Origin of the sequence: Aquimarina sp. EL_43 (assembly GCF_943422735.1) — a bacterium.
GTDB lineage: Bacteria > Bacteroidota > Bacteroidia > Flavobacteriales > Flavobacteriaceae > Aquimarina > Aquimarina megaterium.
Window position 1 is genome coordinate 2249184 of record NZ_CALSBR010000001.1, and the last position, 461373, is coordinate 2710556.

307 protein-coding genes and 6 tRNA genes (2 of these 313 running past the window's edge) are annotated in these 461373 nt (G+C 33.8%); 180 read left to right on the plus strand and 133 right to left on the minus strand.

Translation table 11 applies throughout. The features are described 5' to 3' along the window. The 29 genes from NNL09_RS09955 to NNL09_RS10095 all read left to right on the plus strand — a co-directional run. Positions 1 to 15504, plus strand: the 3' portion of a protein-coding gene (locus NNL09_RS09955) for an SDR family NAD(P)-dependent oxidoreductase (protein WP_256524085.1). The gene continues 2934 nt to the left of window position 1, outside the view; the window shows 15504 of its 18438 coding nt (coding positions 2935-18438); its start codon lies off the left edge, out of view; the stop codon is at positions 15502 to 15504. A gap of 155 nt (positions 15505 to 15659) precedes the next feature. Next, positions 15660 to 26258 (plus strand): SDR family NAD(P)-dependent oxidoreductase, encoded by a 10599-nt coding sequence (locus tag NNL09_RS09960; protein WP_254514231.1) that lies wholly within the window; start codon positions 15660 to 15662, stop codon positions 26256 to 26258. A 33-nt stretch (positions 26259 to 26291) separates the two neighbouring features. Next, entirely contained in the window at positions 26292 to 40484 is a 14193-nt protein-coding gene (locus NNL09_RS09965) for an SDR family NAD(P)-dependent oxidoreductase (RefSeq protein ID WP_196911694.1), read from the plus strand. Positions 40485 to 40507: 23 nt separating this feature from the next. Then, positions 40508 to 41743 (plus strand): hypothetical protein, encoded by a 1236-nt coding sequence (locus NNL09_RS09970; RefSeq protein WP_196911695.1) that lies wholly within the window; start codon positions 40508 to 40510, stop codon positions 41741 to 41743. 236 nt (positions 41744 to 41979) lie between these two features. After that, on the plus strand, positions 41980 to 44574 hold the full coding sequence (locus tag NNL09_RS09975; protein ID WP_254514232.1) for an SDR family NAD(P)-dependent oxidoreductase: 2595 nt from the start codon (positions 41980 to 41982) through the stop codon (positions 44572 to 44574). 217 nt (positions 44575 to 44791) lie between these two features. Then, on the plus strand, positions 44792 to 55840 hold the full coding sequence (locus tag NNL09_RS09980) for an SDR family NAD(P)-dependent oxidoreductase (protein ID WP_256525669.1): 11049 nt from the start codon (positions 44792 to 44794) through the stop codon (positions 55838 to 55840). Positions 55841 to 56032: 192 nt separating this feature from the next. Then, positions 56033 to 56854: a C-GCAxxG-C-C family protein gene (locus tag NNL09_RS09985; RefSeq protein WP_025666763.1), complete on the plus strand. Its 822-nt coding sequence runs from the start codon at positions 56033 to 56035 to the stop codon at positions 56852 to 56854. 17 nt (positions 56855 to 56871) lie between these two features. Next, positions 56872 to 58083, plus strand: a complete 1212-nt coding sequence (locus tag NNL09_RS09990) for a cysteine desulfurase family protein (protein WP_035096486.1) — start codon at positions 56872 to 56874, stop codon at positions 58081 to 58083. A gap of 167 nt (positions 58084 to 58250) precedes the next feature. Then, positions 58251 to 58871 (plus strand): bifunctional 2-polyprenyl-6-hydroxyphenol methylase/3-demethylubiquinol 3-O-methyltransferase UbiG, encoded by a 621-nt coding sequence (locus NNL09_RS09995; RefSeq protein ID WP_196911697.1) that lies wholly within the window; start codon positions 58251 to 58253, stop codon positions 58869 to 58871. Positions 58872 to 58939: 68 nt separating this feature from the next. Then, positions 58940 to 60934, plus strand: a complete 1995-nt coding sequence (locus NNL09_RS10000) for an aminotransferase class V-fold PLP-dependent enzyme (protein ID WP_196911698.1) — start codon at positions 58940 to 58942, stop codon at positions 60932 to 60934. A 425-nt stretch (positions 60935 to 61359) separates the two neighbouring features. Next, the gene (locus NNL09_RS10005; RefSeq protein ID WP_025666767.1) at positions 61360 to 62619 is read left to right on the plus strand and encodes a hydroxymethylglutaryl-CoA synthase family protein; all 1260 of its coding nucleotides are present in this window, start codon (positions 61360 to 61362) and stop codon (positions 62617 to 62619) included. Then, entirely contained in the window at positions 62607 to 63398 is a 792-nt protein-coding gene (locus tag NNL09_RS10010) for an enoyl-CoA hydratase/isomerase (RefSeq protein ID WP_025666768.1), read from the plus strand. The genes NNL09_RS10005 and NNL09_RS10010 overlap by 13 nt, the downstream gene beginning before the upstream one ends. Positions 63399 to 63583: 185 nt before the next feature. Next, the gene (locus NNL09_RS10015) at positions 63584 to 64936 is read left to right on the plus strand and encodes a DUF1302 family protein (protein ID WP_196911699.1); all 1353 of its coding nucleotides are present in this window, start codon (positions 63584 to 63586) and stop codon (positions 64934 to 64936) included. A 180-nt stretch (positions 64937 to 65116) separates the two neighbouring features. Further along, positions 65117 to 66067, plus strand: coding sequence for an acyltransferase domain-containing protein (locus NNL09_RS10020; protein WP_196911700.1), 951 nt, complete (start codon positions 65117 to 65119; stop codon positions 66065 to 66067). 68 nt (positions 66068 to 66135) lie between these two features. Continuing rightward, positions 66136 to 66210, plus strand: a tRNA-Cys gene (locus tag NNL09_RS10025). A 56-nt stretch (positions 66211 to 66266) separates the two neighbouring features. Next, a tRNA-Cys gene (locus NNL09_RS10030) sits at positions 66267 to 66341 on the plus strand. A gap of 33 nt (positions 66342 to 66374) precedes the next feature. Beyond that, positions 66375 to 67100, plus strand: coding sequence for an MBL fold metallo-hydrolase (locus NNL09_RS10035; RefSeq protein ID WP_231389276.1), 726 nt, complete (start codon positions 66375 to 66377; stop codon positions 67098 to 67100). Positions 67101 to 67155: 55 nt separating this feature from the next. Further along, positions 67156 to 67416, plus strand: coding sequence for an acyl carrier protein (locus NNL09_RS10040; RefSeq protein ID WP_025666772.1), 261 nt, complete (start codon positions 67156 to 67158; stop codon positions 67414 to 67416). A 78-nt stretch (positions 67417 to 67494) separates the two neighbouring features. Then, on the plus strand, positions 67495 to 68775 hold the full coding sequence (locus tag NNL09_RS10045) for a beta-ketoacyl synthase N-terminal-like domain-containing protein (protein WP_196911701.1): 1281 nt from the start codon (positions 67495 to 67497) through the stop codon (positions 68773 to 68775). A gap of 34 nt (positions 68776 to 68809) precedes the next feature. Further along, complete coding sequence (gene fabD, locus NNL09_RS10050; RefSeq protein WP_196911702.1) at positions 68810 to 70000, plus strand: ACP S-malonyltransferase; 1191 nt, start codon at positions 68810 to 68812, stop codon at positions 69998 to 70000. Next, positions 70001 to 70648, plus strand: coding sequence for a hypothetical protein (locus NNL09_RS10055; protein WP_254514233.1), 648 nt, complete (start codon positions 70001 to 70003; stop codon positions 70646 to 70648). 7 nt (positions 70649 to 70655) lie between these two features. Further along, positions 70656 to 70931, plus strand: a complete 276-nt coding sequence (locus NNL09_RS10060; RefSeq protein ID WP_254514234.1) for a hypothetical protein — start codon at positions 70656 to 70658, stop codon at positions 70929 to 70931. A 2-nt stretch (positions 70932 to 70933) separates the two neighbouring features. Further along, positions 70934 to 71593, plus strand: coding sequence for a 4'-phosphopantetheinyl transferase superfamily protein (locus NNL09_RS10065; RefSeq protein ID WP_025666776.1), 660 nt, complete (start codon positions 70934 to 70936; stop codon positions 71591 to 71593). A 214-nt stretch (positions 71594 to 71807) separates the two neighbouring features. Further along, positions 71808 to 72062 (plus strand): phosphopantetheine-binding protein, encoded by a 255-nt coding sequence (locus tag NNL09_RS10070; RefSeq protein ID WP_025666777.1) that lies wholly within the window; start codon positions 71808 to 71810, stop codon positions 72060 to 72062. A 223-nt stretch (positions 72063 to 72285) separates the two neighbouring features. Further along, positions 72286 to 72972, plus strand: a complete 687-nt coding sequence (locus tag NNL09_RS10075) for a DUF4386 domain-containing protein (protein ID WP_196911704.1) — start codon at positions 72286 to 72288, stop codon at positions 72970 to 72972. 508 nt (positions 72973 to 73480) lie between these two features. Beyond that, on the plus strand, positions 73481 to 75907 hold the full coding sequence (locus NNL09_RS10080) for a TonB-dependent receptor (RefSeq protein WP_025666779.1): 2427 nt from the start codon (positions 73481 to 73483) through the stop codon (positions 75905 to 75907). Positions 75908 to 75970: 63 nt separating this feature from the next. Then, positions 75971 to 76300: a hypothetical protein gene (locus NNL09_RS10085; protein ID WP_196911705.1), complete on the plus strand. Its 330-nt coding sequence runs from the start codon at positions 75971 to 75973 to the stop codon at positions 76298 to 76300. Positions 76301 to 76303: 3 nt separating this feature from the next. Continuing rightward, positions 76304 to 76606 (plus strand): hypothetical protein, encoded by a 303-nt coding sequence (locus NNL09_RS10090; protein WP_025666781.1) that lies wholly within the window; start codon positions 76304 to 76306, stop codon positions 76604 to 76606. Next, complete coding sequence (locus NNL09_RS10095; RefSeq protein ID WP_196911706.1) at positions 76606 to 78699, plus strand: PepSY domain-containing protein; 2094 nt, start codon at positions 76606 to 76608, stop codon at positions 78697 to 78699. Before NNL09_RS10090 ends, NNL09_RS10095 begins: the two co-directional genes overlap by 1 nt. A 76-nt stretch (positions 78700 to 78775) precedes the next feature. Here NNL09_RS10095 and NNL09_RS10100 read toward each other — a convergent pair whose 3' ends face one another. Both NNL09_RS10100 and NNL09_RS10105 read right to left on the minus strand, forming a co-directional pair. Next, positions 78776 to 79708, minus strand: coding sequence for a DPP IV N-terminal domain-containing protein (locus NNL09_RS10100; RefSeq protein ID WP_196911707.1), 933 nt, complete (start codon positions 79706 to 79708; stop codon positions 78776 to 78778). Between the two features lie 5 nt (positions 79709 to 79713). Next, the gene (locus tag NNL09_RS10105; RefSeq protein ID WP_196911708.1) at positions 79714 to 80400 is read right to left on the minus strand and encodes a hypothetical protein; all 687 of its coding nucleotides are present in this window, start codon (positions 80398 to 80400) and stop codon (positions 79714 to 79716) included. Between the two features lie 263 nt (positions 80401 to 80663). Here NNL09_RS10105 and NNL09_RS10110 point away from each other — a divergent pair, with 263 nt between their 5' ends. Next, on the plus strand, positions 80664 to 81764 hold the full coding sequence (locus tag NNL09_RS10110) for a DUF2911 domain-containing protein (RefSeq protein WP_196911709.1): 1101 nt from the start codon (positions 80664 to 80666) through the stop codon (positions 81762 to 81764). Positions 81765 to 81811: 47 nt separating this feature from the next. Here the strand turns inward: NNL09_RS10110 and NNL09_RS10115 are convergent, their stop codons facing one another. Then, the gene (locus NNL09_RS10115; protein WP_025666786.1) at positions 81812 to 82261 is read right to left on the minus strand and encodes a hypothetical protein; all 450 of its coding nucleotides are present in this window, start codon (positions 82259 to 82261) and stop codon (positions 81812 to 81814) included. 447 nt (positions 82262 to 82708) lie between these two features. Between NNL09_RS10115 and NNL09_RS10120 the strand changes: the two genes are divergently transcribed. The 5 genes from NNL09_RS10120 to NNL09_RS10140 all read left to right on the plus strand — a co-directional run bounded on the left by NNL09_RS10120 (position 82709) and on the right by NNL09_RS10140 (position 88598). Then, complete coding sequence (locus NNL09_RS10120) at positions 82709 to 83455, plus strand: sensor histidine kinase (RefSeq protein ID WP_196911710.1); 747 nt, start codon at positions 82709 to 82711, stop codon at positions 83453 to 83455. Between the two features lie 2 nt (positions 83456 to 83457). Then, complete coding sequence (locus NNL09_RS10125; protein ID WP_025666788.1) at positions 83458 to 84225, plus strand: LytTR family DNA-binding domain-containing protein; 768 nt, start codon at positions 83458 to 83460, stop codon at positions 84223 to 84225. Between the two features lie 110 nt (positions 84226 to 84335). Beyond that, entirely contained in the window at positions 84336 to 84785 is a 450-nt protein-coding gene (nrdG, locus tag NNL09_RS10130; RefSeq protein ID WP_035096480.1) for an anaerobic ribonucleoside-triphosphate reductase activating protein, read from the plus strand. A 7-nt stretch (positions 84786 to 84792) separates the two neighbouring features. Further along, entirely contained in the window at positions 84793 to 86673 is a 1881-nt protein-coding gene (gene nrdD, locus NNL09_RS10135; RefSeq protein ID WP_196911711.1) for an anaerobic ribonucleoside-triphosphate reductase, read from the plus strand. 137 nt (positions 86674 to 86810) lie between these two features. Beyond that, complete coding sequence (locus NNL09_RS10140) at positions 86811 to 88598, plus strand: hypothetical protein (RefSeq protein ID WP_196911712.1); 1788 nt, start codon at positions 86811 to 86813, stop codon at positions 88596 to 88598. 20 nt (positions 88599 to 88618) lie between these two features. Here NNL09_RS10140 and NNL09_RS10145 read toward each other — a convergent pair whose 3' ends face one another. After that, positions 88619 to 89068 (minus strand): Rrf2 family transcriptional regulator, encoded by a 450-nt coding sequence (locus NNL09_RS10145; protein WP_025666792.1) that lies wholly within the window; start codon positions 89066 to 89068, stop codon positions 88619 to 88621. Between the two features lie 102 nt (positions 89069 to 89170). On the opposite strand from NNL09_RS10145, the gene NNL09_RS10150 reads away from it, so the two are divergent. The 6 genes from NNL09_RS10150 (at position 89171) to NNL09_RS10175 (ending at position 96255) form a co-directional block, all read left to right on the plus strand. Next, the gene (locus NNL09_RS10150) at positions 89171 to 89545 is read left to right on the plus strand and encodes a hypothetical protein (RefSeq protein WP_051476105.1); all 375 of its coding nucleotides are present in this window, start codon (positions 89171 to 89173) and stop codon (positions 89543 to 89545) included. Positions 89546 to 89876: 331 nt separating this feature from the next. Then, positions 89877 to 91943, plus strand: coding sequence for a TonB-dependent receptor (locus NNL09_RS10155; RefSeq protein WP_196911713.1), 2067 nt, complete (start codon positions 89877 to 89879; stop codon positions 91941 to 91943). A gap of 26 nt (positions 91944 to 91969) precedes the next feature. Further along, the gene (locus NNL09_RS10160) at positions 91970 to 92818 is read left to right on the plus strand and encodes a hypothetical protein (protein ID WP_196911714.1); all 849 of its coding nucleotides are present in this window, start codon (positions 91970 to 91972) and stop codon (positions 92816 to 92818) included. 262 nt (positions 92819 to 93080) lie between these two features. Then, positions 93081 to 94025 carry a quinolinate synthase NadA gene (gene nadA / locus NNL09_RS10165; RefSeq protein WP_196911715.1) on the plus strand — a complete coding sequence of 315 codons (945 nt, stop codon included), beginning with the start codon at positions 93081 to 93083 and terminating at the stop codon, positions 94023 to 94025. 7 nt (positions 94026 to 94032) lie between these two features. Continuing rightward, the gene (nadB, locus tag NNL09_RS10170) at positions 94033 to 95625 is read left to right on the plus strand and encodes an L-aspartate oxidase (protein WP_196911716.1); all 1593 of its coding nucleotides are present in this window, start codon (positions 94033 to 94035) and stop codon (positions 95623 to 95625) included. A gap of 6 nt (positions 95626 to 95631) precedes the next feature. Then, positions 95632 to 96255 (plus strand): thioredoxin family protein, encoded by a 624-nt coding sequence (locus tag NNL09_RS10175; protein WP_231389275.1) that lies wholly within the window; start codon positions 95632 to 95634, stop codon positions 96253 to 96255. A 65-nt stretch (positions 96256 to 96320) separates the two neighbouring features. On the opposite strand, the gene ric is transcribed toward NNL09_RS10175, so the two are convergent. Genes ric through NNL09_RS10190 form a run of 3 tightly spaced genes read right to left on the minus strand, consistent with a single transcriptional unit; the run spans position 96321 to position 99813 of the window. Next, a complete protein-coding gene (ric, locus tag NNL09_RS10180) occupies positions 96321 to 97070 on the minus strand; it encodes an iron-sulfur cluster repair di-iron protein (protein WP_196911717.1) in 750 nt (249 codons plus the stop codon). A gap of 3 nt (positions 97071 to 97073) precedes the next feature. Then, positions 97074 to 99320: a nitric-oxide reductase large subunit gene (locus tag NNL09_RS10185; RefSeq protein ID WP_196911718.1), complete on the minus strand. Its 2247-nt coding sequence runs from the start codon at positions 99318 to 99320 to the stop codon at positions 97074 to 97076. 58 nt (positions 99321 to 99378) lie between these two features. Beyond that, positions 99379 to 99813 carry an Rrf2 family transcriptional regulator gene (locus NNL09_RS10190; RefSeq protein WP_025666801.1) on the minus strand — a complete coding sequence of 145 codons (435 nt, stop codon included), beginning with the start codon at positions 99811 to 99813 and terminating at the stop codon, positions 99379 to 99381. Between the two features lie 218 nt (positions 99814 to 100031). Between NNL09_RS10190 and nirK the strand changes: the two genes are divergently transcribed. The 12 genes from nirK to NNL09_RS10250 all read left to right on the plus strand — a co-directional run bounded on the left by nirK (position 100032) and on the right by NNL09_RS10250 (position 111762). Next, positions 100032 to 101507: a copper-containing nitrite reductase gene (gene nirK / locus NNL09_RS10195; protein WP_025666802.1), complete on the plus strand. Its 1476-nt coding sequence runs from the start codon at positions 100032 to 100034 to the stop codon at positions 101505 to 101507. Positions 101508 to 101519: 12 nt separating this feature from the next. Then, on the plus strand, positions 101520 to 102311 hold the full coding sequence (locus NNL09_RS10200; RefSeq protein WP_370540767.1) for a formylglycine-generating enzyme family protein: 792 nt from the start codon (positions 101520 to 101522) through the stop codon (positions 102309 to 102311). A gap of 57 nt (positions 102312 to 102368) precedes the next feature. After that, a complete protein-coding gene (locus NNL09_RS10205) occupies positions 102369 to 102989 on the plus strand; it encodes an SCO family protein (protein WP_196911719.1) in 621 nt (206 codons plus the stop codon). Positions 102990 to 103183: 194 nt separating this feature from the next. Further along, entirely contained in the window at positions 103184 to 103690 is a 507-nt protein-coding gene (locus tag NNL09_RS10210; RefSeq protein ID WP_025666805.1) for a c-type cytochrome, read from the plus strand. 191 nt (positions 103691 to 103881) lie between these two features. Continuing rightward, positions 103882 to 104457: a fasciclin domain-containing protein gene (locus tag NNL09_RS10215; RefSeq protein WP_196911720.1), complete on the plus strand. Its 576-nt coding sequence runs from the start codon at positions 103882 to 103884 to the stop codon at positions 104455 to 104457. A 65-nt stretch (positions 104458 to 104522) separates the two neighbouring features. After that, positions 104523 to 106490, plus strand: a complete 1968-nt coding sequence (nosZ, locus tag NNL09_RS10220; protein ID WP_196911721.1) for a Sec-dependent nitrous-oxide reductase — start codon at positions 104523 to 104525, stop codon at positions 106488 to 106490. Positions 106491 to 106592: 102 nt separating this feature from the next. Further along, a complete protein-coding gene (locus tag NNL09_RS10225; protein ID WP_025666808.1) occupies positions 106593 to 107192 on the plus strand; it encodes a hypothetical protein in 600 nt (199 codons plus the stop codon). Position 107193: 1 nt separating this feature from the next. Continuing rightward, positions 107194 to 107640, plus strand: a complete 447-nt coding sequence (locus NNL09_RS10230) for a nitrous oxide reductase accessory protein NosL (protein ID WP_025666809.1) — start codon at positions 107194 to 107196, stop codon at positions 107638 to 107640. A gap of 134 nt (positions 107641 to 107774) precedes the next feature. After that, the gene (locus NNL09_RS10235; protein ID WP_196911722.1) at positions 107775 to 109016 is read left to right on the plus strand and encodes a nitrous oxide reductase family maturation protein NosD; all 1242 of its coding nucleotides are present in this window, start codon (positions 107775 to 107777) and stop codon (positions 109014 to 109016) included. After that, positions 109009 to 109716: an ABC transporter ATP-binding protein gene (locus NNL09_RS10240; protein ID WP_196911723.1), complete on the plus strand. Its 708-nt coding sequence runs from the start codon at positions 109009 to 109011 to the stop codon at positions 109714 to 109716. Before NNL09_RS10235 ends, NNL09_RS10240 begins: the two co-directional genes overlap by 8 nt. Further along, a complete protein-coding gene (locus tag NNL09_RS10245; RefSeq protein ID WP_025666812.1) occupies positions 109709 to 110491 on the plus strand; it encodes an ABC transporter permease in 783 nt (260 codons plus the stop codon). The genes NNL09_RS10240 and NNL09_RS10245 overlap by 8 nt, the downstream gene beginning before the upstream one ends. Before the next feature lie 56 nt (positions 110492 to 110547). After that, positions 110548 to 111762, plus strand: a complete 1215-nt coding sequence (locus tag NNL09_RS10250) for a hypothetical protein (RefSeq protein WP_231389274.1) — start codon at positions 110548 to 110550, stop codon at positions 111760 to 111762. 34 nt (positions 111763 to 111796) lie between these two features. Here the strand turns inward: NNL09_RS10250 and NNL09_RS10255 are convergent, their stop codons facing one another. After that, a complete protein-coding gene (locus tag NNL09_RS10255; protein ID WP_196911725.1) occupies positions 111797 to 113425 on the minus strand; it encodes a hypothetical protein in 1629 nt (542 codons plus the stop codon). A 385-nt stretch (positions 113426 to 113810) separates the two neighbouring features. Between NNL09_RS10255 and NNL09_RS10260 the strand changes: the two genes are divergently transcribed. From NNL09_RS10260 to NNL09_RS10280, 5 genes are all read left to right on the plus strand, one after another. Continuing rightward, positions 113811 to 115064 carry an outer membrane beta-barrel protein gene (locus NNL09_RS10260; protein ID WP_196911726.1) on the plus strand — a complete coding sequence of 418 codons (1254 nt, stop codon included), beginning with the start codon at positions 113811 to 113813 and terminating at the stop codon, positions 115062 to 115064. A 186-nt stretch (positions 115065 to 115250) separates the two neighbouring features. Continuing rightward, complete coding sequence (locus tag NNL09_RS10265) at positions 115251 to 115835, plus strand: HupE/UreJ family protein (protein ID WP_025666816.1); 585 nt, start codon at positions 115251 to 115253, stop codon at positions 115833 to 115835. Positions 115836 to 115921: 86 nt separating this feature from the next. Further along, the gene (locus NNL09_RS10270; RefSeq protein WP_025666817.1) at positions 115922 to 116353 is read left to right on the plus strand and encodes a dCMP deaminase family protein; all 432 of its coding nucleotides are present in this window, start codon (positions 115922 to 115924) and stop codon (positions 116351 to 116353) included. Beyond that, complete coding sequence (locus NNL09_RS10275) at positions 116353 to 117936, plus strand: S41 family peptidase (RefSeq protein ID WP_025666818.1); 1584 nt, start codon at positions 116353 to 116355, stop codon at positions 117934 to 117936. Before NNL09_RS10270 ends, NNL09_RS10275 begins: the two co-directional genes overlap by 1 nt. A 16-nt stretch (positions 117937 to 117952) precedes the next feature. Then, on the plus strand, positions 117953 to 118258 hold the full coding sequence (locus NNL09_RS10280; RefSeq protein ID WP_025666819.1) for a hypothetical protein: 306 nt from the start codon (positions 117953 to 117955) through the stop codon (positions 118256 to 118258). A 24-nt stretch (positions 118259 to 118282) separates the two neighbouring features. On the opposite strand, the gene NNL09_RS10285 is transcribed toward NNL09_RS10280, so the two are convergent. Then, positions 118283 to 118483 (minus strand): hypothetical protein, encoded by a 201-nt coding sequence (locus NNL09_RS10285; protein ID WP_025666820.1) that lies wholly within the window; start codon positions 118481 to 118483, stop codon positions 118283 to 118285. 11 nt (positions 118484 to 118494) lie between these two features. Next, on the minus strand, positions 118495 to 119076 hold the full coding sequence (locus NNL09_RS10290; protein ID WP_025666821.1) for a MarC family protein: 582 nt from the start codon (positions 119074 to 119076) through the stop codon (positions 118495 to 118497). 114 nt (positions 119077 to 119190) lie between these two features. Between NNL09_RS10290 and NNL09_RS10295 the strand changes: the two genes are divergently transcribed. The 4 genes from NNL09_RS10295 (at position 119191) to dgt (ending at position 125380) form a co-directional block, all read left to right on the plus strand. Beyond that, positions 119191 to 119760, plus strand: a complete 570-nt coding sequence (locus tag NNL09_RS10295; RefSeq protein WP_196911743.1) for a DUF3109 family protein — start codon at positions 119191 to 119193, stop codon at positions 119758 to 119760. 396 nt (positions 119761 to 120156) lie between these two features. Continuing rightward, positions 120157 to 121134 (plus strand): ribonucleotide-diphosphate reductase subunit beta, encoded by a 978-nt coding sequence (locus tag NNL09_RS10300; protein ID WP_025666823.1) that lies wholly within the window; start codon positions 120157 to 120159, stop codon positions 121132 to 121134. A gap of 358 nt (positions 121135 to 121492) precedes the next feature. Then, on the plus strand, positions 121493 to 123955 hold the full coding sequence (locus tag NNL09_RS10305; RefSeq protein WP_025666824.1) for a ribonucleoside-diphosphate reductase subunit alpha: 2463 nt from the start codon (positions 121493 to 121495) through the stop codon (positions 123953 to 123955). An 81-nt stretch (positions 123956 to 124036) separates the two neighbouring features. Then, positions 124037 to 125380, plus strand: coding sequence for a dGTP triphosphohydrolase (gene dgt / locus NNL09_RS10310; RefSeq protein WP_196911744.1), 1344 nt, complete (start codon positions 124037 to 124039; stop codon positions 125378 to 125380). A 53-nt stretch (positions 125381 to 125433) separates the two neighbouring features. Here the strand turns inward: dgt and NNL09_RS10315 are convergent, their stop codons facing one another. Both NNL09_RS10315 and NNL09_RS10320 read right to left on the minus strand, forming a co-directional pair. Further along, positions 125434 to 126207: a lipocalin family protein gene (locus NNL09_RS10315; protein ID WP_196911727.1), complete on the minus strand. Its 774-nt coding sequence runs from the start codon at positions 126205 to 126207 to the stop codon at positions 125434 to 125436. 97 nt (positions 126208 to 126304) lie between these two features. Then, a complete protein-coding gene (locus NNL09_RS10320) occupies positions 126305 to 128071 on the minus strand; it encodes a 1-deoxy-D-xylulose-5-phosphate synthase (RefSeq protein ID WP_196911728.1) in 1767 nt (588 codons plus the stop codon). Between the two features lie 98 nt (positions 128072 to 128169). Here NNL09_RS10320 and NNL09_RS10325 point away from each other — a divergent pair, with 98 nt between their 5' ends. After that, complete coding sequence (locus NNL09_RS10325) at positions 128170 to 128619, plus strand: nucleoside deaminase (protein WP_025666828.1); 450 nt, start codon at positions 128170 to 128172, stop codon at positions 128617 to 128619. Positions 128620 to 128704: 85 nt separating this feature from the next. Here the strand turns inward: NNL09_RS10325 and NNL09_RS10330 are convergent, their stop codons facing one another. From NNL09_RS10330 to aspS, 4 genes are all read right to left on the minus strand, one after another. Then, positions 128705 to 128902 carry a cold-shock protein gene (locus tag NNL09_RS10330; RefSeq protein ID WP_025666829.1) on the minus strand — a complete coding sequence of 66 codons (198 nt, stop codon included), beginning with the start codon at positions 128900 to 128902 and terminating at the stop codon, positions 128705 to 128707. Positions 128903 to 128987: 85 nt separating this feature from the next. Continuing rightward, positions 128988 to 129245 carry a hypothetical protein gene (locus tag NNL09_RS10335; RefSeq protein ID WP_025666830.1) on the minus strand — a complete coding sequence of 86 codons (258 nt, stop codon included), beginning with the start codon at positions 129243 to 129245 and terminating at the stop codon, positions 128988 to 128990. Positions 129246 to 129365: 120 nt separating this feature from the next. Beyond that, positions 129366 to 131153 (minus strand): chloride channel protein, encoded by a 1788-nt coding sequence (locus tag NNL09_RS10340; protein ID WP_196911729.1) that lies wholly within the window; start codon positions 131151 to 131153, stop codon positions 129366 to 129368. A gap of 59 nt (positions 131154 to 131212) precedes the next feature. Continuing rightward, a complete protein-coding gene (gene aspS / locus NNL09_RS10345) occupies positions 131213 to 132961 on the minus strand; it encodes an aspartate--tRNA ligase (RefSeq protein WP_025666832.1) in 1749 nt (582 codons plus the stop codon). A 273-nt stretch (positions 132962 to 133234) separates the two neighbouring features. Between aspS and NNL09_RS10350 the strand changes: the two genes are divergently transcribed. Next, positions 133235 to 136171 (plus strand): SusC/RagA family TonB-linked outer membrane protein, encoded by a 2937-nt coding sequence (locus tag NNL09_RS10350; protein ID WP_196911730.1) that lies wholly within the window; start codon positions 133235 to 133237, stop codon positions 136169 to 136171. A gap of 12 nt (positions 136172 to 136183) precedes the next feature. After that, complete coding sequence (locus tag NNL09_RS10355) at positions 136184 to 137524, plus strand: RagB/SusD family nutrient uptake outer membrane protein (RefSeq protein WP_025666834.1); 1341 nt, start codon at positions 136184 to 136186, stop codon at positions 137522 to 137524. Between the two features lie 85 nt (positions 137525 to 137609). Here the strand turns inward: NNL09_RS10355 and NNL09_RS10360 are convergent, their stop codons facing one another. The 14 genes from NNL09_RS10360 to NNL09_RS10425 form a co-directional block, all read right to left on the minus strand. Next, the gene (locus NNL09_RS10360) at positions 137610 to 140426 is read right to left on the minus strand and encodes a T9SS type A sorting domain-containing protein (RefSeq protein ID WP_196911731.1); all 2817 of its coding nucleotides are present in this window, start codon (positions 140424 to 140426) and stop codon (positions 137610 to 137612) included. Positions 140427 to 140522: 96 nt separating this feature from the next. Beyond that, complete coding sequence (locus NNL09_RS10365) at positions 140523 to 144545, minus strand: PKD domain-containing protein (protein ID WP_254514235.1); 4023 nt, start codon at positions 144543 to 144545, stop codon at positions 140523 to 140525. 18 nt (positions 144546 to 144563) lie between these two features. Further along, on the minus strand, positions 144564 to 147818 hold the full coding sequence (locus NNL09_RS10370) for a PKD domain-containing protein (protein ID WP_254514236.1): 3255 nt from the start codon (positions 147816 to 147818) through the stop codon (positions 144564 to 144566). 470 nt (positions 147819 to 148288) lie between these two features. Further along, positions 148289 to 148645: a hypothetical protein gene (locus NNL09_RS10375; protein ID WP_254514237.1), complete on the minus strand. Its 357-nt coding sequence runs from the start codon at positions 148643 to 148645 to the stop codon at positions 148289 to 148291. An 89-nt stretch (positions 148646 to 148734) separates the two neighbouring features. Continuing rightward, complete coding sequence (locus NNL09_RS10380; RefSeq protein ID WP_254514238.1) at positions 148735 to 149076, minus strand: T9SS type A sorting domain-containing protein; 342 nt, start codon at positions 149074 to 149076, stop codon at positions 148735 to 148737. Continuing rightward, positions 149040 to 152756, minus strand: coding sequence for a PKD domain-containing protein (locus tag NNL09_RS10385; RefSeq protein ID WP_254514239.1), 3717 nt, complete (start codon positions 152754 to 152756; stop codon positions 149040 to 149042). Before NNL09_RS10385 ends, NNL09_RS10380 begins: the two co-directional genes overlap by 37 nt. Positions 152757 to 152774: 18 nt before the next feature. Further along, a complete protein-coding gene (locus NNL09_RS10390) occupies positions 152775 to 156857 on the minus strand; it encodes a PKD domain-containing protein (protein WP_254514240.1) in 4083 nt (1360 codons plus the stop codon). Positions 156858 to 156946: 89 nt separating this feature from the next. Next, positions 156947 to 161092, minus strand: a complete 4146-nt coding sequence (locus NNL09_RS10395) for a PKD domain-containing protein (protein ID WP_254514241.1) — start codon at positions 161090 to 161092, stop codon at positions 156947 to 156949. Positions 161093 to 161106: 14 nt separating this feature from the next. Beyond that, positions 161107 to 163197, minus strand: coding sequence for a fibronectin type III domain-containing protein (locus tag NNL09_RS10400; protein ID WP_196911168.1), 2091 nt, complete (start codon positions 163195 to 163197; stop codon positions 161107 to 161109). An 83-nt stretch (positions 163198 to 163280) separates the two neighbouring features. Further along, on the minus strand, positions 163281 to 168137 hold the full coding sequence (locus NNL09_RS10405; protein WP_196911167.1) for a hypothetical protein: 4857 nt from the start codon (positions 168135 to 168137) through the stop codon (positions 163281 to 163283). A 109-nt stretch (positions 168138 to 168246) separates the two neighbouring features. Continuing rightward, positions 168247 to 169275, minus strand: a complete 1029-nt coding sequence (locus NNL09_RS10410) for a PQQ-binding-like beta-propeller repeat protein (RefSeq protein ID WP_196911166.1) — start codon at positions 169273 to 169275, stop codon at positions 168247 to 168249. Further along, positions 169272 to 170279: a hypothetical protein gene (locus tag NNL09_RS10415; protein ID WP_196911165.1), complete on the minus strand. Its 1008-nt coding sequence runs from the start codon at positions 170277 to 170279 to the stop codon at positions 169272 to 169274. Before NNL09_RS10415 ends, NNL09_RS10410 begins: the two co-directional genes overlap by 4 nt. Positions 170280 to 170304: 25 nt before the next feature. Beyond that, entirely contained in the window at positions 170305 to 175755 is a 5451-nt protein-coding gene (locus NNL09_RS10420) for a fibronectin type III domain-containing protein (RefSeq protein WP_196911164.1), read from the minus strand. Positions 175756 to 175769: 14 nt separating this feature from the next. Continuing rightward, the gene (locus NNL09_RS10425; RefSeq protein ID WP_025667561.1) at positions 175770 to 178196 is read right to left on the minus strand and encodes a hypothetical protein; all 2427 of its coding nucleotides are present in this window, start codon (positions 178194 to 178196) and stop codon (positions 175770 to 175772) included. Positions 178197 to 179089: 893 nt separating this feature from the next. On the opposite strand from NNL09_RS10425, the gene NNL09_RS10430 reads away from it, so the two are divergent. The 3 genes from NNL09_RS10430 to NNL09_RS10440 all read left to right on the plus strand — a co-directional run bounded on the left by NNL09_RS10430 (position 179090) and on the right by NNL09_RS10440 (position 183046). Beyond that, positions 179090 to 179818 (plus strand): LytTR family DNA-binding domain-containing protein, encoded by a 729-nt coding sequence (locus NNL09_RS10430; RefSeq protein WP_196911163.1) that lies wholly within the window; start codon positions 179090 to 179092, stop codon positions 179816 to 179818. Between the two features lie 2 nt (positions 179819 to 179820). Further along, complete coding sequence (locus tag NNL09_RS10435) at positions 179821 to 181758, plus strand: tetratricopeptide repeat protein (protein ID WP_196926517.1); 1938 nt, start codon at positions 179821 to 179823, stop codon at positions 181756 to 181758. A 130-nt stretch (positions 181759 to 181888) separates the two neighbouring features. Further along, entirely contained in the window at positions 181889 to 183046 is a 1158-nt protein-coding gene (locus NNL09_RS10440) for a hypothetical protein (RefSeq protein WP_196911161.1), read from the plus strand. A gap of 85 nt (positions 183047 to 183131) precedes the next feature. Here the strand turns inward: NNL09_RS10440 and NNL09_RS10445 are convergent, their stop codons facing one another. The 4 genes from NNL09_RS10445 to NNL09_RS10460 are packed head-to-tail and all read right to left on the minus strand — an operon-like array spanning position 183132 to position 189776. After that, positions 183132 to 186629, minus strand: a complete 3498-nt coding sequence (locus NNL09_RS10445) for an efflux RND transporter permease subunit (protein ID WP_025667565.1) — start codon at positions 186627 to 186629, stop codon at positions 183132 to 183134. A 6-nt stretch (positions 186630 to 186635) separates the two neighbouring features. Further along, positions 186636 to 187802, minus strand: a complete 1167-nt coding sequence (locus tag NNL09_RS10450; protein ID WP_025667566.1) for an efflux RND transporter periplasmic adaptor subunit — start codon at positions 187800 to 187802, stop codon at positions 186636 to 186638. 7 nt (positions 187803 to 187809) lie between these two features. Continuing rightward, entirely contained in the window at positions 187810 to 189171 is a 1362-nt protein-coding gene (locus NNL09_RS10455) for a TolC family protein (protein WP_196911160.1), read from the minus strand. Positions 189172 to 189176: 5 nt separating this feature from the next. Continuing rightward, positions 189177 to 189776, minus strand: a complete 600-nt coding sequence (locus tag NNL09_RS10460; protein WP_025667568.1) for a TetR/AcrR family transcriptional regulator — start codon at positions 189774 to 189776, stop codon at positions 189177 to 189179. A gap of 183 nt (positions 189777 to 189959) precedes the next feature. Here NNL09_RS10460 and NNL09_RS10465 point away from each other — a divergent pair, with 183 nt between their 5' ends. The 3 genes from NNL09_RS10465 (at position 189960) to NNL09_RS10475 (ending at position 191975) form a co-directional block, all read left to right on the plus strand. After that, positions 189960 to 190934 carry a polyprenyl synthetase family protein gene (locus NNL09_RS10465; RefSeq protein WP_196911159.1) on the plus strand — a complete coding sequence of 325 codons (975 nt, stop codon included), beginning with the start codon at positions 189960 to 189962 and terminating at the stop codon, positions 190932 to 190934. After that, a complete protein-coding gene (locus tag NNL09_RS10470; RefSeq protein ID WP_254514242.1) occupies positions 190927 to 191280 on the plus strand; it encodes a hypothetical protein in 354 nt (117 codons plus the stop codon). Before NNL09_RS10465 ends, NNL09_RS10470 begins: the two co-directional genes overlap by 8 nt. 68 nt (positions 191281 to 191348) lie before the next feature. Beyond that, positions 191349 to 191975: a hypothetical protein gene (locus tag NNL09_RS10475; RefSeq protein WP_025667571.1), complete on the plus strand. Its 627-nt coding sequence runs from the start codon at positions 191349 to 191351 to the stop codon at positions 191973 to 191975. Positions 191976 to 191984: 9 nt separating this feature from the next. Here NNL09_RS10475 and NNL09_RS10480 read toward each other — a convergent pair whose 3' ends face one another. Continuing rightward, complete coding sequence (locus NNL09_RS10480; protein ID WP_025667572.1) at positions 191985 to 192509, minus strand: hypothetical protein; 525 nt, start codon at positions 192507 to 192509, stop codon at positions 191985 to 191987. A 114-nt stretch (positions 192510 to 192623) separates the two neighbouring features. Between NNL09_RS10480 and NNL09_RS10485 the strand changes: the two genes are divergently transcribed. Next, a complete protein-coding gene (locus tag NNL09_RS10485) occupies positions 192624 to 195398 on the plus strand; it encodes a 2-oxoglutarate dehydrogenase E1 component (RefSeq protein ID WP_025667573.1) in 2775 nt (924 codons plus the stop codon). A gap of 66 nt (positions 195399 to 195464) precedes the next feature. Then, complete coding sequence (gene odhB / locus NNL09_RS10490) at positions 195465 to 196685, plus strand: 2-oxoglutarate dehydrogenase complex dihydrolipoyllysine-residue succinyltransferase (protein ID WP_025667574.1); 1221 nt, start codon at positions 195465 to 195467, stop codon at positions 196683 to 196685. Positions 196686 to 196822: 137 nt separating this feature from the next. Here the strand turns inward: odhB and NNL09_RS10495 are convergent, their stop codons facing one another. The 6 genes from NNL09_RS10495 to NNL09_RS10520 all read right to left on the minus strand — a co-directional run bounded on the left by NNL09_RS10495 (position 196823) and on the right by NNL09_RS10520 (position 203485). Continuing rightward, on the minus strand, positions 196823 to 197968 hold the full coding sequence (locus NNL09_RS10495) for a cysteine desulfurase family protein (RefSeq protein WP_196911158.1): 1146 nt from the start codon (positions 197966 to 197968) through the stop codon (positions 196823 to 196825). A gap of 1 nt (position 197969) precedes the next feature. Then, on the minus strand, positions 197970 to 199172 hold the full coding sequence (locus NNL09_RS10500) for an MFS transporter (protein ID WP_196911157.1): 1203 nt from the start codon (positions 199170 to 199172) through the stop codon (positions 197970 to 197972). Positions 199173 to 199203: 31 nt separating this feature from the next. Continuing rightward, a complete protein-coding gene (locus NNL09_RS10505; protein WP_196911156.1) occupies positions 199204 to 200319 on the minus strand; it encodes an MBL fold metallo-hydrolase in 1116 nt (371 codons plus the stop codon). Positions 200320 to 200332: 13 nt separating this feature from the next. Continuing rightward, the gene (locus tag NNL09_RS10510) at positions 200333 to 200992 is read right to left on the minus strand and encodes an ArsR family transcriptional regulator (protein ID WP_196911155.1); all 660 of its coding nucleotides are present in this window, start codon (positions 200990 to 200992) and stop codon (positions 200333 to 200335) included. Between the two features lie 251 nt (positions 200993 to 201243). After that, positions 201244 to 202167 carry a GYDIA family GHMP kinase gene (locus tag NNL09_RS10515; protein ID WP_196911154.1) on the minus strand — a complete coding sequence of 308 codons (924 nt, stop codon included), beginning with the start codon at positions 202165 to 202167 and terminating at the stop codon, positions 201244 to 201246. A 1-nt stretch (position 202168) separates the two neighbouring features. Then, complete coding sequence (locus NNL09_RS10520; protein ID WP_196911176.1) at positions 202169 to 203485, minus strand: hydroxymethylglutaryl-CoA reductase, degradative; 1317 nt, start codon at positions 203483 to 203485, stop codon at positions 202169 to 202171. 383 nt (positions 203486 to 203868) lie between these two features. Between NNL09_RS10520 and NNL09_RS10525 the strand changes: the two genes are divergently transcribed. The 5 genes from NNL09_RS10525 to NNL09_RS10545 all read left to right on the plus strand — a co-directional run bounded on the left by NNL09_RS10525 (position 203869) and on the right by NNL09_RS10545 (position 211410). After that, complete coding sequence (locus tag NNL09_RS10525) at positions 203869 to 206040, plus strand: S9 family peptidase (RefSeq protein ID WP_196911153.1); 2172 nt, start codon at positions 203869 to 203871, stop codon at positions 206038 to 206040. Positions 206041 to 206057: 17 nt separating this feature from the next. Continuing rightward, positions 206058 to 207449, plus strand: a complete 1392-nt coding sequence (locus NNL09_RS10530) for a peptide MFS transporter (RefSeq protein WP_025667581.1) — start codon at positions 206058 to 206060, stop codon at positions 207447 to 207449. Between the two features lie 8 nt (positions 207450 to 207457). Beyond that, positions 207458 to 209008 (plus strand): peptide MFS transporter, encoded by a 1551-nt coding sequence (locus tag NNL09_RS10535; RefSeq protein ID WP_025667582.1) that lies wholly within the window; start codon positions 207458 to 207460, stop codon positions 209006 to 209008. A 101-nt stretch (positions 209009 to 209109) separates the two neighbouring features. After that, entirely contained in the window at positions 209110 to 209649 is a 540-nt protein-coding gene (locus NNL09_RS10540) for a thioredoxin fold domain-containing protein (protein WP_025667583.1), read from the plus strand. A gap of 489 nt (positions 209650 to 210138) precedes the next feature. Then, the gene (locus NNL09_RS10545; protein WP_196911152.1) at positions 210139 to 211410 is read left to right on the plus strand and encodes a serine hydrolase; all 1272 of its coding nucleotides are present in this window, start codon (positions 210139 to 210141) and stop codon (positions 211408 to 211410) included. A 13-nt stretch (positions 211411 to 211423) separates the two neighbouring features. Here NNL09_RS10545 and NNL09_RS10550 read toward each other — a convergent pair whose 3' ends face one another. Further along, complete coding sequence (locus tag NNL09_RS10550; protein ID WP_196911151.1) at positions 211424 to 213469, minus strand: ComEC/Rec2 family competence protein; 2046 nt, start codon at positions 213467 to 213469, stop codon at positions 211424 to 211426. A 192-nt stretch (positions 213470 to 213661) separates the two neighbouring features. Further along, a complete protein-coding gene (locus NNL09_RS10555) occupies positions 213662 to 214177 on the minus strand; it encodes a C40 family peptidase (RefSeq protein ID WP_025667586.1) in 516 nt (171 codons plus the stop codon). Between the two features lie 232 nt (positions 214178 to 214409). Between NNL09_RS10555 and NNL09_RS10560 the strand changes: the two genes are divergently transcribed. Next, positions 214410 to 216620 (plus strand): response regulator, encoded by a 2211-nt coding sequence (locus tag NNL09_RS10560; protein ID WP_196911150.1) that lies wholly within the window; start codon positions 214410 to 214412, stop codon positions 216618 to 216620. 4 nt (positions 216621 to 216624) lie between these two features. On the opposite strand, the gene lpxB is transcribed toward NNL09_RS10560, so the two are convergent. From lpxB to surE, 3 genes are all read right to left on the minus strand, one after another. Continuing rightward, on the minus strand, positions 216625 to 217740 hold the full coding sequence (lpxB, locus tag NNL09_RS10565; protein ID WP_025667588.1) for a lipid-A-disaccharide synthase: 1116 nt from the start codon (positions 217738 to 217740) through the stop codon (positions 216625 to 216627). Between the two features lie 126 nt (positions 217741 to 217866). Next, entirely contained in the window at positions 217867 to 218163 is a 297-nt protein-coding gene (locus NNL09_RS10570; RefSeq protein ID WP_025667589.1) for a hypothetical protein, read from the minus strand. Next, a complete protein-coding gene (gene surE / locus NNL09_RS10575) occupies positions 218156 to 218938 on the minus strand; it encodes a 5'/3'-nucleotidase SurE (RefSeq protein ID WP_025667590.1) in 783 nt (260 codons plus the stop codon). The genes NNL09_RS10570 and surE overlap by 8 nt, the downstream gene beginning before the upstream one ends. Positions 218939 to 219197: 259 nt before the next feature. On the opposite strand from surE, the gene NNL09_RS10580 reads away from it, so the two are divergent. Together NNL09_RS10580 and NNL09_RS10585 are read left to right on the plus strand one after the other, a co-directional pair. Next, positions 219198 to 221333: a carboxy terminal-processing peptidase gene (locus NNL09_RS10580; RefSeq protein WP_025667591.1), complete on the plus strand. Its 2136-nt coding sequence runs from the start codon at positions 219198 to 219200 to the stop codon at positions 221331 to 221333. A gap of 7 nt (positions 221334 to 221340) precedes the next feature. Then, the gene (locus NNL09_RS10585) at positions 221341 to 222453 is read left to right on the plus strand and encodes an ABC transporter permease (RefSeq protein ID WP_196911149.1); all 1113 of its coding nucleotides are present in this window, start codon (positions 221341 to 221343) and stop codon (positions 222451 to 222453) included. A gap of 60 nt (positions 222454 to 222513) precedes the next feature. On the opposite strand, the gene NNL09_RS10590 is transcribed toward NNL09_RS10585, so the two are convergent. The 9 genes from NNL09_RS10590 to NNL09_RS10630 form a co-directional block, all read right to left on the minus strand. Next, entirely contained in the window at positions 222514 to 222669 is a 156-nt protein-coding gene (locus NNL09_RS10590; RefSeq protein ID WP_159099227.1) for a hypothetical protein, read from the minus strand. Between the two features lie 798 nt (positions 222670 to 223467). After that, entirely contained in the window at positions 223468 to 223626 is a 159-nt protein-coding gene (locus NNL09_RS10595; protein WP_196911148.1) for a hypothetical protein, read from the minus strand. 268 nt (positions 223627 to 223894) lie between these two features. Then, complete coding sequence (locus NNL09_RS10600; protein ID WP_196911146.1) at positions 223895 to 224053, minus strand: hypothetical protein; 159 nt, start codon at positions 224051 to 224053, stop codon at positions 223895 to 223897. Between the two features lie 55 nt (positions 224054 to 224108). Then, the gene (locus NNL09_RS10605) at positions 224109 to 224267 is read right to left on the minus strand and encodes a hypothetical protein (protein WP_196911145.1); all 159 of its coding nucleotides are present in this window, start codon (positions 224265 to 224267) and stop codon (positions 224109 to 224111) included. A gap of 282 nt (positions 224268 to 224549) precedes the next feature. Then, positions 224550 to 224720, minus strand: coding sequence for a hypothetical protein (locus NNL09_RS10610; protein ID WP_160170155.1), 171 nt, complete (start codon positions 224718 to 224720; stop codon positions 224550 to 224552). 30 nt (positions 224721 to 224750) lie between these two features. Further along, positions 224751 to 226337, minus strand: coding sequence for a vitamin K epoxide reductase family protein (locus NNL09_RS10615; protein WP_196911144.1), 1587 nt, complete (start codon positions 226335 to 226337; stop codon positions 224751 to 224753). Positions 226338 to 226810: 473 nt separating this feature from the next. Beyond that, entirely contained in the window at positions 226811 to 226990 is a 180-nt protein-coding gene (locus NNL09_RS10620; RefSeq protein WP_132066209.1) for a hypothetical protein, read from the minus strand. 407 nt (positions 226991 to 227397) lie between these two features. Continuing rightward, positions 227398 to 227577 (minus strand): hypothetical protein, encoded by a 180-nt coding sequence (locus tag NNL09_RS10625; RefSeq protein WP_196911143.1) that lies wholly within the window; start codon positions 227575 to 227577, stop codon positions 227398 to 227400. Positions 227578 to 227788: 211 nt separating this feature from the next. Further along, the gene (locus tag NNL09_RS10630; protein ID WP_025668036.1) at positions 227789 to 227968 is read right to left on the minus strand and encodes a hypothetical protein; all 180 of its coding nucleotides are present in this window, start codon (positions 227966 to 227968) and stop codon (positions 227789 to 227791) included. Between the two features lie 758 nt (positions 227969 to 228726). Between NNL09_RS10630 and NNL09_RS10635 the strand changes: the two genes are divergently transcribed. Beyond that, the gene (locus tag NNL09_RS10635) at positions 228727 to 229524 is read left to right on the plus strand and encodes a DNA/RNA non-specific endonuclease (protein ID WP_196911142.1); all 798 of its coding nucleotides are present in this window, start codon (positions 228727 to 228729) and stop codon (positions 229522 to 229524) included. Between the two features lie 17 nt (positions 229525 to 229541). Here NNL09_RS10635 and rodA read toward each other — a convergent pair whose 3' ends face one another. From rodA to purH, 6 genes are all read right to left on the minus strand, one after another. Then, on the minus strand, positions 229542 to 230795 hold the full coding sequence (gene rodA, locus NNL09_RS10640; protein WP_025668038.1) for a rod shape-determining protein RodA: 1254 nt from the start codon (positions 230793 to 230795) through the stop codon (positions 229542 to 229544). Continuing rightward, positions 230795 to 232666, minus strand: a complete 1872-nt coding sequence (mrdA, locus tag NNL09_RS10645) for a penicillin-binding protein 2 (protein WP_025668039.1) — start codon at positions 232664 to 232666, stop codon at positions 230795 to 230797. The genes rodA and mrdA overlap by 1 nt, the downstream gene beginning before the upstream one ends. Next, positions 232663 to 233169 (minus strand): rod shape-determining protein MreD, encoded by a 507-nt coding sequence (gene mreD, locus NNL09_RS10650; RefSeq protein WP_025668040.1) that lies wholly within the window; start codon positions 233167 to 233169, stop codon positions 232663 to 232665. The genes mrdA and mreD overlap by 4 nt, the downstream gene beginning before the upstream one ends. A 3-nt stretch (positions 233170 to 233172) precedes the next feature. Continuing rightward, the gene (gene mreC, locus NNL09_RS10655) at positions 233173 to 233985 is read right to left on the minus strand and encodes a rod shape-determining protein MreC (RefSeq protein WP_196911141.1); all 813 of its coding nucleotides are present in this window, start codon (positions 233983 to 233985) and stop codon (positions 233173 to 233175) included. A gap of 132 nt (positions 233986 to 234117) precedes the next feature. Continuing rightward, positions 234118 to 235146 carry a rod shape-determining protein gene (locus NNL09_RS10660; RefSeq protein WP_024772404.1) on the minus strand — a complete coding sequence of 343 codons (1029 nt, stop codon included), beginning with the start codon at positions 235144 to 235146 and terminating at the stop codon, positions 234118 to 234120. A gap of 43 nt (positions 235147 to 235189) precedes the next feature. After that, positions 235190 to 236722, minus strand: a complete 1533-nt coding sequence (purH, locus tag NNL09_RS10665) for a bifunctional phosphoribosylaminoimidazolecarboxamide formyltransferase/IMP cyclohydrolase (protein ID WP_025668042.1) — start codon at positions 236720 to 236722, stop codon at positions 235190 to 235192. 151 nt (positions 236723 to 236873) lie between these two features. Here purH and NNL09_RS10670 point away from each other — a divergent pair, with 151 nt between their 5' ends. Then, positions 236874 to 238127 carry an ABC transporter permease gene (locus tag NNL09_RS10670; protein ID WP_025668044.1) on the plus strand — a complete coding sequence of 418 codons (1254 nt, stop codon included), beginning with the start codon at positions 236874 to 236876 and terminating at the stop codon, positions 238125 to 238127. 89 nt (positions 238128 to 238216) lie between these two features. Here NNL09_RS10670 and NNL09_RS10675 read toward each other — a convergent pair whose 3' ends face one another. From NNL09_RS10675 to NNL09_RS10710, 8 genes are all read right to left on the minus strand, one after another. After that, positions 238217 to 239092: a type IX secretion system membrane protein PorP/SprF gene (locus NNL09_RS10675; protein ID WP_025668045.1), complete on the minus strand. Its 876-nt coding sequence runs from the start codon at positions 239090 to 239092 to the stop codon at positions 238217 to 238219. Positions 239093 to 239163: 71 nt separating this feature from the next. Next, positions 239164 to 244122, minus strand: a complete 4959-nt coding sequence (locus NNL09_RS10680; RefSeq protein ID WP_196911140.1) for an Ig-like domain-containing protein — start codon at positions 244120 to 244122, stop codon at positions 239164 to 239166. Positions 244123 to 244226: 104 nt separating this feature from the next. Then, a complete protein-coding gene (locus NNL09_RS10685) occupies positions 244227 to 245390 on the minus strand; it encodes an ABC transporter substrate-binding protein (RefSeq protein ID WP_196911139.1) in 1164 nt (387 codons plus the stop codon). Positions 245391 to 245478: 88 nt separating this feature from the next. Then, positions 245479 to 246072, minus strand: a complete 594-nt coding sequence (locus NNL09_RS10690) for a phage tail protein (protein WP_025668059.1) — start codon at positions 246070 to 246072, stop codon at positions 245479 to 245481. A gap of 484 nt (positions 246073 to 246556) precedes the next feature. Further along, a complete protein-coding gene (locus NNL09_RS10695) occupies positions 246557 to 246994 on the minus strand; it encodes a retropepsin-like aspartic protease (RefSeq protein ID WP_196911138.1) in 438 nt (145 codons plus the stop codon). Further along, entirely contained in the window at positions 246991 to 249597 is a 2607-nt protein-coding gene (locus NNL09_RS10700; RefSeq protein ID WP_196911137.1) for a CHAT domain-containing protein, read from the minus strand. Before NNL09_RS10700 ends, NNL09_RS10695 begins: the two co-directional genes overlap by 4 nt. Beyond that, positions 249578 to 251569: a PKD domain-containing protein gene (locus NNL09_RS10705; protein WP_196911136.1), complete on the minus strand. Its 1992-nt coding sequence runs from the start codon at positions 251567 to 251569 to the stop codon at positions 249578 to 249580. The genes NNL09_RS10700 and NNL09_RS10705 overlap by 20 nt, the downstream gene beginning before the upstream one ends. 149 nt (positions 251570 to 251718) lie before the next feature. Continuing rightward, positions 251719 to 252756 (minus strand): hypothetical protein, encoded by a 1038-nt coding sequence (locus NNL09_RS10710; protein ID WP_196911135.1) that lies wholly within the window; start codon positions 252754 to 252756, stop codon positions 251719 to 251721. Positions 252757 to 252861: 105 nt separating this feature from the next. Between NNL09_RS10710 and NNL09_RS10715 the strand changes: the two genes are divergently transcribed. The 12 genes from NNL09_RS10715 (at position 252862) to NNL09_RS10770 (ending at position 261352) form a co-directional block, all read left to right on the plus strand. After that, the gene (locus NNL09_RS10715; protein WP_025668054.1) at positions 252862 to 253449 is read left to right on the plus strand and encodes an RNA polymerase sigma factor; all 588 of its coding nucleotides are present in this window, start codon (positions 252862 to 252864) and stop codon (positions 253447 to 253449) included. Beyond that, on the plus strand, positions 253446 to 254183 hold the full coding sequence (locus NNL09_RS10720; protein WP_196911134.1) for a M48 family metallopeptidase: 738 nt from the start codon (positions 253446 to 253448) through the stop codon (positions 254181 to 254183). Before NNL09_RS10715 ends, NNL09_RS10720 begins: the two co-directional genes overlap by 4 nt. Positions 254184 to 254364: 181 nt before the next feature. Next, positions 254365 to 255153, plus strand: coding sequence for a TatD family hydrolase (locus NNL09_RS10725; protein ID WP_025668052.1), 789 nt, complete (start codon positions 254365 to 254367; stop codon positions 255151 to 255153). Positions 255154 to 255191: 38 nt separating this feature from the next. Then, the gene (locus tag NNL09_RS10730) at positions 255192 to 256226 is read left to right on the plus strand and encodes an asparaginase (protein WP_025668051.1); all 1035 of its coding nucleotides are present in this window, start codon (positions 255192 to 255194) and stop codon (positions 256224 to 256226) included. Between the two features lie 69 nt (positions 256227 to 256295). Further along, positions 256296 to 256383: transfer RNA gene (locus tag NNL09_RS10735), tRNA-Ser, on the plus strand. An 82-nt stretch (positions 256384 to 256465) separates the two neighbouring features. Further along, positions 256466 to 257275 (plus strand): MotA/TolQ/ExbB proton channel family protein, encoded by an 810-nt coding sequence (locus NNL09_RS10740; RefSeq protein ID WP_025668049.1) that lies wholly within the window; start codon positions 256466 to 256468, stop codon positions 257273 to 257275. A 100-nt stretch (positions 257276 to 257375) separates the two neighbouring features. Beyond that, the gene (locus NNL09_RS10745) at positions 257376 to 257870 is read left to right on the plus strand and encodes a hypothetical protein (RefSeq protein ID WP_025668048.1); all 495 of its coding nucleotides are present in this window, start codon (positions 257376 to 257378) and stop codon (positions 257868 to 257870) included. Positions 257871 to 257876: 6 nt separating this feature from the next. After that, positions 257877 to 258485 (plus strand): biopolymer transporter ExbD, encoded by a 609-nt coding sequence (locus tag NNL09_RS10750; RefSeq protein WP_196911133.1) that lies wholly within the window; start codon positions 257877 to 257879, stop codon positions 258483 to 258485. A gap of 23 nt (positions 258486 to 258508) precedes the next feature. Beyond that, positions 258509 to 258991: a biopolymer transporter ExbD gene (locus NNL09_RS10755; protein WP_196911132.1), complete on the plus strand. Its 483-nt coding sequence runs from the start codon at positions 258509 to 258511 to the stop codon at positions 258989 to 258991. A gap of 396 nt (positions 258992 to 259387) precedes the next feature. Then, positions 259388 to 259996, plus strand: coding sequence for a biopolymer transporter ExbD (locus tag NNL09_RS10760; RefSeq protein WP_196911131.1), 609 nt, complete (start codon positions 259388 to 259390; stop codon positions 259994 to 259996). 23 nt (positions 259997 to 260019) lie between these two features. Beyond that, positions 260020 to 260502: a biopolymer transporter ExbD gene (locus tag NNL09_RS10765; RefSeq protein WP_196911130.1), complete on the plus strand. Its 483-nt coding sequence runs from the start codon at positions 260020 to 260022 to the stop codon at positions 260500 to 260502. Positions 260503 to 260644: 142 nt separating this feature from the next. Next, positions 260645 to 261352 (plus strand): porin family protein, encoded by a 708-nt coding sequence (locus tag NNL09_RS10770; protein ID WP_196911129.1) that lies wholly within the window; start codon positions 260645 to 260647, stop codon positions 261350 to 261352. On the opposite strand, the gene NNL09_RS10775 is transcribed toward NNL09_RS10770, so the two are convergent. The 13 genes from NNL09_RS10775 to NNL09_RS10835 form a co-directional block, all read right to left on the minus strand. Continuing rightward, complete coding sequence (locus tag NNL09_RS10775; protein WP_024772278.1) at positions 261347 to 261952, minus strand: hypothetical protein; 606 nt, start codon at positions 261950 to 261952, stop codon at positions 261347 to 261349. The two genes, NNL09_RS10770 and NNL09_RS10775, sit on opposite strands and share 6 nt — an antisense overlap. Next, positions 261952 to 263412, minus strand: a complete 1461-nt coding sequence (gene rpoN / locus NNL09_RS10780; protein ID WP_025666917.1) for an RNA polymerase factor sigma-54 — start codon at positions 263410 to 263412, stop codon at positions 261952 to 261954. Before rpoN ends, NNL09_RS10775 begins: the two co-directional genes overlap by 1 nt. A gap of 348 nt (positions 263413 to 263760) precedes the next feature. Beyond that, positions 263761 to 264402 (minus strand): response regulator transcription factor, encoded by a 642-nt coding sequence (locus NNL09_RS10785; protein ID WP_025666916.1) that lies wholly within the window; start codon positions 264400 to 264402, stop codon positions 263761 to 263763. Between the two features lie 42 nt (positions 264403 to 264444). Then, the gene (locus NNL09_RS10790; RefSeq protein ID WP_196911128.1) at positions 264445 to 265239 is read right to left on the minus strand and encodes a sensor histidine kinase; all 795 of its coding nucleotides are present in this window, start codon (positions 265237 to 265239) and stop codon (positions 264445 to 264447) included. Next, positions 265212 to 265874, minus strand: coding sequence for a hypothetical protein (locus tag NNL09_RS10795; protein WP_196911127.1), 663 nt, complete (start codon positions 265872 to 265874; stop codon positions 265212 to 265214). The genes NNL09_RS10790 and NNL09_RS10795 overlap by 28 nt, the downstream gene beginning before the upstream one ends. Then, positions 265875 to 266594: a hypothetical protein gene (locus NNL09_RS10800; RefSeq protein ID WP_196911126.1), complete on the minus strand. Its 720-nt coding sequence runs from the start codon at positions 266592 to 266594 to the stop codon at positions 265875 to 265877. It abuts the gene before it with no gap. A gap of 415 nt (positions 266595 to 267009) precedes the next feature. Next, a complete protein-coding gene (locus NNL09_RS10805; RefSeq protein WP_196911125.1) occupies positions 267010 to 267381 on the minus strand; it encodes a hypothetical protein in 372 nt (123 codons plus the stop codon). Between the two features lie 298 nt (positions 267382 to 267679). Further along, entirely contained in the window at positions 267680 to 268408 is a 729-nt protein-coding gene (locus NNL09_RS10810; protein ID WP_196911124.1) for a hypothetical protein, read from the minus strand. A 230-nt stretch (positions 268409 to 268638) separates the two neighbouring features. Next, complete coding sequence (locus NNL09_RS10815) at positions 268639 to 269106, minus strand: GNAT family N-acetyltransferase (protein ID WP_196911123.1); 468 nt, start codon at positions 269104 to 269106, stop codon at positions 268639 to 268641. A gap of 48 nt (positions 269107 to 269154) precedes the next feature. Continuing rightward, complete coding sequence (locus tag NNL09_RS10820) at positions 269155 to 269691, minus strand: GNAT family N-acetyltransferase (protein ID WP_196911122.1); 537 nt, start codon at positions 269689 to 269691, stop codon at positions 269155 to 269157. Then, the gene (locus NNL09_RS10825; RefSeq protein WP_196911121.1) at positions 269691 to 270173 is read right to left on the minus strand and encodes a MarR family winged helix-turn-helix transcriptional regulator; all 483 of its coding nucleotides are present in this window, start codon (positions 270171 to 270173) and stop codon (positions 269691 to 269693) included. Before NNL09_RS10825 ends, NNL09_RS10820 begins: the two co-directional genes overlap by 1 nt. 116 nt (positions 270174 to 270289) lie before the next feature. After that, positions 270290 to 270880 (minus strand): hypothetical protein, encoded by a 591-nt coding sequence (locus NNL09_RS10830; protein ID WP_196911120.1) that lies wholly within the window; start codon positions 270878 to 270880, stop codon positions 270290 to 270292. A 117-nt stretch (positions 270881 to 270997) separates the two neighbouring features. Continuing rightward, positions 270998 to 271393 (minus strand): hypothetical protein, encoded by a 396-nt coding sequence (locus NNL09_RS10835; RefSeq protein ID WP_025666906.1) that lies wholly within the window; start codon positions 271391 to 271393, stop codon positions 270998 to 271000. A 322-nt stretch (positions 271394 to 271715) separates the two neighbouring features. On the opposite strand from NNL09_RS10835, the gene NNL09_RS10840 reads away from it, so the two are divergent. The 9 genes from NNL09_RS10840 to NNL09_RS10880 all read left to right on the plus strand — a co-directional run bounded on the left by NNL09_RS10840 (position 271716) and on the right by NNL09_RS10880 (position 282697). Then, positions 271716 to 272474 carry a helix-turn-helix domain-containing protein gene (locus NNL09_RS10840; RefSeq protein WP_196911119.1) on the plus strand — a complete coding sequence of 253 codons (759 nt, stop codon included), beginning with the start codon at positions 271716 to 271718 and terminating at the stop codon, positions 272472 to 272474. A 667-nt stretch (positions 272475 to 273141) separates the two neighbouring features. Further along, a complete protein-coding gene (gene katG, locus NNL09_RS10845) occupies positions 273142 to 275385 on the plus strand; it encodes a catalase/peroxidase HPI (protein ID WP_196911118.1) in 2244 nt (747 codons plus the stop codon). 188 nt (positions 275386 to 275573) lie between these two features. Next, a complete protein-coding gene (locus NNL09_RS10850; protein WP_196911117.1) occupies positions 275574 to 276041 on the plus strand; it encodes an ankyrin repeat domain-containing protein in 468 nt (155 codons plus the stop codon). Next, on the plus strand, positions 276038 to 276619 hold the full coding sequence (locus tag NNL09_RS10855; protein ID WP_196911116.1) for a hypothetical protein: 582 nt from the start codon (positions 276038 to 276040) through the stop codon (positions 276617 to 276619). Before NNL09_RS10850 ends, NNL09_RS10855 begins: the two co-directional genes overlap by 4 nt. 584 nt (positions 276620 to 277203) lie before the next feature. After that, the gene (locus NNL09_RS10860) at positions 277204 to 277950 is read left to right on the plus strand and encodes a matrixin family metalloprotease (protein ID WP_196911115.1); all 747 of its coding nucleotides are present in this window, start codon (positions 277204 to 277206) and stop codon (positions 277948 to 277950) included. 354 nt (positions 277951 to 278304) lie between these two features. Further along, positions 278305 to 279756: a hypothetical protein gene (locus tag NNL09_RS10865; protein ID WP_196911114.1), complete on the plus strand. Its 1452-nt coding sequence runs from the start codon at positions 278305 to 278307 to the stop codon at positions 279754 to 279756. 108 nt (positions 279757 to 279864) lie between these two features. Continuing rightward, complete coding sequence (locus tag NNL09_RS10870) at positions 279865 to 280866, plus strand: sensor histidine kinase (RefSeq protein ID WP_051476108.1); 1002 nt, start codon at positions 279865 to 279867, stop codon at positions 280864 to 280866. Between the two features lie 57 nt (positions 280867 to 280923). Beyond that, the gene (locus tag NNL09_RS10875) at positions 280924 to 281958 is read left to right on the plus strand and encodes a histidine kinase (RefSeq protein WP_196911113.1); all 1035 of its coding nucleotides are present in this window, start codon (positions 280924 to 280926) and stop codon (positions 281956 to 281958) included. Next, the gene (locus tag NNL09_RS10880; protein WP_025666897.1) at positions 281939 to 282697 is read left to right on the plus strand and encodes a LytTR family DNA-binding domain-containing protein; all 759 of its coding nucleotides are present in this window, start codon (positions 281939 to 281941) and stop codon (positions 282695 to 282697) included. The genes NNL09_RS10875 and NNL09_RS10880 overlap by 20 nt, the downstream gene beginning before the upstream one ends. Before the next feature lie 93 nt (positions 282698 to 282790). Here the strand turns inward: NNL09_RS10880 and asnS are convergent, their stop codons facing one another. From asnS to rplM, 9 genes are all read right to left on the minus strand, one after another. Next, positions 282791 to 284233 carry an asparagine--tRNA ligase gene (gene asnS / locus NNL09_RS10885; protein WP_196911112.1) on the minus strand — a complete coding sequence of 481 codons (1443 nt, stop codon included), beginning with the start codon at positions 284231 to 284233 and terminating at the stop codon, positions 282791 to 282793. Positions 284234 to 284857: 624 nt separating this feature from the next. Beyond that, complete coding sequence (locus NNL09_RS10890; RefSeq protein WP_025666895.1) at positions 284858 to 287266, minus strand: RND family transporter; 2409 nt, start codon at positions 287264 to 287266, stop codon at positions 284858 to 284860. A gap of 84 nt (positions 287267 to 287350) precedes the next feature. Next, a complete protein-coding gene (locus NNL09_RS10895) occupies positions 287351 to 289792 on the minus strand; it encodes a DUF5686 family protein (protein WP_196911111.1) in 2442 nt (813 codons plus the stop codon). A 91-nt stretch (positions 289793 to 289883) separates the two neighbouring features. Then, complete coding sequence (frr, locus tag NNL09_RS10900; protein WP_025666893.1) at positions 289884 to 290447, minus strand: ribosome recycling factor; 564 nt, start codon at positions 290445 to 290447, stop codon at positions 289884 to 289886. A 46-nt stretch (positions 290448 to 290493) separates the two neighbouring features. Next, a complete protein-coding gene (gene pyrH, locus NNL09_RS10905; RefSeq protein WP_025666892.1) occupies positions 290494 to 291201 on the minus strand; it encodes a UMP kinase in 708 nt (235 codons plus the stop codon). A gap of 453 nt (positions 291202 to 291654) precedes the next feature. Then, on the minus strand, positions 291655 to 292620 hold the full coding sequence (gene tsf / locus NNL09_RS10910; protein ID WP_196911110.1) for a translation elongation factor Ts: 966 nt from the start codon (positions 292618 to 292620) through the stop codon (positions 291655 to 291657). Between the two features lie 171 nt (positions 292621 to 292791). Next, a complete protein-coding gene (gene rpsB, locus NNL09_RS10915) occupies positions 292792 to 293637 on the minus strand; it encodes a 30S ribosomal protein S2 (protein WP_196911109.1) in 846 nt (281 codons plus the stop codon). Positions 293638 to 293765: 128 nt separating this feature from the next. Next, complete coding sequence (gene rpsI, locus NNL09_RS10920; RefSeq protein ID WP_025666889.1) at positions 293766 to 294152, minus strand: 30S ribosomal protein S9; 387 nt, start codon at positions 294150 to 294152, stop codon at positions 293766 to 293768. Then, positions 294152 to 294607 (minus strand): 50S ribosomal protein L13, encoded by a 456-nt coding sequence (rplM, locus tag NNL09_RS10925; protein ID WP_025666888.1) that lies wholly within the window; start codon positions 294605 to 294607, stop codon positions 294152 to 294154. Before rplM ends, rpsI begins: the two co-directional genes overlap by 1 nt. Before the next feature lie 281 nt (positions 294608 to 294888). Here rplM and NNL09_RS10930 point away from each other — a divergent pair, with 281 nt between their 5' ends. Together NNL09_RS10930 and NNL09_RS10935 are read left to right on the plus strand one after the other, a co-directional pair. Continuing rightward, the gene (locus NNL09_RS10930) at positions 294889 to 297582 is read left to right on the plus strand and encodes a DUF5916 domain-containing protein (protein WP_196911108.1); all 2694 of its coding nucleotides are present in this window, start codon (positions 294889 to 294891) and stop codon (positions 297580 to 297582) included. A gap of 70 nt (positions 297583 to 297652) precedes the next feature. Next, positions 297653 to 298858: a serine hydrolase gene (locus NNL09_RS10935; protein ID WP_025666886.1), complete on the plus strand. Its 1206-nt coding sequence runs from the start codon at positions 297653 to 297655 to the stop codon at positions 298856 to 298858. Positions 298859 to 298898: 40 nt separating this feature from the next. On the opposite strand, the gene polA is transcribed toward NNL09_RS10935, so the two are convergent. Continuing rightward, positions 298899 to 301730 carry a DNA polymerase I gene (polA, locus tag NNL09_RS10940; protein WP_196911175.1) on the minus strand — a complete coding sequence of 944 codons (2832 nt, stop codon included), beginning with the start codon at positions 301728 to 301730 and terminating at the stop codon, positions 298899 to 298901. Positions 301731 to 302132: 402 nt separating this feature from the next. Between polA and NNL09_RS10945 the strand changes: the two genes are divergently transcribed. Both NNL09_RS10945 and NNL09_RS10950 read left to right on the plus strand, forming a co-directional pair. Next, positions 302133 to 303377 (plus strand): metallophosphoesterase, encoded by a 1245-nt coding sequence (locus tag NNL09_RS10945; protein ID WP_196911107.1) that lies wholly within the window; start codon positions 302133 to 302135, stop codon positions 303375 to 303377. A 71-nt stretch (positions 303378 to 303448) separates the two neighbouring features. Then, the gene (locus NNL09_RS10950; protein ID WP_024772315.1) at positions 303449 to 303745 is read left to right on the plus strand and encodes a co-chaperone YbbN; all 297 of its coding nucleotides are present in this window, start codon (positions 303449 to 303451) and stop codon (positions 303743 to 303745) included. On the opposite strand, the gene NNL09_RS10955 is transcribed toward NNL09_RS10950, so the two are convergent. Together NNL09_RS10955 and NNL09_RS10960 are read right to left on the minus strand one after the other, a co-directional pair. After that, positions 303742 to 304392 carry a polysaccharide deacetylase family protein gene (locus tag NNL09_RS10955; RefSeq protein ID WP_196911106.1) on the minus strand — a complete coding sequence of 217 codons (651 nt, stop codon included), beginning with the start codon at positions 304390 to 304392 and terminating at the stop codon, positions 303742 to 303744. The two genes, NNL09_RS10950 and NNL09_RS10955, sit on opposite strands and share 4 nt — an antisense overlap. A 48-nt stretch (positions 304393 to 304440) precedes the next feature. Beyond that, complete coding sequence (locus NNL09_RS10960; protein ID WP_196911105.1) at positions 304441 to 307746, minus strand: DUF2723 domain-containing protein; 3306 nt, start codon at positions 307744 to 307746, stop codon at positions 304441 to 304443. A 206-nt stretch (positions 307747 to 307952) separates the two neighbouring features. Here NNL09_RS10960 and NNL09_RS10965 point away from each other — a divergent pair. Next, positions 307953 to 308025 (plus strand) — tRNA-Gln (locus NNL09_RS10965). Between the two features lie 54 nt (positions 308026 to 308079). On the opposite strand, the gene NNL09_RS10970 is transcribed toward NNL09_RS10965, so the two are convergent. After that, the gene (locus NNL09_RS10970) at positions 308080 to 308913 is read right to left on the minus strand and encodes a universal stress protein (RefSeq protein ID WP_231389262.1); all 834 of its coding nucleotides are present in this window, start codon (positions 308911 to 308913) and stop codon (positions 308080 to 308082) included. Between the two features lie 188 nt (positions 308914 to 309101). Here NNL09_RS10970 and rimP point away from each other — a divergent pair, with 188 nt between their 5' ends. From rimP to infB, 3 genes are read left to right on the plus strand one after another with little or no spacing between them, the layout of a single operon-like run. Next, positions 309102 to 309602 (plus strand): ribosome assembly cofactor RimP, encoded by a 501-nt coding sequence (rimP, locus tag NNL09_RS10975; RefSeq protein ID WP_231389261.1) that lies wholly within the window; start codon positions 309102 to 309104, stop codon positions 309600 to 309602. A 15-nt stretch (positions 309603 to 309617) separates the two neighbouring features. Continuing rightward, on the plus strand, positions 309618 to 310850 hold the full coding sequence (gene nusA / locus NNL09_RS10980; RefSeq protein WP_074409706.1) for a transcription termination factor NusA: 1233 nt from the start codon (positions 309618 to 309620) through the stop codon (positions 310848 to 310850). A 43-nt stretch (positions 310851 to 310893) separates the two neighbouring features. Continuing rightward, positions 310894 to 313716, plus strand: a complete 2823-nt coding sequence (gene infB / locus NNL09_RS10985) for a translation initiation factor IF-2 (protein WP_196911104.1) — start codon at positions 310894 to 310896, stop codon at positions 313714 to 313716. A gap of 77 nt (positions 313717 to 313793) precedes the next feature. Here infB and NNL09_RS10990 read toward each other — a convergent pair whose 3' ends face one another. Next, a complete protein-coding gene (locus tag NNL09_RS10990; protein WP_196911103.1) occupies positions 313794 to 314258 on the minus strand; it encodes an SPOR domain-containing protein in 465 nt (154 codons plus the stop codon). A gap of 222 nt (positions 314259 to 314480) precedes the next feature. Here NNL09_RS10990 and NNL09_RS10995 point away from each other — a divergent pair, with 222 nt between their 5' ends. From NNL09_RS10995 to NNL09_RS11045, 11 genes are all read left to right on the plus strand, one after another. Then, positions 314481 to 315803: a c-type cytochrome gene (locus NNL09_RS10995; RefSeq protein ID WP_025666877.1), complete on the plus strand. Its 1323-nt coding sequence runs from the start codon at positions 314481 to 314483 to the stop codon at positions 315801 to 315803. A gap of 59 nt (positions 315804 to 315862) precedes the next feature. Beyond that, positions 315863 to 318997: a TAT-variant-translocated molybdopterin oxidoreductase gene (locus NNL09_RS11000; RefSeq protein ID WP_196911102.1), complete on the plus strand. Its 3135-nt coding sequence runs from the start codon at positions 315863 to 315865 to the stop codon at positions 318995 to 318997. Positions 318998 to 319031: 34 nt separating this feature from the next. After that, positions 319032 to 320768 carry an NrfD/PsrC family molybdoenzyme membrane anchor subunit gene (nrfD, locus tag NNL09_RS11005; protein ID WP_025666875.1) on the plus strand — a complete coding sequence of 579 codons (1737 nt, stop codon included), beginning with the start codon at positions 319032 to 319034 and terminating at the stop codon, positions 320766 to 320768. Positions 320769 to 320772: 4 nt separating this feature from the next. Further along, a complete protein-coding gene (locus NNL09_RS11010) occupies positions 320773 to 321312 on the plus strand; it encodes a DUF3341 domain-containing protein (RefSeq protein WP_025666874.1) in 540 nt (179 codons plus the stop codon). A gap of 5 nt (positions 321313 to 321317) precedes the next feature. Continuing rightward, positions 321318 to 321971 (plus strand): cytochrome c, encoded by a 654-nt coding sequence (locus NNL09_RS11015; protein WP_025666873.1) that lies wholly within the window; start codon positions 321318 to 321320, stop codon positions 321969 to 321971. Between the two features lie 41 nt (positions 321972 to 322012). Beyond that, on the plus strand, positions 322013 to 323344 hold the full coding sequence (locus tag NNL09_RS11020) for a hypothetical protein (RefSeq protein ID WP_025666872.1): 1332 nt from the start codon (positions 322013 to 322015) through the stop codon (positions 323342 to 323344). A 33-nt stretch (positions 323345 to 323377) separates the two neighbouring features. After that, a complete protein-coding gene (locus NNL09_RS11025) occupies positions 323378 to 324451 on the plus strand; it encodes a cytochrome c oxidase subunit II (RefSeq protein WP_025666871.1) in 1074 nt (357 codons plus the stop codon). A gap of 43 nt (positions 324452 to 324494) precedes the next feature. Then, on the plus strand, positions 324495 to 326312 hold the full coding sequence (locus NNL09_RS11030; protein WP_025666870.1) for a cbb3-type cytochrome c oxidase subunit I: 1818 nt from the start codon (positions 324495 to 324497) through the stop codon (positions 326310 to 326312). A 218-nt stretch (positions 326313 to 326530) separates the two neighbouring features. Beyond that, a complete protein-coding gene (ruvB, locus tag NNL09_RS11035; protein ID WP_025666869.1) occupies positions 326531 to 327553 on the plus strand; it encodes a Holliday junction branch migration DNA helicase RuvB in 1023 nt (340 codons plus the stop codon). Positions 327554 to 327592: 39 nt separating this feature from the next. Further along, positions 327593 to 328924 (plus strand): cytochrome P450, encoded by a 1332-nt coding sequence (locus tag NNL09_RS11040; RefSeq protein ID WP_196911101.1) that lies wholly within the window; start codon positions 327593 to 327595, stop codon positions 328922 to 328924. Positions 328925 to 328978: 54 nt separating this feature from the next. Then, on the plus strand, positions 328979 to 332044 hold the full coding sequence (locus NNL09_RS11045; RefSeq protein ID WP_196911100.1) for a CHAT domain-containing protein: 3066 nt from the start codon (positions 328979 to 328981) through the stop codon (positions 332042 to 332044). Here the strand turns inward: NNL09_RS11045 and NNL09_RS11050 are convergent. Then, positions 332024 to 332740: a tol-pal system YbgF family protein gene (locus tag NNL09_RS11050; RefSeq protein ID WP_196911099.1), complete on the minus strand. Its 717-nt coding sequence runs from the start codon at positions 332738 to 332740 to the stop codon at positions 332024 to 332026. The two genes, NNL09_RS11045 and NNL09_RS11050, sit on opposite strands and share 21 nt — an antisense overlap. Then, a complete protein-coding gene (locus NNL09_RS11055) occupies positions 332737 to 333288 on the minus strand; it encodes an RNA polymerase sigma factor (RefSeq protein WP_196911098.1) in 552 nt (183 codons plus the stop codon). The genes NNL09_RS11050 and NNL09_RS11055 overlap by 4 nt, the downstream gene beginning before the upstream one ends. Before the next feature lie 114 nt (positions 333289 to 333402). On the opposite strand from NNL09_RS11055, the gene NNL09_RS11060 reads away from it, so the two are divergent. The 10 genes from NNL09_RS11060 to queG all read left to right on the plus strand — a co-directional run bounded on the left by NNL09_RS11060 (position 333403) and on the right by queG (position 339277). Continuing rightward, positions 333403 to 333612 carry a hypothetical protein gene (locus tag NNL09_RS11060; protein WP_196911097.1) on the plus strand — a complete coding sequence of 70 codons (210 nt, stop codon included), beginning with the start codon at positions 333403 to 333405 and terminating at the stop codon, positions 333610 to 333612. A gap of 4 nt (positions 333613 to 333616) precedes the next feature. Then, positions 333617 to 333895 (plus strand): hypothetical protein, encoded by a 279-nt coding sequence (locus NNL09_RS11065; protein WP_025666863.1) that lies wholly within the window; start codon positions 333617 to 333619, stop codon positions 333893 to 333895. Positions 333896 to 333905: 10 nt separating this feature from the next. After that, on the plus strand, positions 333906 to 335366 hold the full coding sequence (locus NNL09_RS11070) for a hypothetical protein (RefSeq protein ID WP_196911096.1): 1461 nt from the start codon (positions 333906 to 333908) through the stop codon (positions 335364 to 335366). Between the two features lie 220 nt (positions 335367 to 335586). Then, positions 335587 to 335898, plus strand: a complete 312-nt coding sequence (locus NNL09_RS11075; protein ID WP_196911095.1) for a hypothetical protein — start codon at positions 335587 to 335589, stop codon at positions 335896 to 335898. A gap of 114 nt (positions 335899 to 336012) precedes the next feature. Continuing rightward, on the plus strand, positions 336013 to 336744 hold the full coding sequence (locus NNL09_RS11080) for a hypothetical protein (protein ID WP_196911094.1): 732 nt from the start codon (positions 336013 to 336015) through the stop codon (positions 336742 to 336744). Positions 336745 to 336753: 9 nt separating this feature from the next. Then, positions 336754 to 336948, plus strand: coding sequence for a hypothetical protein (locus NNL09_RS11085; protein ID WP_025666859.1), 195 nt, complete (start codon positions 336754 to 336756; stop codon positions 336946 to 336948). Positions 336949 to 337006: 58 nt separating this feature from the next. Continuing rightward, positions 337007 to 337156 (plus strand): hypothetical protein, encoded by a 150-nt coding sequence (locus tag NNL09_RS11090; RefSeq protein ID WP_196911093.1) that lies wholly within the window; start codon positions 337007 to 337009, stop codon positions 337154 to 337156. 168 nt (positions 337157 to 337324) lie between these two features. Then, positions 337325 to 337747 carry a hypothetical protein gene (locus tag NNL09_RS11095; RefSeq protein ID WP_196911092.1) on the plus strand — a complete coding sequence of 141 codons (423 nt, stop codon included), beginning with the start codon at positions 337325 to 337327 and terminating at the stop codon, positions 337745 to 337747. A gap of 129 nt (positions 337748 to 337876) precedes the next feature. Continuing rightward, positions 337877 to 338347, plus strand: a complete 471-nt coding sequence (locus tag NNL09_RS11100; protein WP_241459847.1) for a mechanosensitive ion channel domain-containing protein — start codon at positions 337877 to 337879, stop codon at positions 338345 to 338347. Next, positions 338348 to 339277 carry a tRNA epoxyqueuosine(34) reductase QueG gene (gene queG / locus NNL09_RS11105; protein WP_196911091.1) on the plus strand — a complete coding sequence of 310 codons (930 nt, stop codon included), beginning with the start codon at positions 338348 to 338350 and terminating at the stop codon, positions 339275 to 339277. A gap of 7 nt (positions 339278 to 339284) precedes the next feature. Here queG and NNL09_RS11110 read toward each other — a convergent pair whose 3' ends face one another. Beyond that, the gene (locus tag NNL09_RS11110; RefSeq protein ID WP_025666848.1) at positions 339285 to 340304 is read right to left on the minus strand and encodes a LacI family DNA-binding transcriptional regulator; all 1020 of its coding nucleotides are present in this window, start codon (positions 340302 to 340304) and stop codon (positions 339285 to 339287) included. A gap of 275 nt (positions 340305 to 340579) precedes the next feature. On the opposite strand from NNL09_RS11110, the gene NNL09_RS11115 reads away from it, so the two are divergent. From NNL09_RS11115 to NNL09_RS11160, 10 genes are all read left to right on the plus strand, one after another. Next, positions 340580 to 343207 carry a TonB-dependent receptor gene (locus tag NNL09_RS11115; RefSeq protein WP_025666847.1) on the plus strand — a complete coding sequence of 876 codons (2628 nt, stop codon included), beginning with the start codon at positions 340580 to 340582 and terminating at the stop codon, positions 343205 to 343207. Positions 343208 to 343278: 71 nt separating this feature from the next. Continuing rightward, positions 343279 to 344499, plus strand: a complete 1221-nt coding sequence (locus NNL09_RS11120) for a sugar MFS transporter (protein WP_196911090.1) — start codon at positions 343279 to 343281, stop codon at positions 344497 to 344499. Further along, entirely contained in the window at positions 344489 to 346372 is a 1884-nt protein-coding gene (locus NNL09_RS11125) for a trehalase family glycosidase (protein ID WP_196911089.1), read from the plus strand. Before NNL09_RS11120 ends, NNL09_RS11125 begins: the two co-directional genes overlap by 11 nt. A 204-nt stretch (positions 346373 to 346576) precedes the next feature. Next, the gene (locus NNL09_RS11130; RefSeq protein ID WP_025666843.1) at positions 346577 to 348886 is read left to right on the plus strand and encodes an NADP-dependent malic enzyme; all 2310 of its coding nucleotides are present in this window, start codon (positions 346577 to 346579) and stop codon (positions 348884 to 348886) included. Between the two features lie 520 nt (positions 348887 to 349406). Next, positions 349407 to 349988, plus strand: a complete 582-nt coding sequence (gene ruvA / locus NNL09_RS11135) for a Holliday junction branch migration protein RuvA (protein ID WP_025666842.1) — start codon at positions 349407 to 349409, stop codon at positions 349986 to 349988. A 55-nt stretch (positions 349989 to 350043) separates the two neighbouring features. Continuing rightward, a complete protein-coding gene (gene sprA / locus NNL09_RS11140) occupies positions 350044 to 357153 on the plus strand; it encodes a cell surface protein SprA (RefSeq protein WP_231389259.1) in 7110 nt (2369 codons plus the stop codon). Positions 357154 to 357288: 135 nt separating this feature from the next. Continuing rightward, complete coding sequence (gene gcvH, locus NNL09_RS11145; protein WP_025666840.1) at positions 357289 to 357672, plus strand: glycine cleavage system protein GcvH; 384 nt, start codon at positions 357289 to 357291, stop codon at positions 357670 to 357672. Next, positions 357644 to 358066, plus strand: a complete 423-nt coding sequence (locus NNL09_RS11150; RefSeq protein WP_025666839.1) for a VanZ family protein — start codon at positions 357644 to 357646, stop codon at positions 358064 to 358066. Before gcvH (NNL09_RS11145) ends, NNL09_RS11150 begins: the two co-directional genes overlap by 29 nt. A 134-nt stretch (positions 358067 to 358200) precedes the next feature. Continuing rightward, a complete protein-coding gene (locus tag NNL09_RS11155) occupies positions 358201 to 358926 on the plus strand; it encodes an energy transducer TonB (protein ID WP_025666838.1) in 726 nt (241 codons plus the stop codon). A 113-nt stretch (positions 358927 to 359039) separates the two neighbouring features. After that, a complete protein-coding gene (locus tag NNL09_RS11160; protein ID WP_196911088.1) occupies positions 359040 to 359783 on the plus strand; it encodes an energy transducer TonB in 744 nt (247 codons plus the stop codon). 48 nt (positions 359784 to 359831) lie between these two features. On the opposite strand, the gene NNL09_RS11165 is transcribed toward NNL09_RS11160, so the two are convergent. Next, positions 359832 to 360701 (minus strand): MBL fold metallo-hydrolase, encoded by an 870-nt coding sequence (locus NNL09_RS11165; protein ID WP_196911087.1) that lies wholly within the window; start codon positions 360699 to 360701, stop codon positions 359832 to 359834. 232 nt (positions 360702 to 360933) lie between these two features. Here NNL09_RS11165 and NNL09_RS11170 point away from each other — a divergent pair, with 232 nt between their 5' ends. The 17 genes from NNL09_RS11170 to tsaB all read left to right on the plus strand — a co-directional run bounded on the left by NNL09_RS11170 (position 360934) and on the right by tsaB (position 378422). After that, on the plus strand, positions 360934 to 363603 hold the full coding sequence (locus NNL09_RS11170; RefSeq protein WP_196911086.1) for a gliding motility-associated C-terminal domain-containing protein: 2670 nt from the start codon (positions 360934 to 360936) through the stop codon (positions 363601 to 363603). A 3-nt stretch (positions 363604 to 363606) separates the two neighbouring features. Beyond that, complete coding sequence (locus tag NNL09_RS11175) at positions 363607 to 364521, plus strand: PorP/SprF family type IX secretion system membrane protein (RefSeq protein ID WP_196911085.1); 915 nt, start codon at positions 363607 to 363609, stop codon at positions 364519 to 364521. Between the two features lie 178 nt (positions 364522 to 364699). Beyond that, on the plus strand, positions 364700 to 365602 hold the full coding sequence (cyoE, locus tag NNL09_RS11180) for a heme o synthase (RefSeq protein WP_025667171.1): 903 nt from the start codon (positions 364700 to 364702) through the stop codon (positions 365600 to 365602). Further along, entirely contained in the window at positions 365593 to 366174 is a 582-nt protein-coding gene (locus tag NNL09_RS11185) for a cytochrome c oxidase subunit 3 (protein WP_025667172.1), read from the plus strand. The genes cyoE and NNL09_RS11185 overlap by 10 nt, the downstream gene beginning before the upstream one ends. A 139-nt stretch (positions 366175 to 366313) precedes the next feature. After that, positions 366314 to 367297, plus strand: coding sequence for a cytochrome c oxidase subunit 3 (locus NNL09_RS11190; RefSeq protein WP_025667173.1), 984 nt, complete (start codon positions 366314 to 366316; stop codon positions 367295 to 367297). Positions 367298 to 367320: 23 nt separating this feature from the next. Further along, positions 367321 to 367680 (plus strand): cytochrome C oxidase subunit IV family protein, encoded by a 360-nt coding sequence (locus NNL09_RS11195; protein ID WP_025667174.1) that lies wholly within the window; start codon positions 367321 to 367323, stop codon positions 367678 to 367680. A 221-nt stretch (positions 367681 to 367901) separates the two neighbouring features. Beyond that, positions 367902 to 368555, plus strand: coding sequence for a hypothetical protein (locus NNL09_RS11200; protein WP_025667175.1), 654 nt, complete (start codon positions 367902 to 367904; stop codon positions 368553 to 368555). Between the two features lie 11 nt (positions 368556 to 368566). Then, a complete protein-coding gene (locus tag NNL09_RS11205; protein ID WP_025667176.1) occupies positions 368567 to 369301 on the plus strand; it encodes an SCO family protein in 735 nt (244 codons plus the stop codon). Next, on the plus strand, positions 369294 to 369842 hold the full coding sequence (locus NNL09_RS11210) for a DUF420 domain-containing protein (protein ID WP_025667177.1): 549 nt from the start codon (positions 369294 to 369296) through the stop codon (positions 369840 to 369842). Before NNL09_RS11205 ends, NNL09_RS11210 begins: the two co-directional genes overlap by 8 nt. Before the next feature lie 9 nt (positions 369843 to 369851). Next, complete coding sequence (locus tag NNL09_RS11215; protein ID WP_196911084.1) at positions 369852 to 370088, plus strand: hypothetical protein; 237 nt, start codon at positions 369852 to 369854, stop codon at positions 370086 to 370088. Between the two features lie 209 nt (positions 370089 to 370297). Further along, complete coding sequence (locus NNL09_RS11220) at positions 370298 to 370999, plus strand: ABC transporter ATP-binding protein (RefSeq protein WP_025667179.1); 702 nt, start codon at positions 370298 to 370300, stop codon at positions 370997 to 370999. Next, entirely contained in the window at positions 370992 to 372221 is a 1230-nt protein-coding gene (locus NNL09_RS11225) for an ABC transporter permease (RefSeq protein ID WP_025667180.1), read from the plus strand. Before NNL09_RS11220 ends, NNL09_RS11225 begins: the two co-directional genes overlap by 8 nt. A gap of 16 nt (positions 372222 to 372237) precedes the next feature. Beyond that, positions 372238 to 373500: an ABC transporter permease gene (locus NNL09_RS11230; protein WP_025667181.1), complete on the plus strand. Its 1263-nt coding sequence runs from the start codon at positions 372238 to 372240 to the stop codon at positions 373498 to 373500. A 30-nt stretch (positions 373501 to 373530) separates the two neighbouring features. Beyond that, a complete protein-coding gene (locus NNL09_RS11235) occupies positions 373531 to 374649 on the plus strand; it encodes an efflux RND transporter periplasmic adaptor subunit (protein WP_025667182.1) in 1119 nt (372 codons plus the stop codon). A gap of 105 nt (positions 374650 to 374754) precedes the next feature. Further along, a complete protein-coding gene (locus NNL09_RS11240; protein WP_231389258.1) occupies positions 374755 to 376269 on the plus strand; it encodes a TolC family protein in 1515 nt (504 codons plus the stop codon). Positions 376270 to 376349: 80 nt separating this feature from the next. Next, positions 376350 to 377627, plus strand: coding sequence for an efflux RND transporter periplasmic adaptor subunit (locus NNL09_RS11245; protein ID WP_025667184.1), 1278 nt, complete (start codon positions 376350 to 376352; stop codon positions 377625 to 377627). A gap of 132 nt (positions 377628 to 377759) precedes the next feature. After that, positions 377760 to 378422 (plus strand): tRNA (adenosine(37)-N6)-threonylcarbamoyltransferase complex dimerization subunit type 1 TsaB, encoded by a 663-nt coding sequence (gene tsaB, locus NNL09_RS11250; protein WP_196911083.1) that lies wholly within the window; start codon positions 377760 to 377762, stop codon positions 378420 to 378422. Here tsaB and NNL09_RS11255 read toward each other — a convergent pair. From NNL09_RS11255 to NNL09_RS11300, 10 genes are all read right to left on the minus strand, one after another. Next, complete coding sequence (locus NNL09_RS11255; RefSeq protein ID WP_025667186.1) at positions 378376 to 379083, minus strand: hypothetical protein; 708 nt, start codon at positions 379081 to 379083, stop codon at positions 378376 to 378378. The genes tsaB and NNL09_RS11255 overlap by 47 nt on opposite strands. Positions 379084 to 379411: 328 nt before the next feature. Next, on the minus strand, positions 379412 to 380122 hold the full coding sequence (locus NNL09_RS11260; RefSeq protein WP_196911082.1) for a hypothetical protein: 711 nt from the start codon (positions 380120 to 380122) through the stop codon (positions 379412 to 379414). A 129-nt stretch (positions 380123 to 380251) separates the two neighbouring features. Next, the gene (locus NNL09_RS11265) at positions 380252 to 382288 is read right to left on the minus strand and encodes a thioredoxin domain-containing protein (RefSeq protein WP_196911081.1); all 2037 of its coding nucleotides are present in this window, start codon (positions 382286 to 382288) and stop codon (positions 380252 to 380254) included. Between the two features lie 154 nt (positions 382289 to 382442). Beyond that, entirely contained in the window at positions 382443 to 382643 is a 201-nt protein-coding gene (locus tag NNL09_RS11270) for a dodecin family protein (protein ID WP_025667189.1), read from the minus strand. Between the two features lie 170 nt (positions 382644 to 382813). Beyond that, positions 382814 to 383197 (minus strand): glycine cleavage system protein GcvH, encoded by a 384-nt coding sequence (gcvH, locus tag NNL09_RS11275; RefSeq protein WP_025667190.1) that lies wholly within the window; start codon positions 383195 to 383197, stop codon positions 382814 to 382816. A 4-nt stretch (positions 383198 to 383201) separates the two neighbouring features. Further along, positions 383202 to 384296 (minus strand): glycine cleavage system aminomethyltransferase GcvT, encoded by a 1095-nt coding sequence (gcvT, locus tag NNL09_RS11280; protein WP_196911080.1) that lies wholly within the window; start codon positions 384294 to 384296, stop codon positions 383202 to 383204. Between the two features lies 1 nt (position 384297). After that, a complete protein-coding gene (gene gcvP, locus NNL09_RS11285) occupies positions 384298 to 387201 on the minus strand; it encodes an aminomethyl-transferring glycine dehydrogenase (protein ID WP_196911079.1) in 2904 nt (967 codons plus the stop codon). A gap of 117 nt (positions 387202 to 387318) precedes the next feature. After that, the gene (glyA, locus tag NNL09_RS11290; RefSeq protein WP_035096584.1) at positions 387319 to 388599 is read right to left on the minus strand and encodes a serine hydroxymethyltransferase; all 1281 of its coding nucleotides are present in this window, start codon (positions 388597 to 388599) and stop codon (positions 387319 to 387321) included. A 241-nt stretch (positions 388600 to 388840) separates the two neighbouring features. Continuing rightward, on the minus strand, positions 388841 to 389674 hold the full coding sequence (locus tag NNL09_RS11295; RefSeq protein ID WP_196911078.1) for an AraC family transcriptional regulator: 834 nt from the start codon (positions 389672 to 389674) through the stop codon (positions 388841 to 388843). Between the two features lie 268 nt (positions 389675 to 389942). Next, the gene (locus NNL09_RS11300; RefSeq protein ID WP_196911077.1) at positions 389943 to 390854 is read right to left on the minus strand and encodes a NifU family protein; all 912 of its coding nucleotides are present in this window, start codon (positions 390852 to 390854) and stop codon (positions 389943 to 389945) included. A gap of 519 nt (positions 390855 to 391373) precedes the next feature. On the opposite strand from NNL09_RS11300, the gene NNL09_RS11305 reads away from it, so the two are divergent. After that, positions 391374 to 392396, plus strand: coding sequence for a type IX secretion system membrane protein PorP/SprF (locus NNL09_RS11305; RefSeq protein ID WP_196911076.1), 1023 nt, complete (start codon positions 391374 to 391376; stop codon positions 392394 to 392396). A gap of 63 nt (positions 392397 to 392459) precedes the next feature. Here the strand turns inward: NNL09_RS11305 and NNL09_RS11310 are convergent, their stop codons facing one another. After that, on the minus strand, positions 392460 to 392972 hold the full coding sequence (locus tag NNL09_RS11310; protein ID WP_025667197.1) for a rhodanese-like domain-containing protein: 513 nt from the start codon (positions 392970 to 392972) through the stop codon (positions 392460 to 392462). A 42-nt stretch (positions 392973 to 393014) separates the two neighbouring features. After that, positions 393015 to 394187: a VWA domain-containing protein gene (locus NNL09_RS11315; protein ID WP_025667198.1), complete on the minus strand. Its 1173-nt coding sequence runs from the start codon at positions 394185 to 394187 to the stop codon at positions 393015 to 393017. Positions 394188 to 394404: 217 nt separating this feature from the next. Here NNL09_RS11315 and NNL09_RS11320 point away from each other — a divergent pair, with 217 nt between their 5' ends. From NNL09_RS11320 to NNL09_RS11330, 3 genes are all read left to right on the plus strand, one after another. Continuing rightward, complete coding sequence (locus tag NNL09_RS11320) at positions 394405 to 396618, plus strand: histidine kinase (RefSeq protein ID WP_196911075.1); 2214 nt, start codon at positions 394405 to 394407, stop codon at positions 396616 to 396618. Continuing rightward, on the plus strand, positions 396619 to 397350 hold the full coding sequence (locus NNL09_RS11325) for a LytTR family DNA-binding domain-containing protein (protein ID WP_025667200.1): 732 nt from the start codon (positions 396619 to 396621) through the stop codon (positions 397348 to 397350). It abuts the gene before it with no gap. Between the two features lie 115 nt (positions 397351 to 397465). Beyond that, positions 397466 to 397684 carry a hypothetical protein gene (locus tag NNL09_RS11330; protein WP_196911074.1) on the plus strand — a complete coding sequence of 73 codons (219 nt, stop codon included), beginning with the start codon at positions 397466 to 397468 and terminating at the stop codon, positions 397682 to 397684. 141 nt (positions 397685 to 397825) lie between these two features. Here NNL09_RS11330 and murI read toward each other — a convergent pair whose 3' ends face one another. The 8 genes from murI to NNL09_RS11370 form a co-directional block, all read right to left on the minus strand. After that, positions 397826 to 398614: a glutamate racemase gene (gene murI / locus NNL09_RS11335; RefSeq protein WP_025667202.1), complete on the minus strand. Its 789-nt coding sequence runs from the start codon at positions 398612 to 398614 to the stop codon at positions 397826 to 397828. 91 nt (positions 398615 to 398705) lie between these two features. After that, entirely contained in the window at positions 398706 to 399215 is a 510-nt protein-coding gene (locus NNL09_RS11340; protein WP_025667203.1) for an OmpH family outer membrane protein, read from the minus strand. 46 nt (positions 399216 to 399261) lie between these two features. Continuing rightward, a complete protein-coding gene (locus NNL09_RS11345; protein WP_025667204.1) occupies positions 399262 to 400119 on the minus strand; it encodes an OmpH family outer membrane protein in 858 nt (285 codons plus the stop codon). Between the two features lie 35 nt (positions 400120 to 400154). After that, positions 400155 to 402785 carry an outer membrane protein assembly factor gene (locus NNL09_RS11350; protein ID WP_025667205.1) on the minus strand — a complete coding sequence of 877 codons (2631 nt, stop codon included), beginning with the start codon at positions 402783 to 402785 and terminating at the stop codon, positions 400155 to 400157. Between the two features lie 4 nt (positions 402786 to 402789). Next, positions 402790 to 403527 (minus strand): isoprenyl transferase, encoded by a 738-nt coding sequence (locus tag NNL09_RS11355; RefSeq protein ID WP_025667206.1) that lies wholly within the window; start codon positions 403525 to 403527, stop codon positions 402790 to 402792. 2 nt (positions 403528 to 403529) lie between these two features. Then, positions 403530 to 404207 (minus strand): DUF6089 family protein, encoded by a 678-nt coding sequence (locus NNL09_RS11360; RefSeq protein WP_025667207.1) that lies wholly within the window; start codon positions 404205 to 404207, stop codon positions 403530 to 403532. 99 nt (positions 404208 to 404306) lie between these two features. Further along, positions 404307 to 405191 (minus strand): NAD kinase, encoded by an 885-nt coding sequence (locus NNL09_RS11365; RefSeq protein WP_025667208.1) that lies wholly within the window; start codon positions 405189 to 405191, stop codon positions 404307 to 404309. A 46-nt stretch (positions 405192 to 405237) separates the two neighbouring features. Beyond that, positions 405238 to 405894: a CBS domain-containing protein gene (locus NNL09_RS11370; RefSeq protein ID WP_025667209.1), complete on the minus strand. Its 657-nt coding sequence runs from the start codon at positions 405892 to 405894 to the stop codon at positions 405238 to 405240. 100 nt (positions 405895 to 405994) lie between these two features. Between NNL09_RS11370 and NNL09_RS11375 the strand changes: the two genes are divergently transcribed. The 8 genes from NNL09_RS11375 to clpX all read left to right on the plus strand — a co-directional run bounded on the left by NNL09_RS11375 (position 405995) and on the right by clpX (position 414575). After that, positions 405995 to 406708: a pyridoxine 5'-phosphate synthase gene (locus tag NNL09_RS11375; protein WP_025667210.1), complete on the plus strand. Its 714-nt coding sequence runs from the start codon at positions 405995 to 405997 to the stop codon at positions 406706 to 406708. A 10-nt stretch (positions 406709 to 406718) separates the two neighbouring features. Next, the gene (locus tag NNL09_RS11380; protein ID WP_196911073.1) at positions 406719 to 407486 is read left to right on the plus strand and encodes an alpha/beta fold hydrolase; all 768 of its coding nucleotides are present in this window, start codon (positions 406719 to 406721) and stop codon (positions 407484 to 407486) included. Between the two features lie 282 nt (positions 407487 to 407768). Further along, positions 407769 to 409016 (plus strand): OmpP1/FadL family transporter, encoded by a 1248-nt coding sequence (locus NNL09_RS11385; protein WP_025667212.1) that lies wholly within the window; start codon positions 407769 to 407771, stop codon positions 409014 to 409016. 5 nt (positions 409017 to 409021) lie between these two features. Next, on the plus strand, positions 409022 to 410614 hold the full coding sequence (locus NNL09_RS11390; RefSeq protein ID WP_317193938.1) for a G-D-S-L family lipolytic protein: 1593 nt from the start codon (positions 409022 to 409024) through the stop codon (positions 410612 to 410614). Positions 410615 to 410705: 91 nt separating this feature from the next. Next, positions 410706 to 411053 (plus strand): phage holin family protein, encoded by a 348-nt coding sequence (locus NNL09_RS11395; protein ID WP_025667215.1) that lies wholly within the window; start codon positions 410706 to 410708, stop codon positions 411051 to 411053. Positions 411054 to 411148: 95 nt separating this feature from the next. Next, a complete protein-coding gene (tig, locus tag NNL09_RS11400; protein WP_025667216.1) occupies positions 411149 to 412471 on the plus strand; it encodes a trigger factor in 1323 nt (440 codons plus the stop codon). Positions 412472 to 412572: 101 nt separating this feature from the next. Next, positions 412573 to 413247 carry an ATP-dependent Clp endopeptidase proteolytic subunit ClpP gene (gene clpP, locus NNL09_RS11405; protein ID WP_025667217.1) on the plus strand — a complete coding sequence of 225 codons (675 nt, stop codon included), beginning with the start codon at positions 412573 to 412575 and terminating at the stop codon, positions 413245 to 413247. Between the two features lie 95 nt (positions 413248 to 413342). Further along, positions 413343 to 414575: an ATP-dependent Clp protease ATP-binding subunit ClpX gene (gene clpX / locus NNL09_RS11410; RefSeq protein ID WP_025667218.1), complete on the plus strand. Its 1233-nt coding sequence runs from the start codon at positions 413343 to 413345 to the stop codon at positions 414573 to 414575. A gap of 86 nt (positions 414576 to 414661) precedes the next feature. Here the strand turns inward: clpX and NNL09_RS11415 are convergent, their stop codons facing one another. Then, complete coding sequence (locus NNL09_RS11415; protein ID WP_025667219.1) at positions 414662 to 415000, minus strand: hypothetical protein; 339 nt, start codon at positions 414998 to 415000, stop codon at positions 414662 to 414664. A 244-nt stretch (positions 415001 to 415244) separates the two neighbouring features. Next, entirely contained in the window at positions 415245 to 416777 is a 1533-nt protein-coding gene (locus NNL09_RS11420) for a GH3 auxin-responsive promoter family protein (RefSeq protein ID WP_196911072.1), read from the minus strand. A gap of 145 nt (positions 416778 to 416922) precedes the next feature. Here NNL09_RS11420 and NNL09_RS11425 point away from each other — a divergent pair, with 145 nt between their 5' ends. Beyond that, a complete protein-coding gene (locus tag NNL09_RS11425) occupies positions 416923 to 417717 on the plus strand; it encodes a DUF2797 domain-containing protein (RefSeq protein WP_196911071.1) in 795 nt (264 codons plus the stop codon). Here NNL09_RS11425 and NNL09_RS11430 read toward each other — a convergent pair. From NNL09_RS11430 to NNL09_RS11455, 6 genes are all read right to left on the minus strand, one after another. Beyond that, positions 417714 to 419126 carry an aspartate aminotransferase family protein gene (locus NNL09_RS11430; protein ID WP_196911172.1) on the minus strand — a complete coding sequence of 471 codons (1413 nt, stop codon included), beginning with the start codon at positions 419124 to 419126 and terminating at the stop codon, positions 417714 to 417716. The genes NNL09_RS11425 and NNL09_RS11430 overlap by 4 nt on opposite strands. A 149-nt stretch (positions 419127 to 419275) precedes the next feature. After that, a complete protein-coding gene (locus tag NNL09_RS11435; RefSeq protein WP_196911070.1) occupies positions 419276 to 419914 on the minus strand; it encodes a LysE family transporter in 639 nt (212 codons plus the stop codon). A 118-nt stretch (positions 419915 to 420032) separates the two neighbouring features. Beyond that, entirely contained in the window at positions 420033 to 420473 is a 441-nt protein-coding gene (locus tag NNL09_RS11440) for a hypothetical protein (RefSeq protein WP_196911069.1), read from the minus strand. A 65-nt stretch (positions 420474 to 420538) separates the two neighbouring features. After that, entirely contained in the window at positions 420539 to 421798 is a 1260-nt protein-coding gene (locus tag NNL09_RS11445; RefSeq protein ID WP_025667226.1) for a hypothetical protein, read from the minus strand. A gap of 492 nt (positions 421799 to 422290) precedes the next feature. After that, complete coding sequence (locus tag NNL09_RS11450; protein WP_025667227.1) at positions 422291 to 422728, minus strand: hypothetical protein; 438 nt, start codon at positions 422726 to 422728, stop codon at positions 422291 to 422293. 33 nt (positions 422729 to 422761) lie between these two features. Beyond that, complete coding sequence (locus NNL09_RS11455) at positions 422762 to 424030, minus strand: hypothetical protein (protein ID WP_196911068.1); 1269 nt, start codon at positions 424028 to 424030, stop codon at positions 422762 to 422764. A 769-nt stretch (positions 424031 to 424799) separates the two neighbouring features. Here NNL09_RS11455 and NNL09_RS11460 point away from each other — a divergent pair. Further along, a complete protein-coding gene (locus NNL09_RS11460) occupies positions 424800 to 425642 on the plus strand; it encodes a M12 family metallopeptidase (RefSeq protein WP_196911067.1) in 843 nt (280 codons plus the stop codon). Positions 425643 to 425782: 140 nt separating this feature from the next. Here NNL09_RS11460 and NNL09_RS11465 read toward each other — a convergent pair whose 3' ends face one another. Then, positions 425783 to 428410 carry an AsmA family protein gene (locus tag NNL09_RS11465; protein ID WP_196911066.1) on the minus strand — a complete coding sequence of 876 codons (2628 nt, stop codon included), beginning with the start codon at positions 428408 to 428410 and terminating at the stop codon, positions 425783 to 425785. Positions 428411 to 428488: 78 nt separating this feature from the next. After that, positions 428489 to 429196: a queuosine precursor transporter gene (locus NNL09_RS11470; RefSeq protein ID WP_370540761.1), complete on the minus strand. Its 708-nt coding sequence runs from the start codon at positions 429194 to 429196 to the stop codon at positions 428489 to 428491. Between the two features lie 101 nt (positions 429197 to 429297). On the opposite strand from NNL09_RS11470, the gene folK reads away from it, so the two are divergent. Next, positions 429298 to 430425: a 2-amino-4-hydroxy-6-hydroxymethyldihydropteridine diphosphokinase gene (gene folK, locus NNL09_RS11475; protein ID WP_025667232.1), complete on the plus strand. Its 1128-nt coding sequence runs from the start codon at positions 429298 to 429300 to the stop codon at positions 430423 to 430425. Positions 430426 to 430427: 2 nt separating this feature from the next. Here the strand turns inward: folK and NNL09_RS11480 are convergent, their stop codons facing one another. From NNL09_RS11480 to NNL09_RS11490, 3 genes are all read right to left on the minus strand, one after another. Then, the gene (locus tag NNL09_RS11480) at positions 430428 to 431756 is read right to left on the minus strand and encodes a dipeptidase (RefSeq protein WP_196911065.1); all 1329 of its coding nucleotides are present in this window, start codon (positions 431754 to 431756) and stop codon (positions 430428 to 430430) included. 132 nt (positions 431757 to 431888) lie between these two features. Beyond that, positions 431889 to 434084: a T9SS-dependent choice-of-anchor J family protein gene (locus tag NNL09_RS11485; protein ID WP_196911064.1), complete on the minus strand. Its 2196-nt coding sequence runs from the start codon at positions 434082 to 434084 to the stop codon at positions 431889 to 431891. Positions 434085 to 434240: 156 nt separating this feature from the next. Further along, positions 434241 to 434774, minus strand: coding sequence for an RNA methyltransferase (locus NNL09_RS11490; protein WP_196911171.1), 534 nt, complete (start codon positions 434772 to 434774; stop codon positions 434241 to 434243). Between the two features lie 296 nt (positions 434775 to 435070). Here NNL09_RS11490 and mutS point away from each other — a divergent pair, with 296 nt between their 5' ends. The 5 genes from mutS to NNL09_RS11515 all read left to right on the plus strand — a co-directional run. Beyond that, complete coding sequence (gene mutS / locus NNL09_RS11495) at positions 435071 to 437662, plus strand: DNA mismatch repair protein MutS (RefSeq protein ID WP_196911170.1); 2592 nt, start codon at positions 435071 to 435073, stop codon at positions 437660 to 437662. 96 nt (positions 437663 to 437758) lie between these two features. Then, a tRNA-Gly gene (locus tag NNL09_RS11500) sits at positions 437759 to 437830 on the plus strand. 21 nt (positions 437831 to 437851) lie between these two features. Then, positions 437852 to 437936: transfer RNA gene (locus NNL09_RS11505), tRNA-Leu, on the plus strand. A 1112-nt stretch (positions 437937 to 439048) separates the two neighbouring features. Then, positions 439049 to 440422: an aspartate aminotransferase family protein gene (locus tag NNL09_RS11510; RefSeq protein WP_196911063.1), complete on the plus strand. Its 1374-nt coding sequence runs from the start codon at positions 439049 to 439051 to the stop codon at positions 440420 to 440422. A 41-nt stretch (positions 440423 to 440463) separates the two neighbouring features. Further along, positions 440464 to 461373, plus strand: partial view of a non-ribosomal peptide synthase/polyketide synthase gene (locus tag NNL09_RS11515; protein WP_254514244.1) — the 5' portion only. 540 nt of this gene lie beyond the right edge of the window; the window shows 20910 of its 21450 coding nt (coding positions 1-20910); its start codon is at positions 440464 to 440466; its stop codon lies off the right edge, out of view.

Below are 461373 nucleotides of genomic sequence, written 5' to 3' on the forward strand. Positions count from 1 at the left end.
AAACTAAACCAGCTAGATAAGAATGAAGTTATCGTAGATAGCTTGGATTTGGAGCACGTAGCCGAACAATGGTGCCTGGGTAAGAATATAAATTGGAGAAAATTATATCCGATTGATACTAAGACTCTGGAAGTTCCGACATATCCTTTTGATCACAAAAGAGGGTTTTGGGCTGCTTATAAAAAGCAACAGGATATTGTTGAAAAACATCCTGAATTAACTCCGCTAAAACTACAAGAAAAGGATAATGCTTTTGGGACTTTAGTAGAACTCCCGATTCCCATACGAGTTTTGCATACTACAGATGATACTATTATTTCTTCGGGTGAAGGTTTTGATAAAGTATCAGTTTCTAAACCTGCTAATATCTCACTCAAGTCACTTAATGATATAGATTCTGAAAATATACACCCGAGAGTAACACCCAAAGCAAAGTTTACCCTTGACCATACTGCTGGACATGCATTAGAAGCATCTAATGCTTCAAAGGTGATCTCTTCTATAAAATTATATGATAGGAGTCAGGGAGTTTACAGTCTTGATATTGATACAAAAACAGGCAATACACTTTCTAAAGAATTAATAGAAGAATTGATGCATAGTCTAAACTATGTAAAAACCCTTCCGTTGTTAAAAGTATTGATATTAACAGGCACGGGTGAAACGTTCCTTCAAGGTGATCGGGAGGCTTATAATGAATCTATAACTCAAGGGCTTTACCAATCTATAGTGTCTTTTCCTTATCCAATAATAGCAGAGATGCAGGGAGATGCTATGGGATCAGGTTTCTTACTGGGAGCTTTATGTGATTTTATGGTTTGTAGTGAGGACTCGCGATATGGTTATACAGATATAACAGTTGGATTGTTTCCTTTTAGGGAAGAGGAATCTTTGTTTGGTGAGCGTTTTGGAGATGTGTTTTCCAGGGATTTTTTATATCGTTTTGGATTATGTACAGGTACTTCTTTAAAGAAAAGAGGTTGGAGTGTTCCGATTGTAGCTTCTAATGAAGTGCACCAATATGTAGAAGATCTAGCCTTATCATTGAGTGAAAAGCCTGTAACTTCTCTTGGCTTATTAAAGCGACATCTTGGTCGTGATCTAGAGAAGCAAGTAGCAGGATTAAAGCAGGTAAATACTTTTAAGGCAGAAGATGAATTCACAGGATCTGATAATGTGGTAACCACCCGATCCAAATACATAGAACTGGAGTCCCCTATAGAGGGAGTGCTCACAATCAGGATAGCTACAGGAGATAAAAACTATAAACTAAAAACCCTTATTTCCGGTTTAGAAGATATTTTAAATCAGTTAGAAAATACATCGGCTTATAAGGTTCTTGTACTTAGCAGCACAGCCAAAGACTTTTTAAGGGTATCTAAATTATCAAATTCAGTATCGTTGATTAAACAACTTCAAAATCTACTGATTAATGCTCCTGTTCCCGTGATTGCAGCTTTTGAAGGAAATGCTACAGATATAGGTTGGTTACTAGGTCAGTGTTGTGATGTGTGTATCTATCATACCGAAGGTATATATTCGGCTTCGGGGCTAGTTGGAGTAGCAGAATTAGGTAGTTTATCACTTCCGTTTTTTGTTCGTGGGTTAGGAGATTACCTGGCTCAGGAGGTATTGCTTACCGGTAGGGAGTATAGTGGTTTGGATTTACAGCAGCATACAGGTTCTGTAGTGATTTCAGCAAATCCGATTACAGAGGCCTTAGATCAGGCTGGATATTGGTCATTGCTACCTATTGAAGTTATACGAGATTGGAAAAAGGCTCAACAGACGATATTAAGATCAGTATTAGATAAGTTACCAATCTGGATAGAAAGCGAAGAAGTAAGCTCAATCTCATTACCAGAGGTAGCAACAGAAATAGAATTAAGATCACAAGTTATAAAGGCTACTTTACATCCAGAAGGAATAGTAGAGATAAAGATGGAAGATCGAGAGGCCAAGAATATGTTTTCAGATGCCTTTATGGAAGGAATGATAGAGATCTTCGATCATATAGCTGCGTCTTCATTATACAAGGTGGTGATCTTAACGGGATATGACAGTTATTTCATCTCAGGAGGAACTAAAGAAATGTTACTCGATATACAGGAAGGCAAAATTAAATTTACTGATACTACAATATATCACTTAGCCATGGATTGTAATATTCCTGTAATAGCATCCATGCAAGGACATGGTATTGGAGCAGGATGGTCTATGGGTATGTTTAGTGATTTCCCAATATTGAGTACAGAAAGTCATTATGTAAGCCCTTATATGAATTACGGATTTACTCCCGGGGCAGGCTCGACGTTGATTTTTCCTGAGCGTATAGGTTATGATCTTGCTCGTGGTACGTTGCTAACGGGAATAGAATATTCTGGAAAGGAATTAAATAAAAAAGGAGTATCCTTACCGGTTGTTTCCCGTAAGGAGATTGGAGAGTTTACATTTACATTGGCCAGAGAATTAACGCGTAATACCCGTGATAGTTTAATTGCCTTCAAACATCAGATAACTCGTGATATCAAGGATCGTTTAGAAGATACATATACCCGGGAGTTGTCTATGCACGAAAAGACTTTTGTAGGACGTTCGGATACCCTGGAGCGTATAGAAGGTAATTTCAATACTACTTCAGAAGATACTCGGGAACAAGTAGCTTTTACAGAGAAAGCTATTTTATCCAAGTCTGAAAAAACACCACAGTATGCAGATGTATTACCAATGATTAAAAATAATCTCAAAAACTTACTGGCTCAGGAACTACACATGGAAGAAGACGAAATTGATGAGGATAGTCAGTTTGTAGATCTAGGTTTGGATTCAATCATAGGAGTAACCTGGATAAGAAAGATCAATGAAAAATATAAGATTTCCATTAACGCAACCAAAATTTACAGTTATCCAAACCTTATAGAATTTAGTCGTTATGTTAAAGAGGAAATGCAGAAACTGGGAGTGCCGCCTATTCAGAAAGAAGCAATACCTGTAGAGGTTAATGCATCAATAATATCTCAGAATACAGATGCTTTGTCATCTAATCAAAGAGAATCTATCTCAAAACCTAAAGTATCAATAACAACATCGGATCTAAGATTAAAAGATAAACCTCAATCCATAGCCATCATTGGTATGGCAGGTCAGTTTCCTATGGCAAATAATGTGGAAACTTTCTGGAACAATATTGTAGAAGGGAAGAACTGTATAAGTGAAATTTCTCAAAAACGATGGGATATTGATAAATACTATCAAGATGGAGAAGCTACTCCGGGAAAAACGTATAGCAAATGGATGGGGGCACTTGAAGAATATGATCTTTTTGATCCTTTATTTTTTAATATATCACCATCTGAAGCAGAATGTATGGACCCGCAGCAAAGGCTGTTTCTGCAAACCTGTTGGCATGCCATAGAAAATGCAGGCTATAATGCTAAACTATTGGAGAAAAGTAAATGCGGTGTATTTGTAGGTTGTGGCCAGGGAGACTATCATTTGTTATCTGATAATATGCGAACAAGTGCTTACGGTTTTACAGGAGGAGATAACTCAATACTGGCTGCACGGATATCTTATTTTCTGAACTTGCAAGGTCCTTGTTTGACTATCGATACAGCTTGTTCTTCCTCATTGGTAGCGATTGCTAATGCTTGTGATTCATTGATCCTGGGTCAGAGTGATCTTATGCTGGCTGGAGGAGTATATATTGGAGCAGGGGCAGATATGCATATCAAGACTTCACAAATGGGAATGTTATCATCAGATGGCAAATGCCATACCTTCGACCAAAATGCTAATGGTTTTGTGCCAGGTGAAGGAGTTGGAGTAGTGATGCTAAAAAGGCTTGAAGATGCAGAAAATGATGGAGATAATATCTTGGGAGTCATCAAGGGTTGGGGCATTAATCAGGATGGCAAGACCAATGGGATTACAGCCCCGAATACCGAAGCTCAATCTAAGCTACAACAAGAAGTTTATGATAATTACAGAATAGATCCATCTTCTATTCAGTTGGTTGAAGCACACGGAACAGGAACTAAGCTTGGAGATCCGATTGAGGTTGAGGCTTTGGTAGAATCCTTTACAAGATATACTTCAGAAAAAGCATATTGCGCACTGGGTTCTGTTAAAAGTAATATTGGTCATTGTTTAATGGCTGCAGGAGTCGCAGGAGTGATTAAACTCTTGATGTCGTTGAAATATAAAAAACTGCCCCCAACCATTAATTTCGAAAACCTGAATGAACATATCAGTATAGAAAACAGTCCATTTTATGTTAATACTCAACTCAAAGATTGGCAAGTAGAACAAGATCAACAGCGACAGGCAGCAATCAGTTCTTTTGGGTTTAGTGGGACTAATGCTCATATGGTTATATCTGAATATAATTCTGCAGAAACTAACACACTAAATTCAAAAAGTAATCAAGATACAGGTTATGTTTTTCCCTTATCAGCAAAAACAGAAGAACAGTTAAAGCAAAAAGCTGTTGATATACTAGCGTATTTAAATAAACAAGAGCAATCTTGTGATTTGGATCAGGTAGCATATACCATGCAGATTGGAAGAATGGAGATGGAATATCGTTTGGGGGTGGTAGCAAGTACTCAAGATCAATTAGTAGAAAAACTAAATGGATATATTGAAGGAAAGAAACGGACTCAAGATACGTTTGTAGGAAAAGCAAAAAATAATGAAACTACAATTTCATTATTTTCAAATGATACAGATTTACAAGAAACGATAGATAAATGGATACAGCAGAAAAAGCTTTCCAATCTAATCAAATTATGGGTTGAGGGGTATGATCTGGATTGGAATAAACTGTATGGAAAAGTTAAACCCCAACGTATTCAATTACCACTTTATCCTTTTGCCAAAGAACGATATTGGATTGAAGAGAATAAAAGTAGAAAGAATGTTGAATCAGTTTTTGAACAGGAAATAACTGAACCACTTTTTTTTAGAGAATATTGGAAAAAAGAACAGCGTACCATTGTTCCGGTAAAGAAAGAAAATCGCTCAACTATTGTTTTTGCAAACAAGGAGTTTAGCGAAATGTTGAAACAAGAGATGCCAGATAGCCTGTCTCAGACTATAGTTGTAGAGCAATCAGACAATTATCAAAGAGTTACATCTCAGTTGTATAAGTGTAGTCCGGATAATACACATGATATAGAAAAAATACTTGCTATTGTAAATGATCAGGAACGTAAACCAATTCATATTCTTTACCTGTGGGCAAAAGGTAAGGGAGAAGAAGGGATTTATAGGTTGTTTGATGTGTTTAAAACAATCAGATCATCAGCTTTACCAGTAGAACACATAACACTTGTAGGACATTATAATACAGCTGAGGTGAATACTTGTTGGGACTATTCCTGGATAGGCTTTGAACGATCTTTAAAACTACTGCTACCCAACACAGAATTATCTTTGTTTTATATTGATTCTCCGATATATTCATTGCAATTAATAGCAGAAGCGTTGCAATGTAATGGAGTATTGTGGTATAAAAATGATCAACGATATAGGTTGTCTTTACAGTCATCGATACCCAATAAAGTAACTAACGAATCTGTTCTTAAACAAAAAGGAAATTATTTAATTACCGGAGGGTGCGGAAAATTAGGCTTACAGTTTGCTCGTTTTTTGGCAGAAAATTATCAGGCAAATTTATTGTTGATAGGTCGAACACCAATATCTTCGGTGATTGAAGAACAATTAGCAATAGTAAAAAATGCTGGAGCAGGACAAGTACATTATCGATCTGTCGATGTCAGTGATAAAGAAGCGATGTTGGCATTACGATCACAACTACCTTTTGAGATTTCAGGGATTATTCATGCGGCAGGAATAGCATCTTCACAGCCATTTTACCAACGTTCAACAGATGATATCAAAACTATACTTTATCCCAAAACCTATGGGACTATTGTACTCGATGAGGTGTTAAATCAACCGTCTTTAGATTTTATCTGCTATTTTTCATCGGTATCAGCTTTTTTAGGAGATTTTGGATCCTGTGATTATGCTTTAGCAAGCCGTTTTCAGATGGCGTACAGTTTTTATAGAGAACAAAAACCTGAGTTAAAAAGCAAAACGATGGTCATCAACTGGCCATTATGGGAAGAAGGAGGTATGGGAACCAGTGATGCCGAGCAAGCTTCTTTTTATTTAAAAAGTAGTGGACAGGAACCATTAAAAACATCTCAAGGAATAGGATTATGGCATGACCTTATAAAAACAGATAAATTGCAAACCTTGGTTATGTTAGGGAAACCATCAAGGATAGAACAAGTTTTAAATCGTTTATATGTTACAGAGCAGTCAAAAAGTATAGAAAATGTATTAGTCAATACAAACAATATTAAAAAAATAGAAAGAGAACTTCGGGATCAAGGGATTTCGGTAAAAGATTGTGTAACTAATGATCTAAAACAACAGATAGCAAGCCTGACAAAAATCAATCAGAATCGATTAAAGGTAGATCAAAATCTTACCGAGTATGGTTTTGATTCTATTAGTTTAGGTAAACTTGCCTCTAAGCTAGCAGCTTATTTTGAAGTAGAAATAACCCCAGCAGTATTCTTTAGCGCAACTACAATTCAAAAATTGGTAGATTATATTCTGGAGGAGTATCCAGATCAGATAGACGAATTTTATATCACTGAAGCAACCAATGAAAAAGGAAATAATGAAAAAATAACAATAGCTAAGCTAAAAAGTATTAAGCCAATACATAATAACTCATTTTCCTCACACCTTTATCCAAAACAGATAGATGTATCAAATACTGAACCTATTGCAGTAGTGGGGATGTCGGGACGTTTCCCACAGGCGCAGACAGTAGATCAACTATGGTCGTTACTTTCAGAAGGCAAAGATGCTATTACCGAAATACCAACAAATAGATGGGATTGGAGTGATTATTACATAGCTCCAGACAATACTAATAATAAGATAACAACAAATAAAGGAGGTTTTATTCACGGAGTGGATAAGTTTGATCCTTTGTTTTTTGGAATTTCACCGCGTGAAGCTGAGTATATGGATCCGGCAGAACGCTTATTACTGATAGAAACTTATAAAGCTATTGAAGACGCCAGAATATCTCCAAAGGAGATCAAAGGTAAAAAGGTAGGTGTTTTTGTAGGAATGGAAGAAGGGCAATACGATCAGATTACCGGAAAACCAGGAATTACCACTACCGGAAATGCAATGATAAGCTCCAGACTTTCTTACTTTTTGGATCTTCAAGGGCCGGCTATTTCAACAAACACTGCCTGCTCTTCAGGATTGGTAGCACTTCATCAGGCAGTTTCGAGTTTACGTCAGGGAGAATGTAAATCAGCTATTGTAGCAGGAGTTTCATTGTTGCTTTCACCAGAAAGTTATATAATGATGAGTGAGGCAGGCATGCTTTCCGAAGATGGGCGTTGTCATACATTTTCAAAAAATGCCAAAGGTATTGGAGTAGGAGAGTCTGTCGTAGTTCTAATGTTAAAACCACTATCGACAGCTATAGCAGATGATGATACTATCTATGGTACAATTAAAGCTAGCGGAATTAACTTTGATGGAAAGACTAATGGAGTTACTGCTCCTAATGGAGATAGACAGGCTGCATTAATTGAAAAAATCTATACTGATCACCAAATCAATACAAATGATCTATCCTATATCGTTACACATGGAACAGGTACCAAATTAGGAGACCCTGTTGAAATAAATGCATTAGCCAAGGCCTTTAAAAAATTGAAAGGAGATCAAAATTCTTTAGCAAAACAGGAATATTGTGCCCTAACCAGCTGCAAGAGTAATATAGGACATACCCTGGCAGCATCAGGCCTGGTGAGTGTTGTTAATTTACTGAAAGCGATGCAACATCGCCAAATACCGGCAAGTCTCAACTGTGTTGAAGAAAACGATTATATAACTTGGAGAGATAGTCCCTTCTATATCAACAAAAAGAAGAGAGAATGGACCAAGGATCAAAGTAAACCTTATCTGGGAGCTGTGAGTTCTTTTGGAAGAAGCGGTACCAATGCACATGTTGTAATAGAAGAATTTGAAGTTCCTGTAGAACATAAACAGCCTATACCAGTAAAGACTCGGGAAGAAAAAGTGATGATTTTACTCTCAGCAAGAACTGAAGAGCAGTTGTATCAAAAAGCGCGTGATGTGTTGGATTTGATCTCAGAACCTAAAGAAACTTTTAATGTACAGGATTTGGCATATAGCCTTCAGGTATGTAAAGAAGAGTTTGAGGTACGCCTTGGTTTCCTGATAAATACCATGAATCAATTGATTGAAAAACTGGAAGCGTATCTGGAAGGTTCAGAAACAGTAGAGGGAATCTTTTTGGGTAAAGTAAAACACGGTCAGGAAGATATGAATATCATCAATGGAGATGATGATATGAAAGAAGCAATTGAAAAGTGGATTACCAGAAGAAAACTGCCCAAACTAATGGAATTATGGGTTAAAGGATTGGCTATAGATTGGAAAAAATTCTATGGAGAAAATCACCCCAAACGTATTGCATTACCTGCTTATCCTTTTGCACAAGATCGTTATTGGATAGACTCTACTCAAAAATATTCGAAAACTATAGGAAGTGCCTTACATCCATTAGTACATTATAATACCTCAAATCTCATTGAGCAAAGCTATAGCTCAACATTTAGTGTAGAACAGCCTCTTATAGCTGGATATAGATATCAGGATAATATAATAATAACTACAGGAATATACCTAGAAATGGCAAGAGCTGCAGTCCAAATGGCTGCACCTTCCATAGAAAACTCAACAGTTATTCAATTAAATCATTTGAAGTGGGGAATGCCCTGTATCGTCGATAAAGATAAAAATATCAAGGTTTCATTATCGGTAACGAACGATAACAAAGTTCTATATGAAATAAAGAATCAAGAGAAAGAAAATCAAGAGACTTATTTTTTCGGAAATGCAATACTCAGAACAAAACCCGAAATCACAAAATTGGACATTTCAGAACTTAAAAAACAAATTAAAGCCGAAAAGATAGAAATATCTGGCTTATATGATGCTTTAAAAAATGAAGGAGTAAGTTATGAGAAACCTTTTCAGGTTCTTGATGAAATACTCGTTGGAAACGAGCAGGTATTGGCAAAACTTGTAATGCCGGTAACAGAGCATAAAAAATATGTATTACATCCAGCGATAATAGAAGGCGTTATACAAGCGAGTACGATGTTATCCCCAGAGACAAAGGCATTGATACCAGTAGCGATGGGAACTTTAACGGTAATTTCTGCTTATACTGAAGAAATGTTTGCCTGGATAAGAATAACACCAGAAGAGCAATCCCAAAGCAGTTCTATAAAACTTGATATTGATCTATGTGATAAGAACGGTAATAGTATAATCATCATTCGAGACTTAGAACTGGTAAAAGCTTGTGAATTTTTACCCCTTTATAAGAAGACATCTATTATAGAAAGTGATCTGAATTGGGATAAGGTTAGTTACCAGACTCAATGGGAAGAACAACCCATTAAACCATCAAAAATTGAGGTAACTCATAAAAATGTATTGATTGTATGCAGCGGAAATACTTCCGGGTTTGAAGAAGAGATACAAAAATATCACAATCAGAAAGAGGGAGGTAAAACTTTTGTTATAAAGGTTTCTGATAAAACAATACAGGTATCAGATAAAGAATGGCAATGCGGAATAAACGACCCTAAAGGTTTTCAGGTTTGCTTACAGAGTATTGATACTATAGATATTGTGTATTTTCTTTCTCTCGAAAATAAATTTTCTCAACCAGTTGATCAAACAGAATTAAGACAGAATTACGAAACGCAAGAGATTCAGTTTTTACGTCTTGTTAAATCCCTTAAACAAGAAAATAGCATTAAAGAAAAAATTGAAACCTATGTATTGACATTAGATACGCATACGATTCATGCAGAATCTAATCAATTTATCGGGGCAGGAATTACAGGTTTAGCCTATTCTCTTGCACAAGGGAGTTATCAATTCCGTATTAGAAATCTGGATGTATCTTCAGAAGATATAGAGACGTCAAAAGAGCATGCTCAACTACTGGAAATGATCTTACAAGAACCTCCTTCAGATAGAGGAGAAGTATTTAAGATCAGATCAGGAAAACGATATCGCCAGAAGCTCTACAAACTAAACTGGAGTAAGCAGAACATGACTGCAATTCGTCAGAATGGTGTATACATAATTGTTGGTGGAAGCGGTACTGTAGGAAAGATTATTACTCATCAATTGATGGAAAAATATGAAGCAACAGTAGTGTGGATTGGAAGAAGTGAAGTAACCTCAGAAAAGGTGAAAACAGCTATGAAATCGTTTGATGGATGTAAGGGCAATTTAGAATATATGCAAGCAGATGTAACCGATCTGGAAGCCATGCAGGAAACTATAACGTTCATAAAACAGAATTACATTACTATAAATGGAGCTGTTTTTTCTGGAATGATCTTCAACTTTGAAAATTCACTAGATCAAACTACAGAAGAAGAGTTTAGATCTATTTTTGATTTGAAAGCCCAAGGGAGTTGGGTTTTCTATACAGCTCTGAAAAATGAATCCCTTGACTTTATGTGTTATTTTTCATCGGGACAAGCCTATTCTTTTTCAGGAGCATCTAAGCTTTCTGCTTATGCCAGCGGTATTACATATGCTGATAGTTTGGTACACTCGATAAGGAGAGAATCAAAATTTCCAATAGGGATTATCAACTGGGGGTTCTGGAAATCCTCATTAGATACCATTGAAGATGGTAATGAAGAAATTTTGACAGATAATTTTGAAGCTCTTGAAAATAATGAAGGTTACCAATGCTTCGAACAATTTATTGGAGAACTTTGTAATGAAAGAATTCATCAAGCCCTATGTATGAAAGCATCATCACCTATTAAGGCATTGATGAATTGTGATCAGGATGAATTTATCTCCTATATGGAAAAATCAGTATTGTCTTCAATACAACTGTCTGCTAAAAACATTGAAATTCCACAAGAAAAAATTGATAGATTAAAAGACGAAGAAGAAAAAAGCGAACTTGAAGATTGGCTTCTTCAATTGTTATATTGCCAAATAGAACAATTAATAAAGGTAAATTATCAGGAAAAAACACTGAAAATTTCTGACTTACGAAAACGATGTGGAGTCCTGGATAAATATACTTCTTGGTGGGATAATTGCCTTCAAAGGTTTAATCAAAATGGGTATATTCAGTTTAAAAATGGAACTATTAGTTCTCTGAAAAAGACAAATACCAAAGAAGTATGGAACAAATGGGAAGTTGAAAAAGAAAAGCATTTACAAAATCCTGATCGAAAAGCCTGGGTAACCCTTGTGGATAATTGCCTGGAAAAATTACCAGAAATTTTAACTGGCAAAGTTTTGGCAACAGATATTATATTCCCTAATGCTTCGATGGAAAAAGTCGAAGGAGTATATAAAAATAACTTACGATCAGATACCTTCAATGAAATAATAGCCAATGCTGTTGCTACTTACATACAACAAAAACTGCAATCTAACCCAGAAGCAAAACTAAGAATCCTGGAGATTGGCGCAGGGACAGGAGGAACATCGGCTATTATTTTTTCAAAATTACAACCCTTTAAAGCTTCTATAGATCAATATTGCTATACAGATCTTTCAAAAGTGTTCTTTTTTCATGCAGAAGAAAAATATTTACAGGACAATCCATACATACATTGTCAACGATTGGATATAGAACAACCAATAGAAGATCAGGATATTGAAGCAGGTTCATATGATTTGGTAATTGCAACCAATGTGCTACATGCAACACGTGATATACGGCAAACCTTACGTAATGCTAAAGCTATACTGAATTCAAATGGATATTTGTTTATTAATGAATTAAGTACTCCGGCACTTTTTAACCATCTTACTTTTGGATTACTAGATGGATGGTGGCTTTTTAAAGATGCTGATCTTAGGATGCCCGGAAGCCCTGGAGTAACATCTGCGGGATGGCAGAAGGTTTTAAAAGAAGAAGGTTTCCCTATGGTATTGTTCCCCGCCGAGGAAACACATAATCTAGGGCAACAGATAGTTTTGGCTCAAACTGATGGTGTAATAAGACGTAAAATATCAGTAAAAAAGAAACAGAAAGGATCTTCTACTCCTCCTATTCTTGAAAAAAGCAAACCAGAACAACCTAAAAAGAAGATATCAGATTCATTACAAAAATCAGGTTTTGCCTCAAAACCATTACAAGATGTTTCAGAATATACTCGAACAGTAATTTTGGATAGTTTATCAAAAACTTTGAAAATTTCTCTTGCGAGTATTGATTCGAATATAGCTTTTTCAGATTATGGAATAGATTCAATTCTAGGGGTAAGTTTTATAAATCAAATTAATGAAGCTCTTTCTATTTCATTAAATACAGCAATTATATTTGAGCACTCTTCGGTAAATCGTTTAGAGAAACATATTGTAAATACGTATCAGGAACAAATAAAACCTCGTATACCCAAGCAACAAGATATTACACCTCTAGAAAATAAAGAGGAAGTGTCAGAGATTCATGAGAATAAAGTTATTGCACCTGTTAACTTAACAGGAAATAGGTTCAATATCAATGAAAAAGCTTTTTTGGGACCGTCTTCAGAACAAAGAGAATCAATCCTATCTGAGATTGCAGTGGTAGGAATATCCGGAATGTTCCCTAAAGCAGATAATATTGAAGAATTTTGGCACAATTTGGAGAATGGAATTGATGGTGTGAGCGAGCTTCCTGATTCTTACCTGGATCAAAGAAATTACTATAGTACCACAAAACAACCCGGTAAAACCCGATGTAAATGGGGAGGAATATTAGAAGAAAGAGATTGTTTTGATCCTTTGTTCTTTAATATTTCTCCAAAAGAAGCAGAATCTATGAATCCACATCAGAGATTGATTCTTCAGGAAAGCTGGAAAGCAATTGAAAATGCTGGATACAACCCCAAAGATTTTTCCGAAACTCAAACAGGGATTTACATTGGTGCCGAACCTACAGGATATACAGGAGAAACTTTCACAGGATACTCTGATGCTATTATCGCTTCTCGATTATCCTATATTTTAAATTTGAATGGTCCTTCCTTTGTGGTTAATACTGGTTGTTCTTCTTCTGCAGTAGCTTTGCACTTAGCTTGCGAAAGTTTAAGAAATAAGGAAACAGATTTAGCACTTGCGGGAGGAGTAAACGCTTGTTTGGATCAAAATGTGTTAATCCGACTCGATAAAATTGAGATGTTATCACCAAAAGGTCGTTGTTTTACTTTTGATCAGACTGCCGATGGCACTATAATGTCAGAAGGAATAGGTATGGTAGTATTGAAACGTCTGGAAGATGCAGTAAAATCAGGAGATAAGATTTATGGTGTTATTTCAGGGTCTGGAATTAATCAAGACGGTGCGAGCAATGGTATAACAGCACCCAATGGGGCTGCGCAGGAAAAACTTATAGTAGATATTTATAATAAGTTTAATATCGATCCGGAAAAGATCAATTATGTCGAAGCACATGGTACCGGAACAAAACTCGGTGATCCTGTAGAAACAAATGCTTTGGTAAGAGCTTTCCAAAACTTTACAGAGAAAAAAGAATTTTGCGTAGTTGGTAGCGCTAAGTCTTATGTTGGGCATGCCGCAGCTGCTGCAGGTGTTATTGGACTAATAAAGGTATTATTGTCTTTGCAAGAGAATAAAATACCTAAGTTGTTAAACTTTAAAACTATCAATCCTCTTATTGAATTTACCGATTCTCCTTTTTATATCAATACAGAAATTATAGATTGGAGTCCATTAGAAGGAATACCCCGAATGGCGGCAATAAACTCTTTTGGACATAGTGGAACCAATGCGCATATAGTTGTAAAAGAATATTTGTACCCTGAAAAACAAAATACAACCAGAAAAAATAATCCGGTTATTATTCCACTTTCTGCGAGGACACCTGAACAGTTATCACAAAAAGCTATTGACTTATTGAGGTTTATTAGTTATCAAAAAGAAAAAGGGCAAATAACCAACAGGGTAAACTTAACAGAGTTAGCATATACCCTTCAGGTGGGTAGAGAAGCTATGGAAGAACGTTTAGGGTTTGTGGTAAGTTCTATAGAAGAACTAGTCAAAAAACTTAAGGCTTACATTAATAGAGAACGTTCTGTTAAAAATACCTGGATAGGACAGGTTAAGCAAAATAATGAAATTCAAGACTTGTTTAGCGTTGATACAGATCTACAGCAAATTATTGATAAATGGATTACCGAAAATAAGTTGTCCAGCTTAACAGATCTATGGGTAAAAGGGCTTAAGTTAAATTGGTATAAATTGTACGAAGGAGAAATAGTCAATCGAATTCCTTTACCTTCATACCCTTTTGCTAAAGAAAGGTATTGGCTAAATACGTCAAAAAATGAAGAAAGTATAAAGAAATCAGAAACTTCGGTTTCAATTATACATCCTTTATTACATCAAAATACTTCTGATCTAAGCCAACAATGCTATACAACTGCTTTCAACGGTAAGGAATTCTTCTTAAGAGATCATAAAGTAAATGGACATAAAGTACTACCTGCAGTAGCCTATCTCGAAATGGCTCTGGCAGCAGTTAATCATGCATCAACCATTTATCAAGAAGGATATATAGTAGAACTACAAAATGTAGTTTGGCTAAAACCGCTATATGTTGATGCAAACAAACAGGCTTCTATAAGTTTATTTGACAGTGAGAATAAAAGTAGTACTGAAGAAAAAATTGATTTTGAAATTTATAGCAACGATACAAAAGCACAGCATCAGCAAGAGGAGATACATTGTCAGGGGCAAGCAATTTTCATAAAGGGTGAAATCTCTATCAAAAAGGATATTGATCAGCTTAAAGCACAAATGTGTGAAGGTATTATCGAATCTCATACGGTTTATAGTTCCTTTAAACAGATAGGAATGGATTATGGCCTTTCTCATCAAGGAGTATCGGTTATTTATATGGGAGCAGAACAACTTTTGGCACAACTTAGCTTACCTGTAGAGGCAGAAACCGATCATAATCAATTCACCTTGCATCCCAGTGTAATGGATAGCGCTCTTCAGGCATGTATAGGTTTAATGGTGGATGTAGATAACCTGCCATCCAGACCATTACTACCTTTTGCACTGGAATCTGTACATATAATTTCTAAATGCACTTCCCTAATGTACGTATGGGTACGTTATTCTCAGGGTTGTAAACCCGGAGATAGAGTGATTAAACTAGATCTGGATCTGTGTGATCAAGAAGGAAATGTTTGTGTACAGATACTTGGATTTTCATCTCGGATTTTGGAAGAAAAAATAGATAACACTTCTCAGGTTACATTACATAATCAAAATTTCGATGATAGTTTTTATAGCGATGTAATTGAGAAAGTTTTGAATAATGAAATCTCAGTAGAGGAGGCAGCAAAGCTAAATTGATCTTAGAGATAATAAACAAACATTGAGGGATTTTTTAAGATTACTTCACCTCCCTAAAAGAATAGTTAACAACATGTATTGCGAGAACGAAGCGGTAGTAATGGTTTCTGTTTTGTAATGTTCTTATTTCTAATTAATTAATAAAATTTAAACGAGTGAAATTTGAATTATTAAAAATATATCAGGATGTTTCCAGTGGGAAGCTTACACAAAAAGAAGCGTTAGAAAAAATCAAAGTTGTAAAACAGCAAAATGCAGAAGAAACCAGAAGTGTGCTGTTGGCAAAATCTGATTGGACACCAGTTGTATTGGATGTCTCTTCTAACGATGAAATAGAATATGAACAATATCATTTGATTTTATGTGAAATATCACATTTAAAAGAGAAGCATATTAGTAGTTCACTTTCGCCAAGTAAGATTTGGAGTTTCCAGGTAGACCAAAAACAACACATTTCCGAGAGGTATAGTGAGTATGCTCTTTCCTGTTTTGAATTGATTCAAAATATACTAATCAACAAACCAGAAGGAAAAGTACTGATTCAGTTGGTTGTACCTAGTGAAGGAGAGAAAATAATTTTAGCAGGGCTTTCCGGATTGTTGAAAACTGCTGCTTTGGAAAATCCATTAATAGTTCCTCAACTTCTTCTTATTGATCCGAAAGTTCAAGCGAATGATCTTGTATTACAACTGAAGGATAACCAATCCAATCCAGATGATCAATTGATAAAATATAAACAAGGTATCCGATATGTTTTAAAGAGAGAAGAAATACATGCTATAGAAGTACACCCCAAAATAGCCTTTAAAGATCAGGGAGTTTATCTAATCACTGGCGGTATGGGAGGTCTAGGTCTTTTATTTACCAAAGAGATTCTTAAACAAACCACACGATCCAGGATTATACTAACAGGGCGTTCTGTATTGACTCCCGAAAAGAAAATACTTTTAGAAGAACTTCCTTCTCGCAACAATGAAGTAGAATACTATCAACTAGAACTAGATAATGCAAAAGAAGTTAATAAACTTATCTCCGATATTGTTAAAGAAAAAGGAATATTAAATGGTATTCTGCATTGTGCAGGGATGACTTCTGACAATTTTATAATAAAAAAGACTAGTGAAGAATTTATCAGAGTATTATCTCCCAAAGTAAGGGGGACGTACAATTTGGATCAGTCCAGCAAGGATATAGATCTGGATTTCATGGTATTGTTTTCTTCGGTAGCTTCTCAATTGGGAAATGTTGGCCAGTCTGACTATGCAGCTGCGAATGGTTTTATGGATGAGTTTGCGATATATCGTAATCAAGAAGTTGCAAGGGGACATCGTATAGGGCATACCCTATCTGTCAATTGGCCATTGTGGAAAGAAGGAGGAATGCAAATAAATAGAGAGAATCAAGAAGCATTACGTAAAAAATTTGGAATGTATCCCATGCCTGCAACTACAGGAATAGATGCATTTTATAAAACCTTAGAGTTAGGTTATGGGCAGGCTTTGGTAGTAGAAGGTAACTCAACCCAAATACGAAGAACATTTCTTGAAAATCGAGAAGAGAAAGCAAAACCTGTGTTAGCATCATCACATAATGGACAACAAGTAGTTTCTACAATAAATACTGAAAATCTTCAAGGAAAAACTGAAAAATACTTATGTGATCAATTTGCTATTTCATTAAAACTAGTCTCCCATAAAATAGATCCTAACGCACCTCTTGAAAAGTATGGTATTGACTCTATATTGGCAATGAGTTTGACAGATCAACTGGAAAAGACTTTTGGCTCTTTACCTAAGACGCTATTTTTTGAATATCAAACCATTCATGAGTTAGCAGAATATTTTAGTAAATCACATGCTTCACAGTTATCTAAGCTTTTTATGCTTGGAAAGAAATTTCAGGAAAAAGAAATAGAAGAAGCTCCTGAGAAAGAGACAGGAAGTAGTAGTAAAATACGATTAAACCGTAGACGTAGAATCGTAACTCCAAAGGGAACAGATAAATTGATTGAATCTGACCCTATAGCGATTGTAGGTTTAAGTGGCCGTTATCCCGAGTCAGAAAATATAGATGCCTACTGGAAGAATCTTCGGGAAGGTAAGGATTGTATTACAGAAGTTCCGAAAGATCGATGGGACTGGAGTGATTATTATAGTGATGATCGTACAGAAGCAGGCCGTCATTATAGTAAATGGGGTGGTTTTATAGCAGGAGTAGATGAATTTGATCCAAGGTTTTTTAATATATCACCACGTGAAGCAACTTCGATAGATCCCCAGGAGCGTTTGTTTTTAGAACATGTTTGGATGGCAATAGAGGATGCTGGATATACTCGGTCGAGTTTACAGATTCCGCATAAAGATGGATTGCCTGGTCAGGTTGGGGTATATGTTGGGATGATGTATAGTGAGTATCAGTTGTTTGGAGCTGAAGCAAGTATGCAAGGTAATCCGATGTCCTTATCGGGTAGTTATGCCAGTATTGCCAATCGAGTATCGTATTTTCTAAACTTGCATGGTCCCAGTATGACCTTGGACACGATGTGTTCTTCCTCATTGACAGCGATCCATTTGGCTTGTCAGGATCTAAAGGAAGGACGTACAGACTTGGGTATTGCAGGAGGGGTTAATGTTAGCGTTCATCCTAATAAATACCTGATGTTAAGTACAGGTCAGTTTATTTCCAGTGATGGTCATTGCCAGAGTTTTGGAGAAGGTGGAGATGGCTATATTCCCGGAGAAGGAGTAGGTACTGTTATCTTAAAGCGACTTTCGGAAGCCAAAAGAGATGGCAACCATATTTATGGAGTAATAAAAGGTAGTTCCCTTAACCACGGAGGGAAGACCAATGGTTATAGTGTTCCCAACCCTAAGGCCCAGGCAAGTGCTATTCGTCAGGCATTGGCAGCATCGGGTACAGACCCTCGACATATCAGTTATATCGAGGCTCATGGTACGGGTACTAAACTAGGGGATCCTATTGAGATATCTGCCCTTACCAAAGCATTTGAGGAAGGTAATGATGTTATTAAGACGGGATATTGCCAGATTGGTTCTGCCAAGTCCAATATAGGACACTGCGAATCTGCCGCAGGTATTGCCGGTCTAACCAAGGTATTGCTACAGATGCGTTACCGCCAGATTGTTCCGTCGTTACATTCAAATCGTTTAAACCCTCATATAGATTTTGATAAAACTCCATTTATAGTAAACCAAGAACTCCGCGACTGGGATGCTCCTATACTAGATGGTAAGGAATTACCTCGAATAGCAGGTATTTCGTCCTTTGGAGCAGGAGGATCAAATGCTCATTTGATTATAGAAGAATATATAGATTCAGATATACTTTCTTTCAATGGATCAGGATCAGATTTTATGATCCCTTTATCGGCCAAAAAGCCATTGCAATTAGAACAGAAGGTAAGAGATCTGCTGGATTTTATCCGTTTTTCGATTGCATCAGGAGATTTTCTTGATCTGGGAGCTATGGCGTATACCTTTCAAGTAGGTCGGGAATCGATGGATGAACGTGTTGGTTTTGTAGCTAGTTCTATCGATGAGTTGACTCAAAAACTAGAATCTTACCTGAAAAGTACAGATAATATAACAGGTATTTATCGCGGTCAGGTAAAACGTGACCAGGACTCACTTACGAGTTATGCGACAGGAGGTTTGGACATAGACCAAATGGTTCAACAATGGATAAAAGATAGAAATTATTCATCTTTGATAGAGGTATGGAGCAAAGGTCAGGATATTGACTGGCAAGAGTTGTATGTAAATACCCATCCCAAACTGATCAGCCTTCCTACCTATCCTTTTGCCAGGGAGCGATACTGGATAGATATAGTGGATACAAAAGCATCTGTAAAGGGCAAGGTTACCTCAGTGCTTCACCCATTGCTGCATCGTAATATTTCTGATCTATCATATCAGGTTTATAGTTCAACCTTTAGAGGGGACGAGTTTTATATCTCTGGTTCTCAGGACCGGGAACTTCCAGTATCGGTGTATTTAGAAATGGCTCGGGCTGCGATAGCGGATTCCTTACCGAATAAGGAAAAATCTATTACCATTGAGTTTAAAGATATTGTTTGGACAGGCCCGTTATCTATCCAAAAGGATTTACGAGTAGATATCGCTTTGTTACCTCAAACCAAAGATATTATAGATTTTGAGATCTATGGCCAGGAAGGAGAAGAAGAATTGATCTATTGCCAGGGAAGTAGTATTGTATCTACTGAGTCATCTAAGGCTATTTTGGATATAGCTATGCTTAAGAAGCAAATAGGTAATGAAGGAATAAGAAGTGCTTATGATCTTCCTTTATCAGAGGTTGTGAGTGTATATCACAATAGTACACAATTATTGATACAGTTAACTCTTCCAGAATCATTGTCATCAAGTGAAGAGGCATATAGATTACACCCAACGATGCTAGAGAATGCACTTCAGTTGGGAAGTCAATTATTTGCTGGAGATCACCAGAAGGTATTACCTATGGGAATAGCTTCCTTAGAGGTAATTGATAGTTGTACCCGTGAGATGTTTGTTTGGCTTCGTCCTTCAAATCAAGCAGGTACCTTAGATATCGACTTGTATAACAAACAAGGCGAAGTATGTGTTCAAGTTCGTGGAGTGGGCTATGAGGGAGAAGTTGAAATCCTGGAGGAAACACCTGTTAGGGAGTACGAAGTATCCGGGGTATCATTACCTCCTAAAGAAGTAGATATGCTACCAAAAGAACTTCCGATTCCCACACGAGTTTTGCATACTACAGATGATACTATTATTTCTTCGGGTGAAGGTTTTGATAAAGTATCAGTTTCTAAACCTGCTAATATTTTACTCAAGTCACTTAATGATATAGATTCTGAAAATATACACCCGAGAGTAACACCCAAAGCAAAGTTTACCCTTGACCATACTGCTGGACATGCATTAGAAGCATCTAATGCTTCAAAGGTGATCTCTTCTATAAAATTATATGATAGGAGTCAGGGAGTTTACAGTCTTGATATTGATACAAAAACAGGCAATACACTTTCTAAAGAATTAATAGAAGAATTGATGCATAGTCTAAACTATGTAAAAACCCTTCCGTTGTTAAAAGTATTGATATTAACAGGCACGGGTGAAACGTTCCTTCAAGGTGATCGGGAGGCTTATAATGAATCTATAACTCAAGGGCTTTACCAATCTATAGTGTCTTTTCCTTATCCAATAATAGCAGAGATGCAGGGAGATGCTATGGGATCAGGTTTCTTACTGGGAGCTTTATGTGATTTTATGGTTTGTAGTGAGGACTCGCGATATGGTTATACAGATATAACAGTTGGATTGTTTCCTTTTAGGGAAGAGGAATCTTTGTTTGGTGAGCGTTTTGGAGATGTGTTTTCCAGGGATTTTTTATATCGTTTTGGATTATGTACAGGTACTTCTTTAAAGAAAAGAGGTTGGAGTGTTCCGATTGTAGCTTCTAATGAAGTGCACCAATATGTAGAAGATCTAGCCTTATCATTGAGTGAAAAGCCTGTAACTTCTCTTGGCTTATTAAAGCGACATCTTGGTCGTGATCTAGAGAAGCAAGTAGCAGGATTAAAGCAGGTAAATACTTTTAAGGCAGAAGATGAATTCACAGGATCTGATAATGTGGTAACCACCCGATCCAAATACATAGAACTGGAGTCCCCTATAGAGGGAGTGCTCACAATCAGGATAGCTACAGGAGATAAAAACTATAAACTAAAAACTCTTATTTCCGGTTTAGAAGATATTTTAAATCAGTTAGAAAATACATCGGCTTATAAGGTTCTTGTACTTAGCAGCACAGCCAAAGACTTTTTAAGGGTATCTAAATTATCAAGCTCAGTAGAGGAGATCAAACAACTTCAAAATCTACTGATTAATGCTCCTGTTCCAGTGATTGCAGCTTTTGAAGGAAATGCTACAGATATAGGTTGGTTACTAGGTCAGTGTTGTGATGTGTGTATCTATCATACCGAAGGTATATATTCGGCTTCGGGGCTAGTTGGAGTAGCAGAATTAGGTAGTTTATCGCTTCCGTTTTTTGTTCGTGGGTTAGGAGATTACCTGGCTCAGGAGGTATTGCTTACCGGTAGGGAGTATAGTGGTTTGGATTTACAGCAGCATACAGGTTCTGTAGTGCTTTCAGCAGATCCGATTACAGAGGCCTTAGATCAGGCTGGATATTGGTCATCGCTACCTATTGCAGTTATACGAGATTGGAAAAAGGCTCAGCAGACGATATTAAGATCGAAATTAGATAAGTTACCAATCTGGATAGAAAGCGAAGAAGTAGGTTCAACCTCATTACCAGAGGTAGCAACAGAAATAGAATTAAGATCAGAAGTTATAAAGGCTACTTTACATCCAGAAGGAATAGTGGAGATAAAGATGGAAGACCGAGAGGCCAAGAATATGTTTTCAGATGCCTTTATGGAAGGAATGATAGAGATCTTCGATCATATAGCCGCATCTTCCATATACAAGGTGGTGATCTTAACGGGATATGATAGTTACTTTGCATCTGGTGGTACCAAAGAGAGTCTATTGGCAATCCAGGAAGGTAAGGCTAAATTTACAGATACGAAGATCTTTCAACTAGCTCTGGATTGTAATATTCCTGTGATTGCATCCATGCAAGGACATGGTATTGGAGCAGGATGGTCTATGGGTATGTTTAGTGATTTCCCAATATTGAGTACAGAGAGTCATTATGTGAGTCCTTATATGAATTACGGATTTACTCCCGGGGCAGGCTCGACGTTGATTTTTCTTGAGCGTATAGGTTATGATCTTGCTCGTGGTACGTTGCTAACGGGAATAGAATATTCTGGAGCGGAATTAAATAAAAAAGGAGTATCCTTACCGGTTGTTTCCCGTAAGGAGATTGGAGAGTTTGCATTTGCATTGGCCAGAGAATTAACGCGTAATACCCGTGATAATTTAATTGCCTTTAAGCATCAGATGACTCATGATGTCAAGGGGCATATAGAGGATATATGCGCACGAGAACTGACAATGCATGATGAGACTTTTGTAGGCCGTTTAGATACTCTAGCTCTAATAGAAGATAACTTTAAAACGACATCAAGTACAAAAAATCAACAATTCATTAAAGAGAAACCAGTTTTATCTTCAGCTAAAAATACACCGCAAGGTAAGTTCACACTACCTATGGTTATTAATAAGCTCAAATTATTATTGGTTGGAGAGCTACACCTGGAAGAAGAAGAAATTGATGAGGATAGTCAGTTTGTAGATCTGGGGTTAGATTCTATTGTTGGGGTTACCTTTATCCGTAAGATCAATGAACTATATCATATTTCATTACAAGCTACTATCGTTTATAGTTATTCTACACTTTCAGCTTTGAGTGCTTATGTGTTGAAAGAAACTAGGGAACAAGAAAAAGAAGTTGTTGTATCAATTGAGTCATCAGTTTCTACTATTACTTCAACTAACACGGTACTTAGCAATGAAAGGCGATCAAATATACTATCGGATTTAAGACAATTATTAGCCAGGGAGTTACACCTGGAAGAAGAAGAGATTGATGAGGGCAGCCAGTTTGTAGACCTGGGACTGGACTCTATTGTAGGAGTTACTTTTATCCGTAAGATTAATGAAATGTTTGGTGTTTCATTACAGGCAACTATTGTATATAGCTATGCTACATTATCTGCATTAAGTGGGCATATACAACAAGAATTAGGAGTTCAAGTAGAGGAAGTGAGCAGTCCGACTGTTGATTTTCTACAGAAAGAAAAAAGAAGACAGCTAAAACAGATCGTAAGAAAAGAACTTAGCTCGTGGCGAAAAGATACTTCATTGCGGAATACTTCATTAAGAACAGATAAAGGTATTTCAGGAGGCATAGCTATTATTGGTATGTCTGGTCAGTTTCCCAAAGCAGAAAATGTTGATGTATTCTGGCAGAATATAGCTGGAGGTAAGGATTGCATCAGTGAGATACCTGAGGGACGTTGGGATATTGATAAATACTATGAAGATGGAGACGCTGTCCCGGGAAAGACCTATAGCAAATGGATGGGAGCACTGGAGGGGTATGACTTATTTGATCCTATGTTTTTTAATATCTCACCAGTAGAGGCCGAAAGTATGGATCCGCAACAGCGGTTGTTTTTACAATCCTGTTGGCATACTATAGAGTATTCAGGTTACAATCCACATGCATTTTCAGGTAGTAAATGCGGGGTATATGTCGGATGTGCTTATGGGGATTATCAAATGTTATCAAGAGAAGATCAATTAAGTGCTCAAGGTTTTACAGGAGGTTCTACTTCAATTCTGGCGGCTCGTATTTCTTACTTTTTAAATTTACAAGGTCCTTGTATATCAATGGATACAGCCTGTTCTTCTTCATTAGTAGCTATTGCCAATGCATGCGATGCCCTGGTATCGGGTAGTATTGATGCTGCTTTGGCTGGGGGAGTTTACGTAATGGCTGGCCCGGATATGCATATTAAAGCAGCGCAATCCGGTATGCTTTCTCCAGATGGTAAATGCCATACTTTTGATCAGCAGGCCAATGGTTTTGTACCTGGCGAAGGAGTTGGAACGGTTATGCTCAAAAGAATAGAGGATGCCGAAAAAGATGGAGATAATATCCTCGGAGTGATCAGAGGTTGGGGCGTTAACCAGGATGGAAAGACCAATGGTATTACAGCTCCTAACACAGAATCACAAACCTTGTTAGAACAACAGGTATATGATCAGTTCCAAATAGACCCAAATAATATCCAGTTGATAGAGACTCATGGTACTGGTACGAAGTTGGGAGACCCTATCGAAATAGAAGGATTACGTAAGACCTTTAAAAAATATACCCAGGAAAAAGAATATTGTGCCTTGGGTTCAATAAAGAGTAACATAGGACACTGTTTAACCGCAGCCGGAGTAGCAGGGGTTATTAAGGTACTACAATCCTTAAAACATCAGCAGTTACCACCCACTATAAATTTTGAACAGCTAAACGAACATATCAATCTGGATGATAGTCCGTTTTATGTAAACACTAAACTCAGAGACTGGAAGGTTGAAGAAGGTCAGCAACGGCAAGCGGCGATCAGTTCTTTTGGATTTAGTGGTACTAATGCACATTTGGTATTAGAAGAATATGTTCCTGAGCCTAGGATAGCAGATCAAAAATCGGTTCAGGTTGTTAGACAAGATGAAGCACTTATGATCCCGTTATCAGCCCGATCAGAAGAACAGCTACAACAAAAGGCATCTGATCTGTTAAGTTTTGTAAAAGAAAAGAAAGGGTCTCTAAATTTGTTAGAGATGTCATATACCCTTCAGGTAGGTAGGGAAGCTATGGAAGAGCGCCTTGGATTTATGATAAGTGAGGTAAATCAACTGATAGAAAAACTTCAGGATTACATCCAGGGTAAAGAGAATATCAATGGTGTATATCGAGGGCAGGTAAAACGAAATAAAGAAGGTCTACGTATCATCAGCAATGATGATGATATGAAAGAAACCATTATAGATAACTACATAAATCAAAGGAAATTATCGAAATTACTGGATTTATGGGTTAAAGGCCTGGAGTTGGATTGGAACAAACTTTACGGAGACCATAAACCTAATCGTATCAACTTACCATTGTATCCATTTGCCAGAGAACGGTACTGGGTTGATAGTGTTGAAGAAAAGAATAGTTATGCAAATGGGATCACAACATCATCCATTTTACATCCATTATTACATGCAAACACTTCAGACTTTAGTAAGCAGAGTTATAGTGCAACATTTAGCGGAAAAGAATTTTTTCTAAAAGACCATCAGGTTTTTAACCAGAAAGTCCTTCCAGGAGTGGCATATCTCGAAATGGCCCGCACTGCTATCGAAAAATCTATGCCTTCACCTATAAAATCTGCCATTTTAGAGTTGAACAACATCATTTGGATTCAACCTTTTGCTATAATAGATGAGAAGAAACAAATAAATATCATCCTGTTTTTAGATGATTCGAATTCTGAACAGTACCCGCAAATAGATTACGAAATCTATAGTCATAATAAAGAAGAAGACATCATACATTTTCAAGGGAAAGCGATTTTTAGTAATCAAACGATTCTAGAAAAAATAGATATTGATCAACTTAGAGATCAAATGACAGTTGGAAAGTTAGCACAAAACAATATTTATAACGCTTTTGCCCAAATGGGACTTCAATACGGACTCGCACATCAGGGGATACAAGTAATCTACCAAGGGGAAAGACAAGTACTGGCCAACTTAACCTTGCCAGAAACAGCTAAAAATGAACAAAATAATTATCTGTTACATCCTAGTTTAATGGATAGTGCTCTGCAGGCCACTATTGGCTTATTTCAGAATCTGGATCAAATTCCAGAGCAACCATTACTCCCTTTTGCACTAGGGTCTTTACGTATAATCTCTGCTTGTGTGCCAGAAATGGTGGTCTGGGCACGGTATGCTAAGGGTAGTAAACCTGGAGATAAGCTTATTAAAGTAGACCTTGATCTATGCGATCAGGAAGGAAATATAGGTGTGCAAATTAGAGAAATGGCTTTTCGTGTTATGAAAAACGAGAAAGAGCCAATGAATACAACAACTGGTGATTTATTGAGCAGAACTATTAATGGGACATCAACTTTTAATGATGCCTATTATCAAAGCCTTATCCAAAGCGTATTAAATAAAGAGCTTTCTGATGAAGAAGCTGTGGAATTAGTTTAACACTGAATTTTCGAGAAAAATTTGAAAGAAAAGATGAAGGAAAACCTAAAAAAAATATTCCAAGATATTTCCAAAGGAAAACTTACGCAAACTGAAGCATTAGAAAAAATTAAAACTATAAAGTTACAAGAACAAGGTAAAGTTATAGGAACAATGCTCTCTACTTCGGTTTGGAGAAAAGATATGTTAGTATCTGAAGGCGAAATAAAATATACTGAGCATCATATCATTTTTTGCGAAATACCTCAGTTAAAGGAAAATGAAATAAAAGAGCTACTTCCAGATTGTCATTTTGTACGTTTATCCTCAGGAGAAGATCAAAGTATTGCCGACCGATATGAACGTCATGCTATGTCGTGTTTTGACTACCTCCAACAGATACTTTCTAATAAACCTCAGGGCAACATATTGATTCAGATAGTCATAGGTAATGACGTAGAACAGGTTGTTTTTATGGGGCTTTCGGGCTTGTTACAAACGGCTACTCTTGAGAATCCAGTACTGAAAGGGCAAATCATACGTACTCAGCTTGATATAGAGGCAAAAGAACTTTCTTTACAGCTTCAAGAAAATGTATCGAGTTTTGAGGATCATCAGGTTAAATATGATCAGAATATCCGTTATGTTTTGAAAAGGGAAGAAATACAGGCGAGTGATGTAAGTCCTAAAATAGCATTCAAAGACCGTGGCGTATATCTTATTACCGGAGGTATGGGAGGTTTAGGTATTTTATTTATCAAAGAAATCCTAAAACAAACCACTCATTCCAGAGTTATTGTAACAGGTCGTTCTGCATTGACTACAGAGAGAAAAGCAATTCTTGAAGCATTGCCGATACGTAACAATACAGTTGAATATCGACAATTGGACTTAAGTAATTTAGAACAGGTAAACCAACTTATAATTACTATCTCCAAAGAGTATAAACAATTAAATGGTATTCTTCATTGTGCTGGTATGACCTCTGATAATTTCATTGTTAAAAAGACAAGAGATGAATTTGGTAGTGTACTCATTCCAAAAGTAACAGGTACTTTCAACCTGGATCAGGCTAGTAAGGATATTGACTTAGACTTTTTGGTGTTGTTTTCTTCTGTGGCATCGCAAATAGGCAATGTAGGTCAGGCAGATTATGCAGCGGCTAATGGATTTATGGATCAATTTGCTGTGTACCGAAATCAGTTGGTTCAAAGAGATCAACGGCAGGGACACACCTTATCTATCAACTGGCCACTATGGCAAGACGGTGGTATGCAAATAGATCAGGCAAGTCAGGAGGTATTAAAACAAACTATGCAAATACAACCGATGGAAACCATTGTTGGAATGCATGCATTTTATTGTAGTCTGGAATTAAACCAAGATCAGGTCCTAGTAATAAAGGGTGATTTATCTCAATTACATAACCATAAAAAAATAGATCAAGAGATTATAAATTCTCCAATGATTACCAACAACGGTCATAGTGATCTTTTTGAAAAAACTGAAGATTACTTGTGTAAAGAATTCTCTTTACTATTAAAGTTGACTTCTCGTAAGATTGACCCTCAGGAACCATTAGAAAAATATGGTATCGACTCCATACTAGCAATGAAATTTACAAGCCAGTTAGAGGAAACCTTTGGTGCTTTGCCAAAAACACTATTTTTTGAATACCAAACTATTAGAGAGCTTACAGAATACTTTGTGAAATCATATCAGCATCAACTAACCGCGCTTTTTGATTCAACACCAGGTAATAGCATTAGTATTGAAAAATTGGCCGATATTAAATCTGAAACCGATGAACGAATAGCGCATAAACTGATTTCTGGTAAACGCTTTAGTCGTTCTCGTTTAACCAATTCTATACACTCAGTTCCTGCAGATTCTATTGCTATAGTAGGTTTAAGTGGTCGTTACCCGAACTCGGTTGATATAGCTGCATATTGGGATAATCTTAAAGAGGGCAGGGATTGTATTACAGAGATTCCTAAAGATCGTTGGGACTGGCGAGCGTATTACAGCGAAGACCGTAGTAAAAGTGGTTATCATTATAGTAAATGGGGTGGTTTTATAGAAGGAGTAGATGAATTCGATCCAAGATTTTTTAATATTTCTCCCAGAGAAGCTGCATCAATCGATCCCCAGGAGCGTTTATTTTTACAACATAGTTGGATGGCGATTGAGGATGCAGGATATACTCGCTCTAGCCTACAGATACCTCGTAAAGAAGGACTGGCAGGTCAGGTAGGAGTTTATGCAGGTGTGATGTACGGAGAATATAATCTATCCGGAAGCTTGGCTAGTATTGCAAATCGTGTTTCTTATTTTTTAAACCTTCATGGTCCTAGTATGACGTTGGATACGATGTGTTCTTCTTCACTAACTTCAATTCATTTAGCGTGTCAGGATTTAAAGGAAGGCCGTACAGATTTAGGGATTGCAGGTGGAGTTAATGTAAGCATTCACCCAAATAAATACCAGATGCTTAGTTCTGGTCAGTTTATCTCGAGTGCAGGTCATTGCCAGAGTTTTGGAGAAGGAGGGGATGGTTATATTCCTGGCGAAGGAGTCGGAGTTGTGGTTTTAAAAAGATTATCAGAGGCTAAGCGGGATGGGAATCATATCTATGGAGTGATCAAAGGAAGTTCACTTAATCATGGGGGTAAGACCAATGGTTATAGTGTTCCTAATCCTAAGGCTCAGGCGAGTGCTATTACAGAGGCACTTAAAATATCAGATACTGATCCTCGTCATATTAGTTATATAGAAGCTCATGGTACAGGTACAAAGCTTGGGGACCCTATTGAGATAGCCGCATTATCTAAGGCGTTTGAAGGAGATCAAACTGAAAAAGATAAGGGTTATTGTTTACTAGGATCAGCCAAGTCCAATATTGGGCATTGCGAATCAGCAGCAGGTATTGCAGGTTTGACCAAAATAGTATTACAGATGGCACATGGTCAAATAGTTCCATCGTTACATTCTAAGCGTTTAAATCCTCATATTGATTTTGATAATACTCCCTTTATTGTAAATCAGGAGTTAAGGGATTGGGATCCTCCATTGATTTCGGGTAAGGTTTATCCTCGTATCGCAGGTATTTCCTCATTTGGAGCAGGAGGTTCTAATGCTCATATTATTCTAGAGGAATACATTAATGTAGATCGTCCTGTTCTAAATACTGATCAAGTTATTGATGTAGGAATTGTTTTATCGGCACGTACCTCTGATCAATTGAAACAAAAGGCAATTGACCTGTTGAGTTACCTTGAGGTGTCTGATCAGGAGAGTACTGATATTGACTTGACTTCGATGTCTTATACCTTACAAGTAGGTCGGGAGGCAATGGATAAGCGTTTTGGCCTTGTGGTGAGTTCGATAGTTGAGTTGAAAGAAAAACTAGAATCCTATCTTGATGATACGAAAGAAGTAGAAGGAATATATCAGGGTGAGGTCAAACGAGATGAAGATTTTTCTAAGTTAGCTACTGATACAGTGATTCAAGAATGGATATCAGATAAAAAGATAGCTAAGCTATTAGACGTTTGGGTAAAAGGTTATGTTATGGATTGGCGCCAATTGTATGGTGATGTACTTCCTGAACTGATGAGTCTTCCGACATATCCTTTTGCCAGAGAACGTTATTGGACAGCTGTTAGTGATACCGCATCACAGGTAGAAAATAATACAGCAATCTCGGTATTGCATCCTTTAGTGCATAGCAATACTTCAGATCTTAAGAATCATAAATATAGTTCGATTTTTAGAGGTGATGCATTTTTTATCTCGAGTTTATCTACTGGTCATAAGGAAATTTCGGCAGCTGTTTATTTAGAAATGGCTCGTGCAGCAATTGCAGAAGCATTACCCAAAGAAAAGACTCCACATTTTTTGGAGTTTAGTAATACAGTTTGGTCAGGTCCTTTAATTTTTAGAGATGATATAGAAGTGCATATCGTCTTATTTGAGCAAACAGAAGAAAGTGTTTGTTTTGAGGTGTATAGTGATATTGAAGGGAAAGAAGTAATTTATTGTCAGGGAGAGGTTATATTACATAATGAGCTTCCTTTAAAAACATTAGACATCAAGGCTCTTAGAGCTAAAATGAAAAGAAGTGTATTGTCTTCTTCCCGCAAGAACATAGCTTCCATTTTTCAGGGAGATAAGCAATTATTGGCAGAGTTAAGTTTACCAGAAGATTTACTTTCAGAAGAAGAAGTTTATGTTTTACACCCAGGTATCCTTAAGGAAGTATTACAATCTGGCTTATTGTTATTTTCTCGTACAGCTTTAGAACCTACTGGTATAGATTCTTTACAAATCAAGAGTAGTTGTGTCGCTAATATGTGGGTATGGGCTCGTTATAGTTCTGGTAGAGCAGATGCTTTAGATATCGATTTATGTGATCAAGAAGGTAATGTATGTGTACAGATGTACGGGGTTAGTTACCAGGAAGTGATTCACGACTTTATAGAGGAAACTTTTAGTCAAGAAGAAGTAATAAAACCATCGTTAGATTTAGAAGAAATTCAGCGATCGCCACGAGAACTATCTATACCGATTCCTTCAAAGATAGTATTAGAAAATTCAGAAGTAGAAAAGTTCACAGATAGTATATTAGAAAAACCAACTCAAATTTTATTAGTTACTCCAGATACTTTTGGTATAGAAGAAATGAAAGATTCTGTGTTGGATAAAACAACTACCACTCTTTCTGATATAATACCTTATAATAATCAGAGAGGAGAACTTTCCAACGCTTCATTAATTAAGTTATTTGATCACGATAAAGGGTTGTATTCACTAGTTATATCTGCACCTGATAAAAATACGCTTTCTTCAGATTTGATTTCAGAATTGGTAGAAGCATTAGCATATGTAAAGGAGATTTCTTCATTAAAAGTATTGTTATTGCGTGGAGGTAATGTGTTCTTACAAGGAGACAGAACATCTTATAATGAATCAGTAAGATCAGGATTATATCAAGCTATAGCATCTTTTCCTTTTCCGATAATTGCCGAGATGAAAGGATCTGCTATTGGAACTGGATTTCTGATAGGAGGGTTGTGTGATTTTATGATGTGTAGTGAAGAGAGTAAATATTCTTATACAAATTATAAGGAAGGATTTTTTCCTCGCTTAGAAGAAGAGTTATGGTTTAAAGAACGGTTTGGAAATGCTCTTGCTCATAGCTTTCTATATCAATCTGAAGGATTAACAGGCAAGGCTTTACAAAAACAAGGATGTAGTTGTCCCATTCTTGCATCGGATCAGGTAAGTTCTTTTACAGAGAGTTTTGCATTAGATCTTTGTGAGAAATCAAAGGATGCTCTGCAGCTATTAAAGCAACATTTGGGGCGTAAGCTATTTACATTGACAGAACAACTGGTTGTAGTACCTACAATACAGGTAGAAAGTACAGTAACTACAAAACCACAACTTACTTTTGATTCAAAGTATTTGAAGTTAGAAACAGATACAGATCATGTATTAACAATTACATTACATACCGGAGGGAAGAACTACTCGCTAGAAAATATTATTTCAGGGTTAAAAACTATTTTTACTCAACTAGATAAAGACAATTATTATAAAGTGATTGTTCTAAGTAGTGATATTGCTGATTTTGTTTCAGTATCTGATTTGGAGGGTTCGAAGGAAGTCGTTTTAGAATTTCAGGACTTGATTCTAGAATCTCCGATTCCCATAGTTGCTGTAATAAATTCTAATGCTAAAGATATCGGCTGGTTGATCAGTTTATCTTGTGATGTTTGTATTTACCATGCACAAGGCGAGTATTCTGTATCAGGTCTTATAGAAGTTCCTGAGCTGGCAATACGATCAGCTATGTTATTTAGTCATCGATTAGGATGTACTACGAGTAAAGAATTACTGCTGGCAGGTAAAACCTATACCGGTACAGGATTACAAGATCAGATTGGTTCATTGATTGTAACAGATGATGTTTTTTCAGAAGCATTAAATCAGGTATCAAGGTGGGTGAAGTTACCTTTAGAAACTATACGGAATTGGAAAAATGCACAAATTTCAATACTGAAGAAAACGATAGAAGAGTTACCGGTTTGGTTTGAGGAGCAAACAAAAACTTCAGAGTTATTACCGAAAACTATAACAGACATTACTCTTAGCACAAAAGTTATAAAAGCGAAGAGTTATCCAGAAGGTATTGTTGAGGTTACGATGGAAGATCGGGAGGCAAAGAATATGTTTTCAGATGCTTTTATAGCAGGAATGATAGAGGTGTTTATGCATATTGCAGAACACCCTTCTTATAAGGTGGTGGTATTAACAGGTTATGACAATTATTTTGCATCCGGAGGTACTAAGGATAGTTTATTGGCGATCCAGGAAGGGAAAGCTAAATTTACAGATACCAAGATTTTTGAATTAGCTCTAGACTGTAAGATTCCGGTGATCTCGGCGATGCAGGGTCATGGCATTGGAGCAGGTTGGTCTATGGGTATGTTTTCAGATTTTGTTTTGTTTAGTGAAGAGAGTCGTTATGTAAGCCCATATATGAGATATGGATTTACTCCTGGAGCAGGAGCTACTTTGATCTTTCCAGATAAAATAGGATATGATCTTTCTCGGGAGACCTTATTGAGAGGAGTTGAATATTCCGGAAAAGCATTACAAGATAAAGGAATGTTTTTCCCCGTTTTTCCTAGAAAAGAGACTCATTCAGCAGCACTTGTACTGGCTCGACAAATAGTAAGATATTCTCGCAAAAACTTAGTTGCGATCAAAGATCAATTGACAGTGCATCTTAAAAAACGATTGGAAACAACGTATAGTCATGAACTGGCGATGCATGAAAAAACATTTGTAGGAAGACAGGATACTTTACAACAGATTGAGAGTCATTTCTATCAAGATCGTACAATTTCGAAAGAAGCTATTAATGCTCCAGAAAAATTACCTGCTGTAAATATTGAAGATACCGTTTCACGTACAGATGTATTACCAGATATTATCTCAGATCTCAAAAAACTACTGGCCAAGGAGTTACATTTATCAGAGGATGAGATTGATGAGAATAGCCAGTTTGTAGATTTGGGGCTGGATTCTATTGTAGGGGTAACCTTTATACGTACCATTAACGAAAAATATGCCCTTTCTTTACAGGCTACTATTGTGTATAGTTATGCTACACTGGCAGCATTAGGGAGGCATATTAAGGAAGTATCAGAAAAACAGGGAATATCTGTAAGTAGATCAGTGACATCAAAAATCACAGATATACCCAAAAAAGAACCAGAGGCAAATACTCAAAGTATATTTCCTAATATTCTTTTAGATTTAAAGAAACTACTGGCCAAAGAGCTACATTTATCAGAAGATGAGATTGATGATAACAGTCAGTTTGTAGACTTAGGATTAGATTCGATTGTAGGAGTAACTTTTATACGTACCATTAACGAAAAATATGGGCTTTCACTACAAGCTACCATTGTCTATAGTTATTCAACTCTGAGTGCTCTTAGTGCTCATATTCAGGATGAAATAAAACAACAGGGAGTACTTATAACAAACTCTACTGTTTCTACTGATATCCCAGAAAAGGTTTTTCAAAGTGATATTCCAAAAGCAGTTAAAGGTAGACGTCTTACATCTTTACGTAAAAGTTTACAAGGAAATGCTAATCAATTCGCAAAATCATCCTCTCGATCACAATCTATTGCAGTTATAGGCATGTCGGGTCAGTTTCCAAACGCAGGTGATGTAGAATCATTTTGGCAGAATATTGCTCAGGGAAAAAATTGTATTCGTGAGATTCCTAAGAAGCGTTGGGATATTGAAAAGTATTATCAGGCAGGAGAGGCTGTTGCAGGCAAGACGTATAGCAAGTGGATGGGAGCTTTAGAAGGCTATGACCTTTTTGATCCAATGTTTTTTAATATATCTCCTATTGAGGCAGAAAGTATGGATCCACAACAGCGATTATTTTTAGAGGCCTGTTGGCATACGATAGAACATGCAGGATATAATCCGCATGTATTTTCGGGTAGTAAATGTGGGGTATATGTAGGATGTGCAGCCGGAGATTATCTTCAGCAATCAAAAAAACATCAATTGAGTGCTCAGGGATTTACTGGTGCTGCCGGTTCTATTTTGGCATCACGAATTTCCTACTTTTTAAATTTACAAGGGCCTTGTGTCTCTATAGATACTGCCTGTTCCTCTTCATTAGTAGCTATTGCTAATGCATGTGATGCTTTGGTATCGGGTAGTATTGATTCCGCTATTGCAGGAGGCGTCTATATAATGGCGACACCTTCTATGCATATTATGAGTTCACAATCTGGTATGCTTTCTCCAGATGGTAGATGCCATACTTTTGATCAGCGAGCCAATGGTTTTGTACCAGGCGAAGGAGTTGGAGTGGTGATGCTAAAAAGGTTAGAAGATGCAGAAAAAGACAACGACACTATTTTGGGAGTGGTACAAGGATGGGGTATTAACCAGGATGGAAAGACTAATGGGATTACGGCTCCTAATACAGAATCCCAAATACAATTAGAACAACAAGTGTATGATCAATTTGATGTAGATCCGAATAATATTCAGTTGATCGAGACGCATGGTACAGCTACCAAACTGGGAGACCCTATTGAGGTAGAAGGGTTACGTAGGTCTTTTCAAAAATATACCGAAGAAACAGCATATTGTGCCTTGGGATCAGTAAAAAGCAATATTGGTCACTGTTTAACAGCAGCCGGAGTGGCTGGTTTTATTAAAGTGCTACAGGCTATGAAGTACAAACAGTTGCCACCTACTATAAATTTTGAACAACTAAACGAACATATTAATCTGGATGATAGTCCTTTTTATGTAAATACAGAATTAAGAGATTGGGAGGTTAGGGAATCACAACAACGTCAGGCCGCGATCAGTTCTTTTGGATTTAGCGGTACCAATGCACATTTGGTAATGGGAGAGTACGTTTCTCAGAACCAGGAAGCGGTTAAACGACCTGTTCAGGTCATTACACAAAACTCGGATTTTATAGTTCCTTTATCAGCCAAATCTGAAGAACAGTTAAAACAAAAGGCTTCAGATTTATTGGAGTTTATTAAAAAGGAGAAGGGTGAGTTAGATTTGGTTAATATCGCATATACTTTACAGGTAGGTAGAGAAGCGATGGAAGAACGCCTTGGTTTTATGGTGAAGGATATCGATCAACTTGCAGAAAAACTTCGAGCTTATAGTGAAGGAGAGGATTCTATTCGTGGTGTCTATTTGGGGCAGGTGAAGCGCAATAAAGAAGGTTTGCAAATCATTAGTAATGATGATGAGATGAAAGAAACCATTGTAGATAACTATTTAAGTCAAAAGAAACTATCGAAATTACTGGATTTATGGGTTAAAGGTCTGGAGTTAGATTGGAACAAACTCTACGGAGACCATAAACCTAAGCGTATCAACTTGCCATTGTATCCATTTGCAAGAGAGCGCTATTGGATTGAAAAAACGGTTGATAATTATAAAAAAGCTCTAGAAGTACTTCATCCATTAGTACATAAAAATACTTCAGACCTTCGTCAGCAAAGCTATAACACCATATTTGATGGTGAAGAATTTTTTATCAGAGAAAATAAGATTCAGGGCGATAACGTCTTACCAGGATTAGCTTGTTTAGAAATGGCTCGAGCAGCTATGATATTGGCAAATGCTCCCCAGGATGAATCTGCAGTAATTGAATTACATCATGTTTTGTTTACAAAACCAATTGTGGTTGAAGAAACAAAGGAAGTTAGAATAGCATTGTTTGCAGGTGAGCAAATAGGTGTTGAAATTTATAGTACTGAAGAAGAACAAGAAATATATTTTCAGGGACAAGTTACGTATAGTCATCTAAATGAACCTGCTACACTTGATATTTTGCAACTCAAAGATGAAATGAAACAGATTGCTCTGAAACCTAATGACATATACACGGATCTATCAAAAAAAGGATATGTGTATGGTTCTACTCTTCAGGGAATCTCAAGTATTTATCGAGGAGATAATCAATTATTAGCAGAAGTAAGCATACCACTTCTAGAAGAAAATGATCAAAAAGGATTTGTACTCCATCCTTCGATCATAGAAGGAGTGATGCAGGCATGTATCGGTTTAGTTACTGATATCGAATCTCTAAGTCAACCATTATTCCCGACCTCGTTAGACGCTGTACGTATAATATCTTCCTGTACGAAGGAAATGAATATCTGGGTACGCATTAAAGATATAAAGACGACTAATCACGTACTAGATATTGACTTTATCGACCAGCAAGGGAATATTTGTATAGAAATGAGAGGGCTATCCTTACAGAGTCTTGACGAAAAAAACAATACTTCCGAAAATGTAGAAAAAGCGATTGAAGTATACCAAGACAAGTATGATACTGCTGTTCTACAACCAGAAGAAGTATCTCAAAGTTTATTTTTTAAGGAATATTGGAAAGAGCAACCTCTTACTTTAGGTAATTCATTAACTAATAACAAGCAGATTATCATTTTTGCAGATAAAGAGTTTAAAGAGAGTATTGTAAATACCGATAATACTAGTCAGTTTGCAAAAGCAATTTTTGTATTTCAAGAACAGAAATACGAAAAAATTTCTGAAAACTTTTATCACTGCCGCCTCAATAATGTATCAGATATTCAAAAAGTGCTTAAAGATGTAAACGATAAAAGCAATAAGTCTATTGGACTAATATATACTTGGGCAAAAAATAATAAAGAAAAAGGGATTCATGCATTGTTTAATGTATTTAAAGCCATTAAAAGATTTGATAATCCCGTTGATATTACATTAGTAGGTAACTATGCCCCTTTATCTGTAGAAACATGCTGGGATTATTCCTGGATAGGCTTTGAGCGTTCCCTAAAATTGGTATTGCCTAATTCAAAGATATCATTACTTTATACAGATTCATCCGGATGTACGCCTCTGCAATTATTAGATGCCATACAACATCCTAGAGTAATTTGGTATAAAGATCAGCAAAGGTTTGAATTATCGTATAGGCCATTTAATCTTAGTAATACTACAAAAACACCAGTACTCCATAAAAATGGCAGTTATTTAATTACCGGAGGTGTTGGAAAACTAGGGTTTGAGTTGGCGCGTTATTTGGCTAAAGAGTATCAGGCAAAACTGTTACTACTTGGTAGAAGGCCATTAGTCTCTGAAATTCAGGAAAAGATTGATCAATTAAAACAAGAAGGAGCCAAAGAAGTTTACTATTATTCTGTTGATATTAGTAATAGAAAAGCAATAACGTCCTGGGCAAAAAATCTTCCTTTTAATTTATCAGGTATTATTCATGCAGCGGGAGTTGAAGGTTCTGAAGTTTTTTATGAAAAAACAACAAAAAGCATCAATGAGGTACTTCAACCTAAATCTAAGGGAATAATCGTATTAGATGAAATACTAAATGAACAACCTCTGGATTTTGTATGTTATTTTTCATCATCAGCCGCTATGTTAGGTGATTTTGGATCTTGTGATTATGCAATAGCAAATCGTTTTCTAATGGCTTATGCTTATTATCGTGAGCAGAAAAACCAAAATAATGGAAAATCTGTCGTTATAAACTGGCCTTTTTGGAAAGATGGTGGCATGGGTAAAGGCGATTTTGAGCAAGCTGCATTTTATCTTAAAAGCAGTGGCCAGGAGGTACTCGAAACATCAGAAGGAATAACAATATGGAATGACATTATCCAATCTAATCAAACGCAAACACTGGTACTTAAAGGTAAACCTAAACGTGTTGAACAATTCTTAGATCGTACCTACGCAGCAGAACCACTTGATCAATTACCATCGAATATTCAAAACCAACATGCTCACATGGGTAAAGGGTGGAAGGCGCAATATCAGGACCTTTCACTACAAGAATGTATTTATGCTGATCTTATCAAGCTTGTATCTACAAGCCTGAAAATACCTTCAGAAAAACTGGACGGGGTGACTAATCTGGCAGATTATGGCTTTGATTCTATTAGTTTAACAACATTTGCCAAAGAACTAAGAACACATTTTTTTATTACAATAACTCCTGCTGTATTCTATAATTATTCGACTATTAAGAAGTTAAGTGATTACTTCGTTCAGGATTATCATAGTCACTTAGAAGAATTTTATAACAAACCACAGAATAAAGTAATTGAGAGACAACAGGTAGATACGAAAAAACCAGTATTAAAGAAAACCGCAATCCCAAAACGCTTCTTACAAACTAAGTCCAAAGGTACGTCATACTTTTCGAGCTCAGCTCAGGAACCTATTGCTATTATAGGGATGTCGGGACGTTTTCCAGGAGCCGATACACCAGATCAATTATGGAAAATGCTAGAAAAAGGAGAGAGTGGTATTAGCGAGATTCCTTTATCCCGCTGGGATTGGCGTGATTATTTCTCAAAATCCGGAGATTCAGATAATAAAATCAGTACTAATAAAGGAGGTTTTATTAACAATGTGGATGAATTTGACCCTTTGTTTTTTGAAATTACACCTAGAGAAGCAGAAGCTATGGATCCCGGTCAAAGGATGCTTTTAATTGAAGCGTATAAAGCAATTGAAGATGCTCAAATTGATCCTTCATCACTACGAGGAACCCCGGTTGGTGTTTTTGCAGGAATGGAAGAAAGTCAATATAGTTCACTTATTTCTGATGAACAAGGAGTTGGTAATAGTGGCAATGCCATGATATCTTCCAGGTTGTCATACTACCTCGATTTACAAGGGCCTACAATTGCGACCAATACAGCCTGTTCTTCAGGATTAGTAGCCATGCATCAGGCAATCATGAGTTTACGAAACAGAGAATGTGAATCAGCATTAGTTGCTGGTATCTCTTCTTTGATTTTATCGCCAGAATTCTATGTTAAGATGAGTCAGGCAGGAATGCTCTCACAAGATGGTCAATGCTATAGCTTTGCTAAAAAAGCTAACGGTATTGGTGCTAGTGAAGCAGTTGTAGTGCTTATGCTAAAACCCTTATCAGCAGCCATTGAAGCAGGTAACCCTATTTACGGAACCATTAAAGCCAGTGGTATCAACTTTGACGGGAAAACTAATGGAGTTACTGCACCTAGCGGTAAAAGCCAAGAAGCACTAATCAAAAATGTTTATACCAATTATGATATCAACCCTCGAGACATTTCGCATATTATTGCGCATGGTACCGGAACAAAATTAGGTGACCCTATTGAACTAAATGCCTTAAATGATGCCTTTAAAAAACTCATTGAGGAGCGACCAGATTCAAAACAAACGACTAATTGTGCCATAACAAGTTGTAAAAGTAACCTGGGGCATACAATGGCGGCCTCAGGATTGGTAAGTGTGGTTAGTTTGTTAAAAGGGCTACAGCATAATAAAATACCCGCTACTATTAACTGTGAGGATGAAAATGATTATATAAGCTGGGAGAACAGCCCGTTTTATATTAATAAGATCACCAGAGAATGGAAAAAAGAAGAAGATAAACCTCGTATGGGAGGTATAAGTTCCTTTGGACGTAGTGGTACTAATGCTCATGTAGTCATTGAAGAATATACAACACCAATGACTCTTCAATTTTCTTCTGCTGTACACCCCAGAGAAGATGCACAAGTTATGATTGTTCTATCAGCTAAAACAGAGGAACAACTACTACAAAAAGTTAGTGATCTGTTAACTTTAATAAAAAATCCGGATCAAACTATTGATCTGCTTTCCATAGCTTATTCCTTACAGGTAACCCGGGAAGTTATGGAGATACGTTTAGGGTGTATTGTAAACTCTGTTGAGGAGTTAGTAGATAAACTACAGGCATATCTTAATTCAGAAAAAAATATTGAAAGCTTTTACAGAGGAGAAGCAAAACACTATGATACCTCGATATCCATATTTAATTCAGATACCGATTTACAGGAAACTATTAACAAATGGATAGCGAATAAGAAACTTTCGAAAGTACTCGAATTATGGGTTAAAGGTCTGGAGTTGGATTGGAACAAACTCTATGGAGAAGTTAAACCTAAATGCATTAACCTACCCAAATACCCATTTGCCAAAGAGCGATATTGGATCAAAGAAACGACATCAAAGCATATTATAGAAAATACACCTGTAGCAATTAATAAGAATTATGAAATCATTGAAAATCTTGTCGATCAGATTGAAAGTGAATCCATTGCAACAGATCAAGCTATTGGCTTACTAAAGAAATATAGCACATATTAATAAATACTTAAGATAAATTGATTATGCAAAGTATAAATGAAACCATCATACCCTTGTTAAAAGAAGAATCATCTACGATAATAAAAGGTGAAAATGGAATAACCACAATAACTTTTTATAAAGGTGACCAAACGCACGCATCTATTGCTTTACGCGCTCGATTAAAAGAAATTATCAATGGTAATCCTTGGTTGGCAGGACGATTGGTAAAAAATAAGAAACATAAAAATTTACAACTTGCTTATCCTTCAGGGCCTATACCAGATGATATAATAGAACGAACTTTCTTTGATAATCCTTCTGATATTAAAATCGGATCTGAAATAAAATATGAAGAATTATTTAACATATCTAAACCGGCCATAGTAAACAAAGGAGTAAAATTGATTAACAAATCTGACCCTGTAACCAAATTAACTATTGTTCCTGATCAGCATTCTCAGGGAAAAGGATTTGCCCTTATTTTTTCGATTTCTCATGTGGTAGCAGATGGATATACGTATTACAAAATCTTTAACCAACTGTTTACCAATAAACCCGTAGAACAATTGGAAGCAAAACGAAATCAAGAAGCTGCTGATAGGGTAACCGAAGTTGTCGGTAAAAAATCATTTAAATTTTTTCATTCTGCACCGTTTATTTTAAATTTAGTAAAAGGAGCCATATTTGGTAAAAAAACAAAATGTTATGGGTTTTATGTAGAGCCCGAAAAAATCAATATAGCCAAAAATCAAGCTAAGGAAAATTCATCATCAGTAGATTATGTTTCAACCAATGATATTCTTACTTCAAGCTTTGCAAAAGTGATTAATTCACGAATTTGTATTATGGCAGTTAATTTGAGAAGCTGGATTAAAGATATTGGTAGTGATGATACCGGAAACTATGCAGGAGGACTTCTGTTCGATGATGATACAAGTTACCATCCAGCTAATATTCGTAAGGCTTTTCAAGCAGGGTTACCTGTTACCGCTAATGTAAAACCCCTTCCCAAATTTTGGGAAGCGTTACGATGTAAACTTGGTTTGATCAGTAGTTGGGCCGATTTTCAAGAAAGCCATGATTTAGAAAAATGTGAACAATTATTTCATATTCCTTTATATGAAGCTAAGAAAGCTTTTCCATTAGACTCTGCAGTAGTGTTCAAAGCCAAACCAGAACAATTAGCAGTTATATACTTTTCGAAAACAGTAGAACGAAATAAATTTTTGTCGAATTGTGAAATTGATGATACCATCTCATCAAAAATTTTCGATTAAAAAACGCTTACGAGCCTTTTTTAAATAGCACCTTAAAACCTTTTAACTCTCTTTATGAATTAGAACTTTGTGATGAAGCTTTGAATTACCATAAATACTGATAGTCTCTTAATTTTTGCATAGCATCGCTATGGTGAAATTGAAAAGTATAGTGAAATGGCAGTATTTGCAATAGTTCAAAGATGTAATAAATTTTCTAATTCATAAAGCGGGTTTAATCAATAGCCAGTACTATAATGATTGATTTCATAGAATATATAGTTTTAGAATTGAAGAGCAAGAGACTTTCAAAAGCCAATGCTCTGGATCTTATTAAACAATTTAGTCACCATACAGTAAGTCATACCAACAGGGATGTCATACATCCTTTGTTACATAAGAATACATCTGATTTAAGCCAGCAAAGCTTTAGTACAATATTTAACGGAAAAGAACCCTTTCTGAGAGATCATGTGGTTAAAGATCAAAAAGTTTTACCTGGAGTTGCCTATTTAGAAATGGCTCGAATGGCCCTTAGAAAAGCTTTACCTTTTCAAGAAGAATCAATTGTTGAATTGCGTAATATTATATGGGCTCAACCAATTATAGTTCAAGACCCTAAAGAAGTCACTATTGCTTTATTTGCTGATGAAACCGAAATAGGTAATGGACAGATAAATTATGAAGTTTATAGTACAGAATCTCAAACAGAAGAAGGTGTCAAAGAAACGATTCATTGTCAGGGGCAGGCTGTCTATATCAATACTTCAAAACCTGTACGACTAGATATTGATAAGCTCAAGATGAGAATGCAACAAGGAGAGCTAAAATCAGCACCTATTTATGCTGTATATTCAAAATTAGGATTGAATTACGGGCCGACTTATCGAGGTATAAAAACAATATTTCAAGACAATGAACAATTACTGGCACAATTAGAGTTAAATGAGATTACCGAATCAAATTTTAATGACTATATCTTGCATCCAGGTTTGATGGATAGCGCGTTGCAGTCTGCTATTGGCTTATTTGGAGGTTTAGATCAAATCCCTGATAAACCATCGTTACCATTTGCTCTGGAGTCACTAAAGGTTTTTTCTGGTTGTACTAAAGAAATGTTTGCATGGGTTCGATATGCAAAAGGAAATAAATCTACAGATAAAATTACCAAGCTCGATATAGACCTATGTAATCAAGAAGGAGAGGTCGCCATACAAATGAGAGGATTTTCTTCACGTATACTTAATGAAGATTCGGTGACCAAAGAAGTCACTGTAACAGAAAAAGGGGCCTTATATGGAGCTCCTGTTTGGCAAGTGACAAAAGATATGAAGCCTTTCAGTCAAAATGGAACAGATGTAGTGAAGCATCGATATGTCTTTCTATGTGAAGTTCCTCGGGTAGATACAAAACAACTAGAATCTCTTCTTACTTCCAGTAAAGTGATAGCTCTGCAAAATACTCAACAAAAAAATATAGCAGAACGATTTAACGAATATGCACGAATTTGTTTTGAACAGCTTCGTATTCTACTAAGTGATAAACTTCAGGAAAAAGTGTTCATTCAAATTGTAACTGCTAATAAAAGTGAGCAACCTATATTTACTGGTCTTTCTGCCTTAATTAAGACTGCGACCCTTGAAAATCCTAAGTTAACTGGTCAGGTTATCGTTACTCATCCAAAAATAACAGCAGAAGAACTGATACTACAATTAGAGGAAAATCAAAACAAGACGCAGGATACAATTATAAAATATGAACAAGAAACCCGACAGGTTCTGCGTTGGAAAGAAATACCAGTAGTACATAATAAACCTAAGATCGTTTTTAAAGATAATGGTGTATATCTCATTACAGGAGGGTTAGGAAATCTGGGGAAAATACTTGTTAGAGAAATTTTAAAACAAACTCAGAATGCCAAAATCATCGTAACAGGTAGGTCTGAACTTACCGAAGAAAAACAAACCTTAATAGATAAAATGGGAGGTAAGGCTGGTCAACTGTCCTATAAACAATTAGATGTTGTAGATCTTAATAAGGTAAAACAAATCATTACTTCAATAAAAAAAGAATATAAAGGAATTCATGGTATCATTCATAGTGCAGGAATGATTTCAGATAACTTTATTCTAAAAAAGACATCAGAAGAGTTTAGCAAAGTTCTTGCACCTAAAGTTTTAGGAACCTATAATTTAGACGAAGCCAGTAAAAATATTGATCTTGATTTCTTAGTTTTATTTTCATCAATATCCTCTATAACCGGCAATGGTGGTCAGGCAGATTATGCCACAGCCAATGATTTCATGAATCAGTTTGGGATTTACCGTAACAAACTGGTTGGAACCAAACAACGATCAGGGAAAACTATGACTATCAATTGGCCCTTATGGGAAGAAGGGGGAATGAAAATTGATCAGTCGAAACAAGAAATGTTAGAACAGAGTACAGGGATGTTGCCTATGTGTACTGAGACTGGTGTTCATGCATTTTATAGAAGTTTTGAACTAACACAAGATCAATTACTAGTTGTAGAAGGCAATGTAGAAAAATTACATCAGACATTATTTAATGATAATGCTTCTGAAACCTCTTTGTCTAGTAGTATTACTTCTGAGAAAAAAGAATCAGTTGTCGAAACGGATGAAGAAAATCTGGAAGAGAAAACCCAGAATTATATTAAAAAACAACTTTCTGAATTGTTCAAGCTTCCATCTCATAAGATTGACCCACTTGCTCCTTTAGAAAAATATGGTATTGATTCTATCTTGGCAATGAATCTAACCAATCAGTTAGAAAAAAACTTTTGGTTCTTTACCAAAAACACTCTTTTTCGAATATCAAACAATTCATGAGCTTACGGACTACTTTATAAATTCACATTTAGCAAAACTAACATCGCTGTTTACTTCTGCTTCTGAAAAAAATAGTCAGGAAAAAAATAAGGATATACCTATTGCTTCACCTATCGGCACGCGATCAGAACAGGGAAATTCAAGAGGTATTAAACGTTCACGGAAGATTGAAATTTCTGTTGATAAAAAAAATAATGTTGATACAGATCCCATCGCAATTATAGGTTTAAGTGGTCGCTATCCAAAAGCTACTAATATTGAAGCATACTGGAATAACTTACGTGATGGTAAAGATTGTATTACTGAGGTACCAAAGAATAGATGGGACTGGCAAGAGTATTACAGTCCGGATCGTAGTAAAAGTGGATATCATTATAGTAAATGGGGAGGGTTTATTGATGGTGTTGACGAATTTGACCCTTTATTTTTTAATATTTCGCCGCTCGAAGCAGAGATACTGGACCCTCAGGAACGATTATTTTTGCAACATACCTGGATGGCCATAGAAGATGCGGGTTATACCAAAGCCGGTTTGCAAATACCACACAAGTTTGGGCAGCCAGGACAAGTTGGTGTGTATGCAGGAGTTATGTATAGTGAATATCAACTCTATGGGATCGAAGCCAGTAAAAGAGGGCATCGAATAGGAGTGCCCGGAAGCTATGCCAGTATTGCCAATAGAGTATCGTATGTGTTAAATCTTCATGGACCTAGTATGACGGTCGATTCTATGTGTTCCTCGTCATTAACAGCAATTCATTTGGCATGTCAGGATCTAAAACAGGGACGAACCAGTTTGGGAATTGCAGGAGGAGTGAATGTTAGTATCCATCCCAATAAATATACGGTGATTAGTGCGGGGCAATATATTTCAAGTGAAGGGCATTGTCAAAGTTTTGGAGAAGGAGGTGAAGGCTACATCCCAGGTGAAGGTGTGGGTGTGGTAGTATTGAAAAAATTATCTGAAGCCGAAAAGGATGGAGATCATATCTACGGTATTATTAATGGCAGTACCCTTAATCATGGAGGTAAGACCAATGGGTATAGTGTACCTAATCCAAAGGCGCAATCTAATCTCATAAGTAATGTATTAAAAGAAACAGACACAGACCCTAGACGTATAAGCTATATAGAAGCACACGGAACGGGAACCAAACTAGGCGATCCTATTGAAATATCAGCCCTAAGTAAGGCATTTAAACAAAGTACATCTGATGTAGGATTTTGTTTACTGGGCTCTGCCAAATCCAATATAGGTCATTGTGAGTCAGCAGCTGGTATTGCCGGACTAACCAAAGTATTACTGCAATTAAAACACCAACAAATAGTTCCATCACTACATTCAAAAAAATTAAATCCTAATATAGATTTTGAAAAGACACCATTTATTGTCAACCAAACATTAAGAACATGGGAAGAGCCTATAATTGATGGCATCCCACAACCTCGAATAGCTGGTGTTTCATCCTTTGGCGCCGGAGGAGCAAATGCACATATTATTGTTCAGGAATATGTAGCTCCAGCAAAAGTAAGCCAGCCTAAGATTTCTATTGATTTAGATTCAAAAGTAATTGTTCCTTTATCAGCTAGAACGCCAGATCAACTTAAACAAAAAGCTATTGATCTTTACGATTTTCTTCAGAAATCTAAAATAGAAAAACAAAAACAGGCTATTACATCGATTGACCTTACCGAAATGGCATATACGCTACAGGTAGGAAGAGAAACGATGGATATGCGACTTGGTTTTATGGTAAACTCAGTTGAAGAGTTGATCCAAAAGCTTAAAGCATATATTAATGGTGAAAAGAATATTGAAGACACATATCAGGGACATACAGACCAAGATAAAGACACTCTATTAGTATTTAATGCAGATGTAGATTTTGAGCAAACTGTAGATAAATGGATAGCTCGAAGAAAACTGCCTAAACTTCTGGATTTATGGGTTAAAGGCTTAAATCTTGATTGGAATAAATTCTATGAAGATAATACACCCAAACGTATAAGCTTGCCTGCCTATCCTTTTTCTAAGGATAAGTACTGGATTGATATAAAAATGAATAATCAAAGTACAGTTGATAGAAAAATCACATCGGTACTACACCCTTTACTACATAGTAATACCTCAGATCTTAGCAAACAGAGTTATAGCTCTATCTTTAGCGGCGAAGAGTTTTTTCTTGCCGATCATCAGGTAAAAATTAAAGAAGGTAAGGTAAGCAAGGTATTACCAGCAGTAGCTTACCTCGAAATGGCACGAGTGGCAGTAGAGAAAGTTATTCCTGTTAAAACCAAATCTAGTATTCTAGAACTTCATAATACCGCATGGACACAACCACTCGTCGTAGAGAAAGATAAGCAGGTAGAAATAGCTTTATTTATCAAAGATGAAAACCAGATAGATTATGAAGTTTATAGTGTGGATAATGAGCAGAACATTATTCATAGCCAAGGAGTAGCTAAGTATAGCACTTATCTTTCACCCGAAAAACTGAGTATAGAACAACTCAAAGGAGAAATGAATAGAGGTAGTATGGAAGCAGCTAGCTTATATTCAATATTTAAGTCTATGGGACTTATTTATGGTCCTGCATATCAGGGAATCACTAAGGTTTATCAAGGAGAAAAACAACTATTGGTACAATTAAGTTTACCGTCGGTTGTTAAAACAAATCAGAATGACTACTTGTTGCATCCGAGTGTAATGGATAGTAGTTTACAAGCAGCTTTTGGTTTGATAGATGATTTGACCACGATTCCTTCACAACCTTCTGTACCTTTTGCTTTAGAGACTATTCGAATACTATCTGCTGTTACCGAACACATGTTTGCCTGGGTTCGTTACTCAGAAGGGAGTGTGGCTACCGATACCATTACCAAACTAGATATTGATATATGTGATCAAGAAGGAAATATATGTGTTCAAATGGAAGGACTTTCTTCCAGGCAATTAAGCGAAGATACTATTGATTTAAAAAATAAAGATATCGGAATTTTAATGGCTAAACCTCTATGGAAGAGCTATAAAATACCTCAGATATCAGAAACTATCGAAGCTGAATTTGCAGAGAAACATATTATTCTGTGTGAAATGTCTGATATAGAAACAAGTCAGTTTGAAACATCAATTCAGAATAGTCATTGTATACAACTTGAAGCATCACAAAAAAATATAGCAGCGCGTTATACAGATTATGCTTTAACTTGTTTTGAATATGTTCAAACAATACTAAAGAATAAACCCAAAGAAAAGATCCTTGTTCAAATCGTAATTACCAATAACAAGGAACAAGCACTTTTTTCAGGATTATCGGGATTACTAAAAACCGCAGCTCAGGAAAACCCTATGCTAACAGGTCAAATGATCCTCACAAAATCAACTATACAGATAAAAGAGCTGGTAGAACAACTTCATAAAGCAGCAACAATGCCAGAAGAATCCATTATAAAATATGAGAACAACACCTCATATATTTTACAATGGGATGAAGTAAAAGCAAATCAGGAGAACAGTAAACCTGTATTCAAAAATCAAGGTGTTTACTTGATTACCGGAGGCCTCGGTGCTTTAGGGATATTGTTTGCCAAGGAAATTTTACAACAAGCCAGAGAGACAAAAATCATAGTAACCGGGCGCTTTGAGCTGACAGAGGAAAAGCAGATAATTTTAAATGAATTGCACTCGGGCACTGGTCAGGTTGAATATCAACAGTTAGATCTTAATAGCTTGAAGCAAGTGGAAAAGCTCATAGCTACTATTAAAAAGGAAAACGGGAAGCTTAATGGTATCATTCACAGTGCAGGTATGATATCAGATAACTTTATTCTAAAGAAGACCAATGATGAATTTTGCAAGGTGTTAGCTCCCAAAGTTACAGGGACTTATAATCTGGATCAAGCCAGTAAAGATATAGATCTTGACTTCTTAGTATTGTTTTCATCATTATCAGGTGCGATGGGTAATCTGGGGCAATCGGATTATGCAACAGCGAATGCTTTTATGGACCAGTTTGCCAGATACCGTAACCAATTGGTGGATCAAAAATTAAGACAAGGACATACTCTTTCTATTAATTGGCCATTATGGGAAAGTGGAAATTTGAGTATTGCTCAGAAAAATATTGAAATGCTCTGGCAAGAAACAGGAATATCTCCTATGCAAACTTCATCAGGTATCCAGACTTTATATCGTAGTATGACCTTACAAGGTAATCAGGTTTTGGTGATGGAAGGAAATGTTAAGAAAATGCGCTCAATCTTGCTTTCTAATCAAACCCATAAGGTAGAACAGCTGTCAGACGTTGCTAGTAATCAAAATGTTGAATCTTCAAAAACCGCTACGGTAGATTCAAATACACTTTTAGATAATACCATAAACTATCTTCGAAAACTGTTTGCAGAGGTTTTAAAAATTAAGACTCAGGAACTCGATCCAAAAGCTCCATTAGAGAATTATGGTATTGATTCTATACTCGCTATGAGGTTAACCAACATACTTGAAAAAACTTTTGGCTCTCTTTCTAAAACGTTGTTTTTTGAGTATCAGACCATAAAAAGCTTAGCAGAATTCTTTGCCAAGACCTATCCTCGAATTATTCAGGAACGTACAGGGATTCAACAAACCGTATCTTCATCAATACAGGATGCAATCAAGAAAGAATCACCGGTTTCTCCAATATATTCAAGTAACCGTTTCTTTAATACCACAACCAACATTAAGAAAGAAGTTGCTATTGTAGGATTAGGAGGTAAATATCCACTGGCAGAGAATGTGGAAGAATTTTGGGAAAACCTTAAAAATGCTAGAGATTGTATTACAGAAATTCCAGAGGGACGTTGGGATACAGATCGTTTTTTTGATCCTAAACGCAATCAAGTAGGAAAAAGCTATAGTAAATGGGGAGGGTTTATTTCTGATGTTGATAAATTCGATCCGTTGTTTTTTAATATATCACCAAAAGAGGCTGAATTAATTGATCCTCAGGAACGACTTTTTATCCAAACCGCATGGCAAACTATTGAGGATGCCGGGTATAGTAAAGAAAGTATCTCTACACTTGGAAGAGTCGGTGTATATGTCGGGGTTATGTATGGGCAATACCAACTCTACGGTGCAGAAGCTATGTTGGCAGGTAATGCTGTGGTTCCGGGCTCATCTTATGCATCAATTGCAAATAGAGTTTCTTACTTTTTAGATCTACATGGACCCAGTATTGCTTTAGATACTATGTGTTCGTCATCTTTAACGGCCATTCATCAGGCTTGTGAAGAAATACGGAAAGGTGAAATAGAAGCAGCCATTGCAGGAGGAGTTAATGTTTCTATACATCCCCATAAATACCTTATGCTAAGCCAAGGTAATTTTGCTGCTAGTGATGGCAGGTGCAGAAGCTTTGGAGAAGGCGGAGATGGATACGTTGCAGGTGAAGGCGTTGGAGCTGTTTTACTCAAATCTTTGGATAAAGCTATCGAAGATGGTGACCATATATATGGTGTAGTGAAATCCAGTGTAATTAACCATGGAGGAAAAACCAACGGTTATTCTGTTCCAAACCCTAATGCACAGGGTGATTTAATTCGGGAATCGCTTAAAAAAGCTAAAATTGATCCTTCGACATTGGGTTATATTGAAACTCATGGTACAGGTACGGCATTAGGAGATCCTATCGAAATTACCGGATTAAATAAAGCCTTTGGAGAATCAATGCTACAAAAACAAGTTTGTCCGATAGGCTCTGTTAAATCAAACATCGGGCATCTGGAATCAGCAGCAGGAATAGCTGCAGTTACTAAAGTATTACTTCAGTTGAAACATAAAAAACTAGTTCCTTCTTTACATGCAACTACATTAAATCCAAATATCAATTTTAAAGAATCACCTTTTTATGTACAACAGGAATTAACACCCTGGAAAGATTATGAAGGACATCCCAGACGTGCCAGCATAAGCTCTTTTGGTGCGGGAGGTTCGAATGCACACCTTATTATAGAAGAATATAATAATAGTAATAACAAGAAAACCGAATCTTACTACAATAGACCACAATCGTTTGTTCTTTCTTCTAGAGATAAAAATACGCTTTTGAGGTACGGTAAGAAGATGGCAGACTTCCTTAGAGGAAACAAAAATATTGAACTAGAGGAGTTGGTATACACTTCACAGATAGGAAGAACACCAATGAATGAACGCCTTGTGATCGTAATTACCAGTATAAATGAGCTTATCGAAAAACTGGACCAATGGTTATCCATACAAGAGACAGAAGATGATACACTATTAAAAAGAAGTGCAGATGAGTTGGAAGGTGTATTTTATGGAAACATTAAGAATGCTTCATCCGACACCGTTACCTTATTGGAAGGAGAGGAAGGCAAAGCTTATCTGAAAGTGATTATGGAAGCCCGTAATCAGGAAAAATTAGCTAAACTATGGATATCAGGAGCAGATATTGATTGGTCTTTGCTCTATCAGAATGTTCGGCCAAAGCGTATTTCTCTTCCAACGTATCCTTTTGCTAAAGAACGATATTGGATTACTAAACCTGTATTTCCTATAGCTACCAATTCATTAGGAATACAAGAAAGTAATGCAGAGAACACATCTGAAGAAGAGAAAAAGAAATTACATTATAGCACCGAATGGATTGAACAGAATCTTGATGTGTCTGAAGAAAAATCTCCCGAAAATGGTTTCATACTAATTCTGGATACCTCAGATGAACTGTTCCTTGCTCTAAAAAAACAATCACATCAATATTTCGAAGGAAACACCTATATTTTGTTAAAACCCGGATCCGTTTTTGAGGAAATAGAACCATCTGTTTTTACTATTGATCTTCAGAAGGAAGAACATTTTAAACAATTTGTAGAGCACCTTAGTATAAAAGGACAGCTTCCTTATCGAATTATTCACAATGGTTTAGAAGCAGCTAGTTTAGATAAAAAAGAAAATATAACTCATCAACTCAACTATAGTATTTACACTCTATTTAACCTATGCAAGGTTTTAATAGAACAAAAACATCAGATTCCGCTTCAGATTTTATCAATTTTCTTAGGAGGTACAAACTTAACTGTTCCATGCAATGCTGCACTAGGGAGCTTTTTCAAAACCTTAACTCTAGAGAACCCTTACTATAAAGGAAAGATTGTTGAGGTTAAGGATAGTAAGCAAATCTCTATAGTAGAGAAGATTCGTATGATTAGGAATGAATTCAGTGATGAAAACTGGAGGAGGAATGAAATTCGTTATGATCTCCGAAAAAATGAACAAACCTATGTTCGTTATGTAAAGGAACTAGCTCAATTTACTAATATTGAGAATAATATAAATCGTATGCCATTAAAGCAGAATGGTGTTTATATTGTATCGGGAGGCTTAGGTGGATTAGGTCTTATTGTTAGCGAGTATTTAGTTAAAAATTATCAGAGTAATTTGGTTCTTTTTGGCAGATCTCCTCTCAAAGCAGCACAAAAGGAAAAACTCGATAGACTTAAAGCTTATGGTTCTAAAATCCTATATCTGCAAGCCGATGCGTCAAAATTAGAAGATGTAGAGACCATTGTAAAAACAGCAAAGACCAATTTTTCACAAATCAACGGAGTGATTCATAGTGCAGGAACTAACCAGGATTCGTTTATTCTCAAAAAATCTAAAGAAGAGATAGATAGAGTATTAGCTCCCAAAATTTATGGGACAATTAATTTGGACTTTGCTACAAGAGACGAAAACTTGGATGTCTTTATCATGTTTTCTTCAATCGCAGGTGTATTGGGTAATATAGGACAATCTGATTATGCTTATGGAAACCATTATCTCAATTCATTTGCAGAAAACAGAGAAGTCTTGGTAAGAGAGCAAAAACGCTATGGAAAAACATTAGCTATTAACTGGCCATATTGGGAAGAAGGAGGGATGCATATTTCTAATGAAGAAGTTACTTTGATCCAAAATGAAACTGGTCTTTGCCCAATACCTGTAACAGAAGGAATTCAGTTTCTAGAAGAGTTTCTGTTATCCGATATCTCTCAGTGTATTCCATTATATGGTTTTCCTTCCAAAATCAGGAAATATATTGATCAGACCACTAAAAAAACTGAGAAAAATAAGCTTACGCAAGTTAATATAATAGATACTGATACTCTTTTCGAAAATACTGTAGAATATCTTAAAACGTTGATCGGAAAAGAGATTAAACTTGATCCAAACCGAATTGATCCCGAAGAACATTTTGAATCTTTTGGTATCGACTCTATAAGTATTAACCAGATAAATTTGAGCCTTGAAAGAGATTTGGGTGATTTGCCAAAAACGTTGTTTTATGAATATTCTACAATAGAAGAATTGGCTACATATTTAATCCGGGAGGATCACGAGACGTTAATCCAATTTCTGAATATAGAAGATTCGACAAACGTATCAAGTAATCACGTTAAACCACTATATGAAACGAAAATACAGAGAGAACCTATAAGAGAAAGCAAACAGGAAATGAAAAATGTAATTGATACACCAATTGCATATGAGGATTCAGAACCGATAGCCATTATCGGAGTGCATGGAAGCTACCCTCAATCTGAAAATTTAGATTCATATTGGGAAAGCCTGAAACAAGGGAAAGATTTAACAGATCTAGTCCCTAAAAGCAGATGGGATTTTGAAGAATTTTATCATGAAGATCCAGAGAAAGCATCTGAAGGGAAAATTTATGGTAAGTGGGGAGGTTTTATAAGTGATGTTGATAAATTTGATCCTCATTTTTTCAATATCACTCCAGAAGAAGCCAGGATAATGGATCCGCAAGAGCGACTTTTTTTACAATCTGTTTGGGCTACTATAGAAGATGCAGGGTACACAAAAGAAAGCCTGAAAAAACGATACCCTAAAGCCAAAAGTGCAAATGTAGGAGTTTTTGTGGGCGTTACAACAAACACTTATAACTTGCTGGCATCTGAGGAATGGAGTAAAGGAAACACCATTCCTAGTGCACACCCTTGGTCGATTGCTAATCGCATATCTTACTTATTCGATTTTAACGGACCTAGTATGCCTGTTGATACTGCTTGTTCATCTTCTTCAGTGGCGATACATCTTGCATGTGAAAGCTTGAAGAAACAGGAGTGCCAGGTTGCTGTTGCTGGTGGTGTAAACTTATATTTGCACCCTTCCAAATACCATTCATTATGCAAGAATCGAATGGTATCTCTAGGAGGAAAATGCCATAGTTATGGTAAAGGTGATGATGGTTTTGTTCCTGGTGAAGGAGTAGGATCGGTTTTATTAAAACCACTTAGCAAAGCCATCGAGGATGAAGATCACATATATGGCGTACTTACAGGAAGTGCATTTGATCACAGTGGTAAGTCGAATGGATATTCTGCTCCAAATCCTAATGCCCAGGCAAACTTAATAGAACATACTCTTCAAAAGGCTCAAATCCATCCAGAAACTATCGGTTATGTAGAAGGACATGGTACAGGTACACAGCTGGGAGATAGTCTTGAGATTGTGGCTTTAACCAATGCTTTTCAAAAACAGACCGTTCAAAAACAAGTTATTGCTATTGGATCAGTTAAATCTAATATTGGGCATCCCGAGTCTGCCGCAGGAATTGCAGGTGTAGCAAAAGTATTGCTGCAAATGAAACATCAACAGCTGGTACCCACAATTAATTCTGATGAAGTAAATCCAAATATTAATTTCAAAGAATCACCATTCTATCTTCAACATAAGCTAACGCCATGGGAATCTCCCTTGGGTTATCCTCGTAGAGCACTTATAAATTCGTTCGGAGCAGGAGGAGTGAATGCATGTTTAATACTAGAAGAATATAGAAAAGTAAAAGAGGTATATTCCAAACAAGGACCACACCTTGTCATATTTTCTGCAAAAAATGAAGAACGTCTTCAGGAATATGCAAATCGAGTACTTAATTATATAGAAAAAGAAGAGCAAGTGAATCTTGCAGATTTATCTTTTACCCTACAGGTTGGTCGGGAAGCAATGTCAGAGAGGTTGGCAATTGTTGCTTCAAATAGAGAAGAGCTTATAATTCGATTGAAAGATTGGAAACAACAAAATGAGTCGAACCATATTTTTTGGGGTAAACTGAATCCTAACCAAAGAAGAAAGAAAACTCTTAATAGAGAAGAGGAGTTTCGTTCTCTATTTGATAGGAGTGATCTGGATAAACTTGCACAATTATGGGTTGACGGCGTTGAAATAGATTGGGAAAGGTTATATACTCATGATAAACCTAATCGGATATCACTACCCACTTATCCTTTTGCCAAAGAAAGGTATTGGGTATCAGATCGAGTAATTGAAGAAAAGAGAACGGTAACCGAACCTGTAAATGCTCAACTACACCCTTTAATTTCATATAATTCATCTACATTAAAAGAAGTTCGTTTTAGTTCGTGGTTATCCGATAGCGAGTTTTATGCATCAGATCATCAAGTTAATAAAGAGAAAATCTTTCCAGGTTCAGGGTTTATAGAAATCGCCAATATTTCAGGAAACCTGGCAGGAGAACAAAAGGTTAGCAAGATTAAAGATATTGTGTGGGCTCACCCATTAAGTTTTAAGAAAGGTTCGCAGTTTATTAATACATTATTAAAACCTAATGGTATTGGTACCGAATTTAAAATTACGTCACTTGATGATGAAAATGAACAAATAGTGCATTCTGAAGGGAAGTTATTTTTCCAAAGCGGTAATAAACATTCAGCCGATATTGAAAATATTTCAATACAAAAACTTAAAGAACAATGTCCAGAACCTCAAGATGGTTCATACTACTATACTATTTTTAACCAAGTAGGTTTTAATTATGGCTTAGCATTTAAAACCATTCAGGAATTTTATATCAATGGATCCTTTGCTTTATCTAAGTTAAAATTAACAGACCATTTATTAGTTGATTCTGATCGATTCATTCTCCACCCTTGTATTGTAGATGGTGCTTTACAAACTGTTGCAGGATTGATTGGGCAGATGAAATCGGTAACTCCACATGTACCTTTTGCAATTGATGAAATAGAAATATTTCGCTCATTACCTCATACTTGTTATGCCTATGTAGAACACGTAGAAGAAGAAGCTCGTTCACAAGCAAACATCAAAAAATTCAATATAAAAATTATCAATGAAGCAGGAGATGTTTTAGTTAAGATTAAAAATTTTTATGTGAGAGCATTTGGTAATGCTGATGTTGATCAGGTTAAGGAGTCTAATAGTATGGCTTTTGCCGTAAGCTCATAATATAGGCAGGTGTGAATTCAATAAAATCACATTTCAAAACTACAAAACTGTTACACTAATAAACACACAAAAGTACCCGAGTTATACAAAGGGTTTCTTTTCAATAAACATAATCCAATCCGATCTAATCTTTTTAGAAGAAGAAATGGATTATGAACTATATATAATTAAAAACTCACTAAAATTTCCATTATGAAGGCTATTAAAGAAGGTTTAAAAGTATTATCCAGAGGAACTTGTGGTACAGCATTTTGTTCTCTGTTAAATAGCGAGTATGGTGTTCCTAACGAAATAGCAGAGATTGCAGCATCTCCTTTTGCAGGAGGACTATTGAATAGAGGATTTCAATGCGGAATGATCGGAGGAGCTGTTTTGGCTGCCGGAGCAGAATCATACCGAAGGAATGAAGACACAGGAGAAGCAATAGCAATGGCTATAACAGCTACACAACATCTGATGGAATCTTTTAAAAAAAGAACGGATACGATCAGTTGTCGGGAAATTACAGATATGGATCTTACGGGTAAATTAGCCCCTCTAAAAGTATTGTTTACGGGAAAAGCATTTGGTTGTATGAAGCTGGCAGGAAGATGGGCTCCCGAAGCAATTAAATCGGCCGATGAAGGCTTATCGGATGAATCTGTAAGTTTCTGTCCGGGGTCGGTAAGTTGTGCATCTGAGGTGGTTAGAAAAATGGGTGCCACAGAAGAAGAAATGCTTATGGTAGCCGGATATGCCGGAGGACTTGGTTTAAGTGGAAAAGAATGTGGAGCGCTTAGTGCTGCGATTTGGTATAAAATGGTGGCTTGGATAAAAAAGAATCCTGGTAAATCACCATCGTCATTTGATGACCTGGAGACCAAAAAGATGCTGAGAGCGTTTTATGTTCAAACAGACTCCGAAGTATTATGCAGTAAAATTACAAACAAAGAGTTTAAGGATATAGATGATCACTCCGAATATATTAAGAATGGAGGTTGTAAGAAGATCATCGACGCACTTGCCGCACTATAATTTAAAATATGATTACCATGCTAAAACAAATATTGAACAAGCGAAATATTTATTTCGATCATAATGCAACGACTCATATAGCACCATCTGTAAGAAGTATAATGAACCGGGTATTGAAATCTTATTGGGGAAATCCCTCATCGGGATATTCAAAAGGGAAAATGTCTGCACAAATTATTGAAAAAGCCCGCGAACAGGTTGCTACTGCGATCGGAGCTCATTCACATGAAGTGTATTTTTCTAGTTGTGCAACCGAATCCAATAATGCGTTATTGAAAACAATAAGTAATCATTTCTATCCCGATAAAAATAAAATAATATCTACACCTATTGAGCATCCATCGGTGATTCAAACACTAGAATATTTGAAGACCAAAAATATAGATGTTCAATATTGTCCTGTAGATAGTTCTGGCCGTGTATTGCTTAAAGAACTAGAAACTATGATAGATCATAAGACTTCTATGGTTTGTTGTATGTTGGCTAATAATGAAATAGGAACGATTCAGGATATTAAAAAAATATCTGAAATGGCCAAGGCTAAAGGTGCTTTGGTTTTTTCTGATTGTGTGCAGGCATTAGGCAAAATCCCTATAAACGTGAAGGAACTAGGAGTCGATTATGCTACATTTTCTGCTCATAAACTCTATGGACCTAAGGGGATAGGTGCCTGGTATGCCAAAATTAGTTGCCCTTTAGAACCTTATATTCATGGAGGACATCAAGAAGAAGGAATGCGAGCAGGTACAGAATCCATTCATAATATCGCAGGTTTTGGAGAAGCATGCAGACATGTAAATAAACTTGTATCCCTTTCAATAAAAAATGAGCCTCTTAAAAAAACATTTATTAATGAATTGAAAGCAATAAAAAGTGATGTAATTATTAATTCTCCAATAGATAACTGTTTGACAAATACTATTAATTTAACCTTTCCAGGTATTGGCAGTGGCGACTTAATGAAATCACTGGATTATAAAGGAATTGCAGTTTCTTCTGGCTCTGCGTGTAGTACATCATCTAATAAACCTTCTCATGTTTTAAAAGCAATAGGCTTAACAGATGAGGCTGCACAGGAATCGATCAGGATAAGCTTTGGATCGAAGACAAAATACCAACATATCAGATACGCATTAAAGGTGATAAAAGAATATATTGAAGAAATAGAAAGCGAAAAATTAAACTCATCTGTAAAGATCAATAGATCAGGCCTTAATTATAATAGGTAAAGATATTCACTCGGATAAAAAATAAAATAGCGCATTAAAAATTTTGAACGATTATTTAATGTAAAGAAATGATTAAATTTTTAATGTAATAAAGAAGTGTTTACACTTAGTCTCAATTTTATAACTAATTTGTAACTAAGTGATTATTAAAATTTAAATGTGTAAAAATGTATAAGTCTGAAAAATTTTGGGATAAAAGTGCTACTGGGTATGATAAGGAAGAAATGAAAGATAAGGAGGTGCGAATTAAAATTCTTCAAAAAATCAAAGGGTATCTCAAAAAAGAGGATAATGTTTTGGATTATGGATGTGCCACCGGAATATTAGCCAATGAAATTGCTAGTAATGTTGATAAGGTTTATGGCATTGATATATCGTCTGAAATGATCCGAATTGCCCAAAACAAAGCCAATGAACTACATATTCAAAATGTGGATTATTTGCATACTACAATATTCGATAAAAACTATAAATCAGGAGACTTTGATATGATATTAGCAGTCTATATGCTTCATTTATTAGAAGACCTGCCTAAGGTTTTGGAAAGGATCTATGAATTGTTAAAACCGGGAGGGATGTTTATTTCTGTAACACCTTGTTTGGGAAAAAAATCTCTTACTGGTATTGGACTATCACTTGTTAGTAAAATCGGATTAATCCCAAAACTGAAAACATATACTGTTTCAGAATTAGAAAATTCAATAAAGGATACAGGATTTGAAATTTTTGAAACCGAATGTTTACACCGTAGAGGGCAGCAACATTTTATTGCAGTAAGAAAGAATTAAAAAGCTTAGTGTTAAGAAAATTATTTAAAAATAAGAACAGATTAAAAATCAAATAAAACGAGGTTCAAATGGAAACAACTATGTACAACGAGTATGGATCATCAAACGTTAGCCAGCTCAAACAAGAAGAAAATGGTATCCAAAAGGGTAATGAATCAGAAACAGCATTTGCTGAGCTGGAACGCGGAGTGCATGCAGCACTAGAAACTTATTCCAACGTACATCGTGGGAGTGGACACAATTCAATGGTATCTTCTCATCTATATGAGCATGCCAGAGACATTGTTTTAGAATATATGGGGCTTAATAAAGAGAGATATATTGTCATTTTTTGCTCTTCCAAAAGAACAAATGACTTAACATCTCAACTTAAGTCAGGAAGTTATCAGTTTTTGACAAGCCAAGAAGTAGGTTTGCCGTTGGGCATAACTGCAGTGATAGTTGGGAAAAAAGCGTTACCTAAAGGCAGACCATCAGAATGTGGTGGTGGAACAGCCAGACTTGTTGCTGCAGACTGGATAATCTGGAATAATGGGCCAGACAAATTTGAAGCAGGTACTCCAGCCATTGTTAATGTCATTGCATTTAGCAAGGCACTTCTCTTAATGAAGCAATATGGAAAAGATATCTTTAAGAGGTTATCTCAAAAGGATCTTAGTGTAAATGAATTGATATATAAGGATGAGTTGGAGAAATACTCTGGACTAGAACTTATGAAGGAACTTAAAAAAACTTTAATAGGACGAGGTATGATTGTACCGACTATGGAAGGTGAGAGACGATTCGTAAATCTGGATAATAGTGCCAGTACACCTACGTTTACCCCAATTTGGAACACATTTCGTGAGGCGTTACGTCTACCAGAGAAAAAAAGACAAGAAGTAGTGCAAGAAGTAAAAACTATTTGTAGCGAAATCCTGGGAGCACCTCTCGAAAACTATGATATTATTTTTACCAAAAACACTACCGAATCTATCAACCTGGTATCTGAAAATCTGATCAATAATCCCGAAAATAATATTGATCCAGTAGTACTGATTTCTCTGCTGGAGCATTCTTCTAATGATTTACCATGGCGTATGATTTCCCAAAACTCTCTGATCAGGTTAGGAGTGAATGAAGAAGGTTTTATAGATTTAGTAGAGTTGGAAAAAAATCTACGAGAATATAATCTGGAGTATAAGTATGCAAAGAAGCGTATTAAAATTGTTGCTCTAAGTGGTGCTTCTAATGTTTTAGGGTCATGTCATAATATCAAGGAAGTAAGCTCGATTGTTCATAAATATGGTGCAAAACTTCTGGTAGACGGTGCCCAGGTAGTTGCTCATCTTAAGGTTGATATAGAAAAAGAAGGGATCGATTATATGGCTTTTTCTGCTCATAAAGTATATGCGCCATTTGGTACCGGGGTATTAGTAGTTAAAAAAGGATTACTCAATTATAACCTGAATGATAAGAAACGTATCCAATTGTCTGGAGAAGAAAATATAGGAGGGATTGCTTCATTGGGTAAAGCACTTGTGCTTTTACAACGTATTGGTATGGATGTGGTTCATAAAGAAGAACAAGTATTGACTAAACGAATATTAGATGGGATGTCAAAAATACCTGGGCTTACCGTTTTTGGGGTAAATGATCCTAAATCCCCTAAGTTTGATGATAGGATAGGAGTTATTGTTTTTGAAACAAAAGGAATTTTGCATAACAAGTTAGCAGAAGAAATGTTCAGGAAAGGAGGTATCGGTGTACGATACGGTTGCCATTGTGCCCATTTACTGGTTAAGAAAATAACAGGTATTAGTCCTGTACTCGAACAGGTACAACGTGTCGTTTTAACGGTAGCCCCAAAGACTCAATTACCTGGAGTTGTTAGGGTTAGTCTTGGAATAGAAAATACAGAAGAAGATGTAGACATCTTAATTGAGGTGTTACATAAACTAATTCAACAAATCAAAGAGAAACCTAGTGGGGCGCAAAAAAAGGCAAACTCAAAAGCAGAAGCCGATTTCCAGAAACAGTTGGATAATTTCTCTCAGGCAGCAGCTCAAAAAGTTTATGCTTAGTTGTTAAGATGAACATTAATATTCATGAATAGGAAATAATCACCTTACCCCAAAACATAATCTGGTTTTGGAAAATTCCTAGGATTCAAATTTTATTTACAAAAATTTCATTAGATATGCTGAGGCAGGATTTTGTTTACATATCCCGATAACCTTATTCATGTCAGATCATCATATCAGTAATTCAATATTCAGGATAAATATCAAGAAAAATAAATGATCTTGATTGAATACTTGATAATCGAGACTCAATGTTCTATTGATTAAATGATGGTCAATGACCTATCGTAAATCAAATATCATCAACATACATTATAATTAAAAACTAAGATACAGGTAATGTAGCTTAATCTGGTATACTCAAAAGATTCGTATACCTATCACACAAAAACTTAATTTTTAACCACTTAATAATAGAAAAATATATGCGTATAGCAGGAATTGAAGCAATGAATGTCTTCGGAGGCACAACATTTTTGGACGTAGAAAAACTTGCAGAATATCGTAAATTAGATACATCTCGTTTTAAAAATCTTCTTATGAAAGAGAAAACGGTGGCATTACCCTATGAGGACCCAGTTACTTTTGGGGTAAATGCAGCCAAGCCTCTTATAGATGCTCTTAGTCCGGAAGAAAAAGATCGAATCGAACTGGTAATCTCATGTACAGAATCGTCATTCGATTTTGGGAAATCAATGAGTACTTATTTTCATGAAATTTTGGGCTTGAATCGTAATTGTCGTTTGTTTGAATTAAAAAATGCGTGCTATTCTGGAGTGGCTGGTTTTCAAATGGCAATCAATTTTATCTTATCTCAAACCTCACCTGGGGCAAAAGCTCTGGTAATTGCTACAGATGTATCTCGTTTTATGATAGAAGAAGGTGGAGATGCACTCACTATGGAATGGTCATTTGCAGAACCTAGCGGAGGTGCCGGAGCGGTTGCTATGCTGGTTAGCGAGAAACCTTATGTGTTTCAAGTAGATATTGGTGCTAACGGCTATTATGGTTATCAGGTTATGGATACCTGCAGACCTACTACAGATGGTGAAGCCGGAGATTCTGACCTGTCATTACTCTCTTATTTAGACTGTTGTGAGAATTCTTTTTATGAATATCAAAAACGTGTTCCCGAAGCAAACTATGCCAAGACTTTTAGCTACCTAGCCTTTCATACTCCTTTTGGAGGAATGGTCAAAGGAGCACATCGTAATTTAATGCGAAAAGCAGTGAAAGCAAAACCTAAGGATATAGAAATGGATTTTGAAAATCGAGTAGTTCCCGGGTTGATCTACTGTCAGCGTATTGGTAATATTATGGGAGCGACAGCCATGATGTCACTTGCTAGTACGATTGAGAATGGCAGTTTTGACGCACCACAAAGAGTAGGGTGCTTTTCTTATGGGTCAGGCTGTTGTTCTGAGTTTTTTAGCGGTATTGTAGGCGAAAAAAGTAAGGAAAGTATACAGAAATTTAAGATCAAAGAGCAATTTGATAAAAGGTATGAATTAAAAATGGATGAATACGAAAATTTACTGGTAGGAAGCAATGCAGTAAAATTTGGTACACGTAATGTAAAATTAGATACTGATTTTATTTCTCAAGCCAGAAAAACACTTGATAGAGAGACACTTTTTTTAAAAGAGATTAAAGAATTTAAAAGAGAATACGAATGGATATCATAAGTAATGCAACATCATACGAAACTATAAAAACCAGATTTGAAGGAGATATTTGTTTTATTCAAATCGATCGTCCAGAAGCTAAAAATGCAATTAATAATAGACTGATCGAAGAGTTTACAAATGCACTTGATCATTGTGAAGAGTTGGCAAAAATTGTGGTTGTCGAAGGTTCTCCTGAAGTATTTTGTTTTGGAGCAGATTTTAAAGGGATTCAACAAAGTCTTGAAAACGGAACTCTGCACCAGGAACAAAATCCAGAACTAATGTATAATCTATGGCTAAAACTATCCTCAGGCCCATATATTACTATTGCACATGTTAGAGGGAAAGCTAATGCCGGTGGAATGGGTTTTGTTTCTGCTTGTGATATAGTTCTCTGTGAACAGAAAGCAGTATTCAGTTTGTCAGAACTTCTTTTTGGATTGATGCCTGCGTGTGTTTTGCCTTTTCTGATCCGACGAATAGGGTTTTCAAAAGCACATTATATGACATTAATGACTCAACCTATATCGGCAAAGGAAGCATATGACTGGGGATTGGTAGATGCATATGGCGAGAATAGTAAAAATCTGTTGAGAAAACATTTATTACGACTACGCCTGCTTTCTAAGCAGGGAATAGCCAGTTATAAGAGTTACCTGAATAAATTGAATGATTTTCCAGATACTTCTAAATCACATGCTCTTGCAGCAAATATTGAAGTGTTTTCTGATGAAAGCAATCTGAATAAAATAGCAAGATTTGTAAAAACGGGGCAATTTCCCTGGGAAGAAGAGTAAATGATAAATAGAGATATAATATCTTCTGGTAAGGTTGGCTATAGAATCGGATTACTCGCACTATTTAAACCTTTTAAAAACCAAACTCAATTAGCTTTCTGGGTGTGATTTTAACTGATTTTAATACATCGTTAACACTATGAAGAAACCAAATTATTATTAATTTATTTTTTAGAGAGAGAAGCATGAAGAATTGCTCCAACTTCACCAATAATATTGTAATTAGTATTATCATCTCATTTATAAGTATTACATATGTTTATGGCCAGATTCCTATAGAAAATGATAGCATAGTAGACAGTGAGGATTTTGATATCATTGATATGGGATCTACTATGATTGAAGAAAAAAAAGGTTCTCCCTCATGGGTTTCGGATATGTTTAGTGCAATGCGTTTGGGTATACAATATGGATTTACTTATAAAGTTGAAAAACCGGATAAAATCATGAATAACCGGCTTTCATTTCGACTAGAATATTCTAAATCTTTCATGGATTACCTTTCACTTCATATAGACACAAAAATGTTTGCCTTTCTCAAAAATGATCATAGGATTAGAGATGAAAAGGATATAGTATTTGAAGGAAGAACCAGAGAAGCTTACTTGCAAACTAGTTTTAATAAAACTAGTATCAAAGCCGGAATTCAGATAGTTGTATGGGGAGAGTCAGATTATGCAATTGTTACTAATGAAATAGGTCGTTTGGATTATCGGGAACCATTAAGCCTCAATATGGATGACCTTAGGATTGGGCAACCCATGTTAACGGTAGATCAATATTCATCATTTGGATATTGGAGTGCATTTTTTGTGCCTTATCCCGAATTTAACGAACAACCAAGAAAAGGAACAGGGTATTATTACGATCCTTTTGACGGAAAAGTTGAGTATCTAAAGGAAAAACAGAAAGGAAATTTTTTTGAATATGGTTTACGATGGAGAAAAACCTACGGAAAAAGTGATGTTAGTATTATGGCTGCCAGTTTGATAGATAATCAATATGCTTTACGAATGGTCACTCCTGATCTTATTGCCAAAAGTAAGCATCGGTTTTTTATGACTGGTGTCACCCTAAATCGAGCAATCAATAATTTACTCGTTAAGGGCGAAGTAGCTTTAAAATCCCGAAAAGCATATAATAATGCATCGTTTCAGATTATAAAGAAAAACGCTCTGGATGCTTCACTTGGTGTTGATTATTCTCCTAACAGTACTTTTACGTTAAGTATGGAAGCAGTAAATTACCATATCATGGATTGGTCTAACCAAATCCAGGGAATGCCTAGAAACAACTACATAATCCTGATGGCCTTGAGCAAACAACTAATGAAAAATGATTTATCTTTTAGTTGGGCTTCTATGTATAACGGGCCTTATACTAATTTTTTTAATGTGGTATCAGCTTCTTACAATTGGAATGACCATATTACTCTAAATTTTGATGCACTCATTCCTATAGTAGACGATAATAGAAGTGGTTTTTACCCGTATCGTGATCAAAAACAAGTTGCTTTTAGGGTTTTATATCAGCTTTAATGGCTTATGGTAAATACTACATGATGCTTTCTTGGCTATAAATAAAAAGAAAAACTGGGGCACTATAGATGTATAATATCTAACCAGGTAATCAGAAGGTTTTTAAGATTTTCTATTAATACTAGTTGTACAGAAAATGCAATGGGTTAGGAAACCCTTTCATTAAAATAAAAAAATCAAATGAATAAACAGATTATATGTATGTTCTCTGGCCAGGGTTCTCAATACTACAAAATGGGTAAAGAACTCTATGAACATAATGAACAATTTAGATATTGGATGGATCATTGCGATGAAATGATTTTTCCGTTACTAAAAACTTCCTTAGTTGATGTTTTATATAGAGGAAAAAGAAAGAGTGAACCTTTTGACGATATTCTTTATACGAACCCTGCTATATTGAGTATCCAGTACAGTATGTTCAAATTACTGAAAGAGATGGGTGTTCAGCCAGATTTTCTTTTGGGGTATAGTATGGGGGAGCTTCATGCTGCTGTTGTTTCGGGTGCCATTTCTTTAGAAGACGGGATCAGAGTGTCGGTTGATATCGCTAAACTTACTCATGAAAGAACCCAACCCGCAGGTATGTTGGCCATTATGGAATCAAAAACAATAATGACTCGCTACCCAGACCTTTTTCATAACTGTTGGCTTACGGCAGGAAATTTTCAAGAGAACTTTGTTGTGAGCGGTTTACCTCATGCTATACAAAATCTTCATCAAAACCTAAATAAAGAAAATATTATATCACAAATATTACCGGTTAAATATGGGTTTCATACTGAGCTTATAGACCCAATTGAAGAAGCTTATACACGTATTTTCGATGGTATTAAGGTAGTACCTCCCAAAATTCCGATGATATCGTCATTGCAAGCAGGAACAGTTCGGGAACTTAACGGGGATTACGTATGGAAAGCAATCCGTTATCCTGTTAATTTTGAGCAAACCATAGAAAGAATACTAGAAACTGGAGATTATACTTTTATAGATATGGGACCTAGTGGAACTTTATCAACCTTTGTTAAATATATACTTCCTTCAGATTCAGATTCTATTTCACTACAGATGATAAATCAATTTGGAAGTGATCTCAATGTCATTCAAAAGTTAAGAACCTGTTTATGTTAGTAATCTACTGTAATAAATATTTTTCAGAAGTGTTTACAGAAAGTATTTTATAAAGAATAATAAGAAAAGGTGCTGTACCCAAGTGGATTAAGGGGAAGGTCTGCAAAACCTTTATTTCAGTGGTTCGAATCCACTCAGCACCTCTTAAGAACATTTTTATCTATATGTTTTGAAGTTCGAAACTATGACTTACACAAATGGCGCTGTACCCAAGTGGTCTAAGGGGAAGGTTCGCAAAACCTTTATTTCAGTGGTTCGAATCCACTCGGCGCCTCTATAAATACAAAGCACAATAATTTACACATCAATGAAATTTGAAAATCTGATAATGAATGTTGGATATACGGATACTGGTTATAACGGTATAGTACAGGTTGTCATATTAAGAATGACTCATATGTCTATGGTAAACTATAGTTATTTGGTGGTTGACCATATTAATAATCAGGCTGTTATTGTAGATCCGGCCTGGGATATTAGAAAGGTAGAGCAGGCCCTGGAGAATACCGAAACAGTCTTAAGTGGGATTTTACTAACCCATTCTCATCTTGATCATATTCATTTAGCCCAACCACTTGCAGAAAAATACAGTTGTCCCATATGGATGTCAAACGAAGAAATTGCGTATTCTGGTTATTATGCTCCACAATTAGAGGGTATTAATATTACACCATGGTCAGTTGGCCAAATACAGATCGAACCTTTATTTACTCCGGGTCATACACCTGGTGGTATGTGTTATCTAATAGGAAACAGTCTATTTTCTGGGGACACATTATTTGCTGAAGGTTGTGGCTTATGTTTTGACGTGCAGGGAGCACATAAGATGTTTGACAGTATTGAACATCTAAAAAAAAGGATTGCACCAGATACACTCATTTTTCCAGGTCATAGTTATGGTAGATCCCCTGGTCAGGAATTTTCGCAAGTATTGAAGCATAATATATATCTGCAATTTAAAAACAAAAATGATTTTACTGCATATCGTTTAAGAAAGGGACAGAATAAGTTAAACTTTTTTGATTTTCAGTAAGGTAAAATCTTAAACCAAAAAGAAGTGTATAATATTTAAATAAATAATAGAAATTATGTCAAAAGAACATGTTTTTGAAGTAGTGAAAAATGTAATTATAGAAGTGCTTCCGGATATAAAACCGGAGCAGGTTCACATCGAAAAAAACCTACGAGAATTGGGAGCTAACTCAATTGACAGGATGGAGGTAGTTACCATGTCGATGGAAGAATTAGATCTGAAAATACCTTTAATGAGCTTCGCTCAAGTAAGCAATATTCAAGGTATGGTAGACGTATTGGTAGAGAACTATACAACATCTGTTGAAAGTAATTAATGTCGCTAATAATATTGCCAATAAGAGTATTTAAAACGAATCTAATCATTTTGATTTGTGACTAAAAAGAGATAGACAATGTTGACAACAAATAAAGTTGGAATTACCGGTATGGGAACAGTTTCTTCGATAGGTAATGATGTTTCTACATTTTGTAACTCCTTAAGGAGCGGAAAATCAGGTGTTAAAAAAACACCTATTATAGAGGAACCAAAAGTATCTGTTGATATTGCTGCTAAGATAGAAGGGTTTTCCTTCTCTGACTTTGTAGATCGTTTTCAAAATGTATCAGAAGAGAAATGCCAACATGCCAAGCGGTTAGGTAGAAGAGCCCCTTTTGGTATCCAAACGTCTATTGTTTCTGCCTTAGAAGCGTGGTTAAGTGCCAGACTACATGATAATAAGCCTTTGCCAGAACGAGTAGGGCTGGTTGTAGCAGGACAAAACAGTACTCAGAACTATCAATATGACCTAATTTCAAAATTTAAGAAAAATCCAGAATATCTTTCTCCTCGGTACGCTCTAGAATTTTTAGAGACCAATCAAGTTGGGGTCTTGAGTGAGTTATTTGATATTAAAGGAGAAGGATTTGCAGTGGGAGGAGCTTCTGCCACTGGGAATGTCGGTATTATAAAAGGATATCAACTTGTTCATGCAGGTTTGGTTGATGCATGTGTAGTGACCGGTGTTGTTGCAGACCTTTCTCCGATGGATATTCAAGGTTTTATTAACATTGGAGCTATGGGAGGTAAGAAATATTTAGATCAACCAGAAAAAGCTTGCCGCCCTTTTGATTCGCAACATGAAGGTTTTATTTACGGACAAGCCAGTGCTTGTGTAATTCTAGAATCCGAAATAAGTGCTGAAAAAAGAGATGTCCCATTTCTGGCTGAAATCAATGGTTATGCATTAAATCTAGATAGCAATAGTGCTGCCAATCCAAATGTAGATGGTGAAGCAAAAGCAATGCTTTCAGCATTAAATCAAGCCGGGTTATCAGTTTCAGATGTTGATTATATAAATACTCATGGAAGCTCTTCTCCCTTGGGGGATAAAACCGAAGCAGAAGCTATTAACAAAGTTTTTAAAGACCATACTTCTGGTTTGTGGTTAAATTCTACTAAAGGATTAACGGGGCACTGTTTGTATTCGGCAGGTATGGTAGAGATTATCGCAACAGTCGAACAAATGCGACAAGGGTTTTTACATCCGAATAAAAACCTGGAAACCCCAGTTTGTAACAGTTTACAGTTTTGTGGTGTTGAGGCTTTTGATTATCAGTCCAATGTGGCAATAAGTAATTCTTTTGGCTTTGGCGGAATAAATACTTCAATCGTATTAAAAAGAGGAAAAAATTAAGATTTATAAACCTAATATAAAAAACAAGATAAAAATGAAGAAAACATATGTATTTCCCGGTCAAGGTTCCCAGAGAAAAGGAATGGGAGAGCAACTTTTTGATGAGTTTCCTGCGTTGATAAAGAAAGCAGATAAAATATTGGGATACTCTATTAAAGAACTTTGTTTAGAAGATGCAAATGATCAGTTAAATCAAACACAATATACTCAGCCGGCATTATATGTTGTAAACGCTTTGTCTTATCAGAAGAAAATTAAAGACGGAGAAAAACAACCAGATTTTTTAGCAGGCCATAGTCTGGGTGAGTATAATGCATTGCAAGCAGCGGGTGTGTTTAGTTTTGAAAGCGGCCTTAAATTGGTTAAAAAGAGGGGAGAACTTATGAGCCAGGCCAAAAATGGAGGGATGGCTGCTATTTTAAATTCTTCAGAAGAAAAAATTCAGGAAATACTAAAGGATGCAAATCTAACCACTATTGATATTGCGAACTTAAATGCTTCTTCTCAGATTGTCATTTCTGGTCTAAAAGAAGATATTGAAAAGGCGCATCCATTTTTTGAAAAAGCAGATATCATGTTTATACCTTTAAATACCAGCGGAGCATTTCACTCCCGATATATGAAAGAAGCAGCTGCCGAATTCGAAGAATTTATAAAGAAAACAAGATTCTATAAGCCAAAAATTGAAGTAATTGCTAATGTTACCGGGAAACCTTATGCGCATGGTAATGTAGGTAAACACCTAATAGATCAGTTATCCAACAGTGTAAGGTGGTCCGAAAGCATGACATATTTGTTGCATCAGGGAGAGATAGAGTTTGAAGAACTGGGAGTAGGCGATGTACTGACCAAATTGATTGGGTATATCAAAAGAGATTTCGCAAAAACTGTTAAGGAAAAGACCAGTAAAAAGGCAGAAGTTGATCAAAAAAAGCATTCTAAAACAATATCCAGCAGTTCAAAGAAAACGACCAAACCAATTAAAAAAAGCAAATCGGTAACAAAAGTAGCAAAACAAAAGAAAATATCAGACCCTATTAAGCTTGTAGAGCAATGGAACGAAGTTTACCCGATAGGAACACAAGTAATCTCAGATTTTTATGAAAATGAACTAGAAACTAGGTCAGAGGCAGTAATACTGTTTGGTCATCGAGCGGCGGTATACATCAAAGGATATAATGGATATTTTGATCTAAGAGAGGTGAAACCTGTTCAAAGCAGTTAAATGAAAAATAAATTAATATTTATTTTTTTAGATGGAGTTGGCCTAGGAAAAAATGTGAAATCCAATCCATTTACCAAAACTTTTATGCCTACACTGTTTAACCTGGTAGGAGAGGAACTAACCAATACCACAAATGTCGTTAAGCAAAATTTCCTGGTGAGAGGAATTGATGCTTGCCTGGGAGTTGAAGGAATACCTCAAAGTGCGACAGGACAAACATCTTTATTTACCGGGTATAACGCTCAGGCATTTTTAGGACATCACTTGATGGCATATCCAAATGATCAATTGATTGCATTGATCAATAAAAGATCAATTTTTAAATATGCCAAAGAGAATTATATCAAAAGCATTTTTGCTAATTCCTATACCGATGGATTTTTCAAATCTTTTGATAAGAATTCTTCAAATTATAGTGTAACTACGCGCTGCGTATTAGCTGCCAAAAATAATTTTAATACTATGAATGACCTTGTTGAAGGCAGAGCTGTACATTGGGATATTACCAACTTTACTTTACAAGATATGCCCAACAATAAGATACCTTTGATAACTCCATTTATAGCCGGAGAAAATTTAAAGAACTTAACAAATGACTACGATTTGATTTTATATGAATGTTTTTTTACCAGATTTAATAGGACATAGAAAGGATATGAATAAATCCATCATGTTTTTGGAGATGTTTGATGAATTTCTTCGTGGAGTAATTCATGATAAACCAGAGAATATTCATGTTTTAATTACCAGTGATCATGGGAATATTGAAGACCTTTCCTTTGGCGGACATAGTAAAAATGAGGTTCCGTTTATTTTTATGGGAAAAGAAACACATCACTTTTTAAAAGTAAGCGCTATTAATGAGCTATTCCATACTATATTTACAAAACTATTTGATACGACCTCTATTACTAAGTTTGAAAAGATTTGAGAATGCATTCTATAGATATTTTTTTTACATCTTTTAAAGAACCACTAGAGCACAGCCTTTTTTCGGATTATCTATCCATGCTACCACCAGATTTAAGGAAAAAAAACTCACAATACCTTCGTTGGCAAGATAGACACGCGCATTTGTTTGGTCGATTACTGTTGATTGAAGCATTAAAGAGTTATGATATAGAAAACAACATTTGGGATCTTATTGCTTATAGTTCACACAAACGACCATATTTAACCTTGAAAGAATATGATTTTAATATATCCCATTCTGGAGATTATGTGATTTGTGCAATAGGAAAAAATATCAGACTTGGTATTGATATTGAAGAACACCGAAAGAGAAACCTAAAAGATTTCAGGAATTTAATGACCGCAGATCAATGGGACGAAATTAACAGTGCAAGTCGCCCGTTAAACACGTTTTATAAATACTGGACCATTAAGGAAAGTGTGATTAAGGCAGATGGTCGCGGGTTTTATATACCGCTTAATGAACTAGAAGTAAAGAATAACACTGTTCGTTTTGAGGATAAATTATGGTTTGTTAACGATTTTGTATTTACAAAAGGGTATAGTGTAGCATTAGCAACCAATCAATCATCAACATTTAATATGCAGGCTATTAACTTTTATACCTCTCATATGGTTTAGCTCGATGTATAGCATTTATAATTTCAATCTTTCGATCATATTTTTTTAATCTTGTGATAACCTTTTTTCGTTTTTATAAGGGATAAGGTGCTTATACACAAGAAAATAGTGATAGCATTTACCTCTACAATGTATCACTGGTTGAAGAATCACACTTACAAGTTAGCTTGGCTAGCAAATTAATTAAAAATTAATTCAAATTAAATTATAGATTATGAATAAGAACGAAAACGACATTTTTGATTTGATAGCTGCTCACGTGGCTGATATCTCATTGGACATTGCTGATGGTCCAATCATACGTTCTTCAATGTTATCTCCTCTTGGAATGGATTCTATTGGTAGAGCAGAACTAATTGCAAGGATGCTCGAAGAACTATCGTTGACAGCTTCAGCAAGAGAATTTTATAAAGCCAATAATCTTGGTGAACTTGCAGCGTTATTTGCAAATAAGCTGAAGGAACAGTGAATCCTGTTAGTTGATTAAGATTAATAATCGAATACTTTTCATTAGGAACCAGAATTGATTTTTTTTGACTAAAGGCTTTCAAAAGCTTTTAGATATATCTATATGTTTTTTGTTTTCGCTTTGTACTTTTGTACAAAATTAGAAAGACCAGTTAGTCGTGTTTTTTGTTACTTATTGAATATTAATACTTATTAAAAAAAGTTTTATAGCAAAAAAATAGCTTATGTATTTGATAAAAAGTAAAGTAAGATTAGCAGGTTTGTTATTTATCGCTGGTATGGTTGCAGGGGTTTTTAGTGTAGCACCATCAATTGATTCTACAAAATATTTAACAGAAGCCGCTGCAAATTCTAATAATGTAATCATAGATGCTTTCTTTCAATTTATGATGTCGCTTGCATACTTAGGAATTGCAATTTTATTATACCCTGTAATCAGAAGGTTTGATGGTAGTTTAGCAATCGGCTTTTTTAGTTTTAGGATAATTTCTGCAACACTCGTGATTTTTGGAACAATATTATTATTGTCAATATTGGCTTTAAGTCAAGAGTTTGTATATAATTCACCTCAAAGCTCTCCAGATTTAAAAGCATTAGGAAATGTATTCAAAGTTATGCGGGATTATATAAACCATGTATTTATGGTTCTGGTTTTGTGTATAGGAAATTTTATGTTGTATGTTTTATTAGTTAAATCGCGACTAGTGCCTCGTTGGCTTTCAGTTTGGGGGGTATTAGGCACATTGTTATCTGCAATTGCAAGTATTTTGATTTTATTTCAGGTTATTGAAATTATCACAGCCGAATACTTAATTTTAAATATTCCAACAGCAATACTAGAATTGATTCTAGGGATATGGTTAATGGTAAACGGATTTGACAGAAGAGCAGGTGCAGGAATGCACGAATAAAGAAAATACCAGAAAACACAAAACGCATAAGCAAGCATTCTGTAATACGATAGAATGTTGAATAGGGTATAATCTTTGGGCAAAAAGTTCGATGTTAATCTCAATTAGGTATTATTTTTATTAATAAACCTCTATACATACAACATGTATAGAGGTTTTTTTTATTGGTGATTATGGTGCTGGTAATCACTACGTATTGCTTAAAGCTTCGAATGAGAATTTAAAAAAACACCTACAAATATTATGACCTTTGGATATAGTAGCAGCTTTTTTTATATAAATTAAATATAGATCTCTGATTTCTTGAACAGTAACGTATTTGATATCGATTCTGCTCTACTAGTTCTTCCAATTTGACAGTATATTTTTTACTTGATACCAGTAAAGTTTTTTAAAAAAACAGGGTAGAATATTTTTATTTATAATCATTCTTAATAGATTTGCGGGCATGTATTATATTTATTTAGAATAAATAAACATAATTTTCTAAATCTATTAATTATAATAAATGAAAAATCAATTACTTATCATTTTAGCATTGCTATTATCAACCTCTATTTCTTTTTCACAAAATGGAAGTATAAAAGGCACAACTGTAGATAATACTCAAACTGTAGTACCAGGAGTTAATATTATCATTAAAAACTCGACTCAAGGAGTGCAATCTGATGAAAACGGAGCTTTTGAAATCACAAACGTTGCAGACGGGGATCATATTCTTGTTGTATCCTATTTAGGATTTAAGACAAAAGAAATTCCTTTTACTATATCTAATAATGAAACCAAACAATTGGATGCTATTATTTTATATGAAGGAAATGAAATTTTAGCCGAAGTTATAATAGAAGGAGAGCGAAGAAATAAATTTTCAAGAAAAAAAACAGCTTATGTAGCTAAATTACCTTTAAAAGACTTAGAGAATACTCAGGTTTATAGCACAGTTACCACAGATTTGTTAAAATCACAAGTGGTAACAAACTTTGAAGATGCATTAAAAAATGCAGTTGGTGTTGAAAAATTATGGTCTTCTACAGGACGAGGCGGAGATGGAGCCGGATATTATTCTTTACGCGGATTTTCGGTACAACCTCAATTGGTTAATGGAATACCAGGTCTTACAAACGGAACTATTAATGCTGCAAATATTGAAAGAATAGAAGTGGTAAAGGGACCTTCTGCAACACTATTTGGTAGTGCCGTAACTTCATATGGAGGGCTTATAAATGTCGTTACCAAAAAACCATACATAGGTTTCGGGGGTGAACTTTCTTTTACATCTGGCACCTATGGCTTTAATCAAGTAAGTGGAGATTTTAATACACCATTAGATAAGAATAATAACATTTATTTTAGATTGAATACATCTTATGCCACAGAACAGAGTTTTCAAGATGCGGGTTTTAGAAAATCTTTTTTTGTAGCTCCATCACTATCTTATCGTGTTAATAATAAATTATCCTTTTCGTTTTATGGAGAAATTTCACAGGCAGAACAAACCAATCCTATGTTTTTGTTTTTGAATAGAAGTGCACCGACTCAAGCGAATAACTTAGATGAATTAGGATACAATTATAAATTATCATTTACTAGTAATGAATTAACCTTAGAAAACCCTACGCAGAATTATAGGGTAGAAATGGATTATAAGCTTTCTGATACTTGGCAGTCACAAACCGTATTGTCAAAAAGTTCAACATCTACAAAGGGGTATTATTCTTATTTGTTTGATTTTGGAGTTTTGGGTAATGACACTTTTTCTCGTTTTATTAGTAAACAAAATTCTAACACCCAGACAACAGATATTCAACAAAACTTTACAGGAGATTTTAAGTTAGGATCAATTAGAAATAGGGTTGTTTTTGGTATAGACTATTTTAATTCAACACAAACGGATAATAGTAGTGGCTTTGCTTTTTATGGAAATATAACTCCTGAGGGAGGTTCTAGTGGGGATAATCCTTTTACACCAAATGTTGAGACTGATACATATACATTATCAGCGGCTAGTGTAGATGCCGCACTTGCATCTCAGGGAATCGCTAATATAAAATCTAAATCACATGTATATAGTGCTTATATTTCTGATGTCGTTAATATTCTTCCATCTTTATCGGCTATGGTAGGTTTACGATTAGACGTATTCGATAATGAAGGTGATCTTGCAAACTTTGAAGATGATTATGATCAAACAGCTTTCTCCCCAAAATTCGGTCTTTTATATCAACCTATAATAGATAAATTATCGGTATTTGCTAATTATCAAAATGGATTCACCAATGTAGCACCTGCTTTAGTAGGAGATCCAAATGCTGGTCCGCAGACGTTACAAACTTTTGATCCAGAGCAGGCTAATCAATTAGAATTTGGTGTTAAGACTAATTTGTTTAATAATCGATTAAATGCTTCGGTGAGTTATTATGATATTAAAGTAAAAGATCGTGTTATTACAGATCCAGCTTCACCGTTCAATAAAATACAAGGAGGAGAAGTAGAAAGTAGTGGTTTTGAAATTGAAGTAAACGCTAGTCCTATTGATGGCCTTAATATTAGAGCAGGCTTTAGTAATAATGATAGTGAGACCACAAAATCTGATAATGCAGAAATATTAAATCGTAGACCATTAGAAGCTGGCCCTGAGACGCTTTATAACTTTTGGACGAGTTATGAATTTCAAAATGGTAAACTAGATGGTTTTGGACTGGGCTTAGGCTTCAACGGTGCGAGTGAGCGTTTTGCAATCAACTATGCATCTACCGGAGAGTTTATTCTTCCGAGTTATACTGTTGCTAATGCTTCTATTTTTTATCAGGCTAAAAAATATAGAATTAGCCTAAAACTGAATAATGCATTTAATAAAGAATATTACAAAGGTTGGTCAACTATAACACCCCAATCTCCGAGAGCTATATATGCAAATTTAATATATAAGTTTTAAAATAATCTAATAGAAAACCACTCTAAATAAAATATTTAGAGTGGTTTGGTTTATAAAAATAGAATGATAACAGTTAGTATATTATTAATTTTTTTTGGAAGTTTTTTATTATATCACACCTCAGAAAAGGGACTAATAAGCTATGATTTACCTGCTGAAAAATGGGCTCAATTAAACAAAGTCATTTCAAAGGTAATAGCAGTTGTATTTTTATTGACTTCATTGATTATTATCGTTGTCTCTTTTGGAAGAACATCGGGGATACTGTTTTGGCTTTTTTTGATGATAATGATTTTAGGATTAATCATCATTATGGCTCCATTCAAAAAAGTAACATACAAACAGATTTCAGTTTTATTTTTAGGGCTATTAATACTTGAATTAATATTATAAATTATGCCAGCAAACCCAAAATATTTAGATAAATCTCCCTGGCAACAATTTGCTAAAATTTCGGCAGGAATTATAGGAGGCTATATCATTTCTGCATTATTACATATGTGTTTACCACTTTGGTTGCCTAATCCACATGAGATTTTAATTACCTCGATATTTACATTGTTCATCGTTTGGTGTGCACTTCTAATTGTTCCCTTTTTATTTAAAAATGGTTGGAAAGCGTGGTTATTATATATACTAGTAGCTATAGTATTGTTTGGGATATATTATTTAGGAAATCAAAATAATCCTTTTGTATAATGAGTAAGAGAAATCATAATATATTCTTTAATACACATACTGTAAGCGGTATTGTGATTAGTGTCGCTTTATACATTATATTTTTTGCAGGTGCATTTGCTTTATTTAAAGAAGAAATTGCAATATGGGAAGAAGGAAAACCTATAAGTCATATTGAAAGAAATGACATTGATTATGATAGAATGTTTAAAACGTTGGATGATCAATATGAACTAACTGGTAGAGATTTACAACTTAGCTTTGGAGAAGATCGTGACCATATCTATGTTTTCATGGGAGCGAGTAAAGACTCCTTGGCATCAGAAAAAGGAAAACAACCTAATTATTTCTATGTTGATATTAATTCTATCGATACCAAAACGTATCCAGAGCAATACAGTTTAGGAGAGTTTTTATATCGATTACATTTTTTTGCGCAACTACCTTCAATTGGGATATATCTAGCCGGTTTTGTAGCATTATTTTTCTTATTTGCTATTGTTACCGGAGTTATTGTACATTGGAAAAAAATCATTCCTAATTTTTATACATTTAATCCAAAAGCAGCTTTAAAACGTGTTTGGGTAGATGCCCATACTGCTCTTGGAGTAATAGGGTTACCCTTTCAATTTATTTTTGCAGTTACCGGAGCCTATTTTTGTTTAAGTATTTTGGTATTGCTTCCTGCTAATACTTTATATAATAATAATCAAACCAAATTAATGGAGGACTTACGTCCTGAACGAAAAACGTATGAGTGGATTGCTAGAGCCGAAAAAGAAATCCCCAGTTTTAATGCCTTTTCGAAAAAAACAACAAATGATCGGTCTGATTTTCATTTAACGAGAGGTTTTATAAAAAACTATGGAGGCACCAATATGAAATATGTTTTAATTGGTGAGTATAAAGATAATAAACGCTTTATTGGCACAGGTCGTACCGTGCTTGATGTCTTTTCGGGAGAAATAGAAGAACAGAAAAGTCCTGATAAAGCGGTTTATAGTGAAGATGTTCAACGTGTTATAAGTCGCTTACATTTTGGAGATTATGGTGGAATCCCAATGAAAATTATCTATTTCATTTTAGCAATGATAACGTGTTTTGTTATTATTACCGGAGTTTTAATATGGATTGAGGCTCGTAATAAAAAGAGCATGACAATTAGCCAAAGATTATATACGGCTAAGGTAGGTCACATTTATTTAGCTATTTGTTTATCAATGCTTCCTGTAACTGCATTGGCATTTTTATTTGTCAAATTTTCAAATGGTTATTTTGAAGATAAGCAAACCGCGATCTATTACTTTTATTTTATTATATGGTTGATCGCTATTTTCTTTTTTCGATTTAAGAGAGATAATTATGCTACCAATAAATACAGTTTATTACTTGGAGCTATTTTTGGCTTTCTGATCCCGATTAGTAACGGAGTTATATCAGGAAATTGGATATGGAATACTTTTACTCAACATCAATTTGAAATTGTATTGGTTGATGTGCTATGGATTATAATTGCTTCAGTTTCACTTATTTTTTACTTTAAGATACAACCCCAAGTAAAAGCACAAAGTTCCTTTGATAAAAATCAGATAGATTATAAAAATATTTCAACATTAAAAGCAGAAGAAATTAGAAAAGCTGAAGCAAAACAAAATAGTAGCAATGATATAGAAGCTACTAAATTAGAGATAAAAGACGACAATCATAATTCTATAACTATGAGAACAAAAATTATCACATTATGGATATTCATTATCCTTGGATTTATATTTCATCACATTTATGGATTAGCTAATGTGTTTTTTAAAGAATCAGTGTTGATTGAGGGTTCAAATGGAGAAACACCTTTTTGGGCACATCAGTGGCGTATTTTAATGGAAGGATTGGCCTTCTTATTTGCAGTAATGACTGTGCAAGTATCTAAAAAATGGTTTAGATGGATTTCATTTATTTGGGGAATTATTGTAGCCTTATTTAATGTATATCATGTTATTGAAGCTATTATGCATGAAGCTACTAATTACTCTGAGATTTTTATTTTACTGCTAATGGCAGTTGCAAGTATCTTTCTGGTTATAAATTTAAATAAGTGGAAAAATATTCAAATAGCATAAAATGGTTTCTCAATTTGCAGAAGTAGCAAATGTTGGTGATCAACAATAAAAAAACCTTGAATTTTTCCAGGTTTTTTTATTCCCGAATTCCTGAATGTAATATAGCCCAAACTGGAGTATATTCTGAACTTGAAGAATTTGTAATTTGTTGTATATCATTTCCATCTATTTTGGTAATAAATAAATCAAAATTATCAGTTGTTATATTAGTAAAGACGATAGCCGAACTGTCGGGAGACCAAGATGATTTAAATCTCCAATACATATTACGATCTTTATAATAATTGTACCTATTGTATGTACTTTGTAGTGTATTGGTTAAATTAATTTGATTTGCACCGGTAATATCCATTCTGTACAGATCTAAATACCCATTTCTATCCGAAAAAAAAGCAATATATTTTCCATCAGGAGATACCGATGGTGCAAAATCATTTCCAGATATATTGTTAGTTAAATTTGTAACTTTTTTACTTTTTAAAGCGATACTGTAGATATCGTTTACACCGTTTTTATTACTATAGAAAATTATATAACGACCGTCTGCCGACCATACAGGAATTCTGTTTTCTTGACCCATATTTTTGGTAAGTATTACTTCGTTTTTTCCATTTTTATCGGCTATAAAAATATGAGTGTTTCTTCCAACGTTTTTTTCATAAACGATCATATCTCCTTTTGGAGAAAAAACACCATTAGTGTAGTAGCTTGACAAATGACTGATTTTTTTTGTAGAGGTAGTGGAAAGATCATGGATAGCCAGTTTCCAACCACCATAACGATAGGTGTTAAAAAGAATTGTTTTCCCATCTGGTGAAATATCGGGGTTATATTCTCCCATCCCAGATGAATAAGGAATAACTGTTTTTTCGCTAGAATCGTTTGGATCTATACTCAATATAGACCATCCTCTATCATTACCATGCTTTCTAGCAAAAAGAATTTTGGATTGAGAATATCCTACAATAGTTATCAAGCAAAAAAGAAAAGTTGTTTTAAGTAAATTCATTGGTTTTAATTCTCTGTTTTTTTAAGTAACAAGTTGTCTAACTCTTCAGTATAGGTGTCAATTATCTTATACTGTACATCTATATTCAAACTCTTTAATTTTTTAACTATGTTTTGTTTTACTTGTGACGCATTTTTATCTTTTTTAGTATAAAACAATCGTATAGGGATTTTTAGTTGTGTCAATAGAGTATACTCTTTATTGTTATAATGCTCCCAATAATTACTTGATAATAACGTAAGAGAGGCAGGGGAATACTCTAAGGCAGTGATATATGTTTGCGCAGGAATACACCCATCTTTATATCCTATAAAATGAATTTTTTGGTGTTTTACTTTATAGCTTTTCTTTACGAATTTTAGAAAATCGTTGAAACCATGATGAATTGGATGACTTATCCAATCTAGTTGGCCAATAGGAACTTTGGGGATAATAATTATATAATCATAATTTTTATGATTCTTCCATAGGTTGTTTACCGACCAAATTGTTTGATCATTTTTAGCATCAACTGCAGCAAATGCTACTGCGGTATTATATGCTTTGTTATTATCATAACCTTCAGGTAATAACACGGTATACTCGAATATAATATCATTAAATGCTTTATATCTTTTAAACCCTTTGGTCTGTGCTGATAAAAAGCTTGTATTTACAAAAAGTGCTACTATATATATTAAAAATGCTTTCATTTTAAGTTTTTAAGAATGTGAGAACCTTATTTCACAACAAAATTATTGAAGATACATTTCTAAAAAAACCGATTTGTGATGAATGGTTGATGATGTGATGGTTGGTTAATTTGGATCATTTTTTTATGCTGTATAAAGCAAATTATCACAAAGTTAACGGTCTGTCACAATCTTCTTTCTAAGGGCATACTCCTGTGATAATTTTACATCAGTAAATAAATTATAAAATCATATTTAAAATGTTAAACGATAAATCTATCAACATGAAAACATTAAAAATTAATCTATGGTTTGTCACTGTTTTACTATTGACAACTTACAGTTATGCACAGGCTGTGGTAACCACTCCTAAGCGAAGTCCTAGAGCCGAGTTTAGCCAAACTTTTGGTATAACGAAAGTTACTATTGAGTATGGAGCACCAAAAGTAAAAGTAGTAAGAGGAGACAGAACAGGTAAAATTTGGGGACAACTAATACCTTTTGGATTGCAAAAAATAAATTTTGCTGGTAAAGGAGAAATCCCATGGAGAGCAGGAGCTGATGAGAACACGATTATTACCTTTAGTACAGATGTTAAAGTAGAAGGTAAAGATTTAAAAACCGGAACGTATGGTTTACATATGATCATTAATGATGAGAAAAATGCTACAGTGATTTTTTCTAAAAATACGAGCTCTTGGGGAAGCTTTTGGTATACTCCAGATGAAGATGTTTTACGAGTAGATGTAGTAATGAGGGACAATGCATTTCATGATGTGCTAAATTATAGTGCAACTAAGTTAGATACTAAACAAGCTGAATTTTCTCTAAGTTGGGAAAATAAACAAATCCCATTTAATGTTAGTGCAGATACACCAGTATTGGTTACCGATAATCTAAAAGACGAATTGAGAGGGCAATTTGGTTTCGGGTGGAAAGGTAAGTTCCAGGCAGCTCAATATCTTACAAGAGTAAACCATGAACCAGAATTGGCATTACAGTGGATAAATGAATCTATTGGAGTGCAGAAAATGTTTCAAAATTTAAGTTTAAAAGCTAATATTCTGTTTCAACAAGGAAAAATAAAAGAAGCTATGCCCCTTTTGGATGAAGCTGCAGACATGGCAAATAATAATCAATTAAATGGATTAGGATATTTACTTATGACAAATAAGCAATTGGATAAAGCTATATCTTATTTCGAATTAAATGTAAAACGAAACCCTAAGGATGCAAATGTATATAATAGTTTGGGTGAGGCATATAAAGCTAAAGGTAAAAACAAAGAAGCACTTAAAATGTTTAAAAAGTCGAATACATTAAATCCTCCAAAATTTGTAAAGGATAGTAATGATCAATTTATTAAAGAATTACAAGGAAAATAATTAGATCCTAAAAAATCCAATTTGCTAGAGATTGGTTGATGATAGTGTTATCTAGTGTAGCCGGCAGAAATAATATCTTTTTTGATATCATATTCTTTATTGGCATAGCATAATTTAGAATATCCAATCGAGATTTTATCTGCTGGCTTTATAGTATAAGCTCTTACCATTTCATTTGTGGGATTACCAGGAAAATTAAATGTTGCTTTTACAGCTAAATCAATAGTTCGATCAGTAGTATTTAATAGATAAATAGCATCACCACATTTGTTTGCTTCCTTTTCAATTTTTAAAAAAGAAATAGCTTCTTGACCATACAAATCACCATGTGCATCAAAACCACCATTATTGTTGTCGTATAGTAAATGGTAAATTTCTATATAGGTTAATTCACTAATATCTTTTGAGTTAGAATTTGCCGAAGCATTTTTTTCATTCTTGCAGCTATGAAATAGTATTAAGAAAGAACATAAAAAAAAGAAAACTTTTAATTTCATAAAGCGGTAATTTCTATTAAACAAATTTTTATAATAATATATAACTACTTTTAAAAGGAATTTCTAATAACAAATGTATAGTTTTTAATCTTGGCGTTTCATTTTTTAAATTATAAAAATCTTCCTATATCTATAAAAAAGATAGTTTTAACAGCATTAGCTGTTAGCATATTTTTTATTTTAAAAGCCTATACAAATCATTTGGTTAATCAATTTAACTATCCATTTAGTTGGATATTGATTTCTCTAAAAATAAGTATTTCATATTTACTTTGGGTAGTTTTGACACCGCTTGTATATTCTCTGGTAAAAATGCTACAAGATAATAGTACAACTGTTCTATATAAGATTTTAATGTTTACAACTGGTTGTATTGTATTAGCTGTTTTTCATCAAATTTTGAGCTCACGAATAGATGATTTTATAAATTACCTTAATAATGGTTATATGAAATCTTTTTTTGGGCGTAATAATGTAACTGTACTTGTCGTGGGAAGTTTCTCAAGTTTTATAGAATTGCTTGTGATTATTGCTTCTTTTTTAGCGTTGGATTATCAAAAAAAATATATACGAAATCAAAAAGAATTAATTGCGGCACAGTTAAATGCATTACGAATGCAATTGCAACCACATTTTTTGTTTAACACTTTACATTCTATTGCTGCAATGATAGATATTGATACCAAAAATGCACAGAAAATGCTAAGCAAGCTGGGTGGTTTATTACGTAATGTATTAGAATATGATGCAGAACAAATGGTAATGGTGGCCGATGAATTAAATTTCATTAAAAATTATTTGGATTTAGAACAAGTTCGTTATCAAGACAGAGTAACCATAGATTATGATATTTCTGATGATACTTTGGATGTGAAAATTCCGAATATGATTTTTCAGCCTTTAGTAGAAAATGCTGTGAAATACGGGATAATGCCAACGATTGATGATGGAGAAATAGTCATTACAATTAAGCAAGAACATTGTAAAACGCTACAGGAAAATGCTTTGATTTTAGAAATTACAAATACGTATAATTCTAAAAGTACTATAGAGAAACCATTAGGTACAGGGGTTGGCTTAGTGAATATTAGAAAAAGATTACAGCAGTTTTATCAAAATCGTTTTGTGTTTACGTCATATTTTCAAACTAAAGAATTATATGTCGCAAGAATCACAATACCAATTATTACATAGTTATGAGATTACGATACATGATTATAGATGATGAATATTTAGCCAGACAGCGTTTAATTAAGTTGTTAGAAAATTTTGAAGATATTACATTGGTTGGAGAGTGTAGAAATGGAAATGAGGCAATAGAAAAAATTACTTTAAAAGAACCCGATTTAATCTTTTTAGATATACAAATGCCAGATATGAATGGTTTTAATGTTATTTCTCGATTACAACATAAACCTTATGTGATATTTACTACAGCATATGATACTTATGCATTAAAGGCTTTCGAGATAAATGCCGTTGATTATCTTTTAAAACCTTTTGATGAAGAACGATTGCATGTTACTTTAGATCGGGTTTTTGAACTTAAAAAAAGAAAAAAAGCATCAAACCTAGAAGACAAAATAAAAAAACTGATCAGTAATTATGAGTCTAAATCTTCTGATTTCTTAAATGAGATTATAATCCATGAAAAAGGTAGAGATGTAGTTATTAGGATAGATGATATCATCTATTTTAAAAGTGATGGTAATTACGTGCAAATTATTATGCAAGACAAAAGGTATCTGCACAGAATAACAATGAATGCTTTATTTGATAGCTTAGATACATTTCAGTTTTTAAGGATTCATCGTTCTCTAATTGTCAATAAAATCTATATAAAATCTTGTAAGTATACCAGCAATAATGAGTATCTGTTAAAGCTAAAAAACAATGAGGAACTTATCTCTTCAAGGTCATACAAACCTTCGATTTCTGATTATTTATCTTCATTAGAAACATAAATTTTCTTCTTGTTAATAACATTTTTAATAACTCATTTCTATTAATTTAAAAAGAGGAATTTCTATTCTTATTTTTATAAAAGATAAAAAGGTCTTTTAATGCTGTAATTATGAATTTTTATGATTTTCATATTGTGCTTCAAGAAGTGCCAGGAGAAATAAGCATATGTTTTAGTATTTCCGGATGTCCGTTAAGATGTAAAGGATGTCATTCTCCTTTTTTATGGAAAAAGGGGAGTGGAGAAAAATTAACTAAAAAAAAATATGAAGGTATACTCGACCGATATTCTGGATTTGCGACCTGTGTTGTTTTTATGGGGGGAGAATGGCACAAAAAGGAATTGATAAATTATCTGAAATATGCCAAAGCCAAAGGGTATAGAACCTGTCTTTATACAGGGTTAGAAGAAGTAGATGATAAGATTTTAGATCAATTAACCTGGATTAAAATCGGAAGGTGGAACCAGTCTCTGGGAGGATTAGATAGTGAAACCACTAATCAAGAATTTATAGAAGTAAAAACCAATAAACGACTTAATTACTTATTTATTAAAAATTAAAAAACTCATGATACGACTTTCAGATGATCAAATAGCAAATAAAATTGATTTCATAAACCATTATTTGGATTCTACAAATGCTGCAGATGGTTCCAAAGTAGATGCTAATGCCAATGTAACTTCAAAAAACATTGCAACCATGGAGGCAGAGTTAAATAAAGATATCAATATACAAGTAAATAGAGCCCTGGTAAAACAAAAAATAGCTGCTCTGTTTAGCGATGATCTAGCCGAAGAATATTCTAGACAGATAGAATCCCATGAAATTTATGTGCACGATGAGACTTCATTAAAACCATATTGTGTTTCTATAAGTATGTATCCATTCTTATTAGACGGACTCACAAAATTAGGAGGCGAAAGCAAAGCTCCAAAACATCTGGAGAGTTATTGTGGTGAGTTTGTTAATCTTGTCTTCGCAGTAAGTTCTCAGTTTGCCGGGGCATTGGCTACTGTAGAGTTTTTGATGTATTTTGATCATTTTGCAGTTAAAGATCTTGGAGAAGATTATTTACAAACCCACGAAAAACGTATTGCAAATCATTTACAACATGTGGTCTATGCGATTAATCAACCCGCCGCTGCAAGAGGATACCAATCTGTGTTTTGGAATATTTCTCTATATGATGAAGCCTATTTTAATAGCATGTTTGGCGATTTTGTATTTCCCGATATGACCAAACCAAAATGGGAAAGCGTAAAAAAACTACAAGAATTCTTCATGAAATGGTTTAATAAAGAACGAAAAAGAGCCGTACTTACTTTTCCCGTGGTTACTGCAGCAATGCTTGTAAAAAATAACGTTCCTGTCGATAGAGAATTTACCGAAATGTGTGCACAGGAATTAAGTGAAGGAAATTCGTTTTTTATCTACCAATCCGAAAATGCAGATAGCTTAGCATCCTGTTGTCGTCTACGAAATGAAATTAGTGATAATACTTTTAGTTATTCTTTAGGTGCTGGTGGAGTAGCGACAGGGTCTATAAATGTAATCACTCTTAATATGAATCGGTTGATTCAAAAAAAAGCTAATATTGTTGAAGAAGTTCAAAAAATTCATAAATATCAGGTTGCCTACAGAAAACTTATAGACGAATATAATGAAGCAGGATTACTGCCTGTTTATCAAGCAGGTTTTATAGCATTAGATAAACAATTTTTAACAGTAGGGATTAATGGTATGGTAGAGGCCGCCGAGAGCCAGGGAATCGAAGCAAGCAATAACTATTTGTATAAGAATTTTGTGAATAGCTATCTAAAAGCAATTTATCAAGAAAATAGAGCAGCAAAGGAAAAATATGGATATATGTTTAACACAGAGTTTGTTCCTGCTGAAAATCTGGGGATAAAAAATGCAAAATGGGATAAAGAAGATGGATTATTTGTACCCAGAGATTGTTATAACTCATATTTCTATGCAGTCGAAGATAATAAAGTAAATTCTCTGGATAAAATAATGTTACACGGTAAAGAGATTATACAATATCTGGATGGCGGTTCTGCACTTCATCTTAACCTTGAAGAAACTCCTAACAAAGACGGATTTATAAAACTAATTCATGCAACAGCTGCCGCAGGATGTAACTATTTCTGTTTTAATATAAGAATTACAATATGTAATGAATGTTCACATATAGACAAGCGCACATTGTTTATATGCAATGAATGCAATTCTCATAATGTAGATCATGCTACAAGAGTAATAGGATACTTAAAACGGGTATCAAACTTTAGTTCGGGCAGGCAGAACGAACATCAATTAAGGCATTATCATATGCAACGTGCAAAACCCGATTTGGTAAATAAAAGAATTGAGATTTTAACAGAAAACCAGCCAGAATATGAAATTGGTGGTCATGCTCAAAACTTAGAAGTTATTAAAACATGATAATTGTCATATTTAGTTCTGATTCCATTCGTGATTTTTGACAGATACATATGTATAGGTTTAATACTATTATTGGTAGCGTGATGCTATGATTCCAAGACATATGAAGTAACCAATACAAAACTTAATTCGTTATAATGAAACTACATTCATTTCACATTCCTGTAATGGGAATAGGCTTTACTATTGATACTCCACTAAAAGTTTCTCACCTGGGAATAGATTCTGTTATTTCATTGGTCGATGATATTCTTTTAGAAAAACTAAGAAAGATGTATTGTGATACGTTCGAAATTCCATACAATGAAATCACAGAAAGTATAGAAGATTTTAGAGCTAAGAGAATTACTTCTTATCTTAATTTGATGAATGATCTTGCAGAAAGAAAGTTTAATCAACTTAAAAATATTACAACAGAATGTAGTAATGAATTAAGACAATATTTCAATATTTTACCCGATACTTCAGCATTAAAACAACGATTTAAGAATCTTACATCCCATGATTTTAATGGGATCAAAGATTTAATAGAAACAAATTTATCAATGGGTAGTATTGATGTAAATATCATGACCAAAGTTGATAAAGAGAACTATCAAAAAAAAGAGAAATTATCTTCTAAGTACAATGATGCTCATGCAGCACTTAGAGGATATGCCAATAGTGATTTATCTTCATCAGTAATACTTTCTGCAGGAATGAACCCCAGATTGTATAGTTATATGGAAGAGTTTGAAGATTTTTATCCAAACGAGAACGGAGAAATAAAAAAGAAAATAGTTTTAAAAGTAAGTGATTATAGGTCAGCGCTGATACAAGGGAAATTTTTGGCAAAAAAAGGATTGTGGGTTTCAGAATATAGAATCGAATCTGGGCTTAATTGCGGAGGACATGCATTTGCAACAGATGGATATCTTTTGGGACCAATATTAGCTCAGTTTAGAGATCAAAAAGAAGAATTAATTTCTGAAATTCATAAAATTATAGCTGAGGTATTGTCTCGTAAAAACCGACATGTTCCTCAATCTCCTTTGCCAGTTAAAATCACTGCCCAGGGTGGAGTAGGTACAGCAGAAGAACACCAGTTTTTATTAGAGCATTATAAGGTAGATTCTGTAGGATGGGGAACTCCGTTTCTTTTAGTACCAGAGGCAACAACTGTCGATAATAATACATTAGACAAATTGGTAAAAGCTAAAGAAGATGATTTATATTTAAGCGATATCTCTCCTTTAGGAATACCATTTAATAGTCTTAAAGGAAATACAAAAGATCAGGAAAAGCTTTCTTTAGTAGAAAAGAATAGGCCTGGGAGTTCTTGTCCTAAAAAATATGTAGCACTAAACAAAGAATTTACCGAAAAAGGAATATGTACGGCATCACGTCAATATCAACATATAAAAATCAAAGAACTGGATAAAAAGGAACTTTCTCGAGAAGATTACCAAAGGGAATTTGATCAAATTATACAAAAATCATGTACTTGTGTTGGTTTGGGAACTTCTGCATTACTGAAATATAACTTAGATACCAAAGTTGAGGGAGAAGGAGTTTCGATATGCCCTGGGCCCAATATGGCCTATTTCTCTAAAATTATGAGTTTAAAAGAAATAACAAGTCACATTTATGGAGAATCTGATGAGGTTGTGCGAGCAGATCGACCTAACATGTTCATAAAAGAACTGAACATTTATATCGATTATTTAAAAGATAAGCTTGAAGAAACAAGGCATTCTATAAATAATAAGCAGAAAAAATACTTGTCAGTATTTGTTAAAAATCTAAAAGAAGGAGTTTCTTATTATGAAAACATTTTTGGCAGTATAAAAATAGCCTTTGAAAGTTCTAAGTCTCAAATTTTAAATGATTTAGATAATAGCAAAGTGACTTTAAATGAAATAAACTCAGAAATTGATGATTTGTAAATAAAATTCAAATAAAACTGTTATTTCAGGTCAAACCCTTTTAAAGAAATTACAGTTCCTTCTACTTCAATTTCTTCAACAAGTTTAGAAATCGTTTTATCCCTAAATTCATTTAATATTTTTTTCTTAAAAGGTGATACTGTAGAATGCACAGGACAAGGGTTTTTATCACTGCATTTTGATAGTCCCAGAAAACACTTGTCAAATTTATGAGTACCATCAATGCAACAGATAACATCCCAAATCGATTTCTCTTTATTGTTTTTATCCAGAAAAAAACCGCCTCCAGGACCTTTAGTAGAAGAAACTAGTTTATTAGAAGTTAATTGTCTTAATAATTTGGCCAAAAAAGGTTGAGGAGTTTCTAATTCTTCAGCAATTTTTTTCACCCCTATTTTAGTCGTTTCATCAGAATGTATGGCTAGATAAAGTATTGCTCTTATAGCGTATTTACAAGCATTAGATAGCATAATAGCTCTTTTTTTAGATCAAATATAATAAAAAAGATCGTTTTGTCTTTTTTGTGACTTTTATCATATTTTTCTAGCTGTAATAAGGGCTATATTTGCCACATGAAAAGTACGGTAATCTTATTCGTTGCTCTCCTTATGCTCGTTAAGCCTCTTTGGCCAGTCGGAGAGTATATCATGAATTATGATTATATCGTAAAAAACCTCTGTATAAATAAAGATAGACCCAGATTAAAATGTGATGGTAAATGTTACCTAAAAAAACAATTAGCCAAAGAATCCAATTCAGAAAATAACCCATTCAAAGACAAAAAATCTAAGAATGAGATCCAACATATTGTTTTTTTTCAACTATTACTTGATTTCGATTTAAAAAATGAACCAGAAAACACAGTTGAGAACAATTATAAAACTACACAAGAAATAATTTCCAAATTACTTATTACAGATATCTCTCCACCACCAGAGTTTGGGTAATTAAATATGAACACATTTGGACTTTTTGCATAATGAAGCTTTTTTGATGAACATAGCTATAGCTAGGTTATGAAAAAAAATAAAAATTAAGGTGAATAAGAAAAATTTGCAGCAAAAAGTAAAAGCTTACATGAGTTCTATGAGTGTATAGGTTATAAAGGTATAGTATACCTCAACCACGTGTACACAAACTTATTTATATGTTGAATTATTTCTAAAATATATTCTAATGAAACCGACACGATTAAAAAAATCTTTAAGCTCTACAAGTCAATGATTATTTTAATTGTCAAAGGTTCCATCTGACTGCTAAAAAAATAAAAATAAACAGATGAAAACCAATATTGGTGTGACCTTTTTGTATAGGATTTTGAGGGCACCGTTTAAAAGGGTAAATATGCTATGGTATATCCTGATTTTTCAAATTACCCCCTGTTGGATTAATGCCCAGGAAGAAATCCTAAATAAAGAACCAGATACCATTATGCCCATCGATTTGGAGGAAGTAATTTTGATATCTGCCAAAAGAGAACTGGATTATCAAAAACAACCTAAACCATTATCATCTTTAGACGAATATTTAGAGCTTTCACAAAAGGTTGGTATGATAAAAAGAGGAGCCTATGCTTGGGAGCCTGCACTTAATAATATGACATCAGAAAGGCTTTCTGTTACTATAGATGGGATGCGAATTTTTGGTGCGTGTACAGATAAAATGGATCCTATTACCTCTTATGTAGATGTGTCTAATCTTTCTAAAGCTCATGTCGCCTCGGGACAACAAGGGTCAGAATACGGAAACTGTATAGGAGGCGCAATAGATTTAGAGTTGGATAAAAGTAATTTTAGAGAAACAGGATTCAAAGCAAGTTTAGAAGATGGTTTTGAAACTAATAATCAATTGGTGGTTTTAGGAGCAGAAGCTAATTATTCAGATTCTGATTTTTATGTAGATGGAGATATTATTTATCGCAAAGCAGAAAACTATACTGCGGGAAATGGAGAAGAAATCAATTTTTCTCAATACACAAAGTATAATATTTCTGTTAATGCAGGATATAAAATTGATAAAAATAAGGCGATTACGGCAACTACAATTTATGATGAAGCACGAGATGTAGGTTATCCTGCACTACCTATGGATGTTTCTTTGGCACGTGCACTGATCGCATCCGTAGGTTTTGAGCAAACTACTATTGGGGTATTTAGTGATTGGAAGTCTAAAGTGTACTTTAATAAAGTTACTCATGTGATGGATGATTCTAAAAGACCAGATGTGCCTATTCGAATGGATATGCCGGGATGGAGTGATACATATGGATTTTTCTCTGAAGTGAATTTGAAAACCAAAAAACAACACTTTTTGATGAAATGGGATGGGTTTTACAATACCTCTATTGCAGAAATGACAATGTACCCCAATAACCCCAATGAGAATTCAATGTTCATGCTTACCTGGCCAGATGTACGAACCTGGAATACGGGATTATATGCTGAAGATAAAATTAGTTTAAAAAAAAGTTCTTTAAAACTATCTGCGAGATTAGCTGTACAAAACAATAATGTGGCTGATGATTTTGGACTTAATAGCCTTAGAATTTTTTATCCAGAGATGAAAGAATCTAAAACAAGGGCTCTTAAAAGTGTTTCTGTTCAGTACCATAAACATTTAGATCCTATTCATATCAATGCAGGATTATCCTATGGAGAACGGGCACCATCAGTATCAGAAGGATATGGGTTTTATCTTTTTAATAGTTTCGATAATCATGATTATATAGGTGATCCTAACTTAAAAAATGAACAAGCTATTGAAGCTAATGCCAAAATCTCTTTAGAGAAAGCCAAATTAAACATTGCTCTGGAAGGAAATATTTTTCGAATGCCTAATTACATTATTGGCGAGGTAAATACATCGCTAAGTACAATGACTATTGGTGCAGATGGAGTGAAAATATATGAAAATTTGGAGTATGCTGATTTGATTAATGTGTCTTTAAACACAGAATATAAAATCCTGCCAGAACTTACTTGGTCAGGTTCAGTATCCTATCATCAGGGAAAAGATGATACCGATCGCAATTTACCTTTTATAAGCCCAGTGTCCTATCAATCAGGAATTCGATATAGTAAGAATAGTTTTTCTGGATCAATTACAATGAAAGGAGCTGGAAAACAAGTGAATTTTTCTCCAGAATTTGGCGAAGATAAAACATTAGATTATGTCGTTTTTTCTCTAACCCTTGGTAAGACCTTTTATCTGGCTAATGATTTAGTATATGCCAAAGCCGGAGTAGAAAATATTTTTGATAAATATTATTCAACCTATACAGATTGGAAAAATGTTCCCCGAATGGGACGTAATTTCTTTATCACATTTTCATATAAAATCAATTAAAAAAACATACCATTAAAAATAAACAAATGAAAATCATAAAATTAATTTTTACAGCAATTATACTTTCGACCATTTTTGTCTCATGTAGCTCTGATGATGATGAAATTATAGTAAATCCTATGGAGGGATTTAACCTGGTAACCTCTTTTGATGCTAACAATCATTCTATAGAACTGTATTCTAAAAAGAACGATTTTAGCATTGGATATAATGAGGTATACATACGTATTAAAGATATAGCAACAAAAAGCTATGTCTCTCAATCCGAAATTTCTTGGATGCCTATGATGCATATGACACAAATGGAACATTCTTGCCCAAAATCTACTTTGACTGTAACCGAAGATAAGACTGTTTCTAAAGGGTTCATGGTTTTTCAAATGCCCGGAAACGCAAATGAATATTGGGATATTACCATTGCCTATACAATTAATAGAGAGGAATTTACAGCCAAAAAAACTATAGATGTAATATCTCCTGCAGATGGTAAACAAAAAATAAGCACATTTATGGGAAGTGATGGCGCTCGTTATGTTTTGACTATGACTGCACCAACAGAACCAAAAGTAGCAGTAAATGATTTTACTGCTATGCTTTTTAAAATGGAAAATATGATGACTTTTCCTGTAGTAGAAAACTATAAAATCACAATAGATCCTCGTATGCCAAGTATGGGAAATCACAGCTCACCAAACAATGAGAATTTGAGTTATGATGCTGCATCAAAAATGTACAAAGGAAAACTATCTTTAACCATGACAGGATATTGGAAAATTAACTTAAAACTATTAAACGAATCTCAAGAAGTGCTGAAAGGAGAGGATGTCACCACAGATAATCTTGAAAGCAGTTTATTTTTTGAAATTGAATTTTAACGTTCTTTTTTCTTTTTATGAAATGAGCCATAACAATAGAGTGAATACCAGCCGGGATGTTCAATGGTGAATTCCATATGACAATTAAAAAACAATAAAAAAGAACAGATGACAGGCCATTCGAAAGAGTGGCCTTTTTTATATGAAAAGATAAATGCTAAGCGCTTAGAGTACTAAATTTTATAAAAAAAGACTTTTTTATCTTTAATTATGATTTTTATCATAGTATTCAGATATAAAGACCTCTATTTTTCGCAGTGTAATGGATACTATAGTAAAAGTGGAGTTAAAAGAAAAAATAAGTAAAGTAAAGAAAGATAAAAATGCTGTAATCCTTGCACATTATTATCAACGACCAGAAATACAGGAAGTTGCTGATTATGTTGGAGATAGTTTGGGATTATCTCAAAAAGCAGCAGAAATTGATGCAGATATTATTGTTTTTGCAGGTGTGCACTTTATGGCAGAAACTGCAAAAATTCTTAACCCAACAAAAAAAGTAGTTTTGCCGGATTTAACAGCCGGATGCTCTTTGGCAGATTCGTGCCCCCCAGATGCATTTGGTTCTTTTGTAGCATCACATCCTGATCATACTGTGATTACCTATATCAATTGTTCGGCAGAAATTAAAGCAATGAGCGATTTGGTTTGTACCTCTTCTAATGCCCTTAAAATTGTAGAATCGGTACCAAAGGATGTCCCTATTATTTTTGCTCCGGATAAGAACCTGGGTAAATACATCATACAACAAACCGGCAGAGATATGTTGCTTTGGGATGGTAGTTGTATAGTACACGAAGCATTCTGTATTGATAAACTATTGGATTTATATCAAGACCATCCAGGGTCGGTAATTATAGCACATCCAGAATCTGAAGAGCATATTTTGAAAACTGCAAAGTATATAGGTTCTACTGCCGGAATGATAAACTATGTAAAAGAACATCCAAAAGAGAAATTTATAGTAGCTACAGAGGCAGGTATTTTACATGAAATGAAAAAGGAAGTACCAGATACAATCTTGATTCCGGCTCCGACCGAAGAAGATAATACTTGTGCTTGTAGTGAGTGTAGTTATATGAAGGTAAATACACTTCAGAAATTGTATGATTGCCTACTTAATGAAACTCCCGAAATAAATGTAGCAGAGCATATAAGGCAAAAAGCATTAACTCCAATTGTTCGAATGTTAGAACTTTCCAAATAAAAGAATAATGATATCGGTAGATTATTTAGTAATTGGATCAGGTGCAGCTGGATTAACTTTTGCAGTTAAAATAGCAGAAAAATTTAAAGATAAAAAAGTTTGTATAGTCACAAAGGCAGATGATGACGAATCTAATACAAAATATGCCCAGGGAGGTGTAGCTGTTGTATTAGATACCGAAGAAGACTCTTTTCAAAAACATATACAAGATACTTTGATTGCCGGTGATGGTTTATGCAATCCTGAAGTAGTTAAAATGGTCGTTAAAGAAGGTCCCAAAAGACTTAACGATCTAATACAATGGGGTGCTAATTTTGATTTAGATTATAATGGGAATTTAGACCTTGGTAAAGAAGGAGGACATTCTGAATATCGTATTGTTCACCATAAAGATATTACAGGTCGCGAAATAGAAACAGCATTACTAGCTCGTATTCATCAATTGCCAAATGTTAACATATTGAGTCATCATTTTGCGATCGATCTGATCACAGAACACCAATTACAAATACAAGATCACGAAAATATTTCTTGCTATGGAGCTTATGTTTTGAATCAAAAAACAGGAGAAATAAAAACGATAAAAGCTACAGTAACATTATTAGCAACAGGAGGCATTGGCAAAATATATGGTCATACTACTAATCCGGTTATAGCAACAGGTGATGGCATTGCGATGGCATACAGAGCAAAGGCAAGAATTAAAGATATGGAATTTGTTCAGTTTCATCCAACGGCATTATACGAGAAGAAAGATGGGCAATCTTTCCTAATTTCTGAAGCAGTAAGAGGTTTTGGTGCATATCTGAGAAATAAGAATGGACATAGATTTATGTTAGATTATGATGAAAGAGGAGAACTTGCTTCTCGAGATATTGTTTCGAAAAGTATTGATAATGAACTTAAAAAATCCGGAGATTCCTATGTGTATTTAGACTGTACTCATCTTGAGATAGAGGATTTTAAAAAACATTTTCCTACGATTTATAAAAAATGCATAGCCAATCATATTAACATAGAAAAAGATTGGATTCCAGTGGTTCCGGCATCTCATTATTTATGTGGTGGTATTGAAGTTGATAAAAATGGTATGACCTCTATTCAAAATTTATTTGCCTGCGGAGAATGTTCGAGAACAGGTTTGCATGGAGCCAATAGATTAGCTTCAAACTCTTTGCTAGAAGCTTTAGTGTATGCGCATAACAGCTACCAATACCTTTGTTCTAATCCTATACAATCTGATTCACTAGCTATTCCTGATTGGAATGATCAGGGAACCCATGTTAATAAAGAACATATCATTATAAAACATAATACCAGGCAACTACAAGCTTTAATGAGAGATTATGTAGGTATTGTACGTAGTAATCATCGTTTGATAAAAGCTAAAGAACATTTGGATTTAATGTATAGAGAAGTAGAAGAATTATATAAAGATTCGAAGATAAATACGGCATTATGTGAATTACGAAACATGATTAATATTGCGCACTTAATTATTGGACAATCTTTAGAAAGAAAAGAAAATAAAGGAGGGTATTTTAATATAGATAATAGTGCTTTTCCAGAAATTACAGAAATACAGAATCCCCTAATATAGTATGATATGATAAATGAAATAATTAAAGAAAGTATAGCCAAAGGAATTTCTTATATAACATATGTTGAATTGGTAAATCGCCTTGTTATAGAAGAAGCTACAACGGGAACAGAACAAACTCAACAACGTATAGACTTTACCAAATTAAATGCAAGTAGAATGCGAAGGCTTGATAAGACTCTTGTCATACCAGAGCCATCCAAACAAGTTTTTCGAGATATGAAAGAAAAACAAACCTGGCTTGTTCTTATAGAAAGTTGGTGTGCAGATGGAGCACAAACCATTCCTGTCTTAAATAAAATAGCAGAAGCTTCACCTGCAATTGATTTGAAAATTTTATTACGGGATGATAATCCTGAGTTTATGGATCTTTTTTTGACAAACGGAACACGCTCTATACCTAGACTAGTGATAGTAGATAATAGCGGTAATGTTTTAAATACATGGGGCCCAAGATCACAAGTAGCTACTAATATGGTTCTGGCTTACAAAAAGGAAAATGGAAAAATAGATGACACTTTTAAAAAATCTCTACAAGTTTGGTATAATAAAAATAAAGGAGAAGCTATTATTGATGATCTTGTGAATATAGTTGAAGATTTACTTACGTTAGAAAAAGATTTTGATTAAATAGCTCTTGATTATTTATAAAAAACTTCCGAAAAAACGTTTTTTCGGAAGTTTTTTAAATGATATTAATCTTCAATAGAAGACTTTGACCCTTCTACAATCCTCTTTTCCATTTCTATTGCTTTTGGAAATAAAATATTATTTTCTAGATGGATATGTAAATGTAAGTCCTTTTCAAATTCCTCTAACATTGAAAAAGTAACATTATATGTATTGCAAGCATCTTCGGGAGTGGTATAATTATTCGATAACCCAGAAATTTTACGAAATCGTACTCCTTCGTTATCGTGTTCCTGCATCATCATCGAGATAGGGTTTTCTACAGTTCCAAAATGTGGAGGTTGCACGTTATGATTTTGTTCTAGGTTTTTCACCATTTTTCTAACAAAAGGAAATAGTATGATTTCTTCTTTTTTCATATGTTGTGCAAGTTCACCAGAAGCTTCACTAAATAAAGTATGAATTTCTAACAATTCTGGATGACGCCTTCCATGTACTTTGCAGAGTTTTTCTAAATACTGACGTAGTATTGGGATCTTTTCCTCTACATAACGGTGATGTTTCTTTTCTATATAATCTGCTAATAGATCAAGCGGCCAGGATTGATAATCAATAACAATATCATCTTTTTGAGTTAAAACATCATTTAAGTTCTCCAGAAGAGATTCAACTTCAATCTTGTTTTTGTTGCAAACCTCTTCTAATGTTCTGTCTCCTCTACAGCAAAAATCAATTCCATATTTTGAAAAAACAGCAGCAGTTCGATAATCTTTTGCAACGAATTGCCCTACCTTAGTTTTTATTAGTTTATCCATAATTTATTTATTTAAGATTGTTTTATTTTTTAATGTTAAATCAAATACAAACCAACAAATGGTTACCATACCAATTGCAAAAATGATATCTCCTATAGATCGTAACCATTTTAGGATGATCATTCCTGGATGTTGCATAAATTCGGCAGAGCGAGCATACCACATTCCATGTTCTATACTTTCAAGTGCTTGCCATACACCCATAGGTAATAAGCTTAATAGTGCCATAGCTAATAATCCAATATTTAAAGACCAAAAGGAGATTTTTAATAATTTTTCATTCCAGCGTATATCTCTATAAAGGCTTCTTAGAACAAATAACATTAACCCGATTCCTAAGGTTCCGTATACTCCATATAAAGCAGTATGACTATGAAGAGGTGTAGTATTTAATCCCTGTACATAATATAATGCAATCGGTGGGTTGATGATAAAACCAAAAATACCTGCCCCGAGAAAATTCCAAAAGGCTACAGCAACCATAAAATATATGGGCCACTTATAATCTTTAAGCCAACGTGTTGCTTTAGACAATTTGTAATTGTGATATGCTTCGTAACCAATAAGCGTAAGGGGTACGATTTCTAGTGCACTAAATGTAGCACCCAAAGCCATTACAGCAGTAGGTGTTCCTGAAAAATAAATATGATGAAAAGTTCCTAAAATTCCACCAGATAAAAATATTATAGTAGCAAACAATACATTGTGTATTGCAGTTTTTGTTTTTAGAAGTCCTAATCGTACAAATAAAAAGGCGATAACCACAGTAGCAAAAACCTCAAAAAAGCCTTCTACCCATAGATGTACAACCCACCATCTCCAATATTCGGCTATTGCCAGATTGGTTTGTCTACCCCACATAAGTCCTGCTCCATAGAACATAGCTATAGCAATACAGGATATCAAAAACATGATAATGAGATTTTTTTCTTCGGTTTTTTTCTTCAATACAGGCAATAGTGGTCTGGCCATTAAGGCTAACCATAAAAATAACCCTATAAGTAGAAAAATTTGCCAAAACCGACCCAGATCAACATATTCATACCCCTGATGACCAAACCAAAAGTTTTCTACGAGATTTAGTTTTTGCATTACCCCAAGCCATTGCCCAAACATCGAACCTGCTACAATAATTAAAAGAGCAATAAATAGAAAATTAACACCAAATACCTGAAATTTTGGATCTTTACCAGATATTGAGGGAGCAATATACAATCCTGTTGCTAACCACGCTGTAGCTATCCAAAAGATAGCTAATTGAGTATGCCAGCTACGAGTAACCGAATAGGGGAGAATCTGATCCAAAGGAATGCCATAAAAACCATCTCCTTCTACGCCATAATGTGCAGTAACAATACCTAACAACATTTGCACAACCATAAGAAGGCTTACTACCCAAAAATATTTTTTTACCAGGCACATAGAAGGAGTTATTCCTTGTCTTAATAGAGGATCTTCTACAGGAGCAGGAATATGTTCATCTTCTCCCGATTTCACATGATAAAATACCATTATTCCGATAGACATGATCAAAAGAACAATACTCACTCCCGACCAGGTAAATAGACTTTTGGTAGGCACATTACCTACTAATTCTTCTGCCGGCCAGTTATGAGTATAAGAAATATTCTCGTCTGGTCTTTGTGTAACTGTTGCCCAGGTTGCCCAAAAGAAAAATGCATTCATTTTTTGCATTCGTTCTTCACTTTTAATAGTATTTTTTGGGATAGCATAGTCTGATCGTAATTGATCAAATTTGGAATCATCGGTAAACAAACCTTTATAGTAATTACTTAAATGCTGTATTGCCCTGATCCTTTCTTCTGAAATAGTGATCGATTTATTTGTTTCATTGTACGTATTAGCTCGTAGGTCTTTTTGTAATCGTACCTTTAAAGCAGCTTGTTGCTCTGCATTTATGAGCTTATAGTTTGTATTAAAATCTCTTTGTGCGTAAATATCTAAGATAAATAGTGCCTCTCGATGAAGCCAGTCTGCGGTCCAATCTGGAGCGACATAAGCACCATGTCCCCAAACTGATCCTATTTCCTGCCCACCAATACTTTGCCAAATGTTTTGCCCATCTTTAATCTGAGAATTAGTGAAAATAATATCGCCACTGGGCGAAATAATTTTGTCGGGTATTGGAGGTGCTTTTTGATAAATCTCGTAACCGTAATACCCTAATACGCTAAAGGAGATTAGTAATACTGCTGCAAGTCCCAGCCATAATTTTTTTTCTTTTTTCATGAGATAGTAGTTAAAATTTTAATTCGGACAATTTTATCCTATTTAATAATAAATTTTTTTAGGTTCTTAAATATGAAGCTCCAGATTTGATCCCAAGAGCTAATTCTTCGAGATTGGTAGATTCCAACATTTTCTTTAATTCTTCTCTTACTGCAGCGAATTTATGATGAACAGGGCATGGATGATCTTCTGAGCATTTATTAAGACCCAGACCACAGCCAATATAAATACTATCCCCATCTATGGCATCAACAATTTCTGCAAGTTGTATAGATGCTATTTTATGTTTTTCTATTTCGAAACCGCCAGCGGCACCTTTTACAGAATTAACTATATTGTTTTTAGCTAGTTTTTGAAGAATCTTTGCAGTAAATGCTTCTGGAGAATTAATTTTGGCTGCAATATCTTTGAGACTTACTCGCTCTCCTTGATAAGATTTTAAGGCAATAAAAATAGCAGCTTTAATTCCGTATTCGCAGGCTTTCGAAAACATTCTATTCAAAAATTGATTACACTGCAAAATTAGCAATTATTTAATTAGGATAAAAATATCCGAATTAAATAATTACAAAACTTTTACACTTAGATTTTAACAAAAGATTAATTAGTGCGAAAATATGATATTTATCATATTTCATGTGCTGTAGTAATTCTTATTTTTACAAAATAAAAGACAAAAAAGTCTTTTATTAAAAGTAAAATAGTAAGAATATGAAATCAAAAAAACCATTTGTATTGTTATCTAGTACAGGATTGTTTATAGGCATTTTATTAATGATCCTATCTGCCTGCTCACAAAATAAGGAAGCAGAGGAAAAGAATTACCTGGGGCCAGAAGGTATTCCTGTAAGTCAGGAAATGATTGCAGAATTAACTTCACCTCCTAATGTTCCTGGACCTACAGGAAGAAGAAAAGCGAAGAAACTCATAGTAAATATGGAGGTCTTAGAAGAAGAAGGAGAGATGGCAGATGGTGTAAAATATGTATATTGGACATTTGGAGGTTCGGTACCTGGAAGTTTTATAAGGACCAAAATAGGAGATGAAGTAGAGTTTCACTTAAAAAATCATCCGGATAATAAATTACCTCATAATATAGACTTACACGCCGTAACGGGCCCAGGGGGTGGTGCAACTTCTTCTTTTGTAGCTCCTGGACACGAAGCTCAGTTTTCTTTTAAAGTGCTAAACCCAGGCTTATATGTATACCACTGTGCAACAGCTCCAGTAGGAATGCACATCGCTAATGGGATGTATGGGTTAATACTTGTTGAGCCCGAAGAAGGCCTTCCTCCGGTAGATAAAGAATATTATGTAATGCAAGGAGATTTTTATACCAAAGGAGAAAACGGAGATAGAGGATTACAGCCTTTTGATATGAAAAAAGCTGTTGATGAAGATGCAGATTATGTGGTTTTTAATGGAAAAGTTGGCTCGTTAACAGGTGATAATGCTATTACAGCAAATGTTGGAGAAACTGTTAGGTTATATGTTGGTAACGGGGGACCAAATCTTGTATCATCTTTTCATGTTATCGGTGAAATTTTTGATGTCGTTAGGGTAGAAGGTGGTGATCTTATTAATACCAATGTGCAAACTACTCTGGTTCCTGCAGGGGGTGCAGCTATTGTAGAATTTAAAGTTGATGTCCCGGGAACCTTCATTTTAGTGGATCACTCTATTTTTAGAGCCTTTAATAAAGGTGCTTTAGGAATGCTCAAAGTACAAGGCGAAGAGAACAAGAAAATCTATTCGGGTAAAGAGGAAGAAGGAGTGTACCAACCCGAAGGAAGTGGAATCCAGGAAATGCCTGTTGATAAGGATGTTGTACAAACCGAAGAAACGGCAAAATCACTTCAAGAAAAAATGGAGTTCGGTAAAGCCACCTATATGAGAACTTGTTTTGCATGTCATCAAGCCGAAGGACAAGGAATCCCTAATGCTTTTCCACCTCTGGCTAAATCAGATTATCTAAATGCAGATCTAAATCGCGCAATCGATATTATTTTACATGGAAAAACAGGTGAAATAACTGTAAATGGTGTAAAATATAATAGTGTGATGACTAAACAGGATTTAACCGATGAAGAAGTGGCCAATGTGCTTACTTATATATATAACAGTTGGGGAAATTCGAAAAAAGAAGTTACACCTTCAATAGTTGCTAGTAGAAGAAACGCACATTAAAAATTAGAATAAATGACAACCTCTCCTTTAAAAATAGTTTTCTTTTTTGCTATATGTATAGTATGTACATTAAATAGTGTTATAGCACAAACAGAAAATATGGTTACTGTTAAAGGAGGGGTTTATATTCCTTTATATGGAGTTGATTCTACAGCTGTAAAAGTCAATGACTTTTTAATGGATGTTTATCCTGTATCAAATAGTGAGTTTTTAGCATTTGTTAAGAAATATCCACAATGGAAACGTAGTCACGTAAAGCGTTTGTTTGCAGATAAGAATTACCTGGTGCTTTGGAAAGATGATAATACGCTAAGTGATCAATTGAAACCTAATTCTCCTATAACAGGTGTTTCTTGGTTTGCTGCCAAAAAATATTGTGAGTGTCAGGGAAAAAGACTACCAACTATTGATGAGTGGGAATATGCTGCAATGGCAGATGATAAGACCATAGATGCAAGAAAAAAAGAAACCTATAATCAATATATTTTAGAATGGTATGAAACCCCTAAATCTTTTAACAATAGTATAGGCTCTACTTTTAAAAATTACTGGGGTATATATGATTTACATGGATTGGTGTGGGAATGGACACTGGATTTTAATTCTGTACTGATATCGGGAGAATCTAGAAAAGATGTAGATAAAGATAGTAATCTGTTTTGTGGCAGTGCAGCAGTTGGAGCTTCAGATTTAATGAACTATGCAGCGTTTATGCGTTATGCTTTTAGAGGTAGTATGAAAGCAAATTATGCAGTAAAGAATCTAGGATTTCGTTGCGTAAAAGATATTGATATAACTCCTTAAACTCATAAGATAAAACTCAAGTACATAATGTATGTTAAATCATCAAATATGATTAAAATGAATATCATAAAAATTTTATTATTAGGAGCAGTTATTTTGTTGGGCTCTTGTAATAAAGAAAAAAAACAAGAAGAAGTAGCTGTGTCAGAATCCACATCCAAAGAACACAGTACTTCTATTTCTGAACTTTCGATCTACAATTTACCCGCTATCTGGACCACGCAGGATAATAAAAAAATAGAACTCAAAGAACTAAAAGGAGATGTTCTTGTAATGGTAATGATTTACACCTCCTGTAAAGCAGCCTGCCCGAGATTGGTTGCCGATATGAGAGATATAGAAGCTCAAATTCCAGAATCTAAAAAAGAGAATGTTAAACTCTTATTAGTAAGCATTGACCCAGAGACGGATACCCCCGAGAGGCTTAAAAAATTCTCTATTGAGAATGAAATGGAATCCGATCAATGGCTGTTTCTTAGAGGTGCAAAATCAGATACCAGAGAATTTGCGGCAGTTCTAGCTGTTAATTATAAAAAAATATCACCAATGGATTTTTCACACTCTAATATCATAAGTGTTTTTGATCAGGGTGGAGAGCTAGTACATCAACAAGAAGGGTTAGGAGTAAACAATAAGGAAACCGTGGATAAAATTATTGAGTTGGCGCGCATTAATTAAACGATAATATAGTCTTTTACCCCTTTTCTATTTAAGAATTTTCTGAAAACAAAAAAATAAAAGACTAATTTGTCCGAAAATATGACTTTTATCATATTTATGTCCCCGTCCCATACCTAATTTTGTCTTATATAATCAAAATAATATTTCTCTTAAGAAATGAATTTTTGAACAATAATCTTAAATCTATTAAAATGATTAGACTAGACAAATTGATACTCTTATTTGCTGTTACTTTATTGATAAGTTGCGGAGGAAAAGAAGAAAAAAAGGAAGAACAAATTAAAATAGGAAAAAGTACAACAACTCAAAAAAAAGAAACCAAACCTGTTTCTACCGGTGTTCCTGCATCAAAAAAAGTTGATCTTACAAATAAGGGAGTAGGGCCAATCAAGAGTTTGGTGTTAGATGCCACCATCGATGAAAAAATGGCTGCTCAAGGAGCCGAGCTCTTCAAAACAAAATGTACTGCTTGTCATAAAACTCATAAGAAGTTTATAGGACCAGCTCCTGTTGACATTTTAAAAAGAAGAACCCCAGAATGGGTGATGAATATGATTCTGGACCCTGAAAAAATGATTAAAGAAGATCCATTGGCTCAAGAGCTATTAAAAGAACATAATGGTTCTCCTATGGCTAATCAAAGCTTAAAAGAGGAAGAAGCCAGAGCTATTTTAGAGTACTTCAGGACACTGAAATAAAAGTAATAAACCAAGTGTAGATGATAGCCATACAATAAGAAAATGTCTTAGAGATATTTTAAAAGAAACTATTGTTTAATAGGTAGAAATAACTAAACGAACTACTTGTCCCGATGAAAATCAGGAGCTATGTGACCCCATTGATCTATATCAATACTCGTCTGACCATTTAACATAATCAATATAAACGCATGAAAACAACTAAAGTAACTTTTTTGATTTTACTATGCTTTACTTTCCTGCTAAGTTGCAAAACTGAAACAAAGAAAGAACAAGTAGATTCAACTACCAAAAACGCAGTTACAGAAACTGCAGAGAAACAAGGACAAGCATTTATCCAGGATGATGAAGCGACGCCTAATGTACTTAATATTGCTATTGGTTCTAAAGATCATACTACATTGGTAGCAGCTGTTCAGGCTGCTGGTTTAGAAAATGCCTTAGTAAATGCAGGCCCCTTAATGGTATTCGCTCCTACTAATGAAGCGTTTGATGCATTACCAGCCGGAACAGTAGAAAATCTTTTGAAACCAGAAAATAAAGATGCGTTAGCGAATATTCTAAAATACCATGTAACCCCTGGTAATTATTCAAAAGATTTTCTGAAAAAATTTAAGAAACTAGGCCAATCCAATGGTGTCGATGTAAAAGTAACTAAAGACGAAAGTGATGTTTTTATCGGAGAAGCCAAGATTATAGCAAGTATTCCTGCTGGTAACGGAATAGTACATGTTATCGATAAAGTATTACTTCCTCCACCTAATTAATAAATAAATAAAAACTGATCTGGATCAGCACAGATTTGACCTCTACAACAATAAATATAAACCAGATGAAACAAATATCTAAAATACTCTTTATAACAGCAATACTTAGCTTGATGATAAGTAGTTGTGCCGATGTTAATAAAGATAAAAAAATAACGGATGGAGCTTTGGGCTCTAATGCGGCAGAAAAAGTCTACGTAGCCCCCGGAGAGCATGACGAGTTTTATGCATTCGTCTCAGGAGGATTTAGCGGACAATTATCAGTATATGGGCTTCCGTCAGGAAGATTATTTAAAGTAATTCCTGTTTTTTCGCAGGACGCAGAAAAAGCCTGGGGCTATAATGAAGAAACAAAGCCAATGCTCAATACCTCTTATGGTTTTGTTCCTTGGGATGATGCTCACCACCCTGATATATCACAAACCAATGGAGAAGTCGATGGACGGTGGGTTTTTATTAACGGAAACAATACTCCAAGAATTGCAAAAATTGATCTAAGCACTTTCGAGACTACAGAAATAATTGAAGTGCCTAATAGTGCCGGTAATCATAGTTCTTCTTTTGTAACAGAAAATACAGAGTATGTGGTAGCAGGAACTCGTTTTTCTGTGCCCGTGCCACAAGAAGATATTGCTATCAAAGAATACAAAGGAAAATTTAAAGGAGCTGTATCTTTTATTAGTGTAGATCCTGATCATGGAAACATGGAAATGGCTTTTCAGATTTTACTGCCAGGTTTTAATTATGATCTAGCGCATCCAGGTAGAGGAGCTTCACATGGTTGGTTCTTTTTTACTACATATAATACAGAAGAAGCAAATTCTCTACTAGAAGTAAATGCATCTCAAAATGATAAAGATTTCATTGCTGCGATCAATTGGAAAAAAGCAGAAGAATATATTAAACAAGGAAAATTTAAAACAATGCCGGCTAATTATGCACATAATGTATATGATGAGAAAACACACACGGCTACCTCAACAATGAAAAAAGAGGTAAAAGTATTAGATCCTGCAGAATGTCCGGGGCTGGTATACTTTTTACCAACACCAAAATCACCACATGGTTGTGATGTAGACCCATCGGGAGAATATATCGTGGGTAATGGTAAACTTTCGGCCGACCTTACAGTGCACTCGTTTAGTAAGATGATTAAGGCTATCGAAAATAAACAGTTTGATGGTGATGCATACGGAATTCCGATTATTAAATTTGAAGATGCGCTGGCAGGTGTTGTTTCTCAAGCTGGCCTGGGACCATTACATACCGAATTTGATGGTAAAGGAAACGGATATACCACTTTCTTTATTTCTTCCGAAGTAGTAAAATGGAAACTAGGAAGTTGGGAAGTAGTAGACAGAAAACCTACATACTATTCTGTAGGTCACTTGATGATTCCGGGAGGAAACTCTAGAAAACCATTTGGGAAATATGTACTGGCGATGAACAAGATAACCAAAGACCGTTATCTACCAACCGGACCAGAAGTTACACAATCAGCACAATTATATGATATCACAGGCGAAAAAATGGAACTACTATTAGATTTTCCAACTATTGGAGAGCCACATTATGCTGCCGGTATTGCTGCAGATCTAATAAAACCTCGTTCTAAAAAGATCTATAAATTAGAAGAAAACGAACATAAGTATGCTGTTAAAAATAATGAAAATGTAAGAGTAGAACGTGACGGAAAAGAAGTACACGTATATATGACTATGATTAGGAGCCATTTTACTCCAGATAATATAGAAGGGATTAAAGTAGGAGATAAGGTCTATTTTCATGTCACAAATTTAGAACAAGATTATGATGTACCACATGGAGTGAGTATGATCGGAGCCAATACTTCTGAGCTGTTAATAATGCCCGGACAAACAGAAACTTTTGTTTGGGAGCCTAAGCAAGTAGGAGTCTGGCCTTTCTATTGTACCGATTTTTGTTCGGCATTACATCAAGAGATGCAAGGATATGTAAGGGTATCACCAGCATCATCTAATATAGAACTTTCTTGGTCTCTAGGAGAAGATTAATTTCTGATGCTACCAGGAAGGAGATAGATTAGTTATATTTCCAAAAAAGCGAGAGGACAAAACCCCTCTCGCTTTTAAATCAACTTAAAAAAGATTGTTATCATGAAGAAGAAATCAAGAATATTAATGCTTGTAGGAGCATTACTGCCTTTATTTTTGTTTGTATTTCCTCTTTGGAATATTACATTAGAAGCTCCTCAATATCCAACCCCATTAGGAATGGATATCTATATAAACGATTTCGCCGACATGCATCCTCATGATATTAAGAATATCAATTTGATGAATCATTATGTTGGGATGAAATATATTCCCGAATCGATTCCAGAATTCAGGATTTTTCCTATCGTGATTATAATAATGGCTTCTTTAGGTACTGTATTAGCTTTTACAACAAACTATAAATGGTTTTTAGGGTGGTTTATTGTAATGGCTCTTTTAGCTTTGGCAGGAATCTACGATTTTTACCTTTGGGAACACGACTATGGCCATAATTTGGATCCAAAAGCAATAATGAAATTTACTAATCCAGACGGGACTGTTATGGGGTTTCAACCTCCTTTATTCGGAACTAAAGATATTTTAAATTTTAGAGCGCATTCATACCCTCAATTGGGAGCATATTTTTTAGCTGCAGGAATGGCCTTGACCTTTATTTCTTATTTCGTAGGAAAACGTGAAAAAACTTCAAAACTTCAATAAAATGGAAAAGTATAACTTTAACAACATCGTCTTTTTTATTTTGATGATCGTGTTTTTTAGCTCATGTAATGTTCAACCAGAAACAATACACTATGGAGAGGATAATTGTCATTATTGTCGAATGACTATTGTCGATAAAATTCATGGAGCAGAGATTGTAACAAAAAAAGGCAAGGTGTTCAAGTTTGATGCTGTAGAATGTATGATAAATTATTCTGCAGAGATAGATAAAGAAGAGGTGTCACTTTACCTTTCTAATCACTACGATGCTCCAGAAGAATTAATTGATGCAACGCAAGCTACTTTTTTGATAAGTAAAAATATATCAAGCCCCATGGGAGCATTTTTAACTTCATTTGAGAATGAGTCGAGTGCAAAAAAAGTGAAATCTGAAAAAGGGGGAGATGTATTTACCTGGGAAGAACTTTTAAAACACCTAAAACATTAAAAACAGGAATATATCTATTAGGTGACCACCAGATAAAAATACCTTATCCCGATGAAGATCGGAAACTGTTCTAATTCTATATTGGTTAGCCTGGACACAAATCTAACCTACAGGGAAAACAAAAAAATAAATAGATGTTTCAAATCAGAAAAATACTATTTCTGGCAATTTTTCTTCTACCCGTATTGCTTCTAGGCAAGACTATAAAGGTCTGTAATTCCTGTGAAATAAGAACGATTAAAGAAGGTGTAGCTATAGCCATAGCACTTGATACAGTAGTGATAAAAAAAGGAAAGTATAATGAATTTGATATTGTGATTGATAAACCTTTGACATTATTGGGTGAAAACTATCCCATAATTGATGGAGAGTTAAAAGGAGGAATTATAAAAGTTATTTCTGATAATGTTACTGTAGATGGGTTATTCATTATTAATGTGGGTACTAGTTATACAGAAGATTATGCGGCTGTTCGAGTGGTGAAAAGCAAAAATTTTTTGATACAAAATTTGGTGTTAGAAAAGCTGTTTTTTGGGATTTATATAGAGAAATCAAGAGACGGCAGAATTTTTCATAACAAGATTATAGGTGATGCAGTAGAAGAGTACAATTCGGGTAATGGCATACAACTATGGTATTCTCAAAATATAGATATAGAAAATAATATCATTACACATGTAAGAGATGGAATTTATCTTGAGTTTGCTAATGATTGTAGAATAAAAAATAATATAAGTTCTAATAACTTACGATATGGGTTGCATTTTATGTTTTCTAATAATGACCTGTATGAAAACAATACGTTTGAGAATAATGGGGCAGGGGTTGCTGTAATGTTCTCTAAGAAGATAAAAATGTTGACTAATACGTTTAAAGAAAACTGGGGAACAGCATCCTATGGTCTTCTGTTGAAAGAGATCAATGATGCAGAAATAACAGGGAATATTTTTATAGAAAATACAATAGGAATTAATATCGAAGGCTCTAATCGAATTAAGTATACCAAAAACAGTTTTATAAAAAACGGTTGGGCCATTAAAGTACGTGGTGCATGTTATGCAAATATATTTAGCAATAATAATTTTATGTATAATTCATTTGATGTTTCTTATAACAGTAAACTTAATGATAACAAATTTGATAAGAATTATTGGAGTGGGTATACAGGATATGATTTGGATAAAGACGGTATTGGAGATGTACCCTACAGACCAGTAAAACTATTCTCATATATTGTAAATCGAACCCCAGAAACGATTATCTTAATGAGGAGTTTGTTTATTGATATCATAGATTTTTCTGAAAAAGTTTCTCCTGTATTTACTCCTGATAATTTACTTGACAATTATCCACTAATGAAAAGTAAGAATGATTAAAATTGATAATTTACATAAGAATTTTGGAAAGAATCAGGTCCTTAAAGGAGTCGATCTAGGTATTACTGAAGGTGGGATATTTGCAATACTAGGACCCAATGGATCTGGTAAAACGACATTGATTAAATCTATTCTTGGGATGGTTATCCCAAATAAAGGTGATATTTTTATTGATGACACCCCAATTAAGAAAAGCTGGAAATATCGTCAGCAAATAGATTATTTACCACAGATAGCTAATTTTCCTGCAAACTTAACGGTGAAAGAATTGATTAGAATGATCAAAGATTTGCGAAATAAACCTGGCGATGATGCTGCATTGATAGCCTCTTTTCAATTAACCCCTTTTCTGAATAAAAAACTAAGTAACTTGTCTGGAGGGACAAAACAAAAAGTAAATTTAGTATTAACATTAATGTTTGATAGTCCATTAATTATTCTAGATGAACCTACTACAGGACTTGATCCTATTGCTTTGTTAGAGTTAAAAAAAATAATACAAAAAGAAAAAACAAAAGGAAAAACAATTTTGATTACTTCTCATATCATGAGTTTTGTTGAAGAGGTTGCTGATGAAATTGTTTTTCTCCTTGAAGGTAAAGTGTATTTCAAGGGAAATATAAGCACTTTAAAACAAAAGACTAAGGAAACCGATTTCGAACATGCGATTGCTAATTTGCTAAAAGAAAACAATGCTTAAGATTTTAAAATATAGTTTTTACGACCTTATTCGTAGCCGATGGAGTTATGTGTACTTGCTTTTTTATTTAGCATTGGGATTTGTATTATTATTCCTGAATAATGATTTGTCTAAAGCTGTAATTACTTTGATGAATGTGATTATCATTCTTGTTCCTCTTATCGGAACCATTTTTGGAGTAATGTATTATTATAATTCTAAAGAATTTACAGAATTGCTTTTGGCACAACCCATTAAAAGATCATCTATATTTCTTGGGCAATACCTGGGAGTAGCACTTTCTCTTTCTATGAGTTTGATAATAGGATTAGGGTTACCATTTACTATGTATGGTCTCTTTCAATCGAATACCATTTGGGAATTTTTATTACTTCTCATTACAGGTACATTTTTGACATTAATTTTTACTGCATTGGCATTTAACATTGCACTGTATAATGAAAATAAGATAAAAGGGTTTAGTTATGCTATTTTACTTTGGTTATTTATGGCAGTAATCTATGACGGTCTTTTTTTAATGTCGTTAATCATGTTTGAGTCATATCCATTAGATAAATTTTCAATAGGAGTAACCTTATTTAACCCTATTGATTTATCCAGGATTTTGATCTTATTGAAACTTGATATTTCTGCTTTACTAGGATATACCGGCGCTGTTTTTCAGAAATTCTTCGGTACTAATTTAGGAGTAATTTTATCTTGTGTTGCACTTTCTATTTGGGTATTTTTACCTACATTCAACATCTATAGAAAATCTAAGAAAAAAGATTTTTAACGCTAGATTTGTTGTATTGAAGAGACTGTTGCATGATAAATTCAAAACGAGACACCATGATATCACTTGCCTTTTTTCTATTGGCAGCTGCACTTGGTGTTTTTTTAAGATTTTTATATGTTTTTGATATATCTGTAGACTATAGATATATTGTACATACTCACTCTCATATTGCATTATTAGGATGGGTGTATATTGGTTTAACAACGTTGCTTTATAAATTGTATTTGAAGAAGAGCAATGTTGGTAAGGGATATAGAAATATTTTCTGGTTTACCCAATTTACTTTATTAGGAATGTTGTTTAGCTTTCCTTTTCAAGGATATGCATTATTCTCGATAACTTTTTCTACACTTTTTCTTTTTGCTTCGTATTGGTTTACCTGGTTTTTTATTAAAAATATACCTGAGAAGTTTAAGAATACAAAATCCTATAAATGTATAAAGATTTCTTTGTGGTACATGGTTATTTCTAGTATTGGCCCCTGGGCATTAGGAGCGATAATGAGTACATTAGGAGCAGATTCTATCTGGTATAGGCTAGCCATTTATTTTTATTTACATTTTCAATATAACGGATGGATGATACTAGCTTTATTTGGGTTACTGATTTTTATTCTTGAAAATCAAAAAGTAAGTATCTCTAATAGTGATTTTAATGGCTTCTTCTGGGCAATTAACCTTGGGATTATTTTAAGTTTTTTCCTTTCGGTATTATGGACTAAACCGGCAAGTATTTATTATATTTTAGGAGGAGTAGGTAGCCTACTTCAGGGTATAGCATTTTTGATATTTATTAAGCTACTAATAAAATCAAGAACAGTAGTGAGCAATATATTTTCTGGTTTTCAAAAAAAATTATTGAGAACAGTAGGTATTCTGTTACTAATTAAGTTTTTGCTACAGATAGCCTCTGCTTTTCCGTATGTTGCAAACCTGGCGACTACTATTCTGGATTTTACGATTGCTTATTTACACTGGACTTTTCTAGGAGTAGTAAGTATTAGTTTATTTATATTCTTAGATTATTTTAAACTTATTAAGATTCCTAAAAAAGGATATTATATCTATCTTTTTGGGTTTGCTCTCACAGAAATATTGATTTTTTATAAAGGGGCAGTTATTTGGCTTGATTTTATTTTTTTCGAACAATATTTTGTTGCACTTTCAATAGCGAGTATCGTGGTTTTGATTGGTATTGGTTTTCTTTTTATTGCTAATTTAAGATTGGCTGTAAAACATGATTTCAAAAATAGAGATATACTTTCTTAATATAAAAATTACAGTTTGCAGCTTACATTATTTTTTATGAACTAGGAATCTGATTTGGTTCTAGTTCGATAATGTACGCATTACTGTCTTCATCTCTTCCGGCAAACCATGTGCTTGTAAATATTATTTTGGTAAAATCTCTGTTTACAGATCCTTTTGTTTCTGCCCAGTAATTTTTACCTGGGAATTTTGCATGATCTCCGTAAGTGTTCGAGATATTTAATATTCTTCCGTCTTGTTTTAATTCTATAGCTATGAGTTTATTTTGAGCCCATCCATTTAGTGGATTCGCACTTGAATAAGTAGATAATAGTGCCCACCCTGGTTTATTGAAAGCTTTTAAAGAGTAATGATTGGCAGCATTAATTGGTTTGTCACCACCAGAATTATATTGATACAAATGGCTAAACTCTGTTTTTTGATTAGCTTGTATGTCGTACATAAAGATTTGACCTTCATTGTCCTGGTAATCTGCAGCGATGTATACATCATGCCCATTAGGGAGAATTCCTAAATCAGAATGCTCAGAAGTTCTATGCAATTGTACATAAGAAGAAAAATCTCTTGTATATGCACGTGTTCCCACACCATTTTGTGTGCTAGAAGGAACTATATAGTCACCAGAAGGAGACATACTCACATGATCTGGTTTATCTCCATAATCTGCTTTGTCCAAGTAGCCTACAATTGCATTCTCTTGCTGATCATAAACGATTAACCCCAAAAAATGAAGATCATTACCAACTACTTTTTCTATCATCAAACCTCGATATCTTCCATCTTTAGAACTGGTTCCTTCGGCTTTTGTCCAGGCTGCTGCTGCATCGGGCCATATCTGTTTTACCGAAGTCAAACTAGTATTACCATTAATAGAAGCAACTTTTGTAAGATCTATTATTGTTTTAACTTCATCGGTTACTATATTATGTTCATAAAATTTAAGCCCAATCCCATTCAAATCTGTGTAAATAACTTTATTAGGATCTGTAAGGTGCCAGTCTATTTCACAATCTGAAGCAGGGCCTTGAAGTTTTTTATAATGACTTCCGTCTATATTGTATACATGATAAAACCCATTTTCAGCATAAATTAAAATTTTTGTGTCATCGATATTAAAAGATTGCTTTCTAGAATATTCATTAACCATAAAATTTGCCCCAGCACCATCTTGTGATGGATTGGATAATCGTCTTACCGTTGTTTTGTAGTGAGGACTTGTATATGATTCGCCAGGTAATAAAACAGTAGGGAAGTTGGGATCAGATTTTGGATCATAGAAATCATAGCCTTCGATTAGATCAAAACTAGTACTTTCTGCTTCTTTTACAGTAATATTTATTTTGGCAGTTATAGGAGTATTTATACCATCTGTAGCAGTTACATTAAGAGTTTCGACACCTACTTGATCAGATATATATTCAATACTATTTTTTTCTGATGTAAAAGTAATTTTAGAATCTGGGGTAACTGTATATGTTAGTGTGTTACCAGATGAATTTTTGATATTTCCCAGAATGATTTTTTTAGATTCATTTTGAATCGCTGTTATGTTTTGATCTTTAAGCCTGTATGAATCGGTATTTCCGTTAATAGGAGTATCATCATTTTTAGAACTACAGGATAAAAATAAAAGAGTTAATAAGGGGTATACTAATGTTTTCATAATCATGGGGATTTGTATGAGTAGACAAATTATTATTCTAGTACTGTAATCTATACCCTGTTTTCAGTGAAATTGATAAACTTCAATTTAATGTAGTTAGTGAAGTCTGAAAAATGTAAGAGGTTTAATACAAATCCATGATTTAGACCCACCTAGAAAATAACTCTTAATGCTTTGCTAAAGTTTAGTTAAGCGAGAAAAATTGCATTTTACGTTTCTATACTTAAAAGAAATCTATGGGTTAGATCTATACAATATTAGAGTGACATTATTATCACAAACATTTTTATGTCAGTTCCGAAAAATGAAACTGAGACCTATTATTATTGCAATGTGAAAATTGAATGTAGAAACCATATAAATACACAAAAACAAAACATTGAAAATGAAAAAACAATCACTTTTATTTCTATTAATGATCTTAAGTCTTACCGGTTATGCTCAAATTAAATTTGAACAAGGGTATTTTATTGATAATAATGGAACAAAAACAGAATGCCTTATAAAAAATGTAGATTGGCATGATAACCCCAGCCAGATTGAATATAAAGTAAATGAAGATGCTAAGGCTAAGATGGGCTATATAAAAAATATTAAAGAATTTGCAGTTTCTGATCTAAAATATGTAAGAGAAACTGTAAATATTGATATGTCGAGTGAGGAATTAAATCATTTAAGTGCTACTAAAAACCCTGAATTCAAAGAGGCAACTTTATTTCTGAAACATATAGTACAAGGTGAAGCGAATCTATATCAATACGAAGAAGGAAACTTAATTAGATATTTTTACCAGGTAGGTGATAAGGATATACAGCAGTTAATCTATAAAACGTATAGAGTTACGCAAGAAATAGTAAACGGAGTAGCAAAAGAAAGAACTAATAAAATTGATAAGAATAATCGATATAAACAGCAGCTTTGGACAGATGTTAAATGTGATAACATCAAGGAAAGCGATGCAGTAAAAACAAACTACAAGAAAAATAGTTTAGTAAAGTATTTTGTAAAATATAATAAATGTAAGGATCCAAGTTTTGTAAATACTCGTAAACAAGAAGATAGAGATTTGTTTAACCTTACTATTAGACCAGGGATTATTTTTTCGACTCTTTATGATTCAAAAGAAACAGGAAGTATTTCTGGTTTGGGTGATTTTGAAAGTAAAACAAATTTTAGATTTGGGATTGAAGCAGAGTTTATTTTACCTTTTAATAAAAATAAATGGGGAATATTTATAGAACCTACTTATCAATCGTATAAATCAAATCTAGAAATTGAAGAAACAACCTTTATTGGTACAAATACCAGGACTTTTACTGTAGACTATAAATCTATAGAATTACCCATAGGTTTAAGACATTATCTTTTCTTGAGTGATAAATCCAAACTATTTATTAATGCCGCATATGTAGTAGATTTTGAATTTGATTCTACATTTCAAGAAGAAATTAATGGTATTACTAAAACTAAAGATTTTAGAACAAGGACTAACGTTTTAGGGGGTATTGGGTATAAATATAATAATCGATATAGTATAGAAGCTCGTTATGGAATGGGCCGTAAATCTGGTAAAATTTTTAGTACCAGCTCATATAGTTATAGATCTTTTTCATTAGTCTTAGGGTATTCACTATTTTAAAAATACTTTTCGAAAGAAAAATATTGATAAATAAAAGAAAAACTCAGGAACATACTCCTGGGTTTTTTTGATTCTGGTAGTTGGTTGTGTTTCAGAATTTCTTAAATTTTTGATAAGAATTTTTTATGTATTTCTTCGTTCTTGTATTTAGTTGTACATTAGTCCCACACCTCAAAACCTAAAATTATGTCAGAGTTTTGGCTTTATATAAAGCTGGGTTTTGGTCACGTGCTAGATTGGCATGCTTATGACCATATTTTGTTTTTAATTGCACTAACAGTTGGGTATACTTTTGATAACTGGAAACGTATTTTATTACTGGTTACCATATTTACAGTAGGACATACATTGTCTTTGTTTTTGGCAGCATATAATGTAGTGTCAGTAAATTCGAGATTGGTAGAATTCTTGATTCCTTTAACCATTTTGATTACAGGATTGTTTAATGTATTTACTGCAAAAAATACTTCAAAAAATAGTAAAGTAGGAATCTTATACGGAGTAACTCTTTTTTTTGGATTAATTCACGGATTAGGGTTTTCTAGTTATTTTAGAGCAATTAGTAGTAATGTGAATTCTAAAATTTTACCCTTAATCGAGTTTGCATTAGGGGTCGAAGCTGCACAGATTATTATTGTTTTATTAGTTCTTATAGTTAGCTTTATATTTCAGACCTTTTTTCGATTTTCAAAACGAGATTGGATACTTGTTGTTTCTTCTATTGTAATAGGGATGGTAATCCCCATGCTTATTGCAAATAAAATTTGGTGAATAAGTAGTGATTAGGGTTGTATTTGCCACATCGTAATAATATATTCGTACTTTGATTGTTATCAATACACTAGTCATTCTATTTTATGTCAAAAAAAAAACAACTGAAGTACGATAAAGCCTATCTAAGGATTGCAAGAGAATGGGGGAAATTATCTCATTGTGAAAGAAAAAAAGTTGGTGCGGTTATTGTAAAGGATAGAATGATTATTTCAGATGGATTTAATGGAACCCCAACAGGTTTTGAGAATCCATGTGAAGACGAAGAAGGATATACAAAGTGGTATGTATTGCATGCAGAAGCAAATGCGATTTCTAAAGTAGCTTCATCTACTCAATCGTGTAGAGGAGCGACATTATATATTACATTATCACCATGTAAGGAATGTAGTAAATTGATTCACCAGGCAGGAATAAAACGCATAGTGTATCAAATTGGTTATAAAGATGACTCTGGTTTGCAGTTTCTTGCTAAAGCTGGAGTAGAAATAGAACAGATTACGGATTTAGAAGAATAATGGGATATTCAAAAAAATACTTGCCTTTGTTTTTGGGTTTGGCTGTAGGGGCCGGAGTATTTTTGGGTAGTAAACTTGATTTTAGCAACCCTTCGGCAAAGCTATTTTCTTATAACCCCAAAAAAGAAAAACTAAATAGGCTTATTGATTATATAGATTATGAATATGTAGATGAAATCAATACCGATAGTATTGTAGAAGTTACAGTAAATAGGATATTAGAAAACCTGGATCCTCATTCGATATATATCCCATCAGAAGAACTTGAAGGGATTACAGAAAATATGCAAGGAGATTTTATTGGTATAGGGGTGAGTTATTATCCTTATAGAGATACAATATCTGTGATTAATACTATAAAAGGAGGACCGAGTGAAAAATCGGGAATTAAGGCAGGAGATAGGATATTAATGGCAGATAGTGATACTTTGTATGGAGAACGCTTAATAAGAGATGGATTAGCAAATAGATTAAAAGGTGAGCTAAACAGCCAGGTGCAACTTAGAGTATATAGAAAAGGCAAAGGAATATTTGATGTAGTTGTAAAAAGAGGGCGTGTGCCTATACAAAGTGTAGATGCAGCCTATATGTTGGATGATAAAATGGGATATGTAAAAGTAAATCGTTTTGCAGAAACAACTTACAAAGAATTTAAAATAGCATTAGATGAACTAATAGACGAAGGAGCCGAAAATATGGTAATTGATCTTCGTGATAATGGAGGAGGATTTATTGCTCCGGCTCTAAAAATGGCAGACGAATTTTTGAAGGATGATGTGCTGATTATGTTTACCAAAAACAAAAAAGGAGCTATCGAAAATAACTTTGCTACCAATAAAGGAAGTTTTGAACAAGGAAAAGTTTATGTGCTAATCAATGAAAACTCTGCCTCTGCCAGTGAAATTTTTGCAGGAGCAATTCAAGATAATGATAGAGGAGCTATCGTTGGTAGACGTTCTTACGGAAAAGGTCTCGTGCAAAGAGAAATGGCATTAGGAGATGGTAGTGCAATACGATTAACAATTTCAAGATACTATACGCCTACCGGGCGGTCGATACAAAAACCATATGCCAACGGAAATAAAGAATATTTTAATGAGTATATGGAGCGATATAAAAATGGAGAATTGCAGAATGCAGATAGTATTCAGGTAGCAGATTCTTTAAAATTTAAAACTCCTGGAGGTAAAATTGTTTATGGAGGTGGAGGTATTATACCAGATATATTTGTTAGTAAAGATACAACACGTGTTGGTGAAACATTAGATTATATGTTACGTTCTGGCCGTATGGGAGGATATGTATTTGAAGAACTAGATAAAAACAGGTCGTATTATAATGATTTATCTGAAAATGAGTTTAATGAAAAAATTAATATAGAGGATACCTTTGCTGAAGATTTTTTAAAATATTCAAGGCAAAGAGGGATAGAAATTGAGTTGAAAAATTATGAAGCTCAATTAAAAAAATATTTGAAAGCGACAATGGCGCAACAATTATTTGGAACTGGGGCTTTTGAAAGGATTATAAATAAAGATGATGCAATGATTAATAAAGTATTGTCACTTTCTAAAAAAGAATAACTTATATCTAATATATATGTCAGAATTTGAAGAATATCTAGTAGCTATTGCAATATGCTCCCCGCTTTTTTTCTTTATTATAGCAGTTGCTTTTAGGTTGTTAGATAATAGTGCTTCTATTTTTTTAAAGCATGATATATTAGTTGATACCTCTTATGTTTCTGGTGATATAATAAGAGAACATATTCATAGTTCTGAAGATTTAAAACTTAAAAAATCTTTAAAGAAAGCACTGTTGTTTAGAAAACTACATAACTTTTTTATGATCCTAATGGTAATTTCAATTCCACCAGTGATTATTGCCTGCTTCTTTGTGTTTTAAATGTATTGCTATTAGAAACAAAGTTTAGTTTCCTCTTTTTTTCTTCTGAATATTTCTAGAAACCAATAAGATTGTCATTAACATAACAACACAAGCAGAAGAAAAAATACCAATAAGAGCTGTTTTACTATCACCAATCAATAAATTATCAAAATCTAGATAGGTTATATTATAAATAATTAAACCTGTAGCAATAGTAATTAATAGGTATATAAAATATTTCATTTGTTTTAAAACTAAATAGTGGTTAATAGCTCTTTAATATTTGCTGTAAATAATTTAACTGCAATAGCCAGCAAAATTACCCCAAATATTTTCCGTATCACATTAATTCCTTGCTTACCAAGTACTTTTTCTATTTTTCCAGAGGATTTTAGAACAATATATACAAAGATAATATTAATTAGTATCGCTATTATTATATTAATTGTGTGATATTCTGCTCGTAAAGATAAGATTGATGTCATAGTACCTGCTCCTGCAATAAGAGGGAAAGCAAGTGGAACTACAGCTGCGGTTTCTGGCTCATCGTCTTTATATAATTGAATACCTAATATCATTTCTATAGCTAAAAAGAAAATAATGAAAGAACCTGCAACAGCAAAAGAATTAACATCTATACCAATTAGACTCAGGATTTCTTTTCCTACAAATAAGAAAAGAATCATTAAGATTGCTGCTACAATAGAAGCCTTTTCACTTTGTACATGGCCTACTTTTTTACGAAGATCTAAAATAATAGGAATACTTCCTATGATATCTATTACGGCAAACAGAACCATACTCGCAGTCAATATTTCTTTAAGGTCAAAGTTCATAGTAAGATAGTTTCAAAAATTTGAGCAAATATAAATAGACTTTATTAAATAAAGGTATTATAAAAAGGTGAATAAATTGTAAAAAATCTCTTGTATAAGAATTATCTTAGCGCCATGTTTCAATTAGGAAAAACCATAGTTTCTGAGGATATTATTGAAAAAGACTTTGTGTGTAATCTCTCTGCATGCAAAGGAGTCTGCTGCATTGATGGTGAGGCGGGAGCACCTTTGGAGGAGTCAGAAACTCATAAGCTTAAAGAGATATACCCTATTGTTAAACCTTATTTGAGAAAAGAAGGTATTGAGGCTATCGAGCATTACGGAACCCATATTAAAACGGCTAATGGAGAATTAGAAACACCTCTAATCGATGGAGCAGATTGTGCATATGTGATTTTTGATGGAAAAGGAACAGCTATGTGCGCTATCGAAGAAGCGTATAATCAAGGAGAAGTTGATTGGAAAAAACCAGTATCTTGTCATTTATACCCGGTTAGAGTACAAGAATATACAGAGTTCTCTGCTGTAAATTATCATAAATGGGAAATTTGTGATGATGCCTGTACATTAGGTAAAGAATTTCAAGTGCCGATCTATAAATTTGTTAAAGAAGCCTTAATTAGAAAATTTGGAGAAGATTGGTATATCGAACTTGAAAACGTTGCAGAAAAATTGAGAAAATAACCCTTTCGTTATATTTTTAGATGTAAATAACACTCCTTTTTTGTTTTTTTTTTGTGTTAAAAAAAGAATTTTCAAGGTTACGGGTTTACCGTAAATTGATGTATTTTCCCTTCTTGGTTTTTCTGTTGAAAAACCTCGGCTAGCAAGTGAAAAATAAGAGATTTTTGAAGATGATGTTCACATTATCTGTATTTTTCAGAAAACACTTAATATTTTGATTAACAAAGTGTTATGTGTGTTTTTGTGAAAGATCATTTTTGCTGCAAAATCACTTCGTGTTGAAAACTTTGTTGAAAACGTTTGTTAACTTTTGGTAGAACTTTTAACCTATTTTTTGATCTTTGTAAGACCCTTAGGAAATAAGAAATTCTCAAAAAAACAGCTAAAAAAATAATGATGAGTGCCGTAGAACCAATTTTGCAAGAAAATAAAGATCGATTCGTAATTTTTCCTATTCAACACAATGATATTTGGGAGTGGTATAAGAAATCTGAAGCTAGTTTTTGGACAGCAGAAGAGATCGATTTGCATCAAGATATTACAGATTGGTCTACTAAGCTTAATGATGATGAGCGATATTTCATCAAACATATTTTAGCATTTTTTGCTGCATCTGATGGTATTGTAAATGAAAATCTTGCAGAAAATTTTATAAACGAAGTACAGTATAGTGAAGCAAAATTTTTCTACGGTTTCCAGATTATGATGGAAAATATTCATTCTGAAACCTATTCTTTACTAATTGATACTTATGTAAAGGATGAGAAAGAAAAGGATGTATTATTTAATGCACTAGAGAATTTCCCCGCAATTAGGAAAAAAGCAGACTGGGCATTACAATGGATAGAATCTGATTCTTTTGCAGAACGTTTAATTGCTTTTGCTGCAGTAGAAGGGATATTCTTTTCAGGAGCATTCTGTTCTATATTTTGGTTAAAAAAGCGTGGATTAATGCCTGGACTTACATTTTCTAATGAATTAATTTCTAGAGATGAAGGGGTACACTGTGATTTTGCAGTTCATCTTCACAATAAACATTTGATAAATAAAGTGCCAAAGGATAGAATTAGAAAAATTCTGGTAGATGCATTAGATATTGAAAGAGAGTTTATAACAGAATCTCTTCCTGTAAGTTTGATAGGTATGAACTCTAAGTTAATGACTCAATATCTAGAATTTGTTACCGATAGATTATTGGTAGAATTAGGATGTGAAAAAGAATACGAAACAGCAAATCCATTTGATTTTATGGATATGATTTCTTTACAAGGTAAAACTAATTTCTTTGAGAAAAGAGTTTCAGAATATCAAAAAGCTGGAGTGCTTAATAAAGATACCGAAGACAATAAGATAAGCTTTGATGCAGATTTTTAATCAAAAAGAATATTAAAATTTCTTAAGATTATCATTCCAACAAGAGTTGGATTCAAAGTGCTAACAATAAAGATATATTCATTCTGAGCTAGTCAAAAACATTTCTTTTGTTTAATTCAGATTAGCTCAGTTTGATAAAGCTTTATAAAAGCCACACAAAAAAAACAAAAGGGACGAAAGTCATATTATTATTTTTTATCTATAGAATTACTCTGATTTTTGGATGTAGAGATTTCTTTTTAGTATCCAATTTCAAGGAGATAAAATATAATTTTTTGACCTTCAAAGTATAAAATTAGTAACACGAATTATCATCAACTTCTTCATTAAGAAGAAAATTTAAAAACCAAAAAAAAGTATGTATGTAGTAAAAAGAGATGGGCGTAAAGAACCAATTATGTTTGACAAGATTACCGCAAGGGTAAGAAAGTTATGTTATGGACTTAATCCACTAGTTGATCCTGTAAAGGTAGCAATGAGAGTGATAGAAGGGTTGTATGATGGAGTAACAACTAGTGAGTTGGATAATTTGGCTGCAGAAATAGCAGCAACAATGACTATAACACACCCTGATTATGCGAAGCTTGCCGCTCGTATCTCTGTTTCTAATCTACATAAAAATACAAAGAAAACTTTTTCTGAAGTAGTTACAGATCTGTATGAGTATGTAAATCCAAGAACAGGAAAAAAAGCACCACTGATCGCAGATGATGTTTATGAAGTAATTGTCGCTAACAAAGAAAAGTTAGATTCTACAATTATTTATAATCGCGATTTTGGTTATGATTATTTTGGTTTTAAAACACTAGAGCGCTCTTATTTACTAAAAATTAATGGTAAAATTGCAGAGCGCCCACAGCATATGCTTATGAGAGTATCTATAGGGATCCATCTTAATGATTTGGATGCTGCGATAGAGACTTATGAGTTAATGTCTAAAAAGTATTTTACACACGCTACACCTACATTGTTTAATTCGGGTACTCCAAAACCACAGATGTCATCTTGTTTTTTGTTAACAATGAAAGATGATAGTATTGATGGGATCTATGATACATTAAAACAAACTGCTAAGATTTCACAGTCTGCTGGGGGAATAGGATTATCTATTCATAATGTGCGTGCTACAGGATCTTATATTGCAGGGACCAATGGTACTTCTAATGGTATTGTACCAATGCTTAGAGTATATAACGATACTGCTCGTTATGTTGATCAGGGAGGAGGAAAACGAAAAGGATCATTTGCAATATATGTAGAGCCCTGGCATGCTGATATCTTTGATTTTCTTGATCTTAAAAAGAATCATGGTAAAGAAGAAATGCGTGCACGAGATCTATTCTACGCTATGTGGGTGCCAGATTTGTTTATGAAACGAGTACAGGATGATGCAGAATGGACATTAATGTGCCCTAACGAATGCCCAGGTTTATTTAATATACATAGTGACGAATTTGAAAAAGAATATTTAAGGTTTGAAGCAGAAGGAAAAGGACGCAGAACAATTAAGGCACGTGAGCTTTGGGAAAAGATCTTAGAATCTCAAATTGAAACAGGTACGCCTTATATGTTGTATAAAGATGCTGCAAATCGCAAATCTAATCAACAAAATCTGGGGACCATACGATCATCTAACTTATGTACAGAGATATTAGAATATACTAGTCCGGATGAAGTAGCGGTATGTAACCTTGCATCTATCGCATTGCCAATGTTTGTGAAAAACGGACAGTTTGATCATAAAGAACTTTTTAAGATTACAAAACGGGTGACTAAGAATCTGAACAGGGTAATTGATCGTAATTATTATCCAGTAAAAGAGGCAGAAAATTCTAATATACGTCATCGCCCTATTGGTTTAGGAGTGCAAGGATTAGCAGATGCATTTATCCAATTGCGTTTACCTTTTACCAGTGATGAAGCTAAGAAGCTAAATCAGGAGATTTTTGAAACACTGTATTTTGCTGCAGTAACCGCATCGATGGAAGAAGCAAAAGCAGATGGGCCATATCAAAGTTATGAAGGTTCTCCAATATCTAAAGGTGATTTTCAATACAATTTATGGGGAATAAAAGATGAAGAATTAAGCGGCCGTTGGGACTGGGCAAAACTTCGTAAACAAGTACTTAAAAACGGAGTGCGTAACTCATTATTAGTTGCGCCAATGCCTACAGCATCTACATCTCAGATTTTAGGAAATAATGAGGCCTTCGAGCCTTATACAAGTAACATCTATACCAGACGTGTATTATCTGGAGAGTTTATTGTCGTAAATAAACACTTATTAGAAGATCTGGTAAAATTAGGATTGTGGAATGATGAACTTAAAGATGCTATCATGCGTGCAAATGGATCGGTACAGAATATAGATATCATACCACAGGATCTAAAAGAACTGTATAAAACCGTTTGGGAAATGAGTATGAAAGATATTATCGATATGTCTCGTCATAGAGGATATTTTATCGATCAGTCTCAATCATTAAACTTATTCTTAGAAGGTGCAACTATGGCTAAGTTAACTTCGATGCATTTTTATGCATGGAAGAGTGGATTGAAAACAGGGATGTATTACCTAAGAACAAAATCTGCTGTAGATGCAATTAAGTTTACACTTAAAAAAGAAACTAAAGAAGAGCCTAAACCAGAGCAAGTAGCTGTAGCTGCTGCACAAGTAATGGAAGCGCAAGCATCCAAGGTAGAACCAAAACAAGAAGCTGTTGCTCCAGAAGGAACAGCTCTTACTCCAGAAGAACTTCGTGCAATTATTGCACAATCTAAAGAAGGCGAAGGAGACGATTGTTTAATGTGTGGGTCATAGACCTAGATTTATATAGGGCAAAAGGGAAGTTTTCTTAGGATGCTTCCCTTTTTTGTATATTCGAATTTTCTTAGAAATATGATGAATTGGGAACAACTCCTGTCTTTAAAACGACAAGGAGATAGAAACAAAAGATTACGTAAAGAGCAAGACGAAACCCGATTAGGTTTTGAAGTAGATTATGATCGTATTATCTTCTCTTCGGCCTTTAGAAGTCTGCAGGATAAAACTCAGGTTATTCCGCTATCCAAAACCAGCTTTGTACATACACGATTAACCCATAGTCTCGAAGTATCTGTCGTAGGACGCTCTTTGGGTAGAGTAGTAGGTAAGAAAATCTTAGAGAAACATCCACATCTTGCTGCTGTTCATGGATACCAGTTTAATGATTTTGGAGCTATCGTTGCAGCTGCCGCATTAGCACATGATATTGGTAATCCGCCTTTTGGGCATTCTGGAGAAAAAGCTATAGGAGAATACTTCAAAACAGGAAGCGGTAACCGATATAAAGATCAACTCGCTCCTAAGCAGTATCAGGATCTGATAGATTTTGAAGGCAATGCGAATGGATTTAAAATCCTTACAGAATCTAGAGAAGGGATAGAAGGGGGGCTTAGGTTATCCTATGCAACATTAGGGGCGTTTATGAAATATCCCAAAGAATCTTTACCCAAAAAACCAACATCTCATATTGCTCATAAAAAATTTGGATACTTTCAGAACGAGACTTCTTTTTTTAAAGAGGTAGCAGAAGAAGTAGGATTGTTGCAATACCAAATTGATGATGAAGTTACTTATAGTCGTCATCCACTAACTTTTTTGGTAGAAGCAGCAGATGATATTTGTTATACGATTATCGATTTTGAAGATGGTATTAATCTGGGATTGATAGAAGAAGAATATGCTTTAGAATACTTGATTAAATTGGTGAAGGATACTATCAATACTTCAAAATATAATAAACTCACTACTACAGCAGATCGATTAAGTTATCTTAGAGCACTAGCTATTAACACTTTGATAGGGGAAGCGGCAAGTGTTTTTATCGACCATGAAGAAGCTATATTATCAGGGACTTTTGATATGGCATTAATAGACAAAAGTAAATACGAAGCTCAAATTGATGACATTATAAAAATAAGCATTGCCAAGATTTATCAAAGCCAGGAAGTAACAGAAAAGGAGATTGCAGGATATGAAATTCTTGCTACGCTTTTAGATCGTTATTGCGTAGCAACCGATAACTTTAATAAGGGAGAGAGTTCTAATTATGATAAGCTAATCTTGAGAGCCGAAGGAATGCATTTTGATTATGCAAATGCCGATCTCTATACTCGACTTATCGGGATAAGCAACTATGTGGCGAGCTTAACTGATGGTAACGCTTTACTGAAATTTCAGAAAATTAAAGGATTACAGATATAAAAACCTGTCTATTTTAAAATAGACAGGTTTTTATGGGTGTTAAAATACTACTTTTATTTCTTTCTATATTTCTCTGTTATTTCATCAAAAACTAAAGTAAGTTCATCATCTACGATGCTGAATTTTGAAATATTTGTTGTATTCATGCCATTTTCAATAAAATTAAGTGTTAATTGATTATCAGATTCTAACCAGGAACCCGAAAACTCACCATCACTTGCACAGTTACCTGATATTTCAACAAAAGTTTTTTCTGTATAGGTATTATCAGGTTTGAATTCTATTGTAGATGTTTTTTCGCAGTTATCTAGAGTATTGGGAGAGGTATTGTTATTTTCCTTTCTATAAGTAAGTTCCCAGGCACCGATTAAATTAGAAGTGTCGTCGTTTTTAGTATAAGTCCACGCCTCTTTAAATGTTTGCCCCTCTTCAGTATATTCAAATTCATATTTTAAAGTAGTTTCTGTAAGCTCTAAAATAGTATTATCAGTAGTAAGACTAATTGCATTACCTAGTTTGTCTAATGTTAATGTTAGAATATTTCCTGATAGTTTCCAGGTTCCTTTATCTAAATCGTCGGGAGTACAATTAACTCCCCCTGCAAAGCCTCCATAAGTTTGTTCTTCATAAGTGCCATCTGCTTTTATTTCTAGAGTACTTAACAGTTCACAATCATCATTTGGGATGTCAGTAATGGCTGTTACATTCCATTTACCGATAATTAGATCTTTATTTGTAGATGATTCTTCGTTTGAAGCGTCATCATCTTTAGAGCAAGAAATAAAAATTAATGTAATTAGTAAGGTGAATAAGCTTAGTTTTTTCATAGTTGTAAAAAAATGATCATTATTTATTGTTCATAGATAAGTGTCATAGTAAGAGTAATTGTTACCATGTAGATCATCATTTTTTATAAGTAAATGACTAGAGAAATGTATTGATGGTGTTAAGAATTTTTTCAGGAGAAATCCCACAAATTTCTTGTAATTCCTCAACAGTACCGTGATGAATAAATTGATCAGGAATACCTAAAGTGACAATATTGTTTTTAAAATCATTCTGATTGGCAAAATCGAGTATTGAATTTCCAAAACCACCTTTGATAACGCCATCTTCAACAGTAATAATGGTGTCATAGTTCTCTACTATTTGTTTCAGTAGATCAATATCTAAAGGTTTTATAAAACAAAAATGATAGTGGCTAATGGTTTCTTCTATAGTTTCTATGGCTTTAGTTACATTATGTGCAATAATACCTGTAGAAATTACTGCGATTTTAGAACCTGTTTTTAAGCGAGTAGCTTTACCAATTTGTAGTTTTTGCATAGGAACTTCCCAATCGAGGATATGCCCTCTGCCTCTGGGATAGCGTATCGCTATAGGATGATCTAGTCCCAAAGAAGCAGTATACAATAAATGTCGTAACTCGATTTCATTAACTGGTGCGGCGACAATCATATTGGGGACGCAAGTAAGATAAGCAATATCAAAAACTCCATGGTGTGTTGCACCATCTGCACCCACAATACCGGCCCTATCAACACAAAAAATTACAGGCAAATTTTGTAAGGCTACATCGTGTATTACCTGATCATAAGCACGCTGTAAAAAAGTAGAATAGATTGTGCAAAAAGGAATTAATCCTTGTGTTGCCATTCCGGCAGCAAGGGTAACCGCATGTTGCTCAGCGATACCCACATCAAAAGCCCGATCTGGCATTTCTTCCATCATGTATTTTAAAGAACTTCCGGTGGGCATTGCAGGTGTTATACCTATAATTTTTTTATTTTTTCTAGCTAGTTCAAGAATAGTAAACCCAAAAACATCCTGAAACTTAGGTGGTAATCCTGTATTGTCTTTTGAAATTAGATCCCCGGTTGAAGCATCAAACTTACCTGGAGCATGGTATTTTACCTGGTCTTCTTCAGCTTGTTTTAAGCCTTTTCCTTTAGTGGTAATGATATGCAAAAGCTTTGGGCCTTTTGTACTTTTTAGTTTCTCCAAAGTTTTAAGAAGCATAGGTAAATCATGTCCATCAATAGGACCAAAATAATTAAAGTTCAGTGCCTCGATAATATTATTTTTCCTGGGCCTAATTCCAATCTTGGCTTTAGTAAGGTATTCTTTCAAAGCACCTACACTAGGATCAATACCAATTGCATTATCATTAAGGATAACTAGCATGTTGGTATCGGTTACTCCGGCATGATTAAGCCCTTCAAAGGCCATTCCGCTAGCAATAGAAGCATCACCAATTACTGCGACATGTTGTTTTGTGGTATCTCCTTTTAATTTGGATGCAATTGCCATGCCTAATACAGCCGAAATAGAAGTAGAAGAATGCCCAACTCCAAAAGTATCATAATCACTCTCAGTTCGTTTGGGAAATCCGCTTATACCATCTAGTTGACGATTGGTGTGAAATATATCTTTTCTTCCGGTAAGAATTTTATGAGGATATGCCTGATGTCCCACATCCCAAACAAGGAGGTCGTTAGGGGTGTCAAATATATAATGAAGTGCAATAGTGAGCTCGATCACTCCCAAACTCGCCCCGAGATGCCCTTCTTTGGTAGCAACAATATTAATTACAAAATCCCTAAGTTCTCTAGCCAGTTTGGGTAACTGATCAGGAGATAGTTTTCTTAAGTCAGATGGATATTGGATATTAGATAGAAATGATTGTTGCATAGCACAAAAGTACTATTTTGTAATGGTTCTTTATATACTTTTTATTTCATTCAGAATACAAATATTTTTATTTAGCTTTACCTAAAATTTAATGATATATGTTAGACCCATTAGATGATTCTTACTTTATGAAGAAAGCGCTTCAGGAAGCAGAATTGGCGTATGAGAAAAATGAAGTTCCGGTAGGAGCGGTTATTGTAATTGCAGATCGAATTATAGCCAGAGCTCATAACCTTACAGAATTATTAAATGATGTTACGGCTCATGCCGAAATGCAGGCAATAACAGCAGCAGCAAATTTTTTAGGAGGCAAATATCTTAAAGAATGTACATTATATGTAACTCTAGAACCTTGCCAGATGTGTGCTGGAGCTTTATATTGGAGCCAGATTAAAAAAATAGTGTATGGTGCAGTTGATGAACGAAGGGGATGTACTGCAATGGGAACAAAGCTTCACCCAAAGACTGAAATTATAGGAGGTGTTTTAGAAGAAGAATGTCGAGAATTGATCACTCGATTTTTTATTGAAAAACGAAACCTTAACTAAATTAAATTTTTATACCAAGGATCAATTAAGAAATAAAAAAAAACACTACGATCGTAGTGCTTTTGAAACTTTCAGAATCTGCTTTCTATCCGTGAATTATACGCACATTAGCTGCAGTAGGTCCTTTTCTACCTTCTTCTTCATTATACTCTACTTTGTCACCTTCATTTAATGCTTCGCCGTCAATTCCTGAAGCATGAACAAAAATGTCTTTTCCTGTTTCGTCGTTGGTAATAAATCCGTAACCTTTTGATTCGTTAAAAAATTTTACTGTTCCTTCCATTGTAATAAGATAATAAGTATTTAAATAATAAAGGTAGTTTTAAATTTTTTATGAATTGTTATCAAAGTATGAATATTTTGAAAATTTATCGGTTGTTATTTTCTGTATTCGCCTCATAATCCCTCATTTTCTTTAGGTTTTCCTCGGTAAGCATATAGTCTTTAATTTTTTTATTTTTCCATCTGTGATAGATAAAAAGAGGCATTAAAATGAAAGAAGAAGCTAATATGCCAATCCCAACTAATTTATCACCGGTATTATGATCTCCCGAATTTTTGAAGTAATATCCAACACATATCAGGATGATAATTGCTATAAAAAGTATTCTAATAATATATTTCATAGGTATAAATGTTTTTTATGGTATTGCAAAAATAAAATCATTAAAAATTAAGACTCTCTTGCAATAGCAATGTTAGTTTTTAATTGTATTATGATGTATTATAGACAATAGATTGAGGGTTTATCGTGTAAAATTAATTAACTTTCTACGATATGCAGTAAGAAGTTTTGATTTTGAAATAAAGCCAAAATACTTACCATTTTTAATCACAGGTAAATTCCAGGCTCCGGTATCTTGAAATTTTTTCATTACTGTTTTTGCATTGTCATGCTCGTAAATTATTGCTACCGAGGTTTGAGCCATTAAGGTGTTAACTGTTATTTTGTGATATAAGGTAATATCAAACATGATATCTCTAATATCATCTAACGAAACCATTCCTATAAGATGATCAGATTCGTTAGTAACAGGAAATAGGTTTCTGTTTGATTTTGCTACAGCTTCGCTTAGAAGCTGTTTTAGGGTGTAATTTGGTTTTACGGGGATAAAATTAGTTTCTATACAGTCTTCGAGATTCATTAGAGTCAAAACTGTTTGATCTTTATCATGAGTCAATAAATGCCCTTGTTTTGCGAGTTCTCGGGTATAAATATTATGTTCTATTTTATTTTTTGAGATTATAAATGATATTGCAGTGGTAATCATTAAAGGAACAAATAACTCATAGCTAGAGGTGATTTCTGCAATAAGAAATATAGAGGTAAGAGGAGCATGTAACACTCCGGCAATAAGCCCAGCCATTCCTAGTAGTGTAAAATTAGCTTCAGAAACATGAAAACCCATTCCCAGATTATTAATTACTTTAGACACTACATTACCCAATGCACTGCCCATAACCATTGTTGGGATGAATATTCCTCCAGAACCTCCTGCCGCAAAAGTTGCTGTCATGGCAACCGCCTTAAAGATGGTAATACCCGTTAGTAATGCAATGATAACCCATATGTTACTGGTTATAGTATCAAATGGAGTTTTGCCGATAGCAGTTAGATGATCACCATGTAATAAACCATTTATAAAGCCAAGACCTTCACCATAGAGTGGAGGGATAAAATATAACATGATTCCGATAGCAAGTCCGCCAATTAATAACCTATGAATTTTTTTAGAAAAACGATCAAAAAAATGTAATATTCCAAAATACATCTTAGTAAAGTATATAGAAGCAAATGCGGTTCCGATTCCTAAAATGATGTAAAAAGGAGTGTCGTAGATATCAAATTTTTCTAAAACATTAAATCTAAATAAAACTTCGTCGCCTAAAAAAAAATAGGATGTAATTATTGATGATACCGAAGCAAAAAGTAATGGTAGTAGAGACGTTAATGTGAGATCTAAACTAAATACTTCTACTGCAAAAACCAACCCTGCCAAAGGAGATTTAAATACGGCAGAAATAGCACCAGCAGATGCACAACCGATAAGTAATACTCTGGTTTTTCGATTTACATGAAATAAAGTACTAAAACTAGAACTTAATGCTGATCCAGAACTAATTGCCGGGCCCAAAAGTCCGACCGAACCACCAAAACCTACTGTGATTGGTGCTAAAATGAGAGGTAAATACCCATGAATAGGTCGTATAACTCCATTTTTTTTGGAAAGCGAATGTAAAATAAGTGGGATAGCAGATTTTACGTCTCTTTTAAATATATATTTTGTGAATATATAAACAATTAGTAGGCCTATTATAGGGATAATAAAATAAAAAGAAGCTTGCCACGAAATGATATCACTTTCTAAAACGACCTGAATTAAATGGGTGATATTTTTTAGTAATAAAGAAACAAGACCTGCTGTAAACCCAACGAGAATGCTTAGAATAAGAATAAAGGTCTTATCAGAAATATGGCGATATCTCCATTTAAGTACTTTATAAAGTAGTGTCTTTTTCTTTTGGGGAGACATATGTACTTGACTTAACTAGTTTAAAGGTAATAAAAATCCCGCCATAAGCGGGATTTTTATTATAAATCAAGTTTTATATTTAATTCTTTAAGCTGTTCACTATCAATATTAGATGGTGCATCAATCATAATATCTCGCCCACTATTATTTTTCGGAAAAGCAATAAAATCTCGAATTGTTTCCTGGCCACCAAGAATAGCGACTAATCTATCAAATCCAAAAGCAATACCACCATGAGGAGGTGCTCCATATTGGAAAGCATCCATTAAAAATCCGAACTGAGCCTTTGCTTCTTCTGGAGTGAATCCTAAATGATCAAACATTAATGCTTGTGTTTCTTTATCATGAATACGGATAGAACCACCTCCAATTTCATTTCCATTTAAAACAAGGTCATATGCATTAGCACGAACATCTCCTGGTTTAGTATCCAATAAAGCAATATCTTCAGGTTTTGGAGAAGTAAAAGGATGATGCATAGCATGATAACGTTCTGTTTCCTCGTCCCATTCTAATAATGGAAAATCGACTACCCATAAAGGAGCAAATTCTTCAGGATTTCTTAATCCTAGTCGTTCGGCAAGTTCCATTCTAAGAGCGCTTAGCTGTGCTCTTACTTTGTTTGTAGGACCAGAAAGTACACAGATTAAATCTCCTGCTTTAGCTCCGGTTGCCTCTGCCCATTTAGCCAAATCGTCTTGATCGTAAAATTTATCTACAGAGGATTTATATGTTCCGTCTTCATTGCATTTTACATATACCATTCCTAGCGCACCAACTTGAGGGCGTTTTACCCAGTCTATAAGCTTATCAATCTCTTTTCTGGTATATGAAGCTCCGCCAGGAACGGCAATACCAACAACCAATTCTGCGGTATTAAATACATTAAACTCTTTGTGTTGAGCAATATCATTAAGCTCACCAAACTTCATCCCAAACCTTATATCTGGTTTGTCATTACCATAAGTTCGCATGGCATCTTCATAGGTCATCCTCGGGAAATCACCAATCTTTACTCCTTTTATTTCCGATAGTAAATATCGGGTAAGTCCTTCGAATATGTTTAAAATATCTTCTTGCTCAACAAATGCCATTTCACAATCTATTTGTGTGAATTCGGGTTGCCTGTCGGCTCTTAAGTCTTCATCTCTAAAACATTTTACAATCTGAAAATATTTATCCATTCCGCCAACCATAAGGAGTTGCTTAAATGTTTGTGGCGATTGTGGTAATGCATAGAATTGACCTTCATTCATTCTAGATGGAACAATAAAATCACGAGCTCCTTCGGGAGTAGATTTAATTAAATACGGAGTTTCAACTTCGATAAATCCCTCATTAGAAAGATAATTTCTTACTTGCATTCCTACTTGATGACGAAATATCAAACTGTTTTTTACCGGGTTACGACGAATATCGAGGTAACGATACTTCATACGTATATCTTCTCCATCATCTGTTTGATCTTCGATAATAATAGGAGGAACGATTGATTCATTAAGAACAGTTAATTCATTTACCAGGATTTCAATTTCTCCTGTAGGGATATTTTGATTTTTTGATTCACGTTCAATTACTGTTCCTTTTACTTGGATAACAAACTCTCGTCCTAAAGTTTTAGCTTTTTTGACCACTAGTGCTGGAGTACGTTCTTCATCAAATATTAATTGAGTGATGCCGTAACGATCTCTAAGATCGACCCATATCATAAATCCTTTATCACGAGTCTTTTGCACCCATCCAGATAAGGTGACTTCTTTTTTGATATCTGAGGCGCGTAGTTCACCACACGAATGACTTCTATACATATGTTATATATTAAGGCTGCAAAAATAAGAAGTTTAACTGTGAACAGGTAATAGATTTTGATTGTTTTGAGAATCTTTAGGTATATTATGAAAATTGTTAATTATAAAACAATTTTGTTAAGAATTTGAAATATTTAAAATTGTCATGTATTTATAATATTTTAATGCAGTATAGATAGTGTTTTGACTGTTTTTATGCGAACAATTGTTAGTTTTAACATTGTTTTATCAATATCTTTTAATAGATTTAACCAAACATTTAAACAGATCATTATGAAAAAACACAATCATTTTTGCAAAATGAAGATTTTGCTATTACTAATTTTTGTTCCGACTTTGTTGTTGGCTCAGGAGACCATTACGGGAAAAGTGGTCGTTGAGGGCACTGGCCAAGGAGCTCCTTTTATGAATATTATTGAAGAAGGAACGAATAATGGTACCTCTAGTGATATTGATGGTAACTTTAGTATTACCGTAAGCAGTTTGCCAGTAAACTTAAAAGTATTTGCATTAGGATTTGCAGAAAAAACGGTACCTGTAGCAACTGCAGGAAATATTACAATTCAAGTAGCCGAGTCTACAGAATCATTAGAAGAAGTGGTAGTAACAGGACTAGGTTCATCTATAAAAAGAGCGAATTTAGCTAATGCCGTTTCAACGGTTTCTTCAGAAGAATTAGTTGGAAATACAGGGCAAACTACTGTAGATGGAGCTTTATATGGTAAAGTTACAGGTGTAAATATTACTTCGTCTTCAGGTGCACCTGGAGGAGGATTCGCATTGAGATTAAGAGGGGTTTCTTCTATAAACGGTAACAATCAGCCTTTAGTTATTGTAGATGGAGTATATATTAATAATGTAGAAATTCCATCTGGATTACGATTTGCCTCAGGAGGAAATAGAGGGAATGAAGAAAATTCGGGAAATAGACTAGCGGATTTGGATCCTAATGATATTGAAAACATTGAGGTTTTAAAAGGATCTTCCGCAGCTGCTATCTATGGACAACGTGGTAATGCCGGTGTTGTTATTATTACTACCAAAAGAGGAAAAGGTGGTAAAACAAAAATAAGCTTTAGCCAGGATACAGGAATTAATGTTATTCAAAATAAATTGGGACTAAGACCTTGGACTGCAGCATCTGTAGAATCTACTTTTAATACAGCAGAAAGAGATAAATATAATGCTACTATAGCTTCTAATGGAGGTCTTTATGATTATGAAGATGAAATTTATGGTAATACAGGTTTTATAACCGATACCAGAATAAATGCTACAGGAGGTAATGAGAAGACCAAGTTTTATGTAGGAGGATCCTATAGAGATGAAGAAGGGATTATCAAAAATACAGGATTTGATAGATTATCCTTAAGAACTAATATAGATCATCGTATTTCTGATGTATTTGATTTTACTTCTACTACAAACTATGTAAGAAGTAATTCTAGCAGAAGTTTTACAGGAAATGAAAACGAAGGAGGATTAAGTTATGGATACACATTAGCATTTACTCGTCCATGGAATAATTTATATCCTGACGCTGATGGTAACTATCCAAATAACCCTAATTATCCTGGGAATCCAATTTTTGTAAGAGACCAGGCAAAAAATGAAGATTCAAATAACAGAATTATACAAGGATTCAAGTTGAATACTAAATTGTTTACTAGAGAGAATAATAGAGTTAGACTTATTCTTAATGGAGGGGTTGATTACTTAGCAAATGAAACCTATGTATATGTGCCAGAAACACATCAAGCTCAAGTTGGAAATCAAGAAGGGTTTGTTGCACAAGGAAAAAATAATTTTACGCAGTTCAATGCTCAGGCAATAGCAGTTTGGAATAATACATCACTTAATGGTGATTTGGATTTGACTACACAATTTGGTATTACTTATTTAAATCAGAAATCTAATTTGGTAAATAGTCGGGGTTCTGATTTAACAGGAGGACAAACCAATGTAGATCAATCGGTAAACCAGGTAATAGACCAATTCTTCTCAAGGGAAAAAGATTTTGGATATTTTGCTCAGGTAGAAGGAAATTATAAAGATCAGTTTATAGCGACTTTAGGATATAGATTAGATAAATCTTCAAGAAATGGAGATCCTAATAAGTTATATGGATTTCCAAAAGCTTCTTTGGCAGTAAATATCGCAAATTTAGATTTTTGGACTTTAGAAGCGATTAATCAATTTAAAGTTAGAGCTGCGTATGGAGAAACTGGAAACCCAGCTGCTTTTGGAGCTACATTTACTAGTTTAGGATCTTCAAATACTGGAGGTAATGGAGGAACATCTGTCGCTGGTTTAAAAGGGGATCCAGATGTAGAGCCAGAAACAGCTTCAGAATTTGAGGTTGGTTTTGATCTTGGATTGCTGAATAGCAGAGTTTCTTTAGAGGCAACATATTATCATAAAAACGTGAAAGATCTTATTCTTTCTAGATCACTACCTGCTTCCTCTGGTTTTACTACAGAAACTACAAATTTGGCAGATCTTAAAAATGAAGGTGTAGAATTAGCTGTGAGAGGAGATGTATTTGATGGAGATAATTTCCGTTGGAATACAGGAGTGCAATTTTATCTAAACAGATCAGAGATTACCCGATTAGATGTTCCTGCATTTGCGCAACCCGGAGCTGGTTTTGGTACAGGTTTAGGTACTTTTTATATTGAAGAAGGAAAACCAGTAACACAGTTAGTAGGAAATATTAATGGGACACTAACTCAAGTAGGAAACGTAGAGCCTGATTTTCAGATGGCATTTAATAATCAATTAACGATACTTAAGCAATGGGATGTCTCATTTCTATTACAATGGAAAAAAGGAGGTGATAACTTAAACTTATCAAGATTTTTAACAGATTTAGGAGGAACGTCTCCAGATTTAGAAACTGCAGAAGGACAGGCACGTTTGGCTTCAACTGCTGATGCTTTACGATTTGTTGAGCCAGCTGGTTATCTAAGATTAAGAGAAGCTGCAATATACTATAGACTTCCTTCAAAAACAGTTACTAATTGGTTAGGAGAATCTGTTGAAGGTATAAAATTAGGAGTATCTGCTAGAAATCTGTTTACCATTACAGATTATAGTAGTTATGATCCAGAAGTTTCAGTAAATGGAGGAGCAGGATTATCAAGTGGAATTGAGGTAACTCCATTCCCTAGTTCACAGCAATTTTACTTTCATTTAAATGTTAATTTTTAATACAAGCACATAATGAAAAATATATTTAAAATTAAGATGAAGTATACTATTACCGGAGCACTTTTTGCTTTACTAATAACTTCATGTACTATAGACGAAGTTGTAGACCCAAATGGCCCAAGTGTTGTAGGAGTTCTTAATGGTGCATCAAAAAAACAATTAAATGAACTTGCAACAGGAGTAGAATCTACTTCAAGAAATGGATTAGGTGTAGAAGTTACAGCAAGTGGAACCATGGCACGCGAACTTTATTTATTTGATGCTGACCCTAGAAATACGGGAAATTTATTAGGAAAAGATGGAGTATCCTTGGATAATAATTCATTTTATAGTACCGCACAATGGAATGGAAGCTACAGATGTGTGAAAAATGCTAGTCTTTTGATAGAGGCTGTAGCCAATACGAATGTAGTTTCAGAAGAAGAAAAGTCTGGATATTTGGGATATGCAAAAACAATGAAGGCCTATGAATTAATTCAGATCTTAAAATCTTATGGAACCGCTAGAGTAGATATTTCTGATCCTGATAATTTAGGTCCGGTTTTAGGATTTGATGCAACATTAGCTGCTGTGAGAAGCTTATTAGATGAAGCGAATACAGATTTAAGTAATGCAGGAAGCACTTTTGCATTTACTTTAAGTGATGGATTTACTGACTTTGATACACCAAGTACATTTGCTTTATTTAATAGAGCAGTAGCTGCAGTAGCAGCTGTTTATGCCGGAGATGGAAGCAGTTCTTTAACATCATTATCGAGTTCATTTTTTAGTCTTACTGCTGGTTTGACTACTGGACCAAAGTATGTCTTTGGTTTAGGAGGAGGAAATGACCGAGCTAATCCAGTATTTAGAGTAGCGTCGGTATCTGCAACAGAACCAAACAATGGAGATCAAATTATAGTGCATGATAGCTGGATTAATGACGCAGAAGCAGGAGACACAAGAGTTACTACAAAAACTGCTGTTAGACCTGATCCTAGTATTCAAGATGGCCTTACAGGGACTCATGAGACTAGATTATATGCTACTAATGTTACTCCAATAGATATTATTAGAAATGAAGAGTTAATCTTAGTATATGCAGAAGCAAGCATATTGGCTAATAATCTTACAGATGCGGTAACTGCATTAGATGTTATTAGGAATGCTGCAGGTTTACCAAATTACTCGGGAGCAGTAACTGCAGATGCTTTAACTACTGAGATGCTGAATCAGAGAAGATATTCTTTATGGGCAGAAAACCATAGAATGTTTGATTTAAGAAGATATAGTTTATCTAATACATTACCTATTGATAGGGCTGGAGATCAGGTATTTAATATACTTCCTATTCCATTATCAGAAAATGAATAACTAATCTTTTAAGATAGTAAACGCCGCAATTTTTTGCGGCGTTTTTTTTATGAGTTATTTTACTTAGAACAGCTATTGTATATTATTAGTACACAATCACTTTTCTAATAGTATTCCCATATGGTGTTTCTAGTACTACGGCATATACTCCAGAAGGCACTTGCAGAGTAAAAGGGATTTCATATTGTTTTTTACCAGATTGTTTTTTATGAGTAAGTATAGCGTTATTAGCCAGATTGAATACTTTAATACTGATGTCTTTTTGTTCTTTCAAGGTTATTTTTACAAAGAATTTACCACCAGAAGGATTTGGGTATACGCTAAACTCTCTGATATTTCCTAGCTGTTGATTTTGACTATTCTGGTTTTGATCATCTGTTATTTCTTTTTGTAGTACCAATACTTTTTGAGTAAATGTATCCTGACAGTTTCCTAGTTTAGATATCATCGAGATGTCGTATTCTCCGGGCTTGTTAAAATACAATTCAATAAGATCTTGATCTTGCATCACTATAGTTGCTTGTTCAGGCATTATCCACTGAATTTGATCAGGTATAGGATAAGTTACATCTATGATTACAAATTTTTCGTTAGTAAATACCTGGCTTGCATATAGAAATTCTGCATTAATTTCTTTTATATTTTCTATCACAGTAATACTGTCTTGAGCGATACACCCTTTTCCGCTGGTTACAGAGACAGTATATGTTCCCTGTTGATCTACATTGATTTCTGGGTTGGTACTGGTAAAACCAGTATCCGATGTCCAGTTATAAGAAGCATTAGGATCTTGTATAGTGGCAGATATGTTTACTGTTTGTCCTTCGCAAAAGAAAGGATCTTCACCAAGATCAATCGAGAATAGAGGAGGGTTTGTAAATTCTATGGGCTGACTTGAGTTTGTAACAACACATCCATTTTGATCTACTACTCGATATACATAAGATCCAAACCCTACATTTTTGAGTTCATTCCCCAGTGCACTAAAATTTGGATCTACTATATTTTCCCATGTGATGACATAATCCCCCGTTCCTCCTTGTATATTTAGTTGTATAGCAGCATCATTACCATCTCTGCATGATAATTCTTTTTTGTTGGCAAGGGTGACAGTTATAGGATTTGGTCCGTTTACATTAAATGTTCTGTTTTGTGTATTCCCTCCATCATCGGTTACAGTTACCTGATAGGTTCCTATTCCTACATTGGTTAGAGAAGCTCCCGATGTTCCATCATCCCATAGATACGAGTAGTCGCCACCAGAGTTTAAGAATCCACCGATTGCACTGGCGATAAGATTGACCTTTGTATCCGAACAATTAACAGTGTTAGGAGTCATATTGATAGTGATCTGGATGGGCTCAGGATCTGTAAGAGTGAATGTTTCGATATCAGAACTACATCCATTACTATCGGTTACTATGATGGTATAAACCCCCTCATAAAGATTGATGATATTTGTATTTGTAGATCCCGAAGGAGGTGTAAATGGATTTCCATCTTTGGTCCAGGCATAGTTTGTATAATTACCAGACCCGCTAGATACAGAGATTGCGATATGTCCATTATTACCATTAATAAGGGTAGGACTGGTAATTGATCCGGGTACACCAATAACATTGGGTATTGTAGGGAATAGTTCATCTACTGTTATAATAGCACTAGAGCTTTCACATCCATTTTTGTCTTTAATGAGTATGGTATAATCTCCTTTGGTTAGAGTATCAAAAAGAGTTTCTTCTTGCCAGGAGATTCCATTATCTATAGAATATTCATATAGAGGTGATGTTCCTGGTGTTCCACCATTTGGGGTTACTGTAATACTTCCATCATTTCCCCCAAAACATTGTACAGGAGAAGGAGTGCCACTAACCGATAATACTGGAGGAGCAGTTAGTGTAAATGGAGAACTTTCATCATATGCATCGGGGTTTGTGCCGATATCGTCAAAACCTCCGTTGTTGCTTTTGGTCTGCCAAAATAATTTATAAATTCCACCAGGTAGGTTTTTAGGATTCCAGGTATAGGAAGGACCAGTAAAATCACTTTTAGTTAATACTTTTGATTCATAACCATCAAAAGTGGTACCACCATCTATTTGTTTGTATACCTGTAAGTTCATTTTTTCTGAAACACTATCGTCAAGCTCTCTATCAAAAATTACTGTGAAACTACCATCATTATTGTAGCTACAGGTAGGATTGCTTGGTGCTGGATTAGGAGAAATATTAGTGTCTAATGCAGGCGAGCAGTTTAAAACTTCATAAATGATAGGTTTAGAGACTGCACCAGTATGATATTTAATCCTGAAACTCACATTCGGTTTTCCGGATAGGTTAGGGATATCACTATATTTTATGGTATAATTGCTTCCATGAGTTCCGGTTCCAATTAGAGAAGTCCATCCAATTCCACTATACATATACTCAATAGCATATGGATACGGATTAGTACATGAAAAAACGTTCAATACAATATTTTTGCTAGGACATATTTCTCTGGGTGTTGGATTTAGAGTTTGTAAACTCTCTATTTTATATAAATCTATTTTAGAAATGTTGAATCCACTACAACTAGGGTATTGTATATGAGTTAGGCAATTACTGTCATTTATGTTAGTTTCAGTTGTACGATTACAATTTGGGGTAGTACAATTTATAAAAGATATGTAAAGTTGATTTACAGATACTTTAATTATTTTTTCTGGGAATTCAATAATCGGAGTAGCTGGCAATGTATGCACAGAGTTATCAGCTAATGTTACAGATATTGTCATACTACCAACTCCATTTCCTCCGGGACAAATAATAACATTATAACTACTATCTAATATATATTCATATTGAGCTTTGACTAGATTAGAAGCCAAAAGAAACAATAGAATGATAGTACATTTTTTCATGGTTTTATTTTATCATAATCAATTTCAATATCTTTAAATTTATTTATACTAATGCTTTATGATTGCCTATTTAATAACTTTATTGGGCTATATTTATTACCTTATAATCACTTTTCTGATATGATTTCCATATGGTGTTTCTAGTACCAAGGCATATATTCCAGAAGGCATTTGCAGAGTAAAAGGGATTTCGTATTGTTTTTTACCAGATTGTTTTTTTTGATCTAATATGGTATTGTTAGCCAGGCTAAATACTTTAATACTGATATCTTTTTGTTCTTTCAATGCAACTTTTACAAAGAATTTACCATCAGAAGGATTTGGGTATACGCTGAACTCTTTGATATTTCCTGATTGTTGATTTTGGTTATCCTGATTTTGATCATCTGCTATTTCTTTTTGTAGTACTAATACTTTTTGAGTAAATATTTCCTGACAGTTTCCTAGTTTCGATATCATCGAGATATCGTATTCTCCGGGTTTTTCAAAATAGATTTCGATAAAATCCTGATTTTGTGAGACTATAGAGGCTTGTTCGGGCATTACCCACTGAATTTGATCAGGTATAGGGTAAGTTACATCTATGATTACAAATTTTTCATTAGTAAATACCTGGCTTGCATATAGGAATTCTGCATTAATTTGAGCATCAACTTGATGTAGGACTACACTACTGTTTGCAGTACATCCTTTTCCATTAGTCACAGTTACGGTATATTCTCCAGCTTGGTCGACTGTTATTTGGGGTGAGTTACTAGAGAATCCATTTTGTGCTGTCCATTGATATGTTGCGTTAGGGTCATTGATTAGAGCAGAGAATGAAGCGGTTTGTCCTAAACAAATAAACTGATCGTCTCCCAGATTAATATCGACTGGTTGGGGGTCTGTAATTTGATAGGTTCTTACTAAAGTTTTGTTTCCAAATCCTTGTATGGTTACCGTGTATGATCCGGCGCATAATCCGGTTATTTTATCTGTAGTCTCCCCGGTATTCCATTGATAGGTAAAATTACCATTTCCTTTGTTTACTTCAATTTCAATTTCTGCATCACAATCCCCGTTACATACCAGTGGTTTGATAGTCACATCTACGATATCGGGTTGTGTTATTTCATAAGTTTGCTGAATTGTGCAGGCATTAGCATCGGTAATACGAACTTGATATTGATCAGCGATCAGGTTATCTATAACTGTGGTATTTCCAATATTGGTATTATCAGAGAGTCTTATCCAGTTTATCGTGTAGGGTTGCAATCCTCCTGAGAGTTGTAGTTGGATTCTTCCATCATTTCCTTGATAAGCAGATACATTAGTTAAAGAAGCATTTTGAATCTGAATTTGATTATCCTGATTGATTACCGGTATTGTTTTATCGGTAGTACATCCATTAGCATCCTGTACCATGATATTGTATTGTCCTACAGTTAGGTTTTGGATATTTTGAGTAGTTTGTCCATCTTCCCAGAGTATGGTGTAGGGAGGAGTTCCTCCGGCAATAGATACATTGATAGCTCCTGTATTGTCTTCGGGACAAAGTACGGGAGTTGTACTTACGATGTTGATTTCCAACAGATCTGGCTGTGTGATGTTATATACTCCCGATGATATTTCTACATTACTATCATCAGTTATAGAGACTGTGTATGCACCAGGTTGTAAGCCGTCTATAGTAGGATCATCGGGTCTGGAGAATAAAGGATCTCCTTGTTTAGTCCATAGGTAGGTATAAGGTTGAACCCCTCCACTTACATTTACTGTAATTTTTCCATCATCAAGATCTTTACAACTAACATTGGTAATTGTAGTATTTTGTATTTCTAACAAATCTGGTTGTGTGATTACAATAGGTTGAGTTAATGTTGCTATACAGCCATCAATATCGGTGACTTCAATAGAGTAGTTTCCTGCTTCCAGGTTGATTAATTTGGTATCGGTAGATCCGTTAGGAGGAGTGAAAGGGTTTCCTTCTTTAAACCAATTGAATAGTGGTGTTCCCTGATTATTGATGATATTGATTTCGAGAACTCCTATATTACCTCCAAATACGATATTGTCTATGTGCGATGCAATAACTTCAGAGACTTCTATTCCTATAGGAGGTTCTGTGACTTCTATTGGAGTTCCAAAATTATTGATGGTACAGTTATTTTGATCAGTAATGGTATACTCATATGATCCTGCAGAGAGATCGGTTATGCTGGCTCCGGATTTGTTGAATGTATTATCGAATAGTTTAGTCCAGTTTACGGTATATTGTCCTGTACCTCCGTTAATGGTTAATTGTATGGTTCCATCACTTCCATTTTTACATCCTACATTACTTACAGCAGGTATGGCTGTTATAGGCTCAGGTCCTTGTACCTGAAAAGATTTAGATAGGCTATTTCCTCCTTGATCAGAGACAGTTACCTGGTAGGTTCCTATTCCTACATTGGTTAGAGAAGCTCCCGATGTTCCATCATCCCATAGATACGAGTAGTCACCACCAGAGTTTAAGAATCCACCGATTGCACTGGCGATAAGGTTGACTTTTGTATCCGAACAATTAACAGTGTTAGGAGTCATATTGATAGTGATCTGGATGGGCTCAGGATCTGTAAGAGTGAATGTTTCGATATCAGAACTACATCCATTACTATCGGTTACTATGATGGTATAAAACCCTTCATAAAGATTGATGATATTTGTATTTGTAGATCCCGAAGGAGGTGTAAATGGATTTCCATCTTTGGTCCAGGCATAGTTTGTATAGTTCCCAGATCCACTAGATACAGAGATTGCGATACGTCCATTATTACCATTAATAAGAGTAGGGTTGGTGATGAGTGCAGATAACCCAGTTACATCAGGAATAGTAGGAAATCGTTCACCAACAGTTATAGGTGCACTAGTAGCTTCACAACCTTTATTATCTTTGATAAGTATGGTGTAATCTCCTTTGATCAACCCATCAAACAGTGTACCTACGGGTTGTATATTGCTACCTACTATAGAATATTGATAAGGAGGCGTTCCACCATCTGGTGTTACTCTTATGCTTCCATCGTTTCCCCCAGAACATTGTACGGGAGAAGGAGTACCGCTAACTGATAATGCAGGAGGGGCAATTAGTGTAAATTCATTACTAAAATCGAGAGCATCTGGATTAGCGCCAGGATCGTTTCCTCCTCTTTTGGTTTGCCAACCTAGTATATAAGAGCCTGGAGCTAAACCGTTAGCATCCCATGTGAAAGATCGCCCATTAAAATCATTTTTTGTTAAAATATCTACTCCGGCAACATTGTCAAATGTTCCATTAGATACAAATACAACTAAACTCATTTTTTCTGAAACACTATCATCAAGTTCTCTATCAAAAGTTACTGTGAAACCGCCATCATTATTGTAACTACAAGTAGGATGAGTAAGCTTTGGGTTAGGAGAAACATTCGGATCTAATGCAGGTGAGCAGTTAAGAATTGTATACGGTTTTAAGGGAGAAAAAACATTACCAACTAGTTTATACCTGAAATAAATTATTTTGTTTGCATTATTCTCAAAATCTACCGGAAAATTATTAAAATCTATAAATATTGATTTTTTGTTTGAAGAGCCACTTATAGTAGCTAATTGTCCTTCAAAAGAATATTCCCATTCAATAATATCGGTATCAGAAATACCCGAAGTAGCATTTAATGTAACTCCATTACAGTTAAGTTCATTGGATTGTGTTGTATTAACTTTTTCAAAATATAATGTTCCAAAAGAAGGTTTATGTTCATAATATGAATCTATGTTAGGATCGATGTCCATTCTATATCCTCCTAAGCTGTATATTTTACCTCTATTAGGCCCCTCGATCCATCTACAACTTCCAGCTGAAACGCCATAATATGCAGGCCTTGTGGTTAAATCTAATATCCCTGTTGCAGTGCTAAGAGTTGTATCACTTCCATCTGCAATTTTCAAACTTCCTCTAGAAGATATTACACTCGCTGGATTAGACATAAAACAACTTGAAGCAGTTAAGTCCAAAACATTAACTGTAGATACGTGATATTTAAATTGCCCATAAAAATTAACGGAAAATAATAGGAACAGTATGTATAATAAGAGTTTTTTCATAATGATGTTTTTCATAATCCTTTTATTTACTTATTATTTCATAATCACTTTTCTAATATGATTTCCATATGGTGTTTCTAGTACTACGGCATATACTCCAGAGGGCATTTGCAGAGTAAAAGGGATCTCGTATTGTTTTTTACCAGATTGTTTTTTTTGATCTAATATGGTATTGTTAGCCAGGCTAAATACTTTAATACTGATATCTTTTTGTTCTTTCAGTGCAACTTTTACAAAGAATTTACCATCAGAAGGATTTGGGTATACGCTGAACTCTTTGATATTTCCTGATTGTTGATTTTGGTTATCCTGATTTTGATCATCTGCTATTTCTTTTTGTAGTACTAATACTTTTTGAGTAAATACCTCCTGACAGTTTCCTAGTTTCGATATCATCGAGATATCGTATTCTCCGGGTTTTTCAAAATAGATTTCGATAAAATCCTGATTTTGTGAGACTATAGAGGCTTGTTCGGGCATTACCCACTGAATTTGATCAGGTATAGGGTAAGTTACATCTATGATTACAAATTTTTCATTAGTAAATACCTGGCTTGCATATAGGAATTCTGCATTAATTTGAGCATCAACTTGATGTAGGACTACACTACTGTTTGCAGTACATCCTTTTCCATTAGTCACAGTTACGGTATATTCTCCAGCTTGGTCGACTGTTATTTGGGGTGAGTTACTAGAGAATCCGTTTTGTGCTGTCCATTGATATGTTGCGTTAGGGTCATTGATTAGAGCAGAGAATGAGGCGGTTTGTCCTAAACAAATAAACTGATCGTCTCCCAGATTAATATCGACTGGTTGGGGGTCTGTAATTTGATAGGTTCTTACTAAAGTTTTGTTTCCAAATCCTTGTATGGTTACCGTGTATGATCCGGCGCATAATCCGGTTATTTTATCTGTAGTCTCCCCGGTATTCCATTGATAGGTAAAATTACCATTTCCTTTGTTTACTTCAATTTCAATTTCTGCATCACAATCCCCGTTACATACCAGTGGTTTGATAGTTACATCTACGATATCGGGTTGTGTTATTTCATAAGTTTGCTGAATTGTGCAGGCATTAGCATCGGTAATACGAACTTGATATTGATCAGCGATCAGGTTATCTATACTTGTAGTATTTCCTATATTAGTATTATCAGAGAGTCGTATCCAGTTTATCGTGTAGGGTTGCAATCCTCCTGAGAGTTGTAATTGGATTCTTCCATCATTTCCTTCATAAGCAGATACATTAGTTAAAGAAGCATCTTGAATCTGAATTTGATTATCCTGATTGATTACCGGTATTGTTTTATCGGTAGTACATCCATTAGCATCCTGTACCATGATATTGTATTGTCCTACAGTTAGGTTTTGGATATTTTGAGTAGTTTGTCCATCTTCCCAGAGTATGGTATAGGGAGGAGTTCCTCCAGTAATAGATACATTGATAGCTCCTGTATTGTCACCGGGACAAAGTACGGGAGTTGTACTTACGATGTTGATTTCCAACAGATCTGGCTGTGTGATGTTATATACTCCCGATGATATTTCTACATTACTATCATCAGTTATAGAGACTGTGTATGCACCAGGTTGTAAGCCGTCTATAGTAGGATCATCGGGTCTGGAGAATAAAGGACCTCCTTGTTTAGTCCATAGGTAGGTATAAGGTTGAACCCCTCCACTTACATTTACTGTAATTTTTCCATCATCAAGATCTTTACAACTCACATTGGTAATTGTAGTATCCTGAATTTCTAACAAATCTGGCTGTGTGATTACAATAGGTTGAGTTAATGTTGCTATACAGCCATCAATATCAGTAACTTCAATAGAGTAGTTTCCGGCTTCCAAATGTATTAATTTGGTATCAGTAGATCCGGTAGGAGGAGTGAAAGGGTTTCCTTCTTTAAACCAATTGAATAGTGGTGTTCCTTGATTATTGATGATATTAATTTCGAGAACTCCTATATTACCTCCAAATACGATATTGTCTATGTGCGATGCAATAACTTCAAAGACTTCTATTCCTATAGGAGGTTCTGTGACTTCTATTGGAGTTCCAAAATTATTGATGGTACAGTTATTTTGATCAGTAATGGTATACTCATATGACCCGGCGGAGAGACCAGTTATATTGGCTCCGGATTTGTTGAAGGTATTATCGAATAGTTTAGTCCAGTTTACGGTATATTGTCCTGTACCTCCATTAATGGTTAATTGTATGGTTCCATCACTTCCATTTTTACATCCTACATTACTTACAGCAGGTATTGCTGTTATAGGTTCAGGTCCTTGTACCTGAAAAGATTTAGATAGGCTATTTCCTCCTTGATCAGAGACAGTTACCTGGTAGGTTCCTATTCCTACATTGGTTAGAGAAGCTCCCGATGTTCCATCATCCCATAGATACGAGTAGTCACCACCAGAGTTTAAGAATCCACCGATTGCACTGGCGATAAGGTTGACTTTTGTATCCGAACAATTAACAGTGTTAGGAGTCATATTGATAGTGATCTGGATGGGCTCAGGATCTGTAAGAGTGAATGTTTCGATATCAGAACTACATCCATTACTATCGGTTACTATGATGGTATAAACCCCTTCATAGAGATTGATGATATTTGTATTTGTAGACCCAGAAGGAGGTGTGAAAGGGTTTCCATCTTTGGTCCAGGCATAGTTTGTATAGTTCCCAGATCCACTAGATACAGAGATTGCGATACGTCCATTATTTCCATTAATAAGAGTAGGGTTGGTGATGAGTGCAGACAACCCCACTACATCTGGTATGGTTAGGAATCGTTCGTTAACAGTTATGGGTGCACTAGTAGCTTCACAACCATTATTATCTTTGATAAGAATGGTATAATCTCCTTTGGTTAGAGTATCAAAAAGAGTTTCTTGTTGCCATGTAGTTCCATTATCGATAGAATATTGGTATCGAGGTGATGTAGGCGGTGTTCCTGGTGTTCCCCCATTTGGAGTCACTGTAATACTTCCGTCATTTCCTCCAAAACATTGTACGGGAGAAGGAGTACCACTAACCGATAAAGTGGGAGGGGCAGTTAGTGTAAAAGGATTACTTTCATCATAGGCATCAGGTACTGTATTAATATCATCAAAACCTTCATTATTACTTTTGGTTTGCCAGAATAGTTTATAGATCCCACCGGGTAGGTTTTTAGGATCCCAGGTATAAGAAGCTCCGGTAAAATCACTTTTAGTTAATACTTTTGATTCATAACCATCAAAGATGCTTCCTACTTGTCGATATACCTGCAGGTTCATTTTTTCTTGTTTGGTATCATCAAGTTCTCTATCAAAAGTTACAGTAAAACTACCATTGTCATTATCATTAAGATTAATACTATTACTACATGAAGGTTGGATGTCAATTATAGGACCATCTAGTTTGGGTGAACAGGTTGTAATATCGTAAACAATTGTATTAGTGTCATAATCAAAGGAACTACCATTATTTAACTTACTTTTGATGAAATTCTAATAGCTCCTAGATAATTAGAGGGTAAAAAAGATGTAAGAGGTATTGATTGAGAATTTTGACCAATGGTAGTAGTTGCACTATTAATTTTTATGGATTGTTACTATTAATTGATAATACCATTCATATCTATAATTATGACAATCGTTTATCTGCTTTTAAAATAATATTTTTCTTCAATACATTTCTCTCTTAAAGTACCTGTAGGAATATCTAAAACTCCTTCCAGATTAGTTACTTTAGCTTGGCATCATAATTACCTGTTCCATTTCACACAAATACTTGAATAGTTAATTTGAGTATCTGCTATATTCGTACAATTTCTAAACTCCACCCCATCTCGAGGATGCAAAAGACAATTCATCTCAAAAAATGTTATAACTCTTGTTGGTTGAACAGAGTATATTCTACCAAAAGGGCTTGTAGCTTGGAGGATATCATATGTGTCTATTACATTAGTACCATTGAATACTCTTGTGATTTTTGTCCTGCTTAGTTCTCTAACACCATCGCAACAGATATCTATATCTTCAGAATAATCAAATAAATATCTTTGAGAATAGATTTTACTCCCTCCGATTAGTATAAAAATTATTAGAATTATTTGCTTCATTTTCAAATTTTAATATCTTACTTCAATCTCCTTCCATTCACTCACATTACATTATTAAATCCCTTCTTAATGTTTTAAAATAATAGTTATTACCTTATCATTATTTTCCTGATATGATTTCCATACGGAGTCTCTAGTACCAAGGCATATATTCCGGAAGGCATTTGTAGAGTAAAAGGGATTTCATATTGTTTTTTACCAGATTGTTTCTTTTGATCTAATATGGTATTGTTTGCCAAACTAAATATTTTGATACTGATATCTTTTTGTTCTTTCAGGGTTACTTTTGCAAAGAATTTTCCATCAGAAGGATTAGGGTATATACTAAATTCTTTTATATTGCTTAACTGTTCTTCTAGTTCTTCTTCTGTTTGATCATCTAGATTTTCTTTTTCTAAGACGATATTTTTTGGGTAAATACTTCCTGGCAATTTCCTAGTTTGGATATCATCGAGATGTCATATTCTCCTGGTTTTTCAAAGTAGATTTCGATAAGATCTTGATTTTGTGTAACTATAGAGGCTTGTTCTGGCATTACCCACTGAATTTGATCAGGTATAGGATGAGTTACATCTATGATTACAAATTTTTCATTGGTAAATACCTGACTTGCATATAGGAATTCTGCATTAATTTGGGCATCGACTTGATGCAGGACTACACTACTGTTTGCAGTACATCCTTTTCCATTAGTCACAGTTACGGTATATTCTCCAGCTTGGTCGACTGTTATTTGGGGTGAGTTACTAGAGAATCCATTTTGTGCTGTCCATTGATATGTTGCGTTAGGGTCATTGATTAGAGCAGAGAATGAAGCGGTTTGTCCTAAACAAATAAACTGATCGTCTCCCAGATTAATATCGACTGGTTGGGGGTCTGTAATTTGATAGGTTCTTACTAAAGTTTTGTTTCCAAATCCTTGTATGGTTACCGTGTATGATCCGGCGCATAATCCGGTTATTTTATCTGTAGTCTCCCCGGTATTCCATTGATAGGTAAAATTACCATTTCCTTTGTTTACTTCAATTTCAATTTCTGCATCACAATCCCCGTTACATACCAGTGGTTTGATAGTCACATCTACGATATCGGGTTGTGTTATTTCATAAGTTTGCTGAATTGTGCAGGCATTAGCATCGGTAATACGAACTTGATATTGATCAGCGATCAGGTTATCTATAACTGTGGTATTTCCAATATTGGTATTATCAGAGAGTCTTATCCAGTTTATCGTGTAGGGTTGCAATCCTCCTGAGAGTTGTAGTTGGATTCTTCCATCATTTCCTTGATAAGCAGATACATTAGTTAAAGAAGCATTTTGAATCTGAATTTGATTATCCTGATTGATTACCGGTATTGTTTTATCGGTAGTACATCCATTAGCATCCTGTACCATGATATTGTATTGTCCTACAGTTAGGTTTTGGATATTTTGAGTAGTTTGTCCATCTTCCCAGAGTATGGTGTAGGGAGGAGTTCCTCCGGCAATAGATACATTGATAGCTCCTGTATTGTCTTCGGGACAAAGTACGGGAGTTGTACTTACGATGTTGATTTCCAACAGATCTGGCTGTGTGATGTTATATACTCCCGATGATATTTCTACATTACTATCATCAGTTATAGAGACTGTGTATGCACCAGGTTGTAAGCCGTCTATAGTAGGATCATCGGGTCTGGAGAATAAAGGATCTCCTTGTTTAGTCCATAGGTAGGTATAAGGTTGAACCCCTCCACTTACATTTACTGTAATTTTTCCATCATCAAGATCTTTACAACTAACATTGGTAATTGTAGTATTTTGTATTTCTAACAAATCTGGTTGTGTGATTACAATAGGTTGAGTTAATGTTGCTATACAGCCATCAATATCGGTGACTTCAATAGAGTAGTTTCCTGCTTCCAGGTTGATTAATTTGGTATCGGTAGATCCGTTAGGAGGAGTGAAAGGGTTTCCTTCTTTAAACCAATTGAATAGTGGTGTTCCCTGATTATTGATGATATTGATTTCGAGAACTCCTATATTACCTCCAAATACGATATTGTCTATGTGCGATGCAATAACTTCAGAGACTTCTATTCCTATAGGAGGTTCTGTGACTTCTATTGGAGTTCCAAAATTATTGATGGTACAGTTATTTTGATCAGTAATGGTATACTCATATGATCCTGCAGAGAGATCGGTTATGCTGGCTCCGGATTTGTTGAATGTATTATCGAATAGTTTAGTCCAGTTTACGGTATATTGTCCTGTACCTCCGTTAATGGTTAATTGTATGGTTCCATCACTTCCATTTTTACATCCTACATTACTTACAGCAGGTATGGCTGTTATAGGCTCAGGTCCTTGTACCTGAAAAGATTTAGATAGGCTATTTCCTCCTTGATCAGAGACAGTTACCTGGTAGGTTCCTATTCCTACATTGGTTAGAGAAGCTCCCGATGTTCCATCATCCCATAGATACGAGTAGTCACCACCAGAGTTTAAGAATCCACCGATTGCACTGGCGATAAGGTTGACTTTTGTATCCGAACAATTAACAGTGTTAGGAGTCATATTGATAGTGATCTGGATGGGCTCAGGATCTGTAAGAGTGAATGTTTCGATATCAGAACTACATCCATTACTATCGGTTACTATGATGGTATAAAACCCTTCATAAAGATTGATGATATTTGTATTTGTAGATCCCGAAGGAGGTGTAAATGGATTTCCATCTTTGGTCCAGGCATAGTTTGTATAGTTCCCAGATCCACTAGATACAGAGATTGCGATACGTCCATTATTACCATTAATAAGAGTAGGGTTGGTGATGAGTGCAGATAACCCAGTTACATCAGGAATAGTAGGAAATCGTTCACCAACAGTTATAGGTGCACTAGTAGCTTCACAACCTTTATTATCTTTGATAAGTATGGTGTAATCTCCTTTGATCAACCCATCAAACAGTGTACCTACGGGTTGTATATTGCTACCTACTATAGAATATTGATAAGGAGGCGTTCCACCATCTGGTGTTACTCTTATGCTTCCATCGTTTCCCCCAGAACATTGTACGGGAGAAGGAGTACCGCTAACTGATAATGCAGGAGGGGCAATTAGTGTAAATTCATTACTAAAATCGAGAGCATCTGGATTAGCGCCAGGATCGTTTCCTCCTCTTTTGGTTTGCCAACCTAGTATATAAGAGCCTGGAGCTAAACCGTTAGCATCCCATGTGAAAGATCGCCCATTAAAATCATTTTTTGTTAAAATATCTACTCCGGCAACATTGTCAAATGTTCCATTAGATACAAATACAACTAAACTCATTTTTTCTGAAACACTATCATCAAGTTCTCTATCAAAAGTTACTGTGAAACCGCCATCATTATTGTAACTACAAGTAGGATGAGTAAGCTTTGGGTTAGGAGAAACATTCGGATCTAATGCAGGTGAGCAGTTAAGAATTGTATACGGTTTTAAGGGAGAAAAAACATTACCAACTAGTTTATACCTGAAATAAATTATTTTGTTTGCATTATTCTCAAAATCTACCGGAAAATTATTAAAATCTATAAATATTGATTTTTTGTTTGAAGAGCCACTTATAGTAGCTAATTGTCCTTCAAAAGAATATTCCCATTCAATAATATCGGTATCAGAAATACCCGAAGTAGCATTTAATGTAACTCCATTACAGTTAAGTTCATTGGATTGTGTTGTATTAACTTTTTCAAAATATAATGTTCCAAAAGAAGGTTTATGTTCATAATATGAATCTATGTTAGGATCGATGTCCATTCTATATCCTCCTAAGCTGTATATTTTACCTCTATTAGGCCCCTCGATCCATCTACAACTTCCAGCTGAAACGCCATAATATGCAGGCCTTGTGGTTAAATCTAATATCCCTGTTGCAGTGCTAAGAGTTGTATCACTTCCATCTGCAATTTTCAAACTTCCTCTAGAAGATATTACACTCGCTGGATTAGACATAAAACAACTTGAAGCAGTTAAGTCCAAAACATTAACTGTAGATACGTGATATTTAAATTGCCCATAAAAATTAACGGAAAATAATAGGAACAGTATGTATAATAAGAGTTTTTTCATAATGATGTTTTTCATAATCCTTTTATTTACTTATTATTTCATAATCACTTTTCTAATATGATTTCCATATGGTGTTTCTAGTACTACGGCATATACTCCAGAGGGCATTTGCAGAGTAAAAGGGATCTCGTATTGTTTTTTACCAGATTGTTTTTTTTGATCTAATATGGTATTGTTAGCCAGGCTAAATACTTTAATACTGATATCTTTTTGTTCTTTCAGTGCAACTTTTACAAAGAATTTACCATCAGAAGGATTTGGGTATACGCTGAACTCTTTGATATTTCCTGATTGTTGATTTTGGTTATCCTGATTTTGATCATCTGCTATTTCTTTTTGTAGTACTAATACTTTTTGAGTAAATACCTCCTGACAGTTTCCTAGTTTCGATATCATCGAGATATCGTATTCTCCGGGTTTTTCAAAATAGATTTCGATAAAATCCTGATTTTGTGAGACTATAGAGGCTTGTTCGGGCATTACCCACTGAATTTGATCAGGTATAGGGTAAGTTACATCTATGATTACAAATTTTTCATTAGTAAATACCTGGCTTGCATATAGGAATTCTGCATTAATTTGAGCATCAACTTGATGTAGGACTACACTACTGTTTGCAGTACATCCTTTTCCATTAGTCACAGTTACGGTATATTCTCCAGCTTGGTCGACTGTTATTTGGGGTGAGTTACTAGAGAATCCGTTTTGTGCTGTCCATTGATATGTTGCGTTAGGGTCATTGATTAGAGCAGAGAATGAGGCGGTTTGTCCTAAACAAATAAACTGATCGTCTCCCAGATTAATATCGACTGGTTGGGGGTCTGTAATTTGATAGGTTCTTACTAAAGTTTTGTTTCCAAATCCTTGTATGGTTACCGTGTATGATCCGGCGCATAATCCGGTTATTTTATCTGTAGTCTCCCCGGTATTCCATTGATAGGTAAAATTACCATTTCCTTTGTTTACTTCAATTTCAATTTCTGCATCACAATCCCCGTTACATACCAGTGGTTTGATAGTTACATCTACGATATCGGGTTGTGTTATTTCATAAGTTTGCTGAATTGTGCAGGCATTAGCATCGGTAATACGAACTTGATATTGATCAGCGATCAGGTTATCTATACTTGTAGTATTTCCTATATTAGTATTATCAGAGAGTCGTATCCAGTTTATCGTGTAGGGTTGCAATCCTCCTGAGAGTTGTAATTGGATTCTTCCATCATTTCCTTCATAAGCAGATACATTAGTTAAAGAAGCATCTTGAATCTGAATTTGATTATCCTGATTGATTACCGGTATTGTTTTATCGGTAGTACATCCATTAGCATCCTGTACCATGATATTGTATTGTCCTACAGTTAGGTTTTGGATATTTTGAGTAGTTTGTCCATCTTCCCAGAGTATGGTATAGGGAGGAGTTCCTCCAGTAATAGATACATTGATAGCTCCTGTATTGTCACCGGGACAAAGTACGGGAGTTGTACTTACGATGTTGATTTCCAACAGATCTGGCTGTGTGATGTTATATACTCCCGATGATATTTCTACATTACTATCATCAGTTATAGAGACTGTGTATGCACCAGGTTGTAAGCCGTCTATAGTAGGATCATCGGGTCTGGAGAATAAAGGACCTCCTTGTTTAGTCCATAGGTAGGTATAAGGTTGAACCCCTCCACTTACATTTACTGTAATTTTTCCATCATCAAGATCTTTACAACTCACATTGGTAATTGTAGTATCCTGAATTTCTAACAAATCTGGCTGTGTGATTACAATAGGTTGAGTTAATGTTGCTATACAGCCATCAATATCAGTAACTTCAATAGAGTAGTTTCCGGCTTCCAAATGTATTAATTTGGTATCAGTAGATCCGGTAGGAGGAGTGAAAGGGTTTCCTTCTTTAAACCAATTGAATAGTGGTGTTCCTTGATTATTGATGATATTAATTTCGAGAACTCCTATATTACCTCCAAATACGATATTGTCTATGTGCGATGCAATAACTTCAAAGACTTCTATTCCTATAGGAGGTTCTGTGACTTCTATTGGAGTTCCAAAATTATTGATGGTACAGTTATTTTGATCAGTAATGGTATACTCATATGACCCGGCGGAGAGACCAGTTATATTGGCTCCGGATTTGTTGAAGGTATTATCGAATAGTTTAGTCCAGTTTACGGTATATTGTCCTGTACCTCCATTAATGGTTAATTGTATGGTTCCATCACTTCCATTTTTACATCCTACATTACTTACAGCAGGTATTGCTGTTATAGGTTCAGGTCCTTGTACCTGAAAAGATTTAGATAGGCTATTTCCTCCTTGATCAGAGACAGTTACCTGGTAGGTTCCTATTCCTACATTGGTTAGAGAAGCTCCCGATGTTCCATCATCCCATAGATACGAGTAGTCACCACCAGAGTTTAAGAATCCACCGATTGCACTGGCGATAAGGTTGACTTTTGTATCCGAACAATTAACAGTGTTAGGAGTCATATTGATAGTGATCTGGATGGGCTCAGGATCTGTAAGAGTGAATGTTTCGATATCAGAACTACATCCATTACTATCGGTTACTATGATGGTATAAACCCCTTCATAGAGATTGATGATATTTGTATTTGTAGACCCAGAAGGAGGTGTGAAAGGGTTTCCATCTTTGGTCCAGGCATAGTTTGTATAGTTCCCAGATCCACTAGATACAGAGATTGCGATACGTCCATTATTTCCATTAATAAGAGTAGGGTTGGTGATGAGTGCAGACAACCCCACTACATCTGGTATGGTTAGGAATCGTTCGTTAACAGTTATGGGTGCACTAGTAGCTTCACAACCATTATTATCTTTGATAAGAATGGTATAATCTCCTTTGGTTAGAGTATCAAAAAGAGTTTCTTGTTGCCATGTAGTTCCATTATCGATAGAATATTGGTATCGAGGTGATGTAGGCGGTGTTCCTGGTGTTCCCCCATTTGGAGTCACTGTAATACTTCCGTCATTTCCTCCAAAACATTGTACGGGAGAAGGAGTACCACTAACCGATAAAGTGGGAGGGGCAGTTAGTGTAAAAGGATTACTTTCATCATAGGCATCAGGTACTGTATTAATATCATCAAAACCTTCATTATTACTTTTGGTTTGCCAGAATAGTTTATAGATCCCACCGGGTAGGTTTTTAGGATCCCAGGTATAAGAAGCTCCGGTAAAATCACTTTTAGTTAATACTTTTGATTCATAACCATCAAAGATGCTTCCTACTTGTCGATATACCTGCAGGTTCATTTTTTCTTGTTTGGTATCATCAAGTTCTCTATCAAAAGTTACAGTAAAACTACCATTGTCATTATCATTAAGATTAATACTATTACTACATGAAGGTTGGATGTCAATTATAGGACCATCTAGTTTGGGTGAACAGGTTGTAATATCGTAAACAATTGTATTAGTGTCATAATCAAAGGAACTACCATTATTTATACTTACTTTTGATGAAATTCTAATAGCTCCTAGATAATTAGAGGGTAAAAAAGATGTAAGAGGTATTGATTGAGAATTTTGACCAATGGTAGTAGTTGCACTATTAATTTTTATGGGATTGTTACTATTAATTTGATAATACCATTCATATCTATAATTATGACAATCGTTATCTGCTTTTAAAATAATATTTTCTTCAATACATTTCTCTCTTAAAGTACCTGTAGGAATATCTAAAACTCCTTCCAGATTAGTTACTTTAGCTTGGGCATCATAATTACCTGTTCCATTTCCACAAATACTTGAATAGTTAATTTGAGTATCTGCTATATTCGTACAATTTCTAACTCCACCCCCATCTCGAGGATGCAAAAGACAATTCATCTCAAAAAATGTTATAACTCTTGTTGGTTGAACAGAGTATATTCTACCAAAAGGGCTTGTAGCTTGGAGGATATCATATGTGTCTATTACATTAGTACCATTGAATACTCTTGTGATTTTTGTCCTGCTTAGTTCTCTAACACCATCGCAACAGATATCTATATCTTCAGAATAATCAAATAAATATCTTTGAGAATAGATTTTACTCCCTCCGATTAGTATAAAAATTATTAGAATTATTTGCTTCATTTTCAAATTTTAATATCTTACTTCAATCTCCTTCCATTCACTCACATTACATTATTAAATCCCTTCTTAATGTTTTAAAATAATAGTTATTACCTTATCATTATTTTCCTGATATGATTTCCATACGGAGTCTCTAGTACCAAGGCATATATTCCGGAAGGCATTTGTAGAGTAAAAGGGATTTCATATTGTTTTTTACCAGATTGTTTCTTTTGATCTAATATGGTATTGTTTGCCAAACTAAATATTTTGATACTGATATCTTTTTGTTCTTTCAGGGTTACTTTTGCAAAGAATTTTCCATCAGAAGGATTAGGGTATATACTAAATTCTTTTATATTGCTTAACTGTTCTTCTAGTTCTTCTTCTGTTTGATCATCTAGATTTTCTTTTTCTAAGACGATTATTTTTTGGGTAAATACTTCCTGGCAATTTCCTAGTTTGGATATCATCGAGATGTCATATTCTCCTGGTTTTTCAAAGTAGATTTCGATAAGATCTTGATTTTGTGTAACTATAGAGGCTTGTTCTGGCATTACCCACTGAATTTGATCAGGTATAGGATGAGTTACATCTATGATTACAAATTTTTCATTGGTAAATACCTGACTTGCATATAGGAATTCTGCATTAATTTGGGCATCGACTTGATGCAGGACTACACTACTGGTTGCTGTACATCCTTTTGTATTAGTTACAGTTACAGTATATTCTCCGGGTTGATCGACTGTTATTTGGGGTGAGTTACTAGAGAATCCATTTTGTGCTGTCCATTGATATGTTGCGTTAGGGTCATTGATTAGAGCAGAGAATGAAGCGGTTTGTCCTAAACAAATAAACTGATCGTCTCCCAGGTTAATATCGACTGGTTTAGGATCTGTAATTTGATAGGTTCTTACTAAAGTTTTGTTTCCAAACCCTTGTATGGTTACAGTATATGATCCAGCACATAATCCTGTTATTTTATCTGTAGTCTCTCCGGTATTCCATTGATAGGTAAAATTACCATTTCCTTTGTTTACTTCAATTTCGATTTCTGCATCACAATCCCCGTTACATACCAGTGGTTTGATAGTCACATCTACGATATCGGGTTGTGTTATTTCATAAGTTTGCTGAATTGTGCAGGCATTAGCATCGGTAATACGAACTTGATATTGATCAGCGATCAGGTTATCTATAACTGTGGTATTTCCAATATTGGTATTATCAGAGAGTCTTATCCAGTTTATCGTGTAGGGTTGCAATCCTCCTGAGAGTTGTAGTTGGATTCTTCCATCATTTCCTTGATAAGCAGATACATTAGTTAAAGAAGCATTTTGAATCTGAATTTGATTATCCTGATTGATTACCGGTATTGTTTTATCGGTAGTACATCCATTAGCATCCTGTACCATGATATTGTATTGTCCTACAGTTAGGTTTTGGATATTTTGAGTAGTTTGTCCATCTTCCCAGAGTATGGTGTAGGGAGGAGTTCCTCCGGCAATAGATACATTGATAGCTCCTGTATTGTCTTCGGGACAAAGTACGGGAGTTGTACTTACGATGTTGATTTCCAACAGATCTGGCTGTGTGATGTTATATACTCCCGATGATATTTCTACATTACTATCATCAGTTATAGAGACTGTGTATGCACCAGGTTGTAAGCCGTCTATAGTAGGATCATCGGGTCTGGAGAATAAAGGATCTCCTTGTTTAGTCCATAGGTAGGTATAAGGTTGAACCCCTCCACTTACATTTACTGTAATTTTTCCATCATCAAGATCTTTACAACTAACATTGGTAATTGTAGTATTTTGTATTTCTAACAAATCTGGTTGTGTGATTACAATAGGTTGAGTTAATGTTGCTATACAGCCATCAATATCGGTGACTTCAATAGAGTAGTTTCCTGCTTCCAGGTTGATTAATTTGGTATCGGTAGATCCGTTAGGAGGAGTGAAAGGGTTTCCTTCTTTAAACCAATTGAATAGTGGTGTTCCCTGATTATTGATGATATTGATTTCGAGAACTCCTATATTACCTCCAAATACGATATTGTCTATGTGCGATGCAATAACTTCAGAGACTTCTATTCCTATAGGAGGTTCTGTGACTTCTATTGGAGTTCCAAAATTATTGATGGTACAGTTATTTTGATCAGTAATGGTATACTCATATGATCCTGCAGAGAGATCGGTTATGCTGGCTCCGGATTTGTTGAATGTATTATCGAATAGTTTAGTCCAGTTTACGGTATATTGTCCTGTACCTCCGTTAATGGTTAATTGTATGGTTCCATCACTTCCATTTTTACATCCTACATTACTTACAGCAGGTATGGCTGTTATAGGCTCAGGTCCTTGTACCTGAAAAGATTTAGATAGGCTATTTCCTCCTTGATCAGAGACAGTTACCTGGTAGGTTCCTATTCCTACATTGGTTAGAGAAGCTCCCGATGTTCCATCATCCCATAGATACGAGTAGTCACCACCAGAGTTTAAGAATCCACCGATTGCACTGGCGATAAGGTTGACTTTTGTATCCGAACAATTAACAGTGTTAGGAGTCATATTGATAGTGATCTGGATGGGCTCAGGATCTGTAAGAGTGAATGTTTCGATATCAGAACTACATCCATTACTATCGGTTACTATGATGGTATAAACCCCTTCATAGAGATTGATGATATTTGTATTTGTAGACCCAGAAGGAGGTGTGAAAGGGTTTCCATCTTTGGTCCAGGCATAGTTTGTATAGTTCCCAGATCCACTAGATACAGAGATTGCGATACGTCCATTATTTCCATTAATAAGAGTAGGGTTGGTGATGAGTGCAGACAACCCCACTACATCTGGTATGGTTAGGAATCGTTCGTTAACAGTTATGGGTGCACTAGTAGCTTCACAACCATTATTATCTTTGATAAGAATGGTATAATCTCCTTTGGTTAGAGTATCAAAAAGAGTTTCTTGTTGCCATGTAGTTCCATTATCGATAGAATATTGGTATCGAGGTGATGTAGGCGGTGTTCCTGGTGTTCCCCCATTTGGAGTCACTGTAATACTTCCGTCATTTCCTCCAAAACATTGTACGGGAGAAGGAGTACCACTAACAGATAAAGCGGGAGGAGTAGTTAGTGTAAAAGGATTACTTTCATCATAGGCATCAGGTACTGTATTAATATCATCAAAACCTTCATTGTTACTTTTGGTTTGCCAGAATAGTTTATAGACCCCACCAGGTAAGTTTTTAGGTTCCCAGGTATAGGAAGTCCCGGTGAAATCACTTTTAGTTACTACTTTTGATGCATAACCATCAAAGATGCTTCCCACTTGTCGATATACCTGTAGATTCATTTTTTCTGAAACACTATCATCAAGTTCTCTATCAAAAGTAACAGTAAAACTACCATTGTCATTGTCATTATGATTGATACTATTACTACATAAAGGTTGGATGTCTATTATTGGGCCATTTAGCGCAGGAGAACAATCAATAAATGATAATGTAATTAGATCAGATCGATCTTTATTTTGAGTTGGATTTTGTACATAATAGACCTGAATTTGGAAATTAGGTGCAGTTCCTACATTTGGAATATCATTATAATCAAAAGTAAAATTTCCTGAATGTTCACCGTAAGGTAGAAGCTCGGTTCGAACACCACCTACAAAAGAATGAACAGAATATTTCATTAATGTTCCACAATCAAAAACCTGTAACGATTGTGTTTCGCATTTTTTTAAACCATTAGAAATAAGATTAGCATTTTGAGATTGTAAAGTGACAATAGGAGAAATCTTTCCAAAACCTTTTGGGGTCTCACAAAAACCAAGATATTGAAATATAGTACAAGAGTTGTCATAATTATTGTAATAATAATCATAAGATCCACAAGTTGGATAAGGATGTATTCTATCTATTACAGAAATATGACCAAATCTATTGATAGGGTTAGCGTACTCAACAACTTCATCTTTTGTTTCTGTTATAGGATTAAGATATATGGGGCTAGCAGAATATATTCTATCTAATAATTGATTGTCATTAAATGCACTTAATTCATAATGAACAATTTCAAAGCCATTATTTAAAGGCTTTGGGGCAGTCATGGTAAGATCATACTCTATTTTGTATTTGTGTTGCCCTTGTATCGTAAAAAAACAAAAAAACAAAGAAACAATGAGAAATGTATTTTTAAAATAAAAATACGACTTCCCTGTTATTGTAATTATTATTACCCTCATTTTATTTTCTGGTTTTAATATCTTACTTCAATCTCCTTCCATTCACTCACACTACCATCATTAAATACTGCTTTAAATGCATATGTATATGTAGTATTTGGAGTTAGGTTTTGGTCTATCCATCGTTTATCTTCTGGTGCTAATCTTTTATACAAGGTATATGAATCTTCTAAACTCTTTCTATACACCTGTATCTCTACAGCACTCTCTTCTTTAAAACGCCAGGTGAGTTGTACGAATTTGCGTTCTCGATCTACAGTCGCATACAATCCTTTTACACCAGGTTGTATTAATTTTCCGGGCATATTAATTACTATTGGAGGGGTTGGCTCACTTTCCAAACCACTCTGGTCTACGGTAATTAAGGTGTAGCGATATTTTCTACCGGGATTAGCTTTTGTGTCTGTAAAGCTAGTGATAGAATCTACACTTGTCTCATATATTTTCTCCCAAGGCTGAGTTACAGAATCTGTTACATTTTTTCGGTATACTACAGTGGTTGCCCAATCATCAGATGAACTGTTAATCCATGAAAAAATGACAGCACCTTCTTTTATTTCATATGTTTTAAATACAGGTGATGTTGGAGGTATACGATCAGGTTTTTTAAGTACTAAGGTATCCGAAGGTACAGATTCATTATAACGGTTATCTACTGCAATTAATCGGTAGTAAACAGCTTTATCGAAAGAAGTCATATCTATACTATCAATAAAACTTTCATTGATAAGATTAGCCTTATTTAGTTTTGTGAATTCCTGATCTTTACGATAGGCTCTCAAAATATCATACCCTTTTAAATCTAATTCAGTGTTTTTTACCCACTTTAGTGCGACTACGCCTAATGTATCTACAATTCCTTCGAGACCTTGTGGTTTTTTTGGAGGAATACTATCTATAGGTTGTACCATGGTAGCAGGAGATTCTTTATAATCCTGATGTTTCCCAAAAGCTTTGAGTTTAAAATAATTAATATCAGATAACGGACCATAAGTAATCTTTTTCTGATCTGGAGGGATACTGTCAATTACAGTTTTATATGGTCCTACTGCTTTTTCTGCACGTAAAAGTTCATATTTTCTAAGTTTCCACTGTTCTTCTTCGGCAAAAGTCCATTCTAGTTCTACTTCATTTTCAGAAATAATATTTGTAGCAGAAAATACAGGTTCAGTTTTTATTTCTTTAAACCCTATTAATTCTGCTGGATCAGATGGAGGGCTGGTTTCACTAAAATAATTGATACCCACAATGCGATACCAATATTTTTTACCGTATTGAGGTATAGAATCGGTATAGGAAACTCCAGAATATGGGGTGTCTGCTAATTTTGTAATGGGTACATCATTGATTTTATTAAAAACCTGACCATCTTCAGATCTTTCCAAATTGTAAGCCGTATAGTAGGGTAGTAGCTGGTCGTATTCCCATACCAACACAAATGCATTTTTATAGAAATACCCAAAAAAGTCAGATGGTTTAGGTAGTTCTTCAATATCTTTTGTACTAATAAATACTCCAGAAGACTCCAATTCTATTCTTTCTTTTGGAATAGCACTTTTTATATTATAGAGGTATTTTTCATTTTCATTAACATCGGTATCTACATATCCCAGTCCGGCATATTGAGCGACTTCAAAATCTTGATCAATAGCGAATAAAGAAAATCCAAATCGACGATCCAACTCTTCACTTTCATAAAAAACTCTAAGTAATTGATTCTCCTCTTGATTATCTACCTGAAAAGTTTCTCCATAAATTGCTTGTGCTGCAATAGCTGCCATATCGTTTTCTTGAATGAAACTTTCCCAGTCTTTAGGAGGTCTGGGTTTAATAGTATCTCCAGAAATTATTTTCTTTTCAGGATTAGTTAGAGGTTTTCCATCACGCAGAACCGTGGTACGTTCTACCACAAAACCGTATTGATTGCTATATTTCCAGGCATACTTATCAGTTACTGCCCAGCGCAATAGTATTGCATCTTTTTTTGCGAAAGCTTTTACTACTATTTTTTTAGGAACTTCTGCACTTTTCTCTTGTGCAGATATGTTAATACTTAAGCTTCCAAAAAGTAATATTGTATATAGTATGCAATATTTTAATTTCATCTATTTGTTTTTTCTATTTATTAGATGTTATCACATCGTAATCATTTTAATGGTATAGAATTTTTTTATCTATGCTTATTTCATTAAAAATAATTTTTATAATCTACTTTAATTTTGTTACCAGATGTTTTGCTTGGCAGTGTATACTGAAACTCTACCTGGTATTTTTCTACATTAATATATGGGAATATACCTTCTATGATATACTTGTATTTTTGATAAGCATTAGCGTCTATTGGATTAGTATTTAAATACCTGTTTACAACTACATATTGTAGATGTACAAAATCTTCTTTATATGCTGCAGCAAGGTTCCATCTAAAAGGAAAACGTTCTTTTAAATAAGTGTTCTCTGGATTGTTTTGAACATACTCGCTATAGGTTAGAGAAGGCTTAATATTTTTCATTGGAGGTGTTCCTAAAATAGCTTCATCTCTATTTACTCGAATATCAGTATCCAAAGGATAGTTTTGATAGAGGAGAGGATAAATTTCTTTTTCATAATAATAATCAGATTTCATTCCTACACCAGACATTAAAGGTTTGTTTAAACTATATCGAGTACCCAACACTTCATTAACATCAAAAGGTTCGAATTTTGCAATTCGTAATTCCATTTGTGCAGCATTAGAAGAACCATCCATAAAAGTATAGTAGTCCGTTATATTCATCGCTCTTATTTTCTCTTTGAAGGTATTAAATCTACTTGTGCTAAAATTGAATTCTAGTCGTGTTAAAGAAGCATTCGTAGAAGCATTTCCTGTAAGTGTATTTTGAGAAATAGACACATCGTCACTCACATTTGTATACGTCTCTTCTGAAACTCCACCATCATTGTTTCCCGAGTTTAATTTTGAAGTTATTAGTTTATAAACAATTCCTGTTTCATTTGGTAATTTGGGAAGAGGAAAAGTTAATGTATTGTTTGTAGTGTCATAAGAAAACTGAACTTTCATAGATTGTCCATTTTCGGTAATAAAGAATAACTCGTCTTTAAATCCTTCTGTACCAAATAAGTAATCTTGTCCACGTTCTAGCTGTACATATCCTGTGTTACTTTCTTTAGGAAGAACATAACGTTGATCTACTATTGGATACATATATTCGATATTTTTATATGGGATTTTTGTAGGAGCTTTACCTGTAGTAAAGTTTACTGTTTTCTCTTCTACTATAGGTTGCCCATTTTCGATAACGGCTACCCATTGTCCTCCTTTATATTCGTTAAATTGTACTTTTACCGTAGCGGTTATTTTTTTCTCGGGAGGTAAAATATCGTCTGGTTCAAAGATCATTATATCTTTATTGCTATTCCATACTTGTTCCCCTGCAAGGGTGGTAGATCCATCTTTTATTGCAATTTCTTTGAGTTCTACCTGATATTTTTTAGTTCCTAGATCATCACTAATTTCTACAACTTGGCCAATAGGTACATTAAAAGCAACCTGCACTGCCTCGAATACATCTACTTTATCACTGTTATTTTCTGGAGAAATATCGGATATAATGACTACTTCCTGTAGTCCTGTTTTACCCACAATTTCACATTCTTCTCCGATAGTAACTTTAAGTCGGGCCTGTACGGTCACAAGACCTAATATTCTTACTTTTACACCAGCATAGCCTTTTACAAACCACGGGTTTGGTAATTGGCCTTGTGCGAGAACTGCTACTCCTGCTTTTAGGATAGGAATTCTTTTTCTAAAGCCAAAAATTTTGATTTGCGCACCAATTTCTCCTTGCAGAAATGCATAGAGCTGTCCTGTTGCATACCATCCGTCCATACCTAATGGTCCTGCTTTTCCTTTACAATGAGCATCTCCAAAATCTTTGAGCATTAAATCAAAGCCAACACCAGCTCTTACCGATGCATAGATAATTCCCCAATCGAAACTTTTTCCTATTTCTACATATGCTCCAAAAGCATACCCAGTACCTTGTGCTAATTGACTATTAAAGTTTCTACCAAAAAGAAGTTCATCTCCACTTAGGTTTAAAATATCTATAACTTCTGGTTTTGGTAAAGCAGGGTCAGGAAGGATTGTCCCGGTCATGTAGTACAAATCAAATGCAGCATCAAACGGGCCTATAGGGATACCAGCGACACCAAAACGCTTGGTAGGAGTACCAATATAGATGTACCAATCATTTGGGGCATCATAAAACTCTATATACCCTAATCTATTTTTCTCTCCCGCACCTTTAATTTGACCAAGATTTAGGAACACATCAAACATCCCCCAATACGTATCATTTCTAAAATCGAAATCAATGGCTAACTGCGCAGCAAACTGTTCTTTACCAGTTAAGATATTCGGAAATACTTCGGTAGCAAAATATTTAATCCCTTCCTTATCAATAGACATTTCATGGAAGTTGCTGATTGATTGTTCTTTTTCTGCTAATTTCTTTTGCATGCCATCTACGGTGCCAAAGGGAGTGCTACTACCGCTACTACCTCCAGAAGTCATTAATGCAGCGCCTCCGTAGAACCCTAATCTACTAATCCCTCCTCCGGCAGAAGGGCTGTTAAAACTCATCTCAATAGCAAAAAGCCCTGTAAAGGTTGCTGATTTTTTTACTTCAAAAGCAGCCATAGCTTTAAAACCAAATTCGGTATCTACATCAGGGCGATAATAGATTCCAGACATACTTTCTGCACGTTCATCCATCCCTGCTTTTCGCATATGATGGTAGACCCCACCACCAATGTCATGAATTTTTAAACTCTTTGTACTCTTATTAGAAAGAGGCCTGCCAAATGCATCAACATACCAGTATCTAAAATCATCTTGTTTTCCAAAAATTCCTTTAGCTTCGAGTTCGATTTTCAGGCTTTCGGCATATAGTCTAAGTTTACCAGATAACCCTTTTCCGTATATTGGATTATCCCTAAAAAAGGCAAGTTTACCATAAAATTCAAAGTTTTTACGTTTTACATCGACTTCAACTTCATCGATTTCAATTTTGTCGAATTGCCATTTTAAATAATCTCCCTCCTGTAATTTGCCTATGATACGAAGCCTAACATCTCCTTTGATCCCTGATTTATCGAGATTGAGATAACTATTAAGCCCTATTTCTGCACGATCATCTTCATATACTTTTGCTTTGATATCATAAAACCCTAATTGAAACCCTGCGATTTTGGGTAATGCAATAGTGTCTTTGAATCCCATATATTTTATAGAGAGATAGGGACGTGTTTTGGTTTGAATTTTAAAATTTTGAAAGGAGAGACCATCAAAATTAAGAGATTCTATATCACTTGCATCTCTATTTTTATCTTGTGATGATATGGCATTTAAAGAATCTTTTTGGGCTTTATTAAAAGCCATAAGCCCGGTGAGGTTAGCCTCGGGATAAAACTTTCCGTTTTCTACTTCCATTTTTATGTAGGACTCGGGAAATAGCTTTGCTTTACTTTTAAAAATATTAAAATCTACATCATCTGTTACTTCTACCCGAACACTATAACGTTGATCTGCTGTAATCAATCCTTTATACCCCAAAGCTCCATTACTACTAGAATCTGATTTACTAATGGGTAGTACCAGTTCTCCGCTGAAATCAGCTTTTATAAAATGGTTAACTTGTATATCTACATTTACAGAATCTAGTGAATATTGCCATTTACTTGCATTCCCTTCATTAATAGAAAACAAATTGGATGCAAAAAAGTTTCCAGAGACTCCAAAATTATCGATGAGTAAGCCTTTGGCACCAAAAGAAATACGTTCTTCAGATTTTGTAATCTGAAATTCTGGAGGTAGGGTAACACTTACTTCATCACCATAAAAGCCACGCCATAATTCTTTTTGATTAGAAGGAATTAGTTGTTGCTCATCATAGATTTTAGGAAAATCTACTAGCGGAGAGTTTTTGGTATCACTAAGATCTAATACTACATTGTGCATTTTGAACGCCCAGCCCGGTAGAGGTTTAAGTTCGAATTTTGGTAAATCCAATTCGATTAAAAGATCTTGTAAAGAGGTAGCTACAAAACTGAAACTAGCCCCTACATAACTTTCGTTACCGGCAGGATTTTTACCGTCTTGCGGTTTTGTTTCTCCTGGAAATTTTTTGGTACCATCATCATTTAGCGGGATTGCCACTGTTTTAGCAATTCGCACATCGGCTTCTAACGCTATTTCTTTTACTTTACCTGTACAATCTATGGTGATATACGTTTGTTTTGTTGCACTACCATCACTCTCTAATCCTCCTTTAAAAGTGATAATCCATTGTCCGCCACTTTGCCCTATCGGAAAATCACCTAACAGGTTTAATTGTGCTTCACCATATATTCCTCCTTCATGAGACAATTTTACATTATTGGCTCCAAAAAACAATTCGGTACTTAATTCACCCAATGTAAGTTTGGCAAATAAATCTACTTCAGAATAGTTGGCATGTAACTTGGCTTTTACAATACCAATAGTAATCGATGAATTTGGAGATACTTGTTTTTTGATCCCAACAGGAAATTGAAGTAATTCTTGACCACTTATAATATTGATGAAATTTTCCTGCTTTTCTATTTCTTTAAATAGCTCTTTGGCTTTACTCACCAAAGAATCTGTTTTTGGAGTAGGTTTATAGATTTTTTTAATATAATCTTTGGTAAACTCTGCTAGTCCCTGAAAGAAATTCTCGGCCGGAGCAGCTGTCGATGGGGTTTCTAATTCTGGAAAAGACCGAAACTGCTTGGTATCGTATTTACGTAAAGCATAGGCACTACCCGCCTGATCCTTTACCCGTTTTGCTTTAAAAGCAGCTAAACGTTGTAATGCCAATGAATCTAGTCCTTTGGTTATAGGGCTTTTATATAACGACGATGCCGTTTTCTTTTTAGCAACCGATAACGAATCTTTACCAGTGTTGGCAAAGCAGGCTACCGATAGGAGCAGGGTAAGTAAGAGTATATGGTAGTTTTTCATTCGATTTTGGTTTACTTTCTACTATTGTTTAATGTTTTTATTGTCTGACTTTTTACCTTTGGTTACTCCTCAAAGTTTGGAAACTTTGTGAAGTGGTTATCTATTTTCTTTATATAATTTCATCTTTTTCAAAAATATGGAGTGTGTTACCCGAATCTAAAATGTACAACCTTGTATCATATACTTTTATATCTGTTATTATTGGGATTGTATCTCCACTATTTATTTCTATATCTGTATGCCACAATAATTTTTTAGTCTGTAGGTCAATAATACCAATTGTGTTATTCTTTTCTTGTGTAAAATAGAGATGGTTGTTTTTGATCACATATGTACTATTGGAAAATGAAAAAGGCACTTGCCAGGTCATTTTGTCTTCAGGTTTGTATAGTTGCTTGTCTAATACAGACAATTCTTCGCGTAAATCTAAATTTGTTACCTCGAATGTTTCAGGATTTAAAATTTGCACTTGTTTATCTTTGATAGCATAGATTTTATCTTCAAATGTGATTAGCCAGCCACCAAAATTTTCACTTTCCCATAATATTTCTCTAGTTTCTATATCTAAACCAAGTGCAATACGTTCATCGGTTTGATGACTACTATCGAATAAAAAGAAGAATAATTTATTATTTATTATTTGTGGCTTTCCATATATTTCAGTGTTAGTTGTTTTAAGTAATTCAGAAATATCTTTATTCCAAAAAACTTCACCTGAAAAAGGATTATAAAACTCTATTTTTTGAGAAAAAATAAATGCTCTATCTTTTTTTAGAATTTGATGAGGATAATATGGTTTGGATGGAAAATCATTTATCTCACCACTTTCTAAGTTTATTACATAAGTTTTTCGCTCTTTATTTACTTTTCCTATATTAAAGTAAAATTCATCTACCAAAAAACCATTTGCTAATCTAAAAGTTCCCTTAAGATTTATGGACTTATCTGAAAAGTATAGCTTTATTTGTTCTGTATTATTCGTAATTAGATTATTATTCTTAACCAAAAATGAACTAATTCCTTCTTCAATTATAGAGCCTTCAGGTTGTAATATTAATTTACTTTCTTGTTGAAAAACAAGCTCATTATTGAAAAAGTCAAAGCTAAATATGTTTTCTAATCTATTTGCAAGTTTCATATATTCACGAAAATTTTCGAAAACCAATCATCATTATTTTTTAAAAAAGTAATTAAATCATCATAATCGAGTATTGTTAAGCTTGGATCTTTTTTACGACCGTAACTCTGAAAAAGCCGCATCATTTTGTCTTTTACGGAATTAAGATTGGTAGTAGGTTGAAAATCTAAATTTTCTATCCAGTTTACAACTTGATTTTTGGTTAATTTATTAGTTTGATTTGTATTCCATTTAATACGCCATTGTACTTCATCCAATGAGTTAATAGAATGCATGTCTCTTTTTACGAACTCTCGGATAAAGGTGTCTTTTCCTAATGGAGCATTACTCGATAACCATTTATACTCTAGATTTATTCCAGGAGAGTTTCCAACTTTTAAATCGACTCTTTGAGTGGTTCCATCAAGTCCTGTAACAGGATGTTCTACTACTATTTTTTTGTTTTTCACTAAGTTTGGATTAGCAGCTACATCTTCCATTAACCAATAGCATGCTTGTCTGTTAACTCCTGTAGGAATATCATTTACAATAAACCTGTTGAATAAATAAACACAATTATTGCATTGGACATTGGATTTACTCAAGGTAGATACAAAATCTTCCATATTCTTAAGAACAGCAACATATCCTTTTCCTCCACTGGATTTGTTATACCAGGTTGCGGCTTTTGCCAAGAAATCATCAATGTTTTTTATGTTAGGAATTTGTAACCCTTGAACAAAATTTACAAACTCATCACTTGACCGTAATCTCCTCACTGTGTTCAGAGCGTCGATATTATACCTTAGTTTTGTCTTGTTTGCATAATGCAATATTTTGTACGCATCATAATTTTCTTGAGGAGCATTTTTAAAGAAAGTTTTAAACTCTTGAGAAACATTTGGCTTTGCTAAATCTTTTAACAACTCTTTGAACCAACATGGTTGATTAGCAAAAATTTGAGAGGCGAATAGTAAAAAGAATACGATTACCAGAGATTTATATATTTTAAATAAACTTTTCATTTTTTCTAAAAATTTATATGATATCTTAATTACAAATAATGTTGGTCTTGTTAATTCCCCTAAAATGTTTCCAGGTGCTAAAGGCATCTTCATTCTTTAAGGCTTCAAGTACTTCGTCTGAAGCAGTTAAAAAATCTTCTTTAAAGAGTTTTTTCAAACTATCAGATAAGCCATCATATTTTGCAAACAGCTTTTTCTGTTTTAGAATTGCAATAAAATCATCAAGTCCAGATGCAGCAGGTAATTTCGCCTTTACTTCAGAGAAATAATCATTCAGAGCTTTTCTATGCGAAACATTATTTAATTTATTAATTTTTGAATCCAGGGAACTTACCATATTGTCTATTCCTTTTATTGACGTACTTAATTGTGGTAATGAAGCAAGAATAGCGAGCATTTGTAATTTATATCTATCTTGAGGACTAAGGGCACTTTCGTTAAGTACATTTCCTAAAATACCTGCCGCATTCCCAATTAAATCAGAAGCTACAATGGCTTTTCTTATATAATTTCCTGCCGTAAACAATATTTTAAATTCTCCCACTCCTACAAACAATAGAACACCGTCTACAGCTGTCCATGCTATTTTTTCTGCAACAATTCTTCGGTTGCTTTTGCTCATTGCATAGGCTTGGATTAATGGCATTACCAAAACATCCCCTTTTTTAAAATTCTGATCCAAAAATTTAAAATTATCAGCAGCATATAAAACCATCATTTGATTGTAATCATATGATTTACCCGTACCATTTATTTTTATTTTTGTTTTACTTTCTATAGAAGCACTGAAATTATCAAATTGTAACATGTTGGATTCTAAACTCAGAACTGAGGTATAGTTTTTGATTTTTCCGTCTTTGTTTAATATTTGATCAAGGTCAACTTTATTATAATGGTTGGAGTTAAAGGCTTGTCCTCCCATCCAGACATATACTTTTGCCAAAGTTTTAAAGCTTTCATCTTGTTCTAACTTATGGTGAATTTTATCTATTCCAATTTTCTCCAGTGTATGTAAAACAGATGCGTCCTCTTTGTCAAAACTGGCTAATAACTTTAATATGGAATTGTCTATTTTTTCGAAACTTATTGATATAGAATTATTAGAACATTCAAAATATTTTTCTAATACCGAAAATTTAGTTTGTTTATCAACCTCTTTTAATGAGGTAGAGCTTTCATTTATATTAATATGATTTAGAATGCTATTCAGGTTATTACAAACTATATCCGTGGTACTCCAAAAGTTTTGATTTACTTCTTTAGTATTTTGAATATGTAAAGAAAACTGTGTTTTAAATATGTTAAGAAGTTCTTCTGTTTTATCTGGATATAAATTAGCTGCCATTTCATTATCTCTTAAATATCCAGCCCATGAAAAAGCATTATCAACTTGAGCTTGAGTGAAATCGTTTGTTTGTTGATTACTGCAATAGGAATAAAACCTTCCTGGTTTTACCCATGACCATTTTCTTCCTAACCCTGAGTCATTAACAGAACAATCAATGTCAAAAATAAATCCTGGGACTTTTAACTTAATACGATTTCCTTGGGTAAAGCTTGAAAAAGCCTCTTTATTTTCAAATCTCAATGAAGCTAGTTCAAAGACTATTTTGTAACCTGTAAGATTTTTACAATCATCGATTAGCATTTCTGAGAAAAATTCTACAATACCTCCAATTTTCTCTCGGTTATTTTCATATTCTTTCATAGATGCCAATAATAAACCTATAAACTCTTTTTTATTGGCATCTTTTATATCGTTATACTTTGCTTTTATTAAAGTGTTTATTACCAGCCATTTGTTGGAGTCTTCTTTAAGGTTTTTAAATTTGTTCACCAGAACTTTTAACAACCTATCTTGATTATCTTGTTCTCCAAATAATGAGAAGGTAGCATTTTGGATTTCTTTAAACACATTATTTAAATTTCCATCTTTATTAAGAAGGTCGAATAAACTTTGTATGTCTTCTTTTTTAACAAAAATTAAAAGTTTAACAAGAGCTCTTTCTTTTTGTTCTTTAATCGAGCCTTTTGCTAATTTCTCTATTAAGTTTTCGAGTATATTATTAGTTACATTATTAAATACACATTTGTATTTAATATCATTGATAGTTTTTACGATGATTTCAATATCAGTTTCAGTAACCAAAGCATTAATCTTGTCTACTTCTGGTTGTACTAACTCTTTGATATCACTCGATGAACAATCTATAGGTATTTCGAACCAACCATTATTACTGATATTAGCACTACTACAGGGAACCGGACGAGACTTGGTTTTTGTGTGATTTGCTATTAAAGCATTTACATTATTAGCCTTTTGTTCAGAGGTTAAACTATTGGAAGTAAGTTGTTCAAAATGCTTACTAATATCTTTATATTCTAATTGTATTGATCCTTTTTGGCCACACCCTGCATCTAAATTGTAGAATAAGTTTATTTTCGAATCATATGATATAGTATTTTTTGGAGTCACAGGGTAACTTTTTTCAGGATTATCTTTATCAACATATTTATTTTGAGTGAAATCCCAATTATAATATGTGTCTGATTCATCATTTTTACCTTTTACAATAAAACCAGGTAATGTACCTGTTATTTTTTTCTTTGCTGGGTTAACATAGAGTGTCGATGACTCTCTTATAAATACAAATTTAAAATTAGGAGCTAAGGCATAACTGCCTGCAAATTCCCCACCACTATCATCCTGAAATAAGTATAATTTTAGACTAGGGTCACTCATGGTTGCCCAATTAGGATAACCTAGTTCGGTACCATTACCGTAGTCCATTAGCCAGGTATTGGCTTGTCCAGAATTATCTGGATTTTCACCAAAAGGATGTGCCAGAGTATATACCCCATGTCCTAACTCGTGAGCAGCAACTTTAAGAGCAGAATCTTTCTTTTCTAAACCTTCTCCCAAATGACTTTCAAATATAAAGCCCCATTGCCTTGTTTTTGGCATAAAACCGCTTAATGGTTTCGATACGTTAAGGTCTTTACCTAATACGAAAATAAAATACTGTCGGGAGTCGTAGTCGGGATATTGTTTTTTGAATTCCTGGTAAATGTTCTTAAGCTCGGTCGGGTAATCAGATAATAACCCGCTTCCGTCATAATCTATAATATTATTGTTGTTTTCATCCCAAGAGTTTTGAGCTATTGTAATATCTATAACATCAGGTTTGACTTTGAATTTCCCACCAGCACGACCAAAAATATCGTTTAACTCTGCTTCGAAGTTGGTTATGGCATTTCCTCCATTTACAGTTACAACTTGCACAGGTACTTCTGTATGTTTCTTAATATGATGAACAAAGAAACTTGCAGCTATTTTATATTTATTATCAGTAGGATCTAAATATGTGACAACACACTCTTCGGTACGATAAGGATTAGCACCAGATACGGTTATTTTATAGGTATTTGTACCTGCTATTCTTTCATGTTTTATCGCTTTATTTTCTACCGTTTTTATAATAAGACTATCGATATTTATTTTGGCATCGCTAATTTCTATATCTGCATAAAACACATCGTCTTCTCCTTGTACAGCTGCTTTATGAGCTGGGTAATATGATTGATCGGCAGAAGCATTTATTTTAGGATATTTTGAGGTTTCATAATCATTATTAACCTGATCCAAGGCAAAACGAGTATCACTATCTGTTCTAAAAGTAACTTTAACCACATCATTTGTAATCGCATCAACATACGGGTCATCTACAGTGCCATCATGAGTACCTGATCTGATACCATCTGCATTATTTGAAGTCAATGGAGGAGATGGATCTCCCTGGCCAGTCTGTGTAATATTACCCTTATCATCTACAGTCCATTCATCTCCACTGGCGTCGGTGATGGTATATGTATCTCCTTCATCATAATCAAAAGTATCTTGAGTACCGTCTGGTTTTGTAATGATTATCTGCCCATCGGTAATACTAATATCATTGGTGTCGATATCATAATCTAATTGAGGGATTTCGGTATTATCACCGCCTGTTACGACGTCTGCGATATCTTCTACAACATCAATAACTTCATCAACGTCAAGAATATTTCCCCAGGAGGGATCATACACAGTTATGACTGTACCTTCTGCTAGCTGGCTTTCATTATTTACAAATATATTTGTGAAATTTACAGCTACTTTAATGTTCTTAAAGTAAGGGAAAGAGACATATCCTTTTCCAGAAAACCGACCATTACTTCCATTGGCTTCTATTACCTTAACCGGAAAATCTCCTGCTTTAAACATGTTACCGGGTAAAAGTTGTTCTAACGGTTCCATATTCTCGATATTCATATCTGGAGAAATACCACAATTAATGAGACTGGTTTCATCATTTTCTTCTAGTGTGGTAAACGTTTGTAAAATAGAATACTCACTTTCAGAGATAAGACATTTTTTATTTACCTGGTATTCATATGTTGTACCTGGTCGTAAATCCCATAATGTTATCCAATTACCACTGGTTCTAGAAAAAAACCATTCATTATTATTCCCTTTTTCGCGATAGCGAACTATAAATTCTGGGACATCGGTAGTAAAATCATCCCATAATATATTTACCTGTTGCGCTCCTTTTACTTCGTGTCTTGCATTATTAGGAGTATCGCATGGTGCCACATAATTAAACCAGTAAACTTCGCTAAAACCATTATTTTTAAATAGTCCTATTTCTTCTGCGCCATTTAATGCTTTGGCCTGTATCCTCCATGCATATCGTTTGTTTGGTAAAAAAAGAGGATCTGAAGGGCCATATAAATAAGAAGTATTTGTTGTTGTAGTTTGAAAGAATGGGGGAGATGCTAAAAATGCGGCTTGCGGATTTATAGTTTGATCCCAAATTTCTACAATGCTCAATTCATATTGCACATTATTCACATTGATATGTCTTGGGGTCCATTGAAACATTAAGTTTAATGGGTTCTGTTCGGTAATGTCATCCCGGTTATAAGGAGTAACTAATAATGGTGGTTCATTCTGAAAAATATATGTTGTCGCACATGTTTTTTGAGATATACGTGCGCCGGTAAGTGAATCAAAAACCTCAAAGCAGAATTGGTAAGAACCTTCTGGTATGACTTGTCCATAAGCTGTTGGTGATATCCCAGTGATATTTTCAAAAGTAAAGTAAGGAGCAAGTTCAACATTGGTCAATGTTAGTGGGATACCTCCTTCTATAAATAAAGAAGGCGCTCCTATAACCACATCTTTACTCTGAAAAGCAATCCCATTACCTTCAAAATAAGCTTTTAATTTGATCTCACGATTTGCAACAGAAAGGTCATTTAGAATGATCTGAAGTCGTAAAGGGCTATTCGTAGAAGATGCATCTGCATATGAAGAAAAATAAATAGGTGCGGGAGGTATTGTTTGAGGTAACAATGTCACCGGAAAAGTCTGTGATCGTATACCTTGCAATGCAAAGAGTGCAATAAGGAACAGAAAGTGTAACCGTTTCTTCATGGGTTAAGTTGGTTTTAAATCTTATCTATATATCTAAGTTCGAACTTATCAGGATTTACCTCTTCAAGCGACTTATGGTAGTAGAAATCAATGATTTGGACTTCCAAATATAAGTTAATTTTTTTAACATCTTTTTCTTTTTCGTATAACCTGAAAGCGTTTTCTGCTTCACGTTTTTTGAATGCAGCAATCAGATCATCCGGTTTTGTAACCGATTCAAAACCAGTATACCTGTCGAATTTCTTTTTCATCCATCGATGGCCTACTAATTTTTTCTGTCTGTTGTCAAGTTCTTTTTTAAGTTTTTCTATTTCTTTTACATTATTAGGAGACTCTTTTTTAAGTGCATCTAATTCTATTTTGGTTTTTACAAAACTTCTTTCAAGTTTAAAGTCAATAAACTGCATATCTTCTTTTAAACTTTTGATAACTTCGTAAAGTATAGTATCGTATGCTTTTAAGAAATCTTCATAACTATAAAGTGCTGCTAAAAATTCTAAAGCTTTTTCTTTATACAATTCTGATTTTGTTTGTTTTTTTACTGTAGCGAATAAAAAATTAAGATCTCCTTGTTTTTCTTGAGGGATATTTACAAATCTTGAGCTGTTTTTTACATTAGTAAGCTGCTCTGTAATTTCTGGAATAGTACCACTATAGACCACAGATCGATATCTAAATTGTAATCTACCTAACTTGGCTATATCTTCTTCATTTAAAAGCTCTCTATTGCGTTTTTTGAACTTTATTTTGAAAGTATCAAATGTATATGTGTATCCTAAAGTTGCTGTAAAATCTGTATTGCTTCCCGTAGTTGTGTTTCTAAATAGTGAAAGTAAGTTTAGATTTAGATTATGGCTTTCATAAAAAGAATAATTACCTCCTAATCGAATATTATAAATATCGTTTTGTTTTTCACCATTATTAAATGCCGCATTGTAAGAGCTTGAGAAATTAGTTCTTAGTTTTTTATCAAAAAAAGATTTGGTAGCGGTAAGCGTAGGCCCCAAGGTTAGATTATCGGTTGTGCCAACAGTATTGTAAGAAACATTAGCGGCCAGTGAAAAATTAAGTGAGTTTTTGGGATATCCCAAAGTGTATGCAGAAGCAATGTTATAAAACTTTGATAACCCATTTTCTATAGTTCTTCCATCTTGTTTATTGTCAGAACTTTGGTAGGTGAGATTTACATTAACTGCTTGCTGTTGACTTTCTGTTTTTTTTAATGTGTAATTAATTCCCAGATTTGCATTTTGAGATATTTGACGATAATTAAGTGTATCTATGTTATCAAATTGATTAACCTCATTAATAAAATCAAACTGATTCTGAATATTAGTATAAGATTGAAAATTGGAATATCCAGCATTAATAGAAAGTTTTTCAGAACTTGTATATGTAACATTAACTGCACTTACGATGCGTTGTAATTCTGAGCTTTTGGTGTCGTCTAGATTATCTCGCTGAAGCCCCGCATTAACATTAAGACTAACCTTATTATTGAATATACTTTGAGAGGCGTTTAAAGTTATATTTTCGAGATCATTATTGAAGTAATATGCGCCAAAAGTTCTATAATCAGGATCAATACGTTCATACCCAACACCAACAGAACCATTACCAGCAGGATAGTCAAGTTGAGCTTTTAATGCGTTGTAATAATTTGTGGTTAAGTTTTCGTTTAATAAAAAAGAAAGAACTCCTGTTGTTGTTCGTGATTCTGACGCCTGAGTATCTTCGGTAACCCCCGAAATGGCATATTCTAAATTTATTTTAGCTTTTTCAAATATTGTAAAATTAGTTTCTGCACTTACCACGGCATTTTCCTTTGGGGTTAATTCTAATTCTACAGGAAATGAATTTTGAATTGAAGTTTCGTCATCTTTTGCAGTAAAAAATATAAGTCCGATTGAAGCTTTTTCAAAAGCATAAGAGGTTTTAAATCCAAATCCCATTCGTTTATAAGCAGGTATTGCTTCAGGAGTTTCAGGATTATATTCAGATTCTTTAAGGAATCTACCGTATAATGCACTTATCTTAAAAGGACCATTAGGGGTAAGATCGACTCCTCCTCCCGTAAATTGATGTCCACTTAATGTATATGGAGAAAAAGTCATAGCGACATCTCCAATATGAGTAGCAACCCATTTATATGAAGGATGAATGCTTAAGCGATTTATTTTGAAAGGTGTACTATAGCCAAAGTCTTGATTGGTATATGAAAAAGACAAAGGGATATTATATACCCCACTAATATTAAAATTAAGATTACCGTTTATAAAATATGTAAAAGGATCTCGATTTGCAGTACCATCATAAAATACACCATTACCAGAAATTCCACCATTAAATCGAAGTAAGGGGACTTTTCCTATTTGCTCAAGATTTTGACTTGAAGCAATTAAAGTAGCGCCCAGAAAAAGGATGAGTAGTTTTAGTTTCAATGTGTAATAGCTATGTTGGGATAACGAAATTAATATAATTTTAACAATTCACCAATAGAATTTTCTTTTAATGAACACCTTGGCTCATCACTTGTTATGGCTGCATTACAAGCATGTCATTGATGAAAATATGTAGGATTTAAAACAATAAGGCCATAGTACTCTTATGGGAAAACGTTTAAAATCTCCTAATAAAATTAACAAGGCAATAATACTATATACGAGTCTCATTTTTCGAGACTGGGATTTTTTTTTAAAACAGATCTTAATCATTAGTTGAATTAAATTCTATATTGTGTAGATTTTATAATGAATTCATAACGATTAATGTTAGAATATAAAACAAATAATAGGGATGAAACTTTGTTGTTGATTATAATCTGTTTTTAAGTAAAATGAGGTCAGAATTTCTAAGAATTTGCTAAAATAGAATTACTGTCAAAAAGTGACATAATTACTGCGAAAAAGTGAAATCAATTATGGGATAGGAATTCCTAATTTCGTCGCATAATACAAACTCACTTATATTAAGGATAGTCAGCAAGTGAGAAATAAAATTATTTTCCCCAGACGGCTTTTATACAATAGTATAGAAGCCGTTTTTTTTAATTATGGATACTGTTTTGTAATATCAGAAATTTCTCTACCTCTTTTTTAGATTCATTCACCCCGAAAACTACACCACTTGCCATATTGATTTTGTTGCTATTGATGTGTCAAATAAGTTTGTGTATCTAAAAACAACAAAGACGATGAATAGTATATTTTAAAAAATGTGCGTTTTTATTGTTTGTAATCTGTTCTGTCAATCTTGTAAAATATTAATACTTTTTTAATACTGACAGGTTGGTATTTAAATAGCTTTGTAGCTTAAAGCAAAGAGAGTTATTTTTATGATAAAGAACAAAAAAGTACTAATCGTCGAAGATGAGTTTTCAATTGCATTAGATATTAAAATTAGCTTAGAGAAATTAGATTATGTTATAGTGGGGATTGCAAGTACTTATAAAGAAGCAATAAAATATAGTGAAGAAACTATACCGGATATTGTTATCATGGATATTAATATTTCGGGAGATAAAAATGGTATCGATGCAGCAGAAGATATTTATGTGAAATATAAAATTCCAATTGTTTTTCTTACTGCTAATGGAGATGATACTATATTTAAAGAAGCTTTACAATCCAAACCTTTTGGATTCTTATTAAAACCCTTTAATATAAAAGAGTTGTCTTTTACGCTTCAAATAGCCTTGCAAAAACAAGTTGAGAATAAAAGTTCCGGAGTTATGCTCCCGAATAATAAAGTATCAGATACTCTATTTGTTAAGGATAAATCTCAGCTTATACGTGTTAAAATAGACGAAATTTTATGGGTAGAAGCTATGGATAATTATACTCAAATTATTACCAGAAATAAAAGAGTTGTGGTAAATATGTTTTTGAAAGAATTCTATGAAAAAGTACCCCAGGATAAATTCTTGAGAATTCATAGATCATATATGGTAGCATTAGATAAAATTGATAAAATAGAAAATAGGTTTGTCTTTATTGGGGATAAAAATATTCCGATAAGCAAGGCATATAAAAGTCAATTATTAGAACGATTAGATATTCTATAAATATGAAGGAAATAGTATGTTTTTTAGAGAGATATAGTTCTCTCTTTTTTTTATTTTTTTATGTCTCGGTAATTGCACAAACTGATAGTTTAGAACAAAAACTGGTGACAGCATCTAAACAGGAAAAAATAGAAATCTATAAACAATTAGTTAATACATATAGCAAGATAGAGATAGAAAAAGCCCTTGACTATGCTAGGCAAGGATTAGAATTAGTGAATGATGAATATACTAAGGATACAGGGTTTTTTTATTTAAGAATGGGAAATTTCTATAATGCTAAATCAGAACATGAAAAGGCATTGTTTTATAATAAAAAAATGCTAGAGGTTGCAAAAAGATTACAATATAAATTGGGAGTTGCAAAGAGCTATCAAAATATTGGAGTGACCTATGTGAAAATGGGGAATTATAACCAGGCTCTGGATAATTATTTAAAAGCACTTAAGATCTATGAAACACTGGAGGAAGAGAATTTTATTGTAGGAATAACAGGTAACATAGGCTCTTTATATTCTTGTCGACTGAAAGATGATGAGAATGGGTTGATATACTATAATAAGGCATTAACATTATCTAAAAAGATTGGGAACGAAAAATTTAGAGCTCATATTTTAGGGGCTGTCGGTGAAATGTATATGCGTCAAAAAGAATTTGAAAAGGCAAAAAATGTATTAGAAGAATCTATTAGTATTGCCAAAAAAACAAATTACCCAGAAGTTATTATATCAGGATATAATAACCTATCTCAAATAAATGTAGAAGAAAAAAAATTAAATGAAGCAATAGAATATACTAAAAAAGCATTACAGATTCGAGTAGAAAGAGGGTCTTCAGAAGATATTACATTATCATATTTAACATTGGGAGATATCTACGATAAACTCGAAAATATTAAAACAGCAACATTCTATTATGATAAGGCGTTGTTGGCAGCTACAGAAACAAAAGCTTTACCACAATTATCAAGAGTATACCAAGCACTTCATAAGTATTCTAACAAAAAAATGGAATATAAAAAAAGTTATGAATACCTATTAAAATACAATACAGTTAAAGATTCATTATTTTCAGAAGAAAAGCATAAACAGCTCCGAGAAATACAAGCAAAGTTTGATTTAGAAAACAAAGAAAAAGAAGTCGAAATACTAACCAAAGAAAATAAGATAAAAGTTTTAGAGAATGAAAATCAGAGAACTACACAAATTGTATTGATAGCAGGATTAGTAGCACTAATAATAGTATTGGTAACACTATTGTATGCATACAAAAACAAGCAAAAAACCAATAGAATTCTTGCAGAAAAAAACAGTAAAATATCTCAAACCCTCAAAGATCGAGAAATACTATTAAAAGAAGTACATCATCGAGTGAAAAATAACTTACAGATTGTATCTAGTTTACTAAGTCTTCAGGATAAATTTAGTGAGCATAAAAGTGCTGCAGAGATTTTACAAGAGATTCAGGACAAAATACAGGCGATGGCAATTATTCATGAAAAACTGTACAAGTCTAATGATTTATCCTTGATTAATTTACAGACTTATTTAGATGGTTTGCTAACTCATTTCAAGACCAGCTATCAGCTTTCTGAACGAAACATAACTATAGATAGAACAATAGAAGATATTAATTTAGATATGGATTATCTGGTTCCTTGTGGTTTAATTGTTAATGAGATTATTGCAAATAGTATTAAGCATGCTTTTCGGGATAATCAGGGAGGACAAATTAGTATAGAAGCTTCTAGAAATAAAGACCAATGTGTTCTTACTATAAAAGATACAGGAGTTGGTTTTCCAGAAGATTTTGAGATTGAAAATAGTCGATCTCTTGGAATGCAACTCATACAAGGGTTAACTCAACAAATTAACGGATCAATACATATCATTTCTAATCCGGGGGCTTACTATACTATTGCATTTAATATCGCCACGTAATCTAGAAAAACGAATCAGCTTTACCCTGTATTTTAATACATTCACCAAGTAAAGAGTGTGATGTACCATATTAATTTAGAAACCATATAAAAGGAATATAGATTTGCTTGATAAATTTAAAAAACAAGCAATGAGACATATTATTAGATTATCAAACATTGGAAGTGTTATTTTCTCTGTATTGTTTATGATTAGCTGTAATTCTAATGATGATGATTCTACGGTTCTAACACCTGGGATTACTATAGAAGAAGGGAAGCTTAAAGACTTTCCATTATTTGGAATACAATACAAAGAAATAAATATTGTTGATCCAGAGATTGTAGAAAATCAAGAAGTGAAATATGGAGACATTAAAATTACAGTATCTAGTACAACTTCTTTAGATAATATAAGTGCATCTATAACATCGGCAGAGCTCAACCTGAGTAAGTTTAGTATTTCTCCTGGTAATGAGATCGGATTGTCATATGACGATCAAAAGATAAATGTATATACAATTACAAACGCTACAGGTGATAAAGAGGAGTTACTTCATTATAATGTTAGTATTGTAAAAGAAGTAGAACCAGTACCAGAAACTCTAAAAATAACAAACTTCACCTTTGAAAAAAGTAAAAACCCAAGTTTGCCAAATGATATCATGATTTCAAGAACTATTGAAGATACAGGAAGAGATATAATATATCTTTTTGTCCCGTTAGGTACCGATTTTACAAGTTTAATACCCACAATTACCTATGATGGAACAAAACTTTTTTATACTCAGGATTCTTCTGTAGCGCCTGTAGACATGGATGCAGAATATCCTGAAGGAAATGCAAGTATTGATTTTAAATATCCTAAGAATTTTATATTAGCAGTTAAGGATAAGAATAATGATAAACTTAGAACTACTAAGGTAATTGTTGATGTAATAAACCCTCTTAAAATAGAAACAGTATCTATTACGACCCCAGATGCGACAGAAGGTAATTCAGAAACATTTACGGTTACAAAGTGGATTAATCAAGGAAATCATATACTCGAATATGAAAAAGCTACTACTTATGAAAATCAAGAGCCTATAACTCCTACCAAAGTGATTACAGCTCGTAGAATTTTACCTTCAGGAGGATTAATACCTGGAGAAAACAGAGATGTATTGGTAACAGTAAATTCTAGAGATTACCCAGAAGGGACGTATAAAACAACAGCAGTATTTTACCCCAGTATAAAATATAATAAAGGAATTGATGATTTATTAGAGCCTGTAAAACTAAGCATTACTTCAAGAATCGTTAAATAAAAGAGTAATTTTTAGGAGTATAAAAACTAAACAAAAAAGTCACGGTATAAGCCGTGACTTTTTTTGTAATCAATTTTATAAAATGTTATGCTGTTGCAGTAACTACAGGTACCGCAGCAACTTTCTTTTTGCTAAATCTAACCTTTATACGATGTACAATAAAGAATAAACAGGGTACAATAATTAAAGTTAAGAATGTTGCAATAATCAATCCATATATAACTGTCCAGGCTAATGGTCCCCAGAAAATTACATTATCACCACCTAGGTATATTTTGGGATCTCCTGTGCTAAATAGGGAGAAGAAATCTAAATTGAATCCGATAGCTAGCGGTATTAATCCCAATACAGTGGTAATTGCTGTTAATAGTACCGGTCGTAAACGAGCTTTACCACCTCTAATAATAATTTTCATTACCTCATCATTAGGCAGCAATTCTTTTTCCAGTACATTGTGTTCTACTTTTTTACGATCGATCAGTAACTGCGTATAATCGAGAAGAACTACCCCATTATTTACAACAATCCCTGCCAATGAGATAATACCCATCATTGTCATCATAATCACAAAAGAAGCTCCGGTAACTAATATACCTCCAAACACTCCGATAAAACTCAAGAAAATAGCAATCATAATAATGGTAGGCTTAGAAATAGAACTAAATTGAAATATTAGAATCAACATGATAAGTCCTAGTCCAGAGAAAAATGCTCCCATCAAAAATGCCATCTGTTTACCTTGTTCTTCTATCTGACCCGTATAATCAATCTTTACTCCTCTGGGTAACGTTATAAAGCTAGACATCTCGGTTTGAATCTGAGATACAATTGCTCCTGCATCCGTAAACCCTGGTTGTAAACCAGAATATACCGTTACGACTCTCTTGGTATCTTTATGCTTTACAGCACTAAATGAAGAAGTGTTTTTTTGTGAAGCTACGGTAGAAACAGGTATTTCTTTTAGTTTTCCTGAAGCCGGATCTCTAAAGGTGATATTTTGATTAAAGAGTGCGCTTGTATTATATCGATTATCTTCATTAAATCGAACATAGATGTCATAATCTTCACCTTCTTTTTTGTATACACCTGCTTTTTCACCAAAAATAGAACGACGTAGTTGATTTCCTACCTGGCCGGCAGAAACACCTAATTCTCCTGCTTTTTCACGATCAACAACAACTTGCATAGCAGGCTTGCCTTTATTAACGTCAATTTTTAATTCCTCGATACCAGGAATATTTTTTTCGTTAATAAAGTTACGCATCTGTTCTGCAATAGTAATTAACTCATCATAATCAGGGCCTTCGATTTCAATATTGATAGGATATCCGGCAGGAGGACCTACAGGATCTTTCTCTACAGAGATAGCTACACCAGGGTAAATTCCTTTTAAAGATTCTTGTACCTTTTGACGTAATATTTCAGAGTCTTTTCCTTTTCTATATTTAAACTCTCTCATGGTTGCCGTAATCTTTGCTTTATGAGGCATTTCGGCATTACTTCCTCCATCGGTCTGAGGATTTCCTGCACCTTCTCCCACTTGAGAGACTGCAGATTCTACAAGAAAATTATGATTCTCACCTTCTAAATATTCTGATTCGTTGATAACAGCATAAACACGTTGCTCAATTTCTTTAGTAATGGCATTAGTTTTTTCTATATCCGTCCCTTGAGAATATTCTACATAAACCACAATTTGATTTGGCTTGTTATCCGGGAAAAATTCTACTTTGGTACGCTGACTTCCTATTGAGCCGCCAAACATTGCAAATACAACAAATAGTAAAATAAATGTACCAATAGTAAAACCATAAGCTCTCCATCCCTTTAAGGCATAGGTTAAAAAACGTTGGTATTTATTTTCAAGCCATGCAAGGATTCTTCTTTGGAAAAAATTGGCGGCACCTTTTAATACATATTTATATACCCAAAACATAGCAGCGGTAAAAATCATAAGACTACCTAATCCACTTACAGCTCCACCAAATATTAGTATAAAAATCCCAATACCTCCTAAAATGATACTTAATCGAATCAATTGTTTTACGGTCAATACTTTTTCACCAACTTCCATAAATTGTGAAACCAACATAGAGTTAATGAATATTGCAACGAATAGAGAGGACCCCAATACTACCGATAATGTAATAGGGAAATAGATCATAAACTGTCCCATAACTCCTGGCCACATTCCTAATGGAACAAAAGCTGCCACTGTAGTTAAAGTGGAAATGATTATCGGAAATGCAATCTCTCCTATACCTTTTTTTGCTGCTTCTATTCGAGACATCCCTTCTTCTTCCATCAAACGATATACGTTCTCTACTACTACGATACCATTATCTACCAGCATTCCTAACCCCATGATTAATGCAAAAAGAATCATTGTGTTCATCGTATATCCCAGAGCAGATAGAATCATAAAAGACATAAACATAGACATTGGTATCGCAAACCCTACGAACAATGCATTTCTAAAGCCTAAAAAGAACATCAAAACTCCAACGACCAGGATGATACCAAAAATGATATTATTAACCAGGTCGCTTACTTGATTTTCAGTTTTTTCAGATTGATCATTTGCTACTGTAATTTCTAAATCCTTTGGGAACACATTTTCCTTAGCCTCGTCAAGAATTCCATTTATTTTCTCTACAGCTTCGATCATATTTTCCCCAGAACGTTTCTTTACATCCAGCATAACTACATTATGGCCAAATTCTCTTGCATAAGTAGTTTTGTCTTCTTCTTTAAAACTTACTTTGGCAATATCTCTTAGATAAACAGCTCCGTCCTGAGATTTTACTACAAAGTCATCTAATTGCGAAGGGCGGTCAATTTCTCCCAGGATTCGTATTGTACGTCTTTGTCCACTAGCGATCATGTTTCCTGCAGACATAGTCATGTTCCCATTACGTATGGTATTGATCACATCGTCAAAACTCACTTTGGCAGCCATCATTTTGTAGATATCTACAGCAACTTCTACTTCTTTTTCCTGAGCACCACGAATATCTGCTTTTTTGATTTCTTTAAGATCTCCTATTTCGTCTTCAAGATATTCTGCGAATTCTTTTAGTTTACCTACCGGATAATCTCCCGAAATATTAATATTCATTATCGGAGTTTCCTCAGAAATACTCAAATCAAAAACATTAGGTTCTACTTTGGCACCATTAAAAGTAGGCCAGTCTTCATTTGCTGTCTCAGAATCTACTTCGTCTTTTACTTTTTGCTTTGCAGCAGGCACAGAGAGTTTTTCATCAAATTCTACAGTTATAATAGCGTAATCTTCTTGCGAAGTCGATAGAATCTCTATTACATTACTTACACTTTTTAACTTGTCCTCTAATGGATCTACTATTAAACGTTCAATATCTTCTGCAGTATTTCCGGGATAAGGAACACTAATGTAAATTTTGGTTTCATTGATTTCAGGAAAATTTTCTCTAGGCATAGAGAAATATGCAGAAAGTCCTAAAACCAAGAATATGCCAATCATTACATAAATAGTAGTTGGATTATTTATCGCCCAGGACGATAACTTAAATTCCTTATCTACCTTTTTCTTGTTAACTTCCATAGATTGTTAGTTTAAAATTTTAACTTTCTGACCATCTTTTACACTTCTGGCACCTTCACTAATAATAGCATCCCCATTATTAATGCCTTCTGTAATCTCAATAAGATCTCCTTGTGTCTTCCCTGTTTTTACAATTACTCTTCTAGCTTCAGCTATGTTTTGAGCATCTTTACCAGAGGTAACATAAGTATATTGATCTCCTTCTGCATTTTCAGAAATAATACTTTGTGGTATTAAGATCGCTTTTTCATTAGTATAATCATTGATTTTTACCTTGGCTGTAAGGTTTGGTTTTACAGTTCCTCCATTTGAAGGAATACCAACTTCTACCATAAAAGAACGATTGTTTGGATTGATATAATTACCTACTTGACGAATTTTTGTGCTAATTGTTTTTCCTAGAACCGGGAAATATACTTCTACATTTTTACCCATAGTAACACTTGGGATATAACGTTCTGGTACCTCGGTTTCAATATACATATCATCCAGGTTAACTATACGTATCAGTGCTGTTTGCCCTGGAGAAACTACACTTCCTTGTTCTGTAATTACATTATCAATAACTCCAGAAAATGGAGCAGTTACAGTTGTCTTAGCCAATTGACGTTTGATCTGATTTACTACGTTTTGCTGTGCTTCAAAATTTGTTTTAGCTTCGAGATATTGAATTTCTGAACCTATTTTTTGCTCCCAAAGTCTTTTTTGGCGATCAAAAGTCGTTTTAGCTAATTGTGCCTGCACTTCTACTTGAGACAATTGCTGACCTAATCCACCATCATCAATTCTGGCAAGTAATTGACCTTTGGATACTTTTTGTCCTTCTTTCACGTAAACTCTGGTCAGGATCCCACTCATCTCAGGATATAGAACTAAGTTTTTCTTGGTTTCTACATTTCCTTGTAACTCCAGATAATGATTAAATAGTGTGTCTTTTGCTGTGATTGTAGTTACCAAAGGAAGTCTTTTTACAGAATCCAAAGAGGCTATTGCTTCATCCAATTGTTTTAATTGATCAGCAACGGCTTGTTGTTTGGCTGCTATTTCGGTTCTTTTGGCACGTATTGCTTGTAGATTACCGTCTTCTATAATTTTATCGATAGACTTTGTATTGTTTTGTCCACATGAAATGATAAGAAGTGATATAGATAATATGGTAAGTATCTTTTTCATAATATGGTTAATTATTATTTGGTGTATTTAAAATCGTTTCTAGTTCAGCCTTTTTGTTGATAATGTTAAGCATAGCATTCAATACTTCATTCTGAGAAGAGTATAGCTGTAATTGTGCTTGTCTTAATTCAAAACTAGAGGCAAGTCCTTCTGTGTATTTAATCTGATTTTTTTTCTCTATTCGCTCTGCTAGTGTGAGATTTTGCTTTGAAGTATTATAACTTTCCATCGAAAATTTATAATCACTTATTGCGGTATCATACTTAAGTTGTATTTCTCGTTGAATTCTCAAAAAATCGGTTCTCGATTGTTCGTCAGCTATTCTGGCCTGTTGCGTTCTGGCACTTCTCTTTAAAGAACTGAAAATCGGAATCTTCAGGCTTGCTCCCAAAATAGAAGATTGAAACCAACGTTGATCACTATCCAAAAAAGTAAAAGAATTACTATTGGCTTGTGTACCATAATTAACAAAAGCAGACAAAGACGGAAGTGCCCTACTTTTTTCTAGTTTTAACTCTAACCGCGTTTGTTCGGTAAGAAGATATGCTAATCTGTAATCTATATTATTTTCTATGTTAAATGGTTTAGCGATAACAGATTGATCCATGTTTTTTAAAGCAAGACCATCTAAATTATCAGAAAGCACAATATTCGAATCAACAGGTACTCCAAGAGTTAAATTAAACATTTGCATAGCGATTCTTTCTAACCGTTCTGCATTACTAAACTGATTCTTAATCTGTAATAAAGTAATTTGTAGTTGTTCTACATCTTCTTCTTCGGCCAGACCATTCTCGAAAATCTTCTTTGTTTCCAGATAATTTTTCTCTAGAGTAGCGACATTGTTTTTAAGAATCTTTACGCTTTCCTGAGCGACAAGTACGCTTCCATATGCGTTAACAACACCTTTACGGACTTCGAGTTGGGTTTTTTCTTCAACATCATTGTTATATTGTAAAAAACTCTTTGCTGCTTGTAAACCAACTAAATAAGAACCGTCAAAAATAAGTTGACTTAGAGTTGCTGTTGCCGATGCTTGTTGTTTTGTTCCAAAAACAACAGGAACAAAAGTTCCAGGCTCTCCGCCGGTAACTTCTCCTGGTAATAGCGAAACAGGTTGCTTTAATTGATTTTGATAATCGACCAATGCACTAATTTGAGGAAGACCATCTGCTGTGGTTTCCCATTTTCTTTTAAGTGCTTTTGCTACATCACGTCTTGCATTAATAGATTGATAACTGTTTTTTAATGCGAATTCTATCGCCTCATCTAGTGTAAAGGAATATGAAGAATTTGCTGGTGGTTGTTGAGCTAATATTGTGGTTGTAAATAACCAACCCAAACAAATTAACCAAAGGTTGTTTCTCATAGATATTACTCTTTTATTAGTAGATTGTTTAAAATTTCTAATCCTTTTTTTGTGGCAATGCCCCTAACATGATATTCCAGATAATCTGCCATAAGTTGAGTTATAGGGAATTTTTGCATCGGAAACATTTCTTGATCCTTTATTCCAATTGCTCCAATAAAATATATTCTTGAAATAAATTGGATGTCTATGTTTTTTCTAAAAACATCTTCATTAATTCCTCGTTCAAGATTTTCAATAACACATTCTTGCATCATATCAAATTGTCGAGCTTTAAGAGCCTTATATATCTTAGGATAATATTTTTGAAGCTGGTATTGTGGGGCGGTCTTTTCATTTTTAAGATGTCTTAATACAAAAGCTTTAATCTCATATAGCTCTTCTATTGGCCCATTTTTTTGATCTACAATAGCGTCTATTCCATCAGAAATAGTACAAAAAAGATGATCTGTAGTTGCCTTTACCAGTGCTGTTTTATTTTGAAAATGTGTGTAAATTGTCTTTTTAGAAATTCCCATTTCGGTAGCGAGATCGTCCATAGTGACACTCTTAAAACCCAAATTCAAAAACATATCATTAGCTTTTTCTATTATTTTGTCTTTCATTAAAGGGATTCATTTTTTTGCCAAATGTACACACGGAAACTTTAAAAACAATAAAAGTTTCCTGAGTTTTACAAATTTTTAACATTACGCCCAGATTTTGATCAATAAAATGTTTTAGATACGAGATTATGATTAGCATTAGTTTTTTAAAAAGTTTCAATTACTTTAGCATAAAAAAATACTGTGCACACAATTTCTGATTATCAGAGGTGTTTTTTAGAATATCTGTCTAAAAAAACGATAACTAAAGAGCCCAAGAATCTTTATGAACCAATATCCTATATTCTTAATCTTGGTGGTAAACGATTGCGGCCGATTTTGGTGTTAATGTCTTCTGAAATTTTTGGAGGAGATTACAAAAAAGCTTTAGATGCAGCATTGGCTATAGAGATTTTTCATAATTTTTCCTTAATACATGATGATATAATGGATGATGCTCCTCTTAGGAGAGGAAAAGAAACTGTTCATGAAAAATGGGATATAAATACAGGAATTCTTTCAGGAGATGCGATGTTGATTAATGCTTATCAATTGTTTGAAAATTATGAAGGAAATACTTTTAGAGAACTGGCTAAACTATTTACCAAGACAGCAATAGAAGTATGTGAGGGGCAACAATATGATATTGATTTTGAAACCAGAGATGATGTAACTATTCCCGAATATATCCAAATGATAGAATATAAGACGGCGGTTTTAGTTGGCGCAGCGATGAGAATGGGAGCTACCGTTGCTAATGCTTCAGAAGATTGTAGGTCTTCGATTTATGATTTTGGAAGATTATTAGGATTAGCATTTCAACTTCAGGATGATTATTTGGATGCTTTTGGTGACCCTAAGACTTTTGGTAAACAAGTAGGAGGAGATATAATTGAGAATAAAAAAACTATTTTATATCTAAAAGCTTTGGAATTTGCAAGTGAAGAGGAACGTAAGCAATTAAAAGAATTATTTTCTCTTACTCCTAATGACCCATCTCAAAAAATAGATATTATAAAACATCTTTTTGAGACCACCGGGGCAAAAGATAAAACACGATTAGAGATTGAAAAATATACGAATAAAGCATTTTCGGTTTTAGAAACTCTCTCTATTACAGAAGATAAAAAAGCGATATTGAAATCATTTGGAGAAAAATTAATGAATCGAAGTGTCTAACAGATATAGTCTTATTACTGCAAAGCAATTAATTGATGAGGTTTCTAATTCTGATTTGTATCCTCAGTTTCTGGCGCAATTACAAAAAGATCTGAATCGTGCAGGGATTGATTATGATATCAAAAGTAAAACACCTCAGGATCTGTTTTCTGAAGTGGCGTACTTGCTTGTTGAAAAATTACAGAACGCTTTTAATGAGTACCTTAATTTGTTGTATGCTGTAGATGTCTCTGAAACTAAGATAAGAAGCCTGGATTCTGAAGATAGTGTTGATATTGCAGAATATGCTGCGTATTTGATTCTAAAGCGAGAGTGGCAAAAGGTTTGGTATAGAAACAAAGGATGAGATTCTATTGATCAAAAATTTATCTTAGATGTAAAATAGAATGTAGAATAACTAGAAATCTTAAACGTATGAAGTTCTATAGTAGCATTTTCTTATTTTTCGTATTAACCATTAATTATGGTCAGGATCTTTCTCAAGATAAAATAAACATTTCTTATGAAGAGTTTTTGAGAGAAGTTGGTAAAAAAGAAAGAGACACTTTGATTAAACAATTATCCAAAAGATATCATTGTTCAGAATATTTCTCAGGGAACATTTACTATTATTATAAAAATGATCAATTAAAATTGATAAAGCATATCTATAAGCAAAACTGGGATAATAGTTTAGAATATTACTATATCGAAAATGATACACTACAGTTATTTACAACGTTTACCGAGATTATTCGATCTAATACTCGTTATACCAAGAGCGAAAGAGAAACGTCTTTTTCAATGGAGAAAGTGTTAGATGTTACCGAGAATCGAACATTTTTACGGCAAAATCGTATTGTAATGTGTCATGAAAGGAAGGATATGAAAAAACAATCAGAATGGGATCAGGATTTTTTTAATACGCTTAGTTTTAAAAAAGTAGATTGTACTACAGATGCTGAAGATCTACGATATAAATATAGGACACTTCGCAAAGCTGAAAAAAAACTCGTGAAATATGGAGGAAAACCACATAATTGTATTTTTTATTTGTGGTAAGACAATTCTTTAGAAAAACACACTAACAAAGGGTGTGTAGGCGCTTCCGTAGATACTTTTATTGCTATCATAAAGGAGGTCATAACGAATACCAACACTTACATTACCTATACGATAACCACCACCAATAAATAGCGACGGATACCAATAATTTTCTTTCAGGTCCTGTGCGTTTTCAATTTCAAGAGTTCTCGAAACTCCCATCTCCTGAAACTCAAGTGAGAGTCTGATTTCTCGTATTGGGCTATAAAAAGCAAGTATACTTCCTCCATAATTGGTCGCTGTAAAATTGTTAGATTCGATATATCCAAAACTAACTCCCATTCCGGCAGCAAATTGTTCATTAAAATTATATAGTACTGATGGTTCGATTACTCCACTAAAAGTATCATTGCCAAAACCAATTCCCAGATTGCCTCCAAAACTAACATTGGACCAAAAATCATCGTTTTGAGAATAACTTTTTTGTAAGGAAAATAAAATTGAAAGAACTAAGACAAGGATTTTAATATTTTGATGAACATTTACTTTCATTGTTAATTTTATGAAAAATTATAATATAAATATAAATAATTCGATACCTAATATACCGTAATTATTGTATTTTTGTGGCGTTTTATTATTTAAAAGACAGTTGAATACTTACATATGGATAAATATTCATTTTTAAATGCGGCTAATACCGCATTTTTTGCAGATTTATATGATCAATATATACAGAATCCTGATAGTGTAGAACCTAGTTGGAGAGCATTTTTTCAAGGATTTGATTTTGGAGTAGAAAATGCTAATGGTTCAGAAGAAACTATGTATGTTGATCAAGCACCAGGAGAAACTGTTGCTATTCCCCAAAATGTTCAAAAAGAATTTCAGGTAGTTCGATTAATAGACGGATATAGAACTCGAGGGCATTTGTTTACCAAAACAAATCCTGTAAGAGAGCGAAGAAAATATATCCCAACATTGGCGTTAGAAAATTTTGGATTAAGTCAGGCCGATCTTAATACAGTTTTTAATGCAGGAGAAATTATTGGGATTGGCCCCAATACATTAAGTAATATTATTGTTCACCTAGAACAAATATATTGTGATTCTGTTGGTATCGAGTATATGTATATTCGTGATCCGGAAGAACGAGAGTGGATACAGGCCCGGGTTAATTTTAATACCAATAGAACTAAGTTTTCTGCAGAACAAAAGAAACATATTCTTAGAAAATTAAATCAGGCAGTTTCATTCGAAAGCTTTTTACATACTAAATATGTTGGCCAAAAACGATTCTCTCTCGAAGGAGGAGAATCTCTTATTCCTGCTTTAGATGCACTGGTAGAAAAGGCAGCTAATCTAGGAGTAAAAGAATTTGTAATGGGTATGGCTCACCGTGGTCGTTTAAGTACACTTACAAATATTTTTGGAAAAAGTCCAAAAGATATCTTTAGTGAATTTGATGGAAAAGACTACGAGGAAGCAATATTTGATGGGGATGTAAAATATCATTTGGGTTGGACCTCTAAACGAGAATCAGATTCTGGAAAAGCAATTAATATGAATATTGCTCCTAATCCATCGCATCTAGAAACAGTAGGTGCTGTAGTAGAAGGAATAACCAGAGCAAAACAAGATACACATTATAAAGAAAATATTTCTCAGGTGTTACCAATAGTGGTTCATGGAGACGCAGCTGTAGCTGGACAAGGACTCGTCTATGAGATTGTTCAAATGGCTCAGCTAGATGGATATAAAACCGGAGGAACTATACATATAATAGTGAATAATCAGATTGGGTTTACAACTAACTATTTGGATGCACGTTCATCAACGTATTGTACCGATGTTGGTAAAGTTACTCTATCACCTGTTTTACATGTAAATGCAGATGATGCAGAAGCAGTAGTTCATGCAACTAATTTTGCATTAGATTTCAGAATGAATTTTGGTCGTGACGTATTTATAGATTTACTAGGATATCGTAAATATGGTCATAATGAAGGAGATGAACCACGCTTTACTCAGCCTAAGCTATATAAAGCTATTGCTAAGCACAAAAATCCGAGAGATATTTATGCAGAAAAATTGATTTCTGAAGGTATTATTGATAAAGATTATGTTGCTAAACTTGAAAAAGAATATAAAGCATCTCTCGAAGAAGAATTAGAAGATTCTCGTAAGCAAGAAAAAACTGTGATAACTCCATTTATGCAAGATGAATGGGCCGGTTTTGAAAGAATACAAGAAGATAAAATGATGGAAGTAGTTGATACTACGTATCCAAAAGATAAACTTACTGAAATAGCAGAAGTTATTACTAAGCTTCCTTCGGATAAAAAGTTTCTTCGTAAAATAGAGAAAATAGTAAATGACCGACATAAAAGATTCTTTGAAACAGACCAATTAGACTGGGCAATGGGAGAACTATTAGCTTATGGTTCTTTGTTAAAAGAAGGGTACGATGTAAGAATGAGTGGGCAAGATGTAGAAAGAGGAACATTCTCGCATAGACACGCAGTTATCAAAGTAGAGGATAGTGAAGAAGAGGTAGTGTTATTAAATAATCTAAAAGGTGATCAATCAGATTTCTATATCTATAATTCATTGTTGTCAGAATATGGAGTTGTAGGATTCGATTATGGATATGCCATGGCAAGTCCAAAGACTCTAACAATCTGGGAAGCGCAATTTGGAGATTTCAGTAATGGTGCACAGATTATGCTGGATCAATATATTTCTTCTGCAGAGGATAAGTGGAAATTACAAAACGGTTTGGTGATGTTGTTACCACATGGTTACGAAGGGCAGGGGGCAGAACACTCTTCGGCTCGTATGGAACGATATCTTCAACTTTGTGCAAAAGACAATATGTTTGTTGCCGATGTAACAACACCTGCTAATTTGTTTCATTTGCTACGTAGACAAATGAAAGCAAAATACCGTAAACCTTTAATCGTATTTACGCCAAAGAGTTTATTACGTCATCCTAAAGTACATTCTTCTGTAGATGAATTTGTCAATGGCAAGTTTCAAACACTATTAGATGACCCAGATGCAAAAGCTACAGCTGTAAAAACACTAGTTTTTTGTACAGGTAAATTCTATTATGACTTATTAGAAGAAAAAGAAAAACTAGGAAGAAAGGATGTTGCTTTGGTACGGATAGAGCAATTATTTCCTTTGCCAGTGGCAGAGATGGATGCTATAATCAAAAAATATAAAGCAGATGAGGTGGTTTGGGCACAAGAAGAACCACGTAATATGGGTGCGTTAAGTCATATGTTAATGAATTATGATGAAGCAAAAACATTTAGATTTGCAAGTAGAAGATCATATGGAGCTCCTGCAGCAGGTAGTGCAACAAGATCTAAGAGAAGACATCAACAAGTAATTGATTACGTGTTTGATAAAACAAAAAATAATCAAAGAAGATAAAAATTTAGTAAATAAGTATAGTTAAAAGTTTCCAAAGGAAATTGTACAAAGGATAAATTCAGAATTATGGCTTTAGAAATGAAAGTCCCATCACCGGGAGAATCTATTACAGAAGTAGAAATAGCTCAATGGCTTGTTGAGACTGGTGATTATGTCGAAAAAGATCAGGCAATTGCCGAAGTAGACAGTGATAAAGCAACCTTAGAATTACCCGCTGAAGCAAGTGGAATTATAACACTTAAGGCAGAAGAGGGTGATGCAGTGGCAGTTGGTCAAGTCGTGTGTCTTATTGATACAGAGGCGGCTAAACCCGAAGGTGGCGCAGCAAAATCAACTCCTGCTGAAGAAGCTCCAAAAGTAGAGGAGGAAAAGGAAAAAACTCCAGCAACTCCTGCTAAAACAGAAACTTATGCAACAGGAACTGCTTCTCCAGCAGCTAAAAAAGTACTTGCCGAAAAAGGTATAGATGCTAGCCAGGTAAAGGGAACGGGTAGAGATGGACGCATTACTAAAGCTGATGCATTAGATGCAAAACCAGCTATGGGAACCCCGGGATTAGGAAGCAGAGGAGAGTCGCGTAAGAAATTATCAATGCTTCGTCGTAAGGTGGCAGAACGTTTGGTTTCAGTTAAAAATGAAACGGCAATGCTAACCACTTTTAATGAAGTGGATATGCAACCTATTTTTAACCTTCGTAGTCAATACAAAGAAACATTTAAAAGTAAACATGGAGTAAGCTTAGGATTTATGTCTTTCTTTACTCTAGCTTGTGTGCGAGCATTGCAATTATTCCCGGCGGTAAATTCGATGATTGATGGTAAAGAAATGATTTCTTATGATTTTCAGGATATTAGTATTGCAGTTTCTGGTCCTAAAGGATTAATGGTGCCTGTGATTCGTAATGCAGAAAATTTAAGTTTCAGAGGAGTAGAATCTGAAGTAAAACGATTGGCAATTCGAGCACGTGACGGTCAAATCACTGTTGATGAAATGACAGGAGGAACTTTTACTATAACTAATGGTGGTGTTTTTGGTAGTATGTTATCTACACCAATTATTAACCCTCCACAGAGTGCTATCTTAGGGATGCATAATATTGTAGAGCGCCCAATTGTAAGAGACGGACAAATTGTAGTAGCACCTATTATGTATGTGGCATTATCTTATGATCATAGAATTATCGATGGTAAAGAATCTGTAGGATTCCTTGTAGCGGTAAAAGAAGCATTAGAGAATCCAGAAGAATTGCTAATGGATAATAATGTAACTAAGGCTTTAGAGTTATAAGTAAAGTTTTTTAGTATAAAACAAAAGCGCTTCAGTTGTACAACTGAAGCGCTTTTGTTTTGAAAAATTTAAAAATAAGAATCTATAACTTAATTTGTAGCGTCTGTAATATGATTTTTATAGTGTTGCTTTTATTTCTATGTAGTTTGATGCTTTGTAAAAGCTTTAGAAAGAATCGATATTGCACGATCAATTTCTTGTTTGGTAGTGTTTTTGCCTACCGAAAACCGGAATGTCCCTTTGGCGTATTCATAATCAGATAAAGTTGATTTGAGTATGTTGGATACATTAGTTGCACCAGAATGACAGGCTGAACCCGCAGATACAGCTATTTCATTTCTTAAGCTGAATATAACTGCATTCGCATCAATATTTCTAAAACTAATATTAAGAGTATTAGGCAAAGTTTTTTGTAAATCTCCATTTATAATGGTATCCAGGTTTAGGTTGTTTAATTGTTCTAGCAAATAATCTCTCATTATTTGCATTTGTGTTGTGTTTATTTCAAATTCTTGATAAGCAATTTCAGAAGCTTTTCCTAAACCTGCTATATACATCGTATTTTCGGTCCCTGGCCGTTTGTTAAATTCATGACTTGCGCCATGCATTAATTTATGTAAAGAGGTTCCGTTTTTGATATATAATGCACCAATACCTTTTGGAGCATAAAATTTATGCCCAGCAATTGTTAATAAATCAACACTTAGATCGGCAACATTAGTTATCACTTTGCCTATAGATTGTGCAGCATCTGTATGAAAAATAACATTGTGTTTCTTTGCGATTTTACCTATTTCCTGTATTGGTTGTATACTACCAATTTCATTATTAGCATGCATAATAGAAATTAAAATAGTTTCTGGTGATATTGCTTTTTCAATTTGATTAATGTCAACAATTCCGTTTTTATCAACATTTACATAAGTGATTTTGAATCCTTGGTTTTCTAGGTGTTTGCATACTTCTAGTACAGCAGGATGTTCTATTGATGATGTGATAATATGATTTCCTTTTGTTTTATGGGCCAATGCTGCACCGATAATTGCATAGTTATTTGATTCTGTTCCACCACTGGTGAATATAATTTCTTCGGGAGTAGCTCCTACAAGATTTGCTACTTGTTTACGAGCTTTTTCGATAGCTTCTTTGGCTTTTATTCCCTGGGTATTAATACTAGAAGGGTTTCCATAATGATTAGTTAAAAAAGGAAACATTACATCTGTCACTCTGGGATCTATTGGTGTAGAAGCGTTGTAATCCAAATAAATAAATGGCGTGTTCATATTAAGTCATCCTTATTTTAATAATGATTGATGATATTATGGTTAATACTCCTATTGTAATTATTGTAATATCTACTTCAAAAAATTGGGCCATACTTATTGTTAATAATGCACCAAAAGCATACCCCAAATCTCTCCATAGCCTAAAAACTCCAATACCTTGAGCTCTTTGTTTAGGGTGGGTAAAACTTGCAATAGCAGATAAAAAAGTTGGATATACAATGGCTGTTCCTGCCCCCAAGATCGATGAGAGTGTAAGGAATTGGATTAAAGAAGTTGCCCAAAACATTAAAATTAATGCAATGCCTTGTAATGCCATTCCTATAAATAGCATCATTTTTTTATTGTAGTGATCAGATAGTTTTCCGGTTACTAATTGTCCGATTCCCCATATAGCAGGATATACAGCAACAATGATTGCGATATTTTTTAAACCAAAACCTCTATTGGCCAGGATAATTGGGAGTATTCCCCAGATCATTCCATCGTTTAGGTTGTTAATAAATCCTGCTTGTGAGATAGATCCCAAATTATTGTCTCTCCATGTAGTGTCCCAAAAAATGTTTTTAAGAGGTTTTATGCCATTTATTTTGGTTTCTGCTGCAACGTGTTTTGCAGTATCTTTTATGAAAAAAATACTAATCAATAAGCCCAATACAACAAAGCCTATACCTTGATAAAATGGATACGGGCGTAAACCGTATTCAGAAGCGATCCATCCTGTAGTAAATGCAACAAGAGCAATAGAAAAATATCCGAAAGATTCATTAAGCCCCATGGCTAATCCACGGTGTTTTTCTCCTACTAAGTCGATTTTCATTACTACGGTACTTGACCAGGTTAACCCTTGATTGATTCCTAACAATACGTTGGCAAAAATAATCCAGTTCCAATGTTGAGCATGGATTAAGATAAACGGAATAGGAACGGCTATTACCCATCCGATAATCAATAGATTCTTACGTCCTATACTATTTGCTAATACTCCTGTAAAATAATTGGTAATGGCTTTTACGACTCCAAAAACAATTATAAATGATAATACTGTAGAGGTGGCAATAATTGAGAATTCTTCTTCTGCTAATTTTGGAAGTATAGTACGTTCTAATCCTACCATTCCTCCAACAAAAGCATTTACAATCAACAAAAGTGTAAATTGCCTCCAGTTTTCTTTCAACCCTAGTCGTATGTTTTTTTCTTCCATTTGGTTATAATTAACTTGTTTAAAAAGCAGATTAAGATATGGCACAACGATTTGCACCTGCTTCCAGTTCAATTAAATCTGCTCCTTTTGCATTTCCTTTTATATTTAGCTTTACGATTTCTTCATAATTTGGTGGAGTTTCAGGAATTTTTTGAAGTATACTATCAATAAAATCTTCTTCATTAAGTTGTAATACATTCACATTCTTATTTATATCTCCGAGACTACGACATACCATATTATTATCAAATGAAACAGGGTGGCTAATATGACCAGGGTAAACGATAAGAGAGTTTTGAAGTGTAACTAATTTTTGTAATGATTGATATAGTAAACTGGCCTTTTTCTTTGCGATTTCTTTTGTGGCTTTTAAATCGGGTCTTCCAACACCTGTTGTAAATAAGGTGTCTCCAGAGAATAAAGATTCATTATTTACCAAGTAAGAATAACTTTCATGTGTATGTCCAGGTGTATGAATTGCTTCAAGCTTAGCATTGCCGAAGTTAAGAATAGTGCCATCTGTAATTGGCTCAAAATCATATGTTATTATATTTTGATCGGGAAGTAATAAAATGGCATTGGATTTCTTTGCTAGCTGTTTTCCTCTCGAGAAATGATCTGCATGGATATGAGTATCTATAACATATTTTATTTTCCAATTATTTTGTTGAGCGATATTGGTATAAACCTTATCGTTTATAGAGGCATCAATGATAATTGCTTCTCCATTATTTTCTAGGATATAGGATAGACAGCCTTTTCCTGTTCTACGAATTTGAATGATTGTTGTTTCTTGGTTATCCTTGATTTGTGCTGTATTCCATGCGGTTGTCCATTCGCGCATCCCACCTTCTAAAGAATATGCTTTTATACCTCTTTCTTGAAGTTGTTCTGCAGCTATTAAACTGGTTTTTCCTGCACCACAAACGGTTACAACGGGTATGTCTTTTGAAAAATTAATTTCTGAAAATAGGTTTTTTTCTCCTGCTTTTAGTTGAGTATAGACATCTACAAAATCACTCTCAGGAATTTTCCATTCTTCGCGTTCTTCTTTAGGTCTTACATCTAAAATTTGAATAGGAACCTTGTTTTCTAATAAGGTTCTGAGATCTGCTACTTTGATCGTTTTTGTATTTTTCAAATTCATAGTACTCTTTATTTTAATTAACTGGTAATCCTCTTTGTTTCCATTCTAAAACTTCTTCCTGAAGGCGAATTGCATCATAACCCTTTTCTTGAAGATATTGAACTGCTTCATCTGCAAAAACACATAAAGGGCCTCTGCAATACACTATTATTTGCTTATTTTTTGGGAGTTGAGTTATATTGTCTTTGAGAGATTCTATCGGTATGGATTTTGCATTTGCAATTGCTTCTTTTTTAAATTCTTTTTCAGGTCGAACATCTAAAAAATATAAATCATCAAGATTGGTGTTTGCCACTATTTCATCGATGTTGATCGAAGATACCGATGCAAATTTCTCTTGTTTAAAGTTTTGTAGAGTTGCCTGTATTTCTAGACTGTTTTGTAAGCTAAAACTTTGTAGAGAGTTCCAAAGTGTATATACATTTTTATTAGATAAGGAATAAATCACATAATGCCCATTCTTTGTTGTTTTAAGAAGTTTCACCTTTTTAAGTACTTGTAGATGCTGTGAAGCATTGGCAATTGATACTCCTATCTCGTTTGCAATTTGCTCTACAGAATAATTGTCTTGAGATATAAGATTAAGGATTCGAAGTCTGTAAGGATTTGCTAAGGCTTTTGCCACGTTAGCAATCTCCTGGTAAATACTGTTTTTGAATTCTTGTTTGTTCATTATTGATTCAATTATTCAACAAATATATTGAATAATTGAATTAAAATAAATTTTTAACACATTTTTTTGATGTTCACAAGAATGTAACTAATTAAAAAAGAGGGGTTAATGTGAGTTTTTGAAGATGTCTGATCCTGTAAGGAGATAATTAGAGTCAATCACTAAGGAGTAATTGACTTAATAAAATGATTTCATCAAGAGAACATATTAATGTATTTTATGTACTCTATGATCCTATATTTTAACTACAATTATAAAATCATTTCAGCATAAGGAAGTATAGTGTGGTATCCTTTTTTCTTAAAATACTCCATTTCTGAAGAATTTCCGGTAACCAAAATAAAATCTCCTCCCCAACCGCCAAGACTTTTAATACTACCTGGGTAATCAGAGAATAAGGTAGACTTTACCGTAGGAGTTTTAATAATTTTAGAAATAATTTCTTCGTGTAAATCTAGTAGCGTATTAAACTCATCTATAGTAGAACAATTCAATATTTTAGACGTAATTTCGTTTATTGCTACTTCAGCATTATCAAAATCTTTTAATGGTAATGCCTGATAATGTTTAATAGAAGCTTTACTATCCTGCTTTTGATTTAAATAAATAAAAAAAATATTCTCTTTAAAAGAAGGGTCAAAATTAGCAGCTTTTACAGTGGGATTCCCTTCATTACGTTTGTATAAAATAGGAGAATCATGCTGTGCACATGCGATATCATACCCACTACCTCCAAAGCTTTTTTCGAGTAAAGTAAATGCATTTACTTTTGCCCATTGTGCAATGTTATTAATTAAAGTAGAAGAGGATCCAAGCCCCCATTCCTTATGAAACTCTAATCTGCTTTCTATACGATATCCTTTCCCAGAGGAAAGAAAATTAGGATTTAATTCTTTTGCAACGTTAAGAATATCAATGAGAGTAGTAGCGATGTTACTTTCTTCAGTAGTATCCTGAGTTTGTTTAAAAGCGTTGTCTTCTATGGTTAAAATAGTTTCAAACCAACAATTTCCTTCTTCATCAAAGCTTTTCCATAGCATTTGAGAAGAATCATTTTCTTCAATTAGTAGCCATTGCCCTTTTTTGGTAGGTATTGCTAGAGCGCATGCACCATCTAATACTAAGTATTCGGCTGTAAGCAATAATTTACCATGACTATAAAAGGATTTTTTCATTTTAAGCCCTTAGTTTTTCAATCTGTGTTACTACTTCACTATGGGTAACAGCATTTGTTTCAAAATATTTTATAAGTTGTTTTTTTTCGTCTTCTGTGGCTTTAAATTGATTTAGAATATTCATCAAATGCATTTTCATATGCCCTTGTTGAATTCCTGTAGTGATCAGTGAATTTATGGCTGCAAAATTTTGGGCGAGCCCTGCTACAGCTGTTATTTCCATAAGTTTTTTGGCATTAGGTTTTTCGAGAAGCTGCAATGCTAATTTTACTAAAGGATGAAGAGAAGTTAAGCCGCCAACAGTACCTAACGCAAGAGGTAGTGTAATAGAGAAAGTTAAAATGTTATTTTGTATTTTGGCATGAGTAAGGCTTGTATATTTACCATTTCTTGATGCATAAGCATGTGCTCCTGCTTCTATTGCTCTAAAATCATTCCCTGTAGCTAATACTACTGCATCTATACCATTCATAATCCCTTTATTATGTGTTACTGCGCGGTAGGGTTCAACCTCGGCAATGCGTACTGCTCTCACAAATTTGTTGGCATATTGCAAAGAAGAAAGTGATGGTGTGTTGGGTAAATCATTGATATCACAAGATACAGAAGCTTTTACCAAACACTGTGGGACATAATTAGAGAGAATACTCATAATAATCTCAATATCTTTTTCTGTAGCAGAAAAACTATGGTATTCTTTTGCCTCTGTAGTCATTGTTTTTGCAAACTGCTCCAGGCAGGAGTTAATAAAATTAGCTCCCATAGCATCTACAGTTTCAAAAGTGCAATGCAATTGATAGTAGTTATCAATTTCTGTGGTTTTATCTCTAAGCTCTATGTCAATTACTCCACCACCTCGTTTTTCCATATTTTTAGTCATATGGGACACAGATGCTAATAACTTAGGTTTAATTATAGAAAAAAATTGTTGTAGTTTTTCAGATTTTCCAGTATACATAAAATGCACCTGTCCAACTTTTATAGTTGATAGTACTTTGGCTTTAAAACCACCACGTGTTTGCCAAAATTTAGCAGCTTTACTTGCTGCAGCAACCACAGAACTTTCTTCGATGGTCATAGGCAGCGTATAACGCTTATCATTAATAAGAAAATTTGGTGCTACCGAAAAAGGTAGGTAATAATTAGAAATAGTGTTTTCGGTGAATTCATCATGAAGCTGTTGAAGCCCATCATCAGAATTCCAATAGGTTACTAAAGTGTCTACTGCATTTTGATCATCATTAAAATGGTGCTTTGCTAACCATTTGATTTTATCAGTTTTAGAGAGTTTAGAAAACCCAGAAACTACAGGTGCCATTATGTTTGTTATTATTAGTGGCTTCAAATATACTATTCTGTTTTATCATACACATAGCTAAATGATTTTAGATATATCAAAAACATTATTCTTGATATGTCGATTGAGGTATGAATTGAGAAATAGAATTTTTTAAGATTGCTATTTTAGGCAATAAACAGGTATAAATGATTGTTTTATGAGTTTTGAGTTGATTAATAAAAGTGCGAATATATGATTTGTGAATAGTGAAATAAGCTGACAAAACTCTAGGTGTTATTGATAATATGCTAAAAAAAAACACCTATGATTTTATGATTTTATTGTATTTAACAGCAATTGTTGTATTTTTCACGGATTTTTTAGTATTCTTGGCGTCAACAATTTTTAAAAATTATTATCATATGAAAATTACAAAATTGTTTTTTACAATTACGATTTTTATAGGTCTTGTAGCATCAGCACAAGACAAAGCTTTTACTCTACAAGAAATCTGGGGAGGAACTTTTAGGACTCAAGGCTTGCAATCATTACATTCTATGAAAAATGGAACTGAATATTCGGTCATAGAAAAGGATGCAGCTTCTGGAGCAATTAATATTGAAGTCTATTCATATGAAACTGGTGAGAAAGTAAGAACCTTAATAAGTACTGCTTCTATAGATGATCTATCTACGTTTCAAGGGTATTCTTTTAGTAAAGATGAAAATAGAGTTTTACTTTCGAGTGAGCTAGAACAGATATATCGCCGTTCTTCAAAAGGGATTTATCATATTTATGATGTTCCTTCTAAAGGTATTTTTAAAGTTAGTGATAAAAAAATACAATCCCCTATGTTATCACCAGATGGAAATAAGATAGCATACGTTCTGGATAATAATATTTATATGCTAAATTTTGTAACCGGTAAGGAGGTACAATTAACCGATGATGGTAAGAAAAATGAAATTATCAATGGGATTACAGATTGGGTGTATGAAGAAGAATTCTCTTTTGTTAGAGCCTTTGATTGGAGTGCCGATAGTAACAAGATTGCTTTTTTACGATTTGATGAAAGAGAAGTGCCTGAGTTTTCTATGGATGTCTACGGTAAAGATTTATATCAAAAACAAGAGGTTTTTAAATACCCTAAAGCAGGAGAGAAGAATGCAAAAGTCTCCTTGTTTGTAGCCGATATTAGTGCAATGGCATTAGATCAGATTAAACTAGGCGATTATAAAGATTTTTATATCCCTAGAATAAAATGGACAGCAAATCCAGATATTTTGAGTGTACAGGTAATGAACAGACATCAAAATAATCTGGATTTAATTTTTGTAGACGCCAAGACCAAAGCAGCAAAAGTTGTACTTAATGAAAAAGATGCTGCTTATATAGATATTACAGACAATCTTACATTCTTAGAAGATAATAGTTTTATATGGACCAGCGAAAAAGATGGATATAACCATATATATCATCATGCAGCAACTGGTGAGTTGGTAAATCAGGTAACCAAAGGTCCCTGGGAAGTAACAAGTTATTATGGTTATAATAAAAAGAATAAAACTATATATTATCAAAGTGTAGAGAACGGGAGTATCAATAGAGATATTTATAGTGTGACCTTGGATGGAAAAGACAAAAAGCGATTAAGTCAAAAAGAAGGAACCAATGACGCAGACTTTAGTGCAGATTTTAGTTTGTATATTAATTATTTTTCTAATGCAACTACTCCTTACGAATATACCCTAAATGATGGCAAGACAGGAAAAGTTGTTCGTGAAATTAAGAACAATAAAGGGCTACTAGAAAAACTAGCAAAATATGATGTGCGACCAAAGGAGTTTTCTACAATAGAAATTAATGGAGAACAATTAAACACCTGGATGATCAAGCCCAAAGATTTTGATCCAAAGAAGAAATATCCATTGTTTATGTATCAATATTCTGGACCAGGATCTCAATCGGTAAAGAATTCTTGGAACAGAGCAAATGATTATTGGTATATGATGTTAGCACAACAGGGGTATATAGTTGTTTGCGTAGATGGTAAAGGAACTGGACTAAAAGGCGCCAAGTTTAAAAAAGCAACTCAAAATGATTTAGGAAATCTAGAGGTTCAGGATCAGATTGCTGCTGCTAAGTATTTTGGGGGATTAGAATATGTTGATGCTTCCCGAATTGGGATTTGGGGATGGAGTTACGGAGGTTTTATGTCTAGTAATTGTTTATTTAAAGCTCCCGACACCTTTAAAATGGCAATTGCTGTAGCACCAGTTACAAGTTGGAGATTTTATGATACCATTTATACGGAACGATATTTGATGACTCCTCAGGAGAATGCGAAAGGATATGACGATAATTCGCCTATTAATTTTGTGAATGGATTAAAAGGAAAATTCTTATTAGTACATGGTAGTGCAGATGATAATGTGCATGTTCAAAATACAATGCAATTGGTTGAAGCATTGATACAAGCAAATAAAGATTTTGATTGGGCAATTTATCCCGATAAAAACCATGGAATTTACGGTGGTAATACTAGATTACATTTATTCAATAAGATGACTAACTTCATTAAAAACAACTTATAATTAATTAAACAAACGTAATGGCAAATACAGTTAAAGCAGCTCATCAGAAAGAGCTTTTTGGGCATCCGGTGGGATTATACATTTTATTTTTTACAGAAATGTGGGAACGCTTTTCATACTATGGTATGAGAGCAATTTTTGTGTTATATCTAACAGCTAAAACCGTGGATGAAAATGCAGGTTTAGGCTGGTCATCTGGAGAAGCTTTGGCACTGTATGGATGGTATACGATGTTGGTTTATGTAGCATCAATTCCTGGTGGATGGATTGCAGATAAATTTTTGGGGCAAAAAAAATCAGTCTTAGTCGGAGGAATTTTACTGGTTGCAGGACATAGTATTTTGGCTGTTGAAGAAATGTGGGCCTGGTATTCTGGCCTTGGATTAATTATAGCAGGAGTAGGAATGCTAAAACCTAATATTTCAACCATGGTTGGTGGTTTGTATAAACAAGGAGATATACGAAGAGATAAAGGATTTACTATTTTCTATATAGGAATTAATATTGGTGCATTTTTGTCAAGTTTAATCGTAGGATATGTAGGAGAAGTGCATGGATGGCACTACGGTTTTGGTCTTGCAGGAATAGGAATGGCATTGGGATTATTACAATACTTATTGGGACAAAAATACCTTGCGGGAGTTGGTAACTTTTTAGGAGCTTCTGAAAAAGAAGAAGATAAAGAAGCTATGAAAAAACCATTAACTAAGATCGAAAAAGATAGAATTGTGGTCTTATTTATTTCATTTCTTTTAGTGATCGTTTTTTGGGGAGCTTTTGAGCAGGCAGGAGGATTAATGAATATCTATGCCAAAGAAAAAACAAATAGAATGCTAATGGGATGGGAAGTTCCTGCTTCATGGTTTCAATCTCTAAATGCGATGTTTATAATTTTCTTAGGAACCACAATCGCTTGGTACTGGGCAAATAGAAAACTAAAAGGAAAAGTTTCGAGTTCTTTGTTTAAGATGATCATCGGACTTATTATTATGGGAACCGGATTCTTTTTCATGACAGCTGCGTCTATGGAGTTTAACTCTAATGGATCTTCTGCAATGTATTGGTTAGTATTAGCATATTTGTTTCATACTATTGGTGAGCTATGTATATCGCCTGTGGCATTGTCGTTTATTACAAAATTGGCTCCGGTTAAATATGGAGCATTAATGATGGGAGTATATTTTGCAATGACAGGCTTCGGAAATAAACTAGCTGGTTTATTAGGAGAATCTGCAGAAGACCTTGGTGAATTTACCATCTTTACAGGGATCGCCGTTTTTTGTGTAATCTTTGGATTACTCGTTATGATTTTTAGAAAAAAATTAGAAATTCTAACGCATGGTGTTGAAGATAAAGAAGGAACTTTACATGAAGAAGCCGAAGGTTTTGAATTAGCAGATAACTCATAAATAATATTATGACGGTTCAAGACGATTCAAATGACTTTAGTTTATTAGGTCATAAACCCGCGTTATATGTATTATTCTTCACAGAAATGTGGGAACGATTTTCGTACTACGGAATGCGCGCAATTTTTGTGCTATTTTTAACTTCTACTTTTGCAGATGGAGGTTGGGAATGGTCTAATGAAAGGGCATTAGCGCTTTTAGGAACATATACTTCTTTAGTCTATGTAACTCCTGTTATAGGAGGGTGGATTGCCGATAAATTTACAGGATATCAAAAAGCAGTTACACTAGGTGCTTTGGTAATGACTCTGGGACATGGTGCAATGGCATTAGAAACAGAGACAACACTATATATAGGTGTAGGACTTTTGATCATTGGTAGTGGTTTGTTTAAGCCAAATATTACATCAATGGTTAGTGGCTTGTATGATAAGTTTCCTGAAAGGAAAGATGGGGCGTTTACCATTTTTTATATGGGTGTAAACTCTGGTGGATTTATTGGTGTTTTACTTTGTGGCTTCTTAGGTGAGAATTTAAGCTGGGCATGGGGATTTGGTTTAGCTGGTATTTTTATGATGCTTGGGATGTTTCAATTTTGGTTTGGTAGAAGTATTTTTGAAGGAGTAGGAGTAGAGCCATCCAAAAAAATAGATTTATCAGACGCTATTGAAAATAAAATAGATAAGGTCGAAGAAAAAGTGCCCGCTCATGTTCAGAGAGATCGTTATATTGTTGTAGGTATTCTAGCATTTTTTGTAATATTCTTTTGGGCTTCATTCGAACAGGCTAGTGGATCTATGACTATTTTTGCAAATAACTTTACGCAACGTGTATTAAGTGGGGGATCTGCATTACTATTTAAAATAGTAGACACATTAATAACAATTATACCTTTAGGAGTTATTACTTGGGTTTTATTAAAATTATTTGCACAAACGTTTAAAAAAATCTCATTATCTAATATTGTTTTGGGAATAAGTTTTTTAAGTGTATGGGCAATTGCATTATGGAAACTATCTGTAATTCTTCCTCAGGAGACAACTGAAATTCCGGCATCCTGGTTTTTAATTTTGAACTCTTTATTTATTATTACTCTTGCACCTTTGTTTTCTAAAGTATGGGAAAGTAAGTATAATCCTTCTGCCACTGTAAAATTTGGATTGGGAATGATATTATTGGGTATAGGGTTCGGAATGCTAGCATGGGGTTCTGCATCGATTCCTCAGGGAGCAAAAACGGCATCTGTTAGTTTAGTGTGGTTGGTTTTAGCTTATTTATTGCATACTATGGGAGAATTATGTTTATCTCCGGTAGGATTATCCTATGTTTCAAAATTAGTACCAGCAAAAAAAATAGGATTAATGTTTGGTCTATGGTATCTGGCTATTGCTATTGGTAACAAATTAGCAGGTTTTGTAGGGAGTTATATTGATGTGATTGTTAATGAATATTCAATGTCTGCTTTCTTTTTGATCTTTACTATAGTTCCGGTAACTGTTGGAGTAATATTAATTTTAATTACTTCAAAAATGAAGAAAATGATGCATGGAGTGCATTAATATGTAATAAAATATATAACTTTACTTGCTTCCCAAAGGCAAATGAATTTTTTAATAAGGAATAATTTTTGTTTCCGACTAGTTATAAAAATTTAAGATTTATGAAAAACCTACTTTTTATTTTCGGATTTCTGCTAAGCTTTTACACTCAAGCACAGGAAATCAAATGGATGTCTATGAATGATGCTTTAGAGGCTCAGAAAAAAGAACCTAAAAAGATCTTTATGGATGTATATACAGATTGGTGTGGGCCTTGTAAGCTTCTGGATAAAAAAACGTTTCATAATAAGGATGTAGTTTCTTATGTAAATAAAAACTACTATGCAGTAAAGTTTAATGCAGAAGGAACAGAAGAAATAAAATACAATGATTTCACCTATACTAATCCAAATTATAATCCGGACAGGAAAGGAAGAAACAGTCAACATTTTTTTGCAAATGCGCTCAAAATAACTGGATATCCTAGTATGGTATTTTTTGATGAAAAAGGAAACCTTATAGCTCCTGTAGTAGGTTATAAAACACCACAACAGTTAGAGATATATCTTAAGATGATCCATAATAACGATTATAAAAAGTTAACCAGTACAGATGCTTGGCAGAAATATGAACGGTCTTTTGTAAGTACTTTCGAGAATTAATACAGATTACTATATTTTTAAAAGCCTCCATTTTGATCATATGATCAAAATGGAGGCTTTTTTATGAATACAATTAGCTACAAAAAATATATTTATCTGTAGATTTGTGTATTTTGTCTTGTTTTTTTGTCTTTTTATCGTAAATTGGCCATGATAACATTCAAATAGAATGTTTTTTGTTTTTACGGAAGATTTTTCTTTCAAATTCAAAAATTGAGAATGATTTTGATATTAAGCTTGTATGTAACCAGCTTTTGTATTTATAGAATTAAGTCAATTCAGAATACATTAGTCCTGATTCTAAATAAGGATAGTACAATTAATTGAAGATCCATTCGTTAGTTAATAATAAACCTAAAATAATACCCAAATCTGATTCAAGAAATGAAAATAAAACTAATCTAGCTTAATTCAATTTTAATACCTACTCTATAAATTGTAATTGCTTTTTTGATTTTATTCATACTTTTTTGAATTGTAAACCTACTTATGAAAAGAATACTAGTCATAGCTGTCCCATCTATGTTGTTTATTGCGCTACTTTTTTCTTTTGTTTCAGCAGAACAACCAGAATTACCTCAAGAATCTCAAGCTATTCAAATATCCCAACCAGCAGAAATTTATTTTCCGAATTCAGATAAAGAACGATTGGCAGATTCTATCCAGGCGTATTTTAAAAAGGCAATAGATCAACATCAAATTGTAGGAGCGGCTGTTGCTATTGTAAAATGTGATTCTATTATTTATGTAGATGGTTATGGTAAAAGGAATATCGCTTTAAAAGACAAGATTAATAAAGAAACCATCTTTAGAATTGGTTCGGTTTCTAAAGGTTTTGCAGGTATTCTTACAGGAATTCATGTAGAAGAAGGCTTAATAAATTGGGAAGATAAAATTGTAGATTATGTTCCAGAATTTCAAATGGCTAATAAAGAACAAACTAAAAAAGTAACTTTATCTCATGTGTTGTCGCATACTGCAGGTTTACCATACCATAGTTTTACCAACCTTGTAGAAGATGGATTACCGATAACAACAATTGCAAGCTATTTTAAAAAAGTACTTCCTATTGATCAACCAGGTAATATATACAGCTATCAAAATGCTGTTTTTGCATTAAGTGGTAAGGTGATAGAACAAGTTACTGGTCAGTCTTTAAGAGAGGTTATTCAAAATAGAATTTTTGAACCTCTACAAATGACTTCTGCTTCGGCAAGTTATGAAGCTCTTAAGGAGTCTGATAATGTGGCACAACCACATCAGCGTATTAGACGTGGGTGGCGACCTACACGTATTAATAAAAAATATTATACCAATGCTATTGCTGCGGGAGGAATTAATGCAAGTATAACAGATATGGGGAAGTGGATGAAATTTTTGCTCGGGAATAATCCAGAAGTAATGATGCCTAATACAATGCGTACTGTGTTTAGTCCAAAAATACAAGTAGGAGGAAGAAGGCAGTATTATCAAAAGTGGCCAGGGTATTCAAAATCTTCCTATGGTTTAGGATGGCGTGTACATTCTTTTGTAGATGCTGATACTAAAGAACCAAGTACTATCGTACATCATGGAGGAAGTGTTAATAACTATAGAAGTGAGATTGCAATTTACCCTAACGAAGATTTAGGAATCTGTGTGCTCTTTAACAGTCAAAATAAATTGGCCAAAGATTGTATACCGACAATCTATAAAATGATACAAGAGATAATGACGACTCAGAAGGATCAACTACTAAAAGAATCTTTAGTGTTATTATAAGATTTTGAGAAGATTATTTTAATATAAATGCTCCCTTTTTATCTGTACGATGAAAAGGGATTTTTTGTTTTTTACAACTGATTTCCCACTGATCGATATAACTTTTATAATTGCTCGCATCTACAACGATTTGTTTTGGATGCAAACTATCTATTACTCTATCCAGATGAATTTTTGGTGAATTAGACAAAATAATAATATCAGGATAAAAACTTTTGATAGCATAGATTGAAGTACTATCAATAACCATAATCGTTTGTTTTTTATATTGATAAATGTTTTTTAATTGCATAACTGTATCTAAAGTAGCCTGATTCTTAGTAAGATAATTGCCAAATAAAAAGTGCTGAGTTTTTACTGCAATAGAATCTTTACTGTATATTCTAAATTGCTGGTTTTCTAAGATTCCTAGAGTAGTATTACGTTGGTTATGAAATACAATTAGTTCTTCTAGATTCGAAATAACATACTTTTCATATATTAAAACAGAGAACAGTGTAATTATTGATACTCCTAACCCATACAATTTTTTCCTTTCATATTTTTTGAACATCATGACCAAAAGAATAATAGTCAAGTATGAGACGATACACATACTGGTCGAGAAAGGAATATTTTTAATAACAAAGCTTTCTTGATTAGCTATCCATTCAATAATAATGTTCATGATGTTAATGCAATCACCAAATAAAGTTGCTATAGATCCAGGGAGAATATTTAAATAAGCGAGTAGAATGACCAAAATACCAAACCCAAGAATACCTCCCAAAAAAGGAAGAATAATAAGATTAGACATAAAAAACAAAAGAGGAAACTGATGAAAATATAATAATGTGAGTGGTAATAATCCAAGTTGAGCAGCCATAGTAACTGTAAATGTTTCCCAAAGTTTTTTAGAAAGATAAAATCGAGGTCTATATATTTTGAATAATAGTGGTTGTATCCAGGCTATCGCAAAGACTGCTAAATAACTTAATTGAAATCCTACCGAGAACAATAGTAAAGGATTAAAACAAATGAGTATAAATAGAGAAATAAACAATGAATTGTAAATACTTGTTTTGGATCTAATTTTTATTCCTATAGCAAGAAAAGAAAACATAGTGACTGCCCTAAGTACCGAAGGGGATAATCCCGCAATAATTGCAAAACACCAAAGTGATAAAATAGTGAGAATTAATTTGATTATTTTTCCGTTTTTATGATACCTGTTAAGAGGTTTTAAGATTAAATTTAATAGGAGTAAAATGATTCCGACATGAAGTCCCGACACTGCCAAAATATGAATAGCTCCAGCATCTCTATAATTGTCAAAAACATCTTGACTTATATCTTGTCTTTGTCCCAAAAGCAAAGCATTAATAATGGATAACTGTGTGGAGTTAAAATTGTATTTCGATAGTTTTAAATTACTGGTTTTTCTGATTTGATTTGCTAGATAACCCAGAGAATATTCGATTTTATGGTTATCAATGAGTTGATGAGGTAATACAACGATCTTATGAGATATGTATTGAGTATGTAAATATTTTGAATAATCAAATTGGTATGGGTTTAAAGCACGAGGGATAGGTTTTAATGCGGTAAATGTGGTATATGTATTGCCTATGTCCAAAACATTTTGTGTGCTATCTTTTGTGACCTGAAGTAATATTTTACCATGTACAGCTTTACCATCTACAAGTTTGATAGAGGCAACGTATTTATTATAGTAGGATGAAGGTTTTAATCGTTCTTTAATATAAAATTGAATTCCTATATCATAGGGTTGCTCTTTTAGATTTATGTGATTGCTGTAGTGGTTGGGATAGTTCTTTGGGTTGTGGATTTTGACTAAAGCGATTCCGAAAATGATAAAAACAATCACCGTTATAATAACAAAAGAATGCCCTTTGCTAAACATCCTTTTTGATCGTTTCCATGAAACGCCAAGTATACATATAGAGATTGAGAAACTTAATACTACAATTTCGGGAACAATAGTCAAACGACACCCCATGAGTATGCCAAGTAAGGTCGAAATAGTGATGACTATAAAAGGAATATTAATGAGTTTCACATTATAGACTTAATAAAGGATTATGTTGAGTAATTATTAATTACTCAAAAATGTTTATAGTACAATGATAAGAGACCCTAGTTTCATTTTTCGGAACTGGGATTAATAACAGAAGTAGAAACAATGCTGTTCAGAAAGAAGGGAGAATTTGTTAAGAGGATGATTTATGATTTACTAAGCAAATACTGTTAGCTATAAAACTCTTCTGGCACCGGCAAAGCATTTGTTCCAGTATTTCTCATCAAGACTTGATATGATAACTCCTCTTGATGTAGATGCATGAATAAACTTAATGACTCCTTTAGTCTCAACTACCAGTCCTACATGAGAAATAACATTTTTTCTTTTATTGGTTTTAAAAAAAAGCAAATCACCAACGTTTACTTTTTTTAATGATATAGCCTTCCCTTGTGTGGCCATAGTTTTAGAAGTTCTAGGAAGAATAATATTCTCTTTCTTAAATGAAGTATATACTAAGCCAGAGCAATCCATTCCTTTCCTTGTAGTACCTCCAAACTTGTATCGGGTGCCACCAAAGGTTTTAGCATAACTCACAATACTTTTAATTTTTTTGGAGTTGGGACTTCTAGTTGTTTTGACTTTAGCAGTAGTTCTATTTTTTGAAGATATAACCGCTTTGTTTTTAGAAGAACTCCCACAAGAAGTTAAAGCTATAATAATTAAAAGATAAAAGATTACTCTTTTCATTAGACTTGGGTTTATAACAAAAATACATGTTTTTAGTCAAAATCTTCAAGAGTTTAAAATTGTTTAAGAAGCTTGCAATTTTTATTATTGTCATAAATAAGCGTTTTGTCCTAGTATAAATTATTGTTTATGTCCTGGAATTACGGCTTTTACGGTATTTGTTTAAGGTTATGGAGTAAAAGACAATATAATTTAATATCTTATTAGTTAAATACTTATTAATATTCTTCAGATGAAATTGAAGGTACTTCTATATAGTGCGTGTTTTTTAATGCATTTTGCTATTATCCCTTTGTCTGCGCAAGTTGCTGATAAAGAGGTGAGTTCAGATAGTATAAGAGAAATTCTGGAAGAATCTTCAAGATCATTTTCAACACAAACAAATGAAGGAAAAGAAAAGGGAATCTATTTTTTAGAGCTTGCAGAAAAATTGATAAAAAAAGTTAATGATCCCTTGCTTGAAATTCATATTAATAGAACGAAAATAGATTTTTTTCTTGGTACACGGGATACCATTAGAGTTGAAGAATATTTAGCCAAAAATCTAAAAATCATTAAACAAATAGATAATAAAAGACAGCTAGGGTTGTATTATGAAGGGCTTGGAGTACACAAATCTATGCAGGGGAAAAAGGAAGAAGGGTATCAAGCTTACCTTATTGCAGAACAACTATTAAGGAAATATGGGAAAACTGAAGATGTGATTGATATCAATTACAACCTTAGTTCGCGATATATGAAAGTAAAAAGATGGAATGAGGCTATTGAGCATGCATTAAAATCGACAAATGCAATAAGAAAAACAGGAGTTAAACAGGATAGAAGAAAGAATTTAAATCTGTTTTTGACAGAAAGTTATATCAATTTAGAAGAATTTGAAAAAGCAGAACTCTATTTTGACACTATTGAAAAGGAAAAATCTGCTTATTCTGGAGATTTGAATTTTGAAGGAAGATTATATTCGAATAAGGGATTGTATTATGAGAAAATTGGAGATTATAAAAAAGCAGCACTTTTTTATAGTCAATCCTTCAACAATCTTTTAGAATATCACAGTCAAAGAACAAGAGAAGTAAGCACCACGCTTGCATTATCCAATCAATTAAATCTGAAAGAAGAAGAAAATAAAAGAATAAAACTAGAAAATGATTTAAAAGCAGAACAATTAAGAAATAGAGGCCATATTATTTTATTAAGTGTAATAATTATTCTGGGATTAATTCTAATGAGTATAATTCAATACAGGGTCTCTTTATATAAAACGAAAATAAATAAATTACTTCAAAAGAATTATGAAGAATTAATAGAAGCTAATCAAAAAGTAGACGAAGCACTAGAAGCGAAGTCAGAGTTTTTAGATTCGGTAACTCATGAACTTCTTACTCCTTTAAATACAATAAAAGGCACGACATTTTTACTGCAAAAAGAAGAATTGACATCGCATCAGGTAAATCAAATGAAGTTAATCAATTTGTCTAGTGACTATTTATTAAACCTAATTGCAGATGTAATCCACTTAAATGATCTTGAAAAAGGAAAACTAGAACTAAAAAACGAGAAATTTGATCTAAGAGCGTTATTGAATAACTTAGTAGATTCTTCTGTGTTAATGAAGGATAATAATAATGAAATTCATAAAAAAATTGATAGCAATATTCCTGGTGATCTAAAGGGAGATGTTCTTAGGGTTTCTCAAATCTTCTTAAATATATTGGATAATGCTTTAAAATTTACGAGAGACGGAGATATTTATGTTGAGGCCTTATTGGTTTCGAAAATAGGTGATATAGCAGAAATAGAGTTCTCCATTCGAGATACGGGCATAGGCATGTCAGAAAAACAGATTAGTAAGGCTTTTGAAGCTTTTCATCAAGGATCAGTTAAAATCAATAGAAAATATGGAGGTACAGGACTAGGATTGTCGATCGTAAAAAAAATACTGAAATTACAAGGAAGTGATGTTGTTTTAAAGTCTAAACCAGGAAAAGGAACTTTGGTTTTATTTACGATGAAATTTGATATTCCTAAACAAGTAATAGAAAAAAATATTTTCTCGGGAAACGGTTATGACGAATCACCAGAAGGAATTAATGTTCTATTGGTTGAAGATAATAAGGTAAATCAATTAATTACAGAAAAGATAATTTCGAATTATGGCTTTTACTGTGATTCTGCTAATGATGGAAAGGAAGCAGTAGATATGGTTAAGAAAAATAAATATTCTATGATCTTGATGGATATTATGATGCCAAAAATGGATGGTTTTGAAGCTACAAAATATATAAAACAATTTGATAAGGGAATACCAATAGTTGCATTAACAGCAATATCCGAGAAATTGAACAGAGAAAAATTTAATGAAGTAGGAATATACACTGTTCTTAATAAACCAGTAGACCCAGAATTGCTTTACGAAACTATTATGGTGTGTTGTGATAAATAGAAAATCAATTTTTTATAGACTCTACAATTAATTTTGCAGTCTTATCATTAGCCCCTCTACCGCCAAGCTTTTTTTCGAGATCATAATACTCCAAAAACATAACTGCTCTTTTATAATCATCAATTATTATAGTAAGCTCTTCTTTAAGCCTTTTAGGATTAAAATCACCCTGTATTAATTCGGTTACAACAGGTTTATCCATAATTAAGTTTACCAAAGAAATATAATCAAGGTTAATAATTCGTTTTGCAATTTGATAAGAAATAGAGTTCCCTTTGTAGCATACTACTTCTGGCACTTTAAATAAGGCGGTCTCCAGGGTTGCAGTACCCGAAGTTACTAAGGCAGCATTACTAAGGCTTAATAAATCATACGTTCGATTCATAATTAAGTGAACTCCTTGTTTTTTAATAAAGGGAGCGTAGAAAGAAGCCTCCTGGCTTGGTGCTCCTGCAATGACAAACTGATAATTAGGAAAATCGTCTACAACAGTAAGCATAACCTCAAGCATTTTACGAATTTCTTGTTTTCTACTTCCCGGAAGTATAGCAATAATAGGTCGATCATCCAAATTGTGTTCAGCCTTAAAAGTTTCAGGCATGATTTGTTTATGATCTGCAATGGCATCTATTAATGGGTGCCCTACAAATTGAACCGGAAACTCATGTTTATCTTCATAAAAAGATTTTTCGAAAGGTAGAATTACGTACATCATATCCACACATCGTTTGATAGATTTTATTCTTCCTTCTTTCCAGGCCCATATCTGGGGAGAAATATAATAATGTGTTCTGAACCCTTTTTCTTTAGCCCATTCTGCAATACGCAAATTAAACCCTGGATAATCTATAAATACAATTACATCTGGCTGAAAACTTGTAATATCTCGTTTGCAAAGTTTTAGGTTTTTAAGGATAGTAAACAAGTTTAATAAAACCTCTACAAATCCCATAAACGCCAAATCTTTATAGTGTTTTACCATCGATCCACCAACAGCCTGCATAAGATCCCCACCCCAGAATCTAAACTCTGCTTGAGGGTCTTCTTTAAGAATTGATTTCATAAGATTTGCACCGTGTAAATCTCCAGATGCTTCTCCTGCGATGAGGTAGTATTTCATGTTTTTTAATTTTCTAAAGGGCAGACAAAATATCGAACAACTACAAATTTAATGTTTCCGAAGTATCAAAAACTAACATTTACGTTATCGATTTTATCTAAAAAATATGATATTATCTTTTTAAGATCACCCAAATTTACTAATTGCAATACAAATAGCCGCAATAAGCGTAGCAAGAAGCACGCCACGAGCTCGATATATATTATTTTTTCTTAAAAAAAGAAAGAAAATAAGTAAATTAGGCATCGCTCCTAGAGCAATTAAGCTTCCTAAAGAGTCATTCTCTGCAGAGGCTTTTATCATTTCTGTAAATGATAATCCCTGAGAACTTAGTGCAGAAAAAATAAATACGCATATGATAAACCCTATTATATTCGTAAGTAAGCCGATTGTAAAACCAATAATAATCTCTTTTTTAATCATGTAATGACCAATTGTTTAGTTCTTGTATAAAGTGATGAGCGGTAAGATCAAATTGAGTAGGTACTATAGAGATATAGCCGTTATGTAATGCCCATTCATCAGTATCTTCTCCTTTATCTTCGTTAATAAATTCACCAGAAAGCCAATAATATTCTCGCCCCATAGGGTTTATTCTCTTATCAAATTCTTCTACCCAATGAGCATTCGCTTGGCGACAAATTTTTATGCCTTTTATATCCTCCTGAGTTAATTTTGGAATATTCACATTAAGAACTACTCCTTTGGGTAACCCATTTTTGAGGACATTTTCTACAATAATTTTTACATATTTCTTCGAAGGCTCAAAATTGGCATCCATACTATAATCAAGTAATGAAAACCCAATGGCAGGAATTCCTTCAATACCAGCTTCGACAGCAGCACTCATTGTACCAGAGTAGATTACATTAATTGCAGAGTTTGAACCATGATTAATCCCACTTACGCATAAATCGGGTTTCCTGTCAAGGATTTCACGAGATGCCATTTTTACACAATCTACAGGAGTACCAGAGCAGCTATATTCTTTTTGTGGAGCATTTTTATTAATCACAACAGGGTCGCAATAGAGAGTGCTGTTAATTGTAATAGCATGTCCCATTCCACTTTGTGGACTATCGGGGGCAACTACCACAACATCACCAATTTCATTCATAACATCTATCAGTGCACGTATTCCCGGGGCAGTGACTCCATCGTCATTAGTAACTAAAATCAGTGGTTTTTTTTGCGGCATGGCTTTAAATTTTACGACAGTAAAAATACACTTTTTTTATGCGAAATAAGCATTACTAAAAAAAGCAATATTTACTAAAAAGGCAATGCTAAAAATTTCATTAAAAAAATATAAAACTATAAATACAAACAGATGAAGTTTTATGAGAATAAAGAGTAAGAAATAATATTAGCTCATTTAAGAAAAATTTAGTAATATTACCTGTTATTGGCACGATTTTTAATGTATTTTGCCTAGAATCCCTAAATTAAATGAGCGTATGAAAAAGAGTTTTTTGATTTTGATGCTTACCGTGATCGTTTCGGCAGCTTCTTGCAGTTTTACCACAAAGGTCGAAAATGATCCTGATAAAGATAAATTGCTAATTGATTTAATAAGTTATGTCTTAGGTAAAGGACATTATGATGCGAAGGATATAAATGATGATTTTTCTAAGGAAGTTTTCTCTGATTATGTTGATGCCTTAGATCCTCTGAAACGATATTTTTATAAAAGTGATATAGAAGAATTTAAGAAGTTTGAAAAGCTGATTGATGATGAGATCAGAAATAAAGAAATTACGTTCTTTAACCTAACTTATGACCGTTTACAGCAACGAATGGCAGAAGCTAGAACATTACATAAAGAAATCCTGGAACAACCTTTTAATTTCGAAAAAGACGAAAGTATCGATACAAATTATGAGAACTTACCTTATGTAGAGAGTAAAAGTGAAATGAAAGATCGTTGGAGATTGCAACTTAAATTTAATGCATTATCCAGCTATTATGATAAAGTTGAGGAACAAATAGATTCTGTTACCAAAAACAGTAATTATAATCGTAAAACCTCGATCGTTTTAGAAAAAGAATCTCGTGAAATTACAAAGACTTCACTAAAAGAATATTTTGAATTTGCAGATGATTTAGAACGAAAAGATTGGTTTTCGATATACATCAATTCTATTGTAGAAGAATTTGATCCTCATACCTATTATTTTGCACCTCAGGATAAAGATAGGTTTGATATAGCAATGTCTGGAAAATTAGAAGGGATCGGAGCCAGATTACAAAAGAAAAATGATAATGTAAAAATAATAGAAATCATTTCTGGAGGCCCTGCATGGAGAGGTAATGAAGTTGAAGTAGGGGATCTTATTATGAAAGTAAAACAGGAAGATGAAGAAGAGCCTGTAAGTATTGTGGGAATGCGCCTTGATGATGCTGTAAGTTTAATTAAGGGACCAAAAGGCACAAAAGTAATGCTAACTGTAAAAAAGGTTGATGGTACTATCGAGATTATAGAGATTGTTAGAGATGTCGTAGAGCTCGAAGAGACGTATGCAAAATCATCTATAGTTAAAAAGAATGATAAAACATTTGGTGTCGTTAATTTGCCAAAGTTTTATTTTAACATGCAAGATTATAATCAACGTAACGCTGCCAAAGATGTAAAACAAGAAATTATCCGTCTTAAAGAACAAGATATGGATGGTTTGGTAATCGACTTACGAGATAATGGAGGAGGTTCTTTACAAACTGTAGTAGATATTGCAGGATTATTTATTGAAAAAGGCCCGATTGTACAAGTTAGAACAAAAGGAGAATCTCCAGAAGTTTTAAGTGATAAAGACAGAAATATACTTTGGGATGGTCCATTAGTTATTTTAGTAAATGAATTATCTGCTTCTGCTTCAGAAATTTTAGCTGCTGCGATGCAGGATTATAAAAGAGCAATCATTATAGGAAGCAAACAAACTTATGGTAAAGGAACGGTTCAAAATGTAATGGATCTTAATAGATGGATGCGTAGTAATGATTTTGGAGATCTCGGAGCTTTAAAACTAACTACTCAAAAGTTTTATAGAGTTAATGGAGGTTCGACACAATTAGAAGGTGTAAAAAGCGATGTTGTGGTTCCAGATCGTTATAGTTATATTGATATTGGTGAAAAAGATCAGGAAAATCCACTACCATGGGATAAAATAGCTGCCGCTGATTATGATCTTTGGGATGGTTATATCGATTTTGATCAAACCATCAATAACAGTAAAGAAAGAATGTCTAAAAATGATCAATTAAAATTAATTGAAGAAAATGCAAAGTGGGTTAGACAAAAAAGAGATATAAATAAATATTCTTTACAGTTTAGTAAGTATAAGCTAAATATTGCACTTAACGAGAAACAAGCAGAGCGTTTTGATGCGATTAATGATTATACGACTAATTTAACTTTTCAATCTTTACCTTATGAAAAGGAATTGATGAAAAAGGATTCGATTCTAACAGAAAAAAGAAAAAGATGGCATGAAAGCCTTAGTAAAGATGTTTATGTAGAAGAGGCAATTAGTGTTCTTGAAGATTTGAAGATTAATAACATTCGAAGATCTAAAAATCCACTTACGGTAAAGAATTAATATATTAATGCCCAAAGCAAAATCAAACTCTTTAAGTATACTGGCGCTCCAAAAATTCAAGAAGAATTTTTGGGGCGTCTTGAGTTTTTATTTTATTGTTCTTTGCGCAATTATAGCGATTTTTGCTTATGTATTGGCTCCTGATGATTCTCAGAACGCAAATCAGATGCATTTATCAATTCATTCTAAACCTCCTGGGTTTGAAGTTAAAATGCTTACTATTCCTTCTCAGGACGTGTCTGATCAATCCTTTTTAAATAGAATCTTTTTTGGAGAAAAAAATACAGATACAGAGATTCCTATTGATCGATATACCATACAAAATAATACAATAGAAATTTCCCCTTATAGTGAGGGAGAGGTTATAGAACTGTCAAAAGAAATCAAATTTGAACATTTTCCCAGAGGATTAACATCGCAAGAAATAACTGATACCTATATAAAAACACAAACCTTTATTCTAGGTACTGATAAATACGGAAGGGATCTGTTAAGTAGAATGTTGGTTGGTATTAGAATTTCATTTTCTATTGGCTTTGTGGCTGTGCTAATTTCACTGATCCTTGGGATATCATTAGGTGCTATTGCCGGATATTACGGAGGTAAAGTAGATGCTATGATCATGTGGTTAATAAATGTTACCTGGTCAATACCTACGTTATTATTAGTTATTGCTATTACTTTGGCTTTAGGGAAAGGTTTTTGGCAGGTTTTTATTGCAGTTGGCTTAACAATGTGGGTAGAAGTAGCTCGTGTGGTTAGAGGACAGGTATTAAGTGTAAAACAAATGCAATATGTGACTGCTGCAAAAGCATTGGGTTTTACCAATTTTAGAATTATTACAAAACATATACTACCCAATAGTTTAGCACCGGTAATTGTAATTTCTGCAGCAAACTTTGCAGGAGCTATTCTTATCGAAAGTGGTTTGAGTTTTCTAGGAATAGGAGCGCAACCACCAATGCCAAGTTGGGGAGCAATGATCAAAGATCATTATTCTTATATCATCCTAGGTAAAGCATACCTTGCTATTATACCTGGATTAGGTATTATGAGTCTGGTAATGGCATTTATGCTAATAGGAAATGCACTTCGAGATGCTTTAGATGTAAAAGAGTAAAAAAAATCAGGAGAACTGAATTCCAACTCTCCTGATTTATAACTAACTTGTTATATTTTATTATGCGAGGTGACAATAACCAATAAAACAAAGATAGTAATCATCATCAGGACAATCTGATCTCCCTCTACACGGGATGCCACCCCCGTTAATCGTTTGCTGTTGTTTTTTGTTTAATTCTTGTACTGTGTCAAGATTTAAAATACTTTGTAACATAATTAATGATTTTATAGAGTTAATATTCCCTCAATATATTTATAGACCTGTGAGGTTTTAGTGTCTGTATTTTTATAGTAAATCAAAATAGCAGTCAATTTTTTATATTATGAAACTCAAGTTTTATTGGTAATACTATGATATTAAAGATAATTACTATACATAAACTAAACATTATTTAATGTATTGAATGATTACATATTTTATGATAGATTCAAGCTTTTTTTTACTCATATACATTGAAATCAATCAAATGGATAAATAAAGAGTAAAAAGAATACTTTAGGAAGTCTTTTCTGTAAATTAGCTTAATTAGGATAATCTCAATTTTTAGCAAGAGATTTTAAATCAGAAATGGTATTAGACATTATGAGTCTGGTAATGGCATTTATGCTAATAGGAAATGCACTTCGAGATGCATTAGATGTAAAAGAGTAAAACATAAAAACCGTGTTGAGCATATAACGCTCAACACGGTTTACTACTTTTAATTTTGATTTCCGTTTCTTATAGGGGTACTGCCATCTGGGCATAAACTATTACATGGAGAAGGAATCATTACTAGCATTCCTCTATAATCTCTATAAACGCATCTACAATCATAATTTAGACTACCACCATTAATTGCGCCTTGCTGACTTTTGTCTAGTTGTTTAACATCGTTTAATTTTAGAATTTTTTTTAACATGATTTATTGATTTTAAGTGTGAATATATTTCGGTTTATTAATTAGAATTTGACGATTAATGTATAATTGATTTTTGGATTAATCAATTTTATATAAAAAGAGGATATAACTTATATCTGTCCAGAAATGAGGATTTCCTGTGATATATCTAAGCCGATCACAGACTGATTTGTAAGAGGATCTATTTTTTCCTTTCCTCCTCCTATAACAATTTTTTGTTGGACTCTTGTAAGTACAATGTTGTTAGAATTTGAAATTTTGTTTAGCATTGTTTATAGTTTTAAATTAGAATACTTTCTCCTATGAATAGATAAAGAACTCTCTTATACGCGTCCAGAAAGAAGAGCCTCTTGAGATATGCCTAAGTCGACCACTGGCTCATTTGTAAGTGGGTCTATCTGTTTCCTTTTTCCTCCAATAACTGTTTTTTGCTGGGTTTTGGTAAGTACGATTTTGTTAGAATTTGAAATTTTGTTTAGCATCGTTTAAAGTTTTAAATTAAAATACTTTCTCCTATTGAATAGATAAAGAACTCTCTTATACGCGTTCAGAAAGAAGAGCCTCTTGAGATATGTCTAAGTCAATTATAGGTTCATTTGTAAGTGGGTCTATCTGTTTCCTTTTTCCTCCAATAACTGTTTTTTGCTGGGTTTTGGTAAGTACGATTTTGTTAGAATTTGAAATTTTGTTTAGCATCGTTTAAAGTTTTAAATTAAAATGATTTCTCTTATTGAATAGATAAAGAACTCTCTTATACGCGTCCAGAAAGAAGAGCCTCTTGAGATATGTCTAAGTCAATTATAGGTTCATTTGTAAGCGGATCTACTTTATGTTTTTTTCCTCCAATAACTATTTTTTGTTGGGTTTTGGTAAGTGCGATTTTGTTAGAATTTGAAATTTTTTTTAACATCGTTTAAAGTTTTAAATTAAAATACTTTCTCTACAGTTTATAGACATCTGAGTGCTGGTCTGAGCATTCTTTACTTCATAATTTTATTAACTATAAAGTGAGCTCAGTTTCAAAAGTAATGACGAGCCTTACAATTAAACACCCTGAAAACAGGGTTTTGAAAATTGACTAATCATGAAAAGTGGAAGTATGCTATTTTATACCGAATTTGTTTAAGACTATATAAAAAAATAAAGAGACCTCTTTGGGAGATCTCTTTGTTTTAAAATAAAATATACTTTTTTAGAAACAAGGTGGTCCTTGCACCCATGTAGTCCCGTTATGATAACAGCAACTTAAAGCAGGATTACAACCTCTTCTCTTAAAAATAAGAGGAGGAATACCTCCTACGATATCTTTTTGTTGTTCTTTAGAAAGATGTTTGGCATGTTTCAATTTTGTGATCTGATTCATATCAACAGGTTTTAAGGTTAAAGATTTTTATTAAGTTTCAAGAGGTTCCCGAACTTCAGAAGCGGTATCTTGATTTTCTGTCATCATACTCATAAAGTAGAAAAACTCACTGTAATTATATTTTTTAGGATATAACGTATTATTAATAAGTGATGCAGGAGTATAGTAGAGGTCATTTTTTTGAGCCCATTCAGATTGTTTTTTCAAAACTTCGAGATGATTTTCGACGTCTTGAGGGACGCCATATTCTTTTATCCATTTACTATGAGTTCTGTCTGCAAACCACTTGTTATAAGCAATAATAAACTCATCTGGCCCTTTACTATAATATATTTCTAAAAGGATAAGAGCTATTTGTGTAGCTTTATCATCGGTATCTTCTGTTTTAACATTTAAACGAATGCTAATTTGAAGTTTATCTCCCATAGCTTTTAATACACGTGTGTAAGCCTCAAAAGCATCTTTACAATATCCACACATAGGATTGGTAAGACTAATAATTTTAAAGCTTGCATTAGGATTACCTAAAATGATTTCATTTGGGATTGTCGCATTATCTTCGATTTTTTCTGAAATACTAAGCAAGTGATTATAAATTTGCCCATCTCTTTTGAAATGATTTAGCTTAAAGTTATCTGCTTTAAACTTTTTATTTTCTTTTACTTTTTCTTTGGTGTATAAATAGGCTAAAGCAAATAAGGATGATAACATTATAAAACTAACTACAGCCAAAATATCAATATTAAACGGAATATTAAGAACGGCTATGATAGCTAACCCAAGGGATACAGAGCCCATTGCCAAACATACGGCACACCATTTTTTTACAATTAATGCTTGAGAATAAATAGAATATAAAATAAATGGAATTCCTATTAACGATGGGATAAGTAAAATACTATTGAAGCCATAAAATAATTGATATAGCGACATAGAACCAAAGAAAACAATTCCTGCATCAGCTAAAGAAAAATTCTTAAAAAGTTTACCACTATTGTTGTTTATAACTTCTCCACAGTTTGTATTTCCGACCGATGTACAAAATTGATGCATGGCCTGTGATTGTATTCCTAAACTTTCTCTTACAGCAAAAAAACTGAAAACTACCCCTGTAAATGATAATAGTAAAAAGAGAACCTGATTAATATCCCAAGACCTTCCGTAAAAAGCAAAAATTAAACTAGCTACTAGTCCGACAAGTAATATGTTTTGAATAAGAGATTGATTAGAAATAAGTTTTTGCTTGGCATTATACTCGACAGCAATTACCTTGGGAATCCAAATTTCTTTAAACTCACTAAAAGTAAATTTCTTTTTTTTAAGACTTGAGTGTTTAAGTTCTATACTGTCACTTTTTTTGATTACCGTAACAATTTCCTCAGCATTTTCTATCGTGATTAATGAAATAAAACTTTTGGGTAGTTGATCCAAAGCATCCATAGGAATCTCTACAGCAATATTATCAATATCAAAATAATCTAAAGTATCTGTAATGGATTGAAAACTTGGGTAACTAGGGTGTATTTGTAATTGTAGTTCCAGATCCTTTTTGGTATAATTTCCAATTCTGTTTTGGACCAAAACACTTTCTACAATTTTTTCAATAGTATTATTCATGTATATCTTGCTTAGGATTATTAGTATGATATTTTCATTCTTAACGAGAGAAATACCACAAATCGTTTAATTTTTGGAAAAAAAATTTTCTCTAAAGTAAAGATTTTATTAAGTAAAAAGAGGTGTTATAAGCTCAAAAAATATATGGTTAAACCATATTTGTGTTGGTTTTTTTTATGATTCATTGAATTTAAAATATTGATAATCAACATGTTGTGTTTTGTTTTAAATTGGCTAAATACGATGATGTAAATAGTGTTAATCTTTTATAAAGTTTTAAAAAATAGCTTTCTTAATAGCTGTAATAGGGCATTAGAATAGTATGAATTATAATTTAGGGAATAGAATTTTAGAAGAAAAATAAAGTTTATATAAATAATTTGGCGTAGTACAAGAGGGTGAATTTCTATGAATTCACCCTCTTTTTTCTTAACTAAAAAATGGCAACTTTTATATATAGTCTACATTGTTTTTTAGACAGGGTAGCCACATACATTGTCAATACATCTAGCACCTGTACAACAAGATACGCCATTTTTTCCCTTGCTGCATGGAGCACCATTACAACCACGTCTTCTTCCTCCGTTAATAGATTGTTGTTCCTTTTTGTTCAATGTTTTACCATTGGTAAGATTTAGAATGTTTAATAACATAATTAAAATTTAATAAATTAATGTATTCCCCCGAACTTTTATAGACACTCAGGTATATGTCTCTATGTTTTCACTTATTTGTTTTAAAGTGATGTGAGTCTTGTTTAGAGTAATGTAAGTACGATAAAGGCCTATTATCGTGTTGGTGAAATTATAATGTTATAAACATTATATTATCCCGATTCTTTGAATAGTCAAGAAATCAGGACAATCTTATAATTTTATTTTTTTTGTTGGTGTACTATTTGAATTCATATGAAAGGATTTTTTGATCTTGTTATATCACAGATATTAATGAGAATCTTAACAAGACACCGATGTGTTGATATAGAGAATAGTAAAGAGGGTGAATTTCTAAGAAATCCATCCTCTTTTTATAAACCAAAAACTAGAGGTTTATGACCCTCTTAGGCCCAATAACCACATAAATTATTTTGACAAGTAGTACCTCCACAACAAGGGACATTATTTTTACCACTGCTACATGGATTGCCATTACAGTTATTGGCTCTTCCTCCATTAATAGATTGTTGTTCTTCTTTGTTCAATGTCTTGCCATTAGTAAGGTTTAAAATGTTTGATAACATAATTAAAGTTTAATAAATTAATGTATTCCCCGAACTTTTATAGACACTCAGGTATATGTCTCTATGGTTTTACTATTTGTTTTGAAGTAGCAGAATAGATTTTGAGTTATTTTTGTTTGATAAAAAATTACCTTTTGTAACGAATCATAAATAAATAGGAGGTTTTTAGTATTTTTACAAAAGAGACCTCCTTGCTAGAGGTTTATAATTCTTAAGTCCAATAACCACATACATTATTACGACAGGTAGCACCTCCACAGCAATATGGATCACCATTTCCATTAATTCTACATGCTCTACCGGCACAGTTAAAGTGCCCTCCGTTAATAGATTGTTGTTCTTTTTTGTTCAATGTTTTACCATTGGTGAGATTTAAAATGTTTGATAACATGATTAAATTTTAGAATTAAAATTCCCCGAACTTTTATAGACACTCAGGTATATGTCTCTATGATTTTACTATTTGTTTTAAGTAACATATAGCTTTCTAATAGTTTTGTAAAAACTAGTATGTTATAATTTTTTATGTTTTTGTTGGTGTACTATTTAAATTTATATAAAAGGATTTTTTGATCTTAGTATATCTCTTGTTAGATCACAAATATTAACAAGGCACAGATGTTTTGATATAGAGAATAATGAAAGAGGATGAATTTATAAAAAATCACCCTCTCCTAAATTTCCTCTAACAAGGAAAACTTCATATATAGAGTTGACATATGTTTTGTTTGCACTTAAAAAGTCTACTACAACAAGCACCGTGGCCGTTTACCATGCATGGATCACCTTGGCAATTGACGTTTATTCTTCCTCCATTAATAGATTGTTGTTCTTTTTTGTTCAATGTTTTACCATTGGTGAGATTTAAAATGTTTGATAACATAATTAAAGTTTTAAGATTTAATTTTCCGAACTTTTATAGACACTCAGGTATATGTCTCTATGTTCCACTATTTGTTTTAAGTAACATATAGCTTTCTAATAGTTTTATAAAACTAGTATGTTATGGATGTATGTTATCCCGATTCTTTGAATAGTCAAGAAATCAGGACAATCTTATGAAGTTTTGTAGGATGTTAATTAGATGTTCTACTATTAAAATTCAATAGTATTGTTTTGTTATTTTTGCTTTTTCAAAATGATATGAGAATGAATAGAAAATATCTGTATCCAATGTTGATTATTATAGTCACTGTTGGGTTTTATTACTTTGAAGGGTATATTGAAAATAACGATTTTACAGATGAGAAAACTAAAAATACTACCGATTTAGGTTTTTACTACCTTCCGACATCTACTACAGGAGCTATAATAGTTCATGATTTTTATTCATTATCATATTCTGAAAAACATGAACAGGCAGAATGGGTAGCTTATGAATTGAAAAAAGAACATTTATCTAAAAATGAATTTAAGCGACCTTTTTTTGAAGAAGATAGAAAAGTAAAATCGTCTTCTGCAGATTGGCGCAATTATAAAAAATCTGGATATGATAGAGGGCACTTATGTCCGGCTGGTGATAGGAGATTTACATATCAAGCCTTTGAAGAGACATTTCTTACTTCAAACATTACTCCTCAAAATCATGAGTTTAATAGCGGTATCTGGAATTATTTGGAACAAAAAATAAGATATTGGGCCAAAGTGTATGATGGAGTATATATAATAACAGGTGGTATATTATCAGAAGATCTTCCTACAATTGGGTATGAACATATCTCTGTGCCTAAACAATTTTATAAAATTGTATTTAATAATTCTTCCACTAATCCAAAAATGATTGCTTTTTTGATACCACATAAAGATACTAAAACACCTTTAAAAAACTTTGTTGTGCCTGTAGACGAAATTGAAAAATTAACAGGGATCGATTTTTTTACATCATTAGAGGATAAAGTAGAGAACCAATTAGAAGCCTCTTCTGCTACCCAAGGATGGAAGTTTTAATATTGATATTTTTAGTGTTACCATTCATTCACTCGATTAGCGTCTAGTTTAATAAAAATAAAGAGTAAAATTGTAAATCCCCACAAGCTTGATCCTCCATAACTAAAAAAAGGCAAAGGAATACCAATAGTTGGCATTAACCCTGTTACCATACCTATGTTGATAGTAAAATGAATAAATAAGATACCTACTACACTGTAGCCGTATACACGACTGAATTGAGATTTTTGTCTTTCGGCCAGGTGAATAAGCCGAATTAATAATAAAACAAAGAGAATTATAATCATAGTTGCACCCAGAAAACCCCATTCTTCACCAACAGTACTAAATATATAATCGGTACGTTGTTCTGGGACAAAGCCTCCTTTGGTTTGTGTTCCTTCTCTAAACCCTTTACCGACCCAGCCACCACTACCAATAGCAATCTGACTTTGATTGGTATTATAGCCAATACCTTTTGAGTCAACTTCTTTACCTAAAACAATATTGAATCGATCACGGTGTCTTTGTTCGAATACATGATTAAAGATATAATTAACCGAAAAACAAAATCCAGCTACTACAATAATAGTAAGAAGATATCTTGAATATTTCGGTTTTCGTTTTCTATTTCTAATAAGTATAAAAAGCATAACGGCTGCAACTACCAGAACTACCCATATCGGATTAAAAAGCAAGGTGAGAATAAATAATCCTGCAGCAGAAGCTCCAACAATTAGATATATAGTGGCTAAACCTTCTCTGTATAATGGAAAGAAAAAGGCAGCATAGACCAATGCACTCCCTGGGTCTGGTTGAGGTATAATAAATATGGCAGGAATTGCAATAATTAAAAAAGCTCTAACCTGATAACCAAGAAGTTTTATGTTGGTTTGCATATCACTTAAGAACTTAGCCAGGGCTAATGCGGTACATGCTTTGGCAAACTCTGAAGGTTGTAACCCGGCAGGTCCAATTTGATACCAGGACGTCGCACCATTTATATTTTTTCCAAATACAAAAAGGCCTAATAATGATAATAATGATATTACATAAATCAACCCTGCAAAGCGTTCATAAAATTTTGCTTCTATAGCTTGAGTGATAATAATTAATACTATGCTGAATAAAATCCAATAGGCTTGTCTAACATATGCATGTGAAAAATCAGCTAATGAGAAAGCTTCATTCTCAGAAGAAGCAGAGTAGATGTTTACCCACCCAAAACCAACAAGTAATAAAAATAATAAGACTGTTACCCAATCTATTGCTGCTACACTGGATCTTGCCATTATTGATTAATTTTAAATGGTTCGCCACTGTAGGGTTTGGCATATTCTTCTTCGAGACTGTGTGCGAGAATCCAATCTTCTAAATCTGTTCTAGAGACGACTCCGTTTATATGTTGTTCTATCATTAGTGAAGCAATTTTTCCCGCATAACGAGCACCCCAATATCCGTTTTCGACAAATACAGCTATTGCTATTTTGGGGTTATCTTTTGGAGCAAATGCTACAAAAACAGAATGATCGGTAAGCTGGGTTTTTTTACCATCAATTTTGGTAAAGTTTTCTGCTGTACCAGTTTTTCCACATATCTCAATACCTTCAACTTGCAAGGATCGTGCAGTACCTTGGGTATATACCTGATACATTCCTTCTATCACTGGTTCAAAATGCTCTTTGTTAATTGTTGTAACCTTAGGAATAGTATAATTTTCGTTTTCTATAGGTTTGCCATCTATTGCTTTTATAATATGCGGAGTAAAATAATGTCCTCTGTTTGCAATTGCAGCAGTCATATTTGCTAACTGTATAGGAGTAGAAAGTACCTCTCCTTGTCCGATAGCATTAGACAATGTAGCAGATGCATACCATTTATAAGTTGGATATTGATAAATCTTATTGTAATATTTTGCAGTTGGCACTTTTCCTCTTTTTCCTGTTGGCAAATCATAACCCAAATAATTCCCTAAGCCAAAACTTTCAACATGTTTTCTCCAATTTTCCATCCCTTCTTGCGGAGTGTCATACTTTTCAATAATTCTTCTATATACTGTTGCAAAATATGCATTACAAGAGTTTGCTATACCCGGAATCATATTTAATGGACTTCTGTGAGAATGACAACCGAGTTTTCTTCCATTTTTTCCATAATAATACCCCATTCTGCAAGAAACACTTTCATTGGTGTCAATTACTCCTTCCTGTAATGCTATCAATGCATTAACCGTCTTAAATGGCGATCCCGGAGGATATTCGGCTTTTAGACCTCTATCAAAAAGTGGTATCGCAATAGTGTCATAAACTAATTTGGTGAAATTCGGTGATCGTTTTCTTCCTACTAATAATTCAGGTTTGTATGTTGGAGCTGTTACCAAAGCCAATATTTCTCCTGTAGAGGGTTCTAGAGCTACAATACCTCCTCGTTTATTCTGCATAAGTTTTTGTCCATATGCCTGTAGTTTTGAATCCAGAGTTAAGGTAAGATCTTTTCCATTTACAGGAAGAGTGTCAAATTTCCTATTTTTATATGGGCCTATATCTCTATTAAATCGATCTTTTTGAATTCGTTTTACTCCTTTGATACCTCTAAGCTCATTTTCATATTGTTTTTCTACACCGTCAATGCCAATAAGATCTCCAGAGAGGTAATAAGGATCCTCTTTTATTAATCTTTCGTTTACCTCGCCAATATACCCTAATACGTTTGCAGCATTAACAGTTTGGTAGTCCCTTAATGAACGTTTTTGAATATAAAAACCTTCAAATTTCCTCATTTTTTCCTGAAGATAGGCATACTCATCTTTGGTCAATTGTGGTATAACTATAGAAGGTACTCTTGGAGAATAGACTCTAGCTTTTTTAAGCCTTTTTATAAGTTTGTCTTTACTGATATTCAGGATAGAACAAAATTCTAAAGTATCAAAAGGTTTTAATTCTCTGGGGATAACCATAACATCGTATGACGGTTGGTTGGTGACCAATAATCTCCCATTTCGATCATAAATAGCTCCTCTTTGAGGGTAATCATAAATTACTTTGATTGCATTATCTTCAGATAACGAGGCAAAAGAAGTATTGTATATCTGCAAATAAAATAACCTTGCAACAAAGACAATACCAGTAGTAATAATTATTAGGTAGAGTAGTAATTTTCTCATGAATCATTTCTTCTAAACAATACCAAAACCAGCATGGTAATCACTATTGTAAATAAACTAGAAAATAACGTTTTTTTAATGATTAATAGTATGTGAGAGAAGTTAAAAATTTCTAACGAGAAAAGTACAATATGATGTGTTAAAACCATTAAGATTACATAAGCAAAACGCTCGCCAAATCCAACATTGCTTAGTTTTACGGTTTGAAACTCATAGCTAAGCCCAAATACCGATCGTAATGCTACTGGACGAAAAAATGCAATAACTGTACATGCGGCGGCATGTACGCCTCCAGAATCACCAAACATATCTATAATCAAGCCTAACATAAAACTTACAACAAGAAAAAGTCCTTTATTAATATTAATGGGGGCCATAAGAATAAAAATGATATAGATATAAGGGTTTAGGTATCCTAAAAAATTAATATGGTTTAAGATAAATACCTGAATTAAAACCAAAACAATGAATCTAATGATATGTAGTAAAGTATCCCTGTTCATGATTTAATTCTCTAAGCTTTTAATTTCTTCAATATCCCTACTTTTTATTGCATAAACAAAACCAATATCACTCATATCGTTAAATAATTTGACATCTATTAAATAGTAGCTTTTGTTTTGATTTAATTTATAACTGGCAATTGTTCCTATTCCTATTCCTTTAGGAAAAATGGTTGAGCGACCATGTGTTATAATAGTATCTCCTTCTCTCAGAATTGCTTGTCGAGGGATAGTTTCTAACTGAATAATATTTGGATCTTTTCCATTCCAGATTAAAGAACCATACTGGTTAGACTTTTTTAATCCGGCATTAATTCGAGAATTACTGTTAAGGATAGAAATCACTCTACTGTAATTTTTTGAAGTATTCTCTACAATTCCTATAATACCTTTATCTGTAATAACTCCCATATCGGGTAGGATACTATCTTTTTCGCCTTTATTAATCAGGATGTAGTTATCAATTTTGCTATAATCATTTTTAATTACCCTGGCTTTGGTAAAAGTATAAGGTTTATCAAAAGATAGTGTATCCAGATATTTTGTCGCAACAGAATCTACCCCTAGAGCACTTAATTGATTACGAAGGCTTTCATTCTCTTCTAGTAATCGTTGGTTTTCCTTTTTTAGACCAAAATAGTCACTTACCGAGTGTTGCCAACTATATAGCGCTCCACTTAAAAAATTGGTAGAACTAACAAATTTACTTCTATGATAAGAATGTGATTGTATAGTGAAAATTAATGCTATACATAATAGTAGTAGAAATAGCAGAAAACGTTTATTCTTAATTAAAAAATTAATAATCTGCTGCATGATTTAGAGTATGATGACTTCTTTGGTTAAACGTTCTATGTTAAGCTAGCTAAGCCTTACTTAGCAAGTATTAAAGCAGGATAACGTAAAATCAGAAATTTAGGTATATTTCAGGAATGTTTTTTTACAACATTATTTTATTAAAACACTTTTATACCTATTTAGGTTTTTTAATGTAATTCCTGTACCTCGTACAACTGCTCTTAACGGGTCTTCTGCAATATAGACTGGTAAATCTGTTTTTTGTGATAAACGCTTATCCAATCCACGTAGCATAGAACCTCCTCCTGCAAGATATATACCAGTATTATAAATATCTGCGGCAAGTTCTGGAGGAGTTTGCGATAAGGTTTCCATTACTGCATCTTCGATACGTAGAATAGACTTATCAAGTGCTTTAGCCATTTCTCTATAAGAAATCTGAACCTGTTTAGGTTTTCCTGTAAGTAGATCACGACCCTGAACATTCATTTCTTCGGGCGGTAACTCCAAATCTTCTGTAGCGGCACCAATTTGTATTTTTATTTTCTCAGCAGTACGCTCTCCAACATATAAGTTATGTTGTGTACGCATATAATATATAATATCATTGGTAAATACATCTCCTGCAATTTTTACCGATTTATCACACACAATTCCTCCTAATGCAATAACTGCAATTTCTGTAGTACCTCCACCTATATCCACAATCATATTTCCTTTGGGCTGCATAATATCTACACCAATACCAATTGCAGCTGCCATAGGTTCGTGGATAAGGTATACTTCTTTTCCATTTACACGTTCTGCACTTTCTTTTACTGCCCGCATTTCAACTTCGGTAATTCCAGAAGGAATACATATCACCATACGCAAAGCAGGGGCAAATATTTTTTTCTTCAATGCCGGGATATCTTTGATAAACATGCTTATCATTTTTTCACTGGCATCAAAGTCTGCAATTACCCCATCTTTAAGTGGGCGAATAGTTTTTATATTCTCATGAGTTTTTCCCTGCATCATGGCAGCCTCTTTTCCGGCTGCAATAATTTTACCAGTCATAATATCTCTGGCTACAATAGAGGGACTATCCACTACTACTTTGTCATTGTGGATCACTAATGTGTTAGCGGTACCTAAATCTATTGCAATCTCTTCGGTAAAGAAGTCAAAAAATCCCATAAAAGTCAAAAAAAGGGGTTAAAATTCAGTAAATGTAATAAAATTAATGTTTAAAATGACGTGTTCCGGTCATAACCATTGCAATTCCGTTTTGATCACAGTAATCAATGCTTAATTGATCCTTGATAGAACCTCCCGGTTGGATCACAGCTTTAATGCCTGCATTGTCTGCAATTTCTACACAATCAGGAAAAGGGAAAAAAGCATCACTGGCCATAACTGCTCCGTTAAGATCAAAATTAAATGCCTGGGCCTTTTCTACAGATTGCTTTAAGGCATCGACTCTAGAGGTTTGTCCTGTTCCACTTGCTAATAACTGCTTTCCTTTAGTAAAAACTATCGTATTTGATTTGGTATGTTTACAGATTTTTGATGCAAATAAAAGATCCTCTATTTGTTCTGATGTAGGCGCTACTTTAGTTACGGTCTTCAAATCTGTTTTGGTATCTGTTTTAAGATCTTTGTCCTGAACCAGTGCACCATTTAAACAAGTACGTACTTGCATTTTTGGTAAATCGATATCTTTTTGCACTAAAATAATTCTGTTTTTCTTTCCTTTTAGGATCTCTATGGCCTCATTACTAAAAGAAGGAGCAATAACAACTTCACAAAATAATTTATGAATTTCATCGGCAGTTGCTGAATCAATTTCGCTATTACTAATTAAGATACCTCCAAATGCCGAAACAGGATCACCAGCCAATGCATCAATATACGACTGGAGAACAGTTTCTCTTTGTGCTAAACCACAAGCGTTGTTATGTTTTAAAATTGCAAATGTTGGCGACTCACTTTTAAATTCACTCATCAGGTTTACTGCTGCATCAACATCAAGCAAGTTGTTGTAAGATAGTTCTTTACCGTGTAGTTTATCAAACATAGTATCAAAATCTCCAAAGAAAAATCCTTTTTGATGCGGATTTTCACCATATCGTAATACTTTACCTTTGGTTTCACTTATTTTAAGAGAGGCGATTTCATGATCACTATTAAAATAATTAAAAATTGCCGAGTCATAGTGAGAAGATACATTAAAAGCTTTGGCAGCAAAACGCTTGCGATCTGCCAAAGAAATAGCTCCGTTTCCTTCAGAAATCACATGTAAAAACTCTGCATAATCATCAACCGAAGCTACACAGGTTACATCAGAAAAGTTTTTGGCAGCTGCTCTAATTAATGAAATTCCACCGATGTCTATTTTCTCAATAATATCTTGCTCAGGTGCACCAGAAGCTACTGTTTTTTCAAAAGGATATAAGTCTACAATAACAATATCAATTTGAGGAATCTCATATTGCTCAAGTTCTGCAACATCACTATCGTTATTTTGACGATTCAGGATTCCTCCAAAAACTTTTGGGTGTAATGTTTTAACTCTTCCACCTAAGATTGAAGGATAAGACGTAACATCTTCAACAGGGATAACATCAATACCTAAATCTTTAATAAATTTTTCGGTTCCACCTGTAGAATAAATTGTGATATCAAGTTCGTCTAATTTTTTTACGATAGGTGCTAATCCTTCTTTACTGAATACAGAAATTAGTGCAGATTTAGCAGTTTTTGTGTTGCTCATGAGAAAATTTAGTTAGTAAAACGCAAAAATAGCAATTTAGTACCCAATTAGACAATCAATTATGTGTAATTGTTTTCAATAAATTGTAACAAAAATATAAGGAAAACGTCCTATATTTAAATAATTTAAAATCCAGTTCAAAAAATAGAGCATGCTAATCTATCTTAGAGTACTTAAGGAAAGCTTTAATTTTGCTATTAATGCACTTGTAAATAATAAGTTGCGTACATTTCTTTCGCTATTGGGTGTTACTATCGGGATTTTTTCGATTATAGGCGTTCTTGCTGCGGTAGACTCTTTAAAACAAGAAATCAAAGGAAGTATTAGCTCTCTAGATAATAGTACAATTTATCTTATGCGTTTTTCTTTTGGCCCTTCTGATATACCACAATGGAAACGAGAACAATTTCCTGATGTAACTTTTGAGGAATATCAATATATCAATAGATCAATGCCTGATCTTAAAGCAGCCAGCTTTATTTTGAACGTAGCTCCTGAAACAATTAAGTACGAAGATAATAGTATAAGTAATGTAGAGATTGCGCCAGTTACTAATGATTATTATGATATTGAAGAATTACAAGTCGTAAAAGGAAGATTTTATAATGAGCAAGAATCTGTGGCAGGCGCTCCTGTAATCGTTATAGGGGATGAGATAGCTAATAGCCTGTTTGGTTCTAGTGAACCTATAGGAAAAAAGATACGATTATACGGAAGAAAGCTTACTGTGATAGGAGTACTTCAAAAAGAAGGAGCAGGTCTCTTTGGAAATAGTAAAGATACAGCTGTTATTCTTCCTGTTAATCTGGTTAGAAGGATCTATGGAGATAATAATAAATCGTCTTTTCCGGCCATAATTATTAAGCCAGAATCTAATATTGATATCCCAGAATTTATAGCAGCCTTAAAACAAAAAGTAAGAGCATATCGAGGGTTAAAGCCTGATGAAGGTGATAATTTTTTTGTAAATCAATTACAAGGGTTTACAGATTTTATAGATAATATTACTGGTACAATGTCTACTATTGGAGGTTTTATAGGCATGTTTTCACTACTGGTAGGAGGTTTTGGAATTGCTAATATTATGTTTGTAAGTGTTAAAGAACGAACAAACCTAATAGGTATACAAAAGGCATTAGGAGCTAAAAAAAGATTTATATTATTTCAGTTTCTGTTTGAAGCAATTATTCTTGCTATTTTTGGTGGATTAATTGGACTTTTATTAGTTTGGTTAATTTCGATATTTGCATCGCAGTTTACAGGTGATTTTAAGTTTATACTTTCTAGTTCTAATATGTTTTGGGGAATGTTTTCTTCTACAATAATAGGTCTGATTGCTGGGATTTTACCTGCATTGTCAGCTTCAAAATTAGATCCTGTAGAAGCAATCAGAACAGGGATGTAAGTCTGCCCTAATCGCTTTGGTGATAGATTAAAATTTCATATAATTTTTGAATAAAGTTCGTTCGGTATAAAATATATGTTTTCTTTATTTTACTTCAGCTTAAGTTTTAAAATCACTTCATGAGTTCCATTGGTATATGTATTTATATCAGATGTAACATGCTCATATGCATAGCCAATGCTTAATAGGTTTTCTAAAAAACTAGCGGTAAAAAATGCCGTTATACTTTCGTCTAATCGATAATTTGCTCCTAGTTCTATTCGTTCTTTATATACAATTGAAGTGGTAAGGTCCAAAGATATAGGTGCATTGTTTACGACTTTACCAAGTGCAGAAGGGCGTAATTTAAAATCATTGCTAAGATCAAAATCATATCCAGCACCTAAAAATACCTGCAAATCATCGCTGGCCGAGACAGGATTTAATCCTTCTTTTTCGTACCTGTCATTAGATAGCAGCCCGGGAGCAGAAAGTGATATATAATACTTCTTGGCTTTTAGATAAAATCCTACACCCACATTAGGATTAAATGTATTTACATTTTGGGTGAATAATGGGTCATCTTCAATTCCTATTTCATTAAGATTTATCTTTAAGAATGATCCTCCGACTTTAACTCCTGCATAGAGATTTGTTTCTTCTGCCACTTTTATTTTATATGAAAAGTCTGCATAAAGATGTGTTTCATCTAACACAAAAACTTTATCACTTACAGCGGTTAATCCAATACCGATATTTTTGCCTATCGGAGAGTTTATATTAAAGTTAAGAGTTTCTGGACCGTCCTTAACTCCAGCCCATTGGCTCCTTACTGCAAATATTGCTTCAAGACTACCATTGGTGCCTGCATATGCAGGAGTGATTACATTCATGTTATATCTATACATACTAAAATGTGGGTCTTGTTGGGCGTTACCGGTAAAAGACATGATGATCGTAAAAACTATATATTTTAAATACTTCATTTTACTTTTATTTTGTTGATTTTGATGGAAATAATAACGGTTAGATTCTTTCTTTTTGAAACTATACATGATTAATAGTTTATATAGATCCATCCGATAAGGGGAGGTACTGTTTGACTGCCTGTTTCGATAATGTAATAATATGCTCCGGCAGGTAATTTACCATTTCCAACTGCTAAACGGCCATTGGAGATTCCATCCCAATTATTTTGATAATCTTTAGCTTCAAATACTTTAGCGCCTGATCTACTAAAAAGCTGAATAGTATGATTAGGAAAATCTTCGATTCCTTCTATTACCCAGGTATCATTTATCCCATCGCCATTAGGAGAAAATCCTTTATCAAACGTAAGTGTTGTTACTGGAATTTCTTGCTGCGTATTAATCGTGAAATTGGGAGAATCTGTAACTCCAACTCCTGGGTTGCCAGCAATATCGGTTACTCCGGTATTATCCAAAGTGATACTATTTTCTGTATCGGTTATTCCGGTTGTTGGAGTGTATGTAGCTGTAAAAGTGATATTCCCATCGGTAGAACTTACTGTTGTAAGCGTTCCATTAGGTGTTGTTAGGTCTGCATTAGTAAAACCAGTTACGGCTTCAGAAAAAGTAATGGTTATAGTAGCTGTATCGCCTGTTGTTAATTCACCATCGCTAATTTCTACAATTGCTGTAGGTGGCATCATATCAATAATAAAATTAGAAGAGTTTGTTGTTCCTGTTCCTGTATTTCCTACACTATCAGTGATTCCGGTATTATCAAGAATGATAATGTTAGTATCATCTTCTACATCGATTGCTGGAGTATAGGTAGCTGTAAAAGTGATATTACCATCGGTAGAAGTAACGGTAGATAATGTTCCATTAGGAATTGTTAAATCTGTATTGTCGAACCCAGATATTGCTTCAGAAAAAGTAACAGTTATTGTAGTAGTTTCACCTATTGTTAATGTAGAATCACTAATGGCTATAGTTGCAGTTGGAGGTATCGTCTTTTTATTTTCGGTATCCGTTGCTACGTTTCCTGTGTTTCCATTTACATCAGTAAGCGTTACGCTTAATGTAATGGTTCCGTCTCCTAAACCACTTAAATCTATACTTGAAATAGTTACTCCTGAAGAAGCTACAGTTCCGGATCCGGTTACATTAATTCCTCCTCCAGAACTACTAAAGATATAATTATAGGTTGCACCTACTTCTGCAGAAGAGAAGGTGTAACTTACTGCATTGTTATTCCCAGCATTGATAGGGCTCTGATCTATTGCAACCGAATACCCTGTTGGAGCAAGGGTGTCTTTGGTTTCTGTATCAGTTGCTGCACTTCCTGTATTTCCGTTTATATCTGTGAGCGTAACGCTCAATGTAATGGTTCCATCTGATAAGCCACTTAGATCTATACTAGAAATAGTTGCTCCTGCAGAAGCTACTATGCCAGATCCGGTTACTGTTCCTGCTCCTCCTGAAGTACTAAAGGTATAATTATAGGTTGCACCAACTTCTGCATTACTAAATGTATAGCTTACTGCATTGTCATTCCCGGCATTAATAGGGCTCTGATCTATTGCAACCAAATACCCTGTTGGTGCTCCAGTATCTTTGGTTTCTGTATCAGTTGCAGCACTTCCCGTATTTCCATTTACATCAGTAAGCGTAACGCTTAATGTAATGGTTCCATCTGCTAGACCACTAAGATCAATACTAGAAATAGTTGCTCCTGCAGAAGCTACAGTTCCTGATCCGGTTACTGTTCCTGCTCCTCCCGAAGTACTAAAGGTATAATTATAGGTAGCACCTACTTCTGCACTGCTAAATGTATAGCTTACTGCATTGTCATTAAGATCACTGATAGGGCTCTGATCTATTGCAACTGAATACCCTGTTGGAGCAACGGTTTCTTTGGTTTCTGTATCAGTTGCTGCACTTCCTGTATTTCCATTTACATCAGTTAATGTTACGCTAAGTGTAATGGTTCCGTCGGCTAATCCGGTCAGGTCTATTCCCGAAATAGTTGCTCCTGCAGAAGCTACGGTGCCAGATCCGGTTACAGTTCCTGCTCCTCCTGAAGTACTAAAGGTATAATTATAGGTTGCCCCTACTTCTGCGCTGCTAAATGTATAGCTTACTGCATTGTCATTTCCGGCATTGATGGGACTTTGATCTATTGCAACCGAATATCCTGTTGGTGCAATGGTTTCTTTGGTTTCTGTATCAGTTGCTGCACTTCCTGTATTTCCATTTACATCAGTTAATGTTACGCTAAGTGTAATGGTTCCATCGGCTAATCCGGTCAGGTCTATTCCTGAAATAGTTGCTCCTGCAGAAGCTACGGTGCCAGATCCAGTTACTGTTCCTGCTCCTCCTGAAGTACTAAAGGTATAGTTATAGGTTGCCCCAACTTCTGCGCTGCTAAATGTATAGCTTACTGCATTGTCATTTCCGGCATTGATGGGACTTTGATCTATTGCAACCGAATATCCTGTTGGTGCAACGGTTTCTTTGGTTTCTGTATCAGTTGCCGCGCTTCCTGTATTTCCGTTTACATCTGTGAGCGTTACGCTCAATGTAATAGTTCCGTCGGCTAGTCCGGTCAGGTCTATTCCTGAAATAGTTGCTCCTGCAGAAGCTACGGTGCCAGATCCGGTTACTGTTCCTGCTCCTCCTGAAGTACTAAAGGTATAGTTATAGGTTGCACCTACTTCTGCACTGCTAAATGTATAGCTTACTGCATTGTCATTTCCAGCGTTGATGGGATTTTGATCTATTGCAACCGAATACCCTGTTGGAGCAACGGTTTCTTTGGTTTCTGTATCAGTTGCTGCACTTCCTGTATTTCCGTTTATATCTGTGAGCGTTACGCTCAATGTAATAGTTCCGTCGGCTAGTCCGGTCAGGTCTATTCCTGAAATAGTTGCTCCTGCAGAAGCTACGGTTCCCGATCCGGTTACAGTTCCTGCTCCTCCTGAAGTACTAAAGGTATAGTTATAGGTTGCACCTACTTCTGCACTGCTAAATGTATAGCTTACTGCATTGTCATTTCCAGCGTTGATGGGATTTTGATCTATTGCAACCGAATACCCTGTTGGAGCAACGGTTTCTTTGGTTTCTGTATCAGTTGCTGCACTTCCTGTATTTCCATTTACATCAGTAAGGGTTACGCTAAGTGTAATGGTTCCATCGGCTAGTCCGGTCAGGTCTATTCCTGAAATAGTTGCTCCTGCAGAAGCTACGGTGCCAGATCCGGTTACTGTTCCTGCTCCTCCTGAAGTACTAAAGGTATAATTATAGGTTGCACCTACTTCTGCGCTGCTAAATGTATAGCTTACTGCATTGTCATTTCCGGCATTGATGGGATTTTGATCTATTGCAACCGAATACCCTGTTGGAGCATCACGATCTACTGTATGGGTTTCTCCGGTATTAAATGCTGCTGGTCCAGAATTAGCTAAATCATCTGCAATGTTAGTAGACCCATTTAAATCTAGACGAATACCTCCTGTGCCAGTGATTGTATTTATAGTTACAGTAACACTTGTTCCTGATGAGGAACTTACACTAGACACTGTTCCTGAGGCTGTTCCTGAGGTAGTCGTTAGAGAAAAATCATCTGTAGAAATATTATTAGCATTTTCATCGAATGAAACTGTATATTGTACTGTAGCGGCATTGATAGCCGGTGTGCCTACCAAAGAAATACTTGTCACTACGGGAGGATCGGTATCTGGTACTGGTGCCGAAGCTTCACCATAAATTGCCGTACCAATACTACTGTTGGATTCATCTTGATATATGTAGATTTGTTTTCCGTCATCAATTTTTAGTACTTCCATAGCTTGAATATCACTATTACCACTATGAATGGTAGCTTGAGCACTTAGCGTGATATTGGTTCCTGTAACTTCACCTTCTCTTGCATAAATTGGATCGGTACCGCTTGTAGGAGTATACATAGCTATAAATTTATCAGAAGAGGAAGGGGCTAGTCGAACTCCTCCGACGGTTGTGATTAATTGCTGGCGTGTTCCATATCCTGTTATTGTTGTTCCGCTAACCGATCCTACCTGAACATAACCGTTTCCATCGTCATCATCATCATAAGCAACTACAAACTTATCGGATGAAATAGCTACTACATCAACTTGTCTGCAATTAGTTTCGAAAATGTTTGCACTACCTAAAGTAATGGTTGATCCACTAACTGATCCTATAACAGCTCCTCCTTCTGAACCAGCAGTGGTTGCCTGATAAACAATTACAAAAGTACTAGAAGACAATACATCTAGACCGGTCCAGATTGTTGCGTCTGTTAAAAAAGTTGCTGCTGTTCCAAAGGACAGCGTTGTCCCACTTACTGTAATTATTTTTGCTTTTCCGCGATTACTATCCTCGACATCTCGATAGACTACTATATGACTGGTTGAAGACAAAGCTTCCATCTCTATTGCATCAACATCTCCAGGCGCAAAATCAAATGAGCTACCAAAAGCAATAGTACTACCCGATACGGTGCCTATTCTCATTTCTCCTACATCAGAAGCTCCACGTTCATCTTCAAAAGCAACGATAAATTGTGTGGCACTTATAGCAGAAATAGCAGTATGTGTAGCGCCTACAGTGGCAGCAAATTGTGTACTGCTCCCAAAGCTGATCGCATTTCCGGATAGTGTTCCTACAATAGCTTCTCCTGGCGTACCAGAAGCAGAAGATCTATACGCTATGACAAATTGGGTAGTACTTAGTGCTACTGCAGAAGGTTCTAGAAAAAAATTTGTTCCTGTAAATGTAGTCGCTGTACCGGGAGTAACGGGTGTTGTAGGGGCATAGTAATTTAGTTCGTTTATTTTTTTTGTAATAGCATAGGCATCTATAGGGTCAGATCCCAAGTTTAATTCTGAAAATAGGCTAGAGATATGATGTATAACATAAGGGTTTCCTTCTATAGAGATACTTGGTTTTTTGTTATCTGTAGATGATTCCATAGCAATGCCAAAAAAGCTAAGAACCATCATGGATAAAAGTGTAATTTTTTTCATTAGATAAAGGTTTTAAGAGGTGTATTCGAATTTTCCTTTTTTTTACTATGTGTTTTTTTATTTTTTTATAATTAAGTATGGTCAGCAATTAAAAAAATGAAGTTTTATATGCATAAATATGGATTCACCCAACCAGAATCTAATTCTCCTACAATATGATTGGTAATAGGGTTATTTTCATTCATTTTTTTGCCAATATCTATGATCGTATTGTAGATTCCAGAGTTATTGGTTTTTATTTTCACAATATCAATATCAGGGGTTATAAAACCTTCTTTAGAACAGAAGTTTTTAAGACCTCGTGGACTTTCAATATTCATTTTTTGTAGTTTTTCTTTTACAACATCCCATTGCCTTTTTTTAAGAGGTCGTAATAGCTCTTTAAATAAAAGCCCGGTTTCGTATCCTTGTAAAGCATAAAGATTTGGAGATTGTCCAGTGTTTTGTTTGAATTTTTTCACGAATTGCTTATTGATTTTATGTTCAGCATTCGGATTCCATAGCATGGCTCCATATAGGTTTAGTTCGAGATGTTTTACATCAGTTAACATATCTGGATATAACATGTTTTCTGCTACTAATAAAGGAATGTCTTTTGTCCACGATTTTGATTTCCATAGATTTAAAAACTCATTTCCTTGTGGCCCTACAAATAAGGCGTGGACATATGCAGGAGCTTCTTTTCTGATTTTATCAAAGATCGATTCGATATCAAGGTGATGAGGATTATTCGTATTGTATGGAATAACGGATTGTAAAACAGTATTACCTCCTGCAGCACTAATACCAGCTTGAAAAGAGGTATGTAGGTGATATCCAGAATTGTATATTGGTGTAATAATCAAACCAGGTTGTTGATATTCCTTTTGCGCCCAATATCCCAATGCATATTGACTTTGATATAGTTGATGAGAATTAAAAAACACATTTGGGCTGTGATAATCAAAACTGGGTAACATTTCTCCCATATCAAAAAAGAATCCCAAGGCATCTTTCCTATTGTCGATGAGTTGAACCAGATTGGGAAGAGAGCGGTAACTAATCATTCCCGAAACAATGTCAACATTAGTAAAGTTGAGTAATTTCTTTGCGGCTTCAATGACTGAGGATATTCCTCCTGAACCTGCAAATTCTGGAATGAGTTCGATATCTGATCTTTTTCCTGGTTTTTGACCAAGACCAAGGTAAAAACCCGTGGCAAGATGTGGAAAAAAATTAGGATAAATACTTGAATATGGTGTTAAAAAGCCAATTTTGATAGGAGTCATAATTCTTAAAGATAGAAGTATGTTGTTTGAAAAAATAGCTCAAACAACATACTTAATTTATATGCAAACTAAATGGTTGTAGTACTACTTAATTTCTAGACGGGAAAAGGCCTTGTATACAAATGCAAGGATTTAATGTAAGGAAAGGCATTCTGTTTTCGTGATATTGACTTCCTCCTGTATTTAGAGTGTCGGCATTACCAGTGATTGCACCTATAGCACCTGCTATCGGCACATTGGGAGCTTCTGAATTATACCCTGAGATTTCAGCTAAATTACTGCTGTCATAAGGAGCTGCTAATGATACGCCACTAGTTGGCGTGTGCGTATCTGCCTGACCACTATTTACGCTCATTTGTACTGTTATATTAAGATTAGAAGTATCAATTATATGATTGTGCGATGGTATTTGTAATACATTTAAAGTCACTACTTCTTCACCCCCGCGTGACCCTAATCGATAATCAGACAAACCAGGCCCGTTACCAAAACCAATAGGTGCACGCCCTCTTAAATCTGGTAAACCAAAAGTTGTACGGCCATCCCCGCCAAAAGTAGTTCCTAGTAATGAAAATAATGCTGTGTTACTTGATATAGCTATTAAAGCACCAGAACAAAATGCCCAACTTCTGGGAGCAAAATTGCAAGCCCAATACACAATCTGTGAAAGATAAAATTCCATAATTTTAATTTTTTAAGTTAAAGATTCATTGAAATATAATATGACAGCCTCGCTTTTGGTCGTCTGTCTTCTCAAAGAAAACAGAAAGTTAAAAACCAGTCAATACGTATAATTACTTGATTTTGACAGATGTATTAGCTTAAAATAGCTTGGAAATAGTTATTTAAAGTTTGCAATAAATGGGGTAACTTATAAGATTTTGAGATATAAACTTTTTACCATAAAAGTTTATTCAGGGGTAATTAGATAGTTAATGAGCGTGTTTTGCAATTTAGAATATCCAAGTATAAGTTTTGTATACTAAGATGTTGGATGTAACAATTACTGAAGGAAACATTTGTATGATGGTAGAATCCGTACCATTGATTAAAAATCGATTAATATTAACGTTTAGAACTTAAATTTAGTTAAAAAATAGTAACAAATCTTATTTTTGAACTGTTTTTTTTAGCTATCATATTATATGCTATAGTAGTAATTAAGCTTATTTCAGATACATACATTTTTTTTCGTAGTCAATAATTGCTTTTCCTCTTTTAAGGATGTCAGCTCCAATAATACCATCGACAGGTTCTGCATGATGTGCTATCAATGCTGCATTTACATGGTTAAGATTAAATAAAACAAGAGATATTCTTTTTCTTGACCAGCTTCCGATTTGTATGGTGTTTTTTTGTGAAAGTTGTGTTAGCATATCGGTAGCACCTGCTCCTGCAGCTTTTACATCGCTATCCTGGGCAAAAAGAGAAAATTTATCTACAGCTTCAAACCCTACACAGGAGTTAGAAGCACCGGTATCGACTATAAAATTACCCTCTACATCATTTAATATTGCTTTAACTTCAAAATGATTCGTCTTTGTAAAAACTAATTTAATTCTGTGGTATTCTTTTTGGTTTAAAAATTTTCGAAGTGTACTCATGCTTTATTTTGAAGAAACTTCGGTAAAAGTAGTATAATTAAAATAAATAAAACAATACCTATTTTATGCCAAAAATAGCTTAAAGAATAAGAATGACCGATCTCACCATAATATACAAATGGGGCCCAATAATAGGGTGATTTCTGAACATTTGAGATACTTTCTGTATCCAGGTAGTCTAGCTTGGCACGATGTATCGCTTTTGCCTTGGGAATAGAATGATTAAGGTTTTGGTAAAAGTTTTTCATTACTGTAGCAGTAGTTTTGTCATTTACTTTCCATAATGAAAAGAGTATATTTTCTACTCCGGCATAATGAAAACCTCTACCAATACTAATAGGACCTTCTCCTTTTGCTAATCTGCCAACACCAGTTTCACAAGCACTTAGCACTACCAGATTTGCATTAAGCTGTGCTCCGTATAATTGATTAACCAGAATATCCTGATCCCAAAATTGTATAGAGGCTGGTCTAGAAAAGCTTCCGGATTCGGCGTGGGTAGACAAATGAATGATATCATGCTCTTTTGCTAATTTAATAAACCGTTGATAAGTTGCTTGTTCGTTTTCTATAAAATCCCCATTAAAATAGTACTGTATAGATTTGCTTTCGTTTTTTGAAAATGAGAGTTCTTTCTCTGTATTTTCAAAAACAGGGAATACACCCAGAACCGTTTTTTTTTGAGGGTTTTTGGGATTAGATCGCAAATACTTACCAGCCGAAATTTCATAACTTATTTCAGTAGACCGTATTAAAAAAGGCATTTTGCTGAAATTCATTGAATTCGTCTTTTTTAATAATAGGGTCTCAAAAGGAATAAAATAAAGAAGACCATCGGGGATGATTAATAGTTTTTTAGATTGTTTGGGGATTTTTAAGACATTAAAAAGCTCTGCAGCATTTTTTGTAAATTCGGTTATATCTCGGGTAATCATCGAAGCATTGTCGAAATAATGAACATACTTTTTGATGGTACTTTTAAAATATTCGGGGTTTTCTATTTTTTTGATTTCAAAAGAATCTCGGCTGATTATAAATTGATATATGTTCCGGTTTCCATAAAAATATTCAATCAAAGTGGTATGATTTTTTTTTAATTTTTTCTGAAGAGCAGGAATAGAAATATTGTTTTGACGCCTAAGTAGTTTGGGATATGTATGACGAAGTTTTTCAAGTATTTCTTTCAGGGCGATAGATGTAGTGTCGTGAGCTGTAGTCCATTTTTGAATTTGATCAATACGAGCATCCTCACCTTTTAATTTTTCTTTTAAAATTAGAGTCTCATAGGATGTTAATGCTGCATTAAGTCGATTTTTATTTGAGACTAAAGAATCGTTTTTGTATTGAGATAGTATTTTTTTGGATATCAAAGCTTCATTTACAAGAGGGGATTTAGAATGCTCGGCTGCCCAAAATGCTTGCACACCATATTTTTCCTCTTTTTGGGTTTGGTGAATAGTAAAAAGAAGATCAATATAGGCTTCTGTTCTGTTTCTGTTTTGGCTGTGTTGAATGATCCGAGTGTCCTGAAGCGGATATACAATATTTAGTTTTGAGTTTACATCAAAAGCTAAATCAAAGGCAGCTATCGCTAAAAGAGGTTTTTGGGTTTGTTGATAAGTATATGCGTGAATATCTAACGCTTTTAAAAGAAGTCTATCTGCAATAAGATATTCTTTAGATGGTAAATCAGTATTTGGCGAATATCCCGGTAGGAGGGTGGTATATATTTCTTTCAGGTTTTTTTGAATTTCGCTAAATTCTGACTTGGATAATAAAATATCGATATAAGCTAATTGCCATTTGACAATAGTTCTTGCTGATGTATTTTTATTTTTGAGCAATTGAAATCTGGCTTGTGTAATATAATCCTGAGCTTTTTTAAATTCTTTTTTCTCTAAAGCCGTAGCAGCAAGAATCTGATAAGCATTTATTTGATTTGCATTTATTGTAATTACTTTATTAGCAAAAGTTTTTGCTTTGCTATAGTCACCAGAATCCAGGTGATTTGTGGCTGTGTTTGTTAATAAATTGATGTTGTTTGGGTCAATATTTAACCCTTGTTTAAGTATTTCGAGAGCTTTTGGATAATTTCCTTGGTTATGATATACGATAGAAAGATTAGTAATTCCCGAGATAATTTTTGTGGTATCCTTAGATTGCTCAGCCAGATATAAATAGTTTTTTATAGTGGTTTCGGCTTTGGGTAAATCCCCAACTTCTGTATAGATATTCCCAAGAGGTTGTAAGCAATTTTCAATGATGTCATAATCGATTAATCCTTTTTCATAATATGTTTTCCAGGCAGTTTCATAATATAAAATAGCTTTTGGTTTGTTGTTATATCGATTGTTGTAATATCCCAGATTGCAGTGTACTATTACCCAGGCTAACTGATCTGCTTTTGTATGAAGCTGATCTTTTTTTGGAGCAATCATTTTACTTAGCTGTAGTGCTTTAGAATTCGACGGTTTTTGTATAAAGTGATCTAACTGATCATATAAAAACGCTGAGGTTTTTGTTTTTTGCTGAGCCTGTAGTATTGGGTTTCCAAACCAAAGAGCAGCGATACATAGTAATATTCTAAAACTTCCAAATTCCATAGAATTGAATTTGAGAGTTTGGGCTATCAAAATTATGAACATATCTAACTCCTATACTTGGGCCTATTCGTACAGTTCCAAAATTCATTCCAACAAAAATACCAGTTTGTATATTCGTAAAATCATCTTTGATTTCTTGTGTTTCTGTAACATCAAGTTCAATGTTTCGAATAATTTCTGGGGGAGTTGGGCCATTATTTCTAATAATCGTAAATCCTTCTCCTATAGTTTCCTGATCATTTTTACTTGTGATATCCATCTTTAATTGAATACCTGCTCCCATGGCAAAAAAGTTGTTGAAATTATAACGAAATGATCCGGGAACCGCATAAATAGAAATGTTATTATATGTATTAGCTTCTGAGAATTGAATCAAGCTTTCTGTACCATTTGCATCTATAGAAGTGGTTTCAAAATTTCGTAATTCGTCATAAGAAGATGCAGATGCCATTAATTCTGCCTGATAGTATCCTCTGTAGGATTTAAAAGGAGATAATGTTGCTCCAACAAAATACTCTTTTTGATTGTCGAGTTCGGGAACCATGATATATCCTGCTTTTGCACCTATAGAAATACCAGGCATAAACCGCGTAGTTGCATAGTTGGTGATAATAGGCTCGTTTTTGTCAAAATATATAGCAGTACGACTTTTGGTCTTTTTTTTATGAAAGTCTTTACCAAATTTCATAGAATACTTTACAAATCCTTTGGTCGAGTCTATTTCGGTTACATTCTTTTGTTGGCTTCCGGGAAGATATATTCGATTAAACTGAAAAATGATCTTGTCTTTTTTTAGAATAGTATCGAGACAACTGTAATTAACTTCTCTTTCTTTAGGGCAAATTGGGCATTCGGGATACATGCCATCAATTTTCAATGTAGCTTTATCAAACATTTCTGGAGTGTCTACAGCTAGTTTTATAGTATTGGCAGGACCTTCTCCGTTGTTTTGAAAACGCACTTTAAATTTGAGGCGTTTAAAACGAACTAACCGATAGTTCATTAACCAACCATTAGAAGACATTTTGTTGGGATCATGAGAAGTAACAATTTCCATTTCTGTATCCTTCACAGTGTGATTGTCAAAATTTTCATCGGGAACATAGATACTTCTTAGTGTAACAATAGCACTGGTATCTTTGATCATTTCGGGTGTTGTTTTTAGAGTCCTGAAAATGTTTCGTTCTTCACCAGGCTGCATATCATTAAATGCAATTACCTGATAATTGCGATACAATGATTTGGATTCTTCTAATGTAAGTGGAAGGTTTTTTCTTTTGGTAGTATCCTGAACAAATAATGTTCTGTTTTGTAGTGTTGTATGAGTTGAAGAAGCTAATAAAGTATGATCGTCATTTTGGGAGAGCGTTTCAGAAATAATAGGTAGCGGAATAATTTTTTCTTCATGATGTAATCTGGTATCTTCCAGAATAAAGTTGTCATTTTTAAATTGATTATCATTATAAAACAAGTATAATTTACCATTAGAAATGTAGTTATTCGTATTCTTATAACTTGTAATAAATATCATTTCCTGATCAGGAATAGGTTCGCGATTTCGTTTCAGAATTAAATCATCATCTTCAATAAAAGGGGAATTAGGACCTATAGAGGCTTCATCGGATGCATCACTCACAGTTATTGATTTTGGCCTGCTTGTAGGTGGTTTTCCATTATCATAGTTGTTGGTTGCCCAAAGTTTGGCTTCGTATGTTCCTGAAGAAGTATACCGATGTGCAGGCTTTTCTTTAAAACTATAATTACCATCACCAAATTCCCAATAGTAGGTATAAAAAGCTTTGGGAGCACCGGCAATTTGATTTAAAGGTGGCATTTCTGCTCCATAAACTACTTGGTTTCCATTAATTTCATAAGATATAGGTGCGATTCTAGGTATGGTATCGTTGGTTAGTATTTGTCCAATACATAGCAATGGAAATAATACAGTACAGTATAAGATATAGCCCCTCATGATTTGTTATTAGTAGTTACTAAAGATAAGTAAAAAGTTAAATTAGAAATATTGATAAAAATATTCCGGAAGTTTACCTCCCGGAATATATACTGGAATTTGCCGTAACCCCCGCTAACTAATTTACATATTCCAGTACAATTTTTGATTTATGGTAACCCATTTATTAGTGTTATTAATTCGGCTTCGGTACCTGTAGTGGTAGACCCAATTACTTCTACATGATCTTCTGTTATCGTTGCACCCTGTATTGCATATGTATACTCACCATCCTGAACAGATACAAATATGAAATGTACTTCTAATCCGATAGGGATTAGCCCATAATGTTCAGAGAATAACTCGGTTTCTTCAATATAAGTGTCTAATAATGCTAATGCAGTTGGTTCCCCATCATAAGACACATATATATTGCAATTTGTGTTGTCATACCCTTCAGGAGCGTCTACATAAATAACAGTTTTTGGTCTTGGATCATTATACCAACGATCAATATTAGTCCACCCGAAATTGCTGATAAAACCAGAATATCCTGTTACTCCTGTTCCGTTAGGCCCTTCTCCCTGTCCAAGGTCAATATTTCCTTCTTGGTTTTCTTCCCAAACGACATCACAATCGATTACGTCGCTGTCGCAACCATCGTCTGCGGCTTTAAATAACCTCATTTCGGGATCAAAATCTTCATTTGGCGAAAAAATCTCAAACGCATTTGCAAGTTGTAGTTGATTTCCATTCTGATTGGCATTTACAAAAAATTCTCCAGCAGATTTTAAAGTCTCGATATCACCATTTGGGCGTTTGCCATTGGTCGGCATTTTGGTGAGTAGCATTTTGGCTTTATCATAGATTTCTACTAATTCGATAGTAACACTTCCGCTAACCGGGTCGCCATTTTGATCTAAAAAACTGTTTGGGAGAAAATGTAGTCGTGTACCTTCTTCTCCATACATATGTCCTCCTAATTCGGCATTCATTACAAAAGTCTGCATTGCTTCTTCACGGTTATCCTTGATTGCTTTTTGTAGTTCTATTCCATTAATGATTCTTTCGATAATGATATCGTTATCATCATTTTTACAGCTTCCTAATAAAAGAATAGCTAAGCCTAAAAGTAAAAAACTCATCATAGCTTTTTTTGCACTCCTACTATTTTTTGGTATTGCAATTGTTCTATTTGATGTTTTCATGATTTTCGAAATTTTATTGTTTACAACATCAGATCAACAGCTTTGATTTTTTGTTACCCTTATCTTGATAACTTTTTTTAAATTAGTCGCTTATATTCGCTATTTATGGGAAATACCAAATTTCATTCTGATCAGAAATACATTGAAGCTCTTTTGAAGAATGATACAGTAGTCTTAACCGAGATTTATGATAAATTCGTTCCGAAAGTAGTTAGGTATATAAAAAATAATAGTGGAGATGAATCCAGAGCTCAGGATATTATCCAAGAAACTTTAATCACTATTTATAAACAGGCAAAAGAGAAAGGACTACAACTTACCTGCCCATTTGATGCCTATTTCTTCCTGTTATGTAAACGTAAATGGTTGAATGAATTAAAAAAGCATTCTAATAATCAGGTAACAATTAATGAAGAGGTTGTATCTATAGATGACGAGAGTGTTCGTTTTGCAGAAGAAACTGAGATTTTTAATGCAAAACATGAACTTTTTAAAGAGATGTTTGACCAATTAGGTAAAGCTTGTAAAGAATTATTAAAGATAACTTTTACTACAAAATCTATGGAAGAAGTGGCTTTAAAACTAGGGCAGTCCTATGGGTATGTTCGTAAGAAAAAGTCTTTATGTATTGGTCAGTTAACAAAACTTGTTCAAGACACTCCTAAGTTTAATAAAATAAAGAATTTGTTATGACCCCAGAAGAAAAATATGAGCTGTTTGATCGGTTCTGTAGCAACGAACTCTCTGCTACCGAAGAAAAAATGTTAACAAAACTGATTAGTGAGGATGTATCTATTGCAGAAGAATTTAAACTATATCAAGAGTTAAATTCACATCTAGATACACGTTTTACTTCAGAAAAAGAGGAAGAAGCATTAGAAGGTAATTTAAAAGCGATTGGAGATGTACATTTTAATAAGAAAGCAACTGCAAAAGAAACCAAAGTGATAAGAATGCCCGTTTGGGCATATGCTGCGGCTGCAAGTGTAGCTGTGATTTTTGGCGTATACTTTTTTGGACAAAGTAGCCCTGTATATAGTGATTTTGCGAATATTCCCGAATTATCAATTACAGAAAGAGGAAGTACAGAAAGGAATAGTAAGAATGCAGAACATGCTTTTAACTCAAAAGATTACGTGGGAGCAGAAAAGTACCTGTTGATATTATTGTCAAAAGATGAAAATAATGCAGAATATCAATTCTATTATGGAATATCATTATTAGAACAAGATAAATATGTAGAAACTACTCAGGTTTTAGAGAAACTGTATCAAGGAAACTCGGGGTATAAATATAAAGCATTATGGTTTGAAGCATTAAACCAACTGAAACAAAAAAAATATGATCAATGCGCTACATTGTTAGAGAATATACCCGAAGATGCCGAAGATTACATTCGGGCTCAAGAATTATTGAAAAAAATGTGATGTTTTGTAATCTATTAATTTGTTTCCTGTATAGCGAATCTTAAAATAGTTTTAGTAAAGAACTTAATCTAGAAGTGAAAAGATACAATTCTATAGCTTAGAATTAAAAGCTGAAAAGTGTTCAATAATAAAAGCAATAGATTGCTGGCTGGTATTAACTCTAATTTAATACTTTTGCGGCATGATACTAACCGATACCCATACTCATATTTATAGTGAAGCCTTTGATGAGGATCAGGATGAAATGATGCAGCGGGCTATAAAAAATGGCGTGACACGCTTTTTTGTTCCTGCTATTGATTCTACATATACCAATGCTATGTATGCAATAGAGACCAAGTATCCAAAACATGTTTTTTTGATGATGGGATTGCACCCTACCCATGTAAAAGAGAATTACAAAGAGGAACTTGTATTTGTAGAGAATGAACTTAAAAAACGTTCTAATAATGAGGTCGACAAAAATTTTTATGCAATAGGAGAGATAGGTATAGATTTGTATTGGGATAAAACTTTTTTGAAGGCTCAACAAGAAGCTTTTAAATATCAAATCCAATTGGCAAAAAAATACAAGTTACCTATAGTAATACATTGTCGCGAAGCTTTTGAAGAGATTTTTGAAGTATTAGAATCCGAAAAAAGTGATGATCTATTTGGGATTTTTCATTGTTTTACAGGAACCATAGACGATGCCAATCGAGCTATAGGGTATAATATGAAATTAGGAATAGGAGGTGTCGTTACTTTCAAAAATGGTAAAATAGATAGATTTTTAAATCAGATTTCATTAGACCATATTGTCCTGGAGACAGATGCACCTTATTTAGCACCAACTCCATATCGAGGTAAACGTAACGAAAGTTCTTATTTACTTAATATTTTAGAAAAACTCTCAGATATATATCAAAAACCTATAGAAGAAATAGCTGCAATTACTACTAAAAACTCTAGCGATATATTCGGTATCTAGACCAATAAAATATAATTTAATTTTCGTTCATTTGCCATATGAATACTTCGCCAAACATATTACTTATTTATACTGGAGGAACCATTGGGATGGTCAAAGATTTCAAGACGGGCGCCCTGGTAGCTTTCGATTTCGATGAGCTGTTATTAAACATCCCAGAACTCAAACAATTAGATTGTAATATCGATACCATTAGTTTTGAGAAGCCTATTGATTCTTCTGATATGAATGTTGATCGATGGAAAGAGTTGGGAGATATAATTAATGTTAATTATAAAAAATATGATGGGTTTGTTGTTTTGCATGGAAGTGATACGATGTCCTATACAGCATCTGCGATTAGTTTTATGTTTGAAAACCTGGCTAAACCTATTATTTTTACAGGTTCTCAATTGCCAATAGGAGATTTGCGAACCGATGCAAAAGAGAATTTGATCACCGCAGTTCAAATTTCGGCATTACAAGAAAAAGGAAAGCCTGTAATTACAGAGGTAGGACTCTATTTTGAATATAAATTGCTTAGAGCTAATAGAACTACTAAGATTAATGCAGAACATTTTGAAGCATTTCAATCCCTTAACTATCCCTCTTTGGTAGAATCTGGGGTGCATCTTAAGATCAATACTTCTTTTTTACTAAGGTGTAATCGAAGAAAAAAGATGGTATATCATACACATTTTGATAATAATGTTGTTATCGTTAAGATGTTTCCGGGGATTAATGAGAATATTTTGAAGAGTATTTTCTCTTTAGAAGCTATAAAAGGAGTGGTTTTAGAAACATATGGAGCAGGTAATACAACTACAAAAAAATGGTTTATCGCGATAATTTCTGACCTTATCCAAAAAGGAATACCGGTAGTTAATGTTACACAATGTATAGGTGGAAGTGTAGAAATGGGTAAGTATGATACAAGTATTGCACTAAAAAAAGCAGGTGTTATTTCGGGAAAAGACATTACTACAGAGGCTGCAGTGGCAAAATTGATGTATTTATTGGGGGAAAAATTACCACTTAAAGTCCTCAAAACCATTTATGAAACCTCTCTTCGTGGCGAAATGTCAGAAAATTAACGCCTCAAATTTCAATAGTTAACATTTTTTTTGTTATTTGCCCATCCTTATTTTTTTAGGGGAAAACCAAGAGAGGTGGCCGAGTGGTCGAAGGCGCACGCCTGGAAAGTGTGTATACGTCAAAAGCGTATCGAGGGTTCGAATCCCTTCCTCTCTGCATTATTATCAATTTTTTAATAGATTTTATATTATTTTTATATCTTTAACCCTTTAACTAATTAAAATTAAGAATCAGCGCAATGAAAAGATTATTTTCTATTCTGGCAATCGCAGCAGTAATGACTTTTGGAAACTTACAAGCATCTACTGCACCTGCCCAGTTATTAACGGCAAATGTGCAATTATTAATTGCTCCTATAACTAATACGACAACAACTCAAGAAGAAGCAGTATCCGAGGCTACTACAGATGAACTATCTTTTCATCAAAACCTTAAAAGACGTTTTATCGAAGGAGGTCCTCAATTTATGGGTATCGTACTTTTATGTTTGATCTTAGGTCTTGCGATAGCAATTGAAAGAATTATCTTTTTAAATCTTTCTACAACAAATACTAAGAAACTACAACAAAATGTAGAAGATGCATTAAATAGTGGTGGTATTGAAGCAGCAAAAGAGGTATGTAGAAATACAAAAGGCCCTGTTGCATCAATTTATTATCAAGGTCTTGATAGAGCAGACGAAAGTATAGATGCAGCAGAGAAATCAGTTGTAGCATACGGAGGTGTTCAAATGGGACAATTAGAGAAAAATGTATCGTGGATATCATTATTTATCGCTCTTGCTCCAATGCTTGGATTTATGGGAACGGTAATTGGTATGATTACAGCATTTGATAAAATTGCGGCTGCAGATGATATGCAACCTTCTCTTGTAGCAGGTGGTATTAAAGTAGCACTTCTTACTACTGTATTTGGACTTATTGTTGCAATTATTCTTCAAATATTCTATAACTATATCGTTGCAAAAATTGATAGAATTGTAAATGATATGGAAGATGCTTCGATTACTTTAATCGATATTTTGGTAGATTACAAGAAAAAGAAATAATTGATGTTTCTAATAAAAATCTCATCTAAAAGATTTTTAATTTACACTTTTATTTAATTACGGATTACGTGTGTGATCCAAACAAAAAATTATTAGTAACATGAAAATTTCAAAAATATTATCATATATCGTACTGGCTATAGGCGCTATAGGAGCTATTTTACTGTTCTTAATGAGCAATAATTTTGATGGCCTTATGGAAAAATATGGTATTACAGAAACCAAAGACTTTGTTAGAGAAGGAGGGTCGATGGATGTTTTAAAAGAAGCAACATCTTTGGTAAATCCATTATATACTCTTACAGTTATTGTTATTATAGGTGTAATAGCCGTTACTTTGATAGCTGTTTTCTCTTCATTAGCTAAAAACCCTGGAGGTCTTAAAAATACTGCAATCGGTATTGTTGCTTTCCTTATTGTTGTAGGGATTGGTTTTGTTGTGGCAGAAGGAGTAGAAGCTCCTTTAAATGATGGAGGAGTACTTTCTGCAAGTGGCTCTAAATGGGTAGGAACAGGATTGTATACATTTTACTTTTTAGCTGCTATTGCAGTTGGGTTAATGTTCTTTTCTGGTATTAAGAAACTAATTAAGTAAACAATTATGGCAAGAAGAGCAGCACCAGAAGTTAATGCAGGGTCTATGGCAGATATTGCATTCTTACTTCTTATATTTTTCTTGGTTACTACCACGATCGAAACCGATACGGGTATTAGCCGTAAACTCCCTCCTCCTCAAGAGGAAGAAATAGAGCCGCCAGTTCTTAAACAAAAAAATATTTTTGTTGTAGAATTGAATAAGAATAACGATTTATTGGTAGAAGAAACTCCTATGGAATTGAAAGATCTTAGGGAAGCTGCTATTAAGTTCTTAGATAACGGTGGTGGAAGAGGAGAAGAAGCTTGTAGTTATTGTCAAGGAGATAGAGACCCTTCTTCTTCAGATAATCCTACTAAAGCGGTAATCTCTTTAAATAACAACAGAGAGACAAATTACGGTGCTTATATAGCGGTTCAAAATGAATTGGTGGCAGCGTATACTACATTGCGTAATAGAGAAGCACAGCGTCTTTTTGGTAAGACATTTGAACAAATGGAAGCCGATTTTAAAGATGTGAATTATTCTGGAAGTAAGACTAAACTTAAAGAAGATATCAAAAAGATACAATTTTTGTTTCCTGAAAAACTTTCAGAAGCCGAGCCTAAAAAATAGAAATAACATAAAACAGAATTCTTATGTCTAAATTTAAAAAGAAAAAGAGTGGTGAATTACCTCCCGTTTCTACGGCATCATTACCGGATATTGTATTTATGTTATTGTTCTTCTTTATGGTTGCAACGGTGATGCGTAAAAATACGCTAATGATAGAAAATAAATTACCTTCTGCAGACCAGATAGAAAAACTAGACAAAAAAAATCTAGTAATGTATATCTATGCAGGAAAACCTAGTTCAAGATATCGTGCAAGTGCTGGTAGCCAAGCTAGAATCCAGCTTAATGATAAATTTGCAGATGTAAGCGAAGTAAAAGCGTTTATATTGGCCGAGAGAGCAGCAAAAAGAGAGGAAGAAGTTCCTTTTTTAATTACAGCTCTTAAAATAGATGGAAATACCAATATGGGTCTTGTAGGCGATATCAAAAAAGAATTAAGAGAAGTTCAGGCGTTAAAGATTAATTATACAACCAAATCTGGTAAAGCTTCAGATAATTTTAAGTAGCATATTGTTATTTATTATTATCGTAGCATAAATGTCTAAATGATATTGTAAATCCTGCCTTCGGGCAGGATTTTTTAGTACTATTCTTTCCGTTATTCCCAAAAAATGGCATAACAATTGTTGCTAATTATATAGTAGCTGTGATCTGTCATTTTATAGCATCAATATCTAACCTTCCAAAGTGATATTGAATATATAAGTAAAATGGTTATAATATGAAATGAACTCTCAAGCCTTCTAAAATATACGTGATTTACTTTTATTTCTGCTAAGAGATAATATGAGTTATAGAGGTTTTCTGATGTAGTTTCAATTTGTTTTTCTTCTGCATATTTCTTGTCACTTATGATCATAGTTTTTGATTTTGTAAGTAATTATTAACTAAATATGTTTATTATGGCAAGAAGAGCAGCGCCAGAAGTTAATGCGGGATCTATGGCAGATATTGCATTCCTACTTCTAATATTTTTCTTGGTTACTACCACGATCGAAACCGATACGGGTATTAGCCGTAAACTCCCAGCTCCTGAAAAGGAGAATGTAATCCCTCCAGTTCTTAGACAAAAAAATATTTTTGTTGTAGAATTGAATAAGAATAATGATTTATTGGTAGAAGAAGCTCCTATGGAATTGAAAGACCTTAGAGAAGCTGCTATTAAGTTCTTAGATAACGGTGGTGGAAGAGGAGAAGAAGCTTGTAGTTATTGTCAAGGAGATAGAGACCCTTCTTCTTCAGATAATCCTACTATAGCAGTAATCTCTCTAAATAACAATAGGGAAACAAATTACAGTGCATATATAGCGGTTCAAAATGAATTAGTGGCAGCGTATACTGCATTGCGTAATAGAGAAGCACAGCGTCTTTTTGGTAAGACATTTGAACAAATGGAAGCCGATTTTAAAGATGTGAATTATTCTGGAAGTAAGACTAAACTTAAAGAAGATATCAAAAAGATACAATTTTTGTTTCCTGAAAAACTTTCAGAAGCCGAGCCTAAAAAATAGAAATAACATAAAACAGAATTCTTATGTCTAAATTTAAAAAGAAAAAAAGTGGTGAATTACCTCCCGTTTCTACGGCATCATTACCGGATATTGTATTTATGTTATTGTTCTTCTTTATGGTTGCAACAGTGATGCGTAAAAATACGCTAATGATAGAAAATAAATTACCTTCTGCAGACCAGATAGAAAAACTAGACAAAAAAAATCTAATAATGTATATCTATGCAGGAAAACCTAGTTCAAGATATCGTGCAAGTGCTGGTAGCCAAGCTAGAATCCAGCTTAATGATAAATTTGCAGATGTAAGCGAAATAAAAGCATTTATATTGGCCGAGAGAGCAGCAAAAAGAGAGGAAGAAGTTCCTTTTTTAATTACAGCTCTTAGAATAGATGGAAATACCAATATGGGTCTTGTAGGCGATATCAAAAAGGAATTAAGAGAAGTTCAGGCGTTAAAGATTAATTATACAACCAAATCTGGTAAAGCTTCAGATAATTTTAAGTAGTGTATAGTTGTTTACTATTATCGTAGCATAAATGTCTAAATCATATAAAATCCTGCCTTCGGGCAGGATTTTATATGATTTAGCCTTGTTTTTATAAACTTTCTCTTATTTCTAAAGAAATAGATTTATTTTAGTGATCTATATGAAAAAATTGTTTGTATTCATTGTATGCTATTTGTTTGTGTTTCTTTCTTGGGGACAGGAAACCAAGCAAGATTCTACTCAAGAAATAGAGATAGATTCTTTATATCGAGAAGATCAGTTTTATATAGGTGTAACATTTAACCTATTACTTAATAGACCAACAGATGTGAGTCAATCTGGTTTTTCTGGGGGACTACATTTAGGATTTATCCGAGATATGCCAATTAATAAAAGGCGTAATATTGCTATAGGTCTTGGACTAGGGTATTCGTTAAACGTGTATAATCAGAATTTGTTTATAGGAGAGGAAGAAAATACTGAGCAGAGTATATTTAGTAGTTTAAAAGGTGTCGATTATAGCACTAATAGATTTACCACACATTTGGTAGAAGCTCCTTTTGAGTTTAGATGGCGTACATCTACTCCTGAAACCCATAAGTTTTATAGAATTTATACAGGTGTTAGAATGGGATACTTGTATTCTTTTAATTCTAATTTTAAACAACCGGGAAACCGAGTGAGACAAGCGAAATTGGATGAATTAAATCGATGGAGGGTAGGAGCAACGTTTACTTTTGGGTGGAACACCTTTAATTTTCATTTCTACTATAGTTTGAATACTCTATTCAATAGTGATGCTACAATTCAGGGAGAATCTGTAGGATTGAATACTGCAAAAATTGGATTGATGTTTTATATTTTATAACCAGAAATTTGCTAAAGTAAGCTGCGGGATTATCCCTATTAGAAACCCTAGGATCAATTCTAGATTACTATGTGCTTTGCAATGTAATCGAGATGTGGCTACCAATCCGTTAAAAATCATCAGCATGGCTATTAGAATAGTTAAATTAAGTCCAAAATGAATACTTAGTGCCACAGTAAACATCGTGATTCCGCTAATCCCAATCATATGTAAGCTTGCTTTTATGTTAAACAATACCATAAAAATTGCACTTAATGAAGAAAACAGAATTCCTAAAAAGAAAAAATATAACTCTGGATAATGATATACATCAATAACCATTTTGATAACCACTATAAGTAGGATAGATTGTAGTAATAACGGGATTTTTCGTTGTTTTACGTTTTCAAGATGTATTGAGGTAATAGTTCCGGTACTTTTTAATAAAAAGAATAATACAATAGGTATTAGGATGGTAAGAATAATTAGCCCAAAAACTTTGGCTCTAATAATTTCGATTGGAATAAATCTTGGAGCTGTACTAAAATAAATTATGGCACCCAAAAGAGGCATCAATAATGGGTGTAAAATATAAGAAACACTTCTAAGAAAAAAATTCATTAAATTTTCTTTCGTAGTCTGGCAACAGGAATATCTAATTGTTCCCTGTATTTGGCTACAGTTCTTCTGGCTATAGGGTACCCTTTCTCTTTAAGGATTTTAGCAAGCTTTTCATCCGTAAGGGGTTTTTTCTTGTCTTCTTCACCTATAGTTATTTCCAGTATTTTTTTAATTTCTCTGGTAGAGACTTCTTCACCTTGATCATTGGTCATGGACTCAGAAAAGAACTCTTTAATAAGTTTTGTCCCATAAGGAGTATCTACATATTTACTATTTGCTACTCTCGAAACGGTACTTACATCCATAGAGATCTCATCAGCAATGTCTTTTAAAATCATTGGCTTAAGATTTCTTTCGTCTCCACTAAGGAAATAACTTTTTTGATAGTGCATTATTGCACTCATAGTAATAAAAAGTGTCTGTTGTCTTTGTTTTACTGCTTCGATAAACCATTTTGCTGCATCTAATTTTTGTTTGATAAATAACACAGCATCTTTTTGGGATTTAGATTTTTCTTTACTGGCTTTATATCCCTGAAGCATATTGTTGTATTCTCTGGATACATGAAGTTCTGGGGCATTACGACCGTTTAGTGTTAATTCGAGTTCTCCATCTACAATTCTAATTGTAAAGTCGGGAACCACATGTTCGATCAAACGGTTGTTTCCAGCATAAGCTCCTCCTGGCTTAGGGTTAAGATGTTCAATTTCATCAATAGCTTCTTTTAACTGTTCCTCAGTAATGTCAAATTTTAATAAAAGTTTGTCATAATGCTTTTTGCTAAAATGATCAAAAGCTTTTTTGAGGATTTCTGAAGCTAATTTTATAGGGATAGTAGTTTCTTTTCTATCCAGTTGAATCCAGAGACATTCTTGTAAATTACGAGCACCAACACCCGCTGGATCTAGTTGGTGAACAATTTGTAAGATGTTTTCTATTTTTTCTTCGGTAGTATATACATTTTGAGTAAAGGCCAAATCGTCTAAAATATCTGACAAAGATCTTCTTATATAACCACTTTCATCAACGCTACCGACAAGAAATTCGGCTATTTCTCTTTCTTCATCATTAAATCGATACGTATTTAGCTGGTTAACCAAATGTTGATGAAATGATGTTCCAGAGGCGTAGGGAACACTTTTTTCTTCATCATCAGCACTATAATTATTAGAACTTAATCTGTAACTAGGAATCTCATCATCACTAAGATATTCATCAACATTAATATCTGCTTCTATCTTTTCGGTTCCATAATCCTCTTCTGCAGAGTTTTCATTGCTAAACGCATCTTCAAATTCATCCGCTTTATCTTTTCCACTATCAAGAGCAGGGTTTTCTTCCATTTCTTGCTTCAAACGTTGTTCGAATGCTTGCGTAGGAAGTTGAATCAACTTCATGAGTTGAATCTGCTGTGGAGAAAGTTTTTGAGAAAGCTTAAAATTTAATTGTTGTTTTAGCATAAAAAATTATCAATGTTCTTCTACTCACAAAAATAAACAAAAAACACTGTTTTTAAAGAAGTATAAGAAGGTTAGTTTATTTACAAAAAATGCTATAAAACCATAATTGTAATGATTTTATTTTTGGCTGTAATCAATAAACGGGCCAAAAGTAGTTATAATATGTAATAAACTAGTTTTTTTTAAGACATAAACCAAACAATGTCGATTGTTTAATGATAATATATAAAATGGTTTTGTCTCATTGAGATAGAATTGAGGGATAAAATAAAATATGTACGCCTCTTTTAAATGTTTTTTATTCCAGTGTACAGAAATCTAAGAGAGAGGGCGTACATAGAGCAAACATTAAGGAACGAATAACTTACTTTTAATAGCGTAAATAACCAAACCTGTTCTGTTTTTAAGGTTTAGTTTTTCAAAAATAGAATCTCGGTATCCTTCAATCGTTTTTGGGCTTAAACACATGTCATTTGCAATTTCTTTATATGTTTTTTCTGTACATGCGTGTTTAATAAACTCTACTTCTCGATCTTTGAGTACTACATTATTTTCTTCTTTTGGGTTTAAAGAGCCCAGTAGTAAATTGGTAACATCTTTTGTGTGATAAAAACCTGTTTCCTGTACCTGGATAAGCGCATTTTCTAAAATGCTTTTTTCGGTATCTTTTAAAAGATATCCTTTTGCACCTGCTCTAAGCATTTTAAGAATTGTATTTTCATCTTCTTCTACAGATAGTGCTAACACCTTAACTTGCGGGTATTGTTCTTTTAATGCTGCTGTGGTTTCAATCCCATTCATGATTGGCATGTTGATATCCATGAGCACAATATCCGGGATGTTTTTAGGATCTTTAAATCGGGTAAGTAATTCTTTACCGTTTTTACAGATGTATAGAATTTTAAATTTGGCAAACCCATTAACCAATCCAGATAATGCCTGGGATAGTAAAATATGGTCTTCTACAATTACTACTGAGTATTTCATGATTGACAATACTTATTATTTGTGTGAATAGTTTTCTATGCAAAGTTAGTTAACTTCATTGTCTAATGCCATCGAACTTTCTTTTTTATAAGGATAGGTTAGTGTTATTGCTGTTCCTTTTCCTTTTTGCGATGTTATTTGTACAACGGCATCGATTAATTTCCCTCTGTTTTGCATGTTACTTAATCCTATCCCTCTTTTGGTTGGACATTCTATCTGATCAAAACCAACACCATTATCTTTTGCATGAATTACCAATTTATCGGTACCATAGTGTACATCAACATCTAGATTTGAAGCTTTAGAATGTTTGATAGTATTGGTAAAGAATTCTTGTAATATCCTAAAGATAATAATCTCTGCCTTATCATCCAGCACGTCTATTTCTTCATTACTGGTAATTGCAGCTTTAATAAACTGCATACGATTAAATCGTTCTATTTCTAATGTTATAGCTTCTGTAAGGCTTAAGCTTTTTATAGTATCTGGGTTGATCAATTTTGATAATGATCGCAGTTCTGTAAGACTTTTGGTTATAGTCTCGGTAACCTCTTCTAGTTTCTTGGGATCATCTTGAGCTATATTTACTTGTATTTTGGCCAGCGTGAGTAGCTGGCCAATATTATCGTGTAACTCCCAGCTAATGTTACGCAATGTCTCTTCTCTGATTTCTATCTGGGTCTCTGCAATAGCTTTTTCAAACTTTTTCTCTGATTCCTTTTGTTGTAACAAAAGACTGTTCTTCCTTTTTTGAAAAATCAAAAAGAGAGAAATCATTAAAATGATAATTACAACAAGTACTACACTCGCAATTAGTATTGCTGTTTCTTTTTGCTCCATATAAAACCGATAATAAAACAAATATTCATTATCACTGTTAAAGTAAAATTTACTAAAAACAATATAGTGGCATCTGTTAATTCATTATAATAGTTTCTTAATATTCTAAAAGGTATATTTCCTACAAAATATATCAATAGGCCAACACTAATCCAGAATAGCAAGTTTCTCTTGGCATTTAATACTTTTTCAGAATTTAATATTTCTCTAAAGTATAATGAAATAGTAATAATCACAGCAAAAGCAGCTACTATATATGGTATACTTTGGAATTTAATAAAATAATTTTCGTAAAAACCATTAATAATAAATATGATTAGATATGTTATACAAAGTGTTAATGCAATTTTTTTACTCTTTTTCTCAGTTAAGTAACTTCTATACAATATTAAGATGTAGGTAAAATTAATCACATTGTATACATTATATATAATAGTATTTACACCAAAATCTGATCTCATGTAAATTCCAGCTAATTCGTTAATAACAATATACCATAAAAGAAATATGAAATACTTCAAAAATCTTTTCTTTTTGTATTTGTTATAGTAAATAGTACCAATAATAGCTGTTAATACTTCTATACCAACACAGATTTTAATTAGTTGTATTAAAAAATCGTTACTTAAATTCATTTATTGTTCATCTCCTTTAGGTGGTGATCCTGCAATTTCATTAGCGATTGTACTGTTTTCACCAAACATATTTGTACTTGAGTTAAAATTAAAAAGACTTGCCTTTTGCATAGAGCTACCATTTGCCGATTTCCCTCTAGAATCTGTCCCAATTTTATCTTTTAGAAGTTCGACTTTAAAGTCATTACTAAGAGTATATCCTAGATGCATCGTTTCTTTACCTACTTGTTTTGCGATCGTTGGAGTAATAAAAATGGTTTGTCTATGTGCGTATGCTGTATCACCATCATCACGTTTGTAATCCTTAGCATATGCGCCAAAATAAAACCGTAAACCAGAGGGTTTAACATTAGCTTCTTTAGAAATTCGTTTGATATATGCTAGGTAATTGTATAAATCGTCTAGGTTATAATACAACGATCGGGTGGCCTTAAATTTTTCTTGGCCCGAATGTTTTTGAATATAATCATTTGTCCATTTTATACGAGTAGTATCATAATTGTGATACAATTGTGAAGCAAATTCCAAGTCAATAATGTTGTCTGGTTTTCTGTCATTGATTGTACCTAATTGCTTTTTTAGTTCTGCTATTTCCTGTTTTAATTCTTTAATCTGTTTTAGATACTTATCATTGTCGTGTTTCTTGTCACAAGAACTTAAACTCACTAGAAACAATGCTGCTATTGCTATTGTTTTAGTTAGATTGATTAGTTTGTCCATTTTTTGGTTTATTAAGATGTTTGTTAATGTTTCGGCCCCCTGCCGAAAATAGATTAGTTAAATCTTTTGATTTGCATTAATGTGTTTCCCAGAATTAAAAATACTATTATTCTGTAATTTTAAAAAAGTAATGGCATGTTTTGTTAAAATAATAACACGTTAAACCATTGGTAATAAGTGTTTTTGAGGTTGCTGTCGAGGTTATGGAGCGTATGTGGATATTAAAAAAAGGGGGATTTACCCCTTTTTAAAAAAGGGATTCGACTCTTTTGTAGCGTTAAATTTTTTCTTGTAAATACCAGCAAAGAGGATGGACTCTGTATAATAAGCAAGTATGAATTTTGTAAAAAGAATTCTAGAATGATTTTTTTACAGAATTTTATTTGGTACTCTCTGTTTTTTTTAAACATTATTTTTAACGAGAATACCTATCGGAAACTGCTTTTCTGTGAATTAAAAATCCGGTTATAAAACAGCTATTCATAATAATGGTAAAAATACTATTTAGGATAAACAGCGTTGAGAAATCATTGTGATTTGCATAATAATCTCTTACAATACGAAAAGGCATTTTTCCTACATAATAAATTAGTAATCCTACACTAATCCAAAACAAGAAATCTTTAGTGCTTTCCTGAATTTGCTCTGATTTTAATAATTCTGCATAGTAAAAAATGATAGAGGTCATTAATAAAAATGCGCCTAGAAGAAATGGGATGCTTTGTAATTGAACTAGATAATTTTCATAGAATCCACATATCAAAAGAGTAAGTACATAAAGTACCATAAAATATATGATAAAGCGTTTGCTGCTTTTTTCTTTGATATGCTGGTGGTATATAAAAAAAAGAAACAAGAAAGTAAGCGTGGTAGATATATTATATAATATTAGATTATTAGAATTAGGAAACCAATGTCTTGTGTTATATCCAATTATATCATTGATAAAAATATAAATCAGAAAAATCGAAAACCATTTTAATATACCTTTGACCTTATAATTTAACAAGAAAAACAGCCCGGTGAGTGCAGCAATGCATTCGCTACCAAAAGCGATCTTTCTCAATATTATTAGGAGTTCGATTTTAGTGACCATATTCTGGGGGAGTTGCTCCTAGTTCATTGGCAATGAGACTAAATTTGTCATTATCATTTCTTGTTTGTGACAAAGATATATGATCTGTTTTATTACGGTTTCGTCTTAAATGACTAAACCCATTGTTTTTATCTAATAATTCTACTTTACCATCATTGTTAAGTGTGTATCCTATATGTAAAATATGATTGTCGTATTTTTTTTCTAAGGTAGGAGCAATGAAGATGGTTTGATGTTTTGCGTTTCTATCATTCCCAGTAGAGGAGACATATGTATCGGGATATAATGCGAAGTAGAAACGTAATCCGGTTGTTTTTACACCTGCTTTTTGTGATAACTCATCGACATATGATAAATAGTTGCGTAATTCAGAAATTTCATAAAACATAGACCGTGTAGGGTTAAAAGAACCATCGTTTGTAGCAGAATTAACAACTTCGCTAATTAAATCGGCTCTATCATCATAGGCTTTATATATTCTTTGCGCTTGCTCAAAACTAATGATATTTTTTGGCCTGCTTCGATTGGATTTTTCTTGACCTAGTTTTTCTTCTAAATCTTTTACTTTTGTTTCTAAGGTTTCAATTTTTCTTAGATATTCTTCTTCTCCAAGAATTTCTATAGTTGAGTCTTGTTGGCAGGAATGTAAAAAGAATAAGCTGGTAGTTAATACTAGGAATAAGGCATACCACGTACTGCCGTTCGTTGGTTTTTTCATGACGATTACTTTTGGTTAAAAATTATTATTTTCCAATGTAAGAGTCTTCGTGTTTGGTTTTAAGAATACTCATGATATTGAAAGTGTATTTTAGATATTATGTTGATATATAGGGAAATATCTAAAATAGACCTTCAAAAATACAACTATTATCTGATTATGAAATTATTCCTTGTGATGTGTTGAAAAATAAATTACTCTGTCTGGAGAAGAGAACAGAATAACAAGTTTTATTTTTGCAATATAAGTTCCATTTTGATATTACTACGTTGATAGGGAGGGTGATCTTCCATAGGAATTTCTTTAAAACCATATTTGCCATAAATATAGATCGCATTTTCTAAAATTTTATTGGAGTATAGAAGTAGTTTTTTCCAACCTTGAGTTGCAGAAAATTCAATACAAAATTCTAGTAATTGCTGCCCTATTTTTTGACCTTGAAATTTCGGAGAAACAGCCATTTTGCCTAATTCATAAATACCTTCTTCAATTTTGATTAGCGAAAAAGTACCGGCTATGATGTTATTTGATTTTGCAAAAAAAATAAACCCGCCTTGATTGATAATGGTATCCTCGCATTGTTCTAATAATGCTACGTCATGTGGTTCTACTACAAAATATTTTTCTAGCCATTCTATATTAAGAGCTGCGAAGTCTTTTGCATATTTTGGGTCAAAAGGAATGATAGAAGTGTTCATTTCGATGTTAATACTTTAAGATTTATGATTTGCCTTACGATTTCAATATTAATGGGTAAGGTCATTATTATATTCTGGATTAAACCAAGCCATATGAATAGGAGTTTCTATACTATGATCGAGATTCTTGATTTTTTGATGGTGTTTTCCTTCATTTATGAATCCTAGTTTTTCATAAAACTGAACGGTATTTGTATTATTCTCCCGTACAAATAATTCAACACGAAGGATGTGAGGATATGATGTTTTGATTTTGGTTAAAAAGCTGGTGAAAAGTAATTTTCCGAGACCTTGCCCCTGAAATTTGGGGTTAACGACAATGGTAAGATCTGTTAATATATGTCTGAATGCAGAAATAGGAACACGATATGCATGAATTTCTGCGATGATTTGATGCTCATATTCTGGATGAGGAATTGCCAATATCAAACCATCAGATACGCTTTTATGTACAAAATCTTGTATGTAATCTAGAGTGATTTCGCTAGATACTCGTATGATCCCGCCAGATTGTTCACCAATTTTTTTGTAAAGCTGATAAATATTCTGAATATCTGATATTTGTACTGGTCTTACTATATGCATTATGAGGTGTATTTTTCGAGTATTTGTTGATGTAATGGTTTTTCTCTAAGTTTACTTTCGAAATGAGTAATATGATCTGCAAGATTTGAAGAAGAGAAGGTTGTTAATGTTGTTACTTCCTGATCAATTACTTTCCATAACGGAATCATGATTTGGTAGGTCTCATTACCTTTTTTTGTTAACTGAAATAGCTTTTTTCTTTTATCAGTTGTATCGATTTTATATTCGACCAATTCTTTTTCCATTAGCTTTTTTAGTGCTTGGGTGATTGCAGGTTGTGTATATAGTAGCTTTTCCTGTATATCTGTGGTTGTGGTATGGCCTTGATCTATTATGATTTTAAAAATGGGAAATAAATATGGGTCAAAATCAATATTACAAGAAGTGTATACAATTTGGATTTCTTTCATCACAAATTCGCTAAGACGTTTTAATCTGGATCCTAAACCTAGTTCGGCATACTCTTGTAGTTTATCTTGCATAAGTATTTATATAAGTACTTATGCAAATATATAAAATGTTTTTGAATTATTAAAATAGCAGAAGGTAGTACGACATTTATAGTTCTCGAAAAATTATATTCTGATCTATGGTTTCTTTAACTTTTAAACATTTCACCAGATGGTATTGGGCATTCGGGAGTATCTAATTTCTTAGTAGTGTTATATCCATTTTTATCTACAGTTAGTAACCAGTAATCTTCAAAAACAGATCTATAACAAATCTCAATTGTTATCTTTTCTCGATGATTATACAGCCAACGCGCCAAGTTTGGATCATGTATAAGTCGTAACCAATAATAATTTTCATTTGCAGATAAAACAGCATTGTAAATAATTTTATTGGAAATAGATGTGCTAATAGAATCCGGAACGTTTATTTTGTCAAATAAATCTCCCCAACTACGGGTGTAAATACCATCATAAGTAACTCGAACTCCTTCGACAAGCGCGGGACCAGTACCTTTATTATGTATTTTAATCTTTAAAGATTCTAATTTTTTATCGATCCAATTGAGATCTGTCTCGATCGACAGTCTTGGCCATGCATTAGCTTTGGTTTGTTCTAGTAGAATTTCTGTTTGATCGCTCATAATACTAGCCTGCCTCATATACACAAAAAGAGCAGAAAAACTAGCAATAAGTACTCCAATAGCTATAATTAAATTAGGATCTATCTTTTTTTTCATTTTCAATAAGGCTTATTATATACCTGGAGCAATATAAGAAATTCGCAATACTTCATTAACTCCAGGGTGTAATATGTCTTTATTGTTAAGGAACTCTAGAAATGCGTAGTAAGGCATTTAATACTTAGAGAAATTGATAATTTGTTCAGAATATTCGCCTAATAACAGTCCGATAGAATTTAATGATCCTTCGAGTTCATTAAGATCCAGATTAGCTATCTGTAACGTATCCCTAAAAATTACTTTATCACCAGTTTCGTCTAGTACAAAAGCACCGTGTATAATATCTCTATTTTTTTGTAATAGACTACGGTATACGACTTCATTTTTATTTTTGATAGTGCAGATATGCTGTTCCATTATTAAAATGGGTGGTGCAACCCCAAGAATCATATTTTTAATTCCTTCGGCTTCTTTGCTGATCATAATAATACCTTCCCTATTGTTTTCATGGGTAATATCATATTTAAGTTGTAGTAAATATTTTTTTACTACCTGATAATGATCTTGCATTAGATGGTTTTTTGATAAATGAATAATTATGTATGACTGATTTTCTTTAGTGTATCAATATTACAAAAAGTAGCACAAATTTTCTGCAATATCTTTGGCTAAATTAACGAGATAAAAAATAAGAGTGATCATGGGTATGAATGATTTAAATTAATAATTAGATGTTGTGCTAAAATTTTTAGTATAATCCTCAGTGTTTCTTAGGAAAAGAATAAAATTGTGAAGTATTTCTACTAAAATTAGCTTTTTAATAGAATATTAGCTAATATTGTTAGTGTAAATGTACAATTATTTTTTATAATTGCAAATAAAATTAGCAAAAATGTCTTTTTTCGGAAAAAACATAAAAAAAATACGTGGAGTAAAAGGTTTAAGTCAACAAGCTTTTGCTGAGCTTTTTGATCTAAAAAGAGGCACATTAGGCGCATATGAAGAGGGTAGAAGTGAACCAAAAATAGAGACAATTATTAAAATTGCTAATCATTTTAGCATTGCAATAGATGATTTATTAACAAACGAACTTACTGTAAATCAACTTCTGAAGTTCAAGGGCGACCTTACTACCTATGCAGAAGATGTGAAACGAGAAAAATTTGCAATCGTTCCGTGTATAACAGAAAGTACAGCTAATGATTATATTACTTTATATAACACAGAGGGGTTTATTAAAGAATTACCAACCATGCAATTACCAGTAAACCCAACTAAAGAGTTTAGAGGGTATACTGTAAGTAATCTCGAGATGACATCACATGATAAAGGTTTTTATCCAAAGGATGTTGTAATAGGAGAAAAGGTTCCCCCAACAGTTATTAAAAAATTAAATAATGGTACACTGGTTTTTGTAGTTGTCGAGAATAGACTAATCTTTAGAAGATTGTATGTTTTAAAAGGAAATGCAGTACTAAGGGCCGATCATAAAAACATTGAAGATTCATCATTTCCTATATCAGACATTAAAGAAGTGTGGAGAGTGCGGTATGCATTTTTTAGACGTATACCAGAATTTGGTGACCTGGTTGAAGATAAATTGTTGTTGATAGAGCAGGAACTATTACGAATGAAAGAGAAGCTTAAATAGTTAGTCGTATAATTTGTTTGAATCTGAAAACCTTCTAAATATTCTTTTATTTTTTTTAAATAAACATTTACCATATGTTTTAATTCATAAGAAGAATATTTTAATTTACTTTGAAATTTGCCAGGTGTAATCTAATTAATTCATTGAATATCAATTAAGTTATGTATTGTATTTGATATTTAAATTTGGTATCTTGATCTATCCCATGTTATGATGAGCGATAAAACAATCTCTTATCTTAATACCTATCCTACAAAAATAGCTAACAATGTTAGTGTTGTTTGTTAATTTATGCTCTGCATTATATTGGCAAAAACAATGTTTTCTATATCTAAATTAATCCAATACTGTTATCTCTATTGATGATACTATTTAAACAGTACATATAATATAGTAAAGATTGAGAGAGTCTGGTGAAGTTTTTTTCCAACATAAAATTGAAGATTGGCTAGCTACGACATGCCAGATGTGATAAGAATTTAAAATGTATTTTATGGAGAAGTATGGTATTTCTTGAATAAATACAGCACATCATTTAGTAGTTTTATAAGAGGAGATAATAGTTTAATAGATTTTATATATTGAATGTTTAAAATCAATAACATTTTTTTATCATAAATTTGAGAAAGCATAAGAACAAATAATCATCTAATAAAATCTACAGCAAATGGAAAATAAAAACCTCAAGAGTACAGAATCTCACGGTTCAAATCATCATGATAATGGTATGAGTGAGTGTCCTTTTATGAATGGTACACTTAAGCAAGGTGCGGGCACAGGAACTTCTAATCGCGATTGGTGGCCAAATCAATTGAACTTAAATATTCTTCGTCAACATTCTTTATTATCCAATCCTATGGGTGAAGAATTTGATTACAGTAAAGAGTTTAAAACTCTTGATCTTAAAGCCGTAAAGAAAGATCTTTTTGAGCTTATGACCGATTCTCAAGAGTGGTGGCCAGCCGATTATGGTCATTATGGCCCTCTTTTTGTTCGTATGGCATGGCATAGTGCTGGTACTTATCGAATTGCTGATGGTCGAGGTGGTGCAGGTTCGGGAACCCAGCGTTTTGCACCATTAAACAGTTGGCCAGATAATGTTAATCTGGATAAAGCCCGTTTATTATTATGGCCAATTAAACAGAAATATGGTAAGAAAATTTCCTGGGCAGATCTTATGATTCTTACAGGTAATTGTGCTTTAGAATCTATGGGTTTCAAAACTTTTGGTTTTGGAGGAGGACGTGAGGATGTTTGGGAGCCTGAACAAGATATTTATTGGGGTGCCGAGACCGAATGGTTAGGTGATAAACGTTACACAGGTGACCGAGAGTTAGAGAATCCTCTGGGGGCGGTCCAGATGGGATTGATCTATGTAAATCCCGAAGGGCCAAATGGAAATCCTGATCCAATTGCTGCAGCTCATGACATTCGAGAAACTTTTGGCCGCATGGCGATGAATGACGAAGAAACAGTTGCTCTTATTGCGGGTGGGCATACGTTTGGTAAAACCCATGGCGCTGCTGATCCAGATAAATATGTAGAAAGAGAACCGGCCGCAGCAGGTATTGAGGAACAAAATTTGGGTTGGAAAAATAACTTTGGAAGTGGTAATGCAGGAGATACTATATCCAGCGGATTAGAAGGAGCATGGACCAGTACTCCCACAAAGTGGAGTAATAACTTTTTCTGGAATTTGTTTGGTTATGAATGGGAATTGACCAAGAGCCCTGCAGGTGCACATCAATGGATACCAACACATGGAGCAGGTGCTGATAGCGTACCAGATGCACATGACCCTTCTAAACGTCATGCGCCAATTATGCTTACCACAGACCTTGCTTTACGAATGGATCCTGCTTACGAGAAAATTTCAAGACGTTTTTATGAAAACCCCGATGAATTTGCAGATGCGTTTGCTCGTGCATGGTATAAATTAACACATCGTGATATGGGACCTATTGCAAGATATCTAGGTCCAGAAGTACCTAAAGAGGAATTAATTTGGCAAGATCCGATCCCAAAAGTTACAGATGCATTAATAGATGATCAGGATATTGCCAGTTTAAAAAGCAAGATACTTTCTTCGGGACTATCTGTTTCTCAATTAGTATCTACTGCCTGGGCTTCAGCATCCACATTCCGTGGTTCTGATAAACGTGGCGGTGCAAATGGTGCACGTATCCGTCTTACACCACAAAAGAATTGGGAAGTGAATAATCCAACTCAGTTAGCTAATGTATTAGGGACTTTAGAAAGTATTCAACAAGAATTTAATGGTTCAACATCTGAGGATAAGAAAGTTTCATTAGCAGATTTAATAGTTCTGGGTGGAGCTGCAGGAGTAGAGGAGGCAGCAAAGAATGCAGGGCATAAGATTACAGTACCTTTTTCACCAGGGAGAGCAGATGCTTCACAGGAGCAAACCGATGTAGAATCGTTCTCTGTTCTAGAACCTTTTGCCGATGGATTTCGTAACTATAAGAAAACAAAGTCTTCTATCTCTGCAGAAGAAATGTTGATAGACAGAGCTCAGCTATTAACATTAACAGTACCCGAGATGACATTACTTATTGGTGGTCTTCGAGTGTTGAATACCAATTTTGATCAATCTCAACATGGAGTTTTTACTCAGCGTCCCGAAGTGCTTACAAATGATTTCTTTGTCAACTTACTTGATTTAAGCACTACCTGGAAAGCAACTTCTGATGCTCAAGAAGTATTTGAAGGATGTGACCGTACTACAGGAGAAATAAAATGGACAGGTACCCGAGCAGACCTTATATTTGGTTCTAACTCTGAACTACGCGCTCTTGCCGAGGTTTATGCTAGCAAAGATTCTGAAAAGAAATTTGTAGATCAATTTGTTGCAACATGGTGTAAAGTCATGAATCTTGATCGATTCGATTAAATATATTAAACTGTAAAAAGATTAAAACAACAGGTGGTTTTACAACAAACCACCTGTTTGATTCACTAGTTAGGTGACAAAAAATATAGAATCGTACTAGTTACTAATATTTTTGAAATTTTCTTAATACTGTAAAGAGAGGTTTCGATGCTATATTTTAATCATGATTAATAGATATGTAATACATTATGAAAGATATTTTTAATTTCATTCGATCAGAAGAATTAGGAGACGTAAAAGCGCTTTTAAGTAGTAATCCTGAGGTTGTGAACTCAAAAGACTCCAGGGGTTCTACGCCATTGCTACTAGCATCTTATTATGGTTTCGAAGATATAACTAAAGAAATTCTAAAATACTCCCCAGATATTGATATAAAAGATGGTGCTGGAAATACAGCACTAATGGGAGTTTGTTTTAAAGGACATTACAATATTGCAAAATTACTTATAGCATCTGGAGCAGATGTAAATCAAAAAATTTTTAGTGGGGCTACTGCACTAATTTATGCAGCGACTTTTGGGCAAAAAGAAATCATTAGATTATTAGTTGAAAACGGCGCAGATATTTCTGCTAGAGATAACAATGGATTTACTGCAGAAATGCACGCAAAAAACCAAGGTTTAGAGATTTCTGAATTAGTTAAGTTTACGCAGTGAACAGTAACAAAGACATAGAAAGTATAAAATCGGTAAATATTAGATCTATTGATTTTAAAAGACAATTGTTAATGTCCTCTGCTATGGTAGCTGTTTTTGAGTCTTTCTTAAAAGAAAGTATCGGAAATGAGGTATTAGTAATAAACACTAATATAGGAATGGAGGTATATTATTTTTCTAATAATGATTATAGTACATTTATTAGAGAAAGTATCTTATTATATACACTTACTCAGATAGACCATAAAAGGCTTAAATTTAAAAATAATCAAAACAGGGAAGAAGTATATCAAAGTTTTTGTCAAGCATTAATTACATTTTCTCAATATCCTCAAATCTTCTTGGCATACGCCAAAAAATTCATTCATCTTAAAGCAAAAAACAAATCAAGTAGATTTGTGATTCCTATTTTAAACAGTTTTTTTGAAGAAGTACTTAAGGTACTTTCAAAGACGGGTAAAGTACCGCATTACGAAAAGATAAAAAAAGCAAAAAACAAATCTCATAAATCCGATTTGGATAAAAGTATTATTGAAAATTTAATTTCTGAAATTTTATTAAAGAAGCATTCTAATTAATTCTGTTTTAGAATTGAAGTTATTTTGGTTGCATATTTTAAAAGTATCAATACTATAAATATGCGCATAATTGATAACAATCATACGCCACTTATTTTCTTGTTTCTATAGCTAAATTGATAGTGGAATATCATATTTTGAGATTTAGCTGTAGGAAAATGCTATTTTATTGAGATAATGTTTTAATTATTAGACCATGAATAGGGGAAAAACCCCCTTAAAATTACCTAATTAACGTTAACATTTGTAGTATTAAACTTTCATTTTTAGGTGAAAAAATGTTAAAATTTCAATGAAAACACCTATTTATCGCCGAAATACATAGTGTTTTGGTGATTGCGTAAATATATTACGTTTTTCCCGTATTCGAATATTGAGAATCTGTACTACCTTTATAATGAATTGATTACGAAAAGTTATATCAGTTCAAGAGTAAAAGTAAATTCGTCAAAATGTAAAATAATCTTCTATTGCCCCAGAAGAATGTTTAACACGGTTTAAAAGATTAAAGATCAAAGAAAAGATCTCTCTTTTAAAATACCAATACTTCTATTACCCCAGAAGTATCCCAAATCTTAAAAATAATGACGAAAATTACTAAACCTACACCAAACAGTACTATATTTAATAGTATACTTCAGATTAAGAATCTTTTTAATAATTTCTTTTCTAAGACTTTAGTTAATGAAAATGATGCTAAAGGTACTTTTAAAACAATATATCAGCGATTACTTTTTATAATATCTATCCCTCTTTTATTATCATGTAGTACTGGTGATGACCTAGACGCTGTAGGCATTGAGCCAGAGTTTTCGGCACCAGAGAAGATTGTAAAAGTTAATATTATTTATGTAGAATCTTCAGAAACTTTAGATAAATCATCATATACTCTTAACGAAGCGGAGTTTATAAATTATTTGAATGGAGAATATTTTCACAGATTTGGAATTGGATTAGAATTAGGCGAATCTAAAAGCTTAGTTAATGAAGAGCTTTATGATCTTAGAGATAATGAAGGTTCAGAACCTAGTACATTTTTGATGCAATCTCGAGAATCTTATGATAAAAGTAAAGTAAACATATATATAGTTAAAAGATGTAATATTCTAGGCATCGCAGGGATTGGGAGAGATCAAAGAGTATTGATAACAGATGAAAACCTATTTACTTCGACTGCTCCACATGAAATAGGTCATGCGTTAGGTTTATTTCATAGTCACGAAGCAGAAAATATTATGAATACTGTAAATAAAGATTCTAGACATAATTTTAATGAAACTCAAGAAAAGAAAATAAAGAAACGAATTGATGAAATTAACCTGAATAGTTAAACTAAGCAATTCATAGTTTGATTATAATGAATGATAAAATATATTGTCGATAACAATAAATTCAGATACTGACCATACATAAATAAACCTGTAATTTTTACTAGCAACTTCTTCTTAGCCAGATATAAAAAGGATTTTCATCCTTAAAAATAATAACTGTTTTTTAATAATGGTATAGCGCTAGTGATGAAATTGATTAAGGAAAAACAAAATTTTTAAAGATAAAAAAGAGCTAATGTACAATTCAGTACATTAGCAGTACAGTTCAATTCATTTAGTTTTTTATATAGAACATAGTGTTCCACCTTTGCATTAATAAAATCAATCAATCAATTAATCAAAAAACGAACAGTTATGAATCTAATATCAAGGATTATTGTCGCAAACCTGTTTAAGGTAATACTGTTAATTCTTTCTCTACTCTTTATATCAAATATTAATGCCCAGTCCTATGCCGTAAATTATAATAAAGGCAAAACCACTATTAAGGTTCAGAATGGCATGTTTGATAATTTCTCGATAAATTATGAAGGAGAGATCACACTATCGAATGATGATAGAGATGTTATAGGTATTTCTGATGGTGGTTATCTCGAAATAAAAAAATCTGCTTTTGGTAGTAAACGCCGGATTGTAATCGAATCCGAGGGTAATGGAAAGCTTAATAAAAAGTATTTTGTTGGTTCTTCTAAAAAAGATTTTAATTCTGAAGGTAGAAAATGGCTTGGTGAGATTTTGCCAGAAATTGTAAAAACAACAACTTTAGGAGCAAAAGGTAGAGTAGATCGATTCTATAATCAGGGTGGTGCCAATATGGTATTTAACGAAATAAGAACGTTTGAAAGCGATCATGTAAAATCTACATATTTAAAATTAGTATTAGAAAAAAAACTATCTCCTAAAGAGATGGAATCATTATTAAGATTAGCGGGAGAAGAAATAAAATCTGATCATTACCTCGCCGAATTATTAAGATACAAACAACAAAACTTTTTTGCTTCAAACGCTTTAATATCTGCATATATAGAAGCAACAAAAAGTATTGGATCTGATCACTATGCTACAGTGGTATTAAATACAGCTATCGAAGATGGTAACCTTTCTGATGACCAGATAGGTAAACTATTTAAGATAACAGCAGAAATTGATTCTGATCATTATATGTCTCAGGTGCTTATCAATGTAATGAAGAAACGAGAACTAAATGAAACTAATCTTAATCTTTTAATCGAAAACTCTAAGCAAATTGGGTCTGATCATTACAAAGCACAGGTACTAAATAAAGCGTTAGAGCTTCCTGGACTTTCTAGAGGGAATTACAATTCTTTTTTGAACACATTAGAGGATATTCAATCTGATCATTATATCACTACAGTACTTTCTAGACTATTGGATAAGAAATTAAATAGTGGTGAATTAAGTGAATTACTTTCACTGGCAGGAAAATCAGTTGGATCTGACCACTATTTGGTACAAGTTCTGACTAAGGCCATTAATAAACAAGGTTTGGATGGTGAGAATATGGATGTCTTTATCCAGGCATTATCCAGTGTTAGTTCGGATCATTATGCTTCTGTAGCTCTAATAAAGTTATCGAGGAAAAACCTAAGTAGCAGGCAACTTCTAGAAATTCTTAATAATGCAACGTCTCAAATAAGTTCAGATCATTATTTGTCAGAAACTTTAGTAGCTTTTGCTCCGTCAGTTAATAAATCTGGAGATAATGTAAAAGAAGCGTATCGTAACGCTTGTAAAAATATTTCATCAGAAACGTATTTCGGAAGAGCCCTTCGTGCACTAAAGTAACAATACATATTTCATCCTGCCATTAGTCTTTTATATCTCTGTATTATTGACTATTTTGGTAGGATGAAGTCTAGTATAGATCATTATATATACCAACCATCATCAATCGTGAAAAAGTATTTTACTATCATTTTAGTAGGGTTCATTCTGGGATTGCTTACGTATAGTTTTTTGGGATTTACCCAAGAAGAAGATAATACGAAACTACTATGGCTATCAGGATTTCTAGGAGTTATTATTATCTATACCAATACGATCTTCAATGAAATATTTAACAGGTTTATTTCCTGGAAAAAATATACGGGACTTCGTCTTTTAACAGGAGTGTTATCCAATACGATCATTTCCTTTCTATTCATAAGTCTTGTTTTATATGGGTATGCTTTTATAAAAGAGGCACAAGTCTCTTTTATTGAAGATTATAGTGAAATATTGCTAAAATTGATTATTCTGATATTTTTTGCTTCTCTGGTGTATACTATTATTTATTTTGCAATACACTCTTATTATCAATATGCAAAAGGTCAAATAGTAGCATTACAATTAGAACGAAAACAAACCGAATTACAATTAACAGCATTAAAATCACAATTAAGCCCTCACTTTTTATTTAATAGTGTAAACACAATATCTTCTTTGTTGTATAGTGATGTAAAAAAAGCAGAATTATTTATTCGAGAACTAGCCAAATCTTACCAGTATATTTTAAACAAATATGAAAACAAATGGTTAACTGTCGAAGAAGAATTACAATTTGTGAATTCTTACCACTTCTTATTGCGCACACGATTTAATGATCGTATTCATTTAGAAATTACATTACCAGATTGGGTGTTAAAAAGTAAAATCCCACCACTAGCACTTCAAATGTTGATAGAAAATGCTGTAAAACATAATCAAATGACTTCTTCTGAAGTATTAAAAATAGTTATCACCTGCAATGATCATAATATTAACGTGTCAAATAACAAGACCATAAAACCTAAAGTAGTAGATTCTTTTAAAATTGGATTAGGCAATATTAGGTTAAGGTATGATCTCATTTTTAATAAAACTATCGAGGTAATAGATGAGGAACAGTTTACTGTAAAACTTCCTATTATTTTATAAAGTAAGTTTACCTAAAAACGTTAATGTGAGTTCAAATAAATACTAAAGTGCAAACGAGTGAATAAGTTATTTATACATAATCCAATATTTAGAATCATTAGCCCTCTTTGTAGTGGTGCTCTAGTATATCTGCTTATTTTACTGGTTAATAATAATGTGACCCAGTTACAAGAAGAATTTCTTGGGCAAGAATTATATGTATGTATTGGTTTAGCCTATCTTATTCAGGAATATTCTAGAATTTCTTTATTCTTTTTTGAAAAGCTAAAATTTCCAAATTCGTTGGTAGGTAAGATTATACTGCAAATCATTATTTCGGTAATTACTTCTATACTTTTAGTTTCTGGATCGATGTTTCTGTATTTTGATTTAGTGCTAGGGTTTACACCTAATAGTTCTGAGCTTATTGTTTTCAATAGTATCTTTTCGGTGATTACAATAATATACCTTTCATTATACCTAAGTCATCAGTTTTTACATAAAATAAACACAGAAATAATGACAAAAGAACTATCTCTGAAAGAGGGGGTAGAACAGGATTTTATTCAATTTAAAAAAGGAATAAATCCTACATTAATGTTTGAAACCTTAGAGTCGCTAATATTGGTCATGAAAAAGGATACTGATAAAGCAGAATTTTTGGTAGATCATTTCTCGGCTGTATACCGATATATCCTTTCCAAAACAATAAAAGAGTTAGTGCCTATTAACGAAGAACTCGATGCTTTGGATCAATTACTACTTTTATTTGAGTATTTGCCATACAGAAAAACGAAATTTATTAAAGAAGAATCCATACATACGTTAGTTGTTCCTGGTAGTCTTTTATCCTGTGCAGAACAGATTATAAGAAGTACAATAGTTTCAAGAGAAACAGAACTTATTGTGACAATGACTCAGGATTCGAAATATGTGTTGTTAAAATATCCACATCAGGAAAAGATTAGTTATACTATGGATTGCAATAGTATCAAAGATATTCAGGATATGTATCGATTCTATACAGATATACCAATTACTGTTACCAAAGATGATATGTATACTATAATTTATATACCAAAACTTACTATCGATGAAAGTAGCAATAATTGAAGACGAACCTTTAGCAGCAGAAAAATTAGAACGTTACTTGTTAAAATATGATTCTGATATTAAGGTAATAAGTAAACTGGTTTCAATAGAAGAAGCGGCACTTTGGATAGACTCACATCAGGAAGAAGTAGATCTCTTTTTTATGGATGTTCAACTTATAGATGGACTTAGTTTTGAGATTTTTAATAAAGTCAAAGTGAGTAAACCCGTAATCTTTACTACAGCCTTTGATGAGTTTGCGATTGATGCTTTTAAGGTAAATAGTATAGACTATCTTCTAAAGCCAATATTGTTTACAGATCTTTCAAAAGCATTAAAAAAACTAGAGACATTACGATCTCAGTTTTTGGGAGAGGTTAATGTTAGTCATGCGGTTAAGAATATGACTAGTAGTACATATAAAAATAGGTTTTTGGTTCGCCTGGGAAATCATATTCATTCAGTTAAGAGCGAGGATATTTCCTTTTTCTTTGCAGAAGGACGAGATGCATACCTTGTTGCAGAAAACCGAAAAAAATATATGATAGAATATAAATTAGAAACTCTTGAAGAATTATTGGAGCCCAAAAGTTTTTTTAGAGTAAATCGAACTTTTATTGTCAATATCAATACGATACAGGATGTATTGGTTTATTCTAACAGGCGTTTAAAACTTACTTTAAACCAAAATATAGATAAAGAAGTTATTGTTAGCCGTGAGAAAGTTGCAGATTTTAAACAATGGTTTGAGGGAAATTAAAACACAGAAGAATATAAAACTTCCTCAAAAATGAATTTAAGCCATTATTGAGGAAGTAATCTATATTTGATCTTTATTTATATAATAAGAAGATTAAAACTCTGCATTAAGAGGTGTTCTTGGATAAGGAATCACATCACGAATATTGCCCATCCCTGTTACAAAAAGAACAAGACGCTCAAACCCAAGTCCAAAACCACTATGTGTACACGTACCAAAACGACGAGTATCTAAATACCACCATAATTCTTCTTCAGGAATATTAAGAGCGGCCATCTTTTCTTTAAGTACATCCAAACGCTCTTCACGTTGAGAACCACCCACTATTTCCCCAATACCAGGAAATAAAATATCCATAGCCCTTACCGTTTTTCCATCTTCATTAAGTCGCATATAAAACGATTTAATATCTGCAGGGTAATCAAATAAAATCACAGGACATTTAAAATGTTTTTCGACAAGAAATCTTTCGTGTTCACTCTGTAGGTCAGCGCCCCATCCATCAATAGGAAATTTGAATTTCTTCTTCTTATTGGGTTTAGAATTTTTAAGAATATCAATGGCTTCGGTATAGCTTACTCGTTTAAAATTGTTCTCTAATATAAACTTTAGTTTATCTCGCAATAACATTTCGGCACGTTCTGCCTGAGGTTTTTGTTTATCTTCCTGTACTAGGCGATTTTCTAGAAATTCAAGATCATCCTGGCAGTTATCTAAAATAAACTGGATTACGTATTTAATAAAGTCTTCTGCCAAGTCCATATTGCCATCCAGATCACAGAAAGCGACTTCTGGTTCTACCATCCAGAATTCTGCAAGGTGTCTCGATGTATTTGAGTTTTCTGCCCTAAAAGTAGGTCCAAAAGTATATACCTGACCTAATCCCATTGCATAAGTCTCTGCTTCTAATTGGCCAGAAACCGTTAGGTTTGTTTCACCACCAAAAAAATCTTCTTTATAATCAACCTCACCATTCTCATTTTTCGGAATGTTATTAAGATCCATATTAGTTACTTTAAATGCTTCTCCAGCACCCTCGGCATCACTTTTTGTAATTACTGGTGTATGTACATAGTAAAAATCATTCTTTTGAAAATATTCATGTATTGCAAAAGATAATTTTGAGCGCACTCTCATGATAGCTCCAAAAGTATTGGTGCGAACCCTTAAGTGAGCTTGCTCACGTAATTTTTCTAATGTATGTCGTTTTGGAGATAAAATAGTAAGTTTTAACTCTTCAGGATCAGCATCTCCTTCGATTTCTACATTAGATATCTGGATCTCTACACGTTGCCCTTTTCCTTGACTTTCGATAAGAGTACCTTCTATCGCAACTGCTGCACCAACATTTATTCTGCTTTGTATAGCAGCATCGATTGTATTATCTTCTAAAACACACTGAATATTATTAATAGTTGATCCATCATTAACCGCTATAAAACGATCATTTCTAAAAGAACGAACCCAACCTTTAACAAGTACGGGCTGTAATAATTTATCACTTTGTAGTACCTCTATTACTTTAGTATGTTTCATCTGTTTTTTTTGATATTATTTGTTTTTGGTTTTATAGCCTCCAATACAATTTAGTGAGTATAAAACCAAGGATGTTTAAATTTTGAGGTAGCAAAGATAATTTTTTAATCCGATTGAAGCATAATCTTATGAATTCAAAAAAGGTATAGCAATTAAAATATATTTTGATGCTCTTTTTGATACTGGTGAGTTTATACAATCAAAATACCAAAATCTGACGTTTTTTCGAATTATGATTCTACGTAAAAACCGTAATTAGATGTGTTTTTGATTGAAAAACAGACGTATTTGAGAGTTTATTTGATAAATTATTGTAAAAAAAACAAGTTTTCATCTATATTTAAAATACTGTAAATCAGTAGTTTAAATACTATTTTGTTGGATTTTACTTGTTTAAATAGTGTTAAAGTTTAAGCTGTTTAGGTAAAAAGGGGATTTTTCCCCCCTATTAGGTATTTCAAAATATAAAAAGGGGCAGTATCTTGCATATGCAATTATGACGATTGTGTTTACGTTAAGTTTAGTTCGATAGGTTTTGGGGTAATCTATCTTACAGAAGTCCCGCTAGTTTCTAGCGGGGCTTTTTTTTTGATAATATTATGTGTTTTTTATGTCTTATTTTCTTTATTCTTCCTCACCTTGAGTTTCTTCAAGTTCTTCATCATTAGGAATGATTTTCAGGGTAGGTTCTTTAAGAGTTTTCTTATTTGCAATACTTCGTTCTAATGAAAGTAATAAGGAAGGAAGTAGTAAAAGATTTGCTAGCATAGCAAATAATAAAGTTGTTGATACCAAGCCTCCAAGTGCCTTGGTTCCTCCAAAACTAGATATCATGAATACCGAGAAACCAAAAAATAAAACAGTTGAGGTATAAAACATACTCACTCCTGTTTCTCGTAATGAAGCAAGAACAGATTTTCTAATCCTCCAGTGATTTGATTTTAATTCTTGCCGGTATTTTGCAAGGAAATGTATAGTGTCATCTACAGAAATTCCAAATGCAATACTAAAAACTAATATTGTAGAAGGCTTTATCGGCACACCAAGATATCCCATAAGGCCTGCAGTCATTAGCAATGGTAATAAATTTGGTATAAGTGATATGACAATCATTTTCCAGGATCGAAACATCCAGGCCATAAAAAGAGCAATCAAGATCACCGCAAGACCTAGAGAAAAAGATAAATTCCATACTAGGTATTTAGTTCCTTTCTGAAAAATAAGGGCTTTACCAGTAAAAGAAACGTCATATCTTTCTTTTGGGAAAATTTTCTCTAATTGTGGTTTTAGGGTAGCTTCTATACGCTCCATTTCTTCTGTACCTACATCTTTCATGAAAGTAGTGATCCTAGCGTATTGTCCGGTAGAATCCACATAACTATTCATTACTCCTACTTTAGATTCAAAACTTTTGGCATACGGCAAAATAAAGTTTCGTTCCTGGCTGGTAGGTATTTGATAATATTTAGGATTTCCATTATAAAAAGCTTGCTTAGAGTATTTAACCAGATTAACAATAGAAATAGGCTTTGACAACTCAGGAGTTTCTTCGAGAAGCTCCTGTAGTTTTTCCATACGTTTTAATGTAGGTAATTTTAATACTCCTTGTTTTCTCTTTGTATCTACTAATATTTCTAATGGCATAACACCATCAAATTCTTCTTCAAAAAACTCTATATCCTTATAAAACCCGGCAGATTTGGGCATGTCTTCTAATAGGCTTCCAGAAACTTTTATAGTATAAATACCAATAATGCTAACGATTAGAATAATAACAGAAGAAAAGTAGATTGTTACTCGTCTGGTTTTTACCATCTTTTCCATCCAATCCATTAGCTTCTCAATCCACCCTTTACCCAGGTGTTTTAAGTGTCTTTCTTTGGGTTGGGGCATATAACTATAAATTATAGTAATGACCAGAAGACAAAGTATAAATAGAGCGATTATATTTAAAGAAGCAACAATACCAAATTCTTTAAGTAATTTACTTTCGGTTAGGGCAAATGTTGCAAATCCTGAAGCAGTAGTTACATTAGTCATTAATGTAGCATTACCCACTTTGGTGATTACCCGTTGAAGAGATTTTGCTTTATTACCATGTTTTTTTATTTCTTGTTGATATTTATTAATTAAGAAAATACAATTAGGAATACCAATTACAATTACTAACGGTGGGATAATAGCCGTAAGTACAGTTATTTCATATTCTAAAAGCCCTAAAATTCCAAAAGCCCACATTACTCCAATAATTACAGCAGTCATGGATATAAAAGTGGCTCTTAAGGATCTAAAAAAGAAAAAGAAAATTAATGAAGTAACCAATAGAGCTGCAAGAATGAAAATTTCTATTTCATCCATTATGTTTTGCGAATTTAAAGTTCTGATATATGGCATACCAGATACTTTTACGTCCATCTTGTACTCGTTTTCAAAAGCTAAAACAGAAGGAAGTAAAACTTCTTCAATAAACTTTTTTCGCTTTTTGGTGTTTACAATATCCTTTTTTAGATATAGTGCGCTTTGGATAGTTTTTGATTTCGTGCTGTATACAAGTCCTTCATAAAATGGTAACTTATTAAATAACTCATTTTCGTATTTGGATACTTGTTTTTCAGTATAGCTAGAATCCTTAATAAAAGGAACTAACTCAAATCGTGCAGGATTATCTTCTTTTTTTAAAGTTTTAAGATCGGCTATAGAAACAACCAGGTCAATCTCTTCATATTTTTTAAACGAATTATTAAAATCATTCCACGCTTTTAGCTTTTTAGGAGTAAAAAGTGTGCTGTCTTTAACAGCCATTACAATTAGATTGCCTTCTTCACCAAATTTTTGAAGGAATTTTTGATATAATATATTTACCTCGTGATCATCGGGGAGTAGATTCGCCTCTGAGTGAGAAAATTTCATGTTTTTCCACTGAAAACCTAAAAAAACCGTAATTCCTATTATTGCCAGAAATATTACTGCCCTATTGCGAAGTATAATTCCAGCCAGTGCATTCCAAAACCCGAAACTGAATAATTTTGCCATCCTTTATTTTCCTGCTGCAAATGTAAGGATTGGGGAATTATTATTCAGGTATTTCTGAAAAGAAAATGATTTATTGTGTAAAGACTATAGTTTTAAGTAAAAAGTAAACTTACCCGAAATATTATCCTCAAAACGAGGAAGATGGTAGGCACCATAGCGATAGGCAAAACTAAGCCCAAAACCGGCAAATAATTTGTTGATTTCAAATCCTGATTCTTGATATCCACGTTGCAAAGATGAAAAATTTACCCCTTGATGGTTTTCAAGATTGCTAACATCTCCGATTGCATAGCGAGTTATAAAAACGAGTTCTGGTTTAAACCAATTTGTAATTTTTACAGGCTTAATTCTATGTTTGACCTGTAATGTTGCCAGCCTGTCATTAAAAAATTCACCAAAATACATAGTTTCAAAAGTCCTTCTACCGGCTACAGAAAATCGTTGAAGTACTGTTTCTTTAGTCGGAGCATTAGGATAAGCGTGATACAAATGTGTGAGTGGGATATCTCCAGAAGCGATATCTGCTTCAAATAAAATACTTGTTTTAGATTGATTAATACGGTTAATGATATATTCTGCTTTTAAACCTATTTTGCTATAAGAGAAATTACTATCAAATACACCCTTGAAACCTTGCGTATATTGCGCAGTAATTTTGGGGTACCCATCATGAATTTCTTTATATCGATTGGGTGTTTTTAGGAATTTACTAAACGGACTCCATCTTAACGCTATTGTAGCTTCTGCTGTTTTATATCCCGAAAATAGATTACCGTCATTTAGATATTGATATCCTCCGGTTTGATTTATATTGCTTATAGAAAATTGAGTTTCTGAGAGTAGTTTAGGAAATATCTGCTGCTGCAAACTAGCACTCCAGGTTCTGTGCTTGTAATAGAAATCTATATTTACCAAACGAGGCTCGAATAAAGAATATACTCTTCTGTCTGTAAGATAAAGGAAACTACCTACTTCTCTAATATCATCGGTATAATTAAAATTAAACCATGAGTTTGATTTTTTATTTACTAATAAACCTCCTCCTATACCATATTTGGATTTTGAATCTCTAAATCCGTAAACAAAATATCCTTCTAATCTAAATTGATTAGAGAATTTTGTGTTTGTTAAGCCACCTATTCCTAGCCGTAACCCTTCATAATTATTGTATTTTATGGGATAAGTGAGATCAAAATTGAAAAACCCTACTGGGTAATATCCAATATTAAAACTTTGGATAACATCAATTCTGCGTTCTATGTTTTGTGCTTGTACAATGCTATCTATGACTTGAAACGAGTTTAGATCTTTTTCTGTAATTGCACTGGTACGATATTGATTCCAATAAGATTCAGGTCTATTATTAGCTTCGGGATCTATTCTTATTGTAGCTTGGTTTTGTTTAATATCTTGACTAGTATCTAATTTGATATCAAATAAATCTGTTGTAGAAACTAAAAAATCATTATTTCCAGAAGAACTTTTTTTATCATTCCCTAATCTTCCTACAGAGATTCGGCCTCCAAATAAACTTACTTTTTGTCTTCCATTCCCTGGTCTTATTGTGATTTCCTGTTTGGTTGGGAACCAGCTTTTTTGTTCAGAGAAATATTTAAAACTATGAGTTGCCATCACATTAAGTTCGCCTCGTAGTTCTATAATAGCTTTTTGAATTGCTAATGATTTTGTATCTATATATAATACGCCCTCTAAACTTGCATAATTTTTAGACTTACGGGGTTGAAAAAGAATCACGTAAGCTGGGTTTTTACCCTGTACAGTATCGAGAACCTTATAATAATAATTTCTAAGGGCTCTGTTTGATAATGGTCCTATGTATTTATTGTTAAAAATCGTGTAATCTTCATCATAAAGAGAATTAGATTGTATTTTGATCCCCAGTACATTATAAATGGGCTCTTTAAAACCACTCATTCGAGTTGCTAAAACTGTCTCTTTTTCGCCTGCATTTTTTCTAAATTGGTGTAAACTTATTTTTTCTGAAAGAAAGGAATGAGCTTTGTTAAATAGATGCTCCATATCGACACTTGTAGTGTCCAGAGTATTTAATTGAGCTTGATTATCTTCTGTGATCTTTAGTTTGTTGTAACTTTTATAACTAAAATTACGTAATATCTTTTTTGGATTATTTTTGTTTTTCTTGCTTATGGCTTCAATAATGAGTTGAGCTGCAATGTTTTCGGGGGCATCTAGCTTTACTGTCTCAAGGTTTTCCTCTTTAGTACTAAGTCGTACTTCTATTTTTTCTGAACTTTTGGAAGTAATTAAAATAGTCTTTGTCTGATACCCTAGATAGCTTATAGTTAGATTAACAGGGTAGGTATTACATCGTATAACAAACTCACCCTTAACAGAGGTTAAAGCGTATGAAGAATTACTGGTTTTTACAGTGGCAAATGGCAAGGGTTGATTAGAACTTTCGTCAATGACAATACCGTTAATACTAACTTGAGAAATTAAGACAAAGTGTACAAAAAATAATAAACAAAAAAATTTGTTCTGCATTATACCAAATAGGTTCAAAAAGGCGAAGATACAAAAAAAGCGTTTCTAATGAGAAAACGCTTTATTTATAATTTCTATACATTAAAAAATGTTAAACAGTCATAATTTCTTTTTCTTTATGACTAAGCATTTCATCAACTTTTTTAATGTATGTATCTGTTAATGCTTGAATATCTACTTCAGTGTTTTTTGCCAAATCTTCTGATAGACCTTCTTTTTCTAATTTTTTGATCTCATTATTGGCATTTTTACGATCATTGCGTATACCAACTTTAGAATCTTCTGCTTCAGCTTTTGCTTGTTTCGCAAGATCTTTACGGCGTTCTTCGGTGAGAGGAGGAACACTAATGATAACGCTTTCGCCATTATTCATTGGGTTAAACCCTAAATTAGCTATCTGAATACCTTTCTCAATCTCTGGGATTACAGATTTATCAAAAGGCTGAATTGTAATGGTTCTTGCATCAGGAGTAGTTACATTCCCTACCTGGTTTAACGGAGTAGGAGAGCCATAGTACTCTACCATTACACTGCCTAACATAGCAGGAGATGCTTTACCAGCTCTGATATTGAGTAATTTTTTTTCTAAATGAGTAATTGCTGCTTGCATTGACTCTTTGGTCGAATCTATAATAAAATCTATTTCTTCGTTCATGTTTTAGTTCTTTTCTTCTGACAAATCAAAAAATAAGCCAATATGATTAAAGGTTTACTTGAGTACCTATAGATTCACCAGAAACTACTTTTAGTAAATTCCCGGCTTTATTCATGTCAAACACTATTATAGGTAATTCATTTTCCTGACTTAATGTAAATGCTGTAGTATCCATCACCTTCAGACCTTTTCGTAAAACATCGTCAAATGATATAAAATCAAATTTTGTGGCATCAGCATTTTTTTCTGGATCAGAGGTGTATATTCCATCAACTCTTGTGCCTTTTAGAATAACATCTGCATTAATTTCTATAGCCCTTAGCACTGCGGCAGAATCAGTAGTGAAATATGGATTTCCTGTTCCTCCACCAAATATTACAACTCTTCCTTTTTCGAGATGACGCATTGCTCTTCGACGTATAAAAGGCTCTGCAACTTCATTAATCTTTACTGCAGATTGTAATCGAGTAGGTATTTCGGCATCTTCAAGAGCACTCTGTAGGGCCAGTCCATTAATAACGGTAGCAAGCATACCCATATGATCCGCTTGAACTCTATCCATTCCTTTACTGGCACCTGCAACACCTCTAAAAATATTACCTCCACCTATCACAATAGCAACTTGTACGCCTTTTTCTGTAATTTGTTTGATTTCATGGGCATACTCTGCCAATCTTTTAGGATCAATTCCATATTGACGATCACCCATTAGAGCTTCGCCAGATAATTTAAGTAATATTCTTTTATATTCCATTATGAGATTTAACTGTGGTGCAAATATAACGATATTCTTAATTTAGAAAATAGTTTGGATTATAAAGGTGGATTTTTAAGTTAAATAGTCAAATGTTAAAGTTTAAAAACTATTGAAAAAAGGGTGGTTTTCCCCTATAAGAGGTATTGATTCGTGTTGAATTATGTTATAGGTTTGCATCAAGGAAAACAAAAAAGGTGCTGGGGATGATAAATGTTTTTAGAAAGGAAATTGAACGTTTTTAATATATAAATACGATGTAGGTGTTTGTATTGTATAAGCTAATTGGGGAGTTAGTTTGTATTGGGGGTAAGTTTTGGAAGAAATTCTAAACTTGTAAACGTTGGAAACCAGAAAGAAAATATTTTGAAAATGACGAATAAAAAACCGCTTCTGTTATAGAAGCGGTTTTTATTTTTTTCAGATACGTCTGAATACTATTTAATTTTTGAATTAACCCAAAGCTACTCTTTCAAAAGCAACTACAGATACATCACCAAGTGTTTTTACATAATCAGCAACACTTTTCTTTTCATCTTTAATGAAATTTTGGTCAAGAAGACATTGCTCCTGATCTAATGTAGTATTATCAGAAATAAATCTTTCTAATTTTCCAGGAAGAATTCTATCCCAGATTTGCTCAGGCTTACCTTCTGCTTTAAGCTCTTCTTTCAATTTTTCTTCTGCTTGTGCAATTACATCATCAGTCAATTGAGATCTTGAAATAAATAAAGGAACATTTTTTAATGTTTTTCCTAATCGACCAAGTTCAATATTCTCTTTTTCGATTGCTGCAATTCTTGCTTGAGTTTCTGAAGCAACATATTCTGGATCAAAATCTTTGTAAGACAATGTGGTTGCTCCCATAGAAGCTACTTGCATAGAGATATCTTTGGCAAGTGTTTCTGCATTATCTATCTCATTTGATAAACCAGTTAGAGCACCGATTTTATTTCCGTGTATATATGATCCTACAAAAGGAGCTTCTAGTACTTTAAAATCTCCGATTTCGATTTTTTCTCCAATAACACCAGTTTGTTCAGTAAGTTTTTCCTGAACAGTCATACCATTAAAATCTGAAGCTAAAAATTCTTCTTTAGAAGAAGTGTTAAGAGCTACTTCTGCTAGTTGTTTTGCTAAAGAAACAAAAGATTCATTTTTTCCTACGAAATCAGTTTCACAATTAAGAGAAACGATTACTCCTTTGTTTTTTGAATCATTAACTTTTGCAATAACTGCACCTTCAGAAGATTCTCTATCTGCTCTTTTATCAGCAATTTTTTGTCCTTTTTCTCTAAGGATCTTGATAGCTTTGTCAAAATCTCCTTCAGCCTCAACAAGGGCTTTTTTGCAGTCCATCATTCCGGCACCTGTAGCTTTACGCAATTTACTTACTTCGGCTGCTGTAATATTTGCCATATCTTTAAATATTAAATGTGTAAAATGTATTGTTTGTATAAAAAACAAGTCGTTTAGTTAGTACTGCAAAAGTAAAGAACCAAACGACTTATCAATTTTATATTAAAGTTAAGTTTTATCGCAGAGACATAAACTTAACTTTGAATTTTAATAGATATACAATCTATTTGTTTATTCTTCCTCTTGCTTTGCAGCTTCGGTTGCTGGAGCTTCTACTGTAGCCTCAACCTTTGCAGGTGTTTCAACTTTTGCTGGAGCTTCAGCTTTTGCTTCCTTTTTAGGAGCTTCTTTTTTAGGAGCTTCTTTTTTAGGAGCTTCTTTTGTTGCTTTTCTTTCGCTTAATCCTTCTATAACAGCATCACTAACATAAGTCATAACTTTGTCTATAGATTTAGAAGCATCATCATTTGCAGGGATTACATACTGTACCTGACGTGGGTCAGAGTTAGTATCAACCATTGCAAAAATAGGAATGTTTAATTTTTGAGCTTCTTTTACCGCTATATGTTCGCGAGTAATATCTACAACAAATAATGCTCCAGGTAGACGAGTCATATCAGAAATAGAACCTAAGTTCTTTTCTAATTTTGCTCTTAAACGATCTACTTGTAAACGTTCTTTTTTAGATAGTGTATTAAAGGTACCGTCTTTCTTCATTCTATCGATAGAAGCCATTTTCTTGACTGCTTTACGAATAGTAACAAAGTTAGTAAGCATACCACCGGGCCATCTTTCTGTAATATATGGCTGATTAGCTTTGCTTGCTTTTTCGGCTACGATTTCTTTAGCTTGTTTTTTAGTCGCAACAAAAAGGATTTTTCTGCCGGACGCTGCTATCTTTTTTAAAGCTTCACTAGCTTCATCAATTTTTGCAGCAGTTTTATATAAGTTAATGATGTGAATACCATTACGCTCCATATAAATATATGGTGCCATATTTGGATCCCATCTTCTTGTAAGGTGACCAAAGTGTACACCTGCATCAAGTAATTCTTTTACTTCGATATTGTTTGCCATTTTTGTAATAGTTTACGTTCTGTTGAATTAGCAATGCCCAAGTGGCTACTTTTTGTATGGCCTTGTGCATTTAGATGCTAAACTAACCCCTCACGAATTGAGGTAACAACAAATACTGTTTTAATAAATTAACGTTTAGAGAACTGGAATTTCTTACGAGCTTTCTTCTGACCGAATTTTTTACGCTCTACCATTCTTGGATCTCTGGTTAACAAACCTTCTGGTTTTAGGATTAATCTGTTTTCTTCGTCTAATTCACATACCGCTCTTGATATTGCTAAACGAACAGCCTCTGCCTGTCCAGTAATCCCTCCACCATATACATTTACGTTTACATCGTATTTGTCCTCGTTACTTGTTAAAGTTAAAGGCTGATTTACTTTGTATTGTAAAGTAGCAGTAGTGAAATACTCATTAAGGTCTTTTTTGTTAACCGTAATTTTTCCAGAACCATCCTTAAGATATACTCTGGCTACAGCCGTTTTTCTACGACCAATTTTGTGAATAACTTCCATTACTTAAATTCGTTTAAGTTAACAGTTTTAGGTTGCTGAGCTTCCTGATTGTGATCTGCTCCTGCATATACCTTTAAATTACGGAATAAAGCTGCACCTAGTTTGTTCTTAGGTAACATTCCTTTTACCGCTTTTTCGATTAAACGCTCTGGATTTTTGTCATACAATTCCTGAGCAGTAAGACTTCTTTGCCCTCCAGGGTATCCAGTGTGACGGATATACGATTTATCAGTCCACTTTTTTCCTGTTAAGTTGATTTTTTCGGCATTGGTAATGATAACATTATCACCGCAATCAACGTGTGGGGTAAAGTTTGGCTTATGTTTTCCTCTTAGTAGTAATGCAACTACAGAAGAAAGACGCCCTAAAGTCTGTCCTTCAGCATCTACATGCAACCATTCTTTTGTAACGGTAGCTTTGTTGGCAGATACTGTTTTGTAACTTAATGTGTCCACACTAATTATTTTTACTTAATTAAACATTCCTTTTCCTATATAAAATAGGGGTGCAAATGTACAATTATATATTTATATAGCAAACAGGTAATAGATATTATTTTTAAAGTATGATGCATTGGTTTTCAGTGATATTGATGTAATAAGGAGTTGTCTTGTTTGTTTTACGCTCCATAATCACCTTCTCCTGTTAATTTTTTACTAAAAAATGGCATAAAGTGTGACAAACTAAAATAATTTCTGTCATCTTAGTTATATCAATCATCAAACTTCTAATCATCATGAAATGTTATACCTATTTATTGGTACTCTTTTTGGTTCCTATTATTTCTACTGCACAAGATTCTACTAGTACAGTTAAAAAACGAATTTACACTACAAAACTACTTAATAATGCCGAAGGATTAACAATAAATGGTTTAATTGATGAACCTGGTTGGGATGTGGTAGAATGGGCTGGTGATTTTATTGAAAATGAGCCTGATGAAAATACACCTCCAAGTCAAAAGACCAAATTCAAGATTGCATATGATCAGAAATTTCTATATGTAGCTTATCGATGTTATGATACCGAGCCAGATAAAATAGAAAAAAGACTATCAAGAAGAGATGGTTTTGCAGGAGATCGTATTACACTTATCTTAGATACATATCACGATAAGAGGACAGCGTTTTCTTTTACTATAACAGCAGCAGGAGTGAAAGGAGATGAGTTCGTTTCGCAAAATGGAGATAATTGGGATAGCAGCTGGAACCCAATATGGTATGCAGCAAGCAATATAGATAATGAAGGGTGGACCGCAGAAATAAAAATACCTTTAAGCCAGGTAAAATTTGGTAAAAGCAAAGAACAGGTATGGGGGCTTCAGGTAAACAGACTGTTTTTTCGAAAAGCTGAGCGATCAGTTTGGCAACGAATCCCTAGAGATGCTCCTGGATTTATAAGTGAATTTGGAGAGTTGCATGGTTTGATTAATATCGAAGCACAAAAACAATTAGAAATCCAGCCATTTGCAGTAACACAATTTGATACGTATCCCGAGGAAAAAGGAAATCCATTTAGAGATGGTCAAGATTTTAAATTGAATGGAGGGTTAGATGCAAAAATCGGAATCACAAATGATCTAACTTTGGATCTAACTGTAAATCCTGATTTTGGCCAGGTCGAAGCTGATCCTGCCGCTATTGCATTAGATGGGTTTCAGATTTTCTTTAGAGAACAACGACCTTTTTTCGTAGAAAATAAAAATATTTTTGATTACCGTTTTGCCAATAACCAGGATAATTTGTTTTATTCTCGTAGAATAGGAAGAAGCCCACAAGGATCAATTTCGGGAATTGATAATGAATTTATTGATAAGCCTACCAATACTACAATTCTTGGAGCTGCAAAATTTAGCGGAAAAACCAAAGATGGATGGTCTATAGGTGTTTTAGAAAGTGTAACTTCTAGAGAGATCGCCAAAATTGAAGATGAAAATGGTAATAAGAGAGAGGCCATTGTAGAGCCTCTAACAAACTATATGGTCGGTAGGGTGCAAAAGGATTTTAATCAACGCAACTCATTTATTGGAGGAATTATAACGGCTACCAACCGAAATCTTGGGGACACCTTTGATATTGATGAGGATGACCCAAATACAGACGAGACATCAGAAGTAGCAGGAACAAGAGAAAATAATCTTAATCTTCTTCGTAAATCAGCATATACAGCAGGGTTGGATTTTAGACATAACTGGAGAGATAGAAAGTATTTTATCGAAGGTAATATTGTAGCTAGTCACGTAGAAGGTTCTGAAGAATCTATCGAAAAAACCCAGAATTCACTTACGCATCTTTTTCAGAGGGTAGATGCAGATCATGTAGAATTAGATCCCAATAGAACTTCATTAACCGGAACTGGTGGTAAACTTAGAGGAGGGAAATCTGGAGGAGGAAATTGGAGATATGGAGCAGGAGTTTTCTGGCGTTCTCCAGAATTAGAACTGAATGATATTGGTTTTTTACGTCAGGCAGATGATATTAGGCAATTTGCAAATCTTCGTTATCTTTTCTTAAAACCTACCAAATTTTATAGAAGAGCTAATGTTAGATTTAGTCAATCATCGGCATTTGATTTTGAAGGTAACTATAATCGTATTCAATATGTGTTGGGCGGTAATATAGATTATCAAAATAATTGGTGGACTGAAGTTGAGATGATTCATAAACCTCGTATTTTTACAAATACCGTTCTACGAGGAGGCCCCAGGTGGAGATTTTCTCAAGAAAATATAGGAGTGTTATTTTTTGGATCTGATCAAAGAAAGAAATTTAATTTTACTGTCGGTCATGTGAATTCATGGACAACAGATAATAATTTCTCTTTTAGGCGATATGTATTGAGGCTTAGGTATCAGCCATTTAACTCGTTTAGTATGTCTTTAAACCCAGAGTTTGTAGAGAACCCTAATAAAACACAGTATGTTACAGATGTTGATTTTAATGGTACTCCAAGATATATAACTGCTAAAATCGATCAGAAAACTTTAAGTGCGAGTATACGGTTAAATTATAGTATTAATCCTAATCTTACCATTCAGTATTATGGGCAACCGTTTATATCACGAGGAAGATATACCGATTTTAACTATGTCAATAATGCAGTTGCCAAAAACCTGGATGAGAGAGTAACATTATATGATCAGGATCAAATTTCGTTTGCAGATGATGAGTACTCTATAGATGAGGATAGAGATGGTGCTGTGGATTATACTATTAGTAATCCAGATTTCGCATTTGTTCAGTTTCGTTCTAACCTGGTACTACGCTGGGAATATATCCCTGGTTCTGAAATATTTTTGGTTTGGTCGCAAGGTATTACAGGAGATGGAAATCCTTCTGATGATCTCTTTAGAAGTTTAGACAATCAAATTCTGAATCAGCAGCCAGAGAACACATTTTTAATCAAAGCAACATATCGATTTGTATTATAAAGTTTCTGAAAAAGTTTTTATACAATAAATAATATTAGACGTATTTTGCGACTCTATAGAATGTCGTATTATGAAATATTTTTATGCTGTATTTGCTTTGGTTTTTTTGGTGTCTTGCACTACATCAAAACCTAAAGAAAGGGTTGTTGTAATAGATGAGAAACCAGAAGTGTCAAAAAAAGATTCTATATCCTTCTTCTTAGAGCATTACGAGAAGTTTTTTGCTACCAATTTTAATGTTTCAGAATGTCCTGGAGCAGCTGTTGTTGTGGTTAAAGGCGATACTGTTATTTATAAAAAGGGCTTTGGAGTAAAAGAAATTCATACACAAGATTCTGTAGATTTAAATACAGTTTTTAGAATTGCAAGCTTATCAAAAGGTGTAACAGCAGTTTTGGCAGGCAATTTAGTAGATCGTGATGAATTACAATGGGATCAAAATGTTAGAGAATCGGTAAAAACATTTAGTTTAAGAAATAGTGAACAGGCGGATCGACTTAAAGTAAATCATTTATTATCGCATACAACAGGACTTTACCCTTATACATATACTAAGCTTATACAAAAAGGGTGGTCTTTAGAGCAAATTATCAGAAGTTTTAAAAGAAAAGGAGTTGTCTCTAAGGAAGGAGTAGATTATGAATATCAAAATGCAATATTTTCGGTTATTGAAAAAATAATGGAAAATCAAACCGAGAAATCTTTTGAAACCCTTCTTAAAGAGAGAGTGTTTGCTCCGGCAGGGATGCATACAGCATCAAGCACATATGCAGCAATAAGAAAGAATGATAATGTAGCTCTTCCTCATAAATATAATCATTATTCAAAAAAATATAAGGTTACAGAGATTCATAAAAACTATTATAATGTAACTGCTGCAGGAGGGATTAACGCATCAATTTCTGATATGGGGGAGTATTTAAAAGTATTGCTAGGATATCGTCCTGATATTATTTCAAAAGAAAGCCTTAGTGATATTTTTAACCCTATTATTTGTACCAGCAATGAAGATACATATGTTAATTTATGGGATGGGGTAACAGATTCTTATTATGCAATGGGGTGGCGAGTTTTGGATTACAGGGGTAGAAGAATACTATATCATGGGGGTAATGTAAATCAATATAAAACCCAATTGTTAATTGATCCTGATAATGATATAGGTGTTTGTGTATTATTTAACGGCCCCAATCCATTTAATGGGCCGGTGATTCCTACTTTTTTAAATTATTATGATTTTTATAAAGAAATAAGCCAAAATCAACAAGTGAAATGATTTTGGCTTTTGAGCTTTCTTAACTGTTCGATTAATATTTTTAGTGAGCCTCTAACCAGTCTTTACCCAATCCAAGATCTACATCTAATGGAACTTCTAAAGTGTATGCATTTTCCATTTCGGTTTTGATTAAGACTTTGATCTCTTCCAATTCTGGTTTAAAAACATCAAATACCAATTCATCATGGACCTGTAGCAGCATTTTGGTCTTATAGTTTCCTTCTTTTAGTTTTTTATGAATATTGATCATTGCAATCTTGATAATGTCAGCAGCGCTTCCTTGAATAGGAGCATTTACTGCATTTCGTTCGGCTGCACCACGAACAATTGCATTTGCAGAGTTAATGTTTTTTAAATATCGGCGTCTTCCTAAAACCGTTTGTACATAACCATTTTCTCTTGCAAAATCTACCTGTTCACTCATGTAGTTGCGTAGCTTTGGGTATGTTTTATAATAGGTATCGATTAATTCTTTAGCTTCACTTCGTGAAAGACTGGTTTGGTTACTTAATCCAAAAGCCGAAACCCCATAAATAATTCCAAAGTTTACTGTTTTGGCATTACTACGTTGCTCTCTGCTAACCTCTTCTATGGGAACATTAAATACCTTTGCAGCAGTAGAGGCATGGATATCTTCATTATTTTTAAAAGCCTCTATCATGGTCTCTTCTTTACTTAATGCTGCAATGATCCTTAATTCAATTTGAGAATAATCTGCCGCTAGCAGTGTGTATTCTTCATTTCTGGGAACAAATGCTTTTCTTACTTGTCTTCCTCTTTCTGTACGAATAGGAATGTTCTGTAAATTTGGATTATTAGAACTTAGACGTCCGGTAGCTGCTACCGTTTGCATATAATCTGTATGAACACGCCCGGTATTTTCGTCAACCTGTGTTGGCAATGCATCAACATAAGTGCTTTTTAATTTAGACAAACCACGAAAATCCAATATGTTTTGAATAATCTCATGATCTTTTGCAAGATAGGATAATACATCTTCGGCAGTAGAATATTGACCTGTCTTTGTTTTTTTGGGTTTGTCTACCAATTTCATTTTTTCGAATAATATAACACCCAATTGCTTTGGTGAAGCAATGTTAAATTCTTCACCAGCTTCTGTATAGATTTTTTGTTCTAATGTTTTAATATCGCTATCTAGTTCTTCAGAAAGAGATTGTAAAAAACCTTTATCCAGGTTAATTCCTTCGATTTCCATATCGGCTAGAACTCTTAGTAACGGAATTTCAATATCCTTAAATAAAGAGACTGTTTTTGCTTCGGTAAGCTCGGGTGCAAAATGTTCTTTTAGCTGAAAAGTAATATCTGCATCCTCTACAGCGTATTCAGTTTGCTTATCTATTGGTACTTGCCTGAAGGATAGCTGGTTTTTACCTTTTTTGCCAATTAATTCAGTAATAGAAACCGGGGTGTAATTAAGATAAGTTTCTGCAAGTACATCCATATTGTGTCTCATGTCTGGATTGATGAGATAATGAGCTAACATCGTATCAAATAGTGTTCCTTTAACTTCGATATTATATTTTGCCAGAACTTTGATATCATATTTTAGATTTTGACCAATTTTTGTGATATGTTCAGCTTCAAAGAAAGGTCGTAGTTGTTCGATCAATTCTTGTGCTTCGTTACGATCTTCTGGAAAAGGAATGTAAAAACCTTTTCCTGCTTCCCAGGAAAAAGCAATTCCTACCAATTCCGCAATTAGTGGGTTAAGACCCGTAGTTTCGGTATCAAAACAAACATGCTCTTGCTTTAATAAATTTTGAAGGAATAATTTCATTGCCATTCCCGGAGCAATGCTCTGATAGAAATGTTCGGTATTAGCAATAGTTTTTCTACTAGAAAAAGAAACAACTTCACCAGATTCCTCGGTTTCACCAAATAATGAAAATTGACCAGCTCCGGCCTGTGTTGTTTTCTTTTTTGCAGTAGAATTACCTGTAACCTGGGCAGATGTATTAGTTCCTTCTTCCGAAAAAATCTTAGTAAATTGATCTGTAAGCCTTCTAAATTCTAATTCTTCAAAAATGGTGTGTACTTTTTGCGCATCAGGTTTTGTGAATTCGTAATCATCGGCATTAAAGGTTACATCACAATCTAAAATAATGGTTGCAAGTTTTTTAGAAAGAAGACCTAATTCTGCATTTGCTTCTACTTTTTCTTTCATTTTACCTTTTAGCTTATCGGTATTGGCTAATAAGCCTTCCATAGAACCGTATTCTGCAAGAAATTTTTTGGCAGTTTTGTCACCAACCCCCGGCAATCCAGGAATATTATCCACAGCATCGCCCATCATACCAAGATAATCAATAACCTGTTCTGGTCGTTCTACCTCAAATCTTTTTTGTACCTCTGGTATTCCCCAGATTTCGATTCCATTTCCCATCCTGGCGGGGCGATACATAAAAATATTTTCAGAAACTAATTGTGCATAATCCTTATCAGGAGTAACCATGTATGTTTGATATCCTTCTTTTTCGGCTTGTTTGGCAATGGTACCAATTAAATCATCTGCTTCTACACCTGCTTTTTCTATAATAGGAATGTGCATGGCTTTTAGTATTTCCTGAATTATTGGTACAGCAATTTTAATGGCCTCGGGGGTTTCGTCGCGATTAGCCTTGTACTCAGGAAAAATTTCTAATCGATCTTTACTCCCTTGCTTGTCAAATGCAACAGCCAAATGATCAGGTTTTTCTCTTTTAATAACATCGAATAAAGAATTTACAAAACCTAAAATTGCAGATGTATCCTGCCCTTTTGAGTTAATTCTCGGGTTTTTAATAAGTGCATAGTACCCTCGAAAAATAAGAGCGAAAGCATCCAGAAGAAAAAGACGTTTTTGTGACATGATGTGAGTTAAATTTTTAGAAATGCAATATAAAAAGAAGATTAATCAAATTAGTGTCAAAAACTATAATAAATATAAAAAGAAATGCCGCCAAAAACTGACGGCATTTCGCCCCAAAATAAAATTGATAACAATGTATCAACTGCTATAAATACGATAGTAATTTTTATATATAGTATATGATTTTTTTAAATTGTAATTAAGCCCTAAAAAGGAATATGAAACGAAGTTACAAATAAAAATCTTAGTTCTAAAAGAAATTGTTAAGATTTATGCCAGGTAAAGACATGATTTTAACGCTTTTTGGTCGTAAAATTTATTTATCGTTAATTTTTACTTAAAAAATAGCCGCAAATTAAAAAGGAGGGATAGCTTTGTTTAATAATTAAAATCTTACAACAAATTATGCGTTGGTTAGTCCCTATAATTCTATACATACTTATTGAAACTTATGCATATCAAGCCATTCGTACTATTACCAAAAATCAATGGGTGCAAATAGGATATTTAGTATTGTCATTGCTTATTTTGAGTTATGTGATTTATGTTTTTGCTAACTATGATCGCAGTGTCGGCCCAACCAAATATACATTAAGAGCTAGTGCTCTTTTGTTACTCACTTTGGTGCCTAAATTAATTATGATTTTATTTTTATTTGGCGAAGACATTATTAGAGTTTGTGTAGCGGGATATAATTATCTTACAAACACTTTTTTTGAAGGTACAGCTACTCAATATTTTCCAGACCGTAGAAAATTTATAAGTCAACTGGCACTTGGTGTTGCTGCAATACCTCTTGGGGGATTGTTACACGGGATTTTTAGAGGGAAATATAATTTTAAGGTGATACGCCATGTGTTGCATTTTGAAGACCTCCCTGCTGCATTTGATGGATTTAGAATTACACAAATTTCAGATATACATTCTGGAAGTTTTGATGATGTTGCCAAAATCGAATATGCAGTGGATTTAATTAATGAACAAGAAACAGATTTATTGTTATTTACCGGAGATATTGTGAATACTGTAGCAGAAGAAATGGATGATTGGATAGATACTTTTAAACGTATTAAAACACCTAAATATGGCAAATACTCTGTTTTAGGAAATCACGATTATGGAGAATATGTTACTTGGAACAGTCAGGAAGAAAAAGATGCAAATTTTGAAGCAATAAAGGAAGTTCATACTAAAATTGATTTTAATCTGTTACTTAATGATAGCACTTTTGTAGAAAAGGATGGTGAACGTATTGCTGTGATAGGGGTAGAGAATTGGGGGCATAACTTTAAGAAAGCTGGTGATTTAAAAAAGGCTTCTGAAAAAGTAACCAAGGAAGATTTTAAAGTATTATTAAGTCATGATCCCTCACATTGGGAATATGAAGTAAAGAAACATTCGAATCATTACCATCTTACATTAAGTGGGCATACCCATGGATTTCAATTTGGGATTGAAATTCCCGGATTCGTACGATGGAGCCCAGTGCAATATGTATATAAACAATGGGCAGGTATGTATGATGAAATGGGAAGGTATCTGAATGTAAATCGAGGTTTTGGATTTCATGCTTTTCCGGGACGAGTTGGTATATGGCCCGAGATTACGGTTATTGAATTGAGAAAAGGATCTAATGGTAAAGGCGCATAATTCAGAAAGTGTTATATTTACAACTGTTTAATGGCCAATTATTAGAGGCCCAAACATAAAAGTTTTTGAACATGTCAAAGTTTGGAGATATAATAGGTATTGAAGTTCCTGTCTTATTAGACTTTTTTACCGAATGGAACGAACCCTCTCTGGCAATGCATCCTGTGTTAAGGGATGTAGCTGCTGCACTTGGAGATAAAGGGAAAGTTATAAAGATTGATGTAGATAAGAATGAAGAGTTGGCTACTGCTTTACGTATTAAAGGACTTCCTACATTAATGATTTATAAAGAAGGTGAGATGGTTTGGAGACAAAGTGGCGAGCAAGATGCTAATACACTAATCGGTCTCATGAAAGAGTATGTTTAGAACCTAATGGTATCAAAAACATATCCTTTTTTAGAAAAATAGTCTAAGACCTCGGGTAGTACAACTGTAAGGTTTTTTGAAGCTTTTATGCTGTCATGAAAAACAATAATGCTTCCCTGTTGTGCATTTTGGAGCACGTTTTGTAAACATTCTTCTGGTGATATTGTTTGTTCCCAATCTTTTGATAATACATCCCAAAGTATAATGTTATATCCTAACTTTTCTAGTGCTTTAAATTTGGTGCGACTTATTTGCCCATATGGCGGTCTAAATATTTGCTGTATATCTTCCTTAGGTGAATATTCCTGAATTAGATTTTGACAATCTATAATGTTTTGAACGTATATTTCTAGACTGGTTTTCCAGGCTTTTAAGTGATTCATAGTATGATTGCCTATAGCATGGCCCTCTGCTAGAATTTGTCGAAAGACTTCGGGATGTTTTCTAATATTATCACCTATACAAAAAAAAGTTGCTTTGGCATTATATTGATTTAACAGGGTTAAAACAGATTCTGTAACACCTGGTATGGGGCCATCATCAAAAGTTAAATATAACTTCTTTTCATTATTCACATAAAGATCCCAGATATAATTTGGGAAAAGTTGTTTAATAACCTTAGGAGTTTTATTTGGAATTATTTGCACTATGAGTATACTAAAAAAGTGAGCCTTATAAAGGCTCACTTTTAATAATTAGTTTGCTATACTATCTAAAGAATCTAACGATTTTTCCTGGTTTTGAAACTCTTTAATAAGATCTTCTTCTTGTTGTTTACGTATGGCTTCATCATCATCATATTCTTCATCTTCAGAATAAAGTCGAGTAAACAATCTTAGGTATTTGTTAAACTCATCTGCTTTTTCTTCTATCATTTCCCGATCCTGATTGATTAGCAATAGATCAACTACGCTACGATAACGTTCTACATTAGTTACAATCTCTTCAGCATAACGATATTGATCTTTAAGCTCTAAGCTACCAAAATAGGTGAGCTGCTCTTGGTATTTTTTTGCCAGTTTTATCCATAAATCTCGAGCTTTTTGTTTTTCTCCTATCTCGTAATATCCAGAAATATAAGGCTCTACCAGAGTGTAATATTCATAGTATTCGATTGGCATTTTATCCATTGCCAGATCCAAAATTTCTTTGGCTTTATCTTTTTTATCTTCCTGGATTAAAGCCTCGACAAGTCTTGCTAGATTACTACGATATGTAATTGCATTTTTTCTGGTTTCTGGATCATGATATATATTCGGGTCATTACTATTACCCCAATCCCAGGTAGTTACGTTTTTATACATGAGATCGGTATCTATTCTGCCCATTTCAAAAGGATTTCGAGGATTTACCTTAGTGCGAATAGGAACTAATTTAAAAGTAACCCCATCTAATTGCAGATAATCTTTCATCCATAAGAAATCATCATCTCCATAACTTCCACCAGTAAAATAAATAGGTCTTTCCCAATTGTTATTAGCGATAATATCCAGCATCAAAAGACGATTTTTAAATAATAAATCCCCATTAAGATGGATATCAATATAAGGTACAATAAGATCAGCATCTTTTTGAGCCACAATACCATTTCTAAGCACCGCTTCTTTGTCTACGGGAATTCGTATGTGCTTAGTAGGAAATGTATTTACTTTTTTACCACTTTGTAAATCTCCTTTAGTTCGAGGGTCATCTGTTTCTATCCATCTCATCCAGTTTTTGATAAGCATCGTATCAGAAGTTACGGGTTTGTGATAAATAGCATCGTTATTTCCGAATCGATAGAATTCATGAGTTAATTGAGAGGGGATAGGTTTTCCTTCATATGCAGCTTTTTTCATTTGGTCTATATACCAATCTGTTGCAAAAAGGCTGGTGTTTACGGTTCTAACGTCTGTACGGTAGCCTTCAATTTCTTGTGCATACCATAGGGCAAATGTGTCATTATCTCCTATCGTAAATAGAATGGCATCTTTTTGGCAAGATTGCAAGTACATTTTTGCCATAGATTGTGCAGTATATCGATTTGAACGATCGTGATCATCCCAGTTTTGTGCTGCTAATAGTACTGGTACGGCCAATAGACAAACCACGGTAACTATAGGAGCGAGTATTTTGGGTTGTACATATTTTTTAAGTAAATCAAACAAAGCATATACACCAAATCCTATCCAGATGGCAAATACATAAAATGACCCTACCAGCGCATAATCTCGCTCTCTTGGTTCAAAAGGTCTTTCATTAAGGTAAATTTTTAGTGCTAAACCTGTAAATAAGAAAAAAATGAGTAATGCCCAGAATTTTTTCTTATCTCTTTGTAGCATAAATACAAAACCAATTAACCCTAGTAGTAATGGTAGGAAGTAGTAAGTGTTGCGAGCTTTATTTTTAAGAGCATCGCTAGGTAAATTATCTTGAGACCCTAATCGAATTTCATCTATAAATTTAATACCACTAAGCCAATTTCCTTCTAAATCGGTAAGTTTGCCTTGGTTGTCATCTTGTCGTCCAACAAAATTCCACATAAAATAACGCCAGTACATATATCCCATTTGGTAATCAAATAAATATACTACGTTATCCCAAAAAGAGGGTTTTTCTACATTGATATAATTACCAAACGATTGTAGAAATTTACTGTAGTCATCATTATCTAATTTCCCTGTAGCATATTCCCTTCTAAATTGAGTAACAGCATTAAGTAATTCTTCTTCACCTTGATACTCGGGCTTGATTGTAAATTTAATTGGCCCGGTAAACTCCATATAATTAGCAATATGCTCTGTGCTCCACATTCTTGGTAAAATGGCTTTATGCGCATCATCAAGGTTTTGTTTTGCATTTTTCCAATCGTTAACTATAATATATTTCCCGGTTTTAAGATCTTTTTCATATTTCGGTTTGCCATCTTCATATGGATTGTTCTCATCCAAACCTGCATAAATTTCTGTAAATTGAGGTCCATAAAAAAGATGGGTTTCTGGGTATTGTTCTAAGTTATAATATGCCAGAAGCTCTCTTGCGTTATTAGGGTTATTTTCATTAATTACAGTTCCGGCATTTGCTCGTATAGGTAACATAACCCAACTAGAAAATCCTATTAGGATAAACATAACACATAGTAACAATGTGTTTAATTGTGGATAATTTTTTTTACGAGTGTATTTTATGCCAAAATAAAAAGCTGCAGCGATTATTAATCCAGCAATAATGGTTCCTGAATTAAAAGGCATACCTATAGAATTCACAAAAAAGACTTCGGCTGCACCAAAGAATTTAAGTGTAGAAGGTAGTAGGAGTTTAAAAATAAACAATAATATAGCTACAACAACGATATTGGCAACAATGAAATTTTTTATAGTAATTTCTTTGTAATTTTTGAAATAATATAATAGACCTATTGCAGGGATAGAGAGTAATCCCATAAAGTGAACACCAAAAGATAATCCTACAATAAAAGAAATTAATAGTAGCCATTTATTACCTCTAGAGGTATGCATGTCTCGTTCCCATAATAATCCAAGATAGAAAAGAACAGATAAAATACAGGTGGCCATTGCATATACTTCGGCTTCTACAGCATTAAACCAAAAGCTATCTGTAAAGGAAAAGGCGAGAGCCCCTACTATACCACTGCCTAGAATAGCCATTGCTTTACCTTGTGTTAATTCTTCATCTTTAACAATTACTTTTTTCACAAGAATGGTAATTGACCAAAACATAAAAAGGATCGTAAGTGCACTAGCAAACGCAGAAGTCATATTCACCATTAATGCAATTTGTGTAGGGTCTGATGCAAAAGCAGAAGCAAAAGCTCCAATCATTTGAAAAAGTGGTGCCCCTGGTGGGTGGCCGACTTGTAGTTTTGAAGAGGTAGCAATGTATTCTCCTGCATCCCAAAAACTAGCAGTGGGTTCTACCGTCATTGCGTAAACGCATAAAGCGATGGTAAAAACAATCCATCCTAATATTTTATTCCACTTGGTAAAGTTGAATGTGCTCATAAGATTTATTCAGTTATATAACGTGTGGCGAATTTAATAATAAAAATACTTTAACCTTAGTTTTTTTAGGAAACGCTTAACAGAAGTTTATATTTTAGACATTTAACAGCAGTTTTATAAATAGATTATTGATTTAGTAGAATAAATTTTAAAAAATGTTTGCAGAGCCAAAAGAAAATTTTAAATTTGCACCCGCAAACACATATTGGCCTATGGTGTAACTGGCAACACGTCTGGTTTTGGTCCAGAAGAGTCTAGGTTCGAGCCCTAGTAGGCCAACAAAAAAGGAGCAAATTTATTTGCTCCTTTTTTATTTTTAGCAGTATATGGCTATTAAATTTTAAAAGTGAGTACTGGTCTTTTTGCATGATTTACAACGTCTTCCCCTAAGCTTCCGTTAATAAAGTGTGATATTCCTTTTCTGCCATGAGTGCTAATGCCGATCATACCTGCATTGATAGAGTCGGCAAAATTAAGTATTCCTTTTTCTACGGTATTGTCGTTATAGATGTTTAAACTATACCCTTCTATGGCTAGATTAGAGATCATATTATTCATTTTTTCTTCGGTTTCATAAGTGGTTTTAAATCCATTAGCTGTATTTATCCATACTAAATGAAGTTTTGCTTGAATTGATTTAGAAAAATCGTGTGCTGCTAAAAGACATGGTTTATCTTCATCATCAAAATTTGTAGCATATACAAAGTCATTAATTTCAAAAATATCACAATCTTCTTTGATAACTAATACTGGTTTTTTTGATGTTCGCACCACTTTTTCCGCATTAGAACCTATAAATAATTCTTCAAAACCAGTAGAGCCATGAGACCCCATGATGATGATGTCTATATTGTTTTTGGTGCTCGAATTAATAATCCCATGCAATACGTCTTCAAAATTTACAGTCTCAATGACATCAATATCTTTTAAATAATCCTGATTTAGTACTTCTTCAAATTTTTTATGGGTTTGTTTCATAAAAAAAACGGCCTCTGGTGCAGGTCCTGGTGCTCCAGAAGACATTAAATCTGTAAGATGCATAGGGAGTTCTAAAATATGTAACAGATAGATTTTGGCATTATTTTTTTTCGCTATTTGAGCGGCTACTTTTAGTGCGCTTTCGGCTTGTTTAGAAAAATCTGTTGGAACTAGTATACTTTTAATCATAATACTGCTTTTTTGAAATATGTTATTCGTTTATCACTTTGAATTTAGAACATATTGATGGTTATATGGTTTAAGTAAGAAGCTGTTTGTATAGTATATCTTAAATTTACGAATAAATTCATTCTTAGCGATATTTTGTATATAAGATATTATTACTATCTTTGCACCGTTGAAATTAAAAAACCAGGATGAGGGGACGAGAAGTCCCCTCTTTTTATCTATTTATGTCATTAAAAGACAAAGTTCAGAATTTATTAGAGGGGGCACTTCAAGAAAATCCGTCCTTATTTCTAATTGAAAGTAAAATTCATCCCGACAATAGTATTGAAATTATTATTGATGGTGATAATGGTGTGAAAGTAGAAGATTGTATTGCTGTAAGCAGGGCAATTGAGCACAATTTAGATAGAGAAGAAGAAGACTTCTCTCTTCAGGTGATGTCTTCTGGCGTTTCTGAAGGTCTGAAACATGTTCGGCAATACAAAAAGAATGTGGGTAGAAAACTTAAGGTAAAAACAACCGAAGAAACGATCGAAGGAGAGCTGATCTCGGCGACCGAAGATGCAGTTGTCTTAACGTGGAAAACACGGGAGCCTAAACCAGTAGGTAAAGGTAAAGTAACCGTTACTAAAGAAGCTAATATAGCTTATGAAAATATTGTAGAAGCAAAAGTTATGATAACATTTTAATTATAATATATTGATATGGAAAATATCGCATTAATAGAATCATTTTCAGAATTCAAGGATGATAAATTTATAGATCGTGTTACTTTAATGTCGATCTTAGAAGATGTATTTAGAAATGCTCTAAAGAAGAAGTTTGGTAGTGATGACAATTTCGATATCATTATAAATCCTGATAAGGGAGATTTAGAAATTTGGAGAAACCGTATTGTAGTAGGAGATGGAGAGGTTGAAGATGGTAATCAAGAAATATCACTAACTGAAGCACAAAAAATAGAGCCTGATTTTGAGGTAGGTGAAGACGTATCAGAAGAAGTTAAGCTTATAGATTTAGGAAGACGTTCTATATTGGCATTGCGCCAGAATTTGATTTCTAAAATCCATGAACACGACAATACTAATATTTATAAACAGTTTAAAGAATTAGAAGGAGAGATTTATACTGCAGAGGTTCATCATATTCGTCATAGAGCGATTATAATGTTGGATGACGAAGGTAATGAGATTATATTGCCTAAGGATAGACAGATACCTTCTGATTTTTTTAGGAAAGGAGAAAATGTACGAGGAGTAATCGAATCTGTAGAGCTTAAAGGTAATAAACCATCTATTGTTATGTCTAGAACATCACCTCTGTTTTTAGAGAAATTGTTCGAATCAGAAATACCAGAAGTGTTTGATGGATTAATTACAGTTAAAAAAGTAGTTAGAATTCCTGGAGAAAAAGCAAAAGTTGCTGTAGATTCGTATGATGACAGAATTGATCCTGTAGGAGCATGTGTTGGTATGAAAGGTTCTCGTATACATGGTATCGTAAGAGAATTGGGTAATGAAAATATTGATGTTATTAATTATACAAATAATTTACAATTATTTATTACCAGAGCGTTAAGTCCTGCGAAAGTAACTTCTATAAAGATTAATGAAGAGACCAGTCGAGCAGAAGTAATGCTAAGACCAGAAGAGGTTTCTAAAGCTATTGGTCGAGGAGGTCATAATATTAGATTGGCAGGGCAATTAACAGGTTATGAGATAGATGTATTTAGAGAAGGTGTAGAAGAAGATGTAGAGCTTACAGAGTTTTCTGATGAAATCGACTCATGGATTATTGAAGAATTTTCTAAAATTGGTTTGGATACAGCAAAGAGTATTTTAGAACAGGATATTAGTGATTTAGTAAAGCGAACTGACCTTGAAGAAGAGACAGTAAGCGAAGTGATTAGAATATTAAAATCTGAATTTGAAGATTAATAATCACAATTAATTATATTTGAGCATTAAATAAAAGGCATTTATGGCTGAAGCAGGAACAATGAGACTAAATAAAGTATTACGCGAATTCAATATCTCGCTAGATCGGGCTGTTGACTTTTTGAACTCAAAAGGTCATGAGATAGATGCGCGTCCTACTACAAAAATTTCTTCGGAGATTTATCAGCTCTTGTTTGATGAATTTCAAACGGATAAGAGTAAAAAAGTAGCTTCAAAGGAAGTCGGGGAAGAAAAGAAGAAAGAGAAAGAAGCGTTGCGAGTGCAGATCGAAAATGAACAGGAAGAAAAACGTAAACGTGCAGAAGCTCGTGAAGTTGTGAAAGCCAAAGCTCAATTAAGTGGACCTAAGCAAGTAGGTAAGATTGAACTGGAAGGAGGAAAGCAAGAAGATAATACTGCAAAGCCCGAAGAAAAAGTAGTTGAAGCTCCTAAGGTAGAGAAGGTAGAAGAAAAGGTAAAAGAAAAGGAAGAGGCAAAAAGCAAAACTCCAGAAGTAGTTTCAAATAGACCTCAGAAAAAAGGAATTAAAATAACGCGACAAGCGCCAAAAGAAATAAAAGAAGATAAACCTGTAGAGCCTGTTGTGAGCAAAGATAAGCCTGAAACTCCAGCGCCAGAAGTGGAAGCTGAGGTTTCTGTAGAACCAGAGAAGGTTAAAACTCAATATAAGAAATTAGATGGCCCTAATTTCACAGGTCAGAAAATTGATTTAACTCAATTTAAAAAACCTGCTAAAAAGAAAGAAGATAAATCTGATAAGAAATCTTCGAATGCAGGTGATGCAGCAAAAAAACGCCGACGAAGAATTAGTAAAGAAGGAGGTGGTTCTCAAGGATCTGGTGGCGGTAGACCAGGAGGTCAGTCTGGTGGTGGTAACCGAGGTGGAAATAGAGGAAGAGGACCTGCAAAAGGTAAACGACCTGCTATTGTAAAAGAAGAGCCAAGTGAAGAAGAAGTGCAAAAACAAGTACGAGAAACTCTTGAAAAATTACAAGGAAAATCTAATAAGTCAAAAGCGGCTAAATATCGTAGAGATAAGAGAGATCAGCATCGTCAGAAAGCAGAAGATGATGTAGCACAACAAGAACAAGAAAGTAAAGTACTTAAGGTAACAGAATTTGTTACAGCTTCTGAGGTTGCTACGATGATGAGTGTGCCAACCACCGATATTATTTCGGCTTGTATGTCATTAGGAATAATGGTGACAATGAATCAGCGTTTAGATGCAGAGACTCTTTCTATTGTAGCAGATGAATTTGGTTATGAAGTTAATTTTGTAACTGCAGATATCGAGGAATCTATAGAAGAAATTGTAGATGCTCCCGAGGATTTAGAAGAAAGAGCACCAATTGTAACTGTAATGGGACATGTTGATCATGGTAAAACATCTCTACTTGATTATATTCGAGAAGAAAATGTAATAGCTGGTGAGAGTGGTGGGATTACCCAGCATATCGGAGCCTATGGAGTGCAGTTAGAAAATGGACAGAAAATAGCGTTTTTAGATACACCTGGTCACGAAGCATTTACCGCAATGCGTGCACGTGGTGCGCAGGTAACAGATTTAGCTATTATTGTAATTGCTGCAGATGATGATGTGATGCCGCAGACCAAAGAAGCGATTAGTCATGCTCAGGCAGCAGGAGTTCCTATTGTGTTTGCTATTAATAAAGTAGATAGGCAAGAAGCAAATCCTGAAAAGATAAAAGAAAAACTAGCTTCTATGAATTTATTAGTAGAAGATTGGGGAGGAAAAATCCAATCCCATGATATTTCTGCTAAAACTGGATTAGGGGTTAAAGAATTACTTGAAAAAGTACTTCTTGAAGCTGAGATACTAGAACTTAAAGCAAATCCGAATCGATTAGCGTCGGGTACAGTTGTAGAAGCGTTTTTAGATAAAGGGCGTGGTTATGTGTCTACTATTTTAGTACAAACAGGTACGCTTAAAATAGGAGATTATGTTCTTGCAGGTAAAAATAGCGGTAAGATTAAGGCGATGCAGGATGAACGAGGAAATAGTGTAAAAGAGGCAGGGCCTTCTACACCAGTTTCAATCCTTGGATTAGATGGTGCTCCACAAGCGGGAGATAAGTTTAGTGTATTAGAAGATGAGAGAGAAGCTAAAGATATTGCTTCAAAACGAGCACAATTACATAGAGAACAATCTGTGCGTACACAACGACATATTACACTAGATGAGATCGGACGTCGAATTGCCTTAGGAGACTTTAAAGAGCTTAATATTATTCTTAAAGGAGATGTTGATGGTTCTGTAGAGGCGTTAACAGATTCGTTCCAGAAATTGTCTACAGAAGAAATTCATGTAAATATCATTCATAAAGCAGTAGGAGCAATTACAGAAAGTGATGTGTTGCTGGCATCTGCATCTGATGCTATTATTATTGGATTTAATGTTAGACCAGCTGGTAATGCCAGACAAGTTGCAGATAAAGAAGAAATTGATATCAGAACATATTCGATTATCTATGATGCTATTAATGATCTTAAAGATGCAATGGAAGGAATGCTTTCTCCGGTAATGAAAGAAGAAGTTACAGGAACTGCAGAAATTAGAGAAACATTTAAGATCTCTAAAGTTGGTACAATTGCAGGATGTATGGTTCTTACAGGTAAGCTTTTCCGAAATTCTGGTGTACGCTTGATTCGAGAAGGTGTTGTAGTGTATACAGGTGAGTTTGCTTCTTTAAAAAGATTTAAAGATGATGTAAAAGAAGTAGCAAAAGGATATGACTGTGGTCTGCAAATTAAGAATTATAATGATATTAAAGAAGGTGATATAGTAGAGGCTTATCAAGAAGTAGCCGTAAAGAAGAAGCTATAAGATCTAGGATAATTTAGTAAATAATAAAACCCGATGTGAAAACATCGGGTTTTATTATTTATGAATAAGAAGAATCTTTATTTTTTTTCTGGTCTAAATATGAATGCATTAGGGAATTTGGTGTGCACTTCTTTTAATGCTCTGTCGGCTTCAAGCCTTGTGCGATAGTTTCCCATCCATACTTTGTAATTAGGTGTTTCCCATTGGATCGACGAACTCCATTTTGGAAAAGCTTCTTTTGAGGCTCTTATTATTTCATTTGCCTTATTTAAATTACCATAATATAACTGAATCTTGTAGCGATCACTAAATTCTCCATCTTTTTCCATCTTAGATTTTATATCAAGAAGTATTTTTATTCGTGGATCTTGATTGATAGTTACAGACGCTTCTGGTTGTGGTAATATGTTTACGGGTACAAAATCGGGCTGATTTGGAGTTTCAGGAGTAATATTTGTGGTATCCTGAGCGGTTAAAGTGCTGGTAATTATAAGGTAAAAACCAAACAGAAAAATATGGTTTGTGGTGTTTAACATTCTCATTACAAATTGATTTGATGCAAAGGTAAAGTTTAATAACTCAAAATCATTAAAAAATATTATTTAGAATTGTTATAAATTAAGAGTTAACGGTTCTCTAACATTTCTAAAATCGACTAATTATAGTACTTTTGTCGTCGAATTAAAAGTGCCGGTTTTATATCTTTTTTAAGATATTAATGAAAAAACCATACCAAAATTAAGACGATAATTCTACTTGATAATATGAAACAGGTGAAACACCGAAATTCAGCCTCTAAAATCCTAATCCTAGGAACTGTTTTTTTATTTACTTTTTTTAACCCTGTCTTTGGGCAGGATGAAGCGGCTGTTGATAACGCTGCTGTAACTGAAGCTTCGTCTGGAGGAGATGTCGCTAAGGGAGAAGAGTTGTTTAAATCACTTTGTGCAGCTTGTCATAAGCGGTATAAAAAAGCAGTTGGTCCTGCTCTTTTTGGAGTTGCTGATAAGTATGACAGAGCATGGTTATATTCATGGATAAAGAATAGTGCAGCTATGGTCGCTTCTGGTGATGCGCAAGCTGTTGCTGTTTTCGAAGAGTATAACAAAACTGCAATGAATGCTTTTCCGCAGTTAACAGATGGTGATATTGATAATATTTTGGCCTATGTAATGGAGCCTAAAGCAGATCCGCCTGCACCTGTTCCAGGAAGCGATACTGCTTCTGGAGGTGGTGGAAACTCAGGGGTTTCTTCTAATGTGATTTTAGCAATATTAGCACTAGTATTTTTGATGCTGGTTGTGGTTTTATTCCTTGTTAATAAGACACTAAGAAGCTTTGCAGAAGCTAATAATGTAGAGTTGCCACAAGCAGAAGAAAGAACCCCAATCTGGAAAGCATTTATTCAAAACCAATTCTTGGTTATGGTTACTGCCATTTTCTTATTACTTGCGAGCGGTTACTTTGTATATGGATACTTTATGCAGATAGGAGTTGATCAAGGATATCAGCCTGTTCAACCAATACACTATTCTCATAAAATTCATGCTGGTGATAATAAGATAGAATGTAAATATTGTCACTCTTCTGCAAGAGTTAGTAAGACATCGGGGATTCCTTCTCTTAATGTTTGTATGAACTGTCATAAGTCTATTAGTGAGGTAGCTGATGCTACTGCAACAGAAGAATACTCTAAAGAATTCTATGATGGTGAGATTCAAAAGTTATACAAAGCGGTAGGTTGGGATACTAATACACAAGCATATACTGGTGATACTCAGCCTGTAAAATGGGTTCGTATTCATAACCTTCCTGATTTTGCATACTTTAATCACTCTCAGCACGTAAGTGTTGCAGGAATAGAGTGCCAGACATGTCATGGTCCGGTAGAGGAAATGGAAATTATGTATCAGTATGCTCCGCTTACTATGGGGTGGTGTGTTAATTGTCATAGAGAGACCAATGTGAAAATTGCTGATAACAAGTATTATGAGAAAATTCATAAAGAACTTTCTAAAAAATATGGTGTAGACCAATTGACAGCTGCTCAAATGGGTGGTCTGGAATGTGGTAAATGTCATTATTAATAATAAAACAATTGTTTTTCGTAAACGGAAGAATAGTAAGAAGCTAATATCAATTATATATGTCATCAAACAAGAAATACTGGAAAAGTGTTGAAGAGCTAAACGAAAACAGCTCTATTGTTGAGACGCTACAACAAAACGAATTCGTTAAGGAAATTCCTACGGATGAGTTTTTAGGTGATAAGTCATCGTTAGAGAATTCGTCGACCACTCGTCGTGATTTTCTTAAATATGTAGGTTTTAGTACAGCAGCTGCTTCATTGGCAGCATGTGAAGGCCCTGTTAAAAAATCAATACCATATGTAGTTCAACCAGATAGAATAGTACCTGGTGTTGCTAACTATTATGCAACTACAATTGCAGATGGGTATGATTTTGCAAGTGTTTTAATTAAAACCAGAGAAGGTCGACCTATAAAAGTAGAAAATAACAATCTGGCTAAATCTAATTGCGATGCTAATGCGAGAGTACATGCTTCAGTATTATCATTGTATGATAGTTCTCGTCTTCAGGGACCTAGAAAAGGTAATGAAAATGTTGATTGGGATGTCTTAGATAAAGAAGTAAGTGCAAAGTTAAATAGCCTTGGAGGTAAACAAATTGTTTTGTTAACCCAAACATTTGCTAGCCCGTCTACATCAAAGTTAATTTCAGAATTTAAAGCAAAATATCAAAACGTTAAACACGTAGTATATGATGCTATTTCTAATAGTGAAGCTCTAGATGCATATCAAATGATGTATGGTGAAAGAGCACTTGCAGATTATGATTTTTCTAAAGCGAATACGGTAGTAAGTATTGCAGCAGACTTTTTAGGAGATTGGCAAGGAGGAGGATATGATGGTGCATATGCAAAAGGACGTATTCCTAAAAACGGAAAAATGTCTAAGCATATTCAGTTTGAAGCAAACATGTCTTTAACAGGAGCTAATGCAGATAAAAGGATACAAGTTACTCCATCACAACAGAAACAAGTACTTGCTGCTCTGTATAAATATGTAACAGGATCTGGTTCTAAAGGGGCTTTAGATTCTAAGCTAGATGCAGAAGTGGTTAAAGCTGCAAAAGAGATCCAAAAAGCAGGAAGTAATGCTTTAGTCGTTACAGGAATTCAGGATGTTGATGCACAATTGGTAGTTTTAGAAATCAATAAAGCAATCCAAAGTAAAGCCTTTAATAAAAATACTCCACGTACAATACGTCAAGGAGATGCTAAGGCAGTTGCTCAATTGGTGAAAGATATGAATGCAGGACGTGTAGGAGGTCTGTTAATTGCTGGCGTTAATCCAGTATATTCATTACCAAATGCAAATGAGTTTAAAAGCGGCCTTGAAAAAGTAGATATATCTGTAGCATTTAGTATGCATAATGATGCTACGGCAGAATTATGTAATTATGTAGCAACAACGCCTCACTATTTAGAATCTTGGGGAGATATCGAACTAAAAAGAGGAAGCTATAGTTTAATGCAGCCTACGATCAGACCTTTGTTTGATACAAGACAATTTCAAGAAACATTATTAAAATGGACTGGTAATTCATCTACCTACCATGATTATATAAAAAGCGCATGGACGGGTATTCTTGGAGGTACTTCCTGGAATCAAGCTCTTCATGATGGAGTATTGGTAAAACCAATACTTCCAAAACAAGAATTGGTAGATGCACTTGAAGCACCAGAAGGAGATGTGGCTGATATAGAAGCTGCTCCAGTACCAACTTCGGCAGGACCAGATGTTGGTGCCGCATCGAGAAGACTTTCTGTTGCGAAATCAAATGGAATAGAACTTACATTATATACAAAAATAGCATTAGGAGATGGCCAACAGGCTAATAACCCTTGGCTACAAGAAATGCCTGACCCTATTACCAGAGCATCTTGGGATAACTACTTAACAGTTTCTAGAGCAGATGCTGCTGAGCTAGGATTAACCAACGAAAATGTTGCAAATGGAGCCTTAAATGGGAGTTATGCAAATATTTCAGTTCAAGGAAGCGAGTCTATAAAAGTTCCGGTAATTATTCAACCTGGGCAAGCCAAAGGTTCTGTTGGATTGGCTTTAGGATATGGTAAGTCAAAAGGGATTAAAGAAGATATGATAGTAGGAGTAAATGCCTACTCTTTATATCAAAACCTTAATACCGTACAAAACGTTTCAATTACGGCTGCAGAAGGAGTGCATGAGTTTGCTTGTGTACAATTACATAATACATTAATGGGTCGTGGTGATATTGTAAAAGAAACGACTCTCGAAATATTCAATACAAAAGATAAGCACGAATGGAATGCAATTCCTGAAGTGAGTAAAAATCATATAGAATATGAGGTTACTTCTCCAGAAGTTGATCTTTGGGATGAATTTGATCGTTCTGTAGGACATCATTTTAATCTTTCTATAGATTTAAATGCTTGTACAGGATGTGGTGCCTGTGTTATTGCTTGTCACGCAGAGAATAATGTACCTGTAGTTGGTAAATCAGAAGTACGTAGATCTAGAGATATGCATTGGTTACGTATTGATAGATATTATTCTTCACAAGATAGTTTTGAAGGTGATAATGACAAGAAAGATAATATTGCCGGTTTAGGAAGCTCTTTATCTGAGTTTGGTGAGATGGAAAATCCATCAGATAATCCTCAGGTAGTGTTCCAACCAGTAATGTGCCAGCACTGTAACCACGCTCCATGTGAGACTGTATGTCCTGTTGCTGCTACATCACATGGTAGACAAGGACAAAACCATATGGCATATAATCGTTGTGTAGGTACACGATACTGTGCCAATAACTGTCCATACAAAGTACGTAGATTCAACTGGTTCTTATATAACAATAATGACGAGTTTGATTACTATATGAATAATGATTTAGGTAGAATGGTACTTAATCCTGATGTTACTGTGCGTTCTAGAGGGGTTATGGAAAAATGTTCTTTCTGTATCCAATCGACACAAGCTATTATACTGAAAGCTAAACGAGAAGGAAGATTAGTAGCTGCAGGCGAATTTAATGATGCATGTGCTTGCTCTGCTGCTTGTTCATCGGGAGCAATGCGTTTTGGAGATGTTAATGAAGAGGGAAGCGTAATTTCAGAATTAGTAAAAGATGACAGAGCTTATCATTTATTAGAACATGTTGGAACAAAACCTAATGTTGTGTATCAAACAAAAGTAAGAAACACTACAGAAGCTTAATTAACTAATTAAAGAATCAATTCAATTATAAAGGATTATGTCTCATTACGAAGCACCTATAAGAAAACCTTTAGTAACCGGTGATAAAACATACCATGATGTAACATTGGATGTTGTGGCAGCGGTAGAAGGAAAAGCAAATAAATCTTGGTGGATTGTCTTTTCTATTTCACTTATTGCTTTCCTTTGGGGGATAGGGTGTATTATTTACACAATATCTACAGGAATAGGAACCTGGGGATTAAACAAAACAGTAGGATGGGCCTGGGATATCACCAACTTTGTTTGGTGGGTAGGTATTGGTCACGCCGGAACCTTGATTTCTGCAGTACTACTGTTATTTCGTCAGAAGTGGAGAATGGCAATTAACCGTTCTGCAGAAGCGATGACGATTTTTGCCGTTATTCAAGCAGGATTATTCCCGATTATTCACATGGGACGTCCTTGGTTGGCATATTGGGTATTACCAATACCAAACCAGTTTGGATCACTATGGGTAAACTTTAACTCGCCATTACTATGGGATGTATTTGCAATCTCTACGTACCTTTCTGTATCACTGGTATTCTGGTGGACTGGATTGTTACCGGATTTCGCAATGATTAGAGACCGAGCGATAACTCCATTTACAAAAAAAATATATGGCCTTCTATCTTTTGGATGGAGTGGAAGAGCAAAAGACTGGCAACGTTTTGAAGAAGTATCTTTAGTACTTGCAGGTTTAGCTACACCATTAGTACTTTCTGTACATACTATTGTATCATTTGATTTTGCTACTTCAGTAATCCCAGGATGGCATACCACAATATTTCCACCATATTTTGTGGCTGGAGCGGTTTTTTCTGGATTCGCTATGGTGAATACGCTTCTTATTATAATGAGAAAAGTATCAAACCTAGAAAACTATATCACTATTTTACATATAGAATTGATGAATATTGTCATCATGATTACTGGTTCTATTGTTGGTGTTGCCTATATAACAGAGCTATTTGTAGCTTGGTATTCTGGAGTTGAATACGAACAATATGCGTTCCTTAACAGAGCAACAGGACCGTATTGGTGGGCATATTGGGCGATGATGACATGTAACGTGTTCTCACCTCAGTTTATGTGGTTCCCAAAATTAAGAAGAAGTATAATGTTCTCTTTCTTTATCTCTATTGTAGTAAACATAGGAATGTGGTTTGAACGTTTTGTGATCATTGTAACATCACTTCATAGAGATTATTTACCATCATCATGGACAATGTTCTCTCCTACCTTTGTAGATATAGGAATATTTATAGGAACAATTGGATTCTTCTTTGTCTTATTCTTATTATACTCTCGTACGTTCCCTGTAATAGCACAGGCAGAAGTAAAATCAATTCTGAAATCTTCTGGAGAAAAATATAAGAAACTAAGAGAAGCCGGAAAAGATCACAGAGATGAGTTACCTAAAGGTAAAGCAGAAGTGGTAAAAGAAAAATCCGCAAAGAAAAAGACTGAAACCAAAGTAGAAGCAAGTGAAGAAGATATCAATAACCTATTGGGGAACCTTGGGACATTTGATCCGTCAACACAAACTGCAGATGATCTTAAAAAAGTTAACGGTATCGGACCAGTAATGGAAAAGAAACTTAATGAGATCGGAATATTTACTTTTGATCAAGTAAGTAAAATGACCGAAACTGAGTACGATTTATTAGATAATATCACTGGATCATTCCCTGGTAGAGCACAACGCGATGATTGGGCTGGTCAGGCAGAAAAACTTAAAAATAACTAGAAGTATGGCATCAAAAGTTATACATGCATTATATATAGACGACGATATCCTGATGGATGCTGTCAAGAAAGTTCGTGCAGAGCACTATCATATCGAAGAGGTATACACGCCTTTTCCGGTTCATGGACTAGATAAAGCAATGGGATTACCTCATACCCGATTAGCAATTACATCCTTTATGTATGGTTGTGTTGGACTTACGGTAGCAATCTTGATGATGAATTATATCATGATCGAAGATTGGCCTCAAGACATTGGAGGTAAACCTAGTTTTAGCTATATCGAAAACATGCCATCCTTTGTTCCGATTATGTTTGAGCTTACCGTGTTCTTTGCAGCCCATTTAATGGTAATTACTTTTTACATGAGAAGTAAATTATGGCCATTTAAAAAAGCCGAAAATCCTGATGTAAGAACTACAGATGATCATTTCTTAATGGAAGTAGATGCAGGGAATCACGATGTTGATCAACTTGCTAGCTTTTTGGGTGATACCGGAGCAGTAGAAATTAAAGTAATAGATAAGGAAGAAGATAACCATTAGTAATAATGAAGAATACTATAAAAATATTAGCAACGGCAGTAGTGATGATTTGCGTTGTTTCTTGTAAAAAAGATTCAAAACCTAATTATCAATTTATGCCTAATATGTATGAACCGTTAAGTTATGAAACTTATGGTGACTACGGTATTTTTCCTGGCGGTCAGGAAGCCATGTTACCTGCCGAAGGCTCAATACCAAGAGGATGGATGCCATATGATTTTGAAAATTCACAAGAAGGTTACTTACTTGCTAAGGACACTTTGAAGAACCCAATCCGATATACAAAAGAAAATGAAGATGCTGGAAAAGAATTGTATGATATCTATTGTGCAATTTGCCATGGAGGAAAAGGAGATGGAAAAGGACCTTTGGTACAAAGAGAAAAGATTTTAGGAGTTCCTAGTTACGATGATATAGGTAGAGCAATTACAGAAGGAAGTATTTATCATGTAATGTATTACGGAATCAACTCTATGGGGTCGTATGCATCCCAAACTAATGAGCATGAACGTTGGCAGATTGTTCAATACGTACAGAAGTTAAAGGCTGACCTTGAAGGGAAAACCCCTCGAATAGATACAGATGCTGCTCCTACCGTTGTAGAAACAAAAGTAGAAGAACATCCTGAATCAACAGAAGATCATAGTAACGCACACTAGTGCACTAGTAAAAAAGTTAAGAATAACGATATTATAAAGATATGTATACGCTATCAAATAGATTAAGATTATTTTCTATCATCCTTATGGTTGTAGGTCTTGTAGGTCTTATTATTGGATTTGGACAAAGACCTGGGTCTGTAGAAGAGGTAAAAGAAATGATGGCAGCGCACGACGCTCATGGAGGTGGTCATGGTGAATCACAAGTAGCAGAGAGCAGTCATGGTAATCAAGGACACGGAGAAGAAGATGCTCATGGAGGAGATGCACACTATGAACATGTATTACACCAATTACAAAATAAGCCTTGGGCTTCATTATATGTAGCAGCATTCTTCTTTTTTATGATAGCACTTGGAGTATTGGCATTTTATGCAATACAATTTGCATCACAAGCAGGATGGTCTCCAGTACTTTTTAGAGTAATGGAAGCAATAACAGCATATTTGGTGCCAGGAGGAATTATCCTTTTTGTAATTTTAGCATTATCAGGATTCCATGTTAATCATTTGTTTGTATGGGCGGATCCAGAAGTTGTAGCTCATGATGCATTACTTCAAGGAAAATCTGGCTGGTTAAATAGCTGGGGATTCATTATCAGAGCTGTTATCTTTTTAGGAGGATGGTTACTATATCGTCATTTCGCTGTTAAATATTCAAGAAAGCAGGATGAAGATACAGAAGGGAATAAATGGTATAAAAAGAGCTTTAAGATATCTGCAGGATTCTTAGTATTTTTTATCTATACAGAATCTATGGCATCTTGGGATTGGATTATGAGTTTTGATCCACACTGGTTCAGTACCTTATTTGGATGGTATGTATTTGCAAGTTTATTTGTTTCTGGTATTACTACGATCGCTTTAATAAGTATTTACTTAAAATCTAAAGGATATTTAGAATTTGTAAATAATAGTCATATTCATGACCTGGCTAAGTTTATGTTTGGTATCAGTATCTTCTGGACATATCTTTGGTTCTCTCAGTTTATGTTGATATGGTATTCTAATATACCAGAAGAGGTAACTTATTTTATTACTCGTATTGAGGATTATAAACTTCCATTTTTTGGAATGTTAGTAATGAATTTTATTTTCCCAATACTGGTGTTAATGAATAGTGATTTTAAACGTGTGAACTGGTTTGTTGTAATGGCAGGTATTGTTATTCTTTGTGGTCATTATATCGATGTTTATAACATGATAATGCCTGCAACAGTTGGCGAATCATGGTTTATAGGTATTAGTGAAATAAGTGCTGTGTCATTGTTTTTAGGACTATTTTTATTTGTAGTGTTTAGAGCATTAACTAAAGCTCCATTATTGCCTAAAGGAAACCCTTATATAGAGGAAAGTAAACATTTCCATTATTAAAATTTGAATTGTAAAAAAAGAAGATAGATAAAAATGACTGTATTCTTAACCTTAGTAGTTATAGCACTTTTTGGAATCACGTTGTGGCAAATGTCAAAGATATTGAAATTGTCTCAAGCTAAAACAGATAACTCTCAAGTAGCAAACGACAAAGACAATAATTTACAAGGTAAGCTTATGCTTGCATTTGTAATATTTCTTTACCTGCTTACCATATATTGTTTTGTACAATATGACTCTTATTTCCTTCCAGAATCAGCTTCTGAGCATGGTGTTGATTATGATAGATTAATGTTGATCTCGATGGTATTGATCATGATTGTACAGATCCTTACACAGGGATTGTTACATTTCTTTTCATACAAGTATCGAGGTAAAAAAGAAAATAAAGCATTATTCTTTGCCGATAATGACAAATTAGAATTTATCTGGACTATTATACCGGTAATTGTACTTGCAGGATTAATTATATATGGATTGTTTACATGGACCGATATCATGAATATCGATGAAGAAGATGGAGATCCATTAATTGTTGAGTTATACGCATATCAATTCGACTGGCGTGCTCGATACTCTGGAGAGGATAATGAATTAGGTAAAGCTAATGTTCGTTATATAGAAGGAATTAATACCTTAGGTCTAGATGTTTCTGATACTTATGGAAAAGATGACAAAATTACTAATGAATTGCATTTGCCTGTAAATAGAAAGGTTATTTTTAAAATGCGCTCTCAGGATGTATTACATTCTGCTTACATGCCATTTTTTAGAGCACAGATGAATGTTGTACCGGGTATGATTACAGAGTTTGCTTATACACCGACTGTTACTTCTGAAGAAATGAGAAATAGCGAGTTTATGGTAGAGAAAGTCGCTACAATCAATAAGATTAGAAGAGAAAAAAGCAAAAAATTAGTAGCTGCAGGAGATGAAGCTTTAGAAGAATATACATTCGAATACTACTTATTGTGTAATAAAATATGTGGGGTATCACATTATAATATGCAAATGAAGATTATAGTAGAATCTGAAGAAGATTATAAGGCATGGTTAAAAACACAGCCTACCTTTGGAGAGCAATTATCAGCCCAAGCAAGCAACTAAGAAAGAAGAAAATTAATATATTATATTAAAAAGAAATAGCGTTATGTCAGTAACTCAAGGAGATAACCACGATCACGATCACGACGATCACGGACATCATAAAGAAACATTTATTACCAAATATATTTTTAGTCAGGATCACAAGATGATCTCTAAGCAGTACTTAATTACTGGTTTGATTATGGGGATTATTGGTATTGCAATGTCTTTATTATTTAGAATGCAATTGGCATGGCCAGACCACCAGTTTACTATTTATGAAATTTTATTAGGTAAATTTGGTGAAGATGGAGTTATGGATCCGGGAATATACCTGGCTTTGGTAACAATACACGGTACTATAATGGTATTTTTTGTATTGACAGCAGGATTGAGTGGTACCTTTAGTAACCTTCTTATTCCATTACAGATTGGAGCTCGTGATATGGCTTCTGGATTCTTAAATATGATATCGTACTGGTTATTCTTTTTAAGTAGTGTTATCATGGTATTGTCATTATTTGCAGAAGCAGGACCAGCATCGGCAGGGTGGACAATTTATCCTCCGCTAAGTGCATTGCCACAAGCTATTGGAGGTTCGGGAACAGGGATGACATTATGGTTAGTTTCTATGGCGATATTTATTGCCTCTTCTTTACTTGGTTCTTTGAACTATGTGGTAACTGTAATCAACTTACGAACCAAAGGAATGTCAATGACTCGTTTACCTTTAACCATATGGGCATTCTTTGTAACAGCTATAATTGGTATTGTTTCGTTTCCAGTATTATTATCAGCAGCATTATTGTTAATAATGGATAGAAGTTTTGGTACTTCTTTCTATTTAAGTGATATTTATATACAAGGAGAAGTGCTACATAACCAGGGTGGTTCGCCAGTTCTTTTTGAACATTTATTCTGGTTCTTGGGGCATCCAGAAGTATATATTGTATTACTACCGGCTTTAGGTATTACTTCAGAGATTATAGCTACAAATGCTCGTAAACCTATATTTGGATACCGTGCGATGGTTGCTTCTATATTAGCAATTGCATTCTTATCTACAATTGTTTGGGGGCATCATATGTTTGTATCTGGTATGAATCCTTTCTTAGGTTCTGTATTTACATTTACGACCTTATTGATTGCTATTCCTTCTGCAGTAAAAGCATTTAATTATATTACTACTCTATGGAAAGGTAACTTGCAATTTAATCCCGCAATGTTATTCTCAATAGGATTAGTATCTACATTTATTACAGGAGGTCTTACTGGTATTATATTAGGAGATAGTACATTAGATATTAATGTTCATGATACATATTTTGTAGTAGCGCACTTTCACCTGGTGATGGGTATTTCTGCACTATATGGATTATTTGCAGGAGTATATCATTGGTTCCCTAAAATGTATGGTAAGATGATGAATAAGAATTTAGGATATGTGCATTTTTGGATTACCGCTATAGGAGCATATGGAGTATTCTTCCCAATGCACTTTGTAGGAATGGCGGGATTACCGAGACGTTATTATACAAACTCTAATTTCCCTTATTTTGATGATTTAACAGATACTAATGTATTAATAACAGCTTTCGCTATTTTTGCAGCTGCAGGACAGTTAGTGTTCTTGTATAATTTTATAAGTTCTATTTTCTACGGAAAGAAGGCAGTTCAGAATCCATGGAAATCTAATACTTTAGAATGGACTACTCCGGTAGAACATATGCATGGTAACTGGCCAGGAGAAATTCCTCATGTACACAGATGGCCTTATGACTATAGTAAGACAAATGAAAATGGAGAATATGTAATTGCAGGGCAGGATTTTGTCTCTCAGATTATTCCATTACAAGAAGGAGAAGAAGAAATGCATCATTAATCTGATGTTTAAAAGATATAAAAAAGCCTTTTCATTTTCATGAAAAGGCTTTTTCTTTTCTGATTAATTAACTAGTATTCGAAGTTGATCGGGAACTCTTTTTATTATATTTGTTAATGACGCTCTGGTGTTATATCAATAGAACCCGGATTTAAATAGTAGTAGTAAACTTAATACCGATATATAGCTATCGGATCGATGATAATGAGATTTTATAAATGAACGAAAACCTTGATCCAACAAACGAAAATTTTTCTAACGAAGATCTGGATATCGAAAGAGCATTACGGCCTCTTGCCTTTGATGATTTTGCTGGTCAGGATCAGGTTCTTGAGAATTTAGAGATTTTTGTTCAGGCGGCAAATTTGAGAGATGAAGCTCTTGATCATACTCTTTTTCATGGTCCTCCCGGTTTAGGGAAAACCACTTTAGCCCATATTCTTGCCAACGAATTAGGAGTTGGAATTAAAGTTACTTCGGGACCAGTTTTGGATAAACCCGGAGATCTGGCGGGACTATTAACAAATCTGGATGATAGAGATGTATTGTTTATAGATGAGATTCATAGATTAAGCCCTATAGTAGAAGAATATTTGTATTCTGCAATGGAAGACTATAAGATTGATATTATGATCGAGAGCGGTCCTAATGCACGTACAGTTCAAATTAATTTGAATCCATTTACATTGGTAGGAGCGACAACTCGTTCTGGGTTGCTAACAGCACCTATGAGGGCACGATTTGGGATTCAGTCTCGATTACAATACTACACAACAGAATTGTTATCTACCATAGTACAGCGTAGTGCTCATATACTTAATGTTCCAATTTCTATGGAAGCCGCTATCGAAATAGCAGGTAGGAGTAGAGGAACACCTAGAATAGCTAATGCTTTATTGCGTAGAGTACGTGATTTTGCACAAATTAAAGGAAATGGTAAGATAGATATCGAAATTTCTAAATTTGCCTTAAAAGCGCTTAATGTAGATGCTCATGGCTTAGATGAAATGGATAATAAAATTCTAACTACGTTGATCGATAAATTTAAAGGCGGCCCCGTTGGGATCACTACACTTGCTACAGCTGTTAGTGAAAGTGCCGAAACGATCGAAGAGGTGTATGAACCTTTTCTGATTCAGCAAGGGTTTATTATGCGTACACCAAGAGGTAGAGAAGTAACAGAAGCGGCCTATAAACACTTGGGAAGAGTAAAAGGAGGAATTCAGGGAGGGTTGTTTTAATGATTACTATTTCCTGATTAAATACAAGACTACAATAAAATGAATACCAATCTCCCTATAGTTTCTTTTTTTAGAGTTCTTAATAACGCAAGTCGTATTCTTAAAAACCCACTTCCTTTTCATCATGAAAATTTTGAAAAATATGGAGACGCTTTTAAAGTCCAATTAGGATTTGGTAAAACCGTTATTTTTACTCGTGATGCGGGTTTTGCTAAGCATATGCTGCAAAAACAACATAGACGATATAGCAAATCCGAATTACAAACAAAAGATCTGGCAAAGTATGTAGGAGAAGGATTATTAACTTCTACAGGAGAAAAATGGTTAAAACAGAGACGTTTAATTCAACCTGCTTTTCATAAGAAGAAGTTAGAATCCTTGATAAATACGATTAAAGAAGTAATAGAAGAAGAGTTTATAAAGATACCCTCCAATAAAGAAATCGATATTTTTCCTGTAATGAGTGATTTAGCCTTTAAAGTAGTAGCCAAGTCATTATTTGGCTATACAGATACACAGGGAGATACTATTTCGCGATTGCAACATATAACCGAAGCTGCTCAGAAATCATTGGTACAGGAAATAAGACAGCCTTATAAACGATGGTGGTTTTACTTTAGTGGAAAAATCAAAAATACACTCAAGCTAACTCAGGAGGCAAGAGATATTCTTAATACAATTATAGAAGAAAGAAGAAACTCTAATAAAGTGTATAATGACCTGTTAGATATGCTGCTAACATCAAAATATGATGATGGTAGTGTGATGGGTAATGAACAGTTGATAGATGAAATTCTAATTCTGTTTGTAGCAGGGCATGAAACTACGTCTAATGCATTAACCTTTACAGCTGTATTACTGGCGCTTCATCCTGAGATTCAGGAACAGGTATATCAAGAAGTTTCTGAAACTCGAGATGATTTACCGCCAATAGAACAGATAGCAAAATTTCGATATACAAAACAGTGTATTGAAGAAGCAATGCGGTTATATCCACCTGCTTATTTTTCTGATCGCGTGGCTATTGAAGATGATAATTATCAGGATTTAAAACTAAAAAAAGGAACAACTATCCTAGTTTCGTTTTTTGAAATCCATAGACATAAAAGTTTTTGGAAAGACCCTTCGACATTTGATCCTGATCGATTTCATCCTGATATTGATAAAAAAGAATATTCTGATTGGTATTTCCCTTTTGGATCAGGGCCCAGAATGTGTATTGGTAATAATTTTGCGATGTATGAAATGATTCTTGCAATAAGTGCTTTGGTAGGAAAGTATAAAATAAATACCAATCTTCATAAAGTTGATATTAAACCATTGATCACTTTAAAGCCCGAAAACGCAATGCTTACATTTGTTGAGAGGTAAATATATTGTGGTTTAGATCTTTAGTTTTATATTTAAACTAAACTTTTACCCTAAATGAAGAAATTACTAATCTTTCATTTATGTTTTTTGATAAGCTCATCTGTATTTTCGCTTCAAGAAAATAAAGCATATCAAAAAGGGGTTGCGGCGTATATTCAGTATAATTATAAAGAAGCATTACTTCATTTTGAACTTGCTTCAGATTATTTTTTAGAGAAAGATGATATTAAAAACTATCTAAAATCACAATTATACATCTCTAATATCGAAATTTATAAAAATAATTTTCCTTCTGCATTAGAAACAATTAATGTTTCTATTAAAAACTATACGTCTTCAACAATAAAAAACGATAGTCTATGGGGTGAGTTAATGAACACAAAAGCTGTAATTCATAGAAAGGATGGTTACACTGTAAAAGCATTACAGGTAAGTGATGAGATTTTAAAAGAACAAGTAAAGAAATCGGCATTACCTAAATATAACCTTGTAAGAACATATACCGTACGAAGTAACATTTTGTGGACTATTGGTCGATTTGATGAAGCGATACAATTGATAAAGAAAACATTGAATTTTTCTGAGCATTCGATTTCACATCTAAATAGAGCAGAATTATTAAATAATTTGGGAAGTGCTTATTTATTGAAAGGAGATTTTAATGAAGCACATAATTATTATAATAAAGCATATCAACTTAAGTTAGAAAACAAAGCTAATTTATATGATCTTGCAACAACAACTTTTAATATTGGAGTTGTAAATGAAGCCTTAGGAGATTATAATATGGCTATAGAATTCTATAAGAAATCGGCTACGTATGATCTTAGAAATCAAGGTGAAGAAGTGGGTTTTATTACAGATATTTATACAGCTATTAGTGGTATTTATGCTAAGAAAAATGATTTAGAAAAAGCAGAAGAGTATATCGATAAGGCTTTAAAAAAAGCAGTGATTATCTATGGAGAAAATCATCTTAATACTGCAAATATACAAGCTTGGTATGTGAGATATCTAAAATTAAAAGAGGAATATGCGATATCCTTGGATTTTGATAAGAAAGCCTTGAGAGTTAGAGAAAAGTCTTATGGAGTATATAATTGGTTTCCGATACAGAATCTAACATCAATTGCTGATACTTATGTGAAGCTTGCCGAGTATGTAGAAGCCGAAAAATATTATAAAGAAGCATTACGAAGAAGTAAAAAAATGGATTCTAAGTTTCAGGAAGCAGAGTGTTACCAAGGTATAGGTGATATGTATATGAAACAAAAGAAGTATAAAAAAGCAACAGATTTCTACACTAAAGCATTCGTTAATTTTTCGGATCACTTTTATGAAAATCATAGGTATGTCTTAAAAAGTGAGCTATTATTAGCAGAGGCTTTGTTTAAACAAGGAAATCATAAAAATGCTTTAGGGATAATCCAAAAACATTTTGCCTTGTATGCCAAAGGAGAACATGATTTTCCTTTATTGATGGTCGAAACTATTCATCTTAATAATTGTATCGCATTAACCGAACATACAAATTCAAATACAATAAGATCAATTGAGGAATCGTATGAAAACATGGATTTGATGATCCAAAATATTCGCGAAATCAAAAAGGAATATACTACTGATAGATCTTTGATAAATGTAGGGCATAAAAATCCAGATTATTTTGATAAAGCAATCGAGCTTTGCTATGTTTTATTTCAAAGTACTCAACAAAAGAAATATTTGGAAAAAGCATTTCAGTTTTCAGAAATTAATAGAAATAGTGCATTGGTAACAGGGATAAAAGATAAACAGTTTAAAAAAATTGCCGGAGTCCCTGATTCTCTATTACAACAGGAGAATATGCTGAAAAGAAAATTATCCTCTATTAGAACATCACTACATACTCAAACAGATTCATTCAAGGTAGATTCTACCATGAGTTTACGATTAGATTATAGTATGAAACTCGAGGATTTATTACATAAAATTGAAAGAGATTATCCTGAATATTATCGGCTAAAATATGCTGATCACACAATCAAAGTTTCACAATTACAAAAGGAATATTTGAATACAAATACTACTTTGGTTGAATATTTTGTGGGAGAGAAAGACCTATACGTTTTCGTCATAAATAATGACACTATTGATTTTAAAAGGTTACCAATAATAAATGAGCTGACTAAATCAATCAAGGAATTGAGAAAAGAAATACTTAACCAACAAGATCTTAAAGAAAATTCTAAACGAATATTTACAGCTTTGCTGAAAAATTTAGACCTCAAAGAAAATCTAATATTGGTAACAGATAATGTACTTAATTATGTTCCTTTTGAGGTTTTGCATACTGGAAAAGGATATATGCTTAAAGAATATGCTATAAGTTATGTAGGTTCTGCAACAGTATTGAAAGCATTAACAGAGAGGTCATTAAAAACTGCAAAAGGAATGAAATGGAGTGGTTTTGCACCAAAATATGAAAATGATAATTCTTTTGCTTCAAGCTATGCTGAAATTAAGAGTGTTTCAAAAATGATGAAAGGTAAAGCATATTTGGATGAAGAGGCTTCTGTTAAAAATTTTATTACTGAAACTGCTAACTCTTCAATACTACATTTAGCTACTCATGCAGAGATTGATAAAAAAAATGCAATGATGAATAAGCTTATATTTTCTGAAAATGGTAATAAGAATATTTTAATGGCATCTGATATTTATGGATTATCAATTCCTTCAGAAATGATTGTGCTTAGCGCTTGTAATACGGGGTTCGGAAAATTAGAAAAAGGCGAAGGCGTAATGAGTATGTCTAGAGCTTTTCATTATGCGGGAGCAAAAAGTACAGTAATGAGTTTATGGAAAGTACCAGATAAAGAAACCTCGGTGATAATGAACTATTTTTATAAAAGTTTGAAAAAAGGATATGCTAAAGATAGAGCATTGCAACAAGCAAAGCTTCAGTATCTTGGTAGTGTAAAAGATAATGCTTTAAAACATCCTTTTTATTGGGCTGGATTTGTAGTCTCGGGTAATACCGAATCTTTAGCACAAAATTTTGTGCACTGGTGGATAATGATATTGGTTTTGATTCTGATTTTGATTTTTAGAAAAAAACTAATTAAGTTTTTTAAGTAATTCTTTAGCTTCTGTCCTTTTATATTCGCTGTCAGGAGTCTTTATTAGTAATTCTAATTGTTCTTTAGCTTTGTCAAGCTGGCCAACTTTTAGATATGCCATGGCCAGATACCAATGATTTTTTTCACTAAACGAGTTTTTAATTTCATTTCGGTTCTCTAAAATTATAATTGCTTTTTTAGCTTTATTGAGTTTTAACAAGGCATTTGCTTTATAAAATTGAAGGGTGTCATTTGCTTCAGTTTCTAATACTATATCGAATGCGTCGAGAGCCTTTTTAAAATTACCGTTTTCGTAAGCATTAAAAGCAACAGATATCATATTTTTATGTTCACCACTTCTTACCACAGGTTGAAGAATATTTCTATACGGCTTAAAATAAGTAGCAAATAACTCATCATTAGACACTGGTTTTTTAGTGTTCCAAAAATAAGTAGTTCCTAACAGTACAAGAATAGCCGCCGCTGCATACCACCATTTTAAAGTCTTTTTTTTCTTAACATTAGATTCAAGATCAGAAAGCAAATGCCTAAAATCATTATCATCTTTATGTTCTACTACTTTTTTAAGATTAGTGTGAAATAGTACTTCATCTCTGAAATTTTGATCAATATTTAATAAGGTATCAAACTCCTGTTGCTCCTCAACTGTTAAGGTACCTTGAATGTATTTTGATATGAGATCCTGGGGTTTCATTGTTTAAGGGGATTAATCATTGCTCTTAATTGCTTAATGCATCGGGATTTTTGGCTACTTACCACATTAGTATTGTCATATCCTTCTTTTTCGGCAATCTCTTCTACTGTTAGTCCTCGATAATAGAATAATATTAACATCTCCTGGCATCGTTTTCCTAATTTATTAAAAAAAGTTCGTAATAGTGTCTGTTCTAAAGAAAGTTCACCAGATTCATCAAATGCAATTTCTTCAATGTTTTCGCTGGCAATATGAAGTTTTGATTCTAGTGAAACTGTATTTTTATGCTGTTTATAATGATTAAAAATCATTCGTTTACCGATACCAAATAAATAGGTTTTTAAAGAGCTGTTCACAACCTTCAATTTTCCTTGTATTGCTTGCTTTCTAAGTACTACAAATGCATCTTGATAGATATCGGCCATGGTGTCTTGGTCTACACCATATTTTTTTCCAAAATTTAAAAAAGCGTTCCTGTGTAAATAATATAATTTACTTATTTCCTTAGGATTACTATGAATTAAAATGTCAATAAGGGATGGATCCACTGGGTATGATTTCTATTCCTCTAAGGTATAAAAAAAACAATTTTTCTTCTATAGGTGTTAAGATTCGGTTTTTTTCTTCCATAAAGAGTATAAAACATATAAAAGTTAAGAATTATGAATCGCATTTTAAAAAAACTAACGTTTCGGGAAATTACTCTAGAATTTATCCCTTCACTAGGAATATCACTATTGATAGCAGAATCTTTTTACAAATTGGGAAGCTTTGCTTTTGAGTGTATTGCTTTTTTAGCAACCTGGTATTTTATTGGTTATGTAATCGATAAACTAAAAATAATTAGTAACGCAATACCCAAAAACAATTAACATTATGGCAAAAGTGACAAAACCAGCGATAAAAATCAATCCGGTATTAGTAGGTAAAGTATTTCAGCCAAATCAACAACAGGCAGATATAGTTTTAACGAATAGTAAGGTAAAATTACAAGGAACAAAAATAGAAGTCTTTGGATCTGCAAACAATTTGCTCGCCACTTTCGATTCTAAAACATCAAATTTTATAGTACACAAAAAGTTGATGATAGGAAACCTTGACGTGTTGGATAAATTAAAAGATTTGGAAACGAGAGTAAAAAACCTGGAACCTTAAAAAATCAATCATGACATTAAGTGTAAGAAATATTTACCAACAACAAGGCATTTCGTTTCCCGTAATTAGTATAAGGCAAAATCATGAAATGCATTTTGGCTTACCAACATCTATAAAAAAAGCACATTCGGTGTTTTCTTCAGAAAATGATGGAAATGGATTTAAATGTGGGTGCAGGAAGAGCAATTCATTAAAGCTTGTGATCTTGCCAAAAATCTTAACAAAAGAATTTGGAGAAGTTGTTCCCTCCTGGGTCTCAGCAGCAAAAAGAGATTCAAGAACGAGAGCTCAGATACGAACAATAAAAGGTGTTTTGACACAAAGCAGAATATCGGGTACAGATTTTCCTCTTAAACCGTGGCATCATAGTTATGATTGGAACTATTTTGTAAAAACCGATAAACAGTTTTTTTACCTAAATAGTCCGGCAAATGGGAAGTATGATGCTAAAAATCAGATTGCTGTAATGGAATGCGAATGGGATTCTAAATTTGTTCCATTATGGTCATTACCTATGCCCGGCGATCGTATACAAGTTACAGGAAGATGGATCTATGACTGTGGGCATCCTAAAAACGGAAAACACAGGTCCGAAATACATCCGCCCAAAGCAGTAATATCTTTTCGTGAAGAAACCGATCTTTTCTCTGGAAATAAAGGACTATCCAGAGCTAGTCAAGCGATCGTTTATATAAATAAAAAAGGAGGCTACATCAATCAAAAGATCAACGATCAAAATTATACTTTTGACATCTACCTACCGCCAAAACCATCAGTTTCTTCAATTCCGAAATTCAAAGTAAAGAAAATAATTGCGAGTACTATTAATCCAATAATTACTCCTTTTCCAAGTGATGATCCAAAATTGTTAAGAGTGACGATTCCGCTAAAAGGAAAAAATATTCCATCAGATAATTACGGAGTAATAATTAGCGGAGGATGGTCTGACCCCGAAGGAATAGATGCTAAGCATATTAAAAAAGTAACTGTTACCGTACGAGAAGCTGTTTTTAAGAAGGATAAAGATCCCGATGGAATAATTTTTAAAAAGAAGGATGAATGGTATCTGTATGTTGGTATTAATGGCCGATGGAGATTGTTTGAAAGTATGGATAAAGGAAAACGCACATTAAATCACAACGTAGTTCTTCATTTGCACAAAACACAACAAGTTAAAATATCAACTAATGGATATGAAGCTGATCCTATTCATGATATTCTTGGTAAATCTGTAGGATTGTCTTCAAAAATAGCGAGTTCGTCTAAGTTAACTTCTCAAGAACGAAAAACAGCAGGAGAGGGGATTAGAAAAGGGTTTTTAAAGCTGGGAAAAGATTTATTAGAAGGAGGTGATATTGAGAATGACAAAATTGGGATTGTAAATGCTACATTTCCTTCGGGTAAAAGAAGTACTAATAGTGTTGTCACTTCGAATCTAGGAGATTATCAAATTACCGTGAATATTACATAACCTAACCTTCTCATATAAAATTTAACGTAATCAACGATCCCATATTCTTATGGATATGGAGACATATGCCTTTATGTAATATAAAAATAGAACTATTAATAACAGTAATTAAAGCTGCTATTAATAGTTCAGAATTAAAGCTTAAAAATAATTGGTATTAGATAACACGTAAGCTGAAAAGTGTATAGAGTAAGCAAGAAAATAAAATATATAATAAGTTATGGCCACGATTAGGGAAAAATTTGTGAAAAAGGGGAAATGGAAAACTATGGAAAGCTTTTTTAATGCCAATGGGGTTGCTTTTTTTAAAGCCCCAAACGATGCTTCAATTAAAGTTAGATATGGTGTTGGCTGGTTTGGGAAAGACAGACAGAAACAAAAGTTAGACGGAAGAACCTACAAAAAACTTCAAGTTGGTAAATGGTCATTGACCAGAGCAAGAATGCAAATAAGAGTAAAAAAGGATACTAATGTGACCTATTATGTTGATGGAGGAGGAGGAGCTCAAAACTCTCCTGAAATTAGATTCTGAATACAACTGAAATATACTTTCTAAAACCATTTTTTGAGTAGCATAATCTGGATTTAAGTAAACACGGTAGCCGAAAAGTGAATAGAGTAGGCAAAAAACTAATTATTAAATAAAATGAAAAGACTAACAAATCTAAAAATGTATGTAGTAGGGGTCGTATGCGTATTGGCTATTGCTTCCTGTGAAAAAGAAGAAAGCCTGAATACAGAAATTTCGAATCAGACAGAAGGTTTTATGAGTAAGACAGGTAACAGCGACACCAAAATTGTTGAAAATACTGACGAGGTATTTCCTGTATTACACGAGCGGTATGGTGCCGATATCAATGAAGAAGAAGCTTCTGCGAAATTTGAAGAAGCTGTTACTGAATATATATTACAAAATCCACTTGCTGTTAATAATGAAAAAGGAGTGAGTACAGAATGGTTTTATAGAATTAAAACGATAACCGGATCTCAAGGAGACAATGAAACTGATGGCGATGTAAAGGCTACAGTAAAATTTAGAACAAGTAAAGGAATACGTTATCATAGTATTAGTAATTTGGATAAAAGCGGAAATGATAGGGAGAGAGGTCAAACAGATTATTATTTATACCGAACCAGTTATCCCGGACAAGCGGTGAGCTGGATTGAGATTCAATCTGCTACCATATGCCTAAAAGGAACTGATGGATGGTTTCCTACAACTTTTGATGTATATGCCTATCCATATCAACAGAATGTAGCTGCAACTGGAGGTACTGCAGTAAGATCACATCCTAATGTTTGGTTAGATAATAATTATTTCTGGGGTTGGGATTGTTATGCTACAGGAGAAAGAGGAACTGGGAGATTAAACTTTTAAAATAACGATATGAAAAATTTAAAAATAGAAGGAATTAAAACCCTAAGTAAAACCGCACAAAAGTTAATAGGAGGCGGAGATATAAACCTTCCTGATCCCATACTTACCTGTTGGCAATGGAAATGGATATGTGATACAGTTGGTTTTCCACCATTAACTGCAAGGCATTGTCGATGGGTTAAGGTACGAGTACCATGCAGGTAGATATATCCAGGATGTCTTTAAATATTCACAGAATACTAATTTTAAAATAATCAAAATCATGAAAATTCTTAAATTAAATAAGGTTAAAGTTCTGAGTAAAATTGCACAAAAATCAATCCTTGCAGGAAGAATCAATAACTGTAAGCAAATACTCTGTGTTGGTTTGTCTGCAAGAGAATGCGCAGAGATTTGTAGAAACCCATATTAGACTATGCTTAATTATAAATGTAGTTAGGTAATAGATCAAAGAAAACCAGATTGCCAAATAGGGTACTCTGGTTTTTAGGATAAAAAAAATAATAGATGTACAAATAATACTTTTTTTAGTATTAAAAAGTTAGTGAATAAAAGTTAATCATTTAATATATAGATAATTATGAAAAAATATATCTCCATATTTGCCATGTTGGCAATTATGATATCATCGTGCTCAAGCGATAATGATCCAAATCCAAATCCTAATAATGATACTGTTATTGGTACGTGGATTTTAGAAAGCACAACAGAACAAGGCTACAATTTAAATGTAGGGAGTGTTCTGATAGGTTGTGATAAAAAAGCAACAACACTAAAATTTGACAAAGAGACCATTGTGACTGTAAATTCGATGGTAGTTGTTCAAAATGGGACTAAGTTATGTGTAAGTGGGGACAGTGAAGAAATTACAGATAATACCATAAAATTGATAGAAGGAACTTTTCCTCCTCCAAAGGATGTGTTTTCATATAAATTACAAGGTGATATACTTACACTTACTGATGGAGGAAATGATGATTTTGTATTTAAAAGAGCGAATTGAAAAAAGTTTAAACAACTTCTTTGCGTATTTTTGCTAGAACAAATATGCAATACGCTAATAAACTAAATGATGATCGCTTTTAGAAATGAAATTTTATTGTCCATAATAGTATTGATACTATTATTTTTTGTGCTATTAATTACAAAAAGAGTAATCAAAAAGTTTGCAAAATTAAAATCTATAAATGCCGATAGAAGAAAACTAATACGTAACCTGTCTAACTTACTTCATTACCTTATTGCAGGGACAGCTTTAGTGATTATCTGGGGAGTAGAACTTAAACAATTTAGTGTTTTTATTTCTTCGGTTTTAGCAGTATTGGGAATTGCTTTTTTTGCACAATGGTCAATCTTATCTAATCTTACCGCAAGCATTATTTTATTTTTTAGTCACCCAGTTAGGATAGGAGATAGGATACGGATTTTGGATAAAGATTTTGATTGGACCGGAGAAGTGAAAGATATTACAGGATTTTATCTTTTTATGGTTACAGATCGAGGCGAAAACATAACTTTGCCTACATCTCTTGTGATACAGAAAGGAATCCAAATCATGAATAAGTACCCAGAAAAACAAATTGAACATAAAGAAGAAGTGTAATTGAATTCTAAAACCAAATACACTCAACGTATCAAATCCGAGGCAAAACGCTTGGGTTTTCTGTCGTGCGGAATTTCTAAAGCAGAATTTCTAGAACAGGAAGCTCCGCGTTTAGAAAAATGGCTTAACCAAAATATGCACGGTGAGATGCGGTATATGGAAAATCATTTTGATAAACGCCTGGATCCTACCAAATTGGTAGACGATTCAAAAAGTGTAATATCATTGCTACTCAATTATTTCCCTTCAGAAAAACAAAAAGATCCCGAAGCTCCCAAACTGTCTAAATATGCATATGGTACCGATTATCATTTTGTGATTAAAGATAAACTGAAGCAGTTATTACATTTTATTGAGGAAGAAATTGGCGAGGTCCATGGGCGAGCCTTTGTAGATTCTGCACCTGTATTAGATAAAGCGTGGGCAGCAAAAAGTGGATTGGGTTGGATTGGTAAAAATAGTAATCTGTTAACACAACAGGTAGGTTCTTTTTATTTTATTGCAGAGCTTATCATAGATCTTGATTTAGAATATGATACTCCCGTTACAGACCATTGCGGTACATGTACAGCATGTATTGATGCTTGTCCTACGCAAGCAATTGTAGAACCTTATGTGGTAGATGGCAGTAAGTGCATATCGTATTTTACGATAGAGCTTAAAGAAGAGATTCCTAATAGCTATAAAAACCAATTTGATGATTGGATGTTTGGTTGTGATGTGTGCCAGGATGTATGTCCATGGAATCGCTTTTCTAAACCTCACAATGAACCACTTTTTAATCCAAAACCAGAATTACTAGAGATGTCAAAAAAAGACTGGGAAGAGATCACACAAGAAGTATTTTCAAAGGTGTTTCAGAAATCTGCAGTAAAAAGAACTAAATTCTCGGGGTTGCAAAGGAATATCGATTTTTTATTTAGAGATTAAAAAACGATTAACATGATTCTCTAAAAATAAGCTTGGTAGGCAGAATGATCTCTTTATGAAGACAAGGTTTATTTTCTTTATTTAATTCTATTTCATCTAGTAAAATCTCTGTGGCAACAACTCCCATTTGGTGTGCAGGTTGATGTACAGTTGTTAATGTAGGAGAGACAACAGAAGACATAAACCAGTTGCTAAATCCAAAAACAGCTACATCATCTGGGATTTTGATGTTGTTTTCATTAAAATATTTTATTGCACCAATTGCCACAAGATCGGTTATTGTGAAAATAGAATCAACCTCGGGGTTTTCATGGATTAATTTTTTTGCATTATTATATCCGTCTTCAAAATCTGTATTGTTATTACACAGATATACCAACGAAGGATCATATGTGATTCCATGATCTTCTAATGCTTCTTTGTATCCTTCAAAACGATCGTTAGAAATTTTTGGATTAAGATCACCTCTGAAATGTGATATCTTTTTGTGTCCTTTGGAAATAAGATATGAAACAGCTTCGTATGCTGCTTTTTTATCATCGATGCGTACTTTAGAACAAGATATAGAAGGTTCTGTTTTATCAAAAAGAACCAAAGGGATATTTCGACTTAGTACTTTTTTTAGGTGAACAAATTCGTTAGTTTTATTAGATAAAGACATTAATATACCATCTACACGCTTATCAAGTAATAAATTTACTTGTAGTTTTTCGAGAAATAGTTTTTCACTAGATTGAAGAATAATAACGAGATACCCTTTTTTTTCTGCTTCCTCAATGATACCATCTATTACTTTAGAAAAAAAATGATGTACCGTAGTTGGGATAATAACACCAATCGTTTTTGTTTGCTTAGTTCTTAGATTTACAGCTAATTGATTAGGTGAATAATTCAGTTTTCTAGCCGTTTGAAGAACCTTTTCCTTGGTGCCTTTATTTACATCGGGATAGTCTTTTAAAGCCTTGGATACAGTTGCTACAGAAATTCCTAATTCATTAGCAATATCTTTTAGAGTAGTAACTTTCATAGACTAAATGTTATATTTATTAAATATACAATTTAAGCTAAAATACAATTAGATTAATAAAATATAAAAATTTGAAAAACCTCCCTTATTAATGAAAAAGGACAAAAGGAATGAGAAAAGTACTTTTATAAGGGCTTTTTACCCTAAAGGAATAGTTCTTTCGAAATCGTTTTCGATACAATCGAAAACGATTTCGAACCCCTTGAATCTTAAAGAAAGAATAAATTATCATTAAGGTTTTGTGAAATTGCAGAGAACTAAATACTTAAAAAATTATGAGAACAAGACTATGTATTATTCTCTTCTTAGTTTTTGGGATAGGGGATTCTATTGCTCAAGAAGGGAAAAGTGTATCAGGAACGATTAAAGATAATAAAGGCGTTCCGGTAATTGGGGTTAATATATTACTAGAGGGAACCAACAGAGGGGCAACATCAGATTTTGATGGAGAATATATAATTAATAATTTAGAAATCAATGCTACCTATGTTTTGATAATTTCTTCGGTTGGGTTTAAGACCGTAAGAGAAGAGATTATCATGGCAGATAATATTATCAAAGATGTTATCTTAGAAGAAGACCTGCTCTCATTAGATGAGATTGTAGTTACCGGATCTTCTAATCCACGAACAAAATTAGAATCCAGTGTAGCAATAACCACAATGGGAGTTAAAGAATTAGAGCAAAAAGCTCCGCAGAGTACTGCTGATCTACTACAATCAATCCCTGGATTTGTAGTTGAAACTTCGGGAGGAGAGGTAGGAAATAATCTTTTTGCCAGAGGGATTCCATCCGCTGGAGCATATGAATTTGTTCAGATTCAGGAAGATGGACTTCCTGTTTTTGAAGATGGAGCCTTACAGTTTGCAAATGCTGATAACTGGTATAGATTAGATGAAACTGTTAAAAGAATGGAAGCTATACGAGGAGGGTCTGCTTCTGTTTTTGCTACAAATGCACCTGGCGGAATTATCAATTTTATCTCTAAAACAGGTCAAAATGAATTAATCGGAAGGGCTAAAATGACCGTAGGAGATTACGGGCTTTTTAGAACAGATCTCAACATTGGAGGGGCAATTGTAGAGGATAAATTACTTTTTAATATAGGAGGGTTTTATAGAGTGGATCAGGGAATTCGAGATCCGGGATTTGAAGCTAACAAAGGAGGGCAGATGAAATTTAATCTTACCTATAAATTTGATGGGGGCTATGCCAGAATAAACTATAAAAAACTGGATGACAGAAACCTGTTCTTATTGCCAATACCATTGCGGGGAGATAGCGATGGAAATCCAGAAGAATTCGAAGGATTCGATGCCAATTACGGAACATTAGCATCAAGAAATTTTAGTAGATTAAGAGTGCCGCAGATAGGAGGAGGTTTTTTTGAAAGAGATCTAGAAGATGGTGTAAATCCCAATGTAGATGCAATTGGAGGAGAGCTTAAATATCATATCTCTGATGTGGTATCGGTAAAGAACACTTTCAGGAATACGAGCATTGATTTAAATTATAATGCAATCTTTAGTACGGGAGGGCCAAATACACAAGCCGATTTTGCTACAGGAACAACACAGTTTCCGCTAACCGATGCAGCAAATGCCGAGTACACCTATGTAGATACAGGCGCAGCTTTAAATCCAAATACATTGGTAATGCGTGCAGATCACTGGGCAATCGATAAAGACATGTCTAACTTTGCAAACAATCTGGCATTTTCATTTCATTTCGAAAAAATAAATGTCACCCTAGGGTATTATTATTCTAATTGGAAATCAAACCAATATTGGAACTGGAGCAATTATCTAGTTGATGTATCTGATAATCCCAGATTGGTAAACCTGGTAGACACCAGTACAGGAGTTTCTAGAACTTATAACGGAATAGAAAGAATTACCTGGTTAGAAAGAGATGCACAAACCAAAGGAAGATTAAATGCTCTTTATATAGATGCAGAAGTTAATTTCACAGATAATCTAACTGCTAATTTTGGGCTTCGTTATGACGATGATAAATATGCTGGATATCGTGATAATGCACGATTTTTTTCAACAGATTTAGGCTTACTACCTGATAATACTGCCGATGATGCACTTACCGTTGTAGATGGTAACCCATATACATATTGGAATTATGATGTAGACGAATTATCATATACTACTGCATTAAATTATAAGTTTAGTGATAATATGGCGATCTATGCAAGACATAGTCACGGATTTAGATCACCCATAGAAGAGTCTTACTACGATAATGCTTCTGATCTTAGCGCTATCGAGGTTACCGAGGTTGATCAGTCAGAATTAGGGTTTAAATATTCTTCTTCCAACATAGGTGTTTATGCAAACTTTTTCTATATGAATATGGATAATATTGCCTTTACAGATATTTTGGCAGATGGTACTTCAGAAAATAAATTTGCCGATGTAAACAATATAGGAGTAGAGTTAGAGGCTAATGCTAAATATAAAGCTTTTGCAGTAGAAGCTAATATTACGGTTCAAAAACCAGAGTATGATAATTTTTCTGGAGCTAATGCAGATGGTACAACTTTTAATTATGAAGGAAATAATGCAAGGAGAATCCCTAATGTGTACTTCACACTAAGACCACAAGTAGAAATCATTAAAGACCTGGGGTTATATACACAATGGTCACATTTTGGTAAAAAATATCAGGACGAAGCTAATACCACAGAACTTCCTGCTTTTAATGTTTTTAACGCCGGAGCGTATTACAAAGTGAAAAACTTACGATTTGGGTTTGATGCTTCTAATCTGTTTAATGAAATAGGATTAACCGAAGGTAACCCAAGAGGAACAACTAATGCTAATGATGATGTCTTTCTGGCCAGACCAATTTTAGGTCGAGCCTATAGATTATCTGTAGCAATAGACTTTTAATTGTTTGGAGCCAAAAACTGCTCGTATTGCTCGGGCAGTTTTAAATTAATAACCAGTCACGACCGTTTTTAATGAAGAATGTATCCATAAAAATATCCTTGTTTATCAACTATTTTATTTTTGCTATCCTCCTTAATAGTGTAGGAATAGTAATCTTAAAATCTTTAGAGAATTACCATGTTGATGAGATCGAGGCAAGTACTTTAGAATGGTTTAAAGATTTGCCGATAGCATTGGTTTCATTCTTAATAGCTTCTTTTTTGCCAAGAATAGGATATAAGAAAGCAATATTATTGGGATTGCTCATTTCGTTTATTGGATGTCTGGGGATGTACTATGGTAATTCTTTCTGGTCTGCAAAACTTCTTTTTGCTGCAATAGGAGTATCCTTTGCTTTGGTAAAAGTTTCGGTATATACCCTTATCGGGATAATTACAAAAACCAGACGAGATCACAATAGTTTAATGAGTACTGTAGAAGGGGTTTTTATGATAGGAATCGCTGCGGCTTATTTTCTGTTTCCTGCATTTAATTATGATAATAATCCAGATGCATGGTTGCGGGTATATTTGCTTTTAGCTGCACTGATTTTTGTGTCTTTTCTATTATTGTTCTTCACCAGATTTGAAGAAGGAAACGAAATTCCGGGCGTAAATCTATTAGATGATGTTAAGCAGATGATGCTTTTGTGCACCAAAATGTTGGTCATCGTATTTGTTGGTAGTGCCTTTTTATTCGTAATGGTAGAACAGGGAGTGATGACTTGGTTACCCACATTTTATAAAAGAGTGTTACAGCTTCCTCCTAACGTAAGCATTATGATGTCTAGCGTTTTTGCAATATCATTGGCTATTGGGAGAATAGGTGCAGGAATTCTATCAAAGCGAATACCTTGGGTTTATATTCTTGCAGTATGTATAGGATTAGCAATACTTATGGTGGTTTTTATTTTACCACAAACCTTAGATGTTGAGGTGCAAAAAATCCAAAAAATTACAGATATACCATGGATAGGATATGCGTTTCCGCTTATCGGATTATGTCTCGCTCCAATATATCCTCTAATAAATTCTGCGGTGCTAAGTGCTTTACCCAAAAAATTACATAGTCCTATGACTGGTCTTATAGTGGTTTTCTCTGCTTTAGGAGGAACTACAGGATCTACAATAGTAGGCTGGTTATTTAAAAATGTTGGCGCCCAACAAGCATTTTATTATACGATAATACCAATGATCTTATTGTTATCGACATTGCTGGTATTACACAAATTAACAAGAAATAATGTTGATTAAAATATATAAAAAAGATGTCTTGCATAGTTTGCTTCAACAAGAAGATACTGATCAAGACAAGAGGATTACTATTGATGATTGGGGTCCAAAAGAATTTGAAATACATACCATTAACAACGAAGTTTATACCATTAAAGGAACCTATCACCTGTCTAATCTGCTTCAGGAATTAAAATTGACAAAAGAAGACAAAAAAGGGATCATAGAAATTTCTTTAACAGAGATTAAACAGCAACCCGGCATTAGAATTTCTAAAATGATAAAAGAGTACTATTGGGATCGATTAACTAGAAAATTAGATCGAAATGGTATTGAAAAAATTATGTCTGATGATAAACGGAGTATAAAAGAAAAACGATTATACGTTCCTTTTCATGATAAAGAAGCCTATTCTTTTTATCAGGAAATAACAAAAGGAATAGATCATATTATATTAGAGACGCTACCCCCAAAAATAACACCAGAATTTGTGCAGTCCATTAATGATAAGCCTGGGATTTTAGGATTAGCATTAACTACCGATGATCGTAAGAAAAAAGCTGTCCCATTTTTGGTTCCGGGAGGAAGATTTAATGAGATGTATGGATGGGATAGCTATTTTATAAATATAGGCCTTTTACTAGATGGCAAAAAAGAACTTGCCAAAGGGATGATTGATAATTTCACATATCAAATCAAGAATTATGGTAAAATTCTAAATGCCAATAGAAGCTATTATCTAACAAGAACTCAACCTCCTTTCTATACATCTATGGTTGTAGAGTATTATGAAAAATATAAAGATCAAACACCTATTTCCTGGCTAAAAGAATGTACAAAAACAGCTATTCATGAATATGAAACTGTTTGGATGCAATCTGGAAAAAGATTGGCATCAAATGGATTAAATAGGTTTTATGCAGAAGGAATAGGTATAACAGCAGAAGTTGAAGAAGGACATTATGATTATATATTACAAAAATATAAGAACGACGACTCGCAATCTGTCGAAGAATTTAGAAAGTTATACCTTAACAGAGAGGTTGATAGAGCAGAATTGGATCAATATTTTTTGCATGATCGAAGCGTAAGAGAAAGTGGGCATGATACAACCTACAGGTTAGAAGGGATATGTGCTGATCTAACTACTGTAGATCTTAATACACTATTGTATAAATATGAAAAAGATTTGGCATATATCATAAAGCGTTTTTTTAATGATGAATTTATATATAAAGAGAAGAAATTAAATTCTGAGTATTGGAATGATATTGCAACTCAACGGGTAGCGCTGATAAATCAATACATGTGGGATGAAAAAACAGGTAGTTATTTTGATTATAATCTATTAGAAAAAAAGAAAACTCATTTTGAGTCGGCGACCGGGTTTTATCCACTATGGGCAAAATTATGTACGGCAGATCAAGCAAAAAGTGTTGTCGAATATTTGACACCTCGGTTAAAATGTGAATTTGGTATTGCCGGAAGCTCTAAGTTTTCTCTTCGAGATGTTCCAAAAGATGCTCCAAAACGACAATGGGACTATCCGTTTGGATGGGCGCCACATCAAATGATTGTTTGGGAAGGATTGCTTAATTATGGGTATCAGGATTTGGTAGAAGAACTTGTCTATAGATGGCTGTGGATGATTACCAAGAATGCAGCAGATTATAATGGTGTAATTCCAGAAAAATTCGATGTCGTTTGCGGAACATTTAAAGTAGATGTAGAGTATGGTAATGTCGGATCTGATTTTAAATATGTTCCCGATGGTGGTTTTGGATGGATGAACGCTTCTTATCAATTAGGATTAAGTCTTCTATCTGTAGAATATAAGTATAAATTGAATCAGCTTATAGATCCTGATGAAATATTTAATAAAACCAATAATTAATTGATAAATCTTTAATAAGATTGTTAAATGTAGGGTATTTTTTTTCAATCCTTATTTTTCGCAAAGATTCCTTAGTATTAATTTTTGCATCTCATACAGACTTGTACCTTTGTATATGTATTAGTATCAAAATATCATAACCATTAAATCTGGTGTTATGGTATTTTGATCTTTATTTTTATTAGCACATTTATCTTATTTAGTATGAGTATCGAAAGTAAAAGAAGAGAGGCATTAGTATATCATGCCAAGCCTACCCCAGGTAAAATTAAAGTCGTTCCTACTAAAAAGTATGCAACTCAGAGAGATTTATCTTTAGCATATTCTCCTGGTGTTGCCGAACCTTGTTTAGAAATCGAAAAGGAAAAGGCAGACGTTTATAAATATACGGCAAAAGGAAATCTGGTTGCTGTAATATCTAATGGTACAGCAGTATTAGGATTAGGAGATATTGGTCCCGAAGCATCAAAACCTGTAATGGAAGGAAAAGGGTTATTGTTTAAGATATTTGCCGATATCGATGTGTTTGATATCGAGGTAGATACAAAAGATGTAGATGCTTTTATTGAAACTGTTAAAAATATTGCTCCAACATTTGGAGGGATAAACCTTGAAGATATTAAAGCTCCCGAAGCCTTTGAGATCGAAAGACGACTAAAAGAAGAACTGGATATCCCAGTGATGCATGACGATCAGCATGGTACAGCTATAATTTCTGCTGCTGCATTGTTAAATGCATTAGAAATTGCAAATAAAAACATTGAAGAAGTAAGAATTGTTGTTAGTGGCGCTGGTGCGGCGGCAGTATCTTGTACAAGATTATATAAAGCTTTTGGAGCTAAAGCCGAAAATATTGTTATGACCGATAGTAAAGGTGTAATTCGTAAAGATCGAGATAGCCTTACTCCAGAAAAAGCAGAATTTGCCACAGATCGAGACCTCAATGACCTAGAAGATGCAATGCGAGATGCAGATGTATTTATTGGTTTATCGATGGCCAATCTGGTAAGTCCCGATATGCTGATATCAATGGCAGATAATCCAATTGTTTTCGCAATGGCAAATCCAGATCCCGAAATAAAATATGATCTGGCGATTAAAGCTCGTAAAGATGTAATCATGGCTACAGGAAGAAGTGATCATCCTAACCAGGTAAATAATGTACTGGGGTTCCCTTTTATTTTTAGAGGTGCTTTGGATGTAAGAGCTACGGCCATTAATGAAGAAATGAAAATGGCAGCTGTAAAAGCGTTAGCCGAGCTAGCCAAAGAACCTGTTCCGGAGCAAGTAAATATAGCCTATGGAGAAACACGTCTTAATTTTGGTAAAGAGTATATCATACCAAAACCTTTTGATCCAAGACTTATCGCAAAAGTGCCTCCTGCAGTAGCTAAAGCAGCTATTGAGAGTGGTGTGGCAACGGCACCTATTACCGATTGGGAGAAGTATGAAGATGAATTGCTTGAGCGAATGGGTAATGATAATAAAATAGTACGATTGTTATTAGATAGAGCAAAAACAAATCCTAAACGTGTTGTTTTTGCAGAAGCAGACCATCTGGATGTGTTAAAAGCAGCTCAGACAGTTAAAGAAGAACGTATTGCTTTTCCGGTTTTATTAGGTCGTAAAGATATCATACTCGAACTGATGAAAGAGATTGATTTTGATCCAACTGGTATTGATATCATTGATCCTAAAGCAGACGAAGAATGTGAGCGTAAAAATAGATATGCCAAACAATATTGGGAAACCAATAAGCGTAAAGGAATTACCCTGTATGATGCAGAAAAATTAATGCGCGAACGTAACTATTTTGCTGCCATGATGGTAAATGAAGGAGATGCCGATGCATTGCTTTCTGGGTATTCTAGAAGTTATCCAACTGTGGTTAAACCCATGATGGACTTAATAGGGCTTGCCAAAGGGGCAACTCGTATTGCAACAATGAATGTAATGATGACCGATAAGGGACCATTGTTTATAAGTGATACCTCTATAAATATCGAACCTTCTTCAAAAGAATTGGCAAAAATAGCGCAAATGACGGCTAGAACCGTAGAGATGTTTGGGGTAAGACCTGTGATTGCTATGGTTTCATATTCTAATTTTGGATCATCAAAACATCCTACTGCTTCAAAAGTACAGGATGCAGTAGCATATTTGCATAGATATTATCCTAACCTGGTTGTAGATGGTGGATTACAAATGAATTTTGCATTAAACAGAAAAATGAGAAAGGATAAATTTCCATTTTCTAAGCTTAATGGGCAAAAGGTAAACACATTGGTATTTCCTAATTTAGATTCGGCCAATAGTAATTATAAATTATTAAGTGAAATTAATAATGCAGAATCAATAGGACCTATTATGATGGGGATGAATAAACCAGCTCATATCCTCCAATTGGGAGCAAGTGTAGAAGAAATGATAAATATGGCAGCAGTCGCTGTTATTGATGCTCAGCAGAAGGAAAAAAGAGATTTGCAATTGTCATTAATGCCTGATGTTGTTTAATCGATTGATTCACAATTCTTAAGAGCTAAATAAAAATAATTTATATAAGATTAAAAGCTATACTTTGGTAGTATAGCTTTTTACATTTTGGTAAGATGTGTAAAAACTGCAAGTTTTATACTTCATTAGGTTTATGTTTTGTTAGATTGTATTGATGTATTTGTAGGAGAACAATATTTAACTCAATCTCTTAGATATGATAATGCAGAAATATTTTCTGTATTGGATATGAGGAAGAGGCGAGCGTAATAAAAAAAGAACACCATTTTTAAAGGGTGTTTTTTTATCCCCTGTATGTAGTAGAATTTTATTACATTTGATTGCTTAACACTCAACTCTTCTTGAATTTTAATATTCAAGCAAAAATAATTATGATTTTACGCTCTGGTGAAGTACTTTTTTTGGTAGTACCAACGATATCACTGAAAAAAGATAAAATTAGAGAAAAAACTAACCCCTGATGAAGATCAGGATTTATTTTGCAGTATAGAAACTCAAAAAGAGTACATTAACTTAACAAATGATCACACATATCAAGGGGAGGCTTGTTGAAAAAAACCCTACTGATGTAATAATAGATTGTAGCGGAGTAGGATATTTATTACATATCTCATTACATACTTTTTCTTTGATTCCCGAGGGAGAAGTGCTACAATTGTATACGCATCTGCAGGTAAAAGAAGATTCTCATACCTTATTTGGTTTTGCAGAAAAATCAGAAAGAGAAATTTTTAGGCTTTTAATCTCGGTTTCGGGAATAGGAGCAAGTACAGCCAGAACCATGTTGTCATCCTTACACCCTGATCAAATTAAAGAAGCAATAGCTTCTAATGACGTAGCTACAATTCAATCTATTAAAGGAATCGGAGCCAAAACTGCCCAACGTGTTATTATAGATCTAAAAGATAAAATACTCAAAGTATATAATATCGACGAAGTTTCAGTGTCACAAAGCAATACTAATAAAGATGAAGCGTTATCTGCTTTAGAAACCCTAGGATTTAATCGAAAAATTGCAGAAAAAGCTATTGATAAAGTTCTAAAACAAAGCCCCAAAGAAACAGTTGAAAATATTATTAAACAGGCACTAAAAAATTTATAAAACATTGAGTTTTTCGAATTACTTACGCGTTGATTTTTTTAGGATATTAGTATGTTTGATAGCACTTTATAGTGGGGTGTTACAGGGTCAGGACAATCAAACTGTTCGGGATTCTACAAGTACTACATTTTCTTTGGGAGCATTGTCTTTACCAGATCCGAATAGTATTGTAACCAAGTATGAATACGATCCGATTACGAATCGATATATCTATCGGGAGAAACTTGGGGATTTTAATGTGAGGTATCCTATTTTCTTAACACCATCAGAATACGAAGCATTAGTAGAACAAGAGCAACGAAGAGCTTATTTTAAAGAAAAAATTGAAGCTTTTAGTGGTAAAAAAGATGGTAGTGAAGAGAAAAGAAAGAATTTACTTCCTATTTTTTATGTTAATTCTAATTTCTTCGAATCTGTTTTTGGAGGAAATGAAATTGAAATTATCCCTCAGGGATCTGTAGAAATAGATTTAGGATTACTTTATACAAAACAAGATAATCCCGCTTTTTCACCTCGTAACCGAAGTAATTTTACATTCGACTTTGATCAAAGAATCAGTCTAAGTTTGCTGGGTAAAATAGGAACTAGGCTGCAGGTAACAGCTAATTATGATACAGAATCTACTTTCGACTTTCAGAATCAATTAAAATTAGAATATACGCCTACAGAAGATGATATTATCCAAAGTATTGAGGTAGGTAATGTAAGTATGCCATTGAACAGCACATTGATCCAGGGAGCACAAAGTCTTTTTGGAGTTAAAATGGGACTACAATTTGGGCGAACCACTATTACCGGGGTGTATTCTGAACAGCGCTCTGAAACAAGATCTGTAAATGTAGAAGGAGGAGGGACCGTAGAAGATTTTGAGCTTTTTGCTTTAGATTATGACGAAAATCGACATTTCTTTTTATCACATTATTTTAGAGATACATATAATACTTCTTTGGCAAGTTATCCTTTTATTAATAATAATATACAGATAACCAGGATCGAAGTATGGGTAACCAATAGAGCAACAAGTGCACAGACCTTGACTAATGCACGTAATATTGTAGCGCTTCAGGATATAGGAGAAGCACCAGATACGGGTAATTTTACTATACCCGCTTCTTTATTTAATACAGGAGCAGGAGCTTTTCCTGATAATAGTAACAATGATCTGGATCCAACAACTATTGGTCCTGCAGGACCTGTTACTGATGCAGTGCGACAAGTACCTACTGTGCAACAAGGGTTTATTGGCGCAATAGCTAATTTTAATGAAGGATTTGATTACGCTATTTTAGAAAATGCAAGAAAATTAAACCAAAGCGAGTATACGCTAAATACCCAATTAGGATATATCTCTTTAAATCAGAAGTTGAATAATGATGAGGTTTTGGCAGTTGCATATCAGTATACCAGAAATGGAGAGGTTTTTCAGGTTGGTGAATTCGCAAATGATGGAGTAGATGCAACTATAGGAGATAATACAGGGGGAGCTATAGATGCAGGATCAAGTCAAAGTTTAGTAGTTAAGATGCTTAAAAGCCCGATTGTTAATGTGACATTGCCAATATGGGATCTGATGATGAAGAACATCTATAGTACAGGAGCATTTAGACTAGAGCAAAATGATTTTAGATTAAATATTTTATATTCAAACCCTTCTCCAGTAAATTATATTACGGCAGCAGAAGGATCATCGGTAGCACTACCAAGTGATGTAGAGCAGACGACATTACTTAAAGTTTTTAATCTGGATCGTCTTAATCCTAATAATGATCCGGTACAAGGAGGAGATGGTTTTTTTGATTATGTGCCAGGGGTTACCATTGATTCACAAAACGGTCGCATTATTTTTACTACTATAGAACCCTTTGGGGAACATCTCTTTGATAAACTCGATAATGGACCTGTGGGGGCAAATTATACCAATCCTAATTCGTATAATCCCAATCAAGCAAAATACGTTTTTCGCGATTTATACACACAAACTAAAGTTGTAGCAGAACAGAAATCTGCTGATAAGAATTACTTTCAATTAAAAGGAAAATATAAATCTTCTGGTCAGGATGGAATCCCTTTGGGAGCATTTAATGTGCCTCAAGGTTCTGTAACTGTTACTGCTGGAGGAAGAACTTTGCAGGAAGGGGTAGATTATACAGTGAATTATCAATTGGGAAGAGTAAATATTTTGGATGAGGCATTGCTGTCTTCTAATACACCTATCCAGGTTTCTACAGAGAATAACGCTGTTTTTGGTCAGCAAACAAAACGTTTTACAGGATTAAATATAGAGCATAAATTTAGTGACGACTTTATTATAGGAGGAACCTATTTAAACCTGAATGAAAGACCAATTACTCAAAAATCTAATTATGATTTTGAGCCTATTAATAATACAATACTAGGGTTTAATGTAGCGTATTCTACAGAAGTTCCTTTCTTAACCAGGATGGTGAATAAACTCCCTAATATAGATACAGATGTACCTTCTAATGTTTCAGTTAGAGCAGAAGGAGCTTACTTGATTGCCGGGGCGCCAAGAGGAGCTAATTTTGATGGTAAAGTAACCACGTATATAGATGATTTTGAAGGAGCACAGACCAGAATAGATGTAAGTTCGCCATTGTCATGGGAGCTCTCTAGTGTACCTATTGGTTTTGGCGATCCTAGTAATCCTAACAGTGATGTTGTTGTTGATGGTATAGAATCAGGATATCAAAGAGCAAAATTGTCGTGGTATTCTATTGATCCGATCTTTTATAGTAATGGAAGACCAAGTGGAGTATCCGAGCAGGATTTGGCTTCTAACGCTACCAGAAGAGTGTTTATTGATGAGATTTTTCCAGAGACCGATATAGCACAAGGGCAAACCTTGGCATTATTTACATTAGATCTTAATTATAGACCAGGACAGAGAGGACAATATAATTTTAATCCTGCATATGCACCTGGAAGTTCATTACCACAACCCGATTCAAGAAATAATTTTGGAGGAATTACCAGACAGTTAACATCTACTAATTTTGAGCAAGCTAATGTAGAATTTATTGAATTTTGGTTGATGGATCCTTTTGAATATGATGACGTAAGTAATCCTGGTGGTACCATCGTGTTTAATTTAGGGAATATTAGTGAAGATGTGCTAAAAGATGGTAGGAAACAATATGAAAATGGATTACCTAAAGGAGGTGTTGGTAGTGTAGTAGATACAGACTATGGACGAGTTCCTGTAAATCAATCCTTGATCTATGCTTTTGATTCTGATGGTCAGGATAGAATAGACCAAGATGCTGGATTTGACGGTTTGGGAGATCAGGATGAAAAACAAAAACCAGAATATGCTGCATTCCAATCTTTAGATGATCCTTCAGGAGATAATTATACCTATTTCCTTCAGGCGGGAGGAACTATTCTGGAACGATATGACAAGTATAATGGTACAGAAGGTAACTCACCGACTAATGTGTCTAATGATGATCGAGGAAATACTACATTCCCTACTGCAGAAGATGTAAATAGGGATAATACCATGAATACTATTAATAGTTATTATGAGTATGAGATTCCAATTTTTAGAGGAATGGGAGTAGGTAATGATGGCGGGACTGGATTTATATCGGATGTTTCACCTCCGGGTCTCACAGCTCGAGTATCTGGTCAAGATATCCCTGTACGTTGGGTGAGATTTAAAATACCTATTTATAACCCTACCAGATCTATAAATATTAATGATTTTAGATCTATTCGATTTATGAGGATGTATCTTACTGGTTTTGCAGAGCCCACTTTATTGCGATTTGGTAGTCTTGATTTGGTAAGAGGGGATTATAGAAGATATGTTGTAGAAGGTAATACCACAAATGATCCAACAAATGGTCTTAATGTAACAGGTAATAGTGATGTAATTGTGACTTCGGTAAGTGCAGAGGAAACCCCGAATTATGTGACGCCACCTGGGGTTGTGCGAGAGCAGTTAAATAACAATAATAATATTATAAGAGATGATGAGCGATCATTGGCACTTACAGTAAATAATCTACAATCTGGTGATGCCCGTGGGGTGTATAAGAATTTCAATGTTGATATGCGTCAGTATGAAAATCTTGAAATGTTTTTGCATGCAGAATCGCTTCCCGAACCTACAATCCCAATTCAGGATGGAGATCTAAAAGCTTTTATAAGAATGGGTAATGATTTTACCAATAATTTCTATCAGATAGAATTACCATTAGCCGTTTCTGATCGCAATGATGGTAGTCAGAATGGTGCATGGCCAGAAAATAATCGATTAAGCCTTCCTTTAGAATTTCTTCAGCAAATAAAATCTAATGTATTAGGAGATGATGCTCTTAGTGTAAATGATCTTAATTTCTTTACAGGTCCTAATAACCTTAGAGTGGGGATTAAGGGTAATCCTAATTTTGGAGATGTACGAGTGATGATGGTAGGTGTTAAAAATGATAGCGGTAGTGATCAATCAGGAACAGTTTGGTTTAATGAAATGCGCCTAAGTGACCTTAAAAACAGAGGAGGTTGGGCTGCTGTAGGTAGTCTAGACGCTAATATTGCAGATTTTGCAAATGTTACTGCATCAGGAAGAATTAGTACTATTGGATTCGGGGGGATTGAGCAAGGGCCTAATGAACGAAGTAGAGAAGATGTTAAGCAATATGATGTAACCACTAATGTTAATTTAGGGCAATTGCTACCTAAGAAATGGGGAATGCAAATACCATTTAATTATAGCCGTGGAGAAGAGTTGATTACTCCGCAATTTGATCCCGAATTTCAAGATATAGAGCTTCAGGATCGATTAGATCGCGAAACTGACCCTGTTGAAAAAGAACGTATAGAAAAACAATCAACAGAGTATACAAAAAGGCAAAGTTTTAATGTTATCGGATTACGTAAAGAGAGAACGGGAGATGGCAAGCCGATGCCTTATGATGTAGAAAATTTTGCATTCTCGGGAACTTACAATCAAACAGATCATCGGGATTTTGAGATAGAAAAATCATTAGATCAAAATGTAAAACTGGGAGGTACTTATGATTTTAGTTTTCAACCAAAAGAAGTAGAACCTTTTAAGAAAGTTAAGTTCTTAGGCAAGAGTAAATATTTTGATCTCATCAAAGATTTTAATGTGAACCTACTTCCTACGAGCATCTCGGTAAACTCTAATATCAATAGACAATATAATGAGCAGGTTTTTAGAGATATTAATTTAGGGCCGGATGATATTAGGTTGCCAACGTTGTATCAGCGTAATTTCCTTTTTGATTGGCAATATGGAGTTAATTATAATTTGACTAAGTCTTTAAATTTTAATTTTACTTCTGCTAATAATCGCATTGTTAAAAACTTTATTGATGAAAATAACGAAGTTGATAATACCATAGATGTATGGAGTGGCTTTTTTGATATAGGAGATCCTAATACGCATAGTCAGCAGCTTCAGGTTAATTATGAAGTTCCCTTTAATAAGGTACCGGTGTTTAAATTTATACGTGCGACATATTCGTATAATGCAGATTTCCAATGGGTAAAAGGAAGTGAGGCTTTAAAGACTTTAGAAGGTATTCCAGATTTAGGAAATACAGTTCAGAACGCTAATGTGCATACATTAAACGGTTCATTGGATATGAATACGTTGTACAAATATGCAGGATTAACCAAAGTAAAACCAGGAAGAAAAAACGCAAAAAAGAAGAATAAAGATTCGAAAGATAAAAAAGAAGGAGATCGAGCGCCTGGAAGCCCACAAAAAAATAAAGTTAAAAGAGGTAGAAGTAAGCTAAGTGTTGGTGATAAAGCATATAATACACTCATTGGGTTAGTTACCGCAGTGAAAAAGGTAAATGTAAATTACCAACAAGATAGTGGTATTTTCCTTCCTGGATATACCAGAGAACCTGGTTTTGTAGGGACGCTTAAGCCAACTGTTGGATTTACTTTTGGTAGCCAATCTGATATTCGAGATCTTGCTGCACGTAACGGATGGCTTACATTATATCAAGAGTTTAATCAACAATATCAAGAAGTAGAAGGAAAACAGCTTAATATACAAGCTTCTCTAGGGTTGCTAAAAGGGCTTAAAATTGATATTAGCGCCAATAGAAACTCTTCTCAAACTTATACTGAAAACTATCGGGTGAATACAAATTCTGACGGTAGTATTTTTACTGATGATCCATATCAATCGCTTACCGGAAATACCTTTGGTAATTTTACAATTTCAACAGTACTGGTTAAAACCGCGTTTAAAAAGAGTGATGAGTTTTCATCAGAAGCGTTCGATAAATTTAGAGAAAATCGATTGATTATTGCCAGGCGATTAGCGATAGAGAGAGGGAATAATCCAAATGTTGATAGTGATGGAGATGGTTTTCCAGATGGTTACGGAAGAACGAATCAAGCGGTATTGTTACCTGCGTTCTTAGCAGCTTATACCGGAGGAAACCCAGAAAAAGTAAAAAAAGGAGCTTTTAGAGATATTCCACTACCTAACTGGGATGTAAAATATACAGGTTTAATGAATATAAAATGGTTTAAGAAACGTTTTAAAAGATTTTCTGTAGCCCATGGGTATCGAGCTAATTATACTATTAATCAATTTCAAACCAACCTTGAATTTGGTAAGAGCGAATTTGATGAGGCAAATAACTACAGAAACCCAGAGTTGTATTCTAATGTTAATTTAACAGAGCAATTTAGTCCGCTGGTTCGATTAGATATGGAAATGAAAAACTCGATCAAAATCCTTGCAGAATGGAAAAAAGATAGAGCATTATCATTAAGTTTTGATAATAATCTACTTACCGAAATTCAAGGAAATGAATATATCATTGGACTAGGATATAGATTAAAAGACCTTACGTTTGTAACTAAAATAGCAGGAAGAAAAAAAGTGATAAAAAGTGATCTAAACCTAAGAGCTGATTTGTCGCTACGTCAAAATGAAACGCTGATTAGATACCTTGACTTGGATAATACTCAGATAACGGCAGGACAAGATATTTATGGAATAAAGTTTACGACAGATTATTCCCTAAGTAAAAACTTAACAGCGTTATTGTTTTATGACCATACCTTTTCTAAATATTCTATTTCTACAGCATTTCCTCAGACCACAATTAGAGGAGGGTTTACGTTAAGGTATAATTTTGGGAATTAAGATTTTGCAATTACCTTTTGTTTAAGGCAGTGTGTTGTTGTTTTTTTTATAATTTTTTATCGGGTTTTCTCAAAATTTAATAAAATAGATTTATTTTCGTCATCATAATATTAACAACTCATAAATTTTTTTGAAATGAATACTCCTGGAGATTTAAAATATACCAAAGATCACGAATGGATCAAAGTTGAAGGTGATATTGCAACTATAGGTATTACTGATTTTGCACAAAGCGAATTAGGTGATATTGTTTATGTAGAAGTAGAAACAGTTGGCGAAGAGCTAGAAGAACAAGAGGTTTTTGGTACTGTAGAAGCAGTAAAAACGGTATCAGATCTATTTTTACCATTAACGGGTGAAATTATCGAATTTAATGAAGCTTTAGAGAATGAGCCAGAACTGGTAAATAGCGATCCTTATGGAGCTGGTTGGATGGTAAAAGTTAAAATATCTGATATTTCGCAAGTTGACGATTTATTATTATCTGCAGATGAATATAAAGAGGTTGTTGGGGCATAACACCCTTTTTGTCCTGGTTGTAGTATTAACCGCTTTGGTAACCTGGGCGTCGCTGGCAAAATTTATAAACCCGGTCACATTTACAATGGAAGGGAGTGATAAAATAGGTCATTTTATTGCATACTTTACTTTGACTATAGCATGGGCTTTGTTTTTCTTTTTTTCAGAAAAGATGAATAAAAATTTAAAACAGAGTTTGATTACTACTTCGGTTATATGCATCCTATATGGTGTCTTGATGGAAGTATTACAAGCACTTTTAACAACATATCGTAGTTCTGATTGGTATGATATAGTTGCAAATACGAGTGGTACAATTTTTGCAGTACTTGTTTTTGTAGTGTTTAAAAATAGAATATTAAGATTTAAACAAAATAAGCAGGAAGTCAGGTAGATACAGCCTTGTTTTTACTGAAAAGTAGATAACATAAAAGTTAAAAAACTTATTTTTTGTTTTACATTTTAATCTTTAGTTGGAAATTACAAAAGAAATTAGCTATTTTAGCAATCCTATAACGATTATATAATATGGAACCAAAGAAAAATCCAAAAGCAGATTTAACTAAGAAAAGCATCTTATTCCTTCAATTAGGACTTATTTTAGTTCTTTTTATAACATGGCAAGGAATAGAATGGAAAACCTATGATAGAACCAATATAGATATAGGTCAGGTTAATCTGGATGAGTTGGAAGAAGAAGATGTGCCAATTACGCAAAATCTTAATACACCTCCACCACCTCCACCTCCACCACCTGCACCAGAAATTATTGATGTAGTAGAGGATGAGGAAGAAGTAGAGGAAACTATTATCGAATCTACAGAAACGAATCAAGAAGAAGAGATTGTTGAGGTAGAGGAAATCGAAGATACAGATGAAGAAGAAGTAATTGCTGATGTACCATTTGCAGTTATCGAGAATGTGCCAATCTTTCCTGGTTGTGAGAATGCAGGAAACAATGCAGCTAAAAAGAAATGTATGAGTGATAAGGTTAAGAAGTTTGTTAACCGTAAATTTAATACAGAAATTGGAAGTGAATTAGGTCTTACAGGTGTTAATAGAATCTATGTGAGATTTAAAATTGATAGAGGTGGTAATATTGTTGGTGTTCAGGCAAGAGCTCCACACCCAAGATTACAAAAAGAAGCACAAAGAGTAGTTAAGTTATTACCTAAAATGACTCCAGGAAAACAAAGAGGAAAAGCAGTAGGTGTACTGTATTCTTTACCAATAGTTTTTCAGGTACAGGACTAGAAAGGAAATATCTTTATATAAAATATTCGAATCCCGTTTACATTACGTAAACGGGATTCTTTTTTTGGTATGCTTGTTGATTTAGATTAATTGTAACGTTAAAACTAAATATTATGAGTAACAAGCACGATGCTAATGTACAAAAAAGTACATTGGTAAACTTTCAGATTGGACTTATAGCAAGTCTTTTATTTACCTATGTAATGTTTGAGGTGTATACCGCTACGCCGATAATTAATGATAGTGATATTGATCTTACAATTGATGAGCCCGATGTAGATTGGGACGGGGTTTACAAAATTTATGAAGAGCCCAAACCAAAAGAAGTTGCAAGAAAGTCTACTAAACCTGTAGTGATCCCAGAGCAATTTAAGGTTATTGATAATGACACTAAAATAACTGACCCGGATAAGGTGTTTAAAAATAAACCCATCGAATCTACACCAATCGACCCTAGTTCTATTATCGATGCTGATCCTGTTGATGAAGACCCACCTTTTTTTGATTTTGTAAAAGTAGAGTCGGTTCCTGTTTTTCCTGGTTGTGAAACATTAGGAACTAATAAAGAAAAAGCAGCTTGTTTTTCTGAGAAAATTAGAAAAATCGTTTCCAGAAAATTTAATACAGGATTAGGAGAAAAATATGGTTTAACAGGAGTGCAAAGAATCTATACTCAGTTTGATGTTGATGCCGATGGAATGATTAAAAATATTCAGGTTAGAGCAGCACATCCAAAATTAAAAAAAGAAGCACAAAGAGTGATTAACTTGTTTCCACAGATGACTCCAGGTAAACAAAGAGGTAGAGCTGTAACTGTAAAGTATCAGTTACCAATTGTTTTTAAAATACAGAACTAAAAATAAAAGCCTGTTGATCATAACAGCAGGCTTTTCTAATCGATTTTTTTATTTTGTGAGACTGGTGTAGATTGTTTTTCGCATACGTTCTGAGTTAATGAACCCATCGCCATATCCTTTTGCATCATAGGTTGCGGTAAGCGAAGTGTTTTTTGTAATGTCTTCTTCAGATTTCCCTGCTTTGATTTCTTTTTGAATACTACTGGTGATTTCGTTTAGCATTTCCAAAAATGTTTCCAAATCTTTTTTTGTTGCCAATTTTCCGTGTCCGGGAATAATTTTGGTGTCATCATTTGCAATAAGTAATGCTTTTTCTGATGCTTTTATATACCCTTTGATGCTTCCGCCAGATTTTAAATCTATATAAGGATACCGTCCATTAAAAAAAGTATCTCCCATGTGTAATACATTTCCATTTACAAAATAGATAAGAGCATCTCCGTCGGTATGAGCATTGTGTACATGAAATGCCTTCACGTTTTCATCTTTGAAATATAATTGTAACCCTTCGCTAAATGTAATTACAGGTAAGGATGAAGGGATAATACGCCCTTTTTTCTTTTGCCCTTTTTCCATTCGAGATCTCACATTTTTTTGAGCAAAGATGGTAGCGCCTTGATTTGTCATATTTTCATTTCCGCCGGTATGGTCTCCATGATAATGTGTATTGATCACCATAGTAACGGGCAAATCACTTATGGTTTTTAGGTTAGAGAGAATTTTGTCAGATAATCTTGCAAATTGATCATCTATGATAAACAATCCTTTTTCGTTTTTAAAAACACCAATATTACCTCCTCGACCGGTTAACATATAAATATGATCAGACAATGGGTCTATGGTGATTTTGACTTCTTTGTCTTGAGCATTAGCAGTAAAGAAAAGTGTAGATACTACAAGAATCAGTAATTTTTTCATTAGAGATGATTTTATGTGGTTTTTATAATGATTTGTCGTGAATGAAGCATGAAAATTACGTCTAACTATCGAATTGAAAGTTATAACGTTATGGAGAAAATATTTTTAGTATAACTATGGGTTATTGGGTATAAAAAAAGATAATGCTTTTAGTATTTGAGGAATAAGTAGATTTGACTAAGCCGTCTGAATTTGTCCCTTTAATCTGATTATTATACCTAACAGTGTACTTATGATATCTTTAAGGTGCTTGTCTTATGCTATTATCTGCTTGTTTTTTTGTAATAAATTATTTTGTCAATGGACTCAGGATGCAGATGGATGGACAATATTGAACCAGAGTTCAGATTCCCGGGTTATATATGTGAGTAGTTCTGATGGGAATGATACTAATGATGGTTTAAGTGAAACATCTCCCAAAGCTACAATAGCAGCGGCCTATACGTTGCTTAGGGATGAATACCCAGATTGGTTACTTCTTAAAAGAGGTGACACTTTTAATGAAACCTTTGGGTTATGGAATAAATCTGGACGCAGTAGAAACGAACCCATGGTAATTAATACTTATGGTGATGCATCAACGAGGCCAATAATAAATATAGGATCGAATGGATATGGATTAGGTACACTTGATCCCGGAACAACTGACCCTACAACGAATCCTGTAGAATTTTTTGCGATGGTAGGGGTAGAGTTTTATGGCAATGCTGATGTTTCTGGGAATGGAGGTACTGGGCTACAATTATTAAAAAGCTGTATAGATTGGCTTATAGAAGATTGTAAGGTTACCAATTGTTATTTGGGAGTAGTTATTCAGGCATATCAGGGTAGACATACCAATATGACGCTTAGGCGTAATGTTGTTGCTCATAATTTTACCACTGAAGGTGGGCATTCCCAAGGTGTATACTGTTATGGGGTAGATGGACTAACTATGGATGAATGTGTTTTTTACCATAATGGATGGAGTGAAACCGTGAATGGGGCAAACCCAAATATTTTTAGACGTAACCTGTATATTGATAATGGAAATACTGGATTTGTTTTTAGAAATAATATAGTGACTGGTGGTGCATCAGGAGGCATGCAGGCTCGTTGTGGAGGTATTGTAGAGAATAATATTTTTGCATGGAATCCTGTATCTCTTATGTATGGGGGAGGAAATTCACCCGAAGTAGGAGGGGTAGAAGGTAGGGTTACTAATAATATAATATTAGAATGCCGAGATATTGATGCTATGACCCCTAGAGGATTTGGTATATGGATAGCCAATATAAAAGATGTACTGGTTAGTGATAATATATTGATGAATAATCCCGATGCGGGAGGCCCTCGAGGTATCTTTATTGATGGAGGGATTAGAGGGTTAGATGGTTTGCCTTCTCCTATACAAAGAGCCGATGTTACTAATAATATTATTTATAATTTCAGATCAGGGATTGTATACCCTGCTGGGCCAGAAGATATAATAGATGTTAACATATCTAACAATGTGATTCAGGAAAGCGATCCCAATATCACGCTAATTGAACATTATATTGATAATAGCTACCAGAACGTTACTGCTTCAAACAATAAATACTATCATAGTACTCGCGATGCGTCAAGATTGGTACGAGTAAATGCGCAATTCATGAGCATAGCCGATTACAATGCACTTATAGAAGACACAAGTTCTACTGTAGAACAGGTAAGTTATTCTGATCCTGATCGAACTATAGGTAGTTATCACGCTTCTTTAGGAAGAACAGCAACAATCCATGCATTTATGGAGGAAGCTATATTGCAATCTAAACATAATTGGAGACAGGAGTATACTTATGAGCAAACAGCATGTTATTTCCGTTCAGGATTCGATCTGGTTGCTGATTGTTCTACATCAGATATTGTGTCTCCTACAATCACTTGTATTTCTGATCAAAATTTAGATTGTAGCACGAATATAATACCGGATTATACCGCACTGGTTATAGTTATCGATAATGTAGATCCAAACCCAGAAGTAACACAATATCCTGCAGTAGGTTCTCCTTTTGTAGATGGTATGACAATCACAATAACCGCTACAGATGCCAGCGATAACAGCTCTAGTTGCTTTTTTGTAATTGAAGGTCAGGGTCCTGATTGTACAGATACCGAAGCTCCTGTAATAGCTTGTCCTTCGGATCAGGAATTAGATTGTAACACTACCACAATTCCGGATTATACAGCAATGGTTACGACCACAGATGACACTGACCCTAATCCAGTGATCACCCAAGATCCGGTTTCAGGTTCTTCTTTTGTAGATGGCATGACAATCACAATGACCGCTACAGACGCCAGTGATAATAGTTCGAATTGTTCCTTTGTGGTTAATCAACATGATGAATCGATAGAAGCAGGAGAAGACGAGGAGATTATACAAGGGCAGGAGGTGCAATTAAATGCGACTGCTTCTGGTAATGGAAGATTTGTTTGGACACCCTCAACAGGTCTTAGCAATACAGATATTGCAAACCCAATAGCAAATCCAAATCAAACAACAACTTATACAGTTCTTTTTACCAGTGATCAAGGATGTATCGAAGAAGATACAGTCACAGTTTATGTAGAAGCACAAGAAGAAGATCAAACACGATATGGTTTTTCTCCAGATGGTGATGGGATTAATGAATATTGGGAGATTTATAACATTGAGAATTACCCAAATAATAAAGTATCGATATATAATCGATGGGGAGATATAGTTTTTGAAGTTGAAGGATATAATAATACTTCACGAGTTTTTAGAGGAATTGCCAATCGAAAGAGAAGTTTGGGAGGGGATAAATTACCCGAGGGGACATACTTCTTCAATATCAAAATAGAAGGTTCTCATAACTTAAAAAAACAAACTGGTTTCCTTGTATTAAAGCGTTAATTTATGAAAAAAGTATATATATTATTGATAGTTGGAATACTATCTAAAGGATTTTTATGTCCAATATTTGGGCAGCAAACACCGGTTTTTGCAAATTATAATTACAATACAGTGGTTATTAATCCAGCCCATGCCGGTTTCTATCCCGATTCTGATATTACTCTGACCAATAGGGGATATTTAAATCAGTTAGATGGTAGTCCGAGAAATATTGGATTAACAGTCAACTCGCCATTGGGTTCAAAAAATATGGGATTAGGAGCAGGAGTTTATAGTGACCAGGTAGGAGTAACTACAGCTACACATTTGTTTGGTTCATATGCTTATAAAATAGTTTTTGACCATAATTATAACCAGGCGCGATGGTGGTCTTATAACCCTAATGTATTATCTTTTGGGATTACGGGAGGTGCAATGATTTATAACGAAAATTTACTAGAATTAGGTATTGATAATGACCCTAATTTTGCAAATAATATTAATACGGTTATCCCTACTTTGGGAGTAGGATTTTTGTATAATAGAGAGCATATTTATATAGGAGTTTCTGCTCCAAACTTATTAGGAGATTCTTTGTCTTCTGAGGATAATATTAATTTAGAAACTCCATATTACGCGTATTCAGGATATCGTTTTTTTGCTTCACGTTTTAAAGAAGTATTAATCACTCCCAGTGTTTTGGTTAAATATGTTTCTGGAGCTCCGATTCAGGTAGATATTAATACTACAGTGAACTACAAAAACAAAATTGAGATTGGTGCTGGATACAGAACGAGTTCTTCTATGAATTTTCTTGCAGGATTTTATATTTCGAATCACTTACGATTATTATATAATTATAATCAAACCCTTAGGGATACTCCCATTAATAATACACACGGGATTATACTAAGCTACCGTTTGGGTGATGGGTTTTAACTTAATATTGCCAAGCTTTTTATGAAAATACGATAAATACAATATCGATATAGTCATTTTATTGTTTTACTCTCTTAATTAGACAGTTGTTAAAAGGTGAAGTATAAGTTGTCTAAAATGCTTTTAAGATATATCTTTGCACCACTTTTAAAAAAGCTATTTAGAAAACGTGCAAGATTTGAGCGTGACCCAAACGGATACAATAAAAATCTCTGTTGTTCAGGATTTTAAGGAAATTACAAAAATGCGCCTTGCATTAAGTGTGGTTTTTTCGTCTGTTGCAGGATATTTATTAGGAGTAGAAACAGTTTCATGGAGTACCTTGATTCTTTTAGCAGTAGGAGGTTATTTTATGGTAGGAGCCTCAAATGCGTATAATCAGATTATAGAAAGAGATTTAGATAAGTTGATGGATCGTACTAAGAATAGACCGATTCCATCAGGAAGAATGTCTGTTAATACAGCTTTTGCAATTGCTACACTTTTTACAATTGCAGGGATTTCTGTGTTGTATACGATTAACCCTCAGACAGCAATGTTTGGAGCGATATCTATATTTATATATGTAAGTTTATATACACCTTTAAAAACAAAAACACCATTATCTGTTTTTGTTGGTGCTATTCCCGGTGCTATCCCCTTTATGTTAGGCTGGGTAGCGGCGACGAATAATTTTGGGATAGAGCCAGGAACATTATTTATGGTTCAATTCTTTTGGCAATTCCCTCATTTTTGGGCAATCGGATGGTTTTTGTTTGATGACTATAAAAAAGGAGGATTTTTTATGCTTCCAACGGGTAAAAGAGATCAAGGCACAGCAGTACAAGTCATCATTTATACAGTATGGACCGTGGTAACCTCTTTAATACCTGTTTTTGGAGTTACTGGTAAACTTTATCTTACTCCGGTATCAGGGATAATTATTCTACTGTTAGGAATAATTTTGATTAGATCTGCAATTCGATTATATAAGGTTAGAGATGCTAAAACAGCAAAACAATTAATGCTAATGAGTGTTTTGTATATAACATTATTACAAATCGTTTATGTAGTAGATAAATTTGTTAGAATATGGATTTAACACAAGGGACAACACAAGAAAAAGTTAATAGGTCTAAAAAAACCATGATGTGGTTTGCTATGATTAGTATGGCTATGGTATTTGCAGGACTTACTAGTGCCTATGTTGTGAGTAAAAGTAGAAAAGACTGGGGAATAGATCTTGTTTTTCCAAATGCATTTATATATAGTATATTAATAATAGTAGCAAGTAGTGTTACATTCTACTTTGTGAAAAAAGCAATCGAGAATAATAATAGAAGCTTAGCTACATTATTATTGCTCTCTACACTTGCATTAGGAATTATATTTATATTCTTGCAATTTGAAGGGTTTAGCGATATTATTAGACAAGGATATCATTTTACAGGTCCGACATCTAATATCGTTACTACATTTATGTTTATAATTGTAGTAACACATCTGGCACATATCATCGGAGGGATATTAGTGCTTTTAGTTGTAATTTATAATCATTTTAAACAAAAATATAAAACAGGTCAAACTCTTGGTTTAGAATTAGGTGCTATGTACTGGCATTTTGTTGATTTTCTGTGGGTTTATCTCTTTTTGTTTTTGTATTTCGTGAAATGATCTTAGATCATTGATTTAATACTATAAAAGAGATTGTTTTAAAGAAAAGCATCTGTGACAATTAAAAAATAAATTTGAGCAGGTGAAATGATAAAATTGATTATTTTTGTGGAAAATTTAACAATACCAAATTCTTTATATGGAAACAGCTGTTACTAAAACAGGTACTGAAGATAAAATCTGGGGAGGTGGCAATAAGCCACTCAAGGTAAGTTATGGTAAGATGATGATGTGGTTTTTTATCCTTTCAGATGCGCTTACATTCTCTGGTTTTTTAGCCTCTTATGGTTTTTCAAGATTTAAGTTTATAGATTCATGGCCTATAGCTGATGAAGTATTTAATCACTTCCCATTCTTGCATGGAGTAGATGCTCCCATGTATTATGTAGCTTTGATGACTTTTATTCTGATTTTTTCTTCAGTAACTATGGTGTTAGCCGTAGATGCTGGACACCATATGAAAAAGAAAAAGGTGATTTTTTATATGTTCTTAACTATAATTGGTGGAGCAATCTTCGTAGGGTCACAAGCCTGGGAGTGGAAAAACTTTATCAAAGGAGAATATGGTGCGGTAGAAACCAAAGGAGGACAAATTTTACAATTTGTAGATGGAGAAGGACATAGAGTAGGTCTAAAAGATATTGCAGTTGTCAATACACATAAAGATAGGGCCCAACATGAGCGAAAAAATGGAATCTGGTTCAAAAAAGAAGCAGCTCTTCCTACCTATACTATTGAAGAAATAAGAAAAGGTTTTGAGAAAAGAAAAGATCTTTTAATAAGAACTCAGACCTTAACCGAAAAAGGACAGAAAACAATTTTATCAAGGACAGAATCCTTAAAAAGAATGCAGGCAGATGCTATTGGTATAGTAGAAGGAGCAAATCTTGTGCATAATGAGTATGGTACTCCGTTATTTGCCAACTTCTTTTTCTTTATTACTGGTTTTCACGGTTTTCACGTATTTTCTGGAGTAGTGATTAATATCATCATCTTTATCAATGTAATTCTGGGAACTTATGAGAGAAGAAAGAATTATGAAATGGTAGAAAAGGTTGGTTTATACTGGCACTTTGTAGATTTGGTATGGGTATTTGTATTTACATTCTTTTACCTGGTTTAATAAAAATTTAGTAGTTATATAGCATGGCACACGATACAGCACATCACGAATCGAATATAGGAAGAATCTGGAAAGTATTTATTCTATTATCTGTGGTTACAATAGTAGAAGTAATACTTGGGATTATAAAACCAGCATTTTTAGTAGAAACTACTTTAATTAGTATGAAACTATTAAACTGGATTTTTATTATTCTTACAATTTATAAAGCATATTATATTACATGGTCGTTTATGCATATGGAAGGTGAAACCAAAGGCTTAAGAAGATCGGTAGTTTGGACCGGAGTTTTCTTAATATGCTACTTGGTATTTATATTGCTTACCGAAGGAGATTATATATACGAGGTCTTTAGAAATGGATATGTAGCTTGGGATTTTTAATCCTATAAATGTATAAGTTAAAAGCATTGTAAAAAGACGGTTTGTTAAGCCGTCTTTTTTTATTTTTGCACAATTATTCTGAACTTATTTCAGAACTTTATACCATTCTGCTGTTTGATTTTTTTTGGAAAATAAAATTGTATTACGGTAAATTAGAAGAATGAATGGTATTAGATATCGATTTTATAAATATCTAAGTAGAAAATAAAACTACTTATCAAATGAAAAAATTTCTTGTCTTAGGAGTCTTATTTGTATTACCCTTAGTGGCTTATTTATTTTTTGCTTCTGGAGTACATAATTTTGCCAAACTTCCTGTACTTAATGAATCTATAGGAGACCTTAAAAATTTTGAACCATTAACCGAAAAAGAAGTTAGTTTTTCTAATAAGATTACTGTACTTGGCTTCTTAGGTAAAGATATTCATAATAAACAGGGGAATGCCTTCAATTTAAATCAAAAGATTTATAAAAAAAACTATGGGTTTCGGGATTTTCAATTTGTAATGGTTTTGCCTTATGGTAGTGAGAATCCGGCAAAAGAACTGTTAGAAGAATTAGATAATATTACTGATGTTTCTGAGTGGAACTTTGTTTTTGGTACACCAGAAAGCATAAAGACCCTATTTAAGAGTTTAAAGACGCCACATCAATTAGATGATAATTTAGCTACGCAGTATGTGTATATAGTCGACAAAAATAGAGGACTAAGAGGTAGGGATGGTAGTATAAAAGAAAACGAATCAAAAGTATATGGCTATGATGCAAGCTCTGTTGCTGATTTGTCAAATGTTATGAGTGATGATGTAAAAGTGATTCTAGCAGAATATCGTTTGGCTTTAAAAAAATATAAAGCAGATCGTAAAGAGAAATAAAGAGCAAGCACATGAAAAAAAATTCATATATCGGGATATCGTTTATCATATTGATTTTTGGAATCATTTTTATTCCAAAGATTGTAAATAGAATTAAAAGCACTTCGATTGTTAAAAATGATAGGATGAGTGCCAGTAACCCTGTTGCTAATGAAAAACTTAGTTATATAAAACTTAATGGTACACCAAAAAAAGTTCCTGAGTTTGCATTCTTAGATCAGGATAGTATCCTAATTACGAATCATGACTATAAAGGTAAAGTATATATAGCAGAGTTTTTCTTTACCAGCTGCCCAACCATTTGTCCTAAGATGAATAAAAACTTAGTATATCTGCAAGATAAGTTAAAAGATTATGAAAATTTTGGAGTAGCTTCTTTTACGATCAACCCTAAGTTTGATACACCAAAAAGACTTAAGAAATATGCAGAGAATTATAAGGTTACAGATCCAGATTGGCATTTTTTAACTGGTGATAGAGAAGATATCTATGAACTGGCCAATGCTGGATTTAATATTTATGCTGCAGAGAACCCCGATGTGCCAGGTGGATTCGAACATAATGGCTACTTTGCTTTAATTGATCAGGAAGGATATATAAGATCGAGATATGATGCGTCGGGTAATCCAATTATTTATTATAGAGGAACAATTGGTGTGAAGGAAAAAGTAGATGAAAACGGGGAAGAAGAGCAAATAACAATTTTACTAGAAGATATAAAGAAACTATTAGATAAGAATGAGTAACAACAGCCAATCAGATGTAGAAAAAAAATACAATAAATGGATTGTAATTTTATCGATTCTTATCCCTCTTGCAGTGGCAGCATTGTTTGGAGTTAATCTTAGAAAGCTTGGGTTTGATGTACAACCTCTTACTTTTTTGCCACCAATATATGCAACAATTAATGGTTTAACCGCTGTAATTTTAGTAGCTGCTTTATGGGCAATAAAAAATAAGAATATTGCATTGCATGAGAAGCTCATGAAAACAGCTATTTTATGTTCGGTATTGTTTTTACTTATGTATATCGCATATCATATGACTAGTGATTCTACCCAATTTGGAGGAGAAGGAATGATACGATACATATATTATTTTATTTTGATTACTCATATAATCCTCTCAGTTGTAGTTATTCCTTTTGTATTGATTACTTATGTAAAAGCACTAGCAAAACGATTTGATAAGCATAAAAAAATTGCGAGAATTACATTTCCGATTTGGTTATATGTGGCTGTTACAGGAGTGATTGTATATTTTATGATATCACCATATTATGTTTAGTTTGAGTATATGCGAATAAAAACCTTTTACATATTAATTCTTTTTTTGGTATTTACTATCCCGGTAGAAGCGCAATGCGCAATGTGTAGAGCAGTTCTAGAGAATGAAGAAGGACAGGAGGCAGCAAAAGGAATCAATAATGGGATTGTATATCTAATGATTATACCATATGTTTTAATAGGGGTTGTAGGGTATATTATATATAGAAATAAAAGAAAATCGGCAACTACAAAAAACCTTAATTAAAGAGTTCTTAATTTTTTAACATTTTCCTAACAAGAAAAGATGTAACAAAAATACCATGTAGTTAGTCTTATGTAACAAGACGATGCTAACCAATCAATAAATCTTCAGGGGAAAACTGTAAGATTGATCTAAATACTGTACGGTATTTTTAGGCTAGTGGGTCTCAGTTTTATCAAGGTATTTTGCCTTACAAATCTTAATCCAGTATTATGATTGAAATAAAAGACTTACATAAATCTTACCAAATGGGAAGCAATTCGCTTCATGTACTTAAAGGAATAGATTTTAGTGTAAAAGAAGGCGAGTTGGTCGCTATAATGGGATCTTCGGGTTCTGGAAAATCTACATTGTTAAACATCTTAGGAATGCTGGATGAAGCAGATAGCGGAAGTTATTTTCTAGATGAAGTTCCTATCAAAGGGTTAAACGAAACCAAAGCAGCGCAGTATCGCAACAAATTTTTAGGATTTGTTTTTCAATCTTTTAATTTGATTAATTACAAGACAGCTCTAGAAAATGTTGCCCTTCCATTATATTATCAACGTAAAAAACGAAAAGAAAGAATTGATAAAGCAATGGAATATCTTGGCAAAGTTGGATTGGCAGAATGGGCGACACACTTACCAAGTGAGCTTTCTGGAGGACAAAAACAACGTGTGGCAATTGCCAGAGCATTAGCTGCAGATCCTAAAGTATTACTGGCCGATGAACCTACGGGAGCTTTAGATAGTAAAACTTCTTATGAAGTAATGGATATCATCCAAAGTATTAATGATGAAGGTAAAACCATATTAGTAGTAACTCATGAACCAGATATTGCTGATATGTGTAAACGTATAGTACACCTTAAAGATGGTGTTATTGTAGAAGATAAAGAAGTAGAACAAGTTAGAGCATCTCAATATGTTTGATAGAGATAGATGGGGTGAAATATTTGAAGCTATAGGAAAAAATAAGCTGCGTACATTTCTTTCGGGATTTACTGTAGCTTTAGGAATCCTGATCTTTACAATTCTATTAGGACTGGGTAATGGCCTTCTCAATAGCTTTTTAAGCAGTTTTGTGGATGACGCTCAAAATATTATATTCATTCGTGGCGGAAACACATCAAAAGCATACAAAGGCTTTCAGGAGAATAGAAGAATTCAGTTTAAAAATGAAGATTTCGAATTTATAAAAAGCAATTATATAGGCAAAGTAGAGTTCGCTACCCCAAGAATATATAGAAATGGTTCTGCAAAATATAAGAAAGAATCTGGTAGCTATAGCATAAGAGCTGTACATCCCGATCATCAATATCTTGAGAAAACCATAATGATGAATGGGAGATATCTTAATGAATCAGATATTAACGAGCGTACCAAGAATATTGTTATTGGAAGATTAGTAGAGAAAGATCTTTTTAAAAATGAAAAGGCCTTAGGTAAAATGTTAAATGTAGATGGGATTGCTTATAAAATAATTGGAGTTTTTCAGGATAGTGGTGGTGATAATGAAGAGCGAATAATCTATATGCCATATAAAACCGTTCAGTTGCTTTATGGAAATAATGATCATATTAATCAGATAAACTTATCTTATAATATGGCAATGAGTACCGAGCAGGCTATTGCATTTTCTAAAAAAATAGAAGAAGATTTTAAAGAAAAATTTAAAGTAGCACCAGATGACCAAAGTGCAATCAGGGTACGAAGTTTTGCAGAAGATATTAAAGAGACCATGGTAATTCTTGGCGGTATTTATATGATCATATTTGTTGTAGGTATAGGAACCTTAATCTCTGGAGTTATTGGTATAGGTAATATCATGACGTTTAGTGTTAAAGAACGCACCAAAGAATTAGGAATTAGAAAAGCATTGGGAGCATCACCAAGATCAATCATAGCTATGGTGCTTCAAGAATCAGTTCTAATAACATCTGTTGCAGGATATCTCGGTTTGATTTTAGGGATTCTTGCGTTAAAACTTATAGGTAATAATCTAGAGAAGTTCTTTATTCTTAATCCTAAGGTTGATACAGGTATTATTATGACTGCCACAATGGTATTGATATTTTTTGGGCTTTTGGCAGGATATATTCCGGCAAGAAGAGCAGCAAAAATAAAGCCTATAATTGCATTGAGAGATGAATAACTAAAAATCGATTGGTATGAAATTTATATTTGAAAGAGATACCTGGCAAGAAATTTATGGAGCTATTCGTAAGAATAAAGTAAGAACTATAATTACAGTTATCGGGGTAACCTGGGGAGTGTTTTTATTTGTGTTTCTTTTGGGAATGGCTAAGGGGCTAGATAATAGTTTTAGAAGTCAATTTAATGATTTTGCAACCAACACGATGTTTGTTTGGGGGCAACAAACCAGTATACCTAACGAAGGTTTTAAGAGGGGAAGACGAATGCAACTTACATTGAATGATGTCGAAACATTAGAATCTCAGGTTGATGATATTGAATATATCGCTCCTCGTAATGTTACGGGTCAATGGGGAACCCCACCAGGGCAATTTGTAAAAGGCTCTAAGTCGGGTGCATTTAAAGTATTTGGTGATTATCCAACGATCGACAAAGTATCAAAGAAAAAGATATTTAAAGGAGGAAGATTTATTAATGAAGAAGATATAAAATATGAACGTAAAGTCTGTGTTATTGGTGAAGATATTTATAAGCAATTCTATGATAAAGATGAAGAAGCAATAGGAGATTTTGTGAGAATAAATGGAATTTATTTCAAAGTAATAGGAGTATATAAGCCTACTCAATCTGGATTCGAAGGAGATGATTCTATTTTTCTGCCATTCACAACATTTCAAACCATTTTTAACCAGGGTGAAAATATATCCTGGATGGTGATCACAGCCAAACCAGATAAGAATATTGTAAATACAGAAGCTACGATAAAAACTACACTTAAAAGAATACATAATGTACACCCAGATGATACGCAGGCGTTTGGAAGTTTTAATCTAGGTGAAGAAGTAGCAAAAATTAATGGATTTCTAGCTGGTATGCGTTTGATTACTTATATCGTAGGAATAGCTACCCTTATTGCAGGAGTGATAGCAATAGGTAATGTTCTTTTAATTACTGTTAAAGAACGTACCAGAGAGATTGGAGTGCGTAGAGCATTGGGAGCAACACCAGCAGAAGTAAGAGGGCAAATCATGCTAGAATCTGTATTGCTTACCTTTTTGGCAGGATTATTAGGTTTTATTTTTGGCACGCTGTTACTTTGGGGTATCAATACCGCAATTGGTAATAATGATGATGTACCCATTTTAAATCCTACAGTCGATTTCTTTGCGGTAACAGGAGCATTATTGTCAATAGTCTTATTAGGAACAATAATAGGACTTATCCCAGCGCAAAAAGCCGTAAGCATAAAACCAATTGAAGCATTAAGAGAAGAATAAAATAAATAACCAGAATAATCATCAATCCAAATGAAAAAGTTTTTTAAAATTTTATTAGTTGTAATTTTTGTGGCCTTACTAGGGTTTTCAGGTAAGTACCTTATAGATTCTAACAGTAAATCCCCGATTGTATTTACTACAGAAAAAGCGTTTAAAACCTCTATTGAAGAAAAAACAGTAGCTACAGGAAAAGTAGTTCCAGAGGATGAAGTAGCAATCAAACCTCAGATTTCAGGAATTATAGAAAAGATTTATGTTGAAGAAGGAGCAGCAATAAAAACAGGAGATTTAATCGCTAAAGTAAAAGTAGTACCTAATGAACAATCCTTAAACAGTGCAAGAGGACGTGTTAAAAATGCACAAATTGTTTTAAATAACTCTAAGGTAGAATATGATAGAAATAAAGCACTTTTTGATAAAGGAGTAATCTCTAGCCAGGATTTTAATAATATAGACCTAAGATATAACCAGGCAAGACAAGATCTTTCGAATGCACAAAGTGATCTTCAAATCATACGTTTAGGTTCTGCAGGAGGTTCTTCTACAGCTAATACTAATATACGAGCAACCGTATCAGGAACGATTCTCGAAATTCCTGTTAAAGAAGGAGATCAGGTGATCGAAAGTAATAACTTTAACGATGGAACCACAATTGCTACAATTGCAGATTTGAACAAAATGATTTTTGAAGGGAAAGTAGATGAAGCAGAGGTAAATAAACTAAAAATTGATATGCCTTTAAAAGTTAGCCTTGGAGCTATACGAGATAAAGAATTTGATGCAAAACTAAAATTTATTGCGCCAAAAGGAGATGAAGAACAAGGTGCAGTTCAGTTTAAAATTGAAGGTGAAGTTTTTCTTGATAAATCATATTTTATAAGAGCAGGATATAGTGCAAATGCTTCAATTGTTTTAGAAACAAAGAATGATATTCTTGCTGTAAAAGAAGCACTTTTACAATTTGATAAAGAAACAGAAGATCCTTATGTAGAAGTACGAACAGGAGATCAAAAGTTTGAAAGAAAAGATGTTGAAATTGGTATTTCTGATGGTATTAATGTTGAAATTCTATCAGGAATTACAGAAGAAGATGATATTAAAGTTTGGAATAAAACAGAGCCCATTAAAAAAGAAGATGAAAAAGGTTAAAGCCAGCATGTTTTAAAACAATATTTTTGATAGTGGTTAGATAATTAAAAATATTTTTTAAATAATCTGTAACAACATCAATCAAATATATACCTATACCATAGTATGAAAATAATAGTAAAAGATTTAGGCAAGTTCTCATCACAAAAGGACACTATAGATTTTAAACTTATGAGAATTAGAATTTTAATTTTATGTATTGCTTTCTTTGGAGTGCTAGAAACTCAGGCACAAGAAAAGAAATGGACATTACGCGAGTGTGTAGAATATGCTTTAGAAAATAATATTGCAATAAAACAATCGGCATTAGATGTAGAGGCAACAGAAATTGATAGGATTGATGCCATAGGAAATTTTCTACCATCATTAAATGCATCAGCTTCTAACTTTTGGAGTTCTGGTTTATCTACAGACCCTATTACCAACGAAAATAAAACACAGACATTTAGAAGTTCTAATTATGGTGTTAGTGCAGGAGTAACTATATTTAGTGGTTTAAGAAATATAAAAAGATTTCAAAGAGCTAAACTTAATAAGCTACTTAGTCAATATAATCTAGGTAAATCTAAAGATGATATTGCATTGTTTGTCGCAAATAGTTATCTGCAAGTACTTTTAAACAAGGAATCTTTAAAAGTGGTAGAGAAACAACACGAGATCACATTAGAACAATTACAACGTACTAAAGATCTGGTAGAAGCAGGAGTATTACCTCAAGGAGATCTTCTCGAAATTGAAGCAACTTCTGCAGATGAATTAACAAGAATTGTACAGGCAGAAAATGCAGTACAGATTGCATTAATTGGATTAGCACAGCGATTACTGATTAAAAATTATGAAGATTTTGACATTGCAGAACAAGAGTATTTAGTTCCAGGATCAGAAATGTTAGAAAAACCTATTGATCAAGTAATTGCACAAGCTAGAGAATCAAGATATGAAGTACAGATCGCAGAGCAGAATAAACTTATAGCAGAAAAAGATCTTGAAATTGCAAGAGGAGCATATTATCCTACATTAAGCGGTTCTTTTAATTATAATACAAGAGAATCAGGAGCTAAGTCTTTTGCACGTGTTTTGGATGCGAATAATCCTGTCTTAACTCAGAGTATCGGTGTTGTAGAAGCAACAGGGCAGAATGTTATTACTCAAACTCCTAATCTACTTCTTGTAGAACAGGATGCTGCACCATTTATCGATCAGTTATATACCAATGATGGTATTTCTTATGGGTTATCTCTTCAGGTACCAATTTTTAATGGGTTTTCTGCAAGGAATGCTGTAAAAAGAAATAAGGTTAATGTAAAGCGTACAGAATTTCAATTAGAGCAAGCAGAATTAGATTTGGATAGTAATGTATACCAGGCATATCTAGATGCAAGAGGAGCTGCAGAGGCATATGAAGCTGCTCAAGTTTCTGTAAAAGCTCAAGAAAGAGCGTATGAATATGCAAAAGATCGTTATGATGTAGGACTAACTAACGCGTTTGATTTTAGCCAATCAAAATTTAGATTAGAAAATGCACAGAGCCAGGAAGTACAAAATAAGTTTGATTTCATTTTTAAATTAAAAGTGTTAGAACTGTATTTCGGAATAAAGATCGCTGATATAAAATTATAGAATAGTAGCATTCGGTTTTTTTGACTGCTATATAGAAAAAGATTGTATTTTATAGAATAGAATTAACGTTAAAGTAGGTCATGAATAAAAAAAAATTACTCTTCATTTTAGGTATAATTGTCATTGTAATTGTACTACTTGTTTATGGTAAGAAAGCCGGATGGTTTGGTGAAAGTGGAAACTTTAAAGAAGTATCGGTTACCAAAATAGACAAAATTGATATTGTAGAAACTGTTTCGGCTACGGGTAAAATACAACCCGAAGTAGAGGTTAAACTTTCTTCAGAAGTATCAGGAGAGATTATCGACTTACCAATCAAAGAAGGGCAACAGGTTCAAAAGGGAGATCTTTTGGTTCGTATAAACCCCGATATTATTCAATCAGGATTAAATAGATCCCAGGCGTCATTAGAAAATGTAAGGGCTGGATTGCGACAAGCCGAAGCTAGTTTAAAAGAATCAAAACTAAGCTATGATCGTAATAAGGCATTATTTGATAAAGGAGTGATTTCTAAAGCAGAGTGGGATAGAGCAATCTCTGCATATGAAGGAGCAGAAGCAGCTAAGCAATCAGCATATTATAATGTAAGAAGTGCTCAGGCAACTGTTAATGAAGCCAAAGATAACCTAAGCAGAACTACGATTTATGCTCCTATGACAGGTACAATTTCTAAGTTATCTGTAGAATTGGGAGAAAGAGTAGTAGGTACCCAACAAATGGCAGGTACAGAGATCGTACGTGTTGCCGATCTTAGTAATATGGAAGTAGAGGTAGATGTAAATGAAAATGATATCGTTAAAGTTTCAATTGCAGATTCTACAATTGTTGAAGTAGATGCTTACCTAAAGAAACAATTTAAAGGAATAGTTACAGAAATTGCTAATTCTGCAGAAAATGCTGTAAGTGCAGATCAAGTAACTAATTTTAGAGTGAAAGTTAGAATTTTGGAGGAGTCATATGCCGATTTACTAGAAGGTAAGCCCGAAAACTACTCTCCGTTTAGACCAGGTATGACTGCTACTGTCGACATTATTACAGATAAGAGAAAAGATGTGATAGGCGTTCCTATAAGTTCTATAGTAATTAAAAATGATACTTCTGATGTAAAAGAACCCTCTTCTAAAGATGAGATATTATCAGACACCAATAAAAAATTCGAATGTGTATTTGTTAAGAATGGTGAAACAGCCAAATTAAGAGTGATAAAAACAGGTATTCAGGATGATAGTAATATTGAAATAACCAGTGGGTTGAAGCAAGGAGATGAGGTTATAACGGGGCCTTATAATGTGGTTACCAAAATACTTAAGACAGGAGATAAAGTAACTACCGAGAAAGAGAAAAAATCTACCAAATAAAAACCAGTAGTAGTTTTAGGTACTCGTCAAAATTCTATCGGTTAAAACTTCGATAAAACATTTAGTAATGGACATGTTTAATTAGATCATTTTTTTGACTAATTAGAGTATCTTTGCCTAAATTTTTGATAGATGGCTTATATCCTTTGTATAGAAACTTCAACAACTAATTGTTCTGTAGCTTTAGCTAATGATAAAGAGGTAATTGGATTAATAGAGGATTATGATAGCACATATTCTCATGCAGAACGGTTACATAATTTTATAGATCAAGTTATTAAAGAAGCAGGGTTAACCCCAAAAGATCTTTCAGCGGTTTCGGTTAGTAAAGGTCCCGGTTCATATACAGGATTAAGAATAGGTGTATCGGCAGCAAAAGGGCTATGCTATGCATTAGATATCCCATTAATAGCTGTGCCTACTCTGCACTCATTAGCACTGCAGGTATCACAAGAAAAAGATAGCTATATTGTTCCTATGCTTGATGCCCGAAGAATGGAAGTATATTCTACCGTTTTTACTAATAGGTATAAAGAAATAAGAAAAACAGAGGCAGAAATTCTTACAGATACTTCTTTTAAAGCACATTTGCAGGAGAAAAAAGTATATTTCATAGGAAATGGTGTAGAAAAATTTTCAGCTATTTGTAACGATACTAATGCTGTATTTATAGAAAACAAATTGCCATCTGCAAATGAGATGGCAATGTTAAGTTATCCTAAATTTTTGAAAAAAGATTTTGAAGATGTTAGTTACCTCGACCCGTATTACTTAAAAGACTTCGTGACGGGCTAGAATCAGAGCTTTTTAATGCATTGTATCTAGCTACAAGTCGAATTAAATCTTCTTCTTTTCTCAAACGAATTCTTTCCTTTTTTAAATAATCTTTCAATTCGTTTTCTTTATCATTAAATGCTGCAAGCATTTCTTTTTTGTTCATTGGTAATTCCATGATAACACCAGACTCTTCAAGGTAATATGAGGTAATCATTCTAAGTGTTCCTGGATCAGAAGGGCCACTGATTATCGGACCTGTTTTTTCGGGATCTTTTACTCTGAGTGTAAATTTTTTATAAATACGATACCTGTCGGTTAATTCTACTAATACATAATAGCCATCTCTATTGCTTCCTCGTTGATTTTTGAATTCACAGTAATAGAAATAATCACCATCGATTCGAGCATGAATAGTTGGGCTTTTAACCACTTCGTATAATTTGGATTGCGAGCTATATTCTAGAGCATCAGAATAAATGTTATACTTAAGTTTAGCATCAAAAGTTCCTGATTTCTCATCGATAACACTAGATTCTTTATAACGACTCTTCATATAAATACTACCATCATAATCATCATATAAAGAAACTCTGGTAGTAGATGTAAGTAAATTTCGGGGTAATTGTGCAAGTAATGCAGACGATGCTGTTAAGCATAAAAAAAGTAATATTCTTCTCATAAGTTTTTCGATTTAGGTATGATAAACTTAAAGAAATAACATTTTAAATACAATTAATATGCTTTTTTGATCAAATTTTTACGAATTTCATAATTCAAACGTGTGAAGCATTAAATTATTAGGAATAAAATTGCGTTTTTAACAAATAATTCACATAGGTGTTTTACGGCAAAACCGTAATAATTGTAGGATTTAGACTACAATAAAAATATTTAATTACGGTTTAACGGTTTTAAAAAACCTATAAAAAACGCTTTTTTAACACTTTTTGGATAGCTTAAAATAAAAAATGATTAAGCGTTTTTTGCTACATTACTTAAAAAAAGTACTACAATGTGCTATAGAAGTTTACTAGTTTAACCAGGTCCTTTTCTTTTTTTAGACTTAAATTTTCTTTACCAATAAAATCTTTTACTTCTTTTTGATGATCAGGAAAGATACTTACCGTTTTCTTTTTACTTGAATTAACTGGGACTAGTTTTTCACCTATTTCTAAATAATAGATATGTTGATCTGTAAACTTTGCAGGAGTATTTTTGTGGTATGAAGTATTCGCAATTTTAGCTTTAGTATATTTTTTTACAAGCAACTTGTATAAACTAATTTTGGTATTGTCTCTTAGTTTGATTAAATATCCCTTTTTGGTTTGATTGTTTAAATCTTTGTACTTCTTATAATGATATTCTTTATTATTAACACGGGCATATATGTGGTCACTCTTAAGAAGGCCATGTAATTCAGAAGCTTCTAATGTTTTGCTTACTTCTATCTGATCGTCATATACATTATATCTCAAAAATAATTTTTGAATTTTTTGTTTAGAATTTGTATGTACTATTTCTCCTAATTCAAACTTTTCATTTTCATATGGAGAGCCTTTTGTTTTAGTTGTTTGGGTATTATTTGGATTTTTAAAGACTTTAACATTATTGTGCGTTTGAAATAAAGGGGTTAAATATTCTGCATGAGCAGTCCCAATTTGTGCATTAACGGCAAATACAAACATCGAAACTATAAAAAATAAGACTATTTTTTTCATAATAAGTGAATTTTGGATTAGTGTTGAAATAGTATGTTATACAAATCTGGCTCAAAAACCACGCCAGTTTAAATTAAAATTCAATATAGGTTTTTAGTTGAATATCTTATAGGTTTTCCTCAAGGGTATTTATTCTAAAGGTAAAATGTCTTTAAATTCTTCAACCGGATATTTACATGAATTATTTACACATAAATAAAACAAAGTTTTGTCTTTAACAAATCTATTTTTTAATAAGGCAGTATCAGAATCTGATGTACCTCCTGCTATTAGTTTATTTGGAATATAAGTTTGGCTTACTTCTTTTAATTTAATTTTTGCCTCTGTACCTATAATAACCAATTCATAAAAGTTAAAAGAAAAATTGAGCATAAGATCTAACCAATTGGAGTACCCTGATGCATAAGACTTGATTTGCGGTTTAATATTATGTAGCATTTGTTCACTTATTTCTTTGTAATTAGAGCGATCAAAATAATGAGATAGTAGAAATAGATTCTTAGCCATTATCGAATTAGATGCAGGGATTACATTATCACTGTATTCTATAGTACGTGTAATAAGTTTTGGATCTTGATCAGAAGTAAAATAGAATATATTCCTGTTCTCATTAAAAAAGTGGTTTAAAGTGTATTGTGTAAGTTGTTCTGATATCTCCAACCATTCTGGATCAAATGTGTTTTGATATAAGGCTATAAAGGCTTCAATAACTAGTGCATAATCTTCTAAATACCCATTAATGGTACTTTTACCATTTTTATAGTTATGAAATAAAGATGTATCATTTTTTAACTGAGTGGTTTTGATAAAATTTGCATTTTTTATGGCAGCATCCAAAAACTTTTTCTCTCCAAATGCTCTATATGCATCCAGATAACCTTTTAGCATTAATGCATTCCAGGAAGTTAAGGTTTTGTCATCTAATCGTGGTCGAGAGCGTTTTTCTCGCTCATGAAGTAAAATTTGTTTCCATTGAGAGATTTTTTTAATCAAGACTTTACTGTCAATATTATTTTCAGTACAAAACTTTTGATGAGCATCCTTTCTAATTAAAACATAGTTTCCTTTTTCCCAGAAACCATATGAATTTATATTATAATAATTAGCAAAGAGGGTGTAGTCATTATCAGGTACTATTTTTTTTAACTCTTCTTTGGTCCATACATAAAAAGCACCTTCTTCTAGTTCTCCGTCCAAAGTTTTACTATCTGCATCTAAAGACGAATAAAAAGCACCCTCTTTATTAGTAAGCTCTCTTGCTACAAAATCTAAAGTTTCATAAACCACATCTTTAAACCAGGGATCTTTGGTAACTAAAAAAGCATCAGAATACAGACTTACTAATTGCGCGTTATCATATAACATTTTCTCGAAGTGAGGAACATGCCATTTTCCATCTGTAGAGTATCGTGCAAATCCTCCTCCAACATGATCATACACCCCACCATATGATATTTTTGTCAAAGTGTTTTTTACAAATTTTAATAGTGTTTCGTCTTTGGTTTGATAAGCATATCGAAGAAGGAAATGATAATTATTGGGCATCATAAATTTAGGAACTCGTTTTGTACCTCCTTTTTGATGATCAAAATGAGAACTCCATTCTTTTACAGAAGCCGCGACAAATTCTTTATCAAAATTAATGGCATTAGTGTTTACTTCAATAAGATCAATAGCCTTAATTCCTTGTTCTAGTTTTTCGGCATATTCTATTAACTTATCGGGTTGTTTTTCATATAAATTTGCAATTTGTTTTAAGGCATCAACCCAATTTCCTTTAGGAAAATAGGTGCCTCCCCAAACAGGTCTTCCATCGGGCAATACAACCATATTAAGAGGCCAACCACCACTACCAGTCATTAATTGTACTGCACTCATATATACCTGATCTATATCGGGGCGTTCTTCACGATCTACTTTAATATTCACATAATTAGCATTCATGATTTCTGCTACCTTAGGGTCTTCAAAGCTTTCATGCTCCATAACATGGCACCAATGGCAAGCTGCGTATCCTATACTTACAATAATAAGCTTGTTTTCTTTTTTAGCTTGTTGTAGTGCTTCTTCTCCCCAGGGTTTCCAATTTACAGGATTGTGAGCATGTTGTAGGAGATATGGACTGGTTTCATGAATAAGATCATTAGTATAAGCGTGTTGTTCCATAGGTGGTTTATTTTGACTTGTGCACGTTGTGAATAATAGCGATAATGTAATGATACATAAATATTTCACCAGAGTCGATTTTAGTAATGTATAAAAATATAAAAAGCATCCCGAATACATCAGGATGCTTTTTATAAAGAAGTAATAAAACTTTTTATTTTACTTCAAAAGAGATTTTTAGGTTTACTCTGAATTCTGTTACATCATTGTCTTTAACCACAACACTTTGATCTGCAACATAAGCAGATCTAATGTTTTTTACAGATTTACTAGCTTGTTTTACAGCATTTCTAGTAGCATCTTCCCAGCTTTTTTCAGAATTTGCTAATACTTCGATAACTTTAATAATCGCCATGTTGTGAGTTTTTTAAATTAAAAAATATAAGAATATCTAAGATACAACAAACTGTTGCTTTTTAGAAAAAATAGCATGTATTCTTTTCCTGGATTTTTCGATATAACTATAAATTTATCGTTAAAAAGCATGTTGACATAAAATCATCTTATTTTTTTGATGAGTAACCGTTATTCTGCTCCTATTAATTTTTTATATGCATTAGCATCTAATAGATCGTTAATCTCATCTGGATTAGAGATTTCTATTTTAGCAAGCCAACCATCAGTATAGGGATCAGAATTTACCATTTCTGGATTTGACTCCAGCTCTTCATTAATTTCAACAACAGTACCCGAAACTGGCATAAAAATATCAGAAACGGTTTTAACTGCTTCAATAGACCCCATTACTTCTCCTTCATTAAGTTCTTCATCCAAAGATTCGAGTTCTACATAGACGATATCACCTAACTCACTTTGCGCAAAATCTGTAATACCGATATGAGCAATATTATTCTCTATTCTGATCCATTCGTGATCTTTACTATACTTTAATTCTTCTGGGATATTCATAGTTTTATTTTTTTATGAAAGGTGTTTTTTTAACTATTGCTTTGATGCGCTTATTTCGAATTTCGATAAAAATGGTACTATCTGCTTTAGCGTAGGGAATAGTTACATAGCCAAGTCCTATTCCTTTTTCTAATATAGGTGATTGACTTCCTGAAGTTACTTTTCCGATACACTCATCATTTTCATTATATATTGTATACCCAGCCCTAGGAATACCTTTTTCTATCATTTCAAAACCAACTAATCTTCGAGTGACCCCCTCTGCTTTTTGTTTTTGTAAAGCTTCAGAATTAATAAATGGTTTAGTGAATTTTGTAATCCAGCCTAATCCTGCTTCTAATGGAGAAGTGGTATCATCAATATCATTTCCATACAAACAGAATCCCATTTCTAATCGTAATGTATCTCTTGCTCCAAGTCCGATAGGCTGAATGTTATCTTCTTTTCCAATTTCGAGAATTGCATCCCAAAGTTGTTCTGCTCCAGAATTAGGAACATAAAGCTCAAAACCTCCTGCGCCTGTATATCCTGTAGCAGAAATGATTACATCTTGTATTCCTGCTATTTCACCCATAACAAAAGTGTAATACGGGATATCAGCAAGTGTTACTTTTGTGAGTTTTTGTAATACCCGGCTTGCAAGTGGTCCTTGTACGGCAAAAAGTGATATTTCATTAGAACGATCAATCATTTCTACATTGTCTGTATTATGACTTTTTATCCAGTTCCAGTCCTTGTCAATATTAGAGGCATTAACTACCAAAAGATATTCTTCATCACCTAGTTTATAGATAATAAGATCATCTACAACACCACCTTTATCATTAGGCATACAAGAATACTGAGCACTCCCAATATTTAATTTAGAGGCATCATTACTACTTATTTTCTGAATTAAATCTAACGCTTTAGGTCCTCTAAGGATAAATTCACCCATATGTGATACATCAAATATACCAACACCTTCTCTTACAGTTTTGTGCTCCTGTACTACAGAGGTGTATTGAAGTGGCATTAAATATCCTGCAAATGGGACCATTTTTGCTCCCAATTCCTGGTGTTTAGCTTCGAGAGCTATACTTATTAGTTCTGTTTCCATATTAGTTTATAGTTATTTCTGTATTCTTTGTATCTTCTTCAAAAACCGAAACAGGTAGGCAACTACACATTAAATTTCGATCTCCATGGGCATCATTTACACGACCTACACTAGGCCAGAATTTATTGCCTTTTATATGAGGTAGCGGAAAAGCTGCTTTGGTTCGGGAATATGGCATATCCCAATTGTCTCGAGCGATAAACTCCATAGTGTGAGGAGCATTTTTTAATACATTTTGCTCTCTAGAGGCAGTTCCGTTTGCTATTTCTTTTATTTCATTTCTTATACTTATCATAGCATCAATAAAGCGATCAAGTTCTTCTACAGTTTCACTTTCTGTAGGTTCTATCATAATAGTTCCTGCAACAGGAAATGATACTGTTGGTGCATGAAATCCGTAATCCATAAGTCTTTTTGCAATATCGGTTACAGTAATATCTTCTTCTTTAAATGCTCTACAATCGATAATAAGCTCATGAGCATTGCGACCTTTTTCTCCTGTAAATAAGATAGGATAATGATCGACGAGTTTTTCTTTTATATAGTTAGCATTTAGAATTGCCATTTTTGTAGCAGAGGTCAACCCTTCGCCACCCATTAATGCGATATATGCATAAGAAATAGAAAGAATACTTGCACTACCCCAGGGAGCTGCAGAGATAGCCGCGATAGCCTTTTCTCCTCCTGCATTTTTTACTACAGCATTACCCGGTATAAATGGAGCAAGTTCTTTACTTACAGCAATTGGTCCCATTCCTGGTCCACCACCACCATGTGGGATACAAAAGGTTTTATGAAGATTAAGATGACATACGTCTCCACCAATAATTCCAGGGCTGGTTAACCCTAATTGAGCATTTAGGTTTGCTCCATCCAGATATACTTTTCCTCCATTATCATGAATAATCTCACAGGCTTCTTTGATGTTTTCTTCAAAAACACCATGAGTAGATGGGTAGGTAACCATTAATGCCATTAAATTATCCTTATGTTTTTCGGCTTTAGCCCGCAAGTCATCGATATCGATATCTCCATTTTCTTTACAAGACACAATAACTACTTGTTGTCCTGCCATAGTTGCTGTTGCTGGGTTGGTACCATGTGCAGAGGAGGGGATAAGAGTTATGTTTCTATGAGTTTGGTTTTTATCTGCATAATATGCTTTTATAACCATTAAACCTGCAAGTTCTCCCTGGGCTCCACTGTTTGGTTGTAGAGAGGTAGTATATAAACCAGTAATTTCTGCCAGCCATGAGGCCAAATGTTCAAACATTTGGTGGTATCCTTTTGCTTGATTTGTGGGAACAAAAGGATGAATATTGGCAAGCTCACCCCAAGATAAAGGCATCATCTCTGTAGTTGCGTTAAGTTTCATGGTACATGAACCTAAAGCAATCATAGAATGCACTAATGAAAGATCTTTATTTTCTAATCTTTTTAGATATCTAAGCATTTCATGCTCTGCCTGGTAAGAATTAAATACAGGGTGTTCTAGATAAGAAGATTTTCTTTGTAAAGAGGCAGGGATCGCAGTTGCATCAATTTTCCAATCTGTTACCTTTATCGTTTTACCCTTTGCAGTAGCAAAGATTTCGATAATATCTTGTAGATCGGTCAATGTAGTTTTTTCGTGAAGTGATATCCCTACATGATTATCATCAAAATACCTAAAATTGATTTCTTTATCGAGCGCTATTTTTTTGATACCTTCTTTATCTTCTACTTCTATTTTTAAAGTGTCAAAGAAATGAGTATTGGTTTGTGTATATCCGAGTTTCTCTAATTCCTGATTAAGCTTAGAAGTCGATAAATGAATTTTGTTGGCGATCTGAGATACACCATCTTTACCATGATACACTGCATACATCCCGGCCATTACCGCAAGTAATACTTGTGCAGTGCAGATATTAGAAGTAGCTTTTTCTCGTTTAATGTGCTGCTCTCTGGTTTGTAGTGCCATTCGGTATGCAGGACGACCGTGACTATCTTCTGTTACCCCAATAATTCTACCAGGAATATGGCGTTTATACCCTTCTTTTGTAGCAAAATAAGCTGCATGTGGCCCCCCATATCCCAGAGGGACTCCAAATCTTTGTGAAGTACCAACAACTACATCCACTCCCATTTCACCTGGTGCAGTAATATGTGTTAATGCCATTAGATCTGATGCTACTGCAATTTTTACTTCATGCTTTTGTGCTTCAGTAATATATTGCGTTGGATCAGTAATTGCTCCATCACTATCTGGATATTGTATAAGAAGCCCAAAAAGATCAGGGTTTGACATATCAAGTTCGGCGATATCTCCAACAACTACATTAATACCAATAGGTTCTGCACGGCCTATAATAAGTTCTATAGTGTGCGGAAATGTTTTTTTATCTATAAAAAATGTACTAGCTTGTTTTTTTGCTCTACTTTTTACACGGTATAAAAGTGTCATGGCTTCTGCTGCTGCTGTAGCTTCATCCAAAAGAGATGCATTGGCAAGCTCCATCCCAGTAAGATCGGTTATCATGGTTTGATAGTTGATCAAGGCTTCTAGTCTACCTTGTGCTATCTCTGCCTGATATGGTGTGTAAGCTGTATACCAAGCAGGATTCTCAAGAATATTTCGTTGAATAACTGGCGGTACAATACAATCGTGATATCCCATTCCTATAAATGAACGGAATACTTTATTGTTTTCCATCATGGATTTGAAGCTGGTAAGAAACTCCAATTCTGTTTGTGCTGCTGGTAATGTTAATGGTTTTGCAGAACGAATGTTTTGTGGAATCGTTTCATCAATTAACTGTGTTAATGACGAAACACCAATCACGTTTAGCATTTGATCAATTTCCTTTTTGCCAGGACCTATATGTCTTGGTAGGAATTCTTGTTTAAGTGTACTTAGATCTTTCATCTGTTCTTTTTATTGTTCTTTAACGGTCAGATGGAATTCACCATTCAAAATTTTCGATAAATACAAACTTGGTTTATATGGCTCATTTCATAATATAACTATCCGCTAGACTGTTTTTTATTTATATAATGGAAAATTTTTCATCCAGTTATTTACTTCTGTCTTGATAGATGAAATCTTAGTGTCATTATCGTGATTTGCTAATACTTCATCTATAAAACCAACCATAGTATACATGTCATCTTCTTTCATTCCTCTGGTAGTAATAGCTGATGTTCCTAATCGCATACCAGATGTTACAAATGGTGATTTATCATCAAAAGGTACCATGTTCTTATTAATGGTAATATCTGCTTTTATCAATGTGTTTTCTGCTAATTTTCCTGTGATGTCTTTTGATCGCAGGTCAATAAGTGCCATATGATTATCGGTTCCGTTAGAGATAATATCATACCCTCTTTCTATTAAGGCAGCACACATCGCTTTGGCATTTTTTGCTACTTGTTCTACATACACTTTATAATCATCAGTAAGTGCTTCGCCAAATGCTACTGCTTTTGCAGCGATTACGTGTTCTAATGGCCCTCCTTGAGTTCCAGGAAAAACAGCCATATCCAAAATATTAGACATCATTTTGATTACTCCTTTTTTGGTTGCATGCCCCCATGGGTTTTCAAAATCTTGCCCCATCATAATCATACCACCTCTAGGTCCCCTCAATGTTTTGTGTGTTGTGGTGGTTACAATATGACAATGTTTTATCGGATCGTTTAATAAACCTTTGGCAATTAATCCTGCCGGATGAGAGATATCTGCCAATAATAAGGCACCTACCTGATCTGCAATAGCTCTTAGTCTTTTGTAATCCCAATCACGACTATAAGCAGATGCTCCACAAACAATTAGTTTAGGTTTTTCTCTTTCTGCTGTTTCTGCTACGGTATCCCAATTGATGAGACCTGTTTCTTTTTCTACTCCATAGAAACTAGGCTGATAAAGTTTACCAGAAAAGTTAACCGGTGATCCATGGGTAAGATGACCTCCGTGTGACAGATCAAAACCTAATATTTTGTCACCAGGATTAAGGCAACCTAGCATTACAGCTGCATTTGCTTGTGCTCCAGAATGTGGTTGTACATTTACCCATTCTGCTCCGAAGAGTTTTGCAGCTCTATCAATAGCAAGTGTTTCTACTTTGTCAACTACTTCACAGCCACCATAATATCGTTTTCCGGGAAGGCCTTCTGCATATTTATTGGTTAGAGAAGAGCCCATAGCAGCCATAACCTGTTTAGATGTAAAGTTTTCCGAAGCGATTAACTCTATTCCATGTTCCTGACGTTCTGTTTCTTCTGCGATAAGATTTTTTATCTCATTGTCCTGAATATCTTGTGCCATAATTTTCTTTTTTAACGTATTACATCCAATATTGTGCATCGGATTTTGGTTACTGTATTTTTTACAATGTTGGTTTTTGTTTTTTTTGATATATAAAATCTTTACGAATCAAAAATTAACCGATGCAAATTGTGAAGAATAAAATTGAAAAAATAGTACAAAATTGCAACCTAATATTTGTATTGGTTTTATGAAGTAAAATGGAGATAGAGTGCTGTTTTGTGGTCTTTGAGAAGGTGAGTTAAATAATTACCTTGTTGGCGAATTGTTTTGGAGTAATGCCTATTATTTTTTTAAAATGCCGGGTGAAATGACTTTGGTCAAAAAAACCAGATTGGTATGCAACTTCTGTTGCAGATAATCTTTCGGTGAGTAGTTTTTTAGCTTTTTCTATTCTGAGATTCACTAGGTATTGATGTGGAGGAAGTTGATAATGTTGTTTAAAAGATTTGATCAATCCATATTCTGAAATACCTGTTAAGTTAGAAAGATCGTGAATAGAAACTTCTTCGAGGTAATGATTGTGTAAATATTCTTTGATTTGTTTTGCTACAATAAATTTTTCTGAAATTGGCTCATTATTTATTTCAGTATGTGCATACCTTTGGATTAGCTCTTTTAGAAAATCCATAAGTAAATATTCAGACTTTGGATTATGTTGATTGTATATCAGATTCGGAAATACAGCTTTTCCTTTTTTAAATAATACCTTGTTAGTTATAATGTTTTCTTTGAAAACTGGTAATTCTATAGACGAATTTAAGGTGCCCATAGCCTTTTTCATGATCCCAATGGGAACATACATAGTAAGAAAATTCCATGGTGAATTTTTTACAGGCTTTCCTGTATGTACTTCATAGGGGTTAAAAACAAGAATTGAACCAGTAGATAAAATGAAATTAGAAGAATCGTTAGAATAGTCGCCAATACCATAATCCATAAAAATTATAGTATAACTTTCATGAAAATGAGGCTTAAATTGATGCGATGTAAATGACCCTTTAAATAACTCTAAATTATCGAGAGCGTTATTTATAAAATGCTGGACATTATTATGTTTATTCTTGTCATACATTATCTCAATAATTTACTTTTGAACAATTTTTTTATCATTCAAAGCCCAAAAAAAACCTTGGGGTGATTCTTAACTTATGATATAAGTAAAAGTATTTCTATACTTTTTTTAAGTAGCTAATATATGTTGGTTTTATAAATTATCTATAATCAATAGTTTGAAATGTATTAAAAATTGTATGTTTTGATGTTTTAGTACTATTTACGGATAATTTAGTATGATAGTGAATAGATAAAAACTATGTTTTTTGGTTCTTTATATATAAAAATTAACCATTTATAGCTTCTACATATTCTACTTTGTCTTTTAACATCTCTTTTAGCATGTTTTCGATTCCGTTTTTTAATGTAAAAGTAGAAGAAGGGCACCCACTGCAAGCTCCTTGTAAAATTACTTTTACTCCTTTACTCTTCGGATCATAAGAATCAAATAATATGTTACCTCCATCACTAGCTACAGCAGGTTTGATATATTCATCAATAATATTTACAATATCTTTTGAGACATCATCCAGGCTTTCAAAATCTAAATCAGACTGTTTTTTTATTTCTTCTTTTGTCACAACAGCATTTGCAGTTAAAACTTCTTTACCTTGCTCTAGATAATTACGTATAAAATCTCTAATCTCTGTGGTAATATCATTCCAATCTGCCATGTCATATTTCCCTATAGAAATATAATTTTCATCAATGTATACTTCCTTAACAAACGGAAAATGAAATAACTCTTGTACCAAAGGTGCTTCACTAGCATCATCAATGTTTTTAAATTCATGACCCACAGTAACTAATTTTTTATTAGCAACAAACTTTAATACAGCAGGGTTAGGTGTACTCTCTGCATAAATAGTAATAGGAACTTTTTTTGTGGTTTCAGCCTCAGTTTCAATAATAATAGGTTGACCACTATTGAGATAATTTTTGATTTGTTGTGCAACTTCTTCTTGCACATCTGGCCATTCTACAATATCATACTTATCTATAGCAACAAAATTTTGTGCAATAAATACCCTTTTTACAAATGGGAGATAAAACAATTGTTGTGCAAGAGGAGCGTTTTTGGCTTGATCTATATTCTCAAATTCATAACTGGTATGCTGGGTTAGAAAATAATTGGCTTCAAACTTAACAATACCCGGATTTGAAGTAGGTTCTATTTTTATTTCAAAACTCTTTTCCATGCGCTATTTTTTTGCAAATCTACTAAAAAGCAAGACGATATTAGTAATGTATGCGTAATGCTAACAATTTTTAACTAATCTTGAATATATGTAAATAAATAAAGTATATAATTTTAGCTTTTGTTGTTGAATTAGATAATAATATAAGCATAAAGATGAATAAGGTTATTGATCAAAAATTTCGTCACTAATAATAAGTGATTTATCACAAAATCTTAATTAAACGTTGACTTATAGTGGGAATGTAGTTGTGTTGGCACAAAAATTAATGATCAAGGACTGATTTCTAATGTCTATAATTGGTTAAAAATAATAACCAGAAGAGGGGGTACATCCTTTGACTTGTTTTGACTTCAAAAAGTATAGATCTTGTATTCTGACAAAAATTTATATCTTTGGAGCGATTGAAATACAATGATTTATTTAAAAAAATAAGGTGAAGCCTCACAATATAAACTGTTTTTAATAGTTTAGATTGAATTCACAAATTCTATTTAGCCCCTAAATAATAGTGCTCAAATGAACTTAAAAACATTCTATGTAGTAGTATTAGTACTGGTATCTCCGTTTGCCTTCTCGCAAGAAGGTATTCCTGTATACTCTGATTATCTCTCTGATAATTTGTACTTGATACATCCTGCAATGGCTGGTGCATCAAATGCTAATAAAATTAGACTTACTGCCAGAAAGCAATGGTTTGATGTGAATAATGCACCTAATCTACAGACATTAAATATTAATTTTAGAACTGGAGAGAAATCTGGTTTAGGAGGAATTGTATATAGAGATGAAAACGGTAGGTTTTCCCAGACAGGACTGTATTTAACATATGCTTATCATCTTTTGTTTTCGAGAGATAGAACAGATCTAAACATGTTATCTTTTGGTCTTAGTGCTGGTTTGATACAATCTAATGTAGATTTAAGAGGACTTGATGATCCTTTTGATCCAGATCCTGTAATTCTGGATAGAGTACAAAAAGATGTATATTACAATGTTGATGTAGGGTTATCTTATAACTATTTAGAATGGTATGCACATATTACTGTTAAAAACATATTGCCAACTGTTCGTGATATTTTTGATAATAATACCCCGATACGAGAATCTAATAATCAACGTAGATATATCTTTTCTTTAGGGTATTTGTTTGGTATTGGAGCTACTCCCTGGAGTTTAGAGCCATCTATTATGTATCAAGCTACAGATGAAACTCAAGAAAGCACCATTGATGCTAATTTAAAAGTATACAGAGATTTTAGTTCGAGCACTTTATGGGGAGGAATATCTTACAGACGTAGCCTAGATGGAGCAGAATTTTCTCAAGATGGCACTTCTGTAGAAAGCCAGCAATTGCAATACATAACTCCGTTTTTGGGAATTAATTATAAAAAATGGATGGCTGGGTATACCTACAGTTATCAATTGAATTCGGTAGTGCTTAGTAATGGTGGTTTTCATCAAATTACTCTAGGGTACGATTTTGGAAAACGTAAGGAAAGATGGGATTGTAATTGCCCTGCGGTTAATTCTAAAAACTAATCACAGTATAAAAATATTACATAAAAAATATAAATGGTTGCAAATTTGCAACCATTTATATTTTTATTTGGTAAAAGTACCATCAAATTGTAGCCTTTGATCTTTTATAGGGACCAAAGAAGATAATTCATATACATTTTTATAACCATATCCATAGAGATTTATAAATGTTGGGATATTTAACGCCAGAGGAGCCATTTTGGAAGCAAAATTAATAGAGTCTCCATCGATATTGTTATTACAATAAATCAAAATACGAGTCTTTTTGGAAGGTATTTTTTTTGCCAGTTTCCCTTCTGTGAAATCAGAAAAATTGATATGAGTTGCTCCTTTAAGGTGCTTTTGTTTGTAAGCACTTTCAGAACGAGTGTCTAATAAAATAGTGTTCTCATCTGTCATATACTTTAGAAAAGTCTCCAAAGGAATTAATCGTTCTTTTCTATATTCTAAAATTTCTTCAGATATTTCTAGAAAAGAATCATAATCAACATTCGATTTTGATAACTTCTTTTGTTGCTGTGCCTGCATTGACATAGGTATTAGAATTAGTATAATTACTTTAATAACTGTTTTCATCTTGACTATTTATTTTTCTTGAAGCACCCTATTTTTTATGATTTATTCTTCCCAGGAGAAAGATTTTTTTCTTCCTTGCTTTTTGATAGCATTTAGTAAAGCAGCTTCTAGGTTTGTATCATCTTTTTTACTGTTTTCTTTGATATACGATACACGCTTTTTATTTAACTCTTTAATTTTTTGTTGTATCTCTTTACGCGTTTTGCTTTTTTCTGCGATATATTGCTTTAACTCAGCTTTAGATTTTCCTTTAAGCTCTTTTGGTAATTCGTCTTTTGCTACTTTTTCGACTTCAAAAGCTTCGTCTTCTGCAGCATCGATTAGATCCCAGCTTTTGTTTTTATAGAAACCAGAACTCTTACTAACGGTTCGACTTACAGCATTAGCAGAACTGTAGGATCTTGCATTACTATCCTGTTCAGCTTGTAATTGTCTTTTTTGAGCGCCTTGGTGACCATAATAGATATATGTACCATTTAATTTATGATTGAGCTTAAGAATAATATCATCATATGGTGTTGCAATATGTACGGTTTCACGATTATGATCAATTGCACTATATTCTCCAGTTGTAATATCGGCTCCGTGTTTCCACATTGTCTCAATACCTTGTCTATAATTACCACAAAAAATGGTGTTAATCGTAATATCTTTTTCTAATGCATCTGTTGCTGCATCTTTATAATCAACCGGCCCTTGGGTAAAGGGTTCGTTGCCAGCTATGAAGATTAGTTTTAAATGATCATTATTTTTTTTCCAACCTAATTGATTAATTGAAGTATTGATCACTTTACCACAATATTCATTTCCTCCATTAGTTGTAAGTGCAAAAAGTTCTTTGGATATTTCATCTAAATCATCAGAGAACGGTAAGACTTGTCTAATAAATCCTTCTTGAGATGGTAAACCATCATTACCATATTCATATAATGCTATTTCCAGCTTTATTTTGTTATGACCGCATTTCGCATAAGAAAGTTCATTTACGATTTCCCATAGTTGAGCCTTAGCCTGGTCAATAAGCCCATCCATACTATTACTGGTGTCTAATAGTAAAGCTACTTGTATGTTACGTGTATTAGGATCGGTTTTGGTAGTTTGTATTAGGTGGTTTTTTTCTTTTTGAAATGCGAGATCGGAGTTCGGTTTATTATTTGCGTTACAAGAAATAGTAACAAGTAAACATAACATGCTCCATGTAAAAAATGTCTTCATAGTTTCCTTTTTTAATTTTGGATAAAACTATAGTTAACTTTTTTGATTAAAAATCTATAATGAGGGACTAGTTAATATAAATGAGGGAACTTACTCTTTTGATTAGGGAAGTTTCTTTTTTGTCCTAAAAAGCTACTGTAAAACAGTATAATCAAGTGATTCGAATTTTATTATCCCACTTAAATGGGTTAAGTTTACCTTGTTTTAATAGTATACAATGAAGAAGATTGGTTTGATAATAGTATTTCTTTGGTTCCTTCCTGTATTGGTTTTGGGGCAAGAAAACGCTAGAATGAAACGACCAGAATCGATGAGTATTAAAGGTTCTGTGAAGGAGAAGAGCACCCGAAAAGCAATTAGAGATGTTGATGTGACTGTTCTGGGAAAAGGAACCGTTACAACCGATATTTTTGGTAATTTTAGGATTGAAGCCCGTGTTGGAGATGAGCTTGTAATTGCTCATGATAGTTTTAATACTATACGATATACAATTAAGGATGGCCAAAGAATTGATATTGAAGTACAGGATAATCCGCAAGAGGCTAAATCACCTTCGATTTCAAAACAAAAAAGAGAGTCGAGATATCAGGAAAACCTTAGAGCAGCAAAAAGTTCTTTGAAAAAGGATGCCGCTACGAGTATAGAATATATCACTAATGCATTAGAAACAATACGAGATGATGATCCTTCATCAGACGATAAAAAAGCCGAATTATTTGAATCGTTAGCAGATATTTATGAGTACTGGAAACAGCCAGATCTTGCAGAGAGTAACTACCTTCTTAGTCTTAAAAATAAATATAACGCAGATGTAAAAATTAAATTAGCTAATGCTCAACTAGAAGGAAAAAATTACCAGGCAGCTCTAAATACTTTTGATGAATTACGGCGATCCAGGTTGAGTAATACTCAAAAGGCTATTGTTTATGAAGGTCTGGGAGATAGTTATAAAGGGTTGCAAAATTACCCTGATGCCATTACTAATTACAATAAAGCTCTTTCTATAAGCCAGAGAAAAAAGCTGGATGATAAGGTGATTTTGTTAAACTCTAAGCTAGCCGAAGTATTACAACAAGAGGGGAATATTAGAGATGCAGAGGAGTATTTGGATAATTCGGTGCAGCTGGCACAACAAAAGGATAAAAAAACATCTGCGAGACAACGATCTGTTGCAGCAGACTTTTATAACAAGAGTAATAGCTATGGTAAAGAGATACAATTAAGAAAAGAAGCACTCGAGGATATCGAAGAGATTGAAGAAAGCAATGATAATGATGGTCCACAGGCAGAGAAAGACAATTCTTTAACTACTCAAGTGCAAAATTATAAAATTGCCAGTGCTTTTGCAGCACAAGAAGCATATGATGAAGCCATACCATATTTAGAAGAAAGTATTAAAGAGGCAGAATCAAAAAATGATCTTATTGTTCAAAAAGATGCTACCCGAAAACTAGGAGAAGTATATCGAGAAAAAGGAGAGTTAGAAAAAGCATCAGATGCCTTCAAAGAATATGAGGTAATCATAGATAAGTTATATATTCAAAAAGATCAGGAGATATCACAGGCAACTCGTTTTAGCAGAGAACTAGCGCAGAGAGCAAATAGAATTACTACATTAGAGAAAGATAGGGAGTTAAATGAAGCAAGATATGAATTGGCATTTGCTTCACAAGAAATAGCAAATCAACAAAGTATACGACAACAAATTGTAATCTATTTTTTAATTGGGTTAATGGTTTTATTACTTCTTGCTGGGTATTTGATGTATCGTAATATGAAGCAACAACGGTATGCAAATAATATTTTAGCTTTAAAATCACTACGCTCCCAAATGAATCCACATTTTATTTTTAATGCTTTAAATTCTGTGAATACATTTATAGCAACAAGTGATGAAAGAACAGCAAATAGATATCTTACTGATTTTTCGTTATTGATGAGAGCTGTTTTAGAGAATAGTGAAGAAGATTTTATTCCTCTAGAAAAAGAGATAGAACTCTTAAGATTATATGTGCAATTAGAGCATTTTAGGTTTCAGGATAAATTTGAATATACAGTTGAGGTTGATCCAGAAATCGATATTAATGAATATATGATTCCCCCTATGTTATTGCAGCCATATGTAGAAAATGCGGTATGGCATGGACTACGATATAAAATTGAAAAGGGGCTGTTATCCATACGTTTTCAAAAAGCAACATCAGAAAGTATAGAAATTACAATTACTGATGATGGAATTGGACGTAAAAAATCTAAAGAACTGAAAACGCAAAATCAAAAACTTCAAAAATCCAGAGGAATGGGTAATATCAAAAAGAGAATTGCCATCCTTAATGAAATGTATAAAGATAAGGTTGATGTGTTTATATCGGATCTCGAAGATAATACAGAAGGAACGCAGGTAAAATTAATTCTTAAGAAAGACAAGTAAATGAACTTAACCGCAATCATAGTAGATGATGAAGCTAATAGCCGAGCGATACTTAGAAATTATTTAGGTAAGTATTGCCCATCGGTTACCATTTTGGGAGAGGCAGCCAGTGTAAAAGAAACATTGGTATTGCTAGAATCTTACACTCCTGATATGTTGTTTTTGGATGTAGAAATGCCATATGGCAATGCATTTGATTTATTAGAACAAGTACCTGATCGCACATTCGAAATTGTCTTTGTAACCGCCTATGATCATTATGCGGTAGATGCTCTAAACGCTCAGGCAACCTATTACTTGTTAAAACCTATTGCAATTGATAATCTTATCAAAGCTGTTGATCATGTAAGTTATATCAAGCAAAGGGAAACCGCTCTATTGGATACTGTTTTAGTTCCTAAGGTGACAACTGTTGAAGGTAAAATCACTATCCCGCAACAAGATGGTTTCGAGGTTCTACAAATTTCTGATATTATGTATTGCGAAGCTGATGATAACTATACAAAAATTTACCTGGATAAAGGCCAAAAGTTAGTGAGTAAAACGCTAAAATATTTTGAAGAATCCCTAAATCCACACGGGTTTGTAAGAACTCATAAAAGTTATTTGGTGAATGTGAGTAAAATAACACGATATCGGAAGGGGAAGGGGGGGAGTATTGTACTTTCTTCAGGAAAAGAGTTAGCGGTGTCCTCTTCTAAAAAAGGAACATTATTGAATTATTTTAAATAATCCTAATCGATAATTATGAAGTTTTGATTTTTTCTGTTAAAACACTTTAAAAAAACAAGTGTTAGTTATTGTAATTTGTAATATCCACTATTATTAACTACAAAAACTTAAAATAATGAAAAAAAGAGAATCGTTAAAAAAGCTATCTCTAGAAAAAATCAAAATTTCTAATCTGGCCTCTAAAGCTATCAAAGGAGGAACAGCTAACCCATCATTACACAGTTGTGCCGGACGGGGTAATAACCCAGGTCAAACTTGTTATACTAATAATTGTGGAGGTACTGGTGGAGGAACGGGTACTGGTGGTGGAATTAGTGGTCCTATTTATTGTTAATCTATCTTTTATAAGATATGAAGATTGTCTAGAAGTAATCTGTTTGTTGTCTTTTTTGAAAATTAATTTGTTGCTTTTTCTTGTAAAAACTAAGAACATGATTTTTTAGACAATCTTTTTTAAGTTTATATAGTATAAAAACTAAAAATCTAAAGTTTTTACAGTATATGTAATAGTGTTTTTGTGTAAAATATTCTTTAGTATATCTGCATTACCATTAGTATATAAAGTGTGTTCACCTATTTTAGAGTCTAGGTTTAAAAGTTGATTTGCGATCAATACAGCTTTGGTTTGTCGTGCAACAGCTTCTCCCGAATCGATAATTGTAATCTGATCGGAAAGGATTTTTTTTAGAAGAGGGATTAGATAAGGGTAATGTGTACATCCAAGAACTAAATGGTCTATGTTTTTGTCAAGCATAGGAGTGATATAAGAATGAAGTAAAGTATGCATTTCATCTGTGTTTATCTTTCCATTTTCGATAAGTTCTACCAATCCAGTACCAACAACTTCGATAACTTCAATATTTTGAGTATACAGATCCGACGTTTTGACAAATAATTCACTAGATAAAGTACCTTTTGTGGCGAGTATACCTACTTTTTTTGTTCTGGTATGAATAGCAGCAGGTTTTATAGCAGGCTCGATACCTATAATGGGTACGTCATACTTAGATCGTAGTGTTTTTATGGCATTTGTAGTTGCGGTATTACATGCAACCACAATGATCTTGCAATTTAGCTCAAGGAGCTTCTCGGTGTTTTTAATGCTTAATGCTGTAATCTCTTCTTTGCTACGCTTACCATAAGGAGCATATTTGCTATCAGCTAGAAAGATAGTATCCTCATGTGGTAATAGAGAGGTGATTTCTTTCCAGATAGTTGTTCCACCAACACCTGAGTCAAATATACCAATAGGTTGATTTTGCATAATTACATGATAGTTTATCTCAAAAATAAAAAAACAGTGAGATGTCATCTCACTGTTTTTTTATTTTTATTAAAAGTTTAAAGTAAAACTGTTAAATACCTAAATCTTTTTTTACATCTGCCATTAGGTTTTTACCATCAGCCATAATTACTCCGGTACCTGTAGTAGAATCTAATACATATTGAAAACCTTGCGCTCTTGCTACCTTTTGGATAGATGTACGTGCTTGTTCATAGATAGGCTTCATTAATTCGATCTCTTTTTTCTGAAGATCTTGAAGCGCATTTGTTCTATAATCGTTAATGCTTTTTTCTGTAGCCTGTACTTCTTGTTGTCTTTTTAAATTCTCTTCATCCGTCTTAGTTTCAGCTTCCTGAGAATATTTTTTAATAGTGTTTTGTAACTCTAACACCATATTTCTGATTTCTGCATCATAAGTCTTATTTAATTTTTCGATCTCACTTTTTGCAGCTTTAAAAGCAGGCATTGCTTCTACAAGCTCCTGTGATGCTATATGTGCTACTTTAGATTGAGCATTCACAAAACTTGAGCTTCCTATGGTAATTGCAATAGCTACTAATAACGTTCTAAATTGTTTCATTTGTAAGTATTATTAAAGGGTGTTATAAATTTATAAAATTAATTATTTAATCATTGTCTTTTCTACTATCAGCATCAGACGATGAGTCATTATTTTTTAGATTTTCTCTTTGAGTTTTTAAAGCTTTAATAGAATCTTTCTTTCTTTTTTGTAATTCTAATAATCGGGCTCTTCTTTCTTCGAACTCTTTCTTTTTTGCAGCTCTTATAGAATCTCTTTGAGCTTTACGCTCTGCAAGAAGTTGTTCTCTTTCTGATAATCTTTTTTGAGCTTCACGTTCTCTGTCAGATACTTCAGCTTCTTGTTCTGCATTTCTTTTTTCAGCTCTTTCCAGGGCTTTCTTATCTTTCTTACTATTGAGCTGTTTTCTTTTTGAAGCTCTATTTATTCTAAGTAACACCTGATCACTTATATCGAATCGATCTGCAGAATATAACATTACTAAATCTGCTGATTTATCAAAAACGAAATCGTATTTTTTGTTTTTAGCAATTTCTTGAACTGCTACAAAAACTTGATCCTGTACTGGTTGAACTAATCTCTTTTTTTGAATAAAAAGATCTCCATTAGGGCCAAATCGTTTTTGTTGATATTCTAATATTTCTTTTTCTTTAAAAAAGATATCTTCTTCTCTTTCTTCGATTAGCTCTTTGGTTAGTAAGACTCTTTCATTATTAAGGTCTTTACGCATTTCTTCAACTTCCTTAAGTTCTGCTTCTATTTCAACTTTCCATTTTTGTACTTTGGTTTCGAGTTCAGAAGAAGCTTCGTTGTATTCTGGAACGTTTTCCAGAATATAGCTCATATCGATATAGCCAATCCTAATACCTTTCTGTGCATGTACTGCGTTTGTGAAAAATAGCCAACTGACTGCTGCAACTAGTAAAAGACCCTTTGTTTTCATAACTTTGTGTGTATATAGAAATAATCGTGCCAAAACTAAAATTGTTGTCCTATAATAAAATGGGTTTCCCATCCATTAGCCTGATTTGTTCCCGGAATAGGATCAAAACCATACCCAAAATCTATACCTAATAACCCAAATGCTGGCATAAAGATACGCAAACCTGCTCCAGTAGAACGACTTAATTGGAAAGGATTAAAACTTTTAAAGCTATCATAAGAAGCTCCACCTTCCAAAAATCCTAACACATATATCGATGCAGCGGGTTTTAGTGTTATAGGATAACGAAGCTCTAACGAATATTTATTATAAATTGTTGCCCCATCAGCATCAAAATCTTGATTATTAGTTCTACTTTGTGGTGTAATAGATTGATTTGGGTATCCTCTTAATGAAATAACTTCACGACCATCAAGACTTGTAGCCCCTAATCCATCTCCTCCCAGGAAAAAACGTTCAAAAGGAATATTACCTCTATTGCTATTATATGCACCTAAAAAACCGTACTCTGCTTTTGTTTTTAGAACCAAAGGCTTTTTTCCAATATTTACTAAACTTGTGTACCAAGTACCATCAAATTTTAGCTTATAGTATTCTAGCCACTTAAAACGCTCCTGATCGATTTCTCCAATCTCTGTGCCTATTTCAGCACTTCTTACAAGATCTCTCGAATTACTATTGTCTAGATTACTTCTTTCTTCTTCTAAAGCATCTCTACGATCTTTTAAGTCACTGTAGTCTACGCCATCAAAAAGAGAGTAGGGTACAGAAAGTTTAGCAACAAGATTAAATTCTGATCCACCTGTTGGGAAAATAGGGTTTACTGTAGTGTTGTTTCTATTGATTCCTATAGTGTAGGATAAATCATTAGAAGATCCATTACCAAAAGTAAATAATCGAGTGTTATAGTTTTTAAGATTATAATGTCTTACACTAATAGCTTGAGATAATGTAAAGTAGTTATCTGGCCAATTTAATCTTTTAGCTATACCTATTGACCCACCAGTAATAAGAAATTTACTATCTCTGTCTACTCTACGTGTTCTGTTATTAAGCAAGAACTGGATCGTATGAGAAAATGAGGTAGAGAGTTGATATGGTCTTTTTCCTCCTAACCATGGTTCTACAAAAGAAAGACTATAGGTTTGAAAGAATCTACTGGCTTGGGCCCTTATTCTAAGCGTTTGCCCATCTCCCATGGGTAGAGGGCTATAAGATTCTTTGTTAAAAATGTTACGTATTGAGAAATTGCTAAAAGCTAATCCCAGAGTCCCTACAAAACCACCTCCGCCAAAACCTCCCTGAAGCTCAATTTGGCTGGATCCTTTTTCTACTACAGGGTAATTAATATCAATAGTTCCTGCCTGAGGATTTGCATTTTTAAATTGTGGTTCAAGTTGTTCTGGATCAAAAAATCCTAACTGACCCAATTCACGAACAGTTCGTACCACAAGATCTTTACTATAGCGTTGACCCGGTCTGGTTCTAAGTGTTCTGTAAATTACATGATCATTTGTTTTATCATTTCCAGTAACGGTAATGTGGTCAAAATAAGTCAGCTTTCCTTCACGAACTCTGATTTCAAAATCAAGAGTATCATTATATACTTTTGTTTCTACAGCATCAATAGAAGAAAATAAATATCCGTTATTTTGATATAAATTAGTAAGATCATCTGCATCGGGCTTACTATTATCAGCAATTTGTTTTTCTAAAAGAACACCATTGTACACATCTCCTTTTTTGATAACAAGTTGTCGGGCTAATTCTCGGTCGGTATATACACTATTACCTAGAAATGTGATATTACCAAAGTAATATTTATTACCTTCTTCAAGATTAAGATTAAGCGATACGCTATTATCATCTTCTACAATCAGGCTGTCAGAGGTAATACGAGCGTCTCGATATCCTTTTTCTTTATATTTTGTAATAATATTATCTTTATCCTCCTCGTAATCTGCTCGGATATATTTTGATCGTTTCCAGAATCTTAAAAATTTCTTACGCTTGGTGTTTTTCATTGCTCTGCGCACCTTGGCATCAGAAAGTTGCTCGTTTCCTTCTATGTTGATTTTATCAACTTTAACCCGATCTCCTTTGTCGATCAAAACTACCATGTTTACCTTGTTGCTTACAACGGTATCTTTAACAGGAATGGTGTTGATGACAACTTTAGTATTCAGAAATCCGTCTTTTTTATACTTATTAGCAATAAAATTACGAGTTGTAGTTATTAGATTTTCTGTAACCTTTGCTCCTTTGGTTAATCCATTATCTTTAATTAACTCTTCAGATTTACGTTTTTTAATTCCTTGAATACGGGCTTCGTTTAACTCAGGTACTTCTTGTATGTTAATTTCGAGATCAGCAACATCTCCTTCTACATTACTAATGTAAAAGTTAATATCACTAAATAATTCGAGATCCCATAATTTCTTAATGACTTTACTTATTTTATCTCCAGGAAGAAAAATACGTTCTCCTTTTCTAAGGCCGGTAAAAGTAATTACTGTATTTTCATTGTAACTAGTAATCCCGGTAACTTTAATATCCCCAATAATATATTCTTTCCCGTTAGCACCAGGTAAATTTTGTGCAGAAAGTGATGTTGATATTAATAAGGCGAGTAACGTAAAATACGTAATAGGTAGTTTTTTTGTCATTTCTTTAACTGAGCTGCTCACTAGTTTTTCCAAATCTTCTTTCTCTTTTTTGATAATTGTATATGGCCTCAAATAAATCGGCTTTTTTAAAGTCCGGCCATAAAATTTCTGTAAAATATAATTCTGCATACGCAATTTGCCATAATAAAAAATTACTGATACGTTGTTCCCCACTGGTACGTATCAATAAGTCTACATCGGGCAGGTCTTTTGTATACAAATGCTCATTAATGACTGATTCATTTATAAGATGTGGCGAAATTACACCATTTTTAACTTTAATACTTATTTCTTTGATAGTTTTTATAAGCTCTTCTCTACTTCCATAGCTTAGCGCTAGAGTAAGTGTCATATGTGTATTGGATTTGGTCTTTTCGATAACTTCTAAAAGTTCTACTCTTGCTTTTTCGGGAAGCGACTGCAAGTTTCCAATAGCATTAAGTTTAATATTATTATCCTGAAGTGTTTTGATTTCCTTTTTTAAGGAATTCACCAAAAGTTTCATTAAGGTGTCTACTTCAAGTTTTGGTCTGTTCCAGTTTTCTGTAGAGAAAGCATATAATGTAAGATATTTAACGCCTATTTCGGCACTGCTTTCTACAGCTTCCTTAACAGCTTTAGTTCCGTTTTCGTGACCAACGGCTCTAAATAGACCTTTCTTTTTGGCCCATCGCCCATTACCATCCATAATAATGGCAACGTGCTGTGGGATATTAGAGTTTAATTGTTTTTTATCAATCATTTTTAGAAAGCACAAAAACATGGTATTCTACCCCAGGTATACGATATTGTTATACCTGTAAATACATACCAGTCATTGTTATTTAAATTACCAAATCCTGTTCCATATCTATCATCAGGATTACTGCCGTCAAGGTTATCAGTAAATGTGTATCTGGCACCTATTTCTGCACCAAAAACAAAATTTCTACCTAATGTTTTTTTAATCCCTAAAACCATAGGGATCGCGAAACTCCATTTATCTGCATATGCATCGATTTGATTATTCGCATCTACAGCTAATGCACCATAATTAAATGTCGTAATTCCTGTATATAGATAAGGGGTAAATTGGGATTCGCCGTCGTAAAGATACCAATCCCAGAAATTAAATTCCATTCCTAGCGATATTTCTTTTACAGAATTGCTAAAACTTAGTCCTCTTTGTTTTCTTCTATCATCTCCTTTATCGTCATTAGCATTGAGTTTGGCATATAAAAATGAAGCTCTAAAAGCATGTCGTTTACTTCGATTCCATTTTCCGATAGCTCCAAAAGCGACATTATTAGGTAAAATATAGTATGTAGATCCTACATCTCCTATATAGTTAGCTCCTCCAGCCATCAAACCTACTTCGTAAGTTTGTGATGCGATTGGTTGTACAAAAAATACAACAATTATAAGTGATGCTAAGTATCTCATAGATTTTCAAAAGTTTGCAAATATAACAATTAAGTTTAGTACACAAGAATTTGAGTAAAATAGTATGAATAAAAAACACTTTTTAGCACATTTTATTGTTCAATTGCGTTTATCTTCCCCCCAAAGCATCTTTTTACGCAATGTTTTTAGAAAGCTTTCGTCTTGCAGAACTACCATATTAATTTTGAATGGAGCTTTTTTGATAACTACTGTGGCTTCATTTGGTAGTGTGTGTATTCTTGAGTCTAAAGAAATTAAGTAGGTATCTTCTCTTCCCGAAACCTGTAATTTAATTTCTTGATTATCTGGTATAACAAGGGGTCTTACATTAAGATTATGAGGAGCGATAGGAGTTAGTACCATGCTTTCTGCGTCAGGCATCATTACCGGGCCGCCACAACTTAATGAGTATCCTGTAGAGCCGGTAGGAGTAGAAACAATTAGACCATCTGCCCAATATGAAGTAAGAAATTCATTATTAAGAGTGGTGTGAACAGTAATCATAGAAGTTGTATTTCTTCGACTTACTGCAATCTCATTCATTGCAAAGTTTAATACCCCAAATTCTTCTGTTGCAGGTAAAGTTTCTACCGTTACGAGGCTTCTTGAAGAAATATAAAACTTTTTGTCAAGGATGAGCGCTATAGTGTCCTTAATTTCTTCTTTTTGAATGGTTGCTAAAAAGCCTAATCTTCCGGTATTGATCCCTGCAATTGGGATTCCTAAATCTCGAACATAGGTGATCGTTTTGAGAATAGTACCGTCTCCTCCAATACTAAAAAAAAGATCATACGATGTGTCCAGTTCTTCAAAAGTGCTAAAATGAGAATATGTTTTATCTATTTCATCATGAAGATTTATTAATTCAAGAAAATTTTTCTCAATTACAACTTCTACACCATTTTTGTCAAGAGTCTCTAATAACTGTTGAATATAGATTCCCGAATTTTTATGATAGAACTGCCCGTATATACCGATCTTCATTATGATTTGATTTGTGTTATTAGTATTATAGATTAGGTAAACTGTCCTATATATTAAGGTATTTTGCTAAATATTGAGATCTTTCTTTAAGATTTGTTAAAAATGTATCTTCCTGATGTCTTGAAACGATGTTATAGCTATATCTTCTAAATGTTTGTACGATATTATTAATATCACTATCACTAATCTTTAATGTTATTTGGGCGACATCATTTTTCATATTTGATATAAATAAACCTAATACTTTGGCATTATTTGATTCTACAATTTGTGAAATTTCACTAAAAGAATAATCCAGAACTCCTTTTTCTACTATTAAAATATTACCAGGCTCACTAAGAAACGGAGTTTCGTTAAAAAGGTTCATGATATCACCAAGTTCAAAAAAGCCTAAATAACTATTATCATCATCAAGTACTGGCATAATGTTAGAGTTACTCTGTGCAAAAGCTTCTAGAATATCCAACCAGTTATCACCTTTTCTTACATAAAACCCTTCGAGGGCATATTGATATGCATCCAAAGTTTTGTCAGTTTCAAAACATCGGATATCTGCTTCAGAAATGCATCCTAAATATATATTCTGTTTTATTACAGGAAAATGGGTATAGGTAAGTTCATTAAATAGTAGTTGTGCCTCTGTTACTTTGACAGTCACATCAAGAGGTTCTATTTCATTAACTATGTACAAATTCGTTTTCATAACTTTTAGGGGCTATATTATGCAAAATAATCAAAAAATATACAATCAAGGCGTTCTCAACTTTGTATTTTTGCTTTTTTAGTAAAAGACATCAAAAACCATGACAAAGTTAAGTGTTAACGTTAATAAAATTGCAACTTTACGTAATTCAAGAGGGGGAAATACTCCTAATTTAATACAAGTAGCCACCGATATTCAGCATTTTGGAGGAGAAGGAATTACAATACACCCAAGACCAGATGAAAGGCATATACGATATCAAGATGCATATGATTTAAAGCCAATTGTACATACAGAGTATAATATAGAGGGAAATCCTATTCCTAAGTTTATAGAGTTGGTATTAGCTGTTAAGCCAACACAGGTTACTTTGGTGCCTGATGCAGAGGATGCTATAACGAGTAATGCAGGTTGGAATACAAAAAAACATGAAAGTTTTTTGAAAGAAGTGATATCAGAGTTTAAGCGTAATGATATTAGAACCTCAATATTTGTAGATCCCGTTTCTGAGATGATAGAAGGTGCTGTAAGTACAGGGGCAGATAGAATTGAATTGTATACCGAAGAATTTGCTTCAGAATACGCAAAAGGAAATTTGAAAGCAATACAGCCTTATTCGGATTGTGCTCAACAGGCAATTGACCTTGGGATCGGAGTAAATGCAGGTCATGATCTCTCTTTGGATAATATTAAGTTTTTCAAAGAAAATATCCCTGGTCTTCTAGAAGTTTCTATTGGGCATGCTTTGATAAGCGAATCGATATATCTGGGATTAGAGAATGTAGTTAATATGTATTTACATCGACTAAAATAAAACTGTAGATATGAAGTTACATGCAAACGTTTTTGGCGAAGGGCAACCTTTTATAATTCTTCATGGGTTTTTAGGAATGGGAGATAACTGGAAGACACTTGGGAAGAAAATCTCTGAACAAGGATTTCAGGTTCATTTGGTAGATCAACGAAATCATGGTAGAAGCCCTCATAGCGATGAGTTTAGTTATGATATACTTGCAGATGATTTAGCGACGTATTGCGAAGAGTACCATTTGCAGAACTGTAATATTTTGGGACATTCTATGGGAGGGAAGACAGTAATGCTTTTTGCTTCAAAATATTCTGATTTGATTGATCATTTAATTGTAGCTGATATAGGACCAAAATATTATCCATTACATCACCAGGATATTTTAGACGGGTTAAGTGCTTTGGATTTTGAAATTTTAAAATCCAGAGGAGAGGTGGATCATGAGTTAAGTATGTATGTGCCTGATACAGGTGTAAGAATGTTTCTTCTTAAAAATCTGTACTGGAAAGATAAGGGGGTTCTCGGATTGCGAATGAATTTGGAGGCATTGATGAAAAATGCTCACGAAATAGGAGTAGAACTACCAGAAAAATATAGTTATTCTGGACATACTCTCTTTCTAAAAGGAGAACGATCTAATTATATTTTGGATGAAGATGAACCCAGAATAAAAAAACAATTCCCTAATTCAATAATCGCAGAAATTTCAAACGCGGGTCATTGGTTGCATGCCGAAAACCCGGTGAATTTTTTGGAAGAAGTGTTAGAATTCGTCAAAAAATAAAGAAAAAATGCTATGTATGCATAATATTTTGATGATTTCGTTGGATAATTGGTATTTTCTATTAAATTTGGAAAATCAAATTTTAATATAGAACTTATCTAAACTTTTTGTTTACCTACGAATTTTACATTTTGGCCTCTAAATTTTTGTGTCTTTACCATAATATGGCGTGGTGATGCCTTCATGAAACCTTTTATTCTAGATTAACCGCCAAAATTTTTTACTCACAAACAAAAAAGTAGACAAGTTCATTCTAACATAACAAACAATACTAAATTAATTATGAGAAAACTTTTATTATTTATTCTGTTCGTCTCGGTAACTTTGGTTACGTATGCAGGCGGATATAGAGTTAGTGTGCAAGGACAAAGAGCTGTTGCTATGGGGCATACTGGAGTAGCGGTGGTGAATAGTGCTGAGTTGGTATTCTTTAACCCTGCGGGTCTTGTGTACTTAGAAAATAAATTAAACGTAAGTGTTGGTGTAAGTGGGATTTTTACAGATGTAATATATCAAAATCGAGAATTAGGTACTTCTTCAGAAACAGATAGTTCTGTGGGAACTCCTCTTAATTTATATGGCTCTTATAAAGTAAATGACTGGATGTCTATTGGTTTAGGAGTATATACTCCTTTTGGTAGTGAAGTAGAGTGGCCAACAAACTGGGCTGGTTCTCATTTGGTAAATAATATTGAATTGGCAGCAATTTATATACAGCCAGTGGTGTCGTTTAAGATTTCTGATCAATTTAGTATCGGGGGAGGACCTATTTATGTTACTGGCTCTGTGAATTTTAATCGTAATGCTAGTAGAACAACAACCGATCTAGAAGGTAACCGTTCTAATATTACGGTCGACGATTCTGGAGTTACCAATTGGGGATGGAGTATAGGTGCAATGTTTAATCCTACCGAAGATTTGCATATAGGATTTAGTTATCGTAGTGAGATTATTATGGAAGTTGAAGGAGGAGAAGCTACGTTTTCGAATTTTCCAAATTCTCCTGCAACACCTGCTAATGGAACTACGACTTTTAATGCAGAGTTACCGTTGCCAGCAGAACTTACTCTAGGACTTTCATACGAATATAAGAAATGGGTATTTGCATTTGATTATAATAGACAATTCTGGGATGTATATAAGTCGCTGGATCTTACCTTTGGTAATGGTTCTAGTTCGGTGAACCCTCGTAATTATAAGAATTCTTCGGTATATCGACTTGGATTGCAGTATCAGGCAACAGATAAAATCACTCTAAGAGCTGGATATTACCGTGATGAAACTCCGGTGCAACCAGGTTATTTTGCTCCAGAAACTCCTCGTAACGACTCTGATGGATTTACTGGTGGTTTAAGTTTTGCCGTAACACCTAAGCTAGCTATTGATGCTTCGTTCTTTTACTTGAGATTTGAAGAGGTAGATGCTTCTTATGATTTTGGTACAAACTCGACTGGCGGTAGAGAATCTTTTGGAGGAACATATAAATCCAGCGCATTTGCTCCTGGACTTGGTTTAACTTATAAAATGTAATAAAGATGATGAGGAAAAATATAAAATACTTAGCGATTCTTGCATTAGGAATAATAGCATGTGAACCAGAATTTGATAACCCGATTGATGAGGCAGGAACGTATACAAGTGGAGAAGCTGATTTTAGTAACTATGTAGCATTGGGGAACTCGCTTACAGCAGGTTTTGCTGATGGAGCATTATATATAACAGGACAAGAAAATTCATATCCTAATATACTATCTAAGCAATTTGCATTTGCGGGTGGCGGTGATTTTACACAGCCACTAATGTCAGATAATGCAGGAGGAGCATTACTAGGAGGAACTCAGATTTTAGACAATAGATTTGTTTTAGTTTTTGATGCAGAAGGTAACCCTGTCGGCCCTTCTGTCTATACAGGAGCGGCGCCAACTACAGAGATATCTAATGCTTTAGCAGGACCTTTTAATAACATGGGAGTTCCCGGAGCAAAAAGTTTTCATTTGGCTGCACCAGGATATGGTAATGTAGCTGGGGTAGCTAGCAGTTCTGCAAATCCGTATTTTGCAAGATTTGCTTCTTCTGCAACAGCAACGGTTGTAGGAGATGCTGTAGCTCAAAACCCTACGTTTTTTAGCTTATGGATAGGAAATAATGATATACTTAGCTATGCTACTTCTGGAGGTGTAGGCGCAGATAATAATGAAGTGCCTAACACTGATCCGTCTACTTATGGTCCAAATGATATTACAAATACTACTGTGTTTGCAGGTGTTTATAGTCAATTAATTGATGCACTTACTGCAAAAGGAGCTAAGGGAGTGTTGCTAAACTTACCAAGTGTAACTTCTATACCATTTTTTACAACGGTTCCTTATGCGCCATTAAGTCCTTTGAATCCAGATTTTGGACCACAAATACCTACACTTAATGCAACCTATGCGGGATTAAATCTTGCGTTTGCAGGTATTGGTGTTCCAGAAAGAGCGATAGAATTTTCTACTACCGGAGCAAGTGCTGTGGTAATTAAAGATGAGTCACTTGATAATAAAACGGCACAATTGACTGCGGCTTTAACGCCTACATTTGGAGCGGCAAAAGCAGCCCTTTTTGGTGCGCAATACGGTCAGGCAAGACAAGCTACAGCAGAAGATTTGTTAGTACTTACAAGTTCTAGTATTATCGGAAAACTTAATGAGGCTAGGTTTGCAGAATTAGTTGGTTTAGGTTTGTCTCAGGAAGAAGCAGGACAATTAGCAGTTAATGGTGTTAGTTTTCCTTTAGAGGATAAGTATGTGTTAATACCTGCAGAACAAACAGCTATAGAAAATGCTCGTACAGGATTTAATGCTACTATTGCAGGTCTTGCTACAGCTAAAGGATTAGCGTTTTATGACGCTGCAGCCGATTTGGCACAAGCTGCAAACGGAGGTATTCCTATTGATGGAGGAATGATTACATCAGAATTTGTTAGAGGTGGAGGATTCTCATTAGATGGGGTGCACCCAACACCAAGAGCTCATGCTTTGATAACCAATGGAGTATTAGATGCTATTAAAGCTACTTATGGAGCTAACTTGCCAAGGGTTAATCCTGCAGATTATGGTACAGTTACCTTAAGTAATGATGTTAATTAAGAAAATATACTAAATAATGTTTTGGTAAAAGCCTGTTGTTTTTTTCAGCAGGCTTTTTTTTATTGAATGAGATAAAGTTTATATTTGAAGTATGAATTTTATTCTTAAACTTATTTTAAATGCATTAGCAGTACTCCTATTAGCTAAAATCCTGCCGGGAGTCGGAGTCGATAATTATGTTAGCGCATTAATAGTTGCAGCTGTTTTGGCAATTTTGAATACAATTGTAAAACCTTTACTGATTATTTTAACACTGCCAGCTACAATACTTACTTTGGGGTTGTTTCTTTTAGTTATTAATGCAGCAATTATTTTATTGGCAGATTATTTTATAGCTGGTTTTAGTGTAAATGGATGGTTGTGGGCGCTGATCTTTAGTGTCTTGTTATCTGTATTTCAATCAATACTACATTCTATTTTAAAGAAAGACGAAAATTAATGTAACGCTTACTGTTTTTCAAGGAGTTAAAAATTTGTTGTGATCTAAAAAAGTATTACTTTTGCAAGCCAATTTTTAGAGTAAACGTAGAGATAATGAATATTTCAAAAGAGCAATTAGACGAATTAAATGCAGTGGTAACCGTAGATATCGCTAAAGAAGACTATAGTGATAAGGTCGAAAAAATCCTTAGTGATTATCGTAAAAATGCTAACATTCCTGGTTTTAGAAAAGGTCACGTTCCTATGGGACTTGTTAAAAAACAATACGGAAAAGCAGTTTTGGTAGATGAAGTAAATAAACTGTTACAAGATGCATTAAATAAATATCTTACAGAGGAAAAACTTGATGTATTAGGAAATCCATTACCAAAGGAACAGGAGAACTTTGACTGGGATACCGATGATTACTCTTTCGAATTCGAACTTGGATTAGCTCCAAAATTTGAAGTAAAGCTTAATGGTAAAAAAGCGATCACTCACTACAAAATTGTAGCAAATGATGAGATGATCGATAATCAAATCAAAACCATCCAGAAACAATATGGAAAGCTTATATCTAAAGATGTTGTAGAGAAAGATGATTTGGTAGCTGGTTCTTTTGTAAATGAAGAAAAAGAAATTGATAATGCATTTACTGTTTCTTTAGATAAAATTAAAGGTAAAAAGAATCTTGATAAATTTATAGGAGCAAAAGTAGGTGATGTTATCAAGTTAAAAACAAAAGGATTGTTTGCCGATGATCACGATTTGATAAGTGCTTTAAAAATAAACCATGATGAAGCACACGACCTTAATATAGAAGTAGCTTTTACAGTTTCAGAAATAAATACTCAGGAACTTGCAGATTTAGATCAGGAGTTATTCGATAAACTATATGGTGCAGGTGTTATAAAATCGGTTACTGATCTGAAAGAAAAAATAAAAGAAGATGCCGAACGTCAATTCGAGCAACAGTCAGAACAACAACTGCTTAATGATATTACTGAAAACGTTTTAGAGAATACTAAATTTGATCTCCCTAATGAGTTTTTGAAGAAATGGATTAGAGCAACTGGTGAGAAACCTTTGACAGAAGATGAAGCAAAGGACGAATTTGAAAAAAGTGAAAAAGGATTACGTTATCAATTGATCGAAGGTAAAATAATTAATGATAATAACCTTCAGGTAACTTTTGAAGAATTGAAAGATTTTGCAAAAGAGTTAATTAAAGGTCAGATGGCTCAATTTGGGCAAAATTCTCCAGAAGATAAAGAGCTAGAGGATATTGCAGCAAGAATATTATCCAATCAAGAAGAGGTTAAAAGAATCTCTGAACAATTGATGAGTAAAAAGCTACTTAATTATTATAAAGAAAATGCAAAGCTAAAGATAAAAGAGGTTAGTTTTGATGAATTCATAAAAGAAGTTTACAAATAATTAATGTTGTAATTTACTAAGGAATTATACTTATATTTAGGGCGTTAAACTATCTTTGGGTTAACGCCTTTTTTATCAATAAAAATTTCAGAAAAAGAAATATGGATTACGGAAAAGAATTCGAAAAATACGCTACTAAGCATCATGGTATTAATAGCAACTATTATAACCAGATCGTTAGTAGTATGTATCCAACCGGGATGACTCCTAATATCATAGAAGAGCGTCAAATGAATATTGCTATTTTTGATGTTTTTTCGAGGTTAATGATGGATCGTATTATATTTTTAGGAACCGGGATTAATGATCAGGTTGCTAATATTGTTCAGGCCCAATTGTTATTTCTCGAAAGTGTAGATTCTTCTAAAGATATTCAGATTTATATCAATTCTCCAGGAGGAAGTGTCTATGCAGGCCTTGGTATTTATGATACAATGCAATTTATCAAACCAGATGTAGCTACTATATGTACAGGTATGGCCGCATCTATGGGAGCTGTATTATTATGCGCAGGACAAAAAGGAAAACGTTCTGGATTGCCACATAGTCGCGTTATGATTCATCAACCATTAGGAGGTGCTCAGGGACAAGCAAGTGATATAGAAATTACTGCACGTGAGATTTTGATATTAAAAGAAGAATTATATAAAATTATTGCCAAACACTCCGGACAAACCTACGATAAAGTATACGAGGATAGTGATAGAGATTATTGGATGAAAGCAGATAAAGCTCTAGAGTATGGAATGATTGATGAGATTTTGACTAGAGAATGATGTAATTTTTCTTGTTAGTTAGGGGATTTTTCCCTTATACTTGTATGTATATACGAAAACAAGAGAAGTTTTTATGAAAATGAAAATAAATAACTATGGCTAAGGAAGATTTAGAATGCTCTTTTTGTGGAAGAAAGAAGCCTGAAACCAATTTACTTATTGCAGGGTTAGATGCCCATATTTGTGATCGATGTATTGTTCAGGCGCATGGAATTGTGGTGGAAGAAGCTAAAGATGAAGAAACGGGTGAGCTTAGTAGCGAATTAATGTTACGAAAGCCTATGGCTATCAAGAAGTTTTTGGATGAGTATATAATAGGGCAGGAGTTTACAAAAAAAGTAATGTCTGTAGCAGTATATAATCATTATAAACGCTTATTGCAACCACAAACAGAAGATGATATTGAGATTCAAAAGAGTAATATCATTATGGTAGGGCAAACGGGTACCGGAAAAACATTAATGGCTAAGACCATTGCCAAAATGCTTAACGTTCCATTAGCTATTGTAGATGCAACTGTACTTACCGAAGCAGGTTATGTGGGCGAAGATGTAGAAAGTATTCTTACACGACTACTTCAGGCTGCAGATTATAATCTTGAGAAGGCACAACGTGGTATTGTATTTATTGATGAGATAGATAAAATAGCTCGTAAAAGTGATAATCCTAGTATTACCAGAGATGTTTCTGGAGAAGGAGTGCAACAAGCTTTACTTAAGTTACTAGAAGGAACTGTAGTAAATGTTCCGCCAAAAGGTGGGCGTAAGCATCCAGATCAAAAATTTATCGAAGTAAATACCGAAAATATTCTTTTTATAGCAGGTGGTGCTTTTGATGGGATCGAAAAAATGATTCAGAAACGATTAAATATGCAGGCTGTTGGATATAGTGCCTCTAAAAGTGAAGACGCTATAGAGAAAGATAATCTGTTACAGTATATCATTCCTAGAGATTTAAAAGATTTTGGATTGATTCCTGAGATTATTGGTAGACTTCCTGTGCTTTCTTATATGAATCCTTTGGATGAGCAAACCCTTAGGTCTATTTTAACAGTTCCTAAAAATGCCATAATAAAGCAATATAAGAAGTTGTTTGAAATGGATAATATTGGTTTCTCAATTACTGATGGTGCATTAGAATATATTGTAGAAAAGGCTCTTGAGTATAGATTGGGCGCAAGGGGTCTTAGATCACTTTGCGAAGCAATTTTAACAGATGCAATGTACGAACTGCCAGAAAGCGAAGAAACAGAGTTTAGAGTAACTAAGGATTATGCCGAAAAGAAGCTTAATAAGTCTACGATTAAAAAGCTTAAGGCGGTCTCTTAAAGTAAAAGAAAAAAGCTTTACATAAAAAAAACACCTTTATAAATTTATAAAGGTGTTTTTTGTTGGTTGATTAGTTGATAATATATTTATTCTGTATATGATATTCGATCCTTATTGTTGGTAATGATATCTTCTGTATTTTTTAATACAAGATCACTGTTGTTAAGGTATATTTCTAAACCATTTTGTCGAATTAAAGCTTCATAAAATGTTGCTTTAGAAATTTCACTATAACAAGTGTCTTCTTCTAATGTATTTTCTGTTTTTAAAGCCCTTGTAGAAGAAGAAACATCAGTAGTAGTCTCTTTTGAAGTTACATCAGCCGTTTCATTGGCATTAGTAATATGATTTTCGGTTTTGATTTCTTGTGCGTTAATTCCTATGGTTAACAGTAATAAAGTAATGCAAGATATCGTAGTTTTCATATTTTGGGGCTTTGATATATTTAATAACTATCTGAGGACAAATTTAATATGAAAATGAGAGCCTAAAAAATGATTTGATATTTTTTAGATCAAACGCTTTTTTTGAACGATGAAATACTAATTTTTTTGTTAAAAACGACAATTCTTACATAGTTTTTTTACGGTTTAACCGTAAAAATTTATATTTTAATTTATGTTTTTTATAGAAAAAAGATCGATTTAGAAAGACTTAACTATTTCTTAATCAGGGAGAATAAGAACTCACATTATTTAGGGCAATTAGTTCGTTAATATACGTTCGTTTATTAGAAAGTCTTGGGACTTTATGTTGCCCACCCAGCTTATTATTCTTTTTCAACCAATCATAGAATAGATTTTGTCTTGCAATACGTATATGAAGGATGTTAAGAGTTGTATTGTTATATCTTTTGGCTTCATAATCACTATTTACCTGTTGCAGATTTTGATCGAGAATATAAGTAAATTCTTTAATGTCTTCGGGATGCTTTTTAAATTCAATGATCCACTCGTGTGCGCCTTTTTCTCGTTCTTTCATAAAAATTGGCGCCACAGTATAATCTACAATCTCACTATTAGTGATTTTGGTTGTTTTTCTAAGTGCTTCTTCTGCATTTTCGATAATAAGCTCTTCTCCAAAGACATTAATATGATGTTTGGTTCTTCCTGATACCTTGATTCTATATGGGTCTATAGAGGTAAATCGAATAGTATCTCCAATTTTATAGCGCCATAATCCAGCATTAGTTGTAATGATAATAGCATAGTTTTTCCCAACCTCTACTTCGCTTAGCGGGATCACTTTTTCAGTTTTGGTGCCATAGGTATCCATTGGTATAAACTCATAAAAGATCCCGTAATCTAGCATCAATAGTAACTCAGAAGAATTGTTATGATCTTGGATAGCAAAGAAACCTTCAGAAGCATTATATATTTCGTAATATTTAAAAGAGTTTCTGGGTAAAATTTTGCTGTATTGGTCTTTATAGGGTTCAAAACTTACTCCACCATGAAAATATACTTCGAGATTATTCCAGATATCGAAAATATTCTCATTTCCTGTCATTTCCAGCACTTGATTAAGTAAAACCAACATCCAAGAAGGAACGCCTGCTAAACTGGTTACATTTTCCTGAATGGTTTCATTAACAATAGCCTTCATTTTATACTCCCAATCACTCATTAATGATACTTCGTTACTGGGAGTAGAGCTAAACTCTGCCCAAAAAGGCATATTGTCTATAATTATTGCAGATAAATCTCCAAAAGAAGTTCCGTTTTCTTTGTACAATTCTTTACTACCACCTAACCTAAGACTTTTTCCTGTAAAGAGTTTTGATTCCTCATTATTGTTAAGGTACATACATAAGAGGTCTTTACCAGCGGCAAAATGACAATCTTCTAGTGATTCTTCACTAACAGGGATGAATTTACTTTTAGAACTGGTAGTACCACTAGATTTTGCAAACCACTTAATAGGAGTGGGCCAAAAAATGTTGTGTTCACCCAAGCGACTTCTTTCGATTATCGATTCATAATCTTCATAAGACCTTATAGGTACTCTTTCTTTAAAAGTTTCATAATTACTTATAGTCGCAAAATCATAGCTTTTCCCAAATTCTGTATTCTTAGCTGTTTCTAATAGCACATGCAGCAACTCAAGCTGAACCTCATTAGGATACTTAAGAAAAAGCTCCATTTGATGAAAGCGTTTTTTTAAGAACCAGCTGGCTATAGAATTAACTAATGGGATTGGCATTTTTTAATGTATATTTAGGCAGAAATAATGTACACCAATTCTTAATATAAGATCGGGATATATTATTTTTGTTGTTATCAATTAGAAACTAAAATAATAAAAATAATCACATTCTTCTTATTTGATTATTATATAACGAAATTTTATGCAATATCAGGGGGTGCTAACAAAAATGCAAACAGAAATTAATGATCCTATTCAGTATTATCTGGTTTTCGAATCAGATTTTATTCACATGAATCAGTTATTGGATAAAAAAGTACGAATAGAATTTGTAGGATATCAGTGTCTTGCCTGTGGTGAAAATAAAAAAATATTTAGACAAGGGTATTGTTATGATGATTTTTACAATCAACCTCAAGTCGGAGATTGGGTAATGCGTCCAGAATTAAGTACTGCACATTTAGATATTGAGGATAGGGATTTAGAATTTGAAAAAAAGGCACAGCTTCAACCACATATAGTATACCTGGCTAATTCTAGTAATGTTAAGGTAGGGGTAACCAGAAAATCCCAGGTGCCTACAAGGTGGATAGATCAAGGAGCTCATGAGGCTATAGAAATTGTTGAGGTTCCTAATCGATATTTGGCAGGTATTACCGAAGTGGCTTTAAAAGAAAAGGTGGCTGATAAAACAAATTGGCGTACGATGCTTAAAAATGAAATAACAGATGAAGATCTGGCCTCTTTTAAAGACAAACTAAAAGATTTTATACCCGATGAGGTAAAAGAGTATTTTGTCGAAAATGGAAAAGAGACTCAACTTCGTTTTCCTGTACTTCAATATCCTAGCACTGTAAAAAGCCTTAATCTGGAGAAAACACAAGAGTATTCTGGTGTGTTAAAAGGAATTAAAGGACAATATCTTATTTTTGAAGATAATACAGTCTTTAATGTGAGAAATAATGAAGGATACGTGGTTAGTTTAACAATAACCTAACATGGTTCTTTTGTAATTATAGCCAATTCTTCTTTTCCGTAAATTTCACATTGTTGTAACGTACTTTTAATGTCATCAATGGTTGTTCTGGGATTTATAAGGCACATCCTAAGTACGATCTGACCTTGTAAAACTGTAGTTACCAGTATTGCTTCTCTAGAATCGACTATTTTTTTAGAAATATTCTGATTGATACGATCTAATTCTTCTTCAGAAAGTTGATAACCAATAGGGTGGTACCTAAAGTTAATTATAGCTAATGTAGCTGGCGATGTAATTTCCCAATATGTACTTTTTCGTAAGATATTTTCAGTTTGTTCGGCAAGATCTATATTGTATTGTATGGCTTTTCTAAAAGATTCGAGACCAAACGTTTTTAATGACATATAAAACTTTAAAGCACGAAAACGTCGGGTTAATTGAATACCATGATCATAAAAATTAATTTCAGATTCATTGCCTTCTATATCTCTTAGGTATTCTGGTTTCTCGCTAAATGTACCACTTAACCAATTATGATCTTTGACCAATAAACAACCTATCTCATAAGGCTGAAAAAACCACTTGTGTGGATCTACAGTTAGTGAATCTGCTCGCTCGATACCTTTTAAAAGCTTTTTTCCTTTATTTGCCAAAATTGCTGCACCTCCATATGCTCCATCAACGTGCATCCACAAATTTTCTTCCTGGCAGATATTTGCAATTTCATCCAGAGGATCTACAGTTCCTGTATTGGTAGTTCCTGCAGATGCTATTATGCAAAACGGTTGAAACCCTTCAAGACGATCTTTGGCAATTACATTTTTTAATTTATTTAAAGAAACTTTAAATTCTAGATCGGTAGGAATAAGTCTGATCTGCTCTTTTTTAAAGCCAATTACTTTGATTGCTTTTATGTTTGAAGAGTGAGCCTGGTCTGATAAGTAGATTATTGCTTTAGAAAAATCTTCACCACATTTTACCCTTCTGGCTGTTACCAATGCGGTAAGATTTGCCATCGAACCACCACTGGTAAATATTCCTCCTCCCATTTTTGTCGGAAACTCAAAAATCTTAAGTAACCAGTTCATAACTACTATTTCTAATTCTGCTGCTGCCGGAGATGCGGCCCAACCGCCAGAAAAAATATTAAAACCTGTAGCGATAGTATCGGCCATAGCACTTATGTAGTTACTTGGGCCGGGTACAAAAGAATATGATTTTGGATGTGATACAATACTACTGTTCGGAATGACTTGATCCATTACAAAATCCAGAACTTCGTTTGCAGGAGTAGGGTGATCAGGAAGGTCTTCTGTTAATAAAGAATCCATTTCTTCTCTTGAAGCAATAGTTACAGGCTTTTTTGAGTTCTGAGTCTCAAAATGATCCACAATATGATCTATAATCTTATATCCATAGCTTTGCATTTCTTCTTTTGGCAAGCTTAACTTAGAGTTGAAATCGTCTTTATTCACAGCAATATAATTTTATCAGAATTGCTGACAAATATAAAAACACTTAACAGATAATTACTTGTACAAATGGTTTAAAAAATGGTATTTTGGTATAGTTTCTTTCATTCGGCTAAAAAATTGATGCCTTGAAAAATAGAAATAACAACTAGAATTATTCCTATAATCCTAGAAAGTTTAGCTTTTGAATCGCCTGGTTGTTGTGCAATTTTATTTCCCCATCGACTATAAAAATATAATGTTCCTATTTTTCCTAAGTAAACTCCAAGAAAGAAAAGAAAAAGAGAGATGAGTGGGTTTTGAACTGTGAGTTTAAAAATATATTTGTTTACCAGTGAAATTGCTAAAACCCAGTAAATAATTACAGGAGGGTTTAATATGGCTAGAGAAAAACCAGTAAGGAATTTAGATTTGGATAGTTTTAATTTTTTGGATTTATGTTTAGTGTTTATTTTATTCTTAAAAAGTAAGAAATACACGCCAATAGAAAAGAAGAGTATAATGAACGTAATTTGAATCCATTGATTTTCTCGAAAAAAATCAGATAACTCCATACTACTGTGCAATGCAAAAAGAGCTAATAATACTTCGCCAATCCCTGCTGCCAGTGCTATGTAGGATGCGTTTTTAATATTTTCTTTGACAGAGGTATGAATAACAGCCAGATTGACTGCTCCCAGGGGGAGCGCTCCTATTACAGCGGTAACAATTCCCAAAAAGAGATATAGTACAGATAGTGTCATAAACCCTTAGTAGTTATAAACAAAGTAATCTTACAGCTAAATAAAACAATAGAAGCGGCAACTGCCGCTTCTAACCCTAAGTAAATATGATAATTTAAACACATTACTAATTTAATTTTTAAAAATTTCCGTTAACTCCTATCCTCATTTTTTTAATGACTTCTTCATAGTAGAGGATTGTCCAGATAATTTTTTCTGTATCAGCATAAGGAACTAATTCTTCGATAGTTTCTTTGGTAACTTCTAAATTTTTTTGCGTAGACTCTTTATTATTTCTAAGGATTTTTAGATGTCGTGAATCTTCTTTAATGCCAATATCACTTAGTCGTACACCAGGTTCATTAGTAAGTGATAGAAACGGGAGTATGGTCATGATCTCCTCGACCCGATCTTGGTATAGTTTTACGAGTTGGCCTTTCTTTAAGGCTTGCAGATCATTAATTGTGTGAAATTTATTGGTCTGACTCCTTTGCGTAAAGAATATGGCTTCATTTGCTTGTTGCGCATAAATTGTACTTATTGCAAGAAAGAAGATTAAGCTTGTTAATAATTTTGACATAGTGTTTGTAATATACATTTGATTTTGATTGATTTTGTACAGTAAAATCAGAGCAAACTATTTTATTATTGCATCACCATATAATTGTTTAATGATTTTTTTAACTGAAACTTAGGTACAATAGAGCTTTTGGGGTCACTAAATAAATCATTTACACCAACAAAGCTTTCTGTAAATCTATTGTATTTTAAAATATCTAAGGCTCCGTTAATTGCTGCATTACTTGTGGTTATACCTTTACCATGAATATTAAAAAAACTATTATCCATCATAAATGCTTTTTGTATTACAGCTAAAGATGTGTATGATTTATCAAACTTAACAACATCAGAGAAACCAGATATTTTAGAGTTGTGTATGTATGTTATTGCCGAATTAGATGTAGAAATAGCTGCAGTGGTATGCTGGTAATTGGTTTTATCAGACAAGTTAACAAGAGTTGCATTAGCAATAGTAACATCTGTTATAGCATCTGGTTTGATGTAACCAAGTTCTGTATTGTATCCATCTATTTCGATAGCATATGATCCCTGGGGACTGTTGATGTATGGATGTCTTATAGCAAGAACATTCTTAATTGTCCCTCTAAAACCTTCAGAAATGTGATAATCATCATCTTGTGCTTTAAGAGAAACCAGATTCTGAATGTTATTCTTTCCTCCGTGAATATTATAAGAATCCTGACCCGAATAACTTACCATAATATCTTTTACGATAGAAGAAGTCCCTAAACCATATAGAGATAATCCATTAGATCCATTGTTTCCTGAAAATTCGATTCTTACAAATCGTAGTATTGTTGTTTCTTCATTTACGTTATTTCCACCATAAACAGAATACTGAGGGTTGAAATCACCTTCAAGTATACCACTACCCGAAACTGTATTTACTTTTCCAGATCCGGCAATAATTATACCTCCCCAATCTCCACTGTTTCGAGATTTGGGAGCTTTGCTGGATGTAAAAACGATAGGATAAGCTTTGGATCCTGCTGCAATCAATTTTGAGCCTTTAGAGATAATAAGGTTTGCAGGATTTTCATGATCACATCGTATAATTGTTCCTTCTTGAATAGTTAAAGATGCACCATTCGTTACATATACATCACCAGACATCGAATACACAATATCATTTCTTAAATAAGTATGATCCATTATAATATTAGGCAGTTTCTCTTCAGCTTCTGGATAGTCAGTTTTATTAGGTGTAAAATTTGTCCATCCTTTGACCCATCTGTCATTATTTTCATTAAAATCTTGTGCAATAGCTAGATTAGAAATTAGTAGTAGGATAAAAGCTGTTAATAGAGAACATCTTTTTTTCATGATAGTTTATTTTGGGGTTAAACTTTATTTGGAAGAAATTTCTCTCTCCCAATTTTGGGACTACTAAGATATAAGAGTTTTAACAAAAGTGGTTACGTGTTTACCGTAGACTTTGTACGTTGGTCGTTATTTTAACTTAAATTAATAAAATATTATGAGTAAAATTCCTACATAATTATTTTATACTTTATTGATAATCAAAAAATTAACGAATGTTTATTGGATCTTCGTAAACATTAAACAACTTTATTTGGTAAATTCGTTTTTTGTTAAAAAAGGGGTGTTTCCCCCCTGTTTTAGCGCACTATTTATAAGTGATTTTTCTATTAAAAAGTGTAATTATGAACAAAAAAAGACGATATATTACATACAATGAATATGGTTTGTAGGTAAAAAGTATTTTGAAAACCTATTTATAAAAAAAATCAGCTTATTAATTGATTATAAGCTGATTTGGTTTATGTGGATAGAAATATCTACTAATATACTGGGTTAAAAATTTCCATTAGCGCCTATTCTAACTTTTTTAATTACTTCTTCAAAATATAAAATACCCCAAATAATCTTTTCTGTATCTGCATAAGGAATAAATTCTGAAATTAAGTTTTTATTACTTTCAGTCATATCTGTAGTCATTGTATGGTGCTTGTTCAGGGATTTTAAATGATCAGAACTTTCTTTAATACCAATGTCAGACAGTTTAACACCTGCTTCATTGGTAAGAGCTAAATAAGGTAGGACAGTTATTATTTCATTAATACGATCTGTATACAGTTTAACAAGTTCCCCTTTTTTTAAATCTTCTAATTCATCTATTGTGTGAAACTTTTTGGTTAATGCCTTTTGCTCAAAAAAAACATTCTTTTTTGTTTGAGAATAATTAAGGTTGATGATAAAAAACACAAGGAAAGCGGTACTAAATAATTTCATTATTGTGATGATTTTAAGTGCATATATTCAAATTTACTGCATTACGGTATAATTTTCCGAATCCTTTAGCGTAAATATTGGTTTTTTTTCATCAAATGGATCAGTAAATAGATCGGCAGCACTTTTAAAATGATTTGTATACATATTATATTTCAACAATTGATCAGTATTTATGGTAGCACTATATTGTGTCAGGATTGATTTACTGTGTACATTAAAAATGCTGTTTTCTAAGGAGAAATACTTTTGAAGATCAGAATATGATTTGTAGGTTTTATCAAATTTTACAACATTAGCAAAACCAGATATACGCATGTTGGTAAGATTGAGTTTAGCTAAATTCTTAGACGAAATTGCAGCAGTAGTATGTTGGTAATTGTTTTGATCGGATAGGTTTACCAAAGTTGCATTTTTGATACGTATGTTTGATAATGCTTCTAGATCGATAAATCCTTCTTTTTTATCATACCCATCTGCTTCAATAACATAAGAACCACTAATATCACTAATGTATGGATGTCTAATTGCAAGAATATTGTTTAATTCTCCATTATATCCTAATGTAAAATCATAATCATCATCTTTTGCTTTGTAAGAGATTAGATTAGACATGTTTACCTTACCTCCAAAACATTCGAAAGAATCATCTGCCGAATAACTGATCATAACATTGTTTATGATCGAATTACTTCCTAGTGCATAAAGAGACAATCCATTTAACTCTTTGGATTGATTAATTTTTTTTCCTGCATATTCAATTCGAACATACGACATCATGGTTGTTAATTCATTTTCTTGTGTTCCTCCGTACGAAGAATATTGAGGTAGAAAATTTCCTTCTATAGTTTTAGATACGGCTGGTGAATTTATTGTGCCAGATCCGGCAATTATGATACCGCCCCAATCTCCAGCTTTTCTGGATTTTTGGGCCTTATTTGATGTAAATACAATTGGAAACCCTTTTGTGCCTCTTGCAATTAATTTAGAACCTTTGGTTATTACCAAGCTTGCAGCATTTTCGACGTCACATCTAATTGTGGTTCCTTCTTGTATTGTTAGAGTGGCATTATTAATTACATAAACATTTCCAGACATTAGATATGTCACATCATTTTTTAAATAAGAGTTACTATCAATAATATTAGGAAGTACTTCTTCGGGCTCTGGATACTCTCTTTGATTAGGGGCAAAATTTGTCCATCCTCTAATCCAGCTCATTTGATTGTCATTAATTTCTGTTTGCGAGAATGATAAAAAGGAAAGGGAATAAAAAAGAATTATGGAAATATTCTTCAATTTCATAGCTAGGGGGATTTAGTTTTGTGGTAAAATTATAACTATATGTATACTTATATTGTAGGTATAAGATTACTAAATTGTTAACGTATCTTTAACCGGTGTATTGCTCCCGTAGCTATGTTTTTATCAGTGAAACTCTATTTTGAGAAGTTGCGTAGCAATGTATTCAAAATAAATAATTGAACTAGTCCTGGTTTTTCAGCAGGACCTTAGGTTTAATACCCTGTTTAAGGTAATAATTTCATCTTTGAGAATATCCGGATCTTGTTTTTCTGGTACATCTAATTCATATTGATGCTCATATACGGTATTGTTTCTAATATCGCCTATATCAACGGACAATTTTGCTATTTCTCGGAATGTAAACTTGGTAATAACACAGGGGACACTTGTTGTGAAACCGTTACAAGGTTGTCCTGTTTTTTTGATTATTCAAGGAATCAGGACAATATAGTGTCAATAGTATTATAGTTTTACAAAAATACTAGAAAAGGGGTGTGCGACAATTTTCCTTTTTAAAGGAAAATTTACAATGTTGCGCATACAATTGTTTATCTATCCCACCTCAATCCTCCCAAATGGAGGAGAATAAGCTTTCCTTCGGATCTGGTAGATAGATAAATAAGGTAGGTTTTTTGTTCACTCTAGTATCTGTGCTTGCTTTATAATAGAAAACTATTTAAAAATCAACGAATTGTATTAATGAATTGAATCCTATTGAATAATCCGAGGTATAAATAATTTTTTAAAACAAACTTAATTTCACACAATCATGAACACAAAAAAAATCAGGTCATTTAAAACTCTCGTACTGGGCACAGTTTTACTTTTCGCTTCTTGCCAAAAAGAGAGCGTAGAAGAAAATGTAACTGATGACGTAACAACATCTAATGGAAAATTGATTGAAAAATATTTTGATGGAGATTTAGTTACTGTCAAAGACATGGGTAACGGAGAATACCTTTACCATGATGACATCATTCTTTCTGAAGAACATGTATCGGACACTCCTCAAATTGCTAATCAAAAATTAACATTACTAGATCCTGTTAGAAAATGGCCAAACAACACTGTTGTTTTTGCCCTAAGTAGTAACTTAAGTCTTAAGTTACGTGTTAATATACTATTGGCGATGAAAAGATGGAGTAGAAAAACGAATATAAAGTTTAAAAAAAGAACCAATGAGTTCAGTTATGTAACTATTATGCAATCTGAGGATGTATGTTCAACCTGTGGTTTGGCATCTATTGGGTTCAATTTTGGTGGAGGAGTTATTAAATTAGGTCATAATGTCGATGCCAACCTTGTTACTCATGAACTAGGTCATACGCTTGGTTTTCTTCATGAACAAGCAAGACCAGAAAGAGACAACTATATTATTATAAAATGGGAAAACATTCGAAGTGGTCAAGAAGATCAATTCGAGATTAAGAATTCAAGAAGATTAACTAGGGCATTTGACATCAATAGTATAATGATGTATCATCAATATGCTTTTTCTAAAAATGGTAAACCAACTATTACGTTACTTAATGGTGAAGGCTATACCGGAGCTCAGGAAACGATATCTCCATTAGACATTATAGGTACTAATGCAGCATATCCTAAGAGATAATTCTAAATCTTGATGGAAAATCCCTATACACATATAAATCTGTGATGTAAAAATCAATTGGATCATCGTCCAATAAAATATTATTTTTGAGTATAAGAGAGTGCTTGAGAAATCAGGTACACTCTTTTCTATTACATTTATTAATTCTTTGTTTTTGTAGAATCTTTTTTCTTTTTCTTACCTAAAAACCCTCCTAAAATATTTTTTGCAGTATTTTTTAAAGTTTCTTCTGTATTGTTAGAATTTGTTTTAGAAGAATCAGTTGGTTTTTTAGAATTTCCTAATAGATCTGTTAATACTTTCTCGCCTTTACCGATAAGCTCTCCTTTTACTTTTTCTTTCTGTTTGTCTACTATTTGTTGTGTGAGTTGCTTTATCGCCAGATCTGTATTTAAGCTAACCTTTGGGTTTTTAAAATTACCAGAAAGCCCAATTGGTAGTCCAACAGTCATAGTATTTGCTTCCTTTTGATCAAGTTGAGAGATCAGGTTTCCAACCTCACTACCTAGATATTTAGCAGGTACATCTAGTTTGATATTATAATTCATATTTTGCTCAAAACTATGACTTCCACCAGCAGTAACCTTTATCCCCTGAACATCAAACTCAAAAGGTTTTACATTAATTTTTCCATCATCAAAACTTAGGTTAGTTTTAATGTCTTTTAAGTTTAATTGATCAATTTCTACAAAATTAAGTTGGTTATCTAATGTAGATAAAAACGGAGTTTTAGTTGTTGATACCTGGGCATTAAGAATCTCTGCAAGTGCCTTACCTTTTAATGAGGTTAAAACAGGAATAAGGTTTTCGTTAAGATTACCATTCAGGTTAATTTTGGTCGTCAGGTTACCTGTAAGTGCTTTTGCAATAGGAGCTAAACCTTTTATTAATTCTAAATTATTAAAAGACTTTACGATATCGATTTTACTTAAATCCAGAGCCATGTCAAAGGTAGGAACTTTAGCCTTAGTAGATACGTTACCATTTAGAGCCATCCCTCCGTCAAAAATATTAGAAGTTACGTTTTCTAAATAAGCAGTTTCATCTTTTATTTTTACCGTTCCTTTTGTATTTTGTAATTCTAGATTATCATAGAAAACTTTTTTGGTATCAAAGTTTAGTGTAGCATCCAGAAAAGAAGGGATTCTCATAGTTTCATCTTCTGTTGTACTTGCGACCTCTTCTTCGGTTTCTTGCTCACTTACCATAAAATCATCTACGGCAAACACATTAGAATTTACATTAAAATCCCCTTTTAGATCTTGTTTTGCAAATAAGAACCCCATTAGATTTTGTATGGTACCTGTGGCAGCAAGATCTGATCTTCCTGTAGTGGCCTGCATTTTGTCTAATGAAATGGTTTCTGGTGTAAAACTTACATCAGCATTTTCAACTTTTATTTCATTTGGTGTATCAGTAGATGCATATGTAAATTGAGAAATACTGGCAGTACCAGAGCTTTTTATATTTTGATATTGTTCTTTTTCTAAAGATTGCATATCAAAATGAGTTTTGACATCTGCATTAACAATCCCATTTATTTTTTCTTCCAGTTGTAAAGGATATGCCTGATTCAGGTTAGCTAGGTTTAATGTACCTTTTAGCATCATATCTACAATCATATTCTTCGTTAGATTTCGAAGACTACCTTTGGCGGCAAAAGAATCCTGATCTATTTTGAAAGTTAAATTGTCAATATTGATATAGGTATCATCTACCAATCCGGTTTCATTCTTAATCTTAGTGTCGATATTTATATTTTTAACGCCTTTTGGTAAATCGGGGTATTTAAAAGAAGCATTACTTGATGCAATCTTGATATCCATTTTTGGGATATAGGTATCATCAGATTTTCCTTTAATGATTCCGTTAATAGAAAAGTCTCCACTAGTTTGCACTCCATCCAGGTTTTTGACATAAGTTTCGGGAATAACGGCAAGGAAATTCTTAAAATCAGACGAAGGGGTTTTAAAACTGAGATCTACATCGGTATATTTTTCGAATAACTGAACATACCCTGCGAATTCGAGAGGTAGTCGATTAATCTGAGCTTTATTTTCTTTGAAAGAATAACGCTGATTCTCAAGATCTAATTCTATTTGGGCATCAAGTTGTAATTTATTTTTGTTTAGATATTTAGTGCCATCGAGATTTAATGAAGCTTCAGTATTCGTTTTAGTATCTAAGATTATTTTTTCTCCAGAGATCGATCCGTCACCGCTATGATTAAGATCGGTCATTGCCAATAGGGTTTTACTTATATCATCTCTAAATAGAATTTTACTATCATTTATTTCATAATGATCCAAAGCAAAGGTGAAAGCACCACTTTCTTCTTCTGGATTAGTTTCTGTAGCATCTTCTTGTTTTCTAACAATATCGACATTAGAATTTCCTAATGAATCAGTCTTGATTGCAATATTGGCTTCATCGATTACTATTTTTTGAATACTAATAGGTTCTGAAGCGTTTTTAAATAATTCTTTGATAGACATATCCAAAGCTATTTTTTTAGAATAAGCCAAGGTGTCTCCTTCAAAAGGAGCAAAGTTAATAATAGAAAACTCATCAATAACCACAGATGCCTGTGGGAAACTTCTGATAAGGCTAATATCCAAATTTGCAAAGTCTACTTTTGCATGCACATGCTCATTCACCAGGTAGCGTACTTTGTCCTGGATAGTTCCCTTAAACAAAAAAGGAATCGAGATAATACCTATGATAAATAGTAGTAAAAAAATACCAAGAATTTTGAGGACTTTTTTCATGATAAAATAGCTTTGAGATAAAGAAACGATTTACAAAGATACAATGTTACTTTTTTTAAGTTAACTATTTGTTAGATTTTAAATTTCTAGAGCCAATTCACCACCTTGTTTTAGTTTAAATCGCTTTCTTATAACATGCACACATAGGTATAAAATAGGAGTGTCTAGTGCAGCAACCAATATTTTAAACAAAAAACCATTAAGTAATAATACTCCAAAACGATCCCAATCTATAATACCTGCAGAACATAATAACAAAAGAACCGTTAGGGTGTCTATAAATTGAGAAGAAAAAGTAGAAAAATTATTTCGCAACCAAAGATGTTTTCCTTTTGTAACACGTTTCCAGAAATGAAAAATCTGAATATCAATATATTGTGCAAAAAGATAAGCCATCATTGATGCAAATACGGCGATTACTGTAGCGCCAAAAACCTGATTGAATATATCATCATCTATAGGAGACCAGGTTGTAGCTGGCACCGAAGCTGAAGCATATACAATGAGTAATGAAAAAAAAGATGCAAAAATACCGGCCGTAACAATTTGATTCGCTTTTCTCTTGCCAAATATTTCACTAATAATATCGGTGATCAAAAAAGTAATAGGATATGGTAGGATTCCTACAGAAATTTCAAAAGTATATACTCCGAAAAAATCCCAATAAAAGAATTTTTGAAAAATAAGATTAGATACTACTAATGATGAAATGAAAAGTGCGCCAAGTATCAGGTATATTCGATAGGCAACACGTTTGTTTTTTAAATTCAGAGGAGTTTCTGTCAAAATAAAATAATAGTTTACTTAAAAATAAGGCGAAGTGATTTTGTTTTGTTTAATTTGTTCTAAAAATAAGAAGTTCTGGTCAGAATATAAAAAATCCAATCTTGAAAACATCCCGTCTGTTACATATTTCATTAGGAAGTAATATAGGAAATCGTATGGATTTTCTACAGAATGCTATTAAAAAAATATATGAATCGATAGGAGATTTGGTTTCGATTTCTGGAGTGTATCAGACTCCGGCCTGGGGATTTAATAGTGATGATTTTTATAATGCTTGTATTGCAGTACGTACCTTTCTTTCCGAAAACGAAGTGTTAACAATGCTATTAGAAATTGAAAATTCTCTGGGTAGAAATAGAACAGATGGTAAAGGATATGAGGCAAGAACGATTGATTTGGATATTATTTTTTCTTCTGAAGGAAGTATAGAAACCAAAAACTTGATCGTTCCTCATCCTGCAATGCAGGATCGAAAATTTGTATTAGAACCACTAGCAGAGATTGCAGGAGGTATGGTACATCCAAAATTGAAGCAAACCGTAAAGCGATTGTTAGATAGTACTTCAGATGCTTCAAAAGTGACTTTGCTTGATGAGAAAATAGTTAATCCAAAAGAAAAGTATGCTTTGTCCCGATTTCAATTCCTAACTGTCGAAGGAAATATTGGGGCTGGTAAGACAAGTTTGGCACAACTGATAGCTCAGGAGTTTAATGCAAAACTTATTCTGGAACGTTTTGCAGATAATCCGTTTTTACCAAAGTTTTATGAGGATATGGAGCGTTATGCTTTTCCTCTCGAGATGTCTTTTTTGGCAGATCGTTATCAGCGTTTGCAGGATGATATTGCTCAGTTTGATCTGTTTAAAGATTTTGTGGTGAGTGATTATGATGTATTTAAATCATTGATTTTTGCTAAGGTTACCTTACAATCAGAAGAATTTATGCTGTACAAAAAAGTATTTGACTTGATGTATAGAAATTTGACTAAACCCGGACTATATGTGTATTTATATCAAGATACAGAACGTCTTTTAGAAAATATCAAAAAAAGAGGAAGGGACTATGAGCAAAAAATCCCTGCAGATTATCTGAATAAGATCAATAAAGGGTATTTGCAATTTATAAAATCACAACCAGAATTTAGTATAAGGATAATAGATGTGTCTAAACGGGATTTTATAGCAAATCGATCTGATTATATTTCGATTATCGAAGAGATCTCAAAATAATATTATCCTGCTTGATTTAGCTCTTTTGCTACTTTTTGCACTTCATCAAGAACACGTAGCAGATTTCCACTCCATAACTTTTCGATTTGTTCTTCGGTATACCCTCGTTTTACCAGTTCTAGAGTCACATTAAATGTTTCAGAAGCATCACTCCAACCTTCAATTCCACCACCACCATCAAAATCAGAGCTAATCCCTACATGATCAATGCCAATTTTATTAACCATATAATCAATATGATTTACAAAATCTACAACATCTACAGCAGGAGGAAGATCATCTATTTTCTTTACTTTTTCTCTTCGAATCGTTAGCATTTTCATGTAAAAATCATAGTACTTTTCTTTTTCTTCTGTACCGAGCTTAGTTATTTCTTTTCGATCTATCCAGGTTACTCCCATAGAATCAGCAATCTGCTTGGCTATTTCGACTTCTTTCTCATTTCGTTTTTCAAACTTCTCTGTATTTAAGTATGAGGTAAAAGCTACGGTTTGAACCACACCACCATTTTCTTTTAACCATTGCAATTGTTCATCGTCCAGATTTCTACTATGATCACATAATGCTCTTGCAGAAGAGTGAGAAGCAATGATCGGAGCTTTGGTAAGTTTGATCATTTGTCGCATAGATTCTTTAGAAGGGTGGGAAACATCTATCATAATCCCTATTTTATTCATTTCTGTAATAACTTCTTTCCCTAGATCGCTTAAGCCATTATGCAACCAAATGCCATCTGCTTCACCAGTATTAGAATCACAAAGCTGGCTATGCCCATTATGAGAAAGTGACATATATCTGGCACCAAGGTCATGAAACTTCTTTACATTACTAATATCGGTTCCTACGGGATATCCATTTTCGATACCAATCATAGCTACTTTTTTTCCTTTTTTATGAATACGACGAACATCATCAGATGTTAAGGCTAATTCAATTTGGTCTGGTGCAATTTCTTCTGCTAGTTTATGAATAGCCTTAAATTTTGACATTGCAATTTCGTACGCTTTTTCATAACCTTTAGTTGTTAGAGAGTCTTGTCCCGTATAAACAATAAACCAGGCGACATCTAATCCACCTTTTTTCATTTTTGGTAAAGTGATTTGTGAACTAAGATCCTGAGTGTAATTTATAGAGTCTGTAAAGTTTTTTACATTAATATCACAGTGAGTATCTAGAGTAATGACTTTATTATGAATTTCTTTTGCTTTGGCGATAAGTTGATCCTCTGTAATGGTTGATTGATCTTCTGTAGAAGTATCTTTTTTCATATTCTCTTGTTTGCATGAAATAAGTAAGAGTACAATAGCAGCAAAAATTGAAAAGTTTTTCATAATTAGATGTGATTATGTGTTTTATAGCGTTATAAACTTACAAAACAAATTCCAGATGATATTTTTAATAATAGAAACTGCCCGAAAAAATTCTCGGGCAGTTAGGGTACATTCAAAAAAACTAAACAAATCTTATCTTTTGATAAATTTTTGAGTTACTTGTCCTTCTTTATTATTAATGATTATAAAATAAACACCGTTACTTAGATTACTAACATCGTAAGCCGTAGTTTCGTTATTAGAATCTACTATGTCAATTGTTTTTCCTAGAAAATCTGTAATGGTGATTTGTGTTCTTCCTCCATTTTTTGAGAATCCAGGATGTTGGATAGATAAAGAACCAGATGCAATAGGGTTGGGATAGATACTTATCTTTGGATTCGCTGTACGGATTTCATTATCAGTGAGATCACTATCTGCAGAACCAGAAGTAATTTTTAAATTATCGATAGCCATATCACTTCTGTAACTAGATCCTGTAGTTCCTTTAAGTTGTAATTTTATTGTAGATCCGCTATAAGCAGATAAGTTTACAGTTTGAGAACTCCAACTATTTCCCTGGTTTCCATTTTTGCTCCAGGCAGTGGTCCAGTTTACACCATCATTGGTAGATACACGTATTTCTAAAGTACCCATATTTGATCCATACATGTGATAATCAAAGCTAAGTTCTGCATTTGATTCACTGGTTAAATCTACACAAGGACTTGTTAATAAAGCTACTTTATTAGGAAATCCATTTCCGCTACCAGAAGCTTCGGTAAAAATGTAATTACTACCATTAGTTGCAGAAGAAGGCCCTGTGCTAGATGATGGCGTGCTATTGCTATCAACTGTCCAGTTTATATTATCACTAGTTTCTTGTGTCCATTCACCAATCCCGGATTCAAAACTTTCGTTATAAGGAAAACTGGTAATCCCGTTACAAGAAGAAGGATTGGTTACAGTTTCCTTGATTTTGATATTATCAATTGCTATATCACTTCTCCAACTCGCTCCTGTTGTTCCTTTAAACTGCAATCTAATCACAGAACCAGAATATCCAGAAAGATCAACAGTTGCTTGATTCCAGGTGTCTCCTTTGGCTCCATTTTGTGACCATATAGAAGTATAAGATGTTCCATCATTAGTACTTACCAAAACTTCTATAGTTCCTATATCTCTACCTAGCATGTGATATCCAAATTCTAGAGACATATTACCAGCCTGGGGTAAATCTATACATGGACTGTTTAATATTGCTGTTTTATTAGGACTCCCGGCTGGGGTTACATTTGTAGATGCTTCTGTGTAAAGGTAGAAAGAGCCGTTTTGTGCTGTAGAAGGTCCTGTTCCCGACGAGGGAGTTCCGTTAGAGTCTCTAGTCCATTCGATATCATCTCCTGTGGCATTAGTCCAATCTCCTAATCCAGATTCAAAACTTTCACTATACGGAAAATTACTGATAGTGGAGCATACGGGTGGATTTGTTGGACTGGTTAAATAAGCTCTGTCTGATTCTAATGATGCTACAATAGCATTTTGTTGTTGACTAGAGAATCCCCCTGTGCGACAACTTTTACGAGTGTAAGACATTACATTGTTAACATCGGGTTGATATTGATCTCCATTGGCATCTGTTGCTGTTCCGGTATAATTACAGCTAGAATTAACAAGACTACTAAGTCTTGGATCTGCTGGGGTATCGCAGAAAAAATCTCCTGCAGAAGAGCAGTTTGTTCGTTGTACAAGTTCTCTTCCATTAGACGTAGAGTGCGTATGCAGGATAGAAAAATAATGCCCTAATTCGTGAGAAGAAGTAGAGCCATTTTGTGAGCAAGAAGCATCTAATATTGCTCGGTTTCCGGTTCCCGGAAATTTAGCAAATCCACAGATGGTAGAACTGCCCGAAGTTACTTCAGAAAAGTAAAAAATATTGATAGCCTCGGCAACTTCATATTGTACTAGTTGACTGTCATTACTTTTGTTAAAAGAATTATTCCAACTGGTCTTGTCAATGTATTTGGTAGGTGCATATTCGTGAAATGAAATATTCATCGGAGCATACGTTGCATTTAGTTCATCCATTACATTTTGAATCTGTGCGCTGGATACTGCAGGAGAACCTCCGCTCGAGTTACGCGAGACATGATGTTGTATTGGTAATGATACAGGTGTTGCCAGAGCCTTACTGCCGTTATCGGTAATAGATTTAAGGCGTTTGAGCATAAAAGTATCGTAGTTTTTAGGCGGTTCTGCACCACAATCTTTTTCCTGAGCAAATCCGAATTGTGTTGTTGTTAGCATTGCGAGCGCGAGAAAAACAACTGCTTGTTTTCTTAATTTCATAAGTTTGAGTTTGTTAATGTTTTTTAATAGTTCTTATTAATAAAGACGTAAAAAAGATAAATAACCCTTATAAAATTATTTTTTGTGTTAAAATAGTATAGATCAGGACTGGGATTCTATATCAGAAAAGAGAAGGATAAGTATAGTAGAAACCTCCTATAGTTTATTAAAAATATCCCAGATCACAACTCCTGCACTAACCGAAATATTAAGAGAATGCTTACTACCATACTGAGGAATCTCGATAACAGTATCACTTTCTGAGACAACTTGCTGCTGGACACCTTTAACTTCATTACCAAAAATGATTGCGTATTTTTGATTATGCTCTGGAATAAAGTCGTTTAGTATCGTTGCATTTTCTGCTTGCTCGATAGATAAAATGTTTACATGCTGTGATTTAAGATCCTGTATAAGCGCTAAAGTGTCTTTTTGATATTCCCAATCTACAGTATCAGTAGCTCCTAATGCAGTTTTTTGAATATCTTTATGAGGAGGGGTAGCTGTTATACCGCAGAGGTATATTTTTTCTATCAAAAATGCATCTGCAGTTCTAAATACAGATCCAATATTGTTTAAACTTCTAATGTTATCCAGAATGATAATTAAAGGAGTCTTTTCTGATGCCTTAAATTCTTGTACAGTTTTGCGATCGAGTTCGCTATTTTTGAGTTTTCTGCTTCCTTCCATTATCGCAAAAATAATATTTATCACATATTCTACGATTGATACTTGATAAAACTTTGAGAATTCTTTGTGTTTTTTGAAACAGGTTGTAGTATGGATTGATTATAACTTATAACAAATATGTAGTTACTTATTTAATGCATTATATGCTTCTTTTTGTGTTGAAGTAAAATTGTGAATAAAATTGAATAACTCCTAACAGCTATATTTCAAAAAAAATAGAAGAATAGCTACTTTAGCATGATTCATAAAATTATACTTCATTGGCAGCAAAAAACGGAAAAAAAGTAACTCCATTAATGAAACAATACAATGCTATTAAGGCTAAGTACCCTGATGCATTGTTGTTATTTAGAGTAGGGGATTTTTATGAAACTTTCGGAACAGATGCAATTAAAGCTGCAGCTATTTTGAATATTGTTTTAACCAAAAGAGGTAATGGAAGTGAGCAGGAAACAGCATTAGCTGGATTTCCGCATCATTCTTTAAATACGTATTTGCCAAAATTGGTTAAAGCAGGTGAGCGAGTTGCTATCTGTGATCAGTTAGAAGACCCTAAACAGACCAAAACTATTGTTAAGCGAGGGGTGACAGAGCTTGTAACTCCAGGAGTTGCCCTTAATGACGAGGTGTTACAAAGCAAAACCAATAACTTTTTATGTGCGTTGCACTATGGAAAAAAAGAATTGGGAGTAGCATTTCTGGATGTTTCTACAGGAGAATTTCTTACCGCTCAAGGCGATGTAGCGCATATGGATAAGTTAATGCAAAACTTTAATCCTAGCGAAGTTCTGATCAGTAAGCCAAAAAAGAAAGATTTTGAACAAGATTTTGGACATGACTTTCATACATTTTTTATAGAAGATTGGGTATTTAAACCTGATTATGCAGATGAGACTGTAAACAAACATTTTGGTACAAAGACATTAAAAGGGTTTGGGATAGATCACTTGCAAGAAGGTATCATAGCGGCAGGTGTAATTCTTCATTACCTTGGTGAGACCCAACATCATAAATTAAAACATATTACAGGGATCCACCGTATTGCAGAAGATCAGTATATCTGGATGGATCGCTTTACAATACGTAATCTTGAGTTGTATCACGCCAATGCAGCAAATGCAGTCACTTTACTTGATGTTATAGATAAAACGATCTCACCAATGGGAGGTCGTACATTAAAACGTTGGTTGGCATTACCACTTAAGAATATTACTGCGATCCAAAAACGTCATGAGGTAGTGCAGTTTTTTTTGAGTAATACAACATTACATCAAAAAATTCAGCATCAGATTAAGCAGATAGGAGATATTGAACGATTGATTTCTAAAGTAGCTACCGGAAAAGTAAATCCTCGTGAGGTTATTCAGCTTAAAAACTCTTTGGAAGCAATTGTGCCTATAAAATCACAAGCATCAAATAGTGATAACGAAGCGCTAAAAGTAATAGGAGAAACTCTTAGTGACTGTGAACTATTACGCAATAAAATCAAAGAGACTTTAAATGAAGAAGCTCCTGTAAATGTGTTGAAAGGAAATACAATTGCTAATGGATATTTAGAAGAATTAGATGAGTTAAGGTCTATTGCTTTTTCAGGTAAAGATTATTTGGATAAAATGCTGGAGCGCGAAACTGAAACTACTGGCATTACTTCTTTAAAAATAGCTTCGAATAATGTATTTGGGTATTATATCGAGGTTCGAAATACGCATAAAGATAAAGTTCCTGATACCTGGATTCGTAAACAAACTTTGGTAAATGCAGAACGTTATATCACAGAAGAACTTAAGGAATACGAGGCCAAAATTCTTGGAGCCGAAGAAAAAATTCTAGCGTTAGAACAACAATTATTTGGCGATCTTGTACTCTGGATGAGTGAATATATCAAACCTGTACAGCTAAATGCTACTTTAATAGGGCAATTAGATTGTTTATGCTCTTTTGCTCAGCTTGCTACAGAAAATCAATATGTACGCCCTTTAATCGATGAATCATATGATTTGGAAATTAAAAATGGTCGACACCCTGTGATCGAAAAACAATTGCCACCTGGGGAGCAATACATCGCTAATGATGTTCTGTTGGACCGAGATAATCAACAGATCATTATGATCACTGGCCCCAATATGAGTGGTAAATCTGCAATATTAAGACAGACTGCACTAATTGTGTTATTGGCGCAGATGGGATGCTTTGTCCCTGCAGAAGAAGCAAAAATAGGAGTGATTGATAAAATATTTACCAGAGTAGGAGCGAGTGATAATATCTCTATGGGAGAATCTACATTTATGGTAGAGATGAATGAGACTGCGAGTATCTTAAATAATATATCTGATCGTAGTTTGGTGTTATTAGATGAGATTGGCCGAGGAACCAGTACCTATGATGGGATATCTATTGCCTGGGCAATTAGTGAATTTTTACATGAGTATCCTGCAAGGCCTAAGACCTTATTTGCTACACATTATCACGAGTTAAATGAGATGTGTGAGACCTTTGGCCGCATTAAAAATTATAATGTATCGGTAAAAGAGTTAAAAGACACTGTTCTTTTCTTACGTAAATTAGTTCCTGGTGGTAGTGAGCATAGCTTCGGAATTCATGTAGCTAAAATGGCAGGAATGCCTCAACAAGTATTGCATAGAGCAAATAAGATGCTTAAGAAGCTTGAAAAATCGCATAGTAGCGAAGAGCTTACCGATAAGATTAAAGGGATGCAGGAAGAAAATAAAGTGCAATTGAGTTTCTTTAATTTGGATGACCCCTTATTAGAAGAAATTAAAGAAGAAATTCTGGATATCGATATTGATACGCTTACTCCCGTAGAAGCATTAATGAAACTTAATGAGATTAAACGTATGTTAACCAGGAAGAAAGCGTCACAGGTGTAAAAAAAAATTATTCTTTTTTGTAAAAAGACTTTGGTATTACTAGAATTGTTTTAAATTTGCATCCGCAATAACAAGTTGCGAAGTTCTTAACATACTGCGAAAGTAGCTCAGGGGTAGAGCATCACCTTGCCAAGGTGAGGGTCGCGGGTTCAAATCCCGTCTTTCGCTCTGAGATAAAATATATACCAAGCTGAAGTGGTGGAATTGGTAGACACGTTGGACTTAAAATCCAATGGCCTGTAAGGCCGTGCGGGTTCAAGTCCCGCCTTCAGTACTTAAGATAACCCTTTGATTTTTCAAAGGGTTTCTTTGTTTTTAGACATTTCTTGTTTTTTCTTCTTCTTTTAGATTTAAAATAGCTAAATCAATTTATAGGAATATATAAACTGCAACATATTTCAAAAGGGATTGATCTTATTTTTAATGTAATCACATCTCTTTTTCTAAGCATCATATTCTTTAAGTTGTTTTTTGTGTTTATAAAAGATTATAGAAATGCAGGATTAAATATAATCACTGTTTATGGGTAATATGGAGTGTGAAAAAATGATATTTTTATAGATAATTTTGAAAAATACTTTTGTTGATAAAATGTTATTTGTTTGTTAAATTATATGATAATGAGAATGTTTAAACACACTCAAATTACTGCATATCAGTATTTTGTGAATATCGATTATTTGTTTTTTTTTAAATACGGTTTTACCATAAACATCCTGTTGATTAAGATTTGTACATTTGAAATGACATTTAGGAAGAGACTTACTCTTATATGCTAAGTGACAAACTACCCCATTGTTTTTATTGTAGAAAGATTGATTAAATGAAATGATTTTCTACTTGATTGATCTATTTTCAAAATTATTTTTCAATAATCTTGATTCATAAAAATTCTTACTAAAAAGGAGTTGTGAGTCATGTGGCGAAGCTATATCCTTAATTAAATAAACCTATATACTCTTAAAACCAAGAATATGTGTATTAGTAAACCTAACCAATGGTATGTGCTATATGTAAAAGCACGCCATGAAAGAAAAATAGAAAACCTGTTGCGGCAAAATCAAATAATGCAATTTTAGATAGGTAGTGTTTCTTAATCTTGTACTTAGAAGGTATTCCTCCCTCTTCCTTATATATCTATTATTTTCTCTTAATTTCTCATTGAGGGGTTAATTCCCTATGGCTTAGCTCGAAAACATATCATGTTTTCGAAAGCATGCTCTGTGAGTTTGTCTCAAGATTATTGATTTACGCCAAATCACAACTTTTTTAATAGTAAAAGAGAAGTTTCAAGCAAAAAATACAATCAAATTTTAAGAGTATGTATATCCTGTTATTCAGTCAAGACAGGTCATTTTCGATTGTTAAATAACTAAAAAATAAAATATGTTCGAAGAATTTCACTTATCACAAGAAGCCAAAATAATATCGTCAGAACTTCCTGGCAAACGATCAAAAGTGTTGCTGGATATCCAACAAGAGCATGAAGGAAGTATTGTCTCTTATCCCAGAAAAATGCCAATCGCAATTAAAAAAGCAAAAGGAAGCATCATTGAAGATGTAGATGGAAATCTTTTTATCGATTTTTTTAGTGGATGTGGAGTACTTAATGTGGGGCATTGTAATGATTTTGTTTTAGAATATGTAAAAAATCAGCAATCAGAACTGATTCATGCACTTGATTTTCCTACAGAGAATAAAATGTTGTTAATTCAAAAAATACTGGATCATTTACCCAAAGATATAAGACGTGATTATAAGGTGAGTTTTGGTGGGCCTACAGGCTCGGATGCAGTAGAAGCTGCAATCAAATTGGCTAAAATAAAAACTGGAAGAGATGGCATTATAGCTTTTACAGGAGGGTATCACGGAATGACTTCTGGGGCTTTAGCTGTGACTTCGGATACATATTTTAGAAATAACATAACCTCTTTGATGCCGAATGTACACTTTGCTCCCTTTAGCTATCCTTACAGAAGTATATCGGATAAAGATAATGAGATAGATTACTTTAAAAATATACTAACGAATTCGCATTCAGGAATATCTAAGCCAGCAGCAATTCTTGTAGAACCTATTCAAGGTGAAGGAGGAAATATAGTACCCGAAGATGGTTATCTGGAAGAACTGGTTAGGATTGCCCGGGACAATGATGTATTAGTCATATTTGATGAAATTCAAAGTGGCTTTTTTAGAACAGGAAGCTTTTTAGAATTTATGAACACAAAGGCGGTACCTGATATAGTTACTTTTTCTAAAGGATTCGGAGGAATAGGTTTTCCTATTTCAGGATTAATCTATAGAAAAGAAATAGAAGCCTGGGGGCCAGCCGCACATATAGGAACTTTTAGAGCCAATCAGGTAAGTATTGCTGCATCCCGGGGGGCGTTGGAGTTTATAGAAAAATATAACGTACAAGAGTATACCAAAAAGATAGGAGAATATTTTATTAAAAAGCTGTACAAGTTACAAGAAGACTTCGATTTTATTGGAGATGTAAGAGGAAGAGGAATGATGATCGGAGTAGAAATAGTTAAAGATGTTTTAACCAAAGAACCATTTCCAGAGTTTGTAACAATATTCCGAGATGAATGCTTTAAAAGAGGACTCCTGTTTGAAGTTGGCGGGCACTACAATAACGTAATACGATTCGTTCCTCCATTGATTACTACCACCAAAATTGTAGATGCTGCAATAGAAATTTTGGAAGAAGCAATTACAATCTGTACTAATAAAAACATGGAGCACTCTATAGGATAATCAAACATTGAATCTCTCAAAAAACCAAAAATCAAAAACTAATGCTATCTAAAAGCCCGTTGGTCGAAAAAGGAAATGTAAATAATCAAACGATAATAGACCTATTCAAAACACATGTAAAAACAAAAGAAAACAAAGTCGTTTATAGATTTCTTGAAAATGGCGAGGAAGAAACAGATATAAGAACTTTTGGACAATTGCATAGCAATGCTATGATAATAGCTTCTAGAATCCTTACACTGGTTTCACCTGGAGAGAGAGTACTCCTTCTTTATCCATCTGGATTAAATTTTACAGATGCTTTTTTTGGTTGTTTAATGGCCGGAGTTATTGCAGTTCCGGCATTTCCTCCTACCGGGAAAAGGCGAATAGGGAGATTAGAAAATATAGCCACAGATTGCGACATAAAATTAATTCTTACCGAAGAAAAAGTACATGCTAAATGTAAAAGTTGGTTTGAGCATGAGATTTTTTCTGAGGTTTTATGGTGTGTAACCGATGAACCACAAGTAACTCATAGATCTGTAGAATTACCTTCTGTAGATTCTGAAGATGTTGCTTTTTTACAATATACTTCGGGTTCTACAGGGAATCCTAAAGGGGTTATGGTTTCTCATAAAAATATTATACATAATACCGAATTGATTCGTCAATGTCTTAACCTTAAAAAAGATTTTATTGGGGTAAGTTGGTTACCGATTTATCATGATATGGGGTTGATCGGAAATATTTTAGAGGCCGTAGCAATGGGGATAGAAATGATTATTCTTCCTCCACAGGCATTTATACAAAAACCAATTAGGTGGTTTCAGATTATCTCGAAATACAAAGCAAATTATAGCGGAGGTCCCAATTTTGCTTTTGATTTATGTGTTCATCAAATTAAAGATGATGATCTAAATAATATAGATTTAAGCTCTTTATCTACAATGTATAATGGGGCTGAACCTATACGTGCTCAAACTATTAAAGATTTTTTAATCACTTTTGAAAAAATAGGAATTACCAAAGAAGCTATTTGTCCTTGCTATGGTATGGCAGAAACAACTCTTGCCGTAACCTTCAGTAAATTGAATAAAGAAACTTCCTTTTTAGAACTTGATATAAATGAATTCGAAAAAGGTAAAATCTCTTCAGGTTCCCAACAGAAATCAAGCTCGCATGAGGTAAAAGCATTAGTTGGAAATGGTCCAATGTTACAGGATATGCGAATTGTTATTGTAAATCCAAATACCAAAAGAAAATGCTTAGAAGAAGAAATAGGAGAAATATGGGTTAAAGGACCTAGTGTAGCTAAGGGATATTGGGGGAAACCAGACCTTTCTGAGGAGATGTTTCAGGCCGAAATACTAGATGAAAAAGGAGAACCTCTAGAAGGAAGTAGTCAATATCTTAGAACAGGGGATATGGGATTTATCAATAATAGTGAACTCTACGTTTCTGGAAGGTTAAAAGAAATGATGATCATCAATGGAGTGAATCATTACCCCCAGGATATCGAAAAAACAGTGCAGGAATCTCATACCGATCTACAAGTTAATGCGGGCGCTGCTTTTTCAATCACAATAGGAGGTGAAAACAAATTGGTTGTCGCACAAGAAATAAAAAGAACAAGCCTAAGAAGTTATGATGTTGATTCAATTAGAAAAACCATTGCAAAGTCTATTTTAGAAACTCACGATCTTTCTGTATTTGCTATATTATTATTAACTCCTGGCGGTGTTTCAAAAACTACTAGCGGAAAAATCCAACGATTGATTATAAAAAAAGCATATGAGTCTGATACTATGGAAAAAGTAAAAGAAACATGGATTGCTTCAGGAATCAAAGGAGATATTAAAGAAGCTAAAAGCGATAGTACTGTTTCAGAAAGCTTAGAAGCTAAAAAATCTTTAGATCCGAAGATAATTAATAGGATTATGATGATTTTGGGCGAAGAAACTGAATTTCCTTTGTATCAAATTCAACCCAACACTTCTTTCTTTGAATTAGGAATATCCTCGATACAATCAATTCGAATAGCTGGAAAAATATCTGAGTATTTTCAGATAGATATACCTTCTTCATTGCTACTAGAATACCCTTCGATTGAAGAGTGTGCAGGCTTTTTGTCGTCTGAGTTAGAAAATGCAAAAAATAAGAACCAGGCCAAAGATACCATCGCAAAAATTAAAGATAAGTTAATTAGAATCCCATTGACCTATGCACAAGAAAGTTTATGGTTGATAGACCAAACATATGGTAGTATTGATTATCACCTACATCGGGCAATTAATTTATCTGATCTTCCAGATATTTCTTGTATAGAAGAAGCTTTACGAATCTTAATTGTTAGGCATGAGGCATTTCGATCTGTAGTTAATATAGATGAAAACGGAACTTTATATCAAGAGGTTTTAGAGGATTTTTCATTTAGAGTTACCCATAAAATATTAGAGAAACATCAAAATTTAGAACAAGAGATTGAAGCAAATATCAATATTCCTTTTGATTTATCTTCAGACCTTAAGATTCGTGTTACACTATTCCAAACCGAAAAGAAAGAATATGTATTAGTATTTGTATTGCATCATATAGCTGCAGACGGATTATCTGAACCTATATTTTTCTCAGAATTCATCTCTTGTTATCAAACACTTCTGAAGGGCCAGCATCCCAATTTGGAAAAGTTACCTGTACGCTATGTGGATTATGCAGTTTGGCAACGAAACACAAATCAAGAGAAAGCATTAGAAGAGAAACTTAACTATTGGACAAAACATTTACAGAATGTTACTCAGGTTAATATTCCGTATGATTTTTCTGTAGTAGGGCAACCCAATAGAAAAGGGGCCAAAGTATCATTTGTTATAGATCATGAATTGAAAAATGATTTACTTCAATTCTCTAAATCGGAAGGCGTAACATTATATATGACCATGCTTGCTGCTTTCAAAGTTTTGCTTTATAAGTATAGCGGTCAGCCTGATATTTGTATAGGAACACCTATTGCAAATCGTACACAAGCTGAAGTTTTTAATTTGGTTGGAATGTTTGTCAATACGTTGGCATTACGAAGTGATTTAGGAGGTAATCCAGATTTTAGAGAGTTTTTACTAGAAATAAAAAATACTACCCTAAGTGCTTATTCACATCAATCTGTTCCTTTCGAAAAGATTGTAGAACGATTATCTCCTAATAGAGAATTAGGCAAAAATCCATTATTTCAGATTATGTTTGATTTTCAGGATCATTTTGATCTTGATGGGTTTCAATTGGGAGAAATAACTCTTTCTGAGCATCTGATAAAACATACCATATCTCAATTTGATTTCACACTAGAAGTACGGGATATTCCCGAAGCACTTAATTTATCAATAGAATATTCAACCTCTTTATTCAAGGAATCTACGGTAATACGTATGTTATCTCATTATGAGGAATTGTTAAAGAGTATTGTAAATAATAGTACTTCTTCTATAGATTCTTTATCGATGCTGCCAAAGCAGGAAGAGGAATTAATTTTGGGTCGAAGTATTACACCAGCAGGATTAAGTTTCAATCCGGGAGCGGTTGATCTGGGTAATGAGGCTCCGATCAATGTTCGTTTTGAATCCGTAGTAGCAACTGATCCTGATGCTGTAGCATTAGTACACAACGAAAAGATTTGGCGTTATGGAGATCTTAATTCGTATTCGAATCAGATTGCTCATAGTTTATTGTCATTACACCTTTCTGCTTCTTCTATAGTTGGGGTGTATATGGATCGTAGTGTTGAGTTTGTCGGTTGTTTATTGGGAATTTTCAAATCGGGTCATGTTTATACTCCTTTGGATACCAATAATCCCCCATCTCGTATAGGTTCGATGTTATCAGCAAATCCGTTTTCTGTACTAATTACAACAAGTTCTTTATTGTCAGAATTAGGAGAATTGAAGGATATTCTGGTTTTGGTTATTGATAAGTTACCAGTTAGACTATCGTCTGATAATCCTGTAAAGGATGTGGTTGTTTATGATAGTGATATGATTGCAGGTAAACCTACAGATAACCCTGCGAACATGAATTTAATGGATAGCTGGGCTTATATTTTATATACATCGGGGTCTACAGGTAATCCCAAGGGAGCAATTACACGTCATGATGGTGCGATGAATCATATTTTGGCAGAGTATGCTGTTATGGATTTACCAGATGGCTTCCGTTTTTTACAGAGTGCCGGTATTGGTTCTGATATTTCTGTTTGGCAGATTTTAGGTCCATTACTCAAAGGAGGAGTTAGTGTAATTGTTGATAAGTACGAGTTATTAGAGTATGGCAAGTTGTTGGATACCTTGATTCTAAGAAGAGTTACTCTTATCGAGTTTGTTCCAACCTATATGTGGGGATTATTGTCTTATATAAAAGAACAGGATGAAGCAGTTGTTTTGGAGGATCTTTCGAGTGTTATGCTTGTGGGAGAGTCTATTCCCGTTGCGATGGTTAATGACTTGAAACGTTTGTATCCCGAGGTAAGGTTGTGGAATGCCTATGGTCCTTGCGAGGCATCAGATGATGTTATCCAGTATGAGATCAACGACTTTTTAGAGGAGACTCAGGTACGGGTTCCGATTGGTCGGGTTATTCCCAATATGAACACTGTTATTTTGGATAAATCGGGAGGGTTATGTCCTATCGGTGTTATTGGAGAGATAGGTGTTAGCGGAGTAGGAGTAGGTGCAGGATATTTAGGATTACCAGATCGTACTTCTGAGAGTTTTATAGAGAACCCATTTGATGATTTATTAGGTGATGTTTTATATAAGACAGGCGACTTAGGTCGTTGGCTAGAAGATGGTAACATAGAGTTTATCGGTCGGGAGGACCACCAGGTTAAGATTCGGGGGCATCGTGTGGAGTTAGAGGATATTGCTTCTGCCTTACGTAAGGATGCTTATGTTGAGGATTGTCATGTGTTGGTTCACCGAGTTGGCAGTCAGGATTTGGTACTATGTTTTCTTGTATTGAGTTCTGAAGGTTTATCGTATGCTTCAGATTCTTCAATTACCGAAGTTTTCCATTTACTATGTAAAGAGGAGTTACCAAGTTATATGCACCCTTCTCATTATCATATTGTTGAAGAGTTTCCGTCGAATTTGAGTGATAAGGTAGATGGTAAGGCCTTATTAGAGGTTTTCTTATCAGATTATGATGATGGGGTGAGTCTTTCTCAACACGTTTATGAAGCTCCCCGTAATGGAATAGAGGAGCACCTGGTTGAGATCTGGCAGGAATTATTACACTTAGATCAAATAGGGGTTTATGATAATTTCTTTGAACTGGGTGGCCATTCATTATTAGCTACACGACTGGTGTCTATGATTCGTAAGAGACTACACATAGAAGTAGCCATAAGAGATATATTTATACATGCTCGGTTGTCTGATTTAGCAGTTCATATATCAGAACAGAAATCAGGAGTTTTATTACCGACAATTGCTTCTAAAAAGAGATCAGAACATATTCCTTTATCCTATAGCCAAGAACGTTTATGGTTTTTGGATGAATTAGAAGGTAGTATAGCATATCATATGCCAGTAGTTTTACGTTTGGAAGGAGCTTTGGATATTGATGTGTTGGAGCAATCTTTTAGAGGAATTATATCAAGACACGAGGTACTACGAACAATGATTTATTCTGAAGAAGGAGTAGGTTATCAAAAAGTGATTTCGGATGATAACTGGAGATTAGAAAAAGACATAATAGAAGATAAAAAACATATTGATGAAACGATAGCTGCTTTTATAAAAATGCCTTTCGATTTATCAAAAGATTATAAGTTTAGGGCTTGTGTATATGATTTAGGAGCAGATGGGTACTTATTAGTTGGAGTATTGCATCATATTGCCAGCGATGGTTGGTCAGAAGGAGTATTCGTAAACGAGTTTAAAGAATTATATAGTGCTTTATACAAGGGGCGCACACCAATTTTGCCAGAATTACCTTTGCAATATTCGGATTATGCTATCTGGCAACGTGATTATATAAAAGGAGAAGTTTTAGAAAATGAATTATCCTATTGGGATCAAAAGTTACAAGGAGTTACTCCTCTAACATTACCTACAGATTATGCACGCCCCTCTGTGCAAAGTACAGAAGGAGCTACAATAGATTTTCAACTTAATAAAGAGTTAGGAGATACTTTAGAAACATTGTGTCAGCAAGAAGGTGTTACCATGTTCATGATGTTATTATCAGCTTTTAAAGTTCTACTGCATAAGTATAGCAATCAAGAGGATATTTGTGTAGGTAGCCCAATAGCAAATCGTACTCAATCCGAGTTGGAAGGAATTATTGGTTTTTTTGTTAATACTTTGGCATTACGTACCGATGTAAGTGGTAATCCTGACTTTAAAGAGTTGTTACATAAAGTGAAAGAAACAACTTTAGAAGGATATGATCATCAGTTAACTCCTTTTGAGAAGGTCGTAGATAGAGTTGTGAATACTCGTGATATGAGTATTACCCCATTGTTTCAGGTATTATTTGTGCTACAGAATACTCCAGAGATTCATGGCGAAATGCTAGAAATGCAAGATGTATCTATAACTAATTATGAGTTTGGTAATACCACTTCCAAATTCGATTTAACCCTTAATGTACTAGAAAATCAAACAGGTATTTTATTAACGATGGAATACTGCACTGCGTTGTTTGATAGAACTACAATAGAGCAGATGTTGATACATTACAAGGAGTTGCTTGTTAATATTACAAAGAATATAGAAACACCTATACATGCATTATCCATTATAACAGAACAAGAGCAGGATAAATTATTGTATACTTTTAATAATGGTATCTGTAAGTATCCTAAAAATAAAACTATAGTTGACTTGTTTACCGCTCAGGCTCAAAAAACTCCTGATGCGATTGCTGTAGTTTGTGAGGGGCAGAAGCTGACTTATAAAGATTTGGACGAACAATCTAATCAATTGAGCCATTATCTAATCGAAAAAGGAGTGCAACCCGAAGAGCTAATAGGTATTTGTATGAATCGATCTTTAGATATGATAACTGGTATTTTTGGAATATTAAAAGCAGGTGGTGCTTATGTTCCTATTGATCCGGATTATCCCCAAAACAGAATCGAGTATATGATAAAAGATTCTGAGGCTAATTTAGTATTAAGTAGCTCTGATATAGCATCTGTTTTTGAAGAAATAAAAGGGGTAAATGTCGTATTTCTAGATAAAGAACGGGACTGTATCAATAACAAGTCAACTCATCCGGCAAATAGGCAGTTGAATCCTAATGGATTGGCCTATGTGATTTATACTTCTGGTAGTACAGGAAAACCCAAAGGAGTTTTAATAACCCATACTAATGTGGTGCGATTATTCGAAAACGAATCTCCTTTGTACGATTTTAATTCTGATGATGTTTGGACATTATTTCATTCGTTTTGTTTTGATTTCTCGGTATGGGAAATGTATGGGGCATTGTTTTACGGAGGGCGTTTGGTAATCGTCCCCAAAATGGTGACCAAAGACGCAATTTCTTTCAAGAAATTATTGATAGAAGAAAAAGTCACAGTTTTAAATCAGACCCCCGGAGCATTCTACGTACTTCAGGAGGAATTACTACAGGGAAATGAACAAACATCATTGAGGTATGTAATTTTTGGAGGAGAAGCTTTAAATCCTAGTTATTTATCTAAATGGAAACGTACTTATCCAGCCTGTAAATTGATAAATATGTATGGAATTACTGAAACTACCGTACATGTTACTTACAAAGAAATTGAAGAAGCAGATACATTTAGTTCAACAAGTACTATTGGAGCTGCAATTCCTACATTAAGTTGTCATATACTTGATGAACATTTAAATCTGGTACCTATTGGGGTAGTGGGTGAACTTTGTATCGGTGGTGCAGGAGTAGCTAGAGGGTACCTCAATAGAGAAGAGTTAACATCAGAACGATTTATTCCTGATCCTTTTAGTACAGAGAAAGAAGCCCGATTATATAAATCTGGTGATTTAGGAAGATGGTTACCCAATGGAACGATTGAATATATAGGTAGAAAAGATGCTCAGGTAAAGATAAGAGGATATCGAATAGAACTCGGCGAAATCGAGAATGTATTATCATTATTAGAATCTGTAAAACAATGCTGCATTCTGGCCAAAGAGGATATTAACGCAAATAGACGCTTGATTGCTTATGTTATTATTGCAGGGGATTTTGATAAACAAAAGATACAAGATGAGTTGGGACAAAAGTTACCAGACTATATGGTTCCTCAAATATGGGTGGTCTTAGATGAAATGCCATTGACAAGTAATGGTAAGATCGATAAAAAATCGTTGCCAGAACCAAATACTAGTCAATTATCTACACAAGAATATGTTGCACCACATACCCAAACAGAAAAACAGTTAGCCCAGATATGGGAAGAACTGCTAGGAATAGAAAAAGTTGGTGTATATGATAATTTCTTTGAGGTTGGGGGAGATTCTATTATTTCTATTCGATTGATTTCTAAAATCAATGAAAGTTTTAGTCGACAGACGCAACTGCAAGATCTTTTTAAACATAGTACCATCAAGAGTTTTTCAGACACTGTATTAGAGAATGACTATCAGAACGATACATTTGAAATTTTATATAAAACTGTTGAGACAGAAATATCCGAATTGAATTCTACAGTACAGAATGAAATGAAATCTTCTGATTTAATAGAAGATCTGTATCCCATGAGTGATGTTCAACAAGGAATGATCTTAGAATCTTTATTAGATCCCTCTCTTGCCATTTTTCACGACCAGATGGTGTTTCCTATCAAAGATTCTTCTTTTGATATTGATTTGTTTCGAGAAGCTATCGTATTACTGGTAAAAAAGCATTCTATATTTCGTACTAATTTTAACTTTTCTGATTACGATCAACCTATTCAGATTGTAAATAAAACTGCTCCTGTAGAAGTGTTGTTTGAAGACTTAAGCGCACTAGATAGACCAGCACAGGAAAAAACAATTGAAAACTTTCTTGAATCAGAAAGAAAAATTCCTTTTGATATTAAAGGAGGGGCTCTCTATCGTTTTAAGGTATTAACAATCGATGATTCTAATTTGTTATTTATATACCAATTTCATCATGCTATTATGGATGGGTGGAGTGTTGCTTCCTTCGTAACAGAATTGTATAGAACTTATTTTGAACTTAAAAAGAATACAAATTACATTCCTTCTACCATAGAGTGCAGTCAGCGAGAATATATAATCAGAGAGTTAGTTGCCAAAAAAGATACTGATGCCATTTCTTTTTGGAAGGAAAAATTATCAGAATATAAGTACTTAGATGTTTTTTCGGATAGTAAACAACCGACGCAGTATTTTACCAAACAGTATGATTTATCCTATCTGGAAAACGTACATACCCAATGTAAGAAGAATAGAATATCATTGAAATCCTTGTTTTTTGGAGCATATGTATATGCTTTAAAAATGTTGACTCATGAAGATGAACTAACTGTTGGTTTGGTTGGTAATAATCGTCCTCAGATTATGGATGGAGATAAAGTATTAGGGTGTTTTTTAAATACGTTACCTGTTAAATACACTGAACAATCAGAAAAAAATTGGCTGTCATATTTTGAAAACATAACAAAGATTCTTAATGAAATAAATCTATACAGCCATTTAACCTTTTTTGAGATTAAGCGTCATTTAGGATTGCAGAAAGAAGATCTTGTTTTTGATACCCTATTTAATTTTATCGATTTTCATGTGTACAATGAGATTTTTGAAAAAGATGCATCACCAGATAGTTTGATAAGAGATGAAGATGATAAAAAAGGATTAAAGGTTAAATCTTTTGAGAGAACTAATTCTAGTTTAAACCTAACCGTAAATTTAACAGGAGGTAGAGGAGTAGAATTTTCATATGAACTACATAATAGTTTTAAATCCGGAATTTCCCTGGAGCGTTTCCATGCTTTTATAAATAATGTTCTGAACTGTTTTTGCGATAAAGCTGAAGAACCAATAGATAATACAGCACTTTTATCTAACTCAGAACAACAGAAATTACTTCAAGATTTTAATGATACCCAAATAGCTTATCCAAAGGATAAAACAGCTATTGATTTGTTTAGAAAACAGGTAGAAGAAACACCAAATGGTATTGCTATTGTTTTTGAAGGAGAAACTTTGACATATAAGGAGTTAGATGATCGTTCTAATCAACTTGCAAATTATATTCTTTCAAATTATACTATTGAAAAAGAGAATTTAATAGGGATAATGTTGAACCGAAGTGATCAATTGATTATTTCGATACTAGCTATCTTGAAAACCGGATGTGCCTATGTTCCTATTGATACTAATTATCCAGAGGAACGAAAAGAATATATAAAGAAGGATAGTGAATGCGTCTTAATTGTTGATCAGGCAGTATTGCATTCTTTCAAAGAAAATCAGGATAAATATTCAGAAAATTTTTCAACCATAACTATCGAACCGGATTGTTTAGCCTATGTTATTTATACTTCGGGATCTACAGGGAAACCTAAAGGGGTTATGGTAGAACATCAAAATTTGGTTCATTTATGTTTCTGGCATAAAGATGCATATAATGTTACTTTGGAAAGTAAAAGTACATTGTTTTCGAGTATTGGTTTTGATGCTTCTGTCTGGGAAATTTACCCATACTTACTTTTTGGAGGTAGTTTATATCCTATTTCTGAAGAAGTTAGATATGATTTGGATCAGTTGCCGAAATTTTTGAATGACCATAAAATCACACATAGCTATATCCCTACTTCATTATGTCAGAGTTTTATAGATCAAGAAGTTTCATTACCACATACAACTGTTTTGACAGGTGGGGATACATTGCATTTAAATAAACCAACAGATATTACTCTTTATAATAATTATGGCCCTACAGAAGCCACAGTAGTAGCAACTTATTATAAAGTAGCTGATATCCAGGGTAATCAAAGAATTCCAATCGGAGTTCCGATTTCCAATACCGAGATTTATATTTTAAATTCTGTTTATGATCTATTACCTATAGGTGTAGTTGGAGAGCTATGTATTAGTGGTTCAGGTTTGGCTCGTGGCTATTTGAATCGAGAGGAATTAACAGAAGAGAAATTTATTGCTCATCCATTTAAATCGGGAGAGCGTTTATATAAGACAGGAGATTTGGCTCGCTGGTTATCAGATGGTACTATAGAGTTTATAGGTCGTAAGGATACTCAGGTCAAGATCCGTGGCTATCGTATAGAATTAGGCGAGATCGAGAGTGTGTTATCTGGTATTGATACTGTTCAGAGTTGTTGTGTATTAGCTCTTGATGATGATAATGGGGGTAAACGTTTAGTAGGTTATGTTGTTGTAGAGGGAGAGTTAGTGAAGGAAGAACTGCAACAGGATTTACAAGCGATGTTACCAGAGTATATGGTTCCCCGGTTATGGGTTGATTTGGAATCGATGCCATTGACCAGCAATGGTAAGATTGACAAGAAGAATTTACCGGGTATAGATACGTCACAGTTATCAGTACAGGAGTATGTTGCTCCACGTACAGAGGTTGAAGAACAATTGGTAGTTGTTTGGCAGGAGTTATTAGGAGTTGATAAGATTGGTGTGTTTGATAATTTCTTTGAGTTGGGAGGACATTCATTATTAGCAACACGATTGGTTGCTATGATCCGCAAGGAGTTATCTGTCGAGATTGCTATTCGTGATATATTTGCATATCCTACGATATCTGGTTTAGGGCTTCATTTATCAGAGGTATCAGAAAGGACTGTTTTACCTACGATTATCTCACAGGATAAGCCAGAACGTATTCCATTATCATTTAGTCAGGAGCGACTGTGGTTTATCGATAAGTTAGAAGGTAGTATTGCCTATCATATTCCAGCGGTTTTACGTTTAGAAGGGCAATTAGATATAGTTATTTTAGAGGCTTCTTTACGAAGTATTATTTCACGTCATGAGGTATTACGTACTGTACTTTATTCTGAGGATGGAGTAGGATATCAAAAAGTGATTGCATCAGATGATTGGGTATTAACTAGAGAGATAATCGGAGATAAGACAATTATAGATGATAAGATCGCTGCATTTATAGCGCTTCCTTTTGATCTGTCATCGGATTATATGTTTAGGGCTTGTGTATATGATTTGGGAGGTTCGACTTATGTACTTGCAGGAGTTTTTCATCATATTGCTAGTGATGGTTGGTCTCAAAGTATTTTGATACGCGAATTTCTGGAGACTTATAAAGCTCTTCAGGAAGGAGGTTCGACAACCTTATCAGAATTGCCTTTACAATATTCAGATTATTCGATTTGGCAACGCAAGTTTATCGAAGGCGATATTTTAGAAGATCAATTATCGTATTGGGAGGATAAACTGGGAGGGGTTACTCCTTTATCATTACCTACGGATTATGCACGACCTTCGATGCAGAGTTATGAAGGGAGTAGTGTTTCACTTACGTTGAATGCTGATTTGAGTAGCATGCTATCAGAGCTTTGTACAGATGAGGGAGCTACCTTATATATGGTTTTGTTATCCACTTTCAAGGTGTTGTTATCCCGTTATAGTGGTCAGGAAGATATTTGTGTAGGTAGTCCTATCGCTAATCGTACTCAATCTGAGTTAGAAGATATGATTGGTTTCTTTGTTAATACACTGGCACTTCGCAGTGATTTGGGAGGGAATCCTAGTTTTAAGGAAGTTTTAGGGAGCGTAAAAGAAACAACATTAGATGCGTATGATCATCAATTAGCTCCTTTCGAAAAGGTAGTAGACCGAGTCATAGCTACTCGTGACATGAGTATGAGTCCTTTGTTTCAGGTGATGTTTACATTACAAAATACACCCGAGGTAAGAGATTCTGACTTGGATAATATAAGAACTTCTCCCTATAATCTTGAAGAAACAACTTCTCAATTTGATTTGACTTTGAATGCTGTAGAAGAGCAGGGAGGTATTTCATTAAGCATGACATATTGCACAGCTTTGCTTGATAAAGATACAGTTGCTCGTATGTTAGTTCATTATAAAGAGTTACTGAATAGTATTGTGAAAGATATTACGCTACCTATCCATTCGTTGTCTATGGTAACAGATCAGGAAAGAGAAGAATTGCTATATAAATTTAATGATACTGTAGTAGCATACCCACAAGATAAGAGCATTATTGATTTGTTTAAGCAGCAAGTTGAAAAAACTCCAGATGCTATTGCTATAATTTTTGAAAACGATAAACTTAGCTTTAAAGAATTAGATGATCGTTCTAATCAATTGGCACATTATCTTGTCAGTCAGAATGTTAAATCAGAAGAATTGGTAGGAATCTGTTTAGATCGTTCTTTAGAAATGATCATAGGTATTTTAGGAATATTAAAATCAGGAGCAGCATATGTACCTATCGACCCAGAATATCCATCAGAGCGTATCGATTATATATTAGAAGATGCTACTATTAAAATCTTGTTGAGTAGTATCGACAGGAAGACCCTCTTCGAGAAAACAGATACTTTACAGGTTATTTCATTAGATGAAGATTGGGGTATTATAAGTAATGAATCTAATAATAATATAAATAAGTTATCTGGTTCGGAATGTTTAGCATATGTAATTTATACTTCTGGTAGTACAGGAAAACCTAAAGGAGTGATGAATGAACATAGAGGAGTTGTTAATAGATTATTATGGACTCAATCTCATTATAATCTTGATGCAAGGGATTCTATTCTGCAAAAAACATCATTCTGTTTTGATGTATCGGTATGGGAGCTGTTCTGGCCTATTATAAGTGGAGCTAAATTAGTTTTTGCAAAGCCGGAAGGGCATAAGGATGCACGTTACTTAAGGACTTTGATAGAATCACATAACATTACTACAATTCACTTTGTGCCATCTATGTTGCGAGCCTTTTTAAGCGAGATAAATTTGGGAGATTGTAGTTGTCTACAACGTGTTTTATGTAGTGGAGAAGCTTTACTGGTGGATCATGCAATGTTGTTTAGAGAGAAATTTAATAATGTTAGATTGGATAATCTATACGGACCAACAGAAGCAGCGATTGATGTAAGTTTCTGGGAGGTTCCGGCGGAAGGAGATTTGTCAAGAGTTCCAATAGGGAAACCAGTTGCTAATACAAACCTTTATATTCTTGATAAAGAAGATCAGGTATTACCAATAGGAGTGGTAGGAGAGTTATGTATTGGAGGAATTCAGGTCGCAAGAGGATATTTGAACCGGAAAGAATTAACAGAAGAAAGATTTGTAGCAGATCCATTTATCGTAGAAGACCGTATGTATAAGACAGGAGATTTGGCCCGTTGGTTATCAGATGGTACTATAGAATATATAGGAAGGAAAGATGATCAGGTCAAAATTAGAGGATACCGTATAGAATTGGGTGAGATAGAAAATGTGCTATCTACAATTGAAGGCATTCATAGTTGCTGTGTTTTGGCCAAAGAAGATGGCAGTGGAGGTAAACGCCTGGTAGGTTATGTAGTAGGTGATTTTGATAAGGAAAAAGTTCAAAAAGAATTACGCTCAAGATTACCAGAATATATGGTTCCTCTGTTATGGGTCGAATTAGAAGAAATGCCATTAACCAGCAATGGTAAGTTAAATAAGAAGATACTTCCTGATCCAGATACATCGCAATTATCATCACAAGAATATGTAGCTCCTCGTAATGAGTTGGAAACACAACTGGTATTAATCTGGCAAGAATTGCTTGGTATTGATAAAGTTGGAGTGTATGATAATTTCTTTGAGCTGGGTGGACATTCTTTATTAATAGTTCAGTTAATTTCGAAACTACATGATCAAAACCTCCACATAGAGGTGAAAGATATTTTTGCAAACCCCACAATAGAAGCATTAGCATTAAGGTTAGGTACAGTTACTTCTCACTATGAAGTTCCGCCCAATGGTATTACAATAGATAGTAATAAGATTACTCCGGATATGGTTCCATTACTCGATTTTAGTCAGGAAGAGCTAGATATCGTTGTGAATCATATTGAAGGAGGTGTTTCTAATATCCAGGATGTATATCCCCTTTCTCCATTACAAGAAGGGATGTACTTTCATCATTTATTGAGTGATCGCACTAGTGGAGATCCTTATGTTTTGATTACCGGAATTTCTTTTGATCATCCCGATAAGCGTTCAGAATTTATAGAAGCATTCCGCTATGTGGTTACTCGTCATGATGTACTTCGCACTTGCATTATAAATGAAGGATTACCAAATGCCGTTCAGGTGGTTTTACGTGATGTGAAACTTAAGGTGTCAGAATTACCTTTTTCTTCATCACAAAATGTGAAAGATGAATTAGAATCGATGATGGCTTCGGGTAAGCATTGGATAGATTTGTCAAAAGCTCCTTTATTAAACTTAGAGACAGCAGATGATCCTATCACAGATAATTATTACTTAATAATGAAGTATCACCATACTGTGATAGATCATGTTGGTTTAGAGAAGATCGTAGGAGAGATTGAAGTTTGTTTGTCTGGCGATAAGTCAAGTCTTTCAACTCCTGTTTTATATCGTGATTTTATTGGGCATGTGCTATATCAACAGTCTGTCAATGATAGCGAGTCGTATTTCCGTTCACGTTTAGGAAGTATCACAGAGCCTACTTTTCCTTTTGGCTTGTCTGATACGTTGGGAGATGGTAGTGGTATCGAAGAATCTCGTTATGTATTGCCCAGGGATTTATCGAATCAGCTTCGATCATTATCCCGTAGTTTAGGGATGACTCCCGCAGTTCTTTTTCATGCAGCCTGGGGGTTAGTTATAGGTAGATGTAGTAGTAAGGATTATGCAATTTTCGGATCATTATTTTCTGGTCGATTACAAGGCACATTAGAGGCGGGGCAATCTTTAGGATTGTTTATCAATACGCTTCCTGTAGTTCTGGATTTATCAGATAATGTACGAGATTATGTAGCAAAAGTAAAGATGGAGTTAGAAGGTTTATTACCTTATGAGCAGACTCCGTTATCACGTATTCAGAACTGGAGTGGTGTTTCTAATGATACTCCATTATTTAGTGCCTTATTAAATTATCGTCATTCTTCTCCTGCTCCTGATCATCCAGATACAGATTTAGAGATGCGTTTATTAGGAGAGAAAGAACGAACTAATTATCCTTTTGAAGTAAGTGTAGATGATTTGGGAGAGGATTTTAGTTTAACTGCTTTTGTAGATGGTGACATTACGCCTGTACGTGTTATTAAGTATATGGAAATGGCCTTACAGGAACTTATAAAAGGCCTTGTGAGCGAGAATGTTATTGGGGTTAGTAGCTTGAGTATTTTACCAGATACAGAATTAGAGTTACTCAATAGTTTTAATACTACCGAAGTATCCTATCCTTTGGACCAAACAGTAGTTGATTTGTTTTCTACTCAGGTCTCTTCTACTCCATTAGCTATAGCTTTATCGTATAAAGGTTTAGAATTGACCTATCAGGAGTTGGATGACCGATCTAACCAATTGGCTCATTATTTACAAGAAAAAGGAGTTGAGAATGGTGAGCTGGTAGGTATCTGTATCACCCGTTCTTTTGAGATGGTTATAGGTATTTTGGCTATTCTAAAATCCGGAGGAGCGTATGTTCCTATTAAACCTGATTTTCCAACCTCACGTATTTCTCATATTGTAGAGGATACGAATTGCAATTTGATTTTAACCGATTGTTCGAGTTTATCATCTTTGGATCTATTGGATGTTACCAAAGTTATAATGGATGGGGATGCTCCGGAATATGTAGAGTATCCTACCGCTTCTCCAGATATTACTACAATTCCTGATGCTTTAAGTTATGTAATTTACACATCTGGCAGTACAGGAGTTCCCAAAGGTGCTATGATCGAGCATCGTGGGTTGTTAAACCACCTGTTGCTAATGATAGATGAGTTGGAGATGGACTTGAGTAGTGTTGTTGCTTTTACAGCACCTTTTACCTTTGATATTTCAGTATGGCAAATATTGAGTGCTTTATTATGTGGTGGTCGTGTTGCTATTTATAATGAAGATACGATTTTAGATCCACAGTTTTTAGAGAAGTCTTTATCAGAAGATGAGGTTTCGATACTTCAATTGGTTCCTTCGTATGTTTCAGAATTATTAGATATTGAAACACCTAAAGGCCTGAATAGATTGAAATATTTTTTAGTTACGGGAGAGGCCGTTTCTAGAGGGGTGTTACAAAAATGGTTTTCTCAATACCCTAATATTCCTGTTGTTAATGCTTATGGTCCTGCAGAGGCAGCAGATGATGTAACCCTACATAAAATGTATGAAGTGCCAGATGGTTCGATGATTTCTATCGGTAAACCAGTAGCCAATATGCAGATTCATATTCTAGATGCTGTTTTGAATCTGTGCCCGATAGGAGTAATAGGAGAAATTTGTGTTAGTGGAGTAGGAGTTGGGAGAGGGTACATCAATGATGCAATAAAGACCGCGAGTAGTTTTATCTCAGATCCATTTGTAGAGGGCGGTCGTATGTATCGTACAGGAGATCTGGGTCGTTGGTTAGAAGATGGTACCATTGAGTTCGTTGGTCGAGCAGATGATCAGGTAAAGATCAGGGGGTATCGTATAGAGTTAGGAGAAATAGAAAATGCATTATCAGGGATAGAAGGAATTACTCAGTGTTGTGTTTTAGCTCCCGATGATCATAACGGCAATAAACGTTTAGTAGGTTATGTTGTTAGTTTGAGAGCTTTTGATAAGGCTTTGGTTCAAGATTCTTTGTCATCACAGTTACCTCCTTATATGGTTCCTCAATTATGGGTTGAATTAGAGGAGATGCCATTAACAGGTAATGGTAAAATAGATAAAAAATCGTTGCCCTTGTTGGATACTTCTGCCTTGTCAGGCGAATCTTATGTAGCCCCCAGAACAGATATGGAAGAACAATTGGCTTTGATCTGGCAGGACCTACTTGGTATGGATAAAGTTGGGGTGTACGATAACTTCTTTGAGTTAGGCGGTCATTCACTATTGGCTACCCGATTGGTATCCAAACTTCGAAAGGAGATGAGTATTGAAGTTTCTATTAGAGATATATTTATACATGGTCGATTAGAAGATTTGGGAGTTCATTTGCTATCTCGTCGTTCTGGAGTTGTATTACCAGCCTTAGAGATTCAGCAACGCCCGGATCGTATTCCATTATCGTTTAGCCAGGAGCGTCTATGGTTTTTAGATCAATTAGAAGGTAGTGCTGCTTATCATATTCCGATAGTTTTATGGGTAGAGGGTAGTTTGGATATTGACATATTGGAGACTTGCTTTAGAATTATTGTATCTCGTCATGAGGTGTTGCGAACGATGATCCATTCTGAGGACGGTATAGGTTATCAGGAAGTGATTGAGTCAGATAATTGGAAGTTAGATCGGGTTACAGATCAATCAGATGCTTCCCTAGAAACTTCTTTAATGTCTTATTTGAATATTCCTTTTGATTTAGCAAAAGATTATAAGTTTAGGGCTTGTATATATGAATTAGAGTCTGATCGTTATGTTTTGGCTGGAGTTTTTCATCATATTGCCAGCGATGCATGGTCAGAGGATATATTGGTAAAGGAGTTTGCAGAGTTGTATGAAGCATATCAAAAGAATCGTGAGGTAACCTTACCAGAATTATCGTTACAATATTCGGATTATGCGATTTGGCAACGTAACTATGTAGAAGGCGAAATATTAGAGCGCCAATTATCATATTGGCAGGATAAATTACAGGGAGTTGCTCCTTTAGCACTGCCAACAGATTATGTTCGCCCGTCAGTTCAGGATTATAAAGGTTCTTGTATTACCTTGAATTTGAATCCGGATTTAAGCTCAGCAATTGAATCATTATGTAAGCAAGAAGGAGTTACCCTGTTTATGATGTTGTTGTCTGCTTTCAAAGTTTTATTATATAAGTATAGTGGCCAATCTGATATTTGTGTGGGAACTTCAATAGCAAACAGAACCCAGTCAGAGTTAGAAGGTATGATTGGATTTTTTGTCAATACACTGGCATTACGGAGTGATTTAGGAGATAATCCCGATTTCAAAGAATTTTTATCACAAGTAAAAGATACGACTTTACATGCTTATGATCATCAATTAACTCCATTTGAGAAAGTAGTAGATCGAGTTGTTGATAAAAGAGATATGAGTATCAATCCATTGTTTCAGGTAATGTTTGATATGCAAAACACTACTAATGAAACTTTGGCATTAGAAGGAATAACACTTTCACCATATGAGCATGAGGCAAGTACATCACAATTCGATTTAAACTTAGTAGCCGAAGAGAAAGAATCGGGTATTTTATTACGACTAGAATATTTTACCTCTTTATTCAAGGAATCTACGGTAATACGTATGTTATCTCATTATGAGGAATTGTTAAAGAGTATTGTAAATAATAGTATTTCTTCTATAGATTCTTTATCGATGCTGCCAAAGCAGGAAGAGGAATTAATTTTGGGTCGAAGTATTACACCAGCAGGATTAAGTTTCAATCCGGGAGCGGTTGATCTGGGTAATGAGGCTCCGATCAATGTTCGTTTTGAATCCGTAGTAGCAACTGATCCTGATGCTGTAGCATTAGTACACAACGAAAAGATTTGGCGTTATGGAGATCTTAATTCGTATTCGAATCAGATTGCTCATAGTTTATTGTCATTACACCTTTCTGCTTCTTCTATAGTTGGGGTGTATATGGATCGTAGTGTTGAGTTTGTCGGTTGTTTATTGGGAATTTTCAAATCGGGTCATGTTTATACTCCTTTGGATACCAATAATCCCCCATCTCGTATAGGTTCGATGTTATCAGCAAATCCGTTTTCTGTACTAATTACAACAAGTTCTTTATTGTCAGAATTAGGAGAATTGAAGGATATTCTGGTTTTGGTTATTGATAAGTTACCAGTTAGACTATCGTCTGATAATCCTGTAAAGGATGTGGTTGTTTATGATAGTGATATGATTGCAGGTAAACCTACAGATAACCCTGCGAACATGAATTTAATGGATAGCTGGGCTTATATTTTATATACATCGGGGTCTACAGGTAATCCCAAGGGAGCAATTACACGTCATGATGGTGCGATGAATCATATTTTGGCAGAGTATGCTGTTATGGATTTACCAGATGGCTTCCGTTTTTTACAGAGTGCCGGTATTGGTTCTGATATTTCTGTTTGGCAGATTTTAGGTCCATTACTCAAAGGAGGAGTTAGTGTAATTGTTGATAAGTACGAGTTATTAGAGTATGGCAAGTTGTTGGATACCTTGATTCTAAGAAGAGTTACTCTTATCGAGTTTGTTCCAACCTATATGTGGGGATTATTGTCTTATATAAAAGAACAGGATGAAGCAGTTGTTTTGGAGGATCTTTCGAGTGTTATGCTTGTGGGAGAGTCTATTCCCGTTGCGATGGTTAATGACTTGAAACGTTTGTATCCCGAGGTAAGGTTGTGGAATGCCTATGGTCCTTGCGAGGCATCAGATGATGTTATCCAGTATGAGATCAACGACTTTTTAGAGGAGACTCAGGTACGGGTTCCGATTGGTCGGGTTATTCCCAATATGAACACTGTTATTTTGGATAAATCGGGAGGGTTATGTCCTATCGGTGTTATTGGAGAGATAGGTGTTAGCGGAGTAGGAGTAGGTGCAGGATATTTAGGATTACCAGATCGTACTTCTGAGAGTTTTATAGAGAACCCATTTGATGATTTATTAGGTGATGTTTTATATAAGACAGGCGACTTAGGTCGTTGGCTTGAGGATGGTAATATAGAGTTTATCGGTCGAGAGGACCACCAGGTTAAGATTCGAGGGCATCGTGTGGAGTTAGAAGATATTGCTTCTGCCTTACGTAAGGATGCTTATGTTGAGGATTGTCATGTGTTGGTTCACCGAGTTGGCAGT

What these genes read in the sequence shown, in the direction of transcription:
- dgt (WP_196911744.1), top strand. Translation starts at nt 124,037, where the DNA reads ATGAATTGGGAACAACTCCTGTCTTTAAAACGACAAGGAGATAGAAAC.
- NNL09_RS11110 (WP_025666848.1), bottom strand. Translation starts at nt 340,304, where the DNA reads ATGAAAGTTACTACTCTAAAAGATATTGCTAATGAATTAGGAATTTCT.
- NNL09_RS11295 (WP_196911078.1), bottom strand. Translation starts at nt 389,674, where the DNA reads ATGTATGACAAGAATAAACATAATAATGTCCAGCATTTTATAAATAAC.
- NNL09_RS10670 (WP_025668044.1), top strand. Translation starts at nt 236,874, where the DNA reads ATGCTAATCTATCTTAGAGTACTTAAGGAAAGCTTTAATTTTGCTATT.
- NNL09_RS10040 (WP_025666772.1), top strand. Translation starts at nt 67,156, where the DNA reads ATGTCAAAAGAACATGTTTTTGAAGTAGTGAAAAATGTAATTATAGAA.
- NNL09_RS11260 (WP_196911082.1), bottom strand. Translation starts at nt 380,122, where the DNA reads ATGAAAAAAATAGTCTTATTTTTTATAGTTTCGATGTTTGTATTTGCC.
- NNL09_RS11380 (WP_196911073.1), top strand. Translation starts at nt 406,719, where the DNA reads ATGAAGTTACATGCAAACGTTTTTGGCGAAGGGCAACCTTTTATAATT.
- NNL09_RS10315 (WP_196911727.1), bottom strand. Translation starts at nt 126,207, where the DNA reads ATGAAAAAACTAAGCTTATTCACCTTACTAATTACATTAATTTTTATT.
- NNL09_RS10850 (WP_196911117.1), top strand. Translation starts at nt 275,574, where the DNA reads ATGAAAGATATTTTTAATTTCATTCGATCAGAAGAATTAGGAGACGTA.
- NNL09_RS11030 (WP_025666870.1), top strand. Translation starts at nt 324,495, where the DNA reads ATGTCAGTAACTCAAGGAGATAACCACGATCACGATCACGACGATCAC.
- NNL09_RS11395 (WP_025667215.1), top strand. Translation starts at nt 410,706, where the DNA reads ATGAATTTTATTCTTAAACTTATTTTAAATGCATTAGCAGTACTCCTA.
- NNL09_RS10410 (WP_196911166.1), bottom strand. Translation starts at nt 169,275, where the DNA reads ATGAAACTTGCAAATAGATTAGAAAACATATTTAGCTTTGACTTTTTC.
- nadB (WP_196911716.1), top strand. Translation starts at nt 94,033, where the DNA reads ATGATATCGGTAGATTATTTAGTAATTGGATCAGGTGCAGCTGGATTA.
- NNL09_RS10190 (WP_025666801.1), bottom strand. Translation starts at nt 99,813, where the DNA reads ATGTTTTCGAAAGCCTGCGAATACGGAATTAAAGCTGCTATTTTTATT.
- NNL09_RS10675 (WP_025668045.1), bottom strand. Translation starts at nt 239,092, where the DNA reads ATGAAGTATTTAAAATATATAGTTTTTACGATCATCATGTCTTTTACC.
- NNL09_RS11420 (WP_196911072.1), bottom strand. Translation starts at nt 416,777, where the DNA reads ATGCCAATCCCATTAGTTAATTCTATAGCCAGCTGGTTCTTAAAAAAA.
- NNL09_RS11340 (WP_025667203.1), bottom strand. Translation starts at nt 399,215, where the DNA reads ATGAAACAATTTAGAACGTTATTAGTAGCTATTGCAATTACCATAGGA.
- NNL09_RS10530 (WP_025667581.1), top strand. Translation starts at nt 206,058, where the DNA reads ATGGCAAATACAGTTAAAGCAGCTCATCAGAAAGAGCTTTTTGGGCAT.
- NNL09_RS10710 (WP_196911135.1), bottom strand. Translation starts at nt 252,756, where the DNA reads ATGAAAACATCAAATAGAACAATTGCAATACCAAAAAATAGTAGGAGT.
- NNL09_RS10615 (WP_196911144.1), bottom strand. Translation starts at nt 226,337, where the DNA reads ATGAATAATACTATTGAAAAAATTGTAGAAAGTGTTTTGGTCCAAAAC.
- NNL09_RS11455 (WP_196911068.1), bottom strand. Translation starts at nt 424,030, where the DNA reads ATGAAATTGAAGAATATTTCCATAATTCTTTTTTATTCCCTTTCCTTT.
- NNL09_RS11230 (WP_025667181.1), top strand. Translation starts at nt 372,238, where the DNA reads ATGAAATTTATATTTGAAAGAGATACCTGGCAAGAAATTTATGGAGCT.
- NNL09_RS11315 (WP_025667198.1), bottom strand. Translation starts at nt 394,187, where the DNA reads ATGAAGACATTTTTTACATGGAGCATGTTATGTTTACTTGTTACTATT.
- NNL09_RS10105 (WP_196911708.1), bottom strand. Translation starts at nt 80,400, where the DNA reads ATGAAAGCATTTTTAATATATATAGTAGCACTTTTTGTAAATACAAGC.
- NNL09_RS10745 (WP_025668048.1), top strand. Translation starts at nt 257,376, where the DNA reads ATGAAAATTTCAAAAATATTATCATATATCGTACTGGCTATAGGCGCT.
- NNL09_RS10725 (WP_025668052.1), top strand. Translation starts at nt 254,365, where the DNA reads ATGATACTAACCGATACCCATACTCATATTTATAGTGAAGCCTTTGAT.
- NNL09_RS10000 (WP_196911698.1), top strand. Translation starts at nt 58,940, where the DNA reads ATGGAAACAACTATGTACAACGAGTATGGATCATCAAACGTTAGCCAG.
- NNL09_RS10970 (WP_231389262.1), bottom strand. Translation starts at nt 308,913, where the DNA reads ATGATTAAAAGTATACTAGTTCCAACAGATTTTTCTAAACAAGCCGAA.
- mreC (WP_196911141.1), bottom strand. Translation starts at nt 233,985, where the DNA reads ATGCAGCAGATTATTAATTTTTTAATTAAGAATAAACGTTTTCTGCTA.
- NNL09_RS09975 (WP_254514232.1), top strand. Translation starts at nt 41,980, where the DNA reads ATGATTGATTTCATAGAATATATAGTTTTAGAATTGAAGAGCAAGAGA.
- NNL09_RS10660 (WP_024772404.1), bottom strand. Translation starts at nt 235,146, where the DNA reads ATGGGATTTTTTGACTTCTTTACCGAAGAGATTGCAATAGATTTAGGT.
- aspS (WP_025666832.1), bottom strand. Translation starts at nt 132,961, where the DNA reads ATGTATAGAAGTCATTCGTGTGGTGAACTACGCGCCTCAGATATCAAA.
- NNL09_RS10275 (WP_025666818.1), top strand. Translation starts at nt 116,353, where the DNA reads ATGGGATATTCAAAAAAATACTTGCCTTTGTTTTTGGGTTTGGCTGTA.
- rimP (WP_231389261.1), top strand. Translation starts at nt 309,102, where the DNA reads ATGAGGGGACGAGAAGTCCCCTCTTTTTATCTATTTATGTCATTAAAA.
- NNL09_RS11415 (WP_025667219.1), bottom strand. Translation starts at nt 415,000, where the DNA reads ATGAAAACTACGATATCTTGCATTACTTTATTACTGTTAACCATAGGA.
- NNL09_RS10480 (WP_025667572.1), bottom strand. Translation starts at nt 192,509, where the DNA reads ATGAAAGTAAATGTTCATCAAAATATTAAAATCCTTGTCTTAGTTCTT.
- NNL09_RS11120 (WP_196911090.1), top strand. Translation starts at nt 343,279, where the DNA reads ATGAAGAATGTATCCATAAAAATATCCTTGTTTATCAACTATTTTATT.
- NNL09_RS10630 (WP_025668036.1), bottom strand. Translation starts at nt 227,968, where the DNA reads ATGTTATCAAACATTTTAAATCTCACCAATGGTAAAACATTGAACAAA.
- NNL09_RS10160 (WP_196911714.1), top strand. Translation starts at nt 91,970, where the DNA reads ATGAAAATCATAAAATTAATTTTTACAGCAATTATACTTTCGACCATT.
- tig (WP_025667216.1), top strand. Translation starts at nt 411,149, where the DNA reads ATGAATATTTCAAAAGAGCAATTAGACGAATTAAATGCAGTGGTAACC.
- NNL09_RS10280 (WP_025666819.1), top strand. Translation starts at nt 117,953, where the DNA reads ATGTCAGAATTTGAAGAATATCTAGTAGCTATTGCAATATGCTCCCCG.
- NNL09_RS10205 (WP_196911719.1), top strand. Translation starts at nt 102,369, where the DNA reads ATGAATATCATAAAAATTTTATTATTAGGAGCAGTTATTTTGTTGGGC.
- NNL09_RS11435 (WP_196911070.1), bottom strand. Translation starts at nt 419,914, where the DNA reads ATGACACTATCTGTACTATATCTCTTTTTGGGAATTGTTACCGCTGTA.
- infB (WP_196911104.1), top strand. Translation starts at nt 310,894, where the DNA reads ATGGCTGAAGCAGGAACAATGAGACTAAATAAAGTATTACGCGAATTC.
- NNL09_RS10255 (WP_196911725.1), bottom strand. Translation starts at nt 113,425, where the DNA reads ATGAAAACATTAGTATACCCCTTATTAACTCTTTTATTTTTATCCTGT.
- NNL09_RS11025 (WP_025666871.1), top strand. Translation starts at nt 323,378, where the DNA reads ATGACTGTATTCTTAACCTTAGTAGTTATAGCACTTTTTGGAATCACG.
- NNL09_RS10370 (WP_254514236.1), bottom strand. Translation starts at nt 147,818, where the DNA reads ATGAACCTGCAGGTATATCGACAAGTAGGAAGCATCTTTGATGGTTAT.
- NNL09_RS10705 (WP_196911136.1), bottom strand. Translation starts at nt 251,569, where the DNA reads ATGAGGGGCTATATCTTATACTGTACTGTATTATTTCCATTGCTATGT.
- NNL09_RS10635 (WP_196911142.1), top strand. Translation starts at nt 228,727, where the DNA reads ATGAATAGAAAATATCTGTATCCAATGTTGATTATTATAGTCACTGTT.
- NNL09_RS11460 (WP_196911067.1), top strand. Translation starts at nt 424,800, where the DNA reads ATGAACACAAAAAAAATCAGGTCATTTAAAACTCTCGTACTGGGCACA.
- NNL09_RS10455 (WP_196911160.1), bottom strand. Translation starts at nt 189,171, where the DNA reads ATGAGAAACAACCTTTGGTTAATTTGTTTGGGTTGGTTATTTACAACC.
- glyA (WP_035096584.1), bottom strand. Translation starts at nt 388,599, where the DNA reads ATGGCACAAGATATTCAGGACAATGAGATAAAAAATCTTATCGCAGAA.
- nusA (WP_074409706.1), top strand. Translation starts at nt 309,618, where the DNA reads ATGGAAAATATCGCATTAATAGAATCATTTTCAGAATTCAAGGATGAT.
- NNL09_RS10690 (WP_025668059.1), bottom strand. Translation starts at nt 246,072, where the DNA reads ATGGAATTTTATCTTTCACAGATTGTGTATTGGGCTTGCAATTTTGCT.
- NNL09_RS10790 (WP_196911128.1), bottom strand. Translation starts at nt 265,239, where the DNA reads ATGGAGCAAAAAGAAACAGCAATACTAATTGCGAGTGTAGTACTTGTT.
- NNL09_RS10505 (WP_196911156.1), bottom strand. Translation starts at nt 200,319, where the DNA reads ATGAATTTGAAAAATACAAAAACGATCAAAGTAGCAGATCTCAGAACC.
- NNL09_RS11445 (WP_025667226.1), bottom strand. Translation starts at nt 421,798, where the DNA reads ATGAAAAAAAGATGTTCTCTATTAACAGCTTTTATCCTACTACTAATT.
- NNL09_RS11330 (WP_196911074.1), top strand. Translation starts at nt 397,466, where the DNA reads ATGAAAAAAAGAGAATCGTTAAAAAAGCTATCTCTAGAAAAAATCAAA.
- NNL09_RS10440 (WP_196911161.1), top strand. Translation starts at nt 181,889, where the DNA reads ATGAGACATATTATTAGATTATCAAACATTGGAAGTGTTATTTTCTCT.
- NNL09_RS11345 (WP_025667204.1), bottom strand. Translation starts at nt 400,119, where the DNA reads ATGAAAACAAAGGGTCTTTTACTAGTTGCAGCAGTCAGTTGGCTATTT.
- NNL09_RS10930 (WP_196911108.1), top strand. Translation starts at nt 294,889, where the DNA reads ATGAAATGTTATACCTATTTATTGGTACTCTTTTTGGTTCCTATTATT.
- NNL09_RS11190 (WP_025667173.1), top strand. Translation starts at nt 366,314, where the DNA reads ATGGAAACAGCTGTTACTAAAACAGGTACTGAAGATAAAATCTGGGGA.
- NNL09_RS10140 (WP_196911712.1), top strand. Translation starts at nt 86,811, where the DNA reads ATGAAACTACATTCATTTCACATTCCTGTAATGGGAATAGGCTTTACT.
- rpsB (WP_196911109.1), bottom strand. Translation starts at nt 293,637, where the DNA reads ATGGCAAACAATATCGAAGTAAAAGAATTACTTGATGCAGGTGTACAC.
- NNL09_RS10805 (WP_196911125.1), bottom strand. Translation starts at nt 267,381, where the DNA reads ATGGTACTTTATGTACTTACTCTTTTGATATGTGGATTCTATGAAAAT.
- NNL09_RS11365 (WP_025667208.1), bottom strand. Translation starts at nt 405,191, where the DNA reads ATGAAGATCGGTATATACGGGCAGTTCTATCATAAAAATTCGGGAATC.
- NNL09_RS10365 (WP_254514235.1), bottom strand. Translation starts at nt 144,545, where the DNA reads ATGAAAAACATCATTATGAAAAAACTCTTATTATACATACTGTTCCTA.
- NNL09_RS11240 (WP_231389258.1), top strand. Translation starts at nt 374,755, where the DNA reads ATGAAAATAATAGTAAAAGATTTAGGCAAGTTCTCATCACAAAAGGAC.
- NNL09_RS10260 (WP_196911726.1), top strand. Translation starts at nt 113,811, where the DNA reads ATGAAAAAACAATCACTTTTATTTCTATTAATGATCTTAAGTCTTACC.
- NNL09_RS10865 (WP_196911114.1), top strand. Translation starts at nt 278,305, where the DNA reads ATGAATCTAATATCAAGGATTATTGTCGCAAACCTGTTTAAGGTAATA.
- NNL09_RS11205 (WP_025667176.1), top strand. Translation starts at nt 368,567, where the DNA reads ATGAAAAAAAATTCATATATCGGGATATCGTTTATCATATTGATTTTT.
- NNL09_RS10770 (WP_196911129.1), top strand. Translation starts at nt 260,645, where the DNA reads ATGAAAAAATTGTTTGTATTCATTGTATGCTATTTGTTTGTGTTTCTT.
- frr (WP_025666893.1), bottom strand. Translation starts at nt 290,447, where the DNA reads ATGAACGAAGAAATAGATTTTATTATAGATTCGACCAAAGAGTCAATG.
- purH (WP_025668042.1), bottom strand. Translation starts at nt 236,722, where the DNA reads ATGAGCAACACAAAAACTGCTAAATCTGCACTAATTTCTGTATTCAGT.
- rpsI (WP_025666889.1), bottom strand. Translation starts at nt 294,152, where the DNA reads ATGGAAGTTATTCACAAAATTGGTCGTAGAAAAACGGCTGTAGCCAGA.
- NNL09_RS10960 (WP_196911105.1), bottom strand. Translation starts at nt 307,746, where the DNA reads ATGAGCACATTCAACTTTACCAAGTGGAATAAAATATTAGGATGGATT.
- NNL09_RS11490 (WP_196911171.1), bottom strand. Translation starts at nt 434,774, where the DNA reads ATGGAAGGAAGCAGAAAACTCAAAAATAGCGAACTCGATCGCAAAACT.
- NNL09_RS11160 (WP_196911088.1), top strand. Translation starts at nt 359,040, where the DNA reads ATGAGTAACAAGCACGATGCTAATGTACAAAAAAGTACATTGGTAAAC.
- NNL09_RS11480 (WP_196911065.1), bottom strand. Translation starts at nt 431,756, where the DNA reads ATGAAAAACTTTTCAATTTTTGCTGCTATTGTACTCTTACTTATTTCA.
- NNL09_RS10810 (WP_196911124.1), bottom strand. Translation starts at nt 268,408, where the DNA reads ATGAAAAAACCAACGAACGGCAGTACGTGGTATGCCTTATTCCTAGTA.
- NNL09_RS10545 (WP_196911152.1), top strand. Translation starts at nt 210,139, where the DNA reads ATGAAAAGAATACTAGTCATAGCTGTCCCATCTATGTTGTTTATTGCG.
- NNL09_RS10235 (WP_196911722.1), top strand. Translation starts at nt 107,775, where the DNA reads ATGTTTCAAATCAGAAAAATACTATTTCTGGCAATTTTTCTTCTACCC.
- surE (WP_025667590.1), bottom strand. Translation starts at nt 218,938, where the DNA reads ATGCCGCAAAAAAAACCACTGATTTTAGTTACTAATGACGATGGAGTC.
- NNL09_RS10060 (WP_254514234.1), top strand. Translation starts at nt 70,656, where the DNA reads ATGAATAAATCCATCATGTTTTTGGAGATGTTTGATGAATTTCTTCGT.
- NNL09_RS10090 (WP_025666781.1), top strand. Translation starts at nt 76,304, where the DNA reads ATGCCAGCAAACCCAAAATATTTAGATAAATCTCCCTGGCAACAATTT.
- NNL09_RS10600 (WP_196911146.1), bottom strand. Translation starts at nt 224,053, where the DNA reads ATGCTAAACAAAATTTCAAATTCTAACAAAATCGTACTTACCAAAACC.
- NNL09_RS10740 (WP_025668049.1), top strand. Translation starts at nt 256,466, where the DNA reads ATGAAAAGATTATTTTCTATTCTGGCAATCGCAGCAGTAATGACTTTT.
- NNL09_RS11050 (WP_196911099.1), bottom strand. Translation starts at nt 332,740, where the DNA reads ATGAAACCCCAGGATCTCATATCAAAATACATTCAAGGTACCTTAACA.
- NNL09_RS10215 (WP_196911720.1), top strand. Translation starts at nt 103,882, where the DNA reads ATGAAAACAACTAAAGTAACTTTTTTGATTTTACTATGCTTTACTTTC.
- NNL09_RS11350 (WP_025667205.1), bottom strand. Translation starts at nt 402,785, where the DNA reads ATGACAAAAAAACTACCTATTACGTATTTTACGTTACTCGCCTTATTA.
- NNL09_RS10525 (WP_196911153.1), top strand. Translation starts at nt 203,869, where the DNA reads ATGAAAATTACAAAATTGTTTTTTACAATTACGATTTTTATAGGTCTT.
- NNL09_RS10125 (WP_025666788.1), top strand. Translation starts at nt 83,458, where the DNA reads ATGAGATTACGATACATGATTATAGATGATGAATATTTAGCCAGACAG.
- NNL09_RS09985 (WP_025666763.1), top strand. Translation starts at nt 56,033, where the DNA reads ATGAAGGCTATTAAAGAAGGTTTAAAAGTATTATCCAGAGGAACTTGT.
- NNL09_RS10515 (WP_196911154.1), bottom strand. Translation starts at nt 202,167, where the DNA reads ATGAAAAAATCCTTTTATAGTCATGGTAAATTATTGCTTACAGCCGAA.
- NNL09_RS10010 (WP_025666768.1), top strand. Translation starts at nt 62,607, where the DNA reads ATGGATATCATAAGTAATGCAACATCATACGAAACTATAAAAACCAGA.
- NNL09_RS10720 (WP_196911134.1), top strand. Translation starts at nt 253,446, where the DNA reads ATGACCCCAGAAGAAAAATATGAGCTGTTTGATCGGTTCTGTAGCAAC.
- NNL09_RS10820 (WP_196911122.1), bottom strand. Translation starts at nt 269,691, where the DNA reads ATGCATATAGTAAGACCAGTACAAATATCAGATATTCAGAATATTTAT.
- NNL09_RS10495 (WP_196911158.1), bottom strand. Translation starts at nt 197,968, where the DNA reads ATGAACACGCCATTTATTTATTTGGATTACAACGCTTCTACACCAATA.
- NNL09_RS10320 (WP_196911728.1), bottom strand. Translation starts at nt 128,071, where the DNA reads ATGCAACAATCATTTCTATCTAATATCCAATATCCATCTGACTTAAGA.
- NNL09_RS11020 (WP_025666872.1), top strand. Translation starts at nt 322,013, where the DNA reads ATGTATACGCTATCAAATAGATTAAGATTATTTTCTATCATCCTTATG.
- nadA (WP_196911715.1), top strand. Translation starts at nt 93,081, where the DNA reads ATGGATACTATAGTAAAAGTGGAGTTAAAAGAAAAAATAAGTAAAGTA.
- ruvB (WP_025666869.1), top strand. Translation starts at nt 326,531, where the DNA reads ATGAACGAAAACCTTGATCCAACAAACGAAAATTTTTCTAACGAAGAT.
- NNL09_RS10700 (WP_196911137.1), bottom strand. Translation starts at nt 249,597, where the DNA reads ATGGAATTTGGAAGTTTTAGAATATTACTATGTATCGCTGCTCTTTGG.
- NNL09_RS10055 (WP_254514233.1), top strand. Translation starts at nt 70,001, where the DNA reads ATGAAAAATAAATTAATATTTATTTTTTTAGATGGAGTTGGCCTAGGA.
- NNL09_RS10935 (WP_025666886.1), top strand. Translation starts at nt 297,653, where the DNA reads ATGAAATATTTTTATGCTGTATTTGCTTTGGTTTTTTTGGTGTCTTGC.
- murI (WP_025667202.1), bottom strand. Translation starts at nt 398,614, where the DNA reads ATGCAAAATCAACCTATTGGTATATTTGACTCAGGTGTTGGTGGAACA.
- ric (WP_196911717.1), bottom strand. Translation starts at nt 97,070, where the DNA reads ATGGATAAACTAATAAAAACTAAGGTAGGGCAATTCGTTGCAAAAGAT.
- NNL09_RS10570 (WP_025667589.1), bottom strand. Translation starts at nt 218,163, where the DNA reads ATGATTAAAAAAGAGATTATTATTGGTTTTACAATCGGCTTACTTACG.
- NNL09_RS10590 (WP_159099227.1), bottom strand. Translation starts at nt 222,669, where the DNA reads ATGTTACAAAGTATTTTAAATCTTGACACAGTACAAGAATTAAACAAA.
- NNL09_RS11310 (WP_025667197.1), bottom strand. Translation starts at nt 392,972, where the DNA reads ATGAAAACAGTTATTAAAGTAATTATACTAATTCTAATACCTATGTCA.
- NNL09_RS10150 (WP_051476105.1), top strand. Translation starts at nt 89,171, where the DNA reads ATGAAAAGTACGGTAATCTTATTCGTTGCTCTCCTTATGCTCGTTAAG.
- NNL09_RS10120 (WP_196911710.1), top strand. Translation starts at nt 82,709, where the DNA reads ATGAAATCTTTTTTTGGGCGTAATAATGTAACTGTACTTGTCGTGGGA.
- NNL09_RS10880 (WP_025666897.1), top strand. Translation starts at nt 281,939, where the DNA reads ATGAAAGTAGCAATAATTGAAGACGAACCTTTAGCAGCAGAAAAATTA.
- NNL09_RS10990 (WP_196911103.1), bottom strand. Translation starts at nt 314,258, where the DNA reads ATGAGAATGTTAAACACCACAAACCATATTTTTCTGTTTGGTTTTTAC.
- NNL09_RS10730 (WP_025668051.1), top strand. Translation starts at nt 255,192, where the DNA reads ATGAATACTTCGCCAAACATATTACTTATTTATACTGGAGGAACCATT.
- NNL09_RS10400 (WP_196911168.1), bottom strand. Translation starts at nt 163,197, where the DNA reads ATGAAATTAAAATATTGCATACTATATACAATATTACTTTTTGGAAGC.
- NNL09_RS11235 (WP_025667182.1), top strand. Translation starts at nt 373,531, where the DNA reads ATGAAAAAGTTTTTTAAAATTTTATTAGTTGTAATTTTTGTGGCCTTA.
- NNL09_RS11255 (WP_025667186.1), bottom strand. Translation starts at nt 379,083, where the DNA reads ATGAGAAGAATATTACTTTTTTTATGCTTAACAGCATCGTCTGCATTA.
- NNL09_RS11510 (WP_196911063.1), top strand. Translation starts at nt 439,049, where the DNA reads ATGTTCGAAGAATTTCACTTATCACAAGAAGCCAAAATAATATCGTCA.
- NNL09_RS11015 (WP_025666873.1), top strand. Translation starts at nt 321,318, where the DNA reads ATGAAGAATACTATAAAAATATTAGCAACGGCAGTAGTGATGATTTGC.
- NNL09_RS10295 (WP_196911743.1), top strand. Translation starts at nt 119,191, where the DNA reads ATGTTTCAATTAGGAAAAACCATAGTTTCTGAGGATATTATTGAAAAA.
- NNL09_RS11075 (WP_196911095.1), top strand. Translation starts at nt 335,587, where the DNA reads ATGGCCACGATTAGGGAAAAATTTGTGAAAAAGGGGAAATGGAAAACT.
- odhB (WP_025667574.1), top strand. Translation starts at nt 195,465, where the DNA reads ATGGCTTTAGAAATGAAAGTCCCATCACCGGGAGAATCTATTACAGAA.
- NNL09_RS10835 (WP_025666906.1), bottom strand. Translation starts at nt 271,393, where the DNA reads ATGCAAGATCATTATCAGGTAGTAAAAAAATATTTACTACAACTTAAA.
- NNL09_RS11425 (WP_196911071.1), top strand. Translation starts at nt 416,923, where the DNA reads ATGCAATATCAGGGGGTGCTAACAAAAATGCAAACAGAAATTAATGAT.
- NNL09_RS10005 (WP_025666767.1), top strand. Translation starts at nt 61,360, where the DNA reads ATGCGTATAGCAGGAATTGAAGCAATGAATGTCTTCGGAGGCACAACA.
- clpX (WP_025667218.1), top strand. Translation starts at nt 413,343, where the DNA reads ATGGCTAAGGAAGATTTAGAATGCTCTTTTTGTGGAAGAAAGAAGCCT.
- NNL09_RS10445 (WP_025667565.1), bottom strand. Translation starts at nt 186,629, where the DNA reads ATGGAAGTTAACAAGAAAAAGGTAGATAAGGAATTTAAGTTATCGTCC.
- NNL09_RS11080 (WP_196911094.1), top strand. Translation starts at nt 336,013, where the DNA reads ATGAAAAGACTAACAAATCTAAAAATGTATGTAGTAGGGGTCGTATGC.
- NNL09_RS11270 (WP_025667189.1), bottom strand. Translation starts at nt 382,643, where the DNA reads ATGGCGATTATTAAAGTTATCGAAGTATTAGCAAATTCTGAAAAAAGC.
- NNL09_RS10680 (WP_196911140.1), bottom strand. Translation starts at nt 244,122, where the DNA reads ATGAAAAAAATTACACTTTTATCCATGATGGTTCTTAGCTTTTTTGGC.
- NNL09_RS10290 (WP_025666821.1), bottom strand. Translation starts at nt 119,076, where the DNA reads ATGAACTTTGACCTTAAAGAAATATTGACTGCGAGTATGGTTCTGTTT.
- NNL09_RS10715 (WP_025668054.1), top strand. Translation starts at nt 252,862, where the DNA reads ATGGGAAATACCAAATTTCATTCTGATCAGAAATACATTGAAGCTCTT.
- NNL09_RS11430 (WP_196911172.1), bottom strand. Translation starts at nt 419,126, where the DNA reads ATGCAAAGCTATGGATATAAGATTATAGATCATATTGTGGATCATTTT.
- NNL09_RS11225 (WP_025667180.1), top strand. Translation starts at nt 370,992, where the DNA reads ATGTTTGATAGAGATAGATGGGGTGAAATATTTGAAGCTATAGGAAAA.
- NNL09_RS11070 (WP_196911096.1), top strand. Translation starts at nt 333,906, where the DNA reads ATGACATTAAGTGTAAGAAATATTTACCAACAACAAGGCATTTCGTTT.
- NNL09_RS10035 (WP_231389276.1), top strand. Translation starts at nt 66,375, where the DNA reads ATGAAATTTGAAAATCTGATAATGAATGTTGGATATACGGATACTGGT.
- NNL09_RS10070 (WP_025666777.1), top strand. Translation starts at nt 71,808, where the DNA reads ATGAATAAGAACGAAAACGACATTTTTGATTTGATAGCTGCTCACGTG.
- nrdG (WP_035096480.1), top strand. Translation starts at nt 84,336, where the DNA reads ATGAATTTTTATGATTTTCATATTGTGCTTCAAGAAGTGCCAGGAGAA.
- NNL09_RS11375 (WP_025667210.1), top strand. Translation starts at nt 405,995, where the DNA reads ATGACAAAGTTAAGTGTTAACGTTAATAAAATTGCAACTTTACGTAAT.
- NNL09_RS11215 (WP_196911084.1), top strand. Translation starts at nt 369,852, where the DNA reads ATGCGAATAAAAACCTTTTACATATTAATTCTTTTTTTGGTATTTACT.
- ruvA (WP_025666842.1), top strand. Translation starts at nt 349,407, where the DNA reads ATGATCACACATATCAAGGGGAGGCTTGTTGAAAAAAACCCTACTGAT.
- NNL09_RS10795 (WP_196911127.1), bottom strand. Translation starts at nt 265,874, where the DNA reads ATGAATTTAAGTAACGATTTTTTAATACAACTAATTAAAATCTGTGTT.
- NNL09_RS11115 (WP_025666847.1), top strand. Translation starts at nt 340,580, where the DNA reads ATGAGAACAAGACTATGTATTATTCTCTTCTTAGTTTTTGGGATAGGG.
- NNL09_RS10895 (WP_196911111.1), bottom strand. Translation starts at nt 289,792, where the DNA reads ATGCAGAACAAATTTTTTTGTTTATTATTTTTTGTACACTTTGTCTTA.
- NNL09_RS10200 (WP_370540767.1), top strand. Translation starts at nt 101,520, where the DNA reads ATGACAACCTCTCCTTTAAAAATAGTTTTCTTTTTTGCTATATGTATA.
- NNL09_RS11440 (WP_196911069.1), bottom strand. Translation starts at nt 420,473, where the DNA reads ATGTCAAAATTATTAACAAGCTTAATCTTCTTTCTTGCAATAAGTACA.
- nirK (WP_025666802.1), top strand. Translation starts at nt 100,032, where the DNA reads ATGAAATCAAAAAAACCATTTGTATTGTTATCTAGTACAGGATTGTTT.
- NNL09_RS10100 (WP_196911707.1), bottom strand. Translation starts at nt 79,708, where the DNA reads ATGAATTTACTTAAAACAACTTTTCTTTTTTGCTTGATAACTATTGTA.
- NNL09_RS10420 (WP_196911164.1), bottom strand. Translation starts at nt 175,755, where the DNA reads ATGAAGAAACGGTTACACTTTCTGTTCCTTATTGCACTCTTTGCATTG.
- NNL09_RS10890 (WP_025666895.1), bottom strand. Translation starts at nt 287,266, where the DNA reads ATGGCAAAATTATTCAGTTTCGGGTTTTGGAATGCACTGGCTGGAATT.
- NNL09_RS10585 (WP_196911149.1), top strand. Translation starts at nt 221,341, where the DNA reads ATGCCCAAAGCAAAATCAAACTCTTTAAGTATACTGGCGCTCCAAAAA.
- mutS (WP_196911170.1), top strand. Translation starts at nt 435,071, where the DNA reads ATGAAACAATACAATGCTATTAAGGCTAAGTACCCTGATGCATTGTTG.
- NNL09_RS11390 (WP_317193938.1), top strand. Translation starts at nt 409,022, where the DNA reads ATGATGAGGAAAAATATAAAATACTTAGCGATTCTTGCATTAGGAATA.
- NNL09_RS10015 (WP_196911699.1), top strand. Translation starts at nt 63,584, where the DNA reads ATGAAGAATTGCTCCAACTTCACCAATAATATTGTAATTAGTATTATC.
- NNL09_RS10695 (WP_196911138.1), bottom strand. Translation starts at nt 246,994, where the DNA reads ATGAGTACACTTCGAAAATTTTTAAACCAAAAAGAATACCACAGAATT.
- NNL09_RS10775 (WP_024772278.1), bottom strand. Translation starts at nt 261,952, where the DNA reads ATGAATTTTTTTCTTAGAAGTGTTTCTTATATTTTACACCCATTATTG.
- rpoN (WP_025666917.1), bottom strand. Translation starts at nt 263,412, where the DNA reads ATGCTAAAACAACAATTAAATTTTAAGCTTTCTCAAAAACTTTCTCCA.
- gcvH (WP_025667190.1), bottom strand. Translation starts at nt 383,197, where the DNA reads ATGAATATCCCAGAAGAATTAAAGTATAGTAAAGATCACGAATGGATC.
- NNL09_RS11090 (WP_196911093.1), top strand. Translation starts at nt 337,007, where the DNA reads ATGAAAATTCTTAAATTAAATAAGGTTAAAGTTCTGAGTAAAATTGCA.
- asnS (WP_196911112.1), bottom strand. Translation starts at nt 284,233, where the DNA reads ATGAAACATACTAAAGTAATAGAGGTACTACAAAGTGATAAATTATTA.
- NNL09_RS10830 (WP_196911120.1), bottom strand. Translation starts at nt 270,880, where the DNA reads ATGAAAAAAAAGATAGATCCTAATTTAATTATAGCTATTGGAGTACTT.
- NNL09_RS10485 (WP_025667573.1), top strand. Translation starts at nt 192,624, where the DNA reads ATGGATAAATATTCATTTTTAAATGCGGCTAATACCGCATTTTTTGCA.
- NNL09_RS10350 (WP_196911730.1), top strand. Translation starts at nt 133,235, where the DNA reads ATGAAAAAACACAATCATTTTTGCAAAATGAAGATTTTGCTATTACTA.
- NNL09_RS11305 (WP_196911076.1), top strand. Translation starts at nt 391,374, where the DNA reads ATGAACTTAAAAACATTCTATGTAGTAGTATTAGTACTGGTATCTCCG.
- NNL09_RS10765 (WP_196911130.1), top strand. Translation starts at nt 260,020, where the DNA reads ATGTCTAAATTTAAAAAGAAAAAAAGTGGTGAATTACCTCCCGTTTCT.
- mreD (WP_025668040.1), bottom strand. Translation starts at nt 233,169, where the DNA reads ATGAACAGGGATACTTTACTACATATCATTAGATTCATTGTTTTGGTT.
- NNL09_RS10245 (WP_025666812.1), top strand. Translation starts at nt 109,709, where the DNA reads ATGCTTAAGATTTTAAAATATAGTTTTTACGACCTTATTCGTAGCCGA.
- NNL09_RS11210 (WP_025667177.1), top strand. Translation starts at nt 369,294, where the DNA reads ATGAGTAACAACAGCCAATCAGATGTAGAAAAAAAATACAATAAATGG.
- NNL09_RS10450 (WP_025667566.1), bottom strand. Translation starts at nt 187,802, where the DNA reads ATGAAAAAGATACTTACCATATTATCTATATCACTTCTTATCATTTCA.
- NNL09_RS11355 (WP_025667206.1), bottom strand. Translation starts at nt 403,527, where the DNA reads ATGATTGATAAAAAACAATTAAACTCTAATATCCCACAGCACGTTGCC.
- NNL09_RS09995 (WP_196911697.1), top strand. Translation starts at nt 58,251, where the DNA reads ATGTATAAGTCTGAAAAATTTTGGGATAAAAGTGCTACTGGGTATGAT.
- NNL09_RS10595 (WP_196911148.1), bottom strand. Translation starts at nt 223,626, where the DNA reads ATGCTAAACAAAATTTCAAATTCTAACAACATTGTACTTACAAGAGTC.
- NNL09_RS10145 (WP_025666792.1), bottom strand. Translation starts at nt 89,068, where the DNA reads ATGCTATCTAATGCTTGTAAATACGCTATAAGAGCAATACTTTATCTA.
- NNL09_RS10610 (WP_160170155.1), bottom strand. Translation starts at nt 224,720, where the DNA reads ATGAATCAGATCACAAAATTGAAACATGCCAAACATCTTTCTAAAGAA.
- NNL09_RS10580 (WP_025667591.1), top strand. Translation starts at nt 219,198, where the DNA reads ATGAAAAAGAGTTTTTTGATTTTGATGCTTACCGTGATCGTTTCGGCA.
- NNL09_RS11065 (WP_025666863.1), top strand. Translation starts at nt 333,617, where the DNA reads ATGGCAAAAGTGACAAAACCAGCGATAAAAATCAATCCGGTATTAGTA.
- NNL09_RS10305 (WP_025666824.1), top strand. Translation starts at nt 121,493, where the DNA reads ATGTATGTAGTAAAAAGAGATGGGCGTAAAGAACCAATTATGTTTGAC.
- NNL09_RS10095 (WP_196911706.1), top strand. Translation starts at nt 76,606, where the DNA reads ATGAGTAAGAGAAATCATAATATATTCTTTAATACACATACTGTAAGC.
- pyrH (WP_025666892.1), bottom strand. Translation starts at nt 291,201, where the DNA reads ATGGAATATAAAAGAATATTACTTAAATTATCTGGCGAAGCTCTAATG.
- NNL09_RS11385 (WP_025667212.1), top strand. Translation starts at nt 407,769, where the DNA reads ATGAGAAAACTTTTATTATTTATTCTGTTCGTCTCGGTAACTTTGGTT.
- NNL09_RS10755 (WP_196911132.1), top strand. Translation starts at nt 258,509, where the DNA reads ATGTCTAAATTTAAAAAGAAAAAGAGTGGTGAATTACCTCCCGTTTCT.
- NNL09_RS10760 (WP_196911131.1), top strand. Translation starts at nt 259,388, where the DNA reads ATGGCAAGAAGAGCAGCGCCAGAAGTTAATGCGGGATCTATGGCAGAT.
- NNL09_RS10325 (WP_025666828.1), top strand. Translation starts at nt 128,170, where the DNA reads ATGTTAGACCCATTAGATGATTCTTACTTTATGAAGAAAGCGCTTCAG.
- NNL09_RS11095 (WP_196911092.1), top strand. Translation starts at nt 337,325, where the DNA reads ATGAAAAAATATATCTCCATATTTGCCATGTTGGCAATTATGATATCA.
- NNL09_RS10815 (WP_196911123.1), bottom strand. Translation starts at nt 269,106, where the DNA reads ATGAACACTTCTATCATTCCTTTTGACCCAAAATATGCAAAAGACTTC.
- NNL09_RS10360 (WP_196911731.1), bottom strand. Translation starts at nt 140,426, where the DNA reads ATGAAAAAATGTACTATCATTCTATTGTTTCTTTTGGCTTCTAATCTA.
- fabD (WP_196911702.1), top strand. Translation starts at nt 68,810, where the DNA reads ATGAAGAAAACATATGTATTTCCCGGTCAAGGTTCCCAGAGAAAAGGA.
- NNL09_RS10800 (WP_196911126.1), bottom strand. Translation starts at nt 266,594, where the DNA reads ATGGACAAACTAATCAATCTAACTAAAACAATAGCAATAGCAGCATTG.
- NNL09_RS10510 (WP_196911155.1), bottom strand. Translation starts at nt 200,992, where the DNA reads ATGAACAAACAAGAATTCAAAAACAGTATTTACCAGGAGATTGCTAAC.
- NNL09_RS10540 (WP_025667583.1), top strand. Translation starts at nt 209,110, where the DNA reads ATGAAAAACCTACTTTTTATTTTCGGATTTCTGCTAAGCTTTTACACT.
- tsf (WP_196911110.1), bottom strand. Translation starts at nt 292,620, where the DNA reads ATGGCAAATATTACAGCAGCCGAAGTAAGTAAATTGCGTAAAGCTACA.
- NNL09_RS09990 (WP_035096486.1), top strand. Translation starts at nt 56,872, where the DNA reads ATGCTAAAACAAATATTGAACAAGCGAAATATTTATTTCGATCATAAT.
- NNL09_RS10080 (WP_025666779.1), top strand. Translation starts at nt 73,481, where the DNA reads ATGAAAAATCAATTACTTATCATTTTAGCATTGCTATTATCAACCTCT.
- NNL09_RS10210 (WP_025666805.1), top strand. Translation starts at nt 103,184, where the DNA reads ATGATTAGACTAGACAAATTGATACTCTTATTTGCTGTTACTTTATTG.
- NNL09_RS10115 (WP_025666786.1), bottom strand. Translation starts at nt 82,261, where the DNA reads ATGAAATTAAAAGTTTTCTTTTTTTTATGTTCTTTCTTAATACTATTT.
- NNL09_RS11320 (WP_196911075.1), top strand. Translation starts at nt 394,405, where the DNA reads ATGAAGAAGATTGGTTTGATAATAGTATTTCTTTGGTTCCTTCCTGTA.
- NNL09_RS10390 (WP_254514240.1), bottom strand. Translation starts at nt 156,857, where the DNA reads ATGAAGCAAATAATTCTAATAATTTTTATACTAATCGGAGGGAGTAAA.
- NNL09_RS10075 (WP_196911704.1), top strand. Translation starts at nt 72,286, where the DNA reads ATGTATTTGATAAAAAGTAAAGTAAGATTAGCAGGTTTGTTATTTATC.
- NNL09_RS11450 (WP_025667227.1), bottom strand. Translation starts at nt 422,728, where the DNA reads ATGAAATTATTTAGTACCGCTTTCCTTGTGTTTTTTATCATCAACCTT.
- NNL09_RS11200 (WP_025667175.1), top strand. Translation starts at nt 367,902, where the DNA reads ATGAAAAAATTTCTTGTCTTAGGAGTCTTATTTGTATTACCCTTAGTG.
- NNL09_RS10240 (WP_196911723.1), top strand. Translation starts at nt 109,009, where the DNA reads ATGATTAAAATTGATAATTTACATAAGAATTTTGGAAAGAATCAGGTC.
- NNL09_RS11130 (WP_025666843.1), top strand. Translation starts at nt 346,577, where the DNA reads ATGAGTATCGAAAGTAAAAGAAGAGAGGCATTAGTATATCATGCCAAG.
- NNL09_RS10405 (WP_196911167.1), bottom strand. Translation starts at nt 168,137, where the DNA reads ATGAAAAACTACCATATACTCTTACTTACCCTGCTCCTATCGGTAGCC.
- NNL09_RS10395 (WP_254514241.1), bottom strand. Translation starts at nt 161,092, where the DNA reads ATGAGGGTAATAATAATTACAATAACAGGGAAGTCGTATTTTTATTTT.
- NNL09_RS10230 (WP_025666809.1), top strand. Translation starts at nt 107,194, where the DNA reads ATGGAAAAGTATAACTTTAACAACATCGTCTTTTTTATTTTGATGATC.
- NNL09_RS11045 (WP_196911100.1), top strand. Translation starts at nt 328,979, where the DNA reads ATGAAGAAATTACTAATCTTTCATTTATGTTTTTTGATAAGCTCATCT.
- clpP (WP_025667217.1), top strand. Translation starts at nt 412,573, where the DNA reads ATGGATTACGGAAAAGAATTCGAAAAATACGCTACTAAGCATCATGGT.
- katG (WP_196911118.1), top strand. Translation starts at nt 273,142, where the DNA reads ATGGAAAATAAAAACCTCAAGAGTACAGAATCTCACGGTTCAAATCAT.
- NNL09_RS11300 (WP_196911077.1), bottom strand. Translation starts at nt 390,854, where the DNA reads ATGGAAAAGAGTTTTGAAATAAAAATAGAACCTACTTCAAATCCGGGT.
- NNL09_RS10225 (WP_025666808.1), top strand. Translation starts at nt 106,593, where the DNA reads ATGAAGAAGAAATCAAGAATATTAATGCTTGTAGGAGCATTACTGCCT.
- NNL09_RS10175 (WP_231389275.1), top strand. Translation starts at nt 95,632, where the DNA reads ATGATAAATGAAATAATTAAAGAAAGTATAGCCAAAGGAATTTCTTAT.
- NNL09_RS10520 (WP_196911176.1), bottom strand. Translation starts at nt 203,485, where the DNA reads ATGGCACCTGTAGTTTCTGGGTTTTCTAAACTCTCTAAAACTGATAAA.
- NNL09_RS10375 (WP_254514237.1), bottom strand. Translation starts at nt 148,645, where the DNA reads ATGAAGCAAATAATTCTAATAATTTTTATACTAATCGGAGGGAGTAAA.
- NNL09_RS10685 (WP_196911139.1), bottom strand. Translation starts at nt 245,390, where the DNA reads ATGACTCCTATCAAAATTGGCTTTTTAACACCATATTCAAGTATTTAT.
- NNL09_RS10330 (WP_025666829.1), bottom strand. Translation starts at nt 128,902, where the DNA reads ATGGAAGGAACAGTAAAATTTTTTAACGAATCAAAAGGTTACGGATTT.
- NNL09_RS10285 (WP_025666820.1), bottom strand. Translation starts at nt 118,483, where the DNA reads ATGAAATATTTTATATACCTATTAATTACTATTGCTACAGGTTTAATT.
- NNL09_RS10995 (WP_025666877.1), top strand. Translation starts at nt 314,481, where the DNA reads ATGAAACAGGTGAAACACCGAAATTCAGCCTCTAAAATCCTAATCCTA.
- NNL09_RS10085 (WP_196911705.1), top strand. Translation starts at nt 75,971, where the DNA reads ATGATAACAGTTAGTATATTATTAATTTTTTTTGGAAGTTTTTTATTA.
- lpxB (WP_025667588.1), bottom strand. Translation starts at nt 217,740, where the DNA reads ATGAAATACTACCTCATCGCAGGAGAAGCATCTGGAGATTTACACGGT.
- NNL09_RS10555 (WP_025667586.1), bottom strand. Translation starts at nt 214,177, where the DNA reads ATGAAAAGAGTAATCTTTTATCTTTTAATTATTATAGCTTTAACTTCT.
- NNL09_RS11485 (WP_196911064.1), bottom strand. Translation starts at nt 434,084, where the DNA reads ATGAAATTAAGAAAACAAGCAGTTGTTTTTCTCGCGCTCGCAATGCTA.
- NNL09_RS11040 (WP_196911101.1), top strand. Translation starts at nt 327,593, where the DNA reads ATGAATACCAATCTCCCTATAGTTTCTTTTTTTAGAGTTCTTAATAAC.
- NNL09_RS10605 (WP_196911145.1), bottom strand. Translation starts at nt 224,267, where the DNA reads ATGTTAAAAAAAATTTCAAATTCTAACAAAATCGCACTTACCAAAACC.
- NNL09_RS10335 (WP_025666830.1), bottom strand. Translation starts at nt 129,245, where the DNA reads ATGAAATATATTATTAGAATACTTTTTATAGCAATTATCATCCTGATA.
- NNL09_RS11010 (WP_025666874.1), top strand. Translation starts at nt 320,773, where the DNA reads ATGGCATCAAAAGTTATACATGCATTATATATAGACGACGATATCCTG.
- nosZ (WP_196911721.1), top strand. Translation starts at nt 104,523, where the DNA reads ATGAAACAAATATCTAAAATACTCTTTATAACAGCAATACTTAGCTTG.
- NNL09_RS11000 (WP_196911102.1), top strand. Translation starts at nt 315,863, where the DNA reads ATGTCATCAAACAAGAAATACTGGAAAAGTGTTGAAGAGCTAAACGAA.
- NNL09_RS11465 (WP_196911066.1), bottom strand. Translation starts at nt 428,410, where the DNA reads ATGAAAAAAGTCCTCAAAATTCTTGGTATTTTTTTACTACTATTTATC.
- NNL09_RS10435 (WP_196926517.1), top strand. Translation starts at nt 179,821, where the DNA reads ATGAAGGAAATAGTATGTTTTTTAGAGAGATATAGTTCTCTCTTTTTT.
- NNL09_RS11265 (WP_196911081.1), bottom strand. Translation starts at nt 382,288, where the DNA reads ATGGAACAACACGCTTATACTAATGATCTTATTCATGAAACCAGTCCA.
- NNL09_RS11245 (WP_025667184.1), top strand. Translation starts at nt 376,350, where the DNA reads ATGAATAAAAAAAAATTACTCTTCATTTTAGGTATAATTGTCATTGTA.
- NNL09_RS10045 (WP_196911701.1), top strand. Translation starts at nt 67,495, where the DNA reads ATGTTGACAACAAATAAAGTTGGAATTACCGGTATGGGAACAGTTTCT.
- NNL09_RS11155 (WP_025666838.1), top strand. Translation starts at nt 358,201, where the DNA reads ATGGAACCAAAGAAAAATCCAAAAGCAGATTTAACTAAGAAAAGCATC.
- NNL09_RS10825 (WP_196911121.1), bottom strand. Translation starts at nt 270,173, where the DNA reads ATGCAAGATAAACTACAAGAGTATGCCGAACTAGGTTTAGGATCCAGA.
- NNL09_RS11165 (WP_196911087.1), bottom strand. Translation starts at nt 360,701, where the DNA reads ATGAAAAAATTACTGATTCTTGTAGTATCTACACTTTTCTTTACTGCT.
- NNL09_RS11220 (WP_025667179.1), top strand. Translation starts at nt 370,298, where the DNA reads ATGATTGAAATAAAAGACTTACATAAATCTTACCAAATGGGAAGCAAT.
- NNL09_RS10155 (WP_196911713.1), top strand. Translation starts at nt 89,877, where the DNA reads ATGAAAACCAATATTGGTGTGACCTTTTTGTATAGGATTTTGAGGGCA.
- NNL09_RS10065 (WP_025666776.1), top strand. Translation starts at nt 70,934, where the DNA reads ATGCATTCTATAGATATTTTTTTTACATCTTTTAAAGAACCACTAGAG.
- mrdA (WP_025668039.1), bottom strand. Translation starts at nt 232,666, where the DNA reads ATGAGAAAATTACTACTCTACCTAATAATTATTACTACTGGTATTGTC.
- NNL09_RS10840 (WP_196911119.1), top strand. Translation starts at nt 271,716, where the DNA reads ATGTCTTTTTTCGGAAAAAACATAAAAAAAATACGTGGAGTAAAAGGT.
- NNL09_RS10950 (WP_024772315.1), top strand. Translation starts at nt 303,449, where the DNA reads ATGTCAAAGTTTGGAGATATAATAGGTATTGAAGTTCCTGTCTTATTA.
- NNL09_RS11370 (WP_025667209.1), bottom strand. Translation starts at nt 405,894, where the DNA reads ATGAAAACGAATTTGTACATAGTTAATGAAATAGAACCTCTTGATGTG.
- NNL09_RS10750 (WP_196911133.1), top strand. Translation starts at nt 257,877, where the DNA reads ATGGCAAGAAGAGCAGCACCAGAAGTTAATGCAGGGTCTATGGCAGAT.
- NNL09_RS10430 (WP_196911163.1), top strand. Translation starts at nt 179,090, where the DNA reads ATGATAAAGAACAAAAAAGTACTAATCGTCGAAGATGAGTTTTCAATT.
- NNL09_RS10860 (WP_196911115.1), top strand. Translation starts at nt 277,204, where the DNA reads ATGACGAAAATTACTAAACCTACACCAAACAGTACTATATTTAATAGT.
- NNL09_RS10355 (WP_025666834.1), top strand. Translation starts at nt 136,184, where the DNA reads ATGAAAAATATATTTAAAATTAAGATGAAGTATACTATTACCGGAGCA.
- NNL09_RS10460 (WP_025667568.1), bottom strand. Translation starts at nt 189,776, where the DNA reads ATGAAAGACAAAATAATAGAAAAAGCTAATGATATGTTTTTGAATTTG.
- gcvH (WP_025666840.1), top strand. Translation starts at nt 357,289, where the DNA reads ATGAATACTCCTGGAGATTTAAAATATACCAAAGATCACGAATGGATC.
- NNL09_RS10110 (WP_196911709.1), top strand. Translation starts at nt 80,664, where the DNA reads ATGAAAACATTAAAAATTAATCTATGGTTTGTCACTGTTTTACTATTG.
- NNL09_RS10185 (WP_196911718.1), bottom strand. Translation starts at nt 99,320, where the DNA reads ATGAAAAAAGAAAAAAAATTATGGCTGGGACTTGCAGCAGTATTACTA.
- NNL09_RS11125 (WP_196911089.1), top strand. Translation starts at nt 344,489, where the DNA reads ATGTTGATTAAAATATATAAAAAAGATGTCTTGCATAGTTTGCTTCAA.
- NNL09_RS10270 (WP_025666817.1), top strand. Translation starts at nt 115,922, where the DNA reads ATGTCAAAAAAAAAACAACTGAAGTACGATAAAGCCTATCTAAGGATT.
- tsaB (WP_196911083.1), top strand. Translation starts at nt 377,760, where the DNA reads ATGGCTTATATCCTTTGTATAGAAACTTCAACAACTAATTGTTCTGTA.
- NNL09_RS10500 (WP_196911157.1), bottom strand. Translation starts at nt 199,172, where the DNA reads ATGGAAGAAAAAAACATACGACTAGGGTTGAAAGAAAACTGGAGGCAA.
- NNL09_RS10250 (WP_231389274.1), top strand. Translation starts at nt 110,548, where the DNA reads ATGATATCACTTGCCTTTTTTCTATTGGCAGCTGCACTTGGTGTTTTT.
- NNL09_RS10300 (WP_025666823.1), top strand. Translation starts at nt 120,157, where the DNA reads ATGAGTGCCGTAGAACCAATTTTGCAAGAAAATAAAGATCGATTCGTA.
- NNL09_RS10415 (WP_196911165.1), bottom strand. Translation starts at nt 170,279, where the DNA reads ATGAAAAGTTTATTTAAAATATATAAATCTCTGGTAATCGTATTCTTT.
- nrdD (WP_196911711.1), top strand. Translation starts at nt 84,793, where the DNA reads ATGATACGACTTTCAGATGATCAAATAGCAAATAAAATTGATTTCATA.
- NNL09_RS11170 (WP_196911086.1), top strand. Translation starts at nt 360,934, where the DNA reads ATGATATCTTTAAGGTGCTTGTCTTATGCTATTATCTGCTTGTTTTTT.
- NNL09_RS11060 (WP_196911097.1), top strand. Translation starts at nt 333,403, where the DNA reads ATGAATCGCATTTTAAAAAAACTAACGTTTCGGGAAATTACTCTAGAA.
- gcvT (WP_196911080.1), bottom strand. Translation starts at nt 384,296, where the DNA reads ATGGAAACAGAACTAATAAGTATAGCTCTCGAAGCTAAACACCAGGAA.
- NNL09_RS10385 (WP_254514239.1), bottom strand. Translation starts at nt 152,756, where the DNA reads ATGAAAAACATCATTATGAAAAAACTCTTATTATACATACTGTTCCTA.
- NNL09_RS11085 (WP_025666859.1), top strand. Translation starts at nt 336,754, where the DNA reads ATGAAAAATTTAAAAATAGAAGGAATTAAAACCCTAAGTAAAACCGCA.
- gcvP (WP_196911079.1), bottom strand. Translation starts at nt 387,201, where the DNA reads ATGAAAGATCTAAGTACACTTAAACAAGAATTCCTACCAAGACATATA.
- NNL09_RS11195 (WP_025667174.1), top strand. Translation starts at nt 367,321, where the DNA reads ATGGCACACGATACAGCACATCACGAATCGAATATAGGAAGAATCTGG.
- NNL09_RS10625 (WP_196911143.1), bottom strand. Translation starts at nt 227,577, where the DNA reads ATGTTATCAAACATTTTAAACCTTACTAATGGCAAGACATTGAACAAA.
- NNL09_RS10475 (WP_025667571.1), top strand. Translation starts at nt 191,349, where the DNA reads ATGAAGTTCTATAGTAGCATTTTCTTATTTTTCGTATTAACCATTAAT.
- NNL09_RS10620 (WP_132066209.1), bottom strand. Translation starts at nt 226,990, where the DNA reads ATGTTATTAAACATTCTAAATCTTACCAATGGTAAAACATTGAACAAA.
- NNL09_RS10535 (WP_025667582.1), top strand. Translation starts at nt 207,458, where the DNA reads ATGACGGTTCAAGACGATTCAAATGACTTTAGTTTATTAGGTCATAAA.
- NNL09_RS11175 (WP_196911085.1), top strand. Translation starts at nt 363,607, where the DNA reads ATGAAAAAAGTATATATATTATTGATAGTTGGAATACTATCTAAAGGA.
- NNL09_RS10945 (WP_196911107.1), top strand. Translation starts at nt 302,133, where the DNA reads ATGCGTTGGTTAGTCCCTATAATTCTATACATACTTATTGAAACTTAT.
- rodA (WP_025668038.1), bottom strand. Translation starts at nt 230,795, where the DNA reads ATGGCAAGATCCAGTGTAGCAGCAATAGATTGGGTAACAGTCTTATTA.
- NNL09_RS11150 (WP_025666839.1), top strand. Translation starts at nt 357,644, where the DNA reads ATGAATATAAAGAGGTTGTTGGGGCATAACACCCTTTTTGTCCTGGTT.
- NNL09_RS09965 (WP_196911694.1), top strand. Translation starts at nt 26,292, where the DNA reads ATGAAGGAAAACCTAAAAAAAATATTCCAAGATATTTCCAAAGGAAAA.
- NNL09_RS10020 (WP_196911700.1), top strand. Translation starts at nt 65,117, where the DNA reads ATGAATAAACAGATTATATGTATGTTCTCTGGCCAGGGTTCTCAATAC.
- NNL09_RS11325 (WP_025667200.1), top strand. Translation starts at nt 396,619, where the DNA reads ATGAACTTAACCGCAATCATAGTAGATGATGAAGCTAATAGCCGAGCG.
- NNL09_RS11185 (WP_025667172.1), top strand. Translation starts at nt 365,593, where the DNA reads ATGGATTTAACACAAGGGACAACACAAGAAAAAGTTAATAGGTCTAAA.
- NNL09_RS11360 (WP_025667207.1), bottom strand. Translation starts at nt 404,207, where the DNA reads ATGAGATACTTAGCATCACTTATAATTGTTGTATTTTTTGTACAACCA.
- NNL09_RS10340 (WP_196911729.1), bottom strand. Translation starts at nt 131,153, where the DNA reads ATGTCTCCCCAAAAGAAAAAGACACTACTTTATAAAGTACTTAAATGG.
- NNL09_RS10265 (WP_025666816.1), top strand. Translation starts at nt 115,251, where the DNA reads ATGTCAGAGTTTTGGCTTTATATAAAGCTGGGTTTTGGTCACGTGCTA.
- NNL09_RS09970 (WP_196911695.1), top strand. Translation starts at nt 40,508, where the DNA reads ATGCAAAGTATAAATGAAACCATCATACCCTTGTTAAAAGAAGAATCA.
- NNL09_RS10560 (WP_196911150.1), top strand. Translation starts at nt 214,410, where the DNA reads ATGAAATTGAAGGTACTTCTATATAGTGCGTGTTTTTTAATGCATTTT.